Genomic DNA, 461373 nt, shown 5'->3' with positions numbered 1-461373 from the left:
ATTGGAAATTGCCTTCCTGATAAACATAGAAAAGACCAAATTCGGCAGAAAGGAAGTTGACTAACGCATTCAGCGCATCTTTAGCAATTGTTTCTACTGCCTTTTCTCCGATCACGCTTTCGTTTAGTAAGGATACCCCCGACTGGATCCAAATCTTTTCATTACTTTCCCGCGATAACTCCATCAGATCCTCTTTCATCTTTAAAAGCGCGTTGCCCAATACGTCATCGTTGCTTCGTGGAGTTAGGGAAACATTGAAGTTGCCTTGACCAATAGCCGCTGCTGCTTCCGCCAGGTGCAAGTTGTTAACGTCTATAAGTCGGATTGATTTAGAAAGGCTACCAATTGCGTCCTCAGTCTTAACCTCGTGAGTTGTGCCCGTGGCTCCTCTAGCGATTCGCTCTGCATTCTCCTTTAAGCCCAGCAGGATATCTGATATGTTTTTGGTAGTGTAGAAGATAAGAACTATGGTAATTATCAGGATAAATGCAAGGAAAAACAGATACCGATGCAGGCTCTCTTCTTCTTCCTCGGCTACTTGAGCAGTGATCCTTTGCACTTCACCCATCAAGTTGGATTGAATATTAGCTATTTTATCAAGCACAATTCCCGACTTGCGCCACCATTCATTCGGGTCAACCTCGGCGGGAATCTTGCCGGTGCGGCTGATTGCGTCCAGCACCCCATTAAGGTATTTTGCCTCCTCTGAATTCTCTAGTCTCTGGAAGGCCATTGTAGAGGATGCCGGTGATTTCAGTTGATATTCCGCCCAGTAGGAGAGAACCAAAGCATGGTTTCTCTGAATAGCTTCTATATCCAGCTGATTGCTTTGTCTGGTGTAGCTAAACAGGAAAATCTGATTTCTCAACGTTCCAAACTGATTTACGAGCTCCGACATCAGCCGTTGTCCTATTAGCTCATGGCTGACGCGGTCTAAATAGGGAATATTTTCAATGGATACGTTGGTAGAGTTGTTAAACCGAACGAGCAGGTTAGTATAGTAATTGATAACCTGGTGTACACTCAACTGTTTTCGAAGAAATAAGGGACGATTAATGCTAAGCTGGTTTAACAAGGTATAGTTGGCAAAAGAATCAAACCCTTGCCCTAATTCCTTTTTTAGACCCTGAATCAGGGCATCGGTCTTAGCTCGTTGTGTCACTAATTCGGCTTCCGTCGCTTCTTCTAAATAATATCTGAAAGTTGTGCGTCGCTCCTGAATAAGCTCGTTGCCCAGGGCAGAAATGGCCAAATTGGTATGGATAGTTTTTTGTACGCTTTCTACCACTGCCAGCCTTTCAGTTTTTTCTTTCACCAGCGCAAAAGCAAAGTAAATAAGAAAGACAGTTGGAATAAGTCCAATAAGAAACAGCTTTACCGGAAACGGCAACTTATTAAAAACCTTGTTCATGTTAAATTATGATATTGTGGGTAAACTGAAATAGAACTCTGAACCTTTTCCTTCTTCACTTTTCACTCCAAAAGTTCCTTTATGTCTTCTAACGATTTCTGAACAGATATAGAGCCCGATGCCAAGCCCTTGAAAGCGATGTGAGTTCTCTTCTACCCGATAAAATTTCTTGAAAATATCTTCTTGTTTCTCTTTAGGAATGCCTACCCCAAAGTCCTTTACGCTGATTTTTAGTTGATCGGAACTTACTTTAGCGCAAACATGTACCTCGCTGGAGTCAGGAGAGTATTTGATTGCATTGGTAAGGTAGTTGACGAGCACCTGTTCAATCCGGATTTCGTCAGCGAAAACACGTGCGTTTGCTTTTCCTTTTCGGATAATTTTGATCGCAGGATTTGTTTGGCGGATAATATCGACTACGTTTTCCAGAAGCGGCTCAAACTCAAACTCCTTTTTGTTAAATTCCAGTTTGCCGCTTTCTATTTTCGAAATATCCAATAAATCGGCTATGAGGCTATGGAGTTTATCGAGCTGTATCCTGGTGCGCTCTAAGTAATTGGCCGACTCTTCAGATGTTCTTGTCTCGTCTTTTTTAAGTGCTCTTTCCAGTAACTGCATGTATGCCTTGATACTGGTAAGCGGTGTTTTTAATTCGTGGCTGGCAATACTTAAGAATTCATCTTTCTTCTGCTGAACTTGTTTTTGTTCCTCGATATTTGTGAATGTTCCTACCCACCTTACCACTTGATCTCCTTCAGTAATGGGTGATGCCTGTAACAAGTGGTAGTAGTACTTGCCGTCAATCAATTTTTTAAGTCTAACTTCAATATTAAGCGGCTTTCCTGCGGCTACAGCTTCTTCCCACCTCGTTTGAATATAATTTTCTTCTCCGTCAGAAGGAGGGAAGGTATCCTCCTGATCGCTGTACTCAAACCACTGCTGGTTTACAAACTCAAGCTCTCCATTGCCTTTCGCTGTGAATGCTATCTGCGGGATTGTCTCAAGTGTCGAGCGTAACTCTTGTACCCTTTCCCGGAGTTCTGCCTGTGCCTGTTTTCTGAACTCTATCTCTTCACGCAGTGTTTTCTGAATAGCGTTTAATTCGATAGTTTGGGTGGCAAGGCGATGGAAGGTTTTCACCTTTAGTAAAAGAATATCGGGATCTACAGGTTTGGTAATATAATCGATACCGCCAGACGCGTAACCTTTCGTAATAAATTTCACGTCAGTATTAGCCGCAGATAAGAAAATAATAGGAATGTCTTTAGACTTACTGTAACCGGAAATAGCTTCCGCTACTTCAAACCCGTCCATTCCCGGCATTTGAACGTCGAGGATGATAAGGATGTATGAGTTTTTTAGAATTTTTTTTAGTGCCTCTTCCCCTGATAAAGCAGAATCAACCTCAAACTTATTTAACTCTAAAACCTTTTTTAGCGAAAATATATTTTCAGGTTTATCATCAACTATTAGAATCATTCGTAGTGAAAGTGTCTTTAAATGTTCATCACACTGCTACAGCCGCAACAATAGAAATATTGGTAAACAAATTGCCTGAAGCGTTTGTTTTGGCTTTTTCAAGATGAATGTACCTCTTTAATCTAATTTGCAGAGCATCAGTTGAAAAAGTTATGTTTTTCGTTTTGCCTTCTCCCAGGCGGAGCTTTGCTGTTTTCTGAAATAACGATTTATCCCTGCAATAACGGCATAATTCATGACACAAAAGTAATATGGAATAAAAAGGACTTTGATACGAAGCTGCTTTTTCTCAAAAATATATCCTACAAAGGCTAGCCCATAAAATAGTACCTGACCCGCCAACAACAATATATAAAACCAGGTGGTTGTCTTGGCGGCTATCAACACATTTAAAATAAGCACCAATATAAGGAGGAATGGTGTCACGGTCCACCTCAATACCCTATGGCTGATATACTGGAAGCTTAACATGGGATACTTGAAGATGTTGAGCAGGCTTTTTAGCCAAATAATCGACTGGATTCCGCCTGCGGCAATTCTCACTTTCCTTTTCAGCTCTTCTGATACGTCTTCTGAAGCTGTTTCTGTTGCATAAGCTTCTGGTTCGTAAACTATCCGGTAACCTTGCTTTGCAATGAGCATAGAGATCATAAAGTCATCAAGGATGGCGTCTTTACTTACTGGCTTATACAGGTTTCTCCGTACACTAAACAATTCGCCGGCAGCACCTACTACCGAGTAAAGCTCAGAATCCCACTTTTTCAGAGTCGATTCATATTTCCAATAGAAGCCTTCACCTGCTGCGCTTGCGTCCGCCTGTTCATCGGCCAATACTCGTTTTTCTCCGGCTACTGCTCCTACTTTTTCATCTGCATAATGACGGCAAATATTGATTAGTGCATCCTTGTTAAGGAAGGTATTTGCATCAGTAAACACAATTACATCGGAGGTGATTTCGTTCACAGCCCGGTGTACTGCAGCAATTTTTCCATTTCGTTCCGGCTTGTGCATCAGGCGGATCTGGGGATATTCTGAAATTATATCAGGAGTTTTATCATTTGATCCGTCCGTCACAAAAAGGAGCTCCAGTTTCGAGGGCGGATAGTTTAGAGCCAACGTGTTAGCAATCTTCTCGCGAATAAAGCCCTCTTCGTTGTATGCTGCAACTACTAATGTGCAGGAGGGAAGCTGCTCTTCATCGACTGTAGGAGGCACTCGTCTGCCTTTGAAAATCCTCCTGAGTTTCACCAGGGCAAACAGGAAGATTCCGTATCCAAGGAACGTATAGAAAATAATGAATATAGAAAGCCAGAAAATAACTTGCATTAGATTTTATTTAACGGATAACCGAGGTCTGTACTGTTCTTAGAGTGTCTTAAATTCCACCAAATGGCCTTTAATAATTGCGGTGCCAGGTCTGTTCTGCCTTCTTTGAAGTAATTCAAGAGGTTTCTTGGGGTAACAAGGGCGCAAAAATGGAAATAAAAGATTAGCCTGGAAATAGCAGGTGCGTTTCTTCTGATAAAAAGGATGCGGTTTCTGTTCATGAAGAACTCTTTCAACGGACTCTTTTTACCTACTGATATCGACTCTTTGTGATAGATCAAGGCTTTGGGTTCTACCCAAACCTCGTAACCCGCACGCTTCACGCGCTCACACCAGTCCATTTCCTCATAGTACAAAAAGAAGTGCTCCGCCATCAGTCCAGCCTTAGCAATCGCCTGCTGGCGGACCATCACCGCTGCTCCGTGAATAAAGCCGGTAGGGCCGGTTTTATCGTCGTATTGCCCTTTGTCTTTCTCAAATTCACCTATACATGCGTTTCGCGCAGTATTGAAGTTCATCGATGTGAACCCTGCATATTGAAGCGTGTCGGGCTGTTGATGGAAGCGAATCTTCGGAGAGACCATACCTACTTGTTGGTTCTGATCCAGAATGCGAACCAATGCTTCAATTAAACCTGCTGTGAACTCGGTATCGTTGTTAACCAGGAACAAATAATCTCCTTTTGCTGCTTTAATTGCTAAATTATTTCCACCAGCAAAACCTAAGTTCTCTTCTGACCGTATAAAACGGACGTCGGGATACTTTTGATTCCATTCGGGAACGGAATTGGTTTTACTTCCATTGTCCACAACCAGGATTTCAATATCAGGATAAGTGTTGGTTGAAAAAATAGATTGAAGAAGTTCTTCTGTGACTTTTGGCTGATTGTAATTGACTGTGATTACAGAAACTTTTTTCATTTATCTGAAAAGAAAAATTCTTTTACGCTCATTTAAACCGGGAAGATACAATAAATTACGAAAGCGGCATTGGAAAAAAGAAAGAGCTTAACTGAACAGATAGACAGATTTCGGGAACTCGGTAACTCGTCGGAAGCTATAGATAAAAAATTAGATGAGTTAATTTTTTTGCTTGAAAGTAGCGATCTAGATAGCGATGCCGTATCCCAACTACAAGACAAGTTCAACGAAGCTGTAGAGCAGACGAAAATATCTTCTGATAGTTTAAAACTGTTTCGTAAACTTGACAACCCAGAAGCATCGAGGTTGGAGTTGGTGGATAATCTTGAAAATTTGCTTTCTCACTACAAGCTGGACAGTGAAGTGTCTAAGCGATTTATCCTGGTAGATAAAGTAATCAGGTTAGTGAAGGTGCTTGCCGGCTTAGTGATGATAGCCTTGGGGTTTGCCATGATTGTAATGCCTGCTACACCTGCATTCGAAATGTACACGATTGTATATCTTACAGCAGAAGATGGAGTTACTTTAATGGATTTAATAGCCCTTTTAATTGTTTTTGCAGGTGTATATTTATTTGTAACCTCGGTAAGTAAAGTCGGCAAGTCCGAATAGTATGTCTAGTTCACAGAAGAAAATATTGTTGGTTGACGACGACCGGTTAACATTGCAGCTTTTTTGCAGGGCACTGAGCGATCAGGGTTTTCATTGTTTCCCGGCAAGTTCGGCCCAGGAAGCGCTTATTATACTTAAAAGCGAGCTGCCCGATATTATTCTTTCTGATTATCACATGCCGATTTTCGACGGCTTCATGTTCAGGAGGCGTATCTTAAACGATAAGCGTCTGAAGAACATTCCCTTTGTATTTCTTACTTCATTTACTAATACCGAGTTGATGCAGCGCGGACTGGAGATGGAAGCTGTGGATTATATCGACAAGGAAACACCGGTGAACGTGGTGGTTTCGAAGTTGAACAACATTTTACATACCATTCGCAAACAGCACGAAAAATCGATTTATGAAATCCGGGTAGCTGCGGAGGCTTTAAATTTGCGATCTGTACCAGCACAACCACCACAAGTTTCCGAGTACTATATAAACTTTCTGTATCAAAGCTTTGAAAACTATCCCGGAGGAGATTTTATCGATTTTATCGAAATTGAAGATAAATACACCTTTGTTATTCTGGGAGATGTAATGGGAAAAAAATGGGGTGCATGGTTCTTCTCCTTCAATTTCCTTAGTTACATCCGATCTGCGGTCCGCCTTTGTGTATTTGACGGAGATTTTTCTACAGCCAGCATTCTCCAGAAGATCAATAAGGTTATTTTGATGGATCCGGTGTTGGGCGATGTCCTCTCCACGCTCTCTCTTCTTATGTTAGAGCATACTACCGGTAAAGTGCATTATTCAGGTGCTGGCGACCTTCCCATTATATGGTATAAAGCTAAAGATCAAAGCTGCGAGCAGTTGTCGTCGGATGGTTTGTTGCTTGGCGTCCGGCAAGATGGCGGCTATGATGAGCGCATCATTAAACTGGAATCTGGAGACCAGTTGATAATGGTTTCGGATGGAATGATTGACTTTGAAGAGGAGGGGAGCAAGAAAACAGACTATGAGCTTTTCTTTGAAAAAATGCGGAATAAGCTAGGTCAACACACCTCGTTCACGCAAATAAAAAATGAAACTTTTTCTACCGAAAAGAGTAAAGAGTTAATTGATGATTGCAGCTTAATTTTTATAGAAAAAAATTAATCAGATATGATGATAGAAACACACCAGCGTAGCAACTACACAGAAGCTAAGCTTTTAATTAAAGAGGCTAACCTTGATGTTGCAGAGCAATTTAAATCTGAAATCCAGCATCTGGTAGACCGTGGGCATACACACATTATTGTGAATTTTGAGAATGTAGCTTATGTTGATAGCTCGTTCCTCGGAGCTTTGGTGTCGGTACTAAAGTACTGCATGTCAAAAAAAGGAGACATCGCCGTTGCGGGACTGAACAAAGATATCAGCAACCTTTTCAACCTTATCAGGATGAATAAAGTGTTCAAAGTCTTTAATTCCTTACCCGATGCTTTTGCATAAAAATACGCTTATTGTGAGTGAGGATATAAGGAAGGAGTTTCTTTTTAACAACCAAACAGCCAGTATGGGAAGCTTGTTAAATGAGATGACGGCCTTTCTTAAGATTCACCTTCCCTCGGAGGCCTATGACGACAAGATAAGTAGTTGTAAGCAGATAATTATTGAACTTCTTACCAACGCTGTAAAACACTCGGAGGCAGAAAATACGACCGTCAGTGTTGCTATTGGTAATAACCGGATTGAAATCAGTAAGTCAGATACCGGAAGGAAGTTTTACCTGGCTCACTATTCGGGAATCCCACCTCTAAATTTGCCTTTCCGTAAAGAATATGTAGGGGGCAGGATTAAAATCTACGAAGACGATATTTCTCATCTTTATTCGATTATTCATAATGAGAACCGAATTGTGTTTGAACTGCTGGAATATCCGATAGAAGATGTTAACGTCGAAACCAATCTGTTGGAACACTATGGCTTGCTGATTTTGACCAAGCTCTCCAATGAATTCTTCTACACCTTCGATCCGGTTACCGGTTCTAACATCTTTACCACTGTTGTTCACTTAAGCTAAATTAGCTCTCTCCCTTTTTTGTTACCTTCTTAGGTTGTTTCTTTTTCTACTTTCCGATAGTTTAGGGCTTTCCTTTGCTCTAAATGAATAAGCTATTTATCTCCTTTCTATTCTTTTTAAGCCAATTTTCTTTAGTGTTTTCCCAGAAAACATTAAGCGTCGTTAATTCTATCGACTTTTCCCGGACCGGTTACCAGGGCGGGGATAGGCTTCCTTTTGTTCCGGCGGTAATACAAGTTCGGCCTCAAGGGGGTGATGACACGCGGCTCTTACAAGCTGCAATTGATGAATTGAGCAAGCGGGAGTTGCAAGCGGATGGCTTCCGCGGTGCCTTATTATTGGGACCGGGGATCTTTAGAGTGTCGGGTCAACTACGACTGGATTCAAGCGGAATTGTTATCCGAGGCAATGGCGAGCAGGCTACAACTATTGTTGCTTCCGGTATTGACAGGAGGGGCTTGATACGGGTAGGTGCAAACCGCCAAATCGCGAAAGGACTTCCTATAGCGGTAGAAGGACAAGTTGCCGCAGGGGCAATGCACCTGGCGTTAAAAAGTGTAGACAATTTAAAAGTTGGAGATCGGGTGGTGATATCACGTCCAAGCACTAAAGAGTGGATATCTTCACTGGGAATGGACACCCTGAAGGGAACTTTCGCAGATCTTCGCTTTCGGTGGACTCCGGGCTCGAGAGATCTGAACTGGTATAGGACCATTACCGGCATAACCCGTGATAATCGAACCATTACGCTCGACGCTCCTATAACCTCCACCCTTGATCCTGTCTTCGGCGGCGCATCTGTTGCAAAAGTGAGCGATACGGCTTTCGTGAAAAATATTGGTATTGAGAACCTGGTGTTCGAGAGTGATTTCGATAGGTTAAATAGTGCGGACGAGGAACATTCCTGGTTCGCAGTTCTGATCGATAATGTACAGGATGCCTGGGTGAGAGATGTAAGAGCGCGGTATTTTGTTTCCTCGTTAGTGAAAGTGGGACAGACAGGAAGCCGGATAACCGTTGAACGATGTGTCAGTCAGCAGCCGGTAGCAGAAGTAGGAGGGTACAGACGATTGAGTTTTTGGGTTGAAGGACAGCAGGTGTTGGTGAAGGATTGCACTGCAGAGGATGCAGTAAACGCTTTTGCTGCTGGTTTTTGTTCGGCTGGTCCTAACGTGTTTTTCAATTGTAGGGCCATCAATGCCAAAGGAGCGAGTGGATCTTATGAAAGCTGGGCTTCCGGTGTTCTTTATGAGAATGTGAAGATAGAAGGCGCTCCACTTATCATCGGCTATAACACAGCAAGGACTCAGGCAGGGGGATGGACAGCTGCAAACTCCTTGCTGTGGAATTGTGAAGCATCAGGTTTGGAAGCCCTCGGACCACAAGAAGCTGCAAACCATCTGATGAAATCGAGGAAAGGATTGTACTCCCGTTTATTGCAGGCGAGGCTGGGAAAAAAGGCGGCAGAGGAGATTCTTAAGTCAATCAAACCAGTTTATACCCGAGCGGAGGTGCCTGTTTTTCACCGTGCGACCGACGCCTCAGCAGACACTGCTCTCACTATGCAGAAGCTGGATATTGTGAATGGTCGGTTTGTTGTGGGTGGAAAAGCAGTTTGGGGGGGATCTGTAAATGATGCGTGGTGGCTGGGGCATAGCACCGAAAGCAATGCTCTTGATGCAGGCCGCAGTATTTCTCGTTATGTTCCCGGCAAGGAAGGCCCCGGAATGACAGAAAATCTCTCCGAATTGGCAAAACAAGTGAAGACGCAGGGAACTCCGTTTTTCCAGAGTGGGCCCGCCATCTGGTACGATCGCCGGCGGGATGATCATACGATAATAAAACGAAAGAATGCTGATGTCTGGGCAGCTTTCTACGAGTTGCCATGGGCAAGGAGCGGCACAGGACTTGCCTGGGATGGCCTAAGCAAGTACGACCTGACTCGTTATAACCCCTGGTACTTCAATCGCACACGCGACTTCTCCAAATTGGCCGATCAGCACGGTATCGTGCTCTACCACCACTTGTACAATAATCATAACCTTCTTGAGACCGCCTCCCATTGGGCCGATTTCCCTTGGAGACCTGCCAATAATATTAATACAACTGGCCTGCCAGAACCTCCTCCCCTGGAACCTCGTGAGCGTATTCACGTCGCTAATCAATTTTATGATGTAAATAATCCCGACTTGCGTAAGCTTCACCATGCATACATCACCCACGTATTAGATCAACTTGGATCGGCAGAGAATATTATTTTCGGTCTTAGCTTTCAGTATTCGGGTCCTCTTGCCTTCCAGCAATTTTTTCAACGCACTGTGGCGGAGTGGGAACGCAAAAACGGGAGGAAAGTACGTTTGGTGATTGATACCGGAAAAGACATTACTGATTCTATTTTGGCAGATCCGGAGCTGTCCAAACAAATTGCCGTCATAGACATGCGTTACTGGCACTATCTCCCCGACGGAACGCTTTGGGCTCCCAAAGCCGGTCGGAATCTAGCTTTTCGAGAAATGCACCCGCGGGAATTTGGTGATCCTACAACGCCTCAGCAAATTTACAGGCAGGTAAGGGAATATCGCGATAGGTTCCCTGATAAGGCAGTTGTGGTGTGGCATGCTGGTGCCGGTCAGGTAGCAGCTTTGATGGCTGGCACTGCCCAGGTGTTAACTCAAAATCCAACAGCTGGTCATGGTCAAGGCCGTGTACTGGACGTCACTGATCTGGATAAGTTTGTGCAGAAATATCTGCCAGACGACCTGATGAACATGCTGCCAGTCGATAACCTGTTTAAAGCTGACGAAACTAATTGGTGCCTGTCGGATAAGGGGCGCAATTCTATTTTGATCTATTCCTTAGAAGGCCCATCCATTTCCTTCAATATGCACCAGGGAACAGAAAGCTATAAGGCTATTTGGTTTAATCCCGTAACGGGAGCCCTCCTTGAAGTTGCCGAGGGGATCAGTATGGAAACAAGTATTAAAAAACCAGGGCTGGAAGCTTGGATCTTACTACTTAAGCGCTTCTAGATAGCGATTTAGCGAACCGGTTGGCAAGAACTCGTTGTAACTAAACTATCCTTTATCTAGTATAATGAAAGTTTCGTATCAAGTTCGTTCAACAACGGCCGCTAATCAATTAGTATGCGTAGATCTCTGCAATTCGTCAGGTGTTTTTTATTTGCTTTAATCTTATGCTTTTTTTCAGTCGAAGGTTATCCCCAGCCAGGGGAGCTGAAGTTTAAGCGACTCACTACCCGTAGCGGTTTATCTCAGAGCAATGTTACAAGCGTTGTGAGGGATAAAAGGGGCTTTCTGTGGGTAACTACCCGCGACGGATTGAATAGATTCGACGGATACCAGTTCACGGTCTTTAAGTATGATGCTGACAAGAAGAACGGCATTAGTAGCGACTACATCAGTAGAGTTTTCGAGGATAAGGACGGAAACATATGGGTAGGCAGTACAGGCGGTCTGGATAAGTATGATTGGGCGACCAACTCGTTTACGAACTATAACCCGGAGGGAAGTACTGTCAACGTGAAGAGCATCCTGCAAGACACCGAGGGTAGAATGTGGATTGGTACAAAAAAAGGTCTTTATCTTTTCTACCCGAAAACGGGCAAGTTTAAGGGCTACTTTGCTGACCCAGGGAAACCAAATGCAATTTCCGACAACGATATCAATACGATCGTTGAAATCAAAAGAGGGGAGCTCTGGATAGGAACCACGTCCGGGGGGCTGAATATTTTTAATACGCACAGCCAAACCTTTAAAACAATAAAGCGCGATAAGAATATCAGCGAAAGTCTGAGTGGTAATAACGTAAAGGGAATTATTAAGGACAAGAGAGGAAGGATATGGCTGGCAGTAGAAGGTGGTGGTCTTTCTCAGTTCGACCCCTCTAGCGGTAAATGCAAGCATTTTCGTCACGATCCCAATAACACCAACTCGCTAGGCAGTAATGAGCTTATTGCGATGAGTTTGAGCTCAGACGGAAAGATCTGGGTGGGAGCTGAAGCTGGAGGCTTATCGATCTTCGATCCGGATCGAAATAAGTTCGAGGTTTACCGGCATGATCCTTTTGACGGAAGAAGTTTGAGTCACAATACGGTTAGATATATTTATGAAGACTACACCGGGATTATATGGCTTTGTACCAATAGTGGTGGGATAAGCTATATTTTAAAAACTGCGGAAAAGTTTCAGCATCATCGTGCAGTAGCTTATAAAACCAATAGTCTTAGCAACAATTTAGTAAAAGCCATCGCCGAAGACTCCAAGGGCAATATTTGGATCGGAACAGAGAGCGGCTTAGACATCTTGGATACTAAAACAGGGAATTTTATCCATAAGACGTATCGTCCAAATGATTTGTCTTCGGTCAGCCATAATAATATCTATACAGTTGCCAGAATTGGTCGGGATAGCATGGCTGTAGGAACTCATCTCGGGGGAATGGATTTATTTGATGAAAGAACTGGAAAAGTGTCGCACTACAGACGGCAGGAAGGGAATCCCAATTCGTTGTCGGACAACAGAGTGAATAAAATCTATCTGGACGTAAAAGGGAACGTTTGGGTAGGTACCTGGTTGGGGGGATTAAACCTTTTTGATAAAAAAAGCGGGAAGTTTACCAGCTATAAAAACGATTCCAAAAACCCAAATAGCATCGTCGCCAATCTGGTGTATAGCATTGATGGTGATAAGAGCGGTAATTTGTGGATAGCAACCGACAGAGGCTTAGATTTTTTTGACACTCAAAAGCAGGTGTTTATCCATTTTAAACACGAGAAAAAGAATCCTCGCAGTTTGAGTAGTGATATCATAAACTGTGTCCTCGTGGATAGTAGGGATAGAGTTTGGGCAGGTACTGGCGGCGGCGGTATTAATATCTATGATAGAAAAACTAACAGTTTTACAAAAATTCGTAAAAAGGACGGCCTATCCAACGATTTTATCAACGGGATTCAAGAAGACGCGAAAGGAAACCTCTGGATCAGCACCAATAACGGCATTTCCGAGTACAATCCCAATACAAAGGAATTTAAGAACTATTCTCCTGCAGACGGCTTACAGAGCAATGAGTTCTTTCGCGATGCGAGTTTCAAGAGCGCAGATGGAACCATGTATTTCGGAGGAATTAGTGGTTTGAATATTTTTCATCCTGAACGGATGAAGTTCAATAAGCGGGTTCCTTCTGTCGTATTTACCAATTTTTATCTGTTGAATAAAGCTGTCTCTGTCGGCAATGGTTCACCTTTGCAGGAGACAATAACTACGGTTGATGAAATCACACTCAATCATCGACAGTCTTATTTTACTTTCGAATTTGCAGCCCTCGATTTCACCTCTGCCGAAAAAAATCAGTATGCCTATAAACTGGATGGTTTTGATCAGGACTGGAATTACGTCGGCAGTCAGCGAAAGGCTAGCTATACCAATTTAGATCCTGGCAAATACTACTTCCGGGTGAAAGCGTCGAATAATGATGGAGTTTGGAATGAGAAAGGGATCGGTGTCTGGGTAATTATTGAACCCGCCTGGTGGCAGTCGTGGTGGTTCAGAACGGCTGCTTTGTTGGCCTTAGCCGGACTTCTTCTCGGTCTTGACCGATATCGGTTAAAGCGAGTAGCAAATCAGAAAAGGGAACTGGAGCGTCTCGTGGAAGAGCGGACGGAGGAAGTGGTTAGAAAGTCTCGGGAATTGCAGGCGATGAATGAGGAGCTACAAACGCAGTCGGAAGAGCTTCAGGAGCAGTCGGAAGAGTTACAGGTCCAGTCAGAAGAGATGCAAACCCTTAACGAGGAACTGATGGCACAAACTGAGCATCTGAAGGTTCTGAACGAAGAGTTGCACGAACAAAAAGAGCAGGAACAACTGTCCAGGAAAGAGGCAGAGTTGGCCAAACAGGAAGCAGAAAGGGCAACCCAGGCGAAAAGCGTGTTCCTTGCCACTATGAGTCATGAGATCAGGACACCGATGAATGGCGTGCTCGGAATGGCGTCTTTACTGAAAGAGACGAATCTTGACAGGGAACAAAGAGATTATGCAGAAACAATCTATACCAGTGGCGAGGCGCTTTTGAATGTGATCAATGACATTCTCGACTTCTCTAAGATAGAGTCGGGAAGTATGGAGCTGGATCCGCATGATTTCGAGCTTAGGCAGTGTGTAGAAGAGGTGCTGGACTTGTTCTCAGGCAAGGCAGCTCAAATTGGTCTCGATTTGATTTATCAGCTGGATGCGCAGCTGCCTGCCGTGATTGTTGCTGATGGACTGCGACTGCGTCAGGTGCTGCTGAACTTGGTTGGAAACGCAGTGAAATTCACTCAAAAAGGAGAGGTATTCATTCGTGTATCACTATTAAACCAGAATTCAGATCGCGAGCTGGAGTTGAAATTCGACGTTAGGGACACAGGTATTGGTATTCCCGAGGATAAGTTAAACACACTGTTTAAAGCCTTCTCTCAAGTTGATTCCGCCACTTCCCGCCGATACGGCGGAACCGGCCTTGGTCTGGCTATTAGTGATAGACTGGTCGAATTGATGGGCGGCTCAATTAATGTGGATAGTGAGTTTGGTAAAGGCACTACTTTCAGCTTTACGATCAAAGCCAAAGTAAGTGAACAAGTGCAAACCAAGTATACATATTGTAACATGGTGGGGTGCGAAGGTAAGCGCATTTTGGTGGTAGATGACAATGAAACTAATCTGAAGATCCTAAAACTTCAGTTGGAGCAATGGAAACTGAACGCTGAATTGGCGATATCTGCTGAGCAGGCGTTGGGAATGCTGGCAGCGGGAAAAACGTATGATTTAATGATCTCCGATATGCAGATGCCAGAGATGGATGGCGTACAGCTTACCGAAATCGTGAAGAGAAATCATCCCAACCTACCGGTTATTTTACTTAGTTCCATAGGTGACGAAACTCGGAAGCGCTTCTCGCACTTGTTCAATGCAGTATTGACCAAACCGGTGAAACAACAACAGCTTTGCAATGTAGTGCAGCAGGAGTTAAAAGCCAATCGCGAAAAGGAGAAACAACCGGAACCTACTACTCCATCATTGCTGACAGAAGATATTGCAGTTAAATATCCGTTTAAAATATTGGTAGCTGAAGACAATCCAATCAATCAGAAGCTGATACTAAGAGTCCTGAACAAGTTAGGCTATCAACCAGAGTTGGCACAGAACGGGTTGGAAGTATTGAGCAAACTGGACGCCGAGTATTTCGACCTGATATTTATGGATGTACAGATGCCGGAGATGGACGGTCTGGAAGCCACGCGGCAGGTACGAAGCAGGTACAAAAAGCAACCGCAGATTGTGGCAATGACAGCCAATGCAATGGTAGAAGACAGAGAGGCTTGCCTCGCCGCGGGGATGGATGATTACATGTCGAAACCAATTAAACTGGAAGAACTCGTGAAGCTGTTACAGGCAACTTCCTTGAAAGTTTAGAAATCGTTTTTATTATTATTTTGTGTTTTTCTAATAGCAGTTAAATAAATATAATTTCTTCTTTTAACTGCTATTAGTTTTTATCTTAGTCGGAGCGAAATCCTTGATTTCGAAGCAAATTAACGGCTTTTTGAACAGAGTTGCCAGTGAGTGGGATTTAAGAGATGTTGATGTGCTATTATCTGTTTTGTTAATTGAACATAGGAAGTAGATAATTGATCACAATTAATATAACACAATCTAAATCTCACAAAAATGAACTCTTTTACAAACAATGTAATCACACATGGTTTGAGCGGTAAACAAGGAAACGTGCTCGTTTTTTCCCAGCGCGATAGACTTACCAGCGACTCCCTTCTTCAGAAAAATCAGCAAGTTGTGATTTACCGGAATCAGCAAAACATTAGTTCTGATTTTGAAATCGCTATCGCGGACATGTTGCAGGCTCCGGATATTGAAAAGATCGACATGAGTAATTATAGAGGGCTGCAGGGTGACCAGATCAAAATTACCGTTACTTATGAGCTGCAGGCCGCCGATGTGAGGGTAAGCATCTATAACCCTGACGACACCCTTGCCGAAGAGGGGATTGCCCTGCGATCAGAAAATGAGATTGAGTGGATTTACACCATCCAAAGTTCCAGTACACTTCCGGGGGATAAAATTGTTATCGTCGCTTCAGATGTTGCAGGAAACCGGTCGACAGAGGAAAAACTACTTTCGTAGAAAAATAGAGCAAACAATAAAATACTTAACGCAGAGGGGACTGGAGACAGCCCCCTTTGTTATTCCTGAGCCGTAGGTCTAAAAATAAGTCCGTCGGCCACTTCCGGGCAAATTCCTTGTTGTATCTCTGGTGATTTTCAGTCAGCTTGTTATCTTAGTAAGATTTCTCAGGAATTAGCGTTGATGCATAATGGGCAAAGCCGGCCAGTCTTATCTAATCGATTTCCAAATCAGAAGAGCATTCTTTTTTTTATTATTACTGGCTCTGTTGCCTCACCTCTCATTTTCTCAGCAACGATTTACGATCAGCGGGACCGTGAAGGATGCTAGCACAGGGGAAACCTTGATTGGTGCCAGCGTGAGAGTTGCTGAATCAGAGAAGGGCGCAATAACAAACTCGTACGGCTTCTTCTCCATTACCGTGCCCGAAGGTCAATACAATTTGCAGGTAAGTTACATCGGCTATCAGACAAGTACTAGAAGCCTTAACTTAAACAAAGACGTTCGTCTGGTTGTCCAACTTAATGCCAATGCCTTTCTTCAGGAAGTGGTGGTAAGCGGCCGATCAGCAAAGGAACAGATCCGATCACCTCAAATGAGTCTTGAAAGGCTAAATATGGAAAATATCAAGGATGTTCCAGTGCTGCTAGGCGAGCGGGATGTGTTGAAAACAATCCAATTACTGCCAGGAATTAAGGCCGCTGGCGAAGGGAACAGCGGATTTTATGTGCGTGGAGGGGCTGCCGATCAAAATCTGATTTTGTTGGATGAAGCCAATGTATATAACGCCTCCCATTTGCTCGGATTTTTCTCTACGTTTAATTCAGATGCGATAAAAGATGTAGCCGTCTACAAAGGGGGAATGCCGGCGCAGTACGGCGGCCGACTAGCCTCCGTGGTTGACATAAAAATGAATGAGGGTAACGAAAAGCGATACACTGCTGAAGGAGGGATCGGACTTATTGCTTCCAGATTAAAAGTAGAGGGACCAATTGTGAAAGAAAAGGGCTCTTTTATGGTAAGTGGCAGAAGAACCTACGCCGACCTTTTTTTAAAACTGTCTACCGATACCGCCTTGAAAAATAGCACGCTTTATTTTTATGATCTGAATGCCAAAGCCAACTACAAGTTGAACGATAAGAATACAATCTATTTTTCGACCTACCTGGGTAAGGATATTTTGGGTTTGAACGATGCCTTTAGAATGAACTGGGGTAATACAACTGCCACGTTTCGCTGGAATCATTTGCTGAGCCGTAAAATGTTTTCGAACACCACTTTAATCTATAGCGATTATAACTACGAAATCGAAAACCTAGATCAAAGGAGCGATTTTAGAGTCACCTCCATTATCCGCGACTGGAATCTGAAGCAGGACTACCAGTATTTCGCCAATAATCATACCCTGAGGTTTGGATTGAACGCAAATCACCATCGCATTCAGCCAGGAAAAATTACTTCCTCTCAAAAATCTTCCATCACCAGCAAAACTGTGGAAACACGAAGTGGCTTGGAGTTAGCGGCTTATATATCGAATGAATGGAATGTATCGGATGCGGTTAATCTAAACTATGGCTTGCGCCTGAGTTCATTTCATCTTCTCGGTCCGGGTAGCTTTAATACTTATAGCGATGAGGGGCGTATAACGAGGACGCAGAATTTCCGCAAGGGAGAAGTAGTGAAATCTTATTTGAATTTGGAGCCCAGGCTTGCGGTAAGCTACCGTCTTAATGAAAACACTTCCATCAAAACGTCCTATACCCGAAATACTCAAAACCTCCATCTGTTGTCCAACTCCACGTCGGCTCTACCTACCGATCTCTGGATTATGAGCAGTAACAACGTAAAGCCCGAAATTGCAGACCAGGTTGCTTTGGGTTATTATCGCAACTTCAACAACGACAACTGGGAGTTTTCGGCGGAAGTGTATTATAAGGATATGCAGAATCAAATCGATTACAGGAATGCGGCGGAGTTGCGGGCGAATGAGAACGTCGAATCTGAACTGCTTTTTGGTCTTGGACGTGCTTACGGTATTGAACTGTTTCTGAAGAAAAGGTACGGAAATATTAACGGCTGGCTGGGCTACACACTTTCGCGTACAGAACGCTCCTTCACAGGGATCGATAACGGAAATTACTTCCCTGCGAAACAAGATCGTACCCACGACATATCTGCTGTTGGTATATATAACCTCAGTAAGCGTTGGACATTTTCCGGTACCTTTGTTTTCAATACCGGCAATGCCATTACTTTCCCAAGTGGCAAGTACCAGGTAGAAGGGCAGACGAGGTTTTATTATACGGAGCGGAATGGTTACAGAATGCCAAACTATCACAGGTTGGACCTCGCCGCTACCTTAGAGGGAAGGCCGGAAAAGAAGTATAAGTCGAGCTGGACGTTTGGCTTCTACAATGCCTATAACCGGCAGAATGCATACGTTGTTGATTTTCGGGATAACCCGGACGATCCATCAAAAACACAGGCTGTGCAGACAGCGCTCTTTGGGATAATTCCGTCTGTTACCTGGAATTTTAAATTTTAGGAGAAATGAGAAAAAAGCTGGGGTTTTTAGCGCTATTTCTGTCGACTGTTTTTCAATACGCTTGTGAAAAAGTTATCGATGTTGATCTTAACTCAGCGGGCTACCAATACGTGGTAGAGGGTACAGTTGTAAATCAGGCAGATAGTCAGGTAGTTAAAATTTCACGGTCTGTTGCGGTAAGCGATGCTAGTGTGTTTCCTGCGGTTTCAGGTGCTACGGTTACTGTTACTGATGACCAGGGTGGGCAGTTTGCCTTTCGTGAAAGAAGACCGGGTGTGTATAGCTCGAGGCGCCTAAGAGGAACCCCCGGTAGAACATATACCTTAAATGTTCAGGTTGAGGGGAATGTATTTACGGCAAGCTCAAGAATGCCGGCTCAAGTCGCTATCGATTCGATTGGTGTATCGATGACTTCTTTTTTTGATGAAGAGCAGAAAACGGTGCAGTTGCTATTTAGTGATCCACCTAATCGGGCAAACTACTATCGTTATGTACTTGGAGTAAATGGTAAGAAATCCCGCAATATTTTTGCGTATAATGATGAGTTTACGGATGGGCGAAAAGTGAACCGGGAGCTTTTTGATTTCGATCTCAACCTAAAAACCGGCGACATTGCACATGTAGAAATGCATTGCATTGATGCTGTTCTTTATCGCTACTGGCAAGGGCTCGACCAGAATGAGAATAGGGGAGGCGCTTCTACTACGCCTGCCAATCCGGTCACCAATATTAAGGGTGGCGCACTCGGCTACTTTAGTGCGCATACGGTGCAGCGAGAATCGGTTGTTATCCCCTGATATGATCAGTGAAGGTTGTTATAGTTGTTGAAAGGTGTGCTGTCTAAAAGGGGAATCAACTTAGTCTTACCTTCTAAAAAGCGATCGTGGAGGCTGTATTTCTTAAACGCTTTGTTTTCAAATTTCCTGAAAACCTCTTTAAGCGCTTTTGAGGTATAGATAGCGCAGAATGTTTGTGCAAAGCCGTCCTGATCATAAACGTAATAATCATAACCCGGTTCCGAGCTATAAACGTTCAACAAGCCTTGAAGCGTGCTGTTGTCCATATCAATCAAGTCACAGGCCATGAGCAGTAGGTCTTTATCCGGGAAATTCTTATGCACGGTAAGCAAGCCCTCAAGAGGACCTTCTATCTCGAGATTATCAACGATCAAGGTTCCGTTGGGGAAAATGGCTTCATAACTTTCCTGCTGAGTTGGGTTAATTGAGAGAGCTACCGGCAGATCAAGTTCTTCCAGCTTGTTTGCCACCATTATCGCCCACGGTTTTCCATTGGTATTAAGAAGTCCTTTGTCGCTACCCATCCGCTTACTTTGCCCACCGCATAAAACGACACCCAGGAGGGTATTCATTTTCTCTGTTTGGTTATGATATTGCATGTCGACTAAAATTACTGCTCCTGCTTTCTGTCCGAGTGCCCCAAGCTCTTACCCGGCGCTACCATATCTCGTACTTTCTGCTTCAGTTCTTTGATCTCAGGAAAACCTCCCGCTGCTTTTCTGTCGAAGATTTCTGCCTCGTCAATAAATATTTTAAAAGTTCCACTGGTTTCACTAGGCTTTAACGTAACGCCGTAGATATCTTCACTGAACGTCGTCAGTAACTCTTGGGCAAAGTAAGCCGATCGCAGCATCCAGCCGCACTTCGGACAGTATTCAACAGTGATATTGGGCTTCATCTTAGCGTTGTTTTTTATCAGTGGGATTATTGATTGGTCTCTTTTTCCACTTCGTAAATATGTTTATGAGGATCGCCCGTTAATTCATGGCAATTGCAATTACCTCCCCATTTTTTAGTTCCATCCGTAAAAAACTCACACTTCCAAATGGGAACCTCGTGTTTGATCCGATCTATTATGTAGCGGTTAGCCTCGTAAGCCTCACGACGATGAGGTGTAGCTGTAATTACCACAACCGCAGATTCTCCGACTGCTACTTTGCCTACCCGGTGTTGTGCAACGGCAATGTTTAAATTCCACTTGCGTTTTGCTTCGTCCAGTATTTCCGCTATCATCTTTGCGGCCATCGTGGCACGTGCTTCGTACTCGAGGTAGGCCACCTGCTTTCCAAGGTTATTGTCGCGCACATCTCCACTGAAAAGAACTACGGCCCCAGCCAATGGGTGATGAGCACCGGCCAGTAGTCCGACAAGATCAAGCGGCTGATCAGAAATATAGGTGCTAACCTCCACTGCTGGGAGGGATGATACAGATGTAGTCATTTTCTTTCAATTGATAATTGTGGTCAACAAATTCATCTTCCACGGCAAAACGGCAAGAACTTAGCACTTGTTCTGCTGCTGGATTTAGATCAAGCAGGTGCTGCTTCAATGATTCAATATCAGAAAGACGAGCAGGAACAATGAACTTTTTATCGAAATAGTCCTTCAGCAATGCAAAAACTTCAACTTCCATTTTATCCTCCAATAGTTAACATACTCAGGCTGCTGCCGGTAAACTTTAAGCTCTGCTTCTGCTTTAAGGCTTGTTGCAGCTTTTCCGCCAGCTGATCCTCGCTTAGGATACTCCTCACAGAGATGGGATGATTACTGCTCAGGCAACCATAAATATTCCCAAGAGAATCTAGTCTTAGCCGGTTACAATCGCCGCAGAACGGTTCGCTTTCATTGGCCACCACACCGAAAATCTGTCCTTCAGTAGTCTGCCAGTAGTTGGCTGTTGAAGCGTGTTTGCGCAGCAATCGGCTGAAGCTGTATTGGGTTCCAATACGTTCGAGCATTTCCTCTTGCGAAAAGAAGTATTGATCAGCCTGTCCGTGCAAATGTCCCATCGCCATAATTTCTAAAAAGCGAATTTTTATATTTCGTTGAAAGGCAAAATCGAGCAGGGGAAGCAGCTGGCTTTCATTCAATCCCTTCATGATCACCGAATTTATCTTTACTTCAATTCCCACACCAATCGCTGCCTCAATGCCGTTCAAGATCCGGTCTATCCCGCTACGACGGCTGACTTTATAAAAGATATCCTCATCGATTGCATCGAGTGAGACATTTACTGACCTTAGTCCGGCTTCTTTAAGTTCGGCTGCTTGTTGCTCGAGCAGTAAGCCATTCGTAGTCAGTTTCAGGTCTTGTATCCCAAGCTCCCTTACCTGTCTTATTATTTTTGCAAGATTTTTATAGAGTAGAGGTTCTCCGCCCGTGAACCGAACCGTTTCCAGATCCAACATCTGGTGCAGCTGCTTTATAACCGAAGAAAGCTCTTCTGGCGTAAGTCCCAGTTCCTGGCGTAATATGTGATTTTCCTTGAGATCTTCTGTTCCACAGGTGCAGTACACGCAACCCAAATTGCAGGTGTTAATTAAACTGACCCGAAGGGTTTTAAACCTTCTCCCAAATTCGTCTCTTAGCTCTCTCATCACATAAAAAATATCAGCTTTGCCGAAGCAATGGCTAAAACTGCTGTTAACAGATAACGTACTGTAGCCATCCTGAATTGCTGGCTTCCAAAATAAGCTCCGGTGATGCCTCCTGCGAAAGCAGCAAGAAACCATATTGTAGCCGAAGGAGTAGCAACAATCTCTCCCGGATGTCCCAACAGTCCTGAAACAGAATTCAGTACTATAAATAATGCAGAGGCGGTAGCAGCTTCTTTGGCATTCGCCCATGCTAAAAGCATGAGCAGCGGGCTTAAAAAGATACCACCTCCGATGCTTAACATGCCCGAAAGGAAACCGAGGACAATGCCGAGTCCGATAGCCAATGGTACTTGTACTTCCTTTTTAATTTTTTCTGCGGGGGAAAAGCCTAGCAGACGTATAACTGGAATTATTAAGGCCAGACCCAACAGTAAGTTATATATGTCGCCTTTCACGGCCATTTTTGACCCGACAAAGGCGGCAGGAATAGACGTTAGTAGAAATGGCCAACACAGTTTCCATTTGAAATAACCTGCCCGAGCAAATTGGACAAATCCGGTGCCGGCTACCAGGATGTTCAACACAAGAATCAGCGGCTTGTATTCTGCCACTGGAATGGAAAAAATGGAAAGCACGGCCAGGTACCCGCTAGCACCGCCATGGCCAACTGAAGCGTACAAAAAGCCAATAATGAAAAGGGATAAAGCCAAGAGTACATTGTAATCCATCTCTCACAAATGTACCAATGAATTTTTATCTACCTCTAAAAAATCTGACTTTGGAGAATCGCAGGTAGGGCAGCTATAGGCTTCCGGTAAAAAATTAAAAGTTGTGCCTGCTTTAATGTTATTAAGATCGTCGCCATAAGTTGGGTCATAGATTGTTCCACAATGTTTACACTGATGGATTAACACTTTTTCATCCTCGAAGTTTGATGTCTCCTCCTGATTGGCTAAACTGGTAGTCGTGAAGGTGTTGTCTCCGATTTGGAGATCATAAAAATAGTCGGTCAGCCCGGCGAGCTCTTCCGGTAATTTTTCGAGGCTAACGTTATTGCGATACAGGATGAAGTCTTTGGAGTTGGGATTGAAATCACGCGTGTGAAGTATGTCGAACTGTTCCTGAGCTTCTGGGCCAACTTCAAACTGTTTTCGAATGATAACCGATCCGAACAAGCCCGTTTTAGGATTGGTTTTAATAGCGAAACAGAGCTTAAATGTTCGAATGTCCTCCTGATCGAAGTATCTCACGAGCTTTTGTTTAAGCTGTAGTCCGTAGGCACATTGATCCTCGATCTGCCAGTTAAGCTCGTTAGAAGCGTGGCGAACGTTGATCCGGTTCTTAGCCAGCACAAAGTTCCATAGCTTGCGGTCTTCCGGGTTGATGTCTTTTATAATGAGCGACTTCCAGGGCGTGGTATAAATCTGCCCCACACGAGTTTGCAGGCAAACAGAGCAGATATCTTTTAGAAACGCTACCGAATATTCTTCGTTGCGTTTATAGATACCCAGCCAGAATTTATTACCATATTTATTAAACCCTTCGTAATAAGGGAGTTGAAAATCAGGTAGACGGAGTGGCTCTGTGATTGGTTGATCTATAAAACGTTTCTCGGAAGTAACAGAGTCAAAGAGCTCCTGTCCGTCGATGCCTTCCTTGTCGTAGAATAGCTCTTTCTGTCCAAAAATTTTCTCCTCTATCAGCTTGCTCAGTAAAGGAATATCTTCTGTGTACACCAGGGAGGGCCAGTAGAAGAAGGTGTTTGTTTTGGGGAAGCGGATGTGGAGATGCCAGAAATTACTTACTGCCGAAGCGATGAAATTGAGATTTCCGGTAAAAAATGGGATGAATGTCTGGTTGTTATCCGCCAGGTTGATTTTCAGTTTGGGCTGATAATCAAATAAATCAAGGATGTCCTTATATACTCCTTCCCGTAACCAGTTCGACGTACTGAAGATATCTTCCGAGACATAAGAACTGATGATGTTTGGGTAGCTGTCCTCGTTTTTCTCGTATTCAATATCTGCAATGAGAAATTCGTGTTCCAGGTCTTCCAGTTCCTGCTCGCTAACATTCAAGAAGAGTTGCTGGCGATTGCCCAGGCTGACTTTAGTAATGCCCGCTTTCTCTGCTGCTTTTAAGATCTCTAACAGGTCGCCGGCGGCCACAATGCCGCCGGGCAAGTTGACTTTTATGATATAATTTGTCTCGGTGATCTCTTTCATACAACAGCATTTTCTGTGATTAGTTCCTCTAAACTCACTTCCAGTAGGCGTTTTACTTCCGGGCGACAAGAGCCGCAACCAGTGCCCGCGCCAGTAGCGGCACAAAGTTGTTTGAGGTCTGTGCAACCGGCCTGAATTTTACTTTTGATGTTTTCAGAACCAACATTATTACAACTGCAAACCAGTTTTCCCAGTACCGGATCTGCTTTTTTACCGCTTCTTAGCAGCTGAATTCGTTTCTCGCTCAGTTCGATTTTCTTGCCGATGAGCTCCCGAAACTCCTGAAACTCGGTTTTGTCGCCAATTAATATGGCACCAACAAGCCGGTCCTCATGGATAATGCACTTCTTGTAATATCTTTTTGCTTTGTCTATGAACACGATCTCTTCATAGTGTTTGTCATCCGGCGATTCAGGCAAACCAATGCTGCAAAGATCAAAACCTTGGATTTTTATGATATTCATGAAGAGGCTGCCTTTATAGTAGCTGGCGATATCGCCGTTAAGGAACTTTGCCACTACATCTGCCTGTTCTTCTGCTGCTGCCGTGATACCGTACAGCGTGCCTTCAAACTCTGCGATTTCTCCAATAGCAAAGATGGATGGATCTGAAGTCTGGAGTCTTTCGTTTACCACTACCCCGCGCTTACAATCCAGATCTATATCCTTCGCCAATTCTATATTCGGAACTGTTCCGATAGCAAGAATCATGGCATCGCAATCGATCTTTCTGCCACTTGCCAGTCCAACTCCCGTTAATTTATTTCTTCCGTAGAAAAGTTGAACTTCGTCGTTGTAATAAATATCGCAGCCCTGGTCTACCATCTCTTCGTGTAATAACTGGCTTCCAAGAGCATCTAACTGGCGATTAAGGAATCGTGAAATACGTTGCACGATCGTTACTTTAACTCCGATTTCCCGCAACGAGGCTGCCATTTCCAGTCCCAGCAGTCCGCCGCCAACGATCAGCACATGGGCTTGCTTGGGAATATGTTTCTTGAAGTTGTCGGCATCCGTACGACTGCGCATCGTGAAAATACCAGGCAGGGAAGGGACGTTCTTCGGAACTGCTGCACGACTACCGGTTGCCATGATAAGAATGTCATACTCTGTTTTCTGACCTCTCGAGTCGATAACGTATTTCTCTTCCCTGTTTACTTTCTCCACGCTCACTCCTCTTAAAAGCCTGATATTGTATTCAGGTTCTTCCGAGTCTTTCATCTTTACCAGTTGTTCCCACTGTTGCTCACCACTGATATAGTCTGGCAGCATCACCCGATTGTAAAAAGGAAAGTTTTCCTTGCTGAAAATGGTGATTTGATCGTCCTGATTAATTTCCCTGTAGCTTTTAACAAATCCGAAAGCACCTGCTCCGGCGCCGATGACTACAATTCGTTGTGCCGGTTTCTTATATTTTTCTACGCTAACTGCACAGTATTTGAAGTCGGGTTCCTTAGAGAGGGGGTCGAGTAAAGCACTGGTAACGTTGTTGGCACGATTCAAATCGCTACCTAAAATTTTACCCCAATGCATGGGAAGGAAGACCACTCCGGGCTTTATCGTAGCCGAAACTTTTGCCCTCACCCGGACGTCACCACGACGGGATTTCACCACCGCTATTTCACCTTCTTTAAGTCCTAATCGCTCTGCATCTTCCGGGTGGATTTCGATAAACGCCTGTGAAATGTGCTGTTTTAGCTTATTTACCTTGCCTGTTTTGCTCATAGTATGCCACTGGTCACGGATACGGCCGGTGGTGAGGATAAATGGAAAGTCAGCATCAGGGGCCTCACTGCTGAAAATATCCTCAGGTGCATGAAGAATTGCTTTTTGAGAAGGAGTATAGAATTTTTTGTCCACGAAAAGCCGCTTAGTGCTCGTGTTATTTCTTTTATTGAATGGCCATTGTATGGTTTTATTGGCTTTAATTATGCTGTAGTCCAGCCCTTTTATATTGATACTGGTTTTGTCAGTAAGTTTAGCATGTTCCTTATAGATCTCTTCCGACGAAGCGAAGTCAAATCCAGAGAATCCCATCTTTTGTGCAAAACGACAGATGATTTCAGCATCAGGAAGGGCCTCTCCAGGGGGGGGCACAATTTTGTTAAGATGGCTGATGCGTCTTTCAGAGTTAGTCATGGTGCCTTCTTTTTCTGCCCATGCTGCAGCAGGGAGCACCACATCTGCGTATTTTAAAGTTTCAGGCTTATTGCTGATTTCCTGAACTACCACAAATTTTGCCTTTTTTAACGCTTCTTCCGCGAAACGTGCGTTTGGCAAACTAGTGAGCGGGTTGGTACAAAGGATCCAAATAGCTTTCAAGCGACCGTCGTTCAAGGCTTCAAACATTTCGGTAGCAGTTAAGCCGGGCTTTTCAGCGATGGGTCCGCTTCCCCAAAATTTTTGTACCTCTCCGCGGTGAAGAGGATTGGCCAGGTTGCGGTGTGCTGGAAGCAAGTTCGACAAACCACCTACTTCCCGGCCACCCATAGCGTTGGGTTGTCCCGTTAAAGAGAACGGACCTGAACCGGGCTTGCCAATATGACCGGTGATCAGATTGAGATTTATCAGACTGAGATTTTTATTTACGCCAACGGCACTTTGGTTAAGCCCCATAGTCCACATAGTCAGAAAGCCGCGGGCGTTCCCGATGTATTCGGCTGCCAGCCTGATATCGTCTTCACTGACTCCGCAAATGATAGCGGCTTCGTACAAACTCTTCCGAAATACCATCTCCCGGTATTTCAGGTAGCCCTCTGTGTGGTTGTTTATAAATTCGGTGTCGATATCGCCCCGCTCGATCAGGGCCCTGCCGATGGCGTAATTTAAGGTAACGTCTGTTCCCGGATTAATCTGAAGATGAAGATCAGCAACAGAGCAGGTATCCGTAACCCTTGGATCTACCACAATGATTTTTACATCGGGATTGGCGGATTTGTGGGCTTCAACTCGTCTCCATAAGATGGGATGACACCAGGCGGGATTAGCTCCCGTCACGTAAAAGCAATCTGCCAGTTCGATGTCGTCATAACAAACAGGAACACTATCTTCCCCTAAGGACATTTTGTATCCCACTACCGCGCTGCTCATACACAGGCGGGAATTCGTGTCGATGTTATTACTTCCAATAAAGCCTTTAATCAGCTTGTTGATAACGTAGTACTCTTCGGTTAAACACTGTCCAGAAGCGTAAAATGCAACCGAGTCAGGGCCGTATTTATCGATAAAGGTTTTAAAAACAGCAGCTGTGCGCTCCAAGGCAGCATCCCAGGAGACCCGTTGTCTCGGCATGTTTTTGTTAAACCGCATTTCCGGATACAGTAAGCGGTCGCTTTTATCGTTCACCGTGTACTGCAGGTTCATCCCTTTGCTGCAGAGCATCCCCTTGTTTACCGGATGATCTTTATCACCAGTTACCGTTATCGAGCCATTTTTCTCAATATCTACCACTACTCCACATCCCACTCCGCAATAGCCGCAAGTGCTTGTGAATGAGTTTCCGCCTTTCTTATGCTCCATGCAATCTCCTTGAATTTGGTGAATTAAACAGTTTGTAGTGTTGGTTTCAGTTCGGCATCTAATACGTCTGCCTCTGCTCTAGAAGTTTCTGTCTCGAATGGAATCACGGCGATTATCACTCCGATCACCACTACTGCTATTCCCAGATACAAAAAAGCATCTGCATAAGTGATCGAGGTTGCCTTGAACAGGAATCCTGCGAGCATTGCGCCGATGTTTCCTCCAGCTCCCACAATGCCGCTGACAGAACCGATAGCTTTTTTATTTACAAATGGGACGATTGAGTACGTTCCACCATTTGCCATTTTTAAAAATAAAGCAAAGATCAACATTGCTACAATTGCAGCAGTTAACGATCCGGCTTGGGCGAAATAGGCAATGCCGATCCCTTCCAGTACAAGGAACAGGCCTAGTAATAAACCTTTACCTCTTAAACCGTAGATCTGTCCGACTTTATCGCTGAAGTACCCACCCAGGGCTCTTGCAAAAATATTCATCAGGCCAAAAGAGGCAGCAAGTGCGCCGGCCAGGATTAGCGAAGCGTTATAGTTGTCAACAAAAAACGTTGCAGCAACATTGTCGACGGTTATTTCAATACCGAAACAAGCGGCGTAGGCAAATGCCAGCGCCCAGGTCCGGTAGTCTTTCATCGCCAAAGTGAAAGTGCCTTTGGTTTTGACCTTTTTTGCTCTGCTGATCTCACGGAAGTTGCCTGCAGGTGTATCCTTTGTGTATTTGAAATAGATGAAAGCCATGACAATCAGGATCACACCCGGAATAATCATGGCGTATCTCCAGGAATCTGCTTCTGTGGAAAAGCCGAGGGAAACAAATACTGACGCTATCAAAGGCATCGCGAGGTTGGTAACCCCGCCGCCCAAATTTCCCCAGCCGCCCGATACAGCATTGGCTGTGCCGATGACATTTGGGGCAAACATCATGGAAGTGTGAAACTGGGTAATCACGAATGAAGCTCCGATAATCCCGATCATGAACCGGAACAAGAGAAAGCTCTCGTAGCTATTGCTTAAGCCTATCCCAATTACAGGAATCGAGCCGACGAGTAGCAAAATGGTATATGAAAGGCGTGGGCCCAGGCTATCACATAGTTTTCCAATTACCAATCGTGCGATGATTGTTGCTGAAACAGAAGCGATGATAATGTTTCCTACTTGCTCTTTGTTCAGCCCAAGTTGTTCTCTCACAACCGGCATCAGCGGCGCAATCCCAAACCAACCAAAAAAACAGAAGAAGAATGTAACCCAGGTGATGTGAAACGTTCTCATCTGTATACCTTTTGCACTGAAGATGTTTAATTTCGATAGTGGCTTATTCATTACCTTTCGTATTTGTATATGTTATTAATGGATGTCGTGGATGGAAAATTTGTCGATCAGTAAGCTTAAGAGGCGGTCGTGGATTTTCATGTATTCCGGATCGTGAACGATATCCTTTTTGTTTCTTGGTCGTTCAAGGTGAACGTCTACAATTTCTTTGATGGTGGCCGCCGGGCCGTTGTTCAACACTACAACTCTGTCCGACAGGAATATTGCTTCTTCAATATCATGAGTCACCATTACAATTGTCTTTTGGCGGTTATCCAGGTTCCAGAGCTTGAGAAGTTCTACATGCATGGAGCTTTTCGTTAGCGCATCCAACGCGCCAAAAGGCTCGTCGAGTAGTAGAATACTAGGGTTGATGGCGAAGGCCCGGGCGATGGCGACACGCTGTTTCATTCCGCCGGAGAGCTGCCCCGGAAGTTTGTCTTTGTGACTCCAGAGGTTCACCATCTTTAAATTTTGCTCAACTAGTTCTTTTTTTTTAGAGGTAGATTTTCCTTTGATGGCAGAGTCGACTGCCTCGTAAATATTTTGAAAAACCGTGAGCCAGGGGAGGAGCGAGTAGTTTTGGAACACAATGCCGCGGTCAGGACCAGGACCTGTTACCCGGTTTCCGTTCGCGGTGACCGTCCCCGTAGTGGGTTTTACCATTCCGCTTATTGTTCCCATTAAGGTTGATTTTCCACAGCCGGAGTGGCCAATCAGAGAAATAATCTCTCCTTTTTTAACTTTTAGACTGATTTCTTTTACCGCAGTATAAATGCCTTTACCCTTGGAGGAAGGAAAGCTGACGGTAACATTGTCAACATCGATACTTAATGGAGTATTTAATGCTTCTGCGATAACTGATTCTGCGAAGCTTTTTTCTGTGGGAGTGTGTATTTCAACTGTTTCCATCTCAATCAAATTTTAAGTGTTACGTTTTAGATAGCGTAGGTGAATTTCTTTTGGATCACTGCGAAGATCTTGTCGAGCAGCAGTCCCATGATTCCGATGATCAGAATGGCGGAAATAACTTTCTCGAGGCTGAGTGCATTCCAGCTATCCCATACAAAAAATCCTATTCCAACTCCTCCTGACAGCATTTCAGCCGCTACAATTACCAGCCAGGCAACACTAATGCTGAGACGCAGTCCCGTGATAATTAGTGGAAGACTGGCAGGTAATAAAATTTTGGTGATGTATTTCCAGGTGGAGAATCCGAAGGCTTTGCCCACGTTCTTATGGTCCTGAGGAACAGATGCTACTCCAAGAGCAGTATTGATCAGGGTAGGCCAAAGTGAGGTGATGATGATAACGAACAGGGTTGCTTTATCGGATACTTTCATCATGGCAAGTCCAAGTGGAAACCAGGCCAGAGGTGATACTGGCTTTAACACCTGGATCACCGGGTTGAGGATGTTGAACACGATGCGGTTTGAACCGATAAGGAACCCGACCGGTACTGCTATCAATGTCCCGATGCCGAAACCAACGAATACTCTTTTTAACGATGCAAGTAGTTGGATGCCTATTCCTTTGTCGTTAGGTCCTGCATCGTAAAAGGGTCGGGACCACATTTCAAAAAAGACAGCCATGGTAGCGAAAGGGGAGGGAAGCTCCCCCTTCGTACTTAGACTTGCTAATTCCCAACCGGCAAACAATATTGCGAATCCTGCAATAAAATATGCTACTGATAATAGATTCTTATTCATGGGTATCGGATTTTTTTCTTTATTTCTTTGCAGCAGCGAGGTATCCGTTAACGTTGTTCGGGTCAAATACCGCTTTATCGATGGTAATGGTAAAAGGCTTCATGTCGTCGTCCGGAACGGTAAGCTTTATTTCGTCTGCCACTTCTTTGAACAGATCGGTCATTACTATTTTATCAGTCACTGCCTTATAGTCAGCGGGAGGGGTAGAAAGCATACCGAATCTCACAAACTGCGTCATAAACCAGATGCCGTAGGACTTGCGAGGTGCGTTTGTCATCCCCTCGTTGTAAAATTTCATGTAGTCGGTGTATTTCCTGTCTCCGAATTTGCATCCCACGTTATTCGTGCCCATCAAGCGAGCTTCGATCACTTCTGCAGGGGCGTTAACGTATTGTGTGTGCGATAAGATCTGAGCTGCCTTTTTCCGGTTTGGCAGGCTGTCGAGCCAGATAGAGGCCTCGATCACTGCCTTCATTATTTTCTTAAGATCTTCTTTACTTGCATTGCTAAATGCTTCATTTACCACAAGTGCTTTTTCCGGATGGTTCTGCCAGATCTCCTGCGAAGCGATGTGCGTAAATCCGATTTTCTCTTTTACCGCTACGCCGTTCCAAGGTTCTCCAACACAATAGCCATCCATATTATCCACCTTCATATTGGCCACCATTTGAGGAGGAGGAATGGTTTTGATACCTACAGCTTTTTGGTCGATGCCGGTTGCTGCCATCCAGTAGCGCAACCAGATATCGTGGGTTCCACCAGGAAAAGTCATCGCAAACTGCAACTGCTTTTGTGCGTTCAACTTTGAGACGGCACCTTGTACTTTTGCTACTTCATTGGATCCGAGGAGATCGCAAAATTTATTTGAAAGGGTGATTCCCTGACCATTATTATTAAGAATCATTGCAATCTTCATCACACTTCCCGACTTTCCACCAACACCTGTGTACACAGAGAACGGCATGCTGAACAGGCAGTGTGCACCCTGCAATTCTCCGGTTAACAGCTTGTCCCGAACATTTGCCCAAGATGCTTCCTTGGACAACTCTACGTTTACACCATATTTTTCGAACAAACCCAGTTCTTTTGCCATCACTAAGGAAGCACAGTCGGTGAGGGGAATAAAACCTAGCCTAATCGGTTCTGCGCTGCTGGATGAATCACTGCCAGAAGAGGCAGTTTTTTCGGTGGTACCGCAAGAGGTAATCAAAGCAATGGCTGCTAAAAGGATTACTGCGGATTTAATTTTGTTTTTCGTTGAGTTGAAAAGTTTCATATCGGGTGGGTTTTAGATTATTTTGAAAGGAAGTCGGGTTTGATGTTTATTTGAAGATAAGCCCAGGTATTGTTTAGCTTGGTGGAGTTCGGGGTTACGCCTTTTGCATATTCCATGCTTCTGGTTGCAGCCAGATAAGCCAGACCTAATTCTACTGCGGTGATCTTGTTGAGTGTGTAGGAATTGATAAAGTCGATCTCACTACCCAGATAGGCTTTCAAAGGATTTCCCGCTGCATCTAGTCTGTCATTCGCAAAGGCGAAATAATGGTAGTCCAGATTGGAAACAAAGCGCTTGTTTTTGCTGCTGTACTTGATCTTTGCAAAAGGGTTACTAAGTCCGCCTACAGGCGCTCCTGTTCCCGCATAGAAGTAATCCATCAGCCCCCAGAACTTATGCGGCGTCCCGTAAAGGGGATCAAACCGGCGGTTCTCAGTAGTGGGTGTGGAAGCATCGTTGCCCGATAGATAATCAAGTCCGATACTGTAGTTGAAAAGTGCTCTGTTGTATCCTATAGAAAAGGTAGCCATGTAGGCACTCAGATCGAGTCCGTCGCGGTCTTTTCCACCTTGGTAGTAGGCACTTGCGTTTAACATCCATTGTGTTTTGCTACCAATTGGAGCCGTGAGAAATAAACCTGTTGTAAATCGATTATTAGTGCCTTTTTGATTGAATCTTCTGCCGTAAACATAGGCCGCGTCTGAACCAGCGCTATTTGCTACCGAGTCTAATCTGTACTTGGCGAATTGATCCATGAAAAACAATCCGGAAAGTTTCAGCTTATTAAAGCCTTTGGCCACGTATAGATACTCGAAGCTCTTGTAATTCTGGGTGGCTGCATTGGTAGATATGGGGCCATTAAAAGCGGGGCTTCCATTTTTTGAACTCAATCCGCTGGCATTTACAAGGGGAATGAGTCCAGTCGGCGTGTTAACCAAATTGCCCTTGCTGTCTTTGACGGTAGCGTTGATGTTTGCCGGAGTATAATACGTGCCGTTGTAGTTGAATGCGTCGGTGTTTTGATTGAAAGCTGCTCCTAAATCTATTTGCCACCCCTTTTGCACTAATTTCAGAATAACCGCGTCATGCCGGCGACCTTGCTGCAGCCAGTCCAGGTTGCCTAGAAGGCGGGCGTCATCATACACAATTTCCTGCCTACCAAGTTTTGTACTTAAAAATTCAAAAGGAGAGCTCTTGAAGGTTGAGTCTTTTTTGTTTGATAGGATAACGTCTGCCCAAGCTTCGTGGACCGTGAGTCTGTTCCCGTCGGCCATACTGATGGTCGAAGCATCCTGTCCCCACACTCTTACATCTTGAATCGATGCTCTAAAGTTCAATCTTGTCCACTTGTAGTTGAAGTTAAGGCGGGTTCGTTGCGAAATGAAAGCAGCGGCATCGTAAGTGACAGGCCTGAGGGTTCCTGTGCCGTTTCTAACTTCCCCACGACCACGAAGTTGTCCGTCGATTGCAACCTGGCCAAGTGTTGTAGATGAAATAGTGAGCAGTAGCGACATCCCGCTCACAACTTTCACTTTGGATTTGTGAGTGATAAGTTTTTTGTACATTTGAATGGTTTTTAAGTTTGTTAAAGCACTTGAAACTTTATGCCCCGGCTGGACTGCGACCTCCATTCGGGGTTTTTTATGGTTTTTAAGTTTTTCTACCTCAAATTCTTCTCCTTTTTATCATTTTTAGTATCGTTTTTGATTTTTCTGCTTGTTTTTCTCTTTTTGAATGTGATAAAGTTATTGTAATTAATACTTAATGTCAATTTTATCACGAGAAAAAGTGAATTAATATGATTTATTTAATGAAAATGGCTGCAAATTTTGATTTTAATAAAGATATAATTGCTAGATAGCTTCATTTTGACACTTCTTTAATAGGAAATAGTGTTATTTTTTTGGTGTCTGAAGAAAGTTGTAAGAAATTTTAGCTGTTTTTATTCGGATTGAGGCCGATTTTTTGAAGTTTTACTTCGTTTTTTTAAGGTTCATGGCTTTATTTTGCTTGTCATTGTCGTCTTTGCTTTATTTTAATGTATTTTTAGGCGATTTTTTTTGTTGCACATCGTTTTGTTTCCCTCGTTTTTCTCTTTTGTTGTTTCGCGTTTATTTAAAAAATAAGAATGTTGCTATGAAGAGGAGTAAAAGTCAATGTGATCTTAATCGATGTTTTCTGTGTAAATCATGTTTAAGAGAGTGGCATCCGGCGCTGAGTTTGCATCGGGTAAATTATAATGTAAAAAAGGGAGAAGTCATATTTCGGGAGGGAGAACCGGTAACCGGGGTTTATTTTGTCCACGAGGGAAGTGTGAAAGTTCACAAAAAATGGGGGCCAGAGAAAGAGCTGATCATTCGCTTTGCGCAGGAGGGTGCGATTGTCGGTCATCGCGGGCTTGGTACAAATCTATATTACCCGGTTTCCGGTACAGCACTAGAGAATGGTGTAGTGTGTTTTATTCCGATAGATTTTTTTGAAGCGACTCTAAAAGTGAATCACGAACTTACTTATAAGCTAATGATGTTTTTTGCTGATGAACTGCAGGAGTCTGAAAGGAAGATGCGTAATTTAGCTCATATGCCGGTGAAGGGTAGGGTAGCTCAGGCGTTGCTAACGCTAAAAGAAAAGTTTGGGCTTACCGATGATGGGTTTATAGGCCTTGAGCTGACCCGGCAGGATCTTGCTTCTTACGCCGGGGCTACTTATGAAACTGTATTTCGTACTATAAATGAATTGCTTGGGGAGAAGGCCATTGAGACAAGAGGTAAAGATATTAAAATCATCGACGAGAATAGGCTGTTGATGTTGACCCAGGATGTTGACTTTTCTATCGCTGATACTCCTGTTCCTGTTTTCTAATTAGTGGAGAGGATAGTATTCGACGAGCATCCCGGATTCAAGTTCGGGATGTTTTTTTGAATGACAGGCCAAAGCTTCAGCGCCGATGCCTAGCCGGATGTCTCCCGATCCATTAATCTCTGTTGGTGTTAAGCGTGACGGAAATCCCTTGATTTTTGCTGGAAAAAATTCATCTAAATTAGATTTCCTTTTGCGCTGACCCTCAAATGGAAGAATTCGAGTATTTAAGGGCTCGAGGCCGAAAGACGACCGGAGGTAGGGTTCAATCAGTAACTTGAAATTCACTAAGCAGGAGAAAGGGTTTCCCGGTAGTGCGAAGACAATTCCGCCATGGGGAAGCAGTCCGCACCAAACCGGCTTTCCAGGCTTTATCGCTACCTTATGAAACAGTTTTTGGACTCCCAGCGCTGTTAATGCATCAGGAACAAAATCTGCGTCGCCCGCAGATACTCCCCCGCACATAATAATGATATCAAAATTAATGGCAGTAGCGATAGTTTCTTTTAGGGCGCTCATTTCGTCAGCGATATGTTGAATCTTTTGCGGCTTTATCAACCAAGTCTTCAACAATGATTTTATCAGCCATTGATTGCTGTTCCGGATTTCGACAGGGCTTAACTCTGAGTCTATGGGTTTGACCTCGTCGCCTGTGGTAAATAGGGCAACTCTGGGGAGTTTTGCTACTCTTATAGACGATTTTCCTAAGGTGGCCAGCGTGCTTATTACTGCGGGATTGCAAATTGTGCCAGCAGTTATGGCGAGAGCACCCGCTGTTAAATCTTCCCCCTGTCTGGCTATATTTTGAAAAGGGACAACTTGTGTCAAGTTGAAACTTACCTCTTGTACGTTCTTTTCCAAGGCATCCTCCCGGCGGATTACGAGGTCTGCAGATTCAGGAACAGATGCGCCAGTCATTATTTTATAAGCATTCCCCGAGGAAAGGGAAGTTTTTGCTTGTTCTCCCGCAAAAATTAGCTCCTGTATCCCGAATTTCCGTTTGCCTGCTACCCAGTCAGAGTATTTGATCGCGAAGCCGTCCATTGCTGCGCGATTGAAGGGTGGGTAATTTCGATCAGCAAAAACATCTTCCGCCAGAACACGACCGTCTGCATCTTCCAGATTAATAGTTTCGCTCCCAAAAGAACGGGCTTTAGATATTACGGTCTCTTGTGCTTCGTGGAAGTCGGTCACTGTTTGTTTCTTTTAAGATAATTTGTTTCAATGTCCCCCGCCTTTCATCATCTTCCGGGCGTGAAAAACTGCAGGAAGGATGGCTTCGAGCGACTCACGTGCTCCGTCAGTGCTTCCCGGAAGGGTGACAATAAGACTTTGAGCAATAGATCCCGCAACGCCACGGCTCATCATCGCTAAAGGGGTACGCATTTGTCCGAAATTCCGCATGGCCTCCGTGATTCCATCCGCGTCACGTTCCAAAATTTCCTTTACAGCACCAACTGTGTTGTCGCGGGGACCTAGTCCCGTGCCGCCCGTTGTGAAAATAAAATGTACATCCTCAGTAACCCATTCTTTGATTTGTGATTGGATTTGTTCTTTATCGTCAGGTAGGATTTTGTAGTATTTAACCTCGGCCTTGATGTTTTCGAGCATTTGTTTGATCAGTTGTCCGCTCCGATCTTCCCTTTTTCCCTCGGCGCAAGAGTCAGAACAAACAAGCACAGCGCAAACAGGGGAGGTGCTGAAGTATTTTTTTCGATCGCTCTTACCGCCTTTTTTTTCTAAAAGTCGAATATGTCCAATTTCGAGTGTGGTGTCGACGGGTTTAAGCATGTCGTAGATCTCCAGAGCAGCTACGCTTACTGCCGTAAGCATTTCCATTTCAATCCCGGTTCTGCCTATAGATTTGGCTTCGCCTGAAATTACGATCCCAATTCGAGAAAAAACAGCATCAGGAAAAAGTTCTGCGTGCTTTTCCTGGCTTAGAAAATCAAAGCTAATCTCCATGCCATCAATGGTAACCGGATGGCAATGAGGAAGTAGTTGAGGGGTAAGTTTAGCACCAATAAACCCTGCTGCCCGCGCTACATCAAACAAGTTTCCTTTCGGTAAGCCATTGTTCTTGATCCTCTCAATTGTTTCGGCAGAGCAAAAAATGATTCCCGTAGCTTTTGCCGTCCGCAGCGTTATTTGTTTGTGTGCGATATCCCTCATGGATTCTAATTTCTTTCTTTACGCAAAGATATAACTGAAAATTGCTTTTGCTTTTGTTGCTGGTCTTTTGTTAGTGCCTTTCTAAAAACAAAAATCCCGGCATTGCTGCCGGGAAACGATATTTAACAACAGCAACTTTTTTTTAAGTTGTTGATCTTATCCCCACGTAGACTTTATCGCCGATTACTTTAACGGGGTAGGTCTTTATTTCATATTCTTCGTCTCCGCTTAGACATTCGCCGGTAACTAAAGAAAACGTTTTCTTGTGAAAGGGGCAGGCCACTTTAGGTTCGCAAGTATCTCCAGTGCTGCCAATCATGCCTCTTGATAAAACCATTTGCTGTTTATGAGGGCATAGGTTTTGAGTGGCGAACCACTCGTTTCTTCTGCTGAAATTGAAAATTGCTATCTGTTCATCTTCGTGTTTTATACACGCACCTCCGTTCTCAGGAACATCAAGGGTGCTGCATGCTAATATCCACTTCAGATCTGTTGCTAATTCTATTTCCATCACCAAATTTTTTTAAGGGTTAAACTGAGGTTCAAAATACTTTTACCATTCTTTAGCTTTCACTTGTTCACGCATAGGGGCAAACGCTACTGTTGGATCTTTCTCTTCAGGTGCGTTTACAAAATGGCTGAAGCGCTTTCTTAGCTCCGGATTTCTAACAACTTCAGCCCATTCACAGTGGTACGTGTCAATCAAGCCTTGTATTTCTTCTTCCAGTTGTTCGCAAATTCCGAGACTATCGTTAATGATCACGTTTTTAAGGTAGCTCATTCCGCCTTCCATTTTGTTCAGCCAGGTTGCTGTTCTCGCCAGCGGGTCTGCTGTTTTGATGTAGAACATCAGGAACCTGTCCAGGTATTTTATGCAGGTTTCTTTGTCGATGTCTGCGGCAAGTAGCTGGGCGTGTTGTGGCTTTGATCCTCCGTTTCCGCAGATGTATAGGTTCCAGCCTTTTTCAGTTGCAATAATCCCGAAATCTTTTGCCTGTGCTTCTGCGCATTCGCGGATGCAGCCACTTACTCCGCCTTTTAGCTTGTGCGGAGAGCGTATTCCCTTGTAGCGGTCTTCCACTTCTATTGCAAAAGATACACTGTCATGTAGGCCAAAGCGGCACCAAGTGCTGCCAACACAGCTTTTAACGGTTCTAAGCGATTTTCCATAAGCATGTCCACTTTCAAATCCAGCGTCGATCAGTTCTTCCCAGATGTTTGGAAGGTCATTGACGTGAGCGCCGAAGAGGTCAATGCGCTGTCCGCCGGTAATTTTGGTGTATAAGTTGTATTTTTTTGCTACCTGTCCAATTACAATCAGTTTTTCAGGGGTAATTTCACCTCCTGGAATGCGTGGTACAACAGAGTAGGTTCCGCCTTTCTGAATGTTGGCCAGGTACCTGTCATTACTGTCCTGAATGGGTTGTTGTTTGACGATCAAATCGTTCCAGAGGCTTGAAAGAATGCTCGCTACTGCTGGCTTGCATACTTCGCAACCATCGCCTCTGCCGTAATGATCCAGGACTTCGTCATAGCTGCGGACATTGTTCATCTTAATCAGATCAAGAAGCTCTTGTCTGGAGTAGTCAAAGTGTTCGCAGAGCACGTTTTTAACGTACATGCCTTGCTCTTTCATTGCTCCGGTGATGATGTCCTTTACCATCGGAATACAGCCGCCACAGCCGGTTCCGGCTTTTGTGCATTTTTTTATCCCATCCAGCGATGTTACACCCTCTTCTTTTACGGAGCAGCAAATGTCTCCTTTCGTTACTGATTCGCAAGAACATATTAAGGCATCGTCGGGCAGGCTCATTACTCCTGCGCCTTCATTTACGGCTCCGCCTCGTGCTCCTAGAATCAGATCTTCCGGATTTGGAGGAAGGGCAAGTTTGTTCTTAACGGTTTGAAGCAGCATATTGTAGTCTGCTGCGTCGCCAATAAGCACGCCGCCAAGTAATTCTTTTCCATCCTTGCTGATGTTGATCCGCTTGTAGATGCCTTTGCTGGTGTCCTCAAGAGCGATTGTCCTGCAGTCAGGTTCGTTGATAAACGGATCTCCGAAGCTTGCGACATCCACACCAATCAGTTTTAGCTTAGTGCTCATATCGAACCCGGTAAACTGCTTGTCGCCGCCGGCGATTTTGCTAATCGCTACTTCGGCCATTTCATATCCTGGTGCTACTAAGCCATAAATCATGCCGCTGTGCAAAGCACATTCCCCGATTGCAAAGATGTTGGCATCAGACGTTTGCATGTGCTCATTTACAACTATGCCGCCCCTTGTTCCAACTTCTAATCCTGCTAACTTAGCGAGTTCGTCCCGTGGGCGAATACCCGCCGATATAACCAGCATGTCTACTGGTAGTGTGGTGTCGTCTGTAAAGTTCAGTGCCTCAATTTTTCCATCTCCCGCGATAAGTGCCGTGCTCTTGTTCAGATGAATTTGGAGCCCAAGCGCTCTTAGTTTCATTTGAAGCATATTGCTTCCGGCCGAATCAATCTGCCTCGGCATTAGCCGGGGTGCGAACTCTATAACGTGAGTTTCCTGAATTCCAAGGTCGAGTAGGGCCTTCGCGGCTTCCAGTCCTAAAAGTCCGCCTCCCATTACGGCTCCATTTTTAGCCTTTTTCGAATAGGCGCTGATCAGTTCCAGGTCTTCGATGGTCCTATAAACAAAGACCCCTTCTTTTTCTACGCCGGGGATATCGGGTACAAATGCAGATGAGCCTGTAGCTAGAATAAGGTAATCGTAGGATTGTGTGATTCCTTTAAGAGAGTGGACTGTTTTGTTATGTCGGTCAATCTCCTGAACCGGATCGTTCAGGTGTAAACTAATCTTTTTGTCTGAGTACCACTCGAGTGTGTTCATCAGTAAGTCATCGCCGGTCTTGCCGTTGAAATACTCACTTAAATGAACGCGATCGTAAGCTGGCCTCGGTTCGTCTCCAAAAACTACTATCTGGTAAGCATCTGTTTTTGCAACAAGTTTCTCACAAAACTTGTAACCAACCATACCATTTCCAATTACTACGATTGTTTCTTTCTCGTTTGTCATGGTTTTAATTTTGTTAAAGCACCTATTTTCTTCTACTCTCCCGGAAATAAGGCTGCGACTTCTTGTTTTTCCGTTTGATTTATAACAAATGTAGTATAAAAGGCTCAAATTATATGATATATATCATATAAAAGTTAGGTGATTTGGTAATTTTTACGAGAAATTAAATTAAATCAGTAAAAAATGGCTGTATTTTGCAATTTTTTATATCTAAATATTGGTTTTGTTGCTATAGTTTTAGTTAGTTCCGCTAGGTTTTGTGTTTTTATCTCGTATTTAGGTGAAATTTTTTGATGGTTTTGTAAAAAAAAAGGAGCATTTGGTTTTTCCCTAATGCTCCTTTTGGTGTTTGGTTTTCGACTATCTCCTTAGTAACACTCTTTTGATTCTTTTCGAGGTGCCTTTCCATAATCCTCCGTCTATCTGGATCCGCCTGTCAGTGGTCCATACTAAAGCCTTGGTGTTGGTTACATAATGTAACTTGCCGAAGCCCTTGTTTCTTAGTTTCAGTGCGAGGTAGCCGTCCTCGTTAGTTCCCGGTGGATGGTTAAAGCTATCTACCTCCAGTCCCTGGTCTCTCCTGAACCCGGAGTTGAAGCCATATACGTTAACAGCTTCATCCTTTATATATTTATTGAGTCTTCGGGTGAAATCTGCAAAGTACTCATAAAAGAAGTAAGTGAATCTCCCCGTGTTTCCGATAGGGATGAAAGAAAATCGGCCATAAGTTATCGCAACGTTGTTGTTAGTAGCCAGAGGCCTGATCATTTCTTCGATCCAGTCGCTTGGGTAGATAGTATCCGCGTCAGCGTTTAGAATGTACTTGCCGCGTGCTTGTGCTAAACCACAGTTTCTAGCGGGAGTAATTCCTTGGGTAGTCTCAAGAATGCAGGAAATGCCGCAAGCCTTAACAAGGGCTTCAGTGTTATCTTTTGAGTTATTGTTGACTACAACTATTTCAACAGACCGTTCTGTTTTATTGTGAGCTAGCGAAGCGAGGGTTTGTACAATGTTTTCTTCTTCGTTATAAGCAGGTATCACGATCGATACTTCAGGTTCTCCCTTCAATAGTTCTCGATAAGCTCTTCGTGTATCTTCAATGAGGGACTGAGTGTCTTTGCTGGGTGACCAAAATTTTAAAATGTGATGGGGTATAGATATAGGCCTCATTCGCTTTGTGTGATATCTAACGTTTAAAAAGTTCTTTTACTGATTTGTTGGAAAACAGTTTCAAATCCTGTGATAATAAGGGCTCTAAGATAGGGGAAATGTTTGAAGAATTAGAGGAGGGGGCTGTTGTAAAGGGAAGTCCTAAAAAATGTGAATATTGTACTTCACGGCTTCCAAATGATCTTCCTCTCGTCCTTCCATGAATAGGACGACCTTGTATTCACTTAAATTGTCATTAAAGCCAAGAAACATTCTACGAAGGCACTTCTCTATTATAGGTGCAAGCTCTAAATAGAGCCTTTCACAGTAATACTCAAACTTATTTTTAATTTCTTTATCATAAAAGTCGTCTCGATTAAAGTCTGACATGTTCACTGTGAGAATGCCCGCGTTGAAGAATCCATTTACTAGTTCACCGCTTATTCCTGGTGACAGCCTCTCAATCCACTCTTCCGAGAGTTCCTCGAAGATAGTATTGTTTAGGTTGTTACTAATAAGTTGGCGGTACAAATTTAGCATAGTGACTCCCGGGTATTTACATCAATATTAATTCCAACTGATCCACTTTGTTGTAAAGCGACTCTGTTCAAATGACCTTTTTTTAGCCGGGCGTGAAGATGTAAAAAAAAAAGTTGTCGCATCAATAAAAATTCAAATTACAGACTCACTGACTAAACGTGTTTATGTTTTACTAAATCGAAAGCGATAATCAGAAGCTGGCTGGTTTTGTTAAATTAACATAGCAGTGGCGAAAATGTTATTAATTTTAGTTCAGCAAAGATGTATAATTGAAAAATCTTAGTTCTGGCTCCGCTTTTTAATTAATAATCAATTCGTTACGATTTCACTCTGGTTTACTGTAACGTTTTTGTTATATCTTGTCCAAGGATTTCCTGCTTCGAATTCCCATCTGCTTAAAGGCGCTAGGAGTGAGACCCGTGATTTTTTTGAATTGGGCTGAAAGGTGCGCTACGCTGCTATATCCTGTTTTGAAAGCAATTTCGCTTAAATTTAATTCGTCATAAATAAGAAGCTCCTTTACACGCTCTATTTTTTGTTCGATGATGAATTTTTCTATTGTGATTCCTTCAACTTCCGAAAAGAGGTTGCTGAGGTAAGAGTAGTCCTTGTTCAGCTGCTGGGATAACATTGCGGAGAACTTCAATTTTTCATCGCCTTCCTGATAGTGTACTTTTTCAATGACAATAGTTTTTATTCTTTCTATCAACTTTTGTTTTTCGTCGTCCAGTACCTCAAAGCCGATGGCCGCCAGATTAGCTTTCAATACAGACTCTTGATCTCGGGTCAAGGGTTGTTCTATTGTCACTTCTCCCAGCTGTACGTTGAGCGGGGTAATGCCGAGGGCATTTAGTTGTTGCTCAACCGCATAAATGCACCGCTGACACACCATACTTTTAATGTAGATTTTCTCCATAGCTGGCTGCAAAATAAAAAAACCAACAAGATCCTTATTCGATATTTAAAATCTTTTTCGCGAGCGCAATCGCCTCCAAATTTCCGGTGTGCTTCCCTGGTTCATCTGATAGCTTAATCACGTTTTGCCACTGCTGGTCCTCTGGCAACGCCTCTGTCATTTTTATTACGATGTTGAGAGGATTGAGGCCTACATCATTTGTCAAATTAGTTCCTATGCCGAAGGACATTCCGATTTTTTTCGCGCAAAACGCCGCGATCTTTTTAACTTTTTCGTAGTTCAGGGCGTCTGAAAAAATAATTGTCTTTGATGATGGATCAATTCCTAGGGAGGAATAATGCTTGATTGTTTTTTGGGCAAATTCTACAGGGTCTCCACTATCGTGACGTACACCGTCAAAAAGCTTAGAAAACTTCTTATCGAATTGTTGAAAAAAGGCCTCTGTAGTATATGTATCAGAAAGGGCAATACCCAAATCGCCCCGGTACACATTGGTCCAGTTTTCGAGAGCAACGGCGTTTGCCATTTTAAAACCGTATTTAGCGGCATGAAACATAAACCATTCGTGTGCATGTGTCCCAATCGGTTTCGTTTTATTCAGAAATGCCAAATACACGTTGCTTGTCCCTACAAAAGTCTTACCTCCGAATTTTTTGAGCGTTTCTACCACCAGGGAGTGTACATGGAAAGAGTGCCGGCGCCTCGTTCCAAAATCTGCAACTGATACTCCCAGCTCCGTGTATTTTTCAATTTTAGCTTTGGTTTTCTCGCTTATCGTTTTATCTGACTCTGGTTGTGCCTGAACAAGTTGGTAGTACAATTCCGAAATTAAGGCCATCAAGGGAACTTCCCATAAAATAGCTCGATACCAATATCCCTCAATCGAAACCTGCAGGTTTTCTTCTGTCTGCCGTATGATAACTTCGTCTGGGTTGTAACAATAACCTTGAAGGAAGTCAAGGTATGTAGGGTCGAGGAAAGGACAGTTCTTAGCGAGGAATTGCTTTTCATCCGTAGTTAGCTTAAGAAGTGACATGTTGTCTACCGCCTCTCTTAAAGCTGCAGCAAACCCTGGAGGAAACCTATGCTTTCCCCGGTTGATAAATTCGTATTTAGCTTTTGCTCTCGGAAAAAGTTTTATTACACCATTCTGCATGGTGAACTTGTAGAAGTCATTATCTAGAAGCGAAGGAAGTTTAATCACGTTAGCTTTTTGCTGATTATAACCGATAAAGATGGATAGGGTTTAGCTTCGCAAAGATTCTTAGCTGCTCAGATATAAAAAAAGACGCTTTCGCGCCTTCTTCTATTAATTGTATAACAAATAATACTACAAACTCTCGCCGTGCTGGCTTATATCCAAACCAAGACGTTCATCTTCCTCTGAAACCCGTAATGGAGTTATCAAGTCAGTAACTTTTAACAATAAAAGGGAACCAAGGAAAGCAAAAATAGAAACGCCAATAAGCGCGACTGTTTGAACGATGAAAAGTTTTGTTTCGCCGTAGTAAAGCCCGTTACCTGTTTCATTTGCTGGATTGATCGCTTGTGATGCAAAAACCCCTGTTAGTAGCATCCCCACCATACCACCAACGCCATGGCACGGAAATACGTCTAGCGTATCATCTATAGAAGTTCTTGTACGCCAATCAACTACCAGGTTACTTACAATCGAGGAGATGATTCCAATTGCTAACGAATGAGGGATGGTGACAAATCCGGCAGCGGGTGTAATAGCTACTAGTCCAACAACTGCGCCGATACAGGTTCCCATTGCTGAGGGTTTACGGCCTTTGAATGCGTCAAAAAATATCCAGGCCAGAGCAGCTGCCGCTGAAGCAGCCATAGTAGTTGAAAGCGCAGTGACTGACAGGCTTCCTACATGGAATGCAGATCCAGCGTTGAAGCCAAACCAGCCGAACCATAAGAGTCCGGTTCCGAGCATAACATAAGTGATTCTTGCAGGATTATGATTGGGTTCGTTTCTGCGTTTCAAATAAAGAGCGGAGGCAAGCGCCGCCCAGCCTGCGGACATATGCACTACTGTTCCGCCTGCAAAATCCAGGACCCCAAGTTCAAATAAGATTCCTTCCGGATGCCAGGTTGCATGGGCTAAAGGGGCGTAAATGAAAATGAAAAACAGGCATATGAAAAAAACGTAGGAGATGAAGCGGATGCGTTCGGCGAATGCACCGGTAATAAGTGCAGGTGTAATAATGGCAAACTTAAGTTGATACATGGCAAAAAGAGCAAGTGGAATTGTTGGCGCCAGTTCCCATGGTTGTCCCTCTAATAAACCTTGCATCATAAAAAAGTCGGCTGGATTGCCGATAATTCCATTTTGGCTCTTGCCAAATACTAAGCCGAAACCGAATACAAACCAAATAACCGTTACCACTGCCATGCAAATAAAGCTTTGGAGCATGGTGGAAATGACATTTTTTTTATTCACCATTCCCCCGTAGAAAAATGCTAAACCTGGGGTCATGATCAAAACCAGGGCTGTAGCAGTAAGCATCCATGCAATATCCGTTGGGTTTAGGTTTGCTGTGTTGTTGATGTTTTTAGGAACCGAAGGGAAAAAGAAGCAGAGAACAGTAAAAAATAGAATAAACAGGAATGGAATCCTGGATAATTTTCTTGCCATAAGTCAATTTTGGTTGTGTTGTTGCGGCAAATATATTCGAAATCTAGTGTAAAATAAATTTTTAGTAACGATTTTTGGAAAACTGTATAAAATTTTACTGTTTTTCTGACATTTTATTCGATTTTTTCTTCTTTCTGACGGTTTTGCTGGATTGCTTTGCCTGGGAAAGGATGAGGTTGGCGAATGAGTGGGTGAAGATCACTCTCATCCGCCCGCCTTTATTCGAAAATAATCGTTTTGTTGCCTGTAACAAAAACGCGATCTTGAAATACAAGTTGAAGTGCCTTGCTTAATACTGACTTCTCAATTTCTTTTCCTGCAATAACCATTTCAGAAACGCCAAAGGTGTGATTTACCGGATTTGTCTGCTGGACAATGATAGGGCCCTCATCCAAATCATTTGTCACAAAGTGAGCGGTTGCGCCTATCAGTTTTACCCCTCTTTCAAAAGCCTGTCTGTAGGGGCTGGCGCCGATAAAGGCCGGAAGAAACGAGTGGTGGATATTAATAATGCGATTTGGAAAGCGGGCTACGAATTCCGGTGAGAGAATACGCATGAATTTAGCAAGTACAATGTAATCAGGGGTGTATGGTTCAATCGAATTGATTAACTCGCTTTCAAACTCTTGTTTCGATTTATTCTCGTGACTTACGTAGTGGAAAGGGATATCAAAACGCTCGGTGAACGAGCGTAATGCTTCATAGTTTCCTGCAATACAACAAACCTTAGCTCCGAGAGTATTAAAGAAATGTCTTACCAGGATATCTGCCAGACAGTGATATTCTTTAGTAACAAGTACCGCAATTCGCTTTTCGGATTTTGGGTTGATAGTAACCTTTGCAAGTGCAGGTAGGCCAGAGGTTAATTCGTGCTGCAGGCTATCTTCGTTAAAGTTTTCTCCGTAACATTCAATTCTGGCAAAAAAGCGATTGGCAGCTTCGTCCACGAATTCCCGCATTGCAACAATATTCAACTGGTGTCTGGCAAGAACTTGCGATATGATAGCTACAAGACCAACTTCATCTTTGCACTCGATTAGAACCAGGGTTTTATTCATGCCCTAAATATAAAAGCTCAATCCGTATTGTCTATAGAAAAGATAAGAATTGAACTGCGTAGAGAAGCATTTAACTTTCGCTTATTGAAAAACAGTTTTCTGAAAGCCGGTGTTAAAAGGGAAACAATTAAAAACACCTTTTATGAAAAAGTTCATTTTTACGCTAATGGCTGCTGTTATGCTGAGCCTTTCATTTTCTGCCTCCGCTGCAGACAAACCGAAGCAGTTAACTGAAGAGCAGACTGCTCAAATTCAGTCCATACAACGTCGTGTTGAAGAAATTAAAGCTATGGATAAATCTCAACTTACGCGTGAACAACGTAAGGAATTGAGAAAAGAGCTTAAAGAAATGAAACAGCAGGCACGTGCCGTAACCGGCGGTGGAGTTTATCTGTCTGTAGGAGCAATTATTATCATCATCCTATTGTTGATCCTGCTTCTGTAATAGTGCATATAATTTAAGTAGCAACAGCGAGGTCATCCCTAATGCAATTACGGCCAGGGATGACCTCTTAAATAATAATAACCATGAGTAGTTCATCAGAGACAACACACGATCATAAAAAAATTCAAGAATGGGCTGAAGCCCGCGGAGGAGTTCCCGCATCTGTGAAAAATACCGGTAGAGGTGACGACGAGGGGGTTCTTCGAATTCATTTTCCTGATCACAGCGATAACGACGATCGTTTTGAGCAAATTGAATGGGAAGACTTTTTTGAAAAATTTGAAGAAAAGAAACTCGATTTTCTATATCAGGATAAAAAAGCTGACGGAGAAGTGAGTACCTTTCACAAATTTGTCGCTCGTCAGGATAAGTAGAATAAAAGGAAGGGGCTCCGTCTTCTTCCTTTCTCTAAATTCCACATCTGGTTTCCCCAACCAGCGTTGCTGTGGTGAATCTAAATAACTACCTTTGCCTGATCATTAATCCTTTCCATGAAGTTAAAACAAGCAGGTTTTGCTGCTATAATTGCGGTTTCTATTGCTGCAATTCTCGCTTTTCTCAATTCATATAATCTTGTGCCCGTTACTCCATCGGTGCTTCTGTTTTCAAGGTGGCTTGCGATAGTTGTGCTTTTGCTTTACGGAATAAAGAAAAACTCCCTGACGTCGTGGATTTTGGTTTCGATGATTGTAGGCGCTGAAATAGGCAATGATTTTCCGGAAGTAGCTAAAAACCTGCAGGTATTAAGTAAGGTCTTTTTGAAAATGATTAAAACTATTGTGGCACCCTTGTTATTTGCTACGCTGGTTTACGGGATTGCAGGACATGCCGATCTGAGGCAGGTGGGGAGAATGGGATGGAAGTCTATCATCTATTTCGAAATTGTCACTACCATTGCTCTTTCTATAGGTCTGGTTGCTATTAATATTTCTCAGGCAGGAGCTGGGATTTCCCTTCCTGCCGGTTTTCATGAAGAGTTGCCCAGTGTTCCTTCACAGTCCTGGAATGACATTATCCTCCATATTTTCCCTGAAAACATTGCTAAATCTATTGCAGAAGGACAGATACTTCAAATCGTAGTGTTCAGCGTGATTTTTGGGGTTGCCCTTGCAATGGTACGAGAGGATAAGCGCGTGCCGATGTTAAATTTCACTGAAAGCCTGGCCGAAGTGATGTTCAAGTTTACCAACATTGTCATGTACTTTGCGCCTATCGGTGTGGGAGCTGCCATTGCAGCAACCGTTGGGCACATGGGGTTAGATATTTTGCTTAATCTGATCAAGTTGCTTATTACATTGTATGTTGCGCTTCTGTTTTTCCTTTTTGGCGTGCTGCTACCAATAGCGCTGTTTGTAGGAGTGCCCATAAAAAAATTCATCCAAGCTGTGTCTGGGCCAGTTTCTATTGCCTTTGCTACCACCAGTTCAGAGGCTGCACTTCCCCGAGCGATGGAGAATATGGAGAAATTGGGTGTTCCACGAAAGATTGTTGCTTTCGTAATGCCCACGGGTTATAGTTTCAACTTAGATGGTACTACTTTGTATTTGTCGCTGGCGGCTATCTTTGTCGCTCAAGCAGCAAAAGTTGATCTTAGTATCGGCGAGCAATTGTTAATTGTCTTTACCTTAATGCTTACAAGCAAAGGAGTGGCTGGCGTACCGCGTGCTTCCCTGGTTATTTTACTGGGGACGGCAAGTTCTTTTGGTTTGCCCGCCTGGCCAATCATGGCAATTCTTGGAATTGATGAGCTAATGGACATGGCAAGAACATCGGTCAACGTTATTGGAAATTGCCTGGCTACCATTGTAATTGCCAAGTGGGAGAAGGAGTATAAACCTGTGGATGATCAGGTTTTTGAATAAGCTCGGACGCTGGATAAGTTATTGTTACCTGTTTATTAATAGTTAAATTAAGATGAGCGATAGATCAAAAAGGATATTTTTGGGTTTAAGTATAGTAGTCCCATTTTTAGTCTACTGTATGTACTACTATGGTATGATGGTGAAAAACGCACCCTACAAGTTTGCTGAATTTGAGTCCTTGACTTTTAAGTATGGCCCAGGCGATAGCTTGGTTAATCAGTATAATTCTAAAACTGGCGAGTTTCAATACTTAAATGACCGCGACTCCCTGGTTAGAACCAATGTGAAGCTAAATAAGGATGACCTTCTTTATCTCCACAGGAAGGCAGCGGATCTTGGGTTTTGGAATTTTCCAGAGAGTATGGAAGGCAATAGGGAGGATGGTTCAGTGGACCCTCGATACTATTTGGAGTTTAAGTATCAGCAGAAAACAAAACACATCGATTTTGACGTGGATTATAATGGAAAACCACAGTTGAAAGACGCTGCAAGGAGATTGATTCAGGAAGTAAACGATCGAATTGCCGAAGCACAAAGTCGTGCCAAAAAATAGCCGAAAAATTAAAAAGGCCTTAAATCGGAATTTAAGGCCTGAGGCGCTAATTTATTAAACATCTTTGTTGTTCAATAATCAACTTGGGTTGATATATCCAACTTTGATGCCTAAACGCTTGTCTCGCTTAAATAGTACAACATTTTCATTAATCTCCCGTTTTTTGCCCTATTTCTTTAGCTTTTTTCTTAAAAAGAAATAAGTTCCAAGTAGGAATTATTCAGGCTATTTCTGCTCTGGGGAAAACTGAGGAATGGGGAGTAGAAATTGAGGCAGGAAATTCTCACCAAACTTTGTAGGCTCCGAAATATCGCTTATAAAATTGCTTGAAATAAGGTAGTCTAGTCAATGGTAACGCTTAGAAAATAGAAAGCGGGGAGATAAAGGGCATAACTAAATCTATAGCTCCTAAAAGGCTGTAATATAGATTCAGAATAAGCTGATCTAGCTGCGACTGCAGATTTCGCAGATACACTGCGTAATCTGCACCTTGCACCCTAGTTAATGCTCAATTGGTCTTCGAGAAAACGGCCTATCTGCTCTACTGGAATCTGAGCTTCAGGATTTACTTGAGTTTCAATAATCCACTTCTTGTTCGCATCCTTCGCGATACAGCAGGTTCCTTTTTTTCTGTTAACATAGAAAATATTATAATCACTGCTTGGCTGCTCAATAAAGTAAGGAACTCCGTTGATATTGACTGTGTATGTTTTCATAGCGTTTGTGTTATTCTGATAAGATCTAATAGTATTACAACAAATAAAAATAATTGTTGTAAAATTTTCATTAAATATAAATAAAGTTTAATGAAATATTAAATAATAGTTACTGATCGTCCTGTACTCGAAGAAGATCATTTTAACTCTAAGACGGCAGATCATATTTTTGTTTTATGAATATGTACATTGACGTGATAGAAAATGCTCGCAAAAGCTTTCTTAAATTGATTGAGGGGCTTTCTATTGAGAGCCTTAATACCGTCCCTCCAAATTTTAATAATAATATTGCATGGCATCTTGGGCACTTGGTGGCGAGTCAACAAGTGCTGTGTTACAAGCTAGGAAATGAACCATTAATAGTTCCTGCCGAAATAGTGGGCCGGTATGGGCGAGGAACAAAGCCAGAAGCAACGGTAACTGAGGAAGAAATTCAAGAACTAAAAGCCTATTTAACAGCGACGATTGAACAGTTGCGGGCCGATCTAAAAAGCGGATTATTTTCAAACTACACCGCCTATACCACCAGTTCAGGCGTTGCCCTAAACAATATTGATGATGCTTTAAAATATGTCTGTATGCACGAAGGATTGCATTTAGGGTATGTGATGGCGCAGAAAAGATTTTTAATGTGACTTTTTTATCCAGACAGTAGAAGCAACCTGCACAATCAAACTATTTAAAATCTTATCGTGTTAAGGCTATAAACACTATACAACATGATAAGAAATATAACATTTTTATTTTTCCTTCTTACAGCATACACGCAAGGTGCATTTAGTCAGACTGATTCCCTTGGACGGAATTGGTCTCCCTATAAAACTAGTCTCAAGGTGGACGGCCCGGCAATAGCAGTTGGGATTGGTTTAAACGTTTTAGGTTTTAAGCTTATCCAAAATAAAGAAGGACTCACAGAGTCGGAACTTGCTCAGATGTCTAAAAATGATGTTCCCGCTTTCGACAGGTTTTCTGCCGGGGATTACTCAGAAAATGCGGACAAGTTGAGTTATTATCCTTTCTATGCTTCTTTTGCCATGCCGGTTGCTTTGCTCTTAAACAGGAATGTTGGGAGTAAAGCTGGTCAAGTGATGGCCTTATACCTGGAAACAATGGCTGTAACAGGAGCAATGTACACTATCACGGCGGGGGCTGTAAACAGGAGTCGACCTTTTACCTATGGTACTGCGGCGCCTTTGGGGGAAAGGACAAAGAAAGGTGCGCAACGATCCTTTTTTGCAGGGCATACTGCGGCAACAGCTTCAGCAACCTTTTTTGCGGCGAAAGTGTTCAGTGATTTTAATCCTGAATCAAAAGCGAAACCTTATGTATGGGCTGCGGCAGCCCTGGTACCAGCAACAGTCGGTTACTACCGCTTGAGGGCCGGCATGCATTTCTTGAGCGATAACCTGATTGGTTATGCAGTTGGCGCAGGTGCGGGAATTTTGGTGCCGCATCTTCATAAAAAGGCAAACAATAACTTAAGCGTAGTTCCCTTCGGTGGGGCAAGTTACAGTGGCTTACAGCTTTCTTACACCTTTTAGTGCTGCAAATCCTTAAAGGCGAACAAGTATTGCTCCTGGCCCTTTATATTGTTTTCATGCCGGTGTAGAAGCGCCGGCTTTTATCGTTTTTTCCCTTTATTTTCCTCCCTGAAAGTAGTCGGAATAGCTACTGCGTATTTTTCCCTCCCTAAAAACAGGTATTTACCCTTATCTCCGTCAATGCATAAAATTTTGATATTTGGCTGAGCTGAATTTTTTCAGGACAAGTAAGATTACAGGAATTGATAAAGGTATTTTTAGCAGAGGATCACAACATTGTACGAAACGGAATAAAGTCGCTGATTGAGAAGGAAAATGAAATTGTAGTTGTAGATGAAGCAGTGAATGGCATAGAGGCAATACAAAAACTAGCCAATGGAGTGGATGCACAGATCCTTTTAACCGATCTGAATATGAACGGACTTAACGGACTCGGTTTACTGGAGGAGATAAAAAGGAATAATCCACAGTTGAAGGTGCTTTTTCTTTCGATGGTAGATAACGAACAGTATCTGTTGGAAGCTATGCGCGCTGGAGCTGCGGGATATCTTTTGAAAAATATTAGCCGGGACGAGCTCCTTTTTGCGATTAAGCACGTGGCTGCGGGCTCGAAGTACATTTGTTCAGAAATGAGTGTAAAACTCTTGAATAAAGCTGCTTTTTCTGCGCCCAATACCGGTTCAGGTATTGAGCTTTCCCGACGGGAAAAAGAGGTGCTCCTTCTTATTGCCGAGGGTTTTACCAATAACGAAATTGCCGAGAAGCTTTTCACGAGTCGCCGGACGGTGGAAGGTCACCGTCAAAATTTGCTTGAAAAAACCGGAACGCGAAATACTGCTGCCCTGATCCGATTTGCCGTTCAGAGCGGATTAGTCGCTTAAGCAACACCTTAGTAGGAGAGAAAGCCGTATTTCCCGAACCTAAAACCAGTATTTCTTCAGATTTTTTTGTTCTCAGTGGGAACTAAATTTGCTTTTGTTGTAGCAACATCAGCTTATGAAAAGACTTCTGACTCCTTATCTACTACAATTTTTGAAACAGAGGGGGTATAAGTTTCTCCTTTCCAAGACCACATCTGTTTTTTCGTCAAAGACCCTTGTTGTCCTCAATTTAACTCCGGTGCGATACCGTCCTAATCTTTCAGATATGCCGATGCAATACGATACTTATTTCAGTCTGGATGCAGAGCCTAGGCAGATGGCAAAGGGAGTCGACGATACAGAGTTTGTAGTGTCGTTAAGCAGTAAGGAGGCATTTCGGTGCCAACGGGGGCTTCAAAGGCTTGATAAGCTAAAAATCACTAGGGATGCATATGAAAGCTTATGAAGAAACGGGTCTTAATTTTAGATGACGACGCAGAAGTGCTTGATGTGATGGAAGAAGTTCTCACATATGCTGATTACGAGGTAAAAACAATAGAGAGTTGTCAAGAACTATTCGTAATGATAGCCAACTTTTCGCCAGACATTGTCTTAGTGGATTACCTTCTGAACGGTACAACAGGTGATGAAGTGTGTCGGCAGATCAAGCGAAATTCTGCTACGTGTCATTTACCCGTAGTTATTGTATCTGCGTATCCTAATTTGCTGAAGATTGCCAGTACTTGCGGCTGTAATGACATAATATCTAAACCTTTCGACTTGAGCATGCTTTTGGCTACAGTGGAAGCTTGTATTCATGCTAAAAACGTTGACTTATGAAAAGAAAGTATTTTATTTTGTGGTATAAGGACATTCCCGATAGCGATTTTATCTGTGAATACGGGGGCCACACACGGGTAAAGGTTACAAGAGTTCCGGACGTGAGCTGTTTACCCTTAGTAGAGGGATTTTACGGTGTAGCCAGAGATGCTTTTTTTATTTTTGAGAATATTGGACTAAGGGGTGGGGGTACAGATGAATTGATCTCAGCCGTAGCGTGGTTTAAAAAACGACTCGGCCTGCGCTCGTTCCGATTGGTTAATGTAAGGAAATAGTAATTGCTGTAAACGGTGATGAAATATTTGCCGTCTAAATTGAGCCTGGTAGGAGCAGCAGCTTTTTTTGCGAAAGTAGTTTTTAAGGGGGAGGTAGAAACTGCTATAACTAACAACAGGACCAATAAAAATGGAGAAATAAATGCTAGTTTCAAAAAACAAAAAAGGTTTTGATTGAAACTTTTATTCCCTATATTTGCACCTCATTTAAAAAACATACTAACAATGTACGCAATAGTAAATATAGCAGGACAGCAATTCAAAGTTGCAAAAGACCAGCAGATCTTTGTACACAGATTACAAGGTGACGAGGGCGCTAGTATTGAATTTGACAAGGTATTGTTAGCTGCTAACGGAAGTGATATTAAAGTAGGTGCTGATGCATTGAAAGGAGCTAAAGTTTCGGCTACAATTTTGTCTCATTTAAAAGGAGATAAAGTGATCGTCTTCAAGAAAAAACGTCGTAAAGGCTACAAGAAGAAAAATGGTCACCGTCAGCAGTTTACAAAAATTCAAATTACTGACATCGCTTTATAATAAAGCAGGAAGTAGTGAGTTAAAAGTCCGAACGACTTAAAAAACAGAGTTTAAAACATAATTGGGTTTCCCGGTTAAAAAGATAAGAAAAAATGGCACACAAAAAAGGAGCCGGTAGTTCGAAGAACGGTCGCGAGTCGCATAGCAAGCGTTTAGGTATTAAAATTTTCGGTGGTCAGAATGCAATTGCAGGAAATATCATCGTACGTCAGCGGGGTACAAAACACCATCCTGATAAAAACGTAGGTTTGGGTAAAGATCATACTTTATTTGCTTTAGTTGATGGACAGGTAGTTTTCAGAAAGAAAGCAGATAACAAATCATACGTTTCTGTAATCCCAGTAGCAGCAGCTTCTGCAGAATAAGAAATTCAGATTTAATAAAAAAAGGCGTCTTAGTTGCTAAGACGCCTTTTTTTTGTTTCAATGCTAGCTGTTTGCTGGGGACAAGCGCTTCTGTTTATGCACTTGCAGTAGCCTGCAATTCTTTATCAGTGATGAAAAGGTCTTCCTTTTTAGTTCTGACTTTAGGAAGATTTACAAGCCAGTCGTTTTCAATGTCCCGATAGCCAAGGGGTAGCAAAGTCACACTTTTTAATCCTAATTCCTGTAGTCCTAGAAGTTCATCCAAGGCTTGTGGATTAAATCCTTCCATTGGAGTTGCGTCTACTTTTTCTGCTGCAGCAGCAATAAGAGCCGTTCCCAGGGCGATATAGGCCTGTCTCGATGTCCAATTAAAGTTTTGTTCCGGAGAGTTGTTGAGCATGCTATCCGCGTAAGCTTTTAAAGGAGCAAGGGATTCTCGAGTCACCTGACGTACTTCAATTGTTCTGTTTAAGTAGTCCTCAACCCGCTCTTGAGTTATCGTGTCCCAGGCTGCAAACACCAACAAGTGTGAGGCTTCTGTTATTTGTGGTTGGTTTGCTGCAACTTCCCGTATCTTTGACTTTAACTCAGTGTCTTTGATCACTAACACGCGGAATGGTTGCATACCGATTGAAGATGCGGATAATTGAATGCTCTCTAGTATGCGGTCTATTTTTTCCTGTGGAACTTCCTGTCCGGTCATTCGTTTGGCTGCGTAGCGCCAGTTTAATAATGATAAGATGTCCATAACTTCGATTATTATTATTTTTTTAGTTACTTTTAATAACTCAAAACTATTTAGTAACTTAGTATAAAACAATAAGGCACTTTTTTAATACAAGGTTGTATGGAAGTAACTAATGGATCAAAGGGCTCAGGAGCGAGTTCAGAAAAAGTTGGGAAACGATTTCCTGACAGTATGCCGACAAAGACGATGTGTCCAATAAGTGACGTGATAGACCGCATTAGCGATAAATGGTCTGTTCATGCCATCATAGTTTTAGGGAAAAGTGACAAGTTGCGATTTGGGGAGATGATGAAAAAGATTCATGGCGTGTCGCAACGGATGCTGACGGTTACATTGCGACATTTGGAGCAAGACGGCTTGGTAACAAGAACAGTTTACCCAGAAATTCCGCCGCGGGTAGAGTATCAATTAACAGAGCTGGGAAGGAGTCTGCTGGTACAATTGATGCATCTATCAGATTGGGCCACGGAGAATATGACTCATATATTTGAAGCCAGAAGACAAGCTTTGGAGAGAGAAGCTGAAATTAAGCTGTAACATGAAGATTTATACAAAAACCGGGGATAGCGGAAAAACCTCTCTGATAGGTGGAGTACGCGTTGCTAAAAGCCACCAGCGCATCGAAGCGTATGGGACAGTCGACGAATTAAACTCGTACATAGGACTGGTAAGAGACCAACAGCTGAACGATCGGCAGAAGGATATACTAAAGGAGATTCAGGACCGCCTTTTCACAATAGGCGCTAGTCTTGCTTCTGACCCTGAGAAGTCACGGATGAAGATTCCCGACCTGTATGATTCGGATATTGAGTTCCTGGAGAAGGAAATGGACTTGTTGGAATTGGAGCTTCCTGCGCTTAAGCATTTTATATTGCCCGGCGGTGCTACCGCTGTTTCTTTCTGCCATATAGCTAGGTGTGTGTGCAGAAGGGCAGAGCGGCTGGTAGTGCAACTTTCGGAAGAAAGTTTTGTAGAAGAGAAAGTTGTAATGTATCTTAACCGTCTGAGCGATTATCTGTTTGTTTTGGCTAGAAAGATGTGTTTGGATGAAGGAATCGAGGAAAATAAGTGGGTTCCGCGCGTGTGAGTTTTAAAATTAAATTTCAAATTCTTATATTTTTTATTATACTTTTGCGACAAATTTAGAGAAGCTTAAACTTTGAAAATATGTATTGGACATTAGAATTAGCATCGCACCTGGAAGACGCTCCATGGCCTGCTACAAAAGATGAGTTAATTGACTATGCTATCCGCTCAGGAGCGCCTGTTGAAGTGATTGAAAATCTCCAGGCTCTCGAAGATGACGGCGAGCCTTATGAAAATATAGAGGAAATATGGCCTGATTATCCTACAAAGGATGATTTCTTTTTTAACGAAGACGAATATTAATAGAAGCCCTGCACCCGCAGGGTTTTTTGTTAAGGCATTAGCCAACTAAAAAATTATCAGTAACTTACCTTCTCTATCTTCCTGCCTTTTTACCCCTGAGTATCTGTTTTTCTTGTATAGCGAAAACTACACAGCTAGCTAACGCCAAATAACTGGTCCGCTTTTTGTAATATATCTTTCAAATGAAATAATCAATCTAAAACGAAAAACATACTACTATGGGAAATTTACTTTATTTCATCGCAGTTATCCTGGTAATAATCTGGGCTGTGAGCTTTTTTGGAGGATATGCTACCGGAGGAATTATCCACATTCTATTGGTAATAGCAATTATTGCAATTTTATTACGAGTGATACGTGGGGCCGTTTAGTAGCCACCAATAAAAATAGGTTTTAAAAGAATCCGGGTTCAGCCCGGATTTTTTTTTATGCCTCACTTTTTAGAAATAGCGCAACTATCTCCAAATCTTCCGGATACGTGATTTTTATATTTTTCGAATCTCCCTCTGTGATAACGATTTCGTTTCCGTTTCTTTCTACTACTGATGCATCATCAGTAAAATTGTCGGAATAGGGCTGCAGGTAGGCCTTGTTCAAAATGTCGGAATGAAAAACTTGAGGTGTCTGTACAATCAGAACCTCAGATCGGTTGAGTGCTACTGTACCATTTCCTTGTTTTTGACGTAAGGAGTCTCGGCTGCTGACTGCAGGAATTACGGCTAAATTCTCTTCAGCTTCATTAAAGCAACGCGTTATCAATTCATTACTTATTACTGGTCTTACTGCATCATGAATAGCGACAAGAGAGGGTTGATGTACTAAATTGAGTGCATTTTTCACTGAATGAAATCTTTCTTCGCCACCTTCTACCAAGATATGAGGAACATCAAATTGATGAAGGGCGCACAGTTCTTTCCAAAAGTTATGATAATGCTTATTGAGCACCAAAAGTATTTCAGGTTTAACTGATGAGCGGTGGAAAGCAAGTAATGTATGCATCAGAACCGGTTTGGAATTTACCTCTAGAAACTGTTTTGGCAATTCTGTTCCCATTCGGCTACCAGAGCCTCCTGCTACTATGATGGCATATGTTTTCATTAAAAGGGACGAAAGGAGTACGCTTAAACCAAAAAATGGAGATTGATCACAATCTCCACCTATTTATTTTGCTTTTATATTTAACGGGTAAGGGCAATTCTAAATAATCAGCATGGCATCTCCATAGCTGTAGAATCGGTATTTCTCTTTTACCGCTACTTCATAAGCATTCATTACATTTTCGTATCCACCGAAAGCGCAAATCATCATAAGCAAAGTAGACTCCGGCGTATGAAAATTGGTAATCATACTATTGGCAATGCTGAAGTCATACGGAGGAAATATGAACTTGCTTGTCCAATCGTTAGCCGCTTTTAAGGTTCTGTTTGCGGAGACTGCAGATTCGATTGCTCGCATCGAAGTAGTCCCTACGGCGCAAACCCGACGTTTGTCTTCGATTGCTCTGTTTACAATGTCAGCGTCCTTCTGTTCAATGATGAACTGTTCAGAATCCATCTTGTGCTTTGTTAAGTCTTCTACTTCTACAGCGCGGAAAGTCCCCAAGCCAACATGAAGGGTAACCTCAGCAAACTCAACGCCTTTAAGTTCCAAACGTTTCATCAACTCGCGGCTAAAATGGAGGCCGGCAGTTGGAGCAGCCACTGCGCCTTCTTTTTTTGCAAAGATGGTTTGATAGCGCTCTTTGTCTTCTTCTGTTGCCTTGCGTTTAATGTATTTGGGAAGGGGAGTCTCTCCAAGGATCTCGATGTTGCGTCGGAATTCTTCGTCAGTTCCATCGAACAAGAAGCGGATTGTTCTTCCCCGCGAAGTGGTATTGTCAACCACCTCTGCAACCAAAAGATCGTCCTCTCCAAAATATAATTTATTTCCTACGCGGATTTTGCGTGCCGGATCAACCAGTACATCCCACAGACGTAGTTCTTTATTTAATTCTCTTAAAAGGAAAACTTCGATAGTGGCACCTGTTTTTTCCTTATTGCCATACATTCTGGCTGGAAAAACCTTGGTGTTATTCAAAATCATCACGTCGTGTTCATTAAAATAACCCAGGACGTCTTTAAAAATCTTGTGCTCAATAGCACCGGTCTGACGATCTAGTACCATTAGACGCGCCTCATCACGCTGATCTGCAGGAGAATGAGCGATTAAAGATTCGGGTAGGTTAAACTTGAACTGCGATAATTTCATAAAATAATATAAATTTTTTAGCGGGCAAATTTAGTGAAAAATAGACGACATTTTACCAATTTGCCCCGCCGTTTTAGTTTTAAACAATTAAAAGACAAAACTTTGATAAAACAGTTTTGACCTTTTAGATTAACTCAGCTTCTTTAAGTAGTTGCTCTTTATTAATAGGTACTACGCCCACATATTCACATACGAGTCCCCCCGCTAGATTAGCTATAGCGGCGGTTTGAAACTCATCGAGGCCGGCCGCAAGACAAACTGCCGTTGTTGCAATTACGGTGTCTCCTGCTCCGGATACGTCCGCAATGTCCCGTATGTGAGCGGGAATAATCTTTTTTCCCTTTTCCGACTGAATGAACACACCGTGTTCGGAGAGGGTTACCATTATTTGGCGGGCGCCAAGTTTGTCTTGAAGTAGCTTAACAGCTGACTCCAGTTCCTCCGGCTGTGTTACGTCAATTTCTACTTTTAAGCCTTCCCGAAGTTCTTTCAGGTTGGGTTTAAAAAGAGTGACATCCTTATAACAAAGGAAATTCCGTTTCTTCGGGTCTACAACGGTAATAATTTTGCGTCTGTTTGCTTCCGTTACTACTTCTTTCACCAGCCTTTCAGACAGCACTCCTTTGTCGTAGTCTTCAAAAATTATAGCGTCTATCTGTCTCTCATCCAAAAGTTCGCGAACCTTATAAAGGAGCTTGCCAGAATCAGCCTCTGAAAGCTCCTCGTCCATCTCAGCGTCAATACGGAGCATTTGTTGGCGATGGCCAATAACTCGGGTTTTTACGGTGGTGGGACGGTTGCTTAGGCGGATCAAGCCATCAGTGTTCAATTCCTGATGCTCCATTAAGCGTATAAACTCGTCGCCTTCCAGATCGTCGCCAATCGCAGCGCAAATGAGAGCATTAGCTCCCAGGGCCTGAATGTTCAGGGCCACATTAGCAGCTCCACCCAGACGGTTTTCCTTCTTTTTTACAGATACAACAGGAACAGGCGCCTCCGGGGAAATGCGTTCTACACTTCCCCAAAGGTAGGAGTCCATCATGACATCGCCTATTATAAGAATATTAAGGGTATTAAACTGCTGGAACAGTTTTTTCATCTTTTAACTGTTCTAATGCAAATTTAATACGTTTACAAGCTTCTATTAATTTGTCTTCTGCAGCTGCGTAAGAAAGACGGATTGAATTTGGATCGCCAAAAGAGTCGCCACTTACCGTTGCCACATGACCTTTATTTAAAAGGTATAAGGAAAGATCATCGGCATTTTTAATTACTTCTCCATCCACCGATTTTCCAAAGAATGAGCTCACTTCAGGGAAAAAGTAGAAAGCTCCAGCTGGTAAGTTTACTTTCAGGCCTGGGATTTCCTTAAGTAATCCGTACACAAGGTCGCGGCGTTTCAAGAAAACTTTCTGCATTTCCTTTACGCTGTCCAGACTCCCATTGTAAGCTGCAACACCGGCCATCTGCGTAATAGAAGATGTTCCCGAAGTAACCTGGCTCTGAAGTTTGTCTATAGCATTAGCAATTTCTTTGTTACTGGCAGAGAAACCTAATCTCCAGCCTGTCATCGCATAAGCTTTAGATAGGCCATTGATAATGATTACACGGTCTTTCACGCTTTCAAATTCTGCTATTGACGTATGCTGACCAATGAAATTGATGTGTTCATAAATTTCATCAGAAATGATGTAGATATTCGGGTATTTCTCAAAAACAGCCACCAGCGCGGCCAGCTCTTCGCGAGTGTAAACAGTACCTGTAGGGTTGTTTGGAGAGGAGAACATGAACAGCTTCGTTTTCGGAGTTATTGCTGCTTCTAGTTGCTCCGGAGTGATTTTGAAATCAGAATCGATGGTCGCGTTGATGAAAACAGACTCACCATCAGCTAATTTTACTAGCTCAGAATAAGATACCCAATAAGGAGTTGGGATAATCACTTCTTCGCCAGGATTAACAAGACAAAGAATTGCGTTTGCCAAAGACTGTTTTGCACCGGTTGAAACAACAATCTGATCGAAGTTATAATCTATATTATTTTCGCGCTTAAGTTTGGCTGCGATAGCCTTTCTCAGCTCTGGGTAACCTGCAACAGGAGTGTAGTAAGAATAGTTTTCATCAATAGCTTTCTTGGCAGCGTCTTTAACGAAATCAGGGGTAAAAAAATCTGTTTCACCAAGACTAAGGCTGATCACGTCAACACCTTGTGCTGCTAGCTCTCTTCCGAGTTTGGCCATTTTAATAGTTGCCGACTCAGCAAGATTATTAATTCTGTTCGATAAAATACTCATAAGCGCAAATATATGAAGCGTTTAGGTAATGATGGAAAAAACTTACATTTTATGGATGAGAGGCGGGGGGCTCGACTATCGCTTGCTGCCAGATAACAGGTACTCGAAACAAGAATTTAAGAGGCCTTTTTATATTTTCTGAACAAGCTGCCTACTTTCATTTGAATAACACCAAGAAAGGCTTCCCGGAAGATTTTTGTACTCATCTTCGAGGTGCCTTCCGTCCGGTCTGTGAAAATGATAGGTACTTCTACTACCTTAAACCCGTGCTGAATGGCCGTAAACTTCATCTCGATCTGAAAGGCGTAACCTACAAATTTGATCCGGTCAAGCTCTATCGTTTCGAGCACTTTACGGCGGTAGCATTTAAAGCCTGCCGTAGCGTCCTGAATAGGGATGCCCGTAACATACCGAACATACACCGATGCAAAATAGGACATCAAAACACGGTTCATCGGCCAGTTTACAACATTTACGCCTTTAATATATCGTGAGCCAATCGCAACGTCTGCTCCGTGAACACAAGCCTCACGAAGGCGGATAAGGTCGTCGGGGTTATGAGAGAAATCTGCATCCATCTCAAAGATATATTCATAATTATGACGCAGTGCCCACTTAAAACCGTGAATATAAGCCGTGCCAAGTCCAAGTTTCCCTTTCCGCTCTTCGATATATAATTTCCCGTCGAACTCTCCCTGTAAGTGCTTCACTATATCAGCAGTGCCGTCCGGCGAGCCGTCATCGATGATCAAGATATGGAAGGGGTGAGTTAAAGAGAAAACCTTTCGAATAATTTTCTCGATGTTCTCTTTTTCGTTATATGTCGGAATAAGTACTAAGCTGTCTGATAACACGTCGGGGCAGTGAAAGGAGCAAAAGTAATTTTTTGAAACAGAAAAAAGAACCCCCGGCAAAAACCGGGGGTAAATATTGTTAATGCTAGTGGACGCCGTGCATTAATTTCTTGACCAACGGAGTAAGTAACATGATCAATAAACCTAGACCTATCGGTATTAGTGTAAAGATCAGGAAGAAAGTTGACATCGAATACTGCGCGGTAATTTGGTCAATCATCCCACCTAAAGTTCCGGCAATTTTATTTCCAATGGCAATGGCCAGGTACCAAATTCCAAACATAATTGCTATCATTCTTCCCGGAACAAGTTTGCTTACGTAAGATAAGCCCACCGGCGATATAAAAAGTTCTCCCATGGTATGGAAAAAGTAGGCGAATACAAGCCACACCATGCTAACAGAAGCTACTTTGGCTCCCTGAGGGATGTCACTGGCACCGTAAGAGAGCACTGCAAATCCCAGCCCCAAAAGCATCATACCCAGACCGTACTTGATTGTTGCAAAAGGGTTGAATTTACTTTCCCAGATCTTTGAAATCAGGGGTGCAAAGGTAATAATGAATAAGGAGTTTAATACACCAAACCAGGTCGCCGGTACTTCTGCCTGCACTGCATTGTACTGATTCGACAGCATGTAAATCACAATTCCCCAGATAACTATAAAACCGGAAGCGAGTATAATATTCCCGAGGGCAAAACGACCGAAGGTGTTCCTGAACAGTTTAAATAATACGTAGCTGATGATAGCAAGGGGGATAATGGTGATAAGCGTGTTAACGACGTTGAAGATCACCTTGTAATTGCCTTCCAAAACCCGGGCTGTGTAATCTTTTGCAAAGATGGTCATCGAACCTCCAGCTTGTTCGAAAGATGCCCAGAAGAAAATGGTAATAAAGGCAAGGATTATTACTGCAATCATTTTGTCGCGCAGGACAGGAGTATACTGAGAAATCCTTTTTATCAAGATAATGAGGAAGAGAATCAAGGCAACACTAATGGCTACGTTGCTTCCGGATATATCTCCTACCGTAAAATTGAAGAAATTGACAGAAGTGATTTTGGAAAGCGGATCATTTATTACCCAAATCAATCCGGTAATAGAGATAATGCCAATCAAAACAAGGTCGAAAGTTGAAAAGGGATTCCGTTGAGCTTCCGCAGGATCGCCTAGGTCTTCCCTTGTTTCTTTGTCTTCAACAGGTTTTAGCCCAATAGTGCCAAAAATGTTCTGGGTAAAATAGAACTGAAGCATTCCGATAAACATGAAAATACCTGCCAGGCCGAAGCCATAGCTCCATCCCCAGTTGGGATTTTCTCCTATATAACCGCAAAGCAACATCCCGAGAAATGCGCCGGCATTCACTCCCATGTAGAAGATGGTGTAAGCTCCGTCCTTTTTCTCCGGGTGTTTTTTATACATCTCCGAAAGGATAGAAGTCATATTAGGTTTGAAGAAGCCGTTGCCGAGCACTAGTAATGCCAAACCCATATACATAAAAGCCTGATGAACTTCGATGGCCATGGAAAGATGACCGAGCGTCATTAACAAAGCTCCCACAACTACTGCCCATCGATAACCAATAATTCTATCAGCAATGTAACCACCCAGGATAGGAGTGAGGTAGGCCAGTGAAGTGTAGGACCCGTAGATCGCAAGTGCGTTTTCCCGCTCCCAGCCCCAGCCGGGATTCTGCCCCAGAATGGAGCTGGTAAGAAATAATACCAGTAAGGCCCGCATTCCATAATAAGAGAATCGTTCCCACATTTCTGTGAAGAAAAGCACAAAGAGTCCCTCTGGGTGTCCGAGTACTTTCGAGTTGAAAAAGTTATCGTTTGCTGAATTCGACATAGAATCAATTTAAATTTATTTTACTCCGCCCATTAGTCGCTTAATAAGCGGGGAAGCTATTATCATTATAATCCCGGCGACCACTGCATAAATCGCTAATTGGTAATAACCTGAAGTGTAAGAAATAAGTTTTTCGCTGCGACTGGCGCTTTCGTCGGCGAGTATCATTCCCGCTCCCAAAATTCCGGCAACGTACTGCCCATAGGCGCTTGCCAGGAACCACATCCCCATCATCATTCCCTGTAATCTGGCAGGAGCCAACTTGGTCATAATTGACAAACCAATAGGAGAAAGACAGAGTTCTCCCAAGGTGATCACAAGATAGGCACTCGTAAATACGTCGAGCGATGTAACGCCTTGTTCATTTGCAAAAAAGCGGGTAGCATAAAAGATGAAAAAAGCCGCACCCAGGAACAAAAAAGCTATTCCGAACTTCACTACCGTGTTGGGTTCAGTCCTTTTTTTCGCCATCGCGACCCAAACTAGCCCAATGACTGGAGCAAGGATGATTACGAACAAAGAGTTCGCCGCATTATTTACGCCATTGGGATCGAGAGTGAATATGCCCAGGAGCTGACTGCTTAAATTTTCAGCAGCAAAAAGACTGAGAGAGCCGCCACTTTGCTCGAAGAACGCCCAAAAAACAATCGAGAAGAAGATGAAGAACAGGGCGGCAAAAAGCTTTTTACGCTCTGCTGCACTGTGTTTGCTCATCTCATAAAACAGGTATACCAGTGTCGCCGGACCAATGGTATACATAAACCAATCGGTGTACCTAGGGTTCGACACCATGACTATAATCAAAGGAATTACGAGCAGCGAACCAATGTAAACAGCGTAAGTAGCCCAGTTTCCGGGTTGTGCCTTTTGAGTTATTTCAGCAGGGACCGCAGGAGCAGTCTGTCCGATACTATCAGAGATAGCCGGCTTGATAAGAGCACCAGCTGAAGGCGCCAGACCAATAGGACCAAGGCTTTTTTGAGTAAACAGGAAGGTGATCAAACTGAGGGTCATTACAATCCCGGCCAGGCCAAAGGCCAGGTTCCAGGAATAATCTTTCCCGATGGCGATACAAGCATATCCACCTAAAAGAGCGCCGATGTTTATTCCCGCGTAAAATAACGAGAAGCCGGCATCGCGTCGGGCGTCGCCTTCTTTGTAAAGTTGTCCAACCATCGTAGAGATATTGGGTTTAAAAAAGCCCGTTCCTACTACGGTGAAGCTGATTCCCAGGAAAAAGAACTGGTGGGGATCGTAGGCTAGAATTGCGCTGCCCACAATCATCAGCAGACCTCCCCAGAATAGGGATTTTCTGAACCCTAAAATTTTGTCGGCAAACAAGCCTCCAATGAAAGTAAAGGCATATACAAATGCTTGTGTTGCTCCGTACTGCAGCTGCGCTGCATCTTCTTTCATAAATAACTCATAAGTCATGAAGAAGACAAGCATGCCGCGCATACCGTAGAAGCAGAATCGCTCCCACATCTCAGAGAAAAAAAGATACCACAGTTGTTTCGGAAACTGTCCTTTGAAATTTTGGATCTCCTCAAGTGTTGGCTGAGAAGAGGTTTTTATTTCGCTCATTATAAGTTATCTATTACAAAGTCAGTTAGCTTCCTATAAAGGTGGATGGTTGTGTTTCCACCGTAAATGCCATGGTTCTTATTGGGGTAATAGGCTTGTTCGAAATCTTTGTTCGCTTGAATGAGTGCTTCTGATAACATCACACTGTTTTGGAAATGGACATTGTCATCGCCCGTTCCATGAACCAGCAGGAATTTACCTTTTAACCGGTGGGCAAAGTTTAGCGGCGAGTTCTGGTCGTAGCCCTCAGGGTTTTCCTGCGGTGTTTGCAGATACCTTTCTGTATAGATGGTGTCGTAAAACCGCCAGGTGGTTACAGGTGCAACTGCCATTGCCATTTTAAATACATCTGCCCCCTTGGTAATGCCTAGAGAAGCCATGTAGCCACCATAGCTCCATCCCCAAATTCCAATTCGTGAAGGATCTACGAAACTTTGGCGCGCAAACCATTTGCCTGCCTCAATCTGATCTATGGTTTCATACTTACCAAGTTGCTTGTAGGTCATTTTCTGGAATTCCGCCCCACGAAAACCAGTCCCCCGGTTGTCTACGCAGGCCACTATATATCCTTTCTGAGCGAGCATATGAAACCAGAACATCCTTGTTCCACCCCAGGCATCTGCAACCATCTGGCTTCCAGGTCCTCCATATACATACAATAGTACAGGGTATTTTTTAGTGGGATTAAAGTTGTTCGGCTTAATCATATATCCGTTCAAACTCACTCCTTCTGAAGTTTTGAAGCTAAAGAACTCTGTTGTTGGAATGCTGAAATTTTTAAGCGTTTGCCTGAGTCGGGCATTATCTTCGAGTACGCGGATTTGCTTGCCCGAATGATCATGCAGTGTAATAACAGCTGGAGAATTGGCGGTGGAATTTTCCAATATAAAATAACTGAAGTCTGCGCTGAAGTCGGCCTTGTTAGTTCCCTGGATTCCAGCCAGAGTTTGTTTGTCTGAACCATTCAACGTGACGGAGTAAACATTCCGTTTAAGAGGAGAAGGTTCTGTGGATTGGTAGTAGATGCGTCCGCGGTTTTCGTCGATGCCGTACACCTCCGTTACTTCCCAATTACCTTTAGTAATCTGTTTTTTGATCTTTCCGTTCAGATCATAGAGGTAAATATGGTTGAATCCATCTCGCTCACTCACATTCACAAACTCTTTTTGATTTTTGAGAAATGTAAGTCGCTCTTTCTCAATATCGATATAGTACTTGTCTTTTTCAGTCAGGATAACTGTTGCAGCACCAGTGGCAGCATCGGCAATAAGATAATCCAGCGTATTTTGGTGCCGGTTCATCCGAAGAACACACAGTTTTGTAGGGTCAGCTGTCCATTTCACCCTCGGGATGTATTGATCCTTAACAGTTCCAACATTAACAGCTTTAGTTGTTCCATCTTGAAGGTTGTAGATGTGAATACTTACTTCCGAGTTTTTTTCACCAGCTTTCGGGTACTTGTATTTATACTCGGCAGGGTAAAGGGACTCGAAAATGGTCATGGAATACTCGGGCACTTCCGATTCGTTGAACTTATAAAAGCTGATTCTCTTCCCATCGGGGCTCCAAGCAAATGCTTTCGCGAAAGCGAATTCTTCTTCATAAACCCAGTCTGACTGCCCATTGATAATGCTGTTCTTCTTTCCGTCAAACGTGATCTGTTTTTCCTCACCCTTGGCCAGGTCTTTAATAAAAAGATTGTTGTCTCGCACGAATGCAACTTTAGTGGCATCAGGGGAGAAGCTGGCGAATGACTGTTTGCCTTTAGCCGAAACAGGAAGGATTTTTTTTGTTGCAAGGTCATAGACGAAGTAATTTGCCTTGGTAGAATGGCGATAAATCGGCTCTTCGTCCTGTGCCAACAAAACTTTTCGTTCATCTGGGCTAAACTCGGTACTAATCGGAAGCGTGTCCCCCTGAAAAATCAGATCTTTCTCAGAAAAAAGCACTCGATTAGTTTTGCCATCACTGTAGTTGTTTTGAACTGCTATCAGCAAACCAGTGTTCGGATCACGGGTAATAGATGCATAACTCTTTCCGTCATTCATGGAGTTTAAGCCATAAACAAGACGCTGGTTAAAGGCTCTGTCCCGAAATATCGTCTCAATAGTGATTTCTTTACCGCTCTGAGCATACGCACTCATCGTGGTAAATAATAAGAAGAGGAGCTTTCTCATTTTTCTCTTACAGAAGGTTAGTCTTAAAAAGGAAATGAATTTAAGACTTGCCGCGAAATAATTAATGTGTTGATGCCTGTAAAAGTAAAATCTTTTCAGGTTATTTCAACTTATTTACCACACCTTTTGCTGGTTTTTTAGGATCGTTGAAAAGATCGTCTGTAGCGCTCGGGTCATTCTTGAGCTCGAGGTCTTCAATAAACTTCCACTTTCCGCCACTTAATTTATAGCCATCGTAAGACATATCTGGTCCAAACAGCTCAAATTTGTCTTTCAGTTTTGGATCGGGAGCAGCCAGGTGGTCGAATACGATGGTATTCTCCTTTGGCAAATAGTTCAACACCATAGAAACCTGTCGGTTGTATTCGAAAATGATACGCTTTTTCCCTACCCGTTCCTTATCGCCTTCAAAAACCGGCATTCCGAAATAGGCCTTATTATCTTTGAAATAAAGTACATCTATCACTTTCTTAGTCGACTTTACAGTATTTCCTTTCCAGCCAAGCAGAACGTAGTAAGGTGTTTGAACGTTGTGTGTTACCGGGATGATCTTATAGTACTGTGCCCCATACCATTTGTCGTTCGTCGTGATTGTATCCTGAGGATTTTTGATGATCGGAGAATGGTCTACCAAGGGGAACATCTTTAAGCCCTGTCCCGGCGTGTTCATTTGTATTGTTCCGTAATAACGGTAGCTGCCATCATTATTCATTACATGCCAGGAGAAAATGCGGAACTTCCTGTCGGGTGATGTCTGAATGGAGATCGTTTGCAAAGAATCAAAACCAAAGGAAAAAGAATTGGGTACTTTCAGTGCTGTTACCAACGTTTTAATCATTGAAAAACTGGCATTGTAGCGCTCCGGCTCATTCGGGTTGTTGATCACCTGATAGCTTAAGGATTTAAGCGAATCCTGAAGGACCAGTAATTGCTGTCTGCCTGCGGGATTTTGAGCCCGGACAGAAAAGAAAATGAAAAAAATGGAAGAAAGAGTTAAAAATGCTTTTTTCGACATACCGTGTATTTTCTGATAACGAAGCTTTGAAGGTTTAAATATATATTCCTCAAATAATTATCCTGTTGAGTCTGGGCTCGGCCTTCGTTTTTCTAATAGATACTTTGCTTCTGTGGTCTTTCATATGCAGCTATCAGGCAAGGCAGCGAGGTTACCGTTTAACGAAGAAGCGTTGGCTACGGTTACACCGACATTTTTTATTCGGGCAGCGTTTAGGAAAACTTACTTATTTTTGAGCACATAAGGAAACGAAGTGGCTAATTTCAAAAAAAAATCTCACCTGGTTTTATACCGACGATACTCTACCTCGCTCAAATATATCATGATGGTGCTCTGCGTAGTTGTGGTGACGCTGTTTCTACCAAAGCAAGCACGGTTTAAATATGAGTTTGAGAAAGGGAAGCTGTGGATGAACGAGGATCTGATTGCTCCTTTCAGTTTTGCGATCGAAAAAACACCCTCCGAGCTTGAAAAGGACCGGGCTGAGGTATTGAAGTCGGTGCTGCCTATCTATCAAAACGACCTGGAAATTGCGGAGGATGAAATACAAGCCTTCCTGGCTGATTTCGATATTAAATGGACCGGGTTGAATCGAGGTTCCGAGCGACAGAAGCAGGCTCATAAGGAGTTAGGAGCACGATTGTTAAGCGAGATCTATACGCGGGGCGTGATGTCCAAAAGTAAGAAATACGAGCTGAACGGGCCGAATTATAACTTCAATCTGATAACAGAGAATGTTGCCAGGCAGCTAAATACAGTCACTGTCTTTACCCTGGAATCAGCCTATGAGCACGCAGAAGAGGTAATTGAACGCAGCGAAATGGAGAATAAAGCCTGGCTGTACGAGTTGGTCAGGGATCGGATAAAGCAGAATTACATTTATGATGAACGCTTATCGGAGAAACTGGAGGAAGAAGCCTTGCGCAATATATCGCCCACACGGGGGATGGTGCAGAAGGGAGAATTGATAGTCAGGAACAGCGGTATTGTAACCCCGGAGATTAACCAGAAGCTCCTGTCTTTGAAAAATACGTATGAAAAGGATGCAAGTATAAGAGGGGATAAAAGGTTAGTTTTTTTTGGCCAGTTATTGTTGGGGGGATTGGTGATTACGTTGCTGATGGTCTTCTTACGGCTATTCAGGAGAGATATTTTTGACGACAACCGCAAGCTGTCACTCATTCTGATCATCATCACGGTTATGCTTGTTACCCTTTCAATGGCGCTGAAGTTTAAAATTCCTAACGTTTATTTTATTCCCTACGCTATTGTTCCCATCATCATTCGGATACTCTTCGATACGCGCCTGGCGCTTAATATCCATTTGCTGGTAGTACTGATAGCTGGCTTTTTCGTGCCTAATAGTTTTGAATTCACCTTTCTTCAGGTGACGGCCGGGATGGTCGCAATCTACAGCATTAAGAATTTGGTAAAAAGGGAGCAGTTTCTTATTTCTGCCTTGCTGATTCTTACTAATTATTTTGTTGCCTTTCTTGGGATTTCACTGATCAGAAATGGCTCGATAAGCGAGATTGACTGGCTGAATTTTGTGCCTTTCATCTTTAGCGTACTGCTTTCGCTATTGGCTTATCCTTTGATCTATGCATTCGAACGCATGTTTGGGATCACCTCTGAGGTGACCCTCATGGAAATAACGAATACCAATGCGAAGCTTTTGAGGGAGCTGTCTTACAAAGCTCCAGGAACTTTCCAGCACTCTCTTCAGGTTGCCAACCTTGCCGAAGCGGCAATTTATAATATCGGAGGGAACGGTCTTTTGGTCCGGGCCGGGGCGCTATATCACGACATCGGGAAGATGGAGAATCCCCAGTATTTTATCGAAAATCAGAATAAAGGGTCAAATCCCCACGATTCCCTGTCATACCAGGACAGTGCGCAAATTATTATTCGTCATGTCAATAAAGGGGTAGAGATCGCCCGGAGAAATAACCTTCCGGAGATCGTGATCGACTTTATTCGCACCCACCACGGGAACACCCGGATGGATTATTTCTACCAGTCTTTCCTGAAAAACTTCCCTGAAAAGTTCGTAGATGAAAATATTTTCAGATATCCTGGGCCCATTCCTTTCTCGAAGGAAACAGGCGTCCTGATGCTGGCAGATTCGGTTGAAGCGGCGTCCAGAAGTTTGAAGGAGCCCGATGCCAAGAGCATTAGTGCCTTGGTAGACAGGATTATAGACTACAAGCTGGATCAGGGGCAGCTAAATAACAGTAATATCACCCTGAAAGACGTTGCGATTATCCGTCAGATATTTAAAAGCATGTTAATGAGCATCTATCATGTGCGCATAGACTACCAGGTATAGAAATTCGAATTTTTTTTTTGAAGGGAAGGTTGAATTACTATATTTGCAGACCCGAAAAAAAACGGGTGGTTCTTTAAAAAAACGGACGATTTATACTTACCTCAGGTAAGTTTGAAGAATAAGGAGAGGTGCCTGAGAGGCCGAAAGGAACAGTTTGCTAAACTGTCGTACTGGTAACGGTACCGCGGGTTCGAATCCCGCCCTCTCCGCAAAAAAAACTTCAAAAATGTTTCTCATTGCAGGCGAAAGTTATACCTTTGCAGCCCTTTCAGGAACGAAAGAAAAGATACCGATCGGGGTGTAGCGTAGCCCGGTATCGCGCCACATTTGGGATGTGGAGGTCGTAGGTTCGAATCCTGCCACCCCGACAAGTAAAATCTTCCAGTTTAAAAATGATACCGATCGGGGTGTAGCGTAGCCCGGTATCGCGCCACATTTGGGATGTGGAGGTCGTAGGTTCGAATCCTGCCACCCCGACTTAGAAAAGCCAATAGGTCAAGTAACCCGCAAAATAACCGTTTTGCGGGTTTTTTTGTGTCCGTTAATTTCCCAGCATCGTATCGAGCTTGCCCCTTCTAGTTTTGCAATAATAGCTGTGCAACTTCCCGGAATTTTTTACTTTTAACAAAGTTGCGGGTACACGGCACTTCGATACGCCCGTTTTCGCGTCCATCACTAAGCTCTGGCTACTAAAACGATAAAAGATGAATACAAGCCTTCCAATAATAGACGCAGACCTGGAGATCATCACTAGAAGGACTTTAAAGTTTCCGAGGAGCCTTGTTTTTTCAGCCTGGTCTAATCCCAATCACTTGAAGAATTGGTGGGGACCCAACGGATTTACCAACACTTTTAGTGAATTTGATTTCCGTCCGGGAGGAAAATGGAAGTTCGTGATGCATGGACCGGAGAAAGGAAATTATCCAAACGAATGTGAATTTATAGTAATTGATGAACCTAAGCTGATTTATTGGAAACGTCATTCGCCGCCGCTTTTTCGTGTTGCTGCTCTTTTTGATGAGCTTTCGGATAATAGCACCCACTTAACTTTTAGAATGGTCTTTGACTCGAAAGAAGAGTGTGAAAAATTGAAAAAGTTCGTTGTCAAAAAAAACGAGGAGAATTTCGATAAGTTGGAGCGTGAATTGCAGCGCATGATCTAAGGCCGTTTAGTAGACTTCACTCCTTTTGAGAGTAACATCTCCGTTGCATCGACACTGTTTGAATTGTAGGCTTGGGCAAAGTCCTAATTTGCAGCTGAATCAACAAACGGCTTAACGAACTTCCGGGAAGGGATGACCCTATTGCTCGGTCTAATAAAATTATGAAAAAGGGTATCGTACTCGCTTGTCTTCTACTGATAAGCCTTCACCTGACAGGAATAGCAAAGGATAAACAGTATAACATCCTGGATTTCGGGGCGAAGGGAGATGGGCAGACGCTGAACACTGTGGCTATTCAAAATGCTATAGACAAGTGCAGCAAGGATGGAGGCGGATCGGTTGTTGTCCCCTCTGGTACATTTATTAGTGGCTCGCTATTTCTTAAAGCCGATGTGGATCTATTTTTACAAAACGGGGCAGTGCTGAAGGGATCCATAAACCCGGAGGATTATCCGCAGGTGAATACTCGCTGGGAAGGTGAGGAGAAGAAGTGGACTGCTTGTTTATTAAATGCTATAGACCTCAGCAATTTCAAAATCAGTGGCAAAGGTACAATTGATGGTTCGGGCGATTTGTGGACAGCGAGAGGCAGGAGTCAGACGCAAACCACTGGTGTTCGATTTGGAAGACCGAGACTAATCGGCATTCAGAATTGTAAAAACGTACTGGTTGAAGGCCTTCATTTGAACAATCAGGCTTCATGGGGATTGTTCGTTTTATACAGCAATAATGTTAAAATAAATAATCTGAAAATTACCGCTGAGCACAATATTCCTAGTTCAGACGGTATCGACATCGATTCAAGCAAGGATATTCTGATCAGGGGCTGCGATATTGATGTTAACGACGATTGCATATCTATTAAGTCTGGAAAAGATGAAGATGGTTTAAGAGTGAATCGCCCTAGCGAGGATATACTTATTGAAAAATGCCGGTTTGGTTATGGTCACGGAGGCGTGGCTATGGGTAGTGAAACCTCGGGCGGTATAAGGAACGTAGTGGTAAGAAACTGTCTGTTTGAAGCCGGGAACTGGGCTCCGATTCGATTTAAATCACAACCAAGCAGGGGAGGTGTAGTAGAAAACATTACTTATAAAAACCTCGTAATTCGGGATACGAGGCAGGCCGTCGAGTTCAATATGGCCTGGAGAATGGTAAATCCCAAGCCGGCGGCTAAGGTGTTGCCTGTAGTAAGAAACGTCAGGATAATAAATGTGAAGGGAACTGCACGAAGCGTTGGAAACATGAAAGGCCTGGAAGGAAGTCCCATTGAGGGAATAACATTTAAAAACTGCGAAGTATCTGCTCAACGAGGTTTGACGATTGAGCACGCAAGAAATGTGGATCTGCGGGGGCTGGTGATAAAAGGCGTAATAGGAGAAAAAATTACAAAAAATAACGTACAGTAACGTCCTGGTTTCCGATACTAGGAGAAAAGCTTCGCAGTGCACAATTTTTGGCACCATCGAGAAGCTGCTGTTCAAATTAGTCTAATCTTTGAAGTGGATTCAGAGATAGACCGGCATCAAGCAATGGCATCCCAGTACCTGCTGGCCCTTCATTTTACGGCTACGTCCCATTGATTAGCCCAACGCGCTTTCCCGTCTGGTCCTTCGACGTCAAGCACTACAAGGTATTTCCCCGGATTTTTATAGCGATGGACGGGATTTTGCTCGCTAGAGGAAGTGCCGTCCCCAAAGTCCCAATGCCATTTCGTGATTTTTCCCCGGCTTTGATCTTTAAATGTCACTTCTCTTTTGGCCATGTCTGTAACTATAAACGACCACCTTGCTTCGAACGGCTTAAGGTATTTTTCCTCCAGCGGCAGCAGTGTAAAAATAGTTCCGAGACTTGAATTGCCGTACATTTTGTGGTGTTTTGAGAGATTCCAGAATCCTTTAACCGTTTCATCCTTCACGTCATCGTAGTCGATCACCGCCCAGGTAAGCCCGATTTTTTTGTTGTCGTACAATACGGATTCAACCGCTCTTATCGGCCCTTCTGCACCAGCATAATCAAATGGAGTGATCCAAAACTCCGCGATCAGTTTTCCTGATTCCCCCGCTTTAAAATCATAGGAATAGGCGATATTGGAATAGGGGAGGTTTTTTATCCAGGGTTGACTTCCCCAGGCCAAAGCCCAGTCTTTACCAACAGCCGGAGTGAAAATGTGATAATTCTGAGCGTGTACGCCGTGATATGCAAAATAAGTCTCCCAGCGGTTCAGGCTTTGGTTAGGATGCTGCTCTTCGATGAAAGGTCCGCCCGACAAATCGCCATCAATCACTATTTCAAAAATATCATTATGCAAACCAGGTAAGCTAAAGTCCCAGTAATTGTCATAAGCTTCATAGAGAAAATAGAGCCGGTTGAGACCTTTTACCCAGGCAACTTTGACTTTAACATCCAGGTTTTTAGGATCCGTTTTAGGATATTTTCCGGAATCGTCCCATAATTGATCTGTACCTACTATGTATTCCTTAGGGAAAGAATCCCAATCGTCCGTCTTTCCGTCAATCTTAGGGATCATATTGGCCGGGAACTGGTAAACTTTATATCCCCGATCTTCCTGGCCAAAAGTAGTAAAGCAAAGCATGGCCAAAAGGCAGGTGAGGAAATAGAATTTGCACTTCATCAATTTATAGCTTGGTTAGGCGCAATTTAAAAATAATGAGAGATGCGACTGTCCTGAGGCATCCGGCGAACCAACAGAGTGATCGCCGATTTTTGCAACTGAACAATGCCTAAAGCAAGTATCTGAAGTATAAGCGTTGGTATCAGAAATAAGAAAGCCCCCGTGGGATGGGAGGCTTTTATGTCAAATCATTTCGCAGGAAACAGATTATTCCAGATTATCTACACCAGTATCTGAATCAGGCGTGGCCAAATCGTTATGACCATCTTCCAGGTCGCCGTATGTTCTCTCAAAACTGTCGTCCTCCTCTTCCTCTTCGTCATCCGGATCAGGCTGAGGCTGATCGCTCAAGAAGGTGCTTATATCGGCTTTATCAGAAAACAGAACATCGGATAAGAAGTCTGTAGCAGTGAGACCCAGAAGGTCCTCCGGGTTTTTCAGATACAAAGAGTTTGAAAGCTTCATGATAGATGTTTTTCTGAATAACTTTCGAAAGGATTCTATGTTTTTAGTTTTTCATTTTCAGAAGCAAGCCCAGCACTGAAAGCAATCGGGAATGTAAACCAACGCGGCCGCTTCGAACAGAAGCAGCCGCCTTTAGTTATGGGATATTACAGAAACAATTTCTGTCTTCGTATGCGAACGATTCTATGGGCCTATTAATAAAAGGTAAGGCTGGAAGGTAGACAATGCAAATCTCGTTAGATACTACTTCTATCATGTTTGCAGAGCTGAAGCTTCCATATTGAGGGTCTCCTTCTAACTGAAACCGGTATTTTAGATTTTGTTTTCCGTCTGAAATAGCAACTTTGTCGGTCAACTGGGCAGTAGTACATTCGCCGAAGTCCCGAAGGAAAAAGCGTTCGAGGCTTGCGTGAAAAATAAGCAAGGCTAACAGGACACCGCCGGTAATGGAAAGAGCGATTATCTTTCTTTTCTTTGCCTTTTTAGCTCCTCGTCTTTGACGCCTTTTTCGTCTTCTTGCTGTAGGTCGCTCAGGCTGTTCTTTTTTTTCCTCTAACATCAATTACATTATGTGACAGCAAAATGCTAATTCAGCTGTTTCTCCAGGGGAATATAGTCAATATGTGACAAATATCTAATAATTCGATAAATCTTCCTACGAAAAGCACATAACCTAATTTGCTTTTTAATAGTATAACAATTTATATTTAGGAAAATAACTTTCGCACCATGAAGATTTCTAAACCTACTAAATTCACTGCACTTCTGTTAGGCTTGTCCCTGTGCCTGCAGCTCGATGCGCTGTCTCAAACGAAAGTAGCCGCTCAGGATGTTAAAAATCATATTGATGACTCCATAACGGTGTGCGAAAAGGTATTTGAAGCTCGCTTTCTGGAACGCTCCCAGCAGACTATCCTCAACATGGGAGGTAATTTCCCCAATCATCTATTCACCGTCGTGATTAAAGGCAAAGACAGGGGGAACTTCCGTTATAAGCCCGAAGAGCAATTCAAGGATAAAAAAATCTGCATTACCGGGCGCGTAGGTTTATATGCCGGCTTGCCTCAAATAACAATCACTGGCCCTTCCCAAATCAAGGTAGAATAGCTACAGGAGGGTAGTGTATGCGATAATAGCAGAGGCAAGAAGTAACAGTGCAATTGTAATTTCAGAGCTTATCTTTTGTCGGTTAATCGATTTTCTACTGTTCATTGGAGTTTTTTTAAGGCTAGCAAAGTTTAGAGGAATACGAACCTGGACGTCTTATCGTGACAAATAATTCCGGATAATTCGCATCTTGGGGTGATGATAAAGTATGTCGTTTTTGACTTTGATGGTACCTTGGCTGACTCGAAAGAAGTTGTAATAGGAGTTTATAACGATATTGCTGAAAAGCATGGCTTCCGAAAAGTTAGTGCGGAAGAGGCCGGGCTTCTGAGGCCATTATCAATAAAGGAGCGGTGCAGAATCCTGAATGTTCCCATTTATAAACTTCCGCTGCTTGCCGGTGACTTCCTTTACCGGTATCATAATCAATTGAACAACATTCGTCTCTACCCGGAAATTGAGAAGCTGGTAGAAGATTTAAGGGGAGAGGGATTTGAAGTTGGGGTGATTTCAAGCAATTCTGAGAAAAACATCAGGGAGTTTTTGAGCAGGAACCTTAGAAGCGGGGTAGAGGATGTCTTTTGCTCGAGTAATTTATTCGGGAAGGATAGGGTTATCAAAAGATTTCTTAAGAGGCATCAGTTAAAAACTTCGGAAATTATCTATGTAGGCGATGAGCAACGGGATGTTATTGCCTGCAAAAAAACGAGTGTCAACATGATATGGGTAAGTTGGGGATACGATCCTTACCAACTGGTGCAGTCGGAAAACCCTCGATTTATAGCTCATACCCCGGCAGATATCCTAAAAACCTTGCAAGAGCTTAAGGCCGGCAAATTGCCTATGTCCTAAAAAAGCTTTAGCTGTGATCCGGCTTTGGGCTCCGCTTTTCCGAAAACGGTGCGACCACCGTACTTCCAGGACTCGTTCCTCTCTTTTTCAATCAACTTGTCGAAGTCTGTATTAGGTACGAAGTTCTTCTCGGCCTTTTGTGCAATTTCAGTGAGCTTCCTAATGGCTGTTTGTTTGTCAGAGAGTCCAATTTTTGCTTTTTCAACGGCATGTTGAAGGCAGGCGATGGTTTCATCATAGACTTTCACTGGTACGGGAAAAGGATGGCCGTCTTTACCCCCATGCGCAAAGGAGAATCTTGCCGGGTCCTTAAATCGGGAGGGTGCTCCATGTATTACCTCAGCTACCAGCGCGAGGGATTGCAAGGTTCGCGGACCGACGCCTTCGAGAAGCAAAAGCTCTTCAAAATCAGCCGGTTTTTTTTCTTGTGCAAGCCATAAGACACTCCCGAGTCGCTTTAAATCCACATCTTTTGCCTGTACTTTGTGATGAGCAGGCATGACCAGCTTCTGTGCTTCCGCAAGCATTTTAACCGGTGATTCGTCTGTGAGCAACATAAGTGCGTTACGCGCATGCACCGCTTCTGAGGCGACCATGTTAAGTATTTTTCCCTGGTTGACACCACAAATAGCCGTGTGTGGTTCATCTACAAACGATTGGAGCGAGTCAGAATGCCAGTGGTAGCGCCGGGCAGTAGAACTGCCGGTACTCATGCCTTGCTGCACAACCGTCCACTTACCGTCACTGCTAACTACGAAGCTATGCATGTAGAGCTGAAATCCATCTTGAACCGCTGTGTTATCAACTTTAGCACTCAGCTTGCTGCATCTTACCAGGTAGTCGCCATCTAACCCGGTTTGATCGCCAATACGCAGTAGTTCATCAGGTGCTTTTCGCGAATGTTTTCCCTTTCCGCCGCAGATGTAGATGCCCAGCTCTTTCGATCTCGGATTGATGGCAGTTTTTAGGGCACCCATTACGGACGTGGTGATTCCCGAAGAATGCCAGTCCATCCCCATTACCGCTCCCAGGCTTTGAAACCAAAAAGGATCGCTGAGGCGTCTCAACACTTCGTTTACTCCGTACTCGGATATAATGGACTCGGTAATCGCAAGACCTAACTGCGACATCCGCTCTGCCAGCCATCTTGGTACGTATCCTCCATGTAGCGGTAAGTCCGCAGTTCCAGATCTTTTCATTGCTAAAGTAGTTAGTAAAGATAGCGATATCCAAAGAGGGAAAAAACAGGAAGTGCAGTATCGACCTAAAAAATCAGTAATATTTGAGCAGCTATTAGATGTTTATCTATTTTAGCGTTACCAATAATATCAAATTCTAAGTAAATGAAAAAACTAGCGTTCGCTCTGGCTCTTTTTGTGGTAGTAAATACAGCCAGCGCACAAACGAAACAAGAAGCTAAAGTAGCTGCTGCTGTTGAATCACTGAAACAGGCAATGATCGATGGCGATCGGGAAAAATTAAATGACTTGGCAGCTGACAAGTTAAGTTACGGCCACTCGGGCGGTAAGATAGAAGATAAAGCTACTTTCGTGGAGACGATAGCAAGCGGAAAGTCGGATTTCGTAAGTATTGATCTTTCAAATCAGACCATCGCTGTGTCCGGGAAAACCGCAATCGTTCGGCACCGATTAACGGCAAAGACTAATGACGGAGGCAAACCCGGAGCCGTAGACATAAACATCCTACTTGTTTTTCAGAAGCAAAAGGGCGACTGGAAATTGTTAGCGAGACAGGCTATCCGGATGCCTCAGTAGTTATTGACCGAGGGTAGGTATTCTAAAACGTCTGTTCTTAAAACAACCCGGATTTCAATTCTGTTAAATCGGTATAATAGTATACTTATGAAGCGATTTAAAATTGAATATTCTATAAACGGAGAGCAGGTGGAACTTTACGCCGAACCAATGGATATGCATCATCGGATGTATTCCCTGGAACGTCAGCTTATGGATCCTCATCCGCTTCTTATAGAGCATACAAATTCGGGCTGGGTGGTTAAATCGCAGGATAACTGGATGTTGAGCCCGGAGGAGGTAAATAATTTAGGAGAATTGCTTGAGCGGGAATATCCTAATCGCCCGCAGGAATAAAACCTAAAATAAAAACAGCCTCTCCAGAACAGAGTGGCTGTTTTTATTTTACGATAACTTCGATGTTTAGTAAAAGTCGTAGCATCTGACGGTGCCAAAACCCTTATCCCGTCCTTCGCCCGTTTCAAATCCAACGCTTACTTCAGATGTTCCGCTGGTGTTGCCATAGTTCAACTTGTTGGTGGTAGCATCGTGGCTAACACCTAAACGAACCTTTTGAGATCCGTAGGTACTGGTGAAAATATCAAAGATCAACGAAAAGACGAGGGCGTCGCTGTTCCCCTTTCCGTTAGTTCTGTACCAGGCACCTGCATTTACGCCCCGGTATTTAAACTGCATACCGGCACTCAACGATGTCGCCTGCGCTTGTTTGTAGTATACCACCGAAGGGATTAAAAAAGTACCGTCATCATTATGAGGATCATACCTGTCCAGTGCATAACGATAGCTAACGTGAACCGCTGTGCGAACAGGAGTGGGTACAGAGCTGCCTGTGAACGATTCGTCCGGCTTGTTCAGATGGAGCATAGAAGCGCCCACCATCGCATTTTTAATAACGAAATTGACGCCTGCACCAGAGTCGAAATAGTATTTGTTGTTATTGTAGGGCTGTTCAGCCATTGATGCCCCTCCATCGTAGCCCGAGCGGGGATCCAGTTGATCGGAAAAAACTAGTTTGCTGAAATCCATACGTCTATTGGTAATTCCAGCCTGTAGTCCGAAGGATGCGATAAAGCCTTCGCCTCCAACGCTGTAAGAATAGATGCCCGATACATTATTTTTCCTTAAATAGGCAGTTCCTTCGCTTGAGCTGTTAACAATTAAACCTAATCCGCCTGCATAATTTGGAAGCCGGTAGTCCATAGCCGCAGAGAAATAACTCAAATCCCCCGTTAAGGCGCTCCATTGATTTCGATAGATCATATTGGCTCTAAACGAACCATTGAATTCTCCGGTCAGGGCCGGATTCAAGTAAATCGGTGAATTGAAAAATTGAGAGTAGATGTGATCTTGTGCCTTGATTTCGCTAAAAGAAAGCAGAAGTAGGAAGAGGCTCATAGATCTCCTGATATATGTTGAAATAGCCATGTTTATCGTATTAGATGTAAATCCCCGGTTTTTTTCGGTTCTGAGTTGTTATACGGCATTCCAGCCCATTCGGTTCCATTTTTAAACTTTGCTGCTACTTCCCAGAAGTAGATTCCCTGAGGTGCAGGAACGCCGTTAAAAGTACCATCCCAAGCTTCTGCCGGAGCTCCCTGAGGATCCAGTTTATCGGTTTGCCAAATAAGCTCTCCCCATTTATTAAAAATCCTGAAATGCCATTTGTCGATACCTGACCCTTTAGCCCGGAAGCTTCTTAACTCTTCCGACGCGCTATTTGGCATAAAGGCATTAGGGATAAAAAGAGCACCGGGAACACCAGTGATCCGGACAATTTGTTCGGCTACGCTTGAACACCCGATAGCGTTGCTTACTGTTAAGCGGACCCTATATACTCCTGTATCGGCATAGCTGTGCTGAGGATCGGAAATGGAGGACAGCGGACTGCCGTCACCAAAATCCCAGCTAATCTTAGCGACATCTCCCTTACTTGTATTTTTAAAAGAAAAGCGATAGTTGGGATGCTGGATCTCATTTCCAGGCTCTGGCTTGAATGAGGCGGTAGGAGTGATGAAAACCTTAACAAAGTCTTTCATCACCAGCGTGTCCATACAACCGTAAGTACTCTTCGTAATTAGTCTTACCGTATAGCTTTGCTGCTTGCCATTGTATACATGGTCCGGCGGATTCTGCCCCTTGTAAGTACTGCCGTCGCCAAAGTCCCACTCGTACGAAACTGCATTCTTTGTGGTATTTGTAAATCTTACTTTCAGTGGCGCACAGCCTTCTGTAACATCGGCAGCAAAGCCGGTCTCAGCTTGCTGGTAGACGGTGATTTTTTTGGTTACAACGGTGTCGGAGCAATTCGATGCCGTCAGCCTCACATTATAAACCCCACCTTTTTTGAAGACGTGCTCAATAGGCTCATCACTGGTAGTGGTTAATGGTTCGGTGCCATCACCAAAATCATAAGTGTAGGTAACAGCTCCCACAGTATTGTTGAAGAAACGAACGGTATGTGGCGCACAACCCGCTAGTTGATCAGAGCTTACAACCAGATCCGGGTTTACCGTATTAGGTGCCACTTCTATTTTTATTGGTAAAGACGTCTGAACACCGCAATCGTTTTTTACTGTCAGCGTTACCGAAAAACTCTTTGTTTTGCTCGTTCTGAAGGTATGTTCTACCGAGCGATTATCGTAAGTGGTATCTGTTTTGCCATCACCAAAATTCCAGATGTACGTGTTAGAGCTTCCCGGACTAAGGTTTCTGAACGTCACCGTAAGAGGCGAACAGCCTGTTACAGTAGAAGGCGAGAAACGAGGGCGGGGAGGTGCTACTACCTTAATGTTCATTGTATCAGATGAAGTAGCACAAGAGGAAGTAGCTTTTAGAATTACTACATAAACTGTGTCTTTATTGTCGGTGCGAGCATCAAAAGTAATAGGAGGGGGCGTTGGAAGATTGGATTTTTGTCCGTTACCGAAATGCCACTCAAAATTTACTCCTTCCGGATTGGCGGTTTTGTTAGTGAAGTTGACAACCAGCGGGCCGCATCCTTGAATTTTGTTGGCAGTGAAACTTGCCGTTATTGAGTTTTTAGTTTTAAACAGATGACTGAAGGTTCTGGTACCGCAACCAAGGGCACTTGTTACTTCCAGACGGATTTCTACAACGTCCCCTGCATTTTTCAGCAGGTAGCCCGGAAATTCGAACCTTTTGCCGATCGAAATATTGTTGGCAAACCATTCGTAACGGTCGCCTTCTTCTGAGCGTTCGGCTTTGATGTTATCCGCGGTAATTTGGAACGGGGCGCAGGACGCTTCAGAGCTCCAGTTGAAGTTAGCCACGGCTCCTTTTGAAACCTTCACTTCTACTACGTTGCTCACACTTTGTAGTGCACCCGTGCAAACCGTAGAAGCAACCAGGCGACGGAAATAGGTAGTTTGTGAAAGTACGGCAGGCTGATAGCTAGCTTGCGTGGCCGAAATAAGATTAGACCAATTTTTATTGTCGGTGCTTATCTGCCATTGATATTTGTAGCTGCCATCTGCACCTTCCGGAACGCTACCCTCCAGCCTGGAAGGTAGCGTTTCCGAACAAATGCTCTGATTACTGCTGATCGTATTATTGGTAATCCCCTTTTGCACTTCCACTCTTACAACACTGCTCTCTGAATTACAATCTCCTGAAGTCGCTTTCCTTCTGAAGAAAGTCGTTTCTGTTAGCGTTACAGTAAGGTTTTTTTCGTTTTGTACATTTACCGGAGACCAGGTCACCTGATCTTTACTAACTTCCCAGAGGTAAGCGTAGGAGCCGTCGCCACCAGTTGGCTCAGTCCCTTCAACCGTTACTGAGGCGCCTTCGCAAACCGTGAAACCCTTATAAACAATGGAGTTGTTCGAAATCGGATTAAGATTGGATACTGTTACTATGTCTTCCGAGGATGAACATGTTCCGGGGCCTGAGATAGTCCATTTGAAATTATAAGTTTGTCCCTGTTTCAAGCCAAAAACGGTAGCATCAGCCTTTGATGCATCGTCAAATGTTACCCCTGCTTGTCCCGACAAGAGCTCCCATTTTCCTGCACCGCTTCCCGCAAAGTTTCCGTCCAGCTTAGTAGTAGTCACGCTGCAGAGCTTTTGATCCGCACCGGCATTGGCGATAACAGGAGCAGCGGTAACGGTAACTGTAACAGTAACCGGAGTTCCAGCGCAACCCGCTGCGGTTACTGGAGTAATCACGTAAGTAGCGGTGCCTTGCGTATTTCCGGCGTTGACCAGCATATCATTTATAGCCGCGAGGCTCGCCGGAGTTGCTTGTTGAGAATGGCCCGTAATATCGCCGGTGACAGAACTTGTCCAGGTGTAAAGCGTGCCAGCAAAAGGAGCGCTAAGTTCAATGCCGGAGCTAGTCTTAGTACAAACTATTGCGTTTTTTGCTGTAGCAGAAACAGTAGGCACCGGTGATACGGAAACAGTAAAAGTGAAGGATTCTCCGTCACAGCCATTTGCCCGCGGAGTAATGGTATAAGTTACTGTTGCGGTTGCGTCATTAGAAGTGTTTGTAAGTATATCTTCAATCTTACCTGTTCCGCTTGATTTGTAGCCACTGGCATTTGCAGTTCCTACCGCAGTCCATCGTATTTCGCTGTTTTTTATTACTGCTTCCGGATTGTAATCTACGGAAGTGCCGGTACAGATCTCTTTTGCTGCAGCCGTAGTAATTTTGTTTGTAGGATTAATGGTTATCACGACCACATCTTCCACCTTATCGCAGGGCGCAGGGTTAGATGTTACGGCAGCAAGGATAAGCTCTACTTTTCCTGCTTTAATCTCATCAGCAGAAGGGGTATAAACAGGGTTAAGAGAATTTCTTCCCGGAGAGAACGTCCCCTTGCCGCCCTTCCAGATGTACGACGAAACCGGCGGTCCGGAAAGTACTCCGGTAAGGCTTACTGTTTCATCAGCGCAAATCACCTGGTCTTCGCCGGCGCTTACCGTAGGAGATTCGTTAAATGTTATTTGTTTTGTGAAGGACGTGCTGCCGCAATTGTTGGTTGCTGTTACTTCGATCGTATAGGTGCCGTAGTCATTGAAGAGGATAGCAGGCTCTTTGGAGTTGAGACTCGTACCGTTTTTCAGCGCATACGATCCGCCCGAAATCTTCCAGGTGTAGCTAGCCGTTTCCTCCTTAAAAGTACCGGTAATTTCAGTGGGAACTGGATTCCCCCCGCTGTTATTAAACGTTAACAGTTGGCCCTTACCACATAGGTTTGCCTGCCAGGTAGCGGTAATGACAGGTTTTTCATTCACCACAAAGGTCACTTCCTTGCTTACCACAGGTTTGCAGGACGAGGTGATGGTCAGTTTTATAGTATATACGCCTGCTTTACCTACCACAAACTGTGGTTCCTTGCTGGTAGCGGTGGTGCCATTTGTAAAAGCCGGAGCTGCCGGACCACTGATCGTCCAAAGGTAATCGTTCGGAGCGTCACCTGTGTTGTCCACCACCGAGAGGTCTGTTACTTTGATCGTTGAATTCAGACACACTAGTTCTTCACTCAATTTAAAATCAGGCTTTGGAGGATTCTGAATCCAAATTTTCCTTTCAACAGGAGGAGCCTGGCACCTTGAGTTGCTTTTCGACTCCAGCCTGATCCTGTGTTCGCCGGCAGTAGTAAAGGTGTGCTTTAGCTGGTAGGACAGCGGTACTCCGTCGGGCGTCACCAGCACGTCGTCTACATACCAAAAATAAACAACGTTGTTGTTTTGACACTCAGGAGTAGTCGCACTTGGGTTTTCCCCGGAAAGGGAACTGTTATTTATAGTTAGCGGGGTATTTAAACAGGCATATTTGGGAGTCTCGAAACGGTTTTCAGGCTGAGTAACTACTTTTGCCTGACTGGAGATAGGAACACCTATAGAACTGCAGTAAGGGCTTTTTGCCTGGATAATGATACCGAAAACATTGTAGTAGGTGGCGTTGTCGATGGTGATCTTTTTTCCGCAGGATGACTTGTAATAGGTATGTTTTACCTTGCTGCCATTGGCCTTGATCTGATTTAGCGTGTAGACATCAACAGCATCATCGCCCCAGTTTATCTGGTAAGTATTACCCGGGAAGTTGTTTTGGATACCACTTGCTGAGGAAGTCTCTACTCCGTATTCCAGAACCCCTGCAGGAAGGCAGACTGTGTTGGTTCCTGAAGTACTGAAAGCAGTGTTTACAGTATTGTTGATGAGAAAATATGCTTTTGTGGCAATGGTTCCGCCCAACTCGGCCTTTACAAAAATTGTATAGTGGGTAACATCAGCATAAAACGTTTTGGTACCTTCGGAGAAGCTGATTGACTTGACGTCTGCTGCATTAAACTCATTGGTAAACCTGGCGCTAACGGTAGCTCCCGCCGACGACGTGTTTCTGAAATTAAACGCTGAAAATTCCGCTCCTTCACAGTTACCAAAGGTTTTTGGGTTATTGCTTAGCGTCTGGGTAAGAGGGGCGTCAATACTTGCCTGAAGACCCGTGCTGGCTTGCACAGTAATTGCATTTGAAATATTGCTTTCAGCCGCCCCGGAAGTGCTTTTCACCCTGAACTTGTAACTTCCAGCCGGTAGACCCGCTGGTATGGTGCCGTTGATAAAAGTAGTATAGAAGCCGTTATATGAACCTATTTCTTTTTCGGAAGCGAAGCTGCCTGTTGCATCAGAAATGTAAAGCCTGAAAATATTATCCACCTGGAGCTTCCCTCCGGGATCCTCTACATGTAAAGGGACCGCGATAGTCGCATTCTGTCCATAAGGACCGGCGTCAATAGTGCCGATCGTGATATGTTGACCGTAAGAAGTAGAAGTGAAGAAAAAAACTAGAAAAGAAAAAACCGTAAAAACTCTAATCATCCGCTCGTTATTCTATGTTAGCTGTTTATTCAACCTGAGGCGCTATCTAGAATTCTGAGGTATACGGTTTTAGGGGGATATAGGATACATTAAAACAAAAAGAGGCAACCCATAGGCCGCCTCGTTTCAACTGTTTCGCATTTTTATGATTAAACCGCCAGTTCGTCGATGTAGTTCGACAATCGGGGTAGATAGATCACGTTGTTGTTTTTGCCCATTTCCATGGACCAGAATGATCCTGACATCTTAAATATTTTAAATAGCTGGTTTGACTCGTGCAAAAGAAAGAATTCAGTCCACTGACTGATGTTCATCCTGCCTAACACGGCGTGTGTTCCTACACGAGCCAGATGCTCTGCTGGCATTTCTTCGAACTTCAACCAGAGTTCATTTCTCAGACGATATAGCTCGTGCATCAACGACCCTGTCGTTTTAGCACAGGTGAACCTAAATTCAGGATCTTCATCGGGTTTATAAACCTCAAAATAAGGATTTACTTCTCTCATCATCCTGACTAACCTGTCCATGAATACATGATGATACCTGGTTAAATAGGCGATGGTTTCATGAATCGAGAATTTGTCGTGATTTAACCTATTATAGATGGCTTCTGGTGGAAGGTCGTCTATATAGTTCTTGATTGTCTTGTGTTGATTGCAAAACTTTTCAATAGTATGCGGATGCAAATTCATAAGTATTTTCTTTTGGTTAGTGCTTTAGTTCGTTACCATGTTTCTCAGGTACAATGTTAGGGTCGATTTGTAAACTCAATCTTAGGTCAGAATTATCTTTGCTCTTGTTGTTTGTTTCGAACAGAGGTACATAATCTATGCCGGAGGGGCCACTTCTCAGGCATTACTGGCCCTATCGCCATTAAACCAAGAAAACCTCTGAACTGAATGTTGGGACCAAAAAGAGAGAAGAATGGATTTGACTACAATTTGTGTCTATTTCCCCGCAGAGCTTGTCTGTATAGATGTACAGGTATAAAACGATTAGTGTAAGTATTTCTACCCAACGGCTTTAGGTTTTGGGGGAGTAGTAGTATCGGGGCGTAGATAGTTAGAGGGGAGCGAGGAAAAGAGTTAGCTCCCCTTATATTTATTACTTGTATTTACACAAATAAGAGGTTTGCTGCTGTGCTTTAACTTTGAAGGAAGTGTTGGCGGGTACTTCAAAAGACTGACCGTTTGAATACATTGTCCATTCGGTTGAATCAGGCAGTAATGCTTCTAAAGCTCCTTCTATCACTACCATGGTTTCATGCTGTGAAGTACCAAATTCATACTCACCTTTTTCGATCACGCCGATCGTTGATTTTCCTTCAGCTGACTCATATCCCAGGGATTTAACAGCGCCGTCAAAATACTCGTTTACGTTTATCATGTTTTACTTTTTGCTGCAAATATAAGAGTCCGGGTAAATGCCGTTAAAGTTTATTGCTGGAAAGATAGCCTATTTAGTGTTTTCCGGTACCGCAGGAACAGCAGGACGGCAGAAATCAGGAGGCCGAGCGTTAGTCCGAACCAAACGCCTTTTCCTTCATATCCCAAAACTATCCCTACATAATAGGCTACCGGCAGTCCTACTCCCCAATAAGCCAGGAAGGTGATAATGGTGGGGATGTTGACGTCGCCGAGTCCTCTTAAAATGCCCAAGCCTACTACTTGTGCTCCGTCAAACAGCTGAAAGAAACCCGCAATGATCAAGAGTTGCGCCGCCACGGTAATTACCGACCGGTCGGAGGTGTAGATCCAGGGAAGCTGGTCATTTAGTAAGATAAACAGGATGGCCGCCAGCAGCATAAAGGCATTCACCAGGTGATAGCTGGAGGTAGCCGAGAGGCGGAGCTGCTGTATATCCTTCTTGCCCAGATTATTGCCTGTTTTGATGGTTGCAGCGGCAGAAAAGCCACTTGCCATCATGTAGGTCATCGCCGCAAGGTTTATTGCAATTTGATGCGCTGCCTGTTCAGCTACTCCAATAGTTCCCATCATAATTGCTGCTCCACTGAAGGCGCTGACCTCGAAGGTGTACTGCATGGCTACCGGTGCTCCAATTTTCAATATTTTTAATGATCGAACTTTGCTTATCCGCTTAAGCGCGAAGTTTTTCAGGTATTTCCTGAAGTGTTCTGACCTCATGATATAAACACCCATTACCACCGCCATCAGTGTTCGGTCGATCAGGGTACTCCAGCCCACGCCGCGAACGCCCATTGGTTCGATCCCAAATAAACCTTTCACGAAAGTGATCCCCAGGATTACGTTCAGGATATTGCCAGCCACCGAAACAAACATCGCTTGCTTGGTAAATCCCAGTCCTTCTGCAAACTGCTTAAACGTGTTGAAAATGAGCAAGGGGACGATGGAAATTCCAAGTAGTCCCAGGAAAGGTTTTGCTTCTGCTACAACCGCCGGCGATTGATCAAGATCGTCTATAATAAGTAGTACTCCATAATAGATGAGTACAAACAGGATAAGGCTCGTTATAATGTTTATCAACAGACTGTTTGCTAAAAGCTTTCCGCATTCGCGGAAGTTGTTTCTGCCGTTTTCCTGAGCGATGAGAGGAGTGAGGCCATAAGAAATTCCCAGGCCGATCATCATCACCACAGTGAAGGTGCTATTCACCAGGGAGACAGCGGCGAGTGGCACCGTCCCTGCAAATTGTCCCACAATAATGCTGTCAGCCATGTGAACCAGCATATGGCCAAGCTGCGAGATCACCACGGGGATAGCCAGCGTTAAATTGGAACGATAGTGTGGAAGGTAGCTCGATAACTGAAACTTCACGGGTATTACGTCGATAGTGGATTATTTTAATATTACTTCCGTTGCTCCGTAACCGTAGCGATCTTTGTATGCATCCATAAAGGTTTTTACCTGCTGGTGCTTGCTTACCGCCTTATGAATTTCGTGTCTTAAAGTCCCGTTGCCAACCCCGTGGATAAAAATAATGGAAGGAAGTTTATGAACGATGGCTGCATCCAGCGATTTCTTAAAATGCTCCATTTGGATCCTCAGAATTTCCCGGTTGCTTAAGAACTGGTGATCGTCGCGGAGCTTCTCGATATGCAGGTCGACTTCATGTTGCGGCTTATCAATTTCTTTCTTTTCTTCCGTCGGTTTAAAAAAGCTCTCCTTCAATTTTTCTGCATCTATCTTAATTTCTTCTTCATCCAGCTGAAGAAGCCAGCCTTGCTGTTTTAACATGGGTACTTGCTTTTTAGCCCCTGAAAAATCTTTTGCCTTAAACTTCTCTTTGAAGATCAAGGGCTCTGGTCTTGTCACTTCCTGCGTACTATAGTATAGAACTTGTATGGAAAAGGAAGGCCAGATATTAAGGTCAGTTAAGGAAGCCGAATAAACTTTTACTGAAGTATTTGGCGCTACAATCCCGGAAAAGTGACCTTTTACCGCTCCTGATTTTTCGGTGCTCAGGGTGAGGAGCAGCTGAAATGAAGTCTCGTTTAGCAAGTGGAAGTGAAGAACCGACCCCTTGTTCGGGTCTGAAATCATGGCCAGATAAACGCCTGTGTTTTTAAATTCAGCTAATGGGATTTCTTTCACCTGTGGTGCCTGGTCTTCCACTCCTTCATACATCTGGCCGTACACTCGCGTCACTTTATTTGCCGGAACCGGAATTTCAAAATCATCATCACCCGTTACACCGATCATAGTCTCGTCAAAAATCGTGGTGATGTATCCTTCTCTTTTCTCATCCACAAACCGAACAAATTCTCCTAGCTTGAATTTCATAACATTACTTTGAGGGTTCGAAGTTACACAAAGGGGATGAAGTACGGCCGTCTCTTCCGCATTTCGTAATAAATAGCATTTTTGTGCATCTTATACTGAATCTGAATATGCAGGAAACTGTTTTAAAATATTATCGGGCAAAAATAATTGAGGCCGAGACCGAAGGGAAACGCTATGAAACCCTGATCAACCGCTACTCCTTTCTGCGCCTGTTTGCTTTAATCGCAGGAGGTTTGCTGGTCTACCAGTCGTTAAAGCTCGAATTGGTGTGGCTTACTGAGTTGGCGGTGCTCTCGGTAATTGTCGGCTTTGCCTGGTTGGTAAAGCAGCAGAGCAGATTTGAAAAACAGAAATCGTTTTTTGCTGCGTTGAAATTGGTAACCGAGAACGAGCTCGCGAGCATCTCCTCGAAATCAACTATTTATTCGGACGGCTCCCGGTGGATCAATGATCATCACGAATATACTTCTGATCTCGATATTTTTGGTGACGCATCACTCTACAAATTGATTAACCGCAGTGCTAGTCCCGCAGGGCAGGAGCTACTGGCCGAATGGCTAAAGCAGGCTGCTGCTGATCAGGATATCGCCGAAAGGCAGGAAGCAGTAAAAGAACTGGCAAGCAAACCGGATTGGATGCAGCAGTTTAAAGCCTTGCTGCTTTTTGCAAAAGATACTGGCAAAGAGGATACTGTCAATCTTTTTCATTACCTCAGCCAAGAGCCGGAACAGCGCAGTAAGCTGCTGAAGACCTACGTAAAAGCAGCCCCCTGGTTATTTCTGGGCGGAGTTGTTCTTACCTATTTTATTTCCGCATTTGCGATATTTCTCATTATCGTAGGTATTACTAATGGGGCCATTGTTGTTTCGCATTCCATGCAGGTTAACAAGGCCGACCGATTGATTTCTCGGTTAGGAAAAACGTTGTCGAACTATGCTGATGCCTTTTTAGTTGTTGAACAGGAAAGCTGGACATCTCCACTAACCCGGTCGTTGCGGGAATCTTTAAAGGGGAGGCAAGAAACGGTACTACTCTCGCAGCAATTGAAGAAGCTTTCGAAGCTAATCGGAAAACTGGAAGCACGTCTCAATATTTTCGTTGGACCGGTACTGAATGCTATTTTTGCCTGGGACATGAAGCAACTGCTGGCGATTGAGCAGTGGCGGGAGGAAAATCGCTCCCTACTGGAAAATGCTTTTCAAGTTATTGCAGGTTTTGAGTCGCTCGTCAGTCTCAGTAGCATTCACTATAATTATCCTCACTGGTCTTTTCCGACTATCGCGACCGGAGAAGGTTATACCTATACAGCCACTAAGTTAGGTCATCCGCTTATTGAAGAGAGTACACGCGTACCTAATGACTTTAGCTTGCAGAATGAGCTAAAGATCGATATCATCACTGGCTCTAACATGGCTGGAAAGAGCACTTTTCTAAGGACGGTGGGAATAAACGGTGTTCTTGCGCTTGCTGGCGCTCCGGTTTGTGCCTCGGCCATGGAAATCAGTAATATGAGATTCTTTACGTACATGCGTATCCGCGATTCTCTGAATGAGAGCATTTCTACCTTTCGAGCCGAGCTAAATAGGATTCAGCTGTTGCTGGATGTGTTGCAGAAAGGCCAAAAGATCTACTTTTTAATTGATGAGATGCTGCGGGGAACTAATTCCGTAGACAAATACCTTGGATCCAAAGCAATCATAGAGCGACTGATCTCGCAGAAGGCCGTCGGTATTGTAGCCACACACGATCTCCAGATCGCTGAACTTGAGAAAAAGTATCCGACCTATATCCGAAACTTCTACTTCGACATCCAGGTAATGGACAACGAAATGACTTTTGATTACAAGCTGAAAGAGGGCGAATGCAAGACGTTCAACGCCTCCCTGCTCTTAAAGAAGCTGGGTATAGAGATAGATGCATCAGATGCTTAACTTATTTCTGGAGTAGCGAAACTTAAGAATTAGCATGATGCTGTTAAGCAGGCAGGAAAATGCATTGGTGATAATTATAGGAAGGTCGTCTCTTAAAACGCCATAGTAAGACCATAGCCCCGTTCCCACGATAAGGATGATCACCATAAAAGGTGAAATATCGTCTGCTTCCTTCTTCTTTAATGTCTTGATCAGCTGTGGTAGCATGGAGCTTGCAGTAAGGATCCCGGCAACAAGCCCGATAACTTCATTGTTTATTTTCATCTTTCTAATGCTCGCAGCCCTTCAGGTCACTGCCGGCATTAGAAACATCGTACAAGCCCTGCTTGTTTCCGAAAGAATTAGTGATATAGGTAACAATGGCCGCAATGTCAATGTCAGGCATTTGATGGTTGGCAGGCATCTCTCCTGAAAACTGCCTGCCATCTACCATGATGGTATCTTTCAAACCGTGCTTGATAATACAAGCCAATTCGTTTTTGTGGTTCTTTAGATAGGTGGTATCTGTCAAAGGAGGGACCAGGTTGGCGAGGCCCTTACCATCCGAATTATGGCAATTTTGACAGTGCTGATCATATAGCGCTTTTCCGTTTGTATAGTACTGGGCATATTTCAACTGCTCTTCCGTTTGACAGGCCTGGACAGTCACCAGCAGTGCTATAGCTAAAAAGAAAAGACAAACGACCTTATTTCTCATCTTATCGGTATTCTTCCAGAAGAACTTCCATGTCCTTCATCAATTGCTCCACCTGCTCGGCGTTAGTTCCATCGTATGCGCCACGAAGTCGCTTATCCTTATCAACCAAAATAAACCAGCCCTGGTGCACAAAGCCCCCCGGAGCTTGTTTGTCTTCATTTACCGCCACCATGTAACTTTTTTCTGCCAGCGTGTAAACTGAATCTTTTGTGCCTCTTACAAACTCCCACTGATTTCCGCTGACTCCCAGCTTGGTCGCATATTCCTTCAGTTTGGCCGGGGTGTCATATTTAAAGTCGATCGTGTGGGATAACAGTTTCACCTCGTCATTACCCTTAAACTTCTCATAGACCTTCAGCATATTGCGGTGCATGACCGGACAAATAGAAGGGCAGGAGGTGAAGAAAAAGTCCGTTACGTAGATCTTTCCGTTAAAGTCTTTGTCGCTGACAACCGCGCTATCCTGATTAATGAAGCTGAAGGCAGGAACAGTCTGATAGATCGTGTCCACCACTGTTTCACCGTTAACTGTTTTTTCTACGGGTTCCCGTTGACCAAGGATAGGTAGCTTTTGCTTGTTTTCGCCAGAACACGCCGCAAGCGCTAACAAGCTCGCGGCAATTATAAAGTTTAATCTCATCTTACCGGTTAAAAAAGAGACAACCTGATGGTTGTGATTAATGCCAGCGCATCTTTTCGCGTTGACGTCTGCAAATTTCAGCTTTTTTCCGACAGGAAGTGCATAAAAAGATGTTAAAAAAATAGCGATAAATATTTGCGGATATGTTCATTCATGCAGATCCTAGTACTATTTTAGCACCATGGCAATTACACAGAAGGTAGCCCTTGAAGGAATCAGGTTTTTCGCTTATCATGGTTTTTATCCCGAAGAGCAGCTTACCGGAAATGAGTTTCTTGTCGACATCTCGACCGAAACCACAGTACACAGCGACGGAGCTGATGAGATTGAGAACACGGTGAATTATGAGCGCTTATTTGCAATCGCTTCCGCGGAAATGGAAAGTCCAAAAAAGTTGCTGGAGACGGTGGCGCACGCCATATTGAATAAAGTAAAGGATGAATTTCCGCAGGTAGGGCAGGTGGAAGTAAGTATCCGGAAGCTTCGGTTGCCAGTGAAGGGGGAGATTAAAAATTCTCTTATCCAGTTAACTTACAAAAGGTCATGAGATTCAATAAATTGACAGAAGAGCACCTCATGCAGTTTCGGGAAATTCTCGGAGACGAAGGCCTGCTGCTTGAGAAAGGCCCGATTTCCCCCTATGCAAAGGATGAAACCGAAGATCTCGAGTATTTCCCGGAGGTAGTGCTTAAGCCGGCGACTGCGGAAGAACTATCGGCCCTGTTAAAAATCTGTAACTCCTATCAGCTGCCTGTAACACCGAGGGGAGGTGGAACCGGCCTGTCAGGAGGAGCTTTGCCGGTGTTCGGGGGCGTTCTTGTCTCGATGGAACGCTTCGATAAGATCTTGGAGATCGACGAGCGCAATTTGCAGGCGACTGTGGAGTCAGGAGTTATCACGGAAGTGTTTATGCAGAAAGTGGCCGAAAAAGGGCTGCTTTATCCTATAGATCCAGCCAGTAAAAGTCGCAGCTTCATTGGCGGCAATCTTGCTCACGGCTGCGGAGGGCCACGGGTCGTTAAATACGGAACGATCCGGGAGTATATATTAAATCTCGAAGTTGTATTGCCGACAGGAGAAATTCTGTGGACGGGTGCTAATACTATAAAATATGCTGCCGGCTATAATCTTACGCAATTAATGATAGGAGCAGAGGGAACGCTGGGTATAATAACGAAAGCAGTAGTGAAGCTGATCCCAAGACCAAGTATGGATCTGCTGATGCTAGCATCTTTTCCCAGCAACGAACAAGCTTGCTCTGCAGTCTCTGCAATCTTTAGGGCTGGCATAGTACCGTCGGCGTTGGAATTTATGGAGCGCAAAGGGGTAGAGTGGGTGATCGCTTATGATGCTATTCCTTTCGACCTGAAAGACGACGCTAATGCTTTTCTCCTGATAGAAGTGGATGGGAGCAACTTAGATGTGATGAACTCGGATTGTGACCAGATCCGACAGGTGCTCGAGATGAACGGCTGTCTTGAGATTTCTTTTGCTGGAACTCCTGAACAGAAGCAGGACCTGTGGCGCATTCGGCGGATGATGCCAGTATCGGTAAAGTCGAACTCCATCTACAAGGAAGAAGACACGGTGGTGCCAAGAGCGGAACTGCCCAAACTTATACATGGTATAAAGGAAATAGAAAGGAAATATGGGTTTCAATCTGTGTGCTACGGTCATGCAGGAGATGGAAATCTACATGTTAACATTATCAAGGGTAACATGCCCGATACGGATTGGAACACTAAGCTGAAGGATGGAATACGTGAGATTTTTGAGCTTACCATTTCCCTCGGCGGAACAATCTCAGGAGAGCACGGTATCGGCCTGGTACAGAAGGAGTTCATGCCCTTGAAATATTCGCCCTTGCATATGGCGCTTATGAAGGGAATAAAACAGGTATTTGACCCCAACGGAATTCTGAATCCTGGCAAGATATTTTAGGATACAACAAACTATTGCTTTATAACTAATCAATATGGTCGATTTTCAGACGGAGGACCTGGTCAGAGTTGGTATTTCTGTGCTTTGCGGAAGTATCATAGGACTGGAAAGGGAATATAAAAATAAAGCTGCTGGATTTAGAACGCTTATCCTGATATGCTTAGGTTCAACTATCTTCACTATAGTGTCGCAGAAAGCGACGGGTGAAAGTGACGACCGGATTGCGGCAAATATTATTACAGGTATCGGTTTTATCGGAGCGGGGGTAATCTTTAAAGATGGATTAGCTGTTCGCGGTTTGACAACTGCTGCTGTGATTTGGGTGGTGGCAGCCCTGGGTATGGTTATTGGAATGTTCGACTTTTCCCTGTCTCTCGCATTGACGATAGTGGTGCTCCTCGTACTTTCTGTGCTTAGCAAGGTGGAGCAATGGATTGATGTTTATCATTACGAAAAGACCTTTAAAATTACCTTTGCCACCGATAGTCTTAGCAATCTGCGGGATCTTGAAAGGTTAGTCGAATCGAAAGGCTTGAAGTCGAAATGCTCCCAGTTCAATAAACATCATGGTAAGTTGCACACCCTGCTGCAAGTATCCGGGCCTAGAAAAAAAGTTCAAGCTTTCAGTCTCGAGATGGTTGAAATGGCGAGCGTGGAAGACATACTGATGAGCTAAGAAACCAGCGCTTCAAATGCAACCATTTTTTCTCTGAAAGCTTCTGGGATTGGATTCGGTTTTTTTGCTTCGAAGTCGAAGAAGATGCAGGATGTTTTTCCGGTGGTGCAGATCTGCTCGCCTGATGGCGTCTTAATAGTTAGTACATATTCTACATCAAAGCTGCAGTTTCCAACCCGAGACGTCTTCACGTAGGCAAACACCTCGTCGTCCAATTGAATCGGCTTTAGAAATTCTATCTCTGCTTTTCCCATAATCAACCCGTGTGTTTTACTTTTCCAGTTTAAAATTTGCCGCCAATAGCCAGTATGAGCTATTTCAAAATAGGTTAGGTAAACATCGTTATTTACATAGCCGAAAGCATTGAGATCACCGAAGCGAACGGGGATGTACGTTTTATAGTTATACGAATTTATGTCCATAAAAGCGACAGAATGACTGGTTAGTTTGGATTTTACGTGTCAACTTGACTTGGGTAACAACGAAATTTGCAGCTTTTTTGTTTTGGTACGCAGCTTGAATATATGCTTCCAGAAAAACAAAAAAGTATAGGAGGATTTAGAAATGACACTGGTAAAATTCGCAAACGGAAACAATGACACTGCTTTAAAGCCTTGGTTCTCTGATGTTTTCGATACGTTTTTCAACGATTCATTTGTATCAGACCGAATGACTTCAAGAGTCCCAGCAGTAAACATTTCCGAAACTGAAAATGCATTCCATATCGAGCTAGCAGCTCCCGGTTTGCAGAAAGAGGACTTCAAAGTTAACCTGGAGAAAAACGTGCTGAGCATCTCTGTTGAGAAAAAATCAGAGAACACTCAGGAAAACAAGCGATATAACCGCCGTGAGTACAGCTATACTTCATTTGTGCGGTCATTCACACTGCCTGAAGCCGCAGATCAGGCAAACATTGAAGCTAGCTACGTTGACGGTGTGTTGAGAATCGATGTAGCTAAAAAAGAAGAAGCTAAGCTTCTTACAAGAGAAATTTCCATTAAATAATTTTCATAAGGTTGTTGGTTTAGGTTGATTAAGGCGCTTCTTGTAAACAAGAGGCGCCTTTTTTGTTTATACTATTCAGAAATGTATTTTTGAGCGTATGCTAAGAGAGATCCCTGAAACGAAACGAAAAGCCCTTAAGATAAATTTAGATGAGACAATATACGGCACCTTTGCCGAGATAGGTGCGGGACAAGAAGTAGCGCGCAATTTCTTTACCGCGGGAGCTGCTTCCGGTACTATCGCTAAAACCATGTCTGCCTATGATATGGTTTTTAGTAACTCCATTTACGGAGAAGAAAAGTCCGGGAGGTATGTCAGCAAGTCGCGGCTCAATAAGATGCTGGAGCACGAATATGAGCTGCTTTCAGAGCGCCTGATAGGCGAAAAGTATCAGGGCCGAAAGTTTTTTGCCTTTGCAAATACGGTTACCACTCTTAACTTCAGTAAAACGAATGATCCCCATGGTTGGATCGGTATTCGTTTTCAGGCTAGCCCAGGCGGCGAACCTAATGACATTGTACTACACGTAAGGTTGCTGGATAGCGACAGCAGTCTTCAGCAAAATGTACTCGGAGTAATTGGGGTGAATCTGGTGTACGCCGCTTATTTTCACAGCAACGATATTCAGGTGATGATTGAATCGCTGGTAGATAACCTGTCAGTTGGTTCTGTAGAGATTGACCTTATTAACCTGCGCGGGCCAGTTTTTAAAGAAGCTAATGACCGGTTGGTAAACTTATACCTTATCGCTAAGGGCTTTTCCAGCGCCGCCATATTTGACAGGAATGCGAATGCCTGCCAGTCGAAGGACATTCTTTACAAAAAGGATGTGATGATATTGCGAACTAAGTACAAGCAGAAATCGATTCCAAACTTCGACCTCTTCAATAGGGCTGTAGAGCAGTTTAAACGCTCGCAGAAGGTGGATGATAGGAATTTGATTGTGATGATTGAGGTGCTGATGTCGAACACCTTGGGTCAGGAACGAGACCAGCAGCTTAGCGCCGAAGATCTGGAGGAGTTTGCTCGCCGTGCCGAAGAGCTTTGCGCTACCGGCAATAATGTGATCGTCTCCAACTTTACGCGGAATCATAAGCTCGCGCTTTATTTATCGAGGGCCAACCCTAAACATGTAGGTATTTCTACCAACATTGCCAACCTGAAGAGAATATTTAATTCTGGTAGCTATGGAGATAATTATACCGATGAGTTGCTTGCCTATATCAGTGATATCTTTAGCAGAAATGTAAAGCTCTATGCCTATCCTTACCTGGATAAAAACACCAACGAAATTATTACTACTCAGAATATGCCGGTCTCGGAGGAGGCAAGGCCGTTGTTCGAGTTTCTCATAAAAAATAATTACATAACAGATATTGAAAGCTACGACGAGAAGGATGTGAAGACGGTGTAGCTTTGTGCTGTTGATTGTTAGTGTAGTGTCCGATAACGCCAGTTCGCCAAGGTAGAGGTGGAGTAGGGGCATGAGTCAGGACGCGTGTTGTATCTTTGCCTTCAATAGCAAGGCCGACGGCTCGGGAAACCGCTTTCAATAATTACGGTGCAGTAGAGAAAGGGAATGATAGCGCTGATGTAAAAAAAGAAAACCGGAGATCAGGCAACTTTTCAGTTGTGAAGGATCTCCGGTTTTTTTATGACCAATTACTGTTCGGTTCTCTTTAAACCGTATTTCTCGATTTTACTGTAGAGGTGACTGCGTTGTATATCGATATCGTCGGCAGTTTTAGAAACGTTCCAGTTGTTCTTTTCAAGTTTGTACTTGATGTATTCTTTCTCCGCGTGATCTTTATACTCCTGAAAGCTGGCAAATTGATCAAAATTAGTTTGCGTGGAGCTAACCGTACTTGAGGTAGTTCCGTTTACTCCTTGAGGGATCGGTGTTTCAGGGCCGGAAGGATTAGCGAATGTACGGACATCGTTCTCAGTAATCGTTTTATCGCTTAGGATGATCAGGCGTTCAACCATATTACGCAGCTCACGAATATTTCCAGTCCACGGCAACGATTTTAAAGCTTCCATAGCACCTTCGCTAAAGCGCTTCGTCGGCATGCCGTACTCGTTGCAAATTTCTTCGCAGAAGTTGCCGGCAATGATTGGAATATCGTCTTTTCGCTCGGTAAGTGGTGGAACGTGGATCAGGATCACACTCAGACGGTGGTATAAGTCCATCCTGAAGTTACCAGCCTCAATCTCTTTCAGCAGGTCTTTGTTTGTCGCAGCTACAACACGTACGTCTACTTCGATCTCTTTTTCTCCACCTACACGGGTAATCTTACTTTCCTGAAGGGCCCTTAGTACTTTAGCCTGGGCTGAAAGGCTCATGTCGCCGATCTCATCTAAGAAAAGGGTGCCTCCGGTTGCTGACTCAAACTTTCCGATCCGCTGTTTTACGGCGGAGGTAAAAGATCCTTTCTCGTGTCCGAAAAGCTCACTTTCAATGAGCTCTGAAGGAATAGCAGCACAGTTTACTTCGATGATTGGCCCATTGCTGCGATTGGATTTTTCGTGCAACCAGCGGGCAACCAATTCTTTTCCACTACCATTGGCTCCGGTAATCAATACTCGGGCGTCAGTAGGGGCAACTCTGTCTATTGTATCTTTAATTTTTTGAATTGCAGGGGAGTTTCCGAGGATTTCACGAACCTTACTTACTTTTCGTTTCAGAACCTTCGTCTCGGTAACTAAATTGCCTCGCTCCAGGGCGTTCCTAACGGTAATTAAAAGGCGGTTAAGATCTGGTGGTTTGGAGATGAAGTCGTAGGCGCCTTTTTTACTTGCTTCGACCGCTGTCTCAATGGTCCCGTGACCTGATATCATGATAAATGGAAGGTCAGGTTTTATGCTTAATCCCTCGGCAAGGACTTCCATTCCGTCCATCCGGTTCATTTTGATATCGCATAATACGAGATCAAAATCGTTCTTTTTTATAAGTTCTAATCCGTCAATACCGTTATCCACATCTTCGACCTGATAGTCCTCATATTCCAGAATTTCCCTCAGTGTGTTACGTATTGCACGTTCGTCGTCAACAATAAGAATTTTTGCCATAATGCTATGTTTCTCGAAACGCAGTTAGCGTTCAATTGTTTTTAGGTTGTATACAAATATATACAGTTGGAATGAAAAAGAGTTTTTAAAGGGCGGCTTTTGCGCCGGAATCTTTCGTGCCAAAAAGCTTTCAAAAAAGGGTTAGGAAGAAAAAAACAGGCCTGTAAGCCGGGTTCTGTACCCTGAAGATCAGGGCTTCTATCATTTATCTAGGCCCGGCATCGCTGCGGGGCTCAAACGACCTACCCACTAACTTGGACGAGCAGCCCTCAAGCGTTAGCTTATTCGGTCTTTCAACTCCTGGGGTTTACCGCGATGCATGTTGCCATGCAAAGCCGTGAGCTCTTACCTCACGTTTTCACCCTTACCCTGTGCAGGGCGGTTTGTTTTCTGTGGCACTTTCCGTGCTACGGCTTTCGCCGCAACCCTTCCCGTTAGGAAGCAGGATGCTCTGTGTTGCCCGGACTTTCCTCTCTCTCATGACGAGACAGCGATAGAACGGCCTGTGTGCCGCAAAAGTAGGGATAATTATGGAGATGCCCGAGGTCTGGTGGAATTTAATACAGCAGTGCGAATAACGTTTTATTCGCGCTGCTGGCTCAGAGTCTAGTTTACTCCAATTTCTTTTAACAGAAAGTCGGCTTTGTCCACTTTCGAAGCGACCCAAAGTACGTAGCGGATATCTACTCCTATCGAGCGGCTATAACTTTCGTTCCAGGCGAAATCGTTGATAGTAGCTTCGTAGGCTCGGTCAAAGTTTACACCAATTAGTTCCCCGTAAGCATTCATCACTGGTGAACCAGAATTTCCGCCGGTAGTGTCCAGGTTATAGAGGAAAGCAACTGGCACATCGTTCAATTCGTTTTTGACAAAAGGACCGAAGTTCTTCGCCTGCCAAAGTTCCTTGAGAACGGGCGGGTAGTTGTACTCTGGGTTTCCGGTGCTTCCTTTCTGGAGGATGCCTGAAATAGATGTGAAAGGCTTCATATAGGTAGCATCAGCGGGGGAGTAACCACGGACGTAGCCGTAGGTAAGCCGGAGAGTACTGTTGGCGTCAGGGATAAAATTCTGTTGCTTAAACTGTTCCTTCACAGCCACATAGTCTCCCATCAACTTGTTTAGTAAGCCCTCTCGTTTTTCCTTTTCGGGGAGAAGCTCTGCTGTCTGCTGCGCAATTTCCCCTTCGAAAAGCAGCAGCGGATCATTATAGTCGCTCAGTGATCTAGAGGATTTGATAAGTGAGTTTAAGACAAACTCCGGATCCTTCAGTCGCGTATACGCCAGCAGGTTGGATACAAACTTGTCTATCTGCTCCTGCGAGTTAAAGCCTTTCAGCGCCTGCTTGTCTACTGCTGCTATACGCTGATTCTTCGGAAGCTGAGCGGCATCCTTAAGCATCTTTGTGAAAATAGTGCGATCAGCATCTATATCATAGCTGTTGTACATCGTTCTGATCCGGCTTTCCAGGGTCGCAACGTTATCTGAATAAAACTTAGCCCGATCAGCCGCTGGACGCCTGTTCATTGCTGCTCTAAAGCCGTTTATCTGCCCAGCGATATTCAGCAGGCTGGTGCTGGTATAGATCTGACTTAGCCATAAATCGCGATAAGCATCACTATAAATCAGATTATACAGCCTGTCAATCTCGCTCATCAAGTTTCCGTACTTGCCTTTAAGCTCAACATTGGCGTTGATGAACTGAGCAAGAGCCAGATCGTCCTGTTTCTTTTGTTCACTAAGGTTTAAACCGTTCAGGCCTTTTAGTTTGCCACGATAGTTCTTCAATACGTTTGCATTCCGTTTGATCCTTGTCGCTAGTTTTATCTCTGTTGACTTATCTTTCTTTCCAGCCTCCTCCATAGCCTTATTCTGAAAATCATACAATTCAGAAATGTAAGGCAATAGGTAGTCTTGCTGGTATTTTATGTACTGGGCAGGTCTGTTTCGAAATGTGCGACCGGGGTAGCCCAGAATGAATACAAAGTCCTCTTCATTTACGCCGTTCGCGTTTACCTTTAAGTGTTTTTTGGGTTTGTAGGGTACATTGCTCTTCGAAAACTTGGCAGAAGAGCCATCGGGCGCAACGTAGGCCCGCATGAAGGCAAAATCTCCTGTGTGTCGCGGCCATACCCAATTATCCGTCTCGCCGCCAAATTCGCCAATGTTGCGGCTCGGTACATAGACCAGACGAACATCCTGAATCGTTTTATACCTGAAAAGCACGTAAGTCTTCCCGATAAACATTTCAGAGACTTCTGCTTTGATCGTTTTGTCTTCTGCCTCAGCCTGTGCTGCCAGGCTCTGCATTTTTTCGTTTATGATTTTTATTCTTGAAGCCGGGTCAGTTACGTTTGTAACCGATGCTAACACTTGCGCAGAAACGTCCTCATAACTATCGGTAATGCGACAGGTAAGGCCTTTCGCTTCGATCTCCTGTTCTTTGCTGCGCGCAACAAAGCCTTTGGTAAGGTAATCGTTTTCGGGTGTACTCGCCTGCTGAACTGCGCTAAATGCACAGTGGTGGTTGGTAATGATTAATCCTTCTTCTGAAATAAAAGAACCGGTACAACCGCCTACATTTACCAGGGCGTCAATTAAACTGATACTATCAGGATTATAGATTTCTCTTTGACTGATCTTCAAACCTGCTTTTTTCAGATCCAGGTTATGGATCTCCGACAGCGGGAACATGCCCTCATCGAAAGGCCGGTAAGCGGAGCCAAGGAGAAGTAAAAAGACTAAAGTTAAGGATGTAAAAATTTTGCTGGTAGCTCTCATACTGGATATAAAAGACTTTTTAATGAAAATGTGCGGTGTAAAAGTACAAAATAAAAAGCCTTCCGGCAGATGACTGTCCGGAAGGCTAGCAAACTTAACTTAAAAAACTCCTACCAAACGGTTCGGTATACCGGCGACTAACCCCGATAATCATTGTTCCACCGTCTGTCATCACGACGATCTCTTTCCCAGCGTTCATCTCTGTCATCCCATCGGTCGTCGTCTCTATCATTCCAACGTCTATCATCCCGGTCGTAGTATTTTTTACGTTGTCCGGGAGGCATGCCATGCGGATGGCGTCCCCTGCCATGATACACCTTGACTCTGTCTCGTCGCACTTCGTAATGTCCGGGAATTACCCGACCGAAAATGCCGGAGCCGATCCGCTGCGTCGGTACCCATACTCGGCGTTCTACCACCTGCCAGTGGTACTCACCGCGGTTGTCGCGGTAAATGTTCCTGTCGTCATAGCGTCTTACATCATCACGCGGATAGGGTTGTGCGGTAGCAACAGCTCCCAAAGCTGCCACTAGTGCCAGGGTTAAAGCTAACTTCTTCATCTTGTGTGTGTTTGTGTGGGTGTTTGTGTTTAATAAACGAGTTGATCGTATCTTCTCGTATAATTATGACGCTCATCTGATCGAAAAAGTTTTATATGACCTTTCAAAGAATTTAAAAAAGCGGTTTACCCGATATTTTTGCAGCATGGCAGAAGATCTGAAAATTATTGAAGGGAAAAAGGAAGAGCAGTATCAGTCGTTGGTCCCGCAAATTAGGGCCTTGATCGAGGGAGAATCAGACCTAACAGCGAATTTGGCAAATATCAGCGCCGCCCTGAAAGAACAGTTTAACTTTTTTTGGGTAGGTTTTTATTTGGTTAAAGACGATGAACTGGTGCTAGGACCCTTTCAGGGACCAGTAGCCTGCACCAGGATTCAGAAGGGACGAGGGGTTTGCGGCGCTGCCTGGGCAGAGGGAAGAACACTGATAGTTCCTGATGTCGAAGCTTTTCCGGGGCATATTGCCTGCAGTTCTTTGTCGAAATCCGAAATTGTGGTACCCCTGATTCAAGAAGACCAGGTTGTGGGCGTACTGGACGTCGACAGCGAGCGTCTTTCGGCTTTTGATGAGGTTGACCAGAAGTACCTGGAGGCAATTGTACAACTAATCAAATTTTAATTTTGATGAAATTAGCTCCTTCATTTTACCAGCGGGACGACGTGGTGTTGATTGCTGAACAGCTCCTGGGAAAGTATCTGTTTAGTAAGATTGATGGCTCTTTAACTGGTGGACTGATTGTAGAAACCGAAGCGTATAAGGGGCCTGAAGACCGAGGTTCCCATGCTTTTAACCATCGACGCACTCCCCGTAATGAAGCCATGTATGCCGAAGGGGGGATAGTTTATATGTATGTTTGCTATGGCATTCACGACATGCTGAATATTGTAACCGGTCCTGCAGAAAGTTCTCATGCCGTGCTGATCCGTGCGATAGAACCGACTGAGGGAATCGAAACGATGAGGATCCGCCGCGGAATAACTACAGACGACCGGAAGCTGTGTAAGGGGCCGGGCGCCCTCGCCAAAGCTCTTGCTCTCAACAAGAATCATAATCGGCTGTCCCTGCAGGGTGAAGTCGTTTGGATTGAAGACCGAAACATTGAGCTTGAACCAGAGAAGGTAGTAGCCACAAAAAGGGTAGGCCTTAATATTGACGAGCCCTACATAAGCATCCCCTGGCGATTTTATATAAAGGGTAGCCCTTACATCAGTCGCCCTTAACGATTCCTCTTTTTTAAAACCATCACTTCCAGCTGTTGTTTCCTCTACAAATTCAGTACTATGGAAAGTTCACATCGCGACAGTATTCAAAAGCTGAAAGATCTGATACACGAAGTTGATATCGCTATGCTTTGTACCCTTAACGGGGACGAGGTCAGAAGCAGACCAATGGCGACGTTGGAAATTGATGATGAAGGGTTCATCTGGTTTTTTACTAATGAGTATTCAGGAAAAGTTGGCGAGGTGGAAGAGCAGCACAAAGTGAACGTGATCTACTCGCATCCGGGCAAGCAGACTTATGTTTCTGTGAACGGATATGCAGTGGTAGTAAACGATAGGAGTAAGATGGAGCAGCTGTATACGCCCACAGTGAACCGGTTTTTTTCAGAAGGACTTGATGATCCAAAACTCGCCTTGCTGAAAATTAAACCCTATCAGGCTGAATATTGGGAAAGCCACGCAGAAGAAGGGATGGTTCGGTTTATGGGAATACTAGGTTCGTCGCCAGTAGCAGACGAAGAACTGCATCACAGTGAACACGGAAAATTAAATTTATAAGAAATACTTTGGGAGGTCAGGCTGAGGCTGGCTCAAAAGTTCCGGATCCGATAGCAGCATCTGCTGGTGTCGGGAGGGATTTTTGAAATAGCCTCTTTTTTTATGTGCTTAAAATGCGACTCAGGTTTTTTGTTTCTGCTTTAATACTGCTTGCACTGTCAGCCTGTAGGGATCGGCCGGTACGCACGAAGGACATAAGTGCAAAGCTCCTGTTATTTAAGGAACTTGATTATCCTTCCGGCTCTACCATCAGCTACTATAAAAATAAGCTGTACCTGATGGGGGACGATGCAGCCGATCTTTTAATACTTGATACTGCTTTTAATGTTATCAGCACTAGAGCCTTGTTTCCGCAGTGGGACCGGCGAGTTGCTAAATCGCTTAAAGCGGACCTGGAATCTTCGGATTTGGTAAAGAGGAGGCAGGGGGATGAATTGTGGCTTTTCGGATCGGGTACTTTATCACCTTACCGCGATAGCTTGTACAGGTTCAGGATTGATTCACAAGTTTTTAAAGGATATAATATAGCACATCTTTTTGATAAGATCCGCAATGCAGGTGTCGAAGCTTTGAATATTGAAGGTGCTGCCCATCTGAGAAGACGCTGGATTTTCGGCAACAGAGGTAATACTTCACACACCCAGAATTTTTTGATTACTACGCCGGAGGATTTTGATCAGGACCTGAAAGATTTTCCTGTTGATGTAATTCCCCTGAAGGCGCCCACTCCTGATGCGGGAATTTCCGGATTAGCTTATGTGCCCGGAAAGGATATTCTTTTTTTAACCTTTTCTGAGGAGGATACGGCCAATGCCTATGATGACGGGGAAACCGGGAGTAGCTATTTGGCCCTGATAGATAACATTTCTAAGCAATTTAACCGCGATACCCTAAGAACTGACGCATGGCTGGCTTTCCCCAGCGTTCATCCTACCCTGCATAAGATGAAGGTTGAATCAATTGCGCTGGAAAGAAGATCTAAAGGAGAGCTGATACTTTATCTTACAGCAGACAACGACGATGGAAAAACGTCCCTTTACAAATTGCAGTTAGAACTCCCCTAATTCAATTGCATCAAAGTCTTTACCTAATTCTGATTATTCTGCATCCCGAGAATTCTTGTTATTGTCCACTATTTGTAATTTTGCGCCATCAAATTCGTTTGGTCTTTAAATCCTCAATTATTCAATGAAAAAAAGCTCAATCATAGGAATTATCATTATTGCCATTGCTATCGGGGTAATCATTAGCACTTATGCAGACTCCAGCACCTATGGAACATTTTCAGATGCTCAGGAAACAGAAACGGAATTGCATGTGGTGGGAACCTTGCAAAAAGAAAAAGAGCTTATTTACAATCCTAAAAAAGATGCTAATTACTTCGCGTTCTACATGCTGGATAACAACGGCAAGGAGTGTAAAGTGGTTTTCCGCGGTACCAAGCCGCAGGATTTTGAACGTTCTGAGCAGATCGTGTTAACCGGAAAAATGGTCGGCAGCGAGTTTCAGGCTTCAAAAATTTTAATGAAGTGCCCTTCTAAGTATAATAAGGATCAGGTGGAAATTCAGGAAGTGAGTCCCACTTCAGTTTAATTTTATTTCTCATAAATGGATGTACAGTTCGAGGGTGAACACCTTCTTCCTGGTCAACTCGGCCAGTTTTTTATCGTTTTATCTTTTGGTACCGCGCTCTTAGCAGCAATCTCATATTACTTTGCTACCGTTAAGGATACTCTTGACGATTCATGGCGGAAAATTGCAAGGGCTGCTACCTGGCTCAACTCTATTGCGGTGATTGGAATAGGTGCATGCCTTTTCTATATCATCTATAACCATTTGTTCGAGTATCATTACGCCTATAGCCATTCTTCAAGGTCGCTTCCGGTTTACTATATCATTTCCAGCTTTTGGGAAGGTCAGGAGGGAAGCTTTTGGCTTTGGATGTTCTGGCAGGTAGTACTGGCAAATATCCTTATTTGGAAGGCTAAAAGCTGGGAAAACTCCGTAATGACTACGGTGATGCTTTCTCAAGTATTCCTTGCCTCGATGCTGTTAGGCGTTGAAATCATGGGGACACGAATTGGAAGTTCGCCTTTTATTCTGCTTAGAAATGCAGTAGAGGGTCCGATTTTCTCTCGTCCGGACTACCTTTCGCTGATCGACGATGGAAATGGCCTTAACCCGCTCCTTCAGAATTACTGGATGGTTATCCACCCGCCAACACTGTTTTTGGGCTTTGCTTCTATGATCGTTCCTTTCGCTTATGCAATAGGAGGTTTGTGGGAGAAACGCTTTAAAGAGTGGCCTACTACTGCTTTGCCCTGGGCGCTTTTTGCAGTGATGATCTTGGGTGCTGGTATCATCATGGGGTCTTTCTGGGCTTATGAGGCACTTAACTTCGGTGGTTTCTGGGCCTGGGATCCGGTAGAAAATGCCTCAATTATTCCCTGGCTTACGCTGATTGCAGCGGTTCACGTTATCCTGGCTTACCGTCATTCCGGACACTCGTACTTCACGGCTACCTTCCTTACGCTGATTAGTTTTATACTGGTTTTATATGCTTCGTTCCTAACGCGAAGCGGTATTTTAGGTGAAACTTCGGTGCACTCATTTACAGATTTGGGAATGTTTGGGCACCTGATCACCTATATTATGGTTTTCACTGTCCTGGCCACCGTTTTAATTGTGGTAAGATGGAAGCAGATGCCGATCACGCAAAAGGATGAGGAAACCTACTCAAGAGAGTTTTGGCTGTTTATCGGAGCACTAGTATTAAGTGTAGCCTGTATCCAGGTTCTCGCAACTACCTCTATTCCGGTTTTCAATGCAGCTTTTGGAACTAAAATAGCTCCTCCGGCCGATGAAATTCAGCATTACAATAAGTGGCAGGTGCCTTTTTTTGTAGTGGTGGCGCTTATCTCCGGCTTTGCTCAGTTCCTTAAATATCGTAATACCGACTCGTCTAAATTTTATAAAACGGTAGGTATTGCAGTGCTGATTGCGGTAGTAGTAACGGCGCTTTTTGTGTATGCAAGTGGCGTCTACACCAACTTCATGTACATCGTACTAACGTTTGCAGGGATCTTCTCCATTGTGTGTAATGGAAGGATCTTGATCGATTCGCTGAAAGGTAAATGGAAGTTGGCAGGTTCATCCGTAGCTCACATTGGGTTTGGTTTGCTTTTAATTGGAGCTCTTGTAGCGGCAGCTACCAATGATGTTATCTCGGTAAATAATACGGGTGTTGGTTTTGGTGAGGAGTTTGCCAAAGACAACAATCCGCGGGAAAATATTATGCTTTATGAGAACGAACCGGTTCAAATGGATAAGTATATGGTGACCTACATGGGCGATTCGACCGAAGGTCCGAATACCTACTACCGTGTCAATTATAAGGTAGTTGAAAACGGCAAGGTAAAGGAAGAATTCGACCTTTATCCGAATGCCCAACAGAACGCGAAGATGCGCTCAATCGTAGCATCTCCCGATACCCGTCATTACCTTCTTCATGATATCTACACCCACGTAAGCAGTGTGCCATTGAAAGAGGAGCAGGCTGAAGAACATCATGAACACGAAGGCCATTCAGAAGAAGAAGATTACGACTCACCAACCACTCACCAGGTAAATCCGGGTGATACTGTCAACTATAGAAATGGTATTATTGTGGTAAAAGGCGTTAACATGAACGCTTCTATCGAGAAAATTCCGTTGGCAAAAGGTGACGTAGCCGTTGGTCTGGATTTAGAAGTGGTGGATAAGGGTGGTAGGAAGTTTAAGGCTCAGCCATTGTACCTCATCAAGAACGGCAATCAGTTCGATTTTCCTAAAAACGTTGACGAGGCAGGATTAAGATTTCGGTTCTCTAAGATCGATCCGCAAAATAACAAGCTGGAGCTGATGGTATTTCAGAAACCTCAGGCGGAAAAGAAATGGATTGTGTTAAAAGCGATCAAATTCCCTTATATCAATTTGTTCTGGGGGGGGACAATTATCATGGTTATAGGTTTCTTGTTGTCCATTTTCAGACGTAACAAAGAAATTAAAACGGTTTAATGATGAAGGTTGTGCTTCTTGGAAGTGGAAATGTAGCTACCCACCTCGGACAAGCACTAAAATCAGCAGGCCATCAGATACTGCAAGTTTGGAGCAGGACATTCGAGAACGCTCAGCAGCTTGCAGTATCTTTAGATGCCAGCCCTATTTCCGACCTTGAATCTCTTTCTGAAGAAGCTGAAATTTATATTATTTCCGTTTCTGATAATGCTATCCCTGCGGTTTGTGCCCAATTTCCTTTTCAGGATAAACTCATCGTTCATACCTCAGGAACAACAGGCTTAGATGTGTTTGATGGACATTTGAACAGGTGCGGGGTGTTTTACCCTCTTCAAACTTTCTCTAAGCAGCGTGCTGTTGATTTTCAAAAAGTTCCTATGTTGATCGAAGGGAGTTCGACCAACGTAACGGGGGATTTGCTAGCTCTGGCTAAATCGCTGTCACATAAGGCGGTTATCTTAAATTCTGAGCAGCGAAAGGCATTGCATGTGGCTGCGGTTTTTGCCTGCAACTTCAGCAATCACCTTTACTCCATAGCGAGCGAAATTCTCAGCCAGAATAAGATGGACTTCGACTTAATTAGGCCATTGATTGAAGAAACAGCAGCTAAAGCCCAAACTTTTAATCCCCAGGAGGTGCAAACCGGTCCTGCAGTTAGAAATGATCAACTTACACTGGCAAAGCATTTTGAGTTTTTAAAGGACCAGCCTGAATTGAGGAAAATCTATCAGTTGATGAGTCAACACATTATCAATTTCTATCAAAAGTCTTAACCGCCTTACATTTTTTTTAATTTTGCGCCACAATGAACGTTTACAAAATCAAAATAAACTTTGAAGAGCCGGGACATGAGTCGGTAGAGCTGCCGATAGCAGAAGGCGAGTCGGTGCTTGATGTGTGTATGGACAATGGCATTGAGCTTCAGCATAACTGCGGTGGGGTTTGTGGTTGCAGTACCTGCCATATCTACGTTAATCAGGGAATGGATAATCTTCAGGAAATTTCTGACAAGGAAGAAGACTTTATCGACCGCGCTGTTAATCCAAGAATCAATTCACGCCTGGGCTGTCAATGCGTAGTACTTGATGGAGATATCGAAGTAACGCTACCGGATCAATCACAATTTTTAGGACATTAAAATATGAATCAGGATAAATTTGCTTTACCCTTTAGCTGGAGCGATTACGAAGATATCGCCATGGGCTTGTATGAAAAGTTTGGTGACGACTTCGACGAATCAAAAATATACCGCATTCGTTTTACCGATCTGATGGAATGGGTGCTTAGTCTTCCTAATTTCGTTGGCAAACGTGAAGAATGCAACGAGGGACACCTGGAGCAGATCCAATCAGCCTGGGTGTACGAGTGGCGGGATAATCAATAGTCGCTATTACTGAATCTCCTTTACGGATATGTAAATCACTCTGACCATATCCGTAATTTTTATCCGCATTCAGATCTCCCACAAAAACGAATCATGTTCTTATCCAAATTAAAAGATATTAAGGCCTTTGTTCTAGACATAGACGGCGTCCTGACCGACGCAACTATCCTGGTTACAGAGACGGGCGAGCAGTTGCGCAGATTCAACGTGAGAGATGGCTACGCAATGCAGCTGGCAGTGAAAAAAGGCTACTTTATTTGTGTAATCTCTGGTGGCAAGTCGCAGACCGTAACGTTGCGTCTTAAAGGATTAGGGATAACGGACGTGCATTTGGGTGTAGACAAAAAACTGGAAGTGTACCGGACCTTTATCGAGAAGCACGGCCTGAAGGACGAGGAGGTGCTGTATATGGGCGATGACATTCCTGATATCCCCGTAATGAGGGTTGTTGGGGCTCCCACTTGCCCGGCTGATGCCGTAGAAGAAGTGAAATCTGTCAGTGAATACATTTCGGGTAAGAATGGAGGTTTCGGCTGTGTGAGAGACGTTATTGAGAAAGTGTTGAGAGTTCAGGGGAATTGGTACGACTTAAACCCCTCAGCACAGGAAGATACCATCCCATCCGCTTAAAGATCATCTATGAAATTTCCTCCAGTCATCTTAGCATCGAAGTCGCCACGCCGCCAGGAGTTGTTGAAATTGCTGGGTATTGACTTTCGCGTTATCTTAAGGGATGTGGACGAATCCTTCCCGAGAGGCTTAACACCGGCAGAGGTTGCTGTGTATATCGCCGAGAAAAAAGCTCATGCTTTCGATGATGCTTTGACTGAAAATGAAGTAGTGATTACGGCAGACACTATTGTGTGTATTGATGATAAGATCTTAGGCAAGCCCGAAAGCGCTGAGGAGGCCTTCAACGTCCTGTCTCTGCTCTCAGGGAGGAAACACGAGGTAATTACCGGAGTTGCTCTACTTCGTAACGGTAAGCTTTCCTCATTTTATGAGACCACTGAGGTGTACTTTTTAAGCCTTGCTCCCGAGGAGATTAGCTACTATATCGACACCTGCAAACCTTTTGACAAGGCCGGCTCCTACGGCATTCAAGAATGGATAGGGTTGATGGGGATCGAAAAGATAGTAGGCTCGTACTCCAATGTAGTCGGCCTGCCTACACATCGTGTTTACCAGGAGCTTCTTAAGTTAAGCGAATAAAACCTTTTTGTTAGGCTTTTGTTGTGTCTAGACAGCACACAACATGATCAAGAAAATTACCTACTACTTATTCCCTTCGCTGGTGATTCTTTTTGCCAGCATTTATTTTGTAGACCGCCCGTTTTACCGACTTCTGGTGAATGAAGATTACATTGTAGAGTGGATTACATTTGCTTTCCTTTTCTTTACCGGGATTTACTCAGCAATCTTAGCTTTCAAGATCAAACAATCTTACAACTATTATCACTGGTTCTTCATCTTGTTCGCCGGATTTACTCTGCTGGCAGGCTTTGAAGAAATCAGCTGGGGACAACGAGTGTTCGGCATTGAGTCGACTGAATTTTTTCAGAAACACAGCGACCAGAATGAGATCAATTTACACAACACCTTCCAGGGGATATTTCATATCAAAACCAAGCATATTGCATTACTCGCGATGCTCGTTTGGGGCGTGATACTACCATGGAGGCAGCAAAAAGGTAAGCAGGACTTCAAATGGTTGAAAGACCATGACAGACATTTTATTATCCCACCACATTTCCTCATTCCAGCTTTCCTGATGGGAGCTATTTTGATGCTTGATTTTCAAACAGGCTACGAGGAAGAATTCGGAGAGATGTTCTTTAGTATCTGCTTCTTCTTAATGATCGCTTGGAACAATGTGCTTTTTAAAACCGGTCAGAAGTTTGCCTTAGACGGTCAGAAACCTATTGTTTCAGCTAGCAGACCTTCCTTCAGAGAAAAGGCGGACATCCTGATCCCAGGTAAGTTGAGTTCTCCCAGGATATAACGTGTTAGAATCGCTGCTACTACAATCATATCCACCCTTACGGGGATAATTAAAGTGTTGTCGGCGCGCTGTTGGTGAGTCGAAGAAATCAACTCTTCAAGTACCAGCAATAACTCTTGTCTATCAAACTCGAAACTTTGTGTTATCACTTGCTGCTCTCTGCCGGATTTGTTGAGCACCAGAGCAGCAAATGATTCAAAGGCCCCTGCAGAACCTATCAATAACTCGGGTTTATACGTTAGCGCCTGCTGCTTCAAGTCAGACAGCACCTCGTCCAGATGGTTGCGGATAGATTCAGCTTCCGTGCTCGCAATAGGGTCTGATTTATGAAAACGATCCATTAGTCGTGCTGCGCCTACCGGATAACTTTTCTTCCACAGTATCTCTTTCGCGTCACAAAGGATAAACTCTACACTGCCACCGCCTATATCCATAATGAGAGAGGAGACCTCAGGATTTATAGCCATGCGCACTCCTTTGTAAATAAGTTCCGCCTCTTTTTCGCCGTCAATAAGCTCGATCTCAATTCCGGTAAAACGTTTCACCTGTTCAACGAAGCTTAATCCATTGCCGGCGGAGCGCAAGGCTGAAGTACCCACGGCTTTTACCTTATTTACGTCATGTTCTTCTATCAATTTCCCGAAAGAAAGCAACGCTTCAAGGCCACGTTGAAATGCTGTCGGTGCTATTTCCCCCTGGTTAATCCCACCTTCACCCAGTTTTACGTGTCGTTGTTCAGCAACTACTTTTTTAATGGATGATGCTGAAACCTCCGCAATAAGCAGGTGAAAGGTATTTGTCCCTAAATCCAGTACCGCAACCTTTTCCATTCCCGCCATCAAGCCTTATATAAGAACCATTTCATCAGCTCCTTGTAATTTGCCTTTTTTCCGTACATCAATATTCCAACCCGGTAAATCCTCGCGGCCACCCAGGTGGTGAAGATAAAACCGACGACGAGCAGGGCAATGGAGAGCGCAAGTTCCCAATCGGGTACGCCAAAAGGTAGTCTCACCATCATTGCGATAGGAGAGGTGAACGGGATGATACTCAGCCAGAATGAGAGCGTGCTGTTAGGATTGTTGGCTATAAAGCTGAACGCCATGATGTAGGTAAAGAGCAAGGGCAGCGTTATCGGAAGCATAAATTGCTGAGTTTCCGTCTCATTGTCGACTGCTGAACCTACCGCCGCAAATAAGGCGCTATAAAGTAGGTATCCGCCAAGGAAATAAATCAGGAAGACGGTTACGATGTAAGCAATAGGCACGTTTTCCATACCTTGAAGTAGGGCCGTTACCTCCGGAGCATTCCCCGCATTCTTGTTGATCTGCTCCATTTGTTCCGGATCCATATTTTTAAGACTCTCTATCCGGTCACCCAGCAGCTGTTGTCCAGCCAGGGAAGCAAGGGTAGTCGACAAGATGATCCAAAGCAAAAATTGAGTGATTCCAACCAAACCAATTCCAATAATTTTTCCAAGCATCAGTTGGAATGGTTTAACTGAGGAGATGATCACCTCGACAATGCGGCTTGTTTTTTCTTCAATTACACCTCGCATTACCTGCGCTCCATAAACGAACAGACAGATGTAGATTAAAATCGCCGAAGCAAAACTAATTCCATAGAGGGCTCCGGTATTGGTGTCTTGCTCGCCTTCCTCCGTCAGTTCCTTGGAGGTAATAGATATTTCCGGATCAATGCTTTTAAGCGTTTCCGGATTGATTCCGGCATCTGCGAGCATTCGATTTCGCAATACCTCGTTCATCTGGCTTCGTACTTCGTTTAGAGCCACCAAAGGCGGTTTTTTCTCAGAGGCCAATTCTGCATTTCCTTCCTGAACCACATTTGCGGGGATGAAAAGAACAAAGGCGTCATTCTTTCGGGCGGCGGCTTTCGCCTGCACCAAATCAGTTGCAGCAGCACGTTCAAAGTCAACGTTTCTGCTGTCTTTAAATTTATCAGCAAAAATGCCGCTTTGGTCAATTACCTCAATCCGTGTTACTTCATCACCCCCTCTGCTGGTTAAAAAGGCTACCAGGGCGATCATCCCAATGAAAAGAACAGGCACCAGGAAAGTCATCAGCAAAAAGCTTTTTTTCTTTACCCGGCTCAAGTATTCCCTTTGAATTACAAGTAATATTTTATTCATGATTAATTCCTTTCACCTTTTCAATAAATATCTCGTGTATGGTTGGTATCACCTCTGTAAGCGATTGAATAGACACCATAGGGATCAACATGGCCAGCGCATCATTGACCGTTTTTCCATCTTTCAGCTTTAGTCGTAGCTGCTGACCATCCTCTGAACGTTGGTGCTGCAGAATGTCAAACACCGGATTGAAACCCAGTTCTGTATCGCCAGAGTATTCTATGCAATAGGTTTGGCTTCTGTACGAATTTCTGATATCCTTCACCTTTCCGTCGAGTATTTTCCTTGATTTGTTAATCAACGCAATGCTGTCGCATAGTTGCTCCACAGACTCCATCCGGTGAGTTGAAAAGATAATGGTAGCTCCCTGGCGGTTTAGTTCCAGAATTTCCTCTTTTATAATTTCAGCATTCACAGGATCGAAGCCTGAGAAAGGTTCGTCCAGAATGATCAGTTCAGGCTGATGGATTACGGTGGCTACAAATTGCACCTTTTGTTGCATCCCTTTGCTCAAATCCTCCACTTTTTTCTTCCACCAGGTTTGCATTTCCATCTTCTCGAACCAGTACTTACACCTTTCGCGGGCCTCCTTACGCGATAAACCTTTTAACTGGGCCAGGTATAACATCTGGTCGCCAATTTCCATCTTTTTGTAGAGCCCCCGTTCTTCGGGCAGGTAGCCGATCCTATTAATGTGGGATGGATTTAATACTTCTCCGTCAAACAACACGGTACCCTCATCGGGACCGGTGATCTGATTGATGATACGTATCAGGGAGGTCTTTCCGGCACCGTTCGGTCCCAGAAGCCCAAATATACTTCCTGTGGCTACTTCCAGGCTTACATCGTCTAGTGCCCGATGGTTGGCGTATTGCTTTACTATGTTTTTTACTGCGAGCATCCGTAAGATTTGATAAAGTATTTAGAGAATTTAGGGTAGAACTTGTTACTAGCAATCAAACATATCAATTTTCGATAAGTCTTTTAAGTTCCCACACCTGAATATTTATTTTTAGATTAGTTGACAAAATATAACCAATGCGAATACCTAAAATCAACAAAGCAATCTGTCCGCTTGCTCTGGTGGCAGCCCTGAATTTCGTTAGTATCCCTTCAAATGCACAAAATCCGGAAAGGTTTTTTCCTGCCAGGGATTTGATGACTATCGGCTCGTACTACTATCCAGAGCAGTGGCCGAGGGCCCAGTGGGAGCGGGATCTGAAAAAAATGGCCGAGCTAGGGTTTGAATTTACCCACTTTGCGGAATTTGCCTGGGCTTTTATTGAGCCGCAGGAAGGGAAGTTTGATTTTAAGTGGCTCGATGAAGCGGTAGAGCTTGCGCATAAAAACGGTATCAAAGTAATTATGTGTACCTCCAGTCCTACGCCACCTGCTTGGCTAGCGCAAAAGCATCCGGAAATATTGATGGTGAACGAGGAGGGGAGGACTATGCAACACGGTTCCCGGCAGCACATATCCTGGTCGAGCCCCGTGTACAGGCAATACGTTTCGAAAATGGTGGAGGCTATGGCTAAACACTACGCCAATGATAAGCGCATCTGGGGGTGGCAGCTTGATAACGAGCCCAGCCACTATGGACAATATGATTACAGTCCTGCCGCACAGGCAAGTTTTCAGAAATGGCTGAAGAATAAATACAAGTCGATTGACACGCTGAATAAAGTATGGGGTACAGCATTCTGGAGTCTTGTGTATGATAATTTTGAGCAAATCCGTATACCCAACCAAAAGGAGCTTATTGCTCAGCCAAATCCTCATGCAGTGCTTGATTACCGGCGGTTTTCCGCGGATGAGGTGACGGACTTCATGGGGCTGCAGTACAATATTTTAAGAAAGTACATTCCTGCAACCCAATGGATCACTACTAACCTTATGCCAGACCATGCTCCGGTTGACCCAACAAGGATGACTAATCTGGATTTCGTGACTTACACTAAATATTTGGTCGCCGGCTATGATATGGGTATTGGAGACCAGGGCTTTCGGAAAGGTTCTCCTACAAGTATCGCCTTTGCTAACGACCTTTTCCGCTCAATTAACGGCGTCACAGGAGTAATGGAACTACAACCCGGGCAGGTAAACTGGGGAAAGTTCAATCCGCAAACTTACCCCGGAGTAGTGAGGATGTGGATTTGGCATGCCTTTGCAGGTGGGAACAAGTTTGTTTGCAACTATCGGTTCCGCCAGCCACTTACGGGAGGCGAGCAGTATCACTATGGCATTATTGGTCCTGACGGGATTAATCCGAGTACCAGCGGTTTGGAATATATTAAGGTGAATAAGGAGATGGAGCTGCTGCGGAAAAACTACGATGCTAAAGCACAGATGCCAGCTGATTATAAAAAGCGCCTTACTGCCTTATTATATAGCCCCGACAATCGCTGGGAAACCGACAATCAACCACAAACCTATCAATGGAATTATCTGAGCCACTAATGAAATATTATGGCGCATTAAAACAGTTTGGAGCTCCGGTCGACGTAATCACAGAGGCCAAGGATTTCAATAACTACCCGGTGTTAGTTGCACCTTCCTATCAGCTCTTAGACGGAGGTTTAGTAGAGCGTTGGAGGAAATACGTAGAACAGGGAGGGCATCTGGTGCTTACTTCCCGTACGGGACAAAAGGATAGGGATGGTAAGATTTGGGAAATGACCTGGACCAAGCCAATTCATAACCTAATCAAGGGAAAGGTAGCTTTTTATGATCATCTACCCGAGAATAGAACCGGAACGATAAAGATGGGCAATGAGGCCTATAATTGGAACAACTGGGCTGATGTGCTTGATCCGGATCAGGGTACGGAGGTATGGGCCTCCTACACCAACCAATATTATAGCGGCGGCGCTGCCGTAACACACGCGAAAGTAGGCAAAGGGACGGTAACATTTGTTGGTCCAGACACCGACGACGGTGCTTTGGAAAAAGCCGCTTTGAAACGGGTCTACGAAGTTGCTAAGATTCCCATCAGAGATTTGCCCGATGGAGTTATTCTGGAGTGGAGGGACGGATTTTGGGTTGGCGTCAATTATGGAGAAAAGCTTTACGATGTTCCGATGAGGGGAAGTTCTAAAGTAATTATCGGTCAAAAAACATTGATGCCAGCAGAAGTAGTTATTTGGAAAGAGTAGTCGGTCATAAATAATATTAAAAGGGTCGCACCTGCAAAGGCGCGACCCTTTTGTTTTTTCTAGCACTGGCATTCATTACTACCTGCAATCCTGATAATTTGGAGTTAATTAGTGTATTTTTAACATTAAGATAAGATGGTATAATACATGGAAAAAATGCTATAAAAAAGCGGATCAATCCTACAGGATATTTGTTTACTGATTTAGACGTCGGTATAACCAATTAAAAATTGAAACTTATTAAATGAAGGGCCTTCCCATATTAGATCTTGCTGTAATACTTATTTACCTGCTGTCAATGATTTTGGTTGGCGTGTATTTTTCCAGGAAGAATAAGAATTCGGATCAGTTTACGAAAGCATCAGGAATGATCCCCAGTTGGGCGATCGGCTTGTCCATTTATGCTACGTTTCTAAGCAGTAATACCTTTATCGGAGTTCCTGGTAAAGCTTTCGGGAGCAACTGGAACGCTTTCGTTTTCAGTCTTTCAATTCCCCTGGCAGCCTGGGTTGCTTCCAAATATTTTGTACCATTTTATCGTGGTACCGGTGAGATCTCAGCCTACACTCACCTTGAACACCGCTTCGGCGCCTGGGCCAGGACGTATGCAGTGGTTTGCTTCCTGCTGACTCAAGTGGCTCGTATGGGTTCCATTTTTTTTGGGATAGCTATTACACTCCAAGCCTTAACAGGATATTCAATGCAAGCTATCATGATAGTAACAGGCCTCTGCATTATTTTTTATACGGTACTGGGAGGTATGGAAGCGGTTATCTGGACCGAGGTGGTGCAAGCAGTAATTAAGACATTTGGTGCGCTGCTTATATTATATATGATCGTTTCCGACTTGCCAGGAGGAGTATCAAAGATTGTTGAAATCGGTGCTGCTGACGGGAAATTCAGTCTCGGAAGCTTCTCCCCGGATTTTACCAGTTCATCATTCTGGGTGATCCTTCTTTACGGTTTCTTTATAAACCTGAACAATTTCGGAATGGATCAAAACTACGTTCAGCGGTATCACACAGCTGAAAATGAAAAATCAGCGTCTAAGTCGGTTTGGTTATGCGTGTGGATGTACGTGCCGGTTTCACTACTTTTCTTTTTGATAGGTACTTCGCTTTATGCTTATGCTCAAGCCCATCCAGAGCTTATAGAACAGGTGAGACAACAAGTGGCGGTTGAACGCTTACCTGCCGGGGCTTCTGAAAGCCAGGTAACTGCGATGGCGGCGTCTTTAACGCCGGCAGACTATGGCGATAAAGTGATGCCTGCATTTATGGTATCTAAAATTCCTGCAGGCTTAGTAGGACTTATTTTATCAGCAATACTTGCTGCTGCAATGAGTACGATCAGCTCCGGAATGAACGCATCCGCTACCGTCTTTTCTGTCGACATTTATCAACGCTATATTAAACACGACGTAAACGACAAACAAAACCTGCGTGTTCTCCACATCGGCACGGCTGTTTTCGGCTTGATAGGGATGGGTGCGGGCATTGCCATGATAGGCGTTAAAAGTATTCTTGACATGTGGTGGGAGCTTTCAGGAATATTTGCGGCCGGCATGCTGGGGCTATTTTTACTGGGAATCATCAGCAAGCAGAGCAAAAACCATGAGGCACTTCTGGCCACGGCAATCGGGATTATTGTGATCCTTTGGATGACTTTTTCAGGAAGTCTTCTTGTAGATTATCCTTTGCTGCAAAGTACAATGCATAAAAACATGATTATTGTGGTGGGAACGCTCACTATCTTTTTGTTCGGAGTTCTTCTTACTAAGATCCGAAAGCGGACTTAGAGATTATGAAATATCACGAACAGAAAAGCAATCAATGCAAATTTTGAGGTTTATCGATTAAATAAAATCTATTATAACATATTATCATTTAAAATAAATGGAAAACTCACAAAAAGGGTTCATCCCGGTCATGCTTACGCCTTTTCAGGACAATGGCAATATAGATTTTGATGCGTTAACAAGACTCACAGAATTGTATCTGGAGGCGGGTGCGAAGGGTTTGTTCGCCAACTGTCTTTCGAGTGAAATGTTTGAACTTACAGACGAAGAGCGGATCCAGGCGATCAAGCATGTAGTAAAGGTTGTGGATGGGGCTGTGCCCGTGGTTGCGACCGGAACCTTTGGAGGGGCTATTGGAAAACAGGCAGACTTTGTTAAAAAAGTGAATGATACAGGCACAGAGGCTGTAATTCTTATTACCAGTCTGCTGGCCGGGCAGGATGAATCGGACGCTGTTTTCAACGAACGCGTTTTTCAACTGTTAAATCTTACTTCTGATGTGCCCGTAGGCTTTTATGAATGCCCGGTTCCATACAAACGTCTGTTGTCGCACGAGCAGCTGAAAAGTTTTGTTGAAACCGGAAGGGTAATTTATCATAAAGATACCTCCCTTAATATCGAGGATATCAAAAATAAATTGAAGGCTACTGAAGGCTTTAAATTCGGCCTATATGACGCGTACATGGTTCACGCCGTCGAATCGCTGAAAGCAGGATCGGCTGGGTTGTCCTGTATACAAGGAAACTACTTTCCCGAGCTGATTGTGTGGTTGTGTAATTATTACGATGATCCATCAGTGCAGGCGGAGGTAGACCGGGTTCAGCGCTTTTTGATCGAAAACATGGATGTAATGCACAACGTTTATCCGATCGTGTCTAAATACTTTTTGCAGAAACGAGGACTTAATATTTCGCTGTTTACCAGAAGAGCTGTTGGTGATTTCACTGCAACGGTAACGAAAGAGATCGAGACATTATACACAAACTACAATCTACTCCAGAAAGATCTGGATTTGAAAGTAGCTATTTAACCTTGCTCCCCCTTTACCTTCCTTAATAGTACGCTGGAAACTTTTAGTTTTCAGCGTTTTTTTATGCCTGTTTTACTTTGCTCAGATACTTCCTTTTGTACTCAAGCGGGGTAATTCCGGTTACTTTTTTAAAGTGTCTGTAGAAGTTGGAAACATTGTTGAAGCCGCAGTCAAAGCAGATCACTTCCGTGGGAAGCTTATCTTCTACCAAGGCCCTGCAAGCGTGGCTGATGCGTATTTCTATGAGGAAATCGTAGTAGGTCTTCTTCGTCATCATCTTGAAATACCTGCAAAAAGAGGTAACACTCAGGTTACTTATAGAGGCGATCTCTTCAAGAGTGATGTCTTTTTTATAGTTCGAAAGAGTGTAGGTGCACACCTTGTTCAGGCGGATAGTGTCGGACTCGGTTGATTGGTAGAATGCTGTCTGGCCCGTTACAATCGTTTTATATTCTTCCGTCTCGGCCATCGTCTTTAAAATGGATAGCAGGACGATGATTTTGTCAAGGTTAGTAGCCTCATTAGCTGAGACCATTAGTCGGGCCAATTTTTCCTTTGTTGCTCCGTAAAAAATCATCCCACTCTTGGCTTTCTCGTACAATTTGGGAATTAAATAAGCCTCGGGAAGCGTTAAAAGATACTTGCCTAAACAGTCGGGTAAAAAATGTATTACAATTGCTTCGATGTTGAGATCCGGGGTTCCCTGAAAATATTCCTCATTACACCTCCAGGTGTGCGGCAAATTTTCGCCCAGCAATATAATTTCTCCTGGTGAAAAATTGCTGATGTTATCTCCAATAAACTTAACTCCTTCACCACTAATGTTATAATGTAGCTCCAGCTCGGGATGGTAATGCCAAATTGTTCCAAAATTTGGCTTCACGTCATGTCGGATACTGAACGAGCTTTGTAGTTTTACGGGAACTTTATGAAAAAGAGGCTTCATGTACGAAATAATTAAAACAGCAATCGGTAAATCGTAAATTTTCTATAACTCGTTAAAGATCAATAGTAAGGAAGTTTGATCTTCATTCTTATAATTTAAAGATAGTACTTTTTATTTTAAATGATAACATCCTACACTAAGTAGATAAAAATCACCAGTATTTACAACGGGTAATGGCTCAAATTTGTATAGTTAGCAATTGCTGACGCCAATTATAACAGAAGTTTTACAGCATATTAACCCATTCCGGGATACAAGATTCTTAATCAGACATGAAGGAAAACAACCCTAAAGAAGTTTTATTAGTAGCAAGTGGAGACTTACGGCTTTCAGCTAATCAGAGTTGCTGGGAGGCACAGAGTCAGATGGAAGATTTACTGATCAAAGCAATTGAAAGCAAAGGCTGGACTGTAAAAAGGGCGCACCCGTACGATCCTGTTAAAAAGCATGGTTTCATTGATTCCCAGAAAATGGGAATGGAAGTTTTCCGGCAAATTGATCCTGAGCAACCACTCATTGTTGCCGAGAGCGTTTGGCAATACACGCACCATGTGTTGGCAGGATTAACTACTCATAAGGGACCTATTTTGACAGTTGCCAACTGGAGTGGCATGTGGCCCGGACTGGTAGGCATGCTGAACCTCAACGGTAGCCTGACCAAAGCCGGCGTAGTTTACAGCTCATTATGGAGTGAAAACTTTGACGATCAGTTTTTCTTAAATGGTTTGGACGAGTGGTTGTCAACCGGAAAAATCAAGCATGATCAGCGTCACGTGTTAAGCTACGACCTCGCTAAAATTCCTTTTGAAGACGAGCAGACAGGAAGAGCATTCGCGAGGCAACTGAAGCAGAATAAAGCGATCATGGGAGTTTTTGATGAAGGCTGTATGGGGATGTACAATGCTATTATTCCGGATCAGATTCTTCATAAGACAGGTATTTTCAAAGAACGGCTGAGCCAGTCGGGCTTATTCGCCGCTATGCGAGAGGTGGAAGACGCAGAGGCAGAGGCAGTGCTCGAATGGTTGCTTCAGAAAGGAATGACCTTTAACTGGGGTACTGACGGCACGACGGAACTAACCCGCGAACAAAGTCTCGAGCAATGTAAAATGTACATCGCTGCTCTTCGTATTGCCGATGAATTTGGATGTGATACCATCGGAATCCAATATCAGCAAGGACTTAAAGATCTGACGGTTGCCAGTGATCTGGTAGAGGGATTGTTAAACAACCAGGAGCGTCCGCCAGCATTCTCCAAATCAGGAAAGGAACTCTTCGCCGGCGAAGCTCTTCCTCATTTTAACGAGGTAGACGAATGCGCAGGCTTGGATGCGTTGGTAACGTATCATCTATGGAAAAAGCTGGGCATGCCGGGAGAAAACACGTTGCACGATTTGCGTTGGGGGCAGCATTATTCAGGAAATGGCATTGACGATTTCGTCTGGGTCTTCTTGATCTCGGGCGCAGCTCCTCCTGCTCATTTTCTAGACGGCTATAAGGGAGCCAGTAGCGACAGGCAGCCACCTATGTACTTCCGTCTTGGCGGGGGGACTCTTAAAGGAGTTAGTAAACCAGGAAGTATTGTTTGGAGCCGAGTTTATGTGATGGATGACAAACTTCACTGCGACCTCGGAGTAGGAGAGGTGGTTTCACTTCCGGAGGAGGAAACTCAAAGGAGATGGAACGAAACAACACCGGCCTGGCCAATTATGCATGCGGTATTAAAAGGCGTAAATCGCGACCAGATGATGGCAAGACATAAAGCTAACCATATCCATGTAGTGTACACTACTGATGAAGCTACAGCACATCGCAGTTGTCGGATCAAAGCGGCGGCAATGGCAGAGCTGGGCTTAGAGGTCCATTTCTGTGGAGATGTGGAAATCTAGATGTAACGACTTTCATTTAAACCAGTAAAAAAGACAACCAATATTCAGATGAATTTATTTTTCAAACAATCAGTTATAGCGATAGGGCTTTCTGTTGCTACAGTTTCAGGCATAGCACAGGAAGTTCAGACAAAAAAGGAAAAGGAAGCTGCTTACCTGAAGGTAGTTACAGAGCGTGCTGCAAAGATTGTGAAACCAATGGCATTAGGAGACGCGGAGAAAGAGGAAAGGGTAACGAACATCATTGCTTATCAATACCGTGATCTGAATAATATTCACGATTCGCGAAACGAAAAAGTTAAAGAAGTAAAGCAAAAGCTAAAAGACGATAAGGAGGAAGCTGACAAAAAGATTCAAAAGCTCGAAGCTAAATCGAATAAGCAGCTGGATAAACTGCACGGGAAATACCTGGCCCGTTTGTCTAAAGAGCTAACTCCGGAACAGGTTGATGTGGTAAAAGACGGTATGACGTATCGGGTGTTACCAATCACATACAAAGGTTACCAGGAAATGCTACCCAATTTAACGGCCGAACAGAAGAAGCAGATTTTAGCATATCTAACAGAAGCCAGGGAGAAGGCGATGGATGCAGAGTCTTCAGAAAAAAAGCACGGATGGTTTGGAAAATATAAAGGGAAAATCAACAATTATCTTTCTGCGGCCGGTATCGACATGAATAAGGCAAGTAAAGAGTGGCAGGTGAGGATAAAGGAAGAGTCACAGAAGAAGAACAATAAGTAAAAGTACCTGGATGGTAACATCCTACAATTTTTTGAGAACATTCTATATAAAAAAGAATGTTCTCAAATCGATATTTGACCATAGACTTCGGACATAGAAGTTTAACCAATTGAAACGAGACGCCAATCAGTAATACAGGTCAACCGGCTCTTCAAAGAGGGAATTAGAAGATTTACAGAGACATTAATATCATCAGTAGCTGCTCGATAAGTTGAACGGCTGATTTATCTATTGTCGCCAGAATTTTTGAACTAATCAATACAAGGAATATGAAGTTTAATTTACACAAGCAACGTTATCTGAATAGAGGCAGCAAGGCGGCCTTTGTTCATTTATTAGTAGCGCTTACGTTAACTAATGTCTCCGAAGCAGCGGTAGCTAATCCAGCTGAGGCGGCAAGGAACAAGAGTTCCCTAGCGGTAGCGCGCGTTAACGTTACCGGAACGGTCCGGGACGCGAAAGGTGAACCCCTACCGGGAGTAACGGTAAAGATAAAAGGTTCAACAACGGCAACCAGTACTGATGTTAATGGCGTTTTTCGACTGAATTTACCGACTGGTAATGAAACGTTGGTTTTCAATTTTATTGGTTTCAAAACTCACGAAGTAGCCGTTAATGGACGTACGTCTATTGATGTGACGCTCGTAGAGGACGCCGTTACCTTGCGGGAAGCAGTGGTAAACGTTGGATATGGTTCGCAAAAGAGATCGGATGTTGTAGGGTCTGTCGCAACTGTAACAGGTGAAGAATTGATGGATATTCCTGCTCCAAACTTGGCAGGTGCTATGCGTAACCGGGTTGCAGGTGTAGGTGTTAGCCAGGTGTCTGGTAGACCTGGATCATCTATTACTCTGAATGTTAGAAATTCGAGTAGGAGTGAAGCTGCTGACGGAACAACTGCCGAGCCGTTATATGTTGTAGACGGTATCACTGTTACCAAGGAGGCTTTTGATAATATAGACGCTTCAATGATTGAGAGCATGACCATCCTGAAGGATGCATCTGCTGCAATTTATGGAGCCTCCGGAGCAAAAGGGGTAGTACTGGTCACCACAAAAAGAGGTAAAGCCGGGAAACCTAGTATTAGTTATAATGGTTACGTCGGTGTCTCAGATGCGGCCAGTACTCCCGATATGCTTTCCGGGTACGAGCATGCGCTGTTGCTGAACGACACTTATCGGTTGCGAAATGAGGAGACTTCAAGGTTTTTTTCTCCTCAGGATTTGGAATACATTAGGGGATTAAATAACAAAAGCTGGTTTGATCAATTATGGAAACCTGCTGCCACCCAACGGCACAACCTAAGTGTGTCTGGCGGAACGGAGAAACTAACATTTTTTGCCGGAGGTAGTTATCAAAACGAAGATGCGAATTGGCAGGGGATGAAATTTGATAAATATTCTTTTAGAAGTGGTGCAACGGCAACTATAGCTCAAGGATTAAGAGCCGATATTGCTTTTAACATCGATCAAAATAAAAGGACAGCACAACATAATTTATCAGAGAATGATGCGCCTTTTTTCGAGAGGATAATCTCGGTTCCAGGCTGGGTTCCAATGTCTATAGATGGACAGCTGGTGAACTACAATGGAAGCAATCCACTAGGTCTTTTGCAGTCAGGCTACTATAATAATCGTAAGTCTCGTGGCTACCGCATTAATGCGAGTTTAAGCTATGAGCCGCAATTTTTGAAAGGCTTAACGGCAAAGCTGCAAATTTCTCAGGGAAGTAATAGTGCCAATAGCCGCAGTTATGATGCACCTTACAATTTGTATAACTTTGCAAGGATGGGAAATAATAATGAATTATTTTCGAATACTCCCACTCTTTCAGCTGATCCTGATAATCCTTCTGTTCAGGTTCCGTTCACCAGAATCAGACGTGCTTCGGAGGCACAAATAACGCCCTCCCTGTCTGAAGATAATAGTTACCAGGGCTTCTTTACACTTCAGTATGCAAAAACACTTGGACTGCACAGCTTTAGTGTTCTGGTTGGTGGCGAGCAAAGTGAGGCCAATAATGAAACTTTAGGTGTGAACTGGCAGAACCAGTTAATTCCAGGTGGCGAAGAATATTGGGCTTTTGATGCGAACCGATTGACGAGAGGGCAGGTGGGCAGATCAGAAAGTACAAAAAGATCGTTTTTCGGACGTTTTAGTTATGATATAAATAAGAAATACTTGATTGAGGGTGTTGCCCGATTAGACGCATCATCAAACTTCGCTTTAGGCAACCGCTGGGGCTTATCGCCCAGCATCGGTCTCGGCTGGGTTGTGAGTAATGAAAACTTCTTTAAAGACAATGTAGCTTTTGTAAACTTCTTGAAGTTGAAGTTTAATTACGGAATCGCTGGAGACGACCGTGTAAACGCACGAATGTGGCAGGAGCGATACTTGATTGATACAAATAATGGCTATCTCTATGGAGAGAATAATGGAAATTCCTTATATCCCGGACCGGTTCCGAATCCAGCTATTACTTGGGAGAAAAAGAGAACTCTTAACGCCGGCTTAGAAGCTTCGTTATTTGATAACAAGCTTGATTTAGGAGTAGAGGTTTTCCAGAACTACACGTATGACGGATTCGACAAGGGTGCTAATAATTTATATCCGTTATATGCAGGCTTTGAGGCTCCAATATTGAATTATAGGGAGGTTTACAATTGGGGATCAGAATTTACTATTGGTTACAGAACTAGGATTGCGCGTGAGGTAAGCTTAAACGCGAGTGTGAATTTTAGCTATGGAAATTCAGTTGTAACCAAAATGATCTATGCACCTGGAGAGTTTCTGGAAACCAATTTGGCCGATGGCCTAGCTACCGACTTTGGAACAGATCCAAGAAGATACAATTCTAATAACATTGGTTTGATCTATAGAGGGACGTTTAGAACGCAGGCAGAGGTAGATGCTTTTATGGAAAAAAATCCGAATTATCGTTTGTATAACGATGTTCCCCAGCCAGGATTTCAATATTTTGAAGATACTAATGAGGACGGAATTATTAATGACTGGGACATGGTTCCAATGTATAATAACACCAATGCGGCGTTCAATTCAGGTATAAACTTAGGTTTGGGGTATAAGGCCTTCAACTTAAGTACAAACATCTTTGCCAGAATAGGTGGAAAGGTATTTTATGATGGCCGAGCTAGAATTGCACCGTCGACCACGAGAAATATTTTAAGTATATGGAAGGACCGCTGGAGTCCAGAAAATCCGGATGGCAAATTCCCGAGATTTGATCAACCCTCTCTAACGCGTAACTCAACATTTTGGGCTGTAGATGGTACAACTGTAAGAATAAATAACCTTACGTTGAGCTATAGAGTTCCAACTAAGTATGCAAATAAGATTGGCCTTGGTGGAGCAAGGATATTGGCAACCGGTAATAACTTGTGGACTATTATAAACCCACTTCCGTATAAGGACCCTTATACCTCGAGTGCTTATGATTATCCTATCTTGAGGACTATTTCTTTAGGATTGAGTGTGAACCTATAAAATTTTGGATATGAAAATCTACGCAACTAATATAGTAAGAAAGGCAGTTCTGGTTATTGCAATTGCTTCCAGTGTTTCTGCTTGTAAGGTAAATGAGGATGATTTTTTTGAACTCCCTGATAGAGGGGGAATAGATGCTGCTGCATTGTTTGATGCTGAAGGATCTACACAATTACATTTGAACAGGGTGTATGATAACGTTATTCCCCAGTTTATCTATCAGGATAATGTCAGTTCTACCATGTCAGGCAGGTATGGGATACACCTGGCTAGTGACGAAAACATGTTTCCCGCAGGAGACCAGTACGCGAGAGCGGCATTGGGACTTCAAGGTTCATTGGGTAATCACGATGTCCGGTTTGCGGGTAATACCTACAATCACGCTTCGGGCGGGAACAAATACTTCGATATTGCAAAATGTAATGCAGCAATAAAATTTATCCCTGAAGGAAAGATGTCTGATGCTAAGAAAAAGGAATTTCTGGGCCAATATCATTTCTTGAGGGCCTTGACTTATTTTGAATTAGCTAAAGTGTACGGTGGAGTTCCTTTGACCTTAGAGCCAATTGACCCCAATAATATAACTGTTAGAGGAAGAGCTAGTGCAAGACAAATATTTGATGTTGTTTTGTCAGATCTTGACAAATCAATAGAGTATTTGGAAGGAATTGTATGGCAAGATGCGAACGGCAGAGGGAAAATAGACAAGTTAATTGCAACCTGTTTAAAAGCGAAGGTTCTGATGTATTGGGCAAGCCCTCAGTTTAACCCAAACAATGAACAAGACCGGTGGGTTACAGCGTTGGATGCTAATAAAGCCGCCTACGAGCTAGCATATAATAGTGGTAAGAGGCTAGTCCCTAATTATGCAGATATATTCAGACTAGAAGGCTCGGCGAATACTGAAGCAATTTTAGTAAGAAGTTATTCCTCTACGATAGAGCGAAGAGGACATGATGGAGAATACCGGGCCAGACCAGCAAGTGCTCAGGGCGGCGCACATCAAGGCTTCCAAGCAAGTAAAAGGTTATTGGATGCATATCCCATGAAGGATGGTAATCCTAGAGGATCTGGAGCCTATGCTTACGACGAGGTCATGTTCTGGCAGAATCGTGATCCAAGATTTCAGGCAACTATGGCCTATAATGGAAGTGTCTGGCCATTAGACGGAAATTTGAATAGAAGACAGTGGAACTACACCGGTGCTATTAATGAATCTAACTTGAGAGGGGTCTATAATAAAAGATTTACTTCGATTACCCCACCGACAAGTGTTAGATATCAAAACAATTTAGGCGGAAATGGTATGGACTGGATCGAGTTACGGTTAGCAGAAGTGATGCTGAACTATGCTGAATGTGCTAATGAAACCGGCGACCTTGCTACCGCTAAGAACATGGTCAGAGAGATCAGAAAAAGGGCTAAAATTGAAGAGGGTGCTAGTGGAAACGATTATGGTTTGGGAGCCATATCTTCAAAAGATCAAATGCGTGAACTAATTTTGAATGAACGTATGATCGAGTTTGCGTTCGAAAACAAGCGTAATTCTGACTTACGAAGAACCCGCAGAATGCACTTGCTTACAGGACTTATGGAGACTATTGAGGTACTGCTAGTTAACCCTCCTTCCGGGAATAACCCGAGAGATAAGGGTGTTCTGGAAGCTGTAGATGCTAACGGCGTAATGTTCAGAGATAAGTTAAATATTGAAGACAAGGCCACTTACACAAAATATTTTCAAACTAGAACAGTAAGTCCTGGAAACTATTTGCCATATAGCGTTCCTGAATTTCATTACTTCTATACATTCCATAACGATTTTGTCAACTCTGGAATTGATATTCAGCCTACGATAGGCTGGGCGGGCGGAACGTTTGATCCATTAGCCGATTAAGTAAGTAGTCATCTTAGAAGTGTTTTAAAATATAGACATGAAAAATAAAAATATTAGATTGTTGAGTCTACTTCTTTTAGGTGTCCTGACAATGTACTCCTGCAAGAAAGACACGGAAAATATCTTTAATATGTTTGAAGATGTTGATGTGGTTTACAGCTCAGAGTTAAATAGTGATGAAGTATTGATTGATTTTGAAATCAGTACCCCGACAAGTAATCCTACACTGAATCAGATGATTAACATAAATATATCCGAAACAGGTAGTACTACACCCCTCCTTACCATACCTACACTTGCATCCGAAAGAAACAAGTACGCGGGTGTTTTTAAGATGAAGAAGAGTACCCCGCAGACCACTTTTGAAGTGTGGGCTACTAATGCTGCGGGAGCCAGGATTGCGGGTTCAACGGTCGTTTATCATGGTAACCCTGTGGTTAATCCAAAACTGGTATCAGACTACATCAACGTAAATGATGGCGAGGTGGTATATTTGGATTACACAATCACTTCCAACGATGAAGATATTTATGGGGTTGTTGTGGAGAAAGTTGCAGGGTCTAGTAGCAGTAGTCCTGAACGTACTACGCCTATAGTTCCGAGTGAATCAGAACGAAGAAGCTTTTCCAGGACGATTAAATTAAAAATGGAAAGGGACGGTAAAAGTACCTATCGGATCTATGCTCTAAACTCGAAGAGTGTATATATTGGAGATGGATACAAAAACGTAACTATCGAAGTAAATCCAAGCTTTAAAATGCTTTCGAACAGGAGAATTTATGTTCCTGATACTGCTACCAAGGTTAATCCATCGTTTTTTTCTATTACTAAAGGTACGGCTTTTAGCTATACAGATGGACAGGCGAATTCTGCTGATATAGATTTCGGGATCTGGAGAACTCCTGATCTGAGGCCGAATCAAGTTGGGAGATATATATATAACTATTATTCTACAACGGCTAATCCTAATCCTTTTCCTACTTATGACATCAGCGCATGGACAAAGCGTGCCACCGTATTTAGCACGCCAGTTACGAACGCAACCAATACTTTTCTTTATACGCTGGTATCGTCAAGTGTGATTGCGGCTCAGGCACAGGCCAGAACGCTAAACGTTACTTCCACTAATTTTACAACTTGGCAGGCTGGATTAGCGCCTGGTAACGTCGTGTACTTCAAGACACCCGAAGGTAAGTTTGGAGCGTTCTTAGTAACCGGACTAGCGACGGATTTTGACAAGAAGCCGTATGTTGCAATCCATGTTAAAATTCAAAACTAATACTATAAGCTGTTTAATATAAATTCGGGCCCGACTATGTCGGGCCTTTTTTATGTGACAGTCTATATCTACTTTCAATCATAGTAATCTAGTTCTCTGTATCAGTCTCGTGACATTTGATGCTAATATCCTATGCCATCTGGAGAAAATTATACAATAATTTCAATTGTTCTCGGCCGATATTTGGAATTAAGTATACTTTCTTATCAAACAGCCAACTATGAATATCTGAAAGTTGTCCTTCATGATTATTCGTTAACAGACACTAACCACTAGCATGAAACACGCCAATAAGTTACTCCTCATTTTATTCCTGCAGCCATGGATTTTTGCCTTTGGTCAGTCTTCTTACCGAAAGGTTGCGGAAGAACGTGCAGATAAGATCGTTAGTACACTGGAGATCAGCCGGAAGAAGGACATTGCGAAAGTTCGGGACCTGATTGCTGATCAGTATGAGAGCTTAAATAAACTTCACAGCAAACGCGATGAGCAACTTAAAACCGCCGGTAGCGACACCGCTGCTCGAGGCGCAATTAAGAGAAAGATTGACGTAGAAGTAAAGGGTCTGCATGCTAAATATATTGCCGCCTTATCGAAGAATCTTTCGCCGGCAGATGTTGACCGCGTAAAAAACGGGATGACTTATAATGTGGTACCGCTTACTTACCAGAATTATTTACTTCAAATTCCATATCTTACTAGAGAACAGAAGGACAAAATTCTGGCTTACCTTATCGAGGCTCGGGAGTTTGCGATGGATGAAGGATCATCTAAAGACAAACATGCGTGGTTTGGCAAGTACAAAGGAAAAATCACCAACTACCTTGCTAGTCTTGGTTACGATATGAAGAAGGAGAGTAGTGATTGGGCTGCACGACGCGACACGACATCTAAAGCTCTCGGTAATATTAAAGCAGCTGAAATAATCAAGTCGCAGATGTTTGCAGGCATGAAGCCTTTGGACCGCGAGATTATCCGTAACCTTATTGTTTACCAGTATCAAAAAATTGAGGAGACTAGCAAAGCAAGAGACGCCGCTATGGCTGCCGTTAAAGATACTTCAATAGTCGGCAAAAATCGTCAAAGCGCCATTTGGGGCGAGTACAAGATTGCACTAGATCAGCAACGCGATCGTTTCGTGGCTGACCTCAACGGGCGTGTAAAGCCAGAGCAGGTTGAGTACATTAAGGACTATATGACAGGGTTCGGGTTAAAAAAGGAGTATGACAACTTCCTTGCACTGCTTCCTGATTTAACCGAACCGCAGAAGAAGCAGGTAAGGGATTATTTGTTAGAAGCTCGGGACAACGCGATGAATGTGTTAAGCGAAAAAGAACAACACAAGTGGTTCATTAAGTACCGGGGGCGTACAAATAACTATTTATCCAAGCAGGGATATAACCTTCGAAAAGCCACTGAAGATCTGGAAGCGAAAATGAAGTTGGCTAAAGAGCAGGGCAAATAATACATTAGAAACCACAACTTATATAAATTATAATCGAAATTAAAATGAACAAGTTTTTCAAAGGATTAGTACTAACTGCGGCGGTTTGCAGTGTAGCTGAATCCTCCTATGCGCAATACCCAAGCGTACCAGAAGAAGTTGGGAGAGCCTCTGCCGCGATGATGGCCGAAGCTCAACGTCAGTCAGAGATTGCGTGGCAAAAAGCACTTCCTATTATCGAAAAAGAAGCGCTGCAGGGAAAGCCTTACATACCATGGGCTTCAAGACCAATTGATCTTCCTCAGGCTGCAATTCCTGCATTTCCGGGTGCTGAAGGTGGTGGTGCCTATTCATTCGGTGGTCGTGGTGGTAAAGTATATGTAGTAACAAGTCTTGCTGATAGCGGCCCGGGTACTTTACGCGAAGCCTGTGAGCAGGGTGGAGCCCGTACCGTTGTGTTTAACGTTGCAGGTATTATCCGTCTGAAAAGCCCGTTGATTATACGTGCTCCTTACATTACGATTGCCGGACAAACTGCTCCTGGCGATGGCGTTTGCGTAGCCGGAGAATCAGTGTGGATCAATACTCACGACGTGGTCATTCGCTTTATGCGTTTCAGAAGAGGGGAAACTAACGTGGGCCGGAGAGATGACGCCATCGGTGGTAACCCGATCGGAAACATCATGATCGATCACGTTTCTGCTAGTTGGGGACTGGACGAGAATATGTCCATGTATCGTCACATGTACAACGACAGTACAGGTACCAAAGAAGCTAAATTGGGTACGGTAAACATTACCATCCAGAATTCCATCTTCTCGGAAGCTTTGGATACCTGGAACCACGCCTTTGGAAGTACTATCGGTGGTGAGAATGCAACTTACATGCGTAACCTGTGGGCGAATAACGCTGCCCGTAACCCTTCAATTGGTTGGGCCGATGTGTTCAACTTTGCAAATAACGTCGTATTTAACTGGGTGCACCGTTCTGTGGATGGTGGCGACTACCGGTCAAACTATAACGTCTTCAACAACTACTTTAAACCAGGACCACTTACACCGCTTTCTGAGCCCATCAGCTATCGTTTGCTGAAACCAGAATCAGGCAGAAGCAAGTTGCCTTATGTTACTTTTGGACGTGCTTTTGTTAGCGGAAACATTGTAGAAGGCAATCAAGCGGTTACCAGCGACAACTGGAATGGCGGTGTACAGATGGAAGGCAAAAATGGTGAGCTAATGACTTTAGCAGAAGCGAAGAGCTATTTTGCAAAAATGAAAGTTGATAAACCGTTCCCGATGGCTAAGATTTCGGTTCTTCCGGCACAACAAGCTTACGAGTATGTGTTGGCTAACACCGGAGCTACGTTGCCAAAAAGAGATCCGGTGGATACCCGTGTAATTGAAATGGTAAGAACAGGTAAAGTGAACCCATTAAAGAATGTAAAGCTACCTGAAACACAATTCAAACACAGACGATTGCCAATCGACTCCTACAAAAACGGTATCATCACCGACATCAGTCAGGTAGGTGGTTATCCTGAATACAAAGGAAAACCTTACAAAGATTCTGATAACGATGGGATGCCGGATGATTGGGAAACTAAGAACGGCTTAAATCCTAAAGATGCATCCGACGCCAGCAAGGATAAAAATAACGATGGTTATACCAACATTGAAGACTACCTGAACAGTGTAGTGCCAGTGAATATCGTAAAACCGAACTAATAATACTAGCTACCTATGAATACCGAGGGGTTGCAGTTGCTGCAATCCCTTTTTTGTTATTACGCCGGGGAGAATCGCGGCGCCGGTGAGAAGCAATTTTGTAACATAATACTTACTGCTGAGGGTAATATGGTATAAAAGCATGTAAAAATCCTACATAAAATAAGCTTAGTGCCTTAATATCTTTGAGTTATAATACTTTTAACCAAGGTAATAAACCAATTCCCGGAGATCATATCAAAGGAATAAATAACACCACTTAGTTTATCAGGATGAAGAAATACTTGGGCTCGGTTCTTATAGCTACATTAATTAGCTCGGCAACGGCGCTTGCGCAATACCCGACAATTCCACCCGCAGTTCAGGCTGCAGCGGATGAGAAATTGAACGAAGAAAAGAAGAGATCGGAAGCGGCTTGGGCGAAAGCCTTGCCTATAGTCGAGAAAGATAGTAAGAACGGCAAGCCCTACATTCCATGGGCTGCAAAACCTTCTGATCTGCCACAGGCCAAAATACCGGCCTTTCCAGGTGCTGAAGGGGGAGGTGCTTATTCATTCGGGGGACGTGGTGGAAAAGTGTATGTCGTTACAAGCCTAGCAGATAGCGGTCCCGGAACTTTACGGGAAGCTTGTGAACAGGGTGGTGCCCGGATCGTAGTCTTTAATGTAGCGGGTATTATTAATCTGAAGAGCCCGATCATTGTTCGTGCACCTTATATTACCATAGCTGGTCAAACCGCTCCTGGTGATGGTGTATGTGTAGCTGGGGAGTCGTTGTGGATTGATACACACGATGTAGTGATCCGCTTTATGCGATTCCGTCGCGGAGGTACAGAAGTAACCCGCCGCGATGATGCTCTGGGAGGGAACGGTGTTGGAAATATCATTATCGACCACGTTTCAGCAAGCTGGGGACTGGACGAGAATATGTCCATGTACCGCCACGTTTACGATCGAGGAGGATCAAAGCAGGAAAAACTTCCTACAGTAAATGTTACCATTCAGAATTCTATATTTTCGGAATGTCTGGATACCTATAATCACTCCTTTGGAAGTACAATCGGAGGTCTGAACAGCACCTTCATGCGTAACCTTTGGGCAAGTAATATCAGCCGCAACCCATCTATCGGGATGTTTGGCGATTTCGGATTCGCTAATAATGTTATCTTCAATTGGTGGAATCGCAGTGCCGACGGTGGTGATGACCGCTCTTTATTCAACTTCATCAATAATTACTACAAACCAGGGCCAATAACTCCGAAAGACAAGCCTATCGGGCATCGGATTCTAAAGCCGGAGGCAGGTCGTTCAGCCGACAAGAAAACGCTTTACGGTAGAGTATATGCCAATGGGAATATCGTTGAAGGAAACGAAAAAGTAACAAAAAATAACTGGGATGGCGGGATTCAGATAGGGGACATGCCTGACGCAGGTCGCTATACTGACAGTATCCGCTCTGATAAACCATTCCCCATGGCTCCGGTGAAAATTGTTCCGGCTCAACAAGCTTACGAGTATGTTTTGGCTAACGTAGGAGCAACGCTTCCTAAAAGAGATGCTGTGGACGCAAGGGTGGTAGAACAGGTGAAGACCGGGAAAATCTTCTATAAAGAAGGAGGGCCAACTGGAATTGGTAAAGAATTTATCAAACGCCGTTTGCCGGAAGATTCATATAAGCTGGGAATTATTACACATCCGGATCAGGTAGGAGGGTATCCAGAATACAAGGGAACGCCTTACAAAGATTCAGATAATGACGGTATGCCTGACAGCTGGGAAACAAAAAATGGCTTAAATCCCAAAAACGCTGCTGACGCAAGCAAAGACAGAAATAACGACGGTTATACCAATATCGAGGAGTACCTGAATAGTGTGGTTCCGATGAATATGGTAAAGCCTTAAAGATCTCATATTTTAATAATTGGTTTGCATTTGGTTAGTGCAAGTAAAGGGGGGCTCATCCCCCTTTTATTTTTTATGAGATTGTAACAAATTAGCTGGAAAGGCAGGTTGCGCCTGACAGTTTCCTCACTTCCAGAACTATTATCGTTATTATGGAAGGGCATTTTGAGAGGAATTAAGGATGTTTAGGGGATTTGGTAAGATTGTATAATAGCTGGAGAAAATGATATAGAAAGGCCGACGCATCTAATTTTATTTTTGTAAGACACGTAGAACTAATCAAATTTTCAAACTCGCACTATTGCTTATCGGGAAACCGATCTGGGATTAACCAATAGATAAAATTAGCTTTGAAACACTTAGATATTGAATTAAAGGACTTGGTAAAGGGACTTGGATTAAAGACCTTTATTTTTTTAGCAGTCACTTCTACTGTTTTTGCGCAGAAGAAACAGCCTGAAAAACCTGTAGCTCCTATTACGATCGGTCCAAAAGGAAGTCTTTCCTATAATCCTGATTCTCTTGGAAATCGAATCCCTGATTATTCATATGCCGGCTATAAAGCTGGAGAAAGTGCTATTCCTAATGTCGCGGTTAAGGTGACAGTTCCTGTAAAGGCGGGAGATGCTACGGCAAGAATTCAGTCGGCGCTTGATTACGTTGCTTCTCTTCCCGTCGGAAAGGACGGATTCAGAGGAGCTGTGTTGCTGGAGAAAGGAACCTATCAGGTTAATGGCGGACTTGTTATCAAAGCTTCTGGAGTAGTGCTTCGCGGCAGCGGAATGCAGGATGCAGGAACGATCCTTCTTGGTGCCGGCGACGATCGCCAAACACTCATTTCTGTCAAAGGGATCAATAACCTGAGCGGTAAACAAGCGATCAAGATTACAGATAGTTATGTTCCTGTTAACGCTATGAAGTTTCGGGTAGCGTCAACTGCTGGTTTGAAAGCCGGCGACATGATCCAGGTAATACGTCCCTCCACTAAAGAATGGATTGATGTGCTTGGAGCTAACGAGTTTGGTGGTGGTATTTCAGCATTAGGCTGGAAGCCGGGAACTCGCGATCTTACATGGGACCGCAAGATTGTATCTATCAACGGGACCGAAATAACCATCGATGCGCCTGTCACTACCGCTTTGGATGCTCGCTTTGGCGCGGGTACCATTGTTCCTTATGCCTGGAACGGTAGGATTGCTAATGTAGGAGTAGAAAATATTCAGCTTCAGTCATCATACGATAAGTCTAATTCAAAAGATGAAGACCACCGGTGGATGGCGGTTGTGTTGGAAAACGTGCAAGACGCCTGGGTGCGTCAGGTGGTATTCAAGCACTTTGCGGGATCGGCTGTCAACGTCTTGGAGACAGCGAGACGAGTTACAGTGGAAGACTGTAAGTCATTGGCACCAATTTCTGAAATTGCTGGTCAGCGTCGTTATACCTTTTTAACTTCCGGACAACAAACTCTTTTCCAGCGACTATATTCCGAATTCGGATACCACGACTTTGCGGTTGGCTTCACTGCTGCCGGTCCGAATGCCTTCGTTCAGTGTGAATCTCATTTGCCCTTTAGCTTCAGCGGTACTATCGACAGCTGGGCCTCCGGTGTTTTGTTTGACATCGTAAATATTGATGGTAACGCGCTTAGTCTGCTCAACAGAAATCAGGACGCACAGGGAGCGGGCTGGACTGCAGCGAATAGTATGATCTGGCAGTGTGCGGCTGCACGGATAGATAATTACGCCCCGCCAACAGCCCAAAACTGGGCGATCGGCAACTGGGCGCAGTTTGCCGGGAACGGCTTTTGGGATATGTCTAATGAACATGTGCAGCCCAGAAGCTTCTACTACGCCCAATTGAAGCAACGCCTGGGTCAACAGGCGGAATCAAGGGAAGTGCTCCTTCCCGTTGGGCCAGAGGCATCGACCAGTCCCAAAGTTGAAGTCGCAATGGCGCTCACCAAAGAGGCAGCAAAGCCACCAGCATTGCTTATCGACTTTATTGACCTTGCGTCTTCAAGGAACCCAATCCCTACCGAGGCGAGAGGTGTTAAAACGATCGATCGGATAGGCGTTAAAGAAATTAAACCAGCATCGCTTGCACCAGCGATGGCGGTAAAAAATGGATGGATCGTGCGGGGCGATCAAATTGTGACAGGCCGTAAACAGGAAGTTCCATGGTGGTCGGGGTCGGCACGCCCTTATTTCGCCACGAAGGCAAAATCTCACGTTACTCGTTTTGTTCCGGGCAAAACCGGACGAGGTTTAACTGATGATTTGGACAGTGTAAGCAATAACATGCTCTCCAACAATATTGTCGCTCTTGATCATAATTATGGATTATGGTACGAACGTCGCCGCGATGATCACGAAAGGGTGCGCCGGATGGATGGTGAAGTGTGGCCTCCGTTTTACGAGCTGCCTTTTGCAAGAAGCGGTCAGGGTACTGCCTGGGATGGTTTAAGCAAATACGATTTAACGAAGTACAACAAGTGGTACTGGAATCGTTTAAAACAGTTCGCCGACCTCGCCGACCAGAAAGGCCTGATGCTGATCCATCAGAATTATTTTCAACACAACATAATTGAAGCAGGTGCTCATTATTCCGATTTTCCTTGGCGTCCCGCTAATAATATCAACAACACTCCGTTTCCGGAACCGGTTAATTATGCCGGAGACAAGCGTATTTTCTACGCCGAGAACTTTTATAATTTAGATGATCCTGCTTATCGCGACTTGCATCGTGCCTACATCAGAAAATGCCTTGATAATTTCGCCGGCAACTCAGGAGTCATCCAATCTATTAGTGCAGAATACACAGGACCTCTGCATTTTGTACAGTTCTGGTTAGATGTCATCAAGGAATGGGAGAAAGAGAAAGGAAAAAACGCTTTGGTGGCCTTGAGTACTACCAAAGACGTTCAGGATGCTATCCTTGCTGATCCTGCAAGAGCCGCGGCAGTAGATATCATCGATATAAAATACTGGCATTATCAGGCTAACGGAACAGCTTACGAACCAAAAGGAGGTTTAAATCTTGCTCCCCGTCAGCACGCCCGGTTACTGGGTCCTAAAAAAACTTCGTTTGACCAAGTGTATCGTGCTGTAAGCGAATATCGCCAGAAATTTCCCGAAAAGGCAGTGATGTACACCGCCGATAACTATGACTCCTATGGGTTAGCTGCATTTCTTGCTGGCGGTTCTATGGCCAATGTGTCCTTTGATAAAGAGTTTCTTGCTGCCGTTTCCGGGATGAAGGTGTACGAACTGCCAGGAAAACCGGCTAACCAGTTCGCTTTGTATTCTCCGGAGAAAGGTTATTTGGTTTACAACGAGTCGGATGCTCCTCTGAAGTTGAACCTGACTGGATTTGGTGAGTCGGCGAAGGTACAGCGACTGGATCCTAAAACAGGAAAAAGCAGGTCGAAAGCAGAAACTTTGAAAACAGGTGCTACGGTTGAAGTTGCTAAACAATCTTCAGGACCTGAGTTAATTTGGATCACGAAAAAATAATGAAACAACATATATCAATGCGTAAATCTCTTTATATCCTGGCTTGTGCTGCGCTGGCATACGCCGGTTGCACTGCAACTAAAGAATCTACATCTACCGGACTTTCTGCGCTTCAGATTTCGGAGAATGGCCGCTATATTACCACAGAGGATGGGGAGCCATTTTTCTGGTTAGGCGATACAGGCTGGTTATTGTTCAACAAGCTAAAGAGAGAAGAAGCTGACACTTATCTGGAGGACAGAAAGAAGAAAGGTTTTAATGTTGTTCAGGTAATGGTTTTACATACCGTCCCAGCCGTTAACGTTTATGGGGATTCAGCTTTGGTGGATGCAGATATTGCCCGGCCTGATACCACGCAGGGAAATGCTGCTACTGACTCAGTTCAGTACGATTTCTGGGATCATGTAGATTACATTGTTGACAAAGCTGGCGAGAAGGGAATTTACATGGCGATGGTTCCTGTTTGGGGAACAAACGTAAAAGAAGGGAAAGTAACCCAGCAACAAGCTAAGGTTTACGGTGAATTTTTAGCCAAGCGATATAAAGACAGGAAGAACATCATCTGGCTAAATGGGGGTGATATTAAGGGAAGTGATTCGCTGGATGTTTGGAAAACTTTAGGAACAACCATCAAACAAATAGATACGGCCCACTTGATGACGTTCCACCCACGTGGAAGAACCGCTTCTTCTGAGTGGTTCCATAACGAAAAATGGCTGGATTTCAACATGGTGCAGTCGGGTCACCGTCGATACGATCAGGATACTTCAGCCAACGAAAAGCGCCATTTCGGAGAGGATAACTGGAAATTTATGGAGTACGACTGGGCACTCAGTCCGGTAAAACCTACCATTGATGGTGAACCATCTTATGAAGGAATTCCTCATGGATTACATGATACTACAGAGATACGCTGGAAGGACTACGATGTGAGAAGATACGGCTACTGGTCTGTATTCTCCGGTGCTTTCGGGTATACTTACGGCCAAAACTCGGTGATGCAAATGCACAGCGCTTACGATAAAGGAAGTGCCTACGGATCTAAGGAGCTCTGGAGCTCGGCTATTCATGCACCAGGTGCAGGTCAGATGATCCATCTGAAAAATCTGATGCTTTCCCGTCCATTCTTCGAACGCGTTCCGGATCAGTCGCTGATTGCCGGTCAGAACGGGGAGAAGTACAATCGCCTTTTAGCAACCCGCGGAAAGAATTATGCATTTATCTACGCCTATAATGGAAGAAACATTCCGGTGGCAATGGGTAAGATCGAGGGCGAAAAGGTGAAAGCTTCCTGGTTCAATCCACGCGATGGAAAGACAACAGAGATCGGCGAGTTTGATAATAAAGGCACTCAGGAGTTTAATCCACCGGGAGAAGTAAAAGACGGGAATGATTGGGTGTTGATCCTGGATTCAAAATAGTTTGCAACTAAGTTTGCGAGAAATAACGCAGACAGGGTTTCGAACCCTGTCTGCGTTAGGCATTAACAGAATTAATTCTAAAATTTAGATAATGAAAAGACTAATAGGTCTTCTGACATTGATCATCATACTCGGTTCCTGCTCGAAAGAAGTTTACATCTTCAGCTCTTTCCATGAGCCGGCCGATCAGGGACTTCGTTTTCTTTACAGCCACGATGGCTACAAGTGGAACGATTTGGACAAGGTGTTTCTGAAGCCGGAAATAGGTCAGCAGAAAGTAATGCGTGATCCTTCGATTGTAAAAGGCCCCGATGGTACCTTCCATCTGGTATGGACCAGCAGCTGGAAGGGCGATAAAGGCTTCGGCTACGCGTCTTCCAAAGATCTTGTGAACTGGTCGGAGCAGAAGTTTATCCCAGTAATGGAGCATGAGTCAACAACGGTTAATGTGTGGGCGCCGGAGTTGTTTTATGACCAGGACAATAAGCAATTCGTCATTATCTGGGCATCTACAATACCGTTCCGCTTTCCAAAGAAACTGGAGGATGAAGACAATAACCACCGGATGTATTACACTACCACGAAAGATTTTAAATCATTTAGTCCTACAAAGCTTTTTATTGATCCTGGCTTCAGCGTAATTGATGCAGTGATTGTAAGGCGAAAGGCGGATGATTTCGTGCTTGTGCTAAAAGATAATACCAGACCTATGCGGAACATCAAAGTGGCTTTCGGTCCAACAGCACTAGGTCCTTTTACCAATGTTTCGGAGCCTTTCACAGGTAATTTCACAGAGGGACCAACCGTTGCTAAAGTGGGAGATGAGTATCTGATTTATTTTGATTCTTATCGCGATAAGAAGTATGGCAGCGTAAAAACCACCGATTTTAAAACATTTAAAGATGCTTCTGCCGAGACAAACGTACCGGAAGGACATAAGCATGGGACGATATTTAAAGCAAATAAGAGAATTTTAAAGGGGCTGAAAGAATTTGCAGGCCTTGATACTACAAGGAAAAACTAATGATGAATTTAAGGAATACAATAAGTTTCACAGCTCTTGCTGCTTTAGGGTTTTCGAACCTTCAGGCGCAGGACACCATTCGTTATACAGGAAGCACACTTTCAAATGTAGACTACCATCACGGGCAGCTAGCGCCGGCAGTTGGTGTTCATAACATCCAAATGTTTCGGGCAAACCGGGAGCACCCGGAGTTGGCCGATGGCTTCAACTGGACTTACAACCACGCGCCCATGCTGGCGTATTGGAATAACACTTTTTTCCTTGAATACCTGAGTGATCCTGTTGGCGAGCATATTCCGCCAAGTCAGACGGTTATGCACACTTCTAAAGATGGCTATAACTGGTCGAAACCGGTAGTTATTTTCCCTCCTTACAAAGTACCCGACGGCTGGAAAAAAGAAGGACATCCGGGTGTAGCAAAAGATCTGTATTCCATCATGCACCAGCGCATGGGTTTCTTTGTTGCAAAAAACGACCGCTTGCTGGCTTTGGGTTACTATGGTATTGCGCTTGACGCAAAAGATGACCCGAACGATGGTAAAGGAATTGGGCGGGTAGTACGCGAAATCAAGAAAGACGGCAGCTTCGGCCCGATCTATTTTATTCGCTACAACTCCACCTGGGACCAAAAGAAATCAGAATTCCCCTTCTATACAAAGAGCAAAGACAAAGGCTTTATCGCTGCTTGTAATGAGTTACTTGCTAATCCACTGATGATGCAGCAATGGGTAGAAGAAGCTGACCGGAATGATCCGCTGATCCCATTAAAGAAAGAAGTTAAAGCTTTTAGTTATTATCATTTGCCCGATGGGAGAGTAGTAGGTTTATGGAAACATGCCCTGACTTCTATCAGCAACAATGGTGGAAAATCCTGGAAGTACGAGCCGTTAAGGGCGCCGGGATTTGTCAACAGTAATGCTAAGATCTGGGGACAACGTACTCCGGACGGGCGTTTTGCTACCGTTTACAATCCTTCTGAGTTCCGTTGGCCCCTGGCTGTTTCTACAAGTGATAACGGACTTGAGTACAAGGATTTATTGCTTGTTAACGGTGAGATTTCTCCAATGCGCTATGGCGGAAACTATAAGTCTTACGGACCTCAATACATTCGTGGGATTTTGGAAGGAAACGGCAATCCTCCTGACGGGAAGATGTGGCTTACTTACAGCATGAACAAGGAGGATATGTGGGTGGCTGCTGTTCCTGTTCCAATCACCTCTAAAGTTACTTCTCATGCTAATGAAAATTTCAGTCAGTTTACCAAGTTATCTGATTTGAAGCTGTGGAATATTTACAGTCCGATGTGGGCATCCGTATCTGTGGATAAAGCTCCTGATGGTGCTAATGCCCTGGTACTTCGTGATAAAGACCGCTACGATTACGCAAAGGCTGAGCGGGTTATACCTGCGTCCAAAAAAGTCGCGGTAGAGTTCACAGTGATTCCGGCGCAAAGCGACAAAGGAACGCTGCACGTAGAATTTACTGATGCGAAGGGATCTGCCGCTTCCCGTCTGATTTTTGATGATCAGGGGATGTTCCTGGCCAAGGTAGGCTACCGTAATTCGGGTATTATGAAGTACGAAGCTGGTAAGCCCTACACTGTTCGTATTGAGTTGGATCGCGACAAGCGTATTTATAATATTTTGGTGAACGGACAAAGCCGAGGTGCTAAAATCCAGTTCGCCCAGGTGCCTTCCTTTGAACGGGTAGTGTTCAGAACCGGCGAAGTTCGTCGTTTTCCGGATGCCGATACTCCTACAGACCAAAGTTATGATTTAGAAAACCCAGGTACTCCGGTTCCTGAGGCTGTCTACTATATCAAGTCATTTAAAACATCAGCTTACTAGAATGATGAAGAGATTTATTAGTTGTGTAATCATTGCGCTTTCCGCTTTCTCTGCTAAGGCAGAGATAGTGCTTCCCCGGATCTTGGGGCATGGCATGGTGCTGCAACGAAATAAGCCTCTTCCTGTTTGGGGCACGGCAGCTGCCGGAGAACGCGTTTCTGTGCAGTTCAAAGGACAGGAAAGAAAAACGGTGGCTGATGCAGCGGGTAATTGGAAGGTGGTTCTTGATCCTCTAGAAGCATCTGCTGTTCCTGCCTCTTTAACCATCACCGGTACTAATACCGTCCAACTCAACGATATCCTGGTAGGAGAGGTTTGGCTTTGCTCCGGTCAGTCAAATATGGAATATACCATGCGGAAGAATAGCAAGATAACGAGACGACCTGCTATAGAGCCTAATCCCGTCGACGAGCTGCAGTACGCAAAGAATCCAAATATCCGGATCTTTCTGGTGAACAGGAAGGAACTGGCTAAGCCGGATCCACGACATAAAGGATGGAGCGTTGCTCGCGATTCTGCTTTGCGCTCATTTTCTGCCGCTGCCTATTTCTTTGCAAAAGAGGTAAATGGAAAGTTGAACGTACCAGTGGGGATGATTTCATCTGCCATTCCGGGAAGTGCTTTGGAGCCTTGGGTTTCCGCAGAAGCGTTCTCTCAATCAAGGTACTTCAAAGATGAAAAGGTGGGTAACGATCCGGGCAAGTTCTACGAACCCATGATCAAACCTCTTGTTCCTTTCGCCTTAGCGGGATTTTTGTGGTACCAGGGCGAGACAAACTGCTTCCTTAACGAGCGGATCACCTATACTCAGAAGATGGAGGTGTTGATTAACAGTTGGAGAAAGGCTTGGTCGGATGAAAAAATGCCTTTCTATTACGTTCAAATTGCGCCATTTAAATACTCCGAATCAAAAGGCAAAATTCAACTGACTAAAGAAGCATTGCCAGAATTCAGGGAAGCCCAGGCCATGGCGCTCAAGATTCCTAACACGGGCATGATCGAGACCACTGATCTGGTTGATAATTTGGATGACATTCACCCCGGCTTCAAATGGGAAATAGGACGACGACTTGCTCTGGTTGCATTATACAAAACCTACGGCTTTAAAGATCTGGTCGCCTCAGGACCCGTTTTCAAAAAGATGAAAGTGAAAGGTAGAAAGGCTCACCTGTCATTTGCCTCAAGCGGTTCCGGACTCATAAGCAAGGATGGTAAACCTTTAACCGGTTTTATCATCGCCGGAAAAGACGGCAAGTTTGTAACCGCCACGGCAGAGATTAAAAGAGATAAGTTGGTGTTGTCATCGGCAACAGTGAATAAGCCAGTCGCGGTGCGCTTTGCCTGGGAAGAAACAGCTCAACCAAATTTTTATAACAAAGAAGGATTACCTGCGCAACCGTTTAGAACCGATAATCCTTTGATTAAGCAATACAGCTATTCAAAACAATAATGATTAAGACGCTACGATATATAATCCTTTTTGCTTTTTGCTTTTTGTCTTTCACCTTCGTTAAGGCACAGCAAACGGAAACGCTTTTCCTATCAGGAACCGGCAACGACAATACCGTGCAGTGGGATTTTATGGTAACCGGGGGCATGAACGCCAACAAATGGTCTAAGATCCCCGTGCCCTCCAATTGGGAATTACAAGGTTTTGGAAAATACGACTACGGCTTTGCTAAAGACTCAGTGCGTGGAAAGGAACAAGGCTTTTATAAACACAACTTTAACGTCCCTGCAAGCTGGAAAGGAAAGAAGATAAACATTGTTTTTGAGGGTTCGATGACGGATACAGAAGTAAAGATCAATGGTAAATCGGCGGGCCCGGTGCATCAGGGAGCCTTTTATGTTTTCCGTTACGATGTTTCCGATTTGCTGAACTATGGATCCACTAATTTACTTGAAGTAAAAGTTTCAAAGCATTCGGCGAATGCTTCTGTAAATGAGGCAGAACGGAAAGCAGATTTCTGGATCTTCGGCGGTATTTTCCGTCCGGTCTATTTGCAGGCCCTTCCACAATCGCATATTGAAAGAGTAGCAATAGACGCGAAAGCTAATGGCGCGTTTACGTCTCAGGTTTACCTGCAGGGAAATGCAGATAGGCTCGAAGTTCAGCTGTTTACGGCCGATGGCAAAAAATACGGAAAAAAAGTTCAGGCAAAACAGCTTTCCCGTTCAGGAAATTACACGGTAGTTTCTGCTCAATTTAAAGATCCCGCTCTTTGGTCGCCTGAGTGGCCCAACCTTTACAAGGCGGTGTTTACGCTTTATCAGGATGGAAAAGAAGTGCACTCGATCAGCGAGAAGATCGGGTTCCGCACGGTTGAAGTGAAAGAACGGGATGGCGTGTACGTGAACGGCAAAAAGATCAAAATCAAAGGGGTGAACCGACATTCCTTCTGGCCAACCTCAGGGCGTACTACCAGCGAAAAGATCAGCGTGGCAGATGTTCAACTGATGAAGGATATGAACATGAACGCTGTGCGCATGTCTCACTATCCTCCCGACGATCATTTTCTGGATGTCTGCGACTCTCTGGGTTTATTTGTAATGGATGAACTTGCAGGATGGCACGGGCACTATGATACGCCTACAGGTTCTAAGTTGCTGAAAGAGATGATCGCTCATAATGTGAATCACCCTTCTATCATTTTCTGGGCGAACGGCAACGAAGGCGGGCATAACCGCCAGCTGGACCATCTTTTCGCCGAGCTGGACATTCAAAAACGTCCTGTAGTTCATCCATGGGAAGACTTTGGCGGTTTCGATACGCAACACTATCGCGAATACAATTATGGTATAGGGAACTATATGCACGGCAAAAGCATCGTTATGCCTACCGAATTCCTGCACGGACAGTTTGATGGCGGACACGGCGCCAGCCTGGATGACTACTGGAAAGAGATGTTGTATCATCCTCATGCTGCCGGTGGTTTCCTGTGGGATTTTGCTGATCAGGGCGTGGTCCGGACAGATTTGAAAGGAATTCTTGATACAGATAAACATCGCGGAGCTGATGGTATCGTGGGTCCATATCATGAAAAAGAAGGAAGTTTTTATACGATAAAAGAAGTTTGGAGCCCGGTGTTTTTTGAACACAGAGAAATGGCTCCAGGGTTTGACGGAAACTTTAATGTAGAGAATCGCTATCACTTCACCAACCTGAATCAGTGCAAATTCAGCTGGAGACTGGTAAACCTTAAAAATGCTGCTACCACTATTTCAGGAACCTCGACAGCTCCTAATGTCGGACCTTTTGAGAAGGGACAAGTAAAAGTCGCTCTTCCGGCTAACTGGCAAAGCTTCGATGCGTTGTACGTTACCGCTACCGACCCGCACAAGCGCGAACTTTTCACCTGGAGCTTCCCAATAACACTGCCCAAAAAGGAAGCAGCAAATCTTGTTACAAAAGAGGGAAGTGGTACGATAAGCATCACAGAAGTCGACACACTTTACAAAGTAGCAGTGAATGGAATTAACCTGGCTTTCAGCAAGCGAACAGGAATTTTACAGAGCGTGCGAAATGCTAAGGGTGTAATCCCGTTTAATAATGGACCAATTGTTCAGGAGGGAGCGACTAACTTCCAGAACATCAAACACAGAATGGAAGGTAACAACCTGATCATTGAATCTACTTTCGATAGGAAATCTGCTTACAATACTTTGCAGTGGACGATCTATCCTTCAGGCTGGATCAAACTAAACGTGAAGTATTTCCCGGCTGAGTATCTTACTAACTTCGCCGGCGTCAACTTCTCTTTCCCCGAAAATAAGATCAAAGGCGTTGAGTACATGGGCAACGGTCCGTATCGCGTTTGGAAGAACCGGATCAAGGGAAACCAATTCGGCATCTGGAGCAAAACCTACAATAACACAGAAACCGGCGAACAGTGGGTGTATCCAGAATTCAAAGGCTATCATTCTAATATGTACTGGTGTAAGTTTATTACGACCGAGCAGCCCTTCACGGTGGTGACCGAAAATGAAGATCTTTTCCTTCGCTTGTTTACGCCAGCGTGGAAAACCGACCAATGGCACAACTACGAGCCTATTTTCCCTTCCGGGGATATCTCCTTCATGCACGGAATTTCTGGCATTGGTACAAAAACTCAGCGAGCAGACAGGAGCGGTCCGTCGGCCATGAAAAATATTTTTTATGATTATGAGAAGGAGCCTGCCAGGGCGCTGGATTTAGTTTTATATTTCGACTTTTCAGGAAAGTAATATGAAAATAGTTAAAGGCATTTTTGTTCTGATTGCGGTTGTCGTTTCTTTCGGCTTTAGTAAATACGCCGCTGCATTAAACATACAGAACTTACGAACAGAATTACTTATCAACCCCACTGGGATAGACGTCGCTTTCCCGAAACTGAGTTGGGAAATTACGGGCAACGAGCGGGGGATCGAGCAGACAGCTTATCAAATCCTCGTTGCCTCTTCACCAGAAAAACTCAGTCCTGCTAATGCTGATCTCTGGAACTCAGGAAAGGTAAGTTCTGCAGCATCCAACTTCGTACAATATGGAGGCAAGGCGCTGAAAAGTTTGGATAAAGCTTTTTGGAAGGTTAAAATCTGGACTAATAAAGGCGAGACCGAATGGAGTAATACGGCTACCTGGAGCCTTGGGCTTCATCAATATAATGATTGGGATGGCCGCTGGATTGGTTTTGACCGCTACTTCCCCTGGGATGATGCAAAGGCGCCGAGACTATCGGCAAGATATTTCCGGAAAGAGTTTGCTACCGAAAAGCCTGTTAAATCAGCAACAGCATCTATCATCGGTCTGGGCCTTTATGAGCTGTACATCGACGGTAAAAAGGTAGGCGATCAGGTGTTAGCACCAGCACCGACTGATTACTCAATGAATTCCCTGTTCAACACTTTTGATGTTACCGACCGGCTCAAGGCAGGCAAACATGCTATTGGAGTAGTGTTGGGTAACGGGCGTTTCTTCGAGATGCGTCAAACCAAGGCCTATAAACAGAAAACTTTCGGTTTTCCAAAGCTGCTGATGCAGTTGGACATTGTTTATACAGATGGAACGAAGCAAACGATCAAAACCGACAATACCTGGAAAGGAACAGCGGATGGTCCGATACGGGCTAACAACGAATACGACGGCGAAGACTATGATGCTCGTAAAGAAATGGCTGGCTGGAACGAGCCTGGTTTTGATGAAAAGGCCTGGCTGACGCCAGAGCATGTTCAGGAGCCCGGCGGGGCTTACGAGGCACAGATGAACCAATTCATGAAGGTGATGAAGGACCTGAAACCCGTTTCAATTACTAAACGGAGCAACGGAAACCATATCATCGACTTCGGACAAAACATGGCGGGCTGGGTGAAGTTCAGGGTAAAAGGCGAAGCCGGCAGAAAAATCACCTTGAAGTTTGCCGAATCGCTTCAGGATAACGGCGATTTGTTTATCACCAACCTTCGTGACGCGAAAACAACTGACTCCTATATATTGAAAGGGAAGGGCGTAGAAGAATGGGAACCAAGTTTTGTTTACCACGGATTTCGTTATGTAGAAGTAAGCGGATATCCCGGCACACCGGCAAAAGAAGATTTCACTGCCCGACTAGTGTTCGATGATATGCAGACTGTTGGATCATTCGCATCTTCGAACTCGCTACTGAATAGAATTCACCAGAATTCATGGTGGGGGATAGCATCTAACTACAAGGGGATGCCGGTAGATTGTCCACAACGAAACGAGCGCCAGCCTTGGTTGGGCGATCGGTCGAATCAATCCTACGGTGAGAGCTTCTTATTTGATAACATTGCCCTCTACAACAAGTGGTTGGAAGACATTCGCTATTCACAAAAGCCAGACGGTGCTATTCCTGACGTTGCACCCGCTTTCTGGCGCTACTACAGTGATAACATGACCTGGCCTGGGACTTTGATTCTGGTAGTGGATATGCTGTACCGTCAAACCGGCGATGTTAGCGTGCTACACACGAATTACCCGGCCATGAAGAAATGGTTACAGTACATGGGCTCCCGTTATAAAAACGCCGAGGGCATTATTACTAAAGACAGTTATGGCGACTGGTGCGAACCTCCGGTTAGCATTGAGGCAGGACGGGGCAAAATTGCCGACAAAAAATATCCAAGCATGCTGATTGCAACGGCCTATTACTACCACTACCTGAACATGATGCAGCGTTTTGCTCAGCTTACGGGCAATTCTACTGATATTGCCTGGTACGCGGCGGAAGCAGCTAAGGCCAAAGATGCTTTTAACAAAAAGTTTTATAACCAGGGCGGCTATTACGGCGAAAACAAGCTGACGGATAATCTGCTGGCAATTCACTTTGGTTTGGTAACTCCGGAGAATAAGAGTAAGGTACAGCAGCAGATCGTGAATACTATCCAGGTGAAAAACCAGGGGCACCTGAGTACCGGACTGATTGGCACGCAATGGTTAATGCGTACACTATCAGAAATGGGCAGAGCTGATGTGGCTTACACCATCGCTTCGCAAAAAACGTATCCTTCCTGGGGATATATGGTTGAAAACGGGGCGACAGCGATATGGGAACTTTGGAACGGAAATACAGCTCATCCCAAAATGAACTCTCAAAACCACGTGATGATGCTCGGCGACCTGATGATCTGGTATTACGAGAACTTGCTTGGGATTAAATCCGATTACAATAACCCGGGTTTCAAAAACATCATCATGAAGCCGGATATGATTGCAGGTCTTGATTTCGCCAATGGCTCTTACCAGTCTATTTATGGCGCAATCAAAAGCGACTGGAAAAAGAAAGGGAATTCATTCACCTGGAATGTGGTTGTCCCTGCTAATACAAAAGCGCTGATATATATCCCAGCCAAATCCGCCGATAAAGTAAACGAAGGAAGCAAAAAGGCATCCACTGCAGAGGGAGTAAAATTTGTGAAGATGGAAGGAGACAGGGCAGTATATGAAGTAGGCTCCGGTAACTATTCGTTCAGTTCTTCTATATAAATTAACCAATTGAGATATTATCATGAAAGCAACTTTAAAATCCCCCATTCTTGCAGCTGCAATTACTGCCGCTACCCTTTTCTCATTCAACTCGTACAGCCAGGAAACTAAAAGTTCCACTACACAGATGAGCGCAGAACAAAGGGCGAAATCTGACGAAGAGCAACAGAAAAAAGCAGCTGAATGGGTTGCCAGCTTGAACCTAAAGGATGCAGCTAAGGAAAAAAGAGTGCAGGAAGTTATTGCAACTCACCTGAAGACCGTACGGGACTGGCACAATGAGCATCATTTTTCAACTGTTCCTGCAGGTATTAATCCAGCAACAGGAAATAAATTGAGCGACCTGGACAGGCAGGTAATTGCTAACTCTGCAATGCCGAAAACGGTTCACGAGAACCTGATGAGCGGTCTGCGGAAAGACTTGACTGAGGAGCAGGTAGAGGCAATTCTCGACAAATACACTATCGGAAAAGTTGCTTTCACCATGAATGGCTACAAATCCATCGTTCCAAACCTGACTGCAGAAGAAGAGGTTACTATCTTAAAATATTTAAAGCAGGCACGCGAGCAAGCGGTCGACTACAAAAATATGAACCAGATTTCAGCCATTTTTGAGATTTATAAAACGAAATCAGAACAGTATCTAAACGCTAACGGTCGTAACTGGAAGCAGATGTACAAAGATTATATAAATGCAGTAAAAGCAAGAAAAGCGGCAGAGGCTGCACAGAAGAAACAATAGAAACACTCACGCAGGCGGTTTAAAACCGTCTGCAATTTGCGCTAGCAACACACATTCAACATGATTTATAACAAAACAATAAAACTATTAGCCCTGCTGCTGATCACCAGCACAGGATATCTTTCAGCACAAACGAAGTTATGGCAAAAGGGAGTTATCGTAGATGAGTTTGTCTACGAAAAGGCACCTTTTCCACAGTCTCATTCAGCTACTATTGTAGAAACGCCGGCAGGCTTGGTAACCGCTTTTTTTGGAGGAACCAAAGAACGTAATCCAGATGTATGTATCTGGGTTTCCAGGCACGTGAATGGAAAGTGGACAGCTCCCGACAGCGTAGCAGACGGCGTAATGCCCGACAAAAGATATCCTACCTGGAACCCGGTTTTATATCAAATCCCTGGGGGAGAGTTGATGTTGTTTTATAAGATTGGCGCAAGTCCTGGTACCTGGAAAGGTTGGCTAAGAACCTCAAAAGACAATGGGATCACCTGGTCTGAGGCCAGAGCGCTTCCCGAAGGATATTTAGGTCCGGTGAAAAATAAGCCCGTGCTTTTGAGCAATGGAAACTTGTTTTGCCCAACCAGTACCGAGGGAAATAAAGAGGGAAACAGCTGGCAGATCCATTTTGAAGTAACTCCCGACTTCGGGAAAACCTGGCGTAAAATCGGGCCACTTACGGCTCCAAAAGGCTTTGATGCCATTCAGCCGAGCATCCTGGATCATGGAAACGGAAAACTGCAGATTTTAGCCAGAAGCCGTAGTCGGGCTATTCTGGAGTCCTGGTCGTACGACAACGGAGAAACCTGGTGGCCACTTTCAAAAACTACCCTGCCAAATAACAATTCAGGAACTGATGCTGTAACTATGCAAGACGGAAGACACGCTCTGGTTTATAACCACGTGTTGCCTCCGGGCGATCTGGCAAAAGGTCCTCGTACCCCGTTGAACCTGTCCATTTCTAAGGATGGAAAAAAATGGCGGGCTGCTGCGATTTTGGAAGATTCTCCGATAAGTCAATATTCTTATCCATCCATTATCCAAACCAAGGACGGAATGTTGCATGCAGTTTATACATGGAGAAGAGAGCGAATCAAACATGCTGTAATTGATCCTTCAAAAGTGAGACTGAAAAAAATTAAGAAGGGTGTTTGGCCGAAACTAAAAGGCTACACAGCACCGGGAGGCTCAGAAATTACGAATGATTAAGATGAGCCAGGATTTCAAAATTATATTTCCAGGCAAACTTGTCTTCGGAAAGGGTACGGCGGAAAATCTGATACAAGAGTTTGAGACCCTGGGCGCCAAAAAAGTTCTTCTGATCACCATTCAGCCTTTGGTATCTACTTTAAGTGGGATGGTGGAGAAACTTGAGAAGCAAGGGTTTGAAGTGTTGGTAGATACAAGCATTACGCAGGAGCCCACCTTTGATGATTTTAAGCAGTTGATGGCCCGCGTTGCTCCTTTCAATGCTGATGTAGTGGTTGGAATTGGGGGCGGAAGCGTGCTTGACATTGCAAAGTTAGTGGCGGCACAGCTGGATAACGAGCAAACTCTGGAGGAGATCGTTGGAATCGGTTTGCTGAAAGGGCGTACCAAGAAACTCATCTGTGTACCTGCAACTTCAGGCACCGGCAGTGAGGCTTCTCCCAATGCAATTTTAGTCGACAATTCCGACAATCAGAAGAAAGGGATCATTAGTCCTTATCTGGTTCCAGACATCGTTTATGTTGATCCTTTACTCACTATCAGCGTACCCGCCTCGATTACCGCTGCAACGGGTTTGGATGCTTTAACGCACTGTCTTGAAGCCTATACTAATAAGTTTTCTCAAGCTTTTATTGATATGTACGCCTATGAGGGGATGCGCCTCATTGCTGCTAACATTGTGAAGGCTGTAAGGGACGGAAAGGATGAGGAAGCAAGGACAGAAGTGGCAATGGGTAGCTTACTTGGAGGTTTTTGCTTAGGCCCCGTTAACACTGCGGGTGTTCATGCTTTGTCATACCCTTTGGGCAGTATGTTCCATCTGGCACATGGCTTGTCAAATGCGTTGCTTTTACCTTATGTAATGGAATTCAATATTCCCGCTGCTCCAAAGAAGTACGCTGAGGTTGCACTGGCCCTGGGCTGTGCAAGGGAGGCAGACGATCTGACAACTGCAGCGAAGGGAGTTGAGAAAATCAAGCAGTTAATAGCTGATTGCGGTATCCCGGCCAGGTTAAGCGACCTGAATATTCCGAAGGATGCAATCCCACTGATGGCTGAAGATGCAATGAAGATAACGAGGCTGTTGAAAAACAACCCGAGGGAGATAACTTTGGAGGACGCAATTTCAATTTATACTCAAGCCTATTAAAATGAATATCAAGAAAAAATACCAGGGTGTTGTTGTGCCTGTAGTTACTCCCGTAACAAACGAGTTTACGCTCGACGAGGGAGCTGTAGAGCGCATCTTCAACAACCTCTATGCAAATAACGTTTCTCCTTTTTTCCTTGGAACTACTGGAGAATCAGCTTCTCTACCTAATACCCTCAAGCAGGATTATCTGCAGTTGGCAGGGAAGTTAAAAAAGGAGGGAACGATGCTTTATGCGGGTATCTCCAGCAACTGTTTTGAAGAGTCGGTGGAGTTTGCAAAGCGATGCTTTGACGCAGGAGTAGATGCTGTGGCGGCTACCTTACCTTCCTACTATCCGCTTACGGAAGCCCAGATGAAGAAGTATTTCGAGTCGCTGGCTGAGCAGATTAAAGGTCCCCTGATTATTTACAACATCCCTGCTACCACGCATATGTCGATCCCTCTGGAAGTGATCGATGAGCTTAGCTATCACGAGTACATCGTCGGTACAAAAGATTCAGAACGGGGAGAAAGCCGTTTGAATGAATCGACGTCGCTTTGGGGTAATCGTGCCGACTTTAGTCACTTTTTGGGATGGGCCGCTAAGTCTGCCCATGCGCTATTAAACGGCAGTGATGGTCTGATACCAAGTACCGGAAACCTCCATCCCGGCTTATATAGCAGGATGATGATGGCTGCTTTAGATTCCGATCAGGAGCAGGTTTTCCGCTACCAGTACCATTCAGATCTGCTGGGGGATTTATACCAGTCGGGACGAACGCTTGGGGAATCGCTGTGGGCATTGAAAGTGTTGATGCAGGAATACGGATTATGCGAACCTGTGGTTATGCCGCCACTTCAACCACTCTCAAAAGTGGAGGAGGTCCGCCTGAGACGCGGTCTTCATGAATTAATAGAAAGAGAAGGAATTCAAATAAATAGACCTTTAGCAAATGTCTGAGAAACCTATCATAGGAATAACAATGGGGGATCCGGCGAGTATCGGCCCTGAGATCGCAGTAAAAGCCTTACTGCAGCAAAATATCTACGAGATCTGTAGACCTGTCCTGGTCGGTGACGCTTCGGTTTTTACCGATATTATTAGCCGGATTAATTTAGATGCAAGGATCAATTCAATCACTGATGTTAGCCAAGCTAAATTTGAGTTAGGAACAGTAGATGTTTTTGATTTACAGAACGTTGATCTGTCTCAGTTAAAGTTTGGAGAGATTGCGGCTATGGCTGGAGAAGCGTCATTTCAAGCTGTGAAAACGGTGATCGAACTGGCTCTTGAAGGAAAGGTTGATGCTACGGTAACAGGCCCGATCAATAAAAAATCTATCAACGAAGCTGGACATCACTTTGCCGGTCACACCGAGATTTATGCTCATTATACCAACACCAAAAAGTATGCGATGCTACTGGTGGAAGAGAACATGAAGGTAATCCATGTATCCACTCACGTATCTCTTCGTCAGGCCTGTGACTTGGTGAAGAAAGAACGGATTTTGGAAGTGGTGGATCTGTTGCATCACGGGTTGATCAGCCTCGGCGAACAAAACCTGAAGATCGGCATTGCCGGCCTGAACCCTCACGCTGGTGATTCAGGGCTGTTTGGGACAGAAGATGATGAGGAAATTGCACCTGCTGTAGAAGAAGCAAAACGCAGAGGCTTTGATGTGGAAGGTCCGGTTCCGGCTGACACGATGTTCTCGAAAGCCGCAACAGGTTATTTTGGAGGTGTAGTCGCAATGTATCACGACCAGGGGCACATCCCATTCAAACTGACCGGATTTAAGTGGAACCAGGAAAAACAGCAGATGGATAGTGTGAAAGGTGTCAACATTACGATGGGATTACCTATCATCCGGACTTCTGTAGATCATGGAACTGCCTTTGAAATTGCAGGAAAGGGGATTGCAAGCCCCGATGCGATGGTTTTAGCAATTGAATCGGCAGTACAGCTGTCCAAAAATAAAAAATAAGATGATCGCGGTTATTGCAGACGATTTAACAGGTGCAGCAGAGCTGGGAGGGATTGGCCTTCGCTACAATTTGAGCGTTGAAGTTGCTTTAGAAGTGGATCCGCAATCTAAAGCAGATCTGGTAGTTATTGCTACCGATGCCCGTTCGAAACCGGAAGCTGAAGCTGTGGCAGAGATGGTAGAAGTAAGCAAAGCAATCGCTAAACTGCAGCCGGGGTTGATTTTTAAAAAGGTAGATTCCGTATTGCGGGGCCATGTATTGCCTGAAATCCAGGCTCAACTTTCTGCATTCGATTTCGACCATGCTCTTATAGTCCCCGCAAATCCCGCCCTTGGCCGCACCATCGAAGACGGCAACTACCTGATTTATGGAAAGCCTATCGTAGAAACCGGATTCAAAGATGATCCGGAATTTCCTGTAACCAGCTCCCGGATTACCGAAATGCTGAAAGCAGAAGATGGGCAGGTGCAGGTACTGAAACATCAGGATTTGCTAGACAGCCCGGGGGTAATTGTAGGCGAGGCTGCAACAAATGAAGACCTGAAGGCTTGGGCAAAGCACTTTGGTAAACACAGCCTTTTTTCAGGCGGGGCGGGTTTCTTCACCGCTTTACTCGATTCTCTTGATATAAAAGTTGATGCTTTGGACAGGTCAATCGCTCCATTCTCGGGTGTTAAACTTTATGTCTCCGGTACTGCTTTTTCTAACAGTGCCATCCGGATTGAATCTCTCGAAAAAACGGGCCTGGTTGTTTATATGCCTTCTAATCTTTTTGAAGGCAAGAATATTAGCCATGAAGGCCTTCGCGATTGGAAAGAAGAGGTGCTGAAGCGATTAAAGGAATTCGGAACTGCGATAATTGCCATAGATCCCAAAGAAAGGGAAGGTCGAGACATTTCTGCGCTGGAGCTGAGAGAAAGGACAGCGCTGGTGGTTCAGGAAGTGTTTGCCGCTACTGAGATTGATGAGCTGATTATAGAAGGAGGATCCACTGCCTCAGCAATCTTCCGCACGATAGGGTTGAAAACGCTCTATCCGAAAGTTGAATATGCTCCCGGGGTGATTCGTAGTGAGGCCATCGAAAAACCAGGATTACATGTCACCCTGAAACCTGGTAGCTATAACTGGCCAAAAGAGATCTGGAGCTTCTAATGCAGGGATAAAAACAGATGTAACCATTTGAAATCATCTTGAAAATGAACTAACAAAGATATTAGACCAATTAAAACCACCTATATGAAACCAGTTCTAAGTCCGATTGACTACGGAATTATCACTATTGTACTGCTCATAACGCTTTACTTTGGCTTCCGCTTTTCGCGCAACCAGACCTCTACAAAAACCTATTTTAAAGCTCAAGGAAGAGTTCCTGCTTGGGCTATCGGGATGTCACTCCTGGCTACTCTCATCAGTAGCGTTACCTTTTTGGGATATCCTGGCGAAGGCTATTCCTCCAATTGGATACTTCTAGTGCAGGGGCTCATGGTTCCCATTGTCCTGCTTGGGACGATCTGGTTCATTGTGCCTTTGTACCGCAAGGTGATTGGTTTAAGCACTTACGAATATTTCGAAAAAAGATTTGGCCGTCTGGCCCGCTATTACAGCTCGTTAGCATTTGTACTGCGGCAGTTTTCGGGGATGGGAACCGTGTTTTTTCTGCTTGCTGTGGCGCTTTCCAATATGACTGGTGGAAATACTTTTGCCATTATTACGGTGGTTGGAGCAATTATCATCATCGTAAATTTAATGGGTGGTATCGAGGCTGTTATCTGGCTTGATGTATTTCAGGGCTTTATGTTATTTGCTTCCGGTATCCTTTGTCTCGGAGTTATTCTCTACTCAGTAGAGGGTGGCCCGGCAGAAGTTTGGAACATTGCCCAGGAGAACGGTCGCACCGGCTTCGGACCTTACGATATTGACTTTACCCAGCTGACCTTTATCGTTATGGTCATTAATGGCGCTTTCTACGCTATTCAAAAGTATGGAACAGACCAAACAGTTGTTCAACGGTATTTAACGGCAAAAACAGACAAGGCAGCTATTCGTGCTTCCTTATTGGGTATCCTGCTGACAGTTCCGGTTTGGACGCTGTTTATGCTGATTGGAACGGCCTTGTTCGTTTACTATCGGCAGCAGCCACTACCTGATGGCATGCGTGCTGATGCTGTTTTTCCCTTCTTTATTATGACTGAGCTACCTACGGGAGTGATAGGATTTATTCTTGCAGCTATGATCTCTGCTGCCATTTGTAGCCTAAGTGCAGATTTAAATTCCTTAGCCGCCGTTGGCGTAGAAGACTACTATAAGAAATTTCGCCCTCACCGTACTGATAAAGAGTACTTGCGGGTAAGCCGGGTGTTCGTAGTTGTTTCTGGTTTAATCTCCATTCTAATTGGAGCAATTTATATTAATGCGGGGAGCGAAGGTGTTTTAGGAATTGTCTTCACGCTCTATGCAATTTTTTCGGGGGGTATCGTAGGAATATTTCTGCTCGGTATTTTCAGCGCCAGGGCCAATCGGCAGGGAGTCAATATTGCTATTATTACCTGTGTACTCTTTACCGCGTACGCTTTCTTAACCTCCACTGAAATCGGTTTAGGCGACAACAAGCGTTTGCTCCTCGACTTCGGGGCTTACAACTTTACGCACAACAAGCTGATGTTAGGAGTGTACAGCCATCTGGTTGTGATAGGCGTAGGATATATCGCCAGCTTGTTCTTTCCTAAACCCGAATTGGATAAAAATTTATTATACAGCGGCTGGGTAGATAGCCGCCGGGAAAGGAAAGCCGAAGAACGCCTACGAGCTGTATCGGCCGAAGTTTCCTCTTTATAGTTTGATATATGAAATACATACTGTTAGCTGTACTTAGTTTCTCTATTGGTTTTACTCGGGCTCAAACCTCTGATAATGCTTTCCGCCAACCGCTAAAAGAGGTGATTGCAGATATCGAAAGGCAGTTCAATGTTAAAATTCGTTACTCAGAAGATTTGGTTAAAGACCGTTTCGTGACGTATGCAGGCTGGCGTTTCCGTCCCGATCTAGAAAAAACGTTAGCCAACGTACTGTCTTCGCAGGATATCACTTTCGCCAAAGAAGGGGAAGGAAAATATAAGCTACAGAACTTTCAGTACCATTTAAAAACTCCTCAAGAGGGTAAAGAACAGTTGGATTATTTGTGGTCAAGATTCAATAATGTAGCCACCTGGGAAAAAAGAAAGGCAGAGCTCAGAGGCTGCATGTGGGAAGCCCTGAAATTATCTCCGCTACCGCATAAGCCGAACAGCAAGCCAATTATTACGAATAAACGGACAATGGACGGTTACACCGTTGAGAACGTCGCTTTGGAGACGCTTCCAGGTGTTTACGTGACCGGCTCCTTATACAAGCCGCTCAATCCCAAAGGAAAAATTCCAGTAATTCTAAATCCGGACGGGCATTTTGGGGATGGCCGTTACCGGGCAGATGCACAGTACCGGTGTGCGATGCAGGCCCGAATGGGTGCAATGGCATTCAGTTATGATCTTTTTGCCTGGGGAGAGTCGGCATTACAGTTTAAATCGAGCGATCATCGTCGTAGTCTAGCCATGACGGTGCAAGCCTTGAATAGTATTCGTATTCTCGATTGGATGCTTTCCTTCAAAAACGCAGACCCGAAGCGGGTAGCAATTACCGGCGGTTCAGGCGGAGGAAGCCAAACGATGCTCATTACAGCACTGGATGACCGGATCAAGTTGAGCGTGCCGGTAGTAATGCTTTCCTCGTACCACAGTGGTGGTTGTCCCTGCGAGAGCGGTATGCCCGTTCACCTCTGTGGTGGCGGGACAAATAACGTAGAAATTGCTGCTATGGCGGCACCTCGTCCGCAACTAATTATATCTGACGGAAAAGACTGGACGCAGAATGTTCCGAAAACCGAGTTTCCCTACCTGGAAAAAGTTTACCAGTTCTACGGAAAGAATGATCTGGTAAAAAATGTTCATCTCGAGAAGGAGGGGCACGACTACGGGATAAACAAGCGCCTTGCCTTGTACGAATTTTTGGCAAGGCATTTTAATTTGGATTTGAAAAAGGTACAGAATCAGCAGGGCAAAATCGACGAATCTAAAGTGACTATTGAGAAGTATCCGGCGATGTATGTTTTCGGGGAGAAAGGGGAGGCTTTGCCAGCTACCGCCATCAGGAGTTACGAGGAGTTAGAGAAGCTTTTTGCAGGAAAATAGAAATTTGAGCATGAACAACAACACAACTGGCAACAGCCGCAGAACCTTTATAAAAAACGCAGCGCTTCTCTCAGCCGGCTTAATGCTTTCACCCAGTCTTAGCTGGGCTCTGAGTAAAAAGAAGCAGCGCTATAAAATAGCGGTCGTCGACCTGATGATCCTGAAAAGACAGAAGCTTGGTGCCTTTCAGCTAGCAAAAGATTTAGGCGCGGATGGCCTGGAATTGGACATGGGTGGTCTTGGAAGCCGTGAAACGTTTGATAATCAGCTGGCAAAACCCGAAATACGTCAGCAATTCTTAGACAAAGCGAAAGAGTTGAATATTGAAATATGCTCGATTGCGATGACAGGCTTCTATGCTCAATCATTTGCAACCCGTCCAACTTACCAACGAATGATACAGGATTGTATTGACACTATGAAGGCTATGGATGTCAAAGTGGCGTTCCTGCCCCTGGGTGTACAGGGAAACCTGGTTGCCAACCCTGAACTACGACCGGCAATTGTAGAGCGATTGAGAGTGGCAGGAAAGATGGCCGAAAAAGCAGGAGTAGTCATTGGCGTTGAGACTCATTTAGACGCAAAAGGCGAAGTAGAATTGCTGGAGGAGATAGGATCGAAGGGGATCAAAATTTACTTCAATTTTGCTAACCCGCTTCGCGCAGGAAGAGACCTGCATCAGGAGTTACGCATTTTAGGCAAAAAGCGTATTTGCATGATCCACTGCACGGACGAAGATGGTGTTTGGCTGGAGCACAATACCCGCATGGACATGTACAAAGTGAAAGAAACTTTAGACGATATCGGCTATAAAGGCTGGCTGGTGATAGAGCGGTCCAGGGATCAGAAAGAGCCGACCAACGTAAGAAAAAACTTTGGGGCAAATACGCGATACATGAAGCAGGTTTTTCAGCGCTAGTTATTTCGGCGAGCACGCCCCTGCTCTCCGATTATTGCGATGCAATAAAAATCGATTTTAGCTCCTCGTCAATTTTCTTATTCCATTTTTCTTGTGCTCCCAGGTTCAGACCATGGCTCGTTTCATCGTCGTAAGCTTTTTGCATCTTATGCAAATCCCGTAAACTGTCCAGATGCTGCATATTAAGGAACGCAAGGTAATTTTCGGGGGTAAGATTAGCGTTAAGGACTTTTTGCTTAAACTGCTCAGAGATAATCCTCACGATGTCGAAATGGCGCTGTTCGTGATTCAAGGTGTAGTAGCTCATGGCGGATGATCGTACCCAGGCAGCGCTTTTTGGCAAGTAAGCCTTCATGGCAATGTCAACATAAATGACAGACTTGTGTACCCTCGCTTCCTGTATAAATCCAATACTCGGAATGACTACTGCATCGTACCTACTCACCCTAATGTTTTTTGATTGAAAGTCTGCCCATTTGAGGGGACGGTTTGGAGAATAGTAGATGGTGTCGCCTTCTATTGCATCTTTGTAATCGCTAAAGCTAATCCTAACCTCCCTGGCAAGTCTAGAGTCGCTGTTAGCGTTCTCTTTTAGCCACTCATCGAAGTGGGAAAGGCCTTTTTCAAACAGTTTTCGCAGGTGTCCTTCGATAGAGGAGGCATTAGCAGCCGGGCGCCGGTAGTTCAAGGCGTACTGCGAGGAGACCAAAGGCTCGACGCCGTAAGGCTTCTGTAAACCGAGGCTAAGATGAACCGTAATTCGGCCATCAACCATGCCGTCAGTTCGAGAACTTTCTGATAAATGAAGTTCCTTTATTCCAAACACAGAAGCCCGTGACCCTCTGTTCCTAGTGTAGTTTTTTGTTATATAACGCTCAATCTCTTGTTCCGTTCCTCCTTTCAAGTCAACAGCTTTAGTGGTTGACTTCCCAGTTTGATCTTTGCTCACCATAAGTCCCAATGACGACTTTTCCGGGCGCTCGTCCACTACATCTGCAACAAAAAATTCTTGTGGCTGGAATGCAGTTTTTTGATCTGTCAGGGTGATTTGAGCGGAAGCAGAAGCTGCCGAAAATAAAAAAAGGCCAATAAGTAGGCTGCTGAAATTTGTTATTCCCCCTCGCACGTCCGTTCTATCTAAATTCGTTATATCAACGTTAAAGTATGCTCGCTAGTCTTTCGTGAGGACCGCGCTTTCGCAAGAAGTATTCAGGATTAGGTTTGCTTACACCTAAACAGCGCCTGCTATATTTTCTTTTGCTATAAAAGTGCTTCTCAAAACCTCCATCAGATCTTGTACATGAAAAGGTTTGGAAATGTAATCGTTCATTCCGGCACTAATGCAATTTTCACGATCTTCCGCCAGTGCGTTAGCAGTCATCGCCACAATAGCGGGTTGATGGCCCGTCCGCTGTCTGATGCTTTTTGTGGCCTCAAGACCATCAAGCTCAGGCATCAGTACGTCCATTAGGATTAGGGCGTAATCTTTCTTGTTCAGCTTTTCTATAGCTTGTCGTCCGTTTTCTGCCAGGTCTACCTGGTAACCTAGTTTACCCAAAACACGCAAAGCGAGCTTCTGATTTATGACGTTGTCTTCAGCAAGCAGGATATCCAAAGGATATTGGAGCGCGAAGGATTCGTCCATCGTCTGCCCTTTCTTTTCCTTCGAAATCTCGGCTTTTGGCAATCCTGCTCGTAATGCGCTTATGGCCGCAAGGACTTGAGCATGTTTTAAGGGCTTGGCAAGGGTCAGAGCGATTTTTGAGGAATTGAGATTTTGCAGGATGCCAGGATAGCCAAGTTGAACCAAGCTTAGAGCTGGTTTTAGCGACTTGACCTGAGAATCTAATACAAGGGAAGGAGGGAAGCCGGATACAAGAATATCGATTGTAGGCTCTGTTTTTAAGGCTAACTCTGCAGCAGCTAGTGAATCGACAGCAATCGATTTTACCTGATACTGCTCCAACACCTTTCGCAATACTGCGAGAGTAGTAGGATTAGGGTCGGCAATAAGTACGGTTGCAGCGGACGGCACTGGAATAGAAGCGCCAGTGACGCTTTTGTCTGAATTCGTTCCCTTGCCAACAAGGATCGTAAAGCTAAAGCAGGAACCCTTCCCTTCGGTACTTTCCACTTCAATCCCACCACCCATTAGTTTCGTAAGGCGTTGACAAATAACCAGTCCCAATCCGGTACCGCCAAACTTTCTGGTTGTAGATGAATCAACCTGCGAGAAAGCATTGAAGAGTTTGTGTTTTTTATCTTCAGCTATTCCAATCCCCGTGTCCGCAACTTTACATATCAGCTCTAATCCATTCTCCCAGGAAGTACCTTTTGCAATGTCTACTAAAACATGCCCTCTAGAGGTAAATTTGATAGCATTACTAATAAGATTAAGTAGGATCTGTCGCAAACGGAATTCGTCTCCCACAATTCTCTCGGGAACATCAGGAGCAAGATAGTAGACAAGGTCTAGCTCTTTTTCCTCTAACCGAGCAGTGAAGAGGTCCAGCGAATCCTCAATAGTTTTACGCAGGTTGAATTCTCTTTTCTCAAGGGTCATGTTTCCCGACTCAATCTTGGAAAAGTCGAGGATGTCGTTGATAATAGCCAGTAGGGCTTGTCCGCTCGAGTTGATCGAGTAAACATAGTCAGACTGCTCGCGGCTTAAACCGGTTTCGGCCAGGAGAGCTGCCATCCCGATCACTCCATTCATGGGCGTTCGAATCTCATGGCTCATCGTAGCTAAAAATTCGCTTTTCGCTTTGTTTGCATCATCTGCTTTTCTTCGTTCTTCCTCCAGCTGAAGATTAAGCGAGCGCAGGTGCTCAGCCTGCTCCCGCAGCACTTTTGTCTTCTTCTCCAGCTCGTCCGATTTTAGCTGCAGCTCTCGGTTTAAAGTCTCCGCCTTATTCTTTTCGTCGGTCAAAATCCGGTTGAATTTTCTTTCGGATTTGACACTCAGATAGGAGATTACGCTGGAAAGTAAAACTGCGGTGAGTGTGTTGAGATAAAAGTTGAAGTGGTAATCTTCGCTGGTAATATTTTGCCACAAACTATATTTAGGTCCAAGGAAAATGCAAACTCCAAAGCAAATTAAAGTGATGATGGAGAGCGCAACGATCTCTTTGTTAAAGTTCTTTTTGCTTTCAACAAAGAAGGGGATAGAAAAAAGCAGGGGCATAAAGAACATATACCCGCCGATGCTTAGCCCTTCAGCAAAGCAGGACAAAACCAGGTGAGCATTTACCAGTAGTACAATTAGTATTTTCGAATACTTTACCTTTCCTTTTTTAATCTGAATGAGGAGTGCGCTTCCGGATAGCATGAATCCAAATAGAATGCCCGCGGAAATGTAAAGTTGTTGGTAGATGTTGAAAAAGAGAATGACGCCGCAAGCCAAAAGTGTGGTAATACCAAGCCTTATCGTTCGCGAGGATATTTGTTGTGCGTTCATCGCAGGAATGTTGAGCGTATTTAGATAATTGAAAGACTTTTTAATAAAATTTCAAGTCTCTCCCCCTTTATGTAAGGTCAAATATAAAAATTCTCTTCTGGCTTTAAACTCAAGTAGTTTTTCCTCAAAAAAGATTTCTGGTACTTCACCTGTACGAATCCAAAAAAATTTCCCGCAAGGGATTTCCTCCGTCGATATAAAATTTGCCTTCAGGTCGTAGGGCCTTTGCAACTTGTCTCAGGGAAATCTCCTGGACTTCCGGATGTCTGCCATCGAATGCTCCAACCCGAACAGCAAATGCGATATCAAAGAGCTCTTCCTCGGGAGGCAACTCCAGTTGCTCACTAGAGAGCTGTAGAAAGCGGATATTCTTAGCTTCTGCCCCTTCAAGAGAATCCATCGCTTGTTGAATTGCCCTGGCAGACCGATCGATTGCAAGAATGTACCCTTCTTCGCTGATTCTTTCCGCAATTTCTCGCGCTGCAGCCCCGGGACCACACCCTATCTCCAGCACTCGTGCTCCGGGAAATAAAGGGAGTGCATCCACAATTTCCCTAAGTCTGTTAGATAATTTGCCCCTATAATTTACGCCCATGTAGTAAATATCCGAAAGGAGCGCCAAAAAGGGAAGGAAAAAGGTCGAAAGCAACAGAACTTTATGGTTTTCTTCAACTAAGATCTTTGTAAACAAACGAGGCTGCTCAAATTGAAGAGCAGCCTTGTCTTATATTGTGTTTCTGAAGAGTTTAGAGGCTTATTTACCGTACATAGCTCCATTGTCGCGGTAGCCCGGTTTGTCGACATACCAATCCAGGTAGCCCATACCTGCTGCCCAATAGTTGAAATAGCGATAGGCTTTATTGATCGGCACTGTCTCTACGGGATAAACAAAGTGAGCTGTAGGAATAGCAATCCCCCAGGGTAATCCGCCTTCCTTCGTTTCATAGTACTTGTTGTTAGCAGGGTCTGTACCATCAACATCTTTCCCAAAGGCGCTGAAATCGGCAAGTTTAGTAGGTCTATAGCCTTTTAAGTGTATCTCATAACCTCTGCCATACGCGCCATTCCAGCTGAACGGGTTGTATATTCCAAGGCCGAAGCTGCTGATTGAGGGACCATTTTCTACATCAAAGCTGATACTATAGTTTTTACTGCCGGAATTCGGTTGTTTAGGATAGGTATTCCACTCCTGCATCTCTTTACGCATGTCTGTAAAAATTACCGCTACCGCAGAGTCCTGGCCCGCCTCAAGAACGCCGCCTGTAAAGTTTTTGACAGAAGATCTGCTCACAGGGAAAGCTACGGCAAATCCATTACCTGATGATCCGCCCGTTGCATATAAAGAATAAGTACCGTTAACCTGCACAACTTTGTTTTGCGCGTTAGTGACGATCTTGTAATTGAGAGCAATAACCAGGTCGTTCAAGTCGTAGTCGCCTTGACGAGGCCAGTTGTCTTCAAAAGCGATAGTGGTACCGTCCTCTGGCTTTTCTGATGGATAAAAGTTGTCGAACGCCTTCGACGGGTCATTTGGGTATTTGTCCAGATTGTTGGCAACTCCGTCGTTATCGTCGTCAGCTATAGAAGGACTACCATTGCCTTCGGCGTTACAACCACTTACTGGAATATAGACCGAATGTCCTTCAACGGCGCCGTTGCTAAAAAAGCTATCGTTAAGGTTTTGACCATTCGTCGACCAATATTGCACAGCACCTGTTACTCCTCCGCCTGAGTTTATTGTAGTATTCCCACTTACCTTTACCAACGAAGTCAGGCCGAATCCTTCAATTACTTTGTTCAGCATCATCCTTCCCGTAGTCAACATTGCGTTGTTATACAAATTCAGCTTGGAGTTGCCGTTTATTGTAGTCTCATTAGTTACTTTCACGAAATTGTAGTTGTTGAAAGTTCCGTTCAGGTTATAGTTGCCTTTCACATACAAATAACACTTGTTAATGAAGCTAGAGCCGCCGTTTAGCTGAAAGTGGCTGTTAGTAGTGATTGAGCCATTATTAACAGCGCTGTTGCTGCGGGCGTTCATAGAGCCGGCGACCGTGATGGTTCCGTCATTGCTGAAGGTTGATCCATCATTCAGGTCAAAATCACCGGTCGTACTAAACGTTCCGTAGTTTTCAAAAACTCCCCTTACCGCAAAGCTGCCATTGATGCTAACATTACCGAAATTCTGGATACTTGCGGTGGTGCTATTCGTATTTAAATTAGAAAACCTTACCGATGCAGAGCTGGCGATTATGATTTTTGCAGAGTTATTCAAACTCGCGTTTTGAACGGTAACGTTACTTCCACAAATTCGGATGGTGCCGCCATTCGCATTAAATCCTACCGTGATGTTGCTGCCTGTGATACAAACCACATCGCCGGAATTAGTATTGATATTCGTGTTGTTACTGCTGATTGTCTGCGTACATCCACTGGTACAGTCGGGACTGGCAGGCGTGGCAGATACTCGTTTCACTGAAGTTTTAGCACTTACAGATGGAGGAGTAACTGCACCAAGTGCAACCGAAATATTTGCAGCGTTCAAGGCTACCTTTTGCATAGAGGTAGACAAATCAGGTGCAGTTTTAAGGAGATAAACTTCTTTTAGCGTGTCGGCAAGATAAAGACTGGTTTGAAACGATAGGGTTTCTGAGGCTGCTCCTCTGGCCAAAACAGTTCCGCCACTGAACGGATTTCCCCGATAAATACTGATTCGGTGAGACGCGTCTTTGAATCTGTTGTCGTTAATGCTTATGTCAAACTTGATTGTTCTGGAGGTGGCCCACGAAAAATCAGACGGGATTTCCACATCTTCGATAATTTCTTCTGTTATTTCTTCTTTAGGTGGTTTTACGCAAGCATAGGCAAGGAAAACAAGAAGGGAAAGTATTAAAAGCTTAGTAGAGCGTGTATTCATATTAAGGATGTTTCTGTTTGCTGTGCATTTGGCAATTTATGTGCCTGTTAATTAGCAGATATGGCAAATAGGGCTTAGGGTTACTCGATGCAGGATTTTACAGCTTGGACGGGATCTTACTTTGTTCGTAAGTTCTATTTCTTGGGGAATATTGTGGTGATGTGTGGGAACAAGTTCCCCAGTTTGATCTGCAAAGCACTGAATCAATCCGAAAGTAGATACGGCAGAGGCTTCAGAGAGAGTTTGATTGACTCGCGACTTTAGCTAGTTTTTAGAAAAAGCGGCCTGCGATTAGAGTTCTGTTTCTCCTTAGAATTAGCAATAAAAAGGCGAGATTTCACTCGCCTCTTGTCTCTTTTGCTTAGTTTTTCATCCTGCTCGACTCGCTTTCAAGTCCGGTTGATCGCTTTCGCTCGGGTTTCACGTTGTTATTGCCAAATCTGTAGCTAAGGCTAAAGTTAACCACCTGACTTTCCCACTTGTTACGAAAATTGAAGTTCATGTTAGCAAAAGAAGTTGACCCTCTATTTCGCTGTGTGTTAAAAATATCGTTCATACTCAGCTTCATATTCAGCTTATTGTCCTGAAAAGATTTTTTGAAGCCAATATTCACAAAAGGCGAGTTCCGGATATGGAACATTCCGTATTGCAGGGGCGACATATACCAGGACGACAGTTCAGCTCCCAAGGTTTTGCTGATCGTAAACTGTTGATCTGTATTAAATTGAAATACCGTTTGGCTAGCCTTTAGCCGCTCACCAAAAAGATCAGCAGTAAATCCCAAATTAAATACCTGACCGTTATTGTTCATGTTCCACCAGGAGGTCACTTTAATCGGGGCAAACACGTTGAAAGAGTAAACAGTCTGGTCGTCCAGGTTCCTTTGCTGCACAAAAGTTACTTTCGTAGTGTTGTCCTGCTCGGTAATTTGAGTCATCACATTACTTGTTTTGCTATAACCCAAGGTGAAGGTAGTAGAGCTTTTGAATGTATAAGAAAGTTCCGCTGAGTTGGTGAACTGCGGATTTAGCCTCGAGTTTCCTTGCTCATACGTATACTTGTCAAGCACATAAATAAAAGGGTTCAGATTGTGGTAACTAGGCCTGTCGATACGCCTGCTAATGGACAGACCTACCTGATGATTCTTTCCCAGCTTCTGGCTAATTGAAAGGCTGGGGAAGAGCTTGAAGTAATCCCGTTTTACTACGCTATCCAAAGTGATAGAATTGCCGTTTGAATTCGTGTGTTCACCCCGCAGACCAAGTTGCACGGTGGTCGATTTAAACTCTTTATTCAGGTTTAAATAAGCCGCGTTAATATTCTCCTTGTAAATAAAGTGGTTAGACCGTTTTGCGTCCGATACCCAGGCTTGAGAAATAAAATTTGAGAACCGGAAATTGTTGTCGGTAGTTACCCAGCTGCTTTTCAGTCCGGTTTCAATCTTAAGCCGCTTGTTCAGCGGATGCGTATAATCCAATTTGGCAGAGATGATTTCGATATCAGCAGGAGCGAGGTTATTCACTTTCTCCACCCCTGCATTATTTGCAAACCCTGTATAGTAGCTGTCGCGGAACTCATCTAGCTTGCCGTTATACTTCGAATAGTCGGCGTCAAAAGTCAATTCTCGCCCCATCGTATCCAGGTTGGTCTTAAGGTTGAAGTTGATGGCGTTGTTCACATAGCGTTGACGATTGTTGCCCAGTACAGAAATACTGCTATCCAACTGAAAACCGCCGTTGAAAATATTAGTTCCGCTGTTGGCCAATTCACTCACCGAATTACTGTAGCCGTTATAAAGAAGTCCAATGGTGGTTTTTTTAGTTACAAAATAGTCAATCCCGGCTTTGTAGCCGTTATTGTCCCTTCTTCCATCCCAGATATTATTCTGCTCGAAGTTAGTGACGATACCCCTGTCGGTAACCACTCTGTCCATTTCAAAACTGCTGATGTTACCGTTGTTACTGTAATTATAGCTCCCAAATACATTAATAGCGCCTTTTCTGAAGTTCAGATTGGTGCTTCCATTATATTTCGAAGTTCTCCCGTAACCCGAACCCACCGTTACGCTTCCGTTAAAGCCCAGGTTCTTGTTTCGCTTGGTTTTAATGTTGATGATCCCTCCATTGCCGGCCGCGTCGTATTTCGCCGAAGGGTTAGTAATGAGCTCTATCGATTCAATTTCTGAACTCTGCATGCTTCTGAGCAGGTTAGCCAGGTCGGCATTACTCATATAGGTTGGTTTGCCATCCAGCATCACCAGCACGCTGTTTTTTCCGTTCATGGAAATATTGTCATCCTTGTCGAGCGAAACGCCCGGTGCCTTTTTCAGCACCTCCAGCGCTGTATTTCCTACAGCAACTGCACTGCTTTCCACGTTCATAATCAGCTTGTCTGCCCTCCGTTCTATAAATGGCTTTTTAGACGTCACCGTAACTTCTTTAAGTGTTTTGCTGTCCACGGCCATCGCGATAGGAGGTAGTGTAACTTCGGTATCAGCACTCTTCAGATCCACCTTGCTATGATGCTTTTTAAAGCCATGAAAGCTTACTGCAAGGATGTAACTTCCAGGATTGATTTTTTCAAAGCGAAACCTACCTGCCGAATCCGTTACTGTAGATTTTACCAGAGATGAATCTCCCGCCTGAAGTATTGTAACCGTCGCGAAGTCCAGGTTTTTCTGCTTATCGTCCGTTACTTGCCCGCTTATTTTTGTTTGAGCCTGAGAAGTCGCCTGCATCAAAGCAAGCAAAAGAAAAAGGCAGATGGTGGATTGTAAAGGTTTCATTGCTGTAAGGCTCCTGTGATTTAAGTCATTTCATTTTGCAACACTCTTATAGGACGATAGAAGGCCGGATTGGTTACACTCCTTTCCGCTTTTTTTATCGCGACTTGTCTCGCACCTTGGGGCCTTCGACCGACAGGATTTGGGCGTACCCCTGCGGGTCGGGCTTTCCGTTACAAGTCCTCGCTTCGCTGCGGGCTTTTCACTGCAATCCCTTACGCAAGCGTTATTGCTGTCCACAACTTACTGCTTGTTTCAGTCGGGCACTCTTTTAACGCGACTTAATTCATCAGAACTGAGATGCTGGCAAGGGTTTTGGTGCTATATAGCAAAAAGCGAAATTCGTATGCAAAACACACAATCTTTTGAAGATGTACTGGACAGCCAGCAGAAAAAACTGGCTTTCTTTCAAAACATAATTATAGTAGCGGCGGCAGACAAGGTGCTGGATAACGATGAGGGAAATTTGCTGCTACTTGTAGGAAACCGACTTGGCCTCAGCCCAGAGGATGTGAACCCGATCATTGACAATATAGGCGTGTTAAGCTTCATTATTCCCGAGGAGGGGCTACAAAAAACGTTGGAGTTGCAAACATTGGTTCAAATGATGATGCAGGACGGACAAATCCACGACAAAGAGTACGCCTTGTGTCTGGAGTACGCTAACCGTATAGGTTTCGGTAAAGCGGTTTTGGATGATATGATGCAGCAGTTCTCCTCCGAAGAAGGCAGTGGCAACATCGCTCACTAAAATGCAAGTCGATGATTTTGAAGTACCGGAGCTATTAAATACAGCTCCGGTATTTTTATTTCAGGAAGCGTCCTTTCTTATTTTAGCTTGTCTTTAAAGAAGTCAACGGTCCGTTGCCAGGCAAGTTCTGCAGCAGCTTTATCGTACCGGGGCGTAGTATCGTTATGAAAGCCATGGTTAGCATTCGGATACATGTAAGCCGTGTACGTTTTGTTATGTTCTTTCAGGGCAGCTTCGTAAGCTGGCCAGCCTTCATTAACACGCGTATCGAGGGCGGCGTAATGCAGCAGGAGCGGAGCCTGGATTTTCGGAACGTCTGCCACTGGAGGCTGTCCGCCGTAAAAAGGAACCGCTGCTGCCAGCTCCGGTATTCGTACCGCCATCATATTCGAAATCCAACCGCCAAAGCAAAAACCAACTACTCCAACTTTCCCATTGCAGTCTTTATGATTCTTTAGATAATGATAGGCGGCGATGAAATCCTCCAACATCTCCTCCCGATTGCGTTTGCTTTGCAAGGCACGACCGTCGTCATCGTTGCCGGGATAGCCGCCCAAAGGCGTTAGTGCATCGGGGGCCAGGGAAATAAATCCCGCCACCGCAGCCCTTCTGGCCACATCTTCAATATGTGGGTTTAGGCCTCTGTTTTCATGCACTACCACAATTCCTCCCAGTTTCTTTTTGGAATCAGCCGGTTTAGATAGCAGAGCTTTAATAGTTCCGCCGCCTTTTTCTGATTGGTAGTTGATGTATTCTGATTTTAACCGTGGGTCGTCGGCTTTAACCTGCACGGCGCCCTGGTAATCAGGCATTAGGAAACTCATGAGCGAGGGTACGGTTAGTCCTCCGACAGCATAGAGGCCAAGGCGCTGTACAAAGTCGCGACGGTTTAGCCTGTTGTGGGCATAATCGTCGTAAAGCTCAAACACTTCCTGCTTGATATCTTCTTTTTTGATTTCGTTCATCGGGATTATTTTTTTCTTCGAATGATCCAATTTTACGGCGCCCTCCGTCGTGTTGATGTTCTACCAGCTCAACGCCTGTCTGCAGGAAGTGAAGATAGCAAATCCGAAGGAAGTTTAAGTGGTGATTTGCTGAGAGTTGGCAGATAAGCAACTTAGTAACTGCGTGAGGGATTGAAGTGAAAAGCCCGGAATGAAGGGTTGGACTCAGGGTGGCATGAGGACTTGAAACGGAAAGCCCGACCCGCAGGGGCACGGCCAATTACCGCCGATATTCATTTTTATCTCATATTGCTGCAGGCAGTATAAAGGGGTTGCCAAATCTTTGATATTTGTAGAAGGCGCCCCGGCGATTTTTACAATTCCTTATCTGCTAATTCGTTATAGAAACAATGGAACCAAAAGAAAAACTTCAGTCATCCTACATCAATTACGTGTTGCTGAATGGCGAGCAACCTAAGAGTGTTTTCGTATTTGCCCGGGAAAACGAGCTTTCGGAGGAAGAGTTTTACAACTACTTCGGCAGCTTCGAGGGCATAGAGCAGGCGGTTTGGAAAGACCTGATGTCGCTCACCATCGGTGAAGTGAAAAATCAGGAGGTTTGGCCGGAGTACTCGGCCAGAGAAAAGGTGCTGTCTTTGTTTTTCAGCTTCTTCGAACTGCTGAAAAGCAAGAGGAGCTTTGCTGCTTTCAATCTGGGCAAACAGCGAAGGTCGATGGGAAGTCCGAAAGTATTGCAGGGCTTGAAAGGAGAGTTTGAGCGTTTTAGTACGGAGGTGTTGCAGGAGGGTTTGGAGAGCGGCGAGTTGATGGATCGGCCCTTGCTGAGTAAGCGCTACAAAGACGCGCTTTGGGTGCAGTTTGGTTTCGTGCTGAACTTCTGGTTGAAGGATACTTCCGCCGGGTTTGAAAAAACGGATGAGGCAATAGAAAAGGGTGTAAACGTTACGTTCGACCTGTTTCAGCGTTCGCCTATTGACAACCTGTTTGAGTACGGGAAATTTTTGGCCCAGAATTCAGGTATAAAAATGCCTTTCTAGCATGAGTGAAAACATAAGAAAAGAACAGAATAGCATTCCTACGGGAAAGGTACAGCGATCGGCACAGTTTGTAAAGACTGGAATTAAGGTCGGCGGAAACTATGTTAAGCATTACTCCAAGAAACTTTTCAACCCAGACCTAAGTCGCGACGGGTTGAATGAAGAAAATGCAGCCGACATCTATAACTCCTTGAGCAAGCTAAAGGGAAGCGCTTTGAAAGTGGCGCAGATGCTTAGTATGGACAAGAATATTCTCCCCGCTGCTTACGCCAATCAATTCTCTCAATCGCAATACAACGCCCCGCCTTTATCGGGGCCCCTTATCGTGCAGACCTTTCGCAAGTATTACGGGAAAAGTCCGGACAAGGTCTTTGATAAATTTGATTTGAAATCTTCTAATGCCGCGTCCATTGGCCAAGTTCATCAAGCTATGCTAAACGGGAAGAAGCTGGCGGTTAAGATTCAATACCCGGGTGTTGGAGAGGCGATCTCCTCGGACCTGAAGCTGGTGAAGCCTTTTGCCTTTCGTTTGCTGGGCATGAGTGAAAAGGAGCTGGACATTTACATGCGTGAGGTGGAAGAACGGCTGCTGGAAGAAACGGACTACGAGCTGGAAGTAAGGCGGTCGATAGAGTTTTCGAAGGCTTGCGCGGGATTGGAGCATGTTGTTTTTCCTGTTTATTACCCAGAGCTTTCCAGCAAGCGCACCATCACAATGGACTGGCTTGAGGGAATGCATCTAAAAGAATATCTGCAAACGAATCCGTCACAGGAAGACCGGAATAAGATCGGACAGGCGCTGTGGGATTTTTACAATTTCCAGGAGCATGAGCTCAGAGCTGTACACGCAGATCCTCATCCTGGTAATTTTCTGATTACTCCCGACAAGAAGTTAGGAATCATCGATTTCGGTTGTATAAAAGAAATGCCGGATGATTTTTATTATCCGTTTTTCTCCTTCACCGAAAAAAGCGTATTGCAGAACAAGGAAGAAACCTTGAAAGCCTTTCGAGCGCTGGAGATGGTCTTACCAACAGACTCGCCGGCACAGGTGGAATTCTATTTGCGGAATTATTCAGAGATGATTGAGCTATTCACCAAGCCTTACACCAGCGGTGTATTCGATTTCAGTCGGAAGGAATTTTTCGAGCAGATTTACGCGTATGGCGAGAAGATCGCCCGGATGCCAGAGTTCAAACAAGCAAGAGGCGTGAAGCATTTCATTTACATCAACAGAACGAATTTCGGACTTTACCAGATTTTGCATGAATTGAAGGCGAGTGTTCGCACTGATACTTATCTGCCTAATCTTCAAAAAGCATCCTAGATAATAATGGGAAGCCTTTTTCCATATAGAAAGCAAGACCTCGACGAAAAGCGCAGGCTGGGGGATTTTCCGGCTGACGAGTTCGTCAATGCTTGCTTTGCTGACGAGTTGAAGAAGCGAATGTTATATGACTGGCTGGCCTCAAAGGGCGATAATCGCTCGCTAAATGCTTTGCCTGAGGTTTTCATGGGGGAATCAATTTTCATGCAGGCAAGGGTTCTTCCAGCCTGGGCACAACCAGCCTTAATTGAAAAAGGAAGTGTTTTTTTCGAACGCAATGCTAACCAAATCATGCAACTGCTCGGCTTGCTTTCCCTGCCATATTGTTACGCTGCCGCTGATGGTGCCATGGTTTTGTATATCTCCGAGCGCCTGCGGAAGGATACCGGTAAGCGTTTGGAGGAAACGGGGGAGTTTGTAGTCAGCGTGCAGTCTGCCAATGCTTTCGAAGAAGGAGGGAAGGCTTTTATCAGCATTTTGAAAACCCGGCTTATTCATGCGATTGCGAGATATTATACCTTGAAGAGCGGCAGATGGGACGGGCAATGGGGGCACCCGGTAAATCAGGAGGACATGGCAGGAACTCAGCTTGCTTTTTCCCTAATGGTGATCCGGGGACTAAGAAAACTGGGAACAACTATCTCTGACCGGGATCAGCAGGCTTTCTTGCATCTCTGGGCAGTTATCGCTTTTCTTCTCGGTCAGGATGAAGCGCTTATACCTCGAAACGGGAAGGAAGCAAATTACCTGGAACAGCTCATTCGCAAAAGGAATTTCCGTCCCTCCGAACAGGGTAAAACGCTCACTGCCTCGCTGATCGAATCCTTTCAGCAGCTTCAGCCGGAAGCAAATATTACCGGGCGAGAGCTTAAAGAAATGATGCTTTTCTTCCTGGGGGAGGAAATTGGGCAGTGTATAGGTCTGGAAGATGTTAGGGTACCGGCTCATATTCCTTTGCTCTTGAAGAGTTATTCGGCAATGAACCGCCTCGGGCAACTGTTGAAGTAGAGCCGAGGTTACTGATTGCAAATTCGTGTCGGGTTCTATTCGATGGTTTCCTTTAGCAACAATTGCTTTACATGTTTTTAAAAAAAGCTTATTGACGTCGCGAAGGCGTTTTTATTGTTCACGCAACTGTAACATCTAGATTACTGGTTATCACTTTCCGGGGCTTATAGATAGCTTTGTTTTATCATGCTTAGAAACCTAAAAGTACGCATTCTACCTATCGCAATACTGCTTCTGACTACTTCACTTTCGGCTTATGCCCAAAAGACGTTTGTGGTAAAAGGTTCTGTAAAAGATTCGACGGGTGCTTCTTTGCCCGGCGCTTTGGTAAAATTAGTGAGTACAGCTGATAGTCTGGCTACTTCAACTGATGCAAATGGCGAGTTCCGGTTCAACAGTGTAAAATTTGACGCATTTACGCTCAAAGCTGCTTTTATAGGTTTCCAGAGTTACTCGCGTCAGTTCAAAAATCAAAGCGGAGAGTCATTATTCACTATCCCGGCAATCATATTAAGAGAAAAATCCAACACACTAAAAGAGGTGGTGATTTCGGGGGTGCCGCCGGTGCTTGTAAAAGAGGATACGATACAGTTCAATGCCAGTGCCTATCCTGTTAGAGAAGGCGATGCTGTAGAAGAGGTGATTAAGAAGCTGCCAGGAGTGAGTGTAGATAAGGATGGAAAAGTGACCACTCAAGGCAAAGAAATTACCCGGGTGAGGGTAAATGGTAAGGATTTTTTCGGCACCGACGTAGCTACCGCTATCCAAAATCTGCCTGCTGACATTGTGCAGAATTTGCAGATCGTTGATGATTACGGAGACCAGGCGAAGGAAACGGGTATTAAAACCGGCGAACCTGAAAAAATACTCAACATCAATATTCAGCCGGAAAAAAAGAAAGGCTACTTTGCCCGCGGAATCGGAGGGATGGGAAATGAGAACAGGTATATCGCCAGCATCAGGGCCAACACCTTCAAGGGAGAAAGGCAGATCTCTGCTATCGGCAACCTGAACAATACAAACCTGCGGGGAGGAGGTGGCAATGGGATTACGAACAACCGTAATATCGCTCTAAATTATAAGAATGAATGGGGTAAGAAGCTGCAAGCTGACGGCGGGTATCGCTTCAACAACCGCGATAACAAAACTATCAGTAGTAACTACCGCCAAACCTTCTATAGCGATTTCACCCGGGTTGTTGATGGCAACAGCAACAACCGAAGTGTAAACAACGCGCACGACTCCTGGGCAAATATTGAGTTTCGCCCGGATACGCTGAACTTTTTTAAGTTGTCGCCACGACTGGGTTTTAATGCATCGAATAATGATAACAGGGGCAGCAACCTGACGACTATCAGGCAGGCGAGCTCTTTCAGAGATAGTTACGGAATTTCCAGCTCGGCCTCCTTCAACGTGGGAACAAATCTTTTCTATAACCACCGCTTCAAGAAGAAGGGACGCAACTTCAGTTTGTGGGGTACAGTAAATTTGTCGAACTCTGAAAGTGATCGTGATTCCAGGAATGACTACCTTGATATAAATGGTCAGGGAGAGCAAACTGACCGGAAGCAGTACCAGCTCACAGAAAGCTTGAACGATAACTTCAGAACCGGCGCCAACCTAACGTATTCCGAGCCATTTGGAAAAGGCAAGTATCTCGATTTGCGCTACAACTGGAGTTTTAGTGATACCCGCAACGGAAGATCACTGAATGATGTCGATCCTGATACACGGGAGCAAGTATTCAACGCGGACCAAAGTAATAACTATCAGTACCAGTTTACGACGAACAGCGTTGGACTAAACTATCGCTTTATCCACCAGAAATACAACTACTCGTTGGGATTGGATGCACAGCCTACTGTCTTAAGGGGACAAGATATCAGCCGGAATATCAGTACGCTTAAAGAGACCTTCAACTGGATTCCCTCGGCTCGGTTGGTCTACCGCTTCCAAAAGCAAAAGAGCTTAACAGCTAATTATAGCGGCCGAAGTAATCAGCCCAGCTTTACGCAGCTGCAACCCATTCGCGATAGCACGAATTTGCAAAACGTGGTGGCAGGAAATAAAGACCTTTCTCCAGAGTTTACTCATGGGTTGAATTTGGAATACAATCAATCCGACTGGAAAGCGGGTAACATGATTTTTGGTAACCTGAGCTTTAGCAAAACCGATAATAAAATCGTGACGACGAGAGCGTTAATGTCGGATAGTACGCGTCAGATCACTAGTTATACTAATACCGATGGTTTCTATAATCTGCGGGGAAATTACTCTTACGCCAAACCTTTTGCTGATCGCCGATATACAGTAACCTACTACGGAGGCGCTAACTTCAATAACAATATTGGCTTCTCGAACGGTGACCGGAACGTGGGAAGAAATTTGGTGGTGGATCAAGGCTTGAAATTCAGGCTCGATATTAAAGATATTATTGACGCAGAACTTAATACCAATTATTCAATCAATACTACTCGTTACTCTATGGCGACCTTCAGTGATAGAAAAGCAAACCGACTTGTTTTCTCGCTGGAAGGACGAAATTACTTTTTCGAGGACTTGACCCTGGGCTATGACTTTTCGAAAACGATTAACCGCGGCTTTAACTCAGGAAATCCGAACCCTACTATTCTTAACCTTTATACGGAATACCGTTTTCTAAAAGGAAATATTGGAACAATCCGATTGCAGGGATTCGATCTCTTTAATCAGAATACCGGAATTAGTCGGGATGTTTTTGATAATGAAATCGTGGATAGCAGAAGTAACCGGCTGGGAAGGTATTTCCTACTGTCGTTCAACCTGAGGCTAAGGAAGTTTGGCTAGCCATTGCTGCTAGCCGATTTACGTTTTCGGCTTTTATTTAGCACTGGCTCCTCCGTTAGGGATTGAAGCGGATACCGGCCAGGTGGCTAAGGCCGGTGCAGTATGAGCGGCAAGCCCGACCCGCAGGGAAACGGCCTAAACCTAAAAAAGCAATAAAATTGATGGCAAAGAGTTATCAAATTAGCATACTTGCATAATTTTTCGATAACACTATGCCGATGAGTTTTAAGCGACTTCTTGTTTTTTTTGCCTTCTGTTTTCTCAGCACCACCGTTTTTTCGCAAACTTCCGAAAGTAAGATTTCTATTATTCCTGAGCCTGTTACGCTTAACCGCATGGAGGGATATTTTACCTTACCGGAGGAGGTTAACATCAGAGCGGCACAGGCACCGGAAATTTTGCACACTGCTAATTTTTTAAGAGGCAGGATAAATAGTGCAAGCGGGAAAAAGGTAAGCATAAGTCAGGGTGACGATCATGCGACCATACGGTTGCAGAAGAACGCCGATGAAGATCCGGTGTTGGGTCAGGAGGGGTATCGCTTAGCTGTTAGCGGAAAAGGCATTGTGATCAGGGCTAATACAGCTGCTGGTCTGTTTTATGGCGCCCAAACTTTGATCCAACTGTTTCCTAAAGAGATAGAAGGTGAAAAACCGGCTACGGGAGTGCGGTGGCGGGTTCCTAACGTGGAGATCATAGATTACCCGCGATTTAGTTGGAGGGGGATGATGTTTGATGTTTCGCGGCATTATTTCACAAAGGAGGAAGTGAAGCGCTTCATTGACAATATGGTAAAGTACAAATACAACTTGCTGCATTTGCACCTGACGGATGATGAGGGGTGGCGCATTGAGATAAAAAGTTTGCCGCGGCTTACAGAAGTTGGAGCCTGGAGGGTAAATAAAGTGGGGCAGTTTGGAACCTTCTCGCAGCCTTTACCGAACGAGCCTAAAGATTATGGAGGATTTTATACTCAGGAAGATATCAAGGAGCTGATCAAATATGCGTCTGATCGCTTTGTAAACATCCTGCCGGAGATTGACGTTCCTGGCCATAGTCTTGCAGCCATTGCTTCCTACCCAGAGCTTTCCTGTACGCCGGGAGCAGAGAAGTACAATGTCCGCGCTGGCGAGCCGATTATGGACTGGTCTCGTGGTGCACCACCAATTGCGTTGATTGATAACACGCTATGTCCGGCCAACGAAAAGGTATATGAGTTTTTAGACAAAGTGATTACTGAGGTGGCAGCCTTATTTCCTTTTGAATACATCCATATGGGCGGCGATGAAGCTCCACACAATTTCTGGCAGAAAAATCCGGCAGTGAAAGCGCTGATGCAAAAGGAAGGTTTAAAGACGATGGAAGAGGTGCAGGGATACTTCACCAAACGAGTGGAGGCTATTGTGCAGGCGAAAGGGAAAAAGTTCATTGGTTGGGATGAGATTTTAGATGGAAAACCCTCGCAGTCGACCGCCGTGATGAGCTGGCGGGGCGTGGAAGGCGGTATAAAAGCGGCCAAACTTGGGCATGAGGTGGTGATGAGCCCGTCTACCTATGCCTACCTGGATTACATGCAGGGAGATGTAGCCATTGAGCCGAAGGTTTACGCTTCGCTGCGTCTAAATAAAGCGTATCAGTTCGATCCTACTGGAGGAATAGCGGAAACAAACAAAGTAAAAGGAGGCCAGGCCAACCTCTGGACGGAGCACATTTATAACATGCGTCATGCTGAGTACATGCTCTGGCCGCGTGGATTAGCAATTGCTGAATCCATCTGGTCGCCCTTAAACAAGAAAAACTGGACTCACTTCTACGGCAAGGTAGAAGATCACTTCAAGCGGTTTGATGTGGCGCAGATGAAATACGCTCCAAGCATGTATGAGCCTATCGTATTGCCGTATTTAAACGCGGAAAACAAGTTGGTAGTAGAGCTGAGTACGGAAATCCCTGGTTTGAATATCCACTACACCTTTGATAATTCCTTTCCTGACGAGTTCTATCCTAAATATAACACGGCCTTAGTAGTACCAAAAGATGCAGTTACACTCAAGGTAATTACCTATCGGGATGGAAAGCCGGTGGGGCGCTTGATCACGTTCCAGATTGCTGACCTCCGTAGCCGGGCTAGAAAAAGGTAGTTTATATTTCTTCTTTTCAAATGAATGAGGGACTCCAACTTCTTAAAATCGCCTTAAATGCCATTGCTCCAATTGGGGACGATGATTGGAAGGCGTTTTCGAACGTCTGGGATACTTGTTCTGCAGGTAGAAAGGAGCAGCTAACGAGTGCCGGTGACGTGGAGAAGCATTTATACTTTGTGCTGGATGGGGTGCAACGGGTATATTATTTTGATGAGCAGGGGCGGGAAGCGACGATCGTTTTTACCTATGCTCCCTCGTTCGGTGGGGTGGTAGACTCTTTCCTCCTGCAGCAGCCATCCCGTTATTTTTATGAAACGCTCACTGCTTCAACTTTTTTGAGAGCCTCTTTTGCTGACCTTGAAGTAGTTTTGGAAAGCCGGCCGATTTTAGCGATACTTTTAAAAGGAACAGCCGGTGTATTATCTGGGGTTTTGGAGCGGCTGGTAGAGCTGCAGTGCTTTTCCTCCGAGGAGAAGTTCAGGAGCCTTTTGCGGCGGAGTCCTCATATCCTGAATCTGGTGCCGCACAAGTACCTGGCCAACTATATCGGCATCGATCCAAGCAATTTCAGCAAGTTTATCAACAAGATCAAAATTTAGAAATCTTGGTATTTACCATTTCTTTCACCCTTTTGGCTCTTCATCTTTGCTCAATACGAATATTATGAAAGAGTTGAAAAAGTCTGAACTTTTGGATCAGCTGAAAGCAAGGGTAAATGGTCATGTTCAGCAGACCGAGGCTAGTTTTCGGAAGCAACGCGCCCAACTGCTCCTGAAACCATCTCCAACAGGCGGTTGGAGTGTAACTCAATGTCTGGATCATTTGAATTCTTATGGAGATTATTATTTGCCCAAAATTGGGGCAGCGCTGAATCGCAAAGAAGCAAATCCCGGACTCAACTATACAAGTGGCTGGCTGGGCGATTATTTCACCAGAATGATGGAGCCGTCGGATAAAAAGTATAAGGCTTTTAAGGGGCATGTCCCGGCCCCTCACCTGGATGCGCACTTGGTGGTCGAGGAGTTTATCCGTCAGCAACAAACCTTGTTACAGTACCTGCAGGAGGCAAAAGGTTCTGATTTAAATTATCGTATTCCCATATCGATATCAAAGTTTGTCAGATTAAAACTGGGGGACACCTTTCGCTTTTTAATCGCTCATAATGAACGTCACTTACAGCAAGCCCTTAAAAACCTGAACTGATATCTATCCAACGTGAGAGATTACGGCTTTTAAAAACGAAGTTCATATTTTCCTTCTTGAACGTCTCTTAGCTTCGCTGCTGGCCGGTTATGAAGGCATTCGGCAGCACTGTTTTCCCTTTAGGTCCTCTCCTAAAGTGATTTAGAATAGGATTGAAAGCGGACCAAGCACTTTCAATCCTGATTTTTCATTGATTAGGAAATTTTTGAAAAAATTAAATCGCTTCAAAAAACTATCGTTGCTCAAAGGCGAGTCTTTTTCCTGCTCCGGCTTCCAATAACCTTCCGTTTTCATAAACCAAATTACCGGAGACGAATGTATGAGTAATGCCCGACCCAAAAGTGTAACCTTCAAAAGGACTCCACCCACATTTTGAAAGAACGTTTTCCCTGTTTACAGACGTACTTGCGCTCAAGTCGGCCAGGACAAGGTCCGCCCAATACCCTTCGCGGATAAAGCCCCTGCGGTCAATACGGAAAAGTATCGCCGGGTTGTGGGCCATTTTCTCTACCACCATTTCCAACGATAGCTTACCCTGTTTATAGAATTCAAGCATAGCAAGAAGCGAGTGCTGCACGAGTGGTCCTCCCGAAGGAGCTTTCAGGTAACTCTGCATCTTTTCTTCAATGGTATGAGGGGCATGATCTGTAGCAATTACATCAATTCGTCCGTCTAGCACAGCCTGGAAGATTTCCTCTCTGTCTGAAGCTGATTTAACTGCCGGATTCCACTTAATCCAATTTCCTTTGGTCCGATAATCTTCATCAGAAAACCACAGGTGGTGGATGCAAGCCTCTGCCGTTATTTTTTTATCCCTCAAGGGGATGGTGTTGTCAAAAAGAGCTGTTTCCGCGGCAGTGGAGATATGCAGGATGTGCAGCCGCGTTCCATGCTTTTTAGCTAAATCTACTGCAAAGGAAGAAGATTTGTAACAGGCTTCGGCATTACGGATGAGCGGGTGCATTTCAGGGGTGATAGCCTCTCCATACTTTGCTTTGAACGTTTCCATATTGTGGCGGATGGTCTGCTCGTCTTCGCAATGCGTAGCAATCAGCATAGGAGTGGAGGAAAAAACCTTGTTTAACACCTCTTCATTATCTACCAGCATATTTCCGGTGGATGATCCCATAAAGATCTTGATACCGCAGACGTTTGACGGGTCGGTGCGAAGCACTTCTTCAATGTTATCGTTTGTCGCCCCCATGAAAAAGGAATAATTCGCCAGGGAGCGCTGCGCTGCAATTTCGTATTTCTGCTCCAGCAATTCTTGGGTAACTGTATTCGGGACGGTGTTCGGCATTTCCATGAAGGAGGTGATACCTCCCGCAACCGCAGCCCGGCTTTCCGTAAATATTTCCGCTTTATGAGTTAAGCCGGGCTCACGAAAGTGCACCTGATCGTCAATACAGCCCGGTAGCATATATTTACCCACTGCATTTATCTCTTTTTCTGCAGATACATCGAGCGAAGCGCCAATTTTCTCTATAAAGCCATCTTTAATAAATACATCAGCTACCTGCTGCTTACCCTCGTTTACAAGTGTTGCCGATTTAATCAGGATTGAAGACATCGAATTAGAAGTTTGATTTAAGACGTTCCGCGAAATTAAGTTTTCTTGCAGCAGAATGATAGTGCTCTTCAAAATTATCCCAAAATAGAGTTTCGGGGCGAACAGCGGTGAACTGTTGTTGGCTCAGCTCATAATTCTGGACCCCCTAAAATCTTATTTCCTATCTTTGCCGCCATGGCTAAATCTTTTGAAGACTTTAAGCTGAACAGGCAGATATTAAACGCTATTGCAGATGCGGGTTATACCGAGGCAACTCCCATCCAGGAGAAAGCGATATCACCGATTTTAGCGGGGCAGGATGTAATGGGGATCGCGCAGACGGGCACCGGTAAAACGGCGGCTTATGTACTGCCTATAATTATGAAGCTGAAGTATGCGCAGGGAAATGACCCCCGGGCGCTGATTCTTTCACCTACGCGGGAGCTGGCAATGCAGATCGAAGAGAACATTAAGACCTTCGCCAAGTATACCGACCTGAGAACGGTGGTGCTTTACGGCGGACTAGGACCAAAAACGCAGAAAGCACAACTAGAGCAGGGGGTAGATATTCTGGTAGCCACTCCCGGGCGCTTTCTCGACTTATACCTGGAAGGTAACATCGTGACCAAACAGCTGCAGTTCTTGGTGATGGATGAAGCGGATAAGATGATGGACATGGGCTTTATTGGCTCTATTCACCGTATTCTGGAGGTTGTTCCGCGGAAGCGTCAAAACCTTCTTTTCTCAGCTACGATGAGCGAGTTGGTGCACAAGATTGCGGGCGACTTTCTGAAGTTTCCGACCGTGGTGGAAGTGGCGCCGCAAGCCACACCAGCTGAAACGGTAAAACAGGTGTTGTACCATGTTCCGAACCTCAAAACTAAGCTCAACCTGTTGCAGCACTTACTAAAGAACGACGAGGAGTTTAGCAGGCTCATCATTTTTTGCAAGACAAAGAATGTTGCCGATAATATTTTCGGCTTCCTTACCCGACGCTACGGTGAAGAGCAGGTGAAGGTGATCCACGCAAATAAAGGGCAGAATACCCGTATCAATTCGATCAATGCTTTTAAGGATGGTGCGGTGCGGATTTTAGTAGCAACGGACGTGGCCGCACGGGGACTGGATGTGACCGAGGTGAGCCATGTAATTAATTTCGAAGTTCCTATCATCATTGAGGATTACGTACACCGGATTGGCAGAACCGGACGGGCTTTTCAGACAGGAGAAGCGATTACTTTCTGCAATCCCGCCGAGGAATATTATATCCGGAAGATTGAAAAACTGATCAGGCAACAAATACCTGTTGAAGATATACCGGAAGGGGTTTTTGTAGAAGAAACACCTTATGAGGAACGTCAGGCGATTGCCCGGGAGATCGATCTGCAGAAAAGGAAAGAAAACCCGGAGTTTAAGGGAGCTTTTCACGAAAAGAAGAACCCGAAACCTGCAGCCAAAAAGCCGGAAAAGGCTAGCGCCGCCTCGAAGAGGCTGCAGGCAAAGGGTAATAAGCCCTCAAGCAGTGTAAAAGGTGGTTTTAAAGGAAATAAGCGAGGTAGGTGAAAACGAAGTTAACACCTTTGAATATCCTGACTTCGGCCTTTTTTGTGGCGGCGATTTATTCCCTGCTTTTTCCGAAGTCTGGCGATTGGGGCCAGATGGGAAGTATGCCGTTCTGGATATTTGCTTTGTTCGCCTTTATCAGCGATCTCATTTTTCGTACTTATGTAAAGGAAATAAAACGTATTTGGATTGTAGAGATGGCTTTCATCATCTTTGCAGGAGTGCTGGTCATCCTCGTACAAAAAATATAAACAACATTTAACCGGCTAAAGCCACAAGTGAATTTAACAATGAAAAAAGCAGAGATAAAACTTACGATAGAATTAGACGATAACAACGTTCCTGAAAATATTACCTGGGAATCAACAGATGGAGAAAACAAGGAAGCTCTTCCGGTGAAATCAATGATGTTGGCGCTGTGGGATCATAACTATAAAAACTCATTGCGTATTGACCTTTGGACTAAGGATATGCCCGTGGATGAAATGAAGCGTTTCTTTTACGAAACGTTGCAAACTATGGGCGACAGCTTCCTTCGCGCTACAGGAGAAAAAAATATTGTAGAAGATCTTCGCGATTACTGCGCGCATTTTGCCGACAAGATGGAGATCGCGCAGAATAAGTAATTTTTGTTAGCTTTAACTTAAACCCTTCGAAATGAAAGCAACAAATTACCTCGGAATCCTGGGAGCAGCTTTATTGATTGCTGGTGCTTTAAGCCCGCTACTGAAGCTTCCCCTAATTGGTTTTTGGCAGTACTGGGATCTGGAGCCTGTACTCGCTTCCACTGTTTACTTGTTAGCAGCTGCGGGTTTTTATTCTTCCTTGAGAGGAAAAAATGGTTTAGTGAAAATTTTGGGATGGGTTGCTCTTGTCGTTGTTTTATTTACGCTGGCTGCGGTTTATTTTAAGATAAATGACTCTTTTAGTTTCATCCCAATGAAAAAGTTGGCCGCCTCTGCTGCCCGCTTAGTAAAATATCAGTGGACTGGCTGGTTGCTATTGATCGCAGGCTCTCTGCTTATGATTGTAGCTGGAAGAAAGTCTGAAAATAAAAAGAGCGGTATTTAACCGCTCTTTTTGTTATTCTTCCTCGATTGCACGTACAATTCCATTAAATGAGATAGGATCACGGTTGTTGCTTGATACAGATAGCGTCGCATATCCTGTTTCTGTTACCGACAATATCATCTGTCGAACCTGGTTTACGTCCTTCGGCTCAATAGTAATCACATGTCTGCCTTTCTTTTTCTCTACCATCTCATAGTCGAATTTTTCCGACGTGAATTGCAAAGGTCCTTCTGAAGGGTTCATCGGTGCCGAAAATGCTCTCCCGAAATATGGCAGAAAACTGCGGACAGAACTGTCTCGCACCACCACGTCATAAGGGGAAGTAAGTGGTACAAATCCACCTCGCATTGGCGATACATTTCTCGCTTCAAATACAAACTTTTTTGACTTGAGCAGATTCTTTATCTGTTCTATTTTCGCTTTTTCCTCAGCTGCTTTGTCCGACTGTCCAAACGTTATGGTCGAAAAGAAGGAGAGCAGCAGGATGAAGAGCAAGCTCTTGTTTATCATTGTTTTCATATACTTTCTGTTTACTACTTCATTAACGAAAGATAGGTCCTTTTTGTGCTTGCCGACTGATTCAATTTTGATTTCGTAAAACAATTTCCGGCCTATTTATTTCTCTAGTAAAACTTTGCACATAATGATAAAGGGATCAATCGGAATAATCGGACTTGGAAAAATGGGCGGAAACCTGGCATTGCAGGCCGTAGAGAAGGGTTATAAAGTAGTAGGATACGACAAACTGCCTAACAAAGACCTGCTTGAAAATGAAGGTATCATCCTCACATCCAGTCTCGAAGAACTCGTGCAACAACTTACTTCGCCCCGTATTATTCTGATCTATGTTCCCGCGGGCAAAGTGGTAGATATTCTCTTAGGACAATTATCGGAATTGGTGCAAAGCGGCGATATCCTGGTCGATGGCGGAAATTCTTACTGGGGCGACTCTATAGCCAGGCACGACCGGCTGAAAGAAAAGGGAGTCTATTTTGTCGACTGTGGTACCAGCGGTGGCATGGATGGCGCGCGGCATGGAGCCTGCTTTATGGTGGGTGGAGACGCTAAGGCGATAGAACACGTGGGGCCGGTTTTACAGAATCTTGCCGTAGAGAATGGATTTCTACATGCCGGAGAACCCGGATCAGGGCATTATGTGAAGTTGGTGCACAACGGAATTGAGTTTGGAATGCTCCAGGCGATTGGAGAGGGGATGGACTTGCTGAGCAACTATAAAGATCCCTTAAACATTCCTGAAATTCTTCGGGTTTGGAACCATGGTTCTGTTATCCGGTCCTGGCTGGTAGAATTGATGGAGAAAATCTATAAACAAGAAGATGGGTTTGAAACGGTACCTGCGTATATAGAAGACACCGGAGAAGTAAACTGGCTGGTGAACGACGCTATGCGCATGGAAGTCCCGGTCCCGGTAATTACACAGTCGGTAATGCAGCTTTTTGCTTCACGCGATAAAGAACAAATTTGGGCGAAGGCAATCGCAATGATGCGACACGGTTTTGGAGGGCACCCTTTTGGTGAGCACGAGGGGATTAAACATGAGCGCCAGTTCGGGAAAATTGAAAATGCCGAAAGCAGTAGATTATATAAAACCGGGCAGAGAGAATAACAGCTTGGAGAAAAAGCGATTTTTTTCAGATTGTTGAACTGGTTTTAAATCAGTTCATTAATTGCATTTCTATTAAAAAAGCCGATTACGTATTGAAGAATTTGCATTTTACTGTGTAACGTTCTTGTGGGCATTGAAGTCTTAATAGGGTCTTTTGGGAATTTTCCAAAGCACACACCTTATTACCCACAAATGAAAACACTAGTTAGCATCTTAGTCCTCGGCATTTTTAGCATTTCGAACGCCCTGGCACAAAAAAAAGTTACGGTTAGCGGCTACATAAAAGACGCTTCCAACGGTGAAATTCTTCCCGGCGCCCTGGTAACGGTAACGAATCCAGACTTAAAGGCCTCATCAAACAGCTACGGCTTTTATTCAATCACTCTCAACCCTGGGAAGTACACGCTAAATTACAACTACCTTGGCTTTTTACCGAGCCAAAAGGTTGTAACCATTTCAAAAGATACAACGATCTCAATCAACCTGTCATCTTCGTCTAAAATGATGGATGAAGTAGTGGTAACCTCGGGAAGAAAAAGTGAGAATGTCAGGAAACCAATTACGGTAACAGCACTATCCATTAATAAAATCAAAGAATTACCGCCGATGCTTGGTGAGCCGGATGTAATCAAATCCTTTCAGCTAATGCCCGGTGTGAGCACTGTAGGCGAGGGAGCGTCGGGCTTTAACGTGAGGGGGGGCGGTGTAGACCAGAATCTGATTCTGCTCGATGAAGCGCCCCTATACTTCACGTCCCACTTATTCAACCTCTTTTCTGTCACCAATCCCGATGCAATGAGGGATGCAACGCTATACAAGTCAGAGATGCCCGCCCGCTTCGGAGGTCGCCTTTCCTCTGTGCTTGATACCCGTATGAAGGACGGCAACAATCAGAAATGGACCGGAGCAGGAGGTTTAGGTCTGATCGCGAGCCGCTTCACCATAGAGGGGCCGATCAAGAAAGATAAAAGCTCTTTAATCGTAAGTGGAAGAAGATCTTATACCGATTTGTTTACCAAACAGTCCTCTGATCCGGCTATCCGCGACAACTCCATTTATTTCTATGATTTAAGTGCGAAGATGAACTTTACGCTGTCAGACAAGGACCGCTTGTTCCTTTCGGGATACTTCGGAAAAGACCATATCGAAGTGGCCAAACGATTTGGTATGCAATGGGGCAATGGTACAGGAACTGTAAGGTGGAATCATGTGTACAGTCCTCGCCTTTTCTCGAATACCAGCGTGATCTACTCAGACTATAAGTACAAGCTTGGAGTGTTGAACAATCCGGGAACAAGTTTCGAGTGGAATGCAGGTATTGTGGACTATAGCATTAAAAATGGGTTCAATTGGTATATAAGCTCCAAAAGCACCGCTTACTTTGGTGTGGAGGGGATTCTGCACGAATTTAGTCCGGGAAAAGCAGAGCCGACCGATGCTGCTTCCAGTTTCAATACCGTTGCCATGCCTGGAGAACGGGCTGCGGAATACAACGCCTATTGGGATCATGAGTTGAACCTTAGTGACAAGTTCAGCTTTGAATACGGCATCAGGTATTCGGCCTTGCAAAGTATCGCTAATGGCAATACCACGGTGTACGATTACGAAGGAGAAGTAGGCAAACGTAAGCAACCCGTAAATCCTCAAAACTTTAGTGACTGGGAAACCATCAAGTGGTATCACAATGTGCAGCCCAGGTTGGCGATGAAATTCCAGACCAGCACTAATTCGTCCGTGAAAGCTTCTTACAGCCGCACTGCACAGAATCTGCATTTGGTATCCAACACGATTGCTGCCAGTCCTCTTGATATCTGGACGCCCAGCTCTTATAATATCCGCCCCGAGCTCGCAGACCAGTTCTCTCTTGGCTATTTCCGTAATCTGAAAGATAATCAGTATGAAGCTTCGGTAGAACTATACTATCGTTCGCTGGAGAACCAATTGGATTTCATCAATGGCGCCGAGACTCTGTTGAACAGGCATCTACCCGGTGATATGGTGTTTGGAGACGGTAGAGCCTATGGATCAGAATTTTTCCTAAAGAAGAACGAGGGCAGGTTGAATGGCTGGATCAGTTATACGTTAAGCCGTGCTGAACGTCGCAATCCAATTTTTACAGACTATTATCCCGTAAGGCATAATAAAACCCATTCCCTGGCGGTAGTAGCAGTTTATGAGCTGAAGCCAAGAGTAGTACTTTCTGGTACCTTTAATTTCGCCTCCGGGACGCCTACAACCCTTGGTGATCAGCAGTTTGAGTTTGATGGGAGAGTTGTGCAGTACAATTCAGCGGTGTCAAGAAATAATTACCGGGTTCCTGCCTATCACCGCCTTGACTTGTCGACCACTTTCAAAAACAAGATTAAACCGGGCAAGAAATTTACAAGCGAATGGGTTGTCTCTTTGTACAACGCTTCCAATCGCAAAAATCCATTCTCCATTTACATGAGGCAAAATGAGAATGATCCTTCAAAGCTCGAGGCTGTTCGCTTGTCTGTATTCGGAACTGTAATCCCATCTGTTACCTGGAACTTTAAATTTTAAGAAAATGAAAAAACTGAATATATTTCTATTGCTACTGTTGAATTTGGCTTTTACAGCTTGCGAAGACGTAATTGATGTGGACGTGGCTGCAGGGAAACGGGCGCTGGTGGTTGAAGGTTGGCTTACTAATAAGCCAGAGAATCACTTCGTCAAACTCTATTATACAAAGGGAACTTCGCGGGAATCTGCTTATCCGGCACTTTCCAATGCAACCGTTACACTTCGTGATAATCTGAATAACTCGGAAGTACTAACGGAAGTTAGTCCTGGGAAATACCAGATATCCAACCTGAAGAGCGTAGAAGGCAGAACGTATACCTTATCTGTTGTATCCCCTGAAGGAAGCTATGAAGCGGTGGCAAGCTGCCAGCGCATGTGTATGGTTCCGGATTCAATCACCTTCAAGTATGAAAAGAAATCCACGATTTATGAACATGAAGGGTACTATCCCCGAATTTTTGGTCAGGAGCTGGAGGGAGTGGGCGACTTTGGTCAAATTAAGCTGTACCGCGATGGCAAGTACATGAATTCCGCAAATGATTTCAACTTGTTTAAGGATGAGTTTGTAGACGGAAATTACATTACCAATGTTGAATTGGCTGTTTACCGTCCTTTTCAAAAAGGAGAGGTGGTGAAGGCTGAAATTTGGTCGTTAACAGAGGATGCTTTCAGGTTCTTAACCGATATTCAGATCCAACTTCAAAACGGCCAGATATTCGCCAGTCCGCTGGAAAATGCCCGGACCAATATTCAAAAGAAGAGCGCGAACGCTACAGATGTGGTTGGTTATTTTGGAACCTCTCTGGTTAGTTCCGTCGAGAAGGAAGTCAAATAACCTTCGCTTACGAGAGATATCCGGTTATAGAGATATCTCTCGTCTTTTAACTTTCAAGCGCCACTTCCTCCACTTTCTCTACCGTCCAAACATCCTTTCCCTTGATATTACTTTTTTTGCAATCTGCCCGATAACTGGTACCCTCGGCTGTGAAATGAAAGGAAAATAGACTGTCATTTTTGTCCTTGGGAATAAAGTGCTCTTTTAAACTCTCGGCGAGTAGCTTCACCTGATCAGGAGATAATTTCTTTGCGGCCATAGCCATCAAAGTTAAGGTTAAAGCAGTTTAGTTCTGATTCTTTCAACAGTGCTTTTGATTTTTCTCTACTTTCGCCCTTTCATGCTGGAGATTATTTATCAGGACGAACATCTGGTCGCAATCAATAAGCCTCACGGACTTTTGGTACATCGATCGCCTATTGCCATGGACGCCGAGGAATTCGCGTTGCAGCTACTAAGGGATCAGATAGGAATGTGGGTGAACCCCGTTCATAGGATTGATCGCAAAACGGCCGGTGTCTTGCTTTTTGCGTTGAATAAAGAGGTGGAGAAATTGCTGCAGAAACAGTTCGCCGAGAATCAGGTTAAGAAGACGTACCTCGCAGTGGTAAGAGGTTACACTCCTGATTTTATGGAGATTGATTATCCACTAAGGAAGGAAAATGGGGTGTTGCAAGAAGCCTTTACCACTTTTAAAACCATCGCCCGAACTGAGATAGAAGTAGCTTTCGGGCCTCATCCTACGTCCAGATACTCCCTTGTAGAGGCAAACCCCACTACAGGGAGAATGCATCAGCTTCGAAAACACTTTAAGCATATTTTTCATCCCATCATTGGCGACAGGCCTCATGGTTGTAACAAGCAGAACAAACTTTTTAAAGAAACCTGGGATATGACCACGATGCTTTTGCACGCTTCTAATTTGACCTTGACCCATCCTGTAAAAGGGGACACATTAAGCCTGAATGCCTCTCTTCAACCGGAGTTTATGCGGGTTATAGATTTGATGGGGTGGACTGAGTACGTGTAGTTAATCGATCAACTTACAGGTTCTTCCATCAAAACCTGGATGCATGGTTCATTTTCCTGGTTGATAGCGTAGTCAAGAGGTGTCTTACCAAAACGGTCCCGAATACTTCTGTCGGCGCCGCGTTGCAATAATAATTTAAGTATTTGTGGGTGACCGAAGGTGGCGGCAAAGGTGAGGGCCACTGCTCCATTTTGATTTTGAATATTAACCGAAGCGCCGTGGTTTAGCAGGAGTTCTGCAATCTCATAGTACCCTTTAAAGCAAACACCCATAAGAGCGGTATTGCCTGATCCGTCTGGCAAGTCGGGGTTCGCTCCGGCTTTGAGGAGTACTTCGGCCGCCTCCTTGCAATTGTTGTAAGTGGCTATGGTGAGCGGAGTAAAACCTCTCATGTCACTTATATTTGCATCAACAGCCACAAGGGCGGTACCCAGTTCTTCAGCTTTATTCAGCCTGGCCAAGTTAAAAACGTCTGATGTATTCGCTTCCTGCATACCCATAAAATGCTTGGGGAACCGCAAAAGTTTTAAGGGAAATTTTTTTGCGTGCTATAACAGTGAGTTGTAGGCTACAAATACACCAATAAGAAGTAGCGCCGACAAAATAAGTTCGGCAGTAAGCTTGTTTTTATAAATAGAATTTTTCGTTCTCATTTCTTTCTTTAGCACTTGTTCAGAAACGTCTTTACAAGCGGATGGTTTTCGTTATCTACTTCAAATTGCAGATGCCTGGCGATAAAAAAACGAAGCCCTCCAACTTTACAGGTGGAGGGCTTCGTCATTAGTCCTGAGACCTAGGAAAGAAACTGCTGCGTAACGTGACCCAGTTTTATCAGGTTGTATTCTTTTTCTGAGATTGCTCCTTTTTCTTTCAATTCATATAAGGTGTTTAAATTGCTAGCAGGAGATTTATGAACCATCGCCTGTAGCTGAGAAGAAAACTCTTGCGGATTAGCAATGTAAGAATGGTGAAATCCGGTGCAGTCGTCTGCTCTTCTTTGTGTTCTTACGTGTCCTACGTTCAGAAACTTCTTCAATTTCGGATGAGGATGGGTATGTGTTTTGTAGATTTCTGTTACTGATACTTCCTGAAACTCTTTTGCCCACGGTAATACTCCCTTTTCCATTACCAGGTGCTCATCTGTAAGGTGCCATTTTTCGTTAGACTTTTTTAAGATCTGATAGAAACCAAGTACAAGGGCAACGGCACCAGCTACTTTAGCAGCTACTGCGTCATTTAAAACTAAAATTACTCCGGCGGCTACCAGTAATGAAGGTAGAAGGTAGACAATCCAGTGTTTTTTTGCAGTAATAACAGGTTGATAGGTCTTTTTTGAACTTTTTTTCATAAACGAACTTTTTGTTGGTTACGGGTATACGATGAAAAGTCTAAAAAAGATACCTTCAAAGAAAAAAAGAGGCGGTTACTGCGAGTTTGCCATCTCCTTGTCGTGTCCGTATATATCCTCTCTGAAATTTACCTCTCCATCCGAATCGACCCAAGCTGTGTAATAGCTGATTGAAACCGGGACGGGCTGCTCAAGATTCACCCACTTTTCAGTGCCTGAGTACATTGCCTTCTTTATTGCATCATCGGTCCATTCTCTTTGGTCTTTCAGCAGATATTTAGCAAGTTCGAAGGGCTGACTTACGCGAATACATCCATGACTAAAGGCTCTTTTGTTGCGTTCAAATAAGCTCTTGGCCGGAGTATCATGGAAGTAAATGTTGTACTGGTTTGGAAACATAAACTTGACCCGGCCGAGTGCGTTTTTAGCTCCCGGTTTTTGTCTTATCTCCGGAATACCATCCTTATTCCCAACTATTTCCATTTGATTCATTCGTAAATAGCGCGGGTTTCTTTTTATTGCCGGAAGGATTTCATTCCGTACAATACTTTCGGGTACATTCCAGTAGGGACTAAAGACGATGTGTTTCATCACATCGCTAAATACCACCGTTTTATTGGTAGTTTTACCCACCACAATGTCCATCGATAATGCTTCCCGGTTTCCTTCATAGACGTACAGCTTAAATTCAGGGATATTCGCAACAATATGACGTCCGGAAGCCTCCGTGTTTTCCCGCATTAGCCGGTCCATATTGACTTGGATTTGTCTGATTCGGTTTTCGATTGGAGTGTTCAGCTCTTTGAGAAACCCCGGTCCAATAACTCCGTCTGGTTCCAGTCCATGGCGCTCCTGGAAACTCCGCACCGCCTCTTCCAGCTTTGCCGTAAACACGTCGTTGTGATTCATCGCTCGGTAGTCACCCAGAACGGATAGTCTCTTTTTGATGTCCTTAATCACGGGCTCTTGATCATGCAGTTTTAGAGCGCTTTTATCCCCTAAACTGATGGGAGTCCAGTCTTCCTTGTCTTTGATCTTCTCATAGTCTTGCAGCGCTTTGCTCAACAGATCATATTGCCGCCCCGCTGACTGGGCAATAATGTCGCTATAGCTGAACAACAGCAATACATATAATAAAGGTATTAGCTTTTTCATTGCTTGTAAAAATTTGTGTGTGATCAAGCAATATCAATTTTCAAGCCATTTGGATTTTCCTCAAAATTTCAAATTGTTGAAACAGGCCTTTTAGTGTGCGGTTAAGTAGATAGTCTTACCTATTAATAAACATATGTTCAATCAAATACTAGATGTTGTAAAGCAGCAAATCGGAAGTAATCAAGAAATCAAGTCATCAATCCCACCAGGAAAAGAAGGGGAAGTAGAAACAGAAATAGCTCATGGCGTACAAGATGGGCTGAAAAACAATCTTAGTTCCGGTGGGATAGGCGGCCTGCTTTCTTCATTTACCGGAGGTTCCGGGTCTGGTAATATTTCCTCTGCCATTGCTCAAGCTGTGGCGAGCCGTCTGAATGGTAAGTTCGGACTTTCACCAGAAGCAGTAAGTAAAATTACTTCAGCTATTCCTGGTATTGTACAGCGGTTTCTGCCGGGATAACGGACAATGAATCTTATTTAATTTCAACAATAAACTTGAAGAACATGATAAATCAATCGAAACTCGTCAATAGCTATTCCTCTTTTTTACCCTTGCTGGCCGGATTGGCAATCGGCAGTTTGGCGGTACTGCTATTCACTCCTAATAAGGGACGTAATTTAAGAAGTACCATTTTTCGTTCAGGGAAAAGAGATGACGGCAAGTTGGAAAGGAAAAACACTGATCCTATTATGGATCATCCAGCTTATTTGGCTGCCAATAACACCGACAATCCCTCTTACCAGGCAATGGACGAGGTGAATATCCAGCCTTCCTGAAAAAAAGCAGCTGACTGACCAGGTCGGCTGCATCCTTCTTTTCCTCTTCCTCTTTCTTGTTCCTTTTTCCTGAAAAATGTATCGTCCGTTACGATCAGGGTACTAAATCAGCGGTTACGTCGTTCGAAGTAGCATGAGTGCGTTATGTCGAATGCCAGAATAGAGCCAGATCGTTACGATCTTTTCTGGAACCATTTGGCTCGGTGAGGAGTATAAGGGACCATACATTAACCAAGGGAAGTGAGAGTGAAAAACATATTAAAAGCTCAGATTTTTAAATCTGCGAATACCTACAACTTTGCATTATTACTATTGATAGTCATTCTTGGCGGCTTTAGTCTGCGTACAAACAATAAATTGATTGTAGCGGACCTTGTAAAGCAGCCAAACTTGCAGGGTGTCCCGGTGCTACTTAACAACCAGGCAGAAACTGTGCCATTTAAGGACCTGGCGCTTTATAAAATTGCCAGTGTAACCATAGGAACCAGTCATTCGGAAGCCTTTGACAACATGCTTCGGAATTATGCCCCGGTAAAAAGTTTCCATTTTCAGTCTCTTGCCAGCTTGAAATCCCTGGCACCCTACAACGCTTTGATAATTAGGGTACAAGCGGAATCTCTGTATTCGCTTGAAACGCTTTCATTCATTCAGGAAGCAGAAAAAACCAAAACCGTTATTGTAGCTGGTTTTGGACATGCAACGGCTCTACAAAAACTTGAAAATATTTCTTCGCCAATTTTGTGGCATCCTTTCAATTCTCCCGAGGCTGCAGAGCAGTCTGCTCAGATGATTTTTGGAGGAGAAGCTATTACAGGGCGGCTATCAGAAGCGGTAGGGACTAAGTTTACAGCCGGTAGCGGCTTCTCAACAACAAAGACCCGCCTTAGCTATGTTCGTCCTGAAACGCTTGGAATAAGTGCACAGAAACTGAGCCGCATTGATAATATCATGGAAGAAGCTATTAGCGAGCGCGCGACGCCGGGAGCAGTAGTGATGGTGGTGAAAGATGGGAACGTGATTTTTAATAAAGCGTACGGTACTCATACTTACGGCGACGGTATCCCTACAAAAACTTCAGATATTTTTGATTTGGCCTCGGTAACAAAAACCGCTGCCACTACTATTGCGGCCATGAAGCTGTATGATGAGCAGAAACTGGAGCTGAACCAACCTTTGGGGGCATATCTGCAAGAGGTAAGGGGCACGAACAAGCACAATATTCCGGTAAAAGACGTCCTCCTGCACCAGGCCGGTTTCGTTAACCTTGATTTTTTTGGCGGATTGAAGCCGCAGGATCATAGCCGGGACTCTTCCTACTTTTTCAATATCAAGGCAAGCGACAATTACTTTTTGCGTAATAATTACTATAAGGAGGTGATGTGGCCAAAGATGCTTCGTACACCTTTGCCAACACGGGGACAGTATGTGTATAGCGATATCAGCATGTATGTGATGAAGGAGCTGATCGAGCGTCAGTCCCACCGCCCTTTAGACGAGTATGTAGCGAGGGAGTTCTATCAGCGTTTGGGAATGGGTACTGCCGGATTCAATCCACGCAGGCGTTTTCCTAAAGAGCAGATAGTGCCAACCGAAAGAGATACCTATTTTAGAAAAGCCTTGCTGGAAGGCTACGTGCATGATTCAGGAGCAGCGATGGCAGGGGGAGTATCAGGACATGCAGGCTTATTTGCCAGCGCCAATGACCTCGCGATTTTAAATCAGATGTTATTGAACGGTGGATCTTATGGAGGGGTGGATTATCTGAAGCCTGAAACTATCAATCTTTTCACCAGTAAGCAGTCTAATGTCAGCAGAAGAGGACTCGGATTTGATCGTTCTTCCGGGAGTGGTTACCCATCCAGGCTGGCTTCTTCCGAAACTTATGGGCATACGGGATACACCGGTACGTGTGTGTGGGTTGATCCTAAACACAATTTTGTTTATATCTTCTTATCTAACCGCGTACATCCTTCAGCTAGCAACAAGTTGAACTCGCTTCGTATTAGACCACGAATTCAGGATGCAGTTTATACAGCAATTGCTGATATTGATAGCAGAATTGCCAGCGTAGACTAGATATCCGTTTTCCTACCGCTGGGAGGGAATAATTTTATCAGAAGGGATTCAGGAATGAGTCCCTTTTTTAATTTATGCCTTTTCCAATGAGTGGATTCTTAGAATCTGCCGCAGTGCTTTTCAGGAGAGTTATTAAAAGTCAAACCCAAGCGACTGCCGGCTGTTAAAAGGCTACAAACATCTATCTGAAAAACTATGCAAAAGTCTAATGAATCAAAAAATGTTCAACCTCCTCAGCACCAGGAGCAGCAGCCCGGAATTGAATCAGAAATGACGCCAAGGCCGGCTTATGAAGGCGAAAAGAACGACGTTTTTTCGAAGCTTGCAGGAAAAGTTGCAATAATCACAGGCGGGGATAGCGGAATTGGCCGTGCTGTAGCTGTAGCCTTTGCCCGCCATGGGGCCAACGTTGTGATTTCCTATCTTAACGAGCACGAGGATGCCAAGGAAACAAAGTGGAAAGTAGAGGAGGAAGGTCAGCAGTGCCACCTTATCCCCGGAGATATTGGAAGCGAAGCTCACTGTCAAAAAATAGTTGATGAAGCCATTGCTCAATTTGGTCGCCTCGATATTTTGGTGAATAATGCCGCGGTTCAATTTCCCCAGGACAGCCTCGAGGATATTACCGAAGAACAGCTGGAAAAAACCTTCCGAACCAATATCTTTTCCCAGTTCTTCATGGCAAAAGCGGCATTGAAGCACCTTCCAAAAGGCGGCACCATCATCAACACGACTTCGGTAACTGCTTATCGCGGAAGCGGGCATTTATTGGACTACGCTTCAACGAAAGGAGCAATTGTGGCCTTCACCAGATCACTGGCTCAAAGTGTAGCCGACAAGGGAATAAGGGTGAACGGCGTTGCTCCGGGCCCTATCTGGACTCCTTTAATTCCTGCAACTTTCCCTGAGGGACAGGTAGCTTCTTTCGGGAGTGATGTCCCCCTTAAACGCGCTGGCCAGCCCGAGGAAGTTGCGCCATGTTATGTTTTCCTTGCTTCGGAAGATTCAAGCTACATGACCGGTCAAGTGTTGCATCCGAACGGCGGTGAGATAATTAATGGCTAAAACGTTTCTCAAAATTGTCTAAAAACACATTTTGTTAATAAAAACGACAATAAAAGGAAACTTTTCTTTGTCTTTTTATTGTCGTTAATTTTGCTTACAGCTTAAAGCTGTTATTTTTGTGGCCCGATAGCTCAAGCAATTACTAGATGAAATTAAGTCAGAAAGAAGCACTTTTTGCAAGTGAAGTAGTCACGCGTTTTGAATTGTACAACAGTTTATTCTTAACGCTGCCCTTTTATAGGGTGAAACATACAGGTACCCTGTTGCCATTTTTTACTTCTCATTGTGAAGAAAGTGTCAAACAGAACTTATCTCCATCTGATATTATCGAGAGTTTTTTTGGACAGTACGAGCAATATGTTCAAACTGACGACCGCGTTGATCTTCTGTTTCGGTTTATTCAGTACATCGAAAGACAGGTAGTGTTATTTGACGCTATTGAAGATGCTGCGTTCAACAAAACGACGCGGCATGAAGAGAATGCGCTACCATTTCTGCTTCAGCAGGCAGCGGTTAATCCGGAGCTGAAAGCGGCGATCAGGAAGAAACTTGAGAATTTTTCGTTGCGATTGGTTCTTACAGCTCACCCTACGCAGTTTTATCCAGGGAGGGTCCTCTCCATTATCACCGATTTGACGGAAGCAATAAAAACAAATGATATCAACACGATCCATTTGTTGCTCCAGCAGTTGGGTAAAACGCCGTTCTTTAACAAAAACAAACCAACACCTGTCAATGAGGCTGCAAGCCTGGCCTGGTTCTTAGATAGCGTCTTTTATCATGTTGTTTCCAAGCTGCAAAGTGAGGTTGAGAACGAATTCGAAGGACCGGTTTTCACAGCTAATCAACTGATCGAGCTCGGATTCTGGCCCGGAGGTGACCGGGATGGAAATCCAAACGTTACTTCCCAGAGTACTAAAGAGGTGTCAGAGCTACTTCGCGAGATTCTATTTAGATGCTATTATCGCGATTTTCGGGTGTTGAAACGACGCATCACCTTCCGTGGTGTTGAGGATCACATGGCCCGCTTGCAGGAGTTGTTTTATCAGAACAGCTTCACTCGCGTAGAAAATCCTGAAAATCTGCAGGGAGAAATATTGGATAGACTGGAAGCTATAAAAGGAGTGCTGACGCGCTCGCATGACGGGCTGTTTGTAAACCTGGTTGACGACCTTATTCGGAAGGTAAAACTATTCGGATGTTACTTCGCATCATTGGATATCCGTCAGGACAGTCGCGTGTTGAGGAAAACTCACGAATGCTGCCGTCCGGAGTTAAAGAAATCGTTTCCGGAGGGTTATAGCGATTTTACAGAAGAAGAAAAAATAAGCAAAATAGCTTTTGATGAGGATGATATCAGTTGTGATGACTTTGATAGTTTAAGTAACGATACGCTGCAGACTATTCGGTTGATGAAACGCATGCAACACGCAGGCGGAGAAAAAGCATCACACCGTTTCATCATCAGCAATTGCCAACGTGCTTCTGATATTTTACAGCTGATCAACTTGTTTTTGTGGAGCGGCTGGAAAAAGGATGAATTGAAGGTGGATTTTGTTCCCCTGTTCGAAACTGTACAGGATCTTAGAGCTGCCTCTCAAGTGATGGAAAGCCTTTATACTCATCCGTTTTATAAGGAGCATTTGAAAAATCGCGGAAACAAGCAAGTAATTATGCTTGGATTCTCTGATAGTACTAAAGACGGAGGCTACCTCATGGCCAACTGGTCCATATATAAAGCCAAGGTAGAACTTACTTCCTTAGCCCGTAAGTATGGCGTGCAACTCGCCTTCTTCGACGGCCGTGGCGGCCCTCCTGCTCGTGGGGGTGGCAAAACTCATCGTTTTTATGCCACGATGGGACGGGAAATTGCAAATGACCATATTCAGCTAACAATCCAGGGTCAGACAATCAGTAGTCAATACGGGTCTTATGACAATGCCCACTACAACATCGAGCAAATGCTGAACGCCGGTATCATTTCGTCCTTGGATAAAGACGATAAGAACACCTTGAGTGCTGCTCAAAAGTCGCTCATTGAAGGTATGGCAACAACGAGTCATGCAGCGTTCGTCGCCCTTCGCGAGCATCCACTATTTTTAAAATATCTGGAGAAATTTAGTCCTCTAAAACTACTTTCTCACATGAATATTAGTAGCCGTCCGGTGAAAAGAAGCTCTGGCGGTGAGCTGAAACTGGAAGATTTGAGGGCCATTAGTTTTGTGACTTCCTGGAGCCAGCTGAAGCAAAACATCCCTGGTTTTTACGGAGTGGGGAGCGCCTTGAAAAAAGCGAAGGAGGATGGTGTATGGAATGAAGTGCAGGCGTTGTATCAAACATCGGGTCAGTTTAAAACCATGATGGATAATTGTATGATGTCCATGTCAAAGGCAGATTTTCGGATCACTACTTACCTTTCTGAAGATCCGCAGTTCGGTGATTTCTGGAAGGGAATGAAGAACGAGTTTGACTTGACCAGGAGTCTTCTTCTCGAACTCACCGGGACCTCAGTGTTGATGGAAGAGTATCCGGTTGAGCGCCGCTCTATTGCGTTGCGCGAAAAGATTGTATTACCACTCGTAGTTATTCAGCATTTTGCCTTACAGCAATTGCAAAAAGACACGCTCAGCGAAGAGCAAAGAAATATTTTTGGAAAACTTGTGATCCGCACTGTTTACGGTATTGTTAATGCGGGCAGGAATTTAGCATAAAAGAACATGAGGCTGCCAGGCATAATAGCAGTTGTCCTAGCAGTGGGAATTCTTGCGGGCTTCACCTTCGGGAAGAAGCCTGCAAGAGTTTTAGTGTTTTTTAAGACAAAAGGGTTCTATCACAAAAATATTCCCGCAGGGATTACTGCCATTCAGCGGCTCGGGCAGGAAAACGGGTTTTTAGTAGACACAACAACCAATTCAGCCCTATTTACTACTGCAAATCTGCGTAATTATCACGCGGTTATCTTTTTGAATCCTACAGGAGATACCATTCTGACCGAATCTGAAAAGTCGGCTTTTAAAAAGTACATTCAACAGGGTGGGGGATTTGTCGGAATCCATGCCGCTACTGATTGCCTTTTTCATTGGGAATGGTACGGGAAGTTAGTTGGAGGATTCTTCAAAAATCATCCCAAGGTACAAACTGCTGATCTTACTGTTGTTGATAGGACGCATCCCGCTACCAGGCATTTACCTGCTATCTGGACCCATACAGATGAGTGGTATAACTTTAGATCGCTCAATCCCGACGTAAATGTGTTGCTTAATCTAGAAGAAAGTTCATACAAAGGTGGTGAGAACGGTCCTAAGCATCCCATTGCCTGGTATCATTCATTTGACGGAGGTCGTGCTTTTTATACCGGTCTTGGTCACACTGTCGAGGATTTTAGTGACGAGAAGTTTTTAAAGCATCTCCTGGGCGGCATTCAATATGCTGCGAAAATTGGCCGAAAAGATTAAAACTGATACTTTACTCGGCTGTTAAAAGTTTCATTGGATTCAAAACCGAGAACAAAACAATATCTCAGATGGACAACCAAATAGTAACCGGAATCTTGTCATACGGAATGTCAGGCCGTGTTTTTCATGCTCCGTTTATTGATACGCATGCAGGTTTTAAATTGCATGCTGTTACTGAAAGATCTCAGAAGCGAGCAGTAGAACGTTATCCTGACATAATCAGCTACAACTCCGTTGAGGAACTGCTAGCCGATGAAGCAATTGAGCTCGTTATTGTAAATACTCCGAACCACACCCATTTTGAATATGCTAAAAAAGCTTTAGAGGCGAAAAAGCATGTTTTGGTTGAAAAGCCCTTTGCAGCGAGTTCTGCAGAAGCAGAGGAATTATTTCAGCTGGGAAGGAAAAATGGTTGTAAAGTTCTTGTTTATCAAAATAGGAGATGGGATTCTGATTTTCAGTCTGTTAAATCGGTCATTGAAAGTGGTGAGCTTGGAAGATTGATTGAAGTGAACTTTAGGTTCGACCGCTTCAAGAAAGACATTAGTCATAAGTATTTTAAAGAAGAGCGGCTTCCCGCTAGCGGCCTGCTGTATGATTTGGGTCCGCACGTGCTTGATCAAGCTATCAGTATCTTCGGTAGACCACTCTCTTATACTAAAACCCTGGGTACGTTTCGTCCCGGCTCTCAGGTCGACGATTACTTTCACCTGCATTTGAAATACCCAGAAGGCCTGAACGTTTTTATTACTTCTGGTTTGTTGATCACTCACCCCGTACCGTCCTACGTGGTACATGGTACTCGGGGGAGCTATCTTAAGAAAAGGACCGATGTACAGGAAGAGCAACTCGAGAAAGCTATGTCCCCCCTCGATCCTGACTACGGTATTGAGCCGGATGGATCGGAAGGATTACTTGCCACTCTGAACGACGCCGGGCAAAAAAGTCTGGAGTACAAGACCGCTTTGAAAGGAAACTACTCGCGCTTGTTTGACGCTGTACACCAGTGTATTCGCGATGATCAAGCTTTCCCCGTGTCAGAGGAGGATATTCTATGTCAACTTCAAATCCTTGAGAATAAGTAGGTTAAAAAAGTAAAACCGCCTTTAATGTGAGTTGTTCTATAGCAAAGCCATGGCTATGGAAAACAGGCGGTTGTATTTCTTTTATCTGCTTTTGTGGCTTATATTACCATCATGTTTGGATGCACGACGTTCGGACACACTTCCTTTTGCCAGTTCAGCACCTGCCTTTTATACTTCTCACTTTATTTATTCTGAAGAAGCACAGTCGCTTCTTGCAGAGAGTGGTCATCGTCCTATTGATTCAACTTTAGCCGCCTCGCTCCGGAGGGCCGGTAGCAGTAACAGGATGCAGATTCAGGCATCTCTGCTTGCGATAGACAAATCTCAAAACTCAAGAGTAAAAGCTCTGGCTCAGGAGCTGCTTAAACAAGGAATGGAGGCCAAACAAGATCTGGAAGAACTTTGTAATACGAAAAAAATAGGCTTTATAGAGAACCTGCCAGTAACTGATCAACAAACTTTGGTGGACCTGTTTCGGATGAATGGTACTACATTTGATAAGGCTTACCTAAGCAAAGTGGTCAAAGGGCAAAAGAGGTTAATTGAACTTTACGAAGAGATATTACAAAAATCCGTTGACCGACAAGTTCAGGATTTTGCGAGAAATGCAATATCAAGGCTCTCTACAAACAGGGATTCGGCAAAGATTATAGCCAAGTCCTTCTAAGATGAGCATTAATTATATACCTATGGAAACTATAGAAAAAGAAGGTTATACCCGGACTAAAAATAATGGGGTCGAATATTTTCAGGCTGCTCCTGGAGTCTGGGGAATGAAAATTGTATTTGTAAATGTCTATATTATCGCTACTACGGAAGAAGCAGGTACAAGCTGGGTATTGGTGGACGCCGGACTTAGGGGATCAGCTGATAAAATCGTAGCGATGGCCGAAGGTATCTTTGGCAAGGGAGCAAGGCCTAGCAGCATTCTTCTAACTCACGGCCATTTTGATCATGTTGGTGCTCTGGAAGAACTGCTTGCTATGTGGGATGTTCCGGTGTATGCACATTATCTCGAATTACCCTACCTAAAAGGGCTCTCTTCTTATCCGCCACCAGACCCAATGGTAGGTGGGGGACTGATGAGCCTGATGTCGTGGATGTACCCGAAGAGTCCGAAGGATCTTGGCAAGCGGGTACGCCGTCTGGGAACAGGCGACGAAGTGCCAAATCTTCCCGGCTGGAAGTTCATTCACACCCCTGGGCATTCGCCAGGTCAGGTTTCATTTTTTAGGGAGTCTGATAGAACGCTCATTGCTGGCGACACCTTTGTTACTACCAAACAGGAGTCGGCGTTTTCGGTGATGACCCAAAAACGGATTCTTTCAGGCCCACCGAAATACTTCACTATCGATTGGGGAGCTTCAAAGGAATCGGTGGCAAAACTGGCCGCTCTGGCGCCGGAAACTGCAGCTACCGGACATGGTTATCCTATGTATGGCGAAGAGTTACGTAGTTCGCTGGGGCAGTTGTTGGAGAATTTTGAGAACGAGGCGGTTCCAGCTTATGGCCGTTATGTGAAAGAACCAGCCAGAACTAACAAGAACGGCGTTCAGTACGTGCCCAAGCGTGTGACTAACCCTATTCTGCTAGCCAGCGCTGCGATCTTTGGCTTGGTTGCAGCACTCGGAATGGTTTATACCGTAAAAGGAGGAAGACTATTTAGTTCAACGGGATAAAGGCGCATCGGCGTCCTTGTCCCGTTTTGTTATTTCCAGCTAATTCAACACTTTCAAAAATTCTTTCTGCACCAATTCAAAATCTGGATTGGTCGTCCAGTCTACAGATCTGTGAATTTCCTTATTTAAGGGCACCCAGCGGTGCGCTTCGCCGTCAAGGCTGACCACTACACTCTTTGTTTTTAGAGCCGCTGCTATATGGGATACCCCTGTACAATTAGACACCAGCGCCCCGGCATTTTTTAACAGCATAGCGACCGCTCCCATAGAGGTTTTTCCACTGGCTATAATCGGCTTCCCTTTCATTTTCGATGCTACCCTCCGAGCTATGTCGGTCTCTTCCTTTGTCCCTGTGATTACAGCTTCAAAGCCTTTTTCGATGGCAATATCAGCCAGCCGGGCAAAGTAGTCTGTATCCCACTGACGAGAGGCTCCGCGGGATCCTGGATGAATACAAACGTACTTTCCTTCCTCAACAGGTAAGGCTGCTTTTTTTAAATCCTCCTCGTCAGCTACAGTAAGAGGGAACTCAAGGTCTTTTCCTAAGGAAGGAATGCCAAGAAATTCCATTAATTGTAAATGCCGTTCGATCTCATGAACTTTCTCAGGATAAGGCATAAAAAGACATTTTCCGGGGACATAAACTCCTTCTTTGAAGAACCCGGCAACGTTGGCTGCTCCGAAAAGTTCTACCATCGGGTTCACAATATTTCCGTTGCCTTGCATTTGCAGCACCAGGTCAAACTCTTCCTGAATCATTTTCTTTAAAAAGGTGCAGAACGTTTGTGGTTTAAACAGCTGTTCTGGTAAGCCAGGGAAGCCTGGAAACCAAATGAATCGGTCCAGGTACATGTTGAATCTGTTTACAAACGTTTCAGCCCAGGGCAATCCCAGCAAGGTAATTTCTGCTTCCGGATAGGCAGCACGTAAGGCTTTTAGTGCAGGTATCGTGCATAACATGTCACCTAGCTGAAGGGCTCGAAAAATGGCAATTTTTTTAATCTTAACGGGCGATAGAGTCATATGTAATTAGAGAAATAGCACTCGGTATTTTAAGGCTCCATAGAATTGCCAGAAGATGGAAACAAAGGGGATCACAGCAGAGGTGAAGACCATCTCGACAATATGGAACAGCGATTTTGATGTAGACTGAAGGCGCTTCCGGATGAAAGAAATTAGCAGTCCCAGCCAAATAAGGAACGAAGCAAGGCCCAGCAGAACGGCACCGCTGAACAGAGCAGCGAGCATTGCTGCAACAGCCATCACCATGACATAATAATTCCAGGAGGGCGAAGCTTTGATACGTTCTCTGTACAGTCTGGGATACTTTTTATAAAGCAAGGCGTTAAATATTCCCTTCTTCTGCTCTTTGATGCTAATACCCCAGGGGGCTTTCCTTACGGGATGAAGCACAGTAGCAGGGACTTTATAGATGGGTATTTGATGCGAAATGAGTTTGAAGTGAAGATCGCTATCCTCCCGCCAGGCCATACTGAAGCGCTCATCAAAACCCCCAACCTTCAACAACGCTTTTTTGGTGCAAATACAGTTTGCCGTCACAAATTCCGCTGTTTCCAGGTTGGCTGTATTTAACTCATAGTCGGTAGGCGATTTAGTACGGGGAACTACTACCTTTCCTGTAAATGCTATCGCTTCCTCTCCTGTATAGTAATTGGAGATCGAGCTTAGCCAATTAGCTGTGGGAATGCAGTCGTCGTCGGTAAAGGCAATCAAAACACCACGGGCCTGGAGCCACCCCAAATTTCTGCACGCAGCCGGTCCTTTTTTTTCCGGAAGCTGATAGAATTTGAAAGTTGGTCGATTCACTACAGCCATTAGAGTAGCAAGTTGTGCGGTTTCCTCATCGGGGCCATCGCTTACCACGATAACTTCAAACTCGTTTTTATCAAATTGTTGGTTGAGTAAAGCGTCCAAGCATCTTTTCAATAGCTTGGGCCGCTTGTAAGTAGGAATGACTACCGATATTTTCATTAACTCTGTTTTTCGATTAAAAATGATCCAATTACCAAGGCGTCGAACGGCGATGTCCAGAAGCATTCAACCGCGTCGCGTGGGCTGCACACAATGGGTTTGCCCAAGGTGTTGAATGAAGTGTTAATGAGTACCGGAACCCCTGTTCTTTTTTTAAAAGCCTGTAATAACTCGTGATAGCGCGGATGCTGGGCTGAATTGATAGTTTGAATACGAGCCGTGCCATCCACGTGCCTCACCGCCGGAATCCGATCCGCTTTATCTGGCTTTACATCATACACAAACAACATAAAGGGAGAATAGTTGGCACCCTCAAACCACTCAGCCGCATCTTCTTCCAGTACTACCGGGCCAACGGGCCGGAAGTCTTCCCGGTCTTTCACCTCATTTAGTCGCGACTGCATCTCTGCATGGATTGGCGAAGCTAAAATCGAGCGGCTTCCCAGAGCGCGTGGCCCGTATTCCATTCTTCCCTGGAACCAGCCTATAATTTTGTCTGCAGCTAATACTTCCGCCGTTTCTTCAGCAACGTTTTCCATTTTCCGGTAGGGTACTTTTGCCCATTGAAGAAACTGTTCGATTTCCTCGTCAGAATATTCTGGTCCCCAGTAAGCATGGCTCATTTCAAAACTTCTTTTTTTCGGCTTCCTGGTCTGGGAGTCGAGCCACAAAGCAGCACCAAGCGCTGTGCCCGAGTCGCCAGAAGCGGGCTGCACCCAAATATTCTTAAACGGACTTTTATCCCTGATCCTTGCATTCATTACGCAGTTCAGCGCTACGCCTCCTGCCATACACAGATTATCTTCGCCGGTTTGCTTGTGTAGCCAACTGCAAAGTTCCAGCACAGTTTCCTCTAACACCGCCTGCAAGGAATGAGCAATGTTAAAATGGTGTTTCGTGAATTCCTCATGCCTTAAGCGGGCCGGGCCGAAACGCTCCTCAAAGTTTTGGTTATTGATGATATAGCTGCCGTCAGATCCTAGCATTATCATCTCACGGAAATCTTTAACGAATTCTGGCTTTCCATAAGAAGCCAGGGCCATGACCTTATACTCGTCAGACGAATGGAGGAAGCCAAGATAGGAGGTAAGCTGCTCGTAAAGTAGACCCAGCGAGTGAGGCATGTTCACCTGTCCGATACGTTGAATATTATTTCCTGCTCCAACACTATAAGTTGTAGTGGCAAGTTCACCCCGTCCGTCCAGAGTGAGCACAGCAGCGTTGCTGAAAGGAGAGGGCAGGAAAGCACTGGCAGCGTGGGCCGTATGGTGATCAACATAATGAAAGTCGAGATCATCCAGCGCTGTTCCTACAAAACGCTTCTGCAGGTGGTGGGGATAACCATCTTTCAACTGCCGCGGGGCATTGATGATCGATGATAGAAAAAGTGGGTCCCAGGGATTTAACCATTCGGTATTCCTGCTATTGCTGTTCTGAAACAGTGGAATTTCGATCCGTTGTTGCTCGCGATATTGCTCGGGAAGTAGTAGAAATGGATCGAAAGAGTAAGCGATTTGATCTACCTCCTTTAGATGAATTCCGGCAATTTTCAAACAATAATCAATAGCGTGAAACGGAAGTTCCCAAGTCGAGAATGGCACTGGCCTTTTACCATGTTTTATATGAGTAAACCGTTCGTCTTCAACTGCAGCCAAAAGCTTGCCGTCTTTCAATATACAAGCCGCCGAGTCGTGGAAAACGGCATTAATACCAAGTGTGTACATATGGGGTTTAAATACTAGTAAATGTTGAACAGGAAGAAAATGTTTGAACAACTAATTAAATGAGGAGAGTGGGTTTACTTTCCGCTTGGAAAAGTTGAAATTAAACGACCTGGTTCAGTTCAGATATTTGCTTAATTTGCGTTTTAAAAACTTAAAGTTTGATGAAAAGTACTAACTACTATAATACCTTCATTCAGGTTTCCGATGATTGCCCTGTACAAAGAGCGGAGATTCCTGTAGAAAGGGGATCGGGAAAAACAGCCGTTAATCTTCAATTTGAGCTACTTATCGATAACCCTTACCGCTTCACTTCTGATGATATTCTTTTTAAAATCCATGCGTTGCGGAAAGAGTTGGAGGAAGCAGAGCTGGAACAGGAAAAAGAAGCCTTTTTTTCGAAGGGGCAAGCATGTTTTCGCGCTTCCACACTTGCTAAACGCTATGGCTGGGGCTTCCATTTTAATGAGGAGGGTAGGGTAGCGCTGGTTGGATTGGGATCTCAAGAGTATCAATTTTTTAGAGATAATCCAAACTTTACTCAATTAAGAGCGATGCGCTCCAAAAAGGCCTAGTCTTCCAGGTATTCACCCGAAAGTTGCCTTGAAGCCTCCTTCAAAACCCGTATTAGCTCCTCCATTTTAATTGGCTTAGCCAGGTAATCATTCATTCCTGCCTCGAAGCAGGCCTCCCGGTCCTCAGCCATTGCATTGGCCGTCATTGCTACGATTCTAGGCTGCCTTTTGGCAGCTGAACGGATAACACGAGTTGCCTCAAGTCCGTCCATCTCGGGCATCAAGACGTCCATCAGCACCAGTTGGTAGTCTTTCCTCTGCAGCATCGCCACTGCTTCTACACCATTCTGCGCTAGGTCGGTAGTATAGCCTAGTTTTTCAAGTATTCGCACGGCAAGCTTCTGATTTACCAGGTTATCTTCGGCCAGGAGAATAGACAAGGGATACTCCAGCGCGAATTCGCCAGACAATGCCGTTCCTTTCTTTTTTTCTCCTTCTGGTGGATTTACTATTTTAACATCCTTTAGTTCCCGCTGTATGGTTTTAAAAAGCTGACGCTCTTTCACCGGCTTTGTTAATACCGAAGAGAATAAATGCGGGTATCGGGAGCGGTTTTCATCTCCAACTGCGCTTAGTAGTACTGTCGGGATACCAGGATAAAGTTCTTTTGCTCGTGTCGCCAGGTGTACCCCGTCAACAACAGGCATTAGAAGATCAGTAATAATGAGGCTCAGGTCTTTTTCTTTTTTGAGCAACTCGAGCGCCTCGGTGCTTGACTCGGCTACTACAGCCTGCAACTTCCAACGTTCCAACTGCGTTTTCAACAGCAGGAGGAAATGTGGGTTGTCGTCAACAATAAGAACTTTTTTATTTTCTATTCCTTCTTCGCTGTAAACAGGTTCTTCGACTGCTTTGTCAGAAAGCTTATGAGTGACATAAAATGAGAAAGTAGACCCATTTCCAACTCGGCTGCTTACCGAGATTTGGCCACCCATTAACCGAATAAGTTTATCGCTTATGGCAAGACCCAGACCGGTCCCTCCATATTTTCTTGTGGTGGATGAGTCAACCTGACTAAACGCTTTAAACAAACGATCAATTTTAGCGGAAGGAATACCGATGCCCGTATCTGTCACCTCGTAGGTCAAAGTCACCTCTTCAGCACCCATTGTTTTAAGATCTATTTTTAGAAAAACTTCCCCTGAATGAGTGAACTTTAACGCGTTATTGATCAGATTGATAAGAATTTGACGTAGACGATGACTGTCCCCTACAACCTGAACGGGAATCTTCGGATCCACCTGATAGAGGAGATCCAGTCCCTGCCGCGCCGCTTTCGCAGAAAAAAGGTCCATCACTCCCTCAATACACTCACGGAAGTGAAAATCCTGATTTTCGAGTTCCATATTCCCTGACTCAATCTTTGAATAATCAAGAATATCATTGATCAGGTTTAAGAGCGCTTCACCGCTGGTGGTGATGATTTTGACATATTCTTCCTGTTCAGCATTCAAAGGCGTTGACGATAAGAGGTTGGACATACCAATAACTCCATTCATCGGTGTCCTGATTTCATGACTCATGGTCGCCAGAAAAGAACTTTTTGCTTTGTTTGCCTGTTCGGCTTCTTTGCTTGCTGCTTCGGCCTTTTCCTTTTCGGCCAGGATAGCGAGCAGGTACTTCCGCTGAAGAACAACGCTTAAAAAGGAAAAAATGCAGGACAGGAGGATGGCTACCACACAATTTTGGTAGAACTTCAACTTGAGTTGCTGAGGCGACAGTGACTCGAAATGGCCGACGTCGTTAGCAATTAGAACGGTAACCACGAAGCAAATCGTGGTAGAAGAAAGGTAGAGCAAAAGCTCTTTTTTAAAATCCTTGCTATCCTCCACCAAAAGAGGGATGGCAAAGATAAGTGGAAGAAAGTACAGGTACGTACCTGTTGCTTTACCCTGCAGCAGCGTAAGCGTGGCAAAGAAAAGATTCAAATTGATTACCGTGGCCAGCTTCGTGAATCGAAGATCACCTTTTTTAGCGTAGTATAAAATGGTACACAGAATAGATGAATAGCCGGCTACCATTGCCGCAGTTGCCGTTAAGCCCTGAAGCAGGTTAACAAATATAAGGGGAACAGTAAATGCGAGTGCAGCTTTTACAAATAGAACTGTTCTTTTGGATACTTCTTTTATGTCTAATAGGAGTCTTTCAGAAGATGCATTTTGTATAGTCTCACTTGCCATTCTCAACCTTTGCGTTCGTAACTTTTACGAGGATGTTGAAAAATGGTTACTGACTGACGGGAATAAATTAAGAAGAGCAAACGATCAATTTGCTCTTCTTAATAGTCTTAGCTCACTATTCGGAGCTTAGCAAATTTGAGCAGGAGTTGCTTTTGTCCCAGCCCTTGAAAGAAAATAGTGGCTTTTATATCCGGTTTATTTCCTTCCAGACTTACTACTTTCCCGAACCCAAAACGCTCATGCTCCACTTCCATGCCTACCTGTAAATTGCTGGTGTCAGACGGGGCAAAGCCGGGAGTTGGTACGTGGGCTTTAGGAAGGATGGCAGTTGTTTTAGGAGCGGTAGCAGGCTTTGGCTTGGTGAAAGCGTCGCCGCCGCTTGAAGGTTTGCTCGACCAGGCAGTTCTTTCGTTGTCGAAGAATGGGTTGCCAGAAGGCTTCGGCTGCGCCTTAAAGTCTAGTTCCAGGTATCTAGGATCAATTTCATCAATAAAACGACTTGGTTCACAGCTTGTCAAAGTTCCCCACCTGTAGCGAGAAGTTGCATAAGAAATTGTAAGTTTTTTTTCCGCTCTTGTAATTGCCACATAAAACAAGCGGCGTTCTTCTTCCAGATCAGAGCGAGAGTTGAGGGACATCTGAGAGGGGAAGAGGTTCTCTTCCAGACCCACAATATACACATGCGGAAACTCCAATCCCTTTGACGAGTGGATGGTCATCAGGGAGACGGTGTCTGCGTTAGGATCTTTATCATTGTCATCGTTCGTTAATAGAGCGACGTCCTGCATAAATACATCCAGCCCTTTTTCTTCAATGTCTTCCCGCTCGCTAAATTCTTTGATACCGTTTAATAGCTCCTGAATATTCTCATAGCGGTTTAATCCTTCTACAGATTTGTCATCGTATAAGTCCTTCAGCAATCCCGAATGCTGTGCGATGTGAAGCGCTGCATCATAAGCCGAATGTGTTTTGGCCAGTACCTGGAAGCTTTGAACCAAGGTACCAAAAGTTGCAACCGCCCCCGCGCTCCTCGGCTCAAGATACTTGTGAGCATCCGTGATAACTTCCCAAAAAGTGATATTATTCTTGTCCGCTGCTACAATGATCCGATCTACCGTAGTATCGCCAATACCTCTTTTCGGATAGTTGATTACGCGTTTCAACGCTTCTTCATCGTTGGGATTAAAAGTTAACCTGAAGTAAGCGATGAGGTCTTTGATTTCTTTTCGTTGATAGAAAGAAAGACCCCCGTAAATTTTATATGGGATATTCAGTTTTCGCAGCGCTTCCTCCATCGCCCTTGATTGAGCATTTGTTCGGTAAAGAATGGCGAAACTTTTGTATTTCAGTCCCTTAAGAGCCCGCTCCTGAGCAATGCTTTCGGCTATGAATTTACCTTCGTCATTATCCGTAAATGCCCGGGAAATCTTGATTTTGTCGCCCTCTTCATTTTCTGAAAAGACATCCTTCTTCAGCTGGTTAGTATTGTTTTTAATGATGCTGTTAGCAACATTTACAATATTCTGAGTTGAGCGGTAGTTTTGCTCTAGTTTGAAAACCCGCAGGTCCGGATAATCCTTCTCAAAGTTGAGGATGTTCTGAATATTAGCTCCGCGGAAAGCGTAGATACTTTGCGCATCATCACCTACCACACAGATGTTTTCGGTAATAGCCGCGAGTTTTTTTACGATAAGGTATTGGGAGAAGTTGGTGTCCTGATACTCATCTACCATCAGGTATTTGAACTTGTTCTGGTATTTGTACAGCACGTCCGGATGTTCCCGCAAGAGCACGTTGGTCTTAAAAAGAAGGTCATCAAAATCCATTGCTCCTGCTTTGAAGCACCGTTGCGTATAAATCTGATACAGCTCTCCAAGTCGCCCACGACCGGTGGAGAAGTCCTCAGCTTGGATATGCTCATTCTGCAGATATTCTGCCGGAGATATCAGGTTGTTTTTCGCAGATGAAATGCGATTGTACACGAAGTTCGCATTATAAAGCTTATCGTCAAGCTGCTGTTCCTTCAGAATAGCCCGTAGCAAGCTCTTGCTGTCGTCGGTGTCGTAAATAGTGAAGTTATTAGGGTAACCGATTTTTTCTGCTTCAACACGCAAAATTTTCGCAAAAACCGAGTGAAAGGTACCCATCCAGATGTTTTTAGCTTCTGGTCCAACAACGCTTGTAATCCGGTCGCGCATTTCCTTCGCAGCCTTGTTGGTAAAGGTAAGTACAAGGATATTAAATGGGTCTACGCCCGATTTTATAAGGTGAGCCACGCGGTAAGTAATTACGCGGGTTTTGCCTGATCCGGCGCCGGCTACAATCATTACCGGACCGTTAACTTGTTCTACAGCTGCTCTTTGAGAAGGATTTAATCCCTTTAAATAATCCAAACCTATGCTCCTTTTTTCAAATCGCTAAGTTAAAAAATGCGGGGGATTAAAACTGCTTCCTGTTCGGGATGTTTTCAACATCCATTCTTACCGTATCAGCGGATCTTTTTCTTTCGTGAATAGCTGGTATACTTTCTTGTCTACCCAGGCAGGAAGCAGTTTGTTCATTAGCACGGCAAGTTTTCCTTGGCTAGTCATGATTAGCGTACGTTTTCTCTGTACCACACCGTCAACAATGATTCTGGCCACTTCTTCTGAACTCATCATTTTTCCTTCGTCCATGCTGCTTTCTCCCTGAGAACGGCCATCTTTCGCCAATGCGGTGTTTCGGATGTTGGATGCCGTAAAGCCGGGTGCTGCCACCATCACGTGTAAGCCTGTTTTCAGGTTCTCAACACGAAGTGCTTCCAAAAAGCCGTTCATAGCAAATTTAGAAGCTGAGTATCCCGTTCTGCCGGGCAAGCCACGATATCCAGCGATAGAAGAGACACCTACAACAGAGCCCTGGTTTTTCAAAAGTTCAGGCAGTGCAAACTTGGTGCAATACACCGTGCCCCAAAAGTTGATATCCATAAGGTTCTTTATCACAACAAGATCCAGATCTTTAAATAAAGCTCTCATGCTGATGCCAGCATTGTTAATTAATACATCAATGCGGTTAAAGGTAAGCTGAGCTTGTTTCACCAAATGCTCGCAATCTTCCTCTTTCGAAACGTCACATTGGACAGCCACAGCTCTGACACCATATTCTTTTTCTATTTGCTGGGCGAGCTCGCAAAGGGTAACAAATTGCCGAGCTCCAAGAACAACATTTGCTCCGCGCTTTGCAAACTCAAGTGCACAAGCTTTTCCAATCCCTGATGAGGCCCCTGTTATGATTACCGTTTTGTTCTTAAGATCCATGACTGCTTTTGATGAATTGTCAAAGGTAAAATCTGAAATGGAATTTGGGAAATCATTAAACCTGAATTAAGGGCAAACAGGAAACAAGGGAACTACGTATCTGCAGGGAATCGTTTTTTTACCCGGTGGATCTCAATAAATTCTACTTTTTAAACGCGTTTCCAAAACCTTTTGGCAGTAAGATTGCTAAAAATATTAGTAATTTTGCTACGTTATGATAAAGCTGACAGTACAAGAGCGAATTGATATTTTTTCGAGATATCTCAACAGCGACATTTGGATACGAAATAAATTTCCGGAGATGGGAGAACCTGAGCATCAATTTGGAAAGTTACGTGGAGTGCAGTCGCGCGCATTATTAATTGAGCTAGATAGCGGTAAAAGCAATTGGTTCAACTTTATAGACGAGTGCCCGGTGTATGAGTTTCGGCTGCTGCTTAAGCCACTCAATAAGTTGTCTGCCGAGATTTTAGAAACAGCCAAGTCGCTACCGGTTCCTAATTTTATTTCTTCCTATTACATTAAACTTGGGTTTGATATGCCGGTTTTCATTGCTCCAAACCATTCCGGGAATTGCAAATACGTGAATCAGCTCGGACTGGCCGATTATCGAACTATTGATCAAATTTTGGGAACTGTTAACCGCCAGGAGAGAAGCTCCCCTCTCGTTACGGGAAGGTGAATATTGTATTTTTGTAAGAATCAGGTGTTTTTACTGGTGGACTTGCCGGCATCGTGGCTTTCTTTTTGAACACTTCAGGGAAAGACAGTCACCATGAGAGCGAGCTTTTTTGTATCCTGTTTATTAATAATATCAAGTCTTTTTCTGAGTTGTAAGGGCAGGACAGGCACAGATGAACTGTTTGTTTCCATCCCATCTCATCCCCTCAGAAACGCAAATGATCTGGATTCTTTAATTAACAGTATCGGCGATGCGCGGGTTGTTTTGCTCGGCGAGGCATCCCATGGCACATCTGAATTTTATACCTGGCGAGCTGCTATTTCAAAACGCTTAATCCAGGAAAAAGGATTTGATATGATTGGAGTAGAAGGAGAGTGGGCCGACAGTTATCGGGTCAACCAGTTTGTCAGGGGACCTCAAAGGGATAGTTTGCAAACCTTAGCGTTACTACAGCAGTATAATCGCTGGCCTACTTGGATGTGGGGTAATTATGAGGTGGCCTCGCTGGTTACCTGGATGAACAATTGGAACCAATCGAAGGCTGCGGCCGAGAAGGTGGGTTTTTATGGTTTGGATGTGTATTGCATTTGGGAATCAATGGAGGAGTTGATGCTGTATATTCAGGGGAACGATTCGCTGATGCAAATGGCAAATGAAGTGCGTAGTTGTTTTCAACCTTATAGTGCTGACCCGGGGCAGTACGCCTACGCGGTGGCCACGGCTTCGGCTAATTGCCGGGCGCAGGTTCAAAAACTATGGCAGGCAGTTTCCCAGCTGACGGGGCCAGGAACGGGAGACACGGAGGCGGAGTTGGTGATGCAACAGAATGCCCTTGTGGCGGTGAATGGCGAAAATTATTACCGGACCTCTGTAAGCAATAGTGGAGCCTCTTGGAATATCAGAGACAGGCACATGACCGCCACGATTAAACGTCTGCTGGAGTTTCACGGTCCCGACTCAAAAATTATTGTGTGGGAGCACAATACCCACGTGGGAGATGCGAGGTTTACGGATATGGCTGCTGCCGGAATGGTTAACGTGGGTCAGTTGGTGCGTGAGGAGTTCGGCCAGGATAATGTCTACATCGTAGGTTTTGGATCTTACAAGGGGCAGGTGATAGCAGCCGATGAATGGGGAGGTTCGATTGAAACAATGCGGGTTCCGAACGCCAAGAGAGGGAGTTGGGAAGACATGCTTCACCGTTCTGGGGCGGAGAATAAACTGTTGTTTTCAAAGGAACTACAGAATAACCCCACTTTTATGAAGTCTATCGGACACCGGGCAATTGGGGTACAGTACGATCCGGGCCGAGAGGCAGGAAACTACGTTCCAACCATTGTTCCAAAGCGCTACGATGCATTTATATTTATTGACGAGTCTACCGCGTTACGACCCCTCAAAATCACTCCTCGCAACGAGCCTCCTGATACTTATCCATCAGGGTATTGATCGAGAGCAAAAAAAATGCCCCCTGGACTGCAGGGGGCATGCGCTTAAGGTTCAAGATATAGGGTTCAAACTAGTACAAGCGAAAGTTTTGAGCAATGGCAGAAAGTTCTAAGTCATCAAGGAGTGTCTCATCCTTCGAGAACTTCTGAATTTGCTTTTTGGATATATAGACGGGGCCGGTCGTGGTTTTAGCAATGATACCTCTTGCTTTGTTAATCCTCCCGCAGTAGGCGCCTATAGCCTCATTATACGTAGACAATCTTTGCAGCAAGACAACCAGTTGATCCGTTGTTATTCCTTTGTCGTTCACACTACAAGAATATAGCTTAGCTGTTAAGCGATTGTTAAGAAGCGTTGAAGGAATTGTTAGGGCTCATCTATTTAGGCCTTCCATAATCTCCTTTAAGCAGTTTTACAAGATGGTGCTAATTCGTTGACGGGAAAAATGCTTGGCCTTCATTTCTAAGCCTCACCAGGATTCCCTCATCTCCGCCCATCGTGAACTTATTATGTAATTCAGACCCTTCGAGTTCTGGAAGAGTAGCAACCTCAATAGTGCCTCTCAGCGACTGCAGAGCCTCTATTTTGCTACTATCGACATAACAAGGGCGATGTGTCAGGTTCAGCACAATAAGGAATTTATGATGCCCTTCTGCATGGCGTAAGTAGGCCATCACTTGCGCATCAGAGAACAGGGGCGTATAACTGCCGTACGTGAGTGAGGGCTCCTGTTGTCGTTTTTCAATCAACCGTTTATACAGGGAGAGGATGGAGCAAGGATCAGCTCTCATCGACTCAACGTTAAATCTTCTATAAGCCCGATCGAGTCTGAGCCAAGGTCTGCTTGTTGTAAATCCACTGTTTTCTGAGCTATCCCATTGCATTGGTGTTCTAAAAGGATCGCGGCTTAAGTTCTTATCAGGCATGTTCAAACCCTGCGGGTCCTGCACTTCTTCTGCAGGTATGGGCACGTCTCTCATTCCGATTTCATCCCCGTAATAGATGGTGGGCGTCCCTCGGAGAGTGAGTAAAAGCATAGCCGCCACCCGGGCTTGGTCTAGGCCAACTCTACTTGCAATCCTTGACTGGTCATGGTTACCCAACACCCAATTCGGCCAACCATTTTCAGGCAGGGCTTTTTCATATTCGTGTACCGCCGCTGCGATCTGCCTTGCATTCCAGGGAAGTGAAATAAGCTGAAAGTTGAAAGGGAGGTGAGCTTCGTTATTGTTCTCGCCGTAGTACATTATGAGCCTGTGAATTGGCAGGTAAATTTCGCCGATCAGTAATCGCCCATCGTATGAGTCGATTACTTCCCTCATTTTTCTTACTATATCGTGCACTTCCGGCTGGTCCGTAGAATAGATAGGAATCACTTGATTGTAGGTGGAATCTTGAGGGTTGTAGTATTCGTTTACTGGATTGTTTTTCAGCTTCTTGTCCTTGATTATATGCCAAATTACATCAACTCGAAATCCGTCAACACCTTTGTCGAGCCAAAAGCGCATCATGTTCAGCATTGCCTCCTCCACCTCGGGGTTACGCCAGTTCAGATCAGGCTGCTCTTTTAAAAAACCGTGGTAATAATATTGCTGCGTATGCTCGTCCCACTCCCATGCGCTGCCACCAAAAACAGCAAGCCAGTTGTTCGGATAGGAGCCGTCAGGGGACGCATCGTGCCATATATACCAGTCGCGTTTAGGGTTGTCTTTGGATGAACGCGACTCAAGGAACCAGGGATGCTGATCGGATGTGTGGTTCGGCACCAGGTCGAGTAGTAGCTTCATCTCCCGGGAATGCACCTCCTCCAGCAGCTGGTCGAAATCATCAAGGGAGCCGAATAGAGGATGAATATTTTGGTAGTCGGAAATGTCATAACCAAAATCTGCCATCGGCGAAGAAAAGATCGGCGAAAGCCAAACCGCCGAGACGCCCAGCCATTTGAGATAATCTAATCGTTGGATGATACCCTGCAGGTCGCCGATTCCGTCGCCGTTGCTATCCTGGTAGGACCTTGGATAGATTTGATAGATAACGCCCGTTTGCCACCAGAGGTAATTATTATCTGAGATACTCATAGGTATTGCTCTTAATGCCGTAAAGATGTAATAGAGGTTTTTGTTATTAACAGAACCTCGGCGCTATTGTTACCAGAATTTGGCCTTATCCGCTGTCAAAGGTTCTTAAAAACTTTTTTGCATACCTGCTGCTTCTAGAAGGGTATGGAGGCGGTTCTCGAACAGATAAAAAACTTCGCCGATAGGGCACATGGCGATCAGACACGGAAATATACACCCGATCGGTATATCGTTCATCCCATTAGGGTAATGGAAATTTGCCAAGCCTATACCAATGATCTTCCAATCCTGGCTGCTGCCTTGCTGCATGATGTGCTAGAGGATACGCCTGTCAGGAAGGAAGAAATCTTCAATTTTTTGCTCGGCTTATTGGGAAATGAGCAGGCGGAAAGAGCTGTCAAACTGGTTGTTGAGCTTACCGACGTTTATGTAAAGGATAAATATCCCCAATGGAACCGTCGGAAGCGCAAGACGAAGGAGGCAGCAAGAATTAAAGTTACTAGTCCAGATTCTCAAACGATTAAGTATGCTGATATTATTGATAACTGCAAGGAGATTGTTGAGAGAGATCCTGATTTTGGATCCGTTTTTATCCGGGAATGCCGCAACTTGCTAAAGGTAATACCCGACGGAAACTGGCAGCTGTATCAAATTGCCAGAAGCACGGTTGACGACTGCATCAAGAAGCTGGAAGAGATGAAGAAGTAGTGTCATTTGCCCTGATTTTCCTAAAAATTCTAATCTGTGGCACTACCGGATTATATGGACCACTCCAAACACTTCTCTGAGTTTGTTGGTTCTAAATAAGTCTTTTAAAACACACATGAACGAGAAACCATCTTTTTGGCAACGTATTGGGTTACACGAGTGGTTTTTGAGCGATGAGGGTACCTCAGCTCTAAATAGTCCACAAACCATGACGCCCAACGACGTCTATAAATATATCATTGAAAAATTTAAAGAATCAATCGCGGAGCTTTCTTTCGGCGACCGGGTGGTTTTCTATCACGAGTTCATCATCAGCTTCAATCAGGACGATTACAGGCTTTTTATGGATAACCGCAAAGGCATCTTCGGTATTATCGTGCACGAGTCGGTTAAGAAGTTTTATGAGATTTTGCAGGAGCACGCGAGCCAGGGAAAAACAGTAGAGCCATCCAGCAGCAAGTGGGTGTTCCGTTTTGTCTCACATCCCGATTATGGTCCGGGCGACAAAGGGTTTATCGGCAAGTTGCTTCCAGGTGGTGGTACGCAGAAAGAGGAAAATCTGAGGGTCACTTTTATACCGAGACAGACAGGGATTGCGGAAACGTTTGATGTAAGCCAGGATGTGCTGAAAGGCTTTACCTTTTATAGCGAGGGCTATTACGAACTTCCCTATATCAACGAGCTGGAGTATGATGAGCGCAGCACTACCACCACCGGAAATGTGAACGGCTTTGCTCGCTTTGAAACCATTGTTCCCGATAAAGCTTTTGCCGGAAAAAAAGTAGAGTTTTTCATGAAGGATGAAGACATCCTGATTTCTGGCAAAGATGAAACACGGGAAGGGTCCTTTATTTTCAAAATTCCATCCGATTGGGTGGATTCACCGCACTTACGCATCAAGTATAACAAGAAGGAAGACCGCTTTTACCTGGCATCCTTCGGTGAAAAAACGCTGCTTAACGAGCGGGAAGTAAAAAGAAGCGACGCGGATAAACCGGAGTGGACAGAACTTCCCGTCAATTCGCGGATGTTGCTGAATGGGATCGTGGGTGTAAATATTTTCAAATCCTAGTATGTCATATATTTTATCAGCTTCTCTCCTGGCCATATGCATTTTCCTGCTGATCATGCATTTCAGGGATATAAAAAATACTCATAAGCGCAATGGCTGAAAATTTCTTTGGGATTACGGATACTGGCAAGCTTCGCGACAATAATGAAGATACCTTTATTGCCGAAAAGGCGATGGGCGATCGCTTCATTATCGCTTGTGTGATCGACGGCGTTGGAGGATATGTGGGTGGAGAGGTAGCTGCAGCTATTGCAAAGGACGCCATTCAGAGGCATTTGAAGGAGCCGGTTTCCAACATTATCAATACAATGAAGGAAGCTTTTTCCTCCGCTAATGAACGCATACAGGAAGAGAAGCAGCAGATAAAGCAGTATGATAAGATGGCCTGCGTACTAACGCTGGCTGTAGTGGACGTAGAGAATAACCTGTTTTATTATGCCCACGTGGGTGATACACGGCTCTATCTGCTTCGCGATCATTCATTAGTGAAGGTGACCAAAGATCATTCTTTTGTTGGCTTCCTCGAGGATAGCGGCCGGCTGTCGGAAGAATCTGCGATGAAGCATCCCAAACGGAACGAAATCAACAAGGCGCTTGGCTTCGGCCAACAGATACAACTTCAGAAGGATTATATCGAGACGGGACAGTCGCCTTTTCTTCCCGGAGATACTTTGCTGCTATGCAGCGATGGTCTTACCGATCTGGTTAATAAGCATGAAATCACCTCGATATTGAGCAGCGCTTCCAGTCTGGAACAAAAGGGAAACCAACTGGTGTCGGCAGCCAATCAAAACGGTGGAAAGGATAATATCACCGTCGTACTCGTCCATAACAGTAAAAAGCCGGTGAAGGCGAAGGTGATCAAACCACCCAAAAACCGGCAAGTGAAACGGCCGCTTAACGAAGCAAAGCCACAACCTGTCTCCGTACCCCCTCAAGTGATTGTATCAAAGCCCCTAGAGGGTCAGCCGGTACAGCAGCCTGTAAAGAAAAGCTACAATCCCTATGTTTTTGTTCTGGCCGGGCTTTGCCTGATATTTCTGCTTGTGATCATTTTCTTGCTCACCAACAGGGGTGGCTCTGAAAATGAAAAGGCCCCAACACCTGATACTACAGAACAAAGTGCGACGGAGGAAGGAATGGCGAGTGACAGTTTAATACTTATGGATACCACTAAAAGGGTGGATCCAGTAATCGAATAGAATGCAACAATGACAGAAAATACTAATAGAAGAGGTACCGAACGTTTGTTTTTACTGCTCAATACGCTTGTGTTGGGATTGCTTTTTTTTCAGCTATACAGCGTACACCAGCGCGATTTCGAAGACGTAGCGCAGCGGCTAAAGGCCGGAACTATGGTAAATTTGAACAGTCTTAATATTTCTGAAGGGATCAGGACCTTGCTGCAGAAGGGTTATTATTTCGAAGAGAAAAAAGACATAGAGCTCATCTCCTCGGTAGTGGGCAAAGTGCGTAGTTCGGAGACAAATCAGATAGATAACATTGGGGAACTAAATAAGCGGAAATATTATGTAGTTGCGGATGATGCCTTTCAAAGCGGAGGGGAGTCATTTAAAAAGCGGGTGACTGCCTCACGTTCTTTCCTCGGCTATACAGGTGCGGATTCTGCTCTTTTCGTAACGGAGAGGACAAGCCCGATGGCTGTAAATGCTGAGACGAACGTAGGGATGGGATCAAACCGTATAAAAGGTCAGGTTCTCAACAAAGACGACGAGGCTGTATCCGGAGTGCTTGTGAGATTGGAGATGATTCTTCCACAGGATAGTGCTTACAGCGAAGAAGTGACCCAGGTTTTTAAGTCTGTAGTGGAGAAGGGAGAGGACTTTCGAAGGACTTACCTGCTTGATTCCGCCAATAACCGTCAACTTCAATCCCTAACAGCCTATGCGAGAACGGACAAGAACGGTCGCTATTCATTTGCAGGATTGCCGGCGGATAAAGCCTTTGAAGTGTTGCCATTGCAACCCGGGTTTCAGTTCGGCCAGTCGCAGGGAGTGCAGGAACTGGACGGTACTGAAACTTTTGACTTCTACCAGGCGCCTCATACGGTTCGTCTCCTGTCTACCCGCGATTTTAATATCCTGAAAAAGGAGCGATCGTTAATTGTTCGAACTCCGAAAGAGTACAACTCCTGGTATGGAATCATTGTCGCCGGGTTCTTTTTGGGCTTTTTTCTGTTACATCTTCTTTTTACTGTGCGATTCAAACAGGCAGATCCACTGATCCTGCCGATCCTCATGCTGTTGACCGGGCTTTCATTTATCACCCTGCTGAGTTTGCAAGACCCGCTGCGGGATCGTTTTCTGGCAAAGGACACTTTGATTTATTTCGGCATCGGTGTGGTGATTATCGGAGTCCTGATGATGTTTAACATTCGTCGATTTACTGTTGATTCTCCTCTATACCGCCTCTTCATTTTTCGGAACAATAAAAAAGCTGCCAATGGCTGGCCATGGGCTGTCCTGGCGACAGGTCTTTTGTTTCTTACCATTCTTTTTGGAGCAGGACCGGAGGGTAGCGGTGTAAAGGTGAATCTTTTCGGATTCCAGCCAAGTGAACTGGTTAAGTATTCAATCATTTTGTTTCTCGCCGGTTTCTTTGCCACAAACGAGCGGTTTATCAGTGAATACACGAATTGGAAAAAGCGCTGGACGTTCTTTTCGTTCGCGCTTATCGCAATTCTCGTATCGATCTTTTTCTTTCTGGTGCTCGGCGATTTAGGTCCTGCAATGGTGATTTGTTTCACCTTCATTGTCCTGTTTTCGTTTTCGCGTGGCGACTTTATGTTCATGGCAGCATCGGTTGTTCTCTACGTGTTGTCTGCCTGGATCTTCACCTCAATATGGGTCGCAACGCTGGTTACCATCGTCATTCTTGCCGGAGTATCGCTGTGGAAACGGCGACAGTTGAGTGAGTCTTCCGTAATGGCTCTGGTAGTTATCGGAAGTTTTTTGCTGCTGGATCAAATCCCTTATTTAGCTGAGCTTTTCCCGGGGCCTATGCGGCGGTTGGTGGAGCGGAAGGCAATTTGGGAAGATGCCTGGAATAACGAAGTGTTTGGCGGCGACCACGTAGCGAATGGTATTTGGGCGATGGCGAGTGGCGGATTAACCGGGCAGGGAGTAGGAGAAGGGTTTGCCAAAACTATCCCCGAAGCCCACACCGATATGGTATTGCCAGCATTAGGCGAGGAATTTGGCTGGACAGGTATTATCTGCATTTTTATCCTGTTCCTGGTTTATCTACACCGCTCCATACTAGTGGGACGACAGACAGGGACGCCTTTCCTGTTCTATCTCTGTGCAGGGATAGGAATCAGCACGTTCGTGCAGTTCTTGTTGATTGCAGGAGGCTCAACGGGGGCACTGCCACTGTCAGGAGTCTCGCTGCCTTTTGTAAGCTACGGCGGCTCTTCTTTAGTGGCTAATATGCTAGCCGCAGGATTCTTGCTTTCGGCATCCATGGCAAAAGGGACAGCGGTCCAAATGTCTTACGTAACAAAACAACAAGACAGGAATTTGATTCCGGCCCTAGCAGCAGCCTGTATCGGTGTTTTCCTACTTACTATCAATGTTTCCCGCTACCTCTTCCGTAACAAGAAATGGGTGGTTCAGCCGGCGCTGGTAGCCGACAGAAGCGGCAGCAGGATGTTTAGCTATAACCCTCGCATTGCTATCCTGATGAATAAGTTGCAAGCTGGTTCATTGTACGACCGGAACGGAAGAATTCTGGCAACCAGCAAGCCTGAGTTAATTAAACAACAAAGATCAATACTTTCAGCATCTGGCATATCCTATAATCTTGATTCTGCTATGCATAAGCGCCTCGACCGGTATTATCCCTTCGCCGAACATATGTTTTTCTGGACGGGAGACGCCAACTCAGGAGTCTTTTACGGAAGCACGAATGGTTATTTTGCCGAATATGAACACGCGGCAGAGTTGCGAGGTTTCGAGACACCTACTACCTCTTATGATGTGATTGCCAGTGCTTACCGGGAAGACCGTTTTCTTCCAAGAGGAGTAAAGGAAATGACAGTGTCCAAAAGAGATTATAGTGCATTAGCCCCCTTGCTGCTTGCAGGTATTAACAGTAGGAAAGTGGAGGAGTTTAAAAAACGAAATCGGGACGTGCAGCTAACCATGGACGCCTCTTTGCAGACCAGTATTCAGAAATCCATTGCTCTCGACGATTCTCTGAAGGACAACCGGGTGTCGGTGGTGGTGATGGAGGCGAGCAGTGGCGATGTTCTTGCCTCGGCCGTCTATCCGCTTCCTCCTCTAAAAAACTGGGAGCTGTTGACGATGACCTCCAGGGAGCAAAACCGTCTGGCGGGATGGACGACTACAGCTGATTTGGGATTTACTTATGCCACTCAACCTGGTTCTACCGCTAAAATCGCTACTACCCTGGCCGCATTTAACAAGCTGGGTATGGCTGCCGCCGATCTTACTTATCCCGTTGCTCCTAATGAGCGTATCCGGACACGTGGCCCCGAACCAGATGAAACAGGAAATATTTCGATGGAGCGGGCTTTGGTTAAGTCGAATAACGTTTTCTACATAAAGCTGGCAAATGAAAAGGCGTTGCAAAATGAGATGACGGACTTGTATATAAAGACAGGAATGTTTTTACACGGCGTGGGCGGGTTTTACTACGGACGCCAGGAGGAACCCGGAGCCAGGGAAGATAAGTGGCAGGCGCTATGGCGGCGGACTGAATTTAATACAAAGCCGAAGTACGATCCCAATAATATAAGACGCACGCGGGCCAAAGGAATTTCAGGGATGTCATGGGGACAGGGCGAGTTGGTAGCTACCCCAGCTGCGGTAGCACGTTTAGCAGCCGGAATAGCAAACAACGGAATGCTTGTGAAGAATAGGTATGTGCAGAAAATTAGCGACTCGGTATTATCGGTAAGCGGTGGCGTGAAACTTGCCAAGGATCCTGCTTTTGCAGCCTCGATCAAAGAATATATGATCAAGCAGAGTGAAAATAAAGTCGCCCAGTTAGGCATTTCCGTAGCGGGAAAAACCGGCACACCAGAACGTGTCTGGAAGGGTGAGCGCATCAATGATGGATGGTATGTTTTCTTTGCTCCAAAAGCGATCGGGCCAGGTTACATCGTTACCTGTATCCGGATCGAGGCTACAAAAGGTTCCTCGGATGCAGTGGCTTTGGCTGGGAAACACGTACTGCCAATTCTACTACAAAAGGGCTACATCAAAGGTTTTGTACCCGTTTCACCTGCACCTGCACCTGTCCCCAACCGGCCGACAGATAGTACCATGGTAGTTCAGGAGCAGATGACTCAAGTTTTGAACAGACGGCGTCCGATGTAAACCGGACTATACTTTGAATGTTATATTAAGATGATTAGCACACACAATAATGTTTAACTTTTTCGATAATGATACAGAGAATAAGCCTGAAGATGCCAAAGGCTACCGCGACTTCCTGTTGAGGGCGGTGAAAGACGAGCTGCAGAAGCTGGAAGGAGGGGAAGGCGGGCACATCCGGGGGATCAACTTGTTTCTGGCTCCTGGTAGAGATGAGCAACATATTTATGAATCGGCTGTTTATATTCATGAAGCAGGAAGATTTAAGGCAGAAGTACAAAGAATTGCAGACGACTTCGCCATCGACCTCCCCGCAGATTGGGCCCTGGATATTGTCTTTGTTGATGCACTGCCAAAGGAGGCTAAGGAGATTGAAGGAATTGATGCGGCTTTGTTTATCCGGACTCGTGAAAGCGTGCTCCAGCGGACTTCCTCTGCAAAAATATCCATTTTGAGCGGAGAGGCTGAACAAGAGGAATATCTGATACGGTCGGACGGTAAAAAGGTAACGATAGGCCGCGAGCGGAAAGCTCAGATGGAAGATGGCTTCTTCAGGATCAACACGATTGCTTTTCCGGCAGATTCAGCTGACGAGGCTAATAAGTACATCAGCAGGCAACACGCCCATATTGAATGGAATAGCGAGAGCTCCTGTTTCTTATTGTTTGCGGACGAAGGGGGCGTGCCGCCGAGAAACAAGGTAAAAATTAAATCGGCCTTAAATGATGAGCTGATTAAACTTAACTCGATCGAGATTGGTCATAAGCTGCACGACGGCGATCAGATAATTATTGGAGAGACGGCTGTTCTGGAGTTTTACTATGTACCGGATCAGCAATAATAGATAGAATGGCAAGGGTATTTACAATAACAGAAGGATTAGAGAACATGGGGGCACTGCGTACCGGCGGACAGGGTTCTGTATACAAGGGGCGCAGGGTAGGAGAGATTTTTACAGCCGTTAAAATTCTTCCTACTCCGATTCACGCGGAGAGCACCGAGGACAAGAATTTCCAAAGCTTTCAGAACGAGGTTTTGAAGCTGAAGAAAGTAAATGAAGTTCCTAATCCAAATGTGGTGAAGATTTTAAATTCCGGAATAACGGAAAGCGGTTCTTTCCCCTTTATTGAAATGGAGTTCATCGAGGGCCCCGACCTAGAAGAGCTCCTGAAGTCTCCGCACGACCCTTTGTTCAGCGTCCGAGAGGTGATCAAAGTAGCTGATCAACTTTCAGGGGCCATTGCGCATTGTCATAAGGTGGGAGTGAAGCACGGAGATATCAAAAGCAATAATGTTAAGTTCAATATCCATACGGCCAATTATGTATTGCTGGATTTCGGTTTGGCGGTAATGTCCGACGAGCAGCGCAGAACCAGCTTACGCCATGCTGGTGCCATAGAGTTCATGGCGCCAGAGCAAAACGAAGGCAAGATGTTGTTTCAAACAGACGTCTACAGCTTTGGGGTGGTGTTATATGAACTACTCGCCGGTCAGGTTCCCTTTCCCTTGCAGGATGGGGGAGAAACAAACAGAAATACAGTGATGCTTTCCCATATGGAAACGCCCGTTCCCGACCTGATGTCGTTGAGGAGAGCGAACATGCCCAAAAGCTGGTCGGACGAGCGGAGGGAGCGGGAGATGCAGGTTCCGGGATGGCTGCTCGAAGTCATTGGCAAGTGCCTGGAAAAGAAACCTGAAAATCGCTACGAGGACGGAGTTAAGTTACATGAGGCCATCCTTATTAACAGCACGAAATCGGCAGAAAACACGGGGGCTGCGCTAGGGAGTGCTGCAGCTGTTCAAACTGAGATTTCTCAGTTGCAAAGTCAAGTCCTAAAATACGAGCAGGAGAGCAGGCAGAAGGATCAGGAAATTGAGCGCTTGCGGCGCATGCTCGCCAATAATGAAGACGGATCTGCCGGTACGGCGGTGCTGGCGGATTCATCATCGGTAAGTATTTCTAAAACCGCACTCTTTGCTCTGATCTTTCTGGTGGTCGGGCTTGGTGCCTTTGCAGCTTTTTCGTTTTTCTCTGATAAAAATGCTAAGGCGGAGAATAGCCTCTCTTTTGATTCCCTTGCTCGCGACGAGGACACCACTAGCACTGCATCGCGTGATCTTCCTGCAAATGATATCCCGGTTGAGGAGATTCGGCGCGAGGATACAATGACCGTATCAGAGCAGCCGGAGGCGGAACAGGACAGCTTGCTGGGTGAAGAAGAACAACAACCGGAGGAGGCAGAGCCAGCGTCAGAGGCGGATGCCACCAAAGAGCAGCAAGAACATCTGGAGGAGTTGAAAAACAAGAAGAAGTATACGCTGGCGGTAAATAAAGCGTATTTCCATGATCAGCCTGATGAAAGCACACGCCGAAACGCCTTTCTGGTGCATTGGAATAATGCCGAGCTAACAGCGGTGGAAGAAAAAAATGGCTTCATCTATGTCGTCTTTTTCAATACGCAGGGGCAGGTCACTAAAGGATGGTTACGTAAAAAAGATTTGAAACGGATTAATTAGGCCTATTGGTACTGCAGGTTGTAGCAATTGCGTACCGCGTCCACCAATTGGTCAAGCTCAAAGGGTTTATCCAAATAAGAATCAGTTTGATAGGCCTGAGCAAGCGACGGAAGATCGGTGGCGGTAGAGAATAAAATGATAGGGATTCGGCTGCAAATCTTATCGCGTTTCACTTGACTTAATACCTGGAAATCTTCTTTTTGCTTTTTCCAACCGTCGTATAGTATGAGACCCGGTTTGTATCTATAGATATCTTTTATCAAGGATTGTTGACTTGAAACAATTACTTGAAACCCAGCCTCTTCCAAAATCAAGGAAACCAGGTCAATTATATCTGAATCATCGTCAACAATTAAAACTCTTTTCATAGTAAAGCCTGGCCGTCTAGCAATTGATGCTTTTCTAAATCAATTATACAGAAAATAAATCGAGCTTTTGTGTTTTTATTGTTATTAAATCTTTCTTTAATTGGTATAATTGATCTTCCTTAGGTAAAGGCTTCAACTTTTGAGGCTGCACATTTTAATTTTAACATCAACCGGTAACGTTAGCCGATTTTTAAATCTCTTAATTTGCCTCTCAATACAAAATATAGGATCAATTTGCTTGTTAGTGCGAAAGCGCTGTTCTTTTTGCTGCGTGAGTCTTTTATAACCCTCAAAAAAGCAGAACCTTTGCGGATGGCAGCCGCGACAGCTTTTTTTACCACCTTTGCGGTTACTCCCATACTCATCATTATAATACAACTTCTTGGCTTATTTATAGCACCCGACAGGGTCCGAACAGCGTTGATCGAAAGGTTAATCGGTGTGGTTGGAACTAAGAGTGCGCGGCAGATTCAGGAAATTTTAAATAACATTATCGGTCTGGCGGGAAACTGGTATGTAACGTTGATCGGATTTATCTTTTTGATGTTCGTGGCAACTACACTATTCCAGGTGATTGAAGATTCCCTTGACGATATCTGGCAAATCCGGATAAAAAAAGATGCCGGATTCGGCTATAAGCTGAGGCGCCGGTTCCGCTCACTTTTAATCATTGGTTTGGCTGGTATCCTGTTTATCCTTGGCTTACTAACCGAGTGGATGCAAGGCTTTCTGGGAAACTACATTGACTATTTGATGCCCCAAGCCAGCTGGCTGCTAAATTATATTCTTAATGAGGTCATCTTTGTGATCATTGTTGCCGTCTGGTTCACATGTATTTTCAAATACCTCACCGACGGGCGACCCAGCTGGAGGGTGGCTGTAGCAGGAGGCTTCCTTACTACTGTGCTATTTACTTTTGGGAAAATTGTAGTGAACTGGGGATTGTCAAGAAGTAATATAAGCACGGTTTATGGTACATCGGGCTCTATCATCATTATACAACTGTTTGTTTTTTACTCCGCACTCATCTTTTATTTCGGAGGATCGTTCATTAAAGTCCTCAGTGACTACTGGAATGAGCCCATACGAGCCGTGCGAGGTGCTTCTCACTATGAAATACTTGAAGTTTAACGAATTATGCTGACTAAATAAATACGGCGAGAGGGGGAATCTGCTTTTGGCACCGTGTTTGTTTAAGTAGTACCGAACAAATGTTAAACTAAATATCTATACTATGAGATTCATAAGCAGAAAAGCCCACGCTATGTTAGATTACATGACGGGGATCCTATTAATTGCCGCTCCCTGGTTATTTAACTTCGCAGATGTTGATGCTGCAAAATGGGTAGCAATTGCCGTTGGTGCAATGATTTTAGTAATGTCGTTTATCACCGACTATGAAGGTGGAGGTGCAAAGACGCTGTCGATGGGCACTCACCTAACAATGGACGTGCTAGCGGGTATCTTCCTGGCTGCATCACCATGGTTATTTAACTTTGACGAGTTCGTTTATTTACCACACTTGATCGTAGGTATTTTCGAGATCATCGCTGGTTTGTGTACTGATCGTGTTTCACAGCACTCTCATACTCACCACGTGGACAACGTTCGTCACGCTCACTAGTAAATTTTACTTTGTTGTCAATAAAAGGGTTCAGCTATCGGTTGAACCCTTTTTTTATTGGATCACTTTTGAGTAAGACTAAACTTTGACCTAAACATCAGCTCAAACCTGTTGTTAATGCTCAAACCTGTTGTTAATAACCATCTATGAAAACATTGTTAGCCGTACTCAGTATTATTATCCTTTCTTTTGATTCTTTTGCTCAAAGCGATGCAGGTTCTCCCAGAGACATCAATGCCTTCGCTCAAATGTATAATGAAATTAGCAGCCTAATGCGGCAAAGCCGATACCGTGAGGCAATCAATAAAACAGAGCAGGCGCTGAAAATTGACCCGAAAAACACTACTCTATATACTAACTTGGGAACAGCTTATACTGCCCTGAACGAGCTGGAAAAAGCGGAGGTAGCGTATAAAAAAGCAGTTTCTTTGAATAGCGATTTGTTTGAAGCGAATTTTAACCTCGCCGGAATGCTTATGAATAAGGCGATCAGGAAGAACAATACGTTAACACGAGCAGGAAAATCCGAAAAAGACTTTTTACAAGAACGTCAGCAAATTCACCGAGATGCGGATAGCGCTTACCCCTACATACAGAAAAGCATTCAGCTAAGGCCGAAAGACCAGCAATCCCTTAACCTACTTAAGTACTATTACATTTTGAAAGAAGAGCCAGAAAAGGCGGCGGAAGTAGACAGGCGCTTGTCAGGCAATTAATTAACGTCCTAAATCCAGAGCGCTTTGTCCGCTGCCAGTTAATTTGGCCTCGTGCTCCAAAAGCCATTTTTTGCGCCACAATCCGGCCGCGTAACCGACGAGGTTGCCCTTGGTTCCGATAACCCGGTGGCAAGGAACCACAACCATTAGCTTGTTTTTTCCGTTTGCTGCTGCGATTGCACGAATAGCCAATGGATTTTTCATACGCATGCTAAGTGCAGAATAACTTATAGGGTTTCCGGGTTGGAGGTTTTTTAGCTCCGACCAAACGAGCTGTTGGAAGGACGTCCCTTGTTGCTCTAACGGAAAATCAAACTTCAATCGTTCCCCAGCAAAATACTCTTGCAACTGTACTCGCGCAAGCTCGGTTAAATCGCAGGGAATTGGATCCGGTTCATTTGCTTCAAACATAATTTGTCGTATAAAATGCTTGCTTCCGCGGATGGAAAGAACGCCCAGGGGAGTATTAAGGTTAGATATGAAATCCATCACTGATTATTTACTGCTAAGATAGGGGAGAACGCGTATATATTTTAATAAAGCTCTATCTTTGAACCCCATGAATCTGGTGGCACAAGTAAAGCATTTGCTAAAAAAGGAGGTGGTGCTCGAGTGGCGATCTAAGTATGCCTTCAATGGTATTCTACTTTACGTGGTTTCCACCATTTTCGTCTGCTTTCTTTCTTTCAAAAAAGTAGATCCTATAACCTGGAATGCGCTGTTCTGGATAATTATGCTTTTTGCTTCCGTCAACGCAATAGCGAAGAGCTTTTTACAGGAAAGTAAAGGACGTCAGCTTTACTATTATAGTTTAGTTAGTCCACAGGCAGTTATCCTATCAAAAATCATCTACAATATCTTGCTGATGCTTTTGCTGTCAGTAATTGCCTTCGTTTTTTATACGCTTGTTTTCAGTAATCCTGTGGGAGATCCACTTTTTTATTTTCTGGCGATACTTATCGGAAGCTTCAGTTTTGCAACTGTCTTCACCATGATCTCCGGCATCGCCGCCAAGGCGAATAATAGCGGTGCACTAATGGCAATACTTAGCTTTCCGGTCATTATCCCACTTATAATGGTACTGATTAAATTTTCGAAAAACGCTATGGACGGCCTTGACCGAACGGTCAGCTATAACGAAATAGGCGTTCTGGTGGCCATCAATATTGTAGTGATGACGGTTTCGCTACTACTATTTCCTTATCTCTGGAAGGATTAATAATACAAAGAATACATTATTAAAAGGCACAATCCTGCCAACAGTAGTACCACTACTGAATCTCTTAATCCTTTCAAAAAGTAATTAGGGCTCGAACCTTTTTGTAATTGTTTGTTCATACGCATTCGTTAGGTAGTGCTTAAACAGTTGTTTTCGGTTATAGTTTTGGTACAAACATGTTCCAACATGTTCTTTTTCCCGTACGCTAACTTACATTGTTCGGACACTGGTAGCCCTCATAATCGCTTCATATTGCCAACTACACGTACTTTTCACGTCTGGATTACTTTTTGTTATAACCAGTACGACACACTTAGCAATATCTGGAGAATAACATCATGAGAATTATAAACCCTATTAAAAAAAATAGAAAAGGCAATTTTCTATTTACAGTACTTGCTATAGCCTTTGCGGTAGGTATTAGTAGTTGTAATAGAACTCCTGAAATAGGAGCACAGCCGCTTTTAGATAGTATTTATATTACTAAGTACATGAAGTCAGAGCCCGCTTTCGCGGATGAGCTGATTTGGGCGAAAAACTTCTATCGCGAACGCAAATTTAAGTTGGGTTGGTTCAAAGACCACGAGATGGTGCCACAGGCGGAAAAAATGCTGGATGTAATTAAAAGGGCGGCAGAAGAAGGCTTGGATCCGAAAGACTATCAGATCGTGAATTTCGAACAGAAATTCAAAGAGTTGAAGGATGCAAGAAAAGATACTACCAAGTACAAAGCCTTGGAAAAAGAGATCGACCTGGCGCTTTCTGCCACCTATTTCAACTGGGCATCCGACTATTATCGCGGGCTGGTTGTTCCGAGAGAAAATGAGGAAGTAGAATGGGATGTAAAGCGCAATAAGATTAAGCTTCATAAAGCCTTGATGACGATTTTGGGAGAGCGAAAAAGCAGGTATCCCTACGCGGAGTTCAAGCCGCTGCATGAGGAGTACGGTCACTTAAAGAAAGCGTTAGCTAGGTACAGGCAAATTCAGGCCGATGGGGGATGGCCTCTAATCCCTGCCGGTGCAAAGGTTGAACCCGGTAAGCCATCTCCTATGGTGCCGCTGTTAAGAAAACGCTTAGTAGACTTTTTACCAGTTAATGCCGAAGCAAAAGACACAGCCGCCAATAATGTATTCGATCCATCGCTGGTAGCTGCTTTGAAGAAGTTCCAGGAATCGCAGGGCCTTAAGCCCGATGGAGGACTGGGTTCTCAGACTATCAGCAAATTAAATGTTCCTATTGAGCAGAACATCCGGCAAATTATCATCAATATGGAAAGATGGCGCTGGATTCCGAAAAAGTTTGAACCAAACTACTTGATAGTGAATATCCCCGAGTACAAGCTGCGTGTTTTTGAGCAGAATAAGCAGGTAATGGATATGCGTGTGATTGTGGGTAAGGAGATGAACTCGACGCCGATTTTTAGTGATAAAATGGAATACGTTGTTGTGGCGCCCTACTGGAACATCCCTCCAAATATTCTTAGAGAAGAAATTGTTCCTAACATTGTCAGCGATCCCGGCTATCTCGACAGGAACAACATGGAGGTGGTCACCAACAAAGGTGAGTTAGTTAGCGCTGCCTCGGTTGACTGGAGTCAGGCCGGGCAACCAGGATTTGGATACGTCGTGCGTAAGAGGCCTGGTCCGAAAAATGACTTGGGAAATGTGAAGTTTATTTTCCCGAATGTTGATAATATCTATCTGCATGATACGCCGAACGATCAGCTGTTCAGCCAGGCGAGCCGTGGATTTAGCCACGGCTGTGTACGGGTAGAGCGTCCTGTTGAATTAGCACAGTATCTGTTACGGAACGTACCAGGTAGCTGGAATCGTTCAAAGATTATGCATCAGGTAAGTACTGGAAAAGAGAAGCATATCCCGCTGAAAGAGAAGCTGCCTGTTTACCTCGTATACTTTACTGCAAGCGCTGATGCTAACGGCCGGGTAACATTTTTCGAGGATATCTATGGTCATGATAGCGAGTTAGCTTCTATGTATTTCAGTCGCTTATAGCGGCCATGTCGAAAAGAAAGGAAGCGCCGCAGTTGGAGAGGGGCTTCCTTCCCAACTTCAATTTTCCCAACAAATTTCTCTGGTGAAACTTTAAAAACCCCCATTGTTCGTGGTGGGTTTTTATCTTTGCCGTATGAATTCAGAAGCACTGATGGAACTGGTTACGATGAGGATGCCGTACGGTAAATACAAAGGGACGTTGTTGTGCAATTTGCCTGAGCCTTATTTAGTATGGTACCATTCCAAAGGCTTCCCGACAGGAAAACTGGGCATGCTTTTACATACGATGTACGAAATTAAATTGAATGGCCTGGAGTATTTGATTGCACCTTTAAAAAACAAATCGCATTGAAGCTCTGGCTTCTTAAATCCCTATACCAGAAAATCTTTCTTCCAATTCGTCTGAAATGTCCTGTAAATCCTCAAAGTCATCTATCCAAACCGCTAACGAACCTTGAGGAACAAATACAGTAGCTTCCTTAATTCTGGCGATGTACATCGACTTGTGAGCCTGAAGGTCTGCTAACACTTTCTCAAGATTTAAGATCTCATAAGCAACGGCATCATATTCATAGGTATAGTAGAAGTTTTCATTAGCAGCTCCAAGGGTGGTTAAAATTTCTTCCAAGGAATCATTAAAGTCAGTACAGTAAGTATCTACAAAATCAGCAGCTTTATCAGGCCGATCGGCTGTCGCGTTTTCGGTTGCATGTTTGTCGAAGTCCTTAAACTGTCTGTTTGCTTTTTCAATACAGTTAATCAGTTCATTGAAATAATCTTCAGGCGTTCTGTGTGTTAAATCCATAGTGTAGCGTGCTAATTACCATGTAAACAAGGTTGAAGAAGGATGGTTTTGAAGGCCGTAGATTAGATTAACGAGAAAGGGGGCTAAGCAGTAAAAATGCAGATACCAGGAGCATAAAGACCTGTCGATCTAAATGAACCTGGTAGTACAAAGGTGTAAGCCGCCCTGCGATATTTGTTCTATAAGAGTTTTTAATATTAGTTTGTTTTCTTTATAAAAAAATAATTCGATGAACGATCACATTGTGTTGGAGACGGAGCGCCTGTACTTGCGGGAGATTACTTTTGACGATGCGGAAGCTATGTTTGAAATGGATGCTGATCCTGAAGTACAAACCTTCCTTGGTAAACCAATTGCCGAACTGCAACAGAGCCTAGACATGATTGCCTTTATTCGTAGTCAATATGAGGAGAACGGTGTGGGAAGATGGGCAATAGTCGATAAAGTAGAGGGACGTTTTGTGGGTTGGACAGGACTAAAGCTAATAAAAGACACAGTGAACGGTTACTCAGGTTATTATGATATTGGATACAGGCTGCTGAGAAAATTTTGGGGGCGGGGATATGCTTTCGAAGCAACAAAAGCTGCGGTTGAATACGGGTTTAACGTTATGAATCTAAAAACGATGTTCGCTATAGCGGATGCGAACAACCATGCATCTATAGCTATTTTAAAAAAGCTCGGCTTTTCTGCAGAGAATCTGTTCTTGTATAATGAAAGAGATCACTATTGGTTCTCGATTAAAAGAAAACAGCCATGATAGTAAAAGCGATCGTTACTATTTTAATTATTGTGATACTTCTGATCGTGAGGAAAAGAAAAGTGAAACGTTAGTTCCAAGGTTTCTACTTACCCCTTAAAGTAACAGAGCGAACCGTTCCCTCATTAGAGATCGATCCGCGAAATCATTTTTATTCTTGATCCTGATCTTCGTCGGGCTCAGGCTCATAAGCAAGTATTGCTTTCCCTATTTCATTGGCTTCTGTGTCTTCCTCAAAAAGAGGGGTATCGGTATCGAGGTCTAAACGAATCCAAACTCCTTCCGTATCCTGCTGGAGCTTCATATACTCTAGTCCATCTTTAAATACAGTATAAGTATTATCCTCTTCAGGGAAGATGGCATATACACGGTTGTCAAATTCAACGTCAAATGGTTCTTTCATAGCTGCAATCCCATATTAGCAGGGAATAAGTCGCGAAGATAAAATATTTTTAAAGGACAGGCGGCTAGTGATACCAATTCATAGTTGATAAAAGCAATAAGGAGACGAAGACAACGTTTTCAAAAAATAGTCAGTTAAACCTTTTTTTGCTGTAAAGGTCGAACAAGTATTAGAGAGAACGAAAGCCTAAAAATTGTGGCATTGTTTTTTCTGTAAAGATTATGCGGAATTAGCTCATCTATCGCGCTGGTACCGCAAGGCTTTTAAAACACACAATACACACACTAATAAAAAATGAATCTTATGAAAACAGCAGTAATCGCGTTTGCTATGGCTACAACTTTATTTGCAGCCTGCAACAACAATGCTAAGGTGAATCCAGAAGTGGCGGCCGTCCGCGATTCAGTTAAACTTCTTCAGTATTCAATGCAAGCTCTTAAAGACAGCATCCGTATCGATAGTTTTGAACGGGCGGCAGCTGTAGAGAAAGAAAGATTAGCTGTGGCAGCAGCAGCGGCACAAGTTCAGCAGCAAAAGGCAGCAGCCCGCACCCGGGTAGTATATGCGTCTAATACCCCTCGCAGAACTTATGTAAAAGGAGTATCTGAATCTTACTATTATGATCAACCACAGGTACAACGTAAAAAAGGATGGAGTGCAGCAGCTAAAGGCGCCGTTATTGGGGCAGGTGCCGGAGCCGTTACTGGTATTCTTATTGATAAGAAAGACGCCCGTGGTGGTATCATTGGAGCCGTCGTAGGTGCAGGTACAGGATATGCAATCGGTAGGGCCAAGGACCGGAAAACAGGTCGTGTGCAATAAAATTTTTATTTCTGACTAGTTAAGGGGGCTGAATTAATTTTCAGTCCCTTTTTTGTTGCTAATATTTTCGAAACGATTCGACATGTTGTAGCAAAGATCATCATCCTAACTTAATAGATATCTTCTATCCGATACTCTTTGTTATTGAACTGGAAAAATTCTCCCTGCTTCAATCCTGTAATTCTCTGTCCTATTGGAGAGGCTGTGGAAATTACATAGTAAGTTGTCCCATCAATGACCACCTGTCCTGCACTGATCGCCAGATAAAAACTTCCCTGATTTGTTATCACAACACTTCCATTCTCAGCCCTGGTGCAGGTCCGTTCCGGATTGATTGAACTTAACAAGTGTTTTTGTTTCCTTGCTTCTAATAGCTGAATCTCATTTCGTGATATTTCTTGCTGCATCATTTCCCTGGTGGTTTCATACTTATCGCCGGCACTGCTTTTTGTATCGTTCTCCGAAGCTTCTCGCGCCGATGTAATAGCCTGTTCAGAAGTACGTATTCGTTCCTCAGCCAGCGAGAGGCAATGAGAAAAGAGCTTTTTCTTAATATGAGACATCTCGATTTAATAGGGGTGATTGCAAAAGGTCGTATAAATAAAAAGACAAGCGGGTGTCGCTTGCCTTTTTATTTATTAAATTCTTTCAGGTTAATCTTTGCGGCCTCCAAATACAGAGAAGCTTACGTAACGCTTCGGATTTGCTTTCAGATCGATCATCAATCTGTTAAGATTTTCCGCGGAGTTATTCAAATTATTGTAAAGACTGTCGTTAGTTACCAGCTTCCCTAATGAACCTTGCCCACTATTTACTTTATCGATAGCGGCTTGCATATCGGCAACTGCCTTATTCGCACTATTAATAGTTCTTTCGAAATCTGCTCTGGCAAATTTATCGCTTACGCCTTCAAGATTAGTCATAATGTGATTAATCCTTTGGTTGTTATTCTTGAAATTTGCTGAAACAGATTCGAGGTTGGCGAAGATGGCATTAAGACGACGGCTTTCAGTACCCACTAAATAGTCTACTTTTTTTGTTGTTGCTTCTAATGTTTGAAGCGTTCTTGCTATGCTGGCGAAGCTGCTATTGAAATTCCTCTGAAATTCAGGACTCAAGGTGTTGTCAACGGAGGTAAGGATAGAATCAAGCCGCGAGATGATTCTTTCTGCCTTTTTTTGTACCGGCTGCACCTGTTCCATCAGATTTTTTTCTGTATTGGCCTTCAATGTATCCCCGTCCTGCGCGTACTGATTGCTAGTGCCCAGATCAAAAATAATTGCTTTACCACCTAGTAAATCTGTACTTTCTAACCGGGCTATCGTATTTGCAGGTATTTCGTAATCGGGACTTATCTTAAACTGAGCTACAATCTCCCCATTGGGTTGAAGGGTAAGGGCAGAGACGCGCCCGATCTGGAACCCGTTAACTAGAACCGGCTTGGAGACTGTTAGGCCCTCCACGCTTTCATATCGTGCATAGTACTCATTCTCGCGAGAGAATACGTCGTTTCCTTTAAGGAAGCTGTATCCCAAGATTAATATAGTAATAGCAACGGCAGCTAAAATGCCGACTTTAGTTTCGTTTGTAATTTTCAAAGTGTCTAAGTTTTTGTCAAATATAATTAACAAATAGAGTTATTAAAGCTCTACCTGTTTCTTGTAAGCTTGGATAGCTTTTAACAAACAATTGGCAATTTCGTTTTGCCCGTATTCAGACACCATATATTCTTCTTCCTGTGGATTACTGATAAATCCAATCTCTGTTAAGACGGCCGGCATTGCCGCCCTTTGCAATACTGCTAACCCCTGTTCTTTAACGCCTCTGTTCACCCGCCCTGTTGCAACATATTCTTCCTGCATTAGCGATGCTAATTTAATACTCTGATCCCGGAACGCATTTTTCATTAACGAGAACACAATGACACTGGCAGGGTCATTCGGATCGTAACCATCATAGTTGTCTTTGTAATTCTGCTCCAGCAAAATCGAGGCGTTTTCTTTCAACGCTACGTCCTGCTCGTTCAGCCGATTAAATCCTGCAACAAAAGTTTCAGTACCCTTTACTGCCGTTCTATTGCGCATGCTTGAGGGCATGGAGTTACAGTGGATCGAGATAAAAAGGTCGGCTTTCACGCGATTTGCTAAACCAATGCGCTCGTATAGAGGGATGAAAACGTCTTCAGTACGTGTGTACACAACCTTAACGTCTTTCAGATTCTCTTCGATTATCTTCCCCAGGCGCAAAGCAACCTGCAGGGCAACATCCTTCTCCCGCGCAATCAACCCTCTGGTAGTGCCATCTTTGCCGCCATGTCCTGCATCCACCACGATTGTCTTAATTCGATAAGGACTTGGCGGAGTATCAACTGCGAAAGATATCTCTGATGCTATAATGGTTAAAGAAAGTACTGTAAAAAATAAACGTGTGAAAAATCTCCCCATATCTCGTCTGGATTTAACAGAAGAACGTTGTTTTCTTCGAAGATGTATTAAAAATGTTAATTAATTATAGCGGGATTATTGATCTCCCACCTGTTTTTTATAAGCCTGTATCGCCTTGACGATATTGATTGCTATTTCATTTTGACCGGTTTCGGAGTTAAGGTAATCTTCTTCCTCCGGATTACTGATGAAGCCGATCTCTGTAAGAACGGCCGGCATCCCGGCACGTTGTAGTACAAGGATATTTTGTTCCTTTACCCCTCTGTTTATCCGTCCGCTGGACACGTACTCATTCTGGATGCAGGTGGCCAGTTTGATGCTTTGTTCGCGGAAGGCATTTTTCATAAGTGAAAAAACGATCATCGACTCAGGATCGTTCGGGTCGTAGCCGTCGTACTTGTCTTTATAGTCCTTTTCTAAAAGAATGTCAGCGTTTTCACGGATGGCTACGTCCTGCTCATTAATCCGACCGAAGCCAGCCACAAACGTTTCGACTCCTCTTGTCGACGTTCTGGTACTTAGATTCGCAGGCATGGAGTTACAATGGATTGAGATGAAAAGATCAGCCTTTGCTCTGTTTGCAATGCCAATGCGTTCGTGGAAGTCAACATTAACGTCCGTAGTACGTGTATATAAAACTTTCACTCCCGGTAGCTGTTCTTGAATAACTTTGCCTAACTTTAAAGCTACACTTAGTGCTATATTTTTTTCCAGCGAATACTTGCCGGTAGCCCCGGCAGCCTTTCCTCCGTGACCAGCATCAATTACGATGGTGCGTATACGATAGGGGGCTACATTTGAGTTATTAGTGAATGAAATCAACGGAAGAATTGATAGGAGTATCGCTACGCAGCAAATCAATCTTTTCAGTGGAATTAATTTCATTAGTTTTGAACCGTAATTAAACATCGCAAAAATAATATTCGAGATATATTTTGGAACCCCGTAAAAACTTTTTTCTGAGATACGTGTTTTTGGTTCTTTTTGTTGCGTTTTCTTTGAAATTACATGCGCAACAACCAGAAGTTCAATCGGATACCACTGCGGTTTCGGATACCCTGTCTACAGCGGCGGCTTCGTCCAATGGCTTGGCCTCAGAAGTAACTTATACTGCCGAAGATTCGATAAAATTTAGTGTAGATAGAAATATCGTGTTTCTTTACGGTAAGGCCCGGGTTTCCTATGAGGATCTCGAGTTGTCTGCAGATTATATCCGCCTGGATCAAAAAAATAAAAGACTGTTTGCGAGTGGATTAAGAGATCGCAATTCGCGCTATCGCGGCCGTCCTATATTCAAACAGGGAGAGGAGTCGCCGATAAGCACCGATTCACTCGTATTTAACTTCGAAACAAAAAAGGGAAAATCGTATGGCTCTTTTACAGAAGTGGAAGGAGGGTATATTTCGGCGGCGCAGTCCAAGAAGAATCCTTATAACGAAATTTCTTTTAAAGACGGGATTTATAGCACTTGTAATCTGCCTCATCCGCACTTCGGAATTCATATATCTAAAGGTATAGTAACCGAGAAGCAAGTGATAAGTGGGCCGGCCTATCTGGTTATTGAAGATATTCCCATCCCAGCCATTTTACCTTTCGGATTCTTCCCGAAAACTAACAAACGCTCCTCTGGTTTCAGATTCCCGACGTTTGGGGAAGATGCTACTCAGGGATTTTTCATGAGGGGTTTGGGTTGGTATTTCGGTATTAACGACTATTGGGACGCGGAAGTTCTGGGGACGTTATATAGCCAAGGTTCGTACGAAACTAATTTACTTGCTCGTTATCGGAAGAATTACAAGTACAACGGTCAGCTCAATTTTGCTTATCGCTCTACCAAAACCGGCGTAGAGGGTACACCGTCTGCTGGAACGGCCAAAGATTTTAACCTTGTTTGGAGCCACACTCAGAATCAATCGGCAAATCCGGGCACCAATTTCTCGGCAAATGTCAACGTGGGTACCAGTTCTTATTCGCGCCGCCGCGGGGCTACAGATGCCTACGACTACAATATGGCTACGCGGAACACACTTGCTTCCAGTATAAGTTACGGAAAAACCTTTGGTAACGGCTTGTTCAATTTCAGTTCCAGTATGAGTCACCGCCAAGATATCAGTACACAAGAAGTATATCTTGAACTGCCTAGCTTCAGCCTAAATATGAGTACTCTTAATCCCTTCGATTCTAAGGATCGGGTTGGGGAGCAGAAATGGTATCAGCGAATCTCCGTTGGCTATAGCGCGACAGGAACAAATACGTTGACTGAAAAAGAGTATAATATCTTCAGAAAGGAAACCCTGGGGAACTTCAGAAATGGGATCCAACATAATATTCCTGTAAGTCTAAACTTTAATGTGTTGAAGTATTTGCAGTTTAGTACGGGGGTGAATTACAGTGAGCGCTGGACCTTGCAAACCTATGAATATGGATTGAACGAGAACCAACAGCTGGTGGTCAAGGACACAATCGAAGGCTTCCGGAGGAATTATGAATATGGACTCAACTCATCTATGTCAACTAAATTCTACGGAATGATGAACTTTAGAAAAGGGCGACTTCTTGCCCTTCGCCATGTGGTGACTCCGTCCGTAAGCTTCAACTATCGGCCGGATTTTAGTTCTGATCGTTTTGGGTTTTATGAGGACGTGCCGGGAACAAACCAAAGATATTCACCTTTCCAGGGAACAGTATATGGAGGTCCAGGTGCTGGCCGGGCCGCTGGAATTGGCTTTTCAATAGATAACAATATCGAGGCAAAGGTCCGAACCAAAAGTGATACGTCAAATGCCACTGAAAAAATCCCTATTATTCAGGGTTTGTCTTTTGCTGGTAATTATAACTTTCTTGCCCCTGAGTTCAAACTCTCAACTATTTCTTTTAGTGGAAGGACGGCATTTTTTAAGCAGAAGTTAGGGATTAATTTCTACGGTGTGCTTGATCCTTATGTTCTTGATAGCGTAGGGAGAAGAGTAAATACTTATACCTTTAGAGAGGGCAGACTTCCCCGTCTAACTTCGCTTGGGTTTTCGACCGGCTTTAGTTTGAATTCAAGTATGTTGCAGCGAAGGCAGGAAGCCCTGGCTAACCAGCAAAATAATCCTAACCTGAGCCAGCAGCAGCAACAGGATTTGCAAATGATTATGCGTAATCCAAATGCCTTTGTTGATTTTAGTGTTCCATGGAACTTGAGTGCATCTTATAGTTTCAACTACTCAAAAAACGACCTTAGCTCGTATATTACCAATACCCTTAACTTCAACGGTGATTTAAGTGTGACCCCTAAGTGGAAGGTTGCCTTCAACTCAGGGTACGACTTTAGTCGGAATGAATTTTCTACTACTCAGTTTTCCATCTTCCGTGATTTGCATTGCTGGGACATGTCATTCACCTGGGTGCCCTTCGGATTATACAAAAGCTATAGCTTCGATATCAGGGTACGGGCATCGATCTTACAAGATTTGAAGCTAAGCAGAAGAAGTCCCTGGAGTCAAATTAATCTCTAATCATGCTAGCAGAAATAATTACCATAGGAGATGAAATCCTTATTGGTCAGATAGTAGATACAAACTCTGCCTGGATTGCTCAAAGATTGAATGAGATTGGGGTCAGAGTGAAGCAGATAAGTTCGGTTTCGGACGATCGTCTTCATATTCTGGAAGCTCTTCAACTAGCGTCTCAGCGAGCGGACATTATCCTTATTACCGGGGGCTTAGGGCCTACCAAAGATGACATAACTAAAAAAACACTAGCCGAGTACTTTGGCGTAGGGTTCAAGCGGGATGAGGCAAGTCTGGAAGTTATCAGTCAGATTTTTCAGAAATACAACCGGCCTCTTCTGGAGATAAATATTCAACAAGCGGATGTCCCTGAAAACTGTGAGGTGCTTTTGAATAAAAATGGAACCGCTCCCGGGATGTGGTTTGAGCAAGATCAGAAAGTGTACGTGTCCATGCCGGGGGTTCCGTTTGAAATGATGTATCTGGTAGAGGAAGAAGTGCTTCCGAGAGTGAAAGCTAAGTTCAAGCTGGAAGCAATTGTTCATCATACTATTCTCACAGCTGGTATTGGCGAATCTTTTCTAGCCGAAACAATTGCATCAGTAGAAGACAACTTACCCGCTCATATAAAGTTAGCCTATTTGCCCAAACTTGGCCAGGTGCGTCTTCGATTAAGTGCTTATGGAAAGGATGAAAATCAGCTGAAGGCGGAAATTAAAACTTACGTTGAACAGATCGAGCTACTTGCTTCTGCTTATATAGTAACGTCAGAAGATAAGCCTCTAGAGAAAGCTGTCCTCGATTTTATGGGGAGCAAGCAACTAACCCTGTCAGTGGCCGAGAGCTGCACAGGCGGATACCTGTCCCATCTCTTTACCCAGCATTCAGGCTCTAGCGCAGTCTTTTTAGGAGGGGCTGTGTCTTATTCTAACCAGCTAAAAGAGTCCATTCTAGGCGTTGCTCCTGAAACTATTCAGGCTTCGGGGGCCGTCAGCGAGGAGACTGTTACTGCGATGGTAGAGGGTGCATTGAGAAATTTCCAATCAGACTATGCTATTGCAATAAGCGGAGTGGCTGGCCCGGGAGGGGGAACGGAAGAGAAGCCAGTTGGTACGGTTTGGATTGCAGTGGCAAGTAAACAGAAAGTGGTTGCTCAAAAATTTAAGTTTGGAAACAGAAGACAACAAAATATTGAGCGGTCGGCAGTAAATGCCCTTATAATGCTCTTCAAATTACTTAAGGAAGAACACGCCTAAACTCCCGAAAAAAACTAATTTTGCAGCGTACATCATTTTGATATATGGCTAAATTCGAATTATTGCTTCCAAAAATGGGTGAGAGTGTTGCTGAAGCTACTGTTGTGAAATGGTTAAAGCAGCCCGGAGACTGGATAAATGAAGATGAAGCAGTAGTAGAAGTGGCAACAGATAAAGTGGATTCAGAGGTGCCTTCTCCGGTATCTGGGAAGCTGGTTCAGTGTCTCATAGCAGAAAATGATGTTGCCCAGGTGAACGGCGTTATCGCTATTCTCGAGGTGGAAGGAGCTGATGAAGCAGCGGCAACACATAATCATAACTCATCTCCTTTAGAAGTTGCAGCGGCAATACCGGTAGAACAACTTCCTGGAATTTCAAATCTCGATAATAAAGTAAGCTCCGATACATCCTCAGCTGCCGGGAATAAATCTAGCCGGTTTTATTCCCCTTTGGTGAAAAGTATTGCAGCGGAAGAGGGAATTACGCTAGCTGAACTGGATGCAATCACTGGCACGGGGGCTGAAGGGCGTGTTACGAAACAGGATGTGTTGACTTACATCCAGCAAAAAGGAAAAACTGCTGTTGAAGATTTCTCCCCTGCAAAAGAGCCGCAAATTCAGGAGGCTCCTCAGAAACAAGAAGCAGCACCAGTTGCACAAGCACCTAAAACCACAAACGCGCATAGCAGTCCTGCTATCAATATAGGACCGGGCGACGAGATCATCGAGATGGATCGTATGCGGAAAATGATTGCGGACCATATGATCATGAGTAAAGAGGTAGCTGCCCACGTTACTTCTTTTGTCGAGGCGGATGTGACTAATCTGGTCAAATGGCGGGACCGTATCAAAGCTTCCTTTGAGAAGCGAGAGGGGGAGAAAATTACTTTCACTCCCGTGTTCGTTCAAGCGGTAGCAAAAGCGATTAAAGATTTTCCAATGATTAATATTTCCGTTAACGGCAGTCAAATCATCAAACGGAGAGATATTAATATCGGTATGGCGGCGGCTTTGCCGAGTGGAAACCTGATTGTTCCGGTAATCAAGAATGCGGATCAGCTCAATCTTGTTGGCCTCACTAAGGCCGTTAATGATCTGGCACAACGGGCCAGGGCTAATCGCTTGCAGCCGGACGAGGTGAAAGACGGAACGTTTACCATCACCAATATAGGGCCTTTTGGTAATATCATGGGCACGCCGATGATCAACCAGCCGCAAGTCGCTATTCTGGCTATCGGGACCATTCAGAAAAAACCTGCTGTCCTTGAAACAGAGTTCGGGGACGTTATTGCCATCCGACATAAAATGTACCTCTCCATGTCTTACGACCATCGAGTTGTGGACGGCGCCCTTGGCGGTATGTTTCTCAAAAGAGTAGCCGATTATTTGGAGGCTTGGGATACAAACTGCGAGATTTAATTTATCAGAACGGCACCTTGCTTAATTAGCTAGCGTGTCCCTTTCGGTACAAGTCTTGGTATTTGCCAATGCTTGTTGCGGTTTTTTCATCTAATAAGCTTCACCTTAAGCCGTATTCGATGTCGCTCATTGTCTTTGCGTTGTCAGGCCCGGCATAATTTCTTGTTTATCAAACCTTTTTCAATAAATTCATTTTTATAGAAAATGAAACTATGAGACCCCTATTCCAGACTTTTTTGCTCTTTATCGTCTTTACGTTAGTTGCCTGCTCTTCCAAGCCACAAAGCGAATCGCCGCCCCAAAGTAGAGCGGATACTGCCGGCTCTGAATTCGAAACAATCATTCTTTATGAGAACCTGAAGAATCCATGGGGAATGGCCTGGCTGCCTGACGACAGATTGCTGGTGACGGAGAGGAGCGGGGAAATACTAGTATTTGAAGATGATAAATTTTCAGGAATCAAACTGTCGGGGGTACCAGAGGTATTTGCGAAAGGACAGGGGGGGCTTCTTGATATTAAGTTACATCCCAACTATGCCAAGAATGGCTGGCTGTACCTTGCTTATGCTAAGCCTATGCCTGGAGGCGCTACTACAGCGTTGATGCGGGCTAAACTTCAGGGAAATCAACTGGTGGAGAAAACAGACATTTTTACTGCAACGCCGGTGCTTTCCGCTGATTACCATTTCGGGAGTCGTATTGCGTTCGATAACGAAAACTATCTTTTTTTGGTAGTAGGTGAAAGAGGAACCAAACCGAAGGTGCAGCAGCTAGACAATGACCATGGCAAGATTCACCGGATCTTTGATGACGGCCGGGTCCCTGACGATAATCCATTCGCTAACCAGGAAGGAGCCCGAAAGTCAATCTGGAGCTACGGGCATCGTAATCCGCAGGGGATGGCTTATGATGCAGAAAGCAATCGTCTTTGGGCGGTAGAACATGGACCAAAAGGAGGAGATGAGCTAAATCTTATCGAGAAGGGTAAAAATTATGGCTGGCCTTCCATTACATACGGAATCGATTACGACGGTTCCATTATTTCAGACAAGACTGAGATGCCGGGGATGGAACAGCCCGTTAAATATTGGAATCCATCTATTGCACCTTGCGGTATGGCCCTTGTAACCAGCGATAAGTATCCTGCCTGGAGGGGAAATCTACTTATAGGAGCTCTGGCCCATAGGCACGTAGCAAGAGTAGAACTAGAGAAGGGTAAGTTCGCCAGCGAGGAGAAGCTATTGGCAGATATAGGAAGGGTTCGGCACATTGCGCAAAGTCCCGACGGCTTCATTTATGTTCTTACGGAGGGCCCCGGACAGCTTATAAAGTTAGTATCAAAACAGTAGTTGCCCTCTTTAACAGTTCTTGACTCCAATAGTTTAAAATTACTGAAATTTTATTTCGTTAAAATACAGATACTTAGCTTAAATATTTGTTGTAACATTAGTTGCTGATGCGAATTTTTTTGCAGATTTTGCCTTTATATCTATATTTGTATCGCCCTCCCAAAGGGCATGTTTTTCATAGGTAGATGTAGGGTCGAATATTCGTATTCGACCCTTTTTTGTACTAAAAGAACAGGAAAATAAAAAGCACTCTTTGCAGAGTGCCTCAGGTATTCTCAATGAAACTTTGATGTCTTAAATGTAGTCAGTTCCAAAGCGCGACTTGACGTCGGCCACTATTTGCTTCACACTTTGTTCCTTGCTTTTTGGGCAGATCATTAATATGTTGTTTGCCTCTACTATAATAAAATCATCCAATCCTTGAAGCACTACCAATTTTCCATCAGGCACGTTTACCATGCAATTGGAAGAGTCGTACATCATCACCTTATCAGACGGGATGACAGCATTGCCCACATAGTCTTTTTCCGCCAGGTCATAGACAGATGACCAAGTTCCCAAATCAGACCAGCCAAAATCCGTAGGGAGTACGTAAACGTTGTCTGCTTTCTCCATAATCCCATAATCAATGGAAATGTTGGTGCACTGATAATAGGCGTTTTGAATAAAAGCATGCTCCTCCTCAGTATTAAAAATACTTTCACCTTCTTTGAAGATATCGTTCATGTCCGGAAGGTGCTTTTCAAATGCGTTTAGAATGGATTGGGCAGACCAGACGAAAATACCCGCATTCCAAAGAAATTCTCCGCTCTGAACGAACGTTTTCGCTAGCTCCAGGTTCGGCTTCTCGGTGAAGGTTTTCACCTTATGAAAATTATCTTCCAGGCTTTCCGAGGTAAACTGGATATAGCCGTAACCTGTGTCAGGTCGTGAAGGTTTTATTCCAAGGGTGATAAGGCATTTGTTTCTGGTACTTACCTCCAAAGATTTTGTGATGTCGCTAATAAATTCTTGCTCATTCAGAATAAGGTGATCGGAAGGAGCGACAACAATGGAAGCATCCGCGTTAATCATACTGATTTTATGACAGGCGTAAGCAACGCAGGGAGCAGTATTCCTCATAATTGGTTCACCCAGGACTTGTGAAGCTGAAAGTTCTGGCAATTGTTCCTTAACCAGTTCTACATAGCTTTCATTGGTCACAACAAAAATGTTCTCCACGGGTACGATCTTCTTGAATCGGTCGAACGTGTTTTGAATCAAGGTCTTACCCGTACCAAGGATGTCTAAAAATTGTTTAGGATGAGCCGTCCGACTGATCGGCCAAAAGCGGCTTCCGATTCCGCCTGCCATGATAACGGCATAAAAGTTTTTCATTTCTGGGTCTATATCGATTATATTATTCCTTCCTTCAAAAGATCATGCAAATGTATGATTCCTTTGTAGTTGTCTTCATCCGCAACGATCAATTGAGTGATGTTGTTCTCACGCATCAGCTCAAGTGCATTAACAGCAAGTTCATCGCTTTTGATTTTCCGTGGGCTGCGGCCCATTATATCCTGCGCCTGTAGCCCCGCTATAGAGTCATACTTTTCCATCATCCGGCGTATGTCACCGTCGGTAATGATCCCCATAATCTTGTCGCCCTGCACTACCGTCACCGCGCCTAACCTGTTTTTAGTAATTTCGACAATCACTTTTTTTACCGGATCCAAGGGGCTTACCTGCGGTTTCTCATTATGGATGTAAAGGTCACCAACTCTCAAGTAAAGTTTTTTTCCGAGAGAGCCTCCCGGGTGATATTTTGCAAAATCATCGCTACTGAACTCGCGGCACTCCAACAGGCAAACGGCTAAGATATCACCCATTACCAGTTGAGCAGTTGTACTGGTTGTTGGTGCAAGGTTATGTGGACATGCTTCTTTCTGAATAGTTGTGTCAAGGATTAAGTCTGCTTGTCGCGCAAGTAAAGAATTGCGGTCTCCAACCATCGCCACAATGACGTTTCCTGCTCTCTTTAACAGTGGTACCAGCACTTTAATCTCAGGTGTATTTCCGCTCTTCGAGATGCAAATGACCAGGTCTTCTTCCTGAATAATACCAAGGTCGCCGTGTATAGCGTCCGCTGCATGCATAAATACGGCAGGTGTTCCTGTCGAATTAAAGGTCGCTACGATCTTTTGGGCGATAATTGCACTTTTTCCCACTCCCGTTATAATGACTCTGCCTTTGATTTTTAGAATCTTTTCTATTATCACCACAAAGTCATTATTTAATTGAGGTATTAAGCCCGAAATCCCTTCAACTTCTGTTTTTAGTGTTCTTTGAGCTATCTGGATAATTTCTGCAGAAGGTTTCAAGCGGGATTTTTTTAAATAGTGGTACAGATTTTCGGCAAAAATATGTTATTTTGACATCAAATTTAGCCTTTCTAAATTTTTTCCCGGTGAGGACGATGGAGATAAAGAAATCATTATTCGATAATTTACAGAACTTTTTTGGCTTCGATAATTTCAAAGGTGAACAAGAAGCTATCATAACCAATATATTACAAAAGAAAGATACATTCGTGATTATGCCAACTGGCGGTGGAAAGTCGATTTGCTACCAGTTGCCAGCTTTGATGAGTGAGGGCACGGCGGTGGTTATTTCGCCGCTTATTGCACTTATGAAGAACCAGGTAGATCAGCTAAGAGCTTTTGGAGGCACGGATAGTATTGCTCACTTTTTAAATTCTTCTTTAAATAAGACTGAAATAACAAAGGTTAAACAGGACGTGCTAAGCGGAGAAACAAAGCTCTTGTACGTAGCCCCGGAGTCTTTGGCAAAAGCCGAGAATATTGATTTTCTGCGGTTAATTACAGTTTCTTTTGTTGCAGTTGATGAGGCTCACTGTATTTCCGAGTGGGGGCACGATTTTCGCCCGGAGTACAGAAAAATCCGACAGGTAATCAGCAATCTGGGTGAAAACATTCCAATCATAGCACTGACAGCTACAGCAACCCCTAAAGTTCAGCAGGATATCATCAAGAACCTGCAGATGAATAACGCCACCCTGTTCAAGTCATCTTTCAACAGAGCAAATTTGTACTATGAGGTCAGGGCAAAAAGGAACGTCCTGAAAGAAATTGTTCGCTTTATTAAGGGCTATCAGGGGAAATCGGGGATTGTATACTGCCTCAGTAGAAAGAAGGTAGAGGAAGTTGCAGAAGCACTCAACCTTAACGGTATTAAGGCACTTCCGTACCATGCAGGGTTAGAGGCAAAAGTCCGGGCAGAAACCCAGGATAAGTTTTTGATGGAGGAAGTAGATGTTATCGTGGCGACCATTGCTTTCGGAATGGGAATTGATAAACCTGACGTTCGCTATGTAATTCACCACGACATCCCAAAGAGTATGGAAGGCTATTACCAGGAGACAGGTAGGGCTGGACGTGACGGCGGGGAAGGTGTTTGTGTGGCTTTTTATTCTGAAAAAGATATTGAAAAGCTGGCAAAATTCATGAAGGATAAGCCAGTGTCAGAAAGGGAGATTGGTACACAGATTTTAAAAGAGGTGATCGACTATGTTGAGTCTTCTGTGTGCAGGAGGAAACAGATCTTGCATTACTTCGGGGAAAATTTTAACGAGGCCGGATGTTCTGAGATGTGTGATAACTGCCGTGCTCAGAAAACTACTTTTGATGCTACTGAAAAACTTCAGCTGACGCTGAAAATAATTCAGGAGTTAGGTGAGAAGTTCGATGATCATCATATCATCAGCTTTATGATGGGCGAAGAAACGCCCCAGATTGTGGCATATAATCACAATAAACACCCAGTATTTGGTAGCGGTAAGGAGGATGGAGTATTACTTTGGAAGTCAGTATTACGTCAAGCACTTTTAAGTAACTATATCTCGAAAGATATTGACAACTATGGCTTGCTGCGTCTTACCAAATCAGGGAAGTCTTACATCGAAAGCCCTATCAATGTTCGTTTTATTCTTAATAGAGAAATGGATACCGTTGAAGATGATTCTGAGGACGGGCCACAGCAAGGTGGAGCTGCTTTAGATTCACAGCTGCTGCAAATGCTGCGGGATCTGCGAAAGAAAATCGCGAAGCAAAAGAATCTGCCGCCTTTTGTTATATTCCAAGATCCTTCTTTAGAAGAAATGTGTACGCATTACCCCATTACAGTGGACGAGCTGAAGCAAATCCAGGGAGTGGGGTCCGGTAAAGCGTTGAAGTTCGGTGCACCCTTTCTAGAAGTGATTAAGAAATATGTGGAGGAAAATGATATCGACCGACCAGTTGATTTGGTGATTAAAAGTGCTGCCAATAAGTCCGCATTAAAAGTATCTATCATTCAAAATATTGACCGGCATCTGGCTCTTGAAGATATTGCCTCTGCAAAGGGCATTACTTACGAGGATATTCTACGGGAAGTGGAATCCATCGTCAATTCGGGCACTAAGCTTAACCTGAACTATTATATCGATGAATTAATTGATGAGGATAGACAGGATGAGGTGTTCGACTATTTCCGTTCAGCAGAGGTGGATTCGATTGATGAAGCGCTCAAAGAGTTGGGGACTGACGAGTACACTCGCGAGGAGCTGCAGTTAATGCGGATTAAATTTTTATCAGAATTAGGAAACTAATGATTCATCAGATTTCCCAACTAAAACATCTCGATTCAAATAACTTTTTTTTAATGGCCGGTCCGTGTGCCATTGAAGGTGAAGAGATAGCTTTACAGATCGCTGAACAAATTGTCGGCATAACAGATAAGTTAAGAATTCCTTTCATATTCAAAGGATCTTATCGGAAGGCAAATCGCTCCAGAGTCGATTCCTTTACAGGGATTGGCGATGAAAAGGCCTTGAAAATTCTTGCACGAATCAGTAAGGAGTTTGGGGTTCCAACGGTGACAGACATTCACGAAACCCACGAAGCTGCCATGGCCGCTGAGTATGTAGATGTGCTGCAAATACCAGCCTTTTTATGCAGACAAACGGATTTACTTATAGCTGCCGCTGCCACGGGAAAAACGGTAAATATCAAAAAAGGACAATTCCTGTCAGCTAGTTCAATGCGGTTTGCAGTAGATAAGGTAAAGGAATCAGGTAATGATAAAGTTATCTTGACCGATCGGGGTAATACATTTGGTTACCAGGATTTGATAGTGGACTATCGGGGAATTCCCGAAATGAAATCGTTTAACGTTCCGGTGGTGATGGACTGTACTCATTCCCTTCAGCAACCTAATCAGGCTAGCGGAGTAACTGGCGGTAAACCAGAGCTAATAGAGACAATTGCAAAGGCCGCTATTGCCGTAGGGGTAGATGGGTTATTTATTGAAACGCATCCGGCTCCGGAAAATGCAAAGTCAGACGGAGCTAATATGCTTCATCTGACTTTACTAGAACAATTGCTCGTTAAATTAGTGAGACTAAGACAGGCCGTTATTTAACTTTTGGTGAAAAACCGATAGCTGAACCTTCTAGTTCCTTACTTTTTGGATGTCCTTCAACGACAAAATATTTCTCGTTGTCGCTATCTTTGATAGCAGTCTGCTTGTTCTTCTGTCCTAAAAAGTTGGCATACCTCTTCACATGTGCCCTCAGATTTGTATAGGGATTAGGACGATTGATCACTACTTTATACCCGCTGTATAAGTCGTAATTTTGTTGTGACTCCGGCAGTTGCGGTGAGAACTCCCATTTTCCGTTTTTCAGGTAGACAAATTTTTTATCCGCTACACTGTAGTACGCCTGCAAGTCTGGCAAAAAGTAGTAGTCTACATGCCTATAACCCGTTGGTCCCCAAAGAGGTTGCTCGGCAATGTTTGTTTTAGGCGATTTAACTTGTGCTTCAGAGTTTAAAGTGAAAAGAGAAAAGCACAGCAAGGCAGAGTAAAAAAGTTTTTTCATAAAATAGATATTGATGTCTCAAGCAATATTCAAAGCCTATGCCAAGAAAATCTAGGTATTTGACCAGAAATGGATATATTTGACGGAATGACTTTAATGGAAACCGAACAGAAATTAGCGGCCGAAGAGGTTCTTGATAAATATGAACTGGTGATTGGCCTTGAAGTACATGCTCAGCTTTCAACGAATACAAAAATATTCTCTTCAGACCCTGCTTTTTTCGGGGCTGAACCTAATCATCATACTAGCCCTGTATCTTTAGGCTTACCTGGTACCTTGCCAAAAATAAACCGAGAAGTAGTGACTTCCGCTGTTAAATTAGGTTTGGCTACTCATTGTACCATTAACCTCATCAACCGCTTTGATCGAAAGAATTATTTCTATGCGGATCTTCCAAAGGGGTATCAAATTACGCAGGATGAACTTCCGATTTGTCAGAAGGGCTTTATTCAGATCTCTTTGAAAGACAAGGAGGTTAAAAAAATCCGCTTGAATCGGATTCACATGGAAGAAGATGCGGGTAAAAGTATTCATGATAAAGACGACCGGTATTCACTTATCGATCTTAACAGGGCAGGTGTTCCGCTACTGGAAATTGTGTCTGAGCCGGACATCCGCTCAGCAGAAGAGGCGGCAGCTTACCTAACCGAGATTCGGAAAATAGTTAGGTATTTAGATGTTTGCGACGGGAATATGGAGGAAGGCAGCTTGCGCTGTGACGCTAATATTTCTGTTCGCCCAAAGGGGGCATCTGAATATGGGGCGAGGTGTGAAGTGAAAAATCTAAACTCGATTCGGAACCTTCAGCGGGCGGTGAATTATGAATTCAGACGTCAGGTAGCACTGATTGAACAAGGCGTAAAAATCGAACAAAACACCTTGAACTTCGATGCAGCAACGGGCGAGACAAGTGTGTTGAGGTCAAAGGAAATGGCTTACGATTATCGTTATTTCCCAGAACCTGATCTTCCACCAATGCATCTTTCTCAGGAGTGGGTTGACGAGCTGAAGCAGCTGTTACCCGCTTTGCCCGAGCAACGGATACAGCGGTACACAGAGCAGCTGGGCCTATCCAACTATGACGCTGTTTTGCTAACAAACGACAGGGCTGTGGCGGAGTTTTTTGAGCAGGTAATTGAAGGAACTGCTAATTACAAAGCAGCTGCTAACTGGGTCAATGGACCTATTCAATCGTATTTAAATGAGAACAATCGCGAAATCAAGGAATTGAACGCTGGATCAATTGCTGAAATAATTAATTTGGTTGATCAAGGGAAAATTAACAATTCGGCAGCTACCCAACAGTTATTCCCGGCAATAGTTAATGAAGCAGGGAAGACGGTTTCCCAGATTGTTCACGAATTGAACCTAATTATCGATACAGATGAAGATCAGCTGGCATCCTTCATCACTGCCGCAGTAGGGAAATATCCCGAAAAGGTTACAGAATACAATAAAGGTAAAAAAGGCGTTCTAGGTTTATTCATGGGTGAGTTGATGAAGCTTTCCGGTGGAAAGATTGATCCAAAAACCGCAAATAAATTATTAGTTCAAAAGTTAGAGTCACTAAAGTGAGAAGAATTGTAGGCATTGCGCTGCTGTCGCTAACAGCTCTTGTATCGTGTAAAAATAACGACCAGTTTACTGTAGAAGGGAAATTGGCGAATGCTCAGGATGTTAAACAAGTTATGCTGTATCGGCAGGATAAATTAGTTGATTCTGCGTTGTTAAATGAGGATAATGAGTTCAAGTTTAACGTGGCGTCTCCCGATCCCGACTTTTATTACATAGCCGCAAAGGATAAAAACTACCTTTTTGTAGCGCAGAACGGGGATGAGCTGACATTCAATGCCGACTATCAAAATACACTTGGAGAGTATTCTATTGATGGCTCGGATGTAGCAGAAAAGCTCGAGGAATATAACAAGATCAGTACTAAGTATGGCAAGGTATACCTTGATATTCAGAAGGAATACGAGCAAAAGCTGAGTCAGGACCCATCACAAAAGGCCCAGTTAGAGGCCGTTCTTATTCCTCGTTTTGAAAAGAACATCGAGGCTTTTGCTAACGAATCACTCACATTTGCAGCCCAGAATAAGGATAACCTTGCTGGTTTTTATGCAATTGGCTCGCTGGACCCAACAAGATATGAAGCCCAGTTGCTGTCTTATGCTGCTGATATCAAAGGAAAATTTCCTAACAACAGAGCGGTAAACGACTTTGTACAGCGAATGGAGAAAGTGAAGGCAGTTTCAGTTGGTCAAACAGCACCTGACTTTGAGTCTGCATCCGTGGATGGAAAAAACTTAAAGTTATCCGATTTTAAGGGTAAATATGTTCTGTTAGATTTTTGGGCTTCGTGGTGCGCTCCCTGCCGCCAGGAGAATCCAAATTTGGTGAAGCAGTTTAATACTTTCAAAAATCGGAACTTTACAATCCTCAGTGTGTCTCTGGATGATTCAAGAGAAAAGTGGACAAAAGCGATTCAGGATGATAAGTTAAATTGGTTCCATGTTTCTGAGTTGAATCAGTGGAACAGTCAGGTAGCCAAGCAGTTTCAGGTAGAAGCTCTACCTTCATCTTTCCTGCTTGATCCGAACGGTAAAATTCTCGCTAAGAATTTGAGAGGTGAGGAACTTGAAGAATTCTTGAAGAAAACATTGAGATAAGCTGAGCATAGTGTTAAAGAAAAGTAAGAGTTAACAATTATTTAATATGACGTTAACCTCTTGGTGCATTTTTCGCTATACTTTAGTGGTGTAAAAGAAAACCATGAGTTCAGTAAAACAAAAAGTTCTTATCGTAGACGATGAACCAGATATCAGGGAGCTGATCGAGTATAATCTTAAAAAAGAAGGATACCAGGTTTTTACGGCGGGAAACGGCCAGGAAGGAGTTTCTGAAGCTAAGAAAGTGAAACCAGATCTGATTATCCTGGATATCATGATGCCTAAAATGGATGGGATCGAGGCTTGTCGCTTGCTCCGTACTATGGGCGATTTCAAAAATACGTTCATGGTGTTCTTAACAGCCAGAAGCGAAGAATACTCCGAAATAGCTGGTTTTAATGTCGGGGCAGATGACTACATCGCCAAGCCGATTAAGCCAAGGGCACTTGTTAGCAGAATCAACGCGATTTTGAGAAGAAATAATCAGGCTGACGAAGTGGTTGAGAATAAGCTGGAGATTTTGGACTTGGTTATCGACCGCGAGACCTATCTGGTGTATCGCGGAAGTGATAAAATTGTCCTTGCTAAAAAGGAGTTTGAACTTCTTTACTTATTGGCTTCCAAACCTGGGAAAGTATTTACCCGAGAAGTTATTCTGAAAAATATCTGGGAAGATTCAGTTGTAGTTACTAACAGGACAATCGATGTCCATATTCGCAAACTCCGTGAGAAGCTGGGCGACAGTTATGTAAGCACAGTTAAAGGGGTAGGGTATAAATTCGAAGCTTAAACAGGGCCATATACTTTAAAAACCCTTCTGCTTTCCGTACTTTTGCCTTCGTGAAAATTCCCCGCTTAGAAGATCTCATTCTTTTTGAAAATGATGACATCATTGTAGTTAATAAACCTCCTTTTATCAGCTCTCTACAGGAGCGGGAAGGCGGTGATATTAATATGCTTCGCCTTGCAAAACAATACCACGAGGACTCCCAGGTCTGTCACCGTTTAGATAAAGAAACCTCTGGTTGTTTAATTATTGCTAAGAATCCGGAGGCATACCGTTCTGTTTCAATGCAGTTTGAACGGCGGAAGGTTAAGAAGGTATACCATGCGGTAGTGAACGGAACACACGTATTCAACAACCTAACTGTTGATCTTCCCATTTTAAACCTGGGAAATAAGAACGTGTCTATCAGCCGGCAGGAGGGAAAGTCTGCTGAAACTATTTTCAATTCTATCAACTATTTTAAGCACTATACCCTGGTAGAGTGTCAGCCAGTAACGGGCCGTATGCACCAGATCCGGATTCATTTGGCTACTCAAAAAGCCTCTATTGCGGGCGACGAGATGTATGGTGGAAAACCGGTATTTCTATCGCAGATTAAAAGGGGCTACCATTTAGGAAAGGATCAGGAAGAGTTGCCTATTATGAAACGTTTTGCACTTCATGCAAAGGAGGTGACATTTAAAGTTGACGAGGAGACGGAAGTAACCATCTCGGCTCCTTACCCAAAAGACTTTGCAACTCTCCTAAAGTTGCTCGAGAAGCACGATAGCTAGGAAAGACACTAGATGCAGTTGAAATTCAGTATAGTAGAAAAGCCGGGTGAATGCCCGGCTTTTCTATTATTGACACCAAATGCTGCATCAGGTGGTGTATCCCAAAATTTTAAGCACTTGCTTGCTATTCTGTTCCTCGCCAAAGACGTCAAAATTAAACGTCTCATCCCGATTACGGCGAATAATGACATGTTTTGGCGAGGGAAGCAAGCAGTGGTGGATGCCGCCGTAGCCGCTTAATACCTCCTGGTAAGCTCCTGTATGGAAGAACCCGAGGTACTGTACTTTACGAGTCTTAGGCATGAAAACACTGTTCATGTGAGCTTCCTGGTTATAATAGTCCTGTCCATCGCAGGTAATTCCGCCAAGGTTTACACGCTCGTATTCAGAGTCCCAGTTGTTTATAGGAAGAAGGATGTATTTCTGATTTAAGGCCCAAACATCAGGAAGGTTTGTAATGAACGAGCCGTCCAGCATCAGCCACTTTTCGCGGTCGTTTTGCTGTTTTCTTCCCAATACTTTGTACAGTATACCAGAAGCTTCCGCTACCGTATATTTTCCAAACTCTGTTACAATATCTGGCTCTATTACGTCGTGCTCTGCGCAAATCTCCTTAATCCGCTTCACAATCTCGTTTACCATGTACTCGTAGTCAAAATCGAATACCAGCGAGTCTTTGAATGGCATACCTCCGCCTATGTCGAGGGTGGTAAGATCCGGATTGATTTTTTTGAATTTGCAGTAAAGCGTTACATACTTTTCTAGCTCATTCCAGTAATAGGGGGTATCCGAGATTCCTGAATTGATAAAGAAGTGCAGCAACTTGACTTTGAAATTCGGATTCGACGCGATCTTGTTGTTGTAAAACTCTATCACATCTTCCATCCGAATACCCAGCCTCGATGTATAAAACTGGGAGTCAGGTTGCTCTTCCGAGGCAATTCTTATACCCAGACTACAAGGAATGTCAAGCTCATCATCATAAATGTTAAACTCCTCCTTGTTGTCCAGCACCGGGATGATATTCTTGAAGCCATCATGGAACATGTCGATGATGTACTGCTTGTACTGATAAGTTTTAAACCCATTACAGATTACCGTAATATCCTTATTGATAACTCCTTTTTTCTCCAGGGCATCAATCATCGGCATATCAAATGCCGACGAAGTTTCAAGGTGAATATCGTTTTTCAGAGCTTCCTCTACGATATGCTTAAAATGGGAACTTTTTGTACAATAGCAGTACATATAAGTTCCACGGTAGTTGTTATTTACGATGGCCTGCTGGAATAAAAGCTTCGCCTGCTGTATCTTCTTAGAGATTAAGGGAATATAAGTGAAACGTAAGGGCGTACCATACGTTTCGATCATTTCCATAAGATTCAAATCATGGAAATATAGTTCATCATCTATGACTTCGAAGCCTTCCTGTGGAAAGCCAACACTGAGGTCAATGAATTCTTCGTAACTCTGCATTTAATAATTTCCCGAATTTTAAATAAGTAAATCGCTTTGTACGAACTAAACGTAAAAAGGCTACAATTACGCTGCGAAAATAGCAAAAAATGTAGTTTAGATGACGAGTTATTTCTTGGGGATAAAAAGATTACAAAAAGTACAAAAATCAACGTTTTACAACCATTTTTGGCAGTTTCAATTCAGCTATCATACAACGTGCACTACCCCCGCCACAGGATTCAATGGTACGAAGGTCTGCAGACACTATGTCTCCGTATTTCTTGAGCACTTTCAGCTGTTCAGGTACTAGTGAATTACGCGCCTGTTCTGACATTACGATAACCTTTCTGCCAGTTGCTTCCAGTTGCAACATATTCCCCGCAAAGGACGATAGTTGTTCCTGAGATATAGCAATCAACTCTCGGCCGCTGTTCTTCAATTCGTTTATGACTCTCGTCTTTTCTTTTTGATCCGGAATGGAGTCCATGCATATTACCCCAAATCTCTCACCGAGGCACATCATCACATTGGTGTGATACACAGGCTTTTGATGCAAGTCAACTGCGGTGAAAGTAAGGGGATGAAAGTCAGCTATCTCACAAAAATACTCGAGTACTTCCACATTGGTGCGACCGGAGCAGCAAGCGAAAGCGGTCCTTGTCACTTCGTCCAATACCATACTTCCTGTCCCCTCTAAAAATTTCCCTTCGTTTTCAAAGAAACTAAGGTCTATTACCTCGGTTACTTCAAAGCGACTTTTTATCGCTTCAAGGACTGCCGGTTTTCGTTCCAGGCGACGACTGGGCACTTCCATGGGGTAAAGAAATACTTTCCCGTTCGGATGGGTGCTTAGCCAATTGTTGGGAAAAATAGAGTCGGGGGTATATGGGTCCTGCTCATCCTGCACGACAGTAACATCTATTCCAGCTAACTGTAATCGTTCAGAGAAGGCATCGAATTCCTCCAGCGCTCGTTCCTGCGCCGCCACACCCGTCTCCCTGCTAGTCTGAAAGGCATTACTGACTGCAGTTTCCGGATTATAGCCGAAACTGGCGGGTCTTATCATCAGTATACTCGAAGCCAGCATGTCTTGTCGTTTTAATTTTAGTATACCTCATCTCGCCACAAAGGCATGCTCATGCAGTGAAAGCCTCCTCTGGCCCGCGAGAGTTCCCCCGATGGCATCAAGATGAGTGTGTTGCTTACTTGTTCAGGTGAAGTAACTCCTTCTTCGAATCGGGTTAGTAATTCCTCTACCCGGACTATTTGGAACCCCTTTTCTTTAAATGCCTCAAGTGTTTTGTCATTACGGTCGTAGCCCAGGACGACGCCTTCTTTCAATGCCAATAGGTTGCAGGAGTCTGTCCACTGTTCTCGCATATCGAAGGGGAATTCATTGTTTCCTGAATAGATGAAGGTTGTTTCAGCGTTACTTCTAAGATCTGTTCTGCTAATATCGTCAAGTAGCGCCTCCAGGCAGGGATAGGTGATAGGTTCACCCATCTTACCTTTCCGGAATTGAATTATTTCGGGCTTTTCGCGATTTCTTTCTTCCGAAAGATAATCTACCGCGTCAGTACCACGCTTCTGTTGCTGAGTAGCTATCGATTTCAAGACTACCCAGGCATCTCTTCTTATCTGGGTAAAAAGAGTGTCGATATGCATGTAGTCCCGTTTGGGAGGAATTTTAACCACGGTCACTTTCTCCACTACGTTTTTAGCAAAAAGCAGTTTAATTGCTTCGCTGGCGCCGCTGGCTGAGGTTCTTTCGCTACAACCGATCAATACGTGCTGAGGGCTTACTACCATCACATCGCCACCTTCAATTGTTGCTCGTTCTCCGTAATCCTCGCCGGGACGCAGAAAGTACTTTACTGTATCCGGGATCTCGAGAATATTGTCGCTGTACTTTTCGAAATAAGGGTGATTGAAAAAGATATAGCGGGCTAGTAAGGTCTCCCGTGCCCGCGCTTTTTTCGCCGGCTTGTTCAGCAGGATATGATCGTTTATTACAATACTAATATCTCTGGTAAAGATGAAATTGGGGATGGGTGGGAAGATCATTTGTCCCTCGTATAAAGAGCCCGAAATAAACACTTTCGCTAATTCCTTAGCTGGAGTGTGCAAGAGTTCCTGCTGGAGCTTATAGCTAAGGCCCTCAATAGCGCAAACGGAGGCAGTAAGGGTTTGGCAGATATCTTTGTCATGCAATATATCAGCAAGTAAGCTTTCTATTTCAATCACCTTCGCGGAAGCGTGAAAGGCGCCGGCTCCGGGTTTATAAAACTCGCGGTTACTCTCGGGCGAGTCTATTTGCGCTAATTGACCCTGAATTTTCGGAGGGTCCAGAAAATACATTAAAAGCTTCACATAGTAGTCGTACTCCTTTTTTCTCACGGTCTCTAAATGCAGAATATCTTCAAATAACCAATCCTGAGCTTTTGAAGGAGCGACACGTCCAATGCCGCTATCAGGGCTATGGATTATCACCGCCCGCAGTCTTCCTATTTCTGAACCAACTTTCAATTGCATACTCTATCAACAATCAGGAAGCGGAACAGATTTGTTAAGGCTTGATTAAATCGGAGGAGCGAATAAAAGAATGGCTTATTTCCCTTTAATGTTTAATTTTGAGCGATGGATTTTATTGTAAAAGGAACCCTTGATGCTGTAAAGGCATTGTACGCTGCAGAACTTAAAGAATCAGATATAAATTTACAGGAAACCCGAAAGGAGTTTGAAGGTGAAGTAACTGTGGTTACATTTCCCCTTACGCGCTTATCCAAAAAATCTCCTGAACAAACAGGAAGCGAAATTGGTGAGTACCTCGTAACTAATCTTTCCCAAGTGTCCCGATTTAACGTTATCAAAGGCTTTCTCAATATTTCATTAACAGACGAGTATCTTTTAAGCGCTTTTCGTGATGAAATACTAAGTTCTTCATTCACTGAAACTGCCCCTAATGGCAAAAAGGTGATGGTAGAATACTCCTCTCCAAACACTAATAAACCCCTGCATCTGGGTCATATCCGAAATAATCTCCTGGGCTACTCGGTATCAGAAATACTTGCTGCTAGTGGTTATGACGTAATAAAAGCGAATCTTGTTAACGATAGGGGCATACACATTTGTAAGTCGATGTTAGCCTGGCAGAAGTTCGGAAACGGAGAGACGCCTGAGTCAACAGGTTTGAAGGGCGATAAGCTGGTTGGGAATTACTATGTGATTTTTGACAAGGAATATAAAAAGCAGATTGATGAGTTAAAGGCGCAAGGGCAAACCGAGGACGAGGCTAAGAAAAATGCACCCTTAATTAAGGAGGCGCAGTCCATGTTGCAAAAGTGGGAAGCCGGCGACGAAGAAGTCATTAGTCTTTGGAAAACGATGAACGGCTGGGTGTACGAGGGGTTCGACGTAACCTATAAGAAGCTGGGAGTCAATTTTGATAAGTTTTATTACGAATCCAACACCTATTTGCTTGGTAAAGATATCATAGATGAAGGTCTGGAGAAAGGCGTCTTCTTTAAGAAAGATGATAACTCGGTTTGGATTGATCTTACAGCAGAGGGGCTGGATGAAAAGCTTGTGCTTCGCGGTGATGGCACTTCGGTCTACATTACCCAAGATTTGGGTACTGCGCAATTGAAGCACGACGACTTCCAGATGGACGAGTCTATTTACGTAGTTGGGAATGAGCAGGACTACCATTTCAAAGTGCTGTTTTTGATTCTGGAAAAACTCGGTAAATCCTGGGCTAAAGGTTTATACCATTTGTCTTACGGGATGGTCGATCTTCCTTCCGGCAAAATGAAATCCCGTGAAGGAACCGTTGTAGACGCTGATGATTTGATTCAGGAGATGGTTGATACAGCGAAACAGCGTACGGAAGAGCTAGGGAAGGTGGAAGGTTTTTCAGAAAAGGAGAAGAGCAAGTTATATAGTATGATCGGTATGGGAGCCCTGAAATACTTTTTGTTGAAGGTTGAACCTAAAAAGCGTCTCCTGTTTGACCCGAACGAGTCCATCGACTTTCAAGGACACACAGGGCCCTTCATTCAATACACACATGCCCGAATTTGCTCTGTTTTAGGAAAAGCTGGCGTGGATGTGTATGAATTCGACGCCATTAAAACCTTTTCCGCGACAGAAAGGGAGCTAATTCTCGCCCTTAGTAAGTATTCTGAGACACTTCAGGCGGCAGCAAAAGAATTTAGCCCTGCTCAAATTGCAAATTACGTATATGAGTTAGCGAAACTTTACAATAAATTTTATCACGAAGAGCCGATACTTAAGGTAGATGACTATCAACTGAAGAACTTCCGGCTGGCTTTGTCGAAAGCTACAGCAAACATCATAAAACAGGGAATGGCACTATTAGGCATTGAGGTGCCGGAAAGGATGTAAGATTTAAGAGCGAAGGGGCTGCATCTGCAGTCCCTTCTTGTTATTCTAAACTACCGGCTTTAATTGGTCCGCCGCTAGTCTTATTATAGGCATAGCTTAAAATGCTCATTGCATTATTCTCTCTGCTATACTGCAGTTTAATCCACCCATAATAACTCTTACCACTGCTACTGAGCTGAAAGGCCATTGTTTTAGGCGTGCCGTCGCTCCATCTTCCGATAAACGTATCGCTCGTGGAGTGATGCTTTAGAGCAAGAGCCCCGTTTTTCGTGTTCCAAGCGTGTTCTAATGGGGTGTTTTCTGTGATCGTCTCGGGGGTATTAAAAGAGAAAAGAGACTTGCTGTCGAAGAGGGGATTGTCAGTCAGTTTAATTACAAGCACTTTGTTACTACCGAGCGGTTTCACAAGAAATGCCTCCAGTTGGTCGATGTCTGTCTCGAACCTATCGGTATAAAATTGAAAGTCGTTGCTCCCGTTTAAATCCACATCCAGAAAGACCGAGGTGTTTTGCATGGGATCAAATGTAAGGTTGACTTCCTTGTAAGAAATATCTTCTGCTGTTGGATTTTCTCCACCACCGCCTTCTGGAGCCTCTTTTTTACATGAACTGGCGACGCAAAGAATAAAAACCAAAGAATGTAAGAATTTTTTCATCTTAATAAAGACGAAGGTTATAGGCCTAACGCTACATTCTTAACTCCTTCAATACCCCACCACAACTTTTGGTTCTTACCTGGTTTTTGTGTTTTTTTCTAACTCCAAGCTTAGTTCCTCGATCCGGAATTTTACAATTGAAGTGATAAGCGAGAGGGGCATCGGTTCACTTAATGGAAATTGGATAGAGCCTTTCCCGATTTTGTATCGTGACAATTCTTGCTGAAATGCAGCGGTTCCGCTGGGTAATGCATAAAAGCCTATATGGTTCTTAAAGGCACCGAAATAAACCAGAGGCTTTTTGTTAAGGATATAGGCAGGCAGGCCGTAGCTTATCTTTTCTTCAGCTGACGGAGCTGCAGTTCTAATGGTTTCGCGCACCAATGTCACTGCAGTTTGTACATCCTGGGGGAAGCCTGCAATATAAGCGTCGATAGTTTCAATTTTGTTCATAACTTTTGTTGGATTCCAAAGCCTTGGCAGTTTAATGGAAGCATAAATTGGAAATAAAATCTTTTCTTCATCTTACATCCTCCGTAAACTGTTATTGTCTGTTTCTATACAAATGTCAGCTTGCCCGGCGACATCAAGAAAGTGTAATTGCGCCAATATGCGGGGGTCTTCACGACAAGGAGTAATCCAAATAAAATTGAGAGGTGATATTTTGAATGTAATTTGAATATAGTAATAAAAGGCACTTGTTATGTTGCAAATGAAACTTGATAGAAACTTCCAAACCGACAGGAAAGCCGGGTTGGAGAATATGTATAAAAGAGCTTTTCCGGCACTAGCAAAGTTTATAGCAAAAAGGGGTGGAAGCTTTGAGCAGGCCAGAGATGTTTTCCATGATGCCCTGGTTATTTGGTACGAGAAGCTGGAAGGCAGACCCAACTGGTCGACGGAAGAAGATTTGAAATATCTGATGGGCATCGCCAAGAATCTGTGGTATCGAGAGTTTTCGGCTGAGCAGGCAAAACAGCCTTTACCGGAGACTGAAAGCTGGATGCTCGAAGCCGAAGAAAGCGAAAGACCGAGTGATAGCAGTTTGTTAGCCGTACTCGAAGCAAGTGGTAAGAGGTGTCTCGAGCTACTTAAGTCTTTTTACTATGATAAATTGACAATGACTGAGCTAGCAGAAACCTTCGGATTTAAAACGGAACGGTCAGCTACCGTTCAAAAATACAAGTGCCTTGAAAAAGTGCGACAAACAGTAAAAGATAAATCTCTTAAGTATGAGGACTTCCTTGAAGGACATTAAAACGGTAGAGGAATACCTTTTCGGTCATCTGGACGGCGGGGACGCGGCTTTGCTTGAGGCGAAGCTACTACTTAGCGGCGATCTGTCGGAGCAGGTAAAAGCCCAGCAACAAAGCTATATTCTTATCAGAGAATTTGGGCGGAAGGAGCTCCGGAAGGAGATAGAGGAAGTGCATCAGAACTTATTCTCCGAAAAGCAACACCGCAGCTTTAGGCAAAAGATATTGCGGCTCTTCATTAGAAAATAATCCTATTTAAAGCCTCTTCGTTTGCTGCTTTTTTGCGGCGGGGGAGACGTATGTCCAATAAAATTAAAATTATGAAAAGTTTAAAGGAGGAATTTAAATCTTATGCGTTGAAGCATCGACGTATCAACTCGTTGCAGGTGGAACACTTCATTTCAAAAAGTGAGAGGAGTTGGCAGCCTTTAGCGATGACCCCTCATATTATCGAGGAAAGACAGCTGAACGTAGCCCAAATGGACGTTTTTTCCAGATTGATGATGGACCGCATAATTTTCCTCGGCGATGCTATTGATGATCGCGTAGCTAACATTATTCAAGCTCAATTGCTTTTCCTTCAGTCCACTGACGCCCAGCGAGATATTCAGATTTATATTAACTCGCCTGGAGGGGTTGTTTATGCAGGCTTAGGGATCTATGATACGATGCAATATATCAGCCCGGATGTTGCGACTATCTGTACGGGAACAGCGCTTTCGATGGCTTCTGTTTTGCTTTGCGCGGGAGCGAAAGGAAAGAGAGCGGCGTTGCCCCACGCTAGAGTGATGATTCATCAGCCGTTGGGAGGAGTTCAAGGGCAGGCTTCAGATATTGAGATTACAGCCCGGGAGGTTCTTAAGCTTAAACAAGAACTGTATGAGATCATCGCCAGACACAGCAGTCAGGATTATGATACGATTCATCGGGCAGCGGACAGAGACTATTGGATGATCGCGCAGGAAGCCAAGGACTTTGGCATGGTGGATGAGGTGCTGAGAGCGAATGTAGCAGATTGAAAGAACGAAAGCCCAATCGGCAAGTTTACCTGATTGGGCTTCAAAATTTAGCCTTTGTCGTTCAGCTTAGTTTCCAGCTCCTTACTTAAGGTGGTAAGCAAGTCATTTTTTGCGTTCAAATCAGCTATCAACAGCTTCGTTGGAGTAATGTCAATAATTTGAGAGATGAAAAACTGGGGCTTTCCGCCTCCGGTTCTTACGAGAGAGACCGTCAATAGCGCCCAAACAATTTCCCCTTTGCTGTTGAGGTATCGTTTTTCCATAGAGTACGTTTCCAGCTCGCCGTTCAAGGTTTTTTGTAAGAACTCGAGGTCGGCATCCAAGTCGTCTGGATGGGTAATGTCCTGAAATGTGCGCTTAATCAGTTCTTCTTTGGTGTATCCAAGGACGCGGAGAAGAGCAGGGTTTACGTCTATCCAGTTGCCCTCAGGAGATACAAGTGCCATCCCGATAGCGGAGTAATGGTAGGCATTGTAAAATATGGAACGGCTTAAAAATACCTCTTCTTCCGCTGCTTTCCTGGCAGAGATATCTTTATTTGTTCCGGCTACCCGTTTAGGTTTTCCGTCGGCCGTTCTACTCATTATTTTACCGCTACTGTGTACCCATTTCCAAGTGCCATCTCCGCAGCGAAGCCTGAACTCCGTTTGATACTGCTCTGTTGTTCCAGACAAGTAGTCTTCCAGTTCTTCCTTCACTCTTGGCTGATCTTCTGGATGCATAAGTTCGAAGTAGAGTACCTCTTTAGGAGCAAGTGCGCCCTTTTTGTAACCTAACATCTCGTACCACTGGTCCGACAGGTAGACTTCTTCCGTTTGTAGGTCTACATCCCACACACCCAATTCGCTCCCTTCCAACGCTAATTTCCAGCGGTCCTCCTTAATCTTCGTTTCCCTGAAGATGTTATAACGATCAGTCACGTCAATAAAGCTGGCCAGAACATAGAAGTCGTCCTTGTGTTCCAATTTGGTAGTGTTTACCCGCAACCACTTTCGATGTCCCCGTGCAGATCGAAGTCCCATCAAAACATCTTTTTGAGATACACCGGTATTTTGGGTAATTGTCGTAGCTAGCTCGTCATAGGGTATGGGTTCACCGCTCTCCTGTAAGGGCGACCAGTTGGTATTCCAGGTAAATGTTTCCGGAGGCTGCTCCTCATCCAGCTCCAAAATTTCCAGGGCTTTATTATTGAAGCCGATGGTTTCACCTTTGCTATCTTGAATGGTAACCGCTTCTTCTATCGCATCGATAATTTTCTTCAAAAACTCTGTATCCTGACGGCCCTTTAAAAAACTAAGGTTAAAATGCATGTAGTTGGTCTGTGAATGAGCTTTTACGTTTTTATGGTTCTGCAGGTTGTTTTTGTTTCGTCTTTAGTTTGTCATTAGCTTACGCGCCAGGTGCAGCGTGTTTACCCCCTAAACCTGTCGTTTTAGGCCTAGCTTCCTTTGTTTTTGTCGCCTAGCTGTGGATCGGTTATCGGCAATAGGGAAAAAGTCACAATTAGGGAGGATATTAAGCTGAGGAGGCGACATTCTTTCAAGTTTGGCCATTGTTTTTTAGTTCTCGTACCAACTTGCTTAACTCCTGGACTTCCTGGCGAAGCGAATTAATTTCAGCAGCGCCGGCAATGGATGCTTGCTGTTCCTCCGCATCGCGACCCACAAAGAAGGAGGCAAGGGTCGCGGTGATATATCCAAACACGGCGAAACCGTAAAGCGCAAGGATAAAGCAGAGAACTCTTCCTTCGGTTGTTTGCGGCCAGAAATCTGTACCGACGGTTATTACGAGCATTACTGTCCACCATAAGGCACGCACGTAATTGTCAAGGCCGCCCTCCTGGTTCTCAAAAGCGTACATCCCTGCCGCTCCTGCAAAAATGACGATTAAATTCAGCAGCATAATGTAACTAAAGCCCCTCCGGTTCATCGTTGCATTTAAGCTTTTCATTCCGCGGTTAAGGGAAGCGACTATCTTTATTAGACGGGCGCTTCTTAAAAAGCGGATATAGCGGATGAAGGGGAAAACTCTGAAAAAACGAAGGCCAGGAATAATAAGTGATACTATCGTTAAGACGTTGCGTTTTAAATAATTAAGCTTTAATGGTGCAAGGATTACTTTTACCAGGAAGTCGAGAAGGAAGGCCAGCCAAATAACCGAACTAACTAGCTGAAGTGCATCGTTTAATCCATGGGTTAATTCCAAGACAAGCAGTACTAGCCAGATAAATCCCAGAAACGACATAGGGCCTTCCATGAATTTCTCTACCGATTTTAGCAGTTGATAACGCTGCTTGTTCAATTCTTCTTTTTGTTTCATCCGCTCTCGTGTTTGATTGATACGCTGGCTCTCCCAATAAACATAAAGCAAGGTTTTTTGTAAGCAGTGAAATCAAAATCTTGGCCGTGGCGGGAAAAATTATATAAACCTTTTCCAGAATTATATAAGGCTTTGCAGCCCAGTTGGAGTCATCTTTGTATTATCAAATCATATAATTATGAGTGCAACAACTAACATTATCGATATTCCACTTTCCGGCGTGGAAAGTGAGCATTGTGCCTTAATTGTAGATAAAGGTCTAGGTAAAGTACCTGGAGTAATTAGCCATAAAGTAGAGCTGAATAACAAAAAAGCGGTTATTGAGACAGCCGATAGGGAAGTAGTTGGTAAAGCAATTTCGGCCATCCGGGACTTGGGATACGATGTAGATACAATTAAAGAAAATTATCCGGTGACCGGACTCAGTTGTGCTTCCTGTGCTATCAGCGCCGAAACGATACTGCAGTCGCAGCCAGGAGTAGTTGGTGCTGTCGTTAACTTCGCTAATAATACAGCTTCCGTAGAATATATTCCTGGAGTTACTTCTGCTGAAGCTTTGAAAGAAGCGGTTCAATCTGTTGGATATGATATTGTTATAGAAAACTCAACGGCAGCTAATGATGCCCTCGAAAAGCTGCAGGAGGAGAAGCATTCGGCGTTAAAAAGAAGGACCTGGCTCGCCATAGGATTTTCAGTTCCCCTGGTGTTAATTGGGATGGTTTTTATGCATATGCCCTACGCGAATTACATCATGTGGGCCTTAGCAACGCCGGTAGTTCTGGTTTTCGGTCGGCAATTTTTTGTGAATGCCTGGAAGCAAGCAAAACATCGCTCTGCCAATATGGATACCCTGGTGGCGCTTAGCACTGGTATCGCTTATATATTCAGCGTTTTCAATACGTTGTATCCTGAATTCTGGGAATCGAGAGGCCTCGAGGCTCACGTGTATTTTGAAGCAGCTGCTGTCGTAATTGCCTTTATCCTGCTTGGAAAGCTCTTGGAGGAAAGAGCGAAGTCAAATACATCTACAGCCATCAAAAAGTTGATGGGCCTTCAGCCAAAAACGGTTACCAGAATAGCAACAAACCAAGAGGAAGAGTTAGTGGAGATTGAGGATGTAAAGGTAAACGACGTATTGCTAGTGAAGCCCGGAGAAAGGATTCCGGTCGACGGACGAGTTGTGTCAGGATCTTCTTATGTGGATGAAAGCATGATTTCTGGTGAGCCTGTTCCAGTATTGAAGGAAAAAGGTGTGAAAGTATTTTCCGGCACGATCAATCAAAAGGGAAGCCTTCAGTTCGTGGCAGAAAAGGTAGGCAAAGACACGCTCCTGGCACATATTATTAAAATGGTGCAGGAAGCTCAGGGAAGCAAGGCGCCAGTTCAGAAGCTTGTAGATAAAATAGCTGGCATCTTTGTGCCTGTTGTCATAGGCATCGCCCTGGTGAGTTTCATTGCCTGGATGCTGGTGGGTGTTGAAAATGGTTTTACTCAGGGATTGCTTGCCCTTGTAACGGTGCTTGTGATAGCATGCCCATGTGCCTTAGGTTTGGCAACGCCCACGGCTATTATGGTGGGAGTAGGGAAAGGCGCGGAGAATGGAATTTTAATTAAAGACGCGGAAAGCCTTGAGCAGGCCAAAAATATAGACGCTGTTATTCTGGATAAAACAGGAACCATCACCGAAGGCAAACCAGAAGTGCTTGAAGTTGCATGGGCAGAAACTGGATTTGAAGAGAAATACGCGAGCTTACTATTTGCATTAGAAAAGAAGTCAGAACATCCTTTAGCAGAAGCCATTGTGAGATATTTTTCCAGTCAAATATCTGCGGAAGCGAAAGTGGATTTTTTCGAAAGCATCACTGGAGAGGGAATCCGCGCCAGAACTGCCGACGGAGAATATCTGGTAGGTAGTCCAAAAATGATGGCGGTCAATGGGATAAAGATTTCCGATGCCCTGCAGCGGAAATCTGATGAATGGTTAGATCAAGCATATACCGTTATTTGGTTTGCTGACAAGACTAATGCTTTGGCTGCGGTCGCCATTGCGGATAAAATCAAAGCAAGTTCCCCAGCTGCAATTAGGGAGCTACAATTCCTTGGAATAGAAGTTTATATGCTTACTGGTGATAATCAGCGGACTGCCAAAGCTGTATCTGAAAAGATAGGGATCAGCAGCTACAGAGCTGAGACACTGCCAGGCGACAAAGCTGAATTTGTGAAAAAGCTGCAGGCAGCAGGTAAAGTGGTAGCCATGGTAGGAGATGGCATCAATGACAGTCACGCGCTTGCCCAGGCTGATGTGAGTATCGCGATGGGTAAGGGCACTGATATCGCGATGGATGTAGCAAAAATGACACTCATCTCCTCCGAGCTTCGTCACATTGCTAAAGCGATAAAGCTATCGAGGAAAACAGTGAGCGTTATAAAACAGAACTTGTTTTGGGCATTCATTTATAACGTTATCGGTATACCAATAGCAGCCGGAATCTTGTTTCCGTTTACAGGTTTCCTGTTGAATCCAATGCTTGCGGGGGCAGCAATGGCTTTGAGTAGCGTAAGTGTAGTTACAAATAGTTTAAGATTAAAATATGCCCAATTATAGGTTTGGGCGCTAGTATAAACAATAACAAAAAAAGTTTGAAAAATGGAAAAGTATCAATTCAAGACAAATATCAATTGTGGCGGCTGCGTAGCGAAAGTAACTCCTCAGCTTAATGGAAATTCAGCTATTACCAGGTGGGAGGTGGATACAAATAACCCCGATAAGATCCTGACGGTGGAAGGAGATGGGCTACAGCCCGAAGAAGTGGAACAACTGGTGGCTAAAGTGGGATTTTCTGCTGAACAAATATCTTAACAAATTTAGATGAAATCTGACCGGGTGATGGGCTAGCATGGATAGCAATCACCCGGTCGTTTTTAGCCTAAGCCACTTCCATTACCATTCTTGGCACCCTCTTGGGTGGGTTTCCGCACACTTTAGTTTCATGATGTTTGCACGCGTTTCGAATTATTAAGTCTCCAACATCTGCTATTATAAAAAAAGTGGCTCCCTTCCCAGCCACTAATTTTTTAAGAAAGCATTGCTTACGAGTGAAGTTTCTCCTTAGATCTTTCCAATCCCTGCTTTGGTAGTCACTTCCGTTTTTACGGCGCTGGTAGGATCAGCGGTGTAAGCGTAGGGCAGGCTTAAGTTGCAGGTAGAAGAAGTTGGAGCTGCAGTGCCGGTTATTCCAGAGAAGGAATTACCAATCAGGTGAAACTTACCGGCAGGACTGCCATCAGTGATCAATGGGCTCTTTACTGTTTCGAAGACATTGTTTTCTACCCGAACGCATGCTCCCATTCTCGAATTGATGCCCGAACCTTTAATTCCCTGGTAGAAGTTGTTATACACATGGGCAGATCCAAAGCGGTAAGACGGTAATCTTGCCGAGGTGTTCTTGTAATAGTTGTGGTGGAAGGTGATCCTTCTGTCGTAGTTATCGCTGTCAGAAGAACCTACTAAATGTGTTTTGTGATGGTCATGGAAGTAATTCCAGGAGATGGTGATATTCTGACTTGTATTCTTGATGTCTATAAGCCCATCATATAAATCCTGATTAGTCTGAACTGCGGGGTCTTGTTGATAGAATTCACAATGGTCTACCCAAATTCTGGAGCTGCTGCCGCTGATGGAAATACAATCTCCGCCATTTACGATAATTTGCGGCCGTCCCTCGTCTCCATCCGGGTCATACACTGCTGGGTCAGTACGATCAGTTATTGAAATCAGAGTAATCTTGATGTTCTGGATAATGATATTGCTTTTGCTTGAAATATTTAAGCCGACGCCGTCAAGAAATCCTGCCGTTCCTACGCCCAGCAAGGTTTTATTTGAATTTACATTGATCTTGCCACCCTTTGTGCCGTTATAGATTCTCCTGTCAACCCGGACGATGTACGTGGTAGAACTTTCAAGGTAGGATTTGAGTTGAGCAAAGGTAGTGGCGGTAACAGTAGCTCCGCCTTGTCCGCCGGTAGTTCCACCGCCCGTTGTGGCATATCCCACTAAGCCAAAAGCAGCGCTGGTGGTTCCTAGTGATTTCGTAGCTACTGATGTTTCTGTTTCAAAGGAGGGTGCTTCTTTTTTTGAACAGCTAGCTAGAAACGTGCCCATGGCAATTGCACTTGCAGTTACTAAAATTTTGGTTCTCATAAAATTTATAAAAGGTTAATAATTGGTTGCAGCACTTACGAAGGGTATAAGTCGCTGCGGAACTAGGGTAACAACTTGATTACTAAGCGATGGTTTTTATTTTTTGTGCAAACGTTCCCGGGTAAGGCAGATGCCCGATGCGGTAGAAATAAAGAAAAAACTTACCATGGGGAGTAATTAATAAGCATTGTAAGCGGTATGCTAATGGCACCGTATTTGTAAAACATCTTGCGGTTTATAATTGGTTAGTTATAAGAAGCCTTCATCCTCCCCGTTTGAAGGCTTCTTGCTTTTATCGCTTATAAGTTTGGGTTAGACTCAAGCAGCTCTAATGCCATTGGCCCGTCAACTGCACTTATTACCTCCATCTCACGCTCTACAAACTCAGCATTAAGCGTGAAAACACTGTGAACAGCTTCGTCTGCAAGAACAACTTTTTCCTTTCAGGGAAAGGTCCGGATCTAGCTTGTTCGATAATTTTGATGAATGGAAAGGAATTTTTGCAAGTCGTCCTCCAAAATGCTCTGCAGTTGGTGTAGCATTTTCTAGTTTCTGTCCTTACTGCAAGTACGCCTTTTCTAAACGTTGTGTCTAACCTGATTTATCCGCTAAATTGCAGATTAATTCTTTGCTTATTGACAGGCCTGGTCCGTTACCTTCAAATGCACCATCAGGAAAGTTAAAGCAGTGTCTGGTTTTTAAGACATCCGCTTTTTACTAATGTTTTAAAGGAACTGGTTGATGGAACTTTTCTTAAAATTTTTAAAGCTTTCGGATGATGGAGATCTGTTCCTATAAAATCGATCATTTCTTCCCTAATTAATTCATCTGCAGCCTTTTTTATCCGTTTTCCGTAGTTGCCCACCAGTGATAGGGCATTCACCTGGAACTCGATTCCTTGGTCTCGCAACTTCTGATACAGATCTTTTTTTTGCAGAAAAAGGTATCGTTCGGGGTGAGCCAGTACTATTTGGTATCCTTTTTGACTAATGGCGCTCAATTGAGATTCAAGGTTGAGTGGCTTTGTTACCATAGAAAATTCAATGAGTAGCCTGTTGCCTGGCAGAGGTTTAACTTGGTTGTTCTCCAGAAGGCTCAAAAAAAGTTCGTCGAGGAAATATTCGCTAGACCAGTCAAGTTTGATTGCAGGTTGCAGCCCTTCCAGCTCTTTAAACCCCTGACTGATGGTAGTTAAAGTGTTGGGATGAAGTTCAGAGATAGTGTGAGGAGTAGTAAAAAGATGAGTAAATCCTAGATCAAAAAGTCCATTGATCATATGTTCACTTTCAGTAACAGATCCAGAACCATCATCAACCCCCGGAATCAGGTGAGAATGCATATCTACACCTATTTCTTTAAAAGTTGGTAACGAACTGGGAAAAAGCCTGTGAAAAAATGAAAACATATGGAAAATGCTTGCGAAAATGTTAATAAATCTTTTGATAAATAAAAAACAAATAATACTAGTACCTGTTTTCTTGAAACACTTACATCTTAATAAAACATGAAAATTCGTTTACATTACCTTTACTTTTTGCTATTTGTTTTGACATTTTCTTCGTGTAATTCATACAAAAAAATAGCCTATTTTCAGGATCTTAATAAGAACGCATCCAGAGAAGACGTTAATAACTTTACTCCCTTAAAAGTTGAAACTGACGATGTATTAGGAATAAGCGTAACGAGTCTTAACCCCGAAGCTTCTTCTATCTTCAATTATAACCTCAACACGATCAATGGAACATCGGTAAATAATGCAGCCAATCCGGTAATAGGATATGTGGTTGACAGCAAAGGAGATATTTTTCTTCCGCTGATTGGTAGTATGAAGGTTCAAGGTCTTACGCTCACTGAAGTGAGGGATCAGATTCGCAAACGTTTACTTACTTATCTACGTGAACCGGTAGTTAATATTCGCTTATTAAACTTTAAGGTTTCTGTTCTTGGTGATGTAGCCAGACCAGGTAGCTATCCTGTGCAAAGTGAGCGAATTACCGTAACTGAAGCTATTGCACTTGCGGGTGATTTAAATATTACTGCTCAGCGAGACAATATTTTGCTTGTTAGAGAACGTGAGGGGAAAAGGGAATATATCCCTATTGATCTTACTTCCAAGAGGCTTTTTAATTCGCCATATTATTACCTGAGAAGCAATGACGTATTATACATTCAGCCAGGAAAAGTTAAGTACGCTTCGGTCGACAACTCTTACCGGACTGTAGGTTTGTTACTGTCGGCTCTATCTGTTATTGCAATTATATTAACACGTTAATCTGAATTTTTTTGACCTATGAATACTGAACGCATTCTTATTTCTCCGATTAGTGAGGTTAAGGGAGATAACGCTGATTTTAATCTGAGAGAAACTATTAATAAATATGTTTTTCATTGGCCACTCTTCCTGCTTGGAATTGTATTGGCCCTGACACTTGCTTATTTCTACCTGAGATACTCCGACCCGGAATACGAGATCAAAGCGAAGTTGCTGATTAAGGACGACAAGAAAGATGCTAATCCTGTAGCTGAAGAGTTAAAGCGCCTAGACGTGTTTAGCAGCTCTAATGTGGTAGAAAATGAGCTGGAAGTGCTTCAGTCAAGGAAAATCATGAAGAAGGTAGTAGAAGACCTGGACCTTTGGGTTTCCTACCAAAAAGTCGGAAGGGTGAATGATCTTGACTTCTATGATCAAACGCCTGTGCGCCTTACCATGATCAAACCAGCCGAAGTGCCAGCAAACGAGTCTTTTGAAGTTATTATCAAAAGCCCGGAAAAGTATCTGATGATACGTCCGAACGGTGAAACTAAAGAGATAGGCTATGGGCACGTAGTAACCAATTCTATGGGAACATGGAAGTTAGATACCACAGGAACACTGCCTCAATCAATAGGGTATAAAATAAGAGTTTCTGTAAGCGACCTTGATAAAGCTGCCGACAAGTACGCTTCGAAAGTGAGCACGGAGAAACTGAATAAACAGGCTTCTGTCGTAGAAATTGTCTTGAAGGACAATGTTCTTTCCAGAGGGAAAAAAATAGTGAATTCGCTTGTAGTTGCTTACAACGAAGAAAAGGCTGAAGAGAAAAGGAAAATTGCAGAAAATGCACTTCAATTTATCGACTCTCGTCTTGATTCTCTTTCAGGGGAATTGACGAGCGTAGAGAAAGATTTTGAAGGCTTCAGAAGCAGCCAGGGAATCACTAATATTTCGTCTGAAGCTCAGCTTTATCTTGAGAACGTTAAAGCTAATGATATTCAGCTAAATGATGTGAATGTGAAGTTGAACGTTATTGAAGGAATTGAAAGTTACCTTCGTTCGAACAACGCAAACAGTGCGCCGGCAACTTTCGGTATCTCGGATCCTGCACTCATCGCCAATATTAATAAGCTGATGGAGTTGCAACTGCAAAAAGACCGTTTGCTTGCCACCACTCCTGAAAGTAACCCGGTGTTTGAACCAATCAACAAACAGATTGCTACTACCAAAGCCGGAATCAGGGAAAATGTCGGAAATATCAAGAGATCCCTTTTAGCTGCGAAGAGCCAGCTATCTTCCAACAATGACCGCTTTGAGGCGAGCATTAAGAATATCCCCGGGCAGGAAAGGAAGTTTGTAAGTATCAAACGTCAACAAAGCGTTAAAGAAAACTTGTACGTTTACCTGCTGCAAAAACGTGAGGAAGCTGCCTTAAGTTATGCGCAAACCTTAACTGCCAGTACAACGGTTGATTATACTTACGATGAATCTGAAAAGAAATCACTAACCTTCGCTGTTGCCTTCCTGTTAGGTTTGATAATTCCTGCAGGTGTGGTTTACGGAAGAGGCCTGATTAATAACAGTGTTACTAACACGAGAGAAATTGAGGAGACTTCTGTGCCGGTACTTGGCGAGCTGATGTACATGGATACTGACGACTATGTGGTAGTGCGTGACAGCGAGCGAAGCATCGTGGCTGAGCAGTTCCGGGCTATGCGAACTAATCTTCTTTACTTGCATGAGCGGAAGGAGAGTGGCCGCGTTACCCTGATTACTTCCAGCATTCCAAATGAAGGAAAGAGTTTTGTTTCTACTAACCTGGCGGCGGCGCTGGCTACATCAGGACGGAAAACAATAATCCTTGAAATGGACTTCCGGAAACCGAAAATTGCCGAATACCTTGGTTTGGACCCGCATAAAGGTCTTACTGAATACTTGACAGGGAAAGCTACCGCCACTGAAATTATCCAGTCTTCAAATGTTGATCCCGATCTTTTCGTGATGGCAACCGGTGAGCTTCCTGCTAATCCGACTAAACTGCTGGATTCAAAAAGGATGGATGATTTGATCGCATGGTTACGTACCGAATACGATGACATCATCATTGATACTCCACCGGTATATTTAGTTACTGACGCCATGATTCTGGCCCGCCTGTCTGACGTATCCTTGTATGTTGTTCGTCAGGGAACTACTTTGAAAGAGCATTTGCAATACATCAAAGGACTGAATAAACAGCAGAAGTTCCGGAAGCTGAATATCGTGTTTAACGGAATTCAGATGGATGGAAAATACGGCTACGGATATAGCTATGATTATGGCTACTATGTGAAGCCGACCAGTCAGAAAACAAACTATAAGGCGACAATCAGAAGTTTCCTGAACAGGTTCTAATGGTTGGTCTCAAAAAATATACGACTAGTTTGAGGGTAGAATGGTAGCAACAAAAGCAAAAGCAGGTACGAGCTTATTGAAAAACTTTTTCTCACTAAGCCTTGTACAACTCGCAAATAACTTTTTACCTCTTTTAACTATTCCGGTAATAGCAAGAGTTATTGGCCCTGATAAACTTGGGGCCATTAATTTCGCAACAGCGGTAGTTACTTACTTTACGCTGCTAATCAACTATGGATTTGACCTTTCCGCGACCAGGGAAATTGCAAAGAACAGGAATAATCCGGCAGAGAGAAGCAGGATCTTCAACGAGATATTCTTTGCGAAACTATTCCTCACCGTTATCTCTGTTCTGATCTTTATTCCCGTCCTGCTCTACGTGCCGAAGTTGGCAGCAGACAGGGAGTTGTTCTTCTACACCTTCCTGATGGTGTTTTCGGTGATGATAACACCCAACTGGTTATATCAGGGGATGCAGGAGCTGCACCGTATTGCAGTTTTTAATCTCATCGCTAAGGTACTTTTTACAATAGCGATTCTGCTAGTGATAAAGGAGCGTTCCGACTACCTATGGCAACCGCTTATTATCAGTGTGTCTCAGATTGTCGTTGGTATCGTATCCTTTTACTGGGCCATCAAAAGGTATTCAATTACCATAAGCACTGTTAAGCTTCGGAAGATACTGGACGTTTTGTGGAATGAAAAAACTATCTTTTTTTCGATGGTCGTAGTCACTTTGTACACTACTACCAACACGATAGTTTTAGGGGTAGTTCAATCAAACACTGATGTTGCCTTTTATACCGCAGGTTGGAAGTTTGTGGTGATTTTCCAGACCTTAATTTCCACTCCCTTAAGTTTATCCTTGTTTCCTTTACTGGGAGAAAGTTTTGGAAAGGGAAGGATCCATGGACTCGAGAAGGTGAAGCAGTTTACGCCATTCATCACCATCTTCACCACGTTGGCCGGTATAGGTATTTATCTTACAGCTCCCTGGATTGTCCAGATTTTTTACGGAAGTGAGTTTAAACAGGCAGCGACCGTCCTCCGTATTCTTTGTTTCATCCCAATGATCATCGCGTTAAGCAACTTGTTTGGCGTGCAAACAATGATCAATTTAAAAATGGATAAGTCGTTTTTCAGGATCACCCTGCTTGGCGCTATAGTAGGTTTGGGTTTGAATTTCTTTCTTTCGAAGCAAATGGGGGCCATTGGAACAGCCTGGGCGTGGCTGCTGACAGAGTTAATTATCACTATTTCAATGTGGACGGTGTTGTATTTTCAGCAAATACAATTAATCGACCTCAACTACTTTAAGTATAAATATCTGCTCGAAGTTGTGCGACCTTTCTATTTTGCCATTAGGCAAAAGGTATACAAAACACACAATATCGACTAAAAACGGTTTTACTAGCAAACATGGTTTGCTGAAATAAATATATCTACCAGGTTTAATTACATAACTCTATGGAGACAATTGCAGCGGTAGTAGTTACCTACAATCGACTATCACTTTTAAAAGAATGTTTAAGTGCTCTTAAATCACAAACACGGAAGCTCGACTCAATTATTGTAATAAATAACAGCAGCACCGACGGGACTACAGAATGGTTAAACAGTCAAAACGACCTTCATGTGGTGCATCAGGAAAATGGGGGAGGTGCCCTGGGCTTTTATAGGGGCATGAAGGAGGCTTATAAGTTAGGTTTCGACTGGATTTGGTTGATGGATGACGATGTGGAACCGTTACCAAATTGTCTTGAAGAAATGTTAATATCAAACGAGCTCTACAACAATCAGTTCAGTGTGTTGCAACCTGATCGGAAATATCTGGATGTAGCCACCGAGTGGCAGTATGGATCGCGCTTTAATTTTTCCAATCCTTTCAAGCCGGAAGCGATAGACCCTATCCGTTCATCGGACTTTAAAGGCGAAAAAATAAAACCGATTGTGTCTTTCCCTTTTGAAGGGCCCATGTTCAAGCGCCAGGTTATCGAGAAAGTGGGGTTTGCGGATAAGCGATATTTTATCATGTACGATGATACTGATTACTCTGCAAGGGTACACAGGGCGGGATTTAAGGTTGGCTTTGCGCGGGATGCGGTGATGAAAAAGAAAATTCGAAATCAAAGTGTCGGCATCAATATGGACTGGAAAATGTATTACATCATCCGGAACCAAATTATCATCGACAGAAAATTCGGAAACCCATTTATAACAGTTTCAAGAGCACTTTATAACAACCTCTACCGGGTGATGGCTGTCGGAAAGCTGTCGGTGCGTAAAAAAAGCTTCGCTGATTTTCCTAAAAATGTTTCTTCCATCGCCAAAGCGGTGGTGGATGGGTTTAAATTTAGACTAGCTGAGCAAGAATGATGAATACTTTTACTATCAATTCATTAAAACTCGCCCGAAAGGTTTACGGCAAAGTGTTTTCTGCCGAAACACACCTTACTGAGGTGTATAAAATTCACAGCTACCAGGATGCCAGTGACCTGATAGCTGAAAAGCTGCTAAACGATAAGCCTGCGATGATTGCCAGATTCGGTGCAGTTGAACTAAATTGTCTCGCAAATTATGTAAGTGTAGTTAACCACAGAAATGATTTTCTGGGGTATATCAGAGGCAAGGTTCATCATTTTTGGTGGGATGTAAACACCATCACCAATATGTCTGACAATGCAGGCTTTTTTCCTTCTAATCCTAAGAACCTCACCATGTTTGCTGAGCTGATGCTCGAGGATATGAAAGAGGTAGACGTATTAGGTTCGTGGTTGTCGCAGGAATTGTTCTTCCACGACAAACTTGCCCATGTTGAACGTGTTCGTTTGTTGGATTTGGAGCCATACTATCACGAAAGACCCTGGAGTCAGGCGCTGGAGGGAAAAAAAGTGCTGGTAGTTCATCCTTTCGAAGACAGTATCAGAAAACAATATTCAAAAAGAGAACTTTTATTCGAAGATAGAAACGTTCTGCCGGAGTTTGAGCTGAAAACTTTGCGGGCGGTGCAGTCTATCGCAAATAATAAAACCGGGTTTAAAACTTGGTTCCATGCGCTTCAGCACATGCAGGATCGCATCTCAGAAACTGATTTTGATATCGCAATTATCGGCTGCGGGGCTTACGGTTTTCCACTAGCAGCGCACGTAAAGCGATTGGGTAAGAAAGCAGTTCATTTGGGCGGAGCAACGCAGACCTTGTTCGGAATCAAAGGGAAACGCTGGGAAAAGAAAAAAACACACGAAGGGGTATCAAAGATGATGAATGAGCACTGGTCGAGGCCATTATCTACGGAAACACCTTCTGGAATTCAAAAAGTGGAGGGTGGATGTTATTGGTAGTCGCCAGTAAAATTAATTGACGATGAGAGCAGCAGTACAAATTTTTAATTACAAACTATATACGAAGGAGTTTTTTACCATCTTCTTCTGTTACTTATTAGTAGAGCCGGCATTTTCATGGCTTTTTATTCAGAACGCTCTGGTTACTACGCTTTATGTAAAATTGTTGAGCATCGGGGTCTTAGCCTTCGTTCTGTATGATCTTCGAAGCCTTACAACGCGGGAGAAGGTGTACGTAGGGCTTTTCATGGCCCTGATGGTTAAGCTGGTACTCGAATCGGTTTTTATCTATAACACTCCTTTTAAGCAGTTCGCAATCTACTCCGTAATATTTCCCGTCATTTACGTCATTTTCATCAAGTCGTTACTTCGCAAACTCAGTGCTGATCTGCTGGAAATGATTGCCAAGTTTTACCTCATCACTTACGTGATTTTTATGGCCTTATTTGGTCACCAGTTTTCAGTAAGTCTGTATGAGATTGAATTAAACGTAGGTCCATATTCTGGTGATACGCGGATTATTCACGCAAGTTCTATCTTCATGATTATTATACCCTACCTGTGGTATTTGAATCAGTTTGTCAGAACAAGCACCCTCAAGTCGCTCCTGCTGTTTTTGTTTTGTTTCTTGATCATCCTCATTCATCAGCACCGGTCAGTATGGAGCAGTACCATTGTAGCAACAGTGATCTACTTTTTCATGGTGATCAGAACCAGCCGGAATGCTATCCCTAATGTTATCAAAATTCTGGTGCTCGCGGTTGTTGTACTTATGGGATCTTACTTCATTGTGGCCAATTCTTTCCCGAACCTGCTCGATTATTTCGCCGACCGATTTAGTGAAATTTTAAATCCATCGAAAGAGGGGAGTACAGGTAATTTCCGGATCGAGCAATCACTGCTATACTGGGGATACATCGCGCAACAACCCATCTTCGGCTGGGGTTTTGAAGGTTTTGATTTGCAGAACCCGTTAGTAGACTGGTGGGACGAAGGAACAGGACACCATTTTCACCAGGGCTTTGTTGAAATACTATTCTACCATGGAGTGGTTGGACTTATTCTTAAGTATGGCTTTTTATTCTACATACTCTTGAAAGCATTCTCATCCAAGCTTTCAGATGAATCCCTGATTCTGGTGCCTTTTTGCATCTGCGGACTAGTGTTTTCGCTGAACTATGTTCCAACACTAATGTTTTGGGGCCATGTGGGCATGTGCTTGTTCTACCTGGAATCAACACATCGTTACCGCGGCACCTTTATATCAGGCAAAATAGAAGAGCCTGAAAAATTTGTTACCTGAGTTTAATTGGTTATAAGAAAAATATAAACGATCTACTATGAATCACATTTGTACCTGGCTTTGTGTTGATGAGAAAGGCGAAGAAAGCTATTTCCCTCAATCCGGAAAGAAGTCTTCAAGTCAGAGTCATCAGAATATTTACTGGCGTTGTCTGATTGTATTCTTTATCACGAGTAAACGCTTTAACCGTCATGAAAAACATTTATTGTTTACGAACGCAAAAACACTACCGGTTGTTGATGGAAAACATGTAAGTCAAATCCTTGACGATTTGGGAGTGAAGGTGATCCGCACGGACTTCAAGTACCGAACACCGAAGGGTTATTTTGGAATGTTTCAAAATCAGTTCTACGAATTTTCGATCTTGGAATACATTGCCAGAAATAATAAGAACCCGGAAGACCAATACCTCATTCTTGACTCGGATTGTATTTTCCTAAAACCTGCTGATAAACTTTTTGCAAAAGCTGCAGAAAATGGTTTTCTCTCATTTGAGATGGACTTTCCCGAAGACCACGTTGTGCACGGACTCAGCAGGAAGGATATGAAAACAGTGTATGAAGAATTGTTGGGGCAACCGGTGAACGAAATTCCGGCTTATCATATGGGAGAGTTCTTCCTGGCGAGCGTTGCCAATATCAATAAGATTTTCAACGACTTTCAGGAACTGTGGCCTCGGGTTTACAGTTGGCTAAAAAAAGAGAAAATAGAGGTTCTGCATGTACACAACTGGTTGTTTGCAGCTTCGCCATCTGTTTTTTGGGCTGCAAAAATAGCCCGGGTACCGGTGGTACACACGCTTCATAACTATCGGTTACTCTGCCCCTCAGCTACTCTCTTTCATAACGGTCAGCTCTACCTAGAGAGCCTAAAACGGGCTTTTCCCTGGGATGCGGTATTTAAGGGTGTTTATAACAATTCAAAGGTTCTTACTTTTTGGGTGAGTTTCAGTATTTGGTTGAATAGAAAGTTGGGGACCTGGGATATCATTGACAGATTTATTTTGCTGTCTTCTCACACCAAAGAGGTATTGGAACAAAGCAGGCTAGCTATCCCAGCCAATAAGTTTGTGATAAAGCCAAACTTTACAAATGCTGTTTTCCTCCAAGAACAGTTTGTTCCAGGTGACATTTTCCTGTTTATTGGACGATTATCTGAAGAGAAAGGAGTACGTGTGCTTCTTGAAGCATTTGCAGAAACAGGTTTCCATCTTCGACTGATTGGAACAGGGCCGCTTAAGGAGCTTGTCGAGTCATATTGCGACAGGTATAGCCATATAGAGTACCTTGGCTTTCAAGGCAAAGAAAAGATTTACACCGAGTTAAAAAAAGCTACAGCACTGGTTTTTCCATCGGTCTGGTACGAAACTTTTGGTCTTACTATTATAGAATCCTTCGCCGCAGGCACTCCAGTTATCGCCTCTAAAATTGGTTCGGCAGCTTTTTTAATTGAAGATGGCGTCAATGGCATGCATTTTGAACCTGGGGACGTGTCTGACTTAAAAAGAAGGCTTAACGAATGGAGAGGAGTGGAGACCTGGAGAAAGAAAGAAATGCGGAACAATTGTGTAAATGCCTATCAGCAACTGTATTCACCGGAGAAAAACCGCAAGGAGTTGCTGGGTATTTACAGCCGGTTAACTGCCCCGGCAGTTGCTCTAGGAATTAGCTAAGAGGCTGAAATTAAGCGAAGCGTACAAGGGAAAATATCTGCCGTCCCAGTATTGCGAGGTTTAGGCAGGGTAAAAATATCTGCTTAAAAGTTTAATTATTTTGAATCAATTTTTCTGTTACTTTGTTTTACTACTATCTACTACTTGATTTACCTATAAAAAACTATACATCATGAACTATGAACTATCTACTCATGAAAAAACTGATTTATTAGGATTTCCCATTTTTACATCACCCTTGGAAAAACTGGGATCAAAGTCTAAAATATTGATTAATACTATAAATCAATATTCATACATCGTCACTCGTCAGGATCAAGGCTTTAAAAAGGCATTGATGGAGTCTGACGTGCTTTTACCTGATGGGGTAGGAATTGTTGCTGCTATAAAATTACTTACCGGAAAAACTATAAAGAAAATAGCTGGAGCAGATTTGCATCAGCACTTACTGGAAAAGTTAAATCGTGAGGGAGGGTCTTGTTTTTATCTTGGTTCTTCTGAATCCACGCTTAATAAAATTCGCGAAAGAATCGCGGAGGAATATCCCAACGTGAAGGTTGGCACTTACTCGCCTCCCTATAAGCCGGAATTCTCGAAAGAGGATGATCAGCAGATGATTGATGCTGTAAATGCCTTCAAGCCCGATGTTCTTTTTGTTGGCATGACTGCCCCTAAACAGGAGAAGTGGGCTCATACGCATAAATCTCAGCTAGACACTAAGATCATCACCTCTATCGGCGCCGTGTTCGACTTTTATGCTGGAACGGTAGAACGACCAGGAAAGATATGGATCAATATGGGTATGGAATGGCTTGGACGACTTGTAAAGGAGCCGAAGCGTCTATGGAAACGTTATCTGTACTTCGGTCCCGTATTTGTTTATCTTCTGATTAAAGAGAAAGCGAACTTGGTTTATAATTCGCCCAACAAACAACCATTAAGAAAAGTCGCTTAATTGCAAGCTGAAATAATGCGATTATGGGAGGGTTACCCCATATCGCATTAAACTTCAGTTCTTAAAGTTCCAGTAGACGGAACTGTGGCCCTATTCATTGTTTGCACTTTTGAGAATGCGTTACCTTTCAGTGAAGGAGGGCATTTTAATGCTGTATAAAATCTCCTTGTTTGGCATTTCCTTAATATTTCCTTCCAGGATAACGTTGTCGAAGCTATCCGTGATCACCCCCAGCCAATTCATCCCAGCCTTACAAATGTTTTTTCTGATCGCAATATTGCTACTTCCGGGAAGTGCTTCCATTCGGATACAAAAGGCATTGGAGTACAGCGTATTTTCTTCAACCACAATGTCCTTCACCATTCTTCGGAGATGATACGTTCCTATTACCACTGCTGACGAGTTTCCCTTGGCTTTTCTCGTATCCACTATGTTGTTTTTAATAATGACGTCTCTAAGGTTGTACTTTCCATTCCCAATCTGAATGCCGGCTGCATTTTCTCCTTTTGTAGCGATCTTGTTTCCTGTGATAGTGATGTTGAATCCGTCTTCTTTTAATCCCGGTGCTATTGCTATGCATCCTGATGAGACGCAGTTGTTTAAAATCCGGTTATTGATTCCAAAAATTTCCAGGCCACTCCGCTGGTTGCCGTTCCCACCAACAAGGCTGTTGTTCGAAATCTCTGTGTTTTTGAAGTATCCGGAAATCCCGTTTCCTCCAAGATTTTGTTGGTCCAAAAGCTGGTTGTTGCTGATTTTTCCATTCACTACATACGCAGCAGCACACTCAATTGCGAACTGCCTCCCAAATGAGTTATAGAATTTATTATTGCTGATGTTGACGTCGATATTATCCTGGCTTTGTAGTTGAATAGCTGGCGAATCAGCATTAAACATGCCCCAGTTGCGAAATGTACAATTTTTAATCTCTACATCCTTCGTTCCTCTTAGTTCGACTGCGGTTCTTCCAGCCTCTATAAACTCACAGTTGACGAAGCGAACTCCTACCACTGGTTGATCGTTTAGTCCCTTCACCTGAACCACGCCCCGGTCACGTCCCCCTGCGAAGCAGACTTTTTCAAAACTGATTTTTTTTACGTTCTCTGGTACAAATACAGCCACCAAGTCAGCTCCTGTGTTACCCTGTTGGTTCGCGTTAATTTTTAGATTTTTAAAGCTGATGTTAGTACTGCCCTTTACTATGCGAAAGACATTTTGCCCCTTCACCTCGCTATTCATAAGAAAGATCTCCGTAGAGTTTCCTGTACCCTCAATTGTAAGGTTCGAAGGAATTTTGAGCGAGGCAGATATATAATGAAGCCCGGAGGGAAGTTTCAGTGGAGTTCCTGACTCTGCATGTTCGTCAATTAATCGCTGCAACTCCTCTCGCTCGTCCCGCACCTGCTTCAGTGGAAGGAAGGGTGTGGAGCTGCTGAAGTAGACGCTTGCTGTAGTTTCAGCCCCCGATACCTTAGTGCTCCGTAAAGATTTCCCCCCACAACTTTGTGTAAGAAGTAAGGCTCCCCATAGTAAGGAGACGGTTTTTAAAGAATGCCTTTTGTAATGGAAAATGTTTCTTGAAAGTGCCTTTAAGGCTGGAACAGTCTCTGTCATCTGTGTTAAGAGCAAGTTTTTTATAGTGACAACTATCTCTGATTTAAGTTTTTGTGCATTCGACATCAACCATCGTAAAACTTTAAAAATTGCAAAAACATTTAAAGTTTTTTGCGATTTATATGATACTACCTTTTGAAAATTAAAGACAATGCAAACGAGATACCTTTACTTATTGCGTTTTATTCTGGCATTTACTGATTTTTTTCTCATAAATGTTTGTTTTTTTGTTAGTTATTACCTTTCAAATAAATATATAAGTCACATACCGGAGCACGTCTACCGGCAAAATATTCTTACTTGTAACTTAATGTGGCTGACAAGCGCCGGCTTTGTCAGACTATATATGGAGGATACTATTAGTAAGCTGGAGAATATTTATAGCGGCACCTGGCGAAGTGTAGCTCTTCACGGTGTTCTGTTTATGTTCTACTTGTTCTTTACAAATACTGACTTCTCCAGATACTTTTTAGTGTGTTTCTATACCTTTTTGATTGTTGGATTTATTTTAAGCAGGTTTACAGGAACCGCATTAGAAGCTGTTCTGTCACGATATTTCGGAATAAGAAGACCCGTAGCGGTACTGGGGAACAACCAGGGGGCAAGAAAATTTGCAGCTTACCTGGAGCAGCAGCCGAGTATTCACTTTCACGGGTTTTTAGGAGATGAAGATGGATATTACATCGACTCAAACGGGGAATTATTACCTGCTGCCGTAGAGCAATTAAAGATGGCCGCCGAATCAGGGGTTAAAGATGTATATGTTTCTCTCACCCCGGAACGAATGGGAGATGCGCCGTTCCTGCTAAAAGAGGCGGAAAAACAATGCGTCCGTTTGAAGTTTGTACCGGATCTTACCGCTACTACTGCTGCTTTCAAGATTAATCATATGGGAGAGTTCCCTATTTTAAGTGTCCGTGATGAGCCGCTCGAAGATATTCGCAATAGGTTTCAGAAGAGACTTTTTGATATTGTATTCAGCTTGCTAGTTATAACCTTTGTTCTAAGCTGGCTTTATCCGATTCTAGCACTTATTATAAAGATTCAAAGTCCGGGCCCGGTACTTTTCAAGCAACTTCGAAGTGGTAGAGATAATCAGCCGTTCTGGTGCTACAAGTTCCGGAGTATGAAGCTTAACAAGGAAAGTGACGTTAAGCAAGCAAGTATAGACGATGACAGGGTAACGCCAATTGGCAAATTTATGCGACGGACAAGTATTGACGAACTACCACAATTCTTCAACGTCCTTTTTGGCGATATGAGTGTTGTTGGTCCGCGACCACACATGTTGAAACATACTGAGAAGTACAGAGCTTTGATCGATCAGTATATGGTGCGTCAGTTCCTTAAACCAGGTATAACAGGCTGGGCACAGGTCAATGGCTATCGCGGCGAAACTCGTGATGACTCGTTGATGAAGAAGAGGGTAGAGTACGACATCTGGTATATGGAAAGATGGTCAGCCATGCTGGATGTACGTATTATCTTTCTGACTATACTAAACATTCTTAAAGGGGAAAAAACGGCCTATTAGCCTCAAGCGGTACTCTTAAAGTACCCAACAGAGAGCCAGAAAGAATAGCGATACAAGCAAGTTTCCCAGGATAAGAGCGGAGAGTAGGACGTACGATCCTAAGGCTTGCTTGTTAATGGTTTTTGCTTGACTTCCGATCCGGGCTATTGATGTTGTCATGATGTTTTTAACGATAGAAGTAGATAATTCTTGTTTTACCTAAGCCTTTACCTTCATTAATTTCTGGTTTTTCAGCTGGTTTCCGGCGTATTCTACGCATGTTTTAATCGCCAAGTTTCATTTTGTTTGATATTTCTTCTCGTACCAGTTAATCAACTTATTATTATATTACTCGAACTTTTTGTAACAAATAAGAAATTTTAATGGTATAAGCTCTCAGTTTACCTTTATGAGTTCTTAAAATTAAACGGAGGGTAGAGGCATTTTTCGCCTTCAGGAAGTTATAGAGTAGCACGGTTCCGGTTAGCTTTAGTACCCGAGGTATTAATTTTTTTATTTATGAAACTTGTATCTATGTTATTAATTGTTTTTTCCGTGTTTGTTAGCGGATTAATATTTAATGCAGAGTTTTCCTGGATAGCACGCGCCAACTTTCACATACTCCTCGACGTGCTCATCGTTGTGCCTACCGTTATTTTTAGTATCTTCTTAAGTGCGACCATTTTTACCAGAACTATCAACAGTACCGTCAATAAAGCAAGTACCTATAAGTTAGGCATAATTGGACTAGCTATACTTCTTGTGCTTCTCTGGACAAGCGTGTTGCCGGTTCCTTACGCCGGTGCCTTTATGACAGCTATCGGTACAAATCTTTATGTTCTGATAATTGATCTGGCTATTCAATATAAGGGTAGAAAAGCCGCTGTTAACATGGTCGTTTCTGATGATGAAGAGGTTCAGCACTAGTTCGATATTGGTAAAATAATTGGGTCTTCTAAACCGAGTTAGTACTTTTGGCGTCTAACGTACTAACAGATGCTGACTATTAGGAATTATTCCGAATTTGAAACTTATCTCGGGCAAGAGCTAGGCGCTTCTTCCTGGCATCAAATCACCCAGGAGCAGATAAACCAGTTTGCTACGGCAACTATTGATCATCAATGGATTCATACAGATCCAGAAAGAGCCGCACTCGAAAGCCCTTTCAAAGCTACCATCGCACATGGCTATTTAACCTTGTCACTTATTCCCTTCCTTTGGAAACAAGTCGTAGATATACAAAACTTGAAGATGGAGATTAACTACGGCATTGAGGAATTGCGATTTGGTCAGGCCGTTGTGGTGAACAGCGAGGTGCGCCTCAAAGTAAAACTTGAAGCGCTATTAAATCTTAGAGGGGTGACAAAAGCGACACTGGCTGTCGAGCTCGAAGTCAAAGATCAAAAGAAACCTGCTTTTAATGGTAAGACAATCTTTTTGTACCACTTCATCAGTGAAGCTTATTGCCTACCCTAATACTATGTTAGGAGAAATGGCAGCATAAGAGCTATTCAATTCATTGTCAAGTAGCTCATAAATTTCATTTTTCCTGATGGGCTTTATAATATATCCGGAAAGCTTATTGTAAGATTTAAAACGCTCCTGGTTCGTATGGTCGATAGATGAAGTGCAAATATATATAGTTGTTTTCTTAGCAACCGCGGTGTTTGAAGTAAACTCTTCTAAAAATTCCCAGCCGTCCATTAAAGGCATATGCAGATCCAGGAAAATAATCTCCGGCAGCATGGCGGCGTTGTCTTTGTTCTTTAAAAGATAATTCAAGGCCGCTTCACCATCACGAAATTGGAGGATATTATCGATAATATCCGTTGATTGTAGTACTTTTTTTATGGAATACTGAAATAATTGATCATCGTCGATGATACTAATGCAGGAAATTCTTTTCATCTCATCATTAAAACCAATACCTGCTTTGGGGGAAAGCCGATATTTAAACCCGATCCTTGTACGACAGTAATCGACTATGGTTGTATCAATTCGAAAATAGATTGGGAAAGGATTTGGCATAAAAAAAGCAGCAATGATCTTGCTGCTTTTGTACCCCCATCAGGATTCGAACCTGAGACCTGCGGTTTAGAAAACCGATGCTCTATCCAGCTGAGCTATGGAGGCCCTTAACGGCTGCAAATATAGAAAACTTTCATCCTTTTTCGAGAAAAAAAAACAGCTTTTTTTAGCCTTTATCCTAACTTATTTATTCTCAATTCCTTACTCTTGAAAGCTTGCAAGTAGCATGTAAGATGTTCATTACTTATTTTTAGTACTCTAAATATTTTTCGTTTTGATACAATTGACGTCCCTAAACAAGCGAGGAAAGAAATATTAAATAAAATTAAATTAACCGTAACAAAAGATTAGAAGGTGACGTAATAGTTCATGTTGTCTCCCAAAGACAATGTTTTTCATAGGTAGATGTAGGGTTAGGCTTTTGTCTAACCCTTTTTTATTAGATGCGTCCCTGGTATTGTAAATAGAAATTTTTCCTTTTTCTGATGTGTTGAACTTGTGGAGGTTTTTGCGGTTAGAACACGGCAAGAAAGCACTTTTAAGCTGAAAGCACTTTTTATTAGAATGCATATCGAATAGGGCAATAGGGGAGTTCTTTTTCTACAAGTTCTACCAAACTATCCACCAGATCTTTTTTAAAGCCTCTTTTGTACCGGACGTTTCGTCCACCAGTCTGACTGTATTTTACCTCCTGGATTTCCGGCCGCCATAACACATCTTCGGCCTTTGGATGCCAGTTCATATTTACTTCGTGCAGTTGCTCATTGTGGGTAAGAAAGATGATCTCGGTGATCAGTTGCTTTTTGGTTTTCTCATTCAATTTGTCGTTCATTTCGTCGAACAGTATTTTCCAGTCTTCGAGCCAGCCATCATAAAAAATAACAGGAGCAAAGTTGACATTCACCTCATAACCTGCATCCGCAAAATCGTTCATTACGTCGATGCGATCGCTAATGGGAGTGGTTCGAACATCCACGAGCTTTGACATTTTATGAGGCATTAAACTGAACCTTATCCTCGTTTTTTCCTGTGGGTCATAATTGAGCAAGTCCCTGTTTACAAATTTAGTGGCAAAGGTAAGCTTGCCATTCGAGACCTCCCTAAAAAGAGCAATCAGGTCTTTAACGTTATCGCAAATTGCGGCGTCTGCAGAACAATCCCCGTTTTCCCCAATTTCATATACCCAATAGTTGGGGTCAATATGATCGGGCACACTTTTGGGACCCTGCCGAGAGGCGTGTCTCCGTAAATAGTTGCAAATCTGTTCAATATTTACGAAGATGGTTATAGGATTAGCAAAGCCTTTCCGGCGCGGTACATAACAGTAGGAGCAAGACATCGTACAGCCGTTCGACTGCGAGGGCGCCACCCAATTGGAGCTACGGGAATTGAGTCGGGCTGATAGCGACTTTTTAATTCCAAGGATCAGCACATTTTTCTTGTTCGAGATCCAGTCCTCTACAGATCCTTCAAAGCCGAATAATTGCGCGATCTTCCAGTGAGAATCTACCTCGGTAAGAGTGGCTTCGGGGTATTTCTCAAGAATTTCCAAACCCCGTTTGAAATTTCTTACCTCGGGTTCCAGGTAGATCTCCTTTATATCTAAAAGATTGTCGATACTTTTGTTATGCAGCATAGGTAAAGATGTTTGATGGAAAACCGAAGGGATCGGAAAAGGTTTAAAAGAGTCAGAATTTGGGATTTACATAAGAATGAATCGGGAAGAGTTAGTTAGCGAGCTGGAAAAAGCGCTTACAAAAGCAAAGGTGGAAAAACTGGCTACAGTTGCAGCAAAGTCGCCGGAAAGCGTAAGAAGCTTGATAAGCCTAAGCCTGTATGAGTTAGAGACGGTTGCTTTCCGTGCTTCATGGATCCTCGAGCAAATCTTTTTCTGTTATCCAGAGTCGTTTTTCCCTAACTGCTCACATTTCCTGAATTATTATCCGCAACAACGAAATAGTAGCTGTCAAAGACATTATACTAAAATAATGATGACACTGACAAAAGACCGAGCTCCCGTGATTTTCACCCATCACCAGGTTGATGTCATCGTAGAAGCTAGTTTTCGATGGCTGATTGATGAGCAGACTCCGGTAGCTGTGAGGGTTAACTGTATGGACGTTTTGTATAACCTGCGAGATTGCGAGGATTGGATCGGCGAAGAACTGCGGGCGCAGATAGTTTATCAACTGAAAGATGGCAGTGCAGCAATGCAAAGCAGAGGGAGAAAGATATTGGAGCGACTGAAAAAGAAAAAGCAGAGAACTCTTTAAGTTCCCTGCAGAAAGATTATTTCGCATCTGTCATCCCGAGCAAAAGCAATTTAGCCGTCGCCGGATTTGTAGCCAGCGGAACGTTATGAACATCACAAATTCGAAGGAGCATTTGTACATCCGGCTCGTGAGGATGTTTACCCAAAGGGTCTCGGAAAAAAAGGATCGCCTCAACCGTGCCTTCTGCCGCCATAGCGGCAATTTGCGCATCTCCACCTTGCGGTCCGCTCAGTTTTTTGGTAACCTCTAATCCTGTTTTCTGAATATAAGAGCCGGTGGTTCCAGTCGCAATTAGGTTCATTTCCTTTAAGATATCGTGATAGTCTTTTACAAAAGCTACCATTTCTGCTTTTCTTCCATCATGAGCAATTAATGCGATCGTTCTTTTTGTAGACATAATTATTTAATTGGGAAAAAAATATAGGCAAGCAAAATAGCCGCGATTACGCCGACAAAGTCAGCAATCAATCCACACACTAATGCATATCGTGTTTTAGATATGCCAACAGATCCGAAATAGACAGCCAAAACATAAAATGTAGTTTCGGTTGAGCCTTGAATGATACTGGCGAGTCTGCCTTGGAAGGAGTCGGCTCCATACGTCTTCATCACATCCACCATCAATCCTCTTGCGCCGCCGCCGCTAAGCGTTTTCATCAATCCTACGGGAAGCGCGGGAACAAAAGAAGTGTCTAGCCCAAACGCTGCCGCCGCTGAGGCAATACCATTGATAATGTAATCCAGACATCCCGTGGTACGGAAGGCACTTATAGCTACCAAAATGGCAATAAGGAATGGAATAATCATCACCGCAGTGGAAAAGCCTTCCTTCGCACCTTCAATAAAAGCATCGTAAACGTTGATCTTTTTAGCTGCACCATAAGCCACAAACAAAGTGATGATGGAGAAAATAATCACGCCGCCGATCAACCCAGTGTAGATTTCCATTTGGTCTGGTGGCAGACCGTTCAATGAGAAGTAAAGCAAGAGCATTAACCCCACAAAAATCCCGAGGAATACTAAAACAGGTAATTTAAAAAGGTTGATTTTTTGGTAAACCGCTACTGCTATCATACCTGCCAGAAAGGAAATAAAAGTACCAATCAGGGAGGGTATAAATATATCAGCCGGATTTGCCGCACCGTTCGCTAGTCTCAACGCAATGACAGAGGTTGGAATAAGTGCCAGGCCAGCGGTGTTTAATACCAGAAACATGATCATGGAATTGCTGGCCACTTCTTTTTCTGGGTTGATCTCCTGAAGCTCTTTCATGGCTTTCAGTCCAAGCGGAGTAGCTGCGTTGTCTAGCCCGAGCATGTTCGCGGAAAAGTTCATGATAATGGAACCTGAAGCAGGATGGTTTTTGGGGATTTCAGGGAAAAGCTTGCTGAAAAAAGGATTTACTGCTTTTGCAAACAATCCAATCATGCCAGCCTTTTCGCCAATTTTCATAATACCTAGCCAGAAAGTCATAATGCCAATTAGTCCCAGGGAGATTTCCGCCCCTGTTTTGGCGCTGTCGAACATCCCGTTTACCACGGCAGGAAAAATAGTAGTGTCACCCAGAAAAATAAGTTTTGCGAGGGCAACAATAAAAGAAATAAGGAAAAAAGCGATCCAAACGTAGTTAAGAGCCATATTCTGATTAAACCGAACAGGAAAGTCAGTGTTCGCCCAAGTTACAGATTTTTGAATATCATTTTTAATAAATTGAGGAAAGTGATTACGCGGAAGGAGAGGTGCACCTCCACTTACAAAAGAAAGTTTATTTATTTGAGCTTTAAAAAAGACGCATCTATTCCTTCCAAATGTTCCCTCTGGGGATATGTACTTGAATCTGCCGGAAGGGACGCAGCCATTTTATGCTAAGCGAGCAAGTACCTCTTTTTGATTTGGCAGCGCCCTCATACTTTTTTACCTTTGGGGAATAATTTCGATTTCATATGCAAAAAAACTGGTGGAAGATTTTAGCCTCAGTTCTCATCCTTTACTCCATAATTGCAGGTTTTCTTTTAGACGTTCCGGAGCTACCTATTCTGCATGAAAGTATCCGAAATCTTTACTTTCATGTACCCATGTGGTTTACCATGATCATCTTGTATTTGGTATCGGTAATCTATAGCATAAAATACTTGGGGTCCGCAAATGAAAATGATGATCTTCTTTCGGTAGAATGTGTAAATGCGGGGGTTATCTTTGGTTTTCTTGGTTTGATTACAGGAATGCTCTGGGCTAACTATACATGGGGAGAGCCGTGGCCGAATGATCCTAAGTTGAACAGCTCTGCTATCGCTACCTTGATGTATCTGGCTTATCTCGTTCTTAGAAACTCGCTGGAAGAGGAACAAAAGCGAGCAAAAATATCAGCCATATATAACATTTTCGCGTTTCCCGTAATGATTGTATTACTGTTTATTCTTCCTAGAATGACAGACTCCCTGCATCCTGGTAACGGAGGTAATCCCGGCTTTAGCTCCTACGATCTCGACAGTCGTATGCGACTCGTTTTCTACCCCGCAGTTCTGGGCTGGATTTTATTGGGAGTATGGATAGCGACTTTGCGTTATCGCATTCGTAGACTGGAAAACAAACAACTTAATTAAAACAGATGAGAAATATTTTAGTTACTGCAATTGTACTGCTGCTTTCGGTATTTAACTCGTTTGCACAATCAGCAGATGGTGTTGAAATGGCCGAGGCTCTGCGCAGCTCAGGCAAAATTTATGTGGTAGTTGCAGTGCTGGCAGCGATTCTACTTGTCCTTGTGTTTTATCTTTTCTCAATCGACAGAAGGGTAAAAAAATTAGAGAACCAGGATTAGGAAAATCAGTATACAGAGGTATGTTGGAGATATCGTGTATACTTGTACACGCGGTATCGCACATTCATCTTGCATTCTTCGCTAAGATGTCTTAGATAAACCTAATTGTTTTACTATGGCAGATAATAAAATTGCTCCTAATGCCAATGGCTTTTTCGATGACGTGTGTGCTTTCTTCGACCATGCGGCACAGTTTACCAATCATTCTCCCGGTCTTCTTGATCAAATTAAAGCATGTAACAGCGTATACCACTTTCAGTTTCCCATCAGGAAGCAAAACGGGGTAGAGGTAATCCATGCATGGAGGGTAGAGCACTCGCAGCACATGTCGCCAACCAAGGGCGGAATCAGGTATAGTGAGATGGTAAACCAGGACGAGGTAATGGCCCTGGCTGCTCTAATGACTTATAAATGCGCTATTGTTAACGTCCCTTTCGGTGGTGCAAAAGGTGGGATTAAGATAAACCCGAAAAACTACTCGCTGACAGAGCTCGAAAATATCACTCGGCGTTACACGGTTGAGTTGATCAAGAAAAATTTTATTGGCCCGGCAATAGACGTTCCGGCACCCGACTATGGTTCCGGCGAACGAGAAATGAGCTGGATTGCTGACACCTATAATACAATGAATCCGGGACAGCTGGATGCCTTGGGATGTGTTACAGGAAAACCACTTGCCCTGCACGGTATTGCTGGCCGCAAGGAAGCAACAGGCCGTGGAGTTGCCATTGCCACCAGGGAGTGCTTAAATGTTGCGGAAGATATGCATGCCATTGGCCTTAGCCCCGGATTAGCCGGGAAAAGAGTAATAGTGCAGGGGCTTGGAAATGTGGGCTACCATTCTGCTAAGTATCTTGCTGAATTCGGAGCTTCAATTGTAGGGATTTGTGAATATGAGGGAGCGATATACAATCCGGATGGACTGGATGTAGAGGAAGTTGTAAAACATCGAAAGGAAACCGGGTCTATTTTAGGCTTTCAGGGTGCCAAGGAGGAATTCAAAGTTTCAGCTATCGGTCTGGAGCAAGATTGTGATATCCTGGTTCCAGCAGCACTGGAAAATCAGATAACTCTCCATAACGTCGACCGAATTAAAGCAAAGGTTATTGCAGAAGGTGCTAATGGCCCCACTTCTCCTGAAGCGGGAGAGGCATTTACCAGGAAGGGCGGCATTATCATTCCTGACATGTATTGCAATGCAGGAGGTGTAACGGTTTCTTATTTTGAATGGCTTAAAAACTTATACCATGTAGCCTTTGGCAGGATGGATAAGCGTTATGAAGAAACTTCAAACAGAAACCTAATCAGTATGATTGAGAAGATGACGGGTACTGACTTAACTCCAGAGCAACGAAGCATGGTGATTAAAGGCCCCACGGAACTTGAACTTGTTAACTCTGGTTTGGAAGAAACCATGATCCGCTCTTACCACGAAATTCGTGAAATAAAGTTACGCAACAGCAAGATCGAAGATTTGAGAACGGCGGCCTTTGTCGGCTCAATAGACAAAATCGCCATATCTTACATGAATTTGGGTATTTGGCCTTAGGGAAAAGTAAGAGCTATGAATGCAGCTTGGCTTCATAGCTCTTATACTTTATAAGCCACCTAGATGTGGATGAATGTCGGAAGATTCAAACTGCAAATGTTCCTCAGAGTAGCCCGTCTCGTGTGTAACGGGACTAATATTCCCAATTTCGGCGATAAAAATGTCAGGCGTATTCAGTTTGCTCTTATTCGCTTGTAACGACTTCAACGCAACCTTTCCAATCACGTACTTGAAATCCTTTGAATAGTATCTTTCCGAAATCTCTTCAAAGTTCAATTCGTCTATAAAGGCCTCTTCGGAGTATCTGAGGTAAATATTTATTACGTAATCATCCGATTGTTCAAAGCCCTTTTTCTGATGGTATTTTTTATACTCATACTTATAATCATAACGAAGGGCAGCGATATCTGAAAGAACAGCCGACCCCGTCGGATGCCCGCCGGCACCCTTACCAAAAAAGAACTGCTGATCAGCAAAGGCTGCCTGGACAATTACTCCGTTATATTCGTTCTCCACATTATATAAGAAGTCGTCATTTCTTAAAAGCTTCGGTAAAACGTATAGTACTACTTGTTTCTCTTTAAATTCCAGAACGGTTGGAACCAGTTTGATTTTAAAGTTCTTCTCTCTTGCAAACTTTATATCTGCTACCGAAAGATTTTGGATACCAATATTCAACACTTTTTCTGGTTCCGTGATGACTCCATATGCGTGTGAAGTAGCAATTACCAGTTTAAACTTCGCATCATATCCGCCTACGTCTAAGGTAGGATCGGTCTCGGCAAACCCCAGATCCTGCGCTTGTTTTAATGCCACGTTGTAATCCAGATTCTCATTGAATACTTTGGAAAGAATAAAGTTGGATGATCCATTGAAGATACCTCTTACGGAATAAAGCAACTCGTTGTCATAGTATTCCTCCAGATTTCTAATAATGGGAATACTTCCGCACACAGCTCCTTCGTACAGTAAGGATGTTCCTGTGGCTTCTTGCAAGGCAACCAACTCTTCCAAGTGCTCGGCGATCATTTTTTTATTGGCCGAAACAACGTTTTTCCCGTTTTTCAAAGCCGTCGTTACTATTTCGTAAGCTGCGTCGGCATCGTTAATTAGTTCTACTACGGTGTTAATCTCTGGATCGTTTAAAATAATATCCCGATTCGTAGTGAACAGTTCAGCGGGAAGAGGTCGAAGCTTTTCAGGATGTTTTATCGCAATTTTTCGTATTTCAAGGTTTAAATCTTTAGTACGAATAATGTCATACAGACCCTGGCCCACCACGCCAAAGCCGAATAACCCAAGTGTTAGTTTTTTACTCATTTACGCCGTTTTATGTAGTTGAATTAGGTCCGTGTCATGGTTGTTTAAGAACTCTGAGATTACTGTTGTTAGCGTCTCAGTCTCAATTAGAAAACCATCGTGCCCAAAAAATGAATTAATTTCTGAATAGATAGCGCCCTCAATATGCTCGGCTAGAAAACGCTGCTCGCTAGGCGGAAATAATAAATCCGACTCGATTCCAATCACCAAAGTTTGGGCCTTGATTTTTCTCAGCGCTTCCCTCACTGTACCTCTGCCTCTTCCTACGTTATGGCTGTCCATCGCTTTACTCAGATACCAATAACTATAGGCGTTAAAGCGTTTGATCAATTTTTCGCCCTGGTAGTTCTGATAGGAGCAGGCCTTAAAGTCATCAATTTTATCATTGCTTACTTCTTGCTGGGAAATAGCGTAAGTGTTGTAGTTCCGGTAGGAGAGCAAGGCTAAACTCCGAGCCGCCTTCAGACCGTTTTTTCCACCCTCAGGGGTATTGTTAAAAAAGCTCGGGTCGCTTGCAATCGCAAGGCGTTGACTTTCATTAAAGGCGATCCCCCAGGAGGAGTGAATAGCGTTAGTGGCAATCAAAATTAAGTTTTTTATTCTCTCAGGATCAATGATCGCCCACTCCATCGCTTGCTGTCCTCCTAAAGAACCTCCAATAAGTGTGTCGATTCTTTCAATTTCAAGATGGTCAGCCAAGATCTTCTGAACATTGGCCATATCACGAATATTAAAAGAAGGGAATTCAAGATAATAAGGTTCTCCGGTTCCGGCATTGGTGTTTAAAGGGCAGGAGGTCCCGTAATGAGAACCGAGGATATTAGGACAAATAATGAAGTAATCCAGAGGATTGAACAACTCGTTACTTCCAAATAAACCCTTCCACCAGTCGAATACATCAGAGTTTGCAGTAAGAGCATGAGATACCCAAATTACGTTGTTTTTTTGCTCATTTAGCTTGCCCCAGGTATTGTACGCAATCTGAAGTTCTTCAAGTTGCCGTCCGTTTTCCAACTTGAAAGGTTTATTATGCTTGTAAATATCAAAGTTCATTTTCGTGCTATCCAGATCGAATTGTTATAAAAGATGGTTTGATTGAAAAGTCGGCGTCTCCCGGCTATTATTTCTTTTAAAGAGAGTATTAAAAATACTGTGGCAACATTGATGCAGCCGGGCAAACAGACGTTAGAAAGGAAAGCAAACGAAGCGGTTGCAGAAAGAATGGTAACCCCTGAACGGGATAAAAAATAAAAAATCTTCTATTCATGGTTTTTTTCAATTTATATTTTTCCCGAGAGCGATCGGGAACAGGATTTGGCACCTTTTCCAGGAATATCCTGGTTAGGTTGTCAGCGGGTCGTTGAGCCTGATCTCTCACCGCTTCTTTATAAATCAAAACCTTTTAAGGGCGTTGACGCAATTGACAGCGTTATATCAATTGCGTCAAATATAGATTTTTTTCTAAAAAGCTCAAAAAGGGATAGAAAATACCTTTTACTAGCCAATTGCTTGTTGTAGATCGTCGATTAAGTCGTCCACAGCTTCAAGTCCCACCGATAACCTTAGCAGATTTTTAGGGGTTTTTGATGCTGGTCCTTCTACCGAGGCCCGGTGTTCCAACAAGCTTTCTACCCCCCCGAGGCTCGTGGCTTGCGTAAATATCTCCATCGCGTTAGCAACTTTTCTTGCTGCGGCTTCTCCTTCCGCTAGTGTAAACGATAGCATCCCTCCGAAATCGCTCATTTGCTCCCTGGCAACATTATGTAGTGGATGTGATTCAAGTCCGGGGTAAAATACCTTTTCCACTTTTGGGTGTCGCTGAAGAAATAATGCAATCTCCCTCGCATTTGCCGCGTGGCCTCTCATTCGGTAGGGTAACGTTTTAATCCCTCGAACTGTCATATAGCAATCAAAAGGGGAGGGAACAGCACCAGATAAACTTTGGATATTTCGTACCTGCGCCCACAATGCACTTGCTTCGGCGGCAATCATTGCACCTCCTAGAATATCGCTGTGACCTCCAAAATACTTGGTGGAAGAGTACATGACGAAATCCGCGCCTAGCTCCAGCGGGCGTTGAAATATAGGGCTGGCAAAAGTGTTATCACAACAAACTTTAATGCCGTGCGTACTCGCTATCTCACAAATAGCCCTAATGTCCGCCACTTTTAGTAAGGGGTTGGAGGGAGTTTCAATCCATATTAGCTTCGTGGTGTGGGGCTTTATTGCTGCTTTTATAGCTTCCAAATCCGATAAATCGATGTAATCCACATCAAGGATGTTTGGAAAAACCTGATTAATCAGTGCTTTCAAGCCGTGATACATATCATCAGCTGCTATCACGTGGGAGCCGGGCTCTAGCGACTGAAACAGGGCGGCTCCTGCTGCATTTCCTGAAGCGAAAGCACAAGCATCAAATCCTCCTTCTAGCTTCGCAAGAACATTCTCCAGTGATTGTCTGTTCGGATTATCAGCCCGGCTATAAACAAAGCCTCCAGGGTAATTTCCGTCTTCATCCCTCTGAAAGGTGGTGGAGAGTGTAAGGGGTTGGATCACCGCCTTTGTAGTGGGATCAATTTTATTTCCGGCATGGATGGCAATTGTTTCTAGCTTCATAGCTCAATATTAAGATTCTCGACAGGTTTAATCAACACAAGGTCATTCGAAAGCGAGCATTGTTACAACAAAATGATAGTGCGAATTCTGCCTTTATTGTATTTTTGCAGCAATGGATGCTGAACATACACTGAACACACTCCTCACAGATAAAAATCTCAATTCAAGTTTAAAACAAATAGTAGAGAAAGTAGGTGCCGGAGAACGAATAAATTTTGAAGAAGGCGTCCTTCTGTACGAGAAGGGGGAGCTCGGTTTTGTCGGTGCACTTGCTAATTTTATCCGCGAAAAGCGTCACGGGGATAAAACGTATTTCAACCGAAACTTCCATATCGAGCCTACTAATTTGTGTGTTTACGACTGTAAGTTCTGTTCGTATTCCAGACTCATCAAGCAGCGCGAAGAAGGTTGGGAGCTTTCTTTGGAGGAGATGCTGGATATCGTTAAAAAGTATGATGAGCAGCCGGTGACAGAAGTTCATATAGTAGGAGGGGTGCTACCTCAGTACGATCTGGCCTTTTACTCAGAGCTTTTTAGGAAAATACACGAACATCGGCCAGAACTTCATGTAAAAGCATTAACGCCAGTCGAGTATCATTATATTTTCAAAAAAGCCAAGGTGGATTATGCTACAGGAATGAGATTAATGAAAGAGGCAGGCTTGGATTCAATTCCGGGCGGTGGAGCGGAAATTTTTCATCCTGAAGTTCGCGATCAGATAGCGAAGGATAAATGTACAGGTGAACAGTGGCTCGCGATCCATGAGGAATGGCACAAGCTGGGCATGAGGTCGAATGCAACCATGCTCTACGGGCATATCGAACAATATTGGCACCGGGTTGATCATATGGAGCAGCTGCGCCAGTTGCAGGACAAGACAGGCGGGTTTCAAACGTTTATTCCCCTAAAATTTCGTCATGAGAATAACCAGATGTCTCATGTGCCGGAAGTTTCCGTTATTGAAGACCTTCGAAACTATGCTATTTCTCGCATCTACTTAGACAACTTCGACCATATTAAGGCCTATTGGGCAATGATTAGCAGGAGCACAGCTCAACTGTCGTTAAACTTTGGAGTAGACGACATTGATGGGACTTTGGACGATACCACTAAGATCTATTCTATGGCGGGAGCTGAAGAACAAACCCCCGCTATGAGTACCCGAGAATTAGTGGAACTGATAAAGCAGGTGGGCCGTCACCCAATAGAAAGAGATACGCTCTATAATGTTATTACTGACTACAATAACGTTGAGTTCGACAATAAGGAACAAGCTCGTTTCTACAAATTACCAGTCATTAATTAAAAACAAAAGCAGCATTACGGCATTTAAAAGGGCGTATGGAGAAATTTATTTATTTAATTCGTCACGGAGAAACAGATCTCAATAAACGTGGTGTAATGCAGGGAAGGGGAATGGACACGGATCTGAATGAAACCGGACGCCAACAGGCGGAGGCGTTCTACCAGGCTTACAAAGACGTTCCTTTTGATAAAATTTATACTTCCACTTTAAAGCGGACTCATCAAACGGTTCAGCGCTTTATAGCTGATGGAATTCCCTGGACTCAATATGCTGGTTTGGACGAGCTGGCTTGGGGAATTTACGAAGGTCAGGAAAGCACAGAGGATGTTAAAATTGTGTTTGATAATTTGATGAAAAGCTGGTCGGCGGGCGACCTTCATCTAAAGTTCGAAAGGGGAGAAAGTCCGCTCGATGTTCATAAACGACAGCTTGAGGTCCTGGAGAAACTTATCGAGCAGAATGATGCTAAAAATATTCTAGTATGTATGCACGGTCGCGCTATGCGTTTGTTCTTGTGCTTGCTGATGAATCTGCCTCTGTACGAGATGGATCGTTTTCCACATAAAAATACTACTCTTTACAAATTAAAATACGACGGTGAGAAATTCGAAATACTCGAGTTTAACAACACCGATCATCTAACATCTTATTGTGCGCAGGATTAGAGTTTCCGCTGTATCTTATACTAATACATTACCTTTCGTTTACGGATTAAAACACTCGGGAATCCTCGATTGCATAGATCTTAGTTTAGATATTCCATCAGTTTGTGCTAAAAAACTGATTAATGATGAGGCGGATATTGGACTGGTGCCGGTAGCCGCTCTATTGCAAATTCCGGATCATCACATCGTTTCCGACTTCTGCATTGGGGCATCAGGCCCAGTAAACTCTGTGTTTATTTTTAGCACCAAACCCATTCAATCCGTGCAGCAGTTTCGGCTGGATAGCCATTCACGTACTTCTAATGGTTTAGCACGTGTTCTCTTAAAACATTACTGGAAACTGAACCCTGAGATAGTAGCAGAAGGCGGAGACGCGTTTGTGGAAATTGGAGACCGAACATTTGGGAAAAAGGATCAGTATCCGTTCGTGTATGATTTAGCAGAGGAATGGCTGAAGTTTACCGGACTTCCGTTTGCATTCGCCGTCTGGACTGCTAACAAAGCTGTTGATCAGAATTTCCTTGAAAGATTTAACGAAGCATTAAAGTTTGGGCTGGAGAATCGACAGGAAGTGTTAAAAGAATTACCGGTTAGAACGGACTTCGATCTTGAAGATTATCTTTTGCACAAAATCGATTATTCGCTGAATCAGAAAAAAAAGGAAGCGTTAAACAAGTTCTTAGATTATCTGAGAGCTGTTTAATGCTTTTTCATAATCAAGAGTTTAGCAGTCGAACTCTTAGCTCAAAATGTTATACAAAACTTTGTCTTATAATTAATATTATGTTAAATAGAGTTGCGTGGACTTTCTAGTTTCTCTCCTTCTCATCCTCCTAAAACCATTTTTTATCCGGTATGTTGCTTAACATATAACACTTTCATTATGGCAACTACTTATCCGGAGAACTATACCAAGCAATTGCAGCGTCTCGAGGCGCTCTTAAACGACAGTTACAAAACATACCAGCACGCGATTGACCACGTGCAATCTGCCGACCTCAAAGAACTTTTACGTAGCGTTGCAACAGAGCGCGAATCTATATTGGCGGAACTAAAAAGCAGGATAAGATCTATGGGCGGAGATCCTGAACACGACGAAACTGGTTTTTTAGCAACCCTGCAACGTGGTTGGCAAGGAATCAAGGCTGCAGCTGCAGGAAGTGGAGATCAAGGTGTTCTAGATAGCTGCAGGAGTTCAGACGTTGAGGTGCTGAATGGATATGACGATGTATTACAAGGCACAATCCTTGAAGACACGGAACTGAAGACTTTTCTTGCTTCCCAACGGTTAACCATCAACAATGCTTTAATAGAGCTCGATGCGAGATATTTCAAATTGTTCAAGTCTGATCCTTCGTTTTAAGTGATATGAGATCGATCTGGAAAGGTTCTATTGGTTTTGGCTTGGTAAACATTCCGATTAAACTCTATTCGGCAGTACAAAGCAGTTCACTTGGCCTTGATATGCTTGACGGGCGGGACCAATCAAGGATCAGATACCAGCGAATCAACGAAAAAACAAGAAAAGAAGTCCCCTATGACCAAATTGTGAAGGGCTACCCTATCAATGATGGTTACGTCATTCTGGAGGATAAAGACTTTGAGGATGCAAGCCCCGAGAAGAGCAAGATGATTGAGATCGAGAATTTTGTTGAGATGGTGGAGGTAAATCCTATGTTTTACGAAACTTCCTATTATGCGGAGCCGGAGACTCAGGGAAGGAAGGCCTATGCCCTACTTCATAAAGCCCTGCAAAAATCCAAGAAGGCTGGATTAGGCCGATTTGTACTTCGTACGAGCGAAAATCTTTGCATTCTCCATCCTGTAGATAAGGTAATTGTGGTCTCTAAAATTCGTTTTGCAGAAGAAATCAGATCAGCAGAAGAAATACTCACTCCTGACAATGTGGAAGTTAGTAAAAAGGAGTTGGATATGGGGCTTGCGCTTATTAATCAGTATAGCAGCAAGTTTGAAATAGAGAAGTTCAAGGATGAATATCATCATGAACTGTTGAAAATCATCGAGGCGAAAGCCAAAGGTAAACGACCTACCATTAAGAAACTTAAACCGAAAAAAGCCACCGACGACAACTTGTATGATATGCTCATGCAGAGTTTGGATTCGTCTAGAAAAGGAGCTTAAATGGGTTTAAAAGTATATAAGGAAAAGCGAAATTTTAAGGAAACTTCAGAGCCTGAGGGAAATGAAAGAGACTCATCGGGGAAGTTGAGGTTCGTAGTGCAGCGTCATCATGCCTCTCATCTTCATTACGATCTTAGATTGGAAATGGAGGGTGTTTTAAAAAGCTGGGCTGTACCGAAGGGGCCTTCCCTCAATCCTAAAGATAAACGCTTGGCAATGATGGTGGAGGATCACCCCTACGACTATCGTACTTTCGAGGGCGTAATTCCGGAAGGAAACTATGGGGCTGGCGTTGTTACAATTTTTGACGAAGGGACCTATGAATCTCTAGAAGGAAAAGACGACGAAAAAGAGCTAAAGAAGGGGCTGTATAGCGGCAATCTCAAGTTCAAGCTGCACGGAAAGATCTTAAATGGCGAGTTTGCTCTGGTTAAGTTGAAAGGAAGCGAAGACAATTCCTGGCTTCTCATAAAACACCGGGATCAATTTGCCGTTGACGCCAAATTCAGTGCAGAAGATCTCGTGCCGGAAAAAATCAAAAAACAGGGCAAGGATCGTAAGAAACTTGCTAAAGTTGCAAAAAAACCTTTAACCCCCTCTCCTGCCGCTGATGATAATACACCCGAAAATACTCAGGCAGAAACAGGCGAGTTGGACTTGGAGTCGTTAAAGCCGATGCTGGCAAAGCTTTCTTCAGATGTATTTGACGACCCAGACTGGGTATACGAAAAAAAACTGGACGGTTATCGCGCCCTGGCCTTTACTGGTGATGGTGTGAGATTGATCTCTAGGAACGGGCTCGATTTTACCTCGAAATACGCCGCTGTGACTGAGATCTTAGCTAAAATTGAAAACCAGGCTGTATTAGACGGAGAGCTGGTAGCAGAGGATAGTTCAGGGCGAGCCCTTTTTCAGGAAATTCAGAACTACAGGGCGTCAAACAAAAAGATTAAGCTGAAGTATTATGTGTTTGATCTGCTGGCGTTGAATGGTCACGACGTGAGGTCGCTAGAGCTGGTAAAGCGGAAAGAGCTGCTTAAAGCGCTGATCGCACGTCTAAAAAGTGATACCGTGGTGTATAATGAACATGTTTTCGGAGAGGGTAAAAAGCTTTTTGAAGAAGCGGAAAAAAATAAATGGGAAGGCATTATCGCAAAAAGTGCAACCAGCAGATATGAAAGTGATCGTCGATCTGACAAGTGGTTGAAGTTTAAAGTTGTTAGCTCTCAGGAGGCGATTATTCTAGGGTACTCTAAACCTGCGGGGAGTAGAAAATATTTTGGTTCTCTGGTTCTGGGCTTGCATGAAGGAAAGGAGCTTAAGTACATCGGTAATTGTGGGACAGGATTCACGGAACAAACCTTAAAGGATGTTTTTGATCACATGACCCAGCGACTTGCTAGCCGAAAGCCAGTTTCGGAAAAAGTACCCGGTGAAAAGAACATTACCTGGATCCATCCTGATTTGGTTTGTGAAGTCAACTTTAGTGAATGGACCGGTGACCGTCATCTTCGGCACCCGGTCTTCAAGGGATTAAGATTCGATAAAACGGCTGGAGAAGTAAAACAGGAAGGTCCAGTAGTGACCGAAGAAGATTCAGAAAACATGGTTCAGACAGAGACAAAACAAAAAGACTTTCCAGATGAGACGGAAGAGTCTTTCGGCAAGAAGAAACTTAAGCTGACCAATCTAAACAAGCTTTATTGGAAAAAAGAAGGTATCAAGAAGGGGCAATTACTCGAGTACTATCGGGACGTTTCTGATTACATCCTTCCCTACCTGAAGGACCGGCCACTTTCCTTGAACCGTCATCCTAATGGTATAGATGCGCCCAACTTCTTTCAAAAAGATCTGGATACAGAAAAAATACCGGATTGGATTAGCTATCAGACCATTTACTCCGAAAGCGTAAATAAGGAAATTGACTACCTGATTTGCAACAATCTTCCCACGCTTCTCTGGATGGTGAATTTAGGCTGCATAGAGATAAATCCCTGGTTGAGCACTTGCAAGAAGCCCGACCATCCGACGTTTGCTGTAATGGATCTCGATCCGAATGATGTAGATGATTTTACAGAAGTTGTTCGTGTGGCGCTCACTACGAAAGAGATATTGGATCAAATGGGCGTCCGGGCCTTCATCAAGACTTCCGGCTCCCGCGGCCTGCATATCTTTATTCACCTGGGAGGGAAATACGACTATGAATTGGTGAAGAACTTCGTACAGTACCTTGGACAGCTGGTACTACAGCAACATCCTGATACCACAAGTCTCGAAAGGAGTCCTTCGAAGAGGAAAAAGAAGATTTACCTCGACTTTCTTCAGAATAGAAAGGGCCAAACTATTGCCGCCCCCTACTCTGCCCGCCCGAAAATAGGTGCTACGGTTTCAACACCTCTAGATTGGGATGAGGTAAATGAGGAGCTTGACATCAAGCAGTTTACTATATTTAATACAATGGATCGTCTTAAGGAAAAAGGCGATTTGTGGCAGGACATTACCAAAGAAAAAACCGATTTGAAAGCTGCTCTAAAAAGATTAGCCTGATTTGCTAAAAGTACTTAAAACAAAAAGCCGGAAGATCAATCAGATTTCCGGCTTTTCGTTATGCACGCAGGTGCTTATTGCAGCGCTTTGATTTTTGCATCTATTTCTGCTGCTTTTGCAGAGTTATTTTTGATCATGTAGTACTGCTTCAAGTTTTGCAGTGCTAAATTTGATTTTGGATTAATTTGGCTTGCTTTCTCCAGGTACGGTAGCGCCCGGTCAAATTCAGCAACCGCTTGTTTTCTCAACGCATTGAACTCAGTAGTTTTACTAGCAGGAAGCTTATTGGCTTTGTTGTAAGTATCGATACCGTTATTCATGATTAATCCACCTAGATTGATGTAGGCATCTCCGAAGTTTGGATCGATAGAAATTGCTTTTTGATAAGCCTCCTCTGCCTTTTTGTAATCCTTCACAGAATTGTAGGCAATACCCAAATAGAACGGATACAGCTTGTTTCCTGGTTCTTTTGCAGCTTGAGCCTCAATTTTGCTGATGGTTTCCTTGTATTTTCCAGAATTAAGACCTAACTCAATTTCTCTTTTTACAAGATTGGAGTTTGCTGGAAACTTAGCCGAGGCCGCAGATAAAGTCCGCATAGCGTTTGCAGTATCCTTATTAGCGGCGTAGGATTCCGCTAGGTTGATATAAACGTCTTCCAGGAATGAGTAGTTTTGATCCAGGATTGACGAATAACTTTCAATTGCGCCAGCGAAGTTACCTGCATTTTGTGCAGAAGCTCCGGCATAGTACGCAATGATGGTATCTTTTGGGATGTATTTCAAACCACTATTAAAAGCGGTATATGCATTCGCCCAGTTTTTTGCTTTAAAGTTCTGCAATCCTTTTCCTCTTTCATAGTAGCCTAAAAGAGTATTTGCCCTAGCTATATTGGCTTTGTTAGCGCCATCTTTGTCAAGTGAAACTGCTTTCTGAACCGCATTGGCAGCTTCAGCTATCTTGTCATCCGATTTAAAAGCAGTATCCGCTAGAGCAAGATCAGCGTAAATCAGCGCTTTGTATGTCCAGGCTGTTGGATCATTTAGTGTTTTCTCGTGAACTACGGCTTTATCAACAGCCTCTTTCGCAGCTTTTATCGCGGGTTCAGCCAACTTTGGGGAAGCAGCTTTCATTGCTGCATACTTCTCGTACTCTGTTTTTGCAGTGTTCACTGCTCCTTTCTGTGCGAATGCCGGAGCGGAAGCACCCATCACAGCAATAGCGACAATTAAAGACTTAATTTTCATCCTATTATTCTTTAAAATATAAATTGTTTGAGTTTGTTGTTAACTTTTTCCAGCTCAATCATGTTATTGGTTTCTGTATATAAAATAGAAAGAGCTTTAAGAACATTCACGGAATTTGGATTAATTTCTCCCGCTTCAAGCAAGTGTTTCTTTGCCAAGGGCAGGTACTTTTCTTTCGTTTCCTTTGATTTCAGAAACAAATCTAAATAAAGAAGTCCCAACGAATAGTGACCTTCGTAACTATTCTGCTCTAAAGAAACTACCTTTTTATAAAATTGTTCTGCTTTCGGTTTTTTCCCTACGGATTCGTAAGCAAATCCTGCTAGATAATTTAAACTCGAATTGTTTCGATCCAGCTCGAGGGCATTATCGATTAACTCCTCAACGCTTGAAAAGGAACCGCTATCTACATAAATGTTAATTTCTTTAAATAAGATATCCCTGTTGCCAGGAAAGGCTTTTCGTCCCTCCTGAAGTACTTCCAGTGACCTGCTATGATTTCTTACAGTTTCGTATAAATTAGACAGGGCCAGGAAATAATCGGGCTGCGATTTCTGCTTGTCTTTTATCAGCTGCTCATAATAGTCGATAGCCTTGTTAATGTACCCTAATTTTTCACTCAGAATAGCCAGGTTGTACGTGACGAAATAATTACCTGAGCTCAGGGAATCAACTGCAAGGTAAGCTTGATATGCCTCAGGGTAATTTAAGGCGGTAACCGCTCTGTTTGCCTTTAACAGCCATGCTTTTGCCAATTGTTTCTTTACGAAGGATATTTCAGGCTCGTGCTCGTCATTCAATTTTGGATTTTTCAATCGATTCATTGAAAAGACAGCCTCAGCTATCGGGTCTTTCTGGTACTTAAGCTTTCGGGTGGAATCAGCATAAGCAAGAGATGAATAAACCAGAGCTCTTATCAGGTTGCTTCGGTAGGCGAAAGAGTCTTTTTTTGTTTTATAGGCCTCGTCTATCGTCTTTTTCGCTTTTTCCAGATCCGAAAAATCGTTCTTAGAAGTATAAAGGGCAAAGTTGTTCATAGCCTCTTTAGTAAGTGTCTGTGCGTGAAGTACGCTAGTAAAACACACCCAAAAAGGAATTATAAACAATTTTGCCCTTCTCATGGAATAGATGCCGTTCTTATTCTTCCTCTAACGAATCATCTCCCTCATTGTTATCTTCAGCATCTAAATCATCCTCAGCTTCATCTAAATCAGGTTCTTCAGCCGCACTAGCCTCCGCTGCGGCAATCTCCTCATCGCTAAGTGCTACCACTGCTTCCGTATCTACTGCTTCCTCATCATCATGTTCCACCTTAGCAACTGATGCAATTTCATCCTCTCCTTTCAGTGAAATTAAGCGTACGCCCTGTGTTGCCCGTCCCATTACACGTAAACCTGATACGGCTATCCGAATCACAATCCCCGACTTGTTGATGATCATCAAATCGTCCTTGTCTGTTACATCTTTGATGGCAACAAGTTCACCGGTTTTATCAGTGACATTCAGCGTTTTTACCCCTTTACCGCCCCGGTTGGTGATTCGGTAATCTTCCAGGTCGGTCCGCTTACCGTATCCTTTTTCTGAAACTACCAGAATAGTCGACTCTGGATTGTTGATGCTAATCATCCCGATAACTTCATCCTTCTCGTGTGCTAGCGAAACACCTCTTACACCTGTCGCGGTACGTCCCATCGGTCTTACGGTAGATTCATTAAAACGAATCGCCCTTCCAGACCTCAGTGCCATGATTATCTCACTGCTACCGTCCGTTAAGTTCGCTTCCAACAAACTATCGCCTTCATTAATATTGATAGCATTGATACCGTTAGCCCGCGGACGAGAGTAAGCTTGCAGAGAAGTTTTCTTGATGGTACCTTTCTTGGTACACATGATGATAAAGTTATTTTCAAGGTACTCCTGATCTTTGAGGTTTTTAACCTTGATATACGCTTTAATCTTCTCTTCTTTCGGGATATTGATAATATTTTGGATAGCTCGTCCCTTACTTGTTCTGGTGCCCTCGGGAATTTCAAATACCCTTAACCAATAACATTGTCCGTTTTCCGTGAAGAACAGCATGTAGTTATGGTTCGAAGCGATGATGATATGCTCAATAAAATCCTGATCGCGTGAGTTCGAACCTATTGATCCTTTACCACCACGTGCTTGCGTGCGATATTCTGTAAGCGGGGTTCGTTTGATATAGCCTTCATGCGAAATGGTAATTACTACGCCCTCATCTTCAATGAAGTCTTCCATCCGCATGTCTTCTGCCGAGTGGACAATGGTTGTTTTGCGCTCATCACCATACTTCTCTCGGATCTCAACCAGTTCGTCTTTGATAATTTGCATGCGCAAACCTTCATCTGCCAGGACAGACTTTAAGTACTCGATTGTCTTCATCAGCTCAGCGTACTCATCTTTGATTTTATCCCGCTCCAGTCCGGTCAGCCGACGCAGCGTCATGTCGAGGATCGCCCGGGCCTGAATGTCTGACAAACCGAACTTTTCAATTAGGCCGGTACGAGCATCTTCAGGAGTAGGAGAGCTGCGAATCAGCTGAATAACTTCGTCCAGGTGATCCAGTGCTATAAGTAAACCTTCAAGAATGTGAGCACGTTTCTCAGCCTCTGCCAGTTCAAATCTTGTTCTTCTAATCACCACTTCATGACGGTGGTCTACGAAGTGTCTGATAAGATCCTTCAAGTTCAATAACATTGGCCGGCCATGGACGAGGGCAATATTATTGATACTGAAAGAGGTTTGAAGCGCGGTATACTTATACAGGTTGTTTAAAACAATAGAGGCGTTTGCGTCGCGTTTTATTTCGTATACGACGCGCATTCCATCCCTGTCAGACTCATCCCGGATCTCCGAAATTCCTTCAATTTTTTTCTCATTAACAAGCTCTGCTGTTCTTTCGATCATCATCGCCTTGTTAACCTGATAAGGAATTTCGTTTACTATAATGCGCTCCCTGTCGTTACCATAGGTTTCGATTTCGGCTTTGGCGCGCATTACCACCCGTCCCCGGCCTGTCTCGTAGGCATCCTTCACGCCACTGTGGCCGTAAATGATACCGCCTGTAGGAAAATCAGGGGCTTTGATGTACTGCATTAAACCGGAAACCTCGATATCCCGATCGGCGATATAAGCTACAGTAGCGTCAATCACTTCGTTCAAGTTGTGAGGCGCCATGTTCGTTGCCATACCTACCGCAATACCAGAAGCTCCATTAACAAGAAGATTTGGAATTTTTGATGGAAGGACGGTTGGCTCTTCAATAGAGTCGTCGAAGTTAAGCTGATAGTCAATAGTATCTTTGTTGATATCGGCCAGCATCTCTTCAGCAATCTTTTTAAGCCTTGCCTCTGTATAACGCATCGCTGCCGGACTATCGCCATCTATTGATCCGAAGTTACCTTGTCCGTCTACCAAAGGATAGCGTAAACTCCAGTCCTGGGCCATACGCACCATCGTGTCATAAACAGACGAGTCACCGTGAGGGTGATATTTTCCAAGAACGTCTCCCACAATACGTGCAGACTTTTTGTATGGCTTTCCGCTGGTAACACCTAAGTCCAGCATCCCATATAAAACACGTCTGTGTACAGGCTTTAGCCCGTCCCTGACGTCAGGAAGTGCACGAGAAACAATTACCGACATCGAGTAGTCGATGTAGGCGGCTTTCATTTCTTCTTCGATATTTATAGGTATGATGCGGTCGTTAGCAGGTTGTAAATTGTCGTTTTCTGTTTCTTCGGCCATCTTTAGATCGTTCCTTTATGAAAATTTAATTCGCTCTTCAGAGCGACCTGCGAAGATAAGAAAATAAGCGGGTTCGCGACTCCCTGTTGAAAAGTTTTAAGTGTGGATAAAACCAGAAAAAGTATGTTAGAAGAAGTAAAAAGCGCGGTTATAGCCGAATAAACAACCCCGTTTAGGCCCAGTCGATTCCCTTTTTAAGCAGACTTAGTGTTTTTTCTTCTTCGCTTCCTGCTGCAGGCTGATAGTTGTACTCCCAGTTGGCTTGAGGCGGCAAACTCATCAGGATAGATTCTATGCGGCCATTGGTTTCAAGGCCAAATTTAGTGCCGGCATCGTACACCAAATTAAACTCTACATACCTGCTCCGCCGTTGATATTGCCATTGCTTTTGTTCTTCTGTGAAGACGTCATAGCGGTTTTTGTTCACCAACTCGGTATAAATGGGGACAAAAGACCGGCCTACTGCTTTTGAAAATTCAAAAATCTCCGGCCAGCCGATTTCCGCCGATGCCGGATTAAGTCGATCATAAAATATACCTCCAATTCCCCGGGTTTCATTTCTGTGTTTAATAAAGAAGTAGTTATCAGCCCAGGTTTTGAATTTGCTATAGAAGTTCTTGTTGAATTTGTCGCATACGTTTTTTAGGGAGTTATGAAAAAAACGGGCATCGTCCTCGAAAACATAATGGGGCGTAAGATCTATTCCGCCCCCAAACCATCGCAAGTCTTCATTCATCTCAAAGTACCTGATATTCATATGAATGATTGGTACAAGCGGATGATTAGGATGAATTACAATAGAAACGCCGGTGGCGAAAAAGTCGTCGTCTTCCACCTTGAAAGATTGCTTAACCGGCTCAGGCAACTTACCGTAGACGGCGGAGAAATTCACCCCTCCTTTTTCGAGCACCTCACCTTTTTGAATGATCCGGGTTCTCCCGCCTCCGCCTCCTTCCCTTTCCCAAACTTCTTCCTCGAACCTCGCTCGGCCATCAAGTGCTTCAAGGCCGGAACATATTTCGTCCTGGATTTTCTGATATTCTAAGGCGATGCTTTCTCTGCTTATCATCCTGCAAAGATGCTTTTTCTATAGAAAATAAAACAGAAGATATTTAGGAAAGTATGTTGTGCTGACCTGTCGCGTCTTCCTCCAGATAGTCCAAGTCTTTGCTAAAGCTTTCCTTTAGCTGACTCAATGCGAACATGGCTATCGCGGTTAAAAGAAAGACAACAATGTAAGCGCTGTAAATTATTCCAAACTGTTTAACGAAGAACTCAAATAGAAAAGTGGTGGGAATAAGAGCCCCTCTTACAAAATTAGGAGCTGTGGTTGTAACGGTCGAACGAATGTTAGTTCCGAATTGCTCTGCAGATATGGTGACAAATGTAGCCCAGTATCCTACAGCAAAGCCCATAAATAAGCATAGCCAAACGAAGGCTGAGTTAGTCAAGCCTGTGCTACTAAGGTAAATGGTCGAGGAAATTATTATCAGAATCTGAAAGACAAAAACGGTAGCTTTTCGTGACTTGGTTAGTTGTGCAAATAAACCAGCGAAAATGTCGCCTACAGAGATACCAATGTAAGTAAACATGATTCCAGTAGCGGCGCTTAGTGTTTGCGGAGCTCCTAAAGCTTTTCCAAATTCTGGTGATTGTGTTACCAGTATTCCTACTACAAACCAGATGGGGAGGCCAATGCAAATGCAATATAAGTATTTAAGAAAGCGCTCCCGATTAGTAAAAAGTATCCTGATATCTCCTTTGGAAACATTGCTTTCCGATACGCTCTTAAACATTCCAGATTCGAATGTTCCAATTCGAAGTAGCAGAAGAAGTAGCCCCATTCCGCCGCCAACAAAATAAGAAGTCTGCCAACTAAAATGCTGCGATACCGCCACTGCTGCCAATGCACCAAGTACGCCAACACCAGCAACGAGCATAGTACCATAGCCTCTGTGTTCTTTGCGCATGGTTTCGCTAATTAGCGTTATTCCAGCACCCAATTCCCCGGCCAAACCAATCCCGGCAATGAATCGGATAATAGCGTAAGAATTAATGTCGGTTACCAGGCCGTTAGCGATATTGGCTAATGAGTATAAAAGAATAGATCCGAACAGCACTTTAATTCTGCCTAGTTTGTCCCCTATTATTCCCCATATAATACCGCCGAGCAATAGGCCTCCCATTTGCATGTTCAGTACATACTCGCCCATCACCCTCATTTTATCCTCCTTAATACCGATGTCGTGAAAACTCTCGATCCTGACAACAGAAAAAAGAACCAGGTCATAAATATCTACGAAGTAACCTAATGCGGCAACGATAATAAGAAGAATGATGTTTCTCTTGGAAGACTCGGGTTTGCTCATGTAGTCTCGTGGGTTTTGAAACTACAAAGAAAATAAATATTAGGGAATATAAGTAAGTAGCGGCCAGCGAGACAGCCGCCGCTACTTCGTTAATTAGGATTTAATGCTTAAGGTGCTGGAGTCGTACCAGTTCCAGTTCCGGTTCCAGTTCCAGTTCCAGTTCCGGTTCCAGTTCCAGTTCCGGTTCCAGTTCCGCCTGTACCTGTACCAGTACCAGTTCCACCTGTGCCGGTTCCAGTGCCTGTACCTGTTCCAGTACCAGTTCCACCGGTGTCAGTACCAGTACCAGTACCAATACCACCTTCTCCAACTCCACCGCCTGGTGCAGTACCGGTTCCGGCTGTGTCGGTCATCATGGTATCCGTACCTAAGCCGTCTTCTGTTCCGGCTGTATCGGTCGCGTTATTGTTTTGGCCTCCTGAGCAGGCAGCCACCGAAAATGCAATTCCAAGTGATGCGATTGCAAGTTTCAAAGCTTTAGTTTTCATAGACAGATGTTTTTAGTTTTAATGTTTTTTTTGATCCAACTTACTTAACCGCTGGGCAAGGAATTTGTTTAATGATTGAATATTAAAATTCGTTTAAACGGATCTTTTTGAGCATATTCGTCTTGTATGCTTGTTTCTGAAAGGGTGTTAAAATGGGCCTTAAGGGCATATCCGCCCCTGCTATTACAAAGAGTATGGGTTAAAAAAATTGATAAGGGGTTTTGTGGTGCTTCCGTAAAAATATTTCGTTCGATATTAAACATCAATTACAATCGTTCAATTTTTGGCGGCACTATCTTTAGCGGTGCAGACCCTGTATATCCCGTTTTGTTGTATCAACTGTTGAGACGGAAGGGATTGAATTGTATTATCTGGGTGAAAAAGTCGGAGGTGAACTTTCTCAAACCTGGAAATTCGAACCTGACCTTTGATGTAGCGATACCCGAAGAAGATTTGGATAGATTGATTAAAGAGCTGCTTGATCTAGGAAAGGTAGTACAACCTTTTGAAATAGAGATGTTTGACAGAGAGCAGCGGCTCTGTGTTACCATTCGGGTTGAAATTTATATCCGACACTTGGTTGCTGCCTAAAAACAAAAAAAGAAGAAGAGGATTATTAAATAGATGAGTAATTTAAAGCCTTACCATATAAAGCAATTAATATTTGAGGGAGAAGGTGTAAACGTCGACTTTAAAAAGACGATTACATCTTGTGAGAAGATTGCTAAAACAATGGTTTCATTCGCAAATAATAAAGGCGGCCGATTATTGGTTGGCGTTGCCGACAACGGCGACATTAAGGGGGTAAAGTCAGAAGATGAAGAAAAGTATATGCTTACCAAGGCTGGCACGTTCTTTTGTCGCCCAGCTCTAGAGCCTTTGTTCGAAGAGATCTATTTTGATGGTAAAATTGTGCTTGTAGCCGAAATTAAAGAAAGCGACATGAAACCGCATTACGCCCTGGGCGAGGATAAAAAGTGGTGGGTTTACGTTCGCGTGAAAGATAAAAGTCTCCTGGCCAGCAAAATCGTGGTGGATGTACTAAAAGGAAGTTCAAAGGACGAGGGTGTTCTTATTGAATATTCAAGTAAGGAAAAAGCCCTTTTGGAATATCTGGACGAGAACGAAAGAATTACAGCTAAAGAATACAGCAAAATGCTGAACCTGTCGAGGAGAAGAGCTCAGAAAATATTGGTAAATCTGGTGCTTTCGGGAGTCATCCGGGTTCATACTACCGAAAAGGAGGAGTTTTATACTGCTGCCTGATCTCCCCCATCTGATACTTCAATTCTGGGTAAATACCGTTTTTATACTTTCGGAAAATTTTCAAAAGTTTTGCTTTCATTAAAACTTTCTTCATCTTTGCAACCTAATAATGATGGTACTAAGCAACGTATATATTTGGTGGTGGAACTTCGATTAATCGAGGGGCCCTCTGCATGTATATGTTTCTAAAAATAAACAGGGTTGCTCTTAAGGCAACCTTTTTTTTTGCCACCTGGTCGGAGACAAAAACGTTATGAAAGATATTTTAAATCACCTGTTTGAACACAAAACCTTTACTAAGGGAGAAGCGAAAAGTATATTAAAAAATATAACTACCGGAAAGTTTAACAACTCGCAGATGGCAGCGTTCATGACGGCCTATTGTATGAGAAGTATCACTGTTGAAGAGTTGGAAGGGTTTAGAGATGCTATGCTTGATCTTTGTCTTTCTCCAGGTTTGGAAGGGTATAGCCTCATCGATCTTTGTGGCACGGGTGGCGATGGAAAAGATACCTTCAATATCTCTACGCTGGCTTCTTTCGTTACTGCAGGCGCTGGATATAAAGTTGCTAAACATGGTAACTACGGGGTTTCTTCCGGGTGTGGTTCTTCAAACGTGATGGAGTTTTTGGGATATCAGTTCACGAACGATGCTGCAAAGCTTCGGCAAAGTGTAGAAGAAGCCGGGATTTGCTTTTTACATGCTCCCCTTTTTCATCCGGCCATGAAAAATGTGGCACCTATCCGAAAGGAACTAGCTGTAAAAACCTTTTTCAACATGTTGGGTCCGCTCGTTAACCCAGCTCTTCCCGAGTATCAGTCGGTTGGAGTTTTCAGTTTGGAGCTAGCCCGTATTTATGCCTATCTCTATCAGAAGTCTGATAAGAAATATACCATATTGCATGCTCTTGATGGATATGATGAAATATCACTAACAGGAAACTTTAAAACGTTTTCTCACCGGGGCGAGCATATCTACTCTATAGAAAGGTTAGGTTTTGAACGGATATCTGCTAGGCAGATAGGCGGCGGAAATACGGTAGAGGAGTCGGCTAGGATCTTTATAGACGTTTTAAAGGGAGAAGGAACAACTGCTCAAAATAATGTGGTTTTATGTAATGCAGCTATTGCTATTAAAACCGTTGATGATACTAAATCGTTCGCTGATTGTTTTTATGAAGCAGAAGAGTCGCTACTAAGCAAACGGGCCTTAACAAGTTTCAATAGATTAATAGCGGTGAAATAATGATTAGGTCGTTAAAAATAAAGGTTTGCGGAATGCGTGAACCGTCGAATATTAATGATCTGGCAAATCTACGACCCGACTACATGGGCTTTATTTTCTATCCTGCTTCAAAAAGATTTGTGGAGGCACTAGACCTTGAGACTTTGGCTCATCTTCCTTCATCAATTAAGAAGACTGGCGTATTTGTGAATAGCAGCTTAGCCGAGGTTGAGGCCAAAGCTGAAGAGTTTAAATTAGATGCATTACAGCTGCACGGACAGGAGTCTCCGGAATTTTGCTCAGTATTAAAAAACAAAGGATTTGAAGTTATCAAGGCATTTGGAGTGGACCCAGACTTCCAGTTTACAGTTTTAGATAGTTATACTAAAGCGGTCGACTATTTTCTTTTCGATACTAAAACTGTAGCACATGGCGGGTCGGGGGAAACATTTAATTGGTCGTTGCTGACGAAATATCAATTGAATGTCCCTTATTTCTTGAGCGGCGGACTGTCTGCAGAAAATGTTCTCGAGGTAATAACTCTAGACGACGACCGGCTCTATGCAGTTGATCTGAATAGTAGATTTGAAGTTAGACCGGGACTAAAAAACATAGAGTTGCTGGGTTCGGTAATTGATAAATTAAAACAGGCGCACTTAAGCGAATAAACTTATACATATGAGTTATCATGTAAATGAAAAAGGATACTATGGAAACTTTGGCGGGGCTTACATCCCCGAAATGTTGTATCCAAACGTTGAAGAATTACGGGACAATTATTTGAAGATCATGGCTGAACCTGCCTTTCAGGAAGAGTTTCAGGAACTCCTTCGTGATTATGTGGGTCGTCCTTCTCCGCTCTATTTCGCTAAGCGATTGTCTGAGAAATATGGCGCCAACATTTATTTGAAGCGTGAAGATCTTAACCACACGGGCGCTCACAAAATTAACAATACCGTAGGCCAGATCCTGCTTGCGCAGCGTTTAGGTAAAAAAAGAATTATTGCCGAAACAGGAGCCGGCCAGCACGGTGTAGCAACTGCAACTGTTTGTGCGCTAAAAGGCATCGAGTGCGTGGTTTACATGGGAGCTGTGGATATTGAACGTCAAGCTCCGAATGTAGCCCGGATGAAAATGATGGGTGCAACTGTAATTCCGGCAACCTCAGGAAGCCAGACACTGAAAGACGCGACAAATGAAGCGCTCCGGGACTGGATCAATAACCCTGTTGACACCCATTATATTATCGGCTCTGTAGTAGGCCCTCACCCCTACCCGGATATGGTAGCGAGGTTCCAGGCGATTATTTCTGAGGAAACCCGGAAGCAACTGACCGAAAAAATAGGCAAACCAAACCCCGACTATGTTATGGCCTGTGTAGGTGGCGGAAGTAATGCGATCGGAATGTTTTATCATTTCTTGGATCAGGAAGATGTGAAACTAATTGCTGTAGAAGCTGCAGGAAAAGGTGTTCATACAGGGGAATCTGCAGCCACCACAGCATTGGGTAAGGAAGGTGTTTTGCATGGAAGCAGATCCATCGTAATGCAAACGGAAGACGGTCAGGTGATTGAGCCGTATTCCATCTCTGCTGGTTTGGATTATCCTGGCATTGGCCCTCAACATGCACATCTACATACTTCTGCCCGCGCGAAATATGTAAGTATTACCGATGAGGAATCGTTAGAAGCAGGTTTGCAGCTGTCAAGGCTGGAAGGAATTATCCCTGCTATTGAAAGTTCGCATGCGCTAGCTTATCTGGAAAAAATGCAGTTTAAGGGAGATGAGACGGTGGTGGTATGCTTATCGGGACGCGGGGATAAAGACCTTGCTACCTATATGAAATATTTCGGATTATAAACAGCGTATCCCTTTCATCAGCTTGAAATTATGAACAGACTTAAACAACTTTTTGAGGAGAAAAAAGGAAATATCCTTTCAATATATTATACTGCCGGCTATCCCAACTTAAACAGCACCCTGGATATAGCTGAGGCGCTGGAAAAAGCAGGGGCCGATTTTCTGGAAATTGGCGTTCCCTATTCCGATCCGCTGGCAGATGGCCCGGTAATTCAAAAGAGTTCCCAAACTGCTATAGATAATGGCATGACGGTGAAGCTGCTTTTTGAACAGCTGAAGGATTTGAGAAAGCGTGTTTCCATTCCGGTATTGCTGATGGGATATGTGAATCCTGTCTTGCAATATGGAGTAGAAAATTTTTGTGCTTCCTGCGCGGAAGTTGGAGTGGATGGTGTTATTGTGCCTGACCTGCCTATGTACGAGTATGAGGAAATGTACAAGGATTGTTTCGAGGGACATAAACTGAGCAATATTTTCTTAATTACACCTACTACCTCTGAGGCTCGTATCAGGAAGATCGATGAGTTGAGCAACGGTTTTATTTACCTGTTAAGTACATCATCTACTACTGGAAAAAACCTGTCGGTATCTAACGAGATAGAGGATTACTTCGCTAGGATTAAGGGGATGAATCTAAAGAACCCGACGATGATTGGTTTCGGGATTTCAGATAACAAGAGCTTTAGCAAGGCAAGCGAATATGCCAATGGAGCAATTGTAGGCAGTGCTTTTGTGAAATTGATGGGTGAGGAAAATTACCTGGAAAAGATCCCGGCTTTTATCAGTTCGATGAAAGGGAAAGAAGCCATGACGGTATAAGATATAAGGAGTTGGAACAGTGTTTCTGACTCCTTTTTACTTTATACTTCAAATCGAAGAGCTGTCGTTGTAAGCTAAACCCGACAGCAGCGGATACCGGCCCTGCGGCTTAGGCCGAGCATCAAGACCTGTGTGAAGGCGAGCAGTAAGAGCGGATGGCGGGACCGAAGGAGATTGCTGTACTGCTGCTCTTTTTCAAAAAAATATTAGCTTTTGTCTATCACTTTAGCCACCTGGAAATAAGTCCCGTCGTGCTGCGGCGCGTTAGAGAGTGCCTTTTCAGGTGTAATTTCTTTTTTAGCTTCGTCCTCTCTAAAAATATTGATCTCGTCGGTAAGATAAATTAGCGGTTCTACAGCGCTTGTATCCAGTTCATTAAGTTTTTCCATGAAGCTGAGGATATTATTCATGTCTTTCAGTAGCGATTCTTTCTCGTTATCAGTTACTTCCAGTCGTGCCAGGTGAGCAATTTTTGCAATTGTTTCGTTATCTAACTTCATGTTTTGTTAATTCTGCCTGTATGGTTTCATACACCCGATCTCTTAATGCATCAGCGTCGTCAATAGTTAAGCCGGTGGTTTCGATGGGGGCGTGAACGCAAATATGAGAAATTCCGGGTTTACTTCCATAAATACTTCCGTCGTCCCACATTTTCTTGTAAATGTCGGGAACGGTTACCGGAACTATTGCGACTTTCTGTTCAATGGCAAGCCGAAAGGGACCGTTTTTGAACAAATGTAGTTGGGGAGGATATTCGTCTCCAATCTTACCTTCTGGGAAGATTACCATACTGAATCCGTTTTTTAGGTACTCTTCGGTTTTTTTGAACGCCTTGAAAGCAGATATTTTGCTTTCGCGATTGATAGGGATGTCAATGGTTTTAAACCAGAGACCTGTAATGGGATTGTTCAGCAACTCGTCCTTGCCGAGGAATGCAAAGTCCTTTTTTACCAGCAGGGTGAGCGCCGTGATGTCGAGGTTAGACGTATGGTTGGAACAGAAAATGTAGTTTCTTGACCAATCGAGCGGTTTTTCGTAGTGATATTTATAAAAAAGACCTGCGAATGCCGAGCTGATGAAGGCGTAAAATCTGCGCACATGGTTCAGGGTAGTATACCTCTCCGGTTTACGGGAAAAGTAGTATAAAACCGGATATAGCAATGCGAAAAAAAGAGCAACACTAGCGATGTAAAAATACCGGTGCAGCTTCCTGAAAAATAGTTTCATTGAATCCAAAAATATAAAAAATCCTTACTTTCGCCCGTTATGGAAACTGTTGTAAGCGGTATCAGAAGTACCGGAAAACTTCATTTAGGGAATTATTACGGAGCTGTACAGAATTTTGTTAAGATGCAGCATGAATATAACTGTTACTTTTTTATAGCAGATTATCATTCGCTTACGACCCACCCTACTCCTGATGATTTGCATGGCAATGTGAAGCAGGTTCTGATTGAGTATCTGGCGGCTGGAATTGATCCAGAAAAGGCTACCATATATGTACAGTCTGATGTACCTCAGATAGCAGAATTATATTTATTTCTGAATATGAACGCTTATCTCGGTGAACTAGAGCGAAGTACTTCATTTAAAGATAAAGTTCGAGCGCAGCCGGATAATGTGAATGCAGGCCTCCTCACCTATCCAGTGCTGATGGCCGCCGATATTATTATCCATAAAGCCACCAAAGTGCCTGTGGGGAAAGATCAGGAGCAACATCTGGAAATGGCCCGGACATTTGGGAATCGCTTTAACCGATTATATCAAACTGAATATTTTCCCGAGCCCTACGCGTTCAGTTTCAGCAATAAGCTGGTAAAGGTGCCCGGACTAGATGGTAAGGGGAAAATGGGAAAATCGGAAGGTGAAGCTAATGCGGTTTATCTCTCCGACAGTCCGGAGGTGATACGTAAGAAAGTAATGCGGGCAGTTACAGATAGTGGTCCTACTGAAGAAAATCAGGCAAAGCCGGAAGCAATTCAGAATTTATTCGATTTGATGAAGATTGTTTCTTCTGTTGACACGTACAAGCACTTTGACGACTTGTATAACAAATGTCAGATCCGCTATGGAGACTTTAAAAAGCAGCTGGGAGAAGATATGGTCCTTGCTACCACTCCTGTTAGGGAACGTATTGCTGATATCGCGGCAGACGCTGATTACTTAAGCAAAGTAGCGAAGTTAGGAGCTGAGAAAGCCCGGGAAAGTGCCGGCAAAACCATCAGGGAAGTGAGAGAGATAATCGGTTTCAGAAGTTTTTAGATCTTATTGTGCTCTGGACCATACATCCAGTTTTTTGAAGTTTTTACTTATATCTTTTAACTTTACCCGATGCATATTGCAATTGTAGGAAATATAGGGGCCGGTAAAACCACATTAACGGAATTATTAGCAAAACACCTGGGTTACGAACCTCAGTTTGAAGCGGTAGATAACAATCCTTACTTGGAGGATTTCTACAATGACATGAAGCGCTGGAGCTTCAACCTTCAGATTTATTTCCTGAATAGCCGCTTTAATCAAATAACGGAGATTAATAAGCTAAACAAGAATATTGTTCAGGATCGGACGATTTATGAAGACGCTTATATTTTTGCGGAGAACTTGCATGATATGGGTTTGATGACCACTCGGGACTATGAAAATTACCGAGCCATATTTGAAAACATGACTTCGTTTATCAAAGCTCCTGATTTGCTCATTTATTTGAAGGCTTCTGTTCCTACCCTTGTTAATAACATTCAGAGACGCGGCCGCGAGTACGAAGCAGGCATCCGGTTAGATTATTTATCTAAATTAAATGATAAGTACACGAAATGGATAGGTAACTATAAAAACGGCAAATTGCTGGTGCTTGATAAGGACAAGCTTGACTTTGCCAACAATCCTGAAGACCTGGGTTATATCATCCAAAGTATTGAAAGGGAAATGCACGGACTTTTCTAAATCTGAAACCAATCATATAAACCTCAATTATGCGAATTCTAGGTGTAATTCCCGCCCGTTTTGCTTCTACCAGATTTCCCGGTAAACCTCTGATCGATATCGATGGTAAGAGCATGATACAACGTGTTTACGAACAAGCCCTGAAGGCAGAGAAATTAGATGAGGTGGTAGTGGCTACAGATGATGAGCGGATTTTGATGCACGTGCGGGAGTTCGGAGGGCGGGCGCTGTTGACAGCAGATACACATCAGAGCGGCACTGATCGCTGTGCAGAAGTAGCGCAAAAACTACCGGGGTTTGACATAATCATCAACATACAGGGTGATGAGCCATTTATCAACCCTAAACAAATTGATCTTTTGTGTAGTTGCTTTGCCGAGGCAGAAACTGCGCTGGCCACCTTGGTTAAAAAGATAAATTTTGAAGAGGAGTTGTACAATCCTAACTCCCCTAAAGTAGTTTTAAATAAGAATTCAGAAGCTATTTATTTCAGCCGTGCTACTATTCCTTTCGTAAGGGGGAAAGAGGCTTCGGACTGGCTTCAGAGCAATATCTTTTACAAGCATATCGGTATTTACGGATATCGTATTGATACCCTGCTTTCAATTACCCAACTACCCGTGTCCTTGCTGGAGAAAACCGAAGCCCTCGAACAATTACGTTGGATTGAAAATGGGTACAGAATTAAGGTTGCCATAACTGATATCGAAACGGCTGCGGTGGATACTCCCGAGGATCTTAAGAAAGTTCTCAAAGAGCGGTAGTAGTTTAGCCTAAACCTTGTTCCCTTTCTTTTTTATTAGTGCCTTCTCAAATGTGGCAAGGAAATTGTCCTTACTTATTTACTTTGATATTTTACTTACGACAATAGGTTGGACTCTACAGTCATAAGCGATTTTAAGTGATAACAAAGGTGTACTTAGCGTTGGATCTTACTTTAAGATTATATATACAAGCAGACGCTGTGTAGAAAGCAAGGCAGCGATGTACTACTATCTATACACGGCCAATTTGAAAACAGGAACTATTTAAAACTATTAATACATATGCCAAAAAAGTCTAACCTACAAGATCTAAACAGCACAATTAACTTATTTTTAAAAGAACTGCCTGATCCTACTACTAGTATGCAGTCTGTTTTTTTAAAAGAACTAGCAGTCGAAGACCGGAAAATAGTGCTGCTTGCCCAGCAGATAAAAGGGGCAAATGGCATGACATGGAATGTTAACGTTTGCTAATTCATAATGTAATATTGATGGGGCTCCACTTTTGAAGAAAGAGTGGGGCTTGTTTTTTTATTCCCTTTTCACCTTTATTAACTTCCCCTATCAACATTTGCTCAATCAATTACGTTCTATTCTACAAAAAAGAAGCGTATGAAGTTGGTATTTCCCCTTTCGGGACTATTGCTTTCTCTTGTGCTATTTAGCGCGTGTAACGTTACTGGTCCTTCCGGATTTTTCGGAAAACGGAGTCCTCATGAGCAGTACGGACAAAGTTTAACTAATGCGGGTTTGAACAAAACAGCTTTGGGTAAAATGTGGTTTGGCCAGGCGGAGCGCAGTTTGAACAATCCCCTTCAGGTATCAGTTCCCTACAAGGAAACAGGCTATTTTCCCGCTGATCAACCAAGAGCCTCAGCATTGAGGTTTGAAGCGAAGAGAGGAGAGCTAATCACGATCTCGCTAACAAAGAAGCCTCAAAGAAACTTCACTATTTATGTCGACCTATGGGAAGATCGGGAAAGTCGGGACAAAAAATTGCTTGCTTACGCTGATACAACAGGAAATCCTTTTAAGCATGAGATTGACGATTCTGGTACTTATATTTTAAGATTGCAGCCCGAACTTCTTGCTTCAGGCGAATATACCCTTACTATCACAAGCGGGCCTTCACTGGCCTTCCCCGTGAAAAGTGGAAAGATAGGCAGCTTTTGGGGGGCTGATCGGGATGGTGGCGCCAGAAGACATGAAGGAATAGACATCTTTGCGCCAAGAAGAACCCCGGCTATTGCGGCTGCCGATGGAGTAGTGAACAGAGTGACCATAAATAAATTAGGCGGTAAGGTAGTTTTTTTGCGTCCTCAGGGGAAAAATTACAGCCTTTACTACGCCCATCTTGATGAACAGCTGGTGGAAGCCGGACAACGCGTGAGGCAGGGAGATACCGTAGGTCTGGTGGGAAATACAGGGAATGCCATCTCTACTTCGCCTCATTTGCATTTTGGAATTTATACTTTCGGCGGAGCTATCGATCCCTTACCCTTCGTAAATCCTTCTCGTAAAACACCTGTGGATATCACTGCTCCCCAGCCGAACATCGGAAGATCTGTTCGAACACGAACTGGCTCAACAACCATTCGGAGGGCTCCCGCTGCTTCCGCAGATGCAGTTAGCAGTCTAAAAAGCAATACTCTTCTTCAGGTTCAGGCAGCAGCAGCAGGTTGGTACAAAGTAATCCTTCCCGACGGCAAAGAGGGGTTTGTAACGAGCAGTTCCGTCTCTTCAGCAACCGCTCCCCTACGACAGCTCCGGCTGGCTGAAGAGAAGCCACTACTTGCTCACGCTGATCTTGTAGCACCCAGAAAGACGACGTTGCCCGCTGGTGAAACAGTAGAAGTAATAGGCTCTTTTGATAATTTCCTTTTCATTCGAAAAGGAAATGAAAATGGCTGGATTAGCGCGGAATGAAATCAAAGGGAATTATCGGATTATAATTCTAGTTGTTACCTTCAGGGCATGAAAACTGAAAAGTTAAGCGAAATAAAAAAAGAACTACGCTCGCTTAATCATGAACAGCTGGTTGAGATTACGTTGCGTCTGACTAAGTACAAAAAAGACAATAAAGAATTTTTAAACTACGTCTTATATAACGCTGACGATCCGCTTGGGTACGGTGAGGAAGTAAAAGCTGCACTACTGGAGGAGTTCCAAACGCTAAAAAAATATGATTATCGAAGTGCGAAGGAGCTGAGAAAAATTCTGAGATCGATTTCGAAACATGCCAAGTACACGGGAACTGTAGAGGTAGAAATAGAACTCCTGTTATGGTTCTGTCGGAACTATTTGGTTCACGTGGATACCAGGTCAAATTACAAGCCGCTTCAAACTATTTTCGTTCGACAACTGGAGAAGCTCCGGAAGCAAATCTTAAAACTCCATGAGGATCTCCAGTTCGACTACTCAACAGAGTTCGATGGTTTATTGAACGAAGCGGACGAAAGATTAAGGTGGTTGGATAAAAAACAGTTTGAGATGTAACAAAATGTTTAAACAAGCATCTTAAAGGAAATGTCCAGTAAGGAAGCTCGCTTTAAAGAGATTTTTAAGGCTAATTCGAAAAAGATTTATCATTTGTGTTACGGGTATACCGGTGATGAGGAGGCGGCAAACGACCTCATGCAAGAAACTTTTCTTAAAGTCTGGCAAAGCCTGGACAAATTCCGCAACCAGGCCATGATCTCCACTTGGATCTACCGGATCGCTGTTAATACATGCCTTTCGTGGTTGAGAGTAGAAAAGCGAATGGCTAAAGACGAGCTGACCGATAATATCATCGAGAATAAACACGAAGAATTATCAGAGAAAAATGAGCAGGTAGCTCTTCTTTATAAATGTATTTCCCAGTTGGAAGAGAATGAACGTATCATCATTACAATGGTATTAGATGAACTCCCTTATTCCGAGATTGCGGAAATATCCGGTGTTTCTGAGGGGAATCTAAGGGTGAAAATACATCGGATCAAACACAAACTGACTGAAATATATAACAGATATGAAAGATTTTGATGCACTGAGAGGTATATGGCAGGGTCAGGTTTCCGCGCCGCGGCTGAGTGAGGACGAGGTGCTGAAGGAAGTACGAAGGTCAAAGAGTAGTTTTGCAAGTAAGCTTCTTTTCGAGACCTTGGGAATGTCAGTTGCTATACTTGTTTTTGTGCTTATTTGGGCAACAAAGGCTTTCAGCATGTGGACCTCTCACCTCTCTATTCTTATTTTTATTTTTTGCTGCCTGTACTACATCGTGTTGCAGATTGCAGATTATAGAAGTATTTCGAATAGCGATGCGCTGTTAAAGCAACCGGAAGAGTATGTCGAATACCTGAAGTTCTATCAGCGGAAGCGTTATCAGCTGAATACGAAAAAATACACCGTTTATAGTGTTTTTATAGGATTGGCTTTTGCACTTTACTTCGTGGAGGTCTACTTCACCGCACCACTTTGGCAAACGCTGACTGGCGTCGGATTTACAATTGCCTGGTTTGTAGCCTGTGCTTTCCTGATGCGGGTATACATAAGAAAAGAGCAGGATCGTCTTGGAGAAATGATAGAGAGTCTGGAGAAACTGAAGAAGCAGTTTGAAGAGGACGAGTAGGCCCTTAGAAACGAGGTACCCGCACTTTTCCTATTCTCAGCGACCAACCTTCCTCGTAATACGGTAAGTCCTATCAGTTTTGCTCTACCGGCAACCACACTGTAAACTGCGAGCCCTCACCCACCGTCGACTGCACCTCAATATCTCCATTGTGGTTTTTAACCGTATTGTAAGATATGGACATTCCGAGCCCGGCCCCTCCTCCGAATTCCTTCGTGGTGAAGAAAGGTTCAAAGACTCGTTCCTTTACAGCTTCCTCCATTCCAATTCCGTTGTCCTTTATGCTAACAAAAAGTGCGTTATCCCTCACGCCGGTTGCTATTTCAATAGCGCCGCCCTGCTCGTCGCCGAATTTCAGCTGAATAGCATGAATAGAATTCAGTAAAATATTCAAAAAGATTTGGTTTAGTTTTCCGGGATAGCATTTTAAAGCAGGTAAATCCGCATATTTCTTTTCTAGACGGATCTTTGTTAGAAGATGGTTGATAATCAATAAAGTAGAGTCAAGTCCCCTATTGATGTCGACATACTTCAAATCGTTTTCATGTACTTTGGAGAAGATTCTTAACCCATCTAAAATCTTAAGCGTTCTGCCTGATCCCTCCGCAATACCGTTGAACAGATAGTTCACTTCCGTTTTCAGATAGTCAAAATCAATTTTCTCGTTGTATTCTCTTAATAGTTTTTTCTTCTCGGGTACTGAAGCTTTGGAATTGATCAACTCCTCCATCATCTCAATCAGATGAAACAATTCATCTACATCCCGACGCAAAGGAGATACATTAGCAGCCACAAAATTGATGGGGTTGTTAATCTCATGAGCAATCCCACGTGAAAGAAAGCCAAGAGAAGCCATTTTTTCCGATTGCAACAACTGGTTTTGAGCTATCTCCAGATTATTCAGGGTCAGCATCAGTTCTGAATTTGCTTCGTTCAACTGCGAGGTTCTGTTTTTTACTTCCTGCTCTAGCAGGATGTTGTGCTCGCGAACCATACGTTCGTTCTGTTGTGCCACCTGAACCAGTTCTTCCTGATACTTCTCTTTTTCTGCTTTTAGTAGTTTGATGCGGTCGGCAAGTGCGAAGGCCAACAAGGAAACCTCTACTGCGGAGGCGGCGATCACCGAGTAACTGGTGAACAAATTATAGGGAAGAATTCCGAGGTCTTTGAGGATAAAAATGGCCATTCCGATTGTAAAAACAGACCACCCTGCAAAAAAATACCTAGCGGGGCGGTAGCCTCTCTTTACCGAGATGTAAGACATTGGCAGGATCATCAGGGTGAAAAATATGGTTGCCAGATGCATCAGTTGAAAACCTGCGGCCAGCTTGCCTAAGGCGGTGAGTACAAATGACAGAGCAAAAAGTCCAGCCAGGAACAAGGAAACCATGAACATCTTTTTGGAGTAATCTCTCGTGCGGAGAAAAGTATTGGCGAACATGAGTCCTCCAATACTGCTTAAACAAGCAAAAAAAATCACGCTTTTTTGTTCGAACTCCGGGTTTCCGGGCCAAAGATATTGGTACGAATAGCCTTTGATCCCGACATGGGTTAAGCACAAAAAAAGTACATAAGTTATATACCAAAGGTAACTGGTGTCCCTGATCGAGAAAAACAAAAAAAGGTTGTAAGCAATCATGACAAGAGAAATCCCTACGAAAATGCCGACTATGAGGGTTTCTGTATTAAGCTGCTCCCATAGATGTCGCTGCCGGCCAATACTAATAGGAAGGAAAATGGGCTCGGCGCTAACTGCTTGCAGATAATAGGTAACCGTTGAATCTTTAGGAATTCGAAGATCAAAAATATAGTTTGGATGTTTTATTGCTCTTAGCTCAAAGGGTTGCAGCTGGCCAGTTACCCGCTGTTCGATCCCTGATGAAGTGACAGCGTAAAGATCAATCCTGTCAATTAAGGGATAAGCCAGGTCTAAGAACACAACAGGGTTTGAGCTCTTATTTGTAACTGAAAAACGCGCCCAGTTATACTGTTTGTTTGAATTAACGCCCAGATTGGGAACATGGGATCCGCTTTTTTTGAAGTTGGTTGAGCGCATCACTTCTTCAATTTTCAGGTCTTCTTCCGTTTGAAGAAGCTCCAGTTGCGCTCCGATTTTTAATCGTTTAGTTTGATCGGTGATAAGCACCTGTGCCTTACAGCAGAAGGCAAGAAACATTATTAAAGAAGCAACTAGAAACTTCTTTGATAACAGCGTGTAAAACATAGTCGCAGTAATGGCTTATTTTTGTTGCTAACCCTCAGTGGATAAAACGCACTTGAAGTGAGTTGATGGCCTTTTGGCTAAGGTACATCTTAAATTAATGTTTTTAAAAGCCAGTCGGCGTTTTCTTTACTCAGGATAATAGTAATTGTAAAAAAGAAAAATTCTTCAGATGCTTGCAATATGAAAAATGACACCAGCGCAGACGGGAACTATGAAGATGCCGGAAGTTTTGAACAACGGCTGCACGATGCACTTTGTGAGAAGCTGATAGAACTTGGGGAGATTAAAACACCTGGAGAATTTTTAGCGTCGTACCCTAAGGACCGACTGGCTGAAGTGCACGATAACCAAACCGGTGCTTATTTTCTTATGAAGGGCGAAAAGCCGCTGAAGTTGGTAGAGTACAACCTGCTGACTTACTCGGTAAAACTAATCAACTGATTTCTCGGATAACGACCTCTCCTATCACTTCGTCACAACTTTCTTACGATTCTATGCCAACGTTTGCATTGGTTTTTTTAAATTCGCCTTAGCATACAAGTTACTAACCTACTAAGCCGCAAGAATGAAAAAGTTATTTACGCTTCTAGCAGTTGTTGTTTTTATTACGTCAGCCTCCTTTGTCTCTCAGAAAAAAACGAACTATGATTATCCCTTTCAAGACCCTGATCTTCCTTTGGAAAAGCGAGTTGATGATTTGGTGTCTCGCTTGACCCTGGAAGAAAAAGTCGCCCAAATGCTCAACGCCGCACCAGCCATTCCCCGTCTGGGTATTCCTTCCTATGATTGGTGGAACGAGGTGCTGCACGGGGTGGCCCGAACTCCTTATAAAGTCACCGTGTATCCGCAAGCAATTGCCATGGCGGCTACCTTCGATACTACCTCGCTTGCTACGATGGCCGATTTTTCAGCATTGGAAGGACGGGCGATTTATAATAAGGCTATCGCCGACGGTAAATCAGGACAACGTTACGTCGGGTTAACCTACTGGACTCCAAATATTAACATTTTCCGTGACCCACGCTGGGGGCGCGGCCAGGAAACTTACGGAGAAGACCCCTTCCTCACTGCCATGCTCGGTAAAGCTTTTGTGCATGGCTTGCAAGGAGACGACCCTAAATATTTAAAAGCTGCGGCTTGTGCTAAGCACTACGCTGTTCATAGCGGCCCCGAACCTCTTAGGCATGTTTTTAACGTTAATCCAAGTAAATATGATCTTTGGGATACTTACCTGCCAGCCTTTGAAGAACTAGTGGTGAATGCCAAGGTCGCGGGTGTGATGTGTGCCTATAATGCCTTCCAGGGGCAGCCTTGCTGCGGTAGTGATGTGCTAATGAATGACATTCTACGCAATCAGTGGAAGTTTACCGGCTATGTTACTTCCGACTGCTGGGCAATTGATGATTTCTTTAAAAATCATAAAACTCACCCAGATGCCGCCAGCGCTTCCGCGGATGCGGTGTTACACGGAACAGATATCGATTGTGGGACGGATGCATACAAAGCTCTTGTGCAGGCAGTGAAAGAAGGCAAGATAACAGAAAGGCAGATAGACGTTTCTGTTAAGCGTCTGTTTTCCATTCGTTTTCGTCTTGGGATGTTTGATCCTGTAGCGATGGTTAAGTACGCTCAAACTCCTGCCTCTGTCATTGAGAGTGCTCCTCACAAAGCTCATTCTCTAAAGATGGCGAGACAGTCGATGGTGCTGCTGAAGAACGAGCAGAACACGTTACCACTTAATAAAAAGATTAAGAAAATTGCAGTTGTTGGTCCAAATGCTGATAACTCGATTGCTGTACTTGGAAATTATAACGGTATTCCCAGCGAAATTGTAACTGCTTTACAAGGTATAAGAAACAAGGTTGGCAAGGATGTGCAAGTAGTATATGAGCCAGCCACTACCTTCACTAAAGACACCTTGCTGGTTTACAAGGATGTCCGCAAGCAATATAGTTTTAACGGCAAGCCTGGTGTACAAGCAGAGTATTTCAATAACAAGGAATTAAAAGGCAGTCCTCTTGTCACGAGAATCGAGCAGGATGTAAATCATTTTTGGCAGGAAGGTCAGGTAGTAGTGTCGGACATGAAGGCCTATGATTTTTCAGCAAGGTACAGTAGTGATTTTACGGCAACATCCGACGGAGACATTACTTTCGAGGTGGAAGGCGATGACGGCTACCGTTTGTTTATTGACGGCAAAGAAGTACTAAATGCCTGGACCAGGAATAGATGGGGAGCAAGAAATTATAAACTTTCGACCGTCAAAGGGAAAACTTACCGATTGGTGCTGGAATATTACCAGGCTGACGGTAAGGCTTCTATAAAACTGAGAGCTGGAAATTTTGCAAAGACAGATTTTAATGCGCTTGCAAAAAGAGTGAAGGATGCTGATGCCATAGTCTTTGTAGGGGGTATTTCCCCTCAGCTCGAGGGCGAAGAAATGAAGGTGAATGAACCTGGATTTGATGGCGGCGACCGTACCAGTATCTTGTTGCCAAAAGTACAAACCGAAGCTATGAAAGCCTTGAAATCAACGGGTAAACCCTTGGTTTTTGTGATGATGACAGGTAGCGCTATTGCAACTCCCTGGGAGTCGGCAAATGTCCCGGCTATTCTCAATGCTTGGTACGGCGGGGAATCTGCGGGTACCGCTATCGCCGATATTTTATTCGGTGATTACAATCCTGCCGGTAGATTGCCCGTAACATTTTATGCAAGCGACAAGGACTTGCCTGACTTTAACGATTATTCCATGAATAACCGGACTTACCGCTACTTTACCGGCAAGCCCTTGTATAGCTTCGGACATGGTTTAAGCTACACTAGTTTTTCCTACAGCGATCTTAAACTTCCCCAGGTAATAAAAGCGGGAGCTGCGGTACCGGTCAGCGTGAAGGTGACGAACACCGGAAAAAGAGATGGCGAGGAAGTTGTTCAGCTTTACCTTACCCATGCGGCTCAAGGCATCAAAACGCCGATCCGAGCGCTCAAAGGTTTTCAACGAATTCACCTGAAGAGTGGAGAAAGCAAGGTAGTGAGCTTTATGCTCCGCCCGCAAGATTTGAAAGTAATTGATCAAAACGGTGCTGCTAAAGACGTTCAAGGAAGGATCGTAGTGAGCGTTGGCGGCAGTCAGCCGGACGCAACCACGAAGTCAAGTAGAAAAACAGTAGAAGGGAATTTAACCCTTTCTATTTAATGCCTGTAACAAAGGAGGCTCCTGCGGCCTCCTTTGTTTTTATTACCCTCCCCCCTGCCGCAGATATTTGTTCAAGCTCATCAGGTTCTGGACGGCGCTGCCCATCGTATTGTTGAAATATATAAATACGGTCTTTTTTTCTTCTTCCCACTCTTGGATATACGAAGCAAATTCAGACAAAAAATCGTCGGAATAACTCCCCCTGTAACCGCCATTCGGTCCGTGGAATCGTAAATATGCGAAGTGCAGAATTTCCTCAGGTATGGGCGGACTTGAAGCTGGAAGATCTTGTATAACCATGGATGCCTTGTATTCATCAAGTAAGTCGCTGATGTCATCGCGGTACCAGCTTCGGTTTCTGAATTCTACCGCTATTCGCCAGCCGTATGCTGCATTTGTCTCCTGGATTTTTCTAAGAAGCCGTTCAAATGCTGCTATATGTTCTACCCCCACGCTCGGCGGAAATTGAACCAGGACGCAGGCTTTTTTCTCTCCTACTTCACCAATTCGTTCAAAAAATACCTCCAGATGCTCATCAGAAAAATTTAACCCTTTTGCGTGCGTGATCTCTTTCCATAACTTAAAGGTGAACTTAAAGTGTTGCGGAACGGATTCTGCCCATCTCTTAACTGTTTTTGCAATAGGTAGCTTATAGAAAGAGCTGTTAACCTCCAGGCTGTTGAATAATGATGCGTAGTATTCCAGTCTGCTTCGCTCTTGAAATTCGGGTGGGTAAAGGGATTTGTTGGGTACAGGAAGCACAATTCCGCTTGCCCCGGTATAAAGGTTTCTACTGCTTAAGTCCATAAAGGATGAACAAGTTAAGAAGCAGGATGTTGATGGCGGGACTTCTTCGTATTTTAAAGAACAAATTCCTGGTGTTAGAGTTGTTTTTTATCATGCTACACCTATGGAAACTAAACAATTATCAGAAAAACCTACTATTCATCTGGTGACGGGACTTGGAGCCGCGGCCCTCGCCGCAGGCCCCCTTAGAAAGACAAAAGCTCAATCATTTTTATTTTCTGTTGCAGTTCAGCAGCTCTTAACCTGGTACTTCACTTCAAAAAGAGACGCGGCTAAAAAGAAATTACCTATCGCGGTTGCGGAGAATTCAAAGTCAGCGGATGTCAATGGAATTCGCATGCGGTGGGAGGAACATGGAACGGCAAATGCAGATGGAGTGCCAGTGGTACTGGTTCACGGACTTCCTACCAACCCAAGGGTGTGGAGATATGTAATACCGAACCTTACAGAAAAAAAACGGCAATGCCTTGCATATGAGTTGGTAGGATTTGGTTGGTCGATGAAAGAAGGGTGCGGGCGTGATATTTCCGTAGCTGCCCAGGCAGAATATTTATACCAGTGGTTGCAATATCTGGGAGTTTCGAAGGCAGTTTTTGTGGCGCATGATTTGGGAGGAGCCGTTGTTCAGCGGCTGGCAGCAAATAAGCCAGAACTGTTTGCCGGTCTTGTTCTAATTGATTCTGCGAGCCCGGATAATTTGCCAGCGACTATTAACTGGATAACAAAGTTTGCCCCCGGTGGGATTGACAATCTGTCTCCTACTCTTCTGAATCCGTTGTTCAAAGGCATGATGGCAAGTTTAGGGCACTCAAGTAAGGTTGTCAAACATGAGTCGCTCAAGTTGTTTTGGGCTCCTTATAACTGGTCAGGAGGACCGAAAGCCTTGGCTCACCAGCTCCACGATTTTCAATCTGCAGAGGTGCTGGATACAGCTGAAGTACTAAAGTCTGTAGAGCTCTCAATCCCGAAAAGGGTGATATGGGGAGAACAAGATCCTCTCGGTCTGGAATCTGCCACCCTTCTTGCGAATGCTCTCAAAGCTCCGCTGATTACCATCCCACAGGGAAAGCATTTTGCGGTTGAAGATCATGCAGGGGTGGTATCCCGACAAATCCTTGAATTGTTAGACGAGTTAGAAAATCGTGCTAGTGTTTGATGGCTGCAGGACATCTCTTCCTGCTAATGGGGCCGGTCTAGCAAATATTCACTTGGATTCCTAGCCCTAATGGGCGACTGGCTGCTCCAGTACGTCCAAGGTATTAAGACTACTGCTAAGGCTTTCAGCTTTTTAACTAATGACCAGTAAAAAGATAAATTATCAGTAAAGCTCATTCTAGATTTCATATCGATTGAAATCGCTTTGGAGAATAGAATTGTCAGGTAATGAGATAGTTTCGGCATAAATACTTAAATGTCATTAGTTTTCCATCATACCTAATAAATCCCTCAGATGCTCGTTTATCTTGTAGAATATGCCTACTTTTGCACCTCAATTTTTGAAGCATGATTACGGTATCCAATCTATCTTTACGCTACGGCAAACGCACGCTTTTCGAAGACGTTAACTTAAAGTTCACCCACGGTAACTGCTATGGTGTTATCGGTGCAAACGGTGCAGGTAAATCTACCTTCATGAAGATCCTATCCGGCGACGTAGATCCTTCATCCGGTTCTGTAAGTTTTACTCCCGGCGAGCGTATGGCGGTATTGAAGCAAAATCACTATGAGTTTGATGAGTTTCCTGTGATTGAAACGGTGTTGATGGGTCACAAGGAGCTTTACAGCGTCATGAAGGAGAAAGATGCTTTGTATGCTAAAGAAGACTTTACCGAGAAAGACGGTGAGCGGGCCGGAGAGCTGGAGAATATATTTGCTGAGATGGACGGGTGGAATGCAGAAAACAATGCCGCTACCCTGTTGAGCAACCTCGGAATTAAAGAAGATCAGCACTACAAGTTGTTGAAGGAACTGGATGGTAATCAAAAAGTGCGGGTGTTACTTGCACAAGCCCTGTTCGGCAATCCGGATATACTTCTGCTGGATGAGCCGACCAACGACCTTGACATCGAGACGATCGGATGGCTAGAGGATTTCCTTGCGGGATATGAGAACATCGTATTAGTGGTATCACACGACAGGCACTTTTTGGATACCGTTTGTACGCACATTGTAGATATTGATTTTGGCAAGATGACCATCTTTACCGGAAACTATTCTTTCTGGTACGAGTCAAGCCAGCTGGCTTTGCGTCAGCGCAGCGACCAGAACAAGAAGCTCGAGGATAAAGTAAAAGAGCTGCAGGAGTTCATCAGACGCTTTAGCGCTAACGCTTCGAAGTCTAAACAAGCAACCAGCCGTAAGAAGGCGTTGGATAAAATCAATTTGGAAGAGATTAAGCCTTCTAACCGGAAATATCCTGCTATCTTGTTTAATAATCAATCCAGAGAAGCCGGCGATCAAATCCTTCAGGTAGAGAATTTGCGGAAGGTTTCAGGAGGCGAGCAGCTATTTGGCGACATTAGTTTCATGGTTAACAAAGGTGATAAGATTGCCGTTTTGTCTCAGAACAGCTTGGCAACGGCCGCCTTTTATAACGTTCTTACCGGCAGGGATAAAGATTATTCCGGCGAGTTTAAGTGGGGCGTAACGATAAACGTAGCCGATATTCCGAATGACAATTCTGAGTACTTTGAAGGAAAAGACCTGAATTTGATCGACTGGCTGCGCGAATATTCTGAAGGTGAAAAAGACGAACAGTTTATCAGAGGCTTTTTGGGTAAAATGCTTTTCTCAGGCGAGGAGGTTCTGAAGAAATGTAACGTATTATCCGGAGGTGAGAAGATGCGTTGTATGTTCTCAAGGATGATGCTTCAGCAAGCGAACGTGCTGCTATTTGACGAGCCGACCAATCACTTGGATCTTGAGTCTATCACGGCCTTGAACAACGGAATGAAAGATTTTAAGGGAACGATACTATTTACATCCCGTGACCACGAGTTGACGCAAACTGTAGCTAACAGAATTATCGAAATTACTCCGAACGGAATTATTGATAAGTTGATGAGTTACGATGAGTACATTAGCAGCGATATTGTAAAGCAACAACGCGAAGAACTTTACGCACTCGCCTAAAAGGAAATAGTATTACAATAAGTAAGGCAGCTACCAGAGCTGCCTTAATTGTTTATAATTAAGAGCCCAGTGCTCTTTCTATCAGCGCTCTTCCCCGTTCAGAGAATTTTAGCGTAAAGGCGGCCTTGTGACCCGCTTCGTCCATTTTGCTCCAGCTTTTCTGCAATATCCTGATCATCTTCAGGTCATCGTGCTTCGTCAGGAAATCTTCGTATTGAAATTGAAGGAAGACGAGGCATAGCGCGTTTTCCATAGTTTGCACATCCGGATCTGATTTTAACTTTTGCTTCAATACAATTTGCTGTACTTTTTCTATGAGGTCTTCGGCAAATGCCAGTTGCCTTAAGATTTCGCCTGCTTTGGTAGCGTGATATTTTGCCAAATCAGCCCTCCAGCGGAGGTAGCCAGCCTTGTTTGCAGGATAGGAATTACGGGCAATTTCCCAGCGTCCTATATGCTGGCATCTTGACGCAAGTAGCAGTTCCGGGCTTGGTGCATCATCCAACTTCAACACCCAGTTATACAGTTGCAGGCTATAGAAGTATTCGGCTGGATACAACTCTCCTTCCCACATAAATTTATTCGGATCCATCTTGTTGTAGTCATCAAAAAGACGAAACGCTTCTTCCATTTGGTCAGCTTTCATTTTTATTGTAATTTTTTTAACAAACTCTTTATAAAGTTGCTAATTAAACAAAAAAATACTTTAATTTCTATGCTTAAATTATTATTTTTGGACTCATTTTAAGGGAATTGCAAATTTTGAAAGTCACATTGTGGACTTAGCAAAATTATCGCGCTGCAGAACAATCCCTGAAAAATCATGTAGTATTAGAAAAACGCATACGTGTTGATAAATTGAATCATGACTAGTAAAAATAATGAACCAGGGAGACCGGATGTAGTTTTAATTGGGGCTGGAATAATGAGTGCAACTTTAGGTGTGATGCTTAAAGAACTTGAACCAGATATTACGATTGAAATCTACGAACGGTTGGACGTTGCAGCAGCAGAAAGCTCTGATGCATGGAACAATGCCGGTACAGGACATGCTGCATTCTGTGAGTTGAACTATACGCCAGAGCTCGAAAATGGGTCGGTAAACATCAGCAAAGCGATTAAGGTTGCCGAATCTTTTGAAATCTCCAGACAGTTTTGGGCGAGTTTGGTGGAGAAGGGCTTCTTAGATAAGCCAAGTTCCTTCATCCGCAGTATTCCGCATATGAGCTTTGTCTGGGGCGATGAGAATGTTAGTTTCCTTAAGAAACGATACGCCGCTTTAACTGAAAATCCCTTGTTTAAAGGGATGGAATATTCAGAAGATTTCAACCAGATTGCTGAATGGGTTCCTTTAGTGATGGAAGGAAGAGATGCTGCTCAAAAGGTGGCTGCAACAAAAATGGACATCGGTACGGATGTTAATTTTGGAGCTCTTACCCGTTGTATGTTCAACAAGCTGAAACAAATGGACGGTGTTTCCCTTCATTTTTATCATGAAGTTCGGAACCTGCATAAAGATTCAAAAGGCTTCTGGAACCTGGGAATGAAGGATCTTTCGACAGGTGATACCAAGAGCGTGCGCACTAAGTTCGTGTTTATTGGCGCTGGTGGCGGATCTTTGCCCTTGTTGCTGAAATCTGGTATTCCTGAGAGCAAAGGTTATGGTGGCTTTCCGGTCAGCGGTCAATGGTTGAAATGTACTAATCCGGAGATTATCGAGCGTCATGAGGCAAAAGTATACGGCAAAGCTTCAGTTGGTTCGCCTCCGATGTCTGTTCCTCACCTTGATACGCGCATGATCAACGGTAAAAAAGCTCTTCTTTTTGGTCCTTATGCAGGTTTTACTACTAAGTTCCTGAAAGAAGGTTCCTTTTTCGATCTTATCAAATCAATAAAACTAAGTAATATTAGGCCAATGCTTGCCGCTGGTCTGGACAATATTCCACTTACCAAATATCTGATCGAGCAGGTTAGACAGTCGCCGGAAGAGCGCTTGGAGGCACTGAAAGAGTATTATCCGAATGCAAAGATGGAAGACTGGGAGCTGGAGATTGCAGGTCAACGAGTTCAGGTGATTAAGAAAGATGCAAAGCACGGTGGTATTTTGGAATTTGGGACAGAGGTTGTAAACGCTTCCGACGGTTCGATAGCCGCTCTTTTAGGAGCATCGCCGGGTGCATCTACCACTGTATCGATCATGATCAACTTGCTGGAACGTTGCTTTAAAGATAAAATGAAGTCGCCGGAATGGCAGGCAAAGTTGAAGGAGTTGATCCCGACTTTTGGAAAGCATCTAAGCACCGATGCCCAGTTGTGTGAAGAAACCAGGCAATGGACCGGCGAAGTCCTTGGTCTAACTACGCCAGAAACACTACAGGCATAAGCAAAGTCGAATAGAATTGTAAGGTCCGGATATAACTCCGGGCCTTTTTTGTTTCGCTGGAATTAGCTAACAATATTTAAATAAGCTTGTTAGCTGATTATGATAAAGATTTTGCCAGAATCTGAAAGAGACCTTTTGGTGGTTAAAGTGACTGCAAAGCTTACAGATAGCGACTTTGACATCTATAGGGATGCCGTTAGGATGAGGATAGAGCAGTTTGGTTATGTTCGGCTGTATTTTGAGATGGAAGCATTTGAAGGTTGGGAGATTTCCAGTTTTCTCGAAAACGGTCTTTTCGACTTGGTGCATGGTCAGAAGTTTGGAAGAGTGGCGATGGTGGGTGAAAGGCAATGGCAGGAAATAGCCGCAAGGGTAGCCTCTCTGGTTAAAAGAAAAGGAATTAAGTATTTTGAACTTGGGGATCGGGAAATTGCACTACTATGGGTGAAAGCCGATCCCGACAAGCCGATCTAATTTTAGGGGTAACCACTCCCCTTAAAAAAGACTGTTCGTAAACTCCATTTTTATTTTGGCCTGGAAGTTTCCTATGATCCGGAAGATTTCCTTAAGTGTCACTCTCTCTATCTTCGTTAGCGCATTAGGATCGATATAGTTATCCGGACTGACCTTATCCTGAATGATCTGGCTAGCTTGCTTCTTAAGTCTCATCCCCATAAGGAAATAATAACACTGCATAAGCTCCATATATTCAGACTCTTTAAATACGCCTATCTCTTTCAAAGCTTTAATTCTTTCTCCCGTATTTACTTTAAAAATCCGGTGCTTGAGCGAGTAAACGCGTACTAAATCAACAATCGGCGTCATCGCTTTTTTGATGTCAAAAACCTCATGTGCCCCTATTGTTATCGTCTTAATGTTTTTGAAGAAAGTAAGAGGCGGTTCGTATTGTAGTGCATTTTTGGCCATATGGAAAAACAACTTCTCCATCGGTTTTTGCAGTTCCCCGTCCAGGAAATCTTTCAGCTCATCCATAATAGATTGCTCGCCGAAAATCAGTCTGCAATCGAAGAAGGTGGAAAACTTGATCACTGTTTCTGGAAGGGACTCTTGCATCCAGCTGATGTAGTTTCGCTTCCAGTGCGACAGAGAGTGCGTCCACTTTGGATTGCTGGCCATAAAACCACCGGTGCAATAGCTAAAGCCAACGTAGTCTAAACGCTCAGACACCATTGCTGCAAATTTTAAAAAGTATTCCCGTACCAGCTCCCGGTGTTCATTTGCCTTGTCTTCATAAATAATGGCGTTGTCCTGATCGGTTTTCAGCGTTTGTTCCTTCCGGCCTTCACTGCCTAGTACCATAAATACGAACTTGGCGGGCGGCTGTCCAATTTCGTCAATAACCCCTTCAATTACCTTGACGGCAATGGTATCAGAGATAGTAGTAATTACGTCGTTTACAATCTCGGAGTTAACTCCCCTGCTAAGAAGCTGCGTAACAATTTGCGGGACCCTCTCCCATTTCAGCTTCAGCTCGTCTACGGACAAAGCCAGCTTTACAGATTGTATGAAGACCAGCGGCGACTGTGCCTGTTCACTAAGCAGTTTGTTGCGGCTGATAAAGCCTTTGTACTGCCTTCCATCTTCTACCAGCAGGTAGCGTGTTTTGGTTCTGAACATCATCAATATTGCCTCGTGCACATAAGCCTGCGGACTGATAGAGACAATTGGTTTATCCATAATGTCACCAACAGGCTGAGTTGGGTCACCCAGTTCGGCAATAATTTTATCCCGTAAGGTAATATCAGTTACATAGCCAACGATAGTGTTCGCTTCATCTCGTATAAATAGACAGCTCAGCTTGTGAGTTCCCATCAAACGTGCAGCTTCAAAGGCGGGCGTGCTGGTGCTACAAGATATAATATCGCGCGACTCAATGCTCTCTATTTTACGCGAGTACAGTTGGTCTGAAGCTATGAAGCTCTCATCAAACGAAGCTGGTCTTTTAGCAAAATGAGCGAAATCCTCGTTCTGCATTCGCTTACCATATTCTGCAATGAAAAAGTGGAAGAACTCGTCGTTGGCCTGGCACAGTCCTTTGAACTCCTTACGAGGCAGAAAGTAAACCATCGTCCCCTTTTTTACTATTGCCGTTCGAAGGGATTTTTTTCTGTTCAGGAGAATTGATATACCCCCAAAGCAGTGACCCTTGCCATGATGTTCTACCAGTCGCTTGTTATGGGCATTATCATAAAAGAAGGTCTCGTATTCGCCTTCCACAATGATGTCGACGCCTTTCATTTTAGTAACTTCCTGTTGATAAATCAGGGCGTCCTTCGTATGTCTCACCTCCACCAGAAGATCAGCCACGGTGGTTAAAACTTCTTCTGGGAGCTTATCAAAAGGTTTTACAGTTCTTAAAAACTCTAATCGTTCATTCATGCATTAACAGCGATAAATAGAATAAGCAGTAAACTTATAGCGAGTAAAAGCCAGAAAGGGCCCTTATCTTTTTGTTTAATCGTCAAATCAAGCTTTTGTTGTTCTACTTCTGTGCGAGTCAACTCGCCTCGCTTCAGAAGCTCGAAAAAGCAATCAGCGGTAGCTTTAGCATCGTAAATTGCGTTATGCGGTTTTTCCAGCTGTTTATTAAATAGCATTTGGTATAACTCTCCCAATTTCATGAATTTCCTTATAGGATTTTGCATGAATCTGGTTGTAGATACCATGGTGCAGAAAACTGGAAGTGCGTTTGTTGCTATCGGATTTTGAATATCTGACCTAAAAAAGTCGGCCGCCAGTACATGATAGTCAAACTCCATAAAATGTCCGATTACCAGGGGAGTGTACCTGTTAAGGTCATCCGCTAACAATTGCATTACTGTCTTTCTGTTTTCTCCATGAGTGTCAAGGTAAGAACGGGTAATGCCATGGATTTTGATGGACGAGTCGGAAATCTTAAAGTCCTGATCCCCGATGTAGTGGTCTTCGCGCTTGATTTCTTTTCCATCGCTCGAGTAGACCAACCAGGATACCTGGACTGAATAAGGCCAATTACCCTTTTTTGCATAGGGCTCTATCCAGCTTTTGGGTACTCCTGATGCTTCGGTATCGATAAATAGAAGGTAATCTTTCACTTTAAAACTTTCAGAGCCGCTTAGACTTAATCGGGTTTCCAAATATAGAATTCGCCTGATAAAAGCAGTATAAATGACCTAAAATAATCCCTATAAAATTCACTTGAAATCTTAATTCGGCTAATCTAATGGAGTGCTTTTCTGTTTTTAAATTATGAATACGTTATTTCCATCCTTGCCACTGCAACCGGAAGGCTTTCAATATTACCCGGATTTCCTGTCAAAAGCAGAGGAGGATTACTTGCTCCAGTTAGTGAAAAGGATAGAATTGAAGACTTTTGTTTTTCAGGGCTATGAGGCGAAGCGAAAGGTGGCAAGTTTTGGATACGACTGGGATTTTCAAAGCCGAACCTTATCCCAGGGAAGACCAATTCCAGGTGAGTTTCAGCCATTGATCAGTAAATGCGCATCTCTTTTAAGTTTTGATAGTAGCGACCTTGCCGAGCTGTTGGTGACTGAGTACGCCCCCGGAACTGTCATCAACTGGCACCGCGACGCTCCTCCTTTTGACGCCATCATTGGGGTTTCTCTTAACAGCGATTGTAAATTTCGATTTCGCCGGTATGATAAAGGTAAACAAGGTCGAGGCTCGATTATTTCCTTAGATGCGAAAAGAAGATCAGCATACGTGATCCAGGGACCGGCGAGGTCGGATTGGGAGCATAGTATTGCCCCCGTTAAGGAGTTGCGCTATTCAATTACCTTGAGGACGCTAAAGCCCACGGCTAACTCATAAAAAAAGCAGCTATAATTCATAGCTGCTTTTCTTCCTTACTGAGGTTAAAACTTATTGAACATCCAAAGCATCGATGGCCAGATTCGCTGCATCGTCTGCTATGATTCTTACCTTATAAGTACCGGCATTGATCATTGTTCCGGTGTTGGTATTGAAATAGTTCCATTTGCCTTCTTTGGTTGGAGCAAAAACTACATCCTCAGCTTTCTTCATCACCGTTCCGTCCGCTGCAAGGATTTCTATCTTTCCTTTAAGATCTTTCTGGAAAGGATTATGGTATTTCAACGTAAGTGAGTACGTGTCCGCTACTCCCGTTGAGAAGGTAAACTCCAGAACATCGCCAGACGCTCTCTTAAATACCACTCGTTCACGTCCCATCAATACTTCTTTGGTGAGGCCGGTTCCTTTGAACACAGCTTCGGTAGCTTTGTAGGAAGTCGCTTTCTTCAGGTCGTAAGCTGGCTGAATGTTTGAAGCGGGGTTTACTGCAACTATTGCCTTACCTGCAACCGCGCCTGCCTGAACCGTTTCTCCCGCCTTGAAGCGTTTGCGGAAAACTTTAAAGCGTTCGCCTCCGTTCGCAGTGGTGACAACCTCTCCGGGTTGTTCTTCATAATCCTTCATCCATATCGGAGCTGATGCAGCTTTTGCAGCCAGAGCGATATACACATCGGCGTCAAAGCTCACCTTGAAAGATGGGACAGAGGAATTTGAAGTGGCGGTATTCTGAATGTATTCTGCGCCATGCAGATAGGATGGCAGGGCTACAAATACCTCCTGCTGATTATCAGCGTATACAGGATTACCTGTGTCCATCCAACTCCTTGTTTTTAGCTTGCCGCCTTGGTTCTCAATTAGTAATGGAGAAGCTGGAGCCGGCTGAATCTTGTCTTTTGTGGAAGCGATCGCGATGGCTGAAATGAGGGCCTGCCCCGATTTTACTTCCGGAAAAGATAGTACCAGCTGTCCGCCTTTTACCTTCACTTTCACTGTCTTTTTCAAAGCGGCATCATGGCCTGCTTCCTTCCAGATGTCCACATCATCTAGGACGGTTTGACCGTTAACAGCTACGTCAAACACACGCATTCCTGTGGCATCCATTCCGCCTCCGGTTCCTAACCAAGGTTCAGTAAAATATAGTTCAACTACATATTCACCGTCCGGGACGGGGAAGAAATATTTCAGCTTATCACGCCCGTAGCGGAAATTCTGGAACAGTTTCCAGTCCTTCGTGCCTTTGATCGGATCATGGGTATGCCGTTGACTGGCGAAGTATGGAGGCATCTCAGCGAAATCGTCCGTCCAGGAAACAGAGCCCCAGGTTTTGTCGCTGCTGCGATGCCTGTCGGCCATCCAGATATTTCCATTCTCATCTTTATAGTCTGGTCCGCCTGCGTTTACACGATACAGGTAGTTCAAGCCTTTTTCAGGAGCTGTGATGTTTTTTGCATTTTTGTAGAAGTCGTTAAAGCTCGGTGCCTGAGGAAGATGATGGAGAACAATGTAGTCTGTTGCTACCTCTTTGCCCTTCACATAACCCTTTGCATACAGCACATTGTACCTGATATCGACATTATCCCACTGGAAATGCGTCCCGATTCCTCCGCGCTTCTTTCTTCCCAGGGAAACCTTGTTTACGTCGTTAAACAGCTCTACTTCATCACAGTTAGAGTAAATGGTAATGCTGTCTTTCCTGCCGGGACTCAGCCAACGCTCCGGCCAGGTATGTGAAACGATGTAGACCATTGGTTCCGTTTCTTTGGGAGCATAGTTGGCCCGGAACATATAGAATACATCCAGCGGCTCTTCCCATGGAGTAAGTAAGCCTTTGTAATTCACAGGTCCAATCCGGTCAAGTTCCCGAAGACCTTCTCCTCCCTGCACCCGGCCGGGATTATCATGTGATGTAAACAGCCAGAAGTAGTGACCAGAAGTTTTATCTTTTACTGATTCAGCCAGGCGTACCTTCATTTCCATTAGCTGAGACATTCGGTCTTCGCTGTAAGGTCCGTTTTGATTAAAAGGACCTTCGGTGTGCAGGTCAAGTGTTCTCCATGCCCCGTACTCTCCTATCAGAACTTGCCGCTGCACATCCTGATCGTACGTTTTAGGATCACCGCCATAGGTGCCCGTCCAGTTCTGAGGAACATCCCAATCGGTACCTGAACCACCGTTACAAGTGGTCACTAAACGCTGGGAAGATGCCGTTGGATCCAGCTTACGGATAAGCTCAGTACATTCGCGGGCAAAGTCTTCCGGCAAGGTACTTTCGTTCTCCAGTCCCCATAAGATAATTGAAGGACTATTTCTGCGCTCTTTCACCCAGTCGGTGAGCAGCTCTTTGAAATTCTTTCTGAACTCCGGGGTGTCATACCAGATATGAGCCGCCATTTGTGTCCACCAAAGAATTCCTTCCTTATCCCAAAATTCATGGTATCGGAAGTTATGTGGTTGGTGAGCATCGCGGAAAGAATTAAAGCCGGCTGCCTTCATTTGGCGAACACGAGAGGATACCTGCTCAGCGCTAAAAGCGTGGCTATTGCCTATTAGGTGTTCGTACTCTGCAATTCCATTAATGAAGACCGGCTTGCCATTCAGGAAGAAGCGTTTATCATTATTCTTCCTGCCGATTGGCCAGCTGATCCAGCGAATACCATAAGCAGTGTTCAGCTCGTCCAGCAGTTTACCCTGCTCGTAAACCTTCGTGTGAATATCGTACAAGTAAGGATTTTCAACAGACCAAAGTGTAGGATTGGTAACCGTTAATTTTCCTTTGGTAGTTACCGTAGATCCTGCAGCAATTTTTAGCTCCTCAGAAGATTCAGCAACTTTTTTCCCTGCTCTATCATTAACCGTGGTGACAATTCGTAAATTTTTTATGGACTTACCGTAGTTCTTCAGTTCGGTACTGTGATTCAACAGGGCTGATTTCTCGTTCACTGAAGCATCATTCCACACATGCACCCCAAACGGCTCTATCCGTACTTCGTTGGTAACGATGAGGTGAACAGGCCGGAAGATTCCCATTGGTTGAGATCCTTCAGAGAAGCCCCTTTCGGTAGAACAGCCGCCGCAAACCCAGGGTAAATCCTGAATATGAGGAGGATGATCAGCCCTTACGGCCAGAAGATTTGGCTTGTTATTAAGATTAATGGCATCCGTCACGTCGAGTGTGAAAGAAGTCCGTCCTCCTGCGTGATAGCCCACCTGCTTGCCGTTCAGGAATACCGTTGCATAGGACCCTACCCCTTCAAACCAGAGGAAGTACCGGCTTCCAGGTTTCTTATCGGCCGTAGTAAACGTCTTTCTATACCAGGAATAACCGTGTCGGTTGCCGTGCATTAGTCGGCGGTAACCATGGTACTGATCCCAGTTATGAGGAACGTTTACCTGTTCCCAGTTTTTATCGTTAAAAGAGGTTTTTTCAAATCCTTTATAGGCTTCTTTATCTTCGTCATTCGCTATAGAGCGCCAGCCGTTGTCAAGCGAAATATCTTTACGAATACCTGCCTGCCCGAAGGCACTAAGGTTTATCCCGCAGATAAAAGCTAGTAAATAAATGGTTCGTTTAGTCACAATCATATCCTAACCAGCCCTGCTGAGGCAGAAGCTCTTTATAATTTTTGTAATTCTCCGTTGAATTTGTACTTCTTCCCTTTTTTGGTGGGAAGGCTAATTTGTTTACCTGCATATCTTAACACACAGTTCTCGCCAGCATTCGATAGTACTTCAACATTCGTCAGTTTTCCGTTTTTCCAGCTGAAGTTCAGTTCGAAGCCGCCCCGTGCACGAATACCTTTTACGGTTCCTTCAGCAAACTGAGCAGGAAGTGCCGGTAAGATGTCGATGTATTTGGTATGACTCTGGATTAGCATTTCAGCGATCCCTGCTGCACCCCCGAAATTTCCATCGATCTGAAAAGGAGGATGTGCATCAAAAAGATTAACGTAGGATCCGCCGTTTCCGCTTGCCGGTCTGAGTAACATTTTTACCATTTGCATGGCATGTTCCCCATCTTTGAAGCGGGCCCAGAAGTTAATTTTCCAGGCAAGACTCCAACCAGTGCCTTCGTCCCCACGCATAATGAGCGATTGACGCGCTGCTTTTACCAGTTCAGGTGAGTCGTCCCAGTTGATTTCGTTACCCGGATGCAGGCCCCAGAGATGAGAAACGTGACGGTGTTTGTTTTCCGGATCGTCGATATCTTGTAGCCACTCCTGCAGCTGTCCATGTTTACCAATCTGGTTTGGAGCAATCTGCGGAACTTTCTCCTTCATCAAGCTGCGGAACTCTGCGTCTACGCCTAAAATCTCACTTGCCTCAATTACATTCTTGAATAGTGTACGGATGATCTGATGGTCCATAGTTGGACCAGCAACAAGGCCACCATTTTCAGGTGAATTGGAAGGTGTACTGATCAGCCAACCGGTCTTTGGATCCTTCACCAGAAACTCGGCGTAGAATTTCGCTGCTTCCTTCATGATCGGATAAGCGCGGTCTCTCAGAAAGGCTTTATCCTGTGTAAACAGATAGCGCTCCCACAAATGCTGACTTACCCAACCCGATCCTCCTACCCAGATTCCATGGTTAGATGCATTGATCGGAGCAGTTCCACGCCATAAATCTGTATTGTGATGTAGCACCCAGCCATTGGCATTGTAGTGTGCTTTGGCTGTTTTTCTGCCCTGCTGCGAAAGCTCTTCGACCATCTTGAAAAATGGTTCGTGCATCGGCGACAGGTTCAGCAGCTCGGCTGGCCAGTAGTTCATTTCCGCGTTAATATTGGTCGTGTACTTGCTACCCCAGGGAGGTGAAAGCAAATCGTTCCAAATTCCCTGGAGGTTTGCCGGACGAGTGCCGGGTCTTGAACTGGAAATCAACAAGTATCTTCCATATTGAACATACAAAGCGGCAAAAGAAGGATCTACAGCCTGATGGAATTTAACCAATCGTTCGTCTGTAGGAAGATCGGCATTCGGACCTTTTGCCAGTGTAATAGAAAAGGGTTTATAGTATTGCTGATACTCTTTGACATGATCCGCTTTTACGCGTGCATATTTCTTGCCTTTCAGGCTTGCCAAGGCATCGCGACAAGCAGCCAGGGGATCTCCGCTCACATCCTGATAGTTCACATAGTTTGTTCCGGCCGTGAGATAGAGGGTCACTTCATCGGCTCCGTCCACGAGGATACGGTCGTTTACAAGTGTTACTTTTCCTTTTTTTGCTTCCACCCGAAGGAGGCTCTCTCCTCTTAAAGCCCCATTGCGAACCTGCAGTGAAAGTGCAAGGGTTCTATCATCTATCTTCTTCGCCAGCGATTTTTTGTGCGGGCTGCTGAGAAGAGTTTCGAAACTTATGCTTCCTTTCTTGTCGGCACTAAGATGAATTACAATTGCTTGATTGGGTTGACTTACGAAGTATTCGCGCGTGTAATTGACGCCATTGATTGAATATGTAGTACGCGAGATCGCTGTGCTCAAATCCAACTCACGGCGATAGTTCTTGGCCGCCTGCGTCCCTTTGAAGGTTAAGTGAACATCGCCGAAAGGCTGATAATCTGCCTGAAATTTTGGAACAGCGGGCGGCTCATCGTTTTGAATCCGGTATTTCCATGGCTTCACCAGTGAGATCCCAGACTTAGCATCGCTGCCTTCCGGGTAAACTGCAATTGGACGACTTGTATCTTTGTAGCCGGCAATCCCACCTTTATCGGTGTAGTTTAATACCTGGATGGCGATAGTGTTCGTGCCTTTTTTTATCACATCCTTCGGGATGATATACTTTCTTCCCTCTGTGCCGTCGGTGGTTCCAACCAGTTTGCCGTTCACGTAGGTGAAATCCTGATCGCGGATGCGGTTCAAGTCAAGGACAATATTTTTTCCAACCCAGCTTGCAGGTGCTTCAAAAGTAGTACGAAACCATACGGCTCCGTCCAAACCCTCCAAACCTGCAGTTTCCCAGCCTTCGTAAGTTGGTACCGTGAAGGTTACCCACTTGCTATCATCGTAGCTTTCCTGGCTTGGATCACCGTCCATTCCTTTGAAAGCCCGCATGTCGGCAAACCATTTCTCTCGCTGCCCCTCGGTGCTTTTCATTCCCATGAATTTGTCAGCAGCGAGCTTCTCAGCTTCCTTTTGTTTTCCTTCTGCTACAAGCCGGCGGATTTCAGCCAGATAAGCAGAAGCACCTTCCCGATGGTAATCTCTCGGTTCGCCTGTCCACAACGTTTCTTCGTTAAACTGAATCCGATCGGATTCCAGACCTGCGAATACCATCGCTCCCAGGCGGCCATTTCCAATAGGCAAGGCGTCGGTCCATTTCTGAGCCGGACGATTATACCAGAGCTTATAATCCTGCCCCTGGGCAAAGCTTCGATTCAAACTTGCCAGTATTGCACACAGGAGGGTTAAAAGAGTAAATCTGCTAAGGGAAAAATTCATGAATTCGTTTTTTATTTAAGAATATTTCTCGGGTCCAGATTGATCACTTCTTTTACAGCCGCGTCTTTAACCAGTGGCGTTTTCACGTTTTTAAAGTTGTTGCCGTCAAGCGTGATGCCTTTTGTTTTTTCTCCACCTAGTTTCAGGTAAATATCTGTACCTGCGGGTGAGAAAGAATCGTAGACGAAGGCATCCTGCACATTGTTTAACTCCACAACAGGTACTCCGGCATGCGGCTTAAATGTTTTCACACCGTCTATTTCCAGTACGTTCACATCCTGCACTTTCACTGCAGGTCCACTTTCTGTGTTCACGGTAACATTGTGCAGCTCGATCTTGTTAGCCAGATTAATATTGAAGCCGGTTTTTGCATCGATGTTGATATCGTTAAATGTGATGTTTTCCACGGGCATCTCAACTAACCCATTGATAAAACAAGCTTGATTGATTTGCGAACCGGTGATATTGCTGAAATGAATATTACGGAAAATTGGCGTGCGCTCAGAAACAGGCTCGGGATTCGTTTTTGCGTATTGAAGGTCAAGCACAATAGCCTGGTCCGGAATATTCTTCATCACAATATTATCCACGCGGATCTCCTCCACTACTCCACCTCTACCACGAGCCGACTTGATACGAATTCCGCGATCAGTGCCGTCGAATATACAGTTAGAGATAGCGATCTTGCGAACGCCTCCCGACATCTCACTACCGATTACCACGCCTCCATGGCCGGACAGCATTGTGCAATTCGTGATGGTGTAGTTTTCAGCAGGCGTGTTCTTAGCTCTTCCTGGCTTGTCTTTACCTGATTTGATGGTGATACAGTCATCGCCTACGCTGATATGGCTATCTGAGATCCGCACATTGCTGCATGACTCCGGGTTAATTCCATCGGTATTGGGAGCAAACTCAGCTGGATTAAAAATAGTTACAGCGTGAACAGTTACGTTGTCACTGAACTGAGGATTTACCGTCCAAAAAGGAGAATTGCGGATAGTGATACCCTCGATCAGCACGTTTTTGCAGTACATTGGCTGAATAAACGGAGGACGAAGAAAGCCGCGTTTCATTTGTCTCGGATCATCTGGAAGCAAGATATCTTTGTTCAGCTCGTCAAACATCAACTGCCATTTTGAACGCGGCTGATCTTGTTTGTAGCCTTCCACAAAATCCCACCATTTTTTGCCGTGACCATCAACAATTCCACGGCCTTTGATAGCAATGTTCTCTGCTTCGTACGCATAAAATAGCGGAGAGAAGCTGGTCACGTCTACCCCTTCGTAACGGGTTTTTACCATGGGAAGGTAGTCATCGAAGTTATCGCTAAAGTGCAATTCAGCTCCTGCATCAATGTAGATGGTGATGTTGCTCTTCAGGTGGATGGGACCAGTCAGGTATTTACCGGCAGGAAAATACACTGTACCTCCGCCTGCTTTTGAAGCAGCTTCGATTGCTTTCTTGATGGCAGCTGTAGCCAGTTTGCTACTATCGTTCTTCGCACCATATTTAAGTACGTTGTAGTAGTTCTGTGCGCTCGCTGTCAGGGAGCTAACAAAAAGAACAACAGCCACGAAGGCCGCTTTAGTCAACTTTTGCGGATTGGAAAAAATCATTTCTGTGTGTTTAAACCTTTTTAAGAATTAAAGGCCGACAGAAATCTGCCGGCCATTATGCACTTATATTTTCGCTGTAAGGCGTTTGATCTTGTCGGACTTAACAACCTCTTTTCCGTCGACATAGGCTTTAAATCCTTTGCCTTTGCCGTACTTTGAACCGTCTTTATCCCAGAGAATGGTAACAATTCTTCCCTGGTAGGGAACCTTATCTAAACAGAAATAATCCCACTGATTTTCTGGTACGATTGGATCGATCTCAAGGGTGTTATCAGTCCGCAGTTTCAAACCGATAAGATCATTGATGATAATATCTGCAAAGGTAGAGTGGTTATAGAATTTACTGCGGGGATTGTCGCCTTTTAACCATTCGCCAGTTTTTTCATCCTGATACTCGCCGATGTAGATCTTATCGTTCATGCGGTGGGACATTGCATATTTATGCAACTCATTGTAGAAAACCTGTTTCGTCATTTTGCCCTGATGCTTGTAGTTGGTCAGGAGATTAGCCATGCCTTTCAGGGTTTGCGATGTGGCATACGGCCAGACAGCTCCATCCCATTCGCAACCATGACCAGAGCCATGCGTTCTGAACAAGGGGTGACGACGTTCAGCGGTAGTTAAGCCCCATGGAGCATTGAATCCATTGGTATCCAGGATTTGATCCCATTGTTTCGCATACTTCGGTTTATCATACGGTAGGTTGAAATACCATGGAATAAAACCGATTGCTTCGCGAGCATCGCATAAGCCACCTTTTTCGTACTGAACTTTGAAGAATGAAGCCGTGTCATCCCACAGTTCTTCATGAACAGCCTTGCGTAAAAACTTCTCTTTCTTCTTATAAGTCTTCTCCAGGGAATCAATGTCGAAAAGATCCGCCAGTTCTACCATCGCCTTGGCGTTTCCGTACATGTAGCTGTTAATGGTAGGGCGAATATTTTTCTCTTTCCTGGAACCACTGATTGATTCTTCCATCGCGTCGCGTACATCAAATTGCCAGAACATCTTGTTCGGTGCCTGTTTCTCCTGCTCCCACCTCAAGTAGTCTGCATGAAGCGCAGGCATCAGGTTGGCAATGAACTGTTTGTCTTTGGTAAGCTTGTAGTAATCGTAAAGCGTATAGTGGATCCAGCTGCTGAAGGCGTGGAACCGGGAGGCTTTATGCTTTGGATCAATGAAGAACCAGAAATTGATATAATCTTTGATGTACTGCTGATTGTGTAACCAGCGACCTTCGTTGATCTGGTGGCTTAATCCACTACTGATGGCATTGTACTTCCCTGCATGGTTCGCTGGTGTGATAAATTCGGTTACGACATGCCCTTCGGGAGTTTGCTTAATGTGTTTGCGGTACGACCACCAGCGGAAGTAATACACCTTCTCAATCGCCGAATCCGGACAATCAAACAAGGGGATATTTTTGGAAAGCCAGTCGAACGACTGTGCGTTGGGAACAAGGTTCACAACAGCTTCTTCCTTATCCACGACGTTAAATTCATCCACGTAGCTCTTCAGGTCAGAAGTGCCCAGGACGGCTGCTTTCTGCGCAAACCCGGTATTGATCTGCAGAAGCGATAAAAAAAGTATACTCAACAGCGATTTATTCATCATATTATTAAAACTCAATCAAGGTAAATTCTTATTCAAATAGCCAGTCGATCTCTTTTCCAGTTCCTGCCAGCCCCGCGTTGTAGGCCTTTATTTCCTGATTTCCATCAATAAAGCCTACAATCATTAAAACTCCTTTTGGCAGGTTCAGCGTATGCGTACCTGCATTGAAAGAGTATGAGTGGATATTGGCAGGCGGGTATTTACCGGCAACAACTGCGTTTGAAATCTTAATTTCTCCCTGCCCATAGTCGTTCGCAGTTGCGTCGGTTTCGAGCTCAGGAGCCTGGGCATAAAATGGTTCTTTAGAATTGAAGTAGGCCACCAGCAATTTCACCGGTTTTTGGGTGCTGAACCGCAGGGTAGTTCTGTTTTTTTCCTGAACTGCTTTAGGTAAACGGATACCTTTCAGACCTTCAAGTTCTACCGCCAGATGTTGTATTTGCACAGCCGTGTCCGGGAAAATGGATTGAGCTGCAGTCACTTTGTAAAACTCGGCTCCTTTTGTTAACAGCTTCACCTCCACATTCTTAAATGGAACCTTTTTATGCGTAGCAGCGGATTTATTCGTCTTCAGGGAATCAATGCTTTTCTTGAAGTGATCCAGCTCTTTTTGGAACACTGGCAGCATTTCTTTCCAGTGAATATAAGTAGCGTCTACGCCGCGCATTGGGATTTTGCGTTGAGCCGTTTGCATACTGTTGGCGTAGAGGTAGGTATCGTTGGTGAGCTTCACCAGGTCCGCGTAGTGCTTCACGCTTCTTTCCAGATATGGCAGCGCTTTCTCCAGGTCTTTCACATCTTCAGAATACTTGTACCTCAATACCGCAACTGCCGCTCTGGCCTTTTCTGCGTAGTGATTGGCCATGGCGTTGTAGGCGTACATGTCGTTCTTCAATCGTGCAAACTCTTCCTTGTTTTTGGTCACAAAAGGTGCCGCCTTGTCTATCGCCTCCACGGCTTTTTTACCATGTTCAACCACTTCATCCGCTACTTGAATTGGCGTCTCCCCGATATGTTTTTGGTTTTTCCACTCCTTCTCTGCATACTCAATGATCATCTCCCCTTCCGGAGCTTCTGATTCATAAAGCAGCGTAAAAAGACCATATCTGAAGGGATTGATTAACTGAGTCATCAGCATTCCTAAAGTCAACGTCTGGCGATTCCCATCGGTGATACCGTAGCGTCTTAATAATTTAGGAGAGATTTCACCTGATTCTTCATGCGCATTAACGATGTGCTTGCTGTGTTCCAGGTTCAGACCGAAGGTGTCCGCAAGTGCTTTTCCCCAGTACTCATCTTCGCCGGCCTTATCACGATTAGCTTTCCAGGCATATCGAGCCCAGGTTTTGTACCACATCCAGTCGCGATCAATCTGCAGTTGACGAGGAGTTATTTTATCAGCGGTATAAGGCCAGTCCCAGTAGGAGGCCTGTGGATACAAATGCAGTCCATTTGACTCATAGATGTTGTGCATTGCCTGCACTGATTTTTGGATAAAATCAGGAGAACTGTACCTGAACGGTTCGAGATTGGCAAGAATGTGCACATTTTGTACGTGAACAGTACCAATCCGGCTCAAAGTTCTGTGCAGTTCGGCCCATTTACCACGCGGAGTGTAAGTAGTTAATGCCTCGCCGTTGTACTTTGCCATGGTATACAAATTCTTATAGATCGGCAAAGCCTCTTTCATCACACGAGGTGCGTCAGAATCGTGTGCACGAAGCACGATCGGTGGTTCTGCCGTCTTTCCAAGCGCTTTCAATCCATCTTTAACTCCCGAAATAATGGTCTTGGTAAACCAGTCGACATCATCTTGTCCTACCCCTTCCATTGCTTCCCCTAAAGTTACCAGCAGACCAACGTTCGGATATTTTTCAACGAAAGCGGCAATAGACTTCTGAGTATAGTCAGCAATCAGAGGAGTGATCGGACGGTTACGATCCTGCGTCTTTATATTATGCTTTTCAGCGAAAGGCTTTGATACGATAATATTGTAGAACATCTGGATCACCCAGATACCGCGCTTGTCGGCTTCTTCGGTTAAAAAGCTGAACATCTCCTCATTTTTCCTGAAGGTTGCTTCGTCCACTTCCAGGGCGTATGGATAATCTTTTAACTTCACTAATGAAGCAAATGGATGACCATTCCAGAGGTACAGGGAATTGTAGCGGTTCTCCACCATTATATCCAAATACTTGATCCAATGCTCTTTGTCGTAGAACCAGGGGAACTGATCAGGCGTGTAAGGATACTCGTACACATGTCTTCCAGGCAGATAGTAGGGCTTTTGGACACCGATACAAGTACCTCTGAGTACCATTTCTGGCTGATCGTGAATATTAAGATTTTGAGGGATAGTCCGCTGATTGTTAAGTCGTTCGATCAGTTCAACGCAACCATATAACGTTCCTGACTCATCGTTACCGGCCACGATTACTTTAGAGTCATTCGAAAGCAGCGAAAAGCCTTCCTTTGCATTGGCGGCATTATATTTTAGGCCGAGTTTCTCGGACGCACCGCTTATCAGCTGCGATGTTTTTAGTCCCACAGCGATCAGCTGTTTCCCTTTGGGAAGCTGATTTTGCTCGTGCAGGGTTACTTTATAGCCGTGTTTCTGGAGCGCTGTTTTTAATTTTTCTACCCCGAATTTAATTCGGCCATTAGCAGCGGCCGGGCTCACAATAGCAACTGCTTTCGCCCTCGCTGGCTCTACTGCAGAGGCCGCACCAGCGACAAGTAGCATCAAAAAAAGTAGAAAGTGTTTTCTAAGGAAATGCATTGGTTCTCCCTTCGTAGTAATGTGTGTGTGCAAGTTAATGGTTCTACTACTGGTTAGCATTCAATAGTAAGTTTCAAAAATACCCCTTAGCAAAGGCTGTTTCCTATAATATTTTCTCCAGCTATTGTAGGATATTACCGGCACGTGTAAAATATGATTTACAAAGTGGCTTAAAATAATAACGGGGAAGATATTTCTACCTCCCCCGCCGGAATTGAAGTTTAACTAATCAATTATATCCTGGGTTTTGACCAAATTCTTGTCCGTTTAGAAGTGCATTAATTTCTTCTTGCTTAATTGGTCTCAATCGATGGAATCCTTCCACGAGAGTAATGTTAGGGTTGCGAGTGGTTATAAAGGTTTTGAATGCTTCACCGTTATTCTCGTACTTAGTGCGCTTCAAGTCAAACCAACGGATGTATTCTCCGCAAAGCTCTCTTGCCCGTTCCTCGAGGATAAAATCAATACCGCCATTAGTAACGTTAGCGGCAGTAACCTGCATATCAGCTACTTTTCCAGGAAGAGCGGCTCTCGTTCTTAAAACATTTAACATATCTGCTGCTCCTTGAGGATTATCTAACTGAAACTCAGCTTCAGCAGCAATAAGATACATCTCCGCCAAACGCATCACGATGATATCTCGGGTTCCCACTTTTGACACTGGGTCAGACCTAAACGGATCCATAAACTTCTTTAGAGTTACAAAATCACGAGTACCTGTTTTTATGGCTCCGCGTGCATCATACATATCATTTCTATCCACAACTATGTATGGTTTTCTGTCTTTGTTCGGAACGACCTTTTTAGTAATTAACAAAGCAGTATCGCGGCCTGAGACCATAACTTGCCCTGTAATACTCGCGTTTTTACTAAGTCGGGTCACGTCGGCTGCAGTCCAGGTGAAATTTTGCGGAGCATTTGCTATCCAAACTTCCTGAAAAGAGGCAGCGTACCGAGCGTCTTTGGTCTCATCGAAGTAATTAAGTAGTGATAGTGTAGGCATTAATCTTCTCTCGTTATCGTAGCCATACGCCAAACTATTTACCAATCCTGGTCTGTTGCTACCTGTATAGGGGCTTTGAAAAGTCATAAAAACCCTGTTAGCATTATCCTCGATGTTAATCCCAGGATTAGTTGAGATGCTAATAGTATAGAGGGCCTCTTTATTTCTCTTATTGTTTGCCGGATTCCATAGGTCGGCTGGATTGGACCATAAGTCAACACCCAACTCTCCTTTTCTGTTGATTACATCTTTTGCAACATCTTTCGCCTTTGTGAAAAAACCATTCGCTTCAGTTGTGTTTCCGGCAGCAAGGGAATAGTAAGCCCTTGACAAGTAAGCCCTTGCCAGGAATCCGAGAGCAGATTTATTGCTTGCTCTACTGTATTCATTTCCCCAAAAAGCTTGAGTTGGAAGGTTAGCAGCTGCAAATTCCAGATCTGAGATAATCAATTTATAGAAGTCGTCTACGGAACTACGGGTAGCAGTTAGTTCTGGCTCACGAGTTTCCTCAGTACGAAGCATTACTCCTCCCCATGTTTCAACAATGTGCCAGTAGTAAAAGGCCCGTAAAAACCTTAATTCCCCTTCTCTGCGGTTCTTCTCGTTTGCATCCGAAAATCCAGCTTCATTTATCCGGCCGATACCAGCATTACACAAGTTTACGCCTCTCCACAAATACTCCCATGTGTTTCTGTTTGGGTTCCCTTGCAGGGGAGTTAATCCGTCGTACTGGGTTAATTGTCTCGCGTATCCGTTTGTCTCCCTATTGTACCACAGGTCGGTTCCAGATTCTCCCATGAAGATTCCATCTTCTTTACCGTACCAGTTTCTTTGCTCATTATAAGCTGCATTCACTAAGGTGACAAAGCCTTGAGGTGTACTCCAGGCAGCGTCGGCGGTAGCACCCGAAGGATTGTACTCATCCAACTTGTTGCATGCAGTCATACTTGATAGAAGTATTGCTGTCACACATCCCGCGTATATAGATTTTGATAATTTCATAGTAATAACTTTCTTAATAATTATAAATCGAAGTTGATACCAAATACAAATTGTCTTGCCAGAGGAGACGATTCAGCTCCCCCTCTTTCAGGATCATAGTCTTTTATAAGATCACTTTTGGTTATTGTGAAGACGTTAGATGCAGTTGCATACAATCTCACGCGGCCGGCGGAGATACGATCCGTTAAACTTTTAGGAATAGTATATCCCAAAGTAACATTTCTTAGCTTAACGTATGAGCCGTCGATGTAAGTAAGGGTTTGATACCCTGCGTAGTTGCTTAGTGTCCTACCCCAGTACGGACGAGGGAAATCATTTGTCGCATTTTCAGGCGTCCAATAGTTGATAAATGCTGGGCTGTTTCCGGTGCCCGCAGTGTTAAACCTACCTAAAAACTCTGCATCAATTGTTTGACCTACCCTGGCAACTAAAAATAGGTTAAGATCAAATGCTTTGTAGCTTAATGTATTCTGGAAACCACCAACCCATTTCGGAACGGTAGATCCAATGTACGTCATGTCTTCTGGCCCAATCATTTTATCGCCGTTCAAATCTGCCAACTTGATATCGCCGGGTTGAAAAGTACTCGTACCAAACTTGTATTGCTTTGCGATATCAGCCTCATCCTGTTGCCATATTCCCAATTTTTTGTAGGTGTAAAATGAGCTTATAGGACGACCTAACAACAGCGAGTTTTCCTCAATCCCACGAGTCGCCAAAATATCAGTACCATTCAGAAGTTCGGTAATTTTTTCTTTGTTCCTGCTGAACGTTAAGGTACTGGACCATCTAAAATTTTTGTTTTGAACATTTATAGAATTTATAGAGAGTTCAATACCTCTATTTTGCATTTCCCCAATATTTTGAGCAACATCAACCACTCCGGTTGATTGCGGTAATTGGCGCATTAGCAGAATGTCCGAAGTAACGGTATGGTAATAATCAAACGTTGCACTAACTCGGTTGTTAAACAATCCTAAATCTAGTCCGAGATCCACCTGAGCAGATTTCTCCCAATTTAGATTTGGATTTCCTACTGTTCCCTCAAATATATAACCTGGTGCAGCGACGTCTCCAAAACCCATTCTGGGCAACTCCGAAATCAAGCTTTGAGTTGCATAAGGCTGGATGTTATAGTTTCCGGATACACCATAGCTTGCCCTTAATTTTAAGTTAGACACTGATGACCGGAACTTTTCGAAAAAGCCTTCATCGCTGATATTCCATCCAAGTGCAGCAGAGGGGAAGAAATCCCATTTTTTACCGGATAAACGGGAAGAACCATCAAAGCGTCCGGATAAAGTTAAAAGATATCTGCCCTTGTAAGCGTAGTTTAATCTACCAGCATAAGCCATATTTGTCCACCCAACATACCGAGTTTCAAGCTCTCTTGCTCCTGCACTGTTACTGGTGGAAGCTAGGTTATAAAATAGTTGAGAGGATAAAACTTGATTAATTCCCCGGCCAAATGTTTCTTCGTCGTCGCTTTGCAAGTAGCTCGTGATACCTGTCAGTGTCACATTATGGTCTGCTATTTCCTTGTTATAGGTTAAGATGTTATCCCAGTTAAGAAATCTGTTATAGCCATTGCGTACGGATGCTTGAGATGTGCGCTGGGTATACCGCTGAAGTGATTCTCTATCATTAAATATACCATGACGACCAAAATTAAAATTGGTTCCCAAGTTCGACTTAAAGCTTAAGCCCTTAAAGGGGGTTAGCTCAACATAACCATTTGCTATGATATTTGTCCGAAGATTATTGTTTCGAGCAACGTATTGAGAAGCTTCATCAGCTAAAGGGCTAATGTTTCCGCCTCTTTGTCCAGTTGGAAACAAGGGATACAGGTCAACATTACCAAACTCGTCGTATGGAGTTCCTAGAGGACTTACCGTCATCGCCTGCCCCAAGGGATCATTACGAAGATTCTGACGGGAATATGTCACCTGAGTTTGAACTCCTGCCTTTGCCCATTTATTAATAGTCTGATCTAAGTTGAATCTTCCTGTGTAACGGTTAAAGTCACTGTTCCTGAACATTCCGGTTTCATTGAAATAACCAAGAGAACCGACGATTCTGGTCCGCTCATTTCCCCCACTGATTGTAAGAGAATGGCTTTGTTGAGTACCGTCTCTTTGAATTAGATCATACCAATCAATCCACTGACCGTTTTGATAGGCTTCAAGCTCGCCATTCTCGGTGAAAACCTTTGGATCGTCAGCAGGGCTGTTCCAAATACCAGCTGCCATACCAGCGTCTCTTCTTAACTGTACGTAAGAATCTCCACTTCTCAAGTCAGGAAATATAAAATCATTTACTCCGAAGTAAGAGCTGTAGTTTATCTTGGTTTTACCAGCAGCACCGCGTTTGGTAGTAACGATAACTACGCCATTCGCTCCCTGCGCCCCGTAAATAGCTGTAGAGGAAGCATCCTTCAATACATCGATTGATTCTATGTCATTTGGATTTATTGTAGAAATATCCCCACCTTGAAATCCGTCAATGATGTATAGGGGGCCATTGCGCGAAGCTAGCTGGTCCCTGTCTGCAATAGTCTTGTTTCCTCTAATTAGAATATTAGCACTTGCACCTGGAACACCCGATACTCTAGTAATATCCGCTCCGGGTATTCTACCCTGTATTGCCTCAGCAGCATTGTGAGTCGGAACCCGGGTGATATCTTCTGACTTTACAGATGCGACAGATCCAGTCAGATCTCTTTTTCTTACCGTTCCATAACCTACTACCACCACCTCTTCCAGAGCTGCAGCATCTTCTGTTAGCGTTATCGCTATAGTTCTCTGCCAAGGACTAACAGTCACGTCCTTTGTGGAATAGCCAAGGTAGGTCACTGTCAGTGTCACCGCTGCATCTCCCGGAACTGTTAGCGAGAAACGGCCGTTAACATCAGTAGACGCGCCTCGCGTAGTTCCTTTAACAAGCACACTTGCCCCGATCAAAGGCTCGCCGTTGGTGTCGGTAACTGTACCAGTAACTGTATAGTCCCTTACATCAGTATCCGCAGATTTTATTACAATCATCTGGTCAACGATCTCGAAAGTAAGTGGCTGATTTTTCAATACTTGCGACATCACCGTTTCAACTGAAGCATTTTCAGCAACTACGTTCACCTTTTGATTCAGATTGATTTGATCATGCCGATAAAAAACAGTGTAATCGCTGTTTTTTTCAATCTTTCGAAGCATTTCCCTCACGGTGGTGTTCGCCTCGTTAAGGTTGAATGTATTCTGTGAATAGCCTGCAGCATGAATCTGCATAACACCAGCGAAGATTAAAATGGTAATAAGCTTCATAGCTCTAAAAATTTTTCGCCAAATAGGAATAGCGAATAGAGAATTTCTACATAAATAAATCATAGATTTGGTCAGTTATTAGTTAATACTGTGCTTCCCCAAGCGATGGGTATTAGCTAGTTAATCAATAAGGCCGGGGTGTGGCAGCATCCCGGTTTTTTTTCTAAAATCAAGTAATTGTCTAAGTCATTCCGTTCCTAGTTGAGTTTATCATTAATTGGTTGTTAGTTTTTTGCTATTCTTATTACTCCCGCCTCAAGCTGGTAGTTAATTGGTGTAGTTTCCTTTATTACCTGAAATACTTTAGACACGGCGCTTATATTCTTAAATGTTCCGGTATACTCAAAGTCTTTCAACTCCTCGTCCTCAAATACAATGGTTACGTTGTATCGTCTTTCCAAAATCTTAGTTATATCCTCAAAGGTCTCTCCGTTAAAAACCAGTAGGTCATCCTTCCAGCCATTGTACTCGTTGATCTGCGAAGGGTTAATTTGCACAACCTTCACCGGCTCGATATCCACCAGCTTACGTTTGGGATTTTCTTCCTGTTTCTGTACGGGGGCGTTTATCTTTAGCACCTGATTAGCGTCCAGGTAAACCTTACTTTCTTCACCAGAACCTTCTGTCAATTTTCCTTCTACGGATACTTTGCCTTCAACCACAGCAGTTTCAAACACATTCTCTTCGGGATAAGCCCTAACATTGAATACCGTTCCTACGTCCCGGATTAAAAATTTTCCTGTTTTTACCAGAAAGGGTATTTTACTATTTACAGGTGCAATGTCAAAATATGCTTCTCCTGTAAGATGAACGGTCCTGTCTGTCTTCCCAAAAGTTCTTGAATAACTTATATGACTTCCCGCATTCACCCAAACAGTACTTCCGTCAGGCAGGGTTACTTTTTTTGTTTCTCCCTTTGGTACATATAACTCAACAATTGATATTTCTGTATCTTTTGTAGCATAAAATTTATATATACCCGCTGTACACGCTCCTACAATAATTGCAGCTGCGGCTACCCGACTCCAGGCCGACAGCTTTTTGATGATCGTCTTTTTGCTCTTCCTGTTAGTTAGAAAAACTTCATAAGCAGCATCTACGTCTATCAAGGCTTTCTCAGCAGCCAGACTATTATGCCAGGCCTCGTACAAGCTAACGTAATATTCTTCGTTTTCCGGACTCCGTCTGATCCATTCTCTTACCTCAGCAGCTTCCGTTTCGTCAGCTTGCCCGGTAATGTACTTTGTCAGCGTTATTTTTATATCCTCATTCATGTGAACGGATATAAGACAACTGAAGGAAGCAATACCCCCAAAAAGAAAATTAATTTTTTAAGAAATGATTAAAAAGGGTAAAAGTATAAACAGGTGCTTCAGGCAGTGACGCATCCGTTCAAGTGCAATGGTCATGTGGCGCTCGACAGTTTTCGTCGAAATATTGAGCTGCTCCGCAATTTCCCGGTTTTTCAGTTGTTCAAATCGGCTCAACTTAAACACCTCTCTGCATTTTTCCGGAAGTTCCTCAATCGCCTTTTTTACCTGTTCTTCCAGCTCTTTTTCTAAATAGGGATTTCGGCTGGTAGAAGGTGTCTCAGATAATAAGTTATGCTTAGCGAGGTAGTTGACATACTCGCTCTCTATCTTTTTGTGTTTTAGATGATTAAGACACCGGTTCTGTACCATCCTGTACAAATAGGCATTGGTGGATATTCCTATTTCGAGTTGCGCTCTTTGCTCCCACAGGTAGGTGAAAGCGTCAGATACGATCTCTTCTGCAACCTGCAAATCGTTGACAAACTTATTGGCAAAAAAAGACAGTTTGGTGTAATAATTCCTGAAAAGAATCTCGAATGCTTGTTCTTCACTTTGCACCTCCTTTTTCTCCCCGGCAATTGTATGAGTAAAAGCACCGACAGACATTGAAACTCTCCTCTTTTTTAAAATTAAGATTCTACCTTAAATGAGCGCTGATCTACCCTATTCTTCTAATGGTTAGTTGTGCGGACGAAGTCAAAAATAACAAAACTTTCGTTCATTTTGCTGTGACATCGCCTCATACTAGTGAAGTATTTTAATGGATAACCTACTTGTTACTTTGAACAAACTTTCCGGAAATATCTTTGATCAGATTCCTGGATATAGGCTTGGTGTAGAAACCTTGTACACAAGGATACTGCTTTGATTTTAACTCATCTTCAGGGTCAAGTGAAGAGGAAAGAATGTATATATCAATATTCTTCTTTAGCACAGGAAGCAGGTCCGCGAACTTGTCGAGAAAGTCCCAGCCAGAGAAATCAGGCATCTGCAAATCGAGTAGAATAACGTCGGGGAGATTTTTAGGATCCAATTTGTTATCGTCGATAAAGGTGAGCGCAGTTTTCGCTTTGTTAAATGAGTTGTATTGGTCAAACGCCTTATAACGGTTTACATATACTTCAGCTACTTTCTGCTGAACAGGATCGTCATCAATAAGAATTATACTAGCCGCCATCAATTTATTAAACCTAAATCTCGCTAAGATACAGGTATTAGCCAAACTTTGCACCAATTCCTTTTACTTAAACCAGTAAAGCCTAACAGAAATACAACATTCCTTTCATCTTTAGTTTTTCTTGGCCGCTTAGTTTTGCTTTAAAAGAGAAAAGAATATGAAAGCAATTTGCCCGGGACACGATGGACCAGTGGAGGTGCCAATGCATTTGGCAGATGTTCAATCAAAGGCTAAAGTAATTGTCTTTAATTGTCCTATTTGTGAAGAAGAGGTGCTACTAACAGCAAGTAGCTTCTCAGATTATGAGGACGGTCTTAAAGAGATTTACGCGGAAGATTTCCATAAATAAAATGTGAACAGCATCTAGGGATTGGTGCTGTTCACATTTATAAAATTACTAGTCTTCGCCGTCAGGCTCTTCATCATCCCACTGCGTGTAGTGATCTTCTTCGTTTTCACCGACGCCTGTGGGATTACCAGCAATCTCATCTTCGTTTAGCGTCTCATCACTTGCGTACCCCCGGTCGGGCTGCTCTCCCTTGTCCTTTTCTTTGTTGTTTGGATCGGTTATCATAGCAATTAGATTTATAGGTTTCAACAAATAGCGCAAGTTAAAGTTTAGCATGCGAAGCTTGCTTGCTGCAACGTTTTCAATGGTACGGCCTTTGTGTTCAATACGAAAAACGAATCATGAAAAAAGGAGAAAAGGTGCATTGGAATTACGGCCGGTCGCAAGCGGAGGGACAAATCGATGAAAAGTATACTAAACCAGTTACAAAAAAGATTAAGGGATCAGAAGTAAAACGGAACGCTACCGAAGAGGAGCCTGCTTATTTGTTGCAGCAAGAGAACGGCAAAACGGTCCTCAAATCGGAAAGCGAACTAAAAAAAGGCCCGAAGAAGTGATGTCCTGTTGTTTATCAGGACCTTCCTCGGGCAGTGATTTAATTAGGGAGATGTTCTATCGCTACTTTTTTGTGAAAATAATATCAGCCTTCCTGCTGGCAGGAATTACCTTCAATACTTCAATCTGTCCGTTAACGACCCTTGCTTCTACCGTTGTGTTGTAGGGCGCGTGCAGTTTAAAGTGAACATCTTTGTCCTTCGGCCAGGTAGGTAGCAGATAGATTTTCTTTCCGTCGGTTTGCAGCAGCATTTCTTGCAGTCCGATCATTCCCGACCCGCCCCAGTTATGATCCGGTGTCCAGTCGAAGCCCGGTCCCCAGAAAGCGGGAAATCTGCGGCCAGAGTCTTTCAACTTCAGAGAAGTGAATTTCCAGGCTTCTTCGCTTAGCCCAAGCCGTGCTGCAAAAATATTGTCCTGCTTCCAACCTACGTGACTCCTGAATTTTAGTACGTCCGGATCATGTTTGAAGGTGTTGATGGCGGTGTCAAGGCCGGGTTTGCCAATTCCATAAATCCCCCAAGGGAAAACAGGATACAATTGAGGACTTTCGGTATTGTTGATCCGCTCCCAGAGCTTTGCTGGAGCGATAGTGGGCTTCCCATCAAACTCCCTAAAACTGAGTGGTGGGATCCTGCTTAACATCGTTTCCCAGGTTTTCCGTTGTTCTGCTGTCAGGTAGCCCGAAGGTAATTCGAGCAGCCGTTCAAGCACCACTTTAAGCCCCTCAATAGTCGAAGTGGCATTGTAAGCCATCTTATAGGTCTCGGCCGCTGATCCTGGGTAGAGCACCAGGTGACCATTAGCATCGAACGTTCTGCTTCCCCGTTTTTTCGCCAGGTACTGATAGTGCTCGTCAAAGAATTGAAGGGAGCTTTCGATAAGGGGCAAATAGTTTTTTACATTCTGGCCTTTATACCGCTCTGTTTCCATGATCATCAGGCAAAACTCCAGCACCGTATCCCACTGGTACTCCAGCCAGGCATTGTGCTCCATCCCTTTGTCGTAATCAGCAGGGCGCTTCCAATTGTATTCAGCGGGGTTGGGCAAGCCGAAATTCTCAATCTGTTCCGTAAAGCTGGCTCCTTTATGATTCCAGTACACTTCACTGCGCAATTCCGCATTTCTCAGCATCTGCAGGTAGAAGTCGAACTGTGGTTTCATCATGTCTACGTCGCCGCTCCTCAACATAGGCCAATAGACCAGACGCTGATTTTGTGCTGTATGAGTTCCCCCACCCCAATTGCGGAAGTCGGGTGTGAACTTTTGTACTGTATCCGTATAAGAAGGATCATAGGTGAACAGCCCGCCGTTGAATTTGGTAGGATACTTACCGAAGGCATTAGCACCCAGCATGTATCGCATTAGCTGGTAGTTTCTTCCCACCTGCCAGGCTATGGTATCCTTTTCGGGATGACCGGAATTGATATAGATAAAACTTCGTTCCCAGTACTTATTCCACCATGATTTTGTTGCGTCATCAGCCTTGCTCAGCTGTTTTTTAGCTTCAATTATTACTGAACTTAAATTTGATTTCCAATCAGTTACAGACTGGGTGTATTGGGTGTGTAAGGCCACCTGAACCCGGTGGTTCCTCGCTGCAGAACTGCTTTTCAGGCTCCAGCTTTTGTAGTCCGTGTCAGTATACCTACCTTCTTTTGTCTCGTAGGCAGCGAAACCCTCGCCGTACAGTTGCCCGCCAAAAATCAGGTCTTTGATAGGATTGAACATCTTGGATTTCACACTGTCCATCCCTTGCTGTTTTACCACGACGTCGAAAACGGTGTTGGGCTCATTCTGATGGTAAAATACAACGGCGTTGCCAGCCATATATATCTGATCTTTCCTGGTTTTTACCTCCCCTTGCGGCGCCCATTTGTACGAATTCTGGTTGTTCTCCCTCCCTTTCAATATCCGGTCTTTGTGTCGCCAGCTCTCATAACTCGCTGTAGCTATAACCGGCACGCTGCTGTTCATCTCAACAGTAACTACCGGGCGAAATACATCTACCCAAAGTTTTAACTCCGCTTTTTGCTTTCCTTTTGTGGCGGTAACAGTGATGTAACCGTCCTTCAGGTGTAACTCCTGCCGAAAGTGTTCTGCGCCGTCGAAAGGATTTGGGCTTAACCTTACCCGCACGCGACCAAGCTTCAGCATCGAGTTATTTTCATCGAAAGTTCCAGAGCGGGCGATGTAGAAAAGCAGGTCGTTATCCTCCATCCAGACGTTCAATCCAATATCCCCGCCACCCAGCGGCATGGATTGGGAGGAGTTTTTCGACTGACTGGTCCAAACGGGATTATAGGAATTTAGCTGAGCCTTTAGAAAGGCCGGCAGCAGGAACAGAACACAAAACAGATATGATTTCAAAGCTTTGATCTTAAATAAACATTCTCAGAATAGCACTCCTGTCTGTTACCAGTCGTCCGTTCTGAATGAACTTGCCGGTAAGCCTTCGGTACTAAAAAGATCTCCCACTACAAAATCTTTAAAGGCATAACGCACCGCCGCAGGCTCCTTCACCATTGGCGAAGAGACAGAGACAGAACTTCCGTTGATGGTAGCCTTAGCGGGGTAAAAAATCTTATTAGCACCTGCTATTTCGAAAGTTGTCAGCTCCTTTCCAAAGGATGTTAAACCATTTGGAACATTGTCAAAGCTGATGGTCGCCACACTTCCGTTCACCGCCATCGATTTATAGAAGGGACTGGCAGAGCCGAAGCCTTTCATTCCATACGTGTTAGCAAGAGCTAATAGCGCCAAACGCTTTCCGCCCGCTTCTTTATTTGCCGGGTGGATCTGATTCTCTTCGCCGATATCTAAAACAACGGCCATTCCAGAATTAGGGATTTTAGTCAGCGACTTACGTTGCGCATCCCGAAGGAAGGCGGAGTTGTATTTGCCCCCATAGTTGTAAGGAGGCAGTTGCGAGTAATTGTAAGGAGCGATCTGCACATAGTAGAACGGAAAATCGCCCTGATTCCATAACGACCGCCACTCTTTTACCATGGCTGGAAACATCTCTTCGTAGCGGTCCGGGCGTTCGTAATTTGATTCTCCCTGATAGTAGATAGCGCCTCTGATTCCGTAACCAGTGATGGGGTAAAGCATTCCATTATAAAGTGTTGTGGGAGTCCGGCTGACTGCTTTAATCTCATCCCCTTTCGCAGGGATCTTTACCTCGGGAAAAGCTTTCAGGTTCTCAGGGGACATCCACGCTTCTACAAATGAGCCGCTATAACTTACGTTGATTAACCCGACAGGGACATCGAGCATCTCATTCAGAAGCTTTCCGAAATGATAGCCGGTAGCGCTAAAGTTTGCTACCGATTCCGGTTCAGCTACTTTCCATGCTGATGTCTTGCTATTTTGTTGAAGTTCGGTAACAGAGGAACGAGGCACTGTATACACTCGAATTTTCGAATTCTTTGATTTCAGGATCGCATCATTCGATCCCAGGATGGGCTGGCCTTTGAAGCCTTTCATCGGCATCTCCATGTTAGATTGCCCACCACAAATCCAAACCTCTCCAATCAACACATTCTTCAATTGTGTCGGGCTTCCTCCATCGTTAACAGAGAGTTCGTATGGGCCTCCTGCAGCTGGAGTCGCAACCTTAATGAGGAATTTTCCGGCTTTGTCGGCTTTTGCAGTGTAGCTTTTACCGTTCCAGGAGGTTGTAACATTAACGTTTTTGCCAGCAGTAGTCCATCCCCATACCGGTACCTCTGCCTGCTGCTGAAGTACCATATTGTCAGTAAATAAGGAAGCAAGCTTTATCTGCGCTTTAGCGGAAAAGCTAATAAGAAAGAGAATGAGAGAATAAAAAGTAATGGATGATGTTTTTGTCATTATGTAATTGTGTGTCAATTAATTTTTATCAGTAACAGGTTCAACGTCAACTGCTGGCTCTTCCGGATTAGCTCGCCATGTTTTTCCGGAAGCAGCTTCCTCTTCCAGTGCTTTTTTTCGCCAGTAATTTGCTAAAATGGAGCCCGAGATATTCATCCAGGGACTGAAGACTGCTGCTGCCAAACCAACGGTTCCTAATTTGCCCATCGCTCCTGCAAGCCCCGAAGCCATTCCACCGTTTTGCAGCCCTACTTCGAAGGCTACGGTCCGGGCACTAGGCTTATCCATCCCAAACCACCTGCTTAGGTAATAGCCAAAGAAATAGCCGGCAGCGTTGTGTATTACTGAAGATAGGAACAGGATTAGTCCTACCTGTAGAAGATTATCGCGACCAGCAGCAGTTGTTACCGTGGTAAAGTAGACAATTCCAAACATCGAGACATAAGGCATAAGATTATCGAGCCTGTGAAACCTTTTCGTCGCCAAGTGGTAGAATAATCCAACTAGCAGTGCCCCTCCAAAGAAGCTTAGTATTTCGACGGAGTGCATGAATTCAGAAGACAGGCGGGATTCCATAAAATTCCAGAGACCGAAGGACAGAGCTGCGAGCCATAAAGCAGCAAATCCGGAAAATTGGTAGACGGCCCTATAACCTTTATCCGAAGCGCCTTTCAGGTAGTCGTGAATAAGGGCAGCTCCTATGGGTACAATGACAATTTTGATAATTTCCATCATCATATCCAGAAATTCGATTTTTATAAGTGTTCCTGCGAGCAGTTTCATCAGCAAGGGAGTCATAAAGGGAGCTATCAAGGTCGCCATTGCGGTTACAGTGACCGAGAGTACTAAGTTAGCCCGAGCGATATAAACCATTACATTGGATGCAAGACCACTGGAACAGGAGCCAATGAGAATTATACCTGCGGCGATCTCCGTCTCAAATTCAAATACTTGTGTTAAGAGCAGTCCCATCAGCGGCATAATCGAGAAATGGCAAACGAGACCTATAAGAACGCCTTTTCCCGAGCTGGCCAAACCGGAGAAATCTTTAAGGCTCATTTGAATTCCCATACCGAACATGACTAACTGGACAATCAGTAGAATGAGCCACTTATTTCTCAGGTCAAAATCGCCCCATTTCAGGAAAGCAGCCGGATAAATCATTCCAGCTACGACAGCCGTAATAATCCATGCAGTATATTGATAGTTGGCGAGGGAGCGTATTGCCCCTATTCCTATTGCTGTTGACACTGACAATACTGTCGCTGAGGGTTGCCACAAGGAGGCATTTCCACTGATCAGACCTATAATCAAGGTTATTAGAGATATAGCACTTATGCCCAAACAGAGCTTTCGAAAATTCTTCATACGGCTATCCTTTACATAGTTCGGCAATGTGCTTTACCGCTAAGGCGGGACTGGATAGTATCGGCGTGCTTTTCACCTCTTCCGGTAATGTATCTACCACTCTTGCCATTGAAGCCTGTGCAAGAACTATCACGTCTACCTGTGAAGCAAGTTCTGTTAGCGCTGCAGCTACCATTTCATCATGCTTCTGCGGATTCCCTCCCATAAGCGCCTCGAATGCTCCTTCGCATAGGCGGGAAACCAGCTCGATTTCTTTACCTGCTGCTGCGCCCCGTCTTTGCACCAAATCGCTGGTTGGTCCTAAGGTGGTAGGAAGGGTGGCGATAACGCCAATTTTTTTTCCTGTTTGGACGGCAAGGTCCGCCATTGGTTGATCCACCCGCAGAACCGGAACGCCTGTTAACGCTGCTGAAGCTTCTACTGCTGCACCAATGGACGAGCAGGTAACCATCACCATATCTGCTCCTGCCAGTTCTGCCGAACCTACGTAGTTTACTACCCGGCGAGCAGTAAGGTTGGTCATTTCGTTTCGTTTGATAACATCCTTTATTAAGCTGTCATCGACGATGTTAAATACGTTTACATCCGGTAAATATTCCGAACAAAGCTGTTGAAATACCGGTACCAAAGTAGCAGAGGTGTGTACTAGTCCTAATGTCTTAATTTTCATGTCTTGGTTAGTTTTATATCTGTTTAAATAACAAATCGATAAAGTTCCAGTCCCACTTACCCCCGCTCTTTAACTCCTACTCCCGATTCGTTCAATTCGAATAATTCTTTGATTCGTAACTGTTTATTTTCGCTTCTACCCCTATGCTCGCCCTTTAGCACTTACAAAGTAATCTTCTTTCCCTACCTGTCCTCCCTTAAAGTTCACTTCCTTCCCGTCTATTGCCGAGCCAGGCGCATGCGCTTTGCATAGTGGAGCTCCGGGTGCCAGCGGTGCAATCATTTCTACCGCCTCAATTCCCATGGCTCTGGCTGCATAGCTTGACGTATCGCCTCCTGCGATAATTATCCGTTGCAGAGTGGTCTGCTCTGCTACCCGCTTAGCGATTGTCCCTAAAGCGGTGCCGTAGAGCCGTGATGTTTCCGATTTTGGTAGCCCCTTATCCCGGAAAACCCCATCTGTCTCTATTACCCGTTTATCGTCATTACCGGTGCTCGAATGAATAATTACATCGAAACCAGCAGTTATAAGGGCGGTTGCTTCAGCCGCGTACTGTTCTAGTAATTTTGTGGGATCGTCTTCAATTGCAAGTCGTACAGTATCTAAAGCGATTTCTTTGAATCCTGCTTCTAATGCATACGCAATCTGCCTGGAAGAAACCGGGGAGCAACTACCGGAGACTACCAGTAAAGGTGTATCGCAGGGAAGTAGGTCCCATTCTGATTTGCCCGCAATTGATCCGGATGCTCTCCAAAAATCGCTCAACGCCATCTCAACTCCCGAAGAGCCTACAGAAAACAGCGTCTGTCCAGCATCTGCAAAACTGTCGATCACCGCTCCTATCGTTTTCAATTGCGATTGATAAAGTCCATCAAACAAAACCACCTCATTTCCCTCAGTTAGCAGCTTTTCTACGGCCTCTCTTGTTTCTGGGACTTCTTTTTCTAGTTGAAGGATATCAATCAATCCGACTTTTTTAACCGTTTGCCTGGAGAGGTGTAAACGAAGGTCGCTTTCGTCGGCAGGCGTTACCGGATGTCTACTCATGGAAGGGTGTCGGTCCAGGCGGAAAATAGCGCCGTCGCTACCGATGCCCATCTTTGCAAACAGGTTCCCAAAAACACAATGGCGGCCGAGTGCCGGTGCGGCAACCAGTAAGGGTACAAATTTGGAATTGAAAACGGCCGCTCCTACTTCGATTGCCCGTCCAATGCTTCCAACAGTTGGGGAAGAATCAAAGGTCGAGCAAACTTTATAATGGACATGCCTTGGATTTAATTCTTTCAGGGCTTGAAAAGCAGGTCTTAGTTCCTGTTCCATCTTCTCCGGCGACATCGCTCTGGTCATCCCCGCCACACCTATTGCTTGCAAGCCCTGATAGCGGTCTAACTGCTCTCTGCTCGGAGGATCAATAAATAAAACCGTTTTTATACCAGCCCGGCCAAGAAAGTCGAGAGCGTCGGTTGAACCGGTAAAATCATCACCGTAAAAAGCAATCAGGAGCTTTGATTCCATTATTTCTTTCCAAACTTTACTACTGATTTTCCAAATTCTGGGTATTTCTGTGCCGTTTCTTCTACTGATAAACCGGCCACTGCTCCTTCCCAGGCCTGGTGTAAGGCCCGAACACCACCAGTGGGACCGTCGGGATGGGCCATGATGCCTCCGCCTGCCATATAAAGCAGATCTACTGTCTTGGTGCGACGGTAGGTTTCAGGAGCTTGTCCGCCCCATTGGCCAGAGGAAACAACCGGAAGTACTGAAAAGCCACCAAACATAGGCTCTAGACAAGATTCAATCGATTTAACCACCGAATCATCCGACTCCCAGAATTTATTTTGAATACCGTTAACATGTATTTGATCTACGCCCGCCAGTCGCCATAGCTTTTGATAAGCAGGGAACTCGATTCCCAGCAAGGGGTGACGATTCATCATTCCCCAGCCATTTCGATGCCCGTGGATAGCTAACTCACCGAAGTCGCATATTTTGTTAGCGGCGGAAATGCCGACGCTGTTCAAGCTGACCATGGCACAAGTGCCTCCCGCGCTCACAATCTTTTCATAGTTGCGCTGCATCTCGTCGATGCCCGCGCTTACATTGAAAGCATACATCACCTTTTTACCCGTTTTGTCAGCGTAATCATTGATCACCTTCATCACGGCGTCTACCCTTCTGGCGAAGAGCGAGTTGGCTGAAGACGAAAGCAGCTCGTCGTCCTTGACGAAATCGATTCCTGCCTCAGCAAGTGTTTTTACCAGTTCTGCTGTCTGCTCAGGAGAAAGTCCAATACTGGGTTTGATGATGGTTCCGATCAAAGGTCTGTCGTAGACTTTTGTCAGCTCGCGACAACCCTGAATCCCGAACTTAGGTCCCCTGAACATTTGCCCATAGGACGCAGGAAACTCGATATCCATCAACTTTAATCCGGTGAACTGCGTGATCTCATACAGATTACCCTGCAGTGTTGAAATCAAAACCGGGAGGTTATAGCCGAAATTCTCCACTGACCAGGACACTTCTATCGATGCTCGCTGGTACTTTCCATTTGGTGAAGAGGCTCCTGGTATTGCCGGCTCGGTCACTGTTTCCAAAGGCGTGATCGATTCTACTCTTGCCGCAAAACGGCTTTTTAGTTCCTCCGTTTCACCGGGAATTTCCACAAAGGTGCCGGATGACTGTTCTCCCGCCAGCACTTGGGCAGCTTTCTCCAGCTCGTACGGTGTTTCTATGTAATAGGTCGCTTTGATTCTTTCCATGTTAAAGCTAGATACAGATCTTAATCTTTAAGGGTCAATAAAAATATTATCTGCTGACTGGCAACCAAACTGACATTTCCGCGTGACCTCTGTTGCCCCAGGCGAAATAAGGGATCAGGCGAATGGAAGTGGTTTTATCAGCAGTGGATACTTCTCTATAAAGTGTATTCTTCCAATCTTTTGGTTCTACGCTTTTAGCTACACCTTCCAGGCTCATCACCTGTGCGCCATCAATCGTGATTGGCTTCGGCTGCAGACTGATCGTTGCGGGAACCACCACATTGGTAATATCCAAATTTGGTAGATCCTGTGACTCTAAACAATAAACCACCGGACCTCTTTTTACGGCCACCTGATTTCTTGTTTCTTCTACAAGGGGATTTGCTTCCACCAGTTTCGCTTCCATCGGAAGAACCAGTTCCACCTTATCTCCTTTTTTCCATTTGCGATTTAGCTCGGCATAAGAACCGGGCTTTACAGCAGCATCAACTGCCTTTCCGTTCACCAAAACCTTCGCACTGGATGCCCATCCGGGAATTCTCAAAAACAGCGAGTATGGTTTCGCTGATGTTTCTTTTATAGTAAGATTAATATTCCCGTTCCAGGGGTAACCTGTTTCTTGGGTCAGGCTCAACTTAGAGCCGTCCTTCAACTTGGTGCTCAGTTTGTTGCCGCCATATAGGTGCAGCCACAATCCTTTGTCAGAAACACTATAAGCGTAGCTGGCAATCTGCGCAATGGTACGCACTACGTTAGGAGGACAGCAGTTCGACAATCCGATATATGGGACGCGGTCTTTTGACCAGCGCTGTTTAAATGGTAGCTCGTCTGAAAAAGCCAGAGGGTTGGTGTACAAGAAGTTTTTTCCATCCAAACTAATGCCGGATAAGACACTATTGTACAATGCAAGTTCCATCACGTCGGCATACTTCGCCTCACCACTTAGCTGTAGCATCCGCCAGTTCCATAACACATTTCCGATGTTAGCGCAAGTTTCGTTATGGGCAGTGTGATTGGGCAATTGGTAGTCGCGTCCAAAGGCCTGGTGAATCTTTTGAACCTCTGTCGGGTTGTAGGAAGTTCCATCAGGGGAAACACCGTCATACAAAGAACCACAGCCACCAGTAATGTACATCTTGTGCGAAGTTACGTCGTCCCACATCAGATTCAGCGTATTGATCAGCGTTTCATCGCCTGTTTCAGCATAGACATCCGCCACACCTGCATACAGATAGTTCGCTCTTACCGCGTGGCCCATCGCTTTTTTCTGCTCGCGGAAAGGAATACGGTCCTGATTATCGTCAGTTCCATCGTTGATTTTTCCTTTAATATCGATCAGATTCTTCGCCAATTCAAGGTAGCGGGGATCGCGAGTGGTGCGATACATCTCCACAGTTCCCATGTAGTGAGAAGGACAAATCGCATTCCTTGCCAATGTAGGCGAGGCTTGCTTATAGAACCGGTACAAATAGTCTGTAGCTTTCTTCGCCACGTTCATCAGGTTGGTTTTGCCGGTTGCCCTGTAGTGAACGCAAGCTGCCGTCATCAAGTGCCCGATGTTATAAGCCTCAAAGCTCAACCGATCCTGAAACTGGTTCTTTTCTCCGGTCTTGCGCTGGTCGATCATCGCCTTGGTGTAGATGTAACCATCCTCGCGTTGCGACTTTGCAATCACGGCAATGGCCTTGTCCATCATTTCATCCAGGCGTTTGTCCCTGGTGGCAGCATACATACTTGCTACCGCTTCCAATGTTTTGTAGTAGTCGCCGTCGTGGAAAGATGGCCCCTTATGCGAGCCGGTATCTAAACCCGCCGCGATCTGGAAATTTTTGAAAGCGTGACTAATTTCGGCGTCATTATAAATCCGCCACATATTAGGCACCATGCTCTCGCGGGCCACTTTGAAACGATCAGCCCAAAAGCCGTCCGTCCAGGTCACCTCATCCATGTTAACACTTTGTAACTTCGCGTAAGGGCTTTTCGAAGTATTCACAAGGCTTTTCTCCTGTGCCTGCGCTCCCAAAGCCACTGATGCAGCAAATAAAGCAATGCTTCCTTTTGCAAAAATCCGGTTCATAATCATCGTCATTCTTTATGTCCTCCCGGCTGACCAAATCAGCCTGTTTAATTTTCTATTCTGGAAACCAGCTGTCTACCTCTGCTCACCTGCAGTCCTGCTGTTCACTGCAAGTCCTCGCCGAGGCCAGGCTCAACCCCTTTCCGGCTCCGGGCTTTCCGTTGCCATCAGGTTTATCTTAGAGCGCTGGTTTTTCAATCACCTTTTTTAACCACTAATCTTCCTTCAACAAGGTCACGGGACCAAACAAACCTGCTTTCAGCAAGGGTTTTCCTTCCAGACGATAAGGTGCAGTTGTTTTAGTGATCCGTTTATCTTCGGGCAAGCGCTGGTCGCCCATCAAGCGATTCGCCCAGGTATTTGTCACCTCTACAGTGAGCTGGTTGTTTCCCTTTTTCAAAGCTTTGCTGATGTCTACCCTATAAGGCGCTGTCCAAACTATCCCGCAGGAGACACCGTTTACTTTGACTTCAGCTATATTAGCAACTTCTCCCAGATCCAGGTAAACCGGTCCTTTGTGCCGCTTTTTAGTATTAAAGCTGGTTGTATAAGCCGCAGTGCCTGAGTAGTATTTGATTAGGCTGTCCTGGTTGGTCGACCAACTATCCAAGGTTTTAAAAGTCACCGGCTGAGGTGGTCCTCCAAGCGAAGTGTCGAAGCTAACTTTCCAATCGCCGGCAATCGTTTGGATCGGTTCTAGTTCAGTCCAGTTCTTGCCGGTTTTTTGCTTTACTGCTTTATCTGAATCATTGAAAATGACAAATAAAGAAGCGTTTGGCTCCAACTGGAGCTTCAGTTCTGTCCGATCGCCGGAAGGCTTCCATTGATTAGCGGGACTTGTTTTACCAGTAACAGCATCATACAATTCAGGAGCAGCATTTTTCACGCGGAAAGAGAAGTTCAAGGTACGCTGTTCATTCAGCTGGTTGGAAATGAAATAAATGTCTTTGCCCTCAGCACGGCGGTGATTCCATGCTATACCTTTTGGGTAAGCCTCGGTAGAATCAAGAATATCCAGATCACGGTTCAATCCGATGTTGTAGAAAGACGGCCAGATGTACTTGCCTTTGATGATCCTTCCTTTGCCTGCTTTCTTGATGAGTACAGTATCTACATCGTTCCGGATAGCATAGAAGTCGCCGTTCCAAAGTTCATTCACTACCCTGTCGAAAGCAAAAGCATCCCCTGCCTGAAGTCCCGGCATTGCCGTTGGCTTTTCAGCGATCATAATGGTCGCTCCCTCGTTGGCAAGATCCCGAAGCTTCGTTGCAACTTCGAGGCTCATGAGCTGTGCCTCCGGATTCATTTTCCGTTTCCCCGGAAGGATCAGCAGCTTATATCTCGCTCCGCTTTCGAATACCACTTCTCCATTCTCGACCTTTGAAGTCGACAATGCATCAGGGTTGAAGGAGTCGTAGGCATAACCTCTTAACGGATTCACCCAATTTTCAGGATCAGCCATGTTAGCTGAGTGATTTACGCCAGCAGGAATCTGACGCAGCGGTTCTCCAATATTTGCCAGTCGCTTTTCCTCTGCTTTCATCACATCTTCCCCGAAAATACCGGGTAAAAACGGCACCAAACGATCTGGCAGCACTGAGCGACGAGGTAGTTCTTCGCCCATGAAAACAGCGATATCTCTAACAGGCTTGCCCTGTTGCAAGAGTTCCTGCGCTCTTTCTGCATACTGTACCCAGGCTTTGCCCTGTTTCCACCAGGTTTGATCCCGCTGGAAATACAAACCGACACCATCGAGCGTCATCCCCGGTTTTCTGTTCATCCAGGGGTTGTGCGTAAATACGTGATAAACCAAGCGGTTAATGCCTAATGCGTAATTTCTGTCCTGCAGGGTTTTCATCATGCCCGGGTACTCATCCCAGGCCATGCGAACGGTGGTAAATGCCTCTGATTGCACAATGTTCTTCCCATAAACATGCGCGCCTGAAATAGCGTCCAGCATATCATTGGGCTTATCGTGCGTAGGACTGTTTAGCCAAAATTCACCTGTCGGCATGTCTGCGGTTTTGAAGTGCAGAATTCCGTCGCTCACCATGGTGGGTGATACGTTTTCTGCTGAAAAAAGTATACCCCGCTCCTTCACAGATTGTGCTACCGTTTTAAAGTAGACATCGGGTATCAACTCGGCGATTGTTTTGCGGACATCGTACAAAAACTTTTCAGAAACTTCGGCGCTCTCTATAGGAATACCTGCCATCACCGGAAGATAAGGAAGCAGGTCATACCCTCTCCTTTTTTTGAACTCATCTCTGAACACCGGCGACCAGTTCTGGCTTCCAGCCTCCCAGCTATCCATGAATAAGGTATTCAAAACGCGAGGTGTCAGGTCCGGACCGACCTGTTTTAGTGCCTCACCAAACCAATTACTGAAATGCAGCTTTACCGCTGCTGCGTTAAATTTATCCAACTCCAGGCCTTTCGCAGCGCCACCTGTAGCGTTGGTATGGCCGGTAGAAGTATGTCCAACCCGAATAATGGTCCAGTCTCCTTTTGGAGCAGTCCAGTTTAAACTTCCGTCAGGATTAAGACGATCGGTGAGATTAACGATACTTGACAGAGGTACGCAAAGGTCGTTGGGTATTTGGTTTGCGTCAGTTCGTTCACTAATTCGCCAAACGGCTCCTGATTTTCCTTCAAATTGATGGATTCTGGGTTCTGAGGAAAGTTCGAGGCGTACCAGTTTTAAAGATGGTTTCCATTTGGCTGCATCCAGATCTTCTGCCCCTGGCTCTGAACCTGCTTTATCATAAGAAAATCTAAAGTATCTGGCAGTAGTAGGAACAATGCTGTGGGTGATATCTGCATCTGTATCCTGCCAGCCGTGCCGAGGTGGCTGCAATCGTCCAATACTTCGGAACGCCTTACCGTCATCGCTAACCTCAATTTTCAAGCGGTGAGCCTGAACGTTGTTTCCGTTGGTATGGATAAAAACAGTACGGGCTGTAAAAGGCTTTGCAAATTCGTACTGAATCCAAAGAGGATTGTTAGAACGGATCGCTTCTTTATTGCCTGCCTTCACCAGGAACGATGCATCTATGCCGGTGCTGGTAGTTACTTTCGGAACCACGGTGCGGCTAGAAACACCGGCGCCTTCAACGGAAGGAAAGGCATATACAGCGATATCGCGGTAGTAGTTCTCTTTTGTTTCCGGCTGCGGTAGTTTAATCTTATTCTTCGTTCCTCCAGTAATATACGTTTGAGAAGAAACGACCTTTTGCATAGATAGCTCAGGAGTTATCCATGGACCTCCAGCGGTTGCAAAGCCGTCGCTAACGTTCATGCCGATCTTTAAGCCGAGACGGTCGGCTTCACGTACTGCATGTTTAACCATTTCCCACCATAGTGGGCTTAGCTGTGCAGCGACAGGTGTAAACAGCGGCGGGTTGGTAGGGCCTTTTATGGGCATCAAATAAGCTCCACCAATACCCACTTCTTTCATCGCCTCCAGATCAGCGGTAATTCCTTCTTTGGAAGCTGCGCCATGCATCCAATACCATAACACCCAGGGTTTGGCAGTTGCTGAAGTTTGAGCTTGAGCAAGCAACCCGTTTAAAACAAGTGAAAATAGTACTGCAAAAAATCGAAATCCTTTAAAACTCATTTTTAACTAATTATTGGCAGGCTTATACCCTCTAATGCCAAAGAATAAAATCACCACAAAACATATTAACGGAATAATATATCCCAACTGGATATTATCGCCATTGAAATCGATGATCGTCCCCATCAGGTATGGCAGGATTGCTCCCCCAACTATGGCCATGATGATCCAACTGGAGCCGGCTTTTGTCCCCTCCCCAAGATTGGTAATTCCCAGGGCAAAGATGGTAGGAAACATAATTGACATGAAAAAACCGAGTCCGAGAAGTGCGTAAATCACATAGATACCTTCTCCATAAATAGATACCAGGCAAAGCAAGACGGAAAGTACAGAGTAGATAGAAAGCAGATTCTGAGAACTGATAAACTTTAACAGACCTGTTCCCACAAAACGTCCGGCCATAAACAGGAATCCGTAAACCGCCAGATATTCTGCTGCGGTTAGTTCGTTAACACCTGCACCTTGCTGCGCCATGCGGATAAAGAAACTGGTAACGCAGACCTGGGCTCCTACATAAAAGAATTGCGCTACCACCGCCCAGGATAAATGCCTCCGCTTTAACACTTCAAAAAAGCCGCCTTTAATGCTAACGTCATCTGACTGTGGTTTTACTTCAGGAACGTGCATAAACTTGAAAAGTATAGCGATCAGAAGCAATACGCTCCCAAGAACGATGTATGGCATTTTTACCGAAGCGGCTTCTCCCGCCAGGTAAGATAAACGCGCCGACTCGGACATGGCCTCTAATTGTTCAGGTGTGTATTCTTTTCCGGAAAGTATGAACAATTTACCTACGATCGGCGCTACCATTGCGGCAAGCCCGTTGAAAGAAGCCGCAAGATTAAGACGATTAGAGGCGGTAGCCGGACTGCCCAAGACAGCCGCATACGGATTGGCTGCAGTTTCAAGAACGGTCAGACCACAACCGATAATAAATAAAGCTATCAGGAAAATCTCGTAAGCTCTGCTGTTAGCCGCCGGAACAAACAGGAATGCACCAGCCGCAAACACCAGCAAGCCCAAGATGATAGAGTTCTTGTATCCCCATTTCTTCAGGATAGCACCCGCCGGAAGCGCCATCAGGAAATAGGCAAAAAAGATCGATGTATCAACCAGCGTCGACTGCCTGTTATTCAGTTGACAAGCCTTTTTCAGGTGCGGGATAAGAATTGAGTCAAGATTATGAGCCATTCCCCATAAAAAGAAAAGGCAGGTAACAAGAATGAAGGGCATCAGGTAGCTGTTGCCTTGATTTTGGGGCGGGACGTGATTTCCCGTCGCTGTAGTTACTGGTTCCTGGGTTGCAAACGCCATCGGTTTAATTGGTTTTATGTTAGTTTATTGTTTCCTTTTTACCATCAGCAGATGGTCGCATACGAGAACCACTTCACCGTGCTGGTTGATGATCTCCACGTGTTCAGTAACAGTTCCGTATTCAGGCTTTTTTGCGTCGGTTTTCTCTGAAATGGTGACTTCAGAATGAATCGTATCGCCGATGAAAACCGGCTTAATAAAGCGCAGGCGGTCGTATCCCTTTGACATCGCTTCCGGGTTAATTTCAGAAGCTGTCAACCCAATTCCTATACTAAAGATCATGGTTCCGTGAGCTATTCTTTGTTTAAATGGCTGTGTTTTGCACCATTCTGCATCCATGTGGTGAGGGAAAAAATCACCTGTATGACCGGCATGAACCACGAAATCAGTCTCTGTAATGGTGCGCCCAAGTGTTACGCGTTTATCTCCTAAAATATAATCTTCGAAAAATGTGGATTTGAAATACATGTTATAATCGGTTTGACTAGAGATCAGTAGTTAGAGTTTGTGGCGAAAGTCCCTGAAGCTGCTCAGCTACAACAACCCCACCTTTATCACTGGAGATGTAGGCACTTTCAACAACCGCCATTGTTTTTATTACATCTTCTACACCTGTGTGTAGTACCGCGTCTGAACCTTCTTTAAATCTCATCAGGTTCGACATCGTTCCAACAAATGCTTCAGGAAACCAGGAACCTTCCAGCTCCACCGTTTTCCATTCCGGCGCTTTTCCTTCCTCCCGGATGCAGTATTCAAACTTGTCAGGTACACCGTGCGGATAATCCATCAACAGGCCCATTTTCGCCTTAATAGCTCCCTTGGTTCCTTCCCATTTGATAAAGCTCTCTTGATTGTGCGGACCGAATTCGTGATCATGGTTTGTGTTGATCACCGCATGCATCGTATCGCCATAATCAAGGATAATAGTCGATCTCGACGAGGAAAGAGCCTTAGCAGGGTGTTTAAGCGTTTTGGCATAAACACTGTAAGGATCGCCAAGAAAAGAGCGGATCATATCCACGTAGTGAATGCTGTGATATTGAATTTCGAGTCTTGGGTGTACCATCACATGCGGAAACAATTCCCACGGAGTTACCAACGTCACCCGTACCTCCATATCATACAGCTCTCCTATCATGCCCTTTTCAATCATATACCTGGCCGCACTTACAAAGGGCGCAAAGCGGAGTTGAAAGTTTATCGCGGCTACCAGATTTTTCCTCCGGCAAACCTCAAGAATTTCTTTTGCCTGCCAGAAGTAGTCGCCCATAGGCTTTTGAATTAAAACCGCTGCTCCATCAGGAAGCTGCTCTAATGTTTCCACGTACTTCTCGGGCATGATGGTGATATCGTAAACAGCGTTGGCCGGTGCGTTCGCCACGGCCTGCTCCACGGTGTCGTATACGTTTGGAATGCCGAAATCAGCAGCTAGTTTCTCGGCCCTGGCTCTTGTCCTATTTGTAATCCCGTACACTTCAAAACCCGCTTGCTTATAGGCAGGCAGGTGCGCATCCTTTACAATTCCGCCGGCACCGATGATGACGATCGGCTGCCGCGTTTCTGGTAATTCTGGCTTATATGATATTTGCATCTATTCGTCCGTTTGGTTGATCTTTTCCTGCGCTTCATTTAAAATTGTTTCTGCAGGAAGTTCAGTATTTATTGCTTTAAGTACCGCTTCGTCAATAATAGAAGCGATGGTAGTCCAGTTAGATTTCTGTGGAAGGGATTTAGCACATTCGTGCAGCATTTCCAGCTTATGGTAATAAGGGACTAGCTTGTTAATCTCCTGATCTTTCCAGGTAGAAATTCGGCAACCTATGCCTCCTTCAAGGGTCAACAGCTTGTCGTTCTCGGCGTTAGTAGCAAAGCGGATAAAGTCGTAAGCAACTTGCTTATGTTGGCTACCCGACCCAATAGTGTAAAGCCAATATACATTGAGAGAGGCAGAATCGCTGTAGGCACCCTTTGGTAAAGTAGTCACATCCACCTTTCCTTTTACTTTAGAGTCTTCAGATACTTCGCATACCGAGGCGAAACCGAACCAGTTCACCATCATAGCAACTTCTCCACGGGCAAAGGCAGCACCTGCCGCTACTGATTCAAATTCCGAAGAACCCGGATGAACAGCGGTTTTATCTCTGAAAATCTCACGGTAAAACTCCAGTCCCTTCATGGCAGCGGGCGTGTTGATCTGGACATTTCCTTTTGAGTTGAGTAAGTATCCATTTCGAGTCCACAATTGCAGGCAAAAATCAAAAACTGTATTATGGCCGTCCGGATATCCTGCGAAGACGGTCCCGTAAAGGTTTTGCTCCGGGCGATTGAAGAACTGGGCGATCTGCTGGAACTCCTCCCAGCTTTCTGGTGGAGCTAGCGCTTTTCCGAAGGCCTTCTGATAGGCCTCCTGCTCTGAAGGGTCTTCAAAAAGGTCTTTTCGGTAGATCAGACATTCAGGGCCGTCGTGAAAGGGTAAGCCAACAATATTCCCGTTAAATTGCTGCATACCGAGCAAGGATTTGCTCCAGGCTGAAGGATAACCCTCAGGAGGATTATTTTGGATGTAAGTATTTAAGCTTTCAACAGCAGACGAAGTGTACGCTTCAAAAATCCAGTCGGTATTGATGTGAGCTACATCCCAGTCACCGGTGGCGAGACCCTGTTTCTCCAGCGTCGCTTCGTGTAGCTGGTGCAGGTCAAGAGGTACCAGTTCGGCCTGTAATGAACAACCGGACTGTTCGCAAAACTTATCCCAAAACTTCTGCATGGCAGCTTCGAAGGGAGGAAATTTGCGAACCGCAATTCTGAATTTACCGTCTGCGTTAGCCATTAGTTTTTCTCTAGCTGTAAAAATTCCTTTGTTATTTGGTCGTTATCCTCCCCGATCTTAGGAGATCCTTTTGGAGAACTAAAAATTTCACCATCGAGCCTTATCGGGCAGCGGGTGGTTTGATAGGAATAGCCGTCGGTCATCTGTACTTCCTGTACCATGTCTAAAACTTTGAAGCCTTCGTGGTTCATCAACTGATCCCAGTTTAACACGTCTGCACACCAGATATCGGCAGGTTCCAGAACAGATAACCACTTCCCGGTAGTTCCTTTTTTTAGGTGGCTGGCCAGGACACCTTTAATTTGGTCTCGTTTTGTAAAGGCTTCCGCCGGATCTACAAATTGCTCAAGCTCCTCGCATTCCAACAGCTTTGCAAGAACCGGGATTGAGCCCATCGCTAAAGCGAGATGTCCATCCGCAGTTTGATAAATCCCGTAAGGAGCACCGAGGTAAGCGTTAGCGTTATTCGATTTTGTTCTTTCAGGAAGGGCATTCCCATCGTTCAAAAAGGTAGTGACGGTTTCAAATTGAAAGTCTAGCGACGAATCGAGCATGCTGACCTGAACCAGAGCGCCTTCTCCTGTTTTGATTTTACCGTAAAGACAAGCAAGAATTCCCTGGGAAAGGTGTGCCCCGGCCAGCATGTCCACAATTGATAAACCCATCGGAACAGGTCCATGATCTGCGTTTCCACTTAGCCAGGTTAGTCCCGTCAGCGATTGTAGCAGGAGATCCTGCCCAGGCTTGTCCTTCCACTCTCCCTCCGATCCATAGCCGGAAATCTCCCCATAAACTACCCCGGGATTGATCCTGCTTACGCTTTTGTAATCAAAACCGAGGCGTTCCATAACACCCGGTCGGAAGTTGTGCATCACGACATCCGCCTGTTCGAGCAGTTGCCACACAGCCTTGCAGTCATCCTCATTTTTAAGATCAGCGGCAAAGCTTTCCTTGTTTCTATTGATGGCGTGGAATACGGAAGATTCCCCATTCATCACCAAATTAGAAGTGTAGAGTGTACGACAAATGTCGCCTGTGTCCGGTCGTTCTATTTTTATAACCCTCGCACCAAGATCGGCCAAACGAAGGCTGGCTGATGGTCCCGAAAGGAATTGACTGAAATCTATAACGAAATAATCTTCAAGTGGCTTCATGCTAGCTCGGTTGCAAGTTAAACTCCTGGTTGATAAGTAGCGTGTTCTCTCCTACCTGGGGCGCAACTTTAGGTGAATAAAGCTTTGCCTCATTGATCCGGATAGGACTGCGAGTTGTTTTTATTTCGGTTCCCTCTGCAGTTTTAAGTTCTTGCACTACTCCTGAGGCAGCTACCCCCGGTTGTGCAAATACTTCCTGATAGTTCAAAACAGCTGCGCTCCAGATGCCGGCTTGTTCCAGGTCTAGCAGCCAGTCCTGCGTTTTTCTTTTCAGAATGATTTCCGAAAAAAGTGCTCCAATCTCATCTCGCTTATCAAACCAGGATTCCGGATCAGGAAAAGTTGCGGAAATATCGCAACCAATAACATTTCCAATAGACGGAAGGTTCCCCATGGCAAGGGCAATATAACCATCGGCAGTTTGATAAATCCCGTAAGGTGCACTTAGATAAGCATGTCCGGCACCTCTTACCGAACTTCTCTGCGGCAGTTTTCCTCCATCATTGAGATAGGTAGTTAACACTTCAAACTGTAGGTCCAGGGTCGACTCCAATAAGGAAACCTCTACCAGAACCCCCTTACCTGTTTTAGCTCTTTTGAGTAAAGCCGCCAGAATTCCCTGGGTAAGATGATTGCCGCACATAGTGTCAGCTACTGACAAACCGAATGGAACGGGACCGTCATTGCTGGTGCCTGTCAGTTGGGTAAGTCCGGAAAGAGATTGAACCAGGAGATCCTGCCCCGGCTTGTTTGCCCATGGCCCTTCCTGCCCGTAGCCGGTAACCACTCCGTAAATAATCTTAGGGTTGATTTGCTTTACCGACTCAAAGTCCAGCCCGATTTTTTCCATTACTCCCGGGCGGAAGTTATGAGTCACCACATCTGCCTTCTCGATCAGTTTTTTCACGTTTTCGAGATCTTCCCGGTTTTTCAGATCTGCGGCATAGGATTCTTTATTCCTATTGATCGTGTGAAAAAGTAAGCTGTCTGATCCTACAAAAAGGTTTTTGATAGCAAGCTGACGACAAGCCTCACCTTTTACCGGCCGCTCAATTTTGATCACACGCGCTCCCAGGTCGGCCAATTTTAGTCCAGCCGAAGGGCCCGCCAGAAACTGGCAGAACTCAAGTACTAGCAATCCGTCGAGCGGTCGTTTCATGCAGGCTGTAGATTTCGCGATTTTAAATATAGTTCATTCATTTTCTCCAGCACTTCCTCTTCGCTGCCACCTTTCATCAGGTAGTCGCGCACCAGATCGCCTGCATGATCTTGAAAGAACATGTGACCATGGTAACGAGGACGTAAAAAGGCTCTTTCTAAGGCTGGAAGTGTATTCTTGAAATAGTTACAGGTCTGACGATTGTTCTCCTCATCCAACCAGGCAGCCAAATGACCGGGTTGTCCTCCGTTTTCAAAAAATACGGTTTGCTGAGATTCAGCAGAGGCAACAAAATTAGCATACTGAACGGCCAACGAAATGTCTTTCGAACTTGAAGAAACAGCGAGACCAGTTCCTCCTAGAGTACTTTTCAGGTTCGTTTTTCCATCTATGGAAACCATATCGTGGAAATGAAGCAGTTTTCTTGCGTAACCCCTTCTTGAGTAATTCGAGTAGCCGTAGGCAAAAGGACAATAAGCAACCTGGTCCGTTTTCGTCATTGCTTCATACACTTGAATGGGGTTGCGATGAAAATTATCAGCATGAACACGTGTCGCTAATTCTCTAAAAAGCTTTAGTGCTTTAATCCCGGTTTCCTGACTGATCACCTGGTCTTCCTGCTGACAAGGATCTTCACCCAGTGAGCAGCAGAACATGTAGAAGCTCATTAACACATCGATCGGAATTCCTGCAAACGCAACCAGTCCCTTGTCTGCTAGAGCGATCAGGTCGTCGAAAGATTTAGGAAGCTCAAGTCCGTACTTTTCAAACAGGTCCGGGCGACTGGAAGCTACCGGAGTAGCAGCATCTATAGCCAGGGCCCACTGATGGCCATCGTATGAGTAGCTCTCGAACGAACGCCCAACGGTGTTCTGTTCCTGATCTTGCATAAAGCCTTTGGTTAGGTATTCATCCAGAGGTACAATCGATTTTGTTTTTGCGGCAAAACCAGCCCATGGATGGTCGATAACCAAAAGATCGAAACGTTTGGCAAGCTCCTCGATCGAGAAATCAGCAAACTGCTGCAGACTTCTTTTTTCCCAAACTATTTCAACGGATGGATTCAGTTCTGTAAAACGTTGAGCCGTTGCCACCATTGGCACAAAACCCCGGCTATGGTTCCAGGTGATTCCTTTTAGTGTTATCTTTTTTAAACTCATGGTCAATGTTTAGAACTTTATTTTTTTTGCTACTGTGCCAGCGTCGGTTGATTTCACAGTAGCCGGCATTAAATAGAAACTATACGAATAAGGCTTAGCTGGTATCTGGTATTTCTCCAGCGGAGCAGCAACATCACTCCAACTATCATTACCTCCCACTCCCATTTGGATGAGGTCGATGTTGAGGGTGATAAAGCCCGGATTCTTCAGCGTGTTGGTGTGTCTTGAATTGATGATATTTTCCTCTGTCCATGGCCAGGCGCTCATGCTTAGCAAGCTGTCTGCAACAACCATCAGGCCTTGGCCTGCTGCTTTATCAGAGAAGTACATCCACCGAACATCCGTTCGGTTTCCGTTCTCTTGAGGTACTGCATACGGTTCTATGAAGTCGTTAAGCGGCTGAGAGTAGATAGCTGCATCGAAACCGTAGTTCCTATCAATATAATTCTCCAGAAGACCACGTCCGTACCAGGTAATATTAGAATAATTCTGTCTGATAGCAGTCTGCATTCCAACTTTGGGAATGTTAGGCAAGCCCGGTTTTACATCCAGTGAATAATCTACTTTTACAGCTCCGTCTCCAGCGATAACGTAATTTACCTTTACCGATGCGCTGTCATTGATCAACGTGTATCGGCTCTCTATCAGCACTTTTCCGCCGTCTTGTCTGGCATTCATGCCAACCAGCTTAAGATCTTTATTGAACCATTGCTTCAGCTTACGGTGTGTTTTCCAACCTCTTTTATCATTGTCTGTTTGTGGGCGGGTAAAGTCGGGAAGCAAAGGCGCAAAAATTTGCTCTATGCCATTCCATTTGTAAGAGGTCAGCGCTCCGTTTGACCTGTTGAAAGAGATCTGAAAGTTTTTTCCATTTACATTGTAGCTATCAGTGCCAGATTGCAGGGAGGCCGCTCCTGATGCAGGCGAGGATTTGCTTGCAGGCAGGCCGGTAAGAGCAAACTGGTTGGATGCCACTTCAAAGCCTTTTGGTGCCCAGGCTTCGTCCGCTGTAAGCGTAAAATGGATGTCGGCCAAATACTCTGCTCCTGCTTTCATCTTCGGAAGATATCTGGAAATATTGATAAGAGTGTCTCTACCGGCTCCCAAGTTAATCTTAGGCAAGCCTTTGTTGACCACAATTTTGCCGTCCTCGCGAACGATCAAGTGAACATTATAATCACCCAGAGATTTTACTGCGTGACGATTGGTGATTTTTAAAATGCCTTTTGCTGGGTCTGCCAGTTCAGTTTGGGCTCCCTGGTAAACGCGTTTACACTCGAACATGGCCGCTTTGGGTCTGCCATCAGAGGCTACTACGCCTTTGATGGTGAAGTTGTCGAAGTACTTTTCGCCGAAGTCGCCGCCATAGGCATAGAATTCTACACCTGCGCTATCCTTCTTTAGCAGTCCCTGATCTTTAAACTCCCAGATAGCTCCCCCGATCACTCGCGGAGTAGAACGGAACTCATCCCAGAAATCTTTCATATTTCCGTTTGAATTACCCATGGCATGCGAATATTCTACAAAGAAGATCGGACGGTTATCGCCATTTTTCTGCTCGGCAAGTAACTTTGGAGTATAAATTCCCGGATACATGCGGCTGACAACATCTACATAATAAGAATCCTGCGGATTTTGGATGCGGTGTGAGTGGTCATTCGATTTTAGGTAGCGTGGATCAGAAGGATCGATATAGCCCTCAAGACGCGGGTTTCCCATTGCCGGTTCGTAATGCACGGGGCGGGTGATGTCAAAATCATGAAGCCATTCTGCCATTGCAGCGTGGTTTGGTCCACGTCCAGCTTCATTCCCCAAACTCCACATAATAATGCTCGGATGGTTTTTATCACGCATCACCATCCTGTTGCTGCGATCAAGATAGGCGCCGGTCCATTGCGGATCATTGCTTAACTTCCCGCCTAAACCGTGCGTTTCCAAATTCGCTTCATCAATCACATAGATTCCGTACTCGTTGCAAAGATCGTAGAGATAGGGATCCATCGGATAGTGACTCGTACGAATACAATTGAAGTTAAAGCGCTTTATCGTTAGAACATCTTGTAAAATATCTTCTCTGCTTAAAGCCTTCCCTTTAGTTGGATGATGATCTGGACGGTTCATCCCGTACAGGTATGTTTCCTTGCCATTGATCAGCAGCTTCCCATTGACAGGAGAAAATTCGATGCTGCGGAAGCCCACTTTACAGCTCTTCGCCTCCACCACGTTACCTTGACTGTCTTCCAGCGAAAGAACCAGCGTATACAAGTTTGGCTCTTCATCGCTCCACTTCAACGGATTTTTGATAGTAGTTTCTAGAAGACCAAATTTTACATTATCGAGTCTTGGGTAAATTTCATTAATGATGCTTTCTGCGGTTCTTTCTAGGGGCTTTTCCAGGACGGGTTTCCCGTTTTTGTCGAAAAGCTGTGCCTTCACGTTGTACCCTTCTACTACTTTACCTGTTGTATTATCAATCCGTGGACGGATGCTAAAAACTGCGTCCTTATAGTTTTTGTCCAACTTAGCCTGCCAATGAAAATCGGCGATGCGCACTTTAGGTTCAGCAAGTAGCATTACTTCCCGCTGAATACCGCTTAGGCGCCAATGATCCTGATCCTCCAGGAAACTTCCATCGCTCCAGCGGATCACCTGCACCGAAAGAATATTTTCCCCAGCCTGCAAATAAGGTGTAATGTTAAATTCAGAAGATAAAAAGCTGTCTTCTGAATAGCCAAGGAACTTTCCGTTCAACCAGACTTTAAAAGCAGAACTTACCCCTCCAAAATGAAGCGTAACGTTCATGTCTTTCCAGTTAGCGGGAATGGTGAAAGTGCGTTGATAAGAACCTACGCCGTTATAGTCTTGGGGAACATAAGGAGGATTTACCGGGCGGAAAGGGTAAACAGCGCTTTTGTAGATTGGCTTGTCGTAGCCTTTCATTTCCCAGTTGCTTGGAACTTCAATTTTGTTCCAACCCTTCACACGACCTTTGTAGAAGTCCTTTGGGGCATCTGCCGGTTTGATTGCGAAAGAGAAATCCCATTGACCGTTCAGCGACAACATGCGGCCGCTTCTTTCCCTGCTACTTGTCAGTGCTTCCTGCACAGTTGAGAAAGAATAAGCAGTGGCCCTCGAGGGTTCCCGGTTTATGCCGCTTACCAGAGGATCTTCCCACGGCTCCCGGTTGAAGATGGTTGGAACTACAGGTACTGCGGCCGGAGTTTTATCAACCAGCTGTGAATAAGACGACAGAGTGGAAACAAAAAGAAACGCAAGCGACAGAGATATCCTCATTCAAAAATCTTTAAAATTGTCAACAGAACGAACTTCTTAATGAAGGCCGGCTGATGCAAAAAACTGGCACCAACGTATTAAAAACGGCTTATGGATTCATCTAAGTATTAAAAGTTCGGTTAGTTAAAAGGCAAATATAGAGGGTCGCTAAAAGTGATTTTTATAACATGTTCTCTATATATTGTACAATTTTAGCTTTCAGGACTATAATTTGCCTTTTAATCTTGTAAAAATCCTTCAGGTATAGCTTCTCTATTTCCTCAAGCCCCCGAGCTTCTACCTGTAATCCGGGTTTTGTTCCAATTGAGGGTTGTTCAATAGCTCGGATGAGGGCAACGGCAGGAGATAATTTCGGATTTCGAAAACAAGTACGGTGTTGCCCGGCGTTTTCAATGTCGGAAGCTTTACGTGTGCAATATTCCAGCGTTTCAGGTCATTGTACCGCTGGCCTTCAAATGCAAACTCCACTCTTCGTTCATGTCTGATAAACTCCCGCAGTTCTTCCTTCGTATCATAACGAGCACGGTCGACAGGCGGCATGTTGATACCCGGTCTTCCCCTAACCTGGTCTATGGCATCGTAGACAGTGCCATCGGGACCAGAGAGTTCGTTTTTTGCTTCGGCGTACATCAGAAGTATATCAGCATATCTCAGATGAATTAAATCTACATCGGTGGCTGTAGCTGTTGCAGCGGTAAATGGAGCAATCGATAGGTCAATGTATTTCTCAAGGACAAAGCCTGTAGCCGGCTCCGCTGGTGGGGCAATGACGGTCCCTGCCGGATTTCTCCAAACTTCACCGGGTAATTTAATAGTGAGATCCAGACGAGGATCGCGGTTTGCGTAAGGACTTGCCGGATTAAACAGCGGAGATTCATTAGCAGGCAAGCCGTCTTTCATCTGATAATCATCCACCAGATCTTTATATGGCTGTATCAAAAGATCCCGGACAAATTCAATATTCATTCCTGCGGCTCCAGGGCTTGTTCTGTGTACATTACTTGGCGCCAGGTACTGCGTAGAAAACATGATCTCGCTGTTTACTGCAGGATTGGTTTGTCCGCTGCTACGGAACAGTGCAGCATAATTGTTCGATAACGAGAACTTGCCCGCGGCGTTGTTTATGATGTCCTGTAGTAGTGGCACAGCCTGGTCCCATTTTTTCTGTGTCACCAAAACCCTGGCCTTCAGGCCTTGGGCGCTTCCTTTTACCGCGTGACCGTTGTATTTGATGTCAGGCAGGTTTGCAATAGCAAAATCAAGGTCTTCTTCAATGAAGGCATAAACCTCAGCAGCGGTACTCTTCGGAATTTTATACTCATCTAATGTTTTAAAATAGGTACGGTAAATGGGAACGGGGCCGAAGGCCTGAACCAGATCAAAATAAGCCAAAGCCCTGATAAAGCGCACCTCTGCCTTATAAACATTTTTGTTTGCCTCGCTGACAGGGGCGCGGTCTACATTGGCCAGAAAATAGTTAACGGATGAGATAGCCCTATAGGGCGTGCTGTACATATTTGTCATTGCACCTGTAAGGCCGGCATTAATACCACCAGTAGTCATCACCTGCATATTGGACTGATTTCCGTTACCTGGATCGAGATAAGCATTATCGGTCAACCCTTCCAGATATACGCGCTCATAGCCCAGGAAATTCTGTTGAAGTCGGGAGTATACACCTGCAAGTCCAGTTTGGACATCACTCTCAGATGCCCAAAAAATCTCGCTGGACACACTATTTGGAGGATTTTTATCTAAAAAATCTTTCTTACAGGAAGCGATTCCAAGCAGCAATCCAGCTGCCAGAAGAACTGATAATTTATGTTGATTATGCATAGCTCTGTTCTTTTAAAATTTAACATTAAGACCGACATTATAAATTTTTGCTTGAGGATACTGAGCAAAGTTTCCAGTCGGACTCGCCCTCTCTGGGTCGCCCCCTTCGTATTTAGTAATGGTGAAAAGATTGTCTCCGGATACATAAATACCGATGTCTTGTGCCCCTACTTTGTTGGCAATTGATGTAGGGAGATTGTAGCCAAGAACAATGTTTTTGAGCCTTAAATAAGAGGCATCTTGCAGAAAGAATGTGGAACCGGAATAGGCGTTTACCCCCCTATAACCTTGTACGTAGATGGCAGGAAGGGTATTACTTCTGTTCTCGGGAGTCCAGGCATTTCTCCATTTTGTTGTTGGAGGTGCTCCCTGATGGAAAGGATCTATACCCCAACCTGTCACCCGACTGGTGATTCCTTCCACTCCCTGGAAGAAGGCGTTCAAGCTAAAGCGTTTAAATCCAAAATTTAAACCGAAGGAATAAGTGAAATCCGGATAATAGCCGTCGACCACCTGCCTGTCATTTACATCGACAATTCCATCGTTCGTGAGATCCTTCATTTTAAGATCTCCAGGAGCAGGATTATTATTCAGCGCATGGACAGGGACATTGGGGTTATTGATGTCTTCTTCCTGGAAAACTCCGTCCCATACATATAAATAGTGTGCATCGTATGGCAGCCCGACCCTTCTGATATTTGCTCCTGATTCGTTTGGAACCCGTATGTGTGTCAGCGTATTTCTGGCGGTAGATATCAGAAAGTTCGCTCCATAGGTGAACTGTCCTATTTTGTTCTGATGCGACATCGTTAGTTCGATCCCTCTATTTCGCATCTCACCGTCGTTTGTTGTAGGAGCGTTTAGTCCGAGGCTCATAGGAACCGGTTGCGAAGCCAGAATGTCATAGGTCTTTTTGTTGAACCAATCAAAACTAACACCGAGGAAGCCGTTACGAATATCCATATCGAAGCCGAAATCAAGCATACTGGTTGACTCCCATCTTAGGCTTTGATCGCGAAATACGTTATTAACAGCCCCCTGCTGCAGTGCTGTGTTACCAAAGGGGTAAAAGACGTTGCTGATTACCAAGTTGTCCTGATACAAATAGGTGCCTACATCCTGATTCCCCAACACCCCATAGGAAGCCCTAAGCTTGAAGAAACTGAGCCAGCTAATATTATTTTTTATAAAATTCTCCTCTGACACGGTCCAACCTGCGGATACCGAAGGGAAAACACCCCACCTATATTCCGGGGACACTTTTGAGGTGCCGTCGTACCTCAAATTACCTTCTAATAAGTATTTACCTTTATAGCTATAGTTCAGCCGCCCAAAGATAGACCTCAGACCCCATTCTGCCGGAGCTGCCAGCGAAGGAAGCCGGGGGTGAGTAAAGTAAAGGGACTCAGAGGTAGGAAGGTATCCTGTAAGATCTGTAAGCACCGGCGCTACTGTATTAATTCTTCTTCCTCTTAAGTTCTGGTTTCTGTTAGATACCTGTTCATAGCCAGCCATTGCACGCAAGCTGTGGTTGGTTGCAAATTGCGTGTCATAAGTCAGGATGGAATAAATTGTAGGATTTATAACCTTTGAATACTGATCAGTTACTCCTAATATATCAGGACCGAAAGTGTTGAATGTATAATCAGCTGCCCCTGGGGTTTTCTGAAACAAATAAGCAGAGTAGTTTTTCTGATACATCTTGTAGTACTCGTCCACGTAGTTAAGGGCGAACTTTGTGGTCCACACCAAACCCTTCAGCGGCTTCACGTCAATAAAAGCCTGCCCGTTCAAATTATATTCCTGTGTGTTCTGATTGCCCATTTCATAATACTCCTGGGGATTTCTGTTTCGGCCTTCGAAAGCATAAGCCTTGGAGGCCACTCTTCCACTTCCGTCCGGCAAAAACGGTGCGTATAAGGGACCGGCGGCGTAGATTGAAAGCGCTATGTTTTCGCCCGTAAAGGGAGGCTCTTTGCGATCTTTATAGGTTAGATTCAAAGAGGTTCCAACAGTTATGTACTTGTTTACATCATTAGAATAGTTGAGAAGGCCGTTGTACCTGTTAAAGTTGTAACCTTTAATCATCGCCTTTTGATCAAGATAGCCCAGAGAAATATTGTAGGCGCTGTTTTCACCTCCCCCGGATATGGAGATGTTGTGGTTGCTGACGTTAGCAGGGTTGATATAGTAGTCGACGTAGTCGAAATTAGGGTAGAGATTTCTGTCAGTAGCGTTCCGATACTTTTCAATTTCAACCGGATCGTATAAAACAAGACCGGATTTCGGAGCGGCTTGGTTATATAGCTCCATATACTCAGCAGAGTTGGTAATCAGATCAGGTAGAGCTGTGGGTGTATGCCTGCCTACATTTACCCGATAACTTATAGAAGCCTTACCCTTCCGGCCTTTTTTGGTGGTAACAAGCACTACTCCATTTGCTGCTCTAGCTCCATAAATAGCAGCGGAAGCCGCGTCTTTTAGTACCGTAACATTTTCGATGTCATCAGGGGAAAGGTTGTTGAGAGACCCTGTAACACCATCGATAAGTACTAACGGACTGTTATTAGTACCCCCGGCAAAGGATCCGCGGCCTCGAATTAGTAAATTTGGGTTGTCGCGACCGGGTTCGGCAGAGGGCTGAGTTACTTGTAATCCCGGAACTCTTCCCTGCAGTAAGTTGGCAGCATTGGGTGCCGGACGCTCCGTTAAAGTTTCAGCTGAAACAGTTGCTACAGACCCGGTAAGGTTGGCCCTTTTTTGCGTTCCATATCCAACCACCACCACTTCTTCCAACGCTTTTGAGTCCGAAGCGAGCTGAACGTTAATTACGGTCCTACCATTGAGAGGAACTTCCTGCGTCAGGTAGCCGAGGTAGGAAAAAACAAGTGTAGAACCTTCCTGGAGTTTGAGCTGATAATTTCCATTAAGATCAGTAGAGGTGCCGGTAGTGCTTCCTTTTACCTTAATTGTCACCCCGGGTAAGGTCTCCCCTTCAGCCGAACTTACTTTACCAGTAACCGTAACGGTATTTTGTGCAAGTAACTTAACGGGAAGATTCGCGAACAAAAGAAAGGAAAGAAAAATATACCAAATTCGTGTTTTCCTTTCGCCAAAGAAATTAAGCTTTGAATTTTTCATGGTTCGGTAGTTGATTAGTAGATGATGGAAAAGCTTGAGTGACAATTTTCAAATCAAGCATTAGTTGCGTAGGTATTTTGGGCCCATCTTAGCCTTCTCCGGGAACCAAATAAAAAAGAAAGGTAACCGGAAAAACCAGTGACAAAAAAGACCGGGGTTTCTTTTACGTGCTGTTTTTCATAACCTAATAGTTAATTGTTTATAATTTGGTTGTTAGTGGCTATGCAAGAAGTATCAGAGCTTCTGCAGTTTTCTAGGAAAACGTTTTAGATTTCTATAGGCGTTGTTGTTCAAATATAAATATTTGTTTCAAATATGAAAAGCATTTGTCGTTTTTCTTCGCCTGCTGTTAGGCGGTTTATTTGAAGCAATTACTATGTTTGATGAAACTTAAATCGAGATGAAAAAAGAAACGAAATACCAGGCTCCCGCACTTGATAAGGGACTAGACATTCTCGAATATCTTTCATCTGTGTCAATTCCTCAATCGCAGACTGAAATTGCTTCTGGTATTGAGAAAACTCCAAATGAAATTTATAGGATGCTAATGAGCCTGGAGAGTCGTGGGTATATTGTAAGGGATGAGATATCGGGTAAATATCGTCTCTCATTAAAGCTATATCATCTTTCGCATCGACACTCCCCTGTTGATGAACTGCGCCGGGCGGCCCAGTTCCTGCTGGAAGATCTTGCGCAAAGCATTAGGCAATCATGTCACCTAAGCATACTTTACATGAACCAGGTAATGGTAGTTTTACATGCCAAAAGCCCGGAGCCAATAGCCTTATCAATTGAAGAGGGAAACCTTTTTCCCCTGCCTCTCACAGCTTCAGGAAAGGTATTGCTAAGCTATCTTTCTGAGGTTGAAAGAATAGCCTCATTAGAAAATAATGAAATTTTTAAGGGATTTAGCAAAGAGCAACAAGATGAATTTTTATTCTCTCTGGACCGCATTTCAAAGCAGGGTTTTTATATCCGTAACAGCGACCTCGCCGAAGGAGTGACAGACATTTCCGTCCCGATCGGAACTAATGGGAGTGGTATTACAGCTTGTATTACGGTGTCACGCCTTACTACCCTAAACATTAACAAAGGGATTAGCAATGATGAAATTCTTACTCAAACCTTGCAGTGCGCGGAAAAAATACAGCGAAAGGTTGGCATTTAGAACCGGAGCCTCGGAGGCTGCCACGTCAATTCACTCCACGAGTACTTTCAGAAGTGCCCCTTCATCGTTACGGGGAATTGTGGACCCACTCAGGGTAATGCTGACCTCGTTTTTATAGGCAACACAAACAGTCAGGTGTATAAGGCCTTGCTAAACAACGCTGTACTTTCATTTTTTTATCTTTTGAGATCTGGTTTAGTTTTTGTCGTTATAATTAATAGCCAACGCTCTCTTTGGTAGAATATAGATCCTTCTTCACAAGATAATGAGTAGATTATACCTTTTTCTATTTACAGTTTTTATTTCCTTTCGAGCTTTTTCTCAGAGCCCATCCATTGTAGGAATAAGTCCAGACAAGGGAACTCCGGGAACTACCATAACAATCACGGGCGCCAACTTTGGCACAGGGCCAGAAGAGAACGTGGTGTATTTCGGTGGGGCGAAAGCGGCGGTTATTTATGCTTCCACCACTGAAATTGTAGCCACCGTTCCGCAGGGAGCATCTTACCTGCCGCTGTCCGTAACCACCCGTGGCCTTACCGCCTATTCAAGCAAACCGTTCGTAGTAACACAGGAAAACGCTCAGCCACTTACCTCCTATTCCTTTTCTGTACGGCAGGATCAAAACATGGGCGACCAACCCGTATCGGTCATTGTTTGTGATTTTAACGGTGATGGAAAGAATGACGTGGCCACAGCTCATTTTACCAGCTCTGCAATTTCCGTTGCAAAAAATATCAGCAGCGTCGGTAGCGTAAGTTTCGCTCCCAAATTGACGCTTGAGAATCCCCGAGGACCAGCATTTTTAGCTCATGCAGATTTGGATGGCGACGGAAAACAAGATTTGGTAATGGCGAATTACGGGGATGAGAACGAAGGCGGAAGCACTATATCCATTCATAGAAATATTTCGACCGAAACGGACATTGCTTTTGCACCAATGCAGGAAGTGGAATGCGGAAGTTATCCTTCAAAGTTTTTCCTATCTGACTTGAACCTGGACGGCAGGGCTGAAATTATTCTGCTAAATGAAACCGGTTTTTTTATCATGAGGAATGTTAGTACTGGAAACACAATAGCCTTTAGTTCCAGGATCAACATTATGCCGGCCTATAACATCGTCGACATTGCTGTAGCTGATTTAGATGGCGACAATAAACCTGAAATACTGGTAGTGAACGACGGCACGGTTAAAGCTCCCGGCCTTCGTTTGAGCGTACTGAAAAATGCTAGCAGCAATTCTGTGGTAGCTTTTCCGGGTGGTACAGATTTTCGGCTGGCTGATGGTATAGCAACAGTTAGTACAGCAGAATTGAATGGCGATAATCTTTTAGACGTGGTGCTTCTGTTTCCTCTATCGGATAAGATGGCTATCTACAAGAATACTTCAACGAGCGGATCCATTGCTCTATCTGACATCAGCGAGTACGTAACGCAGCCTACCGTTAGCCTGGCGAAGGCTGCAGATTTGGAAGGCGATGGTAAAGTTGATCTGGTATTAGTTAACGAGGCCGCAGGCTCTCTCAGTGTTCTTCGCAATTCAAGTGCAAACGGACAAATCTCTTTCTCTTCGAAGCTTGATTTTCCAACTTTAAAAACACCAACAGACCTCGCTATCAGCGACCTTGACGGGGATAGCAAACCTGATCTCCTGGCGGGCTATTTTGAAGGAAGTACAATATCAATATTCCGAAACCTTGGCGCAGTACAACCACCAATAATCAGTAGCTTTTCTCCTGCCATGGCCTTACCAGGTCACACGGTTACTATCACTGGTAGCAATTTGGATGGAGCGAGTGCTGTTTCTTTCGGGGGCACTCCAGCCGCTTCTTTTGTTATAAATTCTTCTAGCAGTATCACAGCTGTTGTTGGGAGTGGTGCTTCCGGCGAGGTTAGTGTAACTACACCGGGCGGAGCCTCTTCAAAAGGGGGATTCAATTATGTCGACGGTCTTTCTATCACCGCTCAGGGTCCTACCACCTTTACCTCAGGAAACAGTGTAGTCCTTACAGTAAATACCGGTAGCCTTTTTACCTATCAGTGGTCAAGAAACGGGGTTGATATTTTAGGCGCAAGAGGACCAAGTTTCACGGCTGTTGCAGGCGGTTCTTATACTGTTAGTGTATTTAATGGCGACAACCGAATGACTTCTGCTCCTGTAGATGTTAAGTCCATATTTGTTTTGCCTGCAAGTAATTTTCGTATCCAAACCAAAGACGAGAGCTGCAAAGCCTCTAATAACGGAGCCGTTATCATTTCGGCTGAGAACTATCTGAATTATAGAGTAAAGATCACGGGAGAGGGACTGGAAAAGGAGTACACTTTTTCCGTAAACCAAACCATTGATAACCTCCCTGCTGGAAGTTATAAGCTTTTTTTAACCGTAGAGAATGAACCAGAGTTCGAATTGCAGTTTGATGTTATCATTAACGAACCGAAGGACCTGGAGGTTATTTCGTATCAGGAAAAAGAAAAGTTGGTCCTTCAACTGGCTGGAGGCAGAACTTACCAGATCCGGCATAATGACAGGGTGTTTACTACCAGTAGTAATAGCGTCAGTTTGAACCTCGAAGGTGGCGAGAATACAATAGCTGTGGTGACAGACAAAGATTGCCAGGGTGTTTTTGAGAGAAGTTTCATGCTTAATCCCGAGCCTCAGGTGTATCCGAGTCCGTTTGTTACTGAATTTAAGGTGAGACTAAGTGAAACTGATTTAGCACAAGTTGAAACGCAATTACTGGGACTAGACGGAAGAGTCGTTCACCGTCTGGTGACGTTAGCACCGGAAGGCACTGTCACGGTTGATCCCGGCAATATCCCTCCCGGGATGTATGTGCTCAAGATAAAATCCGATCGATCAGAAAGCACGGTAAAGGTGCTGAAAAAATAAGCTAGCAAAAAGCCGGGAGAAGCCCGGCTTTTTTGTTTATCAAGACCTCGCTCCTCCCCCATCATCATTTGTTTGTAATGTTGTCTGCTGTTCGTTGCGGCTCTGCGGTAAGGCCAGTACTTTTGTACTGTAATAAAAGTTATAACAGAATGAATAATGCTCGATTTGCAACAGCAATACACATACTAGTGCTTCTGGCAATGAAAAGGGATGAGCTATTGTCTTCTGATTTTATTGCAGGTAGCATCAATATTAATTCTGCTATTGTAAGGAAGGAATTGAGTAGCCTGCGGGACTATGGATTGATTCAGAGTAAGGAAGGTAAAGGTGGTGGTACCCGCTTAGCGAGAGGCGCTGAACACATATATTTATCTGACGTTTATCGGGCGGTAAAACAGTCGCCTCTGCTAGGACGATTCAATGATCCTAACGTCAACTGCCCCATAGGCAGACAAATCAATCATAACATTAAAGAGATAAATCAACGGGCGGAACAAGCACTACTTGAAAGGCTGCGAGGGATAAGTCTGGCAGATTTTGTGAAGCAATTCAACTGAATTTAAGGATAACATATTAATTAAAATGAAGATAGCACTAATAGGAGCTTCAGGATTTGTGGGTTCAGCAATTCTAAAGGAAGCATCAGAAAGAGGACACCAGGTAACGGCGATTTCAAGAAATCCCAAAGAGATTAATGCCACACTGTCCAATGTAACAGCCGTCCAGGCGGATATATTTAAAGCGGAAGAATTGGTGGAGGTGCTGCGAGGCCATGATGCTGTAATAAGCGCCTACAATCCGGGTTGGTCCAATCCTAATATTTACAAGGAGTTTCTTCAGGGATATGCTTCTATACAGGATGCGGTGAAACAATCGGGTGTAAAGCGGTTCATTGTTATTGGTGGGGCTGGAAGTTTGGAGATTGCTCCAGGCGTTCAAGCTGTAGATCAGCCAGATTTTCCTGCGGCAATAAAGCCAGGAGCTACTGCTGCTCGTGATTATCTCAATATCCTGAAGGAGGAGAAAGAACTCGAGTGGACGTTTTTCAGCCCCGCCTTTGAAATGCATCAGGGAACTTCCGGCGTTCGTAGAGGCACCTATAGAAAAGGATTGGACAATCCGGTATTTGATGAAGAAGGCCGGAGTGTCTTGTCGGTTGAAGATCTGGCGCTTGCCATTATAGATGAATTAGAACAGGGAAATCACATCCGTCAGCGCTTTACCGCTGCTTATTAATTAAAAATATGAAGGTTGAAGTTTGGTCGGACATTGTTTGTCCGTTTTGCTACATAGGAAAAAGAAAATTTGAGAAGGCATTGGAAGATTTTGCGGGAAAAGATAAAGTTGAGATTGAATGGAAGAGCTTTCAGCTAGATCCTTCTACCCAAAGTGAACCGGGTAAATCCGTTTACGAATATCTCGCAGAGCGAAAGGGAATGAGCCTAGAAAATTCGAAAGAAATGCATCAGCAGGTGACCCAAATGGCGAACGAAGTTGGTTTAGACTACCAGTTCGACAAGGCTGTTGTTGCAAATACCTTCGATGCCCACCGTCTCATCCACTTCGCTGCTAAGTTCGATAAACAAGGGGAAGCCAAAGAGCGATTACTGGCTGCCTACTTCATTGAAGGTAAAAACATTGCAGATTTGGATACGCTTGTAGGGCTTGCTAAAGAACTGGGATTGGATGAAAGTGAAGCCAGGGCAGCACTAGCGCAGAAAACGTATTCTGATGAGGTGAAGAAGGATATTCAGGAAGCACAGCAATTAGGAGTGCGAGGAGTTCCGTTCTTTGTATTCAATAGGAAGTTCGCTGTTTCTGGCGCTCAATCGCCAGAAGTTTTTGCTGGTGCTTTAAGCAAAGCTTTTGCCGAGGAAAATAAGCTGAACATCATTGAGGGGGACTCCTGCTCGGTAGATGGGAACTGCTAATATTGAGAAAGGCGCCTTCGAGGCGCCTTTCTTATCAGCTAACAATCTTTAAAGAGCCTGATATTTGATCTGGTACTCTTTGCCTTTGTTGATTTGTATCTCATACAGGTTATTGCCGATAGAGCGAACTGCCGCTCCCTTAACTGTCGGCTTAGTCTTGCTTTTTATTTTCAAAGCACCGGTTCCCTCGTCTGCTTTCACCTTGATCTGATTGGTGCTGCAGTAAAGGCTGATCTTTCCATTCGGCGTCGGCACCGAACCTTCCATCCACTTCAGTCCTCCCAACACGGGCTCTATTGAGTAAGTGTTGTATCCCGCGGAGGTAGGCTTCACTCCCAAATAGTATTTACCTAAAAGATAAAGCGGGCTGGCTCCCCATGCGTGGCATAAGCTCTTTCCGAAAGGACGACCGTACATGGCGTAATGCTCCACTCCTTTTTTCGATGGGTTGTATTCTTCCCAGAAAGAGGTGGCACCCAATTTCAACATACCACCCCAGTAATCTTTCATTTCTTTCAATACGTACGGCTGCTCGCCCATTGCACAAAGAGCTTCCAGCTCATAAAAACGCATGTACGGCGTAGTAATTTTTTGGATTTTATCGTTTAGCAGAACGTTTTGTTTTACACCAAGTTTCTGTTGATCTGTAAAGTAGTCGAAAAAGATACCAAACATATTAGCGTAACGGGTCACGTTTTCGGTTTGCTTGCCATCTACCCTGCTGTGCACAAGCGCTTGCTTCTGCTCGTTCCAGTAGTTTGCAAAGATTTTGGTTTTCAGATCGGCAGCAAGTGCTTTGTAGCGGGCTGCTCCGGCATTGTCCTTTGCAATTTCAGCACTTAGCGCCATCGCCTCTAAGCTTCGTGCAAATAGCACCTGCTCCACACTCACCTCTCCTTTTTTGCTCAGTCCTTCAGCCCAGTCGATGAACACCCAGTCGCCGGCTAAACCTTCCATGAGGCCATTTTTATTTCTGCGGGATAAGCAATATTCCATCAGACTCTGCATCCGCGGGTAATAGGTCTGGATGAAGCTCTTATCGCCGGTATACAAATAATAATCATAGATGCCGATAAACCAGTAGAACGTATAGTCCATAATGGTATTGATATGGCTCGTTACCGGATCTTTCCCCCGAAGCGCAGCAAGCGTACGCGTTACGGACGGCGAATCAAAGTACAGATAATAATTCATCAGGTAACTTTGATTCGCATCACCTGACCAGATCCAGCGGTCACGCTTGATTCCATCGATCAGGAATTCACGCGTGTTCAGGTGGAACGTATACTTGGCCACATCATAGATCTTGTTGATCTCCTCGTCAGAGCAGCGGAACCCACCTTTTTCAACTACCGGAAGATATTCATACAACATGGACACGGAATCGACAGAGATGTTCCCGTCGTACTGCACATTTACGTAGCGGAAGGCTTTAGTCAGATCTAAAGTAGAGTCGCGTTTTTGCGAATTGTTCACCTCAAGATAGTCAAGCGTTTCGCAGGTCTCCGTAGCTAAGGCTTCTTCCTTGGATTCACCATAGTAGATATTCACGTTTCCTTTACCATTTAAGCCGTGAAGTTTGATAAATCCGAACGTTTCTTTTCCAAAGTCAATCAACATCGATTTGCCATTCTTCACCACATTTACTGCCGATTGAGGAGTAGTGGCTAATGAGAATTTGGAAGGAGGAGTTGCTGCGGCGTTAAAGTTCCAGGAACCTGCGTTTAACCAGGTAGTCCCAGACTGATCAGAAGCCTTTCCTGATTCATCAATCCATTCCTTGTCTTCAAATGTAACCAACCAAGTATCGTCTGAAACTACTGTTTTCCCCTGAACGAAGATTGATGGAGGACTGGCATTGTTAAACACTTTCAAGCTTAACTTGTGCTTCCCGGCTGGGATGCGAATCCGTTTAGGATATCCTGAAATTGCTTTTCCATCGATCTTCACATTGTATTGGCCCTCTACGAAAAGGTCTACATCTTCGGCCTGCTTCAAATCGAAGTTTTTATGGAAATCGATCAGTGGATAATGACTGTCCAGCTTCCAAAATGGAGGAAAGAATGATCCGCGCTCTGTGCGGCGGTTTTGCATCTTATTACTTAAATAGATCTCAAAATCGCCCGGATACCAAATCCAGGTCGCTTTTGATTGAGCAAGCGATATTTCAGGCGTCAGTAAACCGAGAAACAACGTCAGAATAAAAATTCTCTTGAGGTTCATAATATACTATTGGTCTTTGTTTTCTATTTTTCCCCGATTCCGGGTTCTCTTTAAATAATTGCTATACCTTACCTGAAAATGATGTAAAGTATAACCATTGTTATTACCAGCATTGTCCATGCTACTTTTACCCGTTTGGTCGGCTTGGCGATATTCTTGGTTACTTCCAGATCTGGTTTATATACTTCTGGCGATTTGTCCAACAATGAAATGATTATCGCTACGATTAACAGGAAAGCGAAGATGTAAAACGATAATAAAAGGTAATGCGGCCAGAACGGGAACTTATCAGGCGTTAATATCCACAGGTACACGATACCCACTAGCAAACTGAACGCCGAGCCAACCGATAGCGTAAAATTCACCGCCTTTCTGGTTGTTCGTTTCCAGAATACCGTTAGCAGGAACACCACGGAGAGTGGAGGGGCGATAAATCCGAGAACAGATTGGAATACGTCGAAAAGATTCAGTCCTTTAATGTTATCAATTGCCAGGGCAGTCATCACCGCAAACACACAACCCGCAATCACTGTCAGTCTTCCTACTCTAACAATGTCTTTATTAGTCGCATTCGGATTAATCTTCTTCGCATAGACATCCATTGTGAATACCGTACTGAGCGAATTCAAAGAAGATCCGATTGTTCCTACCAAAACCGCAATTAAAACCACGATCACTAAACCGTTCATTCCCGGAGGAAAAAGATTGGTTACCATAGTCATATAGGCCTCTGCGGGATCGTTCAAGCCGGGAAACAGAATATAGCACAGGACACCTGTCAGAATAAATAAAGGAAGGGAAAGGATCTTCAACCAACCGATAAAGTTCACCCCTAATTGTCCCTGTTCAAGGTTGCGAGCTCCGAGCACGGATTGAACCATAGCCTGATCAGTACAGAAGAAGGCAATGGCGGCCACCGGATAACCCAGTAGGATTGCCGGCCACGGATATTGCTTGTCATCAGCAGGGCGTATCAGACTCCAGTACTCAGCCGGTACACTTTCGTACATTTTTGAAATACCTCCTACTTTCATGATGCCAAGTACGGATAGTGTCAGAGATACGCAAATCAGAAGGATCATTTGAAAAACATTTACCCGTGCAATTGCTTTTAGTCCACCAGCATAAGCAAATAATCCGGCAAAGAGCACCAGAACAATAACCGATTGCCACATCGGAATTCCTAAGATCTGACGTACTAAAAATCCTCCGGCAAAAAGACCCAGCGTCAGCCAGGAAATAAGGATTTTAATAAGAGCGTACCACGCCAGAATGTTCTGTGTCGAGTCTCCATATCTCTTGCCCATAAACTCGGGCATGGTAGAAACATTGGCTGCCAGATATTTAGGAGCGAATACAATGGCTAGCAGCAGCAGAAATACAAATGCGTACCAGTCGAAGTTAAGGGCAACGATTCCTGTGCTATACCCAATGCTGGCAAATGCCAGCAACATGGAAGGCCCGACGTTGGTTCCCCACATGTTAAAGCCAATACTTGCCCATCCTAAAGACTTATTTGCAAGAAACAGGGACTCGTCATCGTCTTTCTTTTGAGAGAAACTAGCCCGGTACCCGATCACAAAAAGTATGATCAGGTAAGTTGCCACGATGGCGTAATCCAATACCGTCAAACGGTCGACTATGTTTCCCATATTACTGGCTTATAGATTCAGGTGAGATGTTGAATGCTTTCAATATATCCGCAACTTTTACCGGCAAGCCCGTTTCCAGCGACTTATCCATGGCCTGAAGCAAAGCAATAGTGCCAATTCCTTCTTTGATATCTGGACAGGCAGTGAAGTTCTCGTTGATGCTATCTGCAAAGTATTCCAGGTAGTTCTGGTATTCGCCGGCATGGTGACTTTGTCCCTCGAAGCGGAAATAGTGTTTCAGGGTAGCGTCGCCCCAATGAATAATGCGCTCCTCCCCGGTGTTGTCGGTAATAGCGTAACGCAATTCGTGGTAATCGGCCTGACTAGCACCCTCTGTTCCCCTTAAGATGCAACTCATGCCACTGTCGCGTTTTGTAGGCTGGGTTGGGCCGGTGTAGGCACCGCTCACACGGGCAATTCTTCCATCTTTCGCCTTGAAGATAAAGTGCATAGTATCGTGGTTTTTTAGCCCTGCCTTTGCACCATTGGCACTCAGCATGCCATAACCCATCACTTCTTCAACTTCAGGCAGGTACCAACGGATGAAGTCGGTTGGATGACTCAAGCCACCAAATAACCACTTGAAAGCTTGCTTCAAAGACCAGCCCTTTTCCAGGAACCAGCGATGATCTGCATGGTAGTGGCCCTCAATCGTAATCAGCTCACCTATCAAGCCCTGCTCAAAATCCTTTCGCTGACGTTTCATTGGCTCAAAAAAACGAGAACTTTGTCCCACAAAAACCTTTTTACCAGTCTTAGCACTGATTTCCAAGAGTTCATTTGCTCTGGATAGGTCATCAATGAAAGGCTTTGTACATACCACGTGTTTGTCGTGTAGTAACGCCTGTTTAACATGGTCAGCATGAAGATGATCAGGGGTATAGATTGCAATTACGTCGATCTCCTTATCATCCAGCATGTCCTGATAATTGGTGGTATAATTGTGGAAATCGAATTCTTTTGCGCGCTGTCTGCACATCTCCTCGTTCATGTCGCAGATAGTCTTCAATACCCATTTTTCACTTTTTAAAGCAGCGGAGATGGTGCTTCTGCCCTCTCCAAGTCCTAATATTCCTAGTCGTAGCATGTTGGTTGTTGTATCACCTTTTGCTGGTCCCTCAAGTCGAAGGCTGCACAAAAGATGTAGTTATGATGTTTGTTGGTCTATTTTACCGGTTTTAAAAATACCCAGGTTTCGCCGGGCTTCGTTCCCTCTATCCCCTCCTGATATTTTGCCATCAGCTTATTCCATTCATCCACGCGAGGGTTATTTTCCGTTGTTTTCGGATTCAGCTTATCCAGGCTTTCTCCTTTCGGGATACTGATTACCAGCATCAGCTGCCTGCCGTTTCTAAATATCAGGAGCTGTTGGAAATTGGCATTGCAGAATCCTTTCGATAATTCAGGCCATTTCTCAAACTGCGTAGCGTGGTAGTCGAGGTACTCCTGCTGTAAAACGGAATCCTGCACCAAATTAGCTGTCAAAATGGTGTGATCCCATTCGCTAGCCAAACCATTAGGCTGGCAATGTTTCTCCCTGCTGAATTCATAGAACTTATCCCGGTACACCTTCACGTCCAGATCGGGCTGTTTAGCCAGAATCAGACTTTTAGTGAATTCCGTATCAGCGATCTTCCCGAAGATTACGTAGCGATTATTCCAATTGTACACAGCAGTTTCCGGAATCGAACTTTCGCGGATGGCCTTGAAAAGCAACGCGGTATCAAGACTTCCGCTTTTCGCGATAACCTCCATGACCAAGGGCTTTTGGGCGGCTGCTGAATCTGCCCGTTGCTCTGCAGATTTAGTATCGCTGTTCACCAGGCCTTTGCAGGCAGCGAGGTTGATTGTTAAAACAGAAAAAACTATCAGTTTCCCGATAGTTGATAAAAACGTTTTATAAGAGAGACTATTTGCTATTCGATGCATTATCCGGAGTATATTTATTGATCGCTCTGTTCGATTTATTCCCTACTTTTTCCTTCAAAAGATACTGATATTCTTTTTGTAATCCGGCAGCATTCTTAATCGAATCCGCTACCATTGGCCCGTTGTTGGTCCAGGTATTTCCGGGTCCGTTTGCATTCTGCAAGAACTTCTCGGCGGGGGTCCAGTTATCTTTCACGGTGAAGTATGACGATCCTTCGTCAGTGTACAAATAAAACCAATGGTTTGGATCATGAACGTAAGGAGCTTTGTAAATGCTGTCGACATAGTTCTCGGTGATCACAGATCCCGGCTGAGCCGATAGCGTGTAGATGGCTGCAACGTCGTACATGTGCTTGCCGTAATGGTGGATTTTATTGGCAACGATCCGGTTGTTACTCATCCCATTGATGGTTTTTGTCCATCCCCAACCTACAGAAATCCCTGTATATGCCACCTCGTTCACTTCATTATGCTCGATGTTAATCCCCTTGACGAAACCGGCGCTAATGCCAATGCATCCCCAATCTTCATTAGTTACATCCGTCACCAAATTATTAGCGATCAGGGTGTTTGAACTGATTTCGCGCTCGTTACTCGGATTGTATGGACGATGAGTCTCGAAAGCTTCGTCAGAATAGACGCCTACATGAATTCCAGTACCCCCGATGTCTTTAAATAAATTTCCTACAATTTTATCATGATGGTTGCCACGCTTATAGTCCAGACCAGTAGAGGCGAGGTGCTCGAAGCGGCAATTTTCGAATGACGTATTGTTCGTAAAAGTAGCTTCCACGGCAGCAGCAGGACGGCCTATCCAGCCCTGATTCTCCAGGCCTTTCTTGTCCGGTGTTCCGGGGACTTTGAGCTTGTAGGCATCCAGCAGATACATCCCCGCTTGAAGCGGAACGTGACCAAATTTCGAAGGGCGCAACCAGCTGCTGTGTTCAAAGCGGATTCCTTTAAAGCTAACAAAAGAAACAGGGTAGTCAATCGTTCCTTCCATCTCTACCAAGGTTTCCAGTACAGGCACTACTACGTCTGCTTTTGCCAGGTTCTCATTTTTCCTTGGCCAGTAATATAGCTTGTAGTTTCTTTTGTCCAGGTACCACTCTCCGGGTTCGTCCAGGAACTGAATGGCGTTTGACAAAATATAAGCTGAATTACCAGTTTTTTTGGAGATCCAGGGAGCTGGCCAGGGATGCTCGGACTGCACGCGGCTTTCAGGTTGGTAGAAAGAAAGTTTTACACTATCTCCTCGTACTTCTGCCGACTTTACCCTCAGATTTGCAATTGCCCACCACTGGTGGATGAACATTTCCATTCCCTGCACTTTAGATATATCGACGGCTGGTTTAGGGATCCACGTCGTTTCTTCCTTGTGATTCCAGGAGAGGATGCGGCTCATGCTATCCGCGTTTATATGACGAGCCCGAGTGGCTTTTTCATCGTTCACCCAAAGTTGACGGAAATCAAGAATATCTCCTCCCACCATTGGTGCATCGGCCACCCATACCTGTCCCTGCGCTTTGGCCGGTAAGCCTGGAACAGCCGCTGCTGCCTTCTTCCAGCCTTTTACTGACGTTCCTCCACTTAACACCGGTATTTCGCCTGGTGCCGATTGTATTACAGTAGGACTGGCTGCTGTACCAGAATCTTCGGGACGAATGAAAATAGGTTCTTCAAGGGTGTAAGTTCCGCCGCGAAGGATGATGAATACACCATTTGCGACAGAGGGATCAGCAAGACGGCGCAGATCACGAGCCTTACGGATCGCCATTCCAACATCCGCCAGCGGCTTATCCTTTGTTCCTGGATTTTGATTAGATCCTTTCGGAGACACCCAAATTTCAACTGCTTGTGTCTCAGAAAAAAAGAGGGCCAGGAAAAATATCGGTAACAGTTTATTATAAATCGTGCTCATTGCTTTGTTTAAAGTGAAGGTCGAAGGTTAATTGAAAAGTTAAGTTCTACCTTCTCCCGGTAATCTTCTGAAATCATTTTGGCTGCCAGAACTCCCATTTGTCTATAGTCTGTAGAAATGGTTGTGATTCCGTCGAGAATGAATTTTTTCAAAGGAGTTTCATTGTAGGAGATCAGTCCTACCTCCTCCCCTAGTTTAAAACCCTGTTCGCCTACCTTCTCAATCAATGTGATCATATCTGGCTCCGTTAAGGTAATATAAGCTTCTCTCCTGTTTATTTCTTCATTTTCTACATCACATATTACTTTTCGCTCGAAAGCATATTGCTGACAAAAGGAATTGAAGCCGTGAATGATCTCCTCCGGGAAATAACTTTTCTCAGGAAAAACCAGTTTCAGCGTCTCGTATTTCCCGAGTGGAACCAAAGCTTTTTCTAAAGCACCGTAAATGTCCTTTCTGAAGTTCTCGTAAATGCAGCCATGTTTTCCTTTTATGGAAGAGATATTCTTGTCGAGCAAAATCAGTTTTTCTTTTGGGATAGTGTTAATCAGCGACTCTGCCTCGGCCACATGATCATAGAAATGAGGGATAATGACATAGTGCGAATAGTCGGCTTTACCGCTCAATAGTTTTTTAAACAGCACATAGTCGTTATTGTACACATAGAAGTCGATGGGCACTTGCATCCCCAGACTGGAAACAAAGGCGTCGTAAAATACCTTCTTTTCGTCACTGATCTTATTGATTAGAAGACAAATTTTTACTTCCTGCTTAATTTCTGTAGTCGCCACATAATGACCCTTGCCGGGAATAGCTTGCAAAATGCCCATGTGCTGCAAGTATTTGTAGCCCTTATCTGCTGTCTCTCTGGATATTTCGAGATTGCATGACAATTCGTTTAACGAAGGTAGGAGGATGTTCTTTTGGATCTTCCCTGCTTCGATAGCACTTAGAATTGAATACGCAAGTTGTAGATACTTGGGAGTAGCAGAATACATATCTACCTGAATATTCTCAAAAAAGTTGTTAGCAAAAGCAGAAGACATTTTCATATTACTTACTTTTTATAGTGATACTAGCAGGCCTTAATCCCTGCGAAGTCGCTTCCAGTTTTATTTTTCCAGATTTCTTAGTCGACTGAACAATTGCCAGACATTTGCCGTTAAATGCTTTCCGGTAGTTAGCCTTAAACGGTTCGTGGCTCGACTGATAGCGATTATCTACTCCCACAATAGCTCCTTCACCCGCTATCTCAAAGCTCACCAGATGGTTTGCATTTGGCACCAAGTTACCTTTTGCATCCAGCACTATCACCGATATAAAGGATAGGTCCTTTCCAACAGATACTTTGATTTTCGATAGCATAGTTAGTACACTAAGGCTGATTTAGGTAGTGATTTTCTGTCGAGAAGCCAGGTTGCTCTGCGCTTACCGCACCGTAAGACGCAGAACCTGACTTACCAATCATTAAACAATTTACTAGAACCAATTTTAAAATCTTATATGTATTTGTTAGGCCTACTTTTTTGGAGCCGCTACAAAGTTTAGTTTGCTTTTGCCAAGGTCTTTGGAGGTAGCTACAGCAATACCTCGCTGTTCAGCCTTATTCACCCCGCAATAGTAATGATACACTACTCCTTTATGCTTTACTACAAACGACTTATGCGCATACAATTCGTCGTAATTCTCAGAAGATTCAATGAGATTATCACCGTTCCAGTCGGTCCAGTTGACCATATCCTTCGATGCTGCAAAGCGATTGAAAGCACCTTTACGATCTTGCCAGAAAGCACCGAAGTAAAACATCACCCAAGTATCATTAATTTTCTGCAGAACTGCGTCACCAGTAATTCCAACCGGATGATGTACTACTGGCTCCGTGTTGAATCGCTTCCAGTTCACCATGTCATCAGAAACAGCCATACCGATCCGCTCGAACCAACGTGTTTTGATGTTGTTCTTTGCCGAATCTCCGTTGGCGTTATAATACATCACAAAAGGATGCCCTGTCGTTTTTTCTTTATCCCAAACAACACTACTCTTAAATAGCTTTCGGTTTTCCCACCATCTGACGTCAGCATCTTTTGACGTGAAAATGGGATTAGGCATGCGCTGCCATTCATGCGGCTTCGATGGGTCTTTTTCAGTAAAAGCCATTCCGATCTTCAGATCGCCCTGTTCGTAGCCTTTGGTGTCTCCACCGAAATAGGACATCCAGTACTTTCCCTTATGTTTTTTTAGCTTGTAGCTTCCACCCCACTTATGATCTTGCAGGGCAATATAACCTGCACGCTGATGGGCGTCCCACTTGCTCGTATCTGCTCCAAAGCTCATCACCTTGCCCAAGGTTTCCCAGTTCAGCAGGTCTTTACTTTTTGCAAGCCAGGTTTCATACCCCCGACCGTCGAACACTACGTAGGTCATGTACCATTTATTTCCCTTTCTGAAAACGCTGGGACAATCAAGTTTTTTTGAATTATCCTCCGGAACTTTTACCAGCCCGTATTTGTAAGGAGTTTTTATCTCATTATACAGTTCCTGCATTTTTTCTTGTGGGACTGTAGCATTACTGTTCTGGGCAAGACTTGGCGAAGCTGAAGCCAGAAGAAAGAAGAGTGTTAAATATCTAAGTTTCATGTGTTTGTTATTTTTTTGATGCGTTGAACTGGTAAGTCCCGGAACCTACCTTCACGATTGCCCGACCATCTTTAAATCCAGCAAATTGCACGTTTTTCTGATTTGAAAGCGGCTGGTCATCCACTTTGATCAGGTCTGTCGCGTTAGCCGGAATATGGATAGTAGCGGTAGTATTAGCAGGAACCTCTACGGTTATCTGAAAATCGGTAGCAGTTTTTTTCCAATCGCTCCGGATTGTGCCGTAAGGAGAATCGTAGCTCGCTTTCGCAAAATTTACGTCACCTACTGGTTCCGGCTTTATGTCTATCTTATTGAACGCAATAGCGCCATCTGTAGCCCGGATTCCACCTAAACCACTGTAAAACCATTCCATCAGATGCCCCAGCATCAAGTGATTATTTGAGACTGTAGGAAGTGCAGCCCAGGATTCTGTAAGTGAAGTTGCTCCTTTCGCTAACTGGTATCCGTAGCCAGGAACATCGGTACGACTGTTCATGTCGAAAATAACATCAGAACGACCGGCATTTTCAAGCACTCTCAACAGGTAGCGAAATCCAATATCGCCAGCAGTAAGTGCATTGCCTCTGTCCCGAATATCTTTTATCAGGTTAGCAAGTACTGCATCGCGGTACTGTGGCTCAACCAAATCCATATACAAGGCCATTGCATTGGCGGTTTGACTGCCCGTGGCATACTGCTTTGTTTCCTTATTGAAGAAATGTTGATTAAAGGATGCCTTTACTTCAGTTGCCAGTTTTCGGTAGCGTTCTGCATCCGCAGGTTTTCCAAGCATCTGCGCAATGCTATCCATGATATTTAAATCATAGTAATAAATGGCAGTGCCAGTAACGCCCATCGGCGTAAGCTGCGATACACCCGGCGGTTTCGGTCCCAGATCGTACCAGTCGCCCAAACCTTGCGATAGGATGTGCTTGTTCGCTTTAGTTTGCAGATAGGAAAGATACTTCTGCATCATTGGGTAACTTGACTCCAGAATCTGACGATCTCCGTACCACTGATACATATACCAGGGCATAATAACGCTATTGCTTCCCCATTCAGGTGAATCGCGGAACATGTCCCCTCCCCACTCAAACTTCACATACTCGGGAGCAGTTTCAGGCACAAGACCGTTCTCAAGTTGCGTTGTCTTCATGTCCTGAATGTTCTTTCTTCCAAGGTTGGAAATGTCGTAGTTGTAGCGCATCGAAGAGCCCATGAGGTGAACTTCTTCTAACCAGCCGAGTTTCTCTCGGTGCGGACAATCTGTAAATACACTGGCCATATTGCTCTTGATGGCCCAATCAATTAATTTATCAGTTTTATTAAACAGCTCGTTAGATGATACAAACTCACCTACCCGTGGCGCTGCATTTCGTGTATGCAGTCCTTTGATGCCTACGAGTTGCGGGAGACCGTTATTTTTTGTTTTAGACGCAGAAGACCGGGCAACTTGTAGGTAGCGGAAGCCATAGTAAGTGAAACGTGGCCGCCAGGTTTCGAGCCCCTCTCCCTTAAGAATATAGGTGAAATAGAAAGGACTTCCGGTTGGTCGCTGGTTCACCGATCCGTCCGCTTTCAGCAATTCGGCTGGAGCGATTCGCACGGTATCTCCTTTATTTCCCTTTACTTGCAACTCGATAATTCCAGAAGCATTTTGTCCAAGGTCAAACACTAAATCACCGTTGGGCAATGTATTAGTGCTAACGGGAGTAAATTGTTCGAAAACCTTAAGAGGTTCTGCCATCTGAGAAAGCAGCTTCGGTGGGCCATCCACCAGCAATACATTTCTCCAATTGGTCGCTTTGAATCCCGGCTTGTTCCAACCGTTTTGCTCCAAATTTGCATTATAGTCTTCACCACCGTAGATGCTCGAAAAAACGATGGGACCTGGAGCTGTCTTCCAGCTCTGATCACTGATCACATTTTCTGAAGAACCATCGGAGTACTCCAATACAATTCTCGTAATCATCTTTGGATAACCGAAGGCGGCCTTCAATTTCCGGAAGCGCCCTTTCACCGGCGGAACGTAGTAGAAGCCATTGCCGAGCATAACCCCTACTGTGTTTTGACCCTGTTTTATTTTATCTGTCAGGTCGAAGCTTACATAAAGTGCTTCCTTATCGTACTTCGTCCATCCCGCATCCAAAAAGTGGTCACCCACTTTTTTTCCATTGATGCTAAGTTCAAAATGTCCTGGTCCGGCAACAAAGGCAGTTGCTCGTTTTAGCTTCTTTTTAACCGAAAAGTCCTTCCGCAACAGCGGTAAAACATTGTTGGTAGTTATTTTATCGACTTTTTTATCTGTAGGAAGCGGGGTGATAAGAGAATCAGGAAGTTTTTCATAAGCGATCCATTTGGCTCCCTTCCAGTCAGCTGGCGAGAGCAGCCCCATGCTGAAGGATGCAGGATCACTCCATGCGGAACTCTTGTTGTTGTTATCCCAGATCATCACCTTCCAGAAATACTTTTTTGCAGGTTGGAGGCGATTGCCACTGTAGGGTACTTGTATAGAAGCCGAGGATGTTACTTTTTTAGAATCCCACACATTTCCCTTATTCTGCTTTAGGTTTGACAGGTCGTCCGACACTAATACTCTGTAAGCAACTTGTTTTACTCCTCTGTTCGCGGATTTTATCTTCCAGCTTAGTCTCGGGCTGAGCATCTCCACCCCCAGCGGATTTACCTTATTCTCACATTTAATATCATATAAACTCAAATCCTGAGAAAAGACCTGGATCGAGATGAGCATTGCAAGAAGTAATGTGCTTATCTTATGCATGTTTAACTAATAAATTGGCCAATTCCCTGCTCGCAAATGCTGAGAAAAAGTAAAATAGTTTTTTTAGTCTAGCTGCAGGTTGGTTAGCTTATTACAAAAATAGAACGGTGATGAGAAGGTTTTTTATACCAAGTTCTCCAGGTATTGTAGGATTTTATCCTCGCCAGTATTTTATAAGTTACAAAGTAATGTAATATCCGATAAGCATAGCAGGCTGGCAAAACAAGATGTTGGCCGAACAGTTACCACTAATAACCGGACGAAGAGCAGAGTTTGGGAGAGTGGTTACGAGAAACATAGGTCCCGGTATGGAACAACCAACTAGTTTATGAAAACGATAGAAATGTTTGACGGAGAGCGAGCTACTCACTATGATACTTCCATCCGAAAATGGTTCCCCAATTACGACAATCTTGCCGAGCTGCTTTTTCCAATATTGAAATCACGGCTTAGTAAGGATCAATCACACCGCGTATTGGTGGTTGGATCAGGTACAGGAAACGAATTATACTCATTGGCAAGCATTAAGCCCACATGGGAGTTGGTCGGTGTTGATCCTTCAGCCATTATGAATCAGCTCGCTAGGGAAAAGACTAAAGAATTAAGCAATGTTAAGATCGTGGAGGGAACAGTGCATGAAGTTGATGGGAACTTTGACGCTGCAACCTGTATTCTCGTAACCCACTTTTTTGATACCAATGTAAAGAAGGCCATTTTTCAGAAGGTGTTTGATCTGCTGGAGCCGGGAGGCACGTTTATCCTGGCAGATATCACAGGAAGTAAAAAGGCATTCAATGAAAACTTTGAGCTTTATAAAGGATATCAACTGCTGAATATCGAAGATGATACTTTGGAGAAGGGCCTGCATCATATTGAAAACGAGCTGTTTTACATCAGTGAAGAAGAGTTGACGGGCTTGCTTAAGTCGGTTGGTTTTAAGAAGGTTAATAAATTCTTTCAATGGCTTATATTTGATGCATGGGTGATAGAAAAGTAAAAACACCCGTTAAACCTTATGACAGATTCAATCATTTGTACTCCTGCTGATTATGCCAGTATTCAGCGAGAATCGCAGAAAATCAACTTCTCCATGCCTTCTGATTTGCAGACAGGCAGTCTTCTTCGGACACTCGTAGCTTCAAAACCGGCTGGTCGCTTCCTTGAATTGGGCACCGGCACTGGTTTGTCCCTCTCCTGGATCGTTGGGGCCATGGACGCTAAATCTTCGATCATCTCTATCGACAATAGCGAAGAATATCTAGCGATAGCCAGAAGTTTCTTTAAAGATAATAGCCGGGTCACTATTCTCTGTACCGATGGCAACCAGTGGCTTCAGCAATATCAGGGGGATAAGTTTGATCTGATTTTTGCGGATGCCTGGCCTGGCAAGTATAGTAATCTGGATCTAGCGCTGGAATTGTTAGTACCGGGCGGGCTTTACATCATTGACGACATGTTGCCACAACCTAATTGGCCGGAAAATCATCAGGGCAATGTAGATTCCTTGATAGCGCTTTTAGAGGCCAGGACGGATGTTCAACTTACAAAGATGAACTGGTCTACGGGAATTATTATCGTTACCAAAATCGGCTGAATAAGTGCTCGCTTAGCTAGTCATGCAGCTTCTCTGAGCTGTTCTTCAGGCGCTACATGAAAGTAATTCCTAAATTATAGCCCAGCCAACCATAGGTGTTTTCAAAAAGTTGACGGGCGTTAGTTGGTGTAATGGTGCGTTTGAATCCTGATTCCGTGGGGGATTGTTTTTGTTGATGGTAAATACTGTAGGAAGGACCTGCAAAAATTGTTAATCCTTTTATCACTTTCCACTGCAACTGAAGTTGCAATTTATTCCAGCTGCCCACATTTTCAAGGTCCCCCAGGTAAACCAGCTGCGATGCCAGTTCTGAAGCCAGCGAAAGTCGGTTATTAAATAGAAAGTCGTGCCCCAAACCCAGACCGGCGGTATAGGCTTTCGCCGAGTCTGCAATGTTCGCGCCTGCTGAGAGAATCGTATACAACTTCGCGTTACCTGTTTTGATGGAAAGATTGGTATTGATAGCTTCGTTGGCAGAGATAGATATCTTATGATAGCCCTTCCGTACGAGGTTAAGAAGTCCGATACTATAGCCAGACGAAGTGTCTGCAATATTGATGAGCCCAACTTGGGTCCCATGCATCTTCTTCGCAACATTGAATAGCCCTGCTACCTGGACGCCATCCATGGTTTTTCCGGTGACGTTCCCCAGTCCCGCCGCTTGTACGCCTTTCAGTGATTTGCCGCTAAAGTTTAATAGTCCAGCCGCCTGAACGCCGTCAAGTTTCTGTTGACCGATGTTGATTAGGCCTGCAAATTGACCGCCCTTAAAGTCCTTGCCAACACGATTAATTAGTCCCGCTGCCTGTACTCCTTCCGACTTCCGGTTCACACTATTGATCAGACCCGCAAGTTGCACCCCGTCTAGGCTATCTAAAACCATATTTACCAAACCAGCACTTTGAACGCCTTCCACAGATCCACCCACCAGGTTAAATAATCCCGCCGCCTGCACTTTCTTCACGTCCTGCTTGTTGATGTTAAACAGTCCTGCTAGTTCAACTCCATCCACTCCAGCTGTATATCCGCCCAGGACATTCAGCGAACCTTTATTTACTACCTGCGAGCTAAGCATCCCGTGGGAACTTAGACCTGGTAGAAAAGAAGCCTGAAAGGGGCTGTTAGCCAGGAAGCCAGGGATGTTTAAACTTTGGATCCGCTGCCGGGAGCTGAGCAGAAAGCGACTAATACCATAACGTTCTACAATACTGAGAACCCCGTTCTCCCCTGCTTTAGACTCAAAACCTTCCGGACGAATGGTAATGGAAGAAAGAAAGCGAATGGTAGTGTCCCTGAAATTGTCTTTACTGACGGTGAGCACCACACTTTCATGGTTGCCCTTGAATCGAAGTTTGAAATAACCGTTATTGTCCGTGAGCGTCGATTTGAGGAGTTGCTTTTCGTACACACTCGCGTCCTTTACTCCCTGACCCGTTTTTTGGTCCAATACATAACCCTCTATCTCATAGAAGTTTTTCTGGCTCGCGATATTCTCCGTCTTGAGGTCCAATCGCCCCGAAATGCTTTTTAGAATAATGTAGTTCGAGCTCTCCTTGTATTCAACATTGCCTTTAAAAAGTTCATCCAACACATGCCTCACCGTCTTGTTCTGAACCGCAACGGAAACGACACTGTCCTTTTTAATGGCATTTCCGCTGTAAGAAAAAACGAAGCTTCCGGCGTGACTGATCCGGTTAAGTACTTCTCCTAAAGGCTGGTTGACAATTCTGATGGAAATGTTTCTGGACAGATTAGAGAACTTCGGTGAACTGTGTTGAGCCTTCGTCTGCAGCAAAGCGCATAAAAAAATGATAAGGAAGAAGCCCGAGCGTTTCATATTGTTATCTCAAAATAAACCTTTCATCACGCCTTTCAACGCTGATATCGAACGTGTCCTTGATTACCTGAAGAATATTTTCGATGGGTTCATTTTTAAAGGTAGTGGTAATTGTAAGGTTACGAATCTCTGGATTCTCAATCACAATTTCTGTTTGATAAGCTTCATTAAGAACCTCTACAACACGCCACAAAGGAGTATTATCTGCTACAAATTCTTTAGTTCGGTAGTAGTTGTAAAGCTGGTCGGTGTTTTTCTCCACCTCCATCGTTTCCTGGTCCCGAAACACAACCTTCTCTCCTTTTCGAAGCCTTACTTGCTGCTGACTTGAACTCACCTCCACTACTCCGGTTTCTACAATTACCTCGGTTTGGTTTTTAGTATGCTTGATATTGAACGATGTTCCCACCACCTTTACGCTTAGCTTATCCATTTTGATGATGAAGGGCTTTTCCTTATCAGGGCTCACCTTAAAGAACACCTCTCCTTTTTCGAGCGTTACTAATCGCTGTTTCCGCGACCGGGAGAAAGCGTAAGAAATTTCGGAATGTTTGTTTAGTGTTACCTCCGATCCGTCTGGAAGCGTTTCTGTCACCACAGACTGTGCTGCTATGAGGCTGTCGCTCTGCACATTCAAATACTGATACATAAACCAGGCTCCTGATATGAGCACCAGCACGGCTGCAACTTTCAACCATATACTTTTGACCGTGAGTGCTTTTATAGGAACTATCTGAGGCTGCTCTTGTGGTAACCTTTTTTTGAACCGGTCCCAGGCTGCGTTTTCATCTACAGTACTTTTCGATGCCAGGTTTTTGCTATGACTCCATATCAGTTCCATGCGAGCAAATTCCTTCTGGTTCTCGAGGTCGGACTCAAGCCAGTTCTGAACACGCTGTTCCTCTTCGGCCGTGGTCTCTTTCAATAGATATTTAACCAGTAGTTCGTTGTCCATAGCCTACAAAAACCGATTTGAAAGCCAAAGCATTACCAGAGGTAGAAACTCAGCCAGTTTAACACGTAATATTTTCAGGGCTTTGCCCATTTGGTTCTCTACCGTTTTGATAGAAATACCTAACTGCTCGGCAATTTCCTTGTATTTTAACTCTTCAAACCGGCTCATCTGGAAAATGGTACGGCATTGTTGCGGTAGCTCATCGAGGGCGTCTGCTATTCGGCCTTCCAGCTCTTTTAATTCGAGCTTTTTTGCTGCACTTCCGGCTTCCGCCGAGCCTGAACGACTTGCATAGTCCTCGTATTTGGCCCTCGTCTTATTTTGCTGGAAGTAATTCAAACAGTCATTGTGCACCGACTTATAAAGATAAGCCTTGATAGATATTTGGATGTTGAGCTGCTCTCGTCTTTCCCAAAGTTTCAAAAACACCTGCTGAACAATCTCCTCCGCCTGCTCCTCATCTTTCAGCATCATATTCGCATAGGCGTGCAGTGCCTTGAAGTGCTCCTTGAACAATCGCTCAAAAGCATCTTCTGTGTACGACTGGTTGAAAGCTGGAGCAGTAGCAGTTAATTCCACTTGTCTAATTCTGCCTCAAACTTAGACAAAAATAGATTCCCCTGAAAGAAGTTAGGAACAGCAAAAAAAGTGTTTCTTGCTGCAGTTGAGCTCGCGCTGCAGCAAGAAAGTAAACTAAAACCGGATCAGTTCTCCGCTTCCACTGATCCTTGAATCGATTTGAGGGCTTCCGTGGTAATAGATTTTCCCGCTTCCGCTGATTCTTGCCTTTAGATGATCTTCTACAGATACCGTTGCATCACCACTTCCTGAGATATTAACATCGGCCCTCTTGCTAAATACGCTTTGAAGGTTGGCATCTCCTGAGCCCGAAATGGTAACTTCTACCTCTTCGGCATCAAATCCATCCTGCACCTCCACATCACCAGATCCGCTGATTCGAACGTCGAAGACATCCTGAAAAGGAAAATCTCCGGTAATATGGACTTTCCCGCTGCCACTAAGGTTCACACCTTTAATTATCGGCATGGTAACCACTACTTCCACGTCGTCATCAGTCACATTTACACGCTCATATCCTAGTTTAAGAGTGCCACCAATTACCTCGGTTTTAAATCTGGGCAGCAGATTAGAAGAGCCCCTCAGTTCGACTTTGTACTCGGCTCCGTATTTGATGTGAATGCGTTTCGAACCTGAGCTTAGTACATGGTGGAACTCTCTCGGTGTACGGACTTCTGTCTGAATGTTGCCGTTTGCTTCGATGCGTTCTTTCGTGCACGAGATGAAGAAAAATCCTAGAAATGTTAGAAAAAATAAAGTTTTCATGTTGTTGTCTTATCGATGGTTAAAAATGTGTGAATTAGAAAATGAGGTTTATTCCTGCGGTGTAGCCGATGTATAAGGCGCTGAAGTTATCGCTCCACCGATGCTGTCGCTCCCAGATGTAATGGTTTGAAAGATTCTTGCCTTCAGTGGTATTTGTATTGATGAAGTTTAAAGAAGTCCCGCCAAAGAGCTCCACTTTACCTGCTATCCTCAAAGAAGGCATCAGTTTAAGTGATGTCTTAAAGTATTCGCCGAAGTTGAAACTTTCGAGTGTTTGAAAGGTAGCTTCTGTGTTAAATCGGAATGCGCCAAGGGGAAGTAAGTGTGCGCCCAAGCCGGCCTCCATCGCGTAGACCTCGTCTTCGTTCTTAAAGTTGTATCCAACCCCAAGGATTCCATACATTATTTTACCACCCGAGCGAAAGGAGAGCATAGCGGTTTGCGTTTCGTCAATGCTGAAACCAATACTTTTTTCTCCGTTTCTGATGATGTTGATAATGCCAATCGGGCAGTCGCTGCTGTCGGCAATATTGATGAATCCGGCAATCTGCGCTCCTTTCACTTTTCTTGCGATGTTAATAAAGCCCGCAACCTGCGATCCCTCAACATCCCCAGCAGTATTGATGAAGCCCGCTAGTTGTGAACCACTCACCAAGCTTCGGCTTGTATTTCCGAAACCCGCGAACTGGGAACCATCTATGCCTTTTGCCGTATTCACGAACCCGGCAAACTGCGTTCCTTCAATGGTAGTCGCGTGATTCGAGAATCCTGCAAATTGTGCTCCCCGTAATTCCTGAGCAGTGTTTAAGAAGCCGGCGAACTGAGCTCCTTCCACATTGCCCGTACTTACGTTCGAAAACCCAGAAACCTGAAACCCTTTGCCAGCTCCGTATGTATTTGCAAAACCTGCGACAAGCACTCCATCCGTCTTTTTTCCAATGTGGTTAGAAAAGCCCGAAACTACCACCCCTGTCGCGTTGTTTTTCACGACATTTGAAAATCCAGCAATGGCTACTCCCTGCTCTTCGGCTGATAGGCCAGCAATAGCATTCAAGGAAAATACGTTAGTGTCGGCTGCAGCCTGCGTTCCGTTTGTACTGATGGGATAGACCAGGCCAATGTTGACTTTAGGGCGGTTATAATTTTGTGCCTGTAGGGTATTAGCAGCGAAAAAGCTTGCAATCACTACTCCAGATAAACCAAAGTTTTTTAGCAAGTTGCTATAAGTTGAAATTCTCATTTTTTTGTTGTTTGGTAATGGGACAGTGAGATTTCGTTTTACCCCTATCGGAAAAAAAACTTTTTTTTTGAGACGACTTAGAATGAAGAGAATGCCAGCCGGGCCAACATTTTACTAGTTGTAGTGCCTAGCAGCAGGTTGAAAATACTAGCTGCGATAAATCGGCGTTATGGTTTGATGCCAGAAACTTTTTAAAAAATAAGTGTTTCAGAAAATCAATTTCCTGCGATATATGTTTAAACAAGGTTTACCTGGTTGAAGAATGAATTTAAAGCTCGCTCTCTCCAAATGAGGTTTTAAATTAATGAAAAGAAAAAAAGTACTCATTATTGACGACGATCTATCTTGCCTGGACGTGATGCAACTGGTAGTAAGTGGTCTGGGATTTGAGACCTATACATTCCCTACCTGGAAATCAGAAACGATTCAGGAGATCATTAACATCCGGCCGGATGTAATCATTCTTGACGAGTGGTTGATTGGGGTGAAAGGCAGTGATCTTTGTGTTATCTTAAAATCGATCAATCAATTGAGACGAGTTCCGGTAATACTTGTTTCAGGCACAGAAGGACTGGCAGAAATTGCAAGACGCTCTCAAGCCGATGGTTTCGTAGAAAAACCGTTCGATATTGCAGAAATTGAAGAAATTGTATTGAGGTTCTGACCGGATCGGTCTATTCCTGTTAGTTGTGGTATTTTTAAAATTTCCTAGCTTAGGTGCTCGTTTAGTAAATTACCTGAACTGGAGATGAGTAATAAGAGTATCACAATTAAGGATATCTTGTGGCAGTTGAAAGCCGATCTTATTGGGAAAGATTCGCACCGGGGAATCACGCTCACCTATGCCTGGCTGGCAAATCAGTTTGGTCATTTTTCCCTTGGTTTTATTCCTACGCTTGGTGTCTACCACCTTCTGCTGGAGCGCCCAACCGTTACTAGTCCTGATATCCGCGCCTCTGTTTCGATAGCGGTTTTTTGGCTTGTGTTTGAGCTTATCAACTTTCTGGTGCCACTCATCCTCTCAAAATTAAGGAAGGAACATACGTTTCCTCCCGCCTGGGCTAACATCGCTTTCGATACGTTTACAGACCTCTGCTTTTTTTGGATGGGAACCGTTGTAGCTGTATTGTTTATAAGTTTTAGCGTAGGAAAGATAAGTGTGCTGCTGGTCCTGCTACTCTTCCTGGCCTGGCCCTCCTACCATTGGTTTCTTACTAAGCTTTATCTCCAGGGTGCCCGATATCCCTTTCAGCTGCGTCTTAGTCAGGTGCGACTTCCTATGTCGAATGGTAATAAAAAACTGGTTTTTGACTACCTCAATTCTCAAGAAGAGGGCAAACATCTGCTCATCTATGGAGGACGTCAGAGTGGAAAGACAAGTTTAAGCGTCGCTCTGGCTACGGAACTGTCCATCCGTCACCACACAGTATTCTATACTACTGCCATGAAGCTTTTTAGTCTGTTTGCCGAATCAGGTCTTGCAGAAAGCCGGCAAGATATTCTCTGGACTTGGCGCGAGGCCTCCTTGCTGATTATCGATGACATCAACCCTGGTTGGCCCGTTCCCAGAAGTTTAATCACTGCCGATGGCTTTCGTCAGTTAATTGATCTGTCGGAAGAGTTGTCTGAAGTAAACAGACAGGTATTGAAAGAGAAAAATGTTATTTGGGTGATCGGTGCAGAGGCAGGGAATCGGTCGCATTCATCTTCTTGGGAGAAGATGTTGCTTGGCATTGGAATCCCTGCCACAAAGATTAGCACAGTTTATCTTTTGGATTAGGGTAAGATGTGGTTTTCATAAGCAAAGGTTACGAGGTGGGATAAACTCTTGACATCAAACCTTTTGTATAGCGGTAGTATTCGTTTCTCAATTGCTGATTGTGATACCCCGAATTGATGTGCAATCTCTTTAAATGAATAACCTTTAGCCACGTAAGCTAGCGCTTCCTTCTCTTTGTCTGATATTGCGAAGTGCTTAAAAAGCTCTTTATTCAACTCATCCTCAAACTCCGTTTTATCGGGTCCGTAAGCGGCATATCGCATTACTTTACCTAGAGCAATGCTATGATTTACCTGATTGCGCCCAATAATCTCGGTAACCCTTCCATTTTCTGAACCGAAAACGCCGACACGAACTATCAAGGGTATATGGGTGCCGTTTTTATGGATTTTCTTCAGCTCGATGGTGAAGCTGTACTTCTCGAGGTTTACCGTTTTACTAAGAATGAACATCAGCGCTTTGTCGTTCAGCTCATAAGAGAATGGCGCATATTCAGGAGAAGTGATGCTGACGATCGTTAACATATTGATTTCGTTATCCTTATAACCTAAAATCTCTTCCCATCCGTCGGCATAAATCATCCGGTTTTCTTTGAAAGAATAGATATAAATAGCTTCCTCTGGAAATCTTTGAATAGTCGTTTTGAAAGTTTTGGCCCTTTCGCTGCTAAGATCTGCTGGGATAGCCGTTATCCTGGACTTTGAAAATTCACCCTGTTTAGACATCTATGGTTTAGTTAGATTTAAGCTGTTATCAACCTGCGAATTTACACAGTTGCGATGAAATCGGAGTTAAATTATTTTTGTCCCAGCTAAAAAAAAGGTTTTCTTGTTTTACCTATGAAAAAGATTTAACCCGCACAAAACAACAAGCCTTAAGGTAACAACACGTGGGCAGCCAACCTAACACAGTTCTGTAAAAGTACAGGGATCGTCAAAAGTGATCCCTTTCTTTTTGACGTTTATTCTAACAACTTGCGCCCCTGGGCGGCATGGTTTATGCTCTTTGAGAGCAATTTAAATATCAGCTATGGATAGTATCAATAAGCAACAGCCCGAAAAGAATAGAGCTAATTTATTTAGCGGTGAAGCTGCAGAAAAAATCAAGGAGCTAGCTAAGAAAGCCAAAACATGTTTTTTTTGCACAGAAATCACGGATGGTAAACCCTTCGCTGCCCGACCCATGTCTGCCCAGCTGGTGGACGATGAGGGAAATGTATGGTTCCTAAGTGCTGAGGACAGTCATAAAAACATGCAGTTGCATAACGACCCTTATGTACAGCTATTGTTTCAGGGTAGTGAAAACAGTGATTTCATGTCGCTATATGGGAGGGCCTCCGTTAGTAAGGACAAAGAAAAGATCAAGGAACTTTGGAATCCGCTTGTAAAAACTTGGTTTACTGAAGGTATAGACGATCCGCGTATTACGGTAATTAAGGTGCAACCAGAGGATGGCTACTATTGGGATACCAAACATGGAACTGTTGTAGCTTTTGCCAAAATGGTAGTTGGAGCAATAGCAGGTAAAACACTGGATGATTCTATAGAAGGGCGTTTGCAGCCTTAATTCAGGTAGGAATACCTTTTGGTATGAATGCTGGACTGAGTAGGATTCAGCCCAGCTGTTTCGAACTACCGTAGGTTTTTTACCGGGTTTGTTCCTGTTCCTGACCGTGTGGTAGCCGCTAAGGCATTTTGCTCTACATTCCTCGCCGGTACCTTCGTTGTCCCTAACTGCGTACCAGTGCCCATGGCCATGTTCTTTCCATGTAAACCAAACGGACCCGTGGCTGATCTAATTGTTGAAGTCCGCGTGTTGATCCAGCCACTAGCAGGAATAAGGTTATTACCAAGCTCGGTTCCTGTTCCCTGGGCAAGATTTCTGCCCCCGAGTGTAGAGGCTGTTGCTGACCTTAATAGGCTAAATCCTGCCCTCTCGTATCTTGCCATTGAAGGTATAAGATTGGTACCTAGCGGGGTCCCAGTCCCTTGTGCAGTTTCGAAATGATTTGATGAACTATTTATTCCCTCGGTGATACTTGATGTTTGACCATAAGCTGTTTGGAAAATCAGAGCTGACATTGCAGCCGCTACGGTTAAAGGTATTCTTTTCATATCTCGCGACGTTTACAATTTTTCTGTTCAGCTATAAGTCTTGTACCGCGTGCCAATACGCGACTCGAATACAGGATACCCCTATCCTTAAGCCCCACATTCCCCCAAAGGTATTTTTATTTCGCTCCTTAAAACTACCTTCTATTTTTGAACGTCATTCGTTTTTTTTGGGAGTTTTCGTCGTTCCAAGCTGCTGAAACCCTTTGGTGTCGGGCTAAAAAATGGATTTAATGGGTATAGATATTCCTCCTTAATTGATTAGATGCTTCCATTTTTGCTGATTTGCCTAGCTTGGATTGCCGGGCTATATAAATTTCTCTAGATAAACCTAAATGTTAGCTCAATACTGCAGTCTTTGAGTTGTGAGAATGGAGCTAAAAGAGGGACACTTTGATGTATTTCTGAGAAAGCAGGAGATTGTAGAAAGAATGTAACCAAAAGAATTATTTATTTAAACTTCGCTGCTCATCCTATAATGGGAAAACAAATGTCTTATAATCTACACATCAGATGTCTACTAAAAAACGAACTGTGGCTTTCTCTACCAGTCAGCACTACCTCACCTTATTACTCTAATTTTTTTTCCTTACGAAATGAATAATAAGTTTAGTTCTTTTTCTTTTAACGGAAAGAATTATCTTTAAACGGTCATTCACCTAAAAATTATCGCTCCTATGAAAATGAATAGCCAGAAATTATTAATTAATGGTATCCCTATTGTCCAGCTTATACATTCGCTGCCGGGAAATTATCTTCTTTTATTACCAGACGAACAGTATACAATGTTGGCCGCCAGCGACAGCTACTTCAAAGCAGTTGGTAAGGAGCGCTATAATATCAGCGGGATGAGTTTTATCGACCTTTTTCCTCCCTCTGCTGCGCTCGAAAACTTAAAGGCTTCTTTGAGAATGGTAGTTGAAAATAAAACTCCGCACGAGATGGATACCCAGCAGTACGACCTGGTAGATGCTGAGGCAGGTACTAGGGACGAGCGTTACTGGCGTCCCGTAAACATCCCGGTTTTAAATGACGATGATGAAGTCGCTTTGATCATTCACTGCGCGATAGATGTAACGGCTGAAAAAAAGTTGCGAAAGTCTGAGCAGGAAAGCCAGGAGCACTTTATTGCCCGTTTGAAAATAGAAGAAGGGGAAGAGCGATTAAGGGTAGCAGCCGAAGCCGCCGAATTAGGATTTTGGGACCATAATCTCCGAACCGGAGAACTGGTTTGGGACAAACGCTGCAAAGAGTTGTTTGGCTTGGGCGAAAGGGATTCTATTACCTTCGAGAAGTATCTGGAACATGTATATCCAGCAGATAAAGAGCTGCTGGAGAAAAGGATCAGCTGGGCGCTAAACCCTGCCAGCGGAGGTTATTTTGATATTGAGTTTAGAACGGCGAATGGTCAAGAAAGATGGATCCGGTCCGTAGCCAAAGCTTTTTTTGACGAAGAAAACCAACCGGTTCGCTTTATAGGTTCAGTACTTGACGTTACCAACAAAAAGCAGGAAGAAATAAGGAAAAATGAGTTTATCGCAATGGCTAGCCACGAGCTGAAGACGCCACTTACCTCCGCAAAGGCATATGTGCAAATGCTAGCTGCAACCGCCAAAAAGAAGGGCGACAACTTTTTCAATCAATCTTTACAGAAGGTGGATAAACAGTTGAACAAGATGACGAAGATGATTAACGACTTTCTCGATCTCTCTCGTATTGAGTCGGGGAAGTTCGAACTTCAACTGGAGACTTTTGAGCTCAACTCACTTGTTTGCGAGGTTATTGAGGAAATTTCTCCAATTGTTCGTTATCACAGAATAACCTGCGAAGGGCAACAGGATGTGTTTGTGACAGCAGACCGCCAGAAGATTAACGAAGTGCTGTTAAATTTTCTTAATAATGCAATGAAGTACTCGCCTGGACAAGAGGAAGTTAAAGTGTTTATTTCTTCAGAAGAAGGATTCGTTACCGTGCGTGTAGTAGATCAGGGCATCGGGATCCCTGCTGAAGAAAGATCGAAAATATTCCAAAAGTTCTATCGATCAGAAAAAGCTTTTAAGAGCGGTTTTTCAGGCTTTGGAATCGGCCTGTACCTTTCCGCTGAAATTATTTACCGCCATCAGGGGCGGATTGGTGTAACCAGCGAAGAAGGCAAAGGCTCTACGTTTTATTTTTCCCTCCCGGTCTCTTCATAAATTGCCATCGTTATTGTAACAGAGCTTTCACAATCTAAAAAATTAATTGCCCTTAGTAATCTTGTTTGTTACATTAGCCAGCAACGTACCAAATGAGGCAAACCAGGGAGATTAAAAATTTTTTATTCAGTCAGTATTTTTCCGACGGTCTGAGAATTACACTCGGAGTTCTTCTGCCTTCTTTGATTTTTTCCTTCTCGGGTGAGCTTGAGAACGGCATTATCGTTTCCCTCGGCGCTATCACTACCAGTATCCCCGATAGCCCGGGTGCTTTCGTGCACAAACGGAACGGGATGGTATTTAGCATTGTTTTTATGGTGCTTACAGCGCTTATCACCGGCCTTATCAATGTAAGCCCCTATCTCTTGGTAGCGGAAATTTTCTTCCTCTGTTTCTTCTTCTCCATGTTCAACCTCTATGGAAACAGGGCTTCATCTATAGGAACAGGCGTCTTGATCATCATGATCTTAACCATTGACAGGGAATTTACCATGGCATCCCTTCTTGAATACGCCGGTTTGCTTCTTTCTGGTGGTGTTTGGTATATGACGCTCAGCTTGGCGGTGTCGCAATTACAGCCATATCGCGTGGCGCAACATGCTTTGGGAGAAAGTATCGACGAAGTAGGAAAATACCTTCGACTGAAGGCGCGCCAGTATAATCCTGAAACGGATTTGAATGATAACTACCGGAAGTTGATTGATCAGCAGGTACTTATTCATCAGCATCAGGATGAAGTCCGTGAGATTCTTTTTAAGAATAGGGTAATTAGCAAAGACAGTTCAAATACCGCCCGTCTGTTGAAGATTATCTTTTCCGACGTGGTAGATCTTTTTGAGCAAAGTATGGCTACTCATTACGATTACCAGGAAATCAGGTCAAAATATGGATACAGTGTATTGAAAGAATTTCAGAACGTCATCACCAATGTAGGTCTTGAGCTGGAGCATCTTGGGCACAGCATCAATTCTAACGAAAAACCACGGATGCTTAACGATTTTAAGCATCAACTGGAGCAGCTGAAGTACAATATTGACATAACTGATAACAACTACATCCTAAAAAAAATTTTGGTAAACCTCCGGAACATTATAAATCGAATCCAGAATATTTATGGTTATTTTAATCAGAAGAAACTCGAGTCGATATCATTAAGCAGCGACAAGGATCTGGGGCGCTTCGTGTCGCATCAAGCGATCGATCTGAAACAGTTTGTAGACAACCTATCCTTTAAATCTTCAATATTCCGCCATTCATTAAGAGTGGCAATCGTTTGTGTGTTGGGGTATTTAGTTTCAAAACTAACCAGTGGAGCCCATAGTTATTGGATATTGCTTACCATCCTGGTGATTTTGAAGCCAGCGTTTAGTCTTACAAAACAACGAAATTATCAGCGCCTCGTTGGAACGTTCATAGGCGGGATTGCCGGCGCGCTGATCATTCTATACGTTAAGGACGAGACCACACGCTTTGTGTTTATGTTGATCTTTATGCTCGGGGCTTATAGTTTCCAGCGGATTAACTATGTCGTGAACGTGCTATTCATGACGCCTTTCATTTTGATCATGTTTAGCTTTATTGGTTATGGAAACCTTAGCATTGTCAGGGAAAGGATAATCGATACTTTTATTGGTTCTTTTATTGCGCTTGTGGCAAGTTACTTCATCTTCCCTTCCTGGGAATATTACCAGTTAAAGAAGTATATGGGGAAATTAGTCGTGGCTAACTACTACTATCTCCTGGAAGTGGCCAAGGCTTTGACTGGAAAAGAGTTTGATCTTACTGAGTATAAGCTGGTAAGGAAGCAGGTGTATGTTAGCTCCGCTGATATGGGTTCGGCGTTGCAGCGCATGCTTTCGGAGCCGAAGAGCAAGCAGCGATACGTGAAAGAAGTTAACCAGTTTATCGTACTAAATCATACCCTGTCTTCCTATATCGCCACATTAATTGCAGGTATTAAAAATGGTGAGAAAGCGAGCCTGACTTCAGGCCAATTGAAGACAGTTCGTAAAGCACTGGCGTGTTTAAACGAATCAGCAGCAAAGTTTGGAAAAGAACGGATCGAGTCAGCTGACCTGACTTTGAAAGTAGTTGAGCAGGAAGAGGATTTAGTCGCGGAAGATTCGTTCATCACCGAGCAGTTGAATTTCATTAATCAGGCAGCCGGAGATCTCTTGAAGGTTTCCCAACGATTTGACGAGAAGGGAGAAACTGCGCCACAAGAAGCAGTGAGTCAGGCTTGACGCTAATCGGTTTTTAGATTATTCAATTCCTTCAAGAGGTTCTCGATTCGAAGTTGCATGGTTGAAAGATCAGCATAGCCTTTCGCAAGTAGATAGAAATGATTATCTGCATTTTGTAATAACAAAGCAGGATAACTGCTCACCTGTAACTGTCTTGCAAGGGCAAAATCGTAGTAAGCAGCCTGCTTGTAGTCATCCATATGTAGTCGGTGAATGAAATCGTCGGGATCTATTCCGAAATTGACCGCTAAATAGCGATAAAGCTCCTCGGTATGTAGCTCTCTACCTTCGTGAAACAGTGATTGTTCAAATCATGTATGAAGGATATGGCTTTGTTTGGCTGGAAAGACTTGAACACTGAAAGCGCGATTGCGGGTCTTTCAGAATCTACAATAAGCTCTCCCCTTTCCAGTTGGCGTAAAAATCCCTCACCAAATGAAATTCCTGTCTTCTGTTCTACTGCTTTGCTGTCTTCGCGGAAGTGAGGATAAACCACGCCGACAGGGCCTGTAAAAGTGCCAAGGTTCATCCCTCCGCTTAATACTTCGAATTCAAAAAGGTGCTGATACTGGTCATGTATCGTTTGTATTACTGGGCTAAATCCATAACACCAGCTACAGAAAGCATCGTATACATAGATCAACTTTAACTTTGAATGCATACTCAAAGAACATCTGGCAGCATTTTTTGATTCCAAAAAAAGGATCAGTGGTGTGCTGATCCTTCTCGTGAGTATTTTCGTATCGGTTGCTAAGCTGGTACTTCTGCCGACTTAACTTGTGGTCGGCCATTTTTAAATGCTTCGCGTGGTTTCAGGCCCAAAATTTCAAACATCTGCATATCCTCATTGAAAGCTGGATTTGGAGTTGTTAATAGCTTGTCACCGGCAAAAATGGAGTTTGCTCCGGCCATAAAACAGAGCGCCTGATCTGTAAGACTCATTTCAGTGCGACCTGCAGAAAGGCGAACAACGGTTCTTGGCATAATGATTCTTGCAGTAGCAATCATCCTCACCATGTCCCAGATTGGCACGCGTGGTTGATTTTCCAGTGGTGTTCCTTTGACCGGTACCAGTGCATTTACAGGTACAGATTCAGGATGCTTGGGCATGTTGGATAAGGTTCTTAACATCGAAATCCGATCTGCAACTGTCTCACCCAACCCAATAATTCCACCGCTACAAACAGTAAGCTTCGCTTTTCTGACATTCTCAATAGTTTTTAAACGATCATCAAACGTTCGTGTAGTTATGATGCGTTTATAGTCATCTTCTGAGGTGTCTAAATTATGATTGTAAGCATAGAGGCCGGCATCGGCTAGACGTTGCGCCTGCGACTCAGTAAGCATTCCCAGTGTACAGCAAACTTCCATGTCGAGTTCGTTTACTGCTTTAACCATATCAATTACCTTGTCAAAATCCCGGTTGTCTCTAACTTCACGCCAGGCTGCTCCCATACAAAGGCGCGAAGCACCGCCATCTTTAGCTCGTTTTGCTGCATCAGTTACATGGGCAACGGACATCATAGCATGCACATCTACACCGGTATTGTAGCGAGCCGCCTGAGGACAATAAGCACAATCTTCAGAACAGCCTCCAGTTTTTATCGATAATAAGCTGCTAATCTGAACCTCCGCATAATCTTTATTCTCGCGGTGCACGCTTGCTGCGCGATAAATCAAATCTAACAAAGGACTGTGGTATATCTCGGAAATTTCTTCACTGGTCCAATTGTGCCTAATCTCGGTCATAAAATCTATCCTTAATGAAGCGACAAATTTAGAATAAATAGCCAGTGGTCCAAAAAAAGAAAATGGTGTTTTAGCTCACTTCAATATCTTTTTTCTCGTTTTCCAGCTCTGTTTCTTCCTCTACCAAGCGCATTCCGAGGGCTGCCGTGCATCCATGTATGATGATGGAGATAAGGACAACGAAGGACACTGCTGCCCATAGTTCATCTGCATACTGGAAGTTGGCTTTCTTCAGCGCAAAGGCCAGGTAGAAAAAAGAACCCATACCTCTGATTCCAAAAAAGCTGATCGCTGATTTTTCTTTGGCTGAAAAACCTGAACCGATTAACGAAATATAAGCTGTGAACGGTCGTAAAATAAATATAAAGCCAAGTGCAAAAGCGACGGTATACCAGGAAAGGTCACCCAGGATCCCCGTTGCCAAACTTCCACCAAATAAGATTAAAACTATTGCTAGCGCAATCCTTTCTATCTGGTCCGTGAACGAGTGCATTTTGGTGTGGTATTGATGATCCAGCTCGTAATTGCGAATGGTAATGGCAGTTATGAAAACTGCAATGAAGCCATATCCCTGGAATAACTCGGTTATCCCATATGAAGCCAGAGTAACCGAGACAGCAACGAAGCCGTCACGCATTTCTACCGCTGAATTTTTCCGCGGAAGGTAAAAAATAAGCCAGGCGATCAAGCGGCCAATGAAATAGCCAAGTGCTACTCCCACCAAGATTCTGTAGAATATGTCCTTCATCACCCAATCACCGATCACACCGCTGGTTGTACCGCCAGATAAGGCGAGCGCGATTGCAAGCCAGGTAAAGGGAAAGGCCATTCCATCATTCATTCCCGCCTCGGCGGTTAGAGCAAACCGGACATTGTTCTTCTGTTTCTCCAAAGGAGGGCCTACTTGAACATCAGATGCCAGGACAGGATCAGTAGGCGCGAGAACCGCCCCCAGCAGTATAGCGGAAGGAAGGTCAAAGCCGAGGATGTAATAGCTTAGGAGAGCTACCCCAGCGATTGAGAGAATCATGGTAAGTGTGACAAGCTTAAAAGGTATTGCCCACCCCTTTAAAGAAAATGCCTCATCTATTTTTAGTCCCGTCCCCATTAGGGAAATGATGACCACCAACTCTGAGAGGTGAACAGCATAGTCTTCTTCCCGGATCGGGTCTGGCGTGGGAAAAAAATCGAAAAAAGTATAAATAATTATCCCCGCTAAAACGTACCATATCGAATACGAAATGCCGGTCTTCTGCGTAATAGCCGGCATCCAGGCCATTGCCAGTGAGGCAATACCTACCACTGTCAGCCCAATAATGTAGATGTCCATTATTCTTCTTACAAACCGGAAAAAGGATTGTTGGAGAAAAGATTACAAGAGTAGCTTGGTAGCAAAACCTAACAATAGCAGGAAGCCAAACACGTCGGTGAAGGTGGTGATAATAATAGAAGAGGCAATAGCGGGGTCAATTCCGACGCGCTTGAGCAAAATAGGTATAGAAGCACCGGTAATACCTGCAATAATTAGGTTACCGGTCATTGCGAGGAAAATAACTAAGCCCAGCAAAGGATTACTGTCATACAGCAAAGCAAAAACAAATACGATAAATCCGGTTGCCGCCCCGTTGATTAAACCAACTGTGAACTCTTTTACAACAGCCATATACGATTGCTTATCGGTAAGATCACTCAAAGAGATACGCCGAACGGTTACAGCAAGTGCCTGCGTTGCGGCATTTCCCCCCATCCCGGCAATCATGGTCATATATCCCGAAAGCACTACCAATCTTGCAATTGTCGGTTCAAAGTATCGGATCACAGATGCAGCGAGAAAGGCTGTTCCCAGATTCAATATCAGCCAGGGCAGTCTGCTCCTGACAGCTTCCTTCCAATTTCCGGATAGTTCCTCGTCTTCAGATACACCCGAAATTTTAAGGATATCTTCGGTGTTTTCTTCCTGCAACACATCGATAACATCATCAAACGTGATCCGTCCAAGGAGGTGCATTTCGTCGTCCACTACAGGAATGCTGGTGAGGTTGTACTGGGAAAGCAGACGAGCTACTTCTTCCTGGTCTGTGTCAGCTTTGACGAAAACAAAATCAGCGTTAACAAGCTCGCGTATATGGACAGTGTATTTCGATTTAATAATATCTTTCAGCGAAACGATGCCCACTAGTCGGTTCTGGCTGTCTACCACGTTTATCGTATAGAATTCCTCCATCTCTTCCGATAAACTGATAATCTCATCAAGTGCTTCCTTTTTGGTGAGATTGCTGTTTACCTTCAGCACCTGGGTGTTCATTAATCCCCCAGCCGTGTCTTCCGGATAGGTAAGCAGGTTACGAATCTGGTTCGCATCCTCTTCATCAATGTTCCTCAGGATTTCATTTTGCTGCTCTTCAGGTAATTGACTAATGATGTCCGTAGCATCGTCATAATCCAGTTTATCGAGAATTTCAGAGCGCTTTTCCGGATCAAGGTTTTCAATGATTTTCTCCGGGTGGATTTCATAGTCCATCTCCGAGATAACCTCAGACGCTATATCGGCAGGAAGAATATGGATGATATGCTCTCGGGATTCCTGAGGCAAACCCTCAAAAAGAATAGCAATTTCTGAAGCATGGTACTCCGACAGCAGCGTTTTTAGAGTTTCATCGTCCCCCTCTAAAGCTTGCTTTATTCTCTGAATATCGCTTTTATCAAGTTCAAAAGATTGCATTCGTCCGCTAAAGTACTAAAATGAAGCCTCTTCTCATGATCTCGTTGACCTAAAGAGAAAATGTTGACCATGAACCGACTATTTGAGCCAGCCTTTTCTCCAAAAATATATCAACTGCAGCAGAGCAATAAGGGCCATAACGAGCATGGTGTACAGGTATCCGTTTTCTGCGTATAGCTCCGGCATATTCCCTGGCAGCACTTTTCCTGTTTTCGGGTCTTCATAGGCAAAATTCATACCGTATACCCCGGCAATAAATGTTAAGGGGATGAAAACAGACGAGATCACCGTTAATACCCTCATTACCTCATTAGTACGATTGCTAACGAACGAAAGATACATATCAATCAAACTGGTGGTGATCTCCTTGTAGCTTTCCACCAAATCGATAATTTGCATAGAGTGATCGTAAAGGTCGCGGAGAAAAAACTTGGTATTTTTAGTGATGAGCGGCGAGGTGCTTCTCAACATGTCGTTGATTTTATCCCGTTCAGGCCAAACTGCTCGCCTTACTGTAATAAAGGCTCGTTTTATCTGTTGCGCTTCGTAAGTAATTGATTTCTCTGGCCTTCGGTACAGTCTTTCTTCCAACGTGTCCAATTCCTCTCCGAAGCGATTGATGAGGAAGAAGTAGTTGTCAAGGATGATATCCATAACGGCGTACATCAGGTAAGACGTCCCTCCTACGCGGATATTCCCCTTTCCCTCCCTTAGTCTTTTTCTAACCGGTTCCAGACAATCCTCATAGTTTTCCTGAAAGGTATACAGTACCTTTTTAGTGACCAGGAAGGAGATCTGCTCATTTTCCAGGAGCAAATCTTTATTAAGACAAATCATTCGGCTGATGGCAAAAAGATAGTCATCGTATTCTTCCAGCTTTGGCCGCTGGTGAGTATGAATGATATCCTCCAGAACAAGTGCACTTACTCCTAAAGATTCCTGGATATGCTTCAAAAGAGCACTATCTCCCAATCCACGGACATCCACCCAGTGAATCTCCATTGGACGCTCCTGGAGGATTGTACTTACCTGAGTGAAGTCCTCTACCTCCTTTTCCTCAAAAAATTTCTGAGAAAAGGAGTAAACCTTGATCATCGGCTTCAGCGCGTCTTCGCTTACTACCAAAGAGCCGGGGCTTGTTCCTGGCGGGGGAAGACGTTTGGTAGTCTTTTTTACCGTGATTCTTTTAAATTTATTAGCAACTTTAAAAAAACTGTCCACTCTGCGGGCCTTTATTAAATAATAAATCTACTATACTTAAATCAGGTATAAACCCATTACGTTCTTCAAATACCTGATAGTAAGGTTTTGTGTGATAGTCAGACGCTACTTTAGGATGAATAGTTTCGCGGTAGTCAGTCAGCCCGTTCGCGTCTTTTATGTAGCTCTGCGTGTAAGAGTAACTGATATCAAGCTTAAGATGTTTTAGAAGCACCTGCAGCAAGGCCTCATTATAGTCGAACAAGAACTCGTATTTCTTGTCGTAAAATGGAGCAAAATCGTCCTCGTAAAATTCAAAAAAAGCAGAACTGCGATAGGAAGTTTGTAAGCTAAGCCAATGCAGGCGCTGCCAACCGAAGTCGTAACTGATGCGGACGTCTTTTACTTTTGTGTGCACTTTAGAGCCTTTTACTACCGGAACTCTTAGATCAAGTTTCCCTTGAGGAGAACAGATAGAGGCTCTATTGCGGTATGTTTGTTTGGGGAAATGTTCAAAGCGTTCGAGAAACAGCTCGCCTTGCTGCTGTTTTAATTTTGCGAAAAATTCAATTGGTGGAAGGTAAAATAATGGAAAGATTGCGCCTTCTTGCATATATATACTAAGTTTGTCGTCGAATTCGCCGAAATTAATCAAAAATCATAGATGAAGAAGGTTCTTTCAGGGCTCGTAAGAAAAACTTTGTACCTGATATCGCTACTCCCTTTCCCTGTGCTGTACCTTCTTGCTGACGTTCTCTACGTGCTTTTATATTACATCATCGGCTACCGCCGGAAAGTGGTGAAAACCAATTTGGAGAATTCATTTCCTCAAAAAACAAGAGCAGAATTAGATCTGATCGAGAAAAAATACTTCAAGTTTCTTGCCGACAATATCCTTGAATCAATTAAAATGTTATCCATTTCCCCAAAAAGCATGTCGAAGCGCTTTGTGTTCGTGAATATGGACGTTTTGAAAACTCATTTCGATAGAGGTAAGCCGGTGTTGGTAACCGGGGGGCACTATGGAAATTGGGAATGGGGAAACCTTGCTCTTCCACTGGTGATGAAAGAGAAATTACTGGTAGTTTATAAACCACTTACAGATAAGGCATTTGAGTTAATGATGAATAACATGCGTTCCAGATTCGGCGCTATAATGGTGCCGATGCGACAGATCCTACGTAAGATCATCGAGCAAAAAAATGAGTTGTTTTTTGTCGCTCTGGTGGGCGATCAAACACCTCCCAGAGAAGAATCTCAATATTTTACAACTTTCTTAAATCAGCCCACCGCTGTTTTTCTCGGGATAGAAAAGATAGCAAAGCTGACGGGACATCCGGTTCTCTATTGCAGGGTGAATAAAATTAAAAGAGGCTATTACGAGGCGTCTTTCAAAACCTTGTTCCATGATCCCAAAGATACAGCTGAGTATGAAATAACGGAAGCACATACAAGGGAGCTGGAAAAAGCGATCAATGAGAGACCGGAGCTGTGGCTATGGTCACATAAACGTTGGAAATTTAAACCAGATGACATAAAATGATAGAACTTCCGAAAGTAGCCGTAGTGATTTTAAACTGGAACGGGAAGAAGTTTTTAGAGCGGTTTCTGCCTTTTGTTGTAGCCAGCACCTATCCAAACATCGAGCTCATTGTCGCTGATAATCAGTCCAACGACGATTCCCTTGCTTTTCTTCAGGCAGCTTACCCACAAATCAAGATTATTCAAAATGGAAGTAATTTAGGTTTCGCCGAAGGGTATAATCAAGCTCTGGCGAAGGTAGACGCGGACTACTTTGTTTTGTTAAACTCAGACGTCGAGGTTACGCCAAGTTGGATTGAACCGGTAGTCGAATTGATGGAGTCTGATCCTGCAATAGCTGTGGCCCAGCCCAAGTTGAAAGACTGGACGAGCAGAGTCAGGTTTGAGTACGCGGGGGCTGCAGGCGGGTATATCGATAAATACGGGTACCCGTTTTGCCGGGGAAGAATTTTTGATACGCTCGAAACTGACGAGGGGCAATACGACGATGTGGTTGAGATATTTTGGGCCAGTGGTGCTGCCTTTTTTATAAAAAGCGAGCACTGGAGAAGGTCAGGCGGATTTGACGCCGATTTCTTCGCTCACATGGAAGAGATCGATCTATGCTGGCGATTGAAGAATATGGGCTTCAAAATAATGTACTGCCCTAAGTCCACCGTATATCATGTTGGAGGAGGAACCCTTGATGCGGAAAATCCTTTTAAAACCTACCTCAATTTCAGGAATAATCTGGCGATGTTACTCAAAAATCTGCCCGCCGAAAGGAAGTTTCCTGTTATCTTCATTCGTTTCTGGCTTGACTTTATAGCCTTGCTAAAATTTCTCCTGGGAGGAAAGTTTGCCCAAGTTGGTGCTATCAACAAAGCGCATACCGCCTTTTTTAAGCATTTCAAGAAGAACAGAAATAAGGCTGGTGAGAGTTTGCCCCTCGAGAATCTTACAGGTTACTACGAAGGGAGTATTGTTTGGCAGTACTTCGGAAAGAAAGTCCGTTCTTTCAGAGATTTACCTTTTAAAGGCTGATGACTGATTTCCGGTTATAATTCGGCGTGGTTTACTTTTTTGGTGATTTGACGAACAATAGTGTCGAGTTCTTTTGAGCTAAGTTCAAGCAAGTCAAGACATTCTTCTTTTTCTCTGCCTCCATCCAGCGTCTTTAAGAGAGAAACGAGACTTATAATAGAAGAAACTGGCCGTCTTACTTCGTGAGAGCTTACCCAAGCGATTTGACGCAGTACCTTATTTTGTTCCTCAATCTTTCTTTCCCGTTGTTTCCGCTCTGTTATGACGTTTTCGACTGCTATAAGGCCCTCAAATCCTCCTTGTTCGTCAAATAAGGGGGTCATAGTGACTTCTACCCAATAGGCTTCCTTTTCTTTGGTGTAGTTCACCATTTCAATGCAGGAAACCATCTTCGTCGTCTTTATATTTTCCAAAAAAATATCAAACTCTTCCTGCAATGATTCCGGACCATTCAGAAGCGCACGAGGTGAGCATCCCAAGGCTTCCTGAAAGCTGTAACCTGTTACTTCGCTGAAAGCTTTATTTACCCAGATAATTTTGCCTCCCCGATCTGTAACAATAACAATGTTACTAATCTTGCTAATAATCTGCGCAAAGCGTCTGTTTTCTTCATTGGACTGTTTAATCAGCTCGATGTGGGTGGCCAAAGCCTCATTCAGTTCAATCTCCTTCTGATACGCTTCTTCCAGTCTTCTTTGTTGTGCAATTTTGTCTGTTATGTCCACTGCAAGAACAAGAGCACACTGCTGATTTTGAAACCAAACCCTATGCGATTTGATCGATACATTGAACTCTTCACCCGATTTCTTCAAATGCTTCCATTCGCCGGAAGTCCCATTTACCTTCTTTAAGTTTCCTATAAACTCCAACAGTTTTGTCTTTTCCTCGTCTTTCCGGATATCCAAAACCGTCATCGATGAAAATTCCTCTCTACTGTAGCCATACTTTTCAATTGCTGCGTCGTTTACTTCTATGAACCTCAGCGTTTCTACGTTGTAGATCCACATGGGATTCGGGTTATCAGCAAATAGTTTCCGGTATTGCCGCTCAGAGGCCAGGTATTTTTCCTGCAACTTCTTTACTATAATATAAAGAAGGATGGCAGTTATTAAGATAAAAAGGATGCCTTTTGCACTTTGATAGATAAGGCGATCTTCGACAGGCAATGAACTGGTAAAAATTTCAATAATTCTATCGCTGACAAGAATCCAAATAACACCAACTACAATATAGATAAATACAGCTTTGATAGGTCTACTCATAGTTCATAGCGGTTGTAACTCGCTGAGTTGTTTTGTACGGCAGGCCAGGTGCTTAAGTTCAAAAAAAAAAATTTACTGGTTAGGGAAGTCAAAAACATCTTCCAAGATTATCATTTAAGTCCCTTTTTGATACCTGCAACCTCTCCAATGATAATGATAGCCGGATGTGTCAGATTATTTTCACTTGCCATTTTTTCGAGGTCTCGTACGCGACCTACCGCTGATTTCTGCTTGGCAAGCGTGGCGTGCTGGATAATAGCTGCTGGTGTTTCACCCATCCCCTCGGATTCGTAAGTTTCAGCAATCTCCCTGACTTTTTTCATCCCCATATAAATTACTACTGTGGAGTTGCTTTGCATAGCCAGTCGAAGATCGTTCGACAGTGATCCATCCTTTTTTGTCCCTGTTAACACCCAAATACCCTCGCTGAGAGTCCTGTGCGTTAAAGGGATGTCGTCAAAGCCAGCGGCTTGCATACTGGTAATCCCTGGGATAAAGCTGGTCCTGATTCCATTTTCTCTCGCAAAAAGCACTTCTTCGAATCCTCGTCCAAATATAAAAGGGTCGCCTCCTTTCAGCCGGACAACAGAACCATGTTCAAAAGCTTTTTCTTTAATGAGTTCAAGAATTCGCTCCTGGGGTGTATATTCTCCATAGGGGTGTTTTCCCACATAGATGCGTTCACAATTTGCCGGAGTAAGATCAAGCAGCTCCTGGTTAGCGAGGTTGTCGTATAAAACTACCTTTGCTTTTTGTAAGATTTTGTAAGCTTTCACTGTAATCAACTCTGGATCGCCGGGCCCGGCCCCAATTACATATAATTCTGGGCTAAAATTTACATCTCCCATCTGAAACTCATTATTTATACGGGGAAAGTACAAAACTTTTTTAAAAACAGGCCGCAAAAAGCCAGTAATTAGTCCCCATATTTGATACTTCTGAGCAAAAGGCTCTGAACTAGCTAATTGCAGTTTGGTGAAATCTATAAGGATATGAAGTTTTTAATTGCACCTGATAAATTCAAACATTCTCTAAGCAGCTTTGAAGCGGCTGAAGCAATAACGGAAGGACTTTTACTTGCCAATTCTAGTTTTCGAATAATAAAACACCCCTTGGCAGATGGCGGTGACGGCTTTGCAGATGTCCTGGGACGGTATCTCGATTCAGAGAAAGTCACAGTGACCACGCTTGACCCTCTTTTTCGAGAGATTATAACATCCTACTATTTCTCTTCTACCACACAAACAGCAGTTCTTGAAATGGCAAAGGCATCGGGATTGATGCTTCTGAAAGAAAGTGAATATAATTGCCTATATACCAGTTCCATCGGCACAGGGCTGATGGTTTTGGATGCAGTAAAACGAGGTGCGAAAACAATATTTCTGGGACTGGGAGGCAGTGCAACAAATGATGGGGGAATTGGAATGGCCAGTGCTCTCGGAATTCGGTTTCTGGATAAAGATGGCAAAGAGCTTTCTCCAATTGGAAAGAACTTGATTCGGATTGCATCCATTGATACGAGCACTGCTCTGCGTTTAGACGGTCTTACTTTTGAGATTGCCTGCGATGTTCAAAATCCCTTGACTGGTGGAAATGGTGGGACTTACGTCTATTCTGCTCAAAAAGGAGCGACAGAGGAAGACGCTCAAGCGCTGGAAGAGGGAATGCAAAATTATGCCGCAATCTTGAAGCGGGATCTTGGAATAGACGTTGACGAGGTTCCTGGCGCCGGCGCTGCGGGAGGTCTTGGAGCGGGATGTATTGCTTTTCTAGGTGGACGGCTGAAAAAAGGGATACAGATGATATTTGATTACGCAGGAACAGAAGAAAGAGTTAAGGAGGTGGATTACGTGATTACGGGCGAAGGTAAATTGGACTCGCAAAGTTTTGATGGGAAAGTACTCAGCGGGCTGAACGACCTCTGTCAGAAATACCAGGTTCCGCTGGTTACTTTATGTGGTACTGTAGAAACGGACTATGAGGTACTTCGGCAGCTAGGTATTGAAAAAGCTATTTCTGTTACTCCGTCTGACATGGATTGGGAAACGGCTCGTGAAGGAGCTTTTGATTTGTTAGTAGAGGCTGCCAGAAGTCTAGCTTTAAAGCACTTCCGTTTTAGTTAATTATTTTCGAGCTTTTTTAGCCACTGTTCTGATAACCCAGGATCGCGTTCAATACCAAAGCCGCCAGTGGCGTATATCCGGGCAATCTCTTTAATCGCCGACTCTTTATGCGCCCTCAATACATCCTCATTTTTTTCTTTCTCAAGAAATAAGCTATAATTTTCTACGGCCTTTTTATAATCGGTAATGTCACTTTTTTCCGAGCTATAGGTATCTGCAATGAATTTGTATCCTCCATACTCATTTTCGCGGATGCTGGTTTTGTACCAGTGGATTGCCTGATTCCCGTCTTTCTGAATCCCGTGGCCGCCGAAACGGAAAACATTGCCTATGTAAAAGCCTGCGTCTCGAAATCCGTGCTCGCGGGCTTCTATAAAATATTTTAACGATCGCTTTAGATTTCGTTCCACTCCTGCTCCCTGGTAATACATAAATCCAAGTTGCCCGAGAGCTTCCGGAATTCCGTACCTGCCTCCCAGCTCATAAAACTCGAAAGCTTTGCTTAAATTCTTCGTAACGCCTTTCCCCGCATGATAACAATTTGCCAGGTAGTAATACGATGTGATGTTTCCTTGGAGGGCAGCTTTTTGAAACCATGTAAAGGCTTGAGAGTCATTTCGAATTGTCCCCTGTCCAAGTTGTAGCATTTGTCCTATTTTTACCATGGCTTCCGTATTCCGGAGCGATGCGCTTTTCTTTAATAGCTCAAAGGCTACTTTATAATTTTGTCGCTCGAAACTTTGCAATCCTTCTTTCAGCAAGAGCTCTGCGGACTGGGACGTGGCCAGGGTACTCTCCTTCTCTCCTATCGCTTTAGCCTTCTGCAACCATTTGTTAGCGCTCAGTATGTCTTTTTTGAAAGTGAAGTTGGCGATCGACTTGTTGCTCTGCAAATACTTCTTCTCATCATAGCCGCTCAGAAGGCGATACAAGAGCACCATCGCTTCCGTATCTTCCAGTTGCGCAGCCTTTTCATACCAGTGTACAGCCTTATCAAAATCTACTCCCGGATAGTTGAAATTAATGATGGAAAAATTTGTGCTATCTAGCAATGGGTATGGAATATCAGAAAGCTTTAAGTTGGGATAGCCAGAATAGATAGAGCCTAATTTCTTCATTGATTCAGTGTCTCCCTGATTGGCCGCTTTCTCGTAGTATTGAATTGCTTCGTAAAATTTTTTCTCATACTGGTAGGTCATCGCGATCATTCGGTACGCGTGCGGATCTTTTTTTAACGCCAGATGTTGGTATAGCGCCCTTGCTTTAGGAAAGGTGTTCATTAAGATGTAGATCCGCGCGAGCCTCTCAATAGCCAGAGGCTCACCCTTTTCAGCGACTTCTTCCAGCTCATTGACGCTCATCCAATCTGATGGAAACTTCTTACCGAATTGAAATTTTTGCTGTTTTTGTAACTCCTCTTTGATCCGGTCTTTTTGCTGCTTGCTTTCTCGCGCCTGCTTCTCCAGACTACTACTAAAAGATTGAATATCTACAACCGGTAGGGCGGGATTTAACAAAAATTGGTTTGCCTTAGTTTCGTTGTCAGATATCATGGAAAGAATATCACCGACCGACTTTTGGGAACGGTTGACCGGTGCCCCTTTAGCTACGAGTGGTGATGAAGCCTTGTTGAGCACACTTTCGCCAGCAGCTTTCCTGAAGGCTTCCAGAGGAAAAGGAATAGATACAATGGAAACGTTTTTAATTTTTAATGCGCCCGAAAAGAACAATTGAAGAGCTTTTGCTTTGCTTGTGGAGCCATTGTTCGTTCCCTGAGCTACTTCTGCCCATAAAAGTTTTGTATTACCGCTGGTAGTTATGCCCTTCCTGATCGGGGTGTCGCCATTATAGATATCATAGCTAATAGTAATAGCTGGCGGTAACTTTCCATATTCTTTAATAAGTGGTGGAGATAATTGGGATAAAGGCACCAACTTTCCCTCATACAAGATACCTTTAAAAGCAGCCAATTGAGCAACCTGCTTCAGCTCTAAGCCCGACTCACTATTGTGGTAGCTTAGGGAAAGCTTGACGTCTGCTATGATACCAGTTTGGGAAGGGTTGTATTTGAGAGTTCCGGTATAACTAACCTGAGGGTAACAGTATAAAGGAAACACGAAGATGGCCGTTACAATAGACAGCAATTTACATACTACATACGCTATTTTTCCCCCTTTCGGCATGATTGTAATAAATTTTAGTCCAGGTAAAACAAATATATTAAAAAATGTGTAGGCTGCAAGTTTGGTATAGAACGGTGGGGATCGAAGTGTAGAAAACTAAATTCGGAGGGTAGTCTTTCTTTGTCTATTTTTAAAGCCCTGTTATTTTGGCTAAGTAGTAAAGGAAAGATGAAAGTTGTTATTGCAGAAAAACCTTCAGTGGCCCGGGAGCTGGCCAAAGTTTTTGGTGCTACCACTCGGAAGGATGGCTATATTGAAGGAAAAAACTATTCATTCACCTGGGCCTTTGGTCACTTGATTCAGCTTGCTGCTCCCGAAGCCTATGGTTTTAAAGGTTGGAGGATAGAAAATCTGCCGATGCTTCCTGAGAGGTTCAAGCTGGCTGTGCGGCAGGAGAAAACAAAAGATGGGATGAAGGATGACGCCGGGGTGGTGAAACAGCTGAACGTCATCAAGAGCCTGTTTGAACAAGCTACAGAAATTATAGTCGCTACCGATGCCGGGCGGGAAGGTGAGCTTATCTTCAGATACATCTATTATCACCTCAAATGCAACAAACCATTTAAGCGACTCTGGATATCGTCACAAACAGATGAAGCAATCAAAGATGGTTTTAGAAATTTAAAGCCGGGCACTGATTATGATACTTTGTTTTTTTCCGCGCAGTGTCGGTCTGAGTCTGATTGGATTGTCGGTCTCAATGCTACGCAGGCCCTTAGTATTGCGGCAGGTAACCGAGCAGTATTGTCCCTCGGGAGGGTGCAAACTCCTACCCTGGCCATGATCTGTGCTCGTTATCTGGAGAATAAAAACTTCAAACCACAGATTTACTATCAGATAGCCATTTTCCTCAATAAGGACGGTATCGCCTTCAAGGCTTTATCTACTCAAAATTACCAGGATAAACAGGCAGCAGAGGAAGTACTGAACAATGTTAGAGACGTTGCAGGCGGCTTTCTATCTGGTGGTAACATTTCCGCCGTAGAGGTGAAGCCGCGTAAAGAGCAACCCCCTCTTTTGCACGACCTCAGTAGTTTACAACAGGAAGCGAATAAGCGGAAAGGTTATACAGCTGAGCAAACGCTTTCCATAGCTCAGACGCTATACGAGTCGAAGCTTATTACTTATCCCAGAACGGGTAGCCGCTATGTTGGTGATGATATTTTCGCTACCATCCCTGAGCTGATAGGCAACCAGACTGGCCACCCGACTTTCGGAAAACAAGCTGCATTCTTACAGACAGTCCCGCTGAATAAAAGAAGTGTAAATGCGAAGAAGGTAACGGACCACCATGCGCTTCTGCCTACTAACAATAAGCCCGGTTTTCTCCCACCCGATCAACAAGCTATTTATGATCTGATTGCAGGCAGAATGTTAGAGGCCTTTCATCAGGAGTGTTTGAAGGAACTTACTAAAATATCGATTGAATCTGGAGCTGACTTTGTTGCCAATGGTACGGTAATACAGTCGCCAGGCTGGAGAGCTGTATTTAATCAAGCAGACGATGAAAAGGAGGATGAAGAAAACGCTACTCTCCCCAAGGTGGTAAAAGGTGAAAGCCTGCCGATTGAAACGAAAACTTTGCTGGAAAAGCAGACCAAGCCGAAGGCGCTTTACAATGAAGCAAGTCTGTTGAAGGCAATGGAAACCTCAGGAAAAGAAATTGAGGACGACGAACTACGGCAGGCAATGAAAGACACGGGCTTAGGTACACCCGCTACCCGGGCAGCCATCATTGAAACTTTAATAAAAAGAGAGTACATCAAGCGGGAAAAAAAATCCCTTCTGCCTACTGAAAAGGGGCTTGCGGTGTATGAACTTGTTAAAGATAAAAAAATAGCACAGGCGGAATTGACGGGACTTTGGGAAAAACGACTGGAGGAAATAAGGTCTGGCGCTTCTGTTAGTGATTTCAAAAACGAAATTAAGGAGTATACGCGAACCATTACCCAGGAACTTCTTGAAGCAGGAAAAGAACTCAGCAGTATCATCGATTTAAAGGATGATCCGGATGCAATTGCTTGTCCCGCCTGTAAGAAGGGCGTCGTGCGGTTTTATGAGAAAGCTGCGGGATGTTCAGAATATAAAGCGGGATGCAAGTTTGTAGTCTGGCGGACAATGTCTGAAAAAAAATTAAGTGATAATCAGATCAAGACTTTACTTGAAAAAGGAAAAACGCCTGTTATCAAGGGCTTTAAAGCTAAATCTGGAAAGAGCTTTGACGCCTCGCTTTTTATTGCCGATGGTAAAGTACATTTCTTTTTCGCACCCAAGACTGCCACTGAATCTTCAGGGGCTGAGGTTAGCGGCGCTTCTGATTCTTAGAAATCAGGAGATAGTCAAAGCGGCTCGCAGTTAGAATTCCTACGGAATACCGAAGGAGATCGATAGCAAGGAAGCCTCTTCCTAGTACCAGCGCGCCTATCGTTGTCTCCCTTAATTTATTCAGCCAGTTGGCTTGGTAAAGCTGGCTTGCCTCTATGAAAAAACTAAAAGTGAGTGCGAAGAAAAAAGCAACTATCGGTGGTTTGGCGGGCTCGAGAAATCGGAAACCAAAGTAGACCATCGCAGCCCAGAGTGCATCGCCAAGGTGTTCAATCATAAATTGGGGAAGTAAAAGCGGTAACTTTCTGCTTGCCACCCCCAGTATCACTGTTGTACATACAAGCAGAAAGTATATAACTCTTTTGTTATTGGTTCCCTTCAACCTACGATAGGTTTACAGCCGCAGCTTTCTGGGCAATCTCCTGAAGTTTTACTTTTAGATCCTCCAGTTTAATCGGCTTTGATAAGTAGTCGTCCATGCCGGCTTGAATACAAATATCACGGTCTTCTGCCATTGCATTTGCGGTCATCGCCATAATCAGCGGCTGCTTAGCAAAATGCTCCCTGATGTAGCGTGTAGCCTCGAGACCGTCCATTTCTGGCATCTGCACGTCCATCAAAATTATATCATAGGCCTGCTCAGACAGCATATCAATAACTTCCTTTCCATTGTTTGCCATTTTTGGTTGGTAGCCCAGCTTATCCAACACTCTCAAAATGAGCTTCTGGTTGATCAGATTGTCTTCTGCAATTAAGATAGACAATGGGTTCTCCTTCGCAAAATCTTCACCTAACACTCCGGCCGACTTTATTTCGGTTGCCGGTGTCTTCTGCGCTACCTTCAAACTACTTTGAATGGCTTCAAGTAAATGATGTTGTTTAACTGGCTTTGTCAGGATAGCGGTAAAGAGTTCCGGGTATTTAGTCCTGTTCTCATTACCTACCGAGCTAAGCAGGATTACCGGAAGAAGAGGATACTTCTCTTTAACTCTCCTTGTCAGCTCCACGCCATCTACCTCAGGCATTTCCATATCGGAAATTACCAGGTCAAAGTTTCCTCCCAAGGCAAGCTGATTCAAGGCTTCTGCCGCAGAATTGGCAATAACTGGCCTGGTTTTCCACAATTGGAGCTGCCCATCCAATATCCGCTGATTCGTCACATTGTCATCTACCACCAAGATACGTTTACCCTCAATACCTTTAATACTTTGTGTGACGTACGTCGGCAAAGACGTCTCTGCTACTTTAGTTACCAGGGAGAAGAAAAAGCAGGTTCCTTCACCCATTTTACTTTCGACGTAGATGTCTCCACCCATCAGTTTAACCAAGCGTTCGCTAATTACCAGTCCCAAGCCAGTGCCGCCGTATTTCCGCGTGGTTGAAGAATCTACCTGAGAGAAGGCTTTGAATAAACGTGAGATCTTATCCTGCGGAATCCCTATTCCCGTATCTTTTACTTCAAATAACAGCTCGACATTTCCGTCGCCAAGAACTTTAGTACGTGAAACACGGATAAAGACTTCGCCTCTCGATGTGAATTTAACAGCGTTCCCAACCAGGTTGATCAACACTTGTCTGATTCTCAAACTATCACCAATTAGTTGCAGAGGTATTTCCGGTGCTATTTGGTACACCAGGTCAATTCCTGCCTGAGCTACTTTCCCGGCAAACAGATCCAACACCTCTTCAATACACTTCCGCAAATCGAACTGGTGCAGGTCAATATCCAGGTTTCCTGATTCTATTTTTGAGAAGTCGAGAATGTCGTTTATAACATTCAGCAGCGCTTCTCCACTGCTTCTGATTGTTTCTGCGTAGTCTCTTTGCTCCGGATTTAGAGGGGTTTCGGCAAGAAGTGCTGTCATGCCTAAAACTCCATTCATTGGCGTGCGGATTTCATGACTCATGGTAGCAAGGAAGGTGCTTTTTGCAGCGTTTGCTCTTTCTGCTTCTTTTCTGGCGAGATCAGCTTCCTTGCGGGCAAGTTCCGCCTCTTCCTTTTGCCTCATCAGTGCACTATTCATTTCATTCAGGTGATTGCGCTGATCCAGCAACGCATCATTTACCGCCTGCAGTTCCTCAGTTTGGTTCTGGAGCTCCTCTGACTGTACTTGTAGTTCTTCCGATTGTGATTGGAGTTCCTCAGACTGTGCCTGTAACTCTTCATTCATTGCCTGCAACTCCTCTGCCTGTTTTCTAACCTCGGCAGTCCGTTCCATAACCTGCAGTTCAAGTTCAGCCTGGCGCTCTTTGATGCTCCTCATTCGTTTCTTGTACCAAACTATGGCTGCTCCTATCAGGCAGACTACGATCAGCATCTTAAACCACCAGGTCATCCAGAAAGGCGGATTAATAATGATGGTGATGGTTACACCTTCTTCGTTCCAGATCCCATCCGTGTTGGATGCTTTTACGCGGAAAGTATACTCACCAGGATTAAGGTTGGTGTAGGTTGCAGTCCTCTGTGTTCCAACATAGTTCCATTCCTCTTCAAAACCTTCCAGTTTGTAGGCGTATTCCCGTTTTCCAGTAGTTCTGAATCCAAGGGCGGCAAACTCGATGCTGAACATGCTTTGATCGTAGTCCAGCCTGATTACTTTTGCCTTTGAGATATGTACATCAAGGGGGGACGATTTAGAGCCTATTTCTACCGGTTTGTTGAAGATCGAGAAGTTGGTGAAGACGATTGGAGGAACAAAGGTAGTATATCGAATGTTCTCCGGCTTAAAGAGGTTAAATCCGTTTAATCCTCCAAAAAGCATAGTTCCGTCATCTAATTTATATGATGCCCGGTGTAAGAACTCATTCAGCTGTAAACCGTCTTCCACAGCAAAGTTTTTAAATTTTCTGGTTGTGGGATTGAATTGAGAAAGCCCTTTATAGGTTCCTATCCATAAATTTCCCTTTGAATCCTCTTCGATAGTGTTAACTACGTTATTGGGCAAACCGTCTTTTTGAGAATAGTTGTCAAAGGTTTGTGTCCGCTGATTGAACCGGTGCACGCCTCCCTTTGTTCCCACCCAGATATTTCGCTTACTATCTTCAAAGATTTCCAGCACCGTACTATTCGAGATGCTTTTACTATTCTTTGGATTCGGCGTATAGTGTTCGAATATTCCTTTAGGTTGATTAATTTTAAACAAGCCATCAAAGGTGGTTCCTACCCAGAGATTATCACCTCTATCTATATATAAACAATTAATCCCTAACACCGGAACTGCTTTGCCTGCCCATTGGTACCTGTAAAACTTGTTTTCAGAAGGCTCGTATTTAAAAATACCGGTATTTAAGGTGGTGATATAGATTTCCCCTCTAGAAGTCTCCTGGATATACCAAATATCTCTTAGCGGAATCTCTTCTTTTGTTACCCGGTCAAAGCCCACAAAGACTTCATATGTAGTTGATTTGCGATTGAATCGAAGTAGGCCTGCATCAAAACATCCAATCCAGAAGTTATTTTTGCCGTCCTCGAGAAAGGAAGTAACCGTGCCTATCCACCTGCCGGTTTGTGTTGTTTGATGATGCTTAAATGTATTGGTTTTTCTATCGAACAGATCAAAGCCATCCCTAAGTCCCAACCAGATATTTTTATCCTTATCCTGATAAAAGCTGAACACTTCTTTGCTTCCCACGCCCTCAGGTTTACCCGGGTTAAATGCGTAATGTTCAAACTTTGGTCTGTCTGCTCCGCGCACTGAGATACCTGAGATACTTCCTATCCAAATGTTTCCTAGACGGTCTGTGTAAACGGTATTGAGACCGTTGTCCAGTAGGGAACTTGAGACGAATTTATCTGTCTGGTAATTCAGAAAAGAGTTCGATCGCTTATCAAGAACACTTAGGCCGTAGTTGGTGGCAATCCAGATCCTTCCATCCTTGCCCTGGGTTATACCGGGCACGTAGTCTGCAAGCAGTGTGGGTTTGTTGATGGGCTGATGCTTGTAGATAATGAAGTTTTTGTTGTGGGGATTGAATCTGTTCAAGCCGCCAAAGGCAGTACCAACCCACACTACTCCTTCTCTATCCGTAAAAATTGTCCGGATGGCATTGGCGCTTAAACTTTGCGGATTGCCGGGCTGATGCTTATAGTTGGTAAAGCTTGTTCTGTTTTTGCTTAAAATACTCAGTCCGCCTTCTGTTCCAATCCAGAGATTGCCATCTTTGTCTTCTCCGATGGTTCTGATAGTATTATCTACCAGGCTGTTCGCGTTTGTTCCGTTTCTAAAAATCCTCTTAAAGGTGCCCTGCTTTCTATCGAATATATTCAACCCATTTTCTGTACCTACCCATAAAAGCCCTTTATGATCCTCAAAAATGGAGGTAATTCTGTTTGCACTAATGCTTTTCGCGTCTGCTCGGTGCTGTTTATAGACCGTAAATTTGTCCTTATTTGCGTCATAAACATTCAGGCCCGCGTCAGCCGTTCCTACATATAGAATTCCGTTTTTATCCACAAAAGTCGAAACGATGGTGCTGCTGCTAAGGCCGGAAAGGTCGCCTGATTCATTTCGGTATACCTTCACCGAATAGCCGTCGTATCTATTTAGCCCATCGGATGTGCCAATCCAAACGAAACCTTCGCTATCTTCCACAACGCTTGTGACATTGCTCTGAGAGAGACCGCTTCGCGTGGTTAAATGCTTAAAAGTTATTTCTTGAGAATAGAGCGTATGAGTTATTAAAAGAAGTAGCAACAAAGAGAAAAAACGCATTTATTACTTGTTTGGATCAGGTTTATACTACGATTCTAGACTTTCAGTTACAATTAGTTGAGCCATTTTGGTGCTTTGACAGGGATAATCATATAAATTAACACGTTCGGTCCTCTTAAACAACATGTTACCCTGAGAAATTAGCGAGAAGTTTTTAGGGTCGAGAAGTGATTGGTTAACGATGAAAGATCTTCTTGACAGAGTGGACAAAAGAGAGCTATTTTTGCCGGCCACATGAAGAAGAGAATCCGGAATAACTTTCGTCGTGTCCGTTACATTATGTACCGAGAAACCCTTATCGATTTCCGGGAACATTTGTGGACGTTCTTAGGGTCATTTGTGGGGATTGGATTAATTGGCTTATTAAACTCGCGCTATCTTACTAACAACGACAATCTTTTCTTAATAGGATCTTTCGGTGCAAGCTGTGTGTTGATTTACGGTCTCATCAATAGCCCGCTTGCGCAGCCTCGAAACCTAATTGGCGGACATGTGATCTGTGCAGTAATTGGAGTAACAGTATATAAGGTGATGCCTCAGGAGTTTGCATGGCTATCCTCGGCCTTATCTGTTTCGTTGGCAATAGTGAGTATGCAAATGACAAAGACGATGCATCCTCCTGGGGGTGCTACCGCGCTGATTGCGAATATTGGATCCGAAAAGGTAAAAGCGCTCGGTTATATGTATGTCTTAAGCCCTGTATTATCGGGTGTACTGATCCTTTTTGTCGTAGCTCTTATTTTTAATAATCTTACGCCCCATAGAAGCTATCCTCTTAATAAGAAATGGTACCGGGTATGGCAGCGGTACAAAAGATGAAGCTTTAGGTACTTATAACCCCAAAAGCCACCAGGATCGCTATCCCGAAGCTTAATAGGGTGCCTACCAGAATGTATTCTGTAAGTTTAAGGTCTGCACCTTCTTTCAAATCGCCGAAACGAAAAACTGATTTTGCTGCTATTAAAAAACCGACAGCTTCCCAATGATCGATGCTGGCGAAAAGGAAGACAAGCAATCTTTCCATGATCCCAATGTATTTTCCGGCACTTTTTAAAGAAGCTACACCAGCGTCAATATTTGTGGACGTTGGAAGTTGGGTGGGCGTCCATTTTGCAATGAGTATTTTGATGACAATGGAAGATGGAAAAGTTAAGAACGTTACCGCCAGGGCGTTCTTCCAAAAATGATCGGTATCCAGATAATGAAAGGTTAGTCCAGGTTCAAAATAGAAATACCAAACACCTACAATAGAGGCCAGATGGACGAGTTGATCAGCAAAAAACCAACCTCTTTTGTTTTCTGTTCCTTGATAAGAAAGCTTCAAAGCGTCAGTTACCCCATGGAGCACCATCAATAAAAACGCTACTTTCCACTGAGCAAAATCCCATAGAAATAACAAGATAAGTGCTCCGTGTATCAAAATATGAAGATAAAACTTTGGCGAACGGAGTTTCCTGCTTTCTTTTTCCACTACCCATGTATCTGGTTGCAGAAGGAAGTCGCCAATAATATGGGCTAATAACAATTTCAGCAGGATCACATTCATAAGGCAGCAATGAATTGACTAAGTTTCTTTTTATAGAGATTGTTAAGGGCTAATATTTCTGAAAAGTGGGCCCGTTTAAGTCCCTCGCTAACGGAAGATTGCGATTTGTTCGACAGTTCAGCTAATTCTTTTTGAGAGCTTCCGGGATGTTTGAGTGCCAGTTTCACGAGTTCTGAGCTGGTGATACTCCAGCTGTTAATGATTACCTGTGCAAGTCGAAGAACAATGTTTATTTCTTCGTCAAAGTCAGGCCAAGGGGTTTTGAGGGCCAGGGTGGTTCGTTCTCGTTTTAGCTCTTCCAGTTTCTCTCCGGAGAAAATGAATGCTTCTCCGTTTGACTCCGTAAGTTTTTCTGCAGCGTAGGCTTTTTTTCCTATTCCGATAGCAATCCTTACATCAAGGTTTTTGATGGTTTTTATGGAGGCTTTTATGAAGAGCGCCTGAAGTAGTGCTTCTTCAGGTACCAGTTCCAATTGAAAGCTGTCTCCCCGAAATATCTCCCACTTTGTTTGCTTTGATAGGTTCAGGGCCTCCTTCAGCTCTTCCAGCCATAATTCGGGATTGGTTATGCTTCTGGAGTTTATAATATCACCGGTTAAGACAGCTACCATAATACAAATGGGTATTTCGCCCCGACCAATTATCGGCAAAATACCCGAAAAAACAAAATATCGGCATATTAGCCGATATTTGTCAGTTATCGGCATATAAGCCGATAAGTTGTGCTTTGAATCTATCTAGTATAGTTTGGAGCTTCCTTTGTGATAGTAACATCATGTGGATGACTTTCGCGCATACCAGCTGCGGTGATCCGAACAAAGCGTGCATTCTGCAACTCCTCAATAGTAGCTGCACCACAATAGTGCATACCAGCTCTTAAACCTCCTACATACTGGAAAATTACTTCAGCCAGGGTGCCCTTGTAAGGAACACGGCCAACAATCCCTTCAGGCACCAATTTAGTAACTACATCCGTTTCATCCTGGAAGTAGCGGTCCTTAGATCCTTTGGCCATGGCCTCTACCGAACCCATTCCGCGATATGATTTGAACTTCCTTCCTTCGTAAATAATGGTCTCACCAGGAGATTCCTCTACCCCTGCGAAAAGAGATCCAGCCATAATAGAGCTGGCCCCAGCAGCAATCGCCTTCACGATTTCTCCGGTTTGTTTAATACCACCGTCTGCAATTACAGGTACTTCACGACCGCGTAGTGCTTTTGCGCACTCGTAAACTGCATAAAGCTGCGGCACTCCTACCCCTGCAATAATCCGGGTAGTACAGATAGAGCCAGGGCCAATACCTACTTTAACAGCGTCCGCTCCAGCATCTGCAAGGGCAATAGCAGCTTCGGCAGTAGCAATATTTCCGGCAATTACCTGCAAATCCGGGTAAACTCTTTTTATGCTTTTTACCATATCGATCACTCCCTTTGAATGACCGTGAGCTGTGTCGACAGTAACTACATCTACGCCTGCTGCTACAAGAGCTGCTACCCGTTTCATGTTTTCTGCTGCAACCCCTACAGCAGCTCCAACACGTAACCGGCCGTGCTCATCCTTGCAGGCATTAGGATAATTTTTGAACTTCTGGATATCTTTGAAAGTGATCAGGCCGATCAGCTTGCCTTCCGCATTCACAACCGGCAGTTTCTCAATCTTATAATCTTGCAGAATTTCCTCTGCTTTTACAAGATCTGTCCCCTCCGGAGCAGTCACCAGGTTATCTTTGGTCATCACTTCTACAATCGGGCGCTGCATATCTTTCTGGAAGCGTAAATCCCGATTCGTGATAATACCAACTAACTTACTGTCTGAATCTATTACCGGAATGCCTCCAATTCGGTATTCCTTCATGATATTAAAAGCATCCATAACAGTAGCTTCCTGATGCAGGGTAACTGGGTCCTGAATCATGCCGCTTTCAGAGCGCTTTACCTTGCGAACCTCTTCAGCCTGACGCTGGATAGTCATATTTTTATGAAGAATACCAATGCCTCCTGCCTGTGCCAGCGCAATAGCAAGTTCAGCTTCTGTCACTGTATCCATAGCAGCAGAAACGATTGGTACGTTCAAACGAATTTTCTTTGTAAGATATGATCGGGTGTCTACATCACGTGGTAGAACTTCAGAATAAGCGGGGATTAGTAAAACGTCATCATAGGTAAGGCCTTCTGCGACGAACTTTTCAGGGTCTAATTGCATAGCAAATAAAATTTATTATTTGCCGGGCAAAGATAGAGATTTAAAGGGTATCTAGCAAATAAGGCAAAGAGTTTGTTGGTCATTGTTTCGTCGTTATTTACGTCAACAACCAACAAACTTTTTAGCTATTTTTTTCCTACGATTACTTTTTCACAGGAATTAAAATCAAGATAAAAATTAGCAAGCTCCATCAACTGCTCGGCGGTAACTGATTTAACAGTCTGAATGTATCGCGTATAGTAGTCGTAATCTAAACCGGAGAAGTAGATGTTTTTGAATTTGTCTGCATGAGAAAAGGCGTTCTCTAATCCCCCCAGGAACGAACCCAGCATGTAGTTTTTTACCAGAGCCAGCTCATCCGGCTGGATCAACTCCGTTCTAAGCAGATTTATTTCTTTTTCTATTTCCGCTACCGCGGATGAGCAAACCTGAGCTCCAACTTCTGAAGCTATGAAAAAGTAGCCGGCGTTCTGTAGTGAGATAAGGGCTGATCCAATTCCGTAAGTGTAGCCTTTGTCCTCCCGGATATTCGCCATTAGTCGCGATCCAAAATATCCTCCAAGTACTGTATTCAACACTTGCAAGGCTGGGAAGTCGGGATGATTGCGGGTAACGGATATCTTCCCAATACGAATGGCAGATTGGAGTGCTTCCGGGCGTTCCACATAATGTTCGGTACCATCTTTTACCGTGAAAGAAAACAAGTTGGCGTTTAAGTCAACTCCTTTATCCCAGTCTCTGCCAAAAAACTCATTGATGATGCTAATCGTCCCATCGTCTACCTTTCCTGAAACTACTATTGTGCAATTATTGGGTCGGTACGCTAAATTGAAATAAGATACGAGGTCGTCCCGCTGTAGCTTGTCATAATCTTCGAAGCCGGCGCTGTAGCCATAGATAGTGTTCCCAAACAGGGCCTGATTAAATACACGCCTGCTGATGTAATCGTTCTTTTCAAGATTAACGCTCAACTTCTGTTTCTGATTTCGCTTGAATGTTTCCAGCTCTTCCTCGGGAAAAACGGAATCAGTCACCACATCTTTAACGACGGCAAGAGTAGACCGCAGGTGTTTTGTCAATGTATATAGAGTGACGGCTGAATTATCAAAGTTGAAGTCTGTTTGCAGGAAAGCCCCGTAATAGTCCACTCGTTCTGCGATTTCAAGCGCTGTATATTTACTGGTACCCTCTACCAACATCGAGTTCACTGAGTAGGCCTGCAAAGGCCTGGACAGGTTCCAGTTCACATTATTGAACAGCAACTCCACCCGCACCAAATCCTGAGTGCCGGCGTTGATCACAAATAGGTTAACACCGTTGTCCAGGCTGTACTGTTCTGCCTTAATTAGTTCTATATGTTCTACCTGTTTGAATGCAGGTGCTATACTTCTTTCAATCATTAATTTGCGAGATAAAGCAAGGTACTCGAATTTTCTCTTCTAAAGATTTTATTGGCCCGTCGTCTAATGTCTTCTGCAGTTAAAACCGCGTATTTCTGAGTTTCCGTGTTCAACTCAGAGGCATTGCCCAGCAGTTCAAAGAAAGCAAGGTTCATAGCTTTATCCAACAAGCTCATTTCTGCAAATACCATGGTCGATTCGATCTTGTTCTTTACTTTAGTCAACTCCTCCTGGGGGACCAGTTCATTCTTGATCAGTTCAAGTTCAGTCCAGATGGCCGCTTCTGCTAACTCTGGCTCCACCCCTTCTGTCAGCTTTCCTTCAATTACAAACAATCCGGGATCATGACTTCCGGTGACGTAGGCGTTCAGTTCAGAGAAAAGCTTCTGTTCTTTTACCAGGCTGACGTATAAGCGGGAAGAGTTCCCCCTTGACAGGATGTCAGAAAGCAAGTCGGCTTCGTAGTATCCGCTATCAAGACGGGCGGGCATATGAAACGTTTTATAGATGGCGTTCAAAGGAACGTCAGCTTTTATTATTTCTCGTCTTTCTTCGGTTTGTTCTGCTTCTGCAGGCAGGCTTCTGAGATATTTTTCTCCTGTTGGAATAGAGCCGAACCACTTCTCTGCCATCTCCAGTACTTCGGCAGTTTTTACCGCCCCTCCTACCACCAGTATCGCATTTGCCGGATTGTAATGTTTGGCGAAAAATGCTTTTACATCTTCGATCGTCGCGTTTTCTATGTGCGATAGCTCTTTACCTATGGTTGCCCATTGATACGGATGGGTTTTGTAAGCCAAAGGACGCAGCTTTAGCCACACATCGCCGTAAGGCTGATTCAGGTAGCGCTGCTTAAATTCTTCGCAAACAACGTTACGTTGAACTTCCAGACTTTTTTCGGAGAAGGCAAGACTCAACATCCGGTCGCTTTCTAACCAAAAGGCAGTCTCTAGGTTAGCAGCCGGGAGGGTGATATAATAGTTAGTAATGTCGTTACTGGTAAAAGCGTTGTTTTCTCCCCCTACACGTTGCAATGGCTCATCATAAGAAGGGATGTTAATAGAGCCTCCGAACATCAAATGCTCAAAGAGGTGAGCGAACCCTGTCTTTTCAGGATCTTCGTCTCTTGCCCCAACGTCGTACAGCACATTTACCACAGCCATCGGGGTGGTAAAATCTTCGTGTACCAGCACTTTGAGTCCGTTGCTTAATACAGATCGGTTATATAATACCATTCGTCAATAAAATAATAAAAGGATAAAGAAAGAAACAAAGGTAAAAGTTTTGGACAAAGCGAATCATTAAAATCAGGTGGCTGAAAAAGGAACTTTCCTGTTTTTAACAATCTTGATTTCTCAACAAAGTTCGCTGGTGCCGATTTTTTTCGTACTTTTGAATCCCGTACAAAAACATTGATTTTATCTGCAACAACGGGTATTATCAATAGAAAAATCCATCATTACATGACCAAATATATTTTCGTTACGGGCGGCGTTACCTCGTCGTTAGGAAAAGGTATTATTTCCGCATCGTTAGCAAAACTTCTTCAAGCACGCGGCTATCGCGTAACCATCCAAAAATTTGATCCATACATTAACATCGATCCGGGAACACTGAATCCTTACGAACACGGAGAGTGTTTTGTAACGGAAGATGGTGCCGAGACAGATTTGGATCTCGGACACTATGAGCGTTTTCTGAACGTACCTACTTCTCAAGCCAATAACGTAACTACTGGTCGGATTTATCAAAATGTAATTAATAAGGAGCGTGAAGGTGCCTACCTTGGAAAAACTGTTCAGGTAGTTCCGCACATTACTGATGAGATAAAAAGAAATATTAGAATTTTAGGTGAAAGTGGTGAGTATGATATTGTGATCACAGAACTTGGTGGTACTGTGGGGGATATCGAATCACTCCCTTTTATTGAAGCTGTTCGTCAATTCAGATGGGAGATCGGCAGCCACAATTCTTTGGTTATTCACCTTACGCTAATACCTTTTCTGGCTGCTGCAGGCGAGCTGAAAACAAAACCAACACAACACTCGGTGAAGATGCTGCTGGAATACGGAATTCAGCCTGATATCCTTGTTTGTCGTACTGAACATCACATTACACAGGAAATTCGCAGGAAAATTGCGCAATTCTGTAACGTAAATATCAACGCGGTTATCGAGTCGATTGACGCATCCACTATCTACGACGTTCCATTGCTTATGCTTAAGGAGCAGTTGGACAAAACAGTGTTAACCAAGCTAAAGCTTTCACATAAAAATGAACCTAACCTGGAAAACTGGAAAGATTTCCTGGGCCGTCTAAAAAATCCTACCGCAGAGGTTCACATCGGTTTGATTGGAAAGTACGTGGAGTTACAGGATGCGTATAAGTCGATCACTGAGGCCTTTATTCATGCTGGCGCACGTAATGAGTGTAAGGTATATGTTCATTCGCTGCATTCAGAAACTATTTCTGAAGAGAATGTGGCCGAGCGACTTTCCGGACTAGATGGAATTCTGGTAGCACCTGGATTTGGAAGTCGTGGCATTGAAGGAAAGATTACCGCTATTAAATATGTGAGGGAAAACAACATTCCTTTCTTCGGAATCTGTCTGGGAATGCAGTGTGCCGTTATTGAGTTTGGGCGTAATGTTTTAGGCTTAGCGGATGCACATAGTACCGAGATGAATGAAGATGCGCACCATGCGGTGATCTCTATGATGGAAGAGCAGAAGAAGATTAAAAATAAAGGTGGAACGATGCGTCTGGGTTCATACACCTGCGAATTGAAAAAGGGCAGCAAGGCGGCTGCTATTTACGGGAAGACTACTATCACGGAACGCCATCGCCATCGGTACGAGTTCAATAACGAGTACCTTAAGGATTATGAAGCAGCGGGAATGATCGCTTCGGGTATTAATCCCGAAAATAACTTGGTGGAGATTGTGGAATTGAAAAACCATCCTTTCTTTGTGGGAGGGCAGTTCCATCCCGAATTAAAATCAACGGTTGCCAATCCTCATCCTCTTTTTGTTAACTTTGTCGCCGCTTCGCTGGCATATTCCAGAAAAAAATAATTTAAAAAAGCGGATATAAGCATATAATGGATAGAAATACGTTCACGGGCCTCTTCCTGATATTAATTATACTAGTTGGCTCTACCTATTTAATGAAACCTTCTGATGAGGAAATGAAACGTGAGAAATACGTTCAGGATTCCATCAGCAGGGTAAAAGCAAACCCTTCGGCAGCGAAGCAGCCTGCCGGTAAAACTGCAGGAGTTCCTGTGCCGGCAGTAGATTCTAATCTTTTGAGGGGGCCATTCGGCTCAGCAAGGACAGGTACCTCTCAGACAGTGGTATTGGAAAATGATGATCTGAAAGTGACTATTGATTCTAGAGGAGGTCGGATCACTTCGGTTCTTTTGAAAAATTTTAAAACCTATGACCAGGACTCGCTGGTGATGTTCCGTGAAAATGAAAGTAAATTCGGCTTAACTTTTAGCGCCGGAAACACCACCATTAACACCAGTGAGCTATACTTTTCTCCAAGTACTCAAAGTCTTAAAGTTGCCAAAGCTGATTCAGGTTCGGTTACCATGCGACTCAATTATGGTCCTGACCAATACCTTGACTATGTATACAGTTTAAAAGGCGAAGGTTTTAAGGTGGGATTAACGATTGTGGCTAACGGAATCCAAAATGTGGTGAATGCCCACCAGCCGATTAATCTGAACTGGGCAGCAACGCTTCGTCAAAAGGAAAAAGATATTGAAGGCGAGCATAAATATTCCGGTGCTTACTATTACCTGAGCAATGATCAGGAGGTCGAACACATCGGGACTACAGAGTCTGAAAAGAAAGAAATAGGTGAAGATGGACCTATTAAATGGATCTCTTTCAAACAGCACTTCTTCTCTAACGTACTAATCTTTGATCAGGGCTTCAGCAAGGGAAGTATTAATGTAGAAACCGCCATTCAGCCAGGTGTGGTAAAATCTTTTTCAGCAAGTGTAGTACTTCCTTTCAAGAATGAGCAGGTGAATTCCTTCCCAATGCAGTTCTATTTCGGACCGAATCGCTTTACTACCCTCAAAGCACAAGGTTACGACCTGGAAAAACAAATTGACCTGGGTTGGGGACCGCTAAAATGGATCAACAGAGTAGTGGTTATTCCTGTATTCTCTTTCCTGGAGAAATTTAACTGGAGCTACGGGTTAATTATTCTGGTGCTTACGATTTTGTTAAAGGTTGTTCTTTCTCCGCTTACGTACAAGTCGTACCTGTCAATGGCGAAGATGAAGGTGTTAAAACCGGAGATGGATGAGATCAAAGCTAAGGTGGGCGAAGATAACCCTACCCTGCTTCAGCAAGAGTACTTAAAATTATACCGTAAAGCTGGTGTAAATCCGCTTGGAGGCTGTATCCCGATGTTGTTGCAGATGCCTATTGTGATGGCATTCTTCTTCTTCTTCCCGAATTTGTTCGAATTGCGTGGCGAAAGTTTTCTATGGATGGAAGACCTGTCCACCTATGATTCATTCATCAACTTTGGATTTAGTATTCCATTTCTAGGTAGTCACATCAGTTTGATGTGTTTACTGATGACCATTTCTACACTTGTTTATACCTATTTCAATAACCAGATATCCGGAGCAACCGGACAGATGAAATATATTGGTTATATCACTCCAATTATTTTCTTCGGGGTACTGAACAGTTATCCGGCAGGACTTAATTATTATTACTTCCTTGCTAACATGTTAACCTTTGGTCAGCAGTATCTGATTCGTCAGTTAGTGAACGATGAAAAGATTCATGCTCGCATTCAGGAAAATAAAAAGAAACCCGAGTCGGAGAAGAAAAAATCGAAGTTCCAGCAACGAATGGAAGAGTACATGCGTCAGCAGCAAGCTCAGGGAAAGAAACCAAACAAATAATACGAACCGGCGAAAGCCGGTTTTTTTTTGCTCTGCACTCTTTTTTACAGCCAAGGTGTCTTCCAACAAAATCACCAACAAGTTTGTATTTCATCTATGCAACAATTCGAAATCAAACTATTTATTAATAATGTAGAAGAGTGTATGCAGGTGCAGGAGGATAAAGCTCCGTCAGGCACTTACCTCATTACTCAAAATCAAAAGTTTATTGCGCGGGTCTTTAAAGATTCGGATGGAAAATGGAAAACAAGAGAGATCTCCGATTTGTCTCCCTCTGTCGTAGAGGCTATAGGGCTTGAGATTAATTCAGCACTTAATCTCGGTTGACGAGCAATAAAGTCACCAGGTTCTTAAAATAAAAAAGCCCGTTCTGTGCAGGAACGGGCTTTTTTATTCTTCTATTAAAACCTTACGCAGCCGAGATTTGTGGTTGCTGTTGTTGTTCTTCTACAGAGTCTAGTTCGAATACCGCAAGCTGGTTCAGGAAATTGCAGTGCAATGTTCCGAAAAAGTTTATAATTCCATTTGTGCTTTTACCCTGAATCATCACCCGTTCCTTCAGAATCTCCTTCTCCGAAAGGTCCTTTCTCGATAAGATAAGTTCTTCATCCTGGATAGTAAAATCAGATTGATCAATTGAGAACTGTCTCAAGATTTCATTAAAGCTGAAGCCTTTTAATAAAAATTCCTTTAATTTCATGTTAACCTCCGTAAAGTTTTTGAGAATAGGACCTGTTACAAAAATAGTTTATAGTTTATTGGCGAAGTTATTTAAACAATTCTTAAGCCAATTCGCTCTATTGTGTAATTATGTTACTAATTTACCGAGAAGATTAACAAAAACAACACCAAATTGGAAAATCGTTGATAATGTAACAATGGGTTCCGTTTCTGTGGTTTAAGGTGTAGTAAAAGCCATACTTTTTAAAAGTACACTGTTTGTTTTTTAGTTCAAGAATCCACACATGAAGAAATTAAGTGCAGGCATTGTTGCCGTTCGCGTTACGAGCTCAGATTATATAGAAGTTTTATTGGTTCATCCCGGCGGGCCTTTTTACCGAAACAAGGACTTAGGCGTATGGTCCGTGCCAAAAGGTGAATATGATGAAAACGAGGATCCGCTGGAGGTGGCCAAGCGGGAATTCTGGGAGGAAACGGGAAATAACATCACTGCAAACGAGTTAATCGCTCTTGATCCGGTAAAACTAAAAAGCGGCAAAGTAATTAAGGCCTGGGCAGCGAGACAGGATTTTGAAACTCCCTATCTTCAATCTAATACTTTCGAAATAGAATGGCCTCCACGATCAGGACGGAAACAGATCTTCCCGGAGGCCGATACAGCAGCATGGTTTGAACTTGAAGATGCTAAACAGAAGATTCACCCGGGACAGTTACCTTTACTACTGCAGCTCGAAACGATACGGGCAGCACTTGCTAATCTTTGATACGGCGAACCTCGAAGTTATAGACTTCCTGATGAGACTTCGTAGTACGTATCCCAAAATAACCTTCTTTCAGGGGCTGTAGGTCGTGGAAAGAGAAATATTTTTCACCGTCAACGAAAAATTCGGTAACACCATCATTCACAACAGTCGTAATTGTGTACACCTTATTTGCCTGTAGCAAGTGTTCCTGATCTTTAAACTCGGCCAATAAAGGTTTAGACCCATTGCCATGATATTTCCTAAACCGCGTCGTAGAATTAGTATTCCCACCCATGCCCACATAATAAAGGCTGAGACTGTCATATTCTTCGAAAATGCCGTTTCGCTTAAACAAATCCTCACTGCTCGGGTCCGTTGCCATCCAGAATTGGTTCAGATCTGATAGGCGATCATTTTTACCACCTGCCATCACTACTTTTCGTTTATAGGTGATAATATAATTACCACTTAGTTTTTTGTTTAACCAGACGGTTACTCCCTTCGGTGCGTCAATACGTAATTTACCTTCATCTGCTTCAACTACAGTTCGTGCCGTGTCCGCCGCCTCGACTATCCAATGTTTTAACCCCTTTCTAAAATTGTCTTTAAAAAGGAGTTGCCCCACCCTTCTGGAGGAAATCTGAGCTGTAGCTGTCATAAAGGAAAAGCAAAGAATAATTCCGCTGATCAATTTTATCATATCCGGTAAAAATAAACAAAGCCCGTTCTATTCATAAAACTTCTATTACAATCATCGATTAAAATGCATTCTTTGTAATTTGCGCCGCGGCTTTCCGGCTGAAAGTAGTCGGACTAGAAAACCAAACTGACACATGAAGAATCTATTAATCCTTTTATTGGCCGGAATCACTAGCCTGGCCGATGCCCAAGAGCACAAACTTTCTAAAATTTGGGAAACAGCTCCTTTAGCAGTTCCCGAATCAGTATTTCCTGACTTCGAGAAAAAGATCCTTTATGTATCATTAATTGACGGAGCTCCCTGGGGCGTTGACGGAAAAGGCGGGGTTGCAAAGTTGGACCTGCAAGGAAATATCCTAGATTCTGTCTGGATAACAGGTTTGAACGCTCCAAAAGGTATGGGCAGAGTTGGGAATAAGTTGTATGTAGCAGACGTTACTGAAGTGGTGGAAATAGACATCCCAAATTCAAAAATTAGCAGAAAGATCGCAATTGATAGTGCCATTGCTCTTAATGACATCACTGTGGATGACAAAGGGGTGGTTTATGTTTCAGATTCCAGAAGAGGAACGGTACACCAGATAGTTAATGGAAAGGTATCTACTTACCTTCGGAACATTGAAGCTACCAACGGATTAAAATCAATAGGAAGAGACCTTTATGTTATCTCGGGTCCCACGATACTGAAGGTAAATCCGAAGAAAGAGATAACTACTATCGCCGGTGGTTTCGCGAAAGGTGGCGATGGAATTGAGCCGGTCAGAAAGGGAGATTTTATCG

At 44.0% G+C, this 461373-nt stretch carries 386 protein-coding genes, 4 tRNA genes, 1 other RNA gene and 1 riboswitch (2 of these 392 running past the window's edge); of the genes, 205 read left to right on the top strand and 186 right to left on the bottom strand.

Features of this window, described 5'->3' with window-relative positions; translation table 11 throughout:
* The 4 genes from J4N23_RS03275 to J4N23_RS03260 all read right to left on the bottom strand — a co-directional run.
* Nucleotides 1-1411 carry the 5' end (the start) of a response regulator gene (locus J4N23_RS03275; RefSeq protein WP_207425568.1) on the bottom strand. The gene continues 2624 nt to the left of window position 1, outside the view, so only the first 1411 of its 4035 coding nucleotides appear in the window; it begins with the start codon at nucleotides 1409-1411; the stop codon falls past the left edge of the window.
* Nucleotides 1412-1417: 6 nt separating this feature from the next.
* Nucleotides 1418-2890, bottom strand: coding sequence for a hybrid sensor histidine kinase/response regulator (locus J4N23_RS03270; protein WP_207425567.1), 1473 nt, complete (start codon nucleotides 2888-2890; stop codon nucleotides 1418-1420).
* A 150-nt stretch (nucleotides 2891-3040) separates the two neighbouring features.
* The gene (locus J4N23_RS03265; protein WP_207425566.1) at nucleotides 3041-4216 is read right to left on the bottom strand and encodes a glycosyltransferase family 2 protein; all 1176 of its coding nucleotides are present in this window, start codon (nucleotides 4214-4216) and stop codon (nucleotides 3041-3043) included.
* A complete protein-coding gene (locus J4N23_RS03260) occupies nucleotides 4216-5136 on the bottom strand; it encodes a glycosyltransferase family 2 protein (protein ID WP_207425565.1) in 921 nt (306 codons plus the stop codon). The genes J4N23_RS03265 and J4N23_RS03260 overlap by 1 nt, the downstream gene beginning before the upstream one ends.
* A 69-nt stretch (nucleotides 5137-5205) precedes the next feature.
* Between J4N23_RS03260 and J4N23_RS03255 the strand changes: the two genes are divergently transcribed.
* From J4N23_RS03255 to J4N23_RS03215, 9 genes are all read left to right on the top strand, one after another.
* Nucleotides 5206-5748, top strand: coding sequence for a hypothetical protein (locus J4N23_RS03255; protein WP_207425564.1), 543 nt, complete (start codon nucleotides 5206-5208; stop codon nucleotides 5746-5748).
* A 1-nt stretch (nucleotide 5749) separates the two neighbouring features.
* Nucleotides 5750-6889 carry a fused response regulator/phosphatase gene (locus tag J4N23_RS03250; RefSeq protein WP_207425563.1) on the top strand — a complete coding sequence of 380 codons (1140 nt, stop codon included), beginning with the start codon at nucleotides 5750-5752 and terminating at the stop codon, nucleotides 6887-6889.
* A gap of 6 nt (nucleotides 6890-6895) precedes the next feature.
* On the top strand, nucleotides 6896-7225 hold the full coding sequence (locus J4N23_RS03245; RefSeq protein ID WP_207425562.1) for an STAS domain-containing protein: 330 nt from the start codon (nucleotides 6896-6898) through the stop codon (nucleotides 7223-7225).
* Nucleotides 7212-7796 (top strand): ATP-binding protein, encoded by a 585-nt coding sequence (locus J4N23_RS03240; protein ID WP_207425561.1) that lies wholly within the window; start codon nucleotides 7212-7214, stop codon nucleotides 7794-7796. Before J4N23_RS03245 ends, J4N23_RS03240 begins: the two co-directional genes overlap by 14 nt.
* An 83-nt stretch (nucleotides 7797-7879) precedes the next feature.
* Nucleotides 7880-10825, top strand: coding sequence for a DUF6298 domain-containing protein (locus J4N23_RS03235; protein ID WP_207425560.1), 2946 nt, complete (start codon nucleotides 7880-7882; stop codon nucleotides 10823-10825).
* A 114-nt stretch (nucleotides 10826-10939) separates the two neighbouring features.
* The gene (locus J4N23_RS03230; RefSeq protein WP_370527230.1) at nucleotides 10940-15262 is read left to right on the top strand and encodes a two-component regulator propeller domain-containing protein; all 4323 of its coding nucleotides are present in this window, start codon (nucleotides 10940-10942) and stop codon (nucleotides 15260-15262) included.
* Nucleotides 15263-15517: 255 nt separating this feature from the next.
* Nucleotides 15518-15988: a hypothetical protein gene (locus J4N23_RS03225; RefSeq protein ID WP_207425558.1), complete on the top strand. Its 471-nt coding sequence runs from the start codon at nucleotides 15518-15520 to the stop codon at nucleotides 15986-15988.
* A gap of 190 nt (nucleotides 15989-16178) precedes the next feature.
* Nucleotides 16179-18533 (top strand): TonB-dependent receptor, encoded by a 2355-nt coding sequence (locus J4N23_RS03220; protein WP_207425557.1) that lies wholly within the window; start codon nucleotides 16179-16181, stop codon nucleotides 18531-18533.
* A 5-nt stretch (nucleotides 18534-18538) separates the two neighbouring features.
* Nucleotides 18539-19330, top strand: a complete 792-nt coding sequence (locus J4N23_RS03215; RefSeq protein ID WP_207425556.1) for a DUF4249 domain-containing protein — start codon at nucleotides 18539-18541, stop codon at nucleotides 19328-19330.
* A gap of 5 nt (nucleotides 19331-19335) precedes the next feature.
* On the opposite strand, the gene J4N23_RS03210 is transcribed toward J4N23_RS03215, so the two are convergent.
* The 13 genes from J4N23_RS03210 to J4N23_RS03150 are packed head-to-tail and all read right to left on the bottom strand — an operon-like array spanning nucleotide 19336 to nucleotide 33545.
* Nucleotides 19336-19902, bottom strand: a complete 567-nt coding sequence (locus J4N23_RS03210; RefSeq protein ID WP_207425555.1) for a molybdenum cofactor guanylyltransferase — start codon at nucleotides 19900-19902, stop codon at nucleotides 19336-19338.
* A gap of 38 nt (nucleotides 19903-19940) precedes the next feature.
* A complete protein-coding gene (locus J4N23_RS03205) occupies nucleotides 19941-20228 on the bottom strand; it encodes a SelT/SelW/SelH family protein (RefSeq protein ID WP_207425554.1) in 288 nt (95 codons plus the stop codon).
* A gap of 26 nt (nucleotides 20229-20254) precedes the next feature.
* Nucleotides 20255-20770, bottom strand: a complete 516-nt coding sequence (locus J4N23_RS03200) for a molybdenum cofactor biosynthesis protein MoaE (protein ID WP_207425553.1) — start codon at nucleotides 20768-20770, stop codon at nucleotides 20255-20257.
* The gene (locus J4N23_RS03195; protein WP_207425552.1) at nucleotides 20730-20963 is read right to left on the bottom strand and encodes a MoaD/ThiS family protein; all 234 of its coding nucleotides are present in this window, start codon (nucleotides 20961-20963) and stop codon (nucleotides 20730-20732) included. Before J4N23_RS03195 ends, J4N23_RS03200 begins: the two co-directional genes overlap by 41 nt.
* Before the next feature lies 1 nt (nucleotide 20964).
* Nucleotides 20965-21927, bottom strand: coding sequence for a GTP 3',8-cyclase MoaA (locus J4N23_RS03190; protein WP_207425551.1), 963 nt, complete (start codon nucleotides 21925-21927; stop codon nucleotides 20965-20967).
* Nucleotides 21927-22637, bottom strand: a complete 711-nt coding sequence (locus tag J4N23_RS03185; protein ID WP_207425550.1) for a sulfite exporter TauE/SafE family protein — start codon at nucleotides 22635-22637, stop codon at nucleotides 21927-21929. Before J4N23_RS03185 ends, J4N23_RS03190 begins: the two co-directional genes overlap by 1 nt.
* 21 nt (nucleotides 22638-22658) lie before the next feature.
* On the bottom strand, nucleotides 22659-24152 hold the full coding sequence (locus J4N23_RS03180; protein ID WP_207425549.1) for a rubredoxin domain-containing protein: 1494 nt from the start codon (nucleotides 24150-24152) through the stop codon (nucleotides 22659-22661).
* A complete protein-coding gene (locus J4N23_RS03175) occupies nucleotides 24149-27670 on the bottom strand; it encodes a nitrate reductase (protein WP_207425548.1) in 3522 nt (1173 codons plus the stop codon). The genes J4N23_RS03180 and J4N23_RS03175 overlap by 4 nt, the downstream gene beginning before the upstream one ends.
* Nucleotides 27671-27693: 23 nt before the next feature.
* Nucleotides 27694-29007, bottom strand: coding sequence for an MFS transporter (locus tag J4N23_RS03170; RefSeq protein WP_207425547.1), 1314 nt, complete (start codon nucleotides 29005-29007; stop codon nucleotides 27694-27696).
* A gap of 24 nt (nucleotides 29008-29031) precedes the next feature.
* The gene (locus tag J4N23_RS03165; RefSeq protein WP_207425546.1) at nucleotides 29032-29907 is read right to left on the bottom strand and encodes an ABC transporter ATP-binding protein; all 876 of its coding nucleotides are present in this window, start codon (nucleotides 29905-29907) and stop codon (nucleotides 29032-29034) included.
* Nucleotides 29908-29933: 26 nt separating this feature from the next.
* Nucleotides 29934-30704 carry a nitrate ABC transporter permease gene (ntrB, locus tag J4N23_RS03160; RefSeq protein WP_207425545.1) on the bottom strand — a complete coding sequence of 257 codons (771 nt, stop codon included), beginning with the start codon at nucleotides 30702-30704 and terminating at the stop codon, nucleotides 29934-29936.
* Nucleotides 30705-30723: 19 nt separating this feature from the next.
* Nucleotides 30724-31980 (bottom strand): CmpA/NrtA family ABC transporter substrate-binding protein, encoded by a 1257-nt coding sequence (locus J4N23_RS03155; protein ID WP_207425544.1) that lies wholly within the window; start codon nucleotides 31978-31980, stop codon nucleotides 30724-30726.
* Between the two features lie 17 nt (nucleotides 31981-31997).
* A complete protein-coding gene (locus tag J4N23_RS03150; protein WP_207425543.1) occupies nucleotides 31998-33545 on the bottom strand; it encodes an alginate export family protein in 1548 nt (515 codons plus the stop codon).
* A gap of 571 nt (nucleotides 33546-34116) precedes the next feature.
* Here J4N23_RS03150 and J4N23_RS03145 point away from each other — a divergent pair.
* Complete coding sequence (locus tag J4N23_RS03145; protein WP_207425542.1) at nucleotides 34117-34842, top strand: Crp/Fnr family transcriptional regulator; 726 nt, start codon at nucleotides 34117-34119, stop codon at nucleotides 34840-34842.
* Here J4N23_RS03145 and J4N23_RS21180 read toward each other — a convergent pair whose 3' ends face one another.
* The 10 genes from J4N23_RS21180 to purU form a co-directional block, all read right to left on the bottom strand.
* The gene (locus J4N23_RS21180; RefSeq protein WP_207425541.1) at nucleotides 34843-36033 is read right to left on the bottom strand and encodes a molybdopterin molybdotransferase MoeA; all 1191 of its coding nucleotides are present in this window, start codon (nucleotides 36031-36033) and stop codon (nucleotides 34843-34845) included.
* Between the two features lie 27 nt (nucleotides 36034-36060).
* Entirely contained in the window at nucleotides 36061-37011 is a 951-nt protein-coding gene (gene moaCB, locus J4N23_RS03135; protein WP_207425540.1) for a bifunctional molybdenum cofactor biosynthesis protein MoaC/MoaB, read from the bottom strand.
* A gap of 142 nt (nucleotides 37012-37153) precedes the next feature.
* Complete coding sequence (gene nirD / locus J4N23_RS03130) at nucleotides 37154-37522, bottom strand: nitrite reductase small subunit NirD (RefSeq protein ID WP_207425539.1); 369 nt, start codon at nucleotides 37520-37522, stop codon at nucleotides 37154-37156.
* A 42-nt stretch (nucleotides 37523-37564) separates the two neighbouring features.
* Nucleotides 37565-40066, bottom strand: coding sequence for a nitrite reductase large subunit NirB (gene nirB, locus J4N23_RS03125; RefSeq protein ID WP_207425538.1), 2502 nt, complete (start codon nucleotides 40064-40066; stop codon nucleotides 37565-37567).
* A 360-nt stretch (nucleotides 40067-40426) separates the two neighbouring features.
* Nucleotides 40427-41236: a glycosyltransferase family 2 protein gene (locus tag J4N23_RS03120; RefSeq protein WP_207425537.1), complete on the bottom strand. Its 810-nt coding sequence runs from the start codon at nucleotides 41234-41236 to the stop codon at nucleotides 40427-40429.
* A gap of 141 nt (nucleotides 41237-41377) precedes the next feature.
* The gene (locus J4N23_RS03115; RefSeq protein WP_207425536.1) at nucleotides 41378-41755 is read right to left on the bottom strand and encodes a hypothetical protein; all 378 of its coding nucleotides are present in this window, start codon (nucleotides 41753-41755) and stop codon (nucleotides 41378-41380) included.
* 352 nt (nucleotides 41756-42107) lie between these two features.
* Nucleotides 42108-42671: an AraC family transcriptional regulator gene (locus J4N23_RS03110; RefSeq protein WP_207425535.1), complete on the bottom strand. Its 564-nt coding sequence runs from the start codon at nucleotides 42669-42671 to the stop codon at nucleotides 42108-42110.
* Nucleotides 42672-42705: 34 nt separating this feature from the next.
* A complete protein-coding gene (gene pncB, locus J4N23_RS03105; RefSeq protein ID WP_207425534.1) occupies nucleotides 42706-43875 on the bottom strand; it encodes a nicotinate phosphoribosyltransferase in 1170 nt (389 codons plus the stop codon).
* Nucleotides 43876-44001: 126 nt separating this feature from the next.
* Complete coding sequence (locus J4N23_RS03100) at nucleotides 44002-45318, bottom strand: ammonium transporter (protein WP_207425533.1); 1317 nt, start codon at nucleotides 45316-45318, stop codon at nucleotides 44002-44004.
* Nucleotides 45319-45536: 218 nt separating this feature from the next.
* Entirely contained in the window at nucleotides 45537-46376 is an 840-nt protein-coding gene (gene purU, locus J4N23_RS03095; protein ID WP_207425532.1) for a formyltetrahydrofolate deformylase, read from the bottom strand.
* A 142-nt stretch (nucleotides 46377-46518) separates the two neighbouring features.
* On the opposite strand from purU, the gene J4N23_RS03090 reads away from it, so the two are divergent.
* From J4N23_RS03090 to J4N23_RS03075, 4 genes are all read left to right on the top strand, one after another.
* On the top strand, nucleotides 46519-46821 hold the full coding sequence (locus J4N23_RS03090) for a hypothetical protein (protein ID WP_207425531.1): 303 nt from the start codon (nucleotides 46519-46521) through the stop codon (nucleotides 46819-46821).
* A gap of 83 nt (nucleotides 46822-46904) precedes the next feature.
* Nucleotides 46905-47195, top strand: coding sequence for a hypothetical protein (locus J4N23_RS03085; RefSeq protein ID WP_207425530.1), 291 nt, complete (start codon nucleotides 46905-46907; stop codon nucleotides 47193-47195).
* 117 nt (nucleotides 47196-47312) lie between these two features.
* The gene (locus J4N23_RS03080; RefSeq protein ID WP_207425529.1) at nucleotides 47313-48683 is read left to right on the top strand and encodes a dicarboxylate/amino acid:cation symporter; all 1371 of its coding nucleotides are present in this window, start codon (nucleotides 47313-47315) and stop codon (nucleotides 48681-48683) included.
* A gap of 52 nt (nucleotides 48684-48735) precedes the next feature.
* The gene (locus tag J4N23_RS03075) at nucleotides 48736-49236 is read left to right on the top strand and encodes a hypothetical protein (RefSeq protein ID WP_207425528.1); all 501 of its coding nucleotides are present in this window, start codon (nucleotides 48736-48738) and stop codon (nucleotides 49234-49236) included.
* Nucleotides 49237-49733: 497 nt separating this feature from the next.
* Here the strand turns inward: J4N23_RS03075 and J4N23_RS03070 are convergent, their stop codons facing one another.
* Nucleotides 49734-49952: a hypothetical protein gene (locus J4N23_RS03070; protein ID WP_207425527.1), complete on the bottom strand. Its 219-nt coding sequence runs from the start codon at nucleotides 49950-49952 to the stop codon at nucleotides 49734-49736.
* A 176-nt stretch (nucleotides 49953-50128) separates the two neighbouring features.
* On the opposite strand from J4N23_RS03070, the gene J4N23_RS03065 reads away from it, so the two are divergent.
* The 7 genes from J4N23_RS03065 to rpmA all read left to right on the top strand — a co-directional run bounded on the left by J4N23_RS03065 (nucleotide 50129) and on the right by rpmA (nucleotide 54370).
* The gene (locus tag J4N23_RS03065) at nucleotides 50129-50587 is read left to right on the top strand and encodes a DinB family protein (protein ID WP_207425526.1); all 459 of its coding nucleotides are present in this window, start codon (nucleotides 50129-50131) and stop codon (nucleotides 50585-50587) included.
* Between the two features lie 84 nt (nucleotides 50588-50671).
* On the top strand, nucleotides 50672-51493 hold the full coding sequence (locus J4N23_RS03060; RefSeq protein WP_207425525.1) for a phosphatase PAP2 family protein: 822 nt from the start codon (nucleotides 50672-50674) through the stop codon (nucleotides 51491-51493).
* Nucleotides 51494-51735: 242 nt separating this feature from the next.
* The gene (locus J4N23_RS03055; protein ID WP_207425524.1) at nucleotides 51736-52374 is read left to right on the top strand and encodes a response regulator transcription factor; all 639 of its coding nucleotides are present in this window, start codon (nucleotides 51736-51738) and stop codon (nucleotides 52372-52374) included.
* A 441-nt stretch (nucleotides 52375-52815) separates the two neighbouring features.
* On the top strand, nucleotides 52816-53193 hold the full coding sequence (locus tag J4N23_RS03050; RefSeq protein WP_207425523.1) for a two-component system response regulator: 378 nt from the start codon (nucleotides 52816-52818) through the stop codon (nucleotides 53191-53193).
* Nucleotides 53190-53468 (top strand): hypothetical protein, encoded by a 279-nt coding sequence (locus J4N23_RS03045; RefSeq protein WP_207425522.1) that lies wholly within the window; start codon nucleotides 53190-53192, stop codon nucleotides 53466-53468. Before J4N23_RS03050 ends, J4N23_RS03045 begins: the two co-directional genes overlap by 4 nt.
* 225 nt (nucleotides 53469-53693) lie before the next feature.
* Nucleotides 53694-54005 carry a 50S ribosomal protein L21 gene (gene rplU, locus J4N23_RS03040; protein ID WP_207425521.1) on the top strand — a complete coding sequence of 104 codons (312 nt, stop codon included), beginning with the start codon at nucleotides 53694-53696 and terminating at the stop codon, nucleotides 54003-54005.
* A 92-nt stretch (nucleotides 54006-54097) separates the two neighbouring features.
* A complete protein-coding gene (rpmA, locus tag J4N23_RS03035) occupies nucleotides 54098-54370 on the top strand; it encodes a 50S ribosomal protein L27 (protein ID WP_207425520.1) in 273 nt (90 codons plus the stop codon).
* Nucleotides 54371-54464: 94 nt separating this feature from the next.
* Here rpmA and J4N23_RS03030 read toward each other — a convergent pair whose 3' ends face one another.
* A complete protein-coding gene (locus J4N23_RS03030; RefSeq protein ID WP_207425519.1) occupies nucleotides 54465-55118 on the bottom strand; it encodes an NAD(P)H-dependent oxidoreductase in 654 nt (217 codons plus the stop codon).
* A gap of 99 nt (nucleotides 55119-55217) precedes the next feature.
* Here J4N23_RS03030 and J4N23_RS03025 point away from each other — a divergent pair, with 99 nt between their 5' ends.
* From J4N23_RS03025 to J4N23_RS03010, 4 genes are all read left to right on the top strand, one after another.
* Entirely contained in the window at nucleotides 55218-55655 is a 438-nt protein-coding gene (locus J4N23_RS03025; protein ID WP_207425518.1) for a helix-turn-helix domain-containing protein, read from the top strand.
* A 1-nt stretch (nucleotide 55656) separates the two neighbouring features.
* Nucleotides 55657-56205: a cob(I)yrinic acid a,c-diamide adenosyltransferase gene (locus tag J4N23_RS03020; RefSeq protein ID WP_207425517.1), complete on the top strand. Its 549-nt coding sequence runs from the start codon at nucleotides 55657-55659 to the stop codon at nucleotides 56203-56205.
* A gap of 80 nt (nucleotides 56206-56285) precedes the next feature.
* Nucleotides 56286-56507, top strand: coding sequence for a DUF2795 domain-containing protein (locus J4N23_RS03015; RefSeq protein ID WP_002996718.1), 222 nt, complete (start codon nucleotides 56286-56288; stop codon nucleotides 56505-56507).
* A 218-nt stretch (nucleotides 56508-56725) separates the two neighbouring features.
* Nucleotides 56726-56878 (top strand): lmo0937 family membrane protein, encoded by a 153-nt coding sequence (locus J4N23_RS03010; protein WP_207425516.1) that lies wholly within the window; start codon nucleotides 56726-56728, stop codon nucleotides 56876-56878.
* Nucleotides 56879-56933: 55 nt separating this feature from the next.
* Here the strand turns inward: J4N23_RS03010 and J4N23_RS03005 are convergent, their stop codons facing one another.
* From J4N23_RS03005 to J4N23_RS02965, 9 genes are all read right to left on the bottom strand, one after another.
* Nucleotides 56934-57605, bottom strand: coding sequence for a 2-C-methyl-D-erythritol 4-phosphate cytidylyltransferase (locus J4N23_RS03005; RefSeq protein WP_207425515.1), 672 nt, complete (start codon nucleotides 57603-57605; stop codon nucleotides 56934-56936).
* Between the two features lie 99 nt (nucleotides 57606-57704).
* Entirely contained in the window at nucleotides 57705-58754 is a 1050-nt protein-coding gene (gene queA, locus J4N23_RS03000; protein WP_207425514.1) for a tRNA preQ1(34) S-adenosylmethionine ribosyltransferase-isomerase QueA, read from the bottom strand.
* Between the two features lie 124 nt (nucleotides 58755-58878).
* Entirely contained in the window at nucleotides 58879-59853 is a 975-nt protein-coding gene (locus J4N23_RS02995) for a bifunctional heptose 7-phosphate kinase/heptose 1-phosphate adenyltransferase (RefSeq protein WP_207425513.1), read from the bottom strand.
* On the bottom strand, nucleotides 59828-61045 hold the full coding sequence (locus J4N23_RS02990; protein WP_207425512.1) for a pyridoxal phosphate-dependent aminotransferase: 1218 nt from the start codon (nucleotides 61043-61045) through the stop codon (nucleotides 59828-59830). The genes J4N23_RS02995 and J4N23_RS02990 overlap by 26 nt, the downstream gene beginning before the upstream one ends.
* A gap of 116 nt (nucleotides 61046-61161) precedes the next feature.
* On the bottom strand, nucleotides 61162-61899 hold the full coding sequence (locus tag J4N23_RS02985) for a polyprenol monophosphomannose synthase (protein ID WP_207425511.1): 738 nt from the start codon (nucleotides 61897-61899) through the stop codon (nucleotides 61162-61164).
* Between the two features lie 85 nt (nucleotides 61900-61984).
* Entirely contained in the window at nucleotides 61985-63748 is a 1764-nt protein-coding gene (locus J4N23_RS02980) for a peptide MFS transporter (RefSeq protein ID WP_207425510.1), read from the bottom strand.
* Between the two features lie 15 nt (nucleotides 63749-63763).
* Nucleotides 63764-65332: a peptide MFS transporter gene (locus J4N23_RS02975; protein ID WP_207425509.1), complete on the bottom strand. Its 1569-nt coding sequence runs from the start codon at nucleotides 65330-65332 to the stop codon at nucleotides 63764-63766.
* The gene (locus J4N23_RS02970; protein WP_207425508.1) at nucleotides 65332-67509 is read right to left on the bottom strand and encodes a S9 family peptidase; all 2178 of its coding nucleotides are present in this window, start codon (nucleotides 67507-67509) and stop codon (nucleotides 65332-65334) included. The genes J4N23_RS02975 and J4N23_RS02970 overlap by 1 nt, the downstream gene beginning before the upstream one ends.
* Before the next feature lie 100 nt (nucleotides 67510-67609).
* Nucleotides 67610-68524 carry a hypothetical protein gene (locus J4N23_RS02965; protein ID WP_207425507.1) on the bottom strand — a complete coding sequence of 305 codons (915 nt, stop codon included), beginning with the start codon at nucleotides 68522-68524 and terminating at the stop codon, nucleotides 67610-67612.
* A gap of 253 nt (nucleotides 68525-68777) precedes the next feature.
* Between J4N23_RS02965 and J4N23_RS02960 the strand changes: the two genes are divergently transcribed.
* From J4N23_RS02960 to J4N23_RS02935, 6 genes are all read left to right on the top strand, one after another.
* Nucleotides 68778-70853 carry an HD family phosphohydrolase gene (locus J4N23_RS02960; RefSeq protein WP_370527229.1) on the top strand — a complete coding sequence of 692 codons (2076 nt, stop codon included), beginning with the start codon at nucleotides 68778-68780 and terminating at the stop codon, nucleotides 70851-70853.
* A 122-nt stretch (nucleotides 70854-70975) separates the two neighbouring features.
* Nucleotides 70976-71062: transfer RNA gene (locus J4N23_RS02955), tRNA-Ser, on the top strand.
* Between the two features lie 85 nt (nucleotides 71063-71147).
* A tRNA-Pro gene (locus J4N23_RS02950) sits at nucleotides 71148-71221 on the top strand.
* Between the two features lie 35 nt (nucleotides 71222-71256).
* Nucleotides 71257-71330, top strand: a tRNA-Pro gene (locus tag J4N23_RS02945).
* A gap of 227 nt (nucleotides 71331-71557) precedes the next feature.
* Entirely contained in the window at nucleotides 71558-72016 is a 459-nt protein-coding gene (locus tag J4N23_RS02940; RefSeq protein WP_207425506.1) for an SRPBCC family protein, read from the top strand.
* A gap of 161 nt (nucleotides 72017-72177) precedes the next feature.
* Entirely contained in the window at nucleotides 72178-73425 is a 1248-nt protein-coding gene (locus tag J4N23_RS02935) for a glycoside hydrolase family 28 protein (protein ID WP_207425505.1), read from the top strand.
* A 149-nt stretch (nucleotides 73426-73574) separates the two neighbouring features.
* Here J4N23_RS02935 and J4N23_RS02930 read toward each other — a convergent pair whose 3' ends face one another.
* The 3 genes from J4N23_RS02930 to J4N23_RS02920 form a co-directional block, all read right to left on the bottom strand.
* Nucleotides 73575-74651: a PKD domain-containing protein gene (locus tag J4N23_RS02930; protein WP_207425504.1), complete on the bottom strand. Its 1077-nt coding sequence runs from the start codon at nucleotides 74649-74651 to the stop codon at nucleotides 73575-73577.
* Nucleotides 74652-74858: 207 nt separating this feature from the next.
* A complete protein-coding gene (locus tag J4N23_RS02925) occupies nucleotides 74859-75116 on the bottom strand; it encodes a hypothetical protein (protein ID WP_207425503.1) in 258 nt (85 codons plus the stop codon).
* 136 nt (nucleotides 75117-75252) lie between these two features.
* Nucleotides 75253-75675: a hypothetical protein gene (locus J4N23_RS02920; RefSeq protein ID WP_207425502.1), complete on the bottom strand. Its 423-nt coding sequence runs from the start codon at nucleotides 75673-75675 to the stop codon at nucleotides 75253-75255.
* A gap of 170 nt (nucleotides 75676-75845) precedes the next feature.
* On the opposite strand from J4N23_RS02920, the gene J4N23_RS02915 reads away from it, so the two are divergent.
* On the top strand, nucleotides 75846-76223 hold the full coding sequence (locus J4N23_RS02915) for a hypothetical protein (protein WP_207425501.1): 378 nt from the start codon (nucleotides 75846-75848) through the stop codon (nucleotides 76221-76223).
* Nucleotides 76224-76421: 198 nt separating this feature from the next.
* On the top strand, nucleotides 76422-77075 hold the full coding sequence (locus J4N23_RS02910) for an HAD-IA family hydrolase (protein WP_207425500.1): 654 nt from the start codon (nucleotides 76422-76424) through the stop codon (nucleotides 77073-77075).
* On the opposite strand, the gene J4N23_RS02905 is transcribed toward J4N23_RS02910, so the two are convergent.
* Nucleotides 77072-78274, bottom strand: coding sequence for a DUF763 domain-containing protein (locus tag J4N23_RS02905; protein WP_207425499.1), 1203 nt, complete (start codon nucleotides 78272-78274; stop codon nucleotides 77072-77074). The genes J4N23_RS02910 and J4N23_RS02905 overlap by 4 nt on opposite strands.
* Before the next feature lie 144 nt (nucleotides 78275-78418).
* Here J4N23_RS02905 and J4N23_RS02900 point away from each other — a divergent pair, with 144 nt between their 5' ends.
* Together J4N23_RS02900 and J4N23_RS02895 are read left to right on the top strand one after the other, a co-directional pair.
* Nucleotides 78419-78850 carry a nuclear transport factor 2 family protein gene (locus J4N23_RS02900; RefSeq protein ID WP_207425498.1) on the top strand — a complete coding sequence of 144 codons (432 nt, stop codon included), beginning with the start codon at nucleotides 78419-78421 and terminating at the stop codon, nucleotides 78848-78850.
* Between the two features lie 87 nt (nucleotides 78851-78937).
* Nucleotides 78938-79186 (top strand): hypothetical protein, encoded by a 249-nt coding sequence (locus J4N23_RS02895; RefSeq protein ID WP_207425497.1) that lies wholly within the window; start codon nucleotides 78938-78940, stop codon nucleotides 79184-79186.
* A gap of 66 nt (nucleotides 79187-79252) precedes the next feature.
* Here the strand turns inward: J4N23_RS02895 and J4N23_RS02890 are convergent, their stop codons facing one another.
* The 6 genes from J4N23_RS02890 to J4N23_RS02865 all read right to left on the bottom strand — a co-directional run bounded on the left by J4N23_RS02890 (nucleotide 79253) and on the right by J4N23_RS02865 (nucleotide 89453).
* Nucleotides 79253-80275: a PorP/SprF family type IX secretion system membrane protein gene (locus J4N23_RS02890; protein WP_242689057.1), complete on the bottom strand. Its 1023-nt coding sequence runs from the start codon at nucleotides 80273-80275 to the stop codon at nucleotides 79253-79255.
* Between the two features lie 2 nt (nucleotides 80276-80277).
* Nucleotides 80278-85692 carry a PKD domain-containing protein gene (locus J4N23_RS02885; RefSeq protein WP_207425496.1) on the bottom strand — a complete coding sequence of 1805 codons (5415 nt, stop codon included), beginning with the start codon at nucleotides 85690-85692 and terminating at the stop codon, nucleotides 80278-80280.
* A 149-nt stretch (nucleotides 85693-85841) separates the two neighbouring features.
* Nucleotides 85842-86384, bottom strand: coding sequence for a DinB family protein (locus J4N23_RS02880; protein ID WP_242689056.1), 543 nt, complete (start codon nucleotides 86382-86384; stop codon nucleotides 85842-85844).
* Nucleotides 86385-86796: 412 nt separating this feature from the next.
* Complete coding sequence (locus J4N23_RS02875; protein WP_207425495.1) at nucleotides 86797-87078, bottom strand: pyrimidine/purine nucleoside phosphorylase; 282 nt, start codon at nucleotides 87076-87078, stop codon at nucleotides 86797-86799.
* A 50-nt stretch (nucleotides 87079-87128) separates the two neighbouring features.
* Complete coding sequence (locus J4N23_RS02870; RefSeq protein ID WP_207425494.1) at nucleotides 87129-88487, bottom strand: MATE family efflux transporter; 1359 nt, start codon at nucleotides 88485-88487, stop codon at nucleotides 87129-87131.
* A gap of 21 nt (nucleotides 88488-88508) precedes the next feature.
* Nucleotides 88509-89453: a DUF2027 domain-containing protein gene (locus tag J4N23_RS02865; RefSeq protein WP_207425493.1), complete on the bottom strand. Its 945-nt coding sequence runs from the start codon at nucleotides 89451-89453 to the stop codon at nucleotides 88509-88511.
* Between the two features lie 107 nt (nucleotides 89454-89560).
* Between J4N23_RS02865 and J4N23_RS02860 the strand changes: the two genes are divergently transcribed.
* Nucleotides 89561-91384 (top strand): DNA mismatch repair protein MutS, encoded by a 1824-nt coding sequence (locus tag J4N23_RS02860; protein WP_207425492.1) that lies wholly within the window; start codon nucleotides 89561-89563, stop codon nucleotides 91382-91384.
* On the opposite strand, the gene J4N23_RS02855 is transcribed toward J4N23_RS02860, so the two are convergent.
* From J4N23_RS02855 to J4N23_RS02845, 3 genes are read right to left on the bottom strand one after another with little or no spacing between them, the layout of a single operon-like run.
* Nucleotides 91373-91648 (bottom strand): SemiSWEET family sugar transporter, encoded by a 276-nt coding sequence (locus J4N23_RS02855; RefSeq protein ID WP_207425491.1) that lies wholly within the window; start codon nucleotides 91646-91648, stop codon nucleotides 91373-91375. The two genes, J4N23_RS02860 and J4N23_RS02855, sit on opposite strands and share 12 nt — an antisense overlap.
* A gap of 4 nt (nucleotides 91649-91652) precedes the next feature.
* Entirely contained in the window at nucleotides 91653-92081 is a 429-nt protein-coding gene (locus J4N23_RS02850) for a cytochrome c (RefSeq protein WP_207425490.1), read from the bottom strand.
* 1 nt (nucleotide 92082) lies between these two features.
* Nucleotides 92083-92721 carry an SCO family protein gene (locus tag J4N23_RS02845; RefSeq protein WP_207425489.1) on the bottom strand — a complete coding sequence of 213 codons (639 nt, stop codon included), beginning with the start codon at nucleotides 92719-92721 and terminating at the stop codon, nucleotides 92083-92085.
* A gap of 181 nt (nucleotides 92722-92902) precedes the next feature.
* On the opposite strand from J4N23_RS02845, the gene folB reads away from it, so the two are divergent.
* The 3 genes from folB to J4N23_RS02830 are packed head-to-tail and all read left to right on the top strand — an operon-like array spanning nucleotide 92903 to nucleotide 95338.
* Complete coding sequence (folB, locus tag J4N23_RS02840) at nucleotides 92903-93268, top strand: dihydroneopterin aldolase (RefSeq protein ID WP_207425488.1); 366 nt, start codon at nucleotides 92903-92905, stop codon at nucleotides 93266-93268.
* A complete protein-coding gene (locus J4N23_RS02835; protein ID WP_207425487.1) occupies nucleotides 93265-94662 on the top strand; it encodes an FAD-binding oxidoreductase in 1398 nt (465 codons plus the stop codon). The genes folB and J4N23_RS02835 overlap by 4 nt, the downstream gene beginning before the upstream one ends.
* A gap of 34 nt (nucleotides 94663-94696) precedes the next feature.
* The gene (locus J4N23_RS02830) at nucleotides 94697-95338 is read left to right on the top strand and encodes an MgtC/SapB family protein (RefSeq protein WP_207425486.1); all 642 of its coding nucleotides are present in this window, start codon (nucleotides 94697-94699) and stop codon (nucleotides 95336-95338) included.
* Here J4N23_RS02830 and J4N23_RS02825 read toward each other — a convergent pair.
* The gene (locus J4N23_RS02825; RefSeq protein ID WP_207425485.1) at nucleotides 95335-95760 is read right to left on the bottom strand and encodes a thioesterase family protein; all 426 of its coding nucleotides are present in this window, start codon (nucleotides 95758-95760) and stop codon (nucleotides 95335-95337) included. The genes J4N23_RS02830 and J4N23_RS02825 overlap by 4 nt on opposite strands.
* Nucleotides 95761-95902: 142 nt before the next feature.
* Between J4N23_RS02825 and J4N23_RS02820 the strand changes: the two genes are divergently transcribed.
* Both J4N23_RS02820 and J4N23_RS02815 read left to right on the top strand, forming a co-directional pair.
* On the top strand, nucleotides 95903-96343 hold the full coding sequence (locus tag J4N23_RS02820; RefSeq protein WP_207425484.1) for an Hsp20/alpha crystallin family protein: 441 nt from the start codon (nucleotides 95903-95905) through the stop codon (nucleotides 96341-96343).
* Nucleotides 96344-96440: 97 nt separating this feature from the next.
* Nucleotides 96441-97757 carry a nicotinamide mononucleotide adenylyltransferase gene (locus J4N23_RS02815; protein ID WP_207425483.1) on the top strand — a complete coding sequence of 439 codons (1317 nt, stop codon included), beginning with the start codon at nucleotides 96441-96443 and terminating at the stop codon, nucleotides 97755-97757.
* Between the two features lie 248 nt (nucleotides 97758-98005).
* Here the strand turns inward: J4N23_RS02815 and J4N23_RS02810 are convergent, their stop codons facing one another.
* From J4N23_RS02810 to J4N23_RS02795, 4 genes are all read right to left on the bottom strand, one after another.
* The gene (locus J4N23_RS02810; RefSeq protein ID WP_207425482.1) at nucleotides 98006-99412 is read right to left on the bottom strand and encodes a sigma-54 dependent transcriptional regulator; all 1407 of its coding nucleotides are present in this window, start codon (nucleotides 99410-99412) and stop codon (nucleotides 98006-98008) included.
* Nucleotides 99413-99560: 148 nt separating this feature from the next.
* Nucleotides 99561-99922: RNase P RNA component class A (gene rnpB / locus J4N23_RS02805), an RNA gene on the bottom strand.
* Nucleotides 99923-100018: 96 nt separating this feature from the next.
* Complete coding sequence (locus tag J4N23_RS02800) at nucleotides 100019-102190, bottom strand: S46 family peptidase (protein WP_207425481.1); 2172 nt, start codon at nucleotides 102188-102190, stop codon at nucleotides 100019-100021.
* Nucleotides 102191-102327: 137 nt separating this feature from the next.
* Entirely contained in the window at nucleotides 102328-102750 is a 423-nt protein-coding gene (locus J4N23_RS02795) for a hypothetical protein (RefSeq protein WP_207425480.1), read from the bottom strand.
* Between the two features lie 145 nt (nucleotides 102751-102895).
* Between J4N23_RS02795 and J4N23_RS02790 the strand changes: the two genes are divergently transcribed.
* From J4N23_RS02790 to J4N23_RS02735, 12 genes are all read left to right on the top strand, one after another.
* Nucleotides 102896-103369, top strand: a complete 474-nt coding sequence (locus tag J4N23_RS02790; protein WP_207425479.1) for a GAF domain-containing protein — start codon at nucleotides 102896-102898, stop codon at nucleotides 103367-103369.
* 5 nt (nucleotides 103370-103374) lie between these two features.
* Nucleotides 103375-103971, top strand: coding sequence for a DNA-3-methyladenine glycosylase (locus J4N23_RS02785; RefSeq protein WP_207425478.1), 597 nt, complete (start codon nucleotides 103375-103377; stop codon nucleotides 103969-103971).
* A 60-nt stretch (nucleotides 103972-104031) separates the two neighbouring features.
* Nucleotides 104032-104529 (top strand): pyridoxamine 5'-phosphate oxidase family protein, encoded by a 498-nt coding sequence (locus tag J4N23_RS02780; RefSeq protein ID WP_207425477.1) that lies wholly within the window; start codon nucleotides 104032-104034, stop codon nucleotides 104527-104529.
* Between the two features lie 113 nt (nucleotides 104530-104642).
* Nucleotides 104643-105593 (top strand): hypothetical protein, encoded by a 951-nt coding sequence (locus tag J4N23_RS02775; protein ID WP_207425476.1) that lies wholly within the window; start codon nucleotides 104643-104645, stop codon nucleotides 105591-105593.
* 124 nt (nucleotides 105594-105717) lie between these two features.
* Nucleotides 105718-106122 carry a cytochrome c maturation protein CcmE gene (locus tag J4N23_RS02770; protein ID WP_207425475.1) on the top strand — a complete coding sequence of 135 codons (405 nt, stop codon included), beginning with the start codon at nucleotides 105718-105720 and terminating at the stop codon, nucleotides 106120-106122.
* Nucleotides 106123-106137: 15 nt separating this feature from the next.
* Complete coding sequence (locus J4N23_RS02765; protein ID WP_207425474.1) at nucleotides 106138-108585, top strand: heme lyase CcmF/NrfE family subunit; 2448 nt, start codon at nucleotides 106138-106140, stop codon at nucleotides 108583-108585.
* Nucleotides 108585-109358, top strand: coding sequence for a Rossmann-like and DUF2520 domain-containing protein (locus J4N23_RS02760; RefSeq protein ID WP_242689054.1), 774 nt, complete (start codon nucleotides 108585-108587; stop codon nucleotides 109356-109358). Before J4N23_RS02765 ends, J4N23_RS02760 begins: the two co-directional genes overlap by 1 nt.
* A 32-nt stretch (nucleotides 109359-109390) precedes the next feature.
* A complete protein-coding gene (locus J4N23_RS02755; protein WP_207425473.1) occupies nucleotides 109391-109723 on the top strand; it encodes a 2Fe-2S iron-sulfur cluster-binding protein in 333 nt (110 codons plus the stop codon).
* A gap of 3 nt (nucleotides 109724-109726) precedes the next feature.
* Nucleotides 109727-109969: a Fe-S cluster assembly protein IscX gene (gene iscX, locus J4N23_RS02750; protein ID WP_207425472.1), complete on the top strand. Its 243-nt coding sequence runs from the start codon at nucleotides 109727-109729 to the stop codon at nucleotides 109967-109969.
* 93 nt (nucleotides 109970-110062) lie between these two features.
* Nucleotides 110063-110599: an HAD family hydrolase gene (locus J4N23_RS02745; protein WP_207425471.1), complete on the top strand. Its 537-nt coding sequence runs from the start codon at nucleotides 110063-110065 to the stop codon at nucleotides 110597-110599.
* A 9-nt stretch (nucleotides 110600-110608) separates the two neighbouring features.
* Entirely contained in the window at nucleotides 110609-111181 is a 573-nt protein-coding gene (locus J4N23_RS02740) for a Maf family nucleotide pyrophosphatase (RefSeq protein ID WP_207425470.1), read from the top strand.
* 43 nt (nucleotides 111182-111224) lie between these two features.
* Nucleotides 111225-111971, top strand: coding sequence for a hypothetical protein (locus J4N23_RS02735; RefSeq protein ID WP_207425469.1), 747 nt, complete (start codon nucleotides 111225-111227; stop codon nucleotides 111969-111971).
* On the opposite strand, the gene J4N23_RS02730 is transcribed toward J4N23_RS02735, so the two are convergent.
* From J4N23_RS02730 to J4N23_RS02720, 3 genes are read right to left on the bottom strand one after another with little or no spacing between them, the layout of a single operon-like run.
* The gene (locus J4N23_RS02730; protein WP_207425468.1) at nucleotides 111881-112801 is read right to left on the bottom strand and encodes an exopolyphosphatase; all 921 of its coding nucleotides are present in this window, start codon (nucleotides 112799-112801) and stop codon (nucleotides 111881-111883) included. The genes J4N23_RS02735 and J4N23_RS02730 overlap by 91 nt on opposite strands.
* 8 nt (nucleotides 112802-112809) lie before the next feature.
* Nucleotides 112810-114120 (bottom strand): ABC transporter permease, encoded by a 1311-nt coding sequence (locus J4N23_RS02725; protein WP_207425467.1) that lies wholly within the window; start codon nucleotides 114118-114120, stop codon nucleotides 112810-112812.
* Nucleotides 114113-115021, bottom strand: a complete 909-nt coding sequence (locus J4N23_RS02720) for an ABC transporter ATP-binding protein (RefSeq protein ID WP_207425466.1) — start codon at nucleotides 115019-115021, stop codon at nucleotides 114113-114115. Before J4N23_RS02720 ends, J4N23_RS02725 begins: the two co-directional genes overlap by 8 nt.
* Nucleotides 115022-115158: 137 nt before the next feature.
* On the opposite strand from J4N23_RS02720, the gene J4N23_RS02715 reads away from it, so the two are divergent.
* The 4 genes from J4N23_RS02715 to J4N23_RS02700 all read left to right on the top strand — a co-directional run bounded on the left by J4N23_RS02715 (nucleotide 115159) and on the right by J4N23_RS02700 (nucleotide 120100).
* Entirely contained in the window at nucleotides 115159-116577 is a 1419-nt protein-coding gene (locus tag J4N23_RS02715; protein ID WP_207425465.1) for a beta-galactosidase, read from the top strand.
* Nucleotides 116556-117272 (top strand): beta-galactosidase trimerization domain-containing protein, encoded by a 717-nt coding sequence (locus J4N23_RS02710; protein WP_207425464.1) that lies wholly within the window; start codon nucleotides 116556-116558, stop codon nucleotides 117270-117272. The genes J4N23_RS02715 and J4N23_RS02710 overlap by 22 nt, the downstream gene beginning before the upstream one ends.
* A gap of 244 nt (nucleotides 117273-117516) precedes the next feature.
* Complete coding sequence (locus tag J4N23_RS02705; RefSeq protein WP_207425463.1) at nucleotides 117517-119070, top strand: sodium:solute symporter; 1554 nt, start codon at nucleotides 117517-117519, stop codon at nucleotides 119068-119070.
* 97 nt (nucleotides 119071-119167) lie between these two features.
* Entirely contained in the window at nucleotides 119168-120100 is a 933-nt protein-coding gene (locus J4N23_RS02700; RefSeq protein WP_207425462.1) for a dihydrodipicolinate synthase family protein, read from the top strand.
* A gap of 61 nt (nucleotides 120101-120161) precedes the next feature.
* Here J4N23_RS02700 and J4N23_RS02695 read toward each other — a convergent pair whose 3' ends face one another.
* A complete protein-coding gene (locus tag J4N23_RS02695) occupies nucleotides 120162-121046 on the bottom strand; it encodes an AraC family transcriptional regulator (RefSeq protein WP_207425461.1) in 885 nt (294 codons plus the stop codon).
* A gap of 272 nt (nucleotides 121047-121318) precedes the next feature.
* Here J4N23_RS02695 and J4N23_RS02690 point away from each other — a divergent pair, with 272 nt between their 5' ends.
* The 24 genes from J4N23_RS02690 (at nucleotide 121319) to J4N23_RS02575 (ending at nucleotide 160412) form a co-directional block, all read left to right on the top strand.
* On the top strand, nucleotides 121319-122935 hold the full coding sequence (locus tag J4N23_RS02690; protein WP_207425460.1) for a fucose isomerase: 1617 nt from the start codon (nucleotides 121319-121321) through the stop codon (nucleotides 122933-122935).
* 48 nt (nucleotides 122936-122983) lie between these two features.
* Nucleotides 122984-123676 (top strand): DUF3826 domain-containing protein, encoded by a 693-nt coding sequence (locus J4N23_RS02685; RefSeq protein ID WP_207425459.1) that lies wholly within the window; start codon nucleotides 122984-122986, stop codon nucleotides 123674-123676.
* 269 nt (nucleotides 123677-123945) lie between these two features.
* Nucleotides 123946-127179 (top strand): TonB-dependent receptor, encoded by a 3234-nt coding sequence (locus J4N23_RS02680; protein ID WP_207425458.1) that lies wholly within the window; start codon nucleotides 123946-123948, stop codon nucleotides 127177-127179.
* A gap of 10 nt (nucleotides 127180-127189) precedes the next feature.
* Nucleotides 127190-129073 (top strand): RagB/SusD family nutrient uptake outer membrane protein, encoded by a 1884-nt coding sequence (locus J4N23_RS02675; RefSeq protein WP_207425457.1) that lies wholly within the window; start codon nucleotides 127190-127192, stop codon nucleotides 129071-129073.
* Nucleotides 129074-129110: 37 nt separating this feature from the next.
* Nucleotides 129111-130352, top strand: a complete 1242-nt coding sequence (locus tag J4N23_RS02670; protein WP_207425456.1) for a hypothetical protein — start codon at nucleotides 129111-129113, stop codon at nucleotides 130350-130352.
* A gap of 277 nt (nucleotides 130353-130629) precedes the next feature.
* Nucleotides 130630-131817 (top strand): DUF3826 domain-containing protein, encoded by a 1188-nt coding sequence (locus tag J4N23_RS02665; RefSeq protein WP_207425455.1) that lies wholly within the window; start codon nucleotides 130630-130632, stop codon nucleotides 131815-131817.
* Between the two features lie 44 nt (nucleotides 131818-131861).
* Nucleotides 131862-133520: a polysaccharide lyase family 1 protein gene (locus tag J4N23_RS02660; RefSeq protein ID WP_207425454.1), complete on the top strand. Its 1659-nt coding sequence runs from the start codon at nucleotides 131862-131864 to the stop codon at nucleotides 133518-133520.
* A 272-nt stretch (nucleotides 133521-133792) separates the two neighbouring features.
* Nucleotides 133793-135421: a polysaccharide lyase family 1 protein gene (locus J4N23_RS02655; protein ID WP_207425453.1), complete on the top strand. Its 1629-nt coding sequence runs from the start codon at nucleotides 133793-133795 to the stop codon at nucleotides 135419-135421.
* Between the two features lie 350 nt (nucleotides 135422-135771).
* Nucleotides 135772-138933 carry a DUF6298 domain-containing protein gene (locus J4N23_RS02650; protein ID WP_242689053.1) on the top strand — a complete coding sequence of 1054 codons (3162 nt, stop codon included), beginning with the start codon at nucleotides 135772-135774 and terminating at the stop codon, nucleotides 138931-138933.
* Nucleotides 138933-140354, top strand: coding sequence for a glycoside hydrolase family 140 protein (locus J4N23_RS02645; protein WP_242689050.1), 1422 nt, complete (start codon nucleotides 138933-138935; stop codon nucleotides 140352-140354). The genes J4N23_RS02650 and J4N23_RS02645 overlap by 1 nt, the downstream gene beginning before the upstream one ends.
* 91 nt (nucleotides 140355-140445) lie before the next feature.
* Entirely contained in the window at nucleotides 140446-141378 is a 933-nt protein-coding gene (locus J4N23_RS02640; protein WP_207425452.1) for a glycoside hydrolase family 43 protein, read from the top strand.
* Nucleotides 141378-143225 carry an exo-alpha-sialidase gene (locus J4N23_RS02635; protein ID WP_242689049.1) on the top strand — a complete coding sequence of 616 codons (1848 nt, stop codon included), beginning with the start codon at nucleotides 141378-141380 and terminating at the stop codon, nucleotides 143223-143225. The genes J4N23_RS02640 and J4N23_RS02635 overlap by 1 nt, the downstream gene beginning before the upstream one ends.
* A gap of 1 nt (nucleotide 143226) precedes the next feature.
* Nucleotides 143227-144675 carry a sialate O-acetylesterase gene (locus J4N23_RS02630; RefSeq protein WP_242689048.1) on the top strand — a complete coding sequence of 483 codons (1449 nt, stop codon included), beginning with the start codon at nucleotides 143227-143229 and terminating at the stop codon, nucleotides 144673-144675.
* Complete coding sequence (locus tag J4N23_RS02625; protein WP_207425451.1) at nucleotides 144675-147449, top strand: glycoside hydrolase family 2 protein; 2775 nt, start codon at nucleotides 144675-144677, stop codon at nucleotides 147447-147449. The genes J4N23_RS02630 and J4N23_RS02625 overlap by 1 nt, the downstream gene beginning before the upstream one ends.
* A gap of 1 nt (nucleotide 147450) precedes the next feature.
* Nucleotides 147451-150204, top strand: coding sequence for an alpha-L-rhamnosidase (locus J4N23_RS02620; protein WP_207425450.1), 2754 nt, complete (start codon nucleotides 147451-147453; stop codon nucleotides 150202-150204).
* A 22-nt stretch (nucleotides 150205-150226) separates the two neighbouring features.
* Complete coding sequence (locus J4N23_RS02615; protein ID WP_242689047.1) at nucleotides 150227-150946, top strand: DUF3826 domain-containing protein; 720 nt, start codon at nucleotides 150227-150229, stop codon at nucleotides 150944-150946.
* Nucleotides 150947-151006: 60 nt separating this feature from the next.
* Nucleotides 151007-152152, top strand: a complete 1146-nt coding sequence (locus tag J4N23_RS02610; RefSeq protein WP_207425449.1) for an exo-alpha-sialidase — start codon at nucleotides 151007-151009, stop codon at nucleotides 152150-152152.
* Nucleotides 152145-153302: an iron-containing alcohol dehydrogenase gene (locus J4N23_RS02605; RefSeq protein WP_207425448.1), complete on the top strand. Its 1158-nt coding sequence runs from the start codon at nucleotides 152145-152147 to the stop codon at nucleotides 153300-153302. Before J4N23_RS02610 ends, J4N23_RS02605 begins: the two co-directional genes overlap by 8 nt.
* 1 nt (nucleotide 153303) lies before the next feature.
* Complete coding sequence (locus J4N23_RS02600) at nucleotides 153304-154245, top strand: dihydrodipicolinate synthase family protein (protein ID WP_207425447.1); 942 nt, start codon at nucleotides 153304-153306, stop codon at nucleotides 154243-154245.
* On the top strand, nucleotides 154238-155269 hold the full coding sequence (gene pdxA / locus J4N23_RS02595; protein ID WP_207425446.1) for a 4-hydroxythreonine-4-phosphate dehydrogenase PdxA: 1032 nt from the start codon (nucleotides 154238-154240) through the stop codon (nucleotides 155267-155269). The genes J4N23_RS02600 and pdxA overlap by 8 nt, the downstream gene beginning before the upstream one ends.
* Before the next feature lies 1 nt (nucleotide 155270).
* Complete coding sequence (locus J4N23_RS02590; protein WP_207425445.1) at nucleotides 155271-156422, top strand: four-carbon acid sugar kinase family protein; 1152 nt, start codon at nucleotides 155271-155273, stop codon at nucleotides 156420-156422.
* Nucleotides 156423-156506: 84 nt separating this feature from the next.
* A complete protein-coding gene (locus tag J4N23_RS02585) occupies nucleotides 156507-158105 on the top strand; it encodes a sodium:solute symporter (protein ID WP_207425444.1) in 1599 nt (532 codons plus the stop codon).
* 8 nt (nucleotides 158106-158113) lie between these two features.
* Nucleotides 158114-159493 carry a DUF4974 domain-containing protein gene (locus tag J4N23_RS02580; RefSeq protein ID WP_207425443.1) on the top strand — a complete coding sequence of 460 codons (1380 nt, stop codon included), beginning with the start codon at nucleotides 158114-158116 and terminating at the stop codon, nucleotides 159491-159493.
* 10 nt (nucleotides 159494-159503) lie between these two features.
* The gene (locus J4N23_RS02575) at nucleotides 159504-160412 is read left to right on the top strand and encodes a sugar phosphate isomerase/epimerase (RefSeq protein ID WP_207425442.1); all 909 of its coding nucleotides are present in this window, start codon (nucleotides 159504-159506) and stop codon (nucleotides 160410-160412) included.
* 31 nt (nucleotides 160413-160443) lie between these two features.
* Here the strand turns inward: J4N23_RS02575 and J4N23_RS02570 are convergent, their stop codons facing one another.
* The 5 genes from J4N23_RS02570 to J4N23_RS02550 form a co-directional block, all read right to left on the bottom strand.
* Nucleotides 160444-161538, bottom strand: a complete 1095-nt coding sequence (locus J4N23_RS02570; RefSeq protein WP_207425441.1) for a hypothetical protein — start codon at nucleotides 161536-161538, stop codon at nucleotides 160444-160446.
* Nucleotides 161539-161643: 105 nt separating this feature from the next.
* Entirely contained in the window at nucleotides 161644-163869 is a 2226-nt protein-coding gene (locus J4N23_RS02565) for a response regulator (protein ID WP_207425440.1), read from the bottom strand.
* A 145-nt stretch (nucleotides 163870-164014) separates the two neighbouring features.
* Nucleotides 164015-164560, bottom strand: coding sequence for a bifunctional 2-polyprenyl-6-hydroxyphenol methylase/3-demethylubiquinol 3-O-methyltransferase UbiG (locus J4N23_RS02560; protein ID WP_207425439.1), 546 nt, complete (start codon nucleotides 164558-164560; stop codon nucleotides 164015-164017).
* 63 nt (nucleotides 164561-164623) lie between these two features.
* A complete protein-coding gene (locus J4N23_RS02555; RefSeq protein WP_207425438.1) occupies nucleotides 164624-166786 on the bottom strand; it encodes an LruC domain-containing protein in 2163 nt (720 codons plus the stop codon).
* A gap of 361 nt (nucleotides 166787-167147) precedes the next feature.
* Complete coding sequence (locus J4N23_RS02550; protein ID WP_207425437.1) at nucleotides 167148-169571, bottom strand: outer membrane beta-barrel family protein; 2424 nt, start codon at nucleotides 169569-169571, stop codon at nucleotides 167148-167150.
* A 343-nt stretch (nucleotides 169572-169914) separates the two neighbouring features.
* On the opposite strand from J4N23_RS02550, the gene J4N23_RS02545 reads away from it, so the two are divergent.
* Entirely contained in the window at nucleotides 169915-170319 is a 405-nt protein-coding gene (locus J4N23_RS02545) for a hypothetical protein (protein WP_207425436.1), read from the top strand.
* Between the two features lie 77 nt (nucleotides 170320-170396).
* Here J4N23_RS02545 and J4N23_RS02540 read toward each other — a convergent pair whose 3' ends face one another.
* The gene (locus J4N23_RS02540; RefSeq protein ID WP_207425435.1) at nucleotides 170397-171284 is read right to left on the bottom strand and encodes a dienelactone hydrolase family protein; all 888 of its coding nucleotides are present in this window, start codon (nucleotides 171282-171284) and stop codon (nucleotides 170397-170399) included.
* 389 nt (nucleotides 171285-171673) lie between these two features.
* On the opposite strand from J4N23_RS02540, the gene J4N23_RS02535 reads away from it, so the two are divergent.
* The 7 genes from J4N23_RS02535 to J4N23_RS02505 all read left to right on the top strand — a co-directional run bounded on the left by J4N23_RS02535 (nucleotide 171674) and on the right by J4N23_RS02505 (nucleotide 180826).
* Nucleotides 171674-172321 (top strand): TetR family transcriptional regulator C-terminal domain-containing protein, encoded by a 648-nt coding sequence (locus tag J4N23_RS02535; RefSeq protein ID WP_207425434.1) that lies wholly within the window; start codon nucleotides 171674-171676, stop codon nucleotides 172319-172321.
* Nucleotide 172322: 1 nt separating this feature from the next.
* Nucleotides 172323-173648, top strand: coding sequence for an AarF/ABC1/UbiB kinase family protein (locus tag J4N23_RS02530; RefSeq protein WP_207425433.1), 1326 nt, complete (start codon nucleotides 172323-172325; stop codon nucleotides 173646-173648).
* Nucleotides 173649-173654: 6 nt separating this feature from the next.
* On the top strand, nucleotides 173655-174656 hold the full coding sequence (locus J4N23_RS02525; protein ID WP_207425432.1) for an oxygenase MpaB family protein: 1002 nt from the start codon (nucleotides 173655-173657) through the stop codon (nucleotides 174654-174656).
* Between the two features lie 186 nt (nucleotides 174657-174842).
* Nucleotides 174843-177482 carry a TonB-dependent receptor gene (locus tag J4N23_RS02520; protein ID WP_207425431.1) on the top strand — a complete coding sequence of 880 codons (2640 nt, stop codon included), beginning with the start codon at nucleotides 174843-174845 and terminating at the stop codon, nucleotides 177480-177482.
* Between the two features lie 218 nt (nucleotides 177483-177700).
* Complete coding sequence (locus J4N23_RS02515; protein WP_207425430.1) at nucleotides 177701-179620, top strand: beta-N-acetylhexosaminidase; 1920 nt, start codon at nucleotides 177701-177703, stop codon at nucleotides 179618-179620.
* A gap of 20 nt (nucleotides 179621-179640) precedes the next feature.
* Nucleotides 179641-180222, top strand: a complete 582-nt coding sequence (locus tag J4N23_RS02510) for a Crp/Fnr family transcriptional regulator (protein ID WP_207425429.1) — start codon at nucleotides 179641-179643, stop codon at nucleotides 180220-180222.
* A 64-nt stretch (nucleotides 180223-180286) separates the two neighbouring features.
* On the top strand, nucleotides 180287-180826 hold the full coding sequence (locus J4N23_RS02505) for a DinB family protein (protein ID WP_207425428.1): 540 nt from the start codon (nucleotides 180287-180289) through the stop codon (nucleotides 180824-180826).
* Between the two features lie 232 nt (nucleotides 180827-181058).
* Here the strand turns inward: J4N23_RS02505 and J4N23_RS02500 are convergent, their stop codons facing one another.
* A complete protein-coding gene (locus J4N23_RS02500; protein WP_207425427.1) occupies nucleotides 181059-182396 on the bottom strand; it encodes a dihydroorotase in 1338 nt (445 codons plus the stop codon).
* A gap of 174 nt (nucleotides 182397-182570) precedes the next feature.
* On the opposite strand from J4N23_RS02500, the gene J4N23_RS02495 reads away from it, so the two are divergent.
* Genes J4N23_RS02495 through J4N23_RS02480 form a run of 4 tightly spaced genes read left to right on the top strand, consistent with a single transcriptional unit; the run spans nucleotide 182571 to nucleotide 185009 of the window.
* Nucleotides 182571-183938: a DEAD/DEAH box helicase gene (locus J4N23_RS02495; RefSeq protein ID WP_207425426.1), complete on the top strand. Its 1368-nt coding sequence runs from the start codon at nucleotides 182571-182573 to the stop codon at nucleotides 183936-183938.
* The gene (locus J4N23_RS02490) at nucleotides 183935-184189 is read left to right on the top strand and encodes a hypothetical protein (protein ID WP_207425425.1); all 255 of its coding nucleotides are present in this window, start codon (nucleotides 183935-183937) and stop codon (nucleotides 184187-184189) included. The genes J4N23_RS02495 and J4N23_RS02490 overlap by 4 nt, the downstream gene beginning before the upstream one ends.
* 39 nt (nucleotides 184190-184228) lie before the next feature.
* A complete protein-coding gene (gene gldC, locus J4N23_RS02485; protein WP_207425424.1) occupies nucleotides 184229-184564 on the top strand; it encodes a gliding motility protein GldC in 336 nt (111 codons plus the stop codon).
* Between the two features lie 31 nt (nucleotides 184565-184595).
* Nucleotides 184596-185009 carry a hypothetical protein gene (locus J4N23_RS02480; RefSeq protein WP_207425423.1) on the top strand — a complete coding sequence of 138 codons (414 nt, stop codon included), beginning with the start codon at nucleotides 184596-184598 and terminating at the stop codon, nucleotides 185007-185009.
* Between the two features lie 12 nt (nucleotides 185010-185021).
* Here the strand turns inward: J4N23_RS02480 and J4N23_RS02475 are convergent, their stop codons facing one another.
* The gene (locus tag J4N23_RS02475) at nucleotides 185022-185528 is read right to left on the bottom strand and encodes a DUF4251 domain-containing protein (protein WP_207425422.1); all 507 of its coding nucleotides are present in this window, start codon (nucleotides 185526-185528) and stop codon (nucleotides 185022-185024) included.
* Nucleotides 185529-185652: 124 nt separating this feature from the next.
* On the opposite strand from J4N23_RS02475, the gene gnd reads away from it, so the two are divergent.
* From gnd to J4N23_RS02460, 3 genes are all read left to right on the top strand, one after another.
* Nucleotides 185653-186636, top strand: coding sequence for a phosphogluconate dehydrogenase (NAD(+)-dependent, decarboxylating) (gene gnd, locus J4N23_RS02470; protein WP_207425421.1), 984 nt, complete (start codon nucleotides 185653-185655; stop codon nucleotides 186634-186636).
* A gap of 192 nt (nucleotides 186637-186828) precedes the next feature.
* Nucleotides 186829-189180: a TonB-dependent receptor gene (locus J4N23_RS02465; RefSeq protein ID WP_207425420.1), complete on the top strand. Its 2352-nt coding sequence runs from the start codon at nucleotides 186829-186831 to the stop codon at nucleotides 189178-189180.
* A gap of 4 nt (nucleotides 189181-189184) precedes the next feature.
* Nucleotides 189185-190015: a DUF4249 family protein gene (locus J4N23_RS02460; RefSeq protein ID WP_207425419.1), complete on the top strand. Its 831-nt coding sequence runs from the start codon at nucleotides 189185-189187 to the stop codon at nucleotides 190013-190015.
* 46 nt (nucleotides 190016-190061) lie between these two features.
* Here J4N23_RS02460 and J4N23_RS02455 read toward each other — a convergent pair whose 3' ends face one another.
* A complete protein-coding gene (locus J4N23_RS02455; protein WP_207425418.1) occupies nucleotides 190062-190274 on the bottom strand; it encodes a hypothetical protein in 213 nt (70 codons plus the stop codon).
* Between the two features lie 81 nt (nucleotides 190275-190355).
* Between J4N23_RS02455 and J4N23_RS02450 the strand changes: the two genes are divergently transcribed.
* Nucleotides 190356-191045, top strand: a complete 690-nt coding sequence (locus J4N23_RS02450) for a pseudouridine synthase (protein ID WP_207425417.1) — start codon at nucleotides 190356-190358, stop codon at nucleotides 191043-191045.
* An 8-nt stretch (nucleotides 191046-191053) separates the two neighbouring features.
* On the opposite strand, the gene J4N23_RS02445 is transcribed toward J4N23_RS02450, so the two are convergent.
* The 3 genes from J4N23_RS02445 to J4N23_RS02435 all read right to left on the bottom strand — a co-directional run bounded on the left by J4N23_RS02445 (nucleotide 191054) and on the right by J4N23_RS02435 (nucleotide 193548).
* Nucleotides 191054-191539: an ankyrin repeat domain-containing protein gene (locus J4N23_RS02445; RefSeq protein WP_207425416.1), complete on the bottom strand. Its 486-nt coding sequence runs from the start codon at nucleotides 191537-191539 to the stop codon at nucleotides 191054-191056.
* A gap of 299 nt (nucleotides 191540-191838) precedes the next feature.
* Nucleotides 191839-192393, bottom strand: a complete 555-nt coding sequence (locus J4N23_RS02440) for a hypothetical protein (RefSeq protein WP_207425415.1) — start codon at nucleotides 192391-192393, stop codon at nucleotides 191839-191841.
* Between the two features lie 75 nt (nucleotides 192394-192468).
* Entirely contained in the window at nucleotides 192469-193548 is a 1080-nt protein-coding gene (locus J4N23_RS02435; protein ID WP_207425414.1) for a murein L,D-transpeptidase, read from the bottom strand.
* A gap of 133 nt (nucleotides 193549-193681) precedes the next feature.
* Here J4N23_RS02435 and J4N23_RS02430 point away from each other — a divergent pair, with 133 nt between their 5' ends.
* The 9 genes from J4N23_RS02430 to J4N23_RS02390 all read left to right on the top strand — a co-directional run bounded on the left by J4N23_RS02430 (nucleotide 193682) and on the right by J4N23_RS02390 (nucleotide 203685).
* Complete coding sequence (locus J4N23_RS02430; protein WP_207425413.1) at nucleotides 193682-194008, top strand: hypothetical protein; 327 nt, start codon at nucleotides 193682-193684, stop codon at nucleotides 194006-194008.
* A 44-nt stretch (nucleotides 194009-194052) separates the two neighbouring features.
* On the top strand, nucleotides 194053-194325 hold the full coding sequence (locus tag J4N23_RS02425; protein WP_207425412.1) for a YtxH domain-containing protein: 273 nt from the start codon (nucleotides 194053-194055) through the stop codon (nucleotides 194323-194325).
* Between the two features lie 246 nt (nucleotides 194326-194571).
* Complete coding sequence (locus tag J4N23_RS21175; protein WP_207425411.1) at nucleotides 194572-196401, top strand: serine hydrolase; 1830 nt, start codon at nucleotides 194572-194574, stop codon at nucleotides 196399-196401.
* A 195-nt stretch (nucleotides 196402-196596) separates the two neighbouring features.
* Complete coding sequence (locus tag J4N23_RS02415; protein WP_207425410.1) at nucleotides 196597-197466, top strand: SDR family oxidoreductase; 870 nt, start codon at nucleotides 196597-196599, stop codon at nucleotides 197464-197466.
* A 146-nt stretch (nucleotides 197467-197612) separates the two neighbouring features.
* Nucleotides 197613-200177 (top strand): phosphoenolpyruvate carboxylase, encoded by a 2565-nt coding sequence (locus J4N23_RS02410; protein WP_207425409.1) that lies wholly within the window; start codon nucleotides 197613-197615, stop codon nucleotides 200175-200177.
* A 6-nt stretch (nucleotides 200178-200183) separates the two neighbouring features.
* Nucleotides 200184-200921 (top strand): ThuA domain-containing protein, encoded by a 738-nt coding sequence (locus tag J4N23_RS02405; RefSeq protein WP_207425408.1) that lies wholly within the window; start codon nucleotides 200184-200186, stop codon nucleotides 200919-200921.
* Between the two features lie 68 nt (nucleotides 200922-200989).
* Nucleotides 200990-202006 carry a Gfo/Idh/MocA family oxidoreductase gene (locus J4N23_RS02400; RefSeq protein WP_207425407.1) on the top strand — a complete coding sequence of 339 codons (1017 nt, stop codon included), beginning with the start codon at nucleotides 200990-200992 and terminating at the stop codon, nucleotides 202004-202006.
* Nucleotides 202007-202121: 115 nt separating this feature from the next.
* A complete protein-coding gene (locus J4N23_RS02395; RefSeq protein ID WP_207425406.1) occupies nucleotides 202122-202673 on the top strand; it encodes a DUF4142 domain-containing protein in 552 nt (183 codons plus the stop codon).
* Between the two features lie 22 nt (nucleotides 202674-202695).
* On the top strand, nucleotides 202696-203685 hold the full coding sequence (locus J4N23_RS02390) for an MBL fold metallo-hydrolase (protein WP_207425405.1): 990 nt from the start codon (nucleotides 202696-202698) through the stop codon (nucleotides 203683-203685).
* A 39-nt stretch (nucleotides 203686-203724) separates the two neighbouring features.
* On the opposite strand, the gene J4N23_RS02385 is transcribed toward J4N23_RS02390, so the two are convergent.
* From J4N23_RS02385 to J4N23_RS02375, 3 genes are all read right to left on the bottom strand, one after another.
* Nucleotides 203725-204645 (bottom strand): glycosyltransferase family 9 protein, encoded by a 921-nt coding sequence (locus tag J4N23_RS02385; RefSeq protein ID WP_242689046.1) that lies wholly within the window; start codon nucleotides 204643-204645, stop codon nucleotides 203725-203727.
* A gap of 69 nt (nucleotides 204646-204714) precedes the next feature.
* Nucleotides 204715-205677: a glycosyltransferase family 2 protein gene (locus J4N23_RS02380; protein ID WP_242689045.1), complete on the bottom strand. Its 963-nt coding sequence runs from the start codon at nucleotides 205675-205677 to the stop codon at nucleotides 204715-204717.
* The gene (locus J4N23_RS02375; protein ID WP_207425402.1) at nucleotides 205677-207401 is read right to left on the bottom strand and encodes a carbamoyltransferase C-terminal domain-containing protein; all 1725 of its coding nucleotides are present in this window, start codon (nucleotides 207399-207401) and stop codon (nucleotides 205677-205679) included. Before J4N23_RS02375 ends, J4N23_RS02380 begins: the two co-directional genes overlap by 1 nt.
* Nucleotides 207402-207562: 161 nt before the next feature.
* Between J4N23_RS02375 and J4N23_RS02370 the strand changes: the two genes are divergently transcribed.
* On the top strand, nucleotides 207563-207973 hold the full coding sequence (locus tag J4N23_RS02370) for a DUF6157 family protein (protein ID WP_207425401.1): 411 nt from the start codon (nucleotides 207563-207565) through the stop codon (nucleotides 207971-207973).
* Here the strand turns inward: J4N23_RS02370 and J4N23_RS02365 are convergent.
* From J4N23_RS02365 to J4N23_RS02355, 3 genes are all read right to left on the bottom strand, one after another.
* Nucleotides 207970-210153, bottom strand: a complete 2184-nt coding sequence (locus J4N23_RS02365) for a response regulator (protein WP_207425400.1) — start codon at nucleotides 210151-210153, stop codon at nucleotides 207970-207972. The two genes, J4N23_RS02370 and J4N23_RS02365, sit on opposite strands and share 4 nt — an antisense overlap.
* A 107-nt stretch (nucleotides 210154-210260) precedes the next feature.
* Entirely contained in the window at nucleotides 210261-212546 is a 2286-nt protein-coding gene (locus J4N23_RS02360) for an ATP-dependent helicase (RefSeq protein ID WP_207425399.1), read from the bottom strand.
* Between the two features lie 87 nt (nucleotides 212547-212633).
* Entirely contained in the window at nucleotides 212634-213449 is an 816-nt protein-coding gene (locus J4N23_RS02355; protein WP_207425398.1) for an SDR family oxidoreductase, read from the bottom strand.
* Nucleotides 213450-213663: 214 nt separating this feature from the next.
* Between J4N23_RS02355 and J4N23_RS02350 the strand changes: the two genes are divergently transcribed.
* Together J4N23_RS02350 and J4N23_RS02345 are read left to right on the top strand one after the other, a co-directional pair.
* Nucleotides 213664-214131: a hypothetical protein gene (locus tag J4N23_RS02350; RefSeq protein WP_207425397.1), complete on the top strand. Its 468-nt coding sequence runs from the start codon at nucleotides 213664-213666 to the stop codon at nucleotides 214129-214131.
* A gap of 93 nt (nucleotides 214132-214224) precedes the next feature.
* A complete protein-coding gene (locus tag J4N23_RS02345; protein WP_207425396.1) occupies nucleotides 214225-215580 on the top strand; it encodes an erythromycin esterase family protein in 1356 nt (451 codons plus the stop codon).
* A 70-nt stretch (nucleotides 215581-215650) separates the two neighbouring features.
* On the opposite strand, the gene J4N23_RS02340 is transcribed toward J4N23_RS02345, so the two are convergent.
* Together J4N23_RS02340 and J4N23_RS02335 are read right to left on the bottom strand one after the other, a co-directional pair.
* On the bottom strand, nucleotides 215651-215890 hold the full coding sequence (locus J4N23_RS02340; RefSeq protein WP_207425395.1) for a hypothetical protein: 240 nt from the start codon (nucleotides 215888-215890) through the stop codon (nucleotides 215651-215653).
* Nucleotides 215891-216005: 115 nt separating this feature from the next.
* A complete protein-coding gene (locus J4N23_RS02335) occupies nucleotides 216006-217658 on the bottom strand; it encodes an alpha-amylase family glycosyl hydrolase (protein ID WP_207425394.1) in 1653 nt (550 codons plus the stop codon).
* 144 nt (nucleotides 217659-217802) lie between these two features.
* On the opposite strand from J4N23_RS02335, the gene J4N23_RS02330 reads away from it, so the two are divergent.
* The 6 genes from J4N23_RS02330 to J4N23_RS02305 all read left to right on the top strand — a co-directional run bounded on the left by J4N23_RS02330 (nucleotide 217803) and on the right by J4N23_RS02305 (nucleotide 227315).
* Entirely contained in the window at nucleotides 217803-218366 is a 564-nt protein-coding gene (locus tag J4N23_RS02330; RefSeq protein WP_207425393.1) for an HD domain-containing protein, read from the top strand.
* Nucleotides 218367-218481: 115 nt separating this feature from the next.
* Nucleotides 218482-219438 (top strand): hypothetical protein, encoded by a 957-nt coding sequence (locus J4N23_RS02325; protein ID WP_207425392.1) that lies wholly within the window; start codon nucleotides 218482-218484, stop codon nucleotides 219436-219438.
* A gap of 92 nt (nucleotides 219439-219530) precedes the next feature.
* Nucleotides 219531-220640 carry a PP2C family serine/threonine-protein phosphatase gene (locus tag J4N23_RS02320; RefSeq protein WP_207425391.1) on the top strand — a complete coding sequence of 370 codons (1110 nt, stop codon included), beginning with the start codon at nucleotides 219531-219533 and terminating at the stop codon, nucleotides 220638-220640.
* A gap of 9 nt (nucleotides 220641-220649) precedes the next feature.
* Nucleotides 220650-224801, top strand: coding sequence for an FtsW/RodA/SpoVE family cell cycle protein (locus tag J4N23_RS02315; protein ID WP_207425390.1), 4152 nt, complete (start codon nucleotides 220650-220652; stop codon nucleotides 224799-224801).
* A 49-nt stretch (nucleotides 224802-224850) separates the two neighbouring features.
* Nucleotides 224851-225639, top strand: coding sequence for an FHA domain-containing protein (locus tag J4N23_RS02310; RefSeq protein WP_207425389.1), 789 nt, complete (start codon nucleotides 224851-224853; stop codon nucleotides 225637-225639).
* Nucleotides 225640-225647: 8 nt separating this feature from the next.
* Nucleotides 225648-227315 carry a serine/threonine-protein kinase gene (locus J4N23_RS02305; protein ID WP_207425388.1) on the top strand — a complete coding sequence of 556 codons (1668 nt, stop codon included), beginning with the start codon at nucleotides 225648-225650 and terminating at the stop codon, nucleotides 227313-227315.
* A gap of 2 nt (nucleotides 227316-227317) precedes the next feature.
* On the opposite strand, the gene J4N23_RS02300 is transcribed toward J4N23_RS02305, so the two are convergent.
* Nucleotides 227318-227683, bottom strand: a complete 366-nt coding sequence (locus J4N23_RS02300) for a response regulator (RefSeq protein WP_207425387.1) — start codon at nucleotides 227681-227683, stop codon at nucleotides 227318-227320.
* Nucleotides 227684-227995: 312 nt separating this feature from the next.
* On the opposite strand from J4N23_RS02300, the gene J4N23_RS02295 reads away from it, so the two are divergent.
* The 3 genes from J4N23_RS02295 to J4N23_RS02285 all read left to right on the top strand — a co-directional run bounded on the left by J4N23_RS02295 (nucleotide 227996) and on the right by J4N23_RS02285 (nucleotide 230023).
* Nucleotides 227996-228814: a YihY/virulence factor BrkB family protein gene (locus tag J4N23_RS02295; RefSeq protein WP_207425386.1), complete on the top strand. Its 819-nt coding sequence runs from the start codon at nucleotides 227996-227998 to the stop codon at nucleotides 228812-228814.
* Nucleotides 228815-228917: 103 nt separating this feature from the next.
* Nucleotides 228918-229307, top strand: a complete 390-nt coding sequence (locus J4N23_RS02290) for an SPW repeat protein (RefSeq protein ID WP_207425385.1) — start codon at nucleotides 228918-228920, stop codon at nucleotides 229305-229307.
* A gap of 146 nt (nucleotides 229308-229453) precedes the next feature.
* Entirely contained in the window at nucleotides 229454-230023 is a 570-nt protein-coding gene (locus J4N23_RS02285; protein ID WP_207425384.1) for a tetratricopeptide repeat protein, read from the top strand.
* On the opposite strand, the gene J4N23_RS02280 is transcribed toward J4N23_RS02285, so the two are convergent.
* Nucleotides 230024-230512 (bottom strand): methylated-DNA--[protein]-cysteine S-methyltransferase, encoded by a 489-nt coding sequence (locus J4N23_RS02280; protein WP_207425383.1) that lies wholly within the window; start codon nucleotides 230510-230512, stop codon nucleotides 230024-230026.
* A gap of 70 nt (nucleotides 230513-230582) precedes the next feature.
* Between J4N23_RS02280 and J4N23_RS02275 the strand changes: the two genes are divergently transcribed.
* From J4N23_RS02275 to J4N23_RS02265, 3 genes are all read left to right on the top strand, one after another.
* Nucleotides 230583-231242, top strand: coding sequence for a heme exporter protein CcmB (locus J4N23_RS02275; protein WP_207425785.1), 660 nt, complete (start codon nucleotides 230583-230585; stop codon nucleotides 231240-231242).
* 338 nt (nucleotides 231243-231580) lie between these two features.
* The gene (locus tag J4N23_RS02270; RefSeq protein WP_207425382.1) at nucleotides 231581-233257 is read left to right on the top strand and encodes a murein L,D-transpeptidase; all 1677 of its coding nucleotides are present in this window, start codon (nucleotides 231581-231583) and stop codon (nucleotides 233255-233257) included.
* Between the two features lie 133 nt (nucleotides 233258-233390).
* The gene (locus J4N23_RS02265) at nucleotides 233391-233609 is read left to right on the top strand and encodes a DUF3820 family protein (RefSeq protein WP_207425381.1); all 219 of its coding nucleotides are present in this window, start codon (nucleotides 233391-233393) and stop codon (nucleotides 233607-233609) included.
* 12 nt (nucleotides 233610-233621) lie between these two features.
* Here the strand turns inward: J4N23_RS02265 and J4N23_RS02260 are convergent, their stop codons facing one another.
* The gene (locus tag J4N23_RS02260) at nucleotides 233622-234062 is read right to left on the bottom strand and encodes a hypothetical protein (RefSeq protein ID WP_207425380.1); all 441 of its coding nucleotides are present in this window, start codon (nucleotides 234060-234062) and stop codon (nucleotides 233622-233624) included.
* A gap of 229 nt (nucleotides 234063-234291) precedes the next feature.
* On the opposite strand from J4N23_RS02260, the gene J4N23_RS02255 reads away from it, so the two are divergent.
* A complete protein-coding gene (locus J4N23_RS02255; protein WP_207425379.1) occupies nucleotides 234292-234822 on the top strand; it encodes a GNAT family N-acetyltransferase in 531 nt (176 codons plus the stop codon).
* A gap of 151 nt (nucleotides 234823-234973) precedes the next feature.
* On the opposite strand, the gene J4N23_RS02250 is transcribed toward J4N23_RS02255, so the two are convergent.
* Entirely contained in the window at nucleotides 234974-235225 is a 252-nt protein-coding gene (locus tag J4N23_RS02250; RefSeq protein WP_207425378.1) for a hypothetical protein, read from the bottom strand.
* A 303-nt stretch (nucleotides 235226-235528) separates the two neighbouring features.
* On the opposite strand from J4N23_RS02250, the gene J4N23_RS02245 reads away from it, so the two are divergent.
* Nucleotides 235529-236047 carry a glycine zipper 2TM domain-containing protein gene (locus J4N23_RS02245; RefSeq protein WP_242689044.1) on the top strand — a complete coding sequence of 173 codons (519 nt, stop codon included), beginning with the start codon at nucleotides 235529-235531 and terminating at the stop codon, nucleotides 236045-236047.
* Nucleotides 236048-236157: 110 nt separating this feature from the next.
* Here the strand turns inward: J4N23_RS02245 and J4N23_RS02240 are convergent, their stop codons facing one another.
* The 4 genes from J4N23_RS02240 to J4N23_RS02225 form a co-directional block, all read right to left on the bottom strand.
* Entirely contained in the window at nucleotides 236158-236610 is a 453-nt protein-coding gene (locus J4N23_RS02240) for a 3-oxoacyl-ACP synthase (protein WP_207425377.1), read from the bottom strand.
* A gap of 90 nt (nucleotides 236611-236700) precedes the next feature.
* Entirely contained in the window at nucleotides 236701-237645 is a 945-nt protein-coding gene (locus tag J4N23_RS02235; protein WP_207425376.1) for an MlaD family protein, read from the bottom strand.
* A gap of 42 nt (nucleotides 237646-237687) precedes the next feature.
* On the bottom strand, nucleotides 237688-238491 hold the full coding sequence (locus J4N23_RS02230) for an N-acetylmuramoyl-L-alanine amidase (protein ID WP_207425375.1): 804 nt from the start codon (nucleotides 238489-238491) through the stop codon (nucleotides 237688-237690).
* A 75-nt stretch (nucleotides 238492-238566) separates the two neighbouring features.
* Nucleotides 238567-239376, bottom strand: coding sequence for an N-acetylmuramoyl-L-alanine amidase (locus J4N23_RS02225; RefSeq protein WP_242689043.1), 810 nt, complete (start codon nucleotides 239374-239376; stop codon nucleotides 238567-238569).
* 113 nt (nucleotides 239377-239489) lie between these two features.
* Here J4N23_RS02225 and J4N23_RS02220 point away from each other — a divergent pair, with 113 nt between their 5' ends.
* The 4 genes from J4N23_RS02220 to J4N23_RS02205 all read left to right on the top strand — a co-directional run bounded on the left by J4N23_RS02220 (nucleotide 239490) and on the right by J4N23_RS02205 (nucleotide 246008).
* Nucleotides 239490-241991 carry a putative LPS assembly protein LptD gene (locus tag J4N23_RS02220; RefSeq protein ID WP_242689042.1) on the top strand — a complete coding sequence of 834 codons (2502 nt, stop codon included), beginning with the start codon at nucleotides 239490-239492 and terminating at the stop codon, nucleotides 241989-241991.
* A 2-nt stretch (nucleotides 241992-241993) separates the two neighbouring features.
* Nucleotides 241994-243241: a competence/damage-inducible protein A gene (locus J4N23_RS02215; RefSeq protein ID WP_207425373.1), complete on the top strand. Its 1248-nt coding sequence runs from the start codon at nucleotides 241994-241996 to the stop codon at nucleotides 243239-243241.
* Nucleotides 243242-243285: 44 nt separating this feature from the next.
* A complete protein-coding gene (locus tag J4N23_RS02210; protein ID WP_207425372.1) occupies nucleotides 243286-244659 on the top strand; it encodes a dihydrolipoamide acetyltransferase family protein in 1374 nt (457 codons plus the stop codon).
* Nucleotides 244660-244871: 212 nt separating this feature from the next.
* A complete protein-coding gene (locus J4N23_RS02205; RefSeq protein ID WP_207425371.1) occupies nucleotides 244872-246008 on the top strand; it encodes a PQQ-dependent sugar dehydrogenase in 1137 nt (378 codons plus the stop codon).
* Between the two features lie 294 nt (nucleotides 246009-246302).
* Here the strand turns inward: J4N23_RS02205 and J4N23_RS02200 are convergent, their stop codons facing one another.
* Both J4N23_RS02200 and J4N23_RS02195 read right to left on the bottom strand, forming a co-directional pair.
* Complete coding sequence (locus J4N23_RS02200) at nucleotides 246303-247385, bottom strand: mannose-1-phosphate guanylyltransferase (protein ID WP_207425370.1); 1083 nt, start codon at nucleotides 247383-247385, stop codon at nucleotides 246303-246305.
* Between the two features lie 17 nt (nucleotides 247386-247402).
* The gene (locus J4N23_RS02195) at nucleotides 247403-248368 is read right to left on the bottom strand and encodes an SIS domain-containing protein (protein WP_207425369.1); all 966 of its coding nucleotides are present in this window, start codon (nucleotides 248366-248368) and stop codon (nucleotides 247403-247405) included.
* 95 nt (nucleotides 248369-248463) lie between these two features.
* Between J4N23_RS02195 and recQ the strand changes: the two genes are divergently transcribed.
* Entirely contained in the window at nucleotides 248464-250653 is a 2190-nt protein-coding gene (gene recQ / locus J4N23_RS02190; RefSeq protein ID WP_207425368.1) for a DNA helicase RecQ, read from the top strand.
* Complete coding sequence (gene kdsA, locus J4N23_RS02185; protein ID WP_207425367.1) at nucleotides 250653-251465, top strand: 3-deoxy-8-phosphooctulonate synthase; 813 nt, start codon at nucleotides 250653-250655, stop codon at nucleotides 251463-251465. Before recQ ends, kdsA begins: the two co-directional genes overlap by 1 nt.
* Here the strand turns inward: kdsA and J4N23_RS02180 are convergent.
* Complete coding sequence (locus J4N23_RS02180) at nucleotides 251458-251925, bottom strand: hypothetical protein (protein ID WP_207425366.1); 468 nt, start codon at nucleotides 251923-251925, stop codon at nucleotides 251458-251460. The two genes, kdsA and J4N23_RS02180, sit on opposite strands and share 8 nt — an antisense overlap.
* A gap of 69 nt (nucleotides 251926-251994) precedes the next feature.
* Between J4N23_RS02180 and gatB the strand changes: the two genes are divergently transcribed.
* The 4 genes from gatB (at nucleotide 251995) to J4N23_RS02160 (ending at nucleotide 256154) form a co-directional block, all read left to right on the top strand.
* Nucleotides 251995-253500: an Asp-tRNA(Asn)/Glu-tRNA(Gln) amidotransferase subunit GatB gene (gatB, locus tag J4N23_RS02175; protein ID WP_242689041.1), complete on the top strand. Its 1506-nt coding sequence runs from the start codon at nucleotides 251995-251997 to the stop codon at nucleotides 253498-253500.
* The gene (locus J4N23_RS02170; protein WP_370527228.1) at nucleotides 253497-254594 is read left to right on the top strand and encodes a redoxin domain-containing protein; all 1098 of its coding nucleotides are present in this window, start codon (nucleotides 253497-253499) and stop codon (nucleotides 254592-254594) included. Before gatB ends, J4N23_RS02170 begins: the two co-directional genes overlap by 4 nt.
* A gap of 103 nt (nucleotides 254595-254697) precedes the next feature.
* A complete protein-coding gene (locus J4N23_RS02165; RefSeq protein ID WP_207425365.1) occupies nucleotides 254698-255384 on the top strand; it encodes a response regulator transcription factor in 687 nt (228 codons plus the stop codon).
* 50 nt (nucleotides 255385-255434) lie between these two features.
* Entirely contained in the window at nucleotides 255435-256154 is a 720-nt protein-coding gene (locus J4N23_RS02160; RefSeq protein ID WP_207425364.1) for an RNA pseudouridine synthase, read from the top strand.
* Nucleotides 256155-256241: 87 nt separating this feature from the next.
* On the opposite strand, the gene J4N23_RS02155 is transcribed toward J4N23_RS02160, so the two are convergent.
* From J4N23_RS02155 to J4N23_RS02145, 3 genes are all read right to left on the bottom strand, one after another.
* Nucleotides 256242-257630: an arginine decarboxylase gene (locus J4N23_RS02155; RefSeq protein WP_207425363.1), complete on the bottom strand. Its 1389-nt coding sequence runs from the start codon at nucleotides 257628-257630 to the stop codon at nucleotides 256242-256244.
* Between the two features lie 148 nt (nucleotides 257631-257778).
* On the bottom strand, nucleotides 257779-258699 hold the full coding sequence (ctlX, locus tag J4N23_RS02150) for a citrulline utilization hydrolase CtlX (RefSeq protein WP_207425362.1): 921 nt from the start codon (nucleotides 258697-258699) through the stop codon (nucleotides 257779-257781).
* 17 nt (nucleotides 258700-258716) lie between these two features.
* Nucleotides 258717-260144 carry an arginine deiminase family protein gene (locus J4N23_RS02145; protein ID WP_207425361.1) on the bottom strand — a complete coding sequence of 476 codons (1428 nt, stop codon included), beginning with the start codon at nucleotides 260142-260144 and terminating at the stop codon, nucleotides 258717-258719.
* A gap of 105 nt (nucleotides 260145-260249) precedes the next feature.
* Between J4N23_RS02145 and argS the strand changes: the two genes are divergently transcribed.
* Nucleotides 260250-262016 (top strand): arginine--tRNA ligase, encoded by a 1767-nt coding sequence (gene argS / locus J4N23_RS02140; RefSeq protein WP_207425360.1) that lies wholly within the window; start codon nucleotides 260250-260252, stop codon nucleotides 262014-262016.
* A 40-nt stretch (nucleotides 262017-262056) separates the two neighbouring features.
* Here the strand turns inward: argS and J4N23_RS02135 are convergent, their stop codons facing one another.
* Together J4N23_RS02135 and J4N23_RS02130 are read right to left on the bottom strand one after the other, a co-directional pair.
* Nucleotides 262057-262671, bottom strand: a complete 615-nt coding sequence (locus J4N23_RS02135; RefSeq protein ID WP_207425359.1) for a hypothetical protein — start codon at nucleotides 262669-262671, stop codon at nucleotides 262057-262059.
* Between the two features lie 75 nt (nucleotides 262672-262746).
* Nucleotides 262747-263124 (bottom strand): iron chaperone, encoded by a 378-nt coding sequence (locus tag J4N23_RS02130; RefSeq protein WP_207425358.1) that lies wholly within the window; start codon nucleotides 263122-263124, stop codon nucleotides 262747-262749.
* A gap of 259 nt (nucleotides 263125-263383) precedes the next feature.
* Here J4N23_RS02130 and J4N23_RS02125 point away from each other — a divergent pair, with 259 nt between their 5' ends.
* From J4N23_RS02125 to J4N23_RS02115, 3 genes are all read left to right on the top strand, one after another.
* Nucleotides 263384-263929 carry an RNA polymerase sigma factor gene (locus tag J4N23_RS02125; RefSeq protein ID WP_207425357.1) on the top strand — a complete coding sequence of 182 codons (546 nt, stop codon included), beginning with the start codon at nucleotides 263384-263386 and terminating at the stop codon, nucleotides 263927-263929.
* Nucleotides 263904-264176: a hypothetical protein gene (locus J4N23_RS02120; RefSeq protein WP_207425356.1), complete on the top strand. Its 273-nt coding sequence runs from the start codon at nucleotides 263904-263906 to the stop codon at nucleotides 264174-264176. The genes J4N23_RS02125 and J4N23_RS02120 overlap by 26 nt, the downstream gene beginning before the upstream one ends.
* Nucleotides 264177-264247: 71 nt before the next feature.
* Nucleotides 264248-264946: an ATP-dependent Clp protease proteolytic subunit gene (locus tag J4N23_RS02115; RefSeq protein ID WP_207425355.1), complete on the top strand. Its 699-nt coding sequence runs from the start codon at nucleotides 264248-264250 to the stop codon at nucleotides 264944-264946.
* 47 nt (nucleotides 264947-264993) lie between these two features.
* Here J4N23_RS02115 and J4N23_RS02110 read toward each other — a convergent pair whose 3' ends face one another.
* Together J4N23_RS02110 and J4N23_RS02105 are read right to left on the bottom strand one after the other, a co-directional pair.
* A complete protein-coding gene (locus J4N23_RS02110; RefSeq protein WP_207425354.1) occupies nucleotides 264994-266256 on the bottom strand; it encodes a PAS domain S-box protein in 1263 nt (420 codons plus the stop codon).
* Between the two features lie 229 nt (nucleotides 266257-266485).
* Nucleotides 266486-267265, bottom strand: a complete 780-nt coding sequence (locus tag J4N23_RS02105; protein ID WP_207425353.1) for an ion transporter — start codon at nucleotides 267263-267265, stop codon at nucleotides 266486-266488.
* A 178-nt stretch (nucleotides 267266-267443) separates the two neighbouring features.
* Between J4N23_RS02105 and J4N23_RS02100 the strand changes: the two genes are divergently transcribed.
* Together J4N23_RS02100 and J4N23_RS02095 are read left to right on the top strand one after the other, a co-directional pair.
* Nucleotides 267444-269870: a heavy metal translocating P-type ATPase gene (locus tag J4N23_RS02100; RefSeq protein WP_207425352.1), complete on the top strand. Its 2427-nt coding sequence runs from the start codon at nucleotides 267444-267446 to the stop codon at nucleotides 269868-269870.
* A gap of 42 nt (nucleotides 269871-269912) precedes the next feature.
* Nucleotides 269913-270125, top strand: coding sequence for a heavy-metal-associated domain-containing protein (locus J4N23_RS02095; protein WP_207425351.1), 213 nt, complete (start codon nucleotides 269913-269915; stop codon nucleotides 270123-270125).
* A 249-nt stretch (nucleotides 270126-270374) separates the two neighbouring features.
* Here J4N23_RS02095 and J4N23_RS02090 read toward each other — a convergent pair whose 3' ends face one another.
* Nucleotides 270375-271466 (bottom strand): polysaccharide lyase family 1 protein, encoded by a 1092-nt coding sequence (locus J4N23_RS02090; protein WP_207425350.1) that lies wholly within the window; start codon nucleotides 271464-271466, stop codon nucleotides 270375-270377.
* Between the two features lie 679 nt (nucleotides 271467-272145).
* Nucleotides 272146-272805 (bottom strand): tyrosine-protein phosphatase, encoded by a 660-nt coding sequence (locus tag J4N23_RS02085; RefSeq protein ID WP_207425349.1) that lies wholly within the window; start codon nucleotides 272803-272805, stop codon nucleotides 272146-272148.
* A gap of 165 nt (nucleotides 272806-272970) precedes the next feature.
* Here J4N23_RS02085 and J4N23_RS02080 point away from each other — a divergent pair, with 165 nt between their 5' ends.
* The 8 genes from J4N23_RS02080 (at nucleotide 272971) to J4N23_RS02045 (ending at nucleotide 283385) form a co-directional block, all read left to right on the top strand.
* A complete protein-coding gene (locus J4N23_RS02080) occupies nucleotides 272971-273738 on the top strand; it encodes a polysaccharide biosynthesis/export family protein (protein WP_207425348.1) in 768 nt (255 codons plus the stop codon).
* Nucleotides 273739-273756: 18 nt separating this feature from the next.
* Nucleotides 273757-276114: a polysaccharide biosynthesis tyrosine autokinase gene (locus J4N23_RS02075; RefSeq protein WP_207425347.1), complete on the top strand. Its 2358-nt coding sequence runs from the start codon at nucleotides 273757-273759 to the stop codon at nucleotides 276112-276114.
* A gap of 40 nt (nucleotides 276115-276154) precedes the next feature.
* Nucleotides 276155-277513: a flippase gene (locus J4N23_RS02070; RefSeq protein WP_207425346.1), complete on the top strand. Its 1359-nt coding sequence runs from the start codon at nucleotides 276155-276157 to the stop codon at nucleotides 277511-277513.
* Nucleotides 277514-277581: 68 nt separating this feature from the next.
* The gene (locus J4N23_RS02065) at nucleotides 277582-278490 is read left to right on the top strand and encodes a glycosyltransferase family 2 protein (protein WP_207425345.1); all 909 of its coding nucleotides are present in this window, start codon (nucleotides 277582-277584) and stop codon (nucleotides 278488-278490) included.
* Nucleotides 278487-279455: a hypothetical protein gene (locus J4N23_RS02060; protein ID WP_207425344.1), complete on the top strand. Its 969-nt coding sequence runs from the start codon at nucleotides 278487-278489 to the stop codon at nucleotides 279453-279455. Before J4N23_RS02065 ends, J4N23_RS02060 begins: the two co-directional genes overlap by 4 nt.
* A gap of 22 nt (nucleotides 279456-279477) precedes the next feature.
* The gene (locus J4N23_RS02055) at nucleotides 279478-280758 is read left to right on the top strand and encodes an O-antigen ligase (RefSeq protein ID WP_207425343.1); all 1281 of its coding nucleotides are present in this window, start codon (nucleotides 279478-279480) and stop codon (nucleotides 280756-280758) included.
* 37 nt (nucleotides 280759-280795) lie between these two features.
* On the top strand, nucleotides 280796-282430 hold the full coding sequence (locus tag J4N23_RS02050; RefSeq protein ID WP_207425342.1) for a glycosyltransferase: 1635 nt from the start codon (nucleotides 280796-280798) through the stop codon (nucleotides 282428-282430).
* 172 nt (nucleotides 282431-282602) lie between these two features.
* Entirely contained in the window at nucleotides 282603-283385 is a 783-nt protein-coding gene (locus tag J4N23_RS02045; RefSeq protein ID WP_207425341.1) for a WecB/TagA/CpsF family glycosyltransferase, read from the top strand.
* A 120-nt stretch (nucleotides 283386-283505) separates the two neighbouring features.
* Here the strand turns inward: J4N23_RS02045 and J4N23_RS02040 are convergent, their stop codons facing one another.
* Nucleotides 283506-284999, bottom strand: a complete 1494-nt coding sequence (locus tag J4N23_RS02040; RefSeq protein ID WP_207425340.1) for a right-handed parallel beta-helix repeat-containing protein — start codon at nucleotides 284997-284999, stop codon at nucleotides 283506-283508.
* A 151-nt stretch (nucleotides 285000-285150) separates the two neighbouring features.
* Between J4N23_RS02040 and J4N23_RS02035 the strand changes: the two genes are divergently transcribed.
* The 3 genes from J4N23_RS02035 to J4N23_RS02025 all read left to right on the top strand — a co-directional run bounded on the left by J4N23_RS02035 (nucleotide 285151) and on the right by J4N23_RS02025 (nucleotide 287988).
* Nucleotides 285151-286533, top strand: a complete 1383-nt coding sequence (locus J4N23_RS02035; protein WP_207425339.1) for an undecaprenyl-phosphate glucose phosphotransferase — start codon at nucleotides 285151-285153, stop codon at nucleotides 286531-286533.
* A 498-nt stretch (nucleotides 286534-287031) separates the two neighbouring features.
* Nucleotides 287032-287439 carry a hypothetical protein gene (locus J4N23_RS02030; protein ID WP_207425338.1) on the top strand — a complete coding sequence of 136 codons (408 nt, stop codon included), beginning with the start codon at nucleotides 287032-287034 and terminating at the stop codon, nucleotides 287437-287439.
* Between the two features lie 69 nt (nucleotides 287440-287508).
* On the top strand, nucleotides 287509-287988 hold the full coding sequence (locus J4N23_RS02025) for a MaoC family dehydratase (RefSeq protein ID WP_207425337.1): 480 nt from the start codon (nucleotides 287509-287511) through the stop codon (nucleotides 287986-287988).
* Here the strand turns inward: J4N23_RS02025 and J4N23_RS02020 are convergent.
* From J4N23_RS02020 to J4N23_RS02010, 3 genes are all read right to left on the bottom strand, one after another.
* A complete protein-coding gene (locus tag J4N23_RS02020) occupies nucleotides 287980-288420 on the bottom strand; it encodes a response regulator (protein ID WP_207425336.1) in 441 nt (146 codons plus the stop codon). The two genes, J4N23_RS02025 and J4N23_RS02020, sit on opposite strands and share 9 nt — an antisense overlap.
* 151 nt (nucleotides 288421-288571) lie before the next feature.
* A tRNA-Arg gene (locus J4N23_RS02015) sits at nucleotides 288572-288645 on the bottom strand.
* 454 nt (nucleotides 288646-289099) lie between these two features.
* Nucleotides 289100-290176: a spore photoproduct lyase family protein gene (locus tag J4N23_RS02010; protein ID WP_207425335.1), complete on the bottom strand. Its 1077-nt coding sequence runs from the start codon at nucleotides 290174-290176 to the stop codon at nucleotides 289100-289102.
* A gap of 76 nt (nucleotides 290177-290252) precedes the next feature.
* Here J4N23_RS02010 and J4N23_RS02005 point away from each other — a divergent pair, with 76 nt between their 5' ends.
* The gene (locus tag J4N23_RS02005; protein ID WP_207425334.1) at nucleotides 290253-290813 is read left to right on the top strand and encodes a hypothetical protein; all 561 of its coding nucleotides are present in this window, start codon (nucleotides 290253-290255) and stop codon (nucleotides 290811-290813) included.
* A 16-nt stretch (nucleotides 290814-290829) separates the two neighbouring features.
* On the opposite strand, the gene J4N23_RS02000 is transcribed toward J4N23_RS02005, so the two are convergent.
* Together J4N23_RS02000 and J4N23_RS01995 are read right to left on the bottom strand one after the other, a co-directional pair.
* Nucleotides 290830-291210, bottom strand: a complete 381-nt coding sequence (locus J4N23_RS02000) for a methylglyoxal synthase (protein WP_207425333.1) — start codon at nucleotides 291208-291210, stop codon at nucleotides 290830-290832.
* Between the two features lie 2 nt (nucleotides 291211-291212).
* Nucleotides 291213-292451, bottom strand: a complete 1239-nt coding sequence (locus tag J4N23_RS01995) for a nucleoside recognition domain-containing protein (protein WP_207425332.1) — start codon at nucleotides 292449-292451, stop codon at nucleotides 291213-291215.
* A gap of 305 nt (nucleotides 292452-292756) precedes the next feature.
* Here J4N23_RS01995 and ccsA point away from each other — a divergent pair, with 305 nt between their 5' ends.
* The 3 genes from ccsA to J4N23_RS01980 all read left to right on the top strand — a co-directional run bounded on the left by ccsA (nucleotide 292757) and on the right by J4N23_RS01980 (nucleotide 295183).
* The gene (ccsA, locus tag J4N23_RS01990; protein WP_207425331.1) at nucleotides 292757-293416 is read left to right on the top strand and encodes a cytochrome c biogenesis protein CcsA; all 660 of its coding nucleotides are present in this window, start codon (nucleotides 292757-292759) and stop codon (nucleotides 293414-293416) included.
* A gap of 5 nt (nucleotides 293417-293421) precedes the next feature.
* Nucleotides 293422-293634, top strand: a complete 213-nt coding sequence (locus tag J4N23_RS01985; RefSeq protein ID WP_207425330.1) for a CcmD family protein — start codon at nucleotides 293422-293424, stop codon at nucleotides 293632-293634.
* Between the two features lie 115 nt (nucleotides 293635-293749).
* Nucleotides 293750-295183, top strand: coding sequence for a Glu/Leu/Phe/Val dehydrogenase (locus J4N23_RS01980; RefSeq protein ID WP_207425329.1), 1434 nt, complete (start codon nucleotides 293750-293752; stop codon nucleotides 295181-295183).
* A gap of 48 nt (nucleotides 295184-295231) precedes the next feature.
* On the opposite strand, the gene J4N23_RS01975 is transcribed toward J4N23_RS01980, so the two are convergent.
* The 3 genes from J4N23_RS01975 to J4N23_RS01965 form a co-directional block, all read right to left on the bottom strand.
* Complete coding sequence (locus J4N23_RS01975) at nucleotides 295232-296503, bottom strand: homoserine dehydrogenase (protein ID WP_207425328.1); 1272 nt, start codon at nucleotides 296501-296503, stop codon at nucleotides 295232-295234.
* Nucleotides 296504-297556, bottom strand: coding sequence for a homoserine O-acetyltransferase (metX, locus tag J4N23_RS01970; RefSeq protein WP_207425327.1), 1053 nt, complete (start codon nucleotides 297554-297556; stop codon nucleotides 296504-296506).
* A 224-nt stretch (nucleotides 297557-297780) separates the two neighbouring features.
* Nucleotides 297781-297897, bottom strand: a riboswitch (SAM riboswitch).
* 103 nt (nucleotides 297898-298000) lie between these two features.
* Nucleotides 298001-299119, bottom strand: a complete 1119-nt coding sequence (locus J4N23_RS01965; protein WP_207425326.1) for a PLP-dependent aspartate aminotransferase family protein — start codon at nucleotides 299117-299119, stop codon at nucleotides 298001-298003.
* 112 nt (nucleotides 299120-299231) lie between these two features.
* Here J4N23_RS01965 and mqnE point away from each other — a divergent pair, with 112 nt between their 5' ends.
* The 6 genes from mqnE to ligD all read left to right on the top strand — a co-directional run bounded on the left by mqnE (nucleotide 299232) and on the right by ligD (nucleotide 305779).
* On the top strand, nucleotides 299232-300425 hold the full coding sequence (gene mqnE, locus J4N23_RS01960; protein ID WP_207425325.1) for an aminofutalosine synthase MqnE: 1194 nt from the start codon (nucleotides 299232-299234) through the stop codon (nucleotides 300423-300425).
* A 35-nt stretch (nucleotides 300426-300460) separates the two neighbouring features.
* The gene (locus tag J4N23_RS01955; protein WP_207425324.1) at nucleotides 300461-301090 is read left to right on the top strand and encodes a histidine phosphatase family protein; all 630 of its coding nucleotides are present in this window, start codon (nucleotides 300461-300463) and stop codon (nucleotides 301088-301090) included.
* On the top strand, nucleotides 301077-301793 hold the full coding sequence (locus tag J4N23_RS01950) for a menaquinone biosynthesis protein (protein WP_207425323.1): 717 nt from the start codon (nucleotides 301077-301079) through the stop codon (nucleotides 301791-301793). The genes J4N23_RS01955 and J4N23_RS01950 overlap by 14 nt, the downstream gene beginning before the upstream one ends.
* 180 nt (nucleotides 301794-301973) lie before the next feature.
* Complete coding sequence (locus tag J4N23_RS01945; RefSeq protein ID WP_207425322.1) at nucleotides 301974-302453, top strand: PA2169 family four-helix-bundle protein; 480 nt, start codon at nucleotides 301974-301976, stop codon at nucleotides 302451-302453.
* 5 nt (nucleotides 302454-302458) lie between these two features.
* A complete protein-coding gene (locus J4N23_RS01940) occupies nucleotides 302459-303232 on the top strand; it encodes a Ku protein (protein ID WP_207425321.1) in 774 nt (257 codons plus the stop codon).
* On the top strand, nucleotides 303233-305779 hold the full coding sequence (gene ligD, locus J4N23_RS01935; RefSeq protein WP_207425320.1) for a DNA ligase D: 2547 nt from the start codon (nucleotides 303233-303235) through the stop codon (nucleotides 305777-305779).
* 74 nt (nucleotides 305780-305853) lie between these two features.
* Here the strand turns inward: ligD and J4N23_RS01930 are convergent, their stop codons facing one another.
* The 6 genes from J4N23_RS01930 to J4N23_RS01905 form a co-directional block, all read right to left on the bottom strand.
* Nucleotides 305854-307026: a lipopolysaccharide assembly protein LapB gene (locus tag J4N23_RS01930; RefSeq protein ID WP_207425319.1), complete on the bottom strand. Its 1173-nt coding sequence runs from the start codon at nucleotides 307024-307026 to the stop codon at nucleotides 305854-305856.
* 11 nt (nucleotides 307027-307037) lie between these two features.
* Nucleotides 307038-308063, bottom strand: a complete 1026-nt coding sequence (locus J4N23_RS01925) for a lipopolysaccharide assembly protein LapB (RefSeq protein ID WP_207425318.1) — start codon at nucleotides 308061-308063, stop codon at nucleotides 307038-307040.
* Nucleotides 308064-308163: 100 nt separating this feature from the next.
* The gene (gene gyrA, locus J4N23_RS01920) at nucleotides 308164-310794 is read right to left on the bottom strand and encodes a DNA gyrase subunit A (protein ID WP_207425317.1); all 2631 of its coding nucleotides are present in this window, start codon (nucleotides 310792-310794) and stop codon (nucleotides 308164-308166) included.
* A gap of 172 nt (nucleotides 310795-310966) precedes the next feature.
* A complete protein-coding gene (hemF, locus tag J4N23_RS01915; RefSeq protein WP_207425316.1) occupies nucleotides 310967-311863 on the bottom strand; it encodes an oxygen-dependent coproporphyrinogen oxidase in 897 nt (298 codons plus the stop codon).
* Nucleotides 311864-311906: 43 nt separating this feature from the next.
* Complete coding sequence (locus J4N23_RS01910) at nucleotides 311907-313163, bottom strand: MFS transporter (RefSeq protein ID WP_207425315.1); 1257 nt, start codon at nucleotides 313161-313163, stop codon at nucleotides 311907-311909.
* A 107-nt stretch (nucleotides 313164-313270) separates the two neighbouring features.
* On the bottom strand, nucleotides 313271-313651 hold the full coding sequence (locus J4N23_RS01905; RefSeq protein ID WP_207425314.1) for a hypothetical protein: 381 nt from the start codon (nucleotides 313649-313651) through the stop codon (nucleotides 313271-313273).
* A gap of 126 nt (nucleotides 313652-313777) precedes the next feature.
* On the opposite strand from J4N23_RS01905, the gene J4N23_RS01900 reads away from it, so the two are divergent.
* The 6 genes from J4N23_RS01900 to trpA all read left to right on the top strand — a co-directional run bounded on the left by J4N23_RS01900 (nucleotide 313778) and on the right by trpA (nucleotide 318821).
* Nucleotides 313778-314242, top strand: coding sequence for a DUF4442 domain-containing protein (locus J4N23_RS01900; RefSeq protein ID WP_207425313.1), 465 nt, complete (start codon nucleotides 313778-313780; stop codon nucleotides 314240-314242).
* A 33-nt stretch (nucleotides 314243-314275) separates the two neighbouring features.
* Nucleotides 314276-314917, top strand: a complete 642-nt coding sequence (locus J4N23_RS01895; protein ID WP_207425312.1) for an ATP-binding protein — start codon at nucleotides 314276-314278, stop codon at nucleotides 314915-314917.
* Between the two features lie 253 nt (nucleotides 314918-315170).
* A complete protein-coding gene (trpD, locus tag J4N23_RS01890; protein ID WP_207425311.1) occupies nucleotides 315171-316163 on the top strand; it encodes an anthranilate phosphoribosyltransferase in 993 nt (330 codons plus the stop codon).
* A 32-nt stretch (nucleotides 316164-316195) separates the two neighbouring features.
* Entirely contained in the window at nucleotides 316196-316810 is a 615-nt protein-coding gene (locus J4N23_RS01885) for a phosphoribosylanthranilate isomerase (RefSeq protein ID WP_207425310.1), read from the top strand.
* Nucleotides 316811-316820: 10 nt separating this feature from the next.
* A complete protein-coding gene (gene trpB / locus J4N23_RS01880; RefSeq protein ID WP_207425309.1) occupies nucleotides 316821-318002 on the top strand; it encodes a tryptophan synthase subunit beta in 1182 nt (393 codons plus the stop codon).
* A gap of 30 nt (nucleotides 318003-318032) precedes the next feature.
* Nucleotides 318033-318821 carry a tryptophan synthase subunit alpha gene (trpA, locus tag J4N23_RS01875; RefSeq protein ID WP_207425308.1) on the top strand — a complete coding sequence of 263 codons (789 nt, stop codon included), beginning with the start codon at nucleotides 318033-318035 and terminating at the stop codon, nucleotides 318819-318821.
* A 206-nt stretch (nucleotides 318822-319027) separates the two neighbouring features.
* On the opposite strand, the gene gatC is transcribed toward trpA, so the two are convergent.
* Both gatC and J4N23_RS01865 read right to left on the bottom strand, forming a co-directional pair.
* Nucleotides 319028-319321, bottom strand: a complete 294-nt coding sequence (gene gatC / locus J4N23_RS01870) for an Asp-tRNA(Asn)/Glu-tRNA(Gln) amidotransferase subunit GatC (RefSeq protein ID WP_207425307.1) — start codon at nucleotides 319319-319321, stop codon at nucleotides 319028-319030.
* The gene (locus J4N23_RS01865) at nucleotides 319308-320048 is read right to left on the bottom strand and encodes a 1-acyl-sn-glycerol-3-phosphate acyltransferase (protein ID WP_207425306.1); all 741 of its coding nucleotides are present in this window, start codon (nucleotides 320046-320048) and stop codon (nucleotides 319308-319310) included. Before J4N23_RS01865 ends, gatC begins: the two co-directional genes overlap by 14 nt.
* Nucleotides 320049-320087: 39 nt before the next feature.
* Between J4N23_RS01865 and trpS the strand changes: the two genes are divergently transcribed.
* The 8 genes from trpS to J4N23_RS01825 all read left to right on the top strand — a co-directional run bounded on the left by trpS (nucleotide 320088) and on the right by J4N23_RS01825 (nucleotide 326141).
* Nucleotides 320088-321083 (top strand): tryptophan--tRNA ligase, encoded by a 996-nt coding sequence (trpS, locus tag J4N23_RS01860; protein ID WP_207425305.1) that lies wholly within the window; start codon nucleotides 320088-320090, stop codon nucleotides 321081-321083.
* Between the two features lie 69 nt (nucleotides 321084-321152).
* A complete protein-coding gene (locus J4N23_RS01855) occupies nucleotides 321153-321767 on the top strand; it encodes a deoxynucleoside kinase (RefSeq protein WP_207425304.1) in 615 nt (204 codons plus the stop codon).
* Nucleotides 321768-321796: 29 nt separating this feature from the next.
* Nucleotides 321797-322531, top strand: coding sequence for a 3-deoxy-manno-octulosonate cytidylyltransferase (gene kdsB / locus J4N23_RS01850; protein WP_207425303.1), 735 nt, complete (start codon nucleotides 321797-321799; stop codon nucleotides 322529-322531).
* 282 nt (nucleotides 322532-322813) lie between these two features.
* Nucleotides 322814-323005, top strand: a complete 192-nt coding sequence (locus tag J4N23_RS01845) for a hypothetical protein (RefSeq protein WP_207425302.1) — start codon at nucleotides 322814-322816, stop codon at nucleotides 323003-323005.
* 138 nt (nucleotides 323006-323143) lie between these two features.
* Entirely contained in the window at nucleotides 323144-324457 is a 1314-nt protein-coding gene (locus J4N23_RS01840; protein WP_207425301.1) for a M23 family metallopeptidase, read from the top strand.
* A gap of 48 nt (nucleotides 324458-324505) precedes the next feature.
* On the top strand, nucleotides 324506-325027 hold the full coding sequence (locus J4N23_RS01835) for a hypothetical protein (protein ID WP_207425300.1): 522 nt from the start codon (nucleotides 324506-324508) through the stop codon (nucleotides 325025-325027).
* Nucleotides 325028-325057: 30 nt separating this feature from the next.
* On the top strand, nucleotides 325058-325555 hold the full coding sequence (locus J4N23_RS01830; protein WP_207425299.1) for an RNA polymerase sigma factor: 498 nt from the start codon (nucleotides 325058-325060) through the stop codon (nucleotides 325553-325555).
* Complete coding sequence (locus tag J4N23_RS01825) at nucleotides 325542-326141, top strand: hypothetical protein (protein ID WP_207425298.1); 600 nt, start codon at nucleotides 325542-325544, stop codon at nucleotides 326139-326141. Before J4N23_RS01830 ends, J4N23_RS01825 begins: the two co-directional genes overlap by 14 nt.
* A gap of 73 nt (nucleotides 326142-326214) precedes the next feature.
* Here J4N23_RS01825 and J4N23_RS01820 read toward each other — a convergent pair whose 3' ends face one another.
* The gene (locus J4N23_RS01820) at nucleotides 326215-328317 is read right to left on the bottom strand and encodes a 7TM diverse intracellular signaling domain-containing protein (protein WP_207425297.1); all 2103 of its coding nucleotides are present in this window, start codon (nucleotides 328315-328317) and stop codon (nucleotides 326215-326217) included.
* Nucleotides 328318-328545: 228 nt separating this feature from the next.
* On the opposite strand from J4N23_RS01820, the gene J4N23_RS01815 reads away from it, so the two are divergent.
* A complete protein-coding gene (locus J4N23_RS01815) occupies nucleotides 328546-328806 on the top strand; it encodes a hypothetical protein (protein ID WP_207425296.1) in 261 nt (86 codons plus the stop codon).
* 124 nt (nucleotides 328807-328930) lie between these two features.
* Nucleotides 328931-331564, top strand: coding sequence for a glycoside hydrolase family 3 C-terminal domain-containing protein (locus J4N23_RS01810; protein ID WP_207425295.1), 2634 nt, complete (start codon nucleotides 328931-328933; stop codon nucleotides 331562-331564).
* 42 nt (nucleotides 331565-331606) lie between these two features.
* Here the strand turns inward: J4N23_RS01810 and J4N23_RS01805 are convergent, their stop codons facing one another.
* On the bottom strand, nucleotides 331607-332371 hold the full coding sequence (locus tag J4N23_RS01805) for a DUF72 domain-containing protein (protein WP_207425294.1): 765 nt from the start codon (nucleotides 332369-332371) through the stop codon (nucleotides 331607-331609).
* Nucleotides 332372-332474: 103 nt separating this feature from the next.
* Between J4N23_RS01805 and J4N23_RS01800 the strand changes: the two genes are divergently transcribed.
* On the top strand, nucleotides 332475-333527 hold the full coding sequence (locus J4N23_RS01800) for an alpha/beta fold hydrolase (RefSeq protein ID WP_207425293.1): 1053 nt from the start codon (nucleotides 332475-332477) through the stop codon (nucleotides 333525-333527).
* A 347-nt stretch (nucleotides 333528-333874) separates the two neighbouring features.
* Nucleotides 333875-335503 (top strand): ABC-F family ATP-binding cassette domain-containing protein, encoded by a 1629-nt coding sequence (locus J4N23_RS01795; protein WP_207425292.1) that lies wholly within the window; start codon nucleotides 333875-333877, stop codon nucleotides 335501-335503.
* A 58-nt stretch (nucleotides 335504-335561) separates the two neighbouring features.
* On the opposite strand, the gene J4N23_RS01790 is transcribed toward J4N23_RS01795, so the two are convergent.
* A complete protein-coding gene (locus tag J4N23_RS01790; RefSeq protein ID WP_207425291.1) occupies nucleotides 335562-336149 on the bottom strand; it encodes a DUF4202 domain-containing protein in 588 nt (195 codons plus the stop codon).
* A gap of 219 nt (nucleotides 336150-336368) precedes the next feature.
* On the opposite strand from J4N23_RS01790, the gene J4N23_RS01785 reads away from it, so the two are divergent.
* Nucleotides 336369-337886 (top strand): malate:quinone oxidoreductase, encoded by a 1518-nt coding sequence (locus tag J4N23_RS01785; protein WP_207425290.1) that lies wholly within the window; start codon nucleotides 336369-336371, stop codon nucleotides 337884-337886.
* Nucleotides 337887-337985: 99 nt separating this feature from the next.
* Entirely contained in the window at nucleotides 337986-338360 is a 375-nt protein-coding gene (locus tag J4N23_RS01780) for an STAS/SEC14 domain-containing protein (protein WP_207425289.1), read from the top strand.
* Nucleotides 338361-338381: 21 nt separating this feature from the next.
* On the opposite strand, the gene J4N23_RS01775 is transcribed toward J4N23_RS01780, so the two are convergent.
* Nucleotides 338382-340286, bottom strand: coding sequence for a DUF294 nucleotidyltransferase-like domain-containing protein (locus J4N23_RS01775; RefSeq protein WP_207425288.1), 1905 nt, complete (start codon nucleotides 340284-340286; stop codon nucleotides 338382-338384).
* Nucleotides 340283-340981 carry a 3'-5' exonuclease gene (locus J4N23_RS01770; RefSeq protein ID WP_207425287.1) on the bottom strand — a complete coding sequence of 233 codons (699 nt, stop codon included), beginning with the start codon at nucleotides 340979-340981 and terminating at the stop codon, nucleotides 340283-340285. The genes J4N23_RS01775 and J4N23_RS01770 overlap by 4 nt, the downstream gene beginning before the upstream one ends.
* 154 nt (nucleotides 340982-341135) lie before the next feature.
* Here J4N23_RS01770 and J4N23_RS01765 point away from each other — a divergent pair, with 154 nt between their 5' ends.
* Nucleotides 341136-341717 (top strand): alpha-ketoglutarate-dependent dioxygenase AlkB, encoded by a 582-nt coding sequence (locus J4N23_RS01765; RefSeq protein ID WP_207425286.1) that lies wholly within the window; start codon nucleotides 341136-341138, stop codon nucleotides 341715-341717.
* 51 nt (nucleotides 341718-341768) lie between these two features.
* Here J4N23_RS01765 and J4N23_RS01760 read toward each other — a convergent pair whose 3' ends face one another.
* The 10 genes from J4N23_RS01760 to J4N23_RS01715 all read right to left on the bottom strand — a co-directional run bounded on the left by J4N23_RS01760 (nucleotide 341769) and on the right by J4N23_RS01715 (nucleotide 361975).
* The gene (locus J4N23_RS01760) at nucleotides 341769-345299 is read right to left on the bottom strand and encodes a malectin domain-containing carbohydrate-binding protein (protein WP_207425285.1); all 3531 of its coding nucleotides are present in this window, start codon (nucleotides 345297-345299) and stop codon (nucleotides 341769-341771) included.
* Between the two features lie 32 nt (nucleotides 345300-345331).
* Nucleotides 345332-348157 carry a glycoside hydrolase N-terminal domain-containing protein gene (locus J4N23_RS01755; protein WP_207425284.1) on the bottom strand — a complete coding sequence of 942 codons (2826 nt, stop codon included), beginning with the start codon at nucleotides 348155-348157 and terminating at the stop codon, nucleotides 345332-345334.
* A gap of 11 nt (nucleotides 348158-348168) precedes the next feature.
* Nucleotides 348169-349773, bottom strand: coding sequence for a glycoside hydrolase family 28 protein (locus tag J4N23_RS01750; RefSeq protein WP_207425283.1), 1605 nt, complete (start codon nucleotides 349771-349773; stop codon nucleotides 348169-348171).
* A 63-nt stretch (nucleotides 349774-349836) separates the two neighbouring features.
* Complete coding sequence (locus J4N23_RS01745) at nucleotides 349837-351387, bottom strand: glycosyl hydrolase family 65 protein (RefSeq protein WP_207425282.1); 1551 nt, start codon at nucleotides 351385-351387, stop codon at nucleotides 349837-349839.
* Nucleotides 351388-351415: 28 nt separating this feature from the next.
* Nucleotides 351416-354226, bottom strand: coding sequence for a hypothetical protein (locus J4N23_RS01740; protein WP_242689040.1), 2811 nt, complete (start codon nucleotides 354224-354226; stop codon nucleotides 351416-351418).
* 169 nt (nucleotides 354227-354395) lie between these two features.
* Nucleotides 354396-356171, bottom strand: a complete 1776-nt coding sequence (locus tag J4N23_RS01735) for a RagB/SusD family nutrient uptake outer membrane protein (RefSeq protein WP_207425281.1) — start codon at nucleotides 356169-356171, stop codon at nucleotides 354396-354398.
* Between the two features lie 20 nt (nucleotides 356172-356191).
* A complete protein-coding gene (locus tag J4N23_RS01730; RefSeq protein WP_207425280.1) occupies nucleotides 356192-359485 on the bottom strand; it encodes a TonB-dependent receptor in 3294 nt (1097 codons plus the stop codon).
* Between the two features lie 224 nt (nucleotides 359486-359709).
* Nucleotides 359710-360759 carry a FecR family protein gene (locus J4N23_RS01725; protein ID WP_207425279.1) on the bottom strand — a complete coding sequence of 350 codons (1050 nt, stop codon included), beginning with the start codon at nucleotides 360757-360759 and terminating at the stop codon, nucleotides 359710-359712.
* A 57-nt stretch (nucleotides 360760-360816) separates the two neighbouring features.
* Nucleotides 360817-361404, bottom strand: a complete 588-nt coding sequence (locus J4N23_RS01720) for an RNA polymerase sigma-70 factor (protein ID WP_207425278.1) — start codon at nucleotides 361402-361404, stop codon at nucleotides 360817-360819.
* A 163-nt stretch (nucleotides 361405-361567) separates the two neighbouring features.
* The gene (locus tag J4N23_RS01715) at nucleotides 361568-361975 is read right to left on the bottom strand and encodes a response regulator (RefSeq protein ID WP_207425277.1); all 408 of its coding nucleotides are present in this window, start codon (nucleotides 361973-361975) and stop codon (nucleotides 361568-361570) included.
* A 157-nt stretch (nucleotides 361976-362132) separates the two neighbouring features.
* On the opposite strand from J4N23_RS01715, the gene J4N23_RS01710 reads away from it, so the two are divergent.
* On the top strand, nucleotides 362133-362324 hold the full coding sequence (locus J4N23_RS01710) for a hypothetical protein (protein WP_207425276.1): 192 nt from the start codon (nucleotides 362133-362135) through the stop codon (nucleotides 362322-362324).
* A gap of 48 nt (nucleotides 362325-362372) precedes the next feature.
* On the opposite strand, the gene J4N23_RS01705 is transcribed toward J4N23_RS01710, so the two are convergent.
* Nucleotides 362373-362549 carry a hypothetical protein gene (locus tag J4N23_RS01705; protein WP_207425275.1) on the bottom strand — a complete coding sequence of 59 codons (177 nt, stop codon included), beginning with the start codon at nucleotides 362547-362549 and terminating at the stop codon, nucleotides 362373-362375.
* Nucleotides 362550-362665: 116 nt separating this feature from the next.
* Between J4N23_RS01705 and J4N23_RS01700 the strand changes: the two genes are divergently transcribed.
* Nucleotides 362666-362881 (top strand): DUF2945 domain-containing protein, encoded by a 216-nt coding sequence (locus J4N23_RS01700; RefSeq protein ID WP_242689039.1) that lies wholly within the window; start codon nucleotides 362666-362668, stop codon nucleotides 362879-362881.
* 61 nt (nucleotides 362882-362942) lie between these two features.
* On the opposite strand, the gene J4N23_RS01695 is transcribed toward J4N23_RS01700, so the two are convergent.
* From J4N23_RS01695 to J4N23_RS01610, 18 genes are all read right to left on the bottom strand, one after another.
* On the bottom strand, nucleotides 362943-365249 hold the full coding sequence (locus J4N23_RS01695) for a DUF5703 domain-containing protein (RefSeq protein WP_242689038.1): 2307 nt from the start codon (nucleotides 365247-365249) through the stop codon (nucleotides 362943-362945).
* Nucleotides 365250-365294: 45 nt separating this feature from the next.
* Nucleotides 365295-366731: a sialate O-acetylesterase gene (locus tag J4N23_RS01690; protein WP_207425274.1), complete on the bottom strand. Its 1437-nt coding sequence runs from the start codon at nucleotides 366729-366731 to the stop codon at nucleotides 365295-365297.
* Nucleotides 366732-366749: 18 nt separating this feature from the next.
* Nucleotides 366750-368099 (bottom strand): bile acid:sodium symporter family protein, encoded by a 1350-nt coding sequence (locus J4N23_RS01685; RefSeq protein WP_207425273.1) that lies wholly within the window; start codon nucleotides 368097-368099, stop codon nucleotides 366750-366752.
* Between the two features lie 4 nt (nucleotides 368100-368103).
* Complete coding sequence (locus tag J4N23_RS01680) at nucleotides 368104-368769, bottom strand: aspartate/glutamate racemase family protein (protein ID WP_207425272.1); 666 nt, start codon at nucleotides 368767-368769, stop codon at nucleotides 368104-368106.
* Nucleotides 368770-368910: 141 nt separating this feature from the next.
* On the bottom strand, nucleotides 368911-370284 hold the full coding sequence (locus J4N23_RS01675; RefSeq protein ID WP_207425271.1) for a four-carbon acid sugar kinase family protein: 1374 nt from the start codon (nucleotides 370282-370284) through the stop codon (nucleotides 368911-368913).
* Nucleotides 370284-371528 (bottom strand): ribulose-bisphosphate carboxylase large subunit family protein, encoded by a 1245-nt coding sequence (locus J4N23_RS01670; protein WP_207425270.1) that lies wholly within the window; start codon nucleotides 371526-371528, stop codon nucleotides 370284-370286. Before J4N23_RS01670 ends, J4N23_RS01675 begins: the two co-directional genes overlap by 1 nt.
* A 46-nt stretch (nucleotides 371529-371574) precedes the next feature.
* Nucleotides 371575-373605, bottom strand: a complete 2031-nt coding sequence (locus tag J4N23_RS01665; protein ID WP_207425269.1) for a glycoside hydrolase family 127 protein — start codon at nucleotides 373603-373605, stop codon at nucleotides 371575-371577.
* Between the two features lie 214 nt (nucleotides 373606-373819).
* A complete protein-coding gene (locus tag J4N23_RS01660) occupies nucleotides 373820-377224 on the bottom strand; it encodes a glycosyl hydrolase (RefSeq protein WP_207425268.1) in 3405 nt (1134 codons plus the stop codon).
* 6 nt (nucleotides 377225-377230) lie between these two features.
* On the bottom strand, nucleotides 377231-378457 hold the full coding sequence (fucP, locus tag J4N23_RS01655; RefSeq protein WP_242689080.1) for an L-fucose:H+ symporter permease: 1227 nt from the start codon (nucleotides 378455-378457) through the stop codon (nucleotides 377231-377233).
* A gap of 105 nt (nucleotides 378458-378562) precedes the next feature.
* Entirely contained in the window at nucleotides 378563-379006 is a 444-nt protein-coding gene (locus tag J4N23_RS01650) for a MaoC/PaaZ C-terminal domain-containing protein (RefSeq protein ID WP_207425266.1), read from the bottom strand.
* A gap of 16 nt (nucleotides 379007-379022) precedes the next feature.
* A complete protein-coding gene (locus J4N23_RS01645; RefSeq protein ID WP_207425265.1) occupies nucleotides 379023-380129 on the bottom strand; it encodes a Gfo/Idh/MocA family protein in 1107 nt (368 codons plus the stop codon).
* Nucleotides 380130-381368: a sugar ABC transporter substrate-binding protein gene (locus J4N23_RS01640; RefSeq protein WP_207425264.1), complete on the bottom strand. Its 1239-nt coding sequence runs from the start codon at nucleotides 381366-381368 to the stop codon at nucleotides 380130-380132.
* The gene (locus J4N23_RS01635) at nucleotides 381368-382522 is read right to left on the bottom strand and encodes a CaiB/BaiF CoA-transferase family protein (RefSeq protein ID WP_207425263.1); all 1155 of its coding nucleotides are present in this window, start codon (nucleotides 382520-382522) and stop codon (nucleotides 381368-381370) included. Before J4N23_RS01635 ends, J4N23_RS01640 begins: the two co-directional genes overlap by 1 nt.
* Before the next feature lies 1 nt (nucleotide 382523).
* Entirely contained in the window at nucleotides 382524-383681 is a 1158-nt protein-coding gene (locus tag J4N23_RS01630) for a CaiB/BaiF CoA-transferase family protein (protein WP_207425262.1), read from the bottom strand.
* Nucleotides 383678-384841 carry an ABC transporter substrate-binding protein gene (locus J4N23_RS01625; RefSeq protein WP_207425261.1) on the bottom strand — a complete coding sequence of 388 codons (1164 nt, stop codon included), beginning with the start codon at nucleotides 384839-384841 and terminating at the stop codon, nucleotides 383678-383680. The genes J4N23_RS01630 and J4N23_RS01625 overlap by 4 nt, the downstream gene beginning before the upstream one ends.
* Before the next feature lie 9 nt (nucleotides 384842-384850).
* A complete protein-coding gene (locus J4N23_RS01620) occupies nucleotides 384851-388135 on the bottom strand; it encodes a glycoside hydrolase family 2 TIM barrel-domain containing protein (protein ID WP_207425260.1) in 3285 nt (1094 codons plus the stop codon).
* A 276-nt stretch (nucleotides 388136-388411) separates the two neighbouring features.
* The gene (locus J4N23_RS01615) at nucleotides 388412-389971 is read right to left on the bottom strand and encodes a RagB/SusD family nutrient uptake outer membrane protein (protein WP_207425259.1); all 1560 of its coding nucleotides are present in this window, start codon (nucleotides 389969-389971) and stop codon (nucleotides 388412-388414) included.
* A 12-nt stretch (nucleotides 389972-389983) separates the two neighbouring features.
* Nucleotides 389984-393112, bottom strand: coding sequence for a TonB-dependent receptor (locus J4N23_RS01610; protein WP_207425258.1), 3129 nt, complete (start codon nucleotides 393110-393112; stop codon nucleotides 389984-389986).
* Nucleotides 393113-393512: 400 nt separating this feature from the next.
* Here J4N23_RS01610 and J4N23_RS01605 point away from each other — a divergent pair, with 400 nt between their 5' ends.
* The 5 genes from J4N23_RS01605 (at nucleotide 393513) to J4N23_RS01585 (ending at nucleotide 399101) form a co-directional block, all read left to right on the top strand.
* Nucleotides 393513-394280 carry an IclR family transcriptional regulator gene (locus J4N23_RS01605; protein WP_207425257.1) on the top strand — a complete coding sequence of 256 codons (768 nt, stop codon included), beginning with the start codon at nucleotides 393513-393515 and terminating at the stop codon, nucleotides 394278-394280.
* 265 nt (nucleotides 394281-394545) lie between these two features.
* A complete protein-coding gene (locus J4N23_RS01600; protein WP_207425256.1) occupies nucleotides 394546-397170 on the top strand; it encodes an FG-GAP-like repeat-containing protein in 2625 nt (874 codons plus the stop codon).
* Between the two features lie 149 nt (nucleotides 397171-397319).
* Nucleotides 397320-397727 carry an Rrf2 family transcriptional regulator gene (locus J4N23_RS01595; RefSeq protein ID WP_207425255.1) on the top strand — a complete coding sequence of 136 codons (408 nt, stop codon included), beginning with the start codon at nucleotides 397320-397322 and terminating at the stop codon, nucleotides 397725-397727.
* 25 nt (nucleotides 397728-397752) lie between these two features.
* Entirely contained in the window at nucleotides 397753-398406 is a 654-nt protein-coding gene (locus J4N23_RS01590) for an NAD(P)-dependent oxidoreductase (protein ID WP_207425254.1), read from the top strand.
* An 8-nt stretch (nucleotides 398407-398414) separates the two neighbouring features.
* Nucleotides 398415-399101 (top strand): DsbA family protein, encoded by a 687-nt coding sequence (locus J4N23_RS01585; RefSeq protein ID WP_207425253.1) that lies wholly within the window; start codon nucleotides 398415-398417, stop codon nucleotides 399099-399101.
* Nucleotides 399102-399149: 48 nt separating this feature from the next.
* On the opposite strand, the gene J4N23_RS01580 is transcribed toward J4N23_RS01585, so the two are convergent.
* From J4N23_RS01580 to J4N23_RS01540, 9 genes are all read right to left on the bottom strand, one after another.
* Nucleotides 399150-401324, bottom strand: coding sequence for an alpha-rhamnosidase (locus tag J4N23_RS01580; protein WP_207425252.1), 2175 nt, complete (start codon nucleotides 401322-401324; stop codon nucleotides 399150-399152).
* 68 nt (nucleotides 401325-401392) lie between these two features.
* A complete protein-coding gene (locus J4N23_RS01575) occupies nucleotides 401393-402976 on the bottom strand; it encodes a sodium/solute symporter (RefSeq protein ID WP_207425251.1) in 1584 nt (527 codons plus the stop codon).
* 1 nt (nucleotide 402977) lies between these two features.
* Entirely contained in the window at nucleotides 402978-404063 is a 1086-nt protein-coding gene (locus J4N23_RS01570) for a Gfo/Idh/MocA family protein (RefSeq protein WP_207425250.1), read from the bottom strand.
* A gap of 77 nt (nucleotides 404064-404140) precedes the next feature.
* Entirely contained in the window at nucleotides 404141-404905 is a 765-nt protein-coding gene (locus tag J4N23_RS01565) for an L-rhamnose mutarotase (protein ID WP_207425249.1), read from the bottom strand.
* Complete coding sequence (locus J4N23_RS01560; RefSeq protein WP_207425248.1) at nucleotides 404886-406826, bottom strand: right-handed parallel beta-helix repeat-containing protein; 1941 nt, start codon at nucleotides 406824-406826, stop codon at nucleotides 404886-404888. Before J4N23_RS01560 ends, J4N23_RS01565 begins: the two co-directional genes overlap by 20 nt.
* 8 nt (nucleotides 406827-406834) lie before the next feature.
* Entirely contained in the window at nucleotides 406835-407878 is a 1044-nt protein-coding gene (locus tag J4N23_RS01555; protein WP_370527227.1) for a transcriptional regulator, read from the bottom strand.
* 1 nt (nucleotide 407879) lies between these two features.
* Nucleotides 407880-408191 (bottom strand): hypothetical protein, encoded by a 312-nt coding sequence (locus J4N23_RS01550; protein ID WP_207425247.1) that lies wholly within the window; start codon nucleotides 408189-408191, stop codon nucleotides 407880-407882.
* A gap of 153 nt (nucleotides 408192-408344) precedes the next feature.
* Complete coding sequence (locus J4N23_RS01545) at nucleotides 408345-409463, bottom strand: glycosylase (protein WP_207425246.1); 1119 nt, start codon at nucleotides 409461-409463, stop codon at nucleotides 408345-408347.
* Between the two features lie 7 nt (nucleotides 409464-409470).
* Nucleotides 409471-412245 carry an alpha-L-rhamnosidase gene (locus J4N23_RS01540; protein ID WP_207425245.1) on the bottom strand — a complete coding sequence of 925 codons (2775 nt, stop codon included), beginning with the start codon at nucleotides 412243-412245 and terminating at the stop codon, nucleotides 409471-409473.
* A 328-nt stretch (nucleotides 412246-412573) separates the two neighbouring features.
* Between J4N23_RS01540 and J4N23_RS01535 the strand changes: the two genes are divergently transcribed.
* Both J4N23_RS01535 and J4N23_RS01530 read left to right on the top strand, forming a co-directional pair.
* The gene (locus J4N23_RS01535; RefSeq protein ID WP_207425244.1) at nucleotides 412574-413242 is read left to right on the top strand and encodes a class I SAM-dependent methyltransferase; all 669 of its coding nucleotides are present in this window, start codon (nucleotides 412574-412576) and stop codon (nucleotides 413240-413242) included.
* Nucleotides 413243-413260: 18 nt separating this feature from the next.
* A complete protein-coding gene (locus tag J4N23_RS01530; RefSeq protein WP_207425243.1) occupies nucleotides 413261-413839 on the top strand; it encodes an O-methyltransferase in 579 nt (192 codons plus the stop codon).
* Between the two features lie 52 nt (nucleotides 413840-413891).
* On the opposite strand, the gene J4N23_RS01525 is transcribed toward J4N23_RS01530, so the two are convergent.
* From J4N23_RS01525 to J4N23_RS01505, 5 genes are all read right to left on the bottom strand, one after another.
* Nucleotides 413892-415676 (bottom strand): STN and carboxypeptidase regulatory-like domain-containing protein, encoded by a 1785-nt coding sequence (locus J4N23_RS01525; protein WP_207425242.1) that lies wholly within the window; start codon nucleotides 415674-415676, stop codon nucleotides 413892-413894.
* Between the two features lie 4 nt (nucleotides 415677-415680).
* A complete protein-coding gene (locus tag J4N23_RS01520) occupies nucleotides 415681-416631 on the bottom strand; it encodes a FecR family protein (protein WP_207425241.1) in 951 nt (316 codons plus the stop codon).
* Between the two features lie 3 nt (nucleotides 416632-416634).
* Nucleotides 416635-417210 carry an RNA polymerase sigma-70 factor gene (locus J4N23_RS01515; RefSeq protein WP_207425240.1) on the bottom strand — a complete coding sequence of 192 codons (576 nt, stop codon included), beginning with the start codon at nucleotides 417208-417210 and terminating at the stop codon, nucleotides 416635-416637.
* Between the two features lie 114 nt (nucleotides 417211-417324).
* Nucleotides 417325-417975, bottom strand: coding sequence for a head GIN domain-containing protein (locus tag J4N23_RS01510; protein WP_207425239.1), 651 nt, complete (start codon nucleotides 417973-417975; stop codon nucleotides 417325-417327).
* 34 nt (nucleotides 417976-418009) lie between these two features.
* On the bottom strand, nucleotides 418010-419215 hold the full coding sequence (locus J4N23_RS01505; RefSeq protein ID WP_207425238.1) for a hypothetical protein: 1206 nt from the start codon (nucleotides 419213-419215) through the stop codon (nucleotides 418010-418012).
* A gap of 304 nt (nucleotides 419216-419519) precedes the next feature.
* Here J4N23_RS01505 and J4N23_RS01500 point away from each other — a divergent pair, with 304 nt between their 5' ends.
* Both J4N23_RS01500 and J4N23_RS01495 read left to right on the top strand, forming a co-directional pair.
* Nucleotides 419520-419879 (top strand): response regulator, encoded by a 360-nt coding sequence (locus J4N23_RS01500; RefSeq protein ID WP_207425237.1) that lies wholly within the window; start codon nucleotides 419520-419522, stop codon nucleotides 419877-419879.
* A gap of 84 nt (nucleotides 419880-419963) precedes the next feature.
* Nucleotides 419964-420995, top strand: a complete 1032-nt coding sequence (locus J4N23_RS01495) for an ATP-binding protein (protein ID WP_207425236.1) — start codon at nucleotides 419964-419966, stop codon at nucleotides 420993-420995.
* Here the strand turns inward: J4N23_RS01495 and J4N23_RS01490 are convergent.
* Nucleotides 420992-421720 (bottom strand): LuxR C-terminal-related transcriptional regulator, encoded by a 729-nt coding sequence (locus J4N23_RS01490; protein WP_207425235.1) that lies wholly within the window; start codon nucleotides 421718-421720, stop codon nucleotides 420992-420994. The two genes, J4N23_RS01495 and J4N23_RS01490, sit on opposite strands and share 4 nt — an antisense overlap.
* A 304-nt stretch (nucleotides 421721-422024) precedes the next feature.
* Between J4N23_RS01490 and J4N23_RS01485 the strand changes: the two genes are divergently transcribed.
* Complete coding sequence (locus J4N23_RS01485) at nucleotides 422025-422561, top strand: pyridoxamine 5'-phosphate oxidase family protein (RefSeq protein WP_207425234.1); 537 nt, start codon at nucleotides 422025-422027, stop codon at nucleotides 422559-422561.
* Between the two features lie 65 nt (nucleotides 422562-422626).
* Here J4N23_RS01485 and J4N23_RS01480 read toward each other — a convergent pair whose 3' ends face one another.
* Nucleotides 422627-423109 carry a hypothetical protein gene (locus J4N23_RS01480; RefSeq protein WP_207425233.1) on the bottom strand — a complete coding sequence of 161 codons (483 nt, stop codon included), beginning with the start codon at nucleotides 423107-423109 and terminating at the stop codon, nucleotides 422627-422629.
* Between the two features lie 674 nt (nucleotides 423110-423783).
* Between J4N23_RS01480 and J4N23_RS01475 the strand changes: the two genes are divergently transcribed.
* The gene (locus J4N23_RS01475) at nucleotides 423784-425301 is read left to right on the top strand and encodes an ATP-binding protein (RefSeq protein ID WP_207425232.1); all 1518 of its coding nucleotides are present in this window, start codon (nucleotides 423784-423786) and stop codon (nucleotides 425299-425301) included.
* A 92-nt stretch (nucleotides 425302-425393) separates the two neighbouring features.
* On the top strand, nucleotides 425394-427544 hold the full coding sequence (locus tag J4N23_RS01470; protein WP_207425231.1) for an FUSC family membrane protein: 2151 nt from the start codon (nucleotides 425394-425396) through the stop codon (nucleotides 427542-427544).
* Between the two features lie 2 nt (nucleotides 427545-427546).
* Here the strand turns inward: J4N23_RS01470 and J4N23_RS01465 are convergent, their stop codons facing one another.
* The 7 genes from J4N23_RS01465 to J4N23_RS01435 all read right to left on the bottom strand — a co-directional run bounded on the left by J4N23_RS01465 (nucleotide 427547) and on the right by J4N23_RS01435 (nucleotide 433828).
* Nucleotides 427547-427744: a hypothetical protein gene (locus J4N23_RS01465; RefSeq protein ID WP_207425230.1), complete on the bottom strand. Its 198-nt coding sequence runs from the start codon at nucleotides 427742-427744 to the stop codon at nucleotides 427547-427549.
* A gap of 47 nt (nucleotides 427745-427791) precedes the next feature.
* A complete protein-coding gene (locus J4N23_RS01460; protein WP_207425229.1) occupies nucleotides 427792-428205 on the bottom strand; it encodes a hypothetical protein in 414 nt (137 codons plus the stop codon).
* 89 nt (nucleotides 428206-428294) lie between these two features.
* Nucleotides 428295-429293: a biotin synthase BioB gene (bioB, locus tag J4N23_RS01455; RefSeq protein WP_207425228.1), complete on the bottom strand. Its 999-nt coding sequence runs from the start codon at nucleotides 429291-429293 to the stop codon at nucleotides 428295-428297.
* Nucleotides 429294-429363: 70 nt separating this feature from the next.
* Entirely contained in the window at nucleotides 429364-430623 is a 1260-nt protein-coding gene (locus tag J4N23_RS01450) for a sodium:proton antiporter (protein WP_207425227.1), read from the bottom strand.
* Nucleotides 430624-430665: 42 nt separating this feature from the next.
* A complete protein-coding gene (gene mgtE, locus J4N23_RS01445) occupies nucleotides 430666-432015 on the bottom strand; it encodes a magnesium transporter (protein WP_207425226.1) in 1350 nt (449 codons plus the stop codon).
* Between the two features lie 78 nt (nucleotides 432016-432093).
* Nucleotides 432094-433236 carry a magnesium/cobalt transporter CorA gene (gene corA / locus J4N23_RS01440; protein WP_370527226.1) on the bottom strand — a complete coding sequence of 381 codons (1143 nt, stop codon included), beginning with the start codon at nucleotides 433234-433236 and terminating at the stop codon, nucleotides 432094-432096.
* A complete protein-coding gene (locus J4N23_RS01435; RefSeq protein ID WP_207425225.1) occupies nucleotides 433220-433828 on the bottom strand; it encodes a WbqC family protein in 609 nt (202 codons plus the stop codon). The genes corA and J4N23_RS01435 overlap by 17 nt, the downstream gene beginning before the upstream one ends.
* Nucleotides 433829-433879: 51 nt before the next feature.
* Here J4N23_RS01435 and J4N23_RS01430 point away from each other — a divergent pair, with 51 nt between their 5' ends.
* Nucleotides 433880-434758, top strand: coding sequence for a lysophospholipid acyltransferase family protein (locus J4N23_RS01430; RefSeq protein ID WP_207425224.1), 879 nt, complete (start codon nucleotides 433880-433882; stop codon nucleotides 434756-434758).
* Entirely contained in the window at nucleotides 434755-435780 is a 1026-nt protein-coding gene (locus J4N23_RS01425) for a glycosyltransferase family 2 protein (protein WP_207425223.1), read from the top strand. The genes J4N23_RS01430 and J4N23_RS01425 overlap by 4 nt, the downstream gene beginning before the upstream one ends.
* A gap of 14 nt (nucleotides 435781-435794) precedes the next feature.
* Here the strand turns inward: J4N23_RS01425 and J4N23_RS01420 are convergent, their stop codons facing one another.
* Both J4N23_RS01420 and cobA read right to left on the bottom strand, forming a co-directional pair.
* Nucleotides 435795-437042, bottom strand: coding sequence for a PAS domain S-box protein (locus J4N23_RS01420; protein WP_207425222.1), 1248 nt, complete (start codon nucleotides 437040-437042; stop codon nucleotides 435795-435797).
* A 110-nt stretch (nucleotides 437043-437152) separates the two neighbouring features.
* Nucleotides 437153-437890, bottom strand: coding sequence for a uroporphyrinogen-III C-methyltransferase (gene cobA / locus J4N23_RS01415; protein WP_207425221.1), 738 nt, complete (start codon nucleotides 437888-437890; stop codon nucleotides 437153-437155).
* A 144-nt stretch (nucleotides 437891-438034) separates the two neighbouring features.
* On the opposite strand from cobA, the gene J4N23_RS01410 reads away from it, so the two are divergent.
* A complete protein-coding gene (locus tag J4N23_RS01410) occupies nucleotides 438035-439165 on the top strand; it encodes a glycerate kinase (RefSeq protein WP_207425220.1) in 1131 nt (376 codons plus the stop codon).
* Here J4N23_RS01410 and J4N23_RS01405 read toward each other — a convergent pair.
* Nucleotides 439162-441348 (bottom strand): tetratricopeptide repeat protein, encoded by a 2187-nt coding sequence (locus J4N23_RS01405; protein ID WP_207425219.1) that lies wholly within the window; start codon nucleotides 441346-441348, stop codon nucleotides 439162-439164. The genes J4N23_RS01410 and J4N23_RS01405 overlap by 4 nt on opposite strands.
* 168 nt (nucleotides 441349-441516) lie before the next feature.
* On the opposite strand from J4N23_RS01405, the gene J4N23_RS01400 reads away from it, so the two are divergent.
* A complete protein-coding gene (locus J4N23_RS01400; RefSeq protein WP_207425218.1) occupies nucleotides 441517-443673 on the top strand; it encodes a type IA DNA topoisomerase in 2157 nt (718 codons plus the stop codon).
* Here J4N23_RS01400 and J4N23_RS01395 read toward each other — a convergent pair.
* On the bottom strand, nucleotides 443651-443950 hold the full coding sequence (locus tag J4N23_RS01395) for a DUF2809 domain-containing protein (protein WP_207425217.1): 300 nt from the start codon (nucleotides 443948-443950) through the stop codon (nucleotides 443651-443653). The genes J4N23_RS01400 and J4N23_RS01395 overlap by 23 nt on opposite strands.
* 106 nt (nucleotides 443951-444056) lie before the next feature.
* Nucleotides 444057-448385 (bottom strand): two-component regulator propeller domain-containing protein, encoded by a 4329-nt coding sequence (locus J4N23_RS01390; RefSeq protein WP_242689037.1) that lies wholly within the window; start codon nucleotides 448383-448385, stop codon nucleotides 444057-444059.
* A 234-nt stretch (nucleotides 448386-448619) separates the two neighbouring features.
* On the opposite strand from J4N23_RS01390, the gene J4N23_RS01385 reads away from it, so the two are divergent.
* Nucleotides 448620-449204: an HPP family protein gene (locus J4N23_RS01385; RefSeq protein WP_207425215.1), complete on the top strand. Its 585-nt coding sequence runs from the start codon at nucleotides 448620-448622 to the stop codon at nucleotides 449202-449204.
* A gap of 4 nt (nucleotides 449205-449208) precedes the next feature.
* Here J4N23_RS01385 and J4N23_RS01380 read toward each other — a convergent pair whose 3' ends face one another.
* The 5 genes from J4N23_RS01380 to J4N23_RS01360 form a co-directional block, all read right to left on the bottom strand.
* Entirely contained in the window at nucleotides 449209-449931 is a 723-nt protein-coding gene (locus J4N23_RS01380; protein ID WP_207425214.1) for a DUF3307 domain-containing protein, read from the bottom strand.
* Nucleotides 449928-450542 carry a SatD family protein gene (locus J4N23_RS01375; RefSeq protein WP_207425213.1) on the bottom strand — a complete coding sequence of 205 codons (615 nt, stop codon included), beginning with the start codon at nucleotides 450540-450542 and terminating at the stop codon, nucleotides 449928-449930. Before J4N23_RS01375 ends, J4N23_RS01380 begins: the two co-directional genes overlap by 4 nt.
* Nucleotides 450543-450664: 122 nt before the next feature.
* Nucleotides 450665-452134: an IMP dehydrogenase gene (gene guaB / locus J4N23_RS01370; RefSeq protein ID WP_207425212.1), complete on the bottom strand. Its 1470-nt coding sequence runs from the start codon at nucleotides 452132-452134 to the stop codon at nucleotides 450665-450667.
* A gap of 125 nt (nucleotides 452135-452259) precedes the next feature.
* Nucleotides 452260-453534, bottom strand: a complete 1275-nt coding sequence (locus J4N23_RS01365) for a pitrilysin family protein (protein WP_207425211.1) — start codon at nucleotides 453532-453534, stop codon at nucleotides 452260-452262.
* Nucleotides 453534-454769: a pitrilysin family protein gene (locus J4N23_RS01360; protein WP_207425210.1), complete on the bottom strand. Its 1236-nt coding sequence runs from the start codon at nucleotides 454767-454769 to the stop codon at nucleotides 453534-453536. The genes J4N23_RS01365 and J4N23_RS01360 overlap by 1 nt, the downstream gene beginning before the upstream one ends.
* A 228-nt stretch (nucleotides 454770-454997) precedes the next feature.
* On the opposite strand from J4N23_RS01360, the gene J4N23_RS01355 reads away from it, so the two are divergent.
* From J4N23_RS01355 to J4N23_RS01345, 3 genes are all read left to right on the top strand, one after another.
* Nucleotides 454998-456608 carry a CTP synthase gene (locus J4N23_RS01355; RefSeq protein ID WP_207425209.1) on the top strand — a complete coding sequence of 537 codons (1611 nt, stop codon included), beginning with the start codon at nucleotides 454998-455000 and terminating at the stop codon, nucleotides 456606-456608.
* A gap of 26 nt (nucleotides 456609-456634) precedes the next feature.
* Nucleotides 456635-458470 (top strand): membrane protein insertase YidC, encoded by a 1836-nt coding sequence (yidC, locus tag J4N23_RS01350; protein ID WP_207425208.1) that lies wholly within the window; start codon nucleotides 456635-456637, stop codon nucleotides 458468-458470.
* A 96-nt stretch (nucleotides 458471-458566) separates the two neighbouring features.
* On the top strand, nucleotides 458567-458797 hold the full coding sequence (locus J4N23_RS01345; RefSeq protein ID WP_207425207.1) for a hypothetical protein: 231 nt from the start codon (nucleotides 458567-458569) through the stop codon (nucleotides 458795-458797).
* Nucleotides 458798-458879: 82 nt separating this feature from the next.
* Here the strand turns inward: J4N23_RS01345 and J4N23_RS01340 are convergent, their stop codons facing one another.
* Nucleotides 458880-459170: a hypothetical protein gene (locus J4N23_RS01340; RefSeq protein WP_207425206.1), complete on the bottom strand. Its 291-nt coding sequence runs from the start codon at nucleotides 459168-459170 to the stop codon at nucleotides 458880-458882.
* A 265-nt stretch (nucleotides 459171-459435) separates the two neighbouring features.
* On the opposite strand from J4N23_RS01340, the gene J4N23_RS01335 reads away from it, so the two are divergent.
* Complete coding sequence (locus tag J4N23_RS01335; protein ID WP_207425205.1) at nucleotides 459436-459915, top strand: NUDIX domain-containing protein; 480 nt, start codon at nucleotides 459436-459438, stop codon at nucleotides 459913-459915.
* On the opposite strand, the gene J4N23_RS01330 is transcribed toward J4N23_RS01335, so the two are convergent.
* Nucleotides 459905-460594, bottom strand: coding sequence for a DUF6250 domain-containing protein (locus J4N23_RS01330; protein WP_207425204.1), 690 nt, complete (start codon nucleotides 460592-460594; stop codon nucleotides 459905-459907). The genes J4N23_RS01335 and J4N23_RS01330 overlap by 11 nt on opposite strands.
* 133 nt (nucleotides 460595-460727) lie before the next feature.
* Here J4N23_RS01330 and J4N23_RS01325 point away from each other — a divergent pair, with 133 nt between their 5' ends.
* On the top strand, nucleotides 460728-461373 hold the 5' portion of the coding sequence (locus J4N23_RS01325; RefSeq protein ID WP_207425203.1) for an ATP-binding protein. Its footprint extends 185 nt past the window's final position; only the first 646 of its 831 coding nucleotides appear in the window; it begins with the start codon at nucleotides 460728-460730; the stop codon falls past the right edge of the window.

The organism is Pedobacter sp. SYSU D00535 (genome assembly GCF_017355855.1).
Classification (GTDB): domain Bacteria; phylum Bacteroidota; class Bacteroidia; order Sphingobacteriales; family Sphingobacteriaceae; genus Desertivirga.
This window is presented reverse-complemented; position numbering and strand designations above follow the sequence as displayed.

What these genes read in the sequence shown, in the direction of transcription:
- J4N23_RS02580 (WP_207425443.1), top strand. Translation starts at nt 158,114, where the DNA reads ATGAAATACATACTGTTAGCTGTACTTAGTTTCTCTATTGGTTTTACT.
- J4N23_RS02025 (WP_207425337.1), top strand. Translation starts at nt 287,509, where the DNA reads ATGCTGACTATTAGGAATTATTCCGAATTTGAAACTTATCTCGGGCAA.
- J4N23_RS01400 (WP_207425218.1), top strand. Translation starts at nt 441,517, where the DNA reads ATGAAAGTTGTTATTGCAGAAAAACCTTCAGTGGCCCGGGAGCTGGCC.
- J4N23_RS02845 (WP_207425489.1), bottom strand. Translation starts at nt 92,721, where the DNA reads ATGAGATTAAACTTTATAATTGCCGCGAGCTTGTTAGCGCTTGCGGCG.
- J4N23_RS02315 (WP_207425390.1), top strand. Translation starts at nt 220,650, where the DNA reads ATGACAGAAAATACTAATAGAAGAGGTACCGAACGTTTGTTTTTACTG.
- J4N23_RS03060 (WP_207425525.1), top strand. Translation starts at nt 50,672, where the DNA reads ATGATAAGAAATATAACATTTTTATTTTTCCTTCTTACAGCATACACG.
- J4N23_RS02405 (WP_207425408.1), top strand. Translation starts at nt 200,184, where the DNA reads ATGAGGCTGCCAGGCATAATAGCAGTTGTCCTAGCAGTGGGAATTCTT.
- J4N23_RS01760 (WP_207425285.1), bottom strand. Translation starts at nt 345,299, where the DNA reads ATGATTGTGACTAAACGAACCATTTATTTACTAGCTTTTATCTGCGGG.
- J4N23_RS01855 (WP_207425304.1), top strand. Translation starts at nt 321,153, where the DNA reads ATGCATATTGCAATTGTAGGAAATATAGGGGCCGGTAAAACCACATTA.
- argS (WP_207425360.1), top strand. Translation starts at nt 260,250, where the DNA reads ATGGATTTTATTGTAAAAGGAACCCTTGATGCTGTAAAGGCATTGTAC.
- J4N23_RS03100 (WP_207425533.1), bottom strand. Translation starts at nt 45,318, where the DNA reads ATGGCAAGAAAATTATCCAGGATTCCATTCCTGTTTATTCTATTTTTT.
- J4N23_RS02500 (WP_207425427.1), bottom strand. Translation starts at nt 182,396, where the DNA reads ATGTCTTCAATCCTGATTAAATCGGCAACACTTGTAAACGAGGGTAAG.
- J4N23_RS02250 (WP_207425378.1), bottom strand. Translation starts at nt 235,225, where the DNA reads ATGAAAGAACCATTTGACGTTGAATTTGACAACCGTGTATATGCCATC.
- J4N23_RS01685 (WP_207425273.1), bottom strand. Translation starts at nt 368,099, where the DNA reads ATGAAGAATTTTCGAAAGCTCTGTTTGGGCATAAGTGCTATATCTCTA.
- J4N23_RS02310 (WP_207425389.1), top strand. Translation starts at nt 224,851, where the DNA reads ATGTTTAACTTTTTCGATAATGATACAGAGAATAAGCCTGAAGATGCC.
- J4N23_RS02145 (WP_207425361.1), bottom strand. Translation starts at nt 260,144, where the DNA reads ATGCAATTGAAAGTTGGTTCAGAAATAGGAAGACTGCGGGCGGTGATA.
- J4N23_RS02735 (WP_207425469.1), top strand. Translation starts at nt 111,225, where the DNA reads ATGATCAAGAAAATTACCTACTACTTATTCCCTTCGCTGGTGATTCTT.
- J4N23_RS01520 (WP_207425241.1), bottom strand. Translation starts at nt 416,631, where the DNA reads ATGGACAACGAACTACTGGTTAAATATCTATTGAAAGAGACCACGGCC.
- J4N23_RS01750 (WP_207425283.1), bottom strand. Translation starts at nt 349,773, where the DNA reads ATGATTTTTTCCAATCCGCAAAAGTTGACTAAAGCGGCCTTCGTGGCT.
- J4N23_RS02350 (WP_207425397.1), top strand. Translation starts at nt 213,664, where the DNA reads ATGATAAAGCTGACAGTACAAGAGCGAATTGATATTTTTTCGAGATAT.
- ccsA (WP_207425331.1), top strand. Translation starts at nt 292,757, where the DNA reads ATGCAAAAAAACTGGTGGAAGATTTTAGCCTCAGTTCTCATCCTTTAC.
- J4N23_RS02065 (WP_207425345.1), top strand. Translation starts at nt 277,582, where the DNA reads ATGGAGACAATTGCAGCGGTAGTAGTTACCTACAATCGACTATCACTT.
- J4N23_RS01790 (WP_207425291.1), bottom strand. Translation starts at nt 336,149, where the DNA reads ATGAAAGCTGACCAAATGGAAGAAGCGTTTCGTCTTTTTGATGACTAC.
- J4N23_RS02380 (WP_242689045.1), bottom strand. Translation starts at nt 205,677, where the DNA reads ATGAAAATATCGGTAGTCATTCCTACTTACAAGCGGCCCAAGCTATTG.
- J4N23_RS01670 (WP_207425270.1), bottom strand. Translation starts at nt 371,528, where the DNA reads ATGGAAAGAATCAAAGCGACCTATTACATAGAAACACCGTACGAGCTG.
- J4N23_RS02795 (WP_207425480.1), bottom strand. Translation starts at nt 102,750, where the DNA reads ATGAAGAAGTTAGCTTTAACCCTGGCACTAGTGGCAGCTTTGGGAGCT.
- J4N23_RS02460 (WP_207425419.1), top strand. Translation starts at nt 189,185, where the DNA reads ATGAAAAAACTGAATATATTTCTATTGCTACTGTTGAATTTGGCTTTT.
- J4N23_RS01375 (WP_207425213.1), bottom strand. Translation starts at nt 450,542, where the DNA reads ATGGTAGCTGTCTTAACCGGTGATATTATAAACTCCAGAAGCATAACC.
- purU (WP_207425532.1), bottom strand. Translation starts at nt 46,376, where the DNA reads ATGAATAAAACCCTGGTTCTAATCGAGTGCAAAGATGAAGTTGGTCTT.
- J4N23_RS03190 (WP_207425551.1), bottom strand. Translation starts at nt 21,927, where the DNA reads ATGAGAGAGCTAAGAGACGAATTTGGGAGAAGGTTTAAAACCCTTCGG.
- J4N23_RS01930 (WP_207425319.1), bottom strand. Translation starts at nt 307,026, where the DNA reads ATGAAAATTAAGTCTTTAATTGTCGCTATTGCTGTGATGGGTGCTTCC.
- queA (WP_207425514.1), bottom strand. Translation starts at nt 58,754, where the DNA reads ATGAAATTATCGCAGTTCAAGTTTAACCTACCCGAATCTTTAATCGCT.
- J4N23_RS02970 (WP_207425508.1), bottom strand. Translation starts at nt 67,509, where the DNA reads ATGAGAAAGCTCCTCTTCTTATTATTTACCACGATGAGTGCGTATGCT.
- J4N23_RS02205 (WP_207425371.1), top strand. Translation starts at nt 244,872, where the DNA reads ATGAGACCCCTATTCCAGACTTTTTTGCTCTTTATCGTCTTTACGTTA.
- J4N23_RS02880 (WP_242689056.1), bottom strand. Translation starts at nt 86,384, where the DNA reads ATGAATTTGCATCCGCATACTATTGAAAAGTTTTGCAATCAACACAAG.
- J4N23_RS02240 (WP_207425377.1), bottom strand. Translation starts at nt 236,610, where the DNA reads ATGTCTCATATTAAGAAAAAGCTCTTTTCTCATTGCCTCTCGCTGGCT.
- J4N23_RS03195 (WP_207425552.1), bottom strand. Translation starts at nt 20,963, where the DNA reads ATGGAAGTTGAAGTTTTTGCATTGCTGAAGGACTATTTCGATAAAAAG.
- J4N23_RS02505 (WP_207425428.1), top strand. Translation starts at nt 180,287, where the DNA reads ATGAAAGAGTTGAAAAAGTCTGAACTTTTGGATCAGCTGAAAGCAAGG.
- J4N23_RS02615 (WP_242689047.1), top strand. Translation starts at nt 150,227, where the DNA reads ATGAAAGCAACTTTAAAATCCCCCATTCTTGCAGCTGCAATTACTGCC.
- J4N23_RS01620 (WP_207425260.1), bottom strand. Translation starts at nt 388,135, where the DNA reads ATGAGGATATCTCTGTCGCTTGCGTTTCTTTTTGTTTCCACTCTGTCG.
- J4N23_RS02975 (WP_207425509.1), bottom strand. Translation starts at nt 65,332, where the DNA reads ATGAGCGAAATAAAAACCTCTTCTCAGCCAACACTTGAGGAGATCCAA.
- trpB (WP_207425309.1), top strand. Translation starts at nt 316,821, where the DNA reads ATGAGTTATCATGTAAATGAAAAAGGATACTATGGAAACTTTGGCGGG.
- J4N23_RS03250 (WP_207425563.1), top strand. Translation starts at nt 5,750, where the DNA reads ATGTCTAGTTCACAGAAGAAAATATTGTTGGTTGACGACGACCGGTTA.
- J4N23_RS01840 (WP_207425301.1), top strand. Translation starts at nt 323,144, where the DNA reads ATGAAGTTGGTATTTCCCCTTTCGGGACTATTGCTTTCTCTTGTGCTA.
- J4N23_RS02535 (WP_207425434.1), top strand. Translation starts at nt 171,674, where the DNA reads ATGGAACCAAAAGAAAAACTTCAGTCATCCTACATCAATTACGTGTTG.
- J4N23_RS03030 (WP_207425519.1), bottom strand. Translation starts at nt 55,118, where the DNA reads ATGGACATCTTATCATTATTAAACTGGCGCTACGCAGCCAAACGAATG.
- J4N23_RS01775 (WP_207425288.1), bottom strand. Translation starts at nt 340,286, where the DNA reads ATGAATGAACGATTAGAGTTTTTAAGAACTGTAAAACCTTTTGATAAG.
- J4N23_RS01700 (WP_242689039.1), top strand. Translation starts at nt 362,666, where the DNA reads ATGAAAAAAGGAGAAAAGGTGCATTGGAATTACGGCCGGTCGCAAGCG.
- J4N23_RS03265 (WP_207425566.1), bottom strand. Translation starts at nt 4,216, where the DNA reads ATGCAAGTTATTTTCTGGCTTTCTATATTCATTATTTTCTATACGTTC.
- J4N23_RS03235 (WP_207425560.1), top strand. Translation starts at nt 7,880, where the DNA reads ATGAATAAGCTATTTATCTCCTTTCTATTCTTTTTAAGCCAATTTTCT.
- J4N23_RS02935 (WP_207425505.1), top strand. Translation starts at nt 72,178, where the DNA reads ATGAAAAAGGGTATCGTACTCGCTTGTCTTCTACTGATAAGCCTTCAC.
- J4N23_RS01525 (WP_207425242.1), bottom strand. Translation starts at nt 415,676, where the DNA reads ATGAAACGCTCGGGCTTCTTCCTTATCATTTTTTTATGCGCTTTGCTG.
- J4N23_RS01730 (WP_207425280.1), bottom strand. Translation starts at nt 359,485, where the DNA reads ATGAAGCTTATTACCATTTTAATCTTCGCTGGTGTTATGCAGATTCAT.
- J4N23_RS02545 (WP_207425436.1), top strand. Translation starts at nt 169,915, where the DNA reads ATGCAAAACACACAATCTTTTGAAGATGTACTGGACAGCCAGCAGAAA.
- J4N23_RS01395 (WP_207425217.1), bottom strand. Translation starts at nt 443,950, where the DNA reads ATGATTGAACACCTTGGCGATGCACTCTGGGCTGCGATGGTCTACTTT.
- kdsA (WP_207425367.1), top strand. Translation starts at nt 250,653, where the DNA reads ATGATTCATCAGATTTCCCAACTAAAACATCTCGATTCAAATAACTTT.
- J4N23_RS01675 (WP_207425271.1), bottom strand. Translation starts at nt 370,284, where the DNA reads ATGGAATCAAAGCTCCTGATTGCTTTTTACGGTGATGATTTTACCGGT.
- J4N23_RS02885 (WP_207425496.1), bottom strand. Translation starts at nt 85,692, where the DNA reads ATGATTAGAGTTTTTACGGTTTTTTCTTTTCTAGTTTTTTTCTTCACT.
- J4N23_RS02940 (WP_207425506.1), top strand. Translation starts at nt 71,558, where the DNA reads ATGAATACAAGCCTTCCAATAATAGACGCAGACCTGGAGATCATCACT.
- gnd (WP_207425421.1), top strand. Translation starts at nt 185,653, where the DNA reads ATGATAAAGGGATCAATCGGAATAATCGGACTTGGAAAAATGGGCGGA.
- trpA (WP_207425308.1), top strand. Translation starts at nt 318,033, where the DNA reads ATGAACAGACTTAAACAACTTTTTGAGGAGAAAAAAGGAAATATCCTT.
- moaCB (WP_207425540.1), bottom strand. Translation starts at nt 37,011, where the DNA reads ATGAGGGATATCGCACACAAACAAATAACGCTGCGGACGGCAAAAGCT.
- J4N23_RS03245 (WP_207425562.1), top strand. Translation starts at nt 6,896, where the DNA reads ATGATGATAGAAACACACCAGCGTAGCAACTACACAGAAGCTAAGCTT.
- J4N23_RS02905 (WP_207425499.1), bottom strand. Translation starts at nt 78,274, where the DNA reads ATGAAAAGATCTGGAACTGCGGACTTACCGCTACATGGAGGATACGTA.
- J4N23_RS02620 (WP_207425450.1), top strand. Translation starts at nt 147,451, where the DNA reads ATGAAAATAGTTAAAGGCATTTTTGTTCTGATTGCGGTTGTCGTTTCT.
- J4N23_RS03090 (WP_207425531.1), top strand. Translation starts at nt 46,519, where the DNA reads ATGAAAAAGTTCATTTTTACGCTAATGGCTGCTGTTATGCTGAGCCTT.
- guaB (WP_207425212.1), bottom strand. Translation starts at nt 452,134, where the DNA reads ATGCAATTAGACCCTGAAAAGTTCGTCGCAGAAGGCCTTACCTATGAT.
- J4N23_RS02610 (WP_207425449.1), top strand. Translation starts at nt 151,007, where the DNA reads ATGATTTATAACAAAACAATAAAACTATTAGCCCTGCTGCTGATCACC.
- J4N23_RS01680 (WP_207425272.1), bottom strand. Translation starts at nt 368,769, where the DNA reads ATGAAAATTAAGACATTAGGACTAGTACACACCTCTGCTACTTTGGTA.
- J4N23_RS01785 (WP_207425290.1), top strand. Translation starts at nt 336,369, where the DNA reads ATGACTAGTAAAAATAATGAACCAGGGAGACCGGATGTAGTTTTAATT.
- J4N23_RS02700 (WP_207425462.1), top strand. Translation starts at nt 119,168, where the DNA reads ATGGAAAACTCACAAAAAGGGTTCATCCCGGTCATGCTTACGCCTTTT.
- J4N23_RS02730 (WP_207425468.1), bottom strand. Translation starts at nt 112,801, where the DNA reads ATGGAAAAGGTTGCGGTACTGGATTTAGGGACAAATACCTTTCACCTG.
- J4N23_RS01955 (WP_207425324.1), top strand. Translation starts at nt 300,461, where the DNA reads ATGGAGAAATTTATTTATTTAATTCGTCACGGAGAAACAGATCTCAAT.
- J4N23_RS01710 (WP_207425276.1), top strand. Translation starts at nt 362,133, where the DNA reads ATGAAAGCAATTTGCCCGGGACACGATGGACCAGTGGAGGTGCCAATG.
- fucP (WP_242689080.1), bottom strand. Translation starts at nt 378,457, where the DNA reads ATGCCCTTCATTCTTGTTACCTGCCTTTTCTTTTTATGGGGAATGGCT.
- J4N23_RS02605 (WP_207425448.1), top strand. Translation starts at nt 152,145, where the DNA reads ATGATTAAGATGAGCCAGGATTTCAAAATTATATTTCCAGGCAAACTT.
- J4N23_RS01420 (WP_207425222.1), bottom strand. Translation starts at nt 437,042, where the DNA reads ATGAGTAGACCTATCAAAGCTGTATTTATCTATATTGTAGTTGGTGTT.
- J4N23_RS03005 (WP_207425515.1), bottom strand. Translation starts at nt 57,605, where the DNA reads ATGAAAACATATGCCATCATAGTAGCAGGAGGCTCTGGTAGCCGAATG.
- J4N23_RS02110 (WP_207425354.1), bottom strand. Translation starts at nt 266,256, where the DNA reads ATGCATTTTAACCTTAGTTTTTTAAAGGGCCGTCAGGATACAGAGTTT.
- J4N23_RS02100 (WP_207425352.1), top strand. Translation starts at nt 267,444, where the DNA reads ATGAGTGCAACAACTAACATTATCGATATTCCACTTTCCGGCGTGGAA.
- J4N23_RS03020 (WP_207425517.1), top strand. Translation starts at nt 55,657, where the DNA reads ATGAAGATTTATACAAAAACCGGGGATAGCGGAAAAACCTCTCTGATA.
- J4N23_RS02810 (WP_207425482.1), bottom strand. Translation starts at nt 99,412, where the DNA reads ATGGCAAAAATTCTTATTGTTGACGACGAACGTGCAATACGTAACACA.
- J4N23_RS01385 (WP_207425215.1), top strand. Translation starts at nt 448,620, where the DNA reads ATGAAGAAGAGAATCCGGAATAACTTTCGTCGTGTCCGTTACATTATG.
- J4N23_RS02495 (WP_207425426.1), top strand. Translation starts at nt 182,571, where the DNA reads ATGGCTAAATCTTTTGAAGACTTTAAGCTGAACAGGCAGATATTAAAC.
- J4N23_RS03205 (WP_207425554.1), bottom strand. Translation starts at nt 20,228, where the DNA reads ATGAAGCCCAATATCACTGTTGAATACTGTCCGAAGTGCGGCTGGATG.
- J4N23_RS01720 (WP_207425278.1), bottom strand. Translation starts at nt 361,404, where the DNA reads ATGTCTGTCGGTGCTTTTACTCATACAATTGCCGGGGAGAAAAAGGAG.
- gatC (WP_207425307.1), bottom strand. Translation starts at nt 319,321, where the DNA reads ATGAAGTTAGATAACGAAACAATTGCAAAAATTGCTCACCTGGCACGA.
- J4N23_RS03070 (WP_207425527.1), bottom strand. Translation starts at nt 49,952, where the DNA reads ATGAAAACATACACAGTCAATATCAACGGAGTTCCTTACTTTATTGAG.
- J4N23_RS02390 (WP_207425405.1), top strand. Translation starts at nt 202,696, where the DNA reads ATGGAAACTATAGAAAAAGAAGGTTATACCCGGACTAAAAATAATGGG.
- J4N23_RS01355 (WP_207425209.1), top strand. Translation starts at nt 454,998, where the DNA reads ATGACCAAATATATTTTCGTTACGGGCGGCGTTACCTCGTCGTTAGGA.
- J4N23_RS01965 (WP_207425326.1), bottom strand. Translation starts at nt 299,119, where the DNA reads ATGAAGCTAGAAACAATTGCCATCCATGCCGGAAATAAAATTGATCCC.
- J4N23_RS01635 (WP_207425263.1), bottom strand. Translation starts at nt 382,522, where the DNA reads ATGAAGCCACTTGAAGATTATTTCGTTATAGATTTCAGTCAATTCCTT.
- J4N23_RS03180 (WP_207425549.1), bottom strand. Translation starts at nt 24,152, where the DNA reads ATGAAAGAGATCACCGAGACAAATTATATCATAAAAGTCAACTTGCCC.
- J4N23_RS02335 (WP_207425394.1), bottom strand. Translation starts at nt 217,658, where the DNA reads ATGAGTATCTCAGATAATAATTACCTCTGGTGGCAAACGGGCGTTATC.
- metX (WP_207425327.1), bottom strand. Translation starts at nt 297,556, where the DNA reads ATGAACTTTGATATTTACAAGCATAATAAACCTTTCAAGTTGGAAAAC.
- J4N23_RS01630 (WP_207425262.1), bottom strand. Translation starts at nt 383,681, where the DNA reads ATGAAACGACCGCTCGACGGATTGCTAGTACTTGAGTTCTGCCAGTTT.
- J4N23_RS03025 (WP_207425518.1), top strand. Translation starts at nt 55,218, where the DNA reads ATGGAAGTAACTAATGGATCAAAGGGCTCAGGAGCGAGTTCAGAAAAA.
- J4N23_RS02075 (WP_207425347.1), top strand. Translation starts at nt 273,757, where the DNA reads ATGAATACTGAACGCATTCTTATTTCTCCGATTAGTGAGGTTAAGGGA.
- ctlX (WP_207425362.1), bottom strand. Translation starts at nt 258,699, where the DNA reads ATGCTGGCTTCGAGTATACTGATGATAAGACCCGCCAGTTTCGGCTAT.
- J4N23_RS01745 (WP_207425282.1), bottom strand. Translation starts at nt 351,387, where the DNA reads ATGATGAATAAATCGCTGTTGAGTATACTTTTTTTATCGCTTCTGCAG.
- J4N23_RS01360 (WP_207425210.1), bottom strand. Translation starts at nt 454,769, where the DNA reads ATGGTATTATATAACCGATCTGTATTAAGCAACGGACTCAAAGTGCTG.
- J4N23_RS01740 (WP_242689040.1), bottom strand. Translation starts at nt 354,226, where the DNA reads ATGCTAACCAGTAGTAGAACCATTAACTTGCACACACACATTACTACG.
- cobA (WP_207425221.1), bottom strand. Translation starts at nt 437,890, where the DNA reads ATGGGAGATGTAAATTTTAGCCCAGAATTATATGTAATTGGGGCCGGG.
- J4N23_RS02800 (WP_207425481.1), bottom strand. Translation starts at nt 102,190, where the DNA reads ATGAGAGCTACCAGCAAAATTTTTACATCCTTAACTTTAGTCTTTTTA.
- J4N23_RS01795 (WP_207425292.1), top strand. Translation starts at nt 333,875, where the DNA reads ATGATTACGGTATCCAATCTATCTTTACGCTACGGCAAACGCACGCTT.
- J4N23_RS02765 (WP_207425474.1), top strand. Translation starts at nt 106,138, where the DNA reads ATGGATGTACAGTTCGAGGGTGAACACCTTCTTCCTGGTCAACTCGGC.
- mqnE (WP_207425325.1), top strand. Translation starts at nt 299,232, where the DNA reads ATGGATGCTGAACATACACTGAACACACTCCTCACAGATAAAAATCTC.
- J4N23_RS02345 (WP_207425396.1), top strand. Translation starts at nt 214,225, where the DNA reads ATGAGAGCGAGCTTTTTTGTATCCTGTTTATTAATAATATCAAGTCTT.
- J4N23_RS02860 (WP_207425492.1), top strand. Translation starts at nt 89,561, where the DNA reads ATGCAGGAAACTGTTTTAAAATATTATCGGGCAAAAATAATTGAGGCC.
- J4N23_RS02820 (WP_207425484.1), top strand. Translation starts at nt 95,903, where the DNA reads ATGACACTGGTAAAATTCGCAAACGGAAACAATGACACTGCTTTAAAG.
- J4N23_RS02135 (WP_207425359.1), bottom strand. Translation starts at nt 262,671, where the DNA reads ATGAAAAAATTCTTACATTCTTTGGTTTTTATTCTTTGCGTCGCCAGT.
- folB (WP_207425488.1), top strand. Translation starts at nt 92,903, where the DNA reads ATGGCAATTACACAGAAGGTAGCCCTTGAAGGAATCAGGTTTTTCGCT.
- J4N23_RS01390 (WP_242689037.1), bottom strand. Translation starts at nt 448,385, where the DNA reads ATGCGTTTTTTCTCTTTGTTGCTACTTCTTTTAATAACTCATACGCTC.
- J4N23_RS02285 (WP_207425384.1), top strand. Translation starts at nt 229,454, where the DNA reads ATGAAAACATTGTTAGCCGTACTCAGTATTATTATCCTTTCTTTTGAT.
- mgtE (WP_207425226.1), bottom strand. Translation starts at nt 432,015, where the DNA reads ATGCAATCTTTTGAACTTGATAAAAGCGATATTCAGAGAATAAAGCAA.
- J4N23_RS03210 (WP_207425555.1), bottom strand. Translation starts at nt 19,902, where the DNA reads ATGAATACCCTCCTGGGTGTCGTTTTATGCGGTGGGCAAAGTAAGCGG.
- J4N23_RS02995 (WP_207425513.1), bottom strand. Translation starts at nt 59,853, where the DNA reads ATGAAAAAACTGTTCCAGCAGTTTAATACCCTTAATATTCTTATAATA.
- J4N23_RS03015 (WP_002996718.1), top strand. Translation starts at nt 56,286, where the DNA reads ATGTATTGGACATTAGAATTAGCATCGCACCTGGAAGACGCTCCATGG.
- J4N23_RS01660 (WP_207425268.1), bottom strand. Translation starts at nt 377,224, where the DNA reads ATGAGTTTTAAAGGATTTCGATTTTTTGCAGTACTATTTTCACTTGTT.
- ntrB (WP_207425545.1), bottom strand. Translation starts at nt 30,704, where the DNA reads ATGAATAAGAATCTATTATCAGTAGCATATTTTATTGCAGGATTCGCA.
- J4N23_RS01430 (WP_207425224.1), top strand. Translation starts at nt 433,880, where the DNA reads ATGAAGAAGGTTCTTTCAGGGCTCGTAAGAAAAACTTTGTACCTGATA.
- J4N23_RS01810 (WP_207425295.1), top strand. Translation starts at nt 328,931, where the DNA reads ATGAAAAAGTTATTTACGCTTCTAGCAGTTGTTGTTTTTATTACGTCA.
- J4N23_RS03150 (WP_207425543.1), bottom strand. Translation starts at nt 33,545, where the DNA reads ATGTACAAAAAACTTATCACTCACAAATCCAAAGTGAAAGTTGTGAGC.
- J4N23_RS02675 (WP_207425457.1), top strand. Translation starts at nt 127,190, where the DNA reads ATGAAAATCTACGCAACTAATATAGTAAGAAAGGCAGTTCTGGTTATT.
- J4N23_RS01705 (WP_207425275.1), bottom strand. Translation starts at nt 362,549, where the DNA reads ATGATAACCGATCCAAACAACAAAGAAAAGGACAAGGGAGAGCAGCCC.
- J4N23_RS02655 (WP_207425453.1), top strand. Translation starts at nt 133,793, where the DNA reads ATGAAGAAATACTTGGGCTCGGTTCTTATAGCTACATTAATTAGCTCG.
- J4N23_RS02085 (WP_207425349.1), bottom strand. Translation starts at nt 272,805, where the DNA reads ATGCATTCTCACCTGATTCCGGGGGTTGATGATGGTTCTGGATCTGTT.
- J4N23_RS01560 (WP_207425248.1), bottom strand. Translation starts at nt 406,826, where the DNA reads ATGAGCACGATTTATAATAAACTGTTACCGATATTTTTCCTGGCCCTC.
- J4N23_RS02305 (WP_207425388.1), top strand. Translation starts at nt 225,648, where the DNA reads ATGGCAAGGGTATTTACAATAACAGAAGGATTAGAGAACATGGGGGCA.
- J4N23_RS02010 (WP_207425335.1), bottom strand. Translation starts at nt 290,176, where the DNA reads ATGCTGCATAACAAAAGTATCGACAATCTTTTAGATATAAAGGAGATC.
- gatB (WP_242689041.1), top strand. Translation starts at nt 251,995, where the DNA reads ATGGATATATTTGACGGAATGACTTTAATGGAAACCGAACAGAAATTA.
- J4N23_RS02080 (WP_207425348.1), top strand. Translation starts at nt 272,971, where the DNA reads ATGAAAATTCGTTTACATTACCTTTACTTTTTGCTATTTGTTTTGACA.
- J4N23_RS02830 (WP_207425486.1), top strand. Translation starts at nt 94,697, where the DNA reads ATGGTCGATTTTCAGACGGAGGACCTGGTCAGAGTTGGTATTTCTGTG.
- J4N23_RS02255 (WP_207425379.1), top strand. Translation starts at nt 234,292, where the DNA reads ATGAACGATCACATTGTGTTGGAGACGGAGCGCCTGTACTTGCGGGAG.
- J4N23_RS02920 (WP_207425502.1), bottom strand. Translation starts at nt 75,675, where the DNA reads ATGTTAGAGGAAAAAAAAGAACAGCCTGAGCGACCTACAGCAAGAAGA.
- ligD (WP_207425320.1), top strand. Translation starts at nt 303,233, where the DNA reads ATGGGTTTAAAAGTATATAAGGAAAAGCGAAATTTTAAGGAAACTTCA.
- J4N23_RS02515 (WP_207425430.1), top strand. Translation starts at nt 177,701, where the DNA reads ATGAGTTTTAAGCGACTTCTTGTTTTTTTTGCCTTCTGTTTTCTCAGC.
- J4N23_RS01945 (WP_207425322.1), top strand. Translation starts at nt 301,974, where the DNA reads ATGGCAACTACTTATCCGGAGAACTATACCAAGCAATTGCAGCGTCTC.
- J4N23_RS01335 (WP_207425205.1), top strand. Translation starts at nt 459,436, where the DNA reads ATGAAGAAATTAAGTGCAGGCATTGTTGCCGTTCGCGTTACGAGCTCA.
- J4N23_RS02875 (WP_207425495.1), bottom strand. Translation starts at nt 87,078, where the DNA reads ATGATAAACGTAAACGAGTATTTTGACGGCGCTGTTAAATCCCTGGGA.
- J4N23_RS01570 (WP_207425250.1), bottom strand. Translation starts at nt 404,063, where the DNA reads ATGCTACGACTAGGAATATTAGGACTTGGAGAGGGCAGAAGCACCATC.
- J4N23_RS02375 (WP_207425402.1), bottom strand. Translation starts at nt 207,401, where the DNA reads ATGTACACACTTGGTATTAATGCCGTTTTCCACGACTCGGCGGCTTGT.
- J4N23_RS01345 (WP_207425207.1), top strand. Translation starts at nt 458,567, where the DNA reads ATGCAACAATTCGAAATCAAACTATTTATTAATAATGTAGAAGAGTGT.
- J4N23_RS02665 (WP_207425455.1), top strand. Translation starts at nt 130,630, where the DNA reads ATGAAACACGCCAATAAGTTACTCCTCATTTTATTCCTGCAGCCATGG.
- J4N23_RS02130 (WP_207425358.1), bottom strand. Translation starts at nt 263,124, where the DNA reads ATGAACAAAATTGAAACTATCGACGCTTATATTGCAGGCTTCCCCCAG.
- J4N23_RS03065 (WP_207425526.1), top strand. Translation starts at nt 50,129, where the DNA reads ATGAATATGTACATTGACGTGATAGAAAATGCTCGCAAAAGCTTTCTT.
- J4N23_RS02790 (WP_207425479.1), top strand. Translation starts at nt 102,896, where the DNA reads ATGGCAGAAGATCTGAAAATTATTGAAGGGAAAAAGGAAGAGCAGTAT.
- J4N23_RS03120 (WP_207425537.1), bottom strand. Translation starts at nt 41,236, where the DNA reads ATGAGGCCTATATCTATACCCCATCACATTTTAAAATTTTGGTCACCC.
- J4N23_RS02095 (WP_207425351.1), top strand. Translation starts at nt 269,913, where the DNA reads ATGGAAAAGTATCAATTCAAGACAAATATCAATTGTGGCGGCTGCGTA.
- J4N23_RS01595 (WP_207425255.1), top strand. Translation starts at nt 397,320, where the DNA reads ATGAATAATGCTCGATTTGCAACAGCAATACACATACTAGTGCTTCTG.
- J4N23_RS01980 (WP_207425329.1), top strand. Translation starts at nt 293,750, where the DNA reads ATGGCAGATAATAAAATTGCTCCTAATGCCAATGGCTTTTTCGATGAC.
- J4N23_RS02210 (WP_207425372.1), top strand. Translation starts at nt 243,286, where the DNA reads ATGGCTAAATTCGAATTATTGCTTCCAAAAATGGGTGAGAGTGTTGCT.
- J4N23_RS01985 (WP_207425330.1), top strand. Translation starts at nt 293,422, where the DNA reads ATGAGAAATATTTTAGTTACTGCAATTGTACTGCTGCTTTCGGTATTT.
- J4N23_RS03260 (WP_207425565.1), bottom strand. Translation starts at nt 5,136, where the DNA reads ATGAAAAAAGTTTCTGTAATCACAGTCAATTACAATCAGCCAAAAGTC.
- J4N23_RS02530 (WP_207425433.1), top strand. Translation starts at nt 172,323, where the DNA reads ATGAGTGAAAACATAAGAAAAGAACAGAATAGCATTCCTACGGGAAAG.
- J4N23_RS02365 (WP_207425400.1), bottom strand. Translation starts at nt 210,153, where the DNA reads ATGGCAAGTGAGACTATACAAAATGCATCTTCTGAAAGACTCCTATTA.
- J4N23_RS01410 (WP_207425220.1), top strand. Translation starts at nt 438,035, where the DNA reads ATGAAGTTTTTAATTGCACCTGATAAATTCAAACATTCTCTAAGCAGC.
- J4N23_RS02760 (WP_242689054.1), top strand. Translation starts at nt 108,585, where the DNA reads ATGATGAAGGTTGTGCTTCTTGGAAGTGGAAATGTAGCTACCCACCTC.
- J4N23_RS02710 (WP_207425464.1), top strand. Translation starts at nt 116,556, where the DNA reads ATGGAATTATCTGAGCCACTAATGAAATATTATGGCGCATTAAAACAG.
- J4N23_RS01380 (WP_207425214.1), bottom strand. Translation starts at nt 449,931, where the DNA reads ATGAATGTGATCCTGCTGAAATTGTTATTAGCCCATATTATTGGCGAC.
- J4N23_RS01605 (WP_207425257.1), top strand. Translation starts at nt 393,513, where the DNA reads ATGAAAAAAGAAACGAAATACCAGGCTCCCGCACTTGATAAGGGACTA.
- J4N23_RS01780 (WP_207425289.1), top strand. Translation starts at nt 337,986, where the DNA reads ATGATAAAGATTTTGCCAGAATCTGAAAGAGACCTTTTGGTGGTTAAA.
- J4N23_RS02965 (WP_207425507.1), bottom strand. Translation starts at nt 68,524, where the DNA reads ATGTCGAAAAAAGCATTTTTAACTCTTTCTTCCATTTTTTTCATTTTC.
- J4N23_RS02715 (WP_207425465.1), top strand. Translation starts at nt 115,159, where the DNA reads ATGCGAATACCTAAAATCAACAAAGCAATCTGTCCGCTTGCTCTGGTG.
- J4N23_RS01610 (WP_207425258.1), bottom strand. Translation starts at nt 393,112, where the DNA reads ATGAAAAATTCAAAGCTTAATTTCTTTGGCGAAAGGAAAACACGAATT.
- J4N23_RS01885 (WP_207425310.1), top strand. Translation starts at nt 316,196, where the DNA reads ATGCGTGAACCGTCGAATATTAATGATCTGGCAAATCTACGACCCGAC.
- J4N23_RS02035 (WP_207425339.1), top strand. Translation starts at nt 285,151, where the DNA reads ATGCAAACGAGATACCTTTACTTATTGCGTTTTATTCTGGCATTTACT.
- J4N23_RS02855 (WP_207425491.1), bottom strand. Translation starts at nt 91,648, where the DNA reads ATGAAAATAAACAATGAAGTTATCGGGCTTGTTGCCGGGATCCTTACT.
- J4N23_RS01500 (WP_207425237.1), top strand. Translation starts at nt 419,520, where the DNA reads ATGAAAAGAAAAAAAGTACTCATTATTGACGACGATCTATCTTGCCTG.
- J4N23_RS01530 (WP_207425243.1), top strand. Translation starts at nt 413,261, where the DNA reads ATGACAGATTCAATCATTTGTACTCCTGCTGATTATGCCAGTATTCAG.
- J4N23_RS02755 (WP_207425473.1), top strand. Translation starts at nt 109,391, where the DNA reads ATGAACGTTTACAAAATCAAAATAAACTTTGAAGAGCCGGGACATGAG.
- J4N23_RS02275 (WP_207425785.1), top strand. Translation starts at nt 230,583, where the DNA reads ATGAATCTGGTGGCACAAGTAAAGCATTTGCTAAAAAAGGAGGTGGTG.
- J4N23_RS02690 (WP_207425460.1), top strand. Translation starts at nt 121,319, where the DNA reads ATGAAGGAAAACAACCCTAAAGAAGTTTTATTAGTAGCAAGTGGAGAC.
- J4N23_RS02050 (WP_207425342.1), top strand. Translation starts at nt 280,796, where the DNA reads ATGAATCACATTTGTACCTGGCTTTGTGTTGATGAGAAAGGCGAAGAA.
- J4N23_RS01435 (WP_207425225.1), bottom strand. Translation starts at nt 433,828, where the DNA reads ATGCAAGAAGGCGCAATCTTTCCATTATTTTACCTTCCACCAATTGAA.
- J4N23_RS01550 (WP_207425247.1), bottom strand. Translation starts at nt 408,191, where the DNA reads ATGCTATCGAAAATCAAAGTATCTGTTGGAAAGGACCTATCCTTTATA.
- J4N23_RS03155 (WP_207425544.1), bottom strand. Translation starts at nt 31,980, where the DNA reads ATGAAACTTTTCAACTCAACGAAAAACAAAATTAAATCCGCAGTAATC.
- J4N23_RS02300 (WP_207425387.1), bottom strand. Translation starts at nt 227,683, where the DNA reads ATGAAAAGAGTTTTAATTGTTGACGATGATTCAGATATAATTGACCTG.
- J4N23_RS01490 (WP_207425235.1), bottom strand. Translation starts at nt 421,720, where the DNA reads ATGTCTAAACAGGGTGAATTTTCAAAGTCCAGGATAACGGCTATCCCA.
- J4N23_RS01815 (WP_207425296.1), top strand. Translation starts at nt 328,546, where the DNA reads ATGAAAAATGACACCAGCGCAGACGGGAACTATGAAGATGCCGGAAGT.
- J4N23_RS03075 (WP_207425528.1), top strand. Translation starts at nt 48,736, where the DNA reads ATGAGCGATAGATCAAAAAGGATATTTTTGGGTTTAAGTATAGTAGTC.
- J4N23_RS02550 (WP_207425437.1), bottom strand. Translation starts at nt 169,571, where the DNA reads ATGAAACCTTTACAATCCACCATCTGCCTTTTTCTTTTGCTTGCTTTG.
- J4N23_RS01755 (WP_207425284.1), bottom strand. Translation starts at nt 348,157, where the DNA reads ATGAATTTTTCCCTTAGCAGATTTACTCTTTTAACCCTCCTGTGTGCA.
- J4N23_RS02330 (WP_207425393.1), top strand. Translation starts at nt 217,803, where the DNA reads ATGGAGGCGGTTCTCGAACAGATAAAAAACTTCGCCGATAGGGCACAT.
- J4N23_RS01510 (WP_207425239.1), bottom strand. Translation starts at nt 417,975, where the DNA reads ATGAAAACTTTATTTTTTCTAACATTTCTAGGATTTTTCTTCATCTCG.
- J4N23_RS02370 (WP_207425401.1), top strand. Translation starts at nt 207,563, where the DNA reads ATGAAAAGTACTAACTACTATAATACCTTCATTCAGGTTTCCGATGAT.
- J4N23_RS03085 (WP_207425530.1), top strand. Translation starts at nt 46,905, where the DNA reads ATGAGTAGTTCATCAGAGACAACACACGATCATAAAAAAATTCAAGAA.
- J4N23_RS02770 (WP_207425475.1), top strand. Translation starts at nt 105,718, where the DNA reads ATGAAAAAAAGCTCAATCATAGGAATTATCATTATTGCCATTGCTATC.
- J4N23_RS01425 (WP_207425223.1), top strand. Translation starts at nt 434,755, where the DNA reads ATGATAGAACTTCCGAAAGTAGCCGTAGTGATTTTAAACTGGAACGGG.
- J4N23_RS02430 (WP_207425413.1), top strand. Translation starts at nt 193,682, where the DNA reads ATGTTCAATCAAATACTAGATGTTGTAAAGCAGCAAATCGGAAGTAAT.
- J4N23_RS01565 (WP_207425249.1), bottom strand. Translation starts at nt 404,905, where the DNA reads ATGCATCGAATAGCAAATAGTCTCTCTTATAAAACGTTTTTATCAACT.
- hemF (WP_207425316.1), bottom strand. Translation starts at nt 311,863, where the DNA reads ATGATAAGCAGAGAAAGCATCGCCTTAGAATATCAGAAAATCCAGGAC.
- J4N23_RS01480 (WP_207425233.1), bottom strand. Translation starts at nt 423,109, where the DNA reads ATGAAAAGAATACCTTTAACCGTAGCGGCTGCAATGTCAGCTCTGATT.
- J4N23_RS03240 (WP_207425561.1), top strand. Translation starts at nt 7,212, where the DNA reads ATGCTTTTGCATAAAAATACGCTTATTGTGAGTGAGGATATAAGGAAG.
- J4N23_RS01405 (WP_207425219.1), bottom strand. Translation starts at nt 441,348, where the DNA reads ATGCCGAAAGGGGGAAAAATAGCGTATGTAGTATGTAAATTGCTGTCT.
- trpD (WP_207425311.1), top strand. Translation starts at nt 315,171, where the DNA reads ATGAAAGATATTTTAAATCACCTGTTTGAACACAAAACCTTTACTAAG.
- J4N23_RS02925 (WP_207425503.1), bottom strand. Translation starts at nt 75,116, where the DNA reads ATGAAGCTTTCAAACTCTTTGTATCTGAAAAACCCGGAGGACCTTCTG.
- J4N23_RS02180 (WP_207425366.1), bottom strand. Translation starts at nt 251,925, where the DNA reads ATGAAAAAACTTTTTTACTCTGCCTTGCTGTGCTTTTCTCTTTTCACT.
- J4N23_RS01975 (WP_207425328.1), bottom strand. Translation starts at nt 296,503, where the DNA reads ATGAGTAAAAAACTAACACTTGGGTTATTCGGCTTTGGCGTGGTGGGC.
- J4N23_RS03050 (WP_207425523.1), top strand. Translation starts at nt 52,816, where the DNA reads ATGAAGAAACGGGTCTTAATTTTAGATGACGACGCAGAAGTGCTTGAT.
- J4N23_RS02260 (WP_207425380.1), bottom strand. Translation starts at nt 234,062, where the DNA reads ATGGATTTAACACACAGAACGCCTGAAGATTATTTCAATGAACTGATT.
- gldC (WP_207425424.1), top strand. Translation starts at nt 184,229, where the DNA reads ATGAAAAAAGCAGAGATAAAACTTACGATAGAATTAGACGATAACAAC.
- J4N23_RS02125 (WP_207425357.1), top strand. Translation starts at nt 263,384, where the DNA reads ATGAAACTTGATAGAAACTTCCAAACCGACAGGAAAGCCGGGTTGGAG.
- J4N23_RS01505 (WP_207425238.1), bottom strand. Translation starts at nt 419,215, where the DNA reads ATGAGAATTTCAACTTATAGCAACTTGCTAAAAAACTTTGGTTTATCT.
- J4N23_RS02825 (WP_207425485.1), bottom strand. Translation starts at nt 95,760, where the DNA reads ATGGACATAAATTCGTATAACTATAAAACGTACATCCCCGTTCGCTTC.
- J4N23_RS02660 (WP_207425454.1), top strand. Translation starts at nt 131,862, where the DNA reads ATGAACAAGTTTTTCAAAGGATTAGTACTAACTGCGGCGGTTTGCAGT.
- J4N23_RS01495 (WP_207425236.1), top strand. Translation starts at nt 419,964, where the DNA reads ATGAGTAATAAGAGTATCACAATTAAGGATATCTTGTGGCAGTTGAAA.
- J4N23_RS02585 (WP_207425444.1), top strand. Translation starts at nt 156,507, where the DNA reads ATGAAACCAGTTCTAAGTCCGATTGACTACGGAATTATCACTATTGTA.
- J4N23_RS02640 (WP_207425452.1), top strand. Translation starts at nt 140,446, where the DNA reads ATGAAAAGACTAATAGGTCTTCTGACATTGATCATCATACTCGGTTCC.
- J4N23_RS02865 (WP_207425493.1), bottom strand. Translation starts at nt 89,453, where the DNA reads ATGAAATTCAAGCTAGGAGAATTTGTTCGGTTTGTGGATGAGAAAAGA.
- J4N23_RS02725 (WP_207425467.1), bottom strand. Translation starts at nt 114,120, where the DNA reads ATGAATAAAATATTACTTGTAATTCAAAGGGAATACTTGAGCCGGGTA.
- J4N23_RS02890 (WP_242689057.1), bottom strand. Translation starts at nt 80,275, where the DNA reads ATGGCTATTTCAACATATATCAGGAGATCTATGAGCCTCTTCCTACTT.
- J4N23_RS02005 (WP_207425334.1), top strand. Translation starts at nt 290,253, where the DNA reads ATGAATCGGGAAGAGTTAGTTAGCGAGCTGGAAAAAGCGCTTACAAAA.
- J4N23_RS01895 (WP_207425312.1), top strand. Translation starts at nt 314,276, where the DNA reads ATGAGTAATTTAAAGCCTTACCATATAAAGCAATTAATATTTGAGGGA.
- rpmA (WP_207425520.1), top strand. Translation starts at nt 54,098, where the DNA reads ATGGCACACAAAAAAGGAGCCGGTAGTTCGAAGAACGGTCGCGAGTCG.
- yidC (WP_207425208.1), top strand. Translation starts at nt 456,635, where the DNA reads ATGGATAGAAATACGTTCACGGGCCTCTTCCTGATATTAATTATACTA.
- J4N23_RS02450 (WP_207425417.1), top strand. Translation starts at nt 190,356, where the DNA reads ATGCTGGAGATTATTTATCAGGACGAACATCTGGTCGCAATCAATAAG.
- pdxA (WP_207425446.1), top strand. Translation starts at nt 154,238, where the DNA reads ATGTCTGAGAAACCTATCATAGGAATAACAATGGGGGATCCGGCGAGT.
- J4N23_RS02455 (WP_207425418.1), bottom strand. Translation starts at nt 190,274, where the DNA reads ATGGCCGCAAAGAAATTATCTCCTGATCAGGTGAAGCTACTCGCCGAG.
- kdsB (WP_207425303.1), top strand. Translation starts at nt 321,797, where the DNA reads ATGCGAATTCTAGGTGTAATTCCCGCCCGTTTTGCTTCTACCAGATTT.
- J4N23_RS02695 (WP_207425461.1), bottom strand. Translation starts at nt 121,046, where the DNA reads ATGAAGCCTCTTTTTCATAAAGTTCCCGTAAAACTACAAAGCTCGTTC.
- J4N23_RS02115 (WP_207425355.1), top strand. Translation starts at nt 264,248, where the DNA reads ATGAAAAGTTTAAAGGAGGAATTTAAATCTTATGCGTTGAAGCATCGA.
- J4N23_RS03115 (WP_207425536.1), bottom strand. Translation starts at nt 41,755, where the DNA reads ATGCTAAATTTGTACCGCCAACTTATTAGTAACAACCTAAACAATACT.
- J4N23_RS02270 (WP_207425382.1), top strand. Translation starts at nt 231,581, where the DNA reads ATGAGAATTATAAACCCTATTAAAAAAAATAGAAAAGGCAATTTTCTA.
- J4N23_RS02915 (WP_207425501.1), top strand. Translation starts at nt 75,846, where the DNA reads ATGAAGATTTCTAAACCTACTAAATTCACTGCACTTCTGTTAGGCTTG.
- J4N23_RS02155 (WP_207425363.1), bottom strand. Translation starts at nt 257,630, where the DNA reads ATGCAGAGTTACGAAGAATTCATTGACCTCAGTGTTGGCTTTCCACAG.
- J4N23_RS01995 (WP_207425332.1), bottom strand. Translation starts at nt 292,451, where the DNA reads ATGGCTCTTAACTACGTTTGGATCGCTTTTTTCCTTATTTCTTTTATT.
- J4N23_RS01645 (WP_207425265.1), bottom strand. Translation starts at nt 380,129, where the DNA reads ATGCAAATATCATATAAGCCAGAATTACCAGAAACGCGGCAGCCGATC.
- J4N23_RS02525 (WP_207425432.1), top strand. Translation starts at nt 173,655, where the DNA reads ATGGGAAGCCTTTTTCCATATAGAAAGCAAGACCTCGACGAAAAGCGC.
- J4N23_RS02105 (WP_207425353.1), bottom strand. Translation starts at nt 267,265, where the DNA reads ATGAAACAAAAAGAAGAATTGAACAAGCAGCGTTATCAACTGCTAAAA.
- J4N23_RS02685 (WP_207425459.1), top strand. Translation starts at nt 122,984, where the DNA reads ATGAATTTATTTTTCAAACAATCAGTTATAGCGATAGGGCTTTCTGTT.
- J4N23_RS01465 (WP_207425230.1), bottom strand. Translation starts at nt 427,744, where the DNA reads ATGGATGACTACAAGCAGGCTGCTTACTACGATTTTGCCCTTGCAAGA.
- J4N23_RS02895 (WP_207425497.1), top strand. Translation starts at nt 78,938, where the DNA reads ATGAAGCGATTTAAAATTGAATATTCTATAAACGGAGAGCAGGTGGAA.
- J4N23_RS03220 (WP_207425557.1), top strand. Translation starts at nt 16,179, where the DNA reads ATGGGCAAAGCCGGCCAGTCTTATCTAATCGATTTCCAAATCAGAAGA.
- J4N23_RS03045 (WP_207425522.1), top strand. Translation starts at nt 53,190, where the DNA reads ATGAAAAGAAAGTATTTTATTTTGTGGTATAAGGACATTCCCGATAGC.
- J4N23_RS03230 (WP_370527230.1), top strand. Translation starts at nt 10,940, where the DNA reads ATGCGTAGATCTCTGCAATTCGTCAGGTGTTTTTTATTTGCTTTAATC.
- J4N23_RS01460 (WP_207425229.1), bottom strand. Translation starts at nt 428,205, where the DNA reads ATGCATTCAAAGTTAAAGTTGATCTATGTATACGATGCTTTCTGTAGC.
- J4N23_RS01765 (WP_207425286.1), top strand. Translation starts at nt 341,136, where the DNA reads ATGAATACGTTATTTCCATCCTTGCCACTGCAACCGGAAGGCTTTCAA.
- J4N23_RS02565 (WP_207425440.1), bottom strand. Translation starts at nt 163,869, where the DNA reads ATGAACGCACAACAAATATCCTCGCGAACGATAAGGCTTGGTATTACC.
- J4N23_RS02410 (WP_207425409.1), top strand. Translation starts at nt 197,613, where the DNA reads ATGAAATTAAGTCAGAAAGAAGCACTTTTTGCAAGTGAAGTAGTCACG.
- J4N23_RS02910 (WP_207425500.1), top strand. Translation starts at nt 76,422, where the DNA reads ATGATAAAGTATGTCGTTTTTGACTTTGATGGTACCTTGGCTGACTCG.
- J4N23_RS03145 (WP_207425542.1), top strand. Translation starts at nt 34,117, where the DNA reads ATGAAGAGGAGTAAAAGTCAATGTGATCTTAATCGATGTTTTCTGTGT.
- J4N23_RS02780 (WP_207425477.1), top strand. Translation starts at nt 104,032, where the DNA reads ATGGAAAGTTCACATCGCGACAGTATTCAAAAGCTGAAAGATCTGATA.
- J4N23_RS02575 (WP_207425442.1), top strand. Translation starts at nt 159,504, where the DNA reads ATGAACAACAACACAACTGGCAACAGCCGCAGAACCTTTATAAAAAAC.
- J4N23_RS02835 (WP_207425487.1), top strand. Translation starts at nt 93,265, where the DNA reads ATGAGATTCAATAAATTGACAGAAGAGCACCTCATGCAGTTTCGGGAA.
- nirD (WP_207425539.1), bottom strand. Translation starts at nt 37,522, where the DNA reads ATGGAAATAGAATTAGCAACAGATCTGAAGTGGATATTAGCATGCAGC.
- J4N23_RS02520 (WP_207425431.1), top strand. Translation starts at nt 174,843, where the DNA reads ATGCTTAGAAACCTAAAAGTACGCATTCTACCTATCGCAATACTGCTT.
- J4N23_RS02740 (WP_207425470.1), top strand. Translation starts at nt 110,609, where the DNA reads ATGAAATTTCCTCCAGTCATCTTAGCATCGAAGTCGCCACGCCGCCAG.
- J4N23_RS03215 (WP_207425556.1), top strand. Translation starts at nt 18,539, where the DNA reads ATGAGAAAAAAGCTGGGGTTTTTAGCGCTATTTCTGTCGACTGTTTTT.
- J4N23_RS02060 (WP_207425344.1), top strand. Translation starts at nt 278,487, where the DNA reads ATGATGAATACTTTTACTATCAATTCATTAAAACTCGCCCGAAAGGTT.
- J4N23_RS01580 (WP_207425252.1), bottom strand. Translation starts at nt 401,324, where the DNA reads ATGAACCTCAAGAGAATTTTTATTCTGACGTTGTTTCTCGGTTTACTG.
- J4N23_RS02425 (WP_207425412.1), top strand. Translation starts at nt 194,053, where the DNA reads ATGATAAATCAATCGAAACTCGTCAATAGCTATTCCTCTTTTTTACCC.
- J4N23_RS02445 (WP_207425416.1), bottom strand. Translation starts at nt 191,539, where the DNA reads ATGCAGGAAGCGAATACATCAGACGTTTTTAACTTGGCCAGGCTGAAT.
- J4N23_RS01535 (WP_207425244.1), top strand. Translation starts at nt 412,574, where the DNA reads ATGAAAACGATAGAAATGTTTGACGGAGAGCGAGCTACTCACTATGAT.
- J4N23_RS01470 (WP_207425231.1), top strand. Translation starts at nt 425,394, where the DNA reads ATGAGGCAAACCAGGGAGATTAAAAATTTTTTATTCAGTCAGTATTTT.
- J4N23_RS01450 (WP_207425227.1), bottom strand. Translation starts at nt 430,623, where the DNA reads ATGGACATCTACATTATTGGGCTGACAGTGGTAGGTATTGCCTCACTG.
- J4N23_RS02280 (WP_207425383.1), bottom strand. Translation starts at nt 230,512, where the DNA reads ATGGATTTCATATCTAACCTTAATACTCCCCTGGGCGTTCTTTCCATC.
- J4N23_RS02290 (WP_207425385.1), top strand. Translation starts at nt 228,918, where the DNA reads ATGAGATTCATAAGCAGAAAAGCCCACGCTATGTTAGATTACATGACG.
- J4N23_RS02225 (WP_242689043.1), bottom strand. Translation starts at nt 239,376, where the DNA reads ATGAAATTAATTCCACTGAAAAGATTGATTTGCTGCGTAGCGATACTC.
- J4N23_RS01835 (WP_207425300.1), top strand. Translation starts at nt 324,506, where the DNA reads ATGAAAACTGAAAAGTTAAGCGAAATAAAAAAAGAACTACGCTCGCTT.
- J4N23_RS02645 (WP_242689050.1), top strand. Translation starts at nt 138,933, where the DNA reads ATGAAACAACATATATCAATGCGTAAATCTCTTTATATCCTGGCTTGT.
- J4N23_RS02215 (WP_207425373.1), top strand. Translation starts at nt 241,994, where the DNA reads ATGCTAGCAGAAATAATTACCATAGGAGATGAAATCCTTATTGGTCAG.
- J4N23_RS02000 (WP_207425333.1), bottom strand. Translation starts at nt 291,210, where the DNA reads ATGTCTACAAAAAGAACGATCGCATTAATTGCTCATGATGGAAGAAAA.
- gyrA (WP_207425317.1), bottom strand. Translation starts at nt 310,794, where the DNA reads ATGGCCGAAGAAACAGAAAACGACAATTTACAACCTGCTAACGACCGC.
- J4N23_RS01690 (WP_207425274.1), bottom strand. Translation starts at nt 366,731, where the DNA reads ATGACAAAAACATCATCCATTACTTTTTATTCTCTCATTCTCTTTCTT.
- J4N23_RS03110 (WP_207425535.1), bottom strand. Translation starts at nt 42,671, where the DNA reads ATGGAGAAAATCTACATTAAAAGTATGGTGTGTCAGCGGTGCATTTAT.
- J4N23_RS01600 (WP_207425256.1), top strand. Translation starts at nt 394,546, where the DNA reads ATGAGTAGATTATACCTTTTTCTATTTACAGTTTTTATTTCCTTTCGA.
- J4N23_RS03225 (WP_207425558.1), top strand. Translation starts at nt 15,518, where the DNA reads ATGAACTCTTTTACAAACAATGTAATCACACATGGTTTGAGCGGTAAA.
- J4N23_RS02435 (WP_207425414.1), bottom strand. Translation starts at nt 193,548, where the DNA reads ATGAAAAAGCTAATACCTTTATTATATGTATTGCTGTTGTTCAGCTAT.
- J4N23_RS01545 (WP_207425246.1), bottom strand. Translation starts at nt 409,463, where the DNA reads ATGAAACTTAGATATTTAACACTCTTCTTTCTTCTGGCTTCAGCTTCG.
- J4N23_RS02600 (WP_207425447.1), top strand. Translation starts at nt 153,304, where the DNA reads ATGAATATCAAGAAAAAATACCAGGGTGTTGTTGTGCCTGTAGTTACT.
- J4N23_RS02415 (WP_207425410.1), top strand. Translation starts at nt 196,597, where the DNA reads ATGCAAAAGTCTAATGAATCAAAAAATGTTCAACCTCCTCAGCACCAG.
- J4N23_RS03170 (WP_207425547.1), bottom strand. Translation starts at nt 29,007, where the DNA reads ATGAATAAGCCACTATCGAAATTAAACATCTTCAGTGCAAAAGGTATA.
- J4N23_RS01805 (WP_207425294.1), bottom strand. Translation starts at nt 332,371, where the DNA reads ATGGACTTAAGCAGTAGAAACCTTTATACCGGGGCAAGCGGAATTGTG.
- J4N23_RS02245 (WP_242689044.1), top strand. Translation starts at nt 235,529, where the DNA reads ATGAAAACAGCAGTAATCGCGTTTGCTATGGCTACAACTTTATTTGCA.
- J4N23_RS02680 (WP_207425458.1), top strand. Translation starts at nt 123,946, where the DNA reads ATGAAGTTTAATTTACACAAGCAACGTTATCTGAATAGAGGCAGCAAG.
- J4N23_RS01905 (WP_207425314.1), bottom strand. Translation starts at nt 313,651, where the DNA reads ATGAAAACTAAAGCTTTGAAACTTGCAATCGCATCACTTGGAATTGCA.
- J4N23_RS02510 (WP_207425429.1), top strand. Translation starts at nt 179,641, where the DNA reads ATGAATGAGGGACTCCAACTTCTTAAAATCGCCTTAAATGCCATTGCT.
- J4N23_RS01820 (WP_207425297.1), bottom strand. Translation starts at nt 328,317, where the DNA reads ATGTTTCTTGCCTTCTGCTGTAAGGCACAGGTGCTTATCACCGATCAA.
- J4N23_RS01650 (WP_207425266.1), bottom strand. Translation starts at nt 379,006, where the DNA reads ATGTATTTCAAATCCACATTTTTCGAAGATTATATTTTAGGAGATAAA.
- J4N23_RS01590 (WP_207425254.1), top strand. Translation starts at nt 397,753, where the DNA reads ATGAAGATAGCACTAATAGGAGCTTCAGGATTTGTGGGTTCAGCAATT.
- rplU (WP_207425521.1), top strand. Translation starts at nt 53,694, where the DNA reads ATGTACGCAATAGTAAATATAGCAGGACAGCAATTCAAAGTTGCAAAA.
- J4N23_RS02590 (WP_207425445.1), top strand. Translation starts at nt 155,271, where the DNA reads ATGATCGCGGTTATTGCAGACGATTTAACAGGTGCAGCAGAGCTGGGA.
- J4N23_RS02980 (WP_207425510.1), bottom strand. Translation starts at nt 63,748, where the DNA reads ATGTCGAATTCAGCAAACGATAACTTTTTCAACTCGAAAGTACTCGGA.
- J4N23_RS01640 (WP_207425264.1), bottom strand. Translation starts at nt 381,368, where the DNA reads ATGGCTAACGCAGACGGTAAATTCAGAATTGCGGTTCGCAAATTTCCT.
- J4N23_RS02785 (WP_207425478.1), top strand. Translation starts at nt 103,375, where the DNA reads ATGAAATTAGCTCCTTCATTTTACCAGCGGGACGACGTGGTGTTGATT.
- nirB (WP_207425538.1), bottom strand. Translation starts at nt 40,066, where the DNA reads ATGACAAACGAGAAAGAAACAATCGTAGTAATTGGAAATGGTATGGTT.
- J4N23_RS02030 (WP_207425338.1), top strand. Translation starts at nt 287,032, where the DNA reads ATGAAACTTGTATCTATGTTATTAATTGTTTTTTCCGTGTTTGTTAGC.
- J4N23_RS02440 (WP_207425415.1), bottom strand. Translation starts at nt 192,393, where the DNA reads ATGAAAAAAAGTTCAAAAAAGACCTATCAACCTGTTATTACTGCAAAA.
- iscX (WP_207425472.1), top strand. Translation starts at nt 109,727, where the DNA reads ATGAATCAGGATAAATTTGCTTTACCCTTTAGCTGGAGCGATTACGAA.
- J4N23_RS02045 (WP_207425341.1), top strand. Translation starts at nt 282,603, where the DNA reads ATGAACTATGAACTATCTACTCATGAAAAAACTGATTTATTAGGATTT.
- J4N23_RS01665 (WP_207425269.1), bottom strand. Translation starts at nt 373,605, where the DNA reads ATGAACCGGATTTTTGCAAAAGGAAGCATTGCTTTATTTGCTGCATCA.
- J4N23_RS02850 (WP_207425490.1), bottom strand. Translation starts at nt 92,081, where the DNA reads ATGAGAAATAAGGTCGTTTGTCTTTTCTTTTTAGCTATAGCACTGCTG.
- J4N23_RS02020 (WP_207425336.1), bottom strand. Translation starts at nt 288,420, where the DNA reads ATGAAAAGAATTTCCTGCATTAGTATCATCGACGATGATCAATTATTT.
- J4N23_RS02480 (WP_207425423.1), top strand. Translation starts at nt 184,596, where the DNA reads ATGAAAGCAACAAATTACCTCGGAATCCTGGGAGCAGCTTTATTGATT.
- J4N23_RS01615 (WP_207425259.1), bottom strand. Translation starts at nt 389,971, where the DNA reads ATGCATAATCAACATAAATTATCAGTTCTTCTGGCAGCTGGATTGCTG.
- J4N23_RS01340 (WP_207425206.1), bottom strand. Translation starts at nt 459,170, where the DNA reads ATGAAATTAAAGGAATTTTTATTAAAAGGCTTCAGCTTTAATGAAATC.
- J4N23_RS02265 (WP_207425381.1), top strand. Translation starts at nt 233,391, where the DNA reads ATGAATTCAGAAGCACTGATGGAACTGGTTACGATGAGGATGCCGTAC.
- trpS (WP_207425305.1), top strand. Translation starts at nt 320,088, where the DNA reads ATGGAAACTGTTGTAAGCGGTATCAGAAGTACCGGAAAACTTCATTTA.
- J4N23_RS02990 (WP_207425512.1), bottom strand. Translation starts at nt 61,045, where the DNA reads ATGAGTATTTTATCGAACAGAATTAATAATCTTGCTGAGTCGGCAACT.
- J4N23_RS01830 (WP_207425299.1), top strand. Translation starts at nt 325,058, where the DNA reads ATGTCCAGTAAGGAAGCTCGCTTTAAAGAGATTTTTAAGGCTAATTCG.
- J4N23_RS02295 (WP_207425386.1), top strand. Translation starts at nt 227,996, where the DNA reads ATGGCAGCCGCGACAGCTTTTTTTACCACCTTTGCGGTTACTCCCATA.
- J4N23_RS02540 (WP_207425435.1), bottom strand. Translation starts at nt 171,284, where the DNA reads ATGAACGAAATCAAAAAAGAAGATATCAAGCAGGAAGTGTTTGAGCTT.
- J4N23_RS02630 (WP_242689048.1), top strand. Translation starts at nt 143,227, where the DNA reads ATGATGAAGAGATTTATTAGTTGTGTAATCATTGCGCTTTCCGCTTTC.
- J4N23_RS01555 (WP_370527227.1), bottom strand. Translation starts at nt 407,878, where the DNA reads ATGAAAATGTCTTCTGCTTTTGCTAACAACTTTTTTGAGAATATTCAG.
- J4N23_RS01900 (WP_207425313.1), top strand. Translation starts at nt 313,778, where the DNA reads ATGCTTGTTTCTGAAAGGGTGTTAAAATGGGCCTTAAGGGCATATCCG.
- J4N23_RS02625 (WP_207425451.1), top strand. Translation starts at nt 144,675, where the DNA reads ATGATTAAGACGCTACGATATATAATCCTTTTTGCTTTTTGCTTTTTG.
- J4N23_RS03270 (WP_207425567.1), bottom strand. Translation starts at nt 2,890, where the DNA reads ATGATTCTAATAGTTGATGATAAACCTGAAAATATATTTTCGCTAAAA.
- bioB (WP_207425228.1), bottom strand. Translation starts at nt 429,293, where the DNA reads ATGACCGAGATTAGGCACAATTGGACCAGTGAAGAAATTTCCGAGATA.
- J4N23_RS02705 (WP_207425463.1), top strand. Translation starts at nt 117,517, where the DNA reads ATGAAGGGCCTTCCCATATTAGATCTTGCTGTAATACTTATTTACCTG.
- J4N23_RS02200 (WP_207425370.1), bottom strand. Translation starts at nt 247,385, where the DNA reads ATGAAAAACTTTTATGCCGTTATCATGGCAGGCGGAATCGGAAGCCGC.
- J4N23_RS02465 (WP_207425420.1), top strand. Translation starts at nt 186,829, where the DNA reads ATGAAAACACTAGTTAGCATCTTAGTCCTCGGCATTTTTAGCATTTCG.
- J4N23_RS02400 (WP_207425407.1), top strand. Translation starts at nt 200,990, where the DNA reads ATGGACAACCAAATAGTAACCGGAATCTTGTCATACGGAATGTCAGGC.
- recQ (WP_207425368.1), top strand. Translation starts at nt 248,464, where the DNA reads ATGGAGATAAAGAAATCATTATTCGATAATTTACAGAACTTTTTTGGC.
- J4N23_RS03080 (WP_207425529.1), top strand. Translation starts at nt 47,313, where the DNA reads ATGAAGTTAAAACAAGCAGGTTTTGCTGCTATAATTGCGGTTTCTATT.
- J4N23_RS02815 (WP_207425483.1), top strand. Translation starts at nt 96,441, where the DNA reads ATGCTAAGAGAGATCCCTGAAACGAAACGAAAAGCCCTTAAGATAAAT.
- J4N23_RS01330 (WP_207425204.1), bottom strand. Translation starts at nt 460,594, where the DNA reads ATGATAAAATTGATCAGCGGAATTATTCTTTGCTTTTCCTTTATGACA.
- J4N23_RS01485 (WP_207425234.1), top strand. Translation starts at nt 422,025, where the DNA reads ATGGATAGTATCAATAAGCAACAGCCCGAAAAGAATAGAGCTAATTTA.
- J4N23_RS02635 (WP_242689049.1), top strand. Translation starts at nt 141,378, where the DNA reads ATGATGAATTTAAGGAATACAATAAGTTTCACAGCTCTTGCTGCTTTA.
- J4N23_RS02355 (WP_207425398.1), bottom strand. Translation starts at nt 213,449, where the DNA reads ATGGATCTTAAGAACAAAACGGTAATCATAACAGGGGCCTCATCAGGG.
- J4N23_RS02320 (WP_207425391.1), top strand. Translation starts at nt 219,531, where the DNA reads ATGGCTGAAAATTTCTTTGGGATTACGGATACTGGCAAGCTTCGCGAC.
- J4N23_RS01725 (WP_207425279.1), bottom strand. Translation starts at nt 360,759, where the DNA reads ATGAATGAGGATATAAAAATAACGCTGACAAAGTACATTACCGGGCAA.
- J4N23_RS02775 (WP_207425476.1), top strand. Translation starts at nt 104,643, where the DNA reads ATGCGACTCAGGTTTTTTGTTTCTGCTTTAATACTGCTTGCACTGTCA.
- J4N23_RS02090 (WP_207425350.1), bottom strand. Translation starts at nt 271,466, where the DNA reads ATGAGAACCAAAATTTTAGTAACTGCAAGTGCAATTGCCATGGGCACG.
- J4N23_RS02120 (WP_207425356.1), top strand. Translation starts at nt 263,904, where the DNA reads ATGAGGACTTCCTTGAAGGACATTAAAACGGTAGAGGAATACCTTTTC.
- J4N23_RS01940 (WP_207425321.1), top strand. Translation starts at nt 302,459, where the DNA reads ATGAGATCGATCTGGAAAGGTTCTATTGGTTTTGGCTTGGTAAACATT.
- J4N23_RS02165 (WP_207425365.1), top strand. Translation starts at nt 254,698, where the DNA reads ATGAGTTCAGTAAAACAAAAAGTTCTTATCGTAGACGATGAACCAGAT.
- J4N23_RS02385 (WP_242689046.1), bottom strand. Translation starts at nt 204,645, where the DNA reads ATGTTATGCACGATACCTGCACTAAAAGCCTTACGTGCTGCCTATCCG.
- J4N23_RS02930 (WP_207425504.1), bottom strand. Translation starts at nt 74,651, where the DNA reads ATGAAGTGCAAATTCTATTTCCTCACCTGCCTTTTGGCCATGCTTTGC.
- J4N23_RS01365 (WP_207425211.1), bottom strand. Translation starts at nt 453,534, where the DNA reads ATGATTGAAAGAAGTATAGCACCTGCATTCAAACAGGTAGAACATATA.
- J4N23_RS02070 (WP_207425346.1), top strand. Translation starts at nt 276,155, where the DNA reads ATGGTAGCAACAAAAGCAAAAGCAGGTACGAGCTTATTGAAAAACTTT.
- J4N23_RS01925 (WP_207425318.1), bottom strand. Translation starts at nt 308,063, where the DNA reads ATGAACAACTTTGCCCTTTATACTTCTAAGAACGATTTTTCGGATCTG.
- J4N23_RS02900 (WP_207425498.1), top strand. Translation starts at nt 78,419, where the DNA reads ATGAAAAAACTAGCGTTCGCTCTGGCTCTTTTTGTGGTAGTAAATACA.
- J4N23_RS02745 (WP_207425471.1), top strand. Translation starts at nt 110,063, where the DNA reads ATGTTCTTATCCAAATTAAAAGATATTAAGGCCTTTGTTCTAGACATA.
- J4N23_RS01800 (WP_207425293.1), top strand. Translation starts at nt 332,475, where the DNA reads ATGGAAACTAAACAATTATCAGAAAAACCTACTATTCATCTGGTGACG.
- J4N23_RS03175 (WP_207425548.1), bottom strand. Translation starts at nt 27,670, where the DNA reads ATGGAGCATAAGAAAGGCGGAAACTCATTCACAAGCACTTGCGGCTAT.
- J4N23_RS01825 (WP_207425298.1), top strand. Translation starts at nt 325,542, where the DNA reads ATGAAAGATTTTGATGCACTGAGAGGTATATGGCAGGGTCAGGTTTCC.
- J4N23_RS02670 (WP_207425456.1), top strand. Translation starts at nt 129,111, where the DNA reads ATGAAAAATAAAAATATTAGATTGTTGAGTCTACTTCTTTTAGGTGTC.
- J4N23_RS01865 (WP_207425306.1), bottom strand. Translation starts at nt 320,048, where the DNA reads ATGAAACTATTTTTCAGGAAGCTGCACCGGTATTTTTACATCGCTAGT.
- J4N23_RS02055 (WP_207425343.1), top strand. Translation starts at nt 279,478, where the DNA reads ATGAGAGCAGCAGTACAAATTTTTAATTACAAACTATATACGAAGGAG.
- J4N23_RS02230 (WP_207425375.1), bottom strand. Translation starts at nt 238,491, where the DNA reads ATGGGGAGATTTTTCACACGTTTATTTTTTACAGTACTTTCTTTAACC.
- J4N23_RS01475 (WP_207425232.1), top strand. Translation starts at nt 423,784, where the DNA reads ATGAAAATGAATAGCCAGAAATTATTAATTAATGGTATCCCTATTGTC.
- J4N23_RS01540 (WP_207425245.1), bottom strand. Translation starts at nt 412,245, where the DNA reads ATGCATAAGATAAGCACATTACTTCTTGCAATGCTCATCTCGATCCAG.
- J4N23_RS02475 (WP_207425422.1), bottom strand. Translation starts at nt 185,528, where the DNA reads ATGAAAACAATGATAAACAAGAGCTTGCTCTTCATCCTGCTGCTCTCC.
- J4N23_RS03165 (WP_207425546.1), bottom strand. Translation starts at nt 29,907, where the DNA reads ATGGAAACAGTTGAAATACACACTCCCACAGAAAAAAGCTTCGCAGAA.
- J4N23_RS02040 (WP_207425340.1), bottom strand. Translation starts at nt 284,999, where the DNA reads ATGACAGAGACTGTTCCAGCCTTAAAGGCACTTTCAAGAAACATTTTC.
- J4N23_RS01910 (WP_207425315.1), bottom strand. Translation starts at nt 313,163, where the DNA reads ATGAGCAAACCCGAGTCTTCCAAGAGAAACATCATTCTTCTTATTATC.
- J4N23_RS03200 (WP_207425553.1), bottom strand. Translation starts at nt 20,770, where the DNA reads ATGACTACATCTGTATCATCCCTCCCAGCAGTGGAGGTTAGCACCTAT.
- J4N23_RS02325 (WP_207425392.1), top strand. Translation starts at nt 218,482, where the DNA reads ATGAACGAGAAACCATCTTTTTGGCAACGTATTGGGTTACACGAGTGG.
- J4N23_RS01735 (WP_207425281.1), bottom strand. Translation starts at nt 356,171, where the DNA reads ATGAAATTATCAAAATCTATATACGCGGGATGTGTGACAGCAATACTT.
- J4N23_RS02555 (WP_207425438.1), bottom strand. Translation starts at nt 166,786, where the DNA reads ATGAATACACGCTCTACTAAGCTTTTAATACTTTCCCTTCTTGTTTTC.
- J4N23_RS01585 (WP_207425253.1), top strand. Translation starts at nt 398,415, where the DNA reads ATGAAGGTTGAAGTTTGGTCGGACATTGTTTGTCCGTTTTGCTACATA.
- J4N23_RS01625 (WP_207425261.1), bottom strand. Translation starts at nt 384,841, where the DNA reads ATGAGTTTAAAAAAGATAACACTAAAAGGAATCACCTGGAACCATAGC.
- J4N23_RS01715 (WP_207425277.1), bottom strand. Translation starts at nt 361,975, where the DNA reads ATGGCGGCTAGTATAATTCTTATTGATGACGATCCTGTTCAGCAGAAA.
- J4N23_RS03010 (WP_207425516.1), top strand. Translation starts at nt 56,726, where the DNA reads ATGGGAAATTTACTTTATTTCATCGCAGTTATCCTGGTAATAATCTGG.
- J4N23_RS01575 (WP_207425251.1), bottom strand. Translation starts at nt 402,976, where the DNA reads ATGGGAAACATAGTCGACCGTTTGACGGTATTGGATTACGCCATCGTG.
- J4N23_RS02720 (WP_207425466.1), bottom strand. Translation starts at nt 115,021, where the DNA reads ATGCTCGCAGTAAAAAACATAGTAAAGCAATACGCCAACCATCGGGCA.
- J4N23_RS01845 (WP_207425302.1), top strand. Translation starts at nt 322,814, where the DNA reads ATGCCAAAAAAGTCTAACCTACAAGATCTAAACAGCACAATTAACTTA.